This is a genomic window from Desulfobotulus sapovorans DSM 2055 (genome assembly GCF_059569355.1).
The window spans coordinates 1-461,373 of the sequence record NZ_JCANVJ010000001.1 but is presented as its reverse complement, the minus strand read 5'-3'; the positions used below and the strand labels follow the sequence as shown (position 1 = coordinate 461,373).

The 461,373-nt window shown below is 54.7% G+C and carries 365 protein-coding genes, 8 tRNA genes, 1 other RNA gene and 1 pseudogene (1 of these 375 only partly in view); 166 read left to right on the top strand and 209 right to left on the bottom strand.

Annotated features, from left to right (window positions below):
- The 5 genes from uvrC to BR04_RS01855 all read right to left on the bottom strand — a co-directional run.
- Positions 1 to 154, bottom strand: partial view of an excinuclease ABC subunit UvrC gene (uvrC, locus tag BR04_RS01875; RefSeq protein ID WP_496354280.1) — the 5' end (the start) only. The gene continues 1,751 nt to the left of window position 1, outside the view; 154 of the gene's 1,905 nt are visible here — the first part of the coding sequence; it begins with the start codon at positions 152 to 154; its stop codon lies off the left edge, out of view.
- Positions 155 to 502: 348 nt separating this feature from the next.
- Complete coding sequence (uvrB, locus tag BR04_RS01870) at positions 503 to 2,653, bottom strand: excinuclease ABC subunit UvrB (RefSeq protein WP_496354279.1); 2,151 nt, start codon at positions 2,651 to 2,653, stop codon at positions 503 to 505.
- Entirely contained in the window at positions 2,650 to 4,065 is a 1,416-nt protein-coding gene (gene cysS, locus BR04_RS01865) for a cysteine--tRNA ligase (RefSeq protein ID WP_496354278.1), read from the bottom strand. Before cysS ends, uvrB begins: the two co-directional genes overlap by 4 nt.
- A gap of 90 nt (positions 4,066 to 4,155) precedes the next feature.
- Positions 4,156 to 4,677: a 2-C-methyl-D-erythritol 2,4-cyclodiphosphate synthase gene (gene ispF / locus BR04_RS01860; protein WP_496354277.1), complete on the bottom strand. Its 522-nt coding sequence runs from the start codon at positions 4,675 to 4,677 to the stop codon at positions 4,156 to 4,158.
- Between the two features lie 196 nt (positions 4,678 to 4,873).
- Positions 4,874 to 5,158: a hypothetical protein gene (locus BR04_RS01855; RefSeq protein WP_496354276.1), complete on the bottom strand. Its 285-nt coding sequence runs from the start codon at positions 5,156 to 5,158 to the stop codon at positions 4,874 to 4,876.
- A 493-nt stretch (positions 5,159 to 5,651) separates the two neighbouring features.
- On the opposite strand from BR04_RS01855, the gene BR04_RS01850 reads away from it, so the two are divergent.
- From BR04_RS01850 to BR04_RS01835, 4 genes are all read left to right on the top strand, one after another.
- Complete coding sequence (locus BR04_RS01850; RefSeq protein WP_496354275.1) at positions 5,652 to 6,329, top strand: response regulator; 678 nt, start codon at positions 5,652 to 5,654, stop codon at positions 6,327 to 6,329.
- Positions 6,330 to 6,578: 249 nt separating this feature from the next.
- Positions 6,579 to 8,276 carry an IPT/TIG domain-containing protein gene (locus BR04_RS01845; RefSeq protein ID WP_496354274.1) on the top strand — a complete coding sequence of 566 codons (1,698 nt, stop codon included), beginning with the start codon at positions 6,579 to 6,581 and terminating at the stop codon, positions 8,274 to 8,276.
- 27 nt (positions 8,277 to 8,303) lie between these two features.
- The gene (locus tag BR04_RS01840) at positions 8,304 to 10,451 is read left to right on the top strand and encodes a PTS sugar transporter subunit IIC/EAL domain-containing protein (RefSeq protein ID WP_496354273.1); all 2,148 of its coding nucleotides are present in this window, start codon (positions 8,304 to 8,306) and stop codon (positions 10,449 to 10,451) included.
- A gap of 382 nt (positions 10,452 to 10,833) precedes the next feature.
- On the top strand, positions 10,834 to 11,487 hold the full coding sequence (locus BR04_RS01835; protein ID WP_496354272.1) for a DUF4230 domain-containing protein: 654 nt from the start codon (positions 10,834 to 10,836) through the stop codon (positions 11,485 to 11,487).
- Between the two features lie 87 nt (positions 11,488 to 11,574).
- Here BR04_RS01835 and BR04_RS01830 read toward each other — a convergent pair whose 3' ends face one another.
- The 5 genes from BR04_RS01830 to BR04_RS01810 all read right to left on the bottom strand — a co-directional run bounded on the left by BR04_RS01830 (position 11,575) and on the right by BR04_RS01810 (position 17,506).
- Positions 11,575 to 12,783 carry an EAL and HDOD domain-containing protein gene (locus BR04_RS01830; protein ID WP_496354271.1) on the bottom strand — a complete coding sequence of 403 codons (1,209 nt, stop codon included), beginning with the start codon at positions 12,781 to 12,783 and terminating at the stop codon, positions 11,575 to 11,577.
- A 231-nt stretch (positions 12,784 to 13,014) separates the two neighbouring features.
- Complete coding sequence (locus BR04_RS01825; protein WP_496354270.1) at positions 13,015 to 14,022, bottom strand: methyltransferase; 1,008 nt, start codon at positions 14,020 to 14,022, stop codon at positions 13,015 to 13,017.
- A gap of 48 nt (positions 14,023 to 14,070) precedes the next feature.
- Positions 14,071 to 15,540, bottom strand: a complete 1,470-nt coding sequence (locus BR04_RS01820) for a protein adenylyltransferase SelO (protein ID WP_496354269.1) — start codon at positions 15,538 to 15,540, stop codon at positions 14,071 to 14,073.
- A 42-nt stretch (positions 15,541 to 15,582) separates the two neighbouring features.
- Positions 15,583 to 16,554 carry an NAD(P)H-dependent flavin oxidoreductase gene (locus tag BR04_RS01815; RefSeq protein ID WP_496354268.1) on the bottom strand — a complete coding sequence of 324 codons (972 nt, stop codon included), beginning with the start codon at positions 16,552 to 16,554 and terminating at the stop codon, positions 15,583 to 15,585.
- A gap of 67 nt (positions 16,555 to 16,621) precedes the next feature.
- On the bottom strand, positions 16,622 to 17,506 hold the full coding sequence (locus tag BR04_RS01810; RefSeq protein WP_496354267.1) for a LysR family transcriptional regulator ArgP: 885 nt from the start codon (positions 17,504 to 17,506) through the stop codon (positions 16,622 to 16,624).
- 218 nt (positions 17,507 to 17,724) lie between these two features.
- On the opposite strand from BR04_RS01810, the gene BR04_RS01805 reads away from it, so the two are divergent.
- Complete coding sequence (locus tag BR04_RS01805) at positions 17,725 to 18,342, top strand: LysE/ArgO family amino acid transporter (protein WP_496354266.1); 618 nt, start codon at positions 17,725 to 17,727, stop codon at positions 18,340 to 18,342.
- Positions 18,343 to 18,574: 232 nt separating this feature from the next.
- Here the strand turns inward: BR04_RS01805 and BR04_RS01800 are convergent, their stop codons facing one another.
- Positions 18,575 to 20,116, bottom strand: coding sequence for an SDR family oxidoreductase (locus BR04_RS01800; protein WP_496354265.1), 1,542 nt, complete (start codon positions 20,114 to 20,116; stop codon positions 18,575 to 18,577).
- Positions 20,117 to 20,563: 447 nt separating this feature from the next.
- Here BR04_RS01800 and BR04_RS01795 point away from each other — a divergent pair, with 447 nt between their 5' ends.
- The 26 genes from BR04_RS01795 to BR04_RS01670 all read left to right on the top strand — a co-directional run bounded on the left by BR04_RS01795 (position 20,564) and on the right by BR04_RS01670 (position 54,895).
- Positions 20,564 to 21,547 carry a cyclic nucleotide-binding domain-containing protein gene (locus BR04_RS01795; protein WP_496354264.1) on the top strand — a complete coding sequence of 328 codons (984 nt, stop codon included), beginning with the start codon at positions 20,564 to 20,566 and terminating at the stop codon, positions 21,545 to 21,547.
- 300 nt (positions 21,548 to 21,847) lie between these two features.
- A tRNA-Asn gene (locus BR04_RS01790) sits at positions 21,848 to 21,923 on the top strand.
- Between the two features lie 242 nt (positions 21,924 to 22,165).
- Positions 22,166 to 23,449, top strand: coding sequence for a peptide MFS transporter (locus BR04_RS01785; protein ID WP_496354263.1), 1,284 nt, complete (start codon positions 22,166 to 22,168; stop codon positions 23,447 to 23,449).
- A gap of 124 nt (positions 23,450 to 23,573) precedes the next feature.
- Positions 23,574 to 24,968, top strand: a complete 1,395-nt coding sequence (locus BR04_RS01780) for an alpha/beta hydrolase (protein ID WP_496354262.1) — start codon at positions 23,574 to 23,576, stop codon at positions 24,966 to 24,968.
- A gap of 155 nt (positions 24,969 to 25,123) precedes the next feature.
- Complete coding sequence (locus BR04_RS01775; RefSeq protein ID WP_496354261.1) at positions 25,124 to 26,410, top strand: C45 family autoproteolytic acyltransferase/hydrolase; 1,287 nt, start codon at positions 25,124 to 25,126, stop codon at positions 26,408 to 26,410.
- Between the two features lie 132 nt (positions 26,411 to 26,542).
- Positions 26,543 to 27,763, top strand: coding sequence for an aromatic amino acid transport family protein (locus BR04_RS01770; RefSeq protein WP_496354260.1), 1,221 nt, complete (start codon positions 26,543 to 26,545; stop codon positions 27,761 to 27,763).
- Between the two features lie 12 nt (positions 27,764 to 27,775).
- The gene (locus tag BR04_RS01765; RefSeq protein WP_496354259.1) at positions 27,776 to 28,099 is read left to right on the top strand and encodes a transposase; all 324 of its coding nucleotides are present in this window, start codon (positions 27,776 to 27,778) and stop codon (positions 28,097 to 28,099) included.
- A gap of 47 nt (positions 28,100 to 28,146) precedes the next feature.
- A complete protein-coding gene (locus tag BR04_RS01760) occupies positions 28,147 to 29,364 on the top strand; it encodes a hypothetical protein (RefSeq protein WP_496354258.1) in 1,218 nt (405 codons plus the stop codon).
- Positions 29,365 to 29,707: 343 nt separating this feature from the next.
- Complete coding sequence (locus tag BR04_RS01755; RefSeq protein ID WP_496354257.1) at positions 29,708 to 30,922, top strand: L-serine ammonia-lyase; 1,215 nt, start codon at positions 29,708 to 29,710, stop codon at positions 30,920 to 30,922.
- Positions 30,923 to 31,071: 149 nt separating this feature from the next.
- On the top strand, positions 31,072 to 32,250 hold the full coding sequence (locus BR04_RS01750) for an SPM autocatalytic domain-containing protein (RefSeq protein WP_496354256.1): 1,179 nt from the start codon (positions 31,072 to 31,074) through the stop codon (positions 32,248 to 32,250).
- Between the two features lie 54 nt (positions 32,251 to 32,304).
- Positions 32,305 to 33,915 (top strand): type VI secretion system protein TssA, encoded by a 1,611-nt coding sequence (gene tssA, locus BR04_RS01745; RefSeq protein WP_496354255.1) that lies wholly within the window; start codon positions 32,305 to 32,307, stop codon positions 33,913 to 33,915.
- Between the two features lie 339 nt (positions 33,916 to 34,254).
- Positions 34,255 to 34,740, top strand: a complete 486-nt coding sequence (tssB, locus tag BR04_RS01740; protein ID WP_496354254.1) for a type VI secretion system contractile sheath small subunit — start codon at positions 34,255 to 34,257, stop codon at positions 34,738 to 34,740.
- A gap of 12 nt (positions 34,741 to 34,752) precedes the next feature.
- A complete protein-coding gene (gene tssC, locus BR04_RS01735; protein WP_496354253.1) occupies positions 34,753 to 36,234 on the top strand; it encodes a type VI secretion system contractile sheath large subunit in 1,482 nt (493 codons plus the stop codon).
- 33 nt (positions 36,235 to 36,267) lie between these two features.
- Positions 36,268 to 36,747 (top strand): Hcp family type VI secretion system effector, encoded by a 480-nt coding sequence (locus BR04_RS01730; RefSeq protein WP_496354252.1) that lies wholly within the window; start codon positions 36,268 to 36,270, stop codon positions 36,745 to 36,747.
- Between the two features lie 251 nt (positions 36,748 to 36,998).
- A complete protein-coding gene (locus BR04_RS01725) occupies positions 36,999 to 37,937 on the top strand; it encodes a hypothetical protein (protein WP_496354251.1) in 939 nt (312 codons plus the stop codon).
- 297 nt (positions 37,938 to 38,234) lie between these two features.
- Complete coding sequence (gene tssE, locus BR04_RS01720) at positions 38,235 to 38,651, top strand: type VI secretion system baseplate subunit TssE (protein WP_496354250.1); 417 nt, start codon at positions 38,235 to 38,237, stop codon at positions 38,649 to 38,651.
- A gap of 3 nt (positions 38,652 to 38,654) precedes the next feature.
- Positions 38,655 to 40,385, top strand: a complete 1,731-nt coding sequence (gene tssF / locus BR04_RS01715) for a type VI secretion system baseplate subunit TssF (RefSeq protein WP_496354249.1) — start codon at positions 38,655 to 38,657, stop codon at positions 40,383 to 40,385.
- On the top strand, positions 40,349 to 41,458 hold the full coding sequence (gene tssG / locus BR04_RS01710; protein WP_496354248.1) for a type VI secretion system baseplate subunit TssG: 1,110 nt from the start codon (positions 40,349 to 40,351) through the stop codon (positions 41,456 to 41,458). Before tssF ends, tssG begins: the two co-directional genes overlap by 37 nt.
- Positions 41,455 to 44,094, top strand: a complete 2,640-nt coding sequence (tssH, locus tag BR04_RS01705) for a type VI secretion system ATPase TssH (RefSeq protein WP_496354247.1) — start codon at positions 41,455 to 41,457, stop codon at positions 44,092 to 44,094. Before tssG ends, tssH begins: the two co-directional genes overlap by 4 nt.
- A gap of 20 nt (positions 44,095 to 44,114) precedes the next feature.
- On the top strand, positions 44,115 to 44,891 hold the full coding sequence (locus tag BR04_RS01700) for a hypothetical protein (protein WP_496354246.1): 777 nt from the start codon (positions 44,115 to 44,117) through the stop codon (positions 44,889 to 44,891).
- Positions 44,892 to 45,268: 377 nt separating this feature from the next.
- The gene (locus tag BR04_RS01695) at positions 45,269 to 45,913 is read left to right on the top strand and encodes a type VI secretion lipoprotein TssJ (RefSeq protein ID WP_496354245.1); all 645 of its coding nucleotides are present in this window, start codon (positions 45,269 to 45,271) and stop codon (positions 45,911 to 45,913) included.
- Entirely contained in the window at positions 45,910 to 47,322 is a 1,413-nt protein-coding gene (tssK, locus tag BR04_RS01690; protein ID WP_496354244.1) for a type VI secretion system baseplate subunit TssK, read from the top strand. The genes BR04_RS01695 and tssK overlap by 4 nt, the downstream gene beginning before the upstream one ends.
- A gap of 2 nt (positions 47,323 to 47,324) precedes the next feature.
- Positions 47,325 to 48,044 carry a DotU family type IV/VI secretion system protein gene (locus tag BR04_RS01685; protein WP_496354243.1) on the top strand — a complete coding sequence of 240 codons (720 nt, stop codon included), beginning with the start codon at positions 47,325 to 47,327 and terminating at the stop codon, positions 48,042 to 48,044.
- 21 nt (positions 48,045 to 48,065) lie between these two features.
- On the top strand, positions 48,066 to 51,572 hold the full coding sequence (locus BR04_RS01680; protein ID WP_496354242.1) for a type VI secretion protein IcmF/TssM N-terminal domain-containing protein: 3,507 nt from the start codon (positions 48,066 to 48,068) through the stop codon (positions 51,570 to 51,572).
- Positions 51,569 to 52,294, top strand: a complete 726-nt coding sequence (locus BR04_RS01675) for an AMIN domain-containing protein (protein ID WP_496354241.1) — start codon at positions 51,569 to 51,571, stop codon at positions 52,292 to 52,294. Before BR04_RS01680 ends, BR04_RS01675 begins: the two co-directional genes overlap by 4 nt.
- A gap of 18 nt (positions 52,295 to 52,312) precedes the next feature.
- Complete coding sequence (locus BR04_RS01670; RefSeq protein ID WP_496354240.1) at positions 52,313 to 54,895, top strand: type VI secretion system Vgr family protein; 2,583 nt, start codon at positions 52,313 to 52,315, stop codon at positions 54,893 to 54,895.
- Positions 54,896 to 55,315: 420 nt separating this feature from the next.
- Here BR04_RS01670 and BR04_RS01665 read toward each other — a convergent pair whose 3' ends face one another.
- The 10 genes from BR04_RS01665 to htpX form a co-directional block, all read right to left on the bottom strand.
- On the bottom strand, positions 55,316 to 56,167 hold the full coding sequence (locus tag BR04_RS01665; RefSeq protein WP_496354239.1) for a GNAT family N-acetyltransferase: 852 nt from the start codon (positions 56,165 to 56,167) through the stop codon (positions 55,316 to 55,318).
- Between the two features lie 104 nt (positions 56,168 to 56,271).
- The gene (locus tag BR04_RS01660; protein ID WP_496354238.1) at positions 56,272 to 56,889 is read right to left on the bottom strand and encodes a hypothetical protein; all 618 of its coding nucleotides are present in this window, start codon (positions 56,887 to 56,889) and stop codon (positions 56,272 to 56,274) included.
- Positions 56,890 to 56,948: 59 nt separating this feature from the next.
- Complete coding sequence (locus BR04_RS01655) at positions 56,949 to 57,761, bottom strand: hypothetical protein (RefSeq protein ID WP_496354237.1); 813 nt, start codon at positions 57,759 to 57,761, stop codon at positions 56,949 to 56,951.
- 763 nt (positions 57,762 to 58,524) lie between these two features.
- The gene (gene mobA / locus BR04_RS01650; RefSeq protein ID WP_496354236.1) at positions 58,525 to 59,142 is read right to left on the bottom strand and encodes a molybdenum cofactor guanylyltransferase; all 618 of its coding nucleotides are present in this window, start codon (positions 59,140 to 59,142) and stop codon (positions 58,525 to 58,527) included.
- Positions 59,143 to 59,155: 13 nt separating this feature from the next.
- Positions 59,156 to 60,802: an FmdE family protein gene (locus BR04_RS01645; RefSeq protein WP_496354235.1), complete on the bottom strand. Its 1,647-nt coding sequence runs from the start codon at positions 60,800 to 60,802 to the stop codon at positions 59,156 to 59,158.
- Between the two features lie 2 nt (positions 60,803 to 60,804).
- The gene (locus BR04_RS01640) at positions 60,805 to 63,186 is read right to left on the bottom strand and encodes a molybdopterin-containing oxidoreductase family protein (RefSeq protein ID WP_496354234.1); all 2,382 of its coding nucleotides are present in this window, start codon (positions 63,184 to 63,186) and stop codon (positions 60,805 to 60,807) included.
- A gap of 69 nt (positions 63,187 to 63,255) precedes the next feature.
- The gene (locus tag BR04_RS01635; protein WP_496354233.1) at positions 63,256 to 64,170 is read right to left on the bottom strand and encodes an alpha/beta hydrolase family protein; all 915 of its coding nucleotides are present in this window, start codon (positions 64,168 to 64,170) and stop codon (positions 63,256 to 63,258) included.
- Between the two features lie 249 nt (positions 64,171 to 64,419).
- Positions 64,420 to 64,584 carry a hypothetical protein gene (locus tag BR04_RS01630; RefSeq protein ID WP_496354232.1) on the bottom strand — a complete coding sequence of 55 codons (165 nt, stop codon included), beginning with the start codon at positions 64,582 to 64,584 and terminating at the stop codon, positions 64,420 to 64,422.
- Positions 64,577 to 65,704, bottom strand: coding sequence for an AAA family ATPase (locus tag BR04_RS01625; RefSeq protein ID WP_496354231.1), 1,128 nt, complete (start codon positions 65,702 to 65,704; stop codon positions 64,577 to 64,579). The genes BR04_RS01630 and BR04_RS01625 overlap by 8 nt, the downstream gene beginning before the upstream one ends.
- A gap of 379 nt (positions 65,705 to 66,083) precedes the next feature.
- Positions 66,084 to 66,944: a zinc metalloprotease HtpX gene (htpX, locus tag BR04_RS01620; RefSeq protein WP_496354230.1), complete on the bottom strand. Its 861-nt coding sequence runs from the start codon at positions 66,942 to 66,944 to the stop codon at positions 66,084 to 66,086.
- A 339-nt stretch (positions 66,945 to 67,283) separates the two neighbouring features.
- Here htpX and BR04_RS01615 point away from each other — a divergent pair, with 339 nt between their 5' ends.
- Complete coding sequence (locus BR04_RS01615; protein ID WP_496354229.1) at positions 67,284 to 68,249, top strand: class I SAM-dependent methyltransferase; 966 nt, start codon at positions 67,284 to 67,286, stop codon at positions 68,247 to 68,249.
- A gap of 51 nt (positions 68,250 to 68,300) precedes the next feature.
- Here BR04_RS01615 and gspE read toward each other — a convergent pair whose 3' ends face one another.
- The 11 genes from gspE to gspG all read right to left on the bottom strand — a co-directional run bounded on the left by gspE (position 68,301) and on the right by gspG (position 78,992).
- On the bottom strand, positions 68,301 to 69,971 hold the full coding sequence (gspE, locus tag BR04_RS01610; RefSeq protein ID WP_496354228.1) for a type II secretion system ATPase GspE: 1,671 nt from the start codon (positions 69,969 to 69,971) through the stop codon (positions 68,301 to 68,303).
- A complete protein-coding gene (gspD, locus tag BR04_RS01605) occupies positions 69,964 to 71,973 on the bottom strand; it encodes a type II secretion system secretin GspD (RefSeq protein WP_496354227.1) in 2,010 nt (669 codons plus the stop codon). The genes gspE and gspD overlap by 8 nt, the downstream gene beginning before the upstream one ends.
- A 35-nt stretch (positions 71,974 to 72,008) precedes the next feature.
- On the bottom strand, positions 72,009 to 72,881 hold the full coding sequence (gspC, locus tag BR04_RS01600; RefSeq protein ID WP_496354226.1) for a type II secretion system protein GspC: 873 nt from the start codon (positions 72,879 to 72,881) through the stop codon (positions 72,009 to 72,011).
- A 6-nt stretch (positions 72,882 to 72,887) separates the two neighbouring features.
- A complete protein-coding gene (gene gspN / locus BR04_RS01595; protein WP_496354445.1) occupies positions 72,888 to 73,754 on the bottom strand; it encodes a type II secretion system protein GspN in 867 nt (288 codons plus the stop codon).
- Positions 73,755 to 73,782: 28 nt separating this feature from the next.
- Positions 73,783 to 74,316, bottom strand: a complete 534-nt coding sequence (locus tag BR04_RS01590; RefSeq protein ID WP_496354225.1) for a type II secretion system protein M — start codon at positions 74,314 to 74,316, stop codon at positions 73,783 to 73,785.
- A gap of 6 nt (positions 74,317 to 74,322) precedes the next feature.
- Positions 74,323 to 75,738, bottom strand: coding sequence for a PilN domain-containing protein (locus tag BR04_RS01585; protein WP_496354224.1), 1,416 nt, complete (start codon positions 75,736 to 75,738; stop codon positions 74,323 to 74,325).
- A gap of 196 nt (positions 75,739 to 75,934) precedes the next feature.
- A complete protein-coding gene (locus BR04_RS01580; protein ID WP_496354223.1) occupies positions 75,935 to 76,984 on the bottom strand; it encodes a type II secretion system minor pseudopilin in 1,050 nt (349 codons plus the stop codon).
- Positions 76,984 to 77,691 carry a type II secretion system protein GspJ gene (locus BR04_RS01575; protein WP_496354222.1) on the bottom strand — a complete coding sequence of 236 codons (708 nt, stop codon included), beginning with the start codon at positions 77,689 to 77,691 and terminating at the stop codon, positions 76,984 to 76,986. Before BR04_RS01575 ends, BR04_RS01580 begins: the two co-directional genes overlap by 1 nt.
- A complete protein-coding gene (locus tag BR04_RS01570) occupies positions 77,688 to 78,077 on the bottom strand; it encodes a type IV pilus modification PilV family protein (protein ID WP_496354221.1) in 390 nt (129 codons plus the stop codon). The genes BR04_RS01575 and BR04_RS01570 overlap by 4 nt, the downstream gene beginning before the upstream one ends.
- Entirely contained in the window at positions 78,067 to 78,561 is a 495-nt protein-coding gene (locus BR04_RS01565) for a prepilin-type N-terminal cleavage/methylation domain-containing protein (protein WP_496354220.1), read from the bottom strand. The genes BR04_RS01570 and BR04_RS01565 overlap by 11 nt, the downstream gene beginning before the upstream one ends.
- A complete protein-coding gene (gspG, locus tag BR04_RS01560) occupies positions 78,558 to 78,992 on the bottom strand; it encodes a type II secretion system major pseudopilin GspG (RefSeq protein WP_496354219.1) in 435 nt (144 codons plus the stop codon). The genes BR04_RS01565 and gspG overlap by 4 nt, the downstream gene beginning before the upstream one ends.
- 253 nt (positions 78,993 to 79,245) lie before the next feature.
- Between gspG and ndk the strand changes: the two genes are divergently transcribed.
- Positions 79,246 to 79,659, top strand: coding sequence for a nucleoside-diphosphate kinase (gene ndk, locus BR04_RS01555; RefSeq protein WP_496354218.1), 414 nt, complete (start codon positions 79,246 to 79,248; stop codon positions 79,657 to 79,659).
- A 2-nt stretch (positions 79,660 to 79,661) separates the two neighbouring features.
- Positions 79,662 to 80,438 (top strand): RNA methyltransferase, encoded by a 777-nt coding sequence (locus BR04_RS01550; RefSeq protein ID WP_496354217.1) that lies wholly within the window; start codon positions 79,662 to 79,664, stop codon positions 80,436 to 80,438.
- On the opposite strand, the gene BR04_RS01545 is transcribed toward BR04_RS01550, so the two are convergent.
- The 3 genes from BR04_RS01545 to dctP are packed head-to-tail and all read right to left on the bottom strand — an operon-like array spanning position 80,387 to position 84,529.
- Positions 80,387 to 80,662, bottom strand: coding sequence for a hypothetical protein (locus tag BR04_RS01545; RefSeq protein ID WP_496354216.1), 276 nt, complete (start codon positions 80,660 to 80,662; stop codon positions 80,387 to 80,389). The genes BR04_RS01550 and BR04_RS01545 overlap by 52 nt on opposite strands.
- Before the next feature lie 55 nt (positions 80,663 to 80,717).
- Complete coding sequence (locus BR04_RS01540) at positions 80,718 to 83,444, bottom strand: ATP-binding protein (RefSeq protein ID WP_496354215.1); 2,727 nt, start codon at positions 83,442 to 83,444, stop codon at positions 80,718 to 80,720.
- Positions 83,445 to 83,500: 56 nt separating this feature from the next.
- Complete coding sequence (gene dctP / locus BR04_RS01535) at positions 83,501 to 84,529, bottom strand: TRAP transporter substrate-binding protein DctP (protein ID WP_496354214.1); 1,029 nt, start codon at positions 84,527 to 84,529, stop codon at positions 83,501 to 83,503.
- Positions 84,530 to 84,755: 226 nt separating this feature from the next.
- Here dctP and BR04_RS01530 point away from each other — a divergent pair, with 226 nt between their 5' ends.
- The 11 genes from BR04_RS01530 to BR04_RS01480 all read left to right on the top strand — a co-directional run bounded on the left by BR04_RS01530 (position 84,756) and on the right by BR04_RS01480 (position 96,888).
- On the top strand, positions 84,756 to 85,667 hold the full coding sequence (locus BR04_RS01530; RefSeq protein WP_496354213.1) for an AAA family ATPase: 912 nt from the start codon (positions 84,756 to 84,758) through the stop codon (positions 85,665 to 85,667).
- The gene (locus tag BR04_RS01525; protein WP_496354212.1) at positions 85,664 to 86,623 is read left to right on the top strand and encodes a DUF58 domain-containing protein; all 960 of its coding nucleotides are present in this window, start codon (positions 85,664 to 85,666) and stop codon (positions 86,621 to 86,623) included. The genes BR04_RS01530 and BR04_RS01525 overlap by 4 nt, the downstream gene beginning before the upstream one ends.
- On the top strand, positions 86,604 to 88,604 hold the full coding sequence (locus BR04_RS01520; RefSeq protein WP_496354211.1) for a transglutaminase TgpA family protein: 2,001 nt from the start codon (positions 86,604 to 86,606) through the stop codon (positions 88,602 to 88,604). Before BR04_RS01525 ends, BR04_RS01520 begins: the two co-directional genes overlap by 20 nt.
- Before the next feature lie 304 nt (positions 88,605 to 88,908).
- Positions 88,909 to 89,736: a Fe-S cluster assembly protein NifU gene (gene nifU / locus BR04_RS01515; protein ID WP_496354210.1), complete on the top strand. Its 828-nt coding sequence runs from the start codon at positions 88,909 to 88,911 to the stop codon at positions 89,734 to 89,736.
- 2 nt (positions 89,737 to 89,738) lie between these two features.
- Positions 89,739 to 90,902 (top strand): cysteine desulfurase NifS, encoded by a 1,164-nt coding sequence (gene nifS, locus BR04_RS01510; RefSeq protein ID WP_496354209.1) that lies wholly within the window; start codon positions 89,739 to 89,741, stop codon positions 90,900 to 90,902.
- Positions 90,903 to 91,246: 344 nt separating this feature from the next.
- Entirely contained in the window at positions 91,247 to 92,287 is a 1,041-nt protein-coding gene (locus BR04_RS01505) for a 3-oxoacyl-ACP synthase III (protein ID WP_496354208.1), read from the top strand.
- Positions 92,288 to 92,297: 10 nt separating this feature from the next.
- Positions 92,298 to 93,197 (top strand): alpha/beta fold hydrolase, encoded by a 900-nt coding sequence (locus BR04_RS01500; RefSeq protein ID WP_496354207.1) that lies wholly within the window; start codon positions 92,298 to 92,300, stop codon positions 93,195 to 93,197.
- 11 nt (positions 93,198 to 93,208) lie between these two features.
- Positions 93,209 to 93,892 (top strand): hypothetical protein, encoded by a 684-nt coding sequence (locus BR04_RS01495; RefSeq protein ID WP_496354206.1) that lies wholly within the window; start codon positions 93,209 to 93,211, stop codon positions 93,890 to 93,892.
- Between the two features lie 37 nt (positions 93,893 to 93,929).
- On the top strand, positions 93,930 to 95,579 hold the full coding sequence (locus BR04_RS01490) for a fatty acid CoA ligase family protein (RefSeq protein ID WP_496354205.1): 1,650 nt from the start codon (positions 93,930 to 93,932) through the stop codon (positions 95,577 to 95,579).
- Positions 95,576 to 96,562 carry an NAD-dependent epimerase/dehydratase family protein gene (locus BR04_RS01485; protein WP_496354204.1) on the top strand — a complete coding sequence of 329 codons (987 nt, stop codon included), beginning with the start codon at positions 95,576 to 95,578 and terminating at the stop codon, positions 96,560 to 96,562. The genes BR04_RS01490 and BR04_RS01485 overlap by 4 nt, the downstream gene beginning before the upstream one ends.
- A 35-nt stretch (positions 96,563 to 96,597) precedes the next feature.
- Positions 96,598 to 96,888: a c-type cytochrome gene (locus BR04_RS01480; RefSeq protein ID WP_496354203.1), complete on the top strand. Its 291-nt coding sequence runs from the start codon at positions 96,598 to 96,600 to the stop codon at positions 96,886 to 96,888.
- 14 nt (positions 96,889 to 96,902) lie between these two features.
- On the opposite strand, the gene folK is transcribed toward BR04_RS01480, so the two are convergent.
- The 21 genes from folK to purM all read right to left on the bottom strand — a co-directional run bounded on the left by folK (position 96,903) and on the right by purM (position 119,026).
- Positions 96,903 to 97,412, bottom strand: coding sequence for a 2-amino-4-hydroxy-6-hydroxymethyldihydropteridine diphosphokinase (gene folK, locus BR04_RS01475; RefSeq protein WP_496354202.1), 510 nt, complete (start codon positions 97,410 to 97,412; stop codon positions 96,903 to 96,905).
- Complete coding sequence (locus BR04_RS01470) at positions 97,409 to 97,846, bottom strand: hypothetical protein (protein ID WP_496354201.1); 438 nt, start codon at positions 97,844 to 97,846, stop codon at positions 97,409 to 97,411. The genes folK and BR04_RS01470 overlap by 4 nt, the downstream gene beginning before the upstream one ends.
- Before the next feature lie 35 nt (positions 97,847 to 97,881).
- Positions 97,882 to 99,135, bottom strand: a complete 1,254-nt coding sequence (locus BR04_RS01465) for an L-lactate MFS transporter (protein ID WP_496354200.1) — start codon at positions 99,133 to 99,135, stop codon at positions 97,882 to 97,884.
- An 89-nt stretch (positions 99,136 to 99,224) separates the two neighbouring features.
- The gene (argH, locus tag BR04_RS01460) at positions 99,225 to 100,598 is read right to left on the bottom strand and encodes an argininosuccinate lyase (RefSeq protein ID WP_496354199.1); all 1,374 of its coding nucleotides are present in this window, start codon (positions 100,596 to 100,598) and stop codon (positions 99,225 to 99,227) included.
- Positions 100,599 to 100,708: 110 nt separating this feature from the next.
- A complete protein-coding gene (locus BR04_RS01455; protein ID WP_496354198.1) occupies positions 100,709 to 101,908 on the bottom strand; it encodes an argininosuccinate synthase in 1,200 nt (399 codons plus the stop codon).
- 172 nt (positions 101,909 to 102,080) lie between these two features.
- Positions 102,081 to 103,010 (bottom strand): ornithine carbamoyltransferase, encoded by a 930-nt coding sequence (argF, locus tag BR04_RS01450; protein ID WP_496354197.1) that lies wholly within the window; start codon positions 103,008 to 103,010, stop codon positions 102,081 to 102,083.
- A 31-nt stretch (positions 103,011 to 103,041) separates the two neighbouring features.
- On the bottom strand, positions 103,042 to 104,232 hold the full coding sequence (locus BR04_RS01445; protein ID WP_496354196.1) for an acetylornithine transaminase: 1,191 nt from the start codon (positions 104,230 to 104,232) through the stop codon (positions 103,042 to 103,044).
- A complete protein-coding gene (gene argB / locus BR04_RS01440; protein WP_496354195.1) occupies positions 104,229 to 105,107 on the bottom strand; it encodes an acetylglutamate kinase in 879 nt (292 codons plus the stop codon). The genes BR04_RS01445 and argB overlap by 4 nt, the downstream gene beginning before the upstream one ends.
- Before the next feature lie 42 nt (positions 105,108 to 105,149).
- Positions 105,150 to 107,156: an acyltransferase family protein gene (locus BR04_RS01435; RefSeq protein ID WP_496354194.1), complete on the bottom strand. Its 2,007-nt coding sequence runs from the start codon at positions 107,154 to 107,156 to the stop codon at positions 105,150 to 105,152.
- 108 nt (positions 107,157 to 107,264) lie between these two features.
- Positions 107,265 to 108,659 (bottom strand): ATP-dependent protease ATPase subunit HslU, encoded by a 1,395-nt coding sequence (hslU, locus tag BR04_RS01430; RefSeq protein WP_496354193.1) that lies wholly within the window; start codon positions 108,657 to 108,659, stop codon positions 107,265 to 107,267.
- Positions 108,656 to 109,195, bottom strand: a complete 540-nt coding sequence (hslV, locus tag BR04_RS01425; RefSeq protein WP_496354192.1) for an ATP-dependent protease subunit HslV — start codon at positions 109,193 to 109,195, stop codon at positions 108,656 to 108,658. The genes hslU and hslV overlap by 4 nt, the downstream gene beginning before the upstream one ends.
- 2 nt (positions 109,196 to 109,197) lie before the next feature.
- Positions 109,198 to 110,133: a tyrosine recombinase gene (locus tag BR04_RS01420; protein ID WP_496354191.1), complete on the bottom strand. Its 936-nt coding sequence runs from the start codon at positions 110,131 to 110,133 to the stop codon at positions 109,198 to 109,200.
- Positions 110,134 to 110,135: 2 nt separating this feature from the next.
- Entirely contained in the window at positions 110,136 to 110,738 is a 603-nt protein-coding gene (locus BR04_RS01415; RefSeq protein ID WP_496354190.1) for a 5' nucleotidase, NT5C type, read from the bottom strand.
- 251 nt (positions 110,739 to 110,989) lie between these two features.
- Positions 110,990 to 112,048, bottom strand: a complete 1,059-nt coding sequence (corA, locus tag BR04_RS01410) for a magnesium/cobalt transporter CorA (RefSeq protein WP_496354189.1) — start codon at positions 112,046 to 112,048, stop codon at positions 110,990 to 110,992.
- 228 nt (positions 112,049 to 112,276) lie between these two features.
- Entirely contained in the window at positions 112,277 to 113,152 is an 876-nt protein-coding gene (locus BR04_RS01405; protein WP_496354188.1) for a DMT family transporter, read from the bottom strand.
- A 119-nt stretch (positions 113,153 to 113,271) separates the two neighbouring features.
- A complete protein-coding gene (locus BR04_RS01400; RefSeq protein WP_496354187.1) occupies positions 113,272 to 113,631 on the bottom strand; it encodes a DsrE family protein in 360 nt (119 codons plus the stop codon).
- Between the two features lie 59 nt (positions 113,632 to 113,690).
- Complete coding sequence (locus BR04_RS01395) at positions 113,691 to 114,422, bottom strand: uracil-DNA glycosylase (protein ID WP_496354186.1); 732 nt, start codon at positions 114,420 to 114,422, stop codon at positions 113,691 to 113,693.
- The gene (coaBC, locus tag BR04_RS01390; protein ID WP_496354185.1) at positions 114,419 to 115,627 is read right to left on the bottom strand and encodes a bifunctional phosphopantothenoylcysteine decarboxylase/phosphopantothenate--cysteine ligase CoaBC; all 1,209 of its coding nucleotides are present in this window, start codon (positions 115,625 to 115,627) and stop codon (positions 114,419 to 114,421) included. The genes BR04_RS01395 and coaBC overlap by 4 nt, the downstream gene beginning before the upstream one ends.
- Before the next feature lie 114 nt (positions 115,628 to 115,741).
- Positions 115,742 to 116,671 (bottom strand): 1-acylglycerol-3-phosphate O-acyltransferase, YihG family, encoded by a 930-nt coding sequence (gene yihG, locus BR04_RS01385; protein ID WP_496354184.1) that lies wholly within the window; start codon positions 116,669 to 116,671, stop codon positions 115,742 to 115,744.
- 193 nt (positions 116,672 to 116,864) lie between these two features.
- Complete coding sequence (gene tsaD, locus BR04_RS01380; RefSeq protein WP_496354183.1) at positions 116,865 to 117,887, bottom strand: tRNA (adenosine(37)-N6)-threonylcarbamoyltransferase complex transferase subunit TsaD; 1,023 nt, start codon at positions 117,885 to 117,887, stop codon at positions 116,865 to 116,867.
- Positions 117,888 to 117,979: 92 nt separating this feature from the next.
- A complete protein-coding gene (gene purM / locus BR04_RS01375; RefSeq protein WP_496354182.1) occupies positions 117,980 to 119,026 on the bottom strand; it encodes a phosphoribosylformylglycinamidine cyclo-ligase in 1,047 nt (348 codons plus the stop codon).
- Between the two features lie 245 nt (positions 119,027 to 119,271).
- Between purM and BR04_RS01370 the strand changes: the two genes are divergently transcribed.
- The 4 genes from BR04_RS01370 (at position 119,272) to BR04_RS01355 (ending at position 121,731) form a co-directional block, all read left to right on the top strand.
- Positions 119,272 to 120,600, top strand: coding sequence for a homoserine dehydrogenase (locus BR04_RS01370; protein ID WP_496354181.1), 1,329 nt, complete (start codon positions 119,272 to 119,274; stop codon positions 120,598 to 120,600).
- Between the two features lie 50 nt (positions 120,601 to 120,650).
- Entirely contained in the window at positions 120,651 to 121,259 is a 609-nt protein-coding gene (thrH, locus tag BR04_RS01365; protein WP_496354180.1) for a bifunctional phosphoserine phosphatase/homoserine phosphotransferase ThrH, read from the top strand.
- A 13-nt stretch (positions 121,260 to 121,272) separates the two neighbouring features.
- Positions 121,273 to 121,587, top strand: a complete 315-nt coding sequence (locus BR04_RS01360; RefSeq protein WP_496354179.1) for a DUF167 domain-containing protein — start codon at positions 121,273 to 121,275, stop codon at positions 121,585 to 121,587.
- A 67-nt stretch (positions 121,588 to 121,654) separates the two neighbouring features.
- Positions 121,655 to 121,731, top strand: a tRNA-Met gene (locus BR04_RS01355).
- Between the two features lie 113 nt (positions 121,732 to 121,844).
- Here the strand turns inward: BR04_RS01355 and BR04_RS01350 are convergent.
- The 4 genes from BR04_RS01350 to BR04_RS01335 all read right to left on the bottom strand — a co-directional run bounded on the left by BR04_RS01350 (position 121,845) and on the right by BR04_RS01335 (position 126,060).
- Positions 121,845 to 122,612: a M48 family metallopeptidase gene (locus tag BR04_RS01350; RefSeq protein WP_496354178.1), complete on the bottom strand. Its 768-nt coding sequence runs from the start codon at positions 122,610 to 122,612 to the stop codon at positions 121,845 to 121,847.
- Between the two features lie 70 nt (positions 122,613 to 122,682).
- Positions 122,683 to 123,183 carry a PaaI family thioesterase gene (locus BR04_RS01345; protein ID WP_496354177.1) on the bottom strand — a complete coding sequence of 167 codons (501 nt, stop codon included), beginning with the start codon at positions 123,181 to 123,183 and terminating at the stop codon, positions 122,683 to 122,685.
- A complete protein-coding gene (locus BR04_RS01340; protein ID WP_496354176.1) occupies positions 123,180 to 125,426 on the bottom strand; it encodes a molybdopterin-dependent oxidoreductase in 2,247 nt (748 codons plus the stop codon). Before BR04_RS01340 ends, BR04_RS01345 begins: the two co-directional genes overlap by 4 nt.
- Positions 125,404 to 126,060, bottom strand: a complete 657-nt coding sequence (locus BR04_RS01335) for a TetR/AcrR family transcriptional regulator (protein WP_496354175.1) — start codon at positions 126,058 to 126,060, stop codon at positions 125,404 to 125,406. The genes BR04_RS01340 and BR04_RS01335 overlap by 23 nt, the downstream gene beginning before the upstream one ends.
- 253 nt (positions 126,061 to 126,313) lie before the next feature.
- Here BR04_RS01335 and BR04_RS01330 point away from each other — a divergent pair, with 253 nt between their 5' ends.
- Complete coding sequence (locus BR04_RS01330) at positions 126,314 to 127,966, top strand: PfaD family polyunsaturated fatty acid/polyketide biosynthesis protein (RefSeq protein ID WP_496354174.1); 1,653 nt, start codon at positions 126,314 to 126,316, stop codon at positions 127,964 to 127,966.
- Positions 127,967 to 128,014: 48 nt separating this feature from the next.
- Complete coding sequence (locus tag BR04_RS01325) at positions 128,015 to 134,722, top strand: SDR family oxidoreductase (RefSeq protein WP_496354173.1); 6,708 nt, start codon at positions 128,015 to 128,017, stop codon at positions 134,720 to 134,722.
- 80 nt (positions 134,723 to 134,802) lie between these two features.
- On the opposite strand, the gene BR04_RS01320 is transcribed toward BR04_RS01325, so the two are convergent.
- From BR04_RS01320 to BR04_RS01310, 3 genes and pseudogenes are all read right to left on the bottom strand, one after another.
- Positions 134,803 to 135,201: a DUF2914 domain-containing protein gene (locus tag BR04_RS01320; protein ID WP_496354172.1), complete on the bottom strand. Its 399-nt coding sequence runs from the start codon at positions 135,199 to 135,201 to the stop codon at positions 134,803 to 134,805.
- Between the two features lie 65 nt (positions 135,202 to 135,266).
- A complete protein-coding gene (locus BR04_RS01315; protein WP_496354171.1) occupies positions 135,267 to 135,725 on the bottom strand; it encodes a GNAT family N-acetyltransferase in 459 nt (152 codons plus the stop codon).
- A gap of 113 nt (positions 135,726 to 135,838) precedes the next feature.
- A pseudogene (locus BR04_RS01310) lies at positions 135,839 to 136,516 on the bottom strand (PhzF family phenazine biosynthesis protein); the annotation flags it as partial.
- 63 nt (positions 136,517 to 136,579) lie between these two features.
- Between BR04_RS01310 and BR04_RS01305 the strand changes: the two are divergent.
- Complete coding sequence (locus tag BR04_RS01305; RefSeq protein ID WP_496354170.1) at positions 136,580 to 137,230, top strand: IS607 family transposase; 651 nt, start codon at positions 136,580 to 136,582, stop codon at positions 137,228 to 137,230.
- Between the two features lie 3 nt (positions 137,231 to 137,233).
- Positions 137,234 to 138,355 carry an RNA-guided endonuclease InsQ/TnpB family protein gene (locus tag BR04_RS01300; RefSeq protein ID WP_496354169.1) on the top strand — a complete coding sequence of 374 codons (1,122 nt, stop codon included), beginning with the start codon at positions 137,234 to 137,236 and terminating at the stop codon, positions 138,353 to 138,355.
- Here the strand turns inward: BR04_RS01300 and BR04_RS01295 are convergent.
- The 12 genes from BR04_RS01295 to mfd form a co-directional block, all read right to left on the bottom strand.
- A complete protein-coding gene (locus BR04_RS01295; protein WP_496354168.1) occupies positions 138,303 to 138,698 on the bottom strand; it encodes a PhzF family phenazine biosynthesis protein in 396 nt (131 codons plus the stop codon). The two genes, BR04_RS01300 and BR04_RS01295, sit on opposite strands and share 53 nt — an antisense overlap.
- A 57-nt stretch (positions 138,699 to 138,755) precedes the next feature.
- Complete coding sequence (gene ligA, locus BR04_RS01290; RefSeq protein WP_496354167.1) at positions 138,756 to 140,774, bottom strand: NAD-dependent DNA ligase LigA; 2,019 nt, start codon at positions 140,772 to 140,774, stop codon at positions 138,756 to 138,758.
- Between the two features lie 41 nt (positions 140,775 to 140,815).
- A complete protein-coding gene (locus BR04_RS01285) occupies positions 140,816 to 141,076 on the bottom strand; it encodes a hypothetical protein (RefSeq protein WP_496354166.1) in 261 nt (86 codons plus the stop codon).
- Between the two features lie 204 nt (positions 141,077 to 141,280).
- A complete protein-coding gene (gene glyS / locus BR04_RS01280; RefSeq protein ID WP_496354165.1) occupies positions 141,281 to 143,356 on the bottom strand; it encodes a glycine--tRNA ligase subunit beta in 2,076 nt (691 codons plus the stop codon).
- Between the two features lie 40 nt (positions 143,357 to 143,396).
- Positions 143,397 to 144,266, bottom strand: coding sequence for a glycine--tRNA ligase subunit alpha (gene glyQ / locus BR04_RS01275; protein ID WP_320353970.1), 870 nt, complete (start codon positions 144,264 to 144,266; stop codon positions 143,397 to 143,399).
- Between the two features lie 52 nt (positions 144,267 to 144,318).
- A complete protein-coding gene (locus tag BR04_RS01270) occupies positions 144,319 to 145,365 on the bottom strand; it encodes a GHMP family kinase ATP-binding protein (protein WP_496354164.1) in 1,047 nt (348 codons plus the stop codon).
- A 116-nt stretch (positions 145,366 to 145,481) separates the two neighbouring features.
- Positions 145,482 to 146,297, bottom strand: coding sequence for a DNA repair protein RecO (gene recO, locus BR04_RS01265; protein ID WP_496354163.1), 816 nt, complete (start codon positions 146,295 to 146,297; stop codon positions 145,482 to 145,484).
- A gap of 19 nt (positions 146,298 to 146,316) precedes the next feature.
- Positions 146,317 to 147,669 (bottom strand): magnesium transporter, encoded by a 1,353-nt coding sequence (mgtE, locus tag BR04_RS01260; RefSeq protein ID WP_496354162.1) that lies wholly within the window; start codon positions 147,667 to 147,669, stop codon positions 146,317 to 146,319.
- A 168-nt stretch (positions 147,670 to 147,837) separates the two neighbouring features.
- Complete coding sequence (locus BR04_RS01255; RefSeq protein ID WP_496354161.1) at positions 147,838 to 148,530, bottom strand: RodZ domain-containing protein; 693 nt, start codon at positions 148,528 to 148,530, stop codon at positions 147,838 to 147,840.
- A gap of 56 nt (positions 148,531 to 148,586) precedes the next feature.
- Positions 148,587 to 149,549 carry a peptidylprolyl isomerase gene (locus tag BR04_RS01250; protein WP_496354160.1) on the bottom strand — a complete coding sequence of 321 codons (963 nt, stop codon included), beginning with the start codon at positions 149,547 to 149,549 and terminating at the stop codon, positions 148,587 to 148,589.
- A 1-nt stretch (position 149,550) separates the two neighbouring features.
- A complete protein-coding gene (locus tag BR04_RS01245; RefSeq protein WP_496354159.1) occupies positions 149,551 to 150,348 on the bottom strand; it encodes a SurA N-terminal domain-containing protein in 798 nt (265 codons plus the stop codon).
- Positions 150,349 to 150,409: 61 nt separating this feature from the next.
- Positions 150,410 to 153,907, bottom strand: coding sequence for a transcription-repair coupling factor (gene mfd, locus BR04_RS01240; RefSeq protein ID WP_496354158.1), 3,498 nt, complete (start codon positions 153,905 to 153,907; stop codon positions 150,410 to 150,412).
- A gap of 31 nt (positions 153,908 to 153,938) precedes the next feature.
- On the opposite strand from mfd, the gene BR04_RS01235 reads away from it, so the two are divergent.
- From BR04_RS01235 to BR04_RS01220, 4 genes are all read left to right on the top strand, one after another.
- Positions 153,939 to 154,014: transfer RNA gene (locus tag BR04_RS01235), tRNA-Thr, on the top strand.
- Between the two features lie 307 nt (positions 154,015 to 154,321).
- Positions 154,322 to 154,642 (top strand): hypothetical protein, encoded by a 321-nt coding sequence (locus BR04_RS01230; RefSeq protein WP_496354157.1) that lies wholly within the window; start codon positions 154,322 to 154,324, stop codon positions 154,640 to 154,642.
- A gap of 54 nt (positions 154,643 to 154,696) precedes the next feature.
- Positions 154,697 to 154,984, top strand: coding sequence for an integration host factor subunit alpha (locus BR04_RS01225; protein WP_496354156.1), 288 nt, complete (start codon positions 154,697 to 154,699; stop codon positions 154,982 to 154,984).
- A gap of 129 nt (positions 154,985 to 155,113) precedes the next feature.
- On the top strand, positions 155,114 to 156,664 hold the full coding sequence (locus BR04_RS01220) for a glycosyltransferase family 39 protein (RefSeq protein WP_496354155.1): 1,551 nt from the start codon (positions 155,114 to 155,116) through the stop codon (positions 156,662 to 156,664).
- Between the two features lie 15 nt (positions 156,665 to 156,679).
- Here BR04_RS01220 and BR04_RS01215 read toward each other — a convergent pair whose 3' ends face one another.
- The 4 genes from BR04_RS01215 to BR04_RS01200 all read right to left on the bottom strand — a co-directional run bounded on the left by BR04_RS01215 (position 156,680) and on the right by BR04_RS01200 (position 161,727).
- Positions 156,680 to 158,830, bottom strand: a complete 2,151-nt coding sequence (locus BR04_RS01215) for a PAS domain-containing sensor histidine kinase (protein WP_496354154.1) — start codon at positions 158,828 to 158,830, stop codon at positions 156,680 to 156,682.
- Between the two features lie 3 nt (positions 158,831 to 158,833).
- Positions 158,834 to 159,571: a dolichyl-phosphate beta-glucosyltransferase gene (locus tag BR04_RS01210; RefSeq protein ID WP_496354153.1), complete on the bottom strand. Its 738-nt coding sequence runs from the start codon at positions 159,569 to 159,571 to the stop codon at positions 158,834 to 158,836.
- Positions 159,572 to 159,595: 24 nt separating this feature from the next.
- Entirely contained in the window at positions 159,596 to 160,150 is a 555-nt protein-coding gene (locus tag BR04_RS01205) for a phosphoribosyltransferase (protein ID WP_496354152.1), read from the bottom strand.
- 272 nt (positions 160,151 to 160,422) lie between these two features.
- Positions 160,423 to 161,727 carry an NCS2 family permease gene (locus BR04_RS01200; protein WP_496354151.1) on the bottom strand — a complete coding sequence of 435 codons (1,305 nt, stop codon included), beginning with the start codon at positions 161,725 to 161,727 and terminating at the stop codon, positions 160,423 to 160,425.
- 372 nt (positions 161,728 to 162,099) lie between these two features.
- Here BR04_RS01200 and BR04_RS01195 point away from each other — a divergent pair, with 372 nt between their 5' ends.
- Positions 162,100 to 164,634 carry a mechanosensitive ion channel domain-containing protein gene (locus BR04_RS01195; protein WP_496354150.1) on the top strand — a complete coding sequence of 845 codons (2,535 nt, stop codon included), beginning with the start codon at positions 162,100 to 162,102 and terminating at the stop codon, positions 164,632 to 164,634.
- Positions 164,635 to 164,781: 147 nt separating this feature from the next.
- Here the strand turns inward: BR04_RS01195 and BR04_RS01190 are convergent, their stop codons facing one another.
- The 6 genes from BR04_RS01190 to panB form a co-directional block, all read right to left on the bottom strand.
- Entirely contained in the window at positions 164,782 to 168,006 is a 3,225-nt protein-coding gene (locus BR04_RS01190; protein ID WP_496354149.1) for an efflux RND transporter permease subunit, read from the bottom strand.
- Positions 168,003 to 169,133 carry an efflux RND transporter periplasmic adaptor subunit gene (locus tag BR04_RS01185; RefSeq protein ID WP_496354148.1) on the bottom strand — a complete coding sequence of 377 codons (1,131 nt, stop codon included), beginning with the start codon at positions 169,131 to 169,133 and terminating at the stop codon, positions 168,003 to 168,005. The genes BR04_RS01190 and BR04_RS01185 overlap by 4 nt, the downstream gene beginning before the upstream one ends.
- Before the next feature lie 33 nt (positions 169,134 to 169,166).
- A complete protein-coding gene (locus tag BR04_RS01180; RefSeq protein ID WP_496354147.1) occupies positions 169,167 to 170,525 on the bottom strand; it encodes a TolC family protein in 1,359 nt (452 codons plus the stop codon).
- 153 nt (positions 170,526 to 170,678) lie between these two features.
- On the bottom strand, positions 170,679 to 172,103 hold the full coding sequence (locus BR04_RS01175) for a radical SAM protein (RefSeq protein WP_496354146.1): 1,425 nt from the start codon (positions 172,101 to 172,103) through the stop codon (positions 170,679 to 170,681).
- A gap of 307 nt (positions 172,104 to 172,410) precedes the next feature.
- Positions 172,411 to 172,665 carry a DUF5320 domain-containing protein gene (locus tag BR04_RS01170; protein WP_496354145.1) on the bottom strand — a complete coding sequence of 85 codons (255 nt, stop codon included), beginning with the start codon at positions 172,663 to 172,665 and terminating at the stop codon, positions 172,411 to 172,413.
- Positions 172,666 to 172,992: 327 nt separating this feature from the next.
- Positions 172,993 to 173,778, bottom strand: a complete 786-nt coding sequence (panB, locus tag BR04_RS01165) for a 3-methyl-2-oxobutanoate hydroxymethyltransferase (protein ID WP_496354144.1) — start codon at positions 173,776 to 173,778, stop codon at positions 172,993 to 172,995.
- Between the two features lie 233 nt (positions 173,779 to 174,011).
- On the opposite strand from panB, the gene hisS reads away from it, so the two are divergent.
- From hisS to BR04_RS01145, 4 genes are all read left to right on the top strand, one after another.
- Positions 174,012 to 175,280: a histidine--tRNA ligase gene (hisS, locus tag BR04_RS01160; RefSeq protein WP_496354143.1), complete on the top strand. Its 1,269-nt coding sequence runs from the start codon at positions 174,012 to 174,014 to the stop codon at positions 175,278 to 175,280.
- Between the two features lie 85 nt (positions 175,281 to 175,365).
- Positions 175,366 to 177,150, top strand: coding sequence for an aspartate--tRNA ligase (gene aspS, locus BR04_RS01155; protein ID WP_496354444.1), 1,785 nt, complete (start codon positions 175,366 to 175,368; stop codon positions 177,148 to 177,150).
- Between the two features lie 24 nt (positions 177,151 to 177,174).
- Complete coding sequence (locus BR04_RS01150; RefSeq protein ID WP_496354142.1) at positions 177,175 to 177,849, top strand: CBS and ACT domain-containing protein; 675 nt, start codon at positions 177,175 to 177,177, stop codon at positions 177,847 to 177,849.
- Positions 177,850 to 178,044: 195 nt separating this feature from the next.
- A complete protein-coding gene (locus tag BR04_RS01145) occupies positions 178,045 to 179,013 on the top strand; it encodes a calcium/sodium antiporter (protein ID WP_496354141.1) in 969 nt (322 codons plus the stop codon).
- A gap of 79 nt (positions 179,014 to 179,092) precedes the next feature.
- Here BR04_RS01145 and BR04_RS01140 read toward each other — a convergent pair whose 3' ends face one another.
- Entirely contained in the window at positions 179,093 to 179,554 is a 462-nt protein-coding gene (locus BR04_RS01140) for a pyridoxamine 5'-phosphate oxidase family protein (protein WP_496354140.1), read from the bottom strand.
- Positions 179,555 to 179,805: 251 nt separating this feature from the next.
- Between BR04_RS01140 and BR04_RS01135 the strand changes: the two genes are divergently transcribed.
- Positions 179,806 to 180,477 carry a methyltransferase gene (locus BR04_RS01135; RefSeq protein ID WP_496354139.1) on the top strand — a complete coding sequence of 224 codons (672 nt, stop codon included), beginning with the start codon at positions 179,806 to 179,808 and terminating at the stop codon, positions 180,475 to 180,477.
- Here BR04_RS01135 and BR04_RS01130 read toward each other — a convergent pair.
- The 16 genes from BR04_RS01130 to trhA all read right to left on the bottom strand — a co-directional run bounded on the left by BR04_RS01130 (position 180,443) and on the right by trhA (position 198,975).
- Positions 180,443 to 180,817, bottom strand: coding sequence for a lipoyl protein ligase domain-containing protein (locus BR04_RS01130; RefSeq protein ID WP_496354138.1), 375 nt, complete (start codon positions 180,815 to 180,817; stop codon positions 180,443 to 180,445). The genes BR04_RS01135 and BR04_RS01130 overlap by 35 nt on opposite strands.
- A gap of 128 nt (positions 180,818 to 180,945) precedes the next feature.
- Positions 180,946 to 181,305 (bottom strand): hypothetical protein, encoded by a 360-nt coding sequence (locus tag BR04_RS01125; RefSeq protein WP_496354137.1) that lies wholly within the window; start codon positions 181,303 to 181,305, stop codon positions 180,946 to 180,948.
- A gap of 128 nt (positions 181,306 to 181,433) precedes the next feature.
- The gene (gene lnt / locus BR04_RS01120; protein WP_496354136.1) at positions 181,434 to 183,065 is read right to left on the bottom strand and encodes an apolipoprotein N-acyltransferase; all 1,632 of its coding nucleotides are present in this window, start codon (positions 183,063 to 183,065) and stop codon (positions 181,434 to 181,436) included.
- Positions 183,066 to 183,344: 279 nt separating this feature from the next.
- Positions 183,345 to 183,905 (bottom strand): Lcl C-terminal domain-containing protein, encoded by a 561-nt coding sequence (locus BR04_RS01115; RefSeq protein ID WP_496354135.1) that lies wholly within the window; start codon positions 183,903 to 183,905, stop codon positions 183,345 to 183,347.
- Entirely contained in the window at positions 183,883 to 184,245 is a 363-nt protein-coding gene (locus BR04_RS01110) for a lipoyl protein ligase domain-containing protein (protein WP_496354134.1), read from the bottom strand. The genes BR04_RS01115 and BR04_RS01110 overlap by 23 nt, the downstream gene beginning before the upstream one ends.
- A 24-nt stretch (positions 184,246 to 184,269) precedes the next feature.
- Positions 184,270 to 185,715 carry a hypothetical protein gene (locus tag BR04_RS01105; RefSeq protein WP_496354133.1) on the bottom strand — a complete coding sequence of 482 codons (1,446 nt, stop codon included), beginning with the start codon at positions 185,713 to 185,715 and terminating at the stop codon, positions 184,270 to 184,272.
- On the bottom strand, positions 185,708 to 187,012 hold the full coding sequence (locus BR04_RS01100) for a ParA family protein (protein ID WP_496354132.1): 1,305 nt from the start codon (positions 187,010 to 187,012) through the stop codon (positions 185,708 to 185,710). The genes BR04_RS01105 and BR04_RS01100 overlap by 8 nt, the downstream gene beginning before the upstream one ends.
- Positions 187,009 to 187,434 carry a hypothetical protein gene (locus tag BR04_RS01095; protein ID WP_496354131.1) on the bottom strand — a complete coding sequence of 142 codons (426 nt, stop codon included), beginning with the start codon at positions 187,432 to 187,434 and terminating at the stop codon, positions 187,009 to 187,011. The genes BR04_RS01100 and BR04_RS01095 overlap by 4 nt, the downstream gene beginning before the upstream one ends.
- Positions 187,431 to 188,120, bottom strand: a complete 690-nt coding sequence (gene lipB / locus BR04_RS01090; RefSeq protein ID WP_496354130.1) for a lipoyl(octanoyl) transferase LipB — start codon at positions 188,118 to 188,120, stop codon at positions 187,431 to 187,433. The genes BR04_RS01095 and lipB overlap by 4 nt, the downstream gene beginning before the upstream one ends.
- 1 nt (position 188,121) lies before the next feature.
- Complete coding sequence (gcvPB, locus tag BR04_RS01085) at positions 188,122 to 189,585, bottom strand: aminomethyl-transferring glycine dehydrogenase subunit GcvPB (RefSeq protein ID WP_496354129.1); 1,464 nt, start codon at positions 189,583 to 189,585, stop codon at positions 188,122 to 188,124.
- A complete protein-coding gene (gene gcvPA / locus BR04_RS01080; protein ID WP_496354128.1) occupies positions 189,582 to 190,937 on the bottom strand; it encodes an aminomethyl-transferring glycine dehydrogenase subunit GcvPA in 1,356 nt (451 codons plus the stop codon). Before gcvPA ends, gcvPB begins: the two co-directional genes overlap by 4 nt.
- Positions 190,938 to 190,942: 5 nt before the next feature.
- Positions 190,943 to 191,344, bottom strand: a complete 402-nt coding sequence (gene gcvH, locus BR04_RS01075) for a glycine cleavage system protein GcvH (protein WP_496354127.1) — start codon at positions 191,342 to 191,344, stop codon at positions 190,943 to 190,945.
- 128 nt (positions 191,345 to 191,472) lie between these two features.
- Complete coding sequence (locus BR04_RS01070; protein WP_496354126.1) at positions 191,473 to 193,188, bottom strand: AAA family ATPase; 1,716 nt, start codon at positions 193,186 to 193,188, stop codon at positions 191,473 to 191,475.
- A 557-nt stretch (positions 193,189 to 193,745) separates the two neighbouring features.
- A complete protein-coding gene (locus BR04_RS01065; protein ID WP_496354125.1) occupies positions 193,746 to 196,664 on the bottom strand; it encodes a caspase family protein in 2,919 nt (972 codons plus the stop codon).
- Between the two features lie 123 nt (positions 196,665 to 196,787).
- On the bottom strand, positions 196,788 to 198,068 hold the full coding sequence (locus BR04_RS01060) for an aminomethyl transferase family protein (RefSeq protein ID WP_496354124.1): 1,281 nt from the start codon (positions 198,066 to 198,068) through the stop codon (positions 196,788 to 196,790).
- 256 nt (positions 198,069 to 198,324) lie between these two features.
- On the bottom strand, positions 198,325 to 198,975 hold the full coding sequence (gene trhA / locus BR04_RS01055; protein WP_496354123.1) for a PAQR family membrane homeostasis protein TrhA: 651 nt from the start codon (positions 198,973 to 198,975) through the stop codon (positions 198,325 to 198,327).
- Between the two features lie 236 nt (positions 198,976 to 199,211).
- Between trhA and BR04_RS01050 the strand changes: the two genes are divergently transcribed.
- The 6 genes from BR04_RS01050 (at position 199,212) to BR04_RS01025 (ending at position 204,032) form a co-directional block, all read left to right on the top strand.
- Positions 199,212 to 199,856, top strand: coding sequence for a Crp/Fnr family transcriptional regulator (locus BR04_RS01050; RefSeq protein WP_496354122.1), 645 nt, complete (start codon positions 199,212 to 199,214; stop codon positions 199,854 to 199,856).
- A 36-nt stretch (positions 199,857 to 199,892) separates the two neighbouring features.
- The gene (locus BR04_RS01045) at positions 199,893 to 200,972 is read left to right on the top strand and encodes a type IV pilus twitching motility protein PilT (RefSeq protein WP_496354121.1); all 1,080 of its coding nucleotides are present in this window, start codon (positions 199,893 to 199,895) and stop codon (positions 200,970 to 200,972) included.
- Positions 200,959 to 202,017, top strand: coding sequence for a type IV pilus twitching motility protein PilT (locus BR04_RS01040; protein ID WP_496354120.1), 1,059 nt, complete (start codon positions 200,959 to 200,961; stop codon positions 202,015 to 202,017). The genes BR04_RS01045 and BR04_RS01040 overlap by 14 nt, the downstream gene beginning before the upstream one ends.
- Before the next feature lie 303 nt (positions 202,018 to 202,320).
- Complete coding sequence (locus BR04_RS01035) at positions 202,321 to 202,761, top strand: flavodoxin (RefSeq protein WP_496354119.1); 441 nt, start codon at positions 202,321 to 202,323, stop codon at positions 202,759 to 202,761.
- A gap of 87 nt (positions 202,762 to 202,848) precedes the next feature.
- A complete protein-coding gene (locus BR04_RS01030) occupies positions 202,849 to 203,250 on the top strand; it encodes a hypothetical protein (RefSeq protein WP_496354118.1) in 402 nt (133 codons plus the stop codon).
- 275 nt (positions 203,251 to 203,525) lie between these two features.
- The gene (locus BR04_RS01025; RefSeq protein WP_496354117.1) at positions 203,526 to 204,032 is read left to right on the top strand and encodes a hypothetical protein; all 507 of its coding nucleotides are present in this window, start codon (positions 203,526 to 203,528) and stop codon (positions 204,030 to 204,032) included.
- Between the two features lie 542 nt (positions 204,033 to 204,574).
- On the opposite strand, the gene BR04_RS01020 is transcribed toward BR04_RS01025, so the two are convergent.
- The gene (locus BR04_RS01020) at positions 204,575 to 204,736 is read right to left on the bottom strand and encodes a hypothetical protein (protein WP_496354116.1); all 162 of its coding nucleotides are present in this window, start codon (positions 204,734 to 204,736) and stop codon (positions 204,575 to 204,577) included.
- 337 nt (positions 204,737 to 205,073) lie between these two features.
- On the opposite strand from BR04_RS01020, the gene BR04_RS01015 reads away from it, so the two are divergent.
- From BR04_RS01015 to BR04_RS01000, 4 genes are all read left to right on the top strand, one after another.
- Positions 205,074 to 206,210, top strand: coding sequence for a glycoside hydrolase family 3 protein (locus tag BR04_RS01015; RefSeq protein ID WP_496354115.1), 1,137 nt, complete (start codon positions 205,074 to 205,076; stop codon positions 206,208 to 206,210).
- 83 nt (positions 206,211 to 206,293) lie between these two features.
- The gene (locus BR04_RS01010) at positions 206,294 to 207,115 is read left to right on the top strand and encodes an EFR1 family ferrodoxin (RefSeq protein WP_496354114.1); all 822 of its coding nucleotides are present in this window, start codon (positions 206,294 to 206,296) and stop codon (positions 207,113 to 207,115) included.
- 80 nt (positions 207,116 to 207,195) lie between these two features.
- Positions 207,196 to 208,146: a YbgA family protein gene (locus BR04_RS01005; RefSeq protein WP_496354113.1), complete on the top strand. Its 951-nt coding sequence runs from the start codon at positions 207,196 to 207,198 to the stop codon at positions 208,144 to 208,146.
- Between the two features lie 51 nt (positions 208,147 to 208,197).
- Positions 208,198 to 209,100 (top strand): TIGR01777 family oxidoreductase, encoded by a 903-nt coding sequence (locus BR04_RS01000; RefSeq protein ID WP_496354112.1) that lies wholly within the window; start codon positions 208,198 to 208,200, stop codon positions 209,098 to 209,100.
- 345 nt (positions 209,101 to 209,445) lie between these two features.
- Here the strand turns inward: BR04_RS01000 and BR04_RS00995 are convergent, their stop codons facing one another.
- A complete protein-coding gene (locus tag BR04_RS00995; RefSeq protein WP_496354111.1) occupies positions 209,446 to 210,750 on the bottom strand; it encodes a CBS domain-containing protein in 1,305 nt (434 codons plus the stop codon).
- Positions 210,751 to 210,762: 12 nt separating this feature from the next.
- Entirely contained in the window at positions 210,763 to 211,593 is an 831-nt protein-coding gene (locus tag BR04_RS00990) for a hypothetical protein (protein ID WP_496354110.1), read from the bottom strand.
- A 357-nt stretch (positions 211,594 to 211,950) separates the two neighbouring features.
- Between BR04_RS00990 and BR04_RS00985 the strand changes: the two genes are divergently transcribed.
- Together BR04_RS00985 and dtd are read left to right on the top strand one after the other, a co-directional pair.
- Positions 211,951 to 212,427: a hypothetical protein gene (locus BR04_RS00985; protein WP_496354109.1), complete on the top strand. Its 477-nt coding sequence runs from the start codon at positions 211,951 to 211,953 to the stop codon at positions 212,425 to 212,427.
- A gap of 73 nt (positions 212,428 to 212,500) precedes the next feature.
- A complete protein-coding gene (gene dtd, locus BR04_RS00980) occupies positions 212,501 to 212,953 on the top strand; it encodes a D-aminoacyl-tRNA deacylase (protein ID WP_496354108.1) in 453 nt (150 codons plus the stop codon).
- A 43-nt stretch (positions 212,954 to 212,996) separates the two neighbouring features.
- Here dtd and BR04_RS00975 read toward each other — a convergent pair whose 3' ends face one another.
- Positions 212,997 to 214,871 carry a peptidase U32 family protein gene (locus BR04_RS00975; protein WP_496354107.1) on the bottom strand — a complete coding sequence of 625 codons (1,875 nt, stop codon included), beginning with the start codon at positions 214,869 to 214,871 and terminating at the stop codon, positions 212,997 to 212,999.
- A gap of 234 nt (positions 214,872 to 215,105) precedes the next feature.
- On the opposite strand from BR04_RS00975, the gene BR04_RS00970 reads away from it, so the two are divergent.
- Together BR04_RS00970 and glpK are read left to right on the top strand one after the other, a co-directional pair.
- A tRNA-Arg gene (locus BR04_RS00970) sits at positions 215,106 to 215,181 on the top strand.
- A 114-nt stretch (positions 215,182 to 215,295) separates the two neighbouring features.
- Positions 215,296 to 216,807 carry a glycerol kinase GlpK gene (glpK, locus tag BR04_RS00965; protein ID WP_496354106.1) on the top strand — a complete coding sequence of 504 codons (1,512 nt, stop codon included), beginning with the start codon at positions 215,296 to 215,298 and terminating at the stop codon, positions 216,805 to 216,807.
- Between the two features lie 47 nt (positions 216,808 to 216,854).
- Here the strand turns inward: glpK and BR04_RS00960 are convergent.
- The 3 genes from BR04_RS00960 to BR04_RS00950 form a co-directional block, all read right to left on the bottom strand.
- A tRNA-Gly gene (locus tag BR04_RS00960) sits at positions 216,855 to 216,929 on the bottom strand.
- A 31-nt stretch (positions 216,930 to 216,960) separates the two neighbouring features.
- Positions 216,961 to 217,035: transfer RNA gene (locus BR04_RS00955), tRNA-Gly, on the bottom strand.
- A 44-nt stretch (positions 217,036 to 217,079) separates the two neighbouring features.
- Positions 217,080 to 217,156, bottom strand: a tRNA-Arg gene (locus BR04_RS00950).
- A gap of 358 nt (positions 217,157 to 217,514) precedes the next feature.
- Between BR04_RS00950 and BR04_RS00945 the strand changes: the two genes are divergently transcribed.
- The 17 genes from BR04_RS00945 (at position 217,515) to BR04_RS00865 (ending at position 242,419) form a co-directional block, all read left to right on the top strand.
- Entirely contained in the window at positions 217,515 to 218,453 is a 939-nt protein-coding gene (locus BR04_RS00945; RefSeq protein WP_496354105.1) for a sigma-70 family RNA polymerase sigma factor, read from the top strand.
- A gap of 130 nt (positions 218,454 to 218,583) precedes the next feature.
- Positions 218,584 to 220,596, top strand: coding sequence for a tetratricopeptide repeat protein (locus BR04_RS00940; protein WP_496354104.1), 2,013 nt, complete (start codon positions 218,584 to 218,586; stop codon positions 220,594 to 220,596).
- Positions 220,596 to 221,327, top strand: a complete 732-nt coding sequence (locus BR04_RS00935) for a LolA-like protein (protein WP_496354103.1) — start codon at positions 220,596 to 220,598, stop codon at positions 221,325 to 221,327. Before BR04_RS00940 ends, BR04_RS00935 begins: the two co-directional genes overlap by 1 nt.
- Positions 221,328 to 221,545: 218 nt before the next feature.
- On the top strand, positions 221,546 to 222,376 hold the full coding sequence (locus BR04_RS00930) for a P-loop NTPase (protein WP_496354102.1): 831 nt from the start codon (positions 221,546 to 221,548) through the stop codon (positions 222,374 to 222,376).
- Between the two features lie 92 nt (positions 222,377 to 222,468).
- Positions 222,469 to 223,572, top strand: a complete 1,104-nt coding sequence (locus BR04_RS00925) for a deoxyguanosinetriphosphate triphosphohydrolase family protein (RefSeq protein WP_496354101.1) — start codon at positions 222,469 to 222,471, stop codon at positions 223,570 to 223,572.
- 11 nt (positions 223,573 to 223,583) lie between these two features.
- Positions 223,584 to 223,889, top strand: a complete 306-nt coding sequence (locus tag BR04_RS00920) for a transcriptional regulator (protein ID WP_496354100.1) — start codon at positions 223,584 to 223,586, stop codon at positions 223,887 to 223,889.
- 176 nt (positions 223,890 to 224,065) lie between these two features.
- On the top strand, positions 224,066 to 226,207 hold the full coding sequence (locus BR04_RS00915; protein WP_496354099.1) for a hypothetical protein: 2,142 nt from the start codon (positions 224,066 to 224,068) through the stop codon (positions 226,205 to 226,207).
- Between the two features lie 74 nt (positions 226,208 to 226,281).
- Positions 226,282 to 227,073 carry a substrate-binding periplasmic protein gene (locus BR04_RS00910; RefSeq protein WP_496354098.1) on the top strand — a complete coding sequence of 264 codons (792 nt, stop codon included), beginning with the start codon at positions 226,282 to 226,284 and terminating at the stop codon, positions 227,071 to 227,073.
- Positions 227,070 to 229,076 (top strand): ATP-binding protein, encoded by a 2,007-nt coding sequence (locus BR04_RS00905; RefSeq protein WP_496354097.1) that lies wholly within the window; start codon positions 227,070 to 227,072, stop codon positions 229,074 to 229,076. Before BR04_RS00910 ends, BR04_RS00905 begins: the two co-directional genes overlap by 4 nt.
- A complete protein-coding gene (locus tag BR04_RS00900; RefSeq protein ID WP_496354096.1) occupies positions 229,073 to 229,828 on the top strand; it encodes an IclR family transcriptional regulator in 756 nt (251 codons plus the stop codon). Before BR04_RS00905 ends, BR04_RS00900 begins: the two co-directional genes overlap by 4 nt.
- A 174-nt stretch (positions 229,829 to 230,002) precedes the next feature.
- A complete protein-coding gene (parE, locus tag BR04_RS00895) occupies positions 230,003 to 231,943 on the top strand; it encodes a DNA topoisomerase IV subunit B (RefSeq protein ID WP_496354095.1) in 1,941 nt (646 codons plus the stop codon).
- Positions 231,940 to 234,240, top strand: a complete 2,301-nt coding sequence (gene parC, locus BR04_RS00890; protein ID WP_496354094.1) for a DNA topoisomerase IV subunit A — start codon at positions 231,940 to 231,942, stop codon at positions 234,238 to 234,240. The genes parE and parC overlap by 4 nt, the downstream gene beginning before the upstream one ends.
- Positions 234,241 to 234,351: 111 nt before the next feature.
- Positions 234,352 to 236,562 (top strand): DUF4388 domain-containing protein, encoded by a 2,211-nt coding sequence (locus tag BR04_RS00885; RefSeq protein ID WP_496354093.1) that lies wholly within the window; start codon positions 234,352 to 234,354, stop codon positions 236,560 to 236,562.
- 152 nt (positions 236,563 to 236,714) lie between these two features.
- Positions 236,715 to 238,721 carry a DNA translocase FtsK gene (locus tag BR04_RS00880; protein WP_496354092.1) on the top strand — a complete coding sequence of 669 codons (2,007 nt, stop codon included), beginning with the start codon at positions 236,715 to 236,717 and terminating at the stop codon, positions 238,719 to 238,721.
- Positions 238,722 to 238,739: 18 nt separating this feature from the next.
- Complete coding sequence (locus tag BR04_RS00875) at positions 238,740 to 239,735, top strand: Smr/MutS family protein (RefSeq protein ID WP_496354091.1); 996 nt, start codon at positions 238,740 to 238,742, stop codon at positions 239,733 to 239,735.
- A 116-nt stretch (positions 239,736 to 239,851) separates the two neighbouring features.
- Positions 239,852 to 240,469: a tyrosine-type recombinase/integrase gene (locus BR04_RS00870; RefSeq protein ID WP_496354090.1), complete on the top strand. Its 618-nt coding sequence runs from the start codon at positions 239,852 to 239,854 to the stop codon at positions 240,467 to 240,469.
- A 309-nt stretch (positions 240,470 to 240,778) separates the two neighbouring features.
- On the top strand, positions 240,779 to 242,419 hold the full coding sequence (locus BR04_RS00865; RefSeq protein ID WP_496354089.1) for an SGNH/GDSL hydrolase family protein: 1,641 nt from the start codon (positions 240,779 to 240,781) through the stop codon (positions 242,417 to 242,419).
- 258 nt (positions 242,420 to 242,677) lie between these two features.
- Here the strand turns inward: BR04_RS00865 and BR04_RS00860 are convergent.
- The 3 genes from BR04_RS00860 to BR04_RS00850 form a co-directional block, all read right to left on the bottom strand.
- Positions 242,678 to 242,752, bottom strand: a tRNA-Gly gene (locus BR04_RS00860).
- A gap of 72 nt (positions 242,753 to 242,824) precedes the next feature.
- A complete protein-coding gene (locus BR04_RS00855) occupies positions 242,825 to 243,031 on the bottom strand; it encodes an FmdB family zinc ribbon protein (RefSeq protein WP_496354088.1) in 207 nt (68 codons plus the stop codon).
- Positions 243,032 to 243,085: 54 nt separating this feature from the next.
- Positions 243,086 to 243,718, bottom strand: a complete 633-nt coding sequence (locus BR04_RS00850; protein WP_496354087.1) for a CDP-alcohol phosphatidyltransferase family protein — start codon at positions 243,716 to 243,718, stop codon at positions 243,086 to 243,088.
- 515 nt (positions 243,719 to 244,233) lie between these two features.
- Here BR04_RS00850 and BR04_RS00845 point away from each other — a divergent pair.
- The 10 genes from BR04_RS00845 to BR04_RS00800 all read left to right on the top strand — a co-directional run bounded on the left by BR04_RS00845 (position 244,234) and on the right by BR04_RS00800 (position 252,249).
- The gene (locus tag BR04_RS00845) at positions 244,234 to 244,710 is read left to right on the top strand and encodes a chemotaxis protein CheW (protein ID WP_496354086.1); all 477 of its coding nucleotides are present in this window, start codon (positions 244,234 to 244,236) and stop codon (positions 244,708 to 244,710) included.
- A gap of 71 nt (positions 244,711 to 244,781) precedes the next feature.
- Positions 244,782 to 245,771 (top strand): DUF2804 domain-containing protein, encoded by a 990-nt coding sequence (locus BR04_RS00840; protein WP_496354085.1) that lies wholly within the window; start codon positions 244,782 to 244,784, stop codon positions 245,769 to 245,771.
- A 138-nt stretch (positions 245,772 to 245,909) separates the two neighbouring features.
- Positions 245,910 to 246,341 (top strand): 30S ribosomal protein S6, encoded by a 432-nt coding sequence (rpsF, locus tag BR04_RS00835; protein ID WP_496354084.1) that lies wholly within the window; start codon positions 245,910 to 245,912, stop codon positions 246,339 to 246,341.
- A 6-nt stretch (positions 246,342 to 246,347) separates the two neighbouring features.
- On the top strand, positions 246,348 to 246,614 hold the full coding sequence (gene rpsR / locus BR04_RS00830) for a 30S ribosomal protein S18 (protein ID WP_496354083.1): 267 nt from the start codon (positions 246,348 to 246,350) through the stop codon (positions 246,612 to 246,614).
- A gap of 24 nt (positions 246,615 to 246,638) precedes the next feature.
- Entirely contained in the window at positions 246,639 to 247,595 is a 957-nt protein-coding gene (locus tag BR04_RS00825) for a DUF2232 domain-containing protein (protein ID WP_496354082.1), read from the top strand.
- Positions 247,596 to 247,632: 37 nt separating this feature from the next.
- Entirely contained in the window at positions 247,633 to 248,079 is a 447-nt protein-coding gene (gene rplI, locus BR04_RS00820) for a 50S ribosomal protein L9 (protein WP_496354443.1), read from the top strand.
- 92 nt (positions 248,080 to 248,171) lie between these two features.
- On the top strand, positions 248,172 to 249,542 hold the full coding sequence (dnaB, locus tag BR04_RS00815; protein ID WP_496354081.1) for a replicative DNA helicase: 1,371 nt from the start codon (positions 248,172 to 248,174) through the stop codon (positions 249,540 to 249,542).
- An 18-nt stretch (positions 249,543 to 249,560) separates the two neighbouring features.
- Positions 249,561 to 251,237 carry a GTPase HflX gene (gene hflX / locus BR04_RS00810; RefSeq protein ID WP_496354080.1) on the top strand — a complete coding sequence of 559 codons (1,677 nt, stop codon included), beginning with the start codon at positions 249,561 to 249,563 and terminating at the stop codon, positions 251,235 to 251,237.
- A gap of 35 nt (positions 251,238 to 251,272) precedes the next feature.
- The gene (locus BR04_RS00805) at positions 251,273 to 252,052 is read left to right on the top strand and encodes an inositol monophosphatase family protein (RefSeq protein ID WP_496354079.1); all 780 of its coding nucleotides are present in this window, start codon (positions 251,273 to 251,275) and stop codon (positions 252,050 to 252,052) included.
- A complete protein-coding gene (locus BR04_RS00800) occupies positions 252,049 to 252,249 on the top strand; it encodes a hypothetical protein (protein ID WP_496354078.1) in 201 nt (66 codons plus the stop codon). The genes BR04_RS00805 and BR04_RS00800 overlap by 4 nt, the downstream gene beginning before the upstream one ends.
- An 81-nt stretch (positions 252,250 to 252,330) precedes the next feature.
- On the opposite strand, the gene BR04_RS00795 is transcribed toward BR04_RS00800, so the two are convergent.
- Together BR04_RS00795 and BR04_RS00790 are read right to left on the bottom strand one after the other, a co-directional pair.
- On the bottom strand, positions 252,331 to 252,729 hold the full coding sequence (locus tag BR04_RS00795) for a nuclear transport factor 2-like protein (protein WP_496354077.1): 399 nt from the start codon (positions 252,727 to 252,729) through the stop codon (positions 252,331 to 252,333).
- A gap of 26 nt (positions 252,730 to 252,755) precedes the next feature.
- Entirely contained in the window at positions 252,756 to 254,231 is a 1,476-nt protein-coding gene (locus BR04_RS00790) for a methyl-accepting chemotaxis protein (protein WP_496354076.1), read from the bottom strand.
- A gap of 402 nt (positions 254,232 to 254,633) precedes the next feature.
- Here BR04_RS00790 and BR04_RS00785 point away from each other — a divergent pair, with 402 nt between their 5' ends.
- The 6 genes from BR04_RS00785 (at position 254,634) to BR04_RS00760 (ending at position 261,697) form a co-directional block, all read left to right on the top strand.
- Entirely contained in the window at positions 254,634 to 256,223 is a 1,590-nt protein-coding gene (locus BR04_RS00785) for a PilZ domain-containing protein (protein WP_496354075.1), read from the top strand.
- Positions 256,224 to 256,381: 158 nt separating this feature from the next.
- Positions 256,382 to 257,806 (top strand): PP2C family protein-serine/threonine phosphatase, encoded by a 1,425-nt coding sequence (locus tag BR04_RS00780; protein ID WP_496354074.1) that lies wholly within the window; start codon positions 256,382 to 256,384, stop codon positions 257,804 to 257,806.
- 33 nt (positions 257,807 to 257,839) lie between these two features.
- Positions 257,840 to 258,388: an ATP-binding protein gene (locus tag BR04_RS00775; RefSeq protein WP_496354073.1), complete on the top strand. Its 549-nt coding sequence runs from the start codon at positions 257,840 to 257,842 to the stop codon at positions 258,386 to 258,388.
- A 48-nt stretch (positions 258,389 to 258,436) separates the two neighbouring features.
- Positions 258,437 to 258,784, top strand: coding sequence for an STAS domain-containing protein (locus BR04_RS00770; RefSeq protein WP_496354072.1), 348 nt, complete (start codon positions 258,437 to 258,439; stop codon positions 258,782 to 258,784).
- Between the two features lie 9 nt (positions 258,785 to 258,793).
- Positions 258,794 to 261,364, top strand: coding sequence for a hybrid sensor histidine kinase/response regulator (locus BR04_RS00765; protein ID WP_496354071.1), 2,571 nt, complete (start codon positions 258,794 to 258,796; stop codon positions 261,362 to 261,364).
- 78 nt (positions 261,365 to 261,442) lie between these two features.
- On the top strand, positions 261,443 to 261,697 hold the full coding sequence (locus tag BR04_RS00760) for a hypothetical protein (protein WP_496354070.1): 255 nt from the start codon (positions 261,443 to 261,445) through the stop codon (positions 261,695 to 261,697).
- A 385-nt stretch (positions 261,698 to 262,082) separates the two neighbouring features.
- Here BR04_RS00760 and BR04_RS00755 read toward each other — a convergent pair whose 3' ends face one another.
- Positions 262,083 to 265,574 carry a DUF748 domain-containing protein gene (locus tag BR04_RS00755; RefSeq protein WP_496354069.1) on the bottom strand — a complete coding sequence of 1,164 codons (3,492 nt, stop codon included), beginning with the start codon at positions 265,572 to 265,574 and terminating at the stop codon, positions 262,083 to 262,085.
- Between the two features lie 886 nt (positions 265,575 to 266,460).
- Between BR04_RS00755 and BR04_RS00750 the strand changes: the two genes are divergently transcribed.
- Together BR04_RS00750 and BR04_RS00745 are read left to right on the top strand one after the other, a co-directional pair.
- A complete protein-coding gene (locus tag BR04_RS00750) occupies positions 266,461 to 267,084 on the top strand; it encodes a hypothetical protein (RefSeq protein WP_496354068.1) in 624 nt (207 codons plus the stop codon).
- Positions 267,085 to 267,248: 164 nt separating this feature from the next.
- Complete coding sequence (locus BR04_RS00745; protein WP_144685304.1) at positions 267,249 to 267,452, top strand: cold-shock protein; 204 nt, start codon at positions 267,249 to 267,251, stop codon at positions 267,450 to 267,452.
- A gap of 261 nt (positions 267,453 to 267,713) precedes the next feature.
- On the opposite strand, the gene pyrG is transcribed toward BR04_RS00745, so the two are convergent.
- The 3 genes from pyrG to eno form a co-directional block, all read right to left on the bottom strand.
- Positions 267,714 to 269,360, bottom strand: coding sequence for a CTP synthase (pyrG, locus tag BR04_RS00740; protein ID WP_496354067.1), 1,647 nt, complete (start codon positions 269,358 to 269,360; stop codon positions 267,714 to 267,716).
- A gap of 55 nt (positions 269,361 to 269,415) precedes the next feature.
- Complete coding sequence (locus BR04_RS00735; protein ID WP_496354066.1) at positions 269,416 to 270,246, bottom strand: hypothetical protein; 831 nt, start codon at positions 270,244 to 270,246, stop codon at positions 269,416 to 269,418.
- Positions 270,247 to 270,435: 189 nt separating this feature from the next.
- Positions 270,436 to 271,713, bottom strand: a complete 1,278-nt coding sequence (gene eno, locus BR04_RS00730) for a phosphopyruvate hydratase (protein WP_496354065.1) — start codon at positions 271,711 to 271,713, stop codon at positions 270,436 to 270,438.
- A gap of 235 nt (positions 271,714 to 271,948) precedes the next feature.
- Between eno and BR04_RS00725 the strand changes: the two genes are divergently transcribed.
- Positions 271,949 to 272,356 (top strand): hypothetical protein, encoded by a 408-nt coding sequence (locus tag BR04_RS00725; RefSeq protein WP_496354064.1) that lies wholly within the window; start codon positions 271,949 to 271,951, stop codon positions 272,354 to 272,356.
- 27 nt (positions 272,357 to 272,383) lie between these two features.
- Here BR04_RS00725 and pyk read toward each other — a convergent pair whose 3' ends face one another.
- The 7 genes from pyk to BR04_RS00690 form a co-directional block, all read right to left on the bottom strand.
- Complete coding sequence (pyk, locus tag BR04_RS00720) at positions 272,384 to 273,781, bottom strand: pyruvate kinase (protein WP_496354063.1); 1,398 nt, start codon at positions 273,779 to 273,781, stop codon at positions 272,384 to 272,386.
- Between the two features lie 84 nt (positions 273,782 to 273,865).
- Positions 273,866 to 275,269, bottom strand: coding sequence for a DNA polymerase III subunit delta (holA, locus tag BR04_RS00715; RefSeq protein WP_496354062.1), 1,404 nt, complete (start codon positions 275,267 to 275,269; stop codon positions 273,866 to 273,868).
- An 89-nt stretch (positions 275,270 to 275,358) separates the two neighbouring features.
- On the bottom strand, positions 275,359 to 275,850 hold the full coding sequence (gene lspA / locus BR04_RS00710; RefSeq protein ID WP_496354061.1) for a signal peptidase II: 492 nt from the start codon (positions 275,848 to 275,850) through the stop codon (positions 275,359 to 275,361).
- Between the two features lie 125 nt (positions 275,851 to 275,975).
- Positions 275,976 to 278,756 (bottom strand): isoleucine--tRNA ligase, encoded by a 2,781-nt coding sequence (gene ileS, locus BR04_RS00705; RefSeq protein ID WP_496354060.1) that lies wholly within the window; start codon positions 278,754 to 278,756, stop codon positions 275,976 to 275,978.
- A 92-nt stretch (positions 278,757 to 278,848) separates the two neighbouring features.
- Entirely contained in the window at positions 278,849 to 279,526 is a 678-nt protein-coding gene (rsmG, locus tag BR04_RS00700) for a 16S rRNA (guanine(527)-N(7))-methyltransferase RsmG (RefSeq protein WP_496354059.1), read from the bottom strand.
- Between the two features lie 20 nt (positions 279,527 to 279,546).
- Entirely contained in the window at positions 279,547 to 279,873 is a 327-nt protein-coding gene (locus BR04_RS00695; protein ID WP_496354058.1) for an AzlD domain-containing protein, read from the bottom strand.
- Positions 279,870 to 280,580, bottom strand: a complete 711-nt coding sequence (locus tag BR04_RS00690) for an AzlC family ABC transporter permease (RefSeq protein ID WP_496354057.1) — start codon at positions 280,578 to 280,580, stop codon at positions 279,870 to 279,872. Before BR04_RS00690 ends, BR04_RS00695 begins: the two co-directional genes overlap by 4 nt.
- A gap of 493 nt (positions 280,581 to 281,073) precedes the next feature.
- On the opposite strand from BR04_RS00690, the gene fusA reads away from it, so the two are divergent.
- Entirely contained in the window at positions 281,074 to 283,167 is a 2,094-nt protein-coding gene (fusA, locus tag BR04_RS00685; RefSeq protein WP_496354056.1) for an elongation factor G, read from the top strand.
- A 94-nt stretch (positions 283,168 to 283,261) separates the two neighbouring features.
- Here fusA and BR04_RS00680 read toward each other — a convergent pair whose 3' ends face one another.
- Complete coding sequence (locus BR04_RS00680; RefSeq protein ID WP_496354055.1) at positions 283,262 to 284,962, bottom strand: TIGR03545 family protein; 1,701 nt, start codon at positions 284,960 to 284,962, stop codon at positions 283,262 to 283,264.
- A 14-nt stretch (positions 284,963 to 284,976) separates the two neighbouring features.
- Positions 284,977 to 285,480 carry a TIGR03546 family protein gene (locus tag BR04_RS00675; protein WP_496354054.1) on the bottom strand — a complete coding sequence of 168 codons (504 nt, stop codon included), beginning with the start codon at positions 285,478 to 285,480 and terminating at the stop codon, positions 284,977 to 284,979.
- A 364-nt stretch (positions 285,481 to 285,844) separates the two neighbouring features.
- Here BR04_RS00675 and BR04_RS00670 point away from each other — a divergent pair, with 364 nt between their 5' ends.
- Entirely contained in the window at positions 285,845 to 286,681 is an 837-nt protein-coding gene (locus tag BR04_RS00670; RefSeq protein WP_496354053.1) for a choline utilization transcriptional activator, read from the top strand.
- A gap of 218 nt (positions 286,682 to 286,899) precedes the next feature.
- On the opposite strand, the gene BR04_RS00665 is transcribed toward BR04_RS00670, so the two are convergent.
- Together BR04_RS00665 and upp are read right to left on the bottom strand one after the other, a co-directional pair.
- Positions 286,900 to 288,144, bottom strand: a complete 1,245-nt coding sequence (locus tag BR04_RS00665; RefSeq protein WP_496354052.1) for a uracil-xanthine permease family protein — start codon at positions 288,142 to 288,144, stop codon at positions 286,900 to 286,902.
- 18 nt (positions 288,145 to 288,162) lie between these two features.
- A complete protein-coding gene (gene upp, locus BR04_RS00660; protein WP_496354051.1) occupies positions 288,163 to 288,789 on the bottom strand; it encodes a uracil phosphoribosyltransferase in 627 nt (208 codons plus the stop codon).
- Positions 288,790 to 289,026: 237 nt separating this feature from the next.
- Between upp and priA the strand changes: the two genes are divergently transcribed.
- Together priA and BR04_RS00650 are read left to right on the top strand one after the other, a co-directional pair.
- Positions 289,027 to 291,423, top strand: a complete 2,397-nt coding sequence (gene priA / locus BR04_RS00655; RefSeq protein WP_496354050.1) for a replication restart helicase PriA — start codon at positions 289,027 to 289,029, stop codon at positions 291,421 to 291,423.
- A gap of 59 nt (positions 291,424 to 291,482) precedes the next feature.
- Complete coding sequence (locus BR04_RS00650; protein WP_496354049.1) at positions 291,483 to 292,565, top strand: trypsin-like peptidase domain-containing protein; 1,083 nt, start codon at positions 291,483 to 291,485, stop codon at positions 292,563 to 292,565.
- Between the two features lie 112 nt (positions 292,566 to 292,677).
- Here the strand turns inward: BR04_RS00650 and BR04_RS00645 are convergent, their stop codons facing one another.
- The 8 genes from BR04_RS00645 to BR04_RS00610 form a co-directional block, all read right to left on the bottom strand.
- The gene (locus BR04_RS00645) at positions 292,678 to 292,974 is read right to left on the bottom strand and encodes a putative quinol monooxygenase (RefSeq protein WP_496354048.1); all 297 of its coding nucleotides are present in this window, start codon (positions 292,972 to 292,974) and stop codon (positions 292,678 to 292,680) included.
- Between the two features lie 91 nt (positions 292,975 to 293,065).
- Complete coding sequence (locus BR04_RS00640) at positions 293,066 to 293,827, bottom strand: SDR family oxidoreductase (RefSeq protein WP_496354047.1); 762 nt, start codon at positions 293,825 to 293,827, stop codon at positions 293,066 to 293,068.
- The gene (locus tag BR04_RS00635) at positions 293,824 to 294,021 is read right to left on the bottom strand and encodes a hypothetical protein (protein ID WP_496354046.1); all 198 of its coding nucleotides are present in this window, start codon (positions 294,019 to 294,021) and stop codon (positions 293,824 to 293,826) included. The genes BR04_RS00640 and BR04_RS00635 overlap by 4 nt, the downstream gene beginning before the upstream one ends.
- A gap of 85 nt (positions 294,022 to 294,106) precedes the next feature.
- Positions 294,107 to 295,573 (bottom strand): 4-hydroxyphenylacetate 3-hydroxylase family protein, encoded by a 1,467-nt coding sequence (locus tag BR04_RS00630; RefSeq protein ID WP_496354045.1) that lies wholly within the window; start codon positions 295,571 to 295,573, stop codon positions 294,107 to 294,109.
- A gap of 249 nt (positions 295,574 to 295,822) precedes the next feature.
- Entirely contained in the window at positions 295,823 to 296,704 is an 882-nt protein-coding gene (locus BR04_RS00625; protein WP_496354044.1) for a flagellar basal body-associated FliL family protein, read from the bottom strand.
- Between the two features lie 148 nt (positions 296,705 to 296,852).
- Positions 296,853 to 297,209 (bottom strand): hypothetical protein, encoded by a 357-nt coding sequence (locus tag BR04_RS00620; protein WP_496354043.1) that lies wholly within the window; start codon positions 297,207 to 297,209, stop codon positions 296,853 to 296,855.
- Between the two features lie 695 nt (positions 297,210 to 297,904).
- Complete coding sequence (locus BR04_RS00615; RefSeq protein ID WP_496354042.1) at positions 297,905 to 298,093, bottom strand: hypothetical protein; 189 nt, start codon at positions 298,091 to 298,093, stop codon at positions 297,905 to 297,907.
- 102 nt (positions 298,094 to 298,195) lie between these two features.
- A complete protein-coding gene (locus BR04_RS00610) occupies positions 298,196 to 298,825 on the bottom strand; it encodes an RluA family pseudouridine synthase (protein WP_496354041.1) in 630 nt (209 codons plus the stop codon).
- 113 nt (positions 298,826 to 298,938) lie between these two features.
- Here BR04_RS00610 and BR04_RS00605 point away from each other — a divergent pair, with 113 nt between their 5' ends.
- The 6 genes from BR04_RS00605 to BR04_RS00580 all read left to right on the top strand — a co-directional run bounded on the left by BR04_RS00605 (position 298,939) and on the right by BR04_RS00580 (position 304,690).
- Positions 298,939 to 299,571, top strand: coding sequence for a TetR/AcrR family transcriptional regulator (locus tag BR04_RS00605; protein WP_496354040.1), 633 nt, complete (start codon positions 298,939 to 298,941; stop codon positions 299,569 to 299,571).
- A complete protein-coding gene (locus BR04_RS00600) occupies positions 299,568 to 300,428 on the top strand; it encodes a hypothetical protein (protein WP_496354039.1) in 861 nt (286 codons plus the stop codon). Before BR04_RS00605 ends, BR04_RS00600 begins: the two co-directional genes overlap by 4 nt.
- Positions 300,429 to 300,615: 187 nt before the next feature.
- Entirely contained in the window at positions 300,616 to 301,209 is a 594-nt protein-coding gene (locus BR04_RS00595; RefSeq protein ID WP_496354038.1) for a TetR/AcrR family transcriptional regulator, read from the top strand.
- Between the two features lie 78 nt (positions 301,210 to 301,287).
- Entirely contained in the window at positions 301,288 to 301,809 is a 522-nt protein-coding gene (locus tag BR04_RS00590; RefSeq protein WP_496354037.1) for a hypothetical protein, read from the top strand.
- A 48-nt stretch (positions 301,810 to 301,857) separates the two neighbouring features.
- Complete coding sequence (locus BR04_RS00585; protein ID WP_496354036.1) at positions 301,858 to 303,039, top strand: iron-containing alcohol dehydrogenase; 1,182 nt, start codon at positions 301,858 to 301,860, stop codon at positions 303,037 to 303,039.
- Between the two features lie 61 nt (positions 303,040 to 303,100).
- Complete coding sequence (locus BR04_RS00580; protein WP_496354035.1) at positions 303,101 to 304,690, top strand: aldehyde dehydrogenase family protein; 1,590 nt, start codon at positions 303,101 to 303,103, stop codon at positions 304,688 to 304,690.
- A gap of 138 nt (positions 304,691 to 304,828) precedes the next feature.
- Here BR04_RS00580 and ptsP read toward each other — a convergent pair whose 3' ends face one another.
- Entirely contained in the window at positions 304,829 to 307,102 is a 2,274-nt protein-coding gene (gene ptsP, locus BR04_RS00575; RefSeq protein WP_496354034.1) for a phosphoenolpyruvate--protein phosphotransferase, read from the bottom strand.
- A 167-nt stretch (positions 307,103 to 307,269) separates the two neighbouring features.
- Here ptsP and BR04_RS00570 point away from each other — a divergent pair, with 167 nt between their 5' ends.
- From BR04_RS00570 to BR04_RS00550, 5 genes are all read left to right on the top strand, one after another.
- Positions 307,270 to 309,879 carry a FapA family protein gene (locus BR04_RS00570; protein WP_496354033.1) on the top strand — a complete coding sequence of 870 codons (2,610 nt, stop codon included), beginning with the start codon at positions 307,270 to 307,272 and terminating at the stop codon, positions 309,877 to 309,879.
- Between the two features lie 239 nt (positions 309,880 to 310,118).
- On the top strand, positions 310,119 to 310,880 hold the full coding sequence (locus tag BR04_RS00565) for a metal-dependent transcriptional regulator (RefSeq protein WP_496354032.1): 762 nt from the start codon (positions 310,119 to 310,121) through the stop codon (positions 310,878 to 310,880).
- Between the two features lie 160 nt (positions 310,881 to 311,040).
- On the top strand, positions 311,041 to 311,520 hold the full coding sequence (locus BR04_RS00560) for a type II secretion system protein GspG (protein WP_496354031.1): 480 nt from the start codon (positions 311,041 to 311,043) through the stop codon (positions 311,518 to 311,520).
- 214 nt (positions 311,521 to 311,734) lie between these two features.
- On the top strand, positions 311,735 to 313,027 hold the full coding sequence (locus BR04_RS00555) for a DUF2325 domain-containing protein (protein ID WP_496354030.1): 1,293 nt from the start codon (positions 311,735 to 311,737) through the stop codon (positions 313,025 to 313,027).
- A 97-nt stretch (positions 313,028 to 313,124) separates the two neighbouring features.
- The gene (locus tag BR04_RS00550; RefSeq protein WP_496354029.1) at positions 313,125 to 314,180 is read left to right on the top strand and encodes a sensor domain-containing diguanylate cyclase; all 1,056 of its coding nucleotides are present in this window, start codon (positions 313,125 to 313,127) and stop codon (positions 314,178 to 314,180) included.
- Between the two features lie 46 nt (positions 314,181 to 314,226).
- On the opposite strand, the gene ffs is transcribed toward BR04_RS00550, so the two are convergent.
- An RNA gene (gene ffs, locus BR04_RS00545) (signal recognition particle sRNA small type) lies at positions 314,227 to 314,325 on the bottom strand.
- Positions 314,326 to 314,487: 162 nt separating this feature from the next.
- On the opposite strand from ffs, the gene tilS reads away from it, so the two are divergent.
- The 4 genes from tilS to BR04_RS00525 all read left to right on the top strand — a co-directional run bounded on the left by tilS (position 314,488) and on the right by BR04_RS00525 (position 319,948).
- Positions 314,488 to 315,933, top strand: coding sequence for a tRNA lysidine(34) synthetase TilS (tilS, locus tag BR04_RS00540; protein ID WP_496354028.1), 1,446 nt, complete (start codon positions 314,488 to 314,490; stop codon positions 315,931 to 315,933).
- A gap of 231 nt (positions 315,934 to 316,164) precedes the next feature.
- On the top strand, positions 316,165 to 318,138 hold the full coding sequence (ftsH, locus tag BR04_RS00535) for an ATP-dependent zinc metalloprotease FtsH (protein WP_496354027.1): 1,974 nt from the start codon (positions 316,165 to 316,167) through the stop codon (positions 318,136 to 318,138).
- Positions 318,139 to 318,168: 30 nt separating this feature from the next.
- The gene (gene folP / locus BR04_RS00530) at positions 318,169 to 319,059 is read left to right on the top strand and encodes a dihydropteroate synthase (RefSeq protein ID WP_496354026.1); all 891 of its coding nucleotides are present in this window, start codon (positions 318,169 to 318,171) and stop codon (positions 319,057 to 319,059) included.
- Between the two features lie 103 nt (positions 319,060 to 319,162).
- Positions 319,163 to 319,948, top strand: coding sequence for a type III pantothenate kinase (locus BR04_RS00525; RefSeq protein ID WP_496354025.1), 786 nt, complete (start codon positions 319,163 to 319,165; stop codon positions 319,946 to 319,948).
- Between the two features lie 231 nt (positions 319,949 to 320,179).
- On the opposite strand, the gene BR04_RS00520 is transcribed toward BR04_RS00525, so the two are convergent.
- The 4 genes from BR04_RS00520 to BR04_RS00505 all read right to left on the bottom strand — a co-directional run bounded on the left by BR04_RS00520 (position 320,180) and on the right by BR04_RS00505 (position 323,535).
- Positions 320,180 to 320,596, bottom strand: coding sequence for a hypothetical protein (locus BR04_RS00520; protein WP_496354024.1), 417 nt, complete (start codon positions 320,594 to 320,596; stop codon positions 320,180 to 320,182).
- Between the two features lie 281 nt (positions 320,597 to 320,877).
- A complete protein-coding gene (locus BR04_RS00515) occupies positions 320,878 to 322,056 on the bottom strand; it encodes a type IV pilus twitching motility protein PilT (protein WP_496354023.1) in 1,179 nt (392 codons plus the stop codon).
- Positions 322,057 to 322,101: 45 nt separating this feature from the next.
- On the bottom strand, positions 322,102 to 323,184 hold the full coding sequence (locus BR04_RS00510) for a type IV pilus twitching motility protein PilT (protein ID WP_496354022.1): 1,083 nt from the start codon (positions 323,182 to 323,184) through the stop codon (positions 322,102 to 322,104).
- Positions 323,185 to 323,232: 48 nt separating this feature from the next.
- A complete protein-coding gene (locus BR04_RS00505; protein WP_496354021.1) occupies positions 323,233 to 323,535 on the bottom strand; it encodes a YggT family protein in 303 nt (100 codons plus the stop codon).
- A gap of 364 nt (positions 323,536 to 323,899) precedes the next feature.
- On the opposite strand from BR04_RS00505, the gene proC reads away from it, so the two are divergent.
- The 8 genes from proC (at position 323,900) to BR04_RS00465 (ending at position 336,249) form a co-directional block, all read left to right on the top strand.
- Positions 323,900 to 324,769 (top strand): pyrroline-5-carboxylate reductase, encoded by an 870-nt coding sequence (proC, locus tag BR04_RS00500; protein WP_496354020.1) that lies wholly within the window; start codon positions 323,900 to 323,902, stop codon positions 324,767 to 324,769.
- 146 nt (positions 324,770 to 324,915) lie between these two features.
- Positions 324,916 to 325,623: a cytochrome c biogenesis CcdA family protein gene (locus BR04_RS00495; protein WP_496354019.1), complete on the top strand. Its 708-nt coding sequence runs from the start codon at positions 324,916 to 324,918 to the stop codon at positions 325,621 to 325,623.
- 155 nt (positions 325,624 to 325,778) lie between these two features.
- Positions 325,779 to 326,198 (top strand): thioredoxin family protein, encoded by a 420-nt coding sequence (locus tag BR04_RS00490; protein ID WP_496354018.1) that lies wholly within the window; start codon positions 325,779 to 325,781, stop codon positions 326,196 to 326,198.
- Positions 326,195 to 326,818, top strand: coding sequence for an NUDIX hydrolase (locus BR04_RS00485; RefSeq protein WP_496354017.1), 624 nt, complete (start codon positions 326,195 to 326,197; stop codon positions 326,816 to 326,818). Before BR04_RS00490 ends, BR04_RS00485 begins: the two co-directional genes overlap by 4 nt.
- Positions 326,819 to 327,294: 476 nt before the next feature.
- On the top strand, positions 327,295 to 329,388 hold the full coding sequence (locus BR04_RS00480; RefSeq protein WP_496354016.1) for a ribonucleoside triphosphate reductase: 2,094 nt from the start codon (positions 327,295 to 327,297) through the stop codon (positions 329,386 to 329,388).
- 228 nt (positions 329,389 to 329,616) lie between these two features.
- Positions 329,617 to 331,149: a surface lipoprotein assembly modifier gene (locus BR04_RS00475; protein WP_496354015.1), complete on the top strand. Its 1,533-nt coding sequence runs from the start codon at positions 329,617 to 329,619 to the stop codon at positions 331,147 to 331,149.
- 37 nt (positions 331,150 to 331,186) lie between these two features.
- Positions 331,187 to 334,207: a FecR family protein gene (locus BR04_RS00470; RefSeq protein WP_496354014.1), complete on the top strand. Its 3,021-nt coding sequence runs from the start codon at positions 331,187 to 331,189 to the stop codon at positions 334,205 to 334,207.
- Positions 334,204 to 336,249 carry a CHASE2 domain-containing protein gene (locus tag BR04_RS00465; protein ID WP_496354013.1) on the top strand — a complete coding sequence of 682 codons (2,046 nt, stop codon included), beginning with the start codon at positions 334,204 to 334,206 and terminating at the stop codon, positions 336,247 to 336,249. Before BR04_RS00470 ends, BR04_RS00465 begins: the two co-directional genes overlap by 4 nt.
- Positions 336,250 to 336,269: 20 nt before the next feature.
- Here BR04_RS00465 and BR04_RS00460 read toward each other — a convergent pair whose 3' ends face one another.
- Complete coding sequence (locus tag BR04_RS00460) at positions 336,270 to 337,691, bottom strand: NYN domain-containing protein (protein WP_496354012.1); 1,422 nt, start codon at positions 337,689 to 337,691, stop codon at positions 336,270 to 336,272.
- 507 nt (positions 337,692 to 338,198) lie between these two features.
- Between BR04_RS00460 and BR04_RS00455 the strand changes: the two genes are divergently transcribed.
- The 8 genes from BR04_RS00455 to BR04_RS00420 all read left to right on the top strand — a co-directional run bounded on the left by BR04_RS00455 (position 338,199) and on the right by BR04_RS00420 (position 347,815).
- Positions 338,199 to 338,990: a metal ABC transporter ATP-binding protein gene (locus BR04_RS00455; RefSeq protein ID WP_496354011.1), complete on the top strand. Its 792-nt coding sequence runs from the start codon at positions 338,199 to 338,201 to the stop codon at positions 338,988 to 338,990.
- Entirely contained in the window at positions 338,962 to 339,837 is an 876-nt protein-coding gene (locus tag BR04_RS00450) for a metal ABC transporter permease (protein WP_496354010.1), read from the top strand. The genes BR04_RS00455 and BR04_RS00450 overlap by 29 nt, the downstream gene beginning before the upstream one ends.
- A gap of 142 nt (positions 339,838 to 339,979) precedes the next feature.
- Positions 339,980 to 341,899 (top strand): biosynthetic arginine decarboxylase, encoded by a 1,920-nt coding sequence (gene speA / locus BR04_RS00445; RefSeq protein ID WP_496354009.1) that lies wholly within the window; start codon positions 339,980 to 339,982, stop codon positions 341,897 to 341,899.
- Positions 341,900 to 341,963: 64 nt separating this feature from the next.
- Positions 341,964 to 343,142: a saccharopine dehydrogenase family protein gene (locus tag BR04_RS00440; protein ID WP_496354008.1), complete on the top strand. Its 1,179-nt coding sequence runs from the start codon at positions 341,964 to 341,966 to the stop codon at positions 343,140 to 343,142.
- Positions 343,142 to 344,311 carry a carboxynorspermidine decarboxylase gene (nspC, locus tag BR04_RS00435; RefSeq protein ID WP_496354007.1) on the top strand — a complete coding sequence of 390 codons (1,170 nt, stop codon included), beginning with the start codon at positions 343,142 to 343,144 and terminating at the stop codon, positions 344,309 to 344,311. The genes BR04_RS00440 and nspC overlap by 1 nt, the downstream gene beginning before the upstream one ends.
- Before the next feature lie 79 nt (positions 344,312 to 344,390).
- Positions 344,391 to 345,269 (top strand): agmatinase, encoded by an 879-nt coding sequence (speB, locus tag BR04_RS00430; RefSeq protein ID WP_496354006.1) that lies wholly within the window; start codon positions 344,391 to 344,393, stop codon positions 345,267 to 345,269.
- A gap of 861 nt (positions 345,270 to 346,130) precedes the next feature.
- A complete protein-coding gene (locus tag BR04_RS00425) occupies positions 346,131 to 347,150 on the top strand; it encodes a 3-oxoacyl-ACP synthase III family protein (RefSeq protein WP_496354005.1) in 1,020 nt (339 codons plus the stop codon).
- Positions 347,151 to 347,293: 143 nt separating this feature from the next.
- Positions 347,294 to 347,815: a hypothetical protein gene (locus tag BR04_RS00420; protein WP_496354004.1), complete on the top strand. Its 522-nt coding sequence runs from the start codon at positions 347,294 to 347,296 to the stop codon at positions 347,813 to 347,815.
- 11 nt (positions 347,816 to 347,826) lie between these two features.
- Here the strand turns inward: BR04_RS00420 and BR04_RS00415 are convergent, their stop codons facing one another.
- The 11 genes from BR04_RS00415 to BR04_RS00365 all read right to left on the bottom strand — a co-directional run bounded on the left by BR04_RS00415 (position 347,827) and on the right by BR04_RS00365 (position 357,914).
- Positions 347,827 to 348,375 (bottom strand): thermonuclease family protein, encoded by a 549-nt coding sequence (locus BR04_RS00415; RefSeq protein ID WP_496354003.1) that lies wholly within the window; start codon positions 348,373 to 348,375, stop codon positions 347,827 to 347,829.
- A gap of 153 nt (positions 348,376 to 348,528) precedes the next feature.
- Positions 348,529 to 348,999 carry a PilZ domain-containing protein gene (locus tag BR04_RS00410; RefSeq protein WP_496354002.1) on the bottom strand — a complete coding sequence of 157 codons (471 nt, stop codon included), beginning with the start codon at positions 348,997 to 348,999 and terminating at the stop codon, positions 348,529 to 348,531.
- A 22-nt stretch (positions 349,000 to 349,021) separates the two neighbouring features.
- Positions 349,022 to 351,394 (bottom strand): GspE/PulE family protein, encoded by a 2,373-nt coding sequence (locus BR04_RS00405; RefSeq protein WP_496354001.1) that lies wholly within the window; start codon positions 351,392 to 351,394, stop codon positions 349,022 to 349,024.
- A 56-nt stretch (positions 351,395 to 351,450) separates the two neighbouring features.
- Entirely contained in the window at positions 351,451 to 351,825 is a 375-nt protein-coding gene (locus BR04_RS00400) for a hypothetical protein (protein WP_496354000.1), read from the bottom strand.
- Positions 351,826 to 351,950: 125 nt separating this feature from the next.
- Positions 351,951 to 353,003 carry a DUF4388 domain-containing protein gene (locus tag BR04_RS00395; protein WP_496354442.1) on the bottom strand — a complete coding sequence of 351 codons (1,053 nt, stop codon included), beginning with the start codon at positions 353,001 to 353,003 and terminating at the stop codon, positions 351,951 to 351,953.
- Between the two features lie 209 nt (positions 353,004 to 353,212).
- Complete coding sequence (locus tag BR04_RS00390; RefSeq protein WP_496353999.1) at positions 353,213 to 353,674, bottom strand: hypothetical protein; 462 nt, start codon at positions 353,672 to 353,674, stop codon at positions 353,213 to 353,215.
- A gap of 666 nt (positions 353,675 to 354,340) precedes the next feature.
- Positions 354,341 to 355,522 (bottom strand): HAMP domain-containing protein, encoded by a 1,182-nt coding sequence (locus BR04_RS00385; RefSeq protein ID WP_496353998.1) that lies wholly within the window; start codon positions 355,520 to 355,522, stop codon positions 354,341 to 354,343.
- A gap of 15 nt (positions 355,523 to 355,537) precedes the next feature.
- Complete coding sequence (locus BR04_RS00380; RefSeq protein WP_496353997.1) at positions 355,538 to 356,074, bottom strand: DUF8082 domain-containing protein; 537 nt, start codon at positions 356,072 to 356,074, stop codon at positions 355,538 to 355,540.
- Positions 356,075 to 356,244: 170 nt separating this feature from the next.
- Positions 356,245 to 356,571, bottom strand: coding sequence for a hypothetical protein (locus tag BR04_RS00375; protein WP_496353996.1), 327 nt, complete (start codon positions 356,569 to 356,571; stop codon positions 356,245 to 356,247).
- Between the two features lie 314 nt (positions 356,572 to 356,885).
- Positions 356,886 to 357,500 carry a GTP-binding protein gene (locus tag BR04_RS00370; protein ID WP_496353995.1) on the bottom strand — a complete coding sequence of 205 codons (615 nt, stop codon included), beginning with the start codon at positions 357,498 to 357,500 and terminating at the stop codon, positions 356,886 to 356,888.
- 18 nt (positions 357,501 to 357,518) lie between these two features.
- Positions 357,519 to 357,914 carry a roadblock/LC7 domain-containing protein gene (locus tag BR04_RS00365; protein WP_496353994.1) on the bottom strand — a complete coding sequence of 132 codons (396 nt, stop codon included), beginning with the start codon at positions 357,912 to 357,914 and terminating at the stop codon, positions 357,519 to 357,521.
- Between the two features lie 347 nt (positions 357,915 to 358,261).
- Between BR04_RS00365 and BR04_RS00360 the strand changes: the two genes are divergently transcribed.
- Positions 358,262 to 359,470 (top strand): ABC transporter substrate-binding protein, encoded by a 1,209-nt coding sequence (locus BR04_RS00360; RefSeq protein ID WP_496353993.1) that lies wholly within the window; start codon positions 358,262 to 358,264, stop codon positions 359,468 to 359,470.
- A gap of 194 nt (positions 359,471 to 359,664) precedes the next feature.
- On the opposite strand, the gene BR04_RS00355 is transcribed toward BR04_RS00360, so the two are convergent.
- The 10 genes from BR04_RS00355 to BR04_RS00310 form a co-directional block, all read right to left on the bottom strand.
- On the bottom strand, positions 359,665 to 361,719 hold the full coding sequence (locus BR04_RS00355; RefSeq protein ID WP_496353992.1) for an SUMF1/EgtB/PvdO family nonheme iron enzyme: 2,055 nt from the start codon (positions 361,717 to 361,719) through the stop codon (positions 359,665 to 359,667).
- Positions 361,720 to 361,840: 121 nt separating this feature from the next.
- The gene (locus tag BR04_RS00350) at positions 361,841 to 362,974 is read right to left on the bottom strand and encodes a hypothetical protein (RefSeq protein ID WP_496353991.1); all 1,134 of its coding nucleotides are present in this window, start codon (positions 362,972 to 362,974) and stop codon (positions 361,841 to 361,843) included.
- Positions 362,975 to 363,128: 154 nt separating this feature from the next.
- Entirely contained in the window at positions 363,129 to 364,436 is a 1,308-nt protein-coding gene (locus BR04_RS00345; RefSeq protein WP_496353990.1) for a hypothetical protein, read from the bottom strand.
- Positions 364,437 to 364,502: 66 nt separating this feature from the next.
- Positions 364,503 to 364,925: a hypothetical protein gene (locus BR04_RS00340; RefSeq protein ID WP_496353989.1), complete on the bottom strand. Its 423-nt coding sequence runs from the start codon at positions 364,923 to 364,925 to the stop codon at positions 364,503 to 364,505.
- A gap of 335 nt (positions 364,926 to 365,260) precedes the next feature.
- Entirely contained in the window at positions 365,261 to 366,145 is an 885-nt protein-coding gene (locus BR04_RS00335; RefSeq protein WP_496353988.1) for a phosphoribosylaminoimidazolesuccinocarboxamide synthase, read from the bottom strand.
- A gap of 49 nt (positions 366,146 to 366,194) precedes the next feature.
- Complete coding sequence (locus BR04_RS00330) at positions 366,195 to 366,701, bottom strand: metallophosphoesterase family protein (RefSeq protein ID WP_496353987.1); 507 nt, start codon at positions 366,699 to 366,701, stop codon at positions 366,195 to 366,197.
- Positions 366,702 to 366,709: 8 nt separating this feature from the next.
- Positions 366,710 to 367,075 (bottom strand): PilZ domain-containing protein, encoded by a 366-nt coding sequence (locus BR04_RS00325; protein WP_496353986.1) that lies wholly within the window; start codon positions 367,073 to 367,075, stop codon positions 366,710 to 366,712.
- Positions 367,065 to 368,216, bottom strand: a complete 1,152-nt coding sequence (locus BR04_RS00320; RefSeq protein ID WP_496353985.1) for a DUF4388 domain-containing protein — start codon at positions 368,214 to 368,216, stop codon at positions 367,065 to 367,067. The genes BR04_RS00325 and BR04_RS00320 overlap by 11 nt, the downstream gene beginning before the upstream one ends.
- A 14-nt stretch (positions 368,217 to 368,230) precedes the next feature.
- Complete coding sequence (locus BR04_RS00315) at positions 368,231 to 368,848, bottom strand: GTP-binding protein (protein WP_496353984.1); 618 nt, start codon at positions 368,846 to 368,848, stop codon at positions 368,231 to 368,233.
- 102 nt (positions 368,849 to 368,950) lie between these two features.
- Positions 368,951 to 369,811 (bottom strand): tetratricopeptide repeat protein, encoded by an 861-nt coding sequence (locus tag BR04_RS00310; RefSeq protein WP_496353983.1) that lies wholly within the window; start codon positions 369,809 to 369,811, stop codon positions 368,951 to 368,953.
- Positions 369,812 to 370,136: 325 nt separating this feature from the next.
- On the opposite strand from BR04_RS00310, the gene BR04_RS00305 reads away from it, so the two are divergent.
- From BR04_RS00305 to BR04_RS00295, 3 genes are all read left to right on the top strand, one after another.
- Positions 370,137 to 371,462 (top strand): FAD-dependent oxidoreductase, encoded by a 1,326-nt coding sequence (locus BR04_RS00305; RefSeq protein WP_496353982.1) that lies wholly within the window; start codon positions 370,137 to 370,139, stop codon positions 371,460 to 371,462.
- Between the two features lie 91 nt (positions 371,463 to 371,553).
- Positions 371,554 to 371,994 (top strand): acyl-CoA thioesterase, encoded by a 441-nt coding sequence (locus BR04_RS00300; protein WP_496353981.1) that lies wholly within the window; start codon positions 371,554 to 371,556, stop codon positions 371,992 to 371,994.
- 120 nt (positions 371,995 to 372,114) lie between these two features.
- A complete protein-coding gene (locus BR04_RS00295) occupies positions 372,115 to 373,653 on the top strand; it encodes a sigma-54-dependent Fis family transcriptional regulator (protein ID WP_496353980.1) in 1,539 nt (512 codons plus the stop codon).
- 79 nt (positions 373,654 to 373,732) lie between these two features.
- Here BR04_RS00295 and BR04_RS00290 read toward each other — a convergent pair whose 3' ends face one another.
- The 5 genes from BR04_RS00290 to BR04_RS00270 all read right to left on the bottom strand — a co-directional run bounded on the left by BR04_RS00290 (position 373,733) and on the right by BR04_RS00270 (position 380,371).
- Positions 373,733 to 374,098: a YceK/YidQ family lipoprotein gene (locus tag BR04_RS00290; RefSeq protein WP_496353979.1), complete on the bottom strand. Its 366-nt coding sequence runs from the start codon at positions 374,096 to 374,098 to the stop codon at positions 373,733 to 373,735.
- 54 nt (positions 374,099 to 374,152) lie between these two features.
- The gene (locus BR04_RS00285; protein ID WP_496353978.1) at positions 374,153 to 374,845 is read right to left on the bottom strand and encodes a queuosine precursor transporter; all 693 of its coding nucleotides are present in this window, start codon (positions 374,843 to 374,845) and stop codon (positions 374,153 to 374,155) included.
- Positions 374,846 to 374,921: 76 nt separating this feature from the next.
- Positions 374,922 to 377,147 (bottom strand): alpha/beta fold hydrolase, encoded by a 2,226-nt coding sequence (locus tag BR04_RS00280; protein WP_496353977.1) that lies wholly within the window; start codon positions 377,145 to 377,147, stop codon positions 374,922 to 374,924.
- A gap of 36 nt (positions 377,148 to 377,183) precedes the next feature.
- A complete protein-coding gene (locus tag BR04_RS00275; protein ID WP_496353976.1) occupies positions 377,184 to 378,095 on the bottom strand; it encodes an SDR family oxidoreductase in 912 nt (303 codons plus the stop codon).
- A gap of 80 nt (positions 378,096 to 378,175) precedes the next feature.
- A complete protein-coding gene (locus BR04_RS00270; RefSeq protein ID WP_496353975.1) occupies positions 378,176 to 380,371 on the bottom strand; it encodes a diguanylate cyclase in 2,196 nt (731 codons plus the stop codon).
- 195 nt (positions 380,372 to 380,566) lie between these two features.
- Here BR04_RS00270 and BR04_RS00265 point away from each other — a divergent pair, with 195 nt between their 5' ends.
- The gene (locus BR04_RS00265) at positions 380,567 to 382,564 is read left to right on the top strand and encodes a class I adenylate cyclase domain-containing protein (RefSeq protein ID WP_496353974.1); all 1,998 of its coding nucleotides are present in this window, start codon (positions 380,567 to 380,569) and stop codon (positions 382,562 to 382,564) included.
- Between the two features lie 94 nt (positions 382,565 to 382,658).
- Here the strand turns inward: BR04_RS00265 and BR04_RS00260 are convergent, their stop codons facing one another.
- From BR04_RS00260 to ilvD, 7 genes are all read right to left on the bottom strand, one after another.
- Complete coding sequence (locus BR04_RS00260; protein WP_496353973.1) at positions 382,659 to 383,546, bottom strand: DMT family transporter; 888 nt, start codon at positions 383,544 to 383,546, stop codon at positions 382,659 to 382,661.
- Positions 383,547 to 383,655: 109 nt separating this feature from the next.
- Entirely contained in the window at positions 383,656 to 385,197 is a 1,542-nt protein-coding gene (locus BR04_RS00255) for a 2-isopropylmalate synthase (RefSeq protein ID WP_496353972.1), read from the bottom strand.
- 225 nt (positions 385,198 to 385,422) lie between these two features.
- Positions 385,423 to 387,156: a citramalate synthase gene (cimA, locus tag BR04_RS00250; protein ID WP_496353971.1), complete on the bottom strand. Its 1,734-nt coding sequence runs from the start codon at positions 387,154 to 387,156 to the stop codon at positions 385,423 to 385,425.
- 83 nt (positions 387,157 to 387,239) lie between these two features.
- On the bottom strand, positions 387,240 to 387,572 hold the full coding sequence (locus tag BR04_RS00245) for a CGGC domain-containing protein (RefSeq protein ID WP_496353970.1): 333 nt from the start codon (positions 387,570 to 387,572) through the stop codon (positions 387,240 to 387,242).
- Positions 387,573 to 387,694: 122 nt separating this feature from the next.
- Complete coding sequence (ilvN, locus tag BR04_RS00240; RefSeq protein WP_496353969.1) at positions 387,695 to 388,183, bottom strand: acetolactate synthase small subunit; 489 nt, start codon at positions 388,181 to 388,183, stop codon at positions 387,695 to 387,697.
- A gap of 14 nt (positions 388,184 to 388,197) precedes the next feature.
- Entirely contained in the window at positions 388,198 to 389,892 is a 1,695-nt protein-coding gene (gene ilvB / locus BR04_RS00235; RefSeq protein WP_496353968.1) for a biosynthetic-type acetolactate synthase large subunit, read from the bottom strand.
- Positions 389,893 to 390,027: 135 nt separating this feature from the next.
- Entirely contained in the window at positions 390,028 to 391,698 is a 1,671-nt protein-coding gene (gene ilvD / locus BR04_RS00230) for a dihydroxy-acid dehydratase (RefSeq protein WP_496353967.1), read from the bottom strand.
- 422 nt (positions 391,699 to 392,120) lie between these two features.
- Between ilvD and BR04_RS00225 the strand changes: the two genes are divergently transcribed.
- Positions 392,121 to 393,524 carry an amidophosphoribosyltransferase gene (locus BR04_RS00225; protein ID WP_496353966.1) on the top strand — a complete coding sequence of 468 codons (1,404 nt, stop codon included), beginning with the start codon at positions 392,121 to 392,123 and terminating at the stop codon, positions 393,522 to 393,524.
- 156 nt (positions 393,525 to 393,680) lie between these two features.
- On the opposite strand, the gene yidD is transcribed toward BR04_RS00225, so the two are convergent.
- The 24 genes from yidD to rlmD form a co-directional block, all read right to left on the bottom strand.
- A complete protein-coding gene (gene yidD, locus BR04_RS00220; RefSeq protein ID WP_496353965.1) occupies positions 393,681 to 394,025 on the bottom strand; it encodes a membrane protein insertion efficiency factor YidD in 345 nt (114 codons plus the stop codon).
- Positions 394,026 to 394,045: 20 nt separating this feature from the next.
- Complete coding sequence (locus tag BR04_RS00215) at positions 394,046 to 396,829, bottom strand: Hsp70 family protein (protein WP_496353964.1); 2,784 nt, start codon at positions 396,827 to 396,829, stop codon at positions 394,046 to 394,048.
- A 41-nt stretch (positions 396,830 to 396,870) separates the two neighbouring features.
- Complete coding sequence (locus BR04_RS00210; protein WP_496353963.1) at positions 396,871 to 398,640, bottom strand: Hsp70 family protein; 1,770 nt, start codon at positions 398,638 to 398,640, stop codon at positions 396,871 to 396,873.
- 36 nt (positions 398,641 to 398,676) lie between these two features.
- Positions 398,677 to 400,152: a UDP-N-acetylmuramate:L-alanyl-gamma-D-glutamyl-meso-diaminopimelate ligase gene (gene mpl / locus BR04_RS00205; RefSeq protein WP_496353962.1), complete on the bottom strand. Its 1,476-nt coding sequence runs from the start codon at positions 400,150 to 400,152 to the stop codon at positions 398,677 to 398,679.
- 201 nt (positions 400,153 to 400,353) lie between these two features.
- A complete protein-coding gene (gene hemL, locus BR04_RS00200) occupies positions 400,354 to 401,640 on the bottom strand; it encodes a glutamate-1-semialdehyde 2,1-aminomutase (RefSeq protein WP_496353961.1) in 1,287 nt (428 codons plus the stop codon).
- A gap of 179 nt (positions 401,641 to 401,819) precedes the next feature.
- Entirely contained in the window at positions 401,820 to 402,698 is an 879-nt protein-coding gene (locus tag BR04_RS00195) for a radical SAM/SPASM domain-containing protein (RefSeq protein WP_496353960.1), read from the bottom strand.
- Between the two features lie 449 nt (positions 402,699 to 403,147).
- Positions 403,148 to 404,893 (bottom strand): hybrid sensor histidine kinase/response regulator, encoded by a 1,746-nt coding sequence (locus BR04_RS00190; RefSeq protein WP_496353959.1) that lies wholly within the window; start codon positions 404,891 to 404,893, stop codon positions 403,148 to 403,150.
- Between the two features lie 14 nt (positions 404,894 to 404,907).
- Positions 404,908 to 408,015, bottom strand: a complete 3,108-nt coding sequence (locus BR04_RS00185) for a chemotaxis protein CheB (RefSeq protein ID WP_496353958.1) — start codon at positions 408,013 to 408,015, stop codon at positions 404,908 to 404,910.
- 76 nt (positions 408,016 to 408,091) lie between these two features.
- Positions 408,092 to 409,861, bottom strand: a complete 1,770-nt coding sequence (locus BR04_RS00180) for an AAA family ATPase (RefSeq protein ID WP_496353957.1) — start codon at positions 409,859 to 409,861, stop codon at positions 408,092 to 408,094.
- Between the two features lie 60 nt (positions 409,862 to 409,921).
- The gene (locus tag BR04_RS00175) at positions 409,922 to 411,010 is read right to left on the bottom strand and encodes an HD-GYP domain-containing protein (RefSeq protein WP_496353956.1); all 1,089 of its coding nucleotides are present in this window, start codon (positions 411,008 to 411,010) and stop codon (positions 409,922 to 409,924) included.
- Between the two features lie 4 nt (positions 411,011 to 411,014).
- Positions 411,015 to 415,919 (bottom strand): PAS domain S-box protein, encoded by a 4,905-nt coding sequence (locus tag BR04_RS00170; RefSeq protein WP_496353955.1) that lies wholly within the window; start codon positions 415,917 to 415,919, stop codon positions 411,015 to 411,017.
- Positions 415,920 to 415,925: 6 nt separating this feature from the next.
- Positions 415,926 to 417,695, bottom strand: a complete 1,770-nt coding sequence (locus BR04_RS00165) for an AAA family ATPase (protein ID WP_496353954.1) — start codon at positions 417,693 to 417,695, stop codon at positions 415,926 to 415,928.
- Between the two features lie 57 nt (positions 417,696 to 417,752).
- The gene (locus BR04_RS00160) at positions 417,753 to 421,460 is read right to left on the bottom strand and encodes a response regulator (protein WP_496353953.1); all 3,708 of its coding nucleotides are present in this window, start codon (positions 421,458 to 421,460) and stop codon (positions 417,753 to 417,755) included.
- 123 nt (positions 421,461 to 421,583) lie between these two features.
- Positions 421,584 to 422,636, bottom strand: a complete 1,053-nt coding sequence (locus BR04_RS00155) for an HD domain-containing phosphohydrolase (protein WP_496353952.1) — start codon at positions 422,634 to 422,636, stop codon at positions 421,584 to 421,586.
- Positions 422,637 to 422,648: 12 nt separating this feature from the next.
- Entirely contained in the window at positions 422,649 to 425,219 is a 2,571-nt protein-coding gene (locus BR04_RS00150) for a hybrid sensor histidine kinase/response regulator (RefSeq protein ID WP_496353951.1), read from the bottom strand.
- Complete coding sequence (locus BR04_RS00145; RefSeq protein WP_496353950.1) at positions 425,216 to 428,167, bottom strand: chemotaxis protein CheB; 2,952 nt, start codon at positions 428,165 to 428,167, stop codon at positions 425,216 to 425,218. Before BR04_RS00145 ends, BR04_RS00150 begins: the two co-directional genes overlap by 4 nt.
- Positions 428,168 to 428,341: 174 nt before the next feature.
- Positions 428,342 to 430,579, bottom strand: a complete 2,238-nt coding sequence (locus BR04_RS00140; protein WP_496353949.1) for a response regulator — start codon at positions 430,577 to 430,579, stop codon at positions 428,342 to 428,344.
- Entirely contained in the window at positions 430,576 to 431,064 is a 489-nt protein-coding gene (locus BR04_RS00135) for a hypothetical protein (RefSeq protein ID WP_496353948.1), read from the bottom strand. Before BR04_RS00135 ends, BR04_RS00140 begins: the two co-directional genes overlap by 4 nt.
- On the bottom strand, positions 431,061 to 432,194 hold the full coding sequence (locus tag BR04_RS00130; RefSeq protein WP_496353947.1) for a sensor histidine kinase: 1,134 nt from the start codon (positions 432,192 to 432,194) through the stop codon (positions 431,061 to 431,063). The genes BR04_RS00135 and BR04_RS00130 overlap by 4 nt, the downstream gene beginning before the upstream one ends.
- Positions 432,178 to 432,849 (bottom strand): cobalamin B12-binding domain-containing protein, encoded by a 672-nt coding sequence (locus tag BR04_RS00125; RefSeq protein ID WP_496353946.1) that lies wholly within the window; start codon positions 432,847 to 432,849, stop codon positions 432,178 to 432,180. Before BR04_RS00125 ends, BR04_RS00130 begins: the two co-directional genes overlap by 17 nt.
- On the bottom strand, positions 432,846 to 436,241 hold the full coding sequence (locus BR04_RS00120; RefSeq protein WP_496353945.1) for a PAS domain S-box protein: 3,396 nt from the start codon (positions 436,239 to 436,241) through the stop codon (positions 432,846 to 432,848). The genes BR04_RS00125 and BR04_RS00120 overlap by 4 nt, the downstream gene beginning before the upstream one ends.
- On the bottom strand, positions 436,238 to 438,949 hold the full coding sequence (locus BR04_RS00115) for an ABC transporter substrate binding protein (protein WP_496353944.1): 2,712 nt from the start codon (positions 438,947 to 438,949) through the stop codon (positions 436,238 to 436,240). Before BR04_RS00115 ends, BR04_RS00120 begins: the two co-directional genes overlap by 4 nt.
- A 405-nt stretch (positions 438,950 to 439,354) precedes the next feature.
- Positions 439,355 to 439,945, bottom strand: a complete 591-nt coding sequence (locus BR04_RS00110; protein ID WP_496353943.1) for a 1-acyl-sn-glycerol-3-phosphate acyltransferase — start codon at positions 439,943 to 439,945, stop codon at positions 439,355 to 439,357.
- Positions 439,946 to 439,953: 8 nt separating this feature from the next.
- Complete coding sequence (gene rlmD / locus BR04_RS00105; protein WP_496353942.1) at positions 439,954 to 441,393, bottom strand: 23S rRNA (uracil(1939)-C(5))-methyltransferase RlmD; 1,440 nt, start codon at positions 441,391 to 441,393, stop codon at positions 439,954 to 439,956.
- A 112-nt stretch (positions 441,394 to 441,505) separates the two neighbouring features.
- Between rlmD and BR04_RS00100 the strand changes: the two genes are divergently transcribed.
- The 4 genes from BR04_RS00100 (at position 441,506) to BR04_RS00085 (ending at position 445,936) form a co-directional block, all read left to right on the top strand.
- Positions 441,506 to 442,288, top strand: a complete 783-nt coding sequence (locus tag BR04_RS00100; protein WP_496353941.1) for an alpha/beta hydrolase — start codon at positions 441,506 to 441,508, stop codon at positions 442,286 to 442,288.
- Between the two features lie 37 nt (positions 442,289 to 442,325).
- Positions 442,326 to 443,312 carry a class II fructose-bisphosphatase gene (gene glpX, locus BR04_RS00095; RefSeq protein WP_496353940.1) on the top strand — a complete coding sequence of 329 codons (987 nt, stop codon included), beginning with the start codon at positions 442,326 to 442,328 and terminating at the stop codon, positions 443,310 to 443,312.
- Between the two features lie 67 nt (positions 443,313 to 443,379).
- A complete protein-coding gene (locus tag BR04_RS00090; RefSeq protein ID WP_496353939.1) occupies positions 443,380 to 444,084 on the top strand; it encodes a Fic family protein in 705 nt (234 codons plus the stop codon).
- A gap of 364 nt (positions 444,085 to 444,448) precedes the next feature.
- The gene (locus BR04_RS00085) at positions 444,449 to 445,936 is read left to right on the top strand and encodes a leucyl aminopeptidase (protein WP_496353938.1); all 1,488 of its coding nucleotides are present in this window, start codon (positions 444,449 to 444,451) and stop codon (positions 445,934 to 445,936) included.
- Between the two features lie 86 nt (positions 445,937 to 446,022).
- Here the strand turns inward: BR04_RS00085 and BR04_RS00080 are convergent, their stop codons facing one another.
- The gene (locus tag BR04_RS00080) at positions 446,023 to 446,796 is read right to left on the bottom strand and encodes an MBL fold metallo-hydrolase (RefSeq protein ID WP_496353937.1); all 774 of its coding nucleotides are present in this window, start codon (positions 446,794 to 446,796) and stop codon (positions 446,023 to 446,025) included.
- Between the two features lie 506 nt (positions 446,797 to 447,302).
- On the opposite strand from BR04_RS00080, the gene BR04_RS00075 reads away from it, so the two are divergent.
- Positions 447,303 to 448,682 carry an OmpP1/FadL family transporter gene (locus BR04_RS00075; protein WP_496353936.1) on the top strand — a complete coding sequence of 460 codons (1,380 nt, stop codon included), beginning with the start codon at positions 447,303 to 447,305 and terminating at the stop codon, positions 448,680 to 448,682.
- 95 nt (positions 448,683 to 448,777) lie between these two features.
- Here the strand turns inward: BR04_RS00075 and BR04_RS00070 are convergent, their stop codons facing one another.
- Both BR04_RS00070 and BR04_RS00065 read right to left on the bottom strand, forming a co-directional pair.
- Positions 448,778 to 449,407: a hypothetical protein gene (locus BR04_RS00070; RefSeq protein ID WP_496353935.1), complete on the bottom strand. Its 630-nt coding sequence runs from the start codon at positions 449,405 to 449,407 to the stop codon at positions 448,778 to 448,780.
- A 48-nt stretch (positions 449,408 to 449,455) separates the two neighbouring features.
- On the bottom strand, positions 449,456 to 450,529 hold the full coding sequence (locus BR04_RS00065) for an AI-2E family transporter (RefSeq protein ID WP_496353934.1): 1,074 nt from the start codon (positions 450,527 to 450,529) through the stop codon (positions 449,456 to 449,458).
- 377 nt (positions 450,530 to 450,906) lie between these two features.
- On the opposite strand from BR04_RS00065, the gene BR04_RS00060 reads away from it, so the two are divergent.
- The 5 genes from BR04_RS00060 (at position 450,907) to BR04_RS00040 (ending at position 456,816) form a co-directional block, all read left to right on the top strand.
- Entirely contained in the window at positions 450,907 to 452,133 is a 1,227-nt protein-coding gene (locus BR04_RS00060; protein WP_496353933.1) for a quaternary amine ABC transporter ATP-binding protein, read from the top strand.
- The gene (locus tag BR04_RS00055; RefSeq protein WP_496353932.1) at positions 452,126 to 452,953 is read left to right on the top strand and encodes an ABC transporter permease; all 828 of its coding nucleotides are present in this window, start codon (positions 452,126 to 452,128) and stop codon (positions 452,951 to 452,953) included. The genes BR04_RS00060 and BR04_RS00055 overlap by 8 nt, the downstream gene beginning before the upstream one ends.
- A gap of 24 nt (positions 452,954 to 452,977) precedes the next feature.
- On the top strand, positions 452,978 to 453,835 hold the full coding sequence (locus tag BR04_RS00050; protein ID WP_496353931.1) for a glycine betaine ABC transporter substrate-binding protein: 858 nt from the start codon (positions 452,978 to 452,980) through the stop codon (positions 453,833 to 453,835).
- A gap of 187 nt (positions 453,836 to 454,022) precedes the next feature.
- Complete coding sequence (locus BR04_RS00045) at positions 454,023 to 454,823, top strand: undecaprenyl-diphosphate phosphatase (RefSeq protein WP_496353930.1); 801 nt, start codon at positions 454,023 to 454,025, stop codon at positions 454,821 to 454,823.
- 268 nt (positions 454,824 to 455,091) lie between these two features.
- Positions 455,092 to 456,816, top strand: coding sequence for a methyl-accepting chemotaxis protein (locus BR04_RS00040; protein WP_496353929.1), 1,725 nt, complete (start codon positions 455,092 to 455,094; stop codon positions 456,814 to 456,816).
- Here the strand turns inward: BR04_RS00040 and BR04_RS00035 are convergent.
- A complete protein-coding gene (locus BR04_RS00035) occupies positions 456,803 to 457,915 on the bottom strand; it encodes a tRNA nucleotidyltransferase/poly(A) polymerase-related protein (protein WP_496353928.1) in 1,113 nt (370 codons plus the stop codon). The two genes, BR04_RS00040 and BR04_RS00035, sit on opposite strands and share 14 nt — an antisense overlap.
- A gap of 33 nt (positions 457,916 to 457,948) precedes the next feature.
- Between BR04_RS00035 and cysK the strand changes: the two genes are divergently transcribed.
- Positions 457,949 to 458,881 (top strand): cysteine synthase A, encoded by a 933-nt coding sequence (cysK, locus tag BR04_RS00030; protein ID WP_496353927.1) that lies wholly within the window; start codon positions 457,949 to 457,951, stop codon positions 458,879 to 458,881.
- Between the two features lie 121 nt (positions 458,882 to 459,002).
- Here cysK and cas2 read toward each other — a convergent pair whose 3' ends face one another.
- From cas2 to BR04_RS00010, 4 genes are all read right to left on the bottom strand, one after another.
- A complete protein-coding gene (gene cas2, locus BR04_RS00025) occupies positions 459,003 to 459,281 on the bottom strand; it encodes a CRISPR-associated endonuclease Cas2 (protein ID WP_496353926.1) in 279 nt (92 codons plus the stop codon).
- Between the two features lie 2 nt (positions 459,282 to 459,283).
- Complete coding sequence (locus tag BR04_RS00020) at positions 459,284 to 459,577, bottom strand: hypothetical protein (protein WP_496353925.1); 294 nt, start codon at positions 459,575 to 459,577, stop codon at positions 459,284 to 459,286.
- A gap of 3 nt (positions 459,578 to 459,580) precedes the next feature.
- A complete protein-coding gene (cas1, locus tag BR04_RS00015; protein WP_496353924.1) occupies positions 459,581 to 460,303 on the bottom strand; it encodes a CRISPR-associated endonuclease Cas1 in 723 nt (240 codons plus the stop codon).
- A gap of 403 nt (positions 460,304 to 460,706) precedes the next feature.
- A complete protein-coding gene (locus tag BR04_RS00010) occupies positions 460,707 to 461,147 on the bottom strand; it encodes a hypothetical protein (protein WP_496353923.1) in 441 nt (146 codons plus the stop codon).
- 46 nt (positions 461,148 to 461,193) lie between these two features.
- Between BR04_RS00010 and BR04_RS00005 the strand changes: the two genes are divergently transcribed.
- Positions 461,194 to 461,319, top strand: a complete 126-nt coding sequence (locus BR04_RS00005) for a hypothetical protein (RefSeq protein ID WP_496353922.1) — start codon at positions 461,194 to 461,196, stop codon at positions 461,317 to 461,319.
- Positions 461,320 to 461,373 lie beyond the last annotated feature (54 nt).

Below are 461,373 nucleotides of genomic sequence, written 5' to 3'. Positions count from 1 at the left end.
TGGCCTTGCCCACATACAGGATGCGGCCTTCGCTGTCCTTCATCAGGTAGACACCCGGGCCTGTGGCCACCTGGGCAAGCTTCTCCCGGATGAGGGGAGGCGGCTCCGGGGGTTCGCAACCCCCTTCTTCATGGTGGTGGGACGCTTCTTCCATGCTCACAGCTCCCGCATGTCCACGGATCTTCATGTTTTCAGTCTTTATCGAACGGGCATTTGCACTTCAGGGTGCCCAGGGCATCTGTGAGTGACATTGCAATCGTTTCGGATCAGAGCTTTGACGGCCTGTGCGAAAAGAAACGGCAACTGTCCGAAGTCGGCACAAAGGCAGCGTTCGTGAAACTGCCATGGCAATCCCACGGCCCGAGCTGCCTGTGCCGACAAGTTTTGCCGCTTCCGCACAGGCCAAGAAGCTCCCGAATAAGATTGCGTCACGAACCCATGCCCTGTGTACCGGAGTGCCCGTAAAACAGCAGACAGGCAGTTTCTGATCTTCCCGTTCTGTTCACAGATCCTGAATGCCCCGAAGCTCCCGGATTCTGTCCCGGAGCCTCGCCGCACGCTCAAAGGCCAGTTCTTCCGCAGCCGCCAGCATCTCCGCCTCCAGGCCCGCGATAATGGCGGCAAGATCCCCCCCTTTTTTATCCGTACCAAAAGCAGGGGCCTTTTCCGCCACCTGATCCAGAACCGGGGCTTGTGCATCCGCAACACCAAAGATCATCAGGGAGCCGATGGCCTTGGAGATGGTTTCCGGCGTGATGCCGTGAGTTTCGTTAAAGGCCAGCTGGATGTTGCGTCGGCGATCCGTTTCTTCGAGGCACTGGGCCATGGAGGGCGTGATGCGGTCCGCATACATGATGACCCTGCCCATGGCGTTGCGGGCCGCACGGCCGCAGGTCTGGATGAGGGAACGGGCCGAACGCAGAAAGCCTTCCTTGTCCGCGTCCAGTATGGCCACAAGGGCCACCTCGGGAATGTCCAGTCCCTCCCGCAGAAGGTTGATGCCCACCAGCACGTCAAAACGGTCCATACGCAGATCCTGAATGATCTCAATGCGCTCCAGGGTGGAGATGTCCGAATGCAGGTAACGCACCCGGATACCGAGGCCCGTGTAGTATTCCGTCAGGTCTTCGGCCATGCGCTTGGTCAGGGTGGTCACCAGCACCTTGAAACCCCGGCCAAGGCAGTCCCGGATGGCATCATAGAGGTCGTCCACCTGATGCTCCGCCCCACGGATCTCAATCAGAGGATCCACAAGCCCCGTGGGCCTTACAATCTGCTCCACCACCCGGCCTTCGGCCTTTTCCATCTCATAGTTTGCCGGAGTGGCGGACACGTAAATCACCTGACGCGCCTTTTTCTCGAATTCCGGAAACTTCAGAGGCCGGTTGTCCAGGGCCGAAGGCAGGCGGAAACCGAAATTCACCAGGGTCTCCTTGCGGGAGCGGTCTCCCTTGTACATGCCGCCCACCTGGGGCACGGCGATGTGGGATTCATCAAAAACCACAAGGAGATCCTCGGGAAAGTAATCAAAGAGGGTGGGCGGCGGCTCGCCTGCATTGCGGCCCGTAAGATGACGGGAATAGTTCTCGATGCCGGTGCAGTAGCCGATCTCCCGGAGCATTTCCAGATCATAGCGGGTGCGCTCTTCAATGCGCTGGGCCTCCACCAGCCTGTTTTCCTCGCGCAGAAAAGCGATGCGCTCCTTCAGCTCCGCTTCAATGGCGCTGATGGCCCGCTTGCGGGTGGTCTTTTCCGTCACATAATGGCTGCCGGGAAAGATGGCGGTTTTCCGCATCTTCCGCAGCACCTCCCCACGCAGGGGATCCACTTCGGAAAGGGCCTCAATCTCATCCCCGAAAAACTCCACCCGAACGGCCTGATTCTCCTCATAGGCCGGGAAAATCTCCACCCTGTCGCCCCGGACGCGGAAGGTACCCCTGTGGAAATCCAGATCACTGCGGGTATATTGCATGGCCGTGAGATCCCGGAGCAGCTTGTCCCGGCTCAGCTCCTGCCCCACGGCCAGCTCCACCCGAAGGGCCAGATAATCCTCCGGAGCCCCCAGACCATAGATACAGGAAACACTGGCCACCACAATCACATCCTTACGGGTGAGCACGGAGCGGGTGGCGGAATGGCGCATCTTGTCGATCATCTCATTGATGGCCGAGTCCTTGGCAATGTAGGTGTCGCTGGAGGGGATGTAGGCTTCGGGCTGGTAGTAGTCGTAGTAGCTGACAAAGTATTCCACGGCGTTGTGGGGAAAGAGCAGCTTGAACTCATTGAAAAGCTGGGCGGCCAGGGTCTTGTTGGGCGCAATGACCAGAGTGGGCCGCCCAATTCTTGCTATGACATGGGCCATGGTGAAGGTTTTCCCAGAACCCGTGACACCGAGCAGCACCTGGTGGGCCGCGTTGGCCTTCAGCCCCTCCGTCAGCGCCTCGATGGCTCCGGGCTGGTCGCCTTTGGGCTCAAAGGCCGAAACAATGTGGAATGCCCCATCTTCCACCGGAGATGCTGGATCTGATGCAGGCTCTGCGGCCACGTTTTCTTCCATGGGAAGGGAGGCCGGGAGGAGGGAGGTTCCGGAAGCTTTTTTTCTGACGGGCGCTGCCCCCCCCTTCTCCTTTGTCCCCTTTTTTTCCCTTTTCATTCCATCCGCCACAGGGTGCCTTCGGGCTTGTCTTCCAGCACCACGCCCATGGCGGCAAGGTGCTGACGGATTTCATCGGCCCGCTTGAAATTCTTATCTTTCCGGGCCTGGGTGCGTTCTTCCACCAGAGCGTCAATGGCGCTGGCATCCAGCCCTGAGGCGGAAAGCCCTTTTTCCTTTTTGGCGGCAAAATAGGCCGCAGGCGTGTCATGGCAGAGTCCCAGAATCCCTGTGATGGCTTTGAGATCTCCCGCCAGCAGAACCGCTTCCTCCCGGCCCTGGGCTTCCCCTCCATCCAGGTGACGGTTGGCCGTTCGGATGGCCTCAAACACAAGGCCAAGGGCCTTGGCGGTATTGAAATCATCGTCCATGGCCTCAAGAAATCCCTGCCAGAGACTGCCCCGCCTCTCACCAGGGGCAAGCCCCGCCTCCTCCAGCCTCAGGAAAAGCCCGTACATCTTGTCGAGATTCTGAGCCGCCTCGTTCAGGTACTGATCCGTGAAATCAATGGGGCTGCGGTAGTGGCTGGAAAGCAGGAACAGACGGATGGCCTCCGCATGCCAGGTTTCCAGCACGTCGCGCACCCGCAGGAAATTGCCGAGAGACTTGGACATCTTTTCCTGATTGATGTTCACAAAACCGTTGTGCACCCAGTAACGGGCAAAGGGCTGGCCCGTGGCCGCCTCGCTCTGGGCAATCTCGTTTTCATGGTGGGGAAAGATGAGATCCTTGCCGCCGCCGTGGATGTCGAAGGTGGCTCCCAGCAGCACGCAGCTCATGGCCGTGCACTCGATGTGCCAGCCCGGACGGCCCGGCCCCCAGGGACTTTCCCAGGAAGGTTCGCCGGGCTTGGCCGCCTTCCACAGGGCAAAATCATGGGGGTTTTTCTTGCGCTCATCCACCGCGATCCGGGCACCCGCCTCCATGTCCTCAAGTTTTCTTCCGGAAAGCTTGCCGTAGCCTTCAAAGGTTTCCACGGCAAAATACACATCCCCATCCACGGGATAGGCGTGCCCCTTCTCAATGAGGCGGTTCACCACATCAATGATGTCGCCGATGTGGGCCGTGGCCCTGGGCTCCATGTCGGGCCGGAGCACAAACAGCCTGTCCATGTCCTCGTGAAAGGCCCGGATGAAGGTCTCGGACACCGTTACGGAATCCGATCCCGTTTCATTGGCCTTCTGGATGATCTTGTCATCCACGTCCGTAAAATTCCGGACATAGGTCACCTCCTGACCCATGGCCCGGAAATAGCGCACCAGAACATCAAAAAAAACCACGGACCGGGCATGGCCGATGTGGCTGTAGTCATACACCGTGGGGCCGCAGACATAGAGACGCACCTTTCCCGTCTCCAGGGGGTCAAACACTTCCTTCTCGCGGCTCAGGGTATTGTATATGCGTAAGCTCATAAAAAAATCTTTCTCCGGCGGATTTGCATGAAATTCAAAATGATGATGACACAAAGGGCTGAGGATGCCTTTGTGGGAATGGCATTATAATCATTTGACCCCGCCTTGCAAACCTTCCTTTGTCCCTTCCTTCCAGATCAGGGCGATGGCGCTTGCGGAAATCCCTTCTTTTCGTCCCACGGCATCCAGTCCCTCGGTGGTGGTGGCCTTGATGTTCACCCGATCCGGATCCAGGCCGAGGCTTGCGGCGATCTTGGCTTCCATGGCCTTTCTGTGGGGGCTCATTTTCGGGGCCTGGGCAAAAATGGTGGCGTCGATGTTCACCACAACAAAACCCTTCTCCCGCAGGCGCAGGCCCACCTCCCGGAGCAGACTGAGGCTGCATGCACCGGCAAAGGCAGGATCCGTATCGGGAAAATGCAGGCCGATATCTCCGAGGCCCGCAGCACCCAGAAGGGCGTCGCAGATAGCGTGGGTCAGAACATCGGCGTCAGAATGGCCAAGGAGGCCCAGAGGATGATCCAGGGTCAGGCCGCCGATGACAAGGGGGCGTCCGGGTACCAGGCGATGGGTATCGCTGCCCATTCCCGTACGCAAGTCCAGAGGATGCATGATCGTCTCCATGGGTTGGTAAGATAAAGCCTTCCTGTCACGAAAGATGCTTATATCCTTACTCCATGGGAGCGTAAAGGCGTAAAACTGAAAAGACTAGAAGAAAGATCAGGTAGAAATTAAGGATCGGGCTGAAACGAGGACCGGCTTAAGTGAAAAGCGAACAGTATCCGGGAAGTTCAAAAAAACGAGGTGATCAGTGTACGGTGTGGGTTTCAATCTGCATGGAAAATTCATGCTGCAAAAGAATCATAAGAAGATCAAGGGAAATGGCATCCATGATTTCAGCATGCCAGCCCATACGGCTTAAGGCCGCATTGATACCCGCCAGCGTAAAGGCTCCGCCATCCCGAACCAGTCCATACACATCCTTCACCAGACGGTGTACATCCCCTGGCTCAAGACCCTGCCCCAAGAGGCGTATGAAAAGTGTCGCGCAAATATCGGCAGAATTGGCAACTACGGAAGAAATGCTGGGCATAGGCGGCCTCCTTTCAAAAAAAATCCCTGTCTGAACACCATATTTCCATTTTCCCTGCTTCACCAGAAGGGGCTTCTGGCAAACCTGTTTTTCAGAGAGAATGAAACGCTGTTCCCGTAAAAAAACATATTCCGAAAACTGTTTTCCATATTTCAGAAGAACGCCAATATGTCCATAGGGAAAAACATTTATTTTCCCGGGAAGTCCTCCCGGTTTTGCACAAAAAACCGGGACATAGGAGAGCCTCCCATGGACGGCAATCCCTGCTGTCCCGGTCATGGGAGGGCACACCAAAGCAGAAAAAGAAAAATTATTCAATAATAAAGATTGAAAAGACGGTCAGTTGTGCTACACCACAAAAAATAATGGTTCATGACAAGCACCTTACCGGTTTCCTGAATCCCTGTTGCTCTCCTGTGCTTTGCCGGCGTTTCTGCGTATGTGATAATAACAGGGGAATGGGCGTGGAATCCGCAACCCGACGGGAGGCCCCTTGAAAGAGCAGATCCGCATCCTCATCATTGACGATCATCCCCTTTTCCGGGAAGGACTGAAGTCCATCATTGAACGGGAAAAACGCTTCCAGCTTGTGGGGGAAGCCGGTACGGGCCGGGAAGGCATCCGCATGGCCCATGATCTCAAACCGGATCTGGCCATTGTGGACATCTCCCTGCCCGACATCAACGGTATTCAGATTACCCGTGAACTCACCGCAGCCTCCCTCCCCCTTCGTATCCTCATTGTCTCCATGCATGCCAAAATCGACTACATCGCCGAAGCCTTCCAGGCGGGTGCCATCGGCTACATTGCCAAGGATTCGGCCTCGGATCGCCTGCTTCAGGGCATTGAAACCGCCATGCGGGGAGATTACTACCTGGACAGCGCCATTTCCCATCAGGTGGTGGAAAAACTCATGCAGTTTCCCGTGAAGGAAGCCAAGATCGCCGACACGGAATACGGATCCCTCACCCCCAGGGAGCAGGAAATCATGCGGCTTCTTGCCGAAGGACATGCCGCCAAAGACATTGCCGACCGTCTGTACATCAGTCCCAAGACCGTGGAAAATCACAGGGCCAACATCATGAAAAAACTCAACGTCCACTCCACCATGGAGCTGGTGCGCTATGCGGCACGGCTGGGGCTCATTGATGTGGATCTGTGGAAAGAATGAGACCCCTCAGCCCCCCGTACCTGTTCTGCCCCTTCTCTGCCCCGCCCCCCCTGCCCTCCTGTACCCAATCTCCTTACGGATTCCCACGTATCCAGTGTGGGAACACATGCTGAAACACTGTGGAAATCTGTAAAAACATTCTCCGTCATTGACAAAAAAATCTGCATATCCTTTTATTGTGATGATCCGGAAAAAAAATATGAAAATCTGAAGGCTTACCGAAAACAAACCCTGACGATGGAGGTTTACATGAAGGATTCCCGCATAAACCCAAAACACCGTTCAGCCCTCTCCGGTTTATTTCCCGCCCACTTTCTCCAGATGAAACTGAAATTTTCCGCAGTACACCTCACCATGATCCTGCTCCTGTGCCTCGCCGTCATAAACGCTTGCAGCTCGGAGCCGTCGGAGGATTCCACCATTTATATCGGGCCATCCGCCGATGGCAAGGCCGTCACCCTGATGAAATCTATGTTCCCCCATGTAATTGCCACGGAAAAGAACACTCCGTCCAATCCCGCCGCCCCCCTTCTGGTCTCATCCAGAGACATGGAAGAACCCCATATCCAGCGGGCATTGCAACAGGCCTATGAAGCCGGTCACCCCGTCAGCGTAACCGATGCGACCCGTACGGATGGGAAACGACTGGCACAAATACTGGGTATCCGAAACGGCCATGGATTTGAAATGCCGGATGATACCACCACCGTTCCTTTACTGGGATTCCAAAAAATCCGTGACGGACAGCGAACCCAGTACCACTGCCATGTGATGTACCCATCAATTCCCATGAATACGCCGCTGCAAAACGAAACCTTTTCAGCCAAAGAACCCCTTTCGGACTGGCTGAGAAAAATTCATACCCGCAGTGCCGATTCTCTCCGTGAGGAGGAAAAAGTCCGCCGATCCGCACTGTCGCAGGAGGCTTCCCTGGCGGACATGGCCAGTGCAACGGTCTTTAACAGCATTGTCCACTATGACAATTCCGACAGCGCCATCAGCTGGACAAATTTTCACTGGTCCCTCCGATCCTTTGACCAGAAAAAAGATTACTATCTGGTCAGCCAGGAGCTGCAATACTATTTAGGGAGTGGGGATCTTCCTTCCGGCTACCATTATACGGACTGGACCAACCTGGTGTATACTACCCCTCGCAATGTGAGCAACTTCGACTTTCTTTCCGTTTATCAACCAAGCCCCCAGTCCAGCGAGTCCGTCACCACCTACACCACCAGCACCAGCACCACCGTGGGCGGCACCGTCGGCATGGACGCCACCAACGGCCCAAACGCATCCCTCTCCACCTCCTACACCGTAGGCCATTCCAAATCTGTGACCGTCCCCTCCACCTTCATCACGTTTACGGCAATTCCCGGTGCAGCCGCTTTTGAATGGAAATATAAACTCAGTGACAATAAAACCTTTAAATATGGAAATGCTACCTACATCGTTGACAATGCCTGGATCTGGATTGTGGATTTTGATTATTATACGTCCTATCCTGGCGCTCCCCGAACTACCAATCCAAATCCGGTAGAACAGCTTGCCTACGGCTTCGCTTTGAAGATGGATACCATTAGGTCCAAGCACCATACCGAACGGATGCACGCATATCCCTGGCAGGATGTAGGTGTGGAAGGATCATCATATTATCTGCTGCCCCAGCCCTTTGACAGTTATACCCTTGAAGACCCGACGGTAACGGGTATTTCCCCTGCAACGGTCTCCGCCGGACAATCCTTTACCATCACGGGCACCCACCTGTACCCCGGACTGATATCGGGGGTGCTCATCGGCGGCACCCCTTTGTCTGCGGATAATTACACCACGGTTTCCAGCACCAGCATTGAGGTAATCGCCCCCCGCCAAAGCGGTACAGATCAGCCTGTGGTGGTCAAAACCGAAAAGGGAATGTCCAATTCGGATGTCACTCTGACAATCCAGTAACGGAAGAGAACAGGAAGAAAGGTCTGGATGGAAAAGCAAGGCACAGGGGAAAAATTACGGCGGAAGCTCATCGGCTTCACGGAAAAAACCGGTGAGATGCCATTCTTCATCGCTGTCCAGCGCAGTCTGGCCCTCACCCTGCCGCTGATCATGGTGGGGGCGCTGGCACTCATGGCGCGGGATTTTCCCCTGCCGCAGTACCAGCAGTGGATGCGTGCGGTCTGCGGCCCAGCGGGATGCGGCCTGCTTGACCGCTTCATCGACGGATCTTTCGGAGTTGCCGCACTGGCGGTGCTGTGCGCCTATGCGGGTGTGATGACAGGCCTGCACAACCAGCGTCATCCCGGACATTCCCTGAGCCCGGTCATGACCCTTGTCGTGGTGCTCTCATGTCACGCTGTGCTGACGGGAAATGAAACCGCCCTTCTGTCACTGGATCGGGGGCTTTTTCTCTCTCTGATCATCGCGGCGGCGGCAACCCGTCTTTACCTCTTCCTTGCGCTGCGCAGGAGCCTGCGCCTGCCGCTCACGGCGGTGGGGGGCGACCATGTCATCGGCGATGTGCTCGTCTTCATGCCCGCAGGCATCCTGACCCTGCTCACCTTTGGCCTGATCCGCCTGCTGCTTCCTCCGGATACAGCACTGATTTTTCAGGATCTGGTGGCCGGAGCCCTCACCAGGCCCGGTTATGACTACGGGCTGGGAATGGCGCTCCTGTATTCGGCCCTGTGCCAGATTTTCTGGTTTCTGGGCATCCACGGCCCCAACCTGCTCTTTCCCATCGAAGCGTCCTGGCTGCTGCCTGCCAGCGTGGCCAATACCGTCGCCAGCACCCTGGACGCTCCTGCCCTCCATATCTTCACCAAACCCTTTTTCGACGCCTTCACCCGCATGGGCGGATCCGGCAGCACCCTCTGTCTTGTGTTCGCCGTCTTCCTCGCCAGCAGCAACAAAAGCGACCGGAAACTCTGCGCCTTTGCCCTCTTTCCCGCCCTCTGCAACGTAAATGAGCCTCTCCTCTTCGGCCTTCCCCTCGTCTTCAATCCTGTCTACATGATTCCCTTTCTGCTCACCCCGGTCATGCAGACCCTCTCCGCATGGGCCGCGACCACCCTTGACCTTGTGCCGCACACCCTTGCCGGAATGAGCTGGACCACTCCTGTTTTTGTAAGTGGTATTACAGCTACAGGCTCCATCAAGGGAGCCCTCCTCCAGGCGGTGAATCTGGCCCTGGGGGTCGCCCTGTACCTGCCCTTTGTCCGGCTCTCCTGCCTTGTCCGGGAACGCCAGGCGCAACGGCTGCTACAGGGTCTCATGCACAGCCTCACCAGCCCGCTCCCCACATCCCATGGGCACAGGTGCCTGGATCGTCCTGGCGGGGAAGGCCGGCTTGCGAAAATGCTGGCCCACGACCTCGAGCAGGCGCTGGAGGAAAATACCCAGCTCTTTCTGGAATACCAGCCCCAGATGGACGCCGTCCGAAACCATGTCCATGGTGTTGAAGCCCTGCTGCGCTGGCGTCACCCCATCCACGGAATGATTCCGCCCCCGCTCACCGTCGCCCTCGCCGAGGACATCGGATGCGATGACAGGCTCACCTCCTTTGTCCTTGAGGAAGCCTGCGCCCAGCGCGCCGCATGGACAGGACAGGTTCCGGAGAACCTCCTCCTCTCGGTGAATGTCTCACCGCAGCAGCTCGCCTGTCCGCATCTGCCCCATAATCTCAGCCGTGTTCTGGATCAGACCGGCCTTTCCCCCCACCTGCTGGAACTGGAAATCACCGAATCCTCCGTGCTGGAGCTGAATGCCCCTACCGTCTCCGCCCTCCTTAAACTGCGTCAGATCGGCACACGCGTGGCCATTGATGACTTCGGCATGGGCCATACTTCCCTGCGCTATCTTCAGGAACTGCAGATCCACACCATCAAAATAGACCGCTCCCTCACCCTGAAATCCCAGGGAAGCGTCAACAGTGAAATCATCCGCAGCATGATGGGACTGGGAGAAAACCTTCATATCCTCACAGTGGTCGAGGGCGTGGAGGAACCGGAACAGCTGGCCCATTTTCTGGAACTGGGATGCCGTATCTTCCAGGGGTATCTGTTCAGCCGTCCCCTTTCCGGAGAAGCCTGCCTGCATTTCATCCGGAAGCACTATGCCGACAGAGCGCAATGATGGTCAGGCAGGAAAAGGGGACGACAGAACGGCTTAACAGGCGGGAAATCTGTTGCATACCCGCAGGGGAACAGAGCGGCGGAGCCAAAAAGATCCTCGGAATTTCCTTAAAAAACCTCTTTACACGAACCTTCCATCCTTACAAAAAGGGTCTGACCCCTTTTATTTTTTATATTGACACCTGCCTTAAATAGTGACACAGTCCAAACCTTTCGATACCAAGGATACTGAAGGCAGCTCAGACAATGGCGAGCCACCGCCCCGCATTGAAAACGTTTTGGTGTGGATGTCTGGTGTTGACTCACGGACATCCACGGGATCGATACAGCCTCTGTCCTGAAAAGGATTGCCAGATTTTAAAATCACTTAAAAGGGTAAATAAATGAACAAATTATTAAGTAAAATTATCATTCTTGTTGTACTTATATGTATTGGTCTGGTTGTTGTAAATAAATTTGATTTTTTTAATTTTGGCAGTATATTCAGCTTTTTTGAGAATAAAACAGAAATTGAGCATGGCCCAATTATCTTAGAAGCAATAAAAAAATCAGCAAAATTAGAAACCATTAACATGGTCTTACGAACGGACACCCGCGTACGGAAGCTGGATGGTTTATGCGACGAACAGGTGCAATATCTTGGAATCGCAACAGTGTCAGCTGGCATTGATCTCGATTTAATTAAAGACACAGACATTTCAGTTGAGGTTGACGAAAAAACTAAAACACCTCTTGTGAAAATAGCCTTGCCTCCAGCACAGATTCTTCACGCTGAGTTAGACATCCCTAACGGACAAGTCATTAAACACAGGGTTTTAGCGTTTCCATTTCTTTGTCGTTACGGTACCCAAATGGATCAGGCGATTCGAGAGGCCCAGGCCCAGGCGAAGTCATATGCAAAAAATACAGCACAAGTTCAGGGCATCATACAGCTGGCACAAGAGCATGCCCAAGAAGTGTTAAAAAGTTTATTGAAACCGCTTAACTATACAAATGTAGAGATAAGTTTTGGTGCCTACACGCCCGTTGTTTATTGATTTTTCTGATTATCACCCTTCTTCAGCTATCGTTCCCACGCTCCAGCGTGGGAACGATAGCTGAAGAAGGGTGATAATCAGATATTTTTAAGCTGCCAGATTCCTGCTCCACTCACAGGCTTCCAGATAAAGTCCCGGAATAATGGTTTCCGGAAGCTTTATGGCGGCAAGGGCCTTGGGAACCTGATCCCATTGACCCTTCTCATAGGCCTCGGCCAGACTGAGAAAGGGATAAAGGGGGCCGGACTTTTCCAGAAGGGCCTTTTCAATATCTTTTGAAAGGGAGATCTGACCAAGGATTTTTTCCATGGATTCATCAAGAAGGGCATCAAGCAGGGAAAACATGCCAAGGGTGAAAAGCTGGCTGGAAAGTCCGGGGGTTTCCGTTGCCGCTCCCATGCGCTCACAGAACCTTCCCCTGATGCAGGAGGCCTTCATCAGGGCCTCGGGCTTGTTGCTGCATATTTTAGTCATGGTAAGAATGGCGATGAAACGGCGGATTTCATCGGTTCCCAGCATCATCAGGGCATCGCGGATGGATGTTATTTCCCTTATGCGCTTAAAAAAGGCAGAGTTGATATAGCGTAAAAGGTCATAGGCAATGCCCACATCCCTGTGGATCAGGGCTTCAATGCGGTCAAAATTCATATCCGGCATGGCACTTTCCGCAGTGATCTGAAGGAGGTTGAGGTGTTGCCCCTGAATCTGACGGCCCCGGATGATTTCCGGTTTGCTGAAAAAATACCCCTGAAAAAGGGTAAATCCCATGGAGACCGCCATGTCAAACTGTTCATGGGTTTCCACCTTCTCCGCAAGGAAAACCGGTTTGACCTTTGTTTCTATTGCCATGCTTTCTTTAATTTTTGTAGGGGGTGTATTCTGAAAATTAATTTTGATGATGCGGGCAATTTCAGTCAGCTCTTTCCATTCCGGTGTATAGACAAAATGATCCAGAGCCAGCACATAGCCCTTGGCCGCTATTTCCCTGCATGCCTGAATGACTTCCGGCGTAGGTCTTACGGTTTCTACAATTTCCACCACAGTAACCTTTGGGGGCAGCATCAGGGGGACTCTTTCCAGTAGCAGATTTTCCGTGAAATTGATAAAGGCCCATTTGCCTTCGGTCAGGGTCTGCATGCCGATATCCATGAAGCTGTTGGCAATGAGCTGGTAGGAAGCCTGATCCCCGTCCATTTCGGGCATGGCATTGTTCATGCCGTTGCGGAAAAGCAGCTCAAAGGCCACAATCTGTTTTTGGGAATTGAATATGGGTTGTCTTGCAATAAAGGTTTCCATGGCTGCCTCGTCATAAAAGGGATCTTTTGTCCCGCTGTCTGAAAAAAAACTAAAAATCGGATATGGCTTCTGGCTGTAATCCCTAACCGCAGATATCATGCATTGTTGTCATATACCAGTTTGGGCATATAGCAGTATGGGTTCTTTTTGTCATCCTTAAAGCCTGCACCATGGGCCGGACAACCTGACCAGCAAGTTGTGGCTGCGTCAGGGGAATAATCCGATCTGCTTTTACTCTTTTACCCCCATGAGAATTCCCGATTCTGTGGGGCCTCTATAGGCCAGCCGACGGATCTCAGAAGCTCCTGCTTTTTCCAGCATTTTCCGGATTTCAGGCTCGGAATAGGATTGTCCGCCATCCGTTGCCACCAGCATATTGATACTGAAAAGAGCTGCAAAAAGCGGAGCCGTGCGCAGATCTTCAAGGATAAAATCATGGATGAAAATGCGGCCTCCGGGTTTTAAGGCTGCCATGGCCTTTACAACAAGCCTCTGGGCATCCTCGGGATTCTCCCCATGGAGAATGTGGGAAATCCATACGGCATCAAAGGCTCCCGGTTCCACCACACTGTCCGTATGGAAATTAAAATCCGTAAAGGCCATGCGCCCTTCAAGGCCATAGCGGGCAATGATTTTTTCCGCAAAGGGTCTTGTGGTGGGCAGATCATAGACATCTGCCGTAAGGTCTTTGTTTTCCATACAAAAATGGATGGCAAAAGTTCCCGGCCCTCCGCCAAAATCCAGAAGACGGCGGCATCCGGAAAGATCAAGGGCCTTTGCAACACCCGGTGCGGTGGCGGAAGCGCTGTTGAACATCCCCATGAGAAAACTTTCCCGCTCCGCTTCTTCCGTGACACCGTCAAGGCTGCTGTCAACGGGTTTTCCCGAAAGAACCGCCTCGGACATACGGTTCCAGGAATCCATAAGATAGTGATGGTGCAGAATCATGTAGCCCACATAGGCGGGGGCATCCTTCACCAGAAAAGCCTCCGCAGCCGGGGTGTTGGCATACAAAGTTTCCTTTTTTTCGAGAAGGCCCATGGCAGAAAGGGCATCCAGCAGGGCCACCACTCCCCTGAGATCCCCCTTCATGGCATGGCAGAGGTCTCTGGCACTTGCAGGGCCTCTGGACAGGAGGGTAAAAATTTCCAGCTTCACCCCCGTATGCAGGGTGCAGACCTGCCAGTAGGAGCCCGAAAGGCGCAGAAGACTGCCGGGATTCCAGGAAGATTCCGTCATGATGTTTTCCCTTTCTCCATTATTAAAAAAATTGCGGGAGGCCTTGCCTCAGGTTCCGCAAAAAGTCCGATGCACAAGCTCATGGGGCTGCGGTGAGTCAGCATACTTTTCAAAACCCGGCTGAAGGTCAAAGGGCCGGGACAGCACGGAGAGCAGCGTTTCAAAGGGCTGGAAGTCCCCCCTGTCCTCTGCGGCCCGGATAACTTCCTCCACCCTGTGGTTGCGGGGGATGAAGAGAGGATTCACCTTCCGCATGGCTGCGGCACGCTCAAGGCCATCGCCACCTTCGGCATCCAGCCGGTGCAGCCAGCCCCCAAGCCATGGGCCACAGGCCTCAGGCTCCCTGAAAAGGGCCGTGAACCCGGATACCCTTGCAGGGTCTTCTGCAATATCGCAGAGATTGCGAAAACTTAAGGTGAAATCGGCGCCCTGGGTATACATCAGCTTAAATAACGACTGGATGTGCTTTTCATCCCCTCCCCTTACCGTAAAAAACCCGAGTTTTTGCCTCATACCGGAAAGCCAGTGCCGCTGGAAGGCATCGGGAAAGGCCCAGAGAACGGCATTGGCCTGATCCACTTCTTCGTTAGAAAAAAGGGGCTGAAGACTTTCTGCAAAACGCAGCAGATTCCAGTGGGCCATCTGCGGCTGCTGTGCATAGGCGTATCGTCCTGCCTGATCAATGGCACTGAAAACCTTCATGGGATCATAGGCATCCATGAAGGCGCAGGGGCCAAAATCAATGGTTTCTCCGGAAAGGGCGCAGTTGTCCGTGTTCATCACCCCGTGGATGAACCCCACCTGCATCCATGCCGCCACAAGGCTGGCCTGCCGCTCCATCACAGCCCGCAGCAGACCGACAGGCCCTTCCTTTTCCATCGTCATCTCCGGAAAATTGCGGTTCATTGTATACTCCGCCAGAATCCGAAGGGCTTTGTGATCCTGTTTTGCCGCAAAAAATTCAAAGGTTCCCACACGGATATGGCTCAACGCCACACGGGTCAGCACAGCACCGGGAAATCTTTTTTCCCGAAACACCTCTTCTCCGGTCAGTACCACAGCCAGAGACCGGGTGGCAGGAATGCCTAAGGCCTGCATGGCTTCCCCAAGAATATACTCCCGCAGCACAGGTCCCAGAGCGGCCCTGCCATCTCCATTGCGTGAAAAGGGGGTTGGGCCGGAACCCTTCAGCTGTATATCCCGGCGCACCCCGCCTCTGTCCACAATCTCCCCCAGCAGAATGGCCCGGCCATCCCCAAGCTGAGGCACAAAATGACCGAACTGGTGGCCTGCATAGGCCATGGCCAGAGGCCTGGCACCTTCAGGTACCCGGTTGCCTGAAAGAATCTCTTCCCAGACGTCAGGAGGAAACATCTCCCAGCGCAGCCCCAGATTCTCCAGAAGCTCCCGGTTTATTTTCACAAGCAGAGGCTTTTTCACCGGCACCGGATGCTGGAAACCATAAAAACGGGAAGGCAGACGGGCATAGCTGTTGTCAAAGGGAATGGCTGAATCCATGGGAAAGCTCCTGAGCCTCTGTAAGCCCGTTAAACTGCAATTTCAGGAAAGAAAGGAGGCAAGGCGTTCTCTGATGATCCTTTCAGCATCTTCCACAATGCGACGGATCAGTTCCTCCACAGAAGGCACATCGCGGATCAGCCCCGCCACAGGGCTTGCACCCCAGACACCGCCGTTGACATCCCCGTCCTTCAGGGCCTGTTCTCCCCTTTTTCCCGCAACAAGGGGGGCCAGCTCCTCTATGGTTGCCCCGCCCCGCTTTTCCAGCGCCACAATCTCATCGGCGAGGGTGTTTTTATAAATCCTTGCCGTATTGTGCAGGGTTCTGAAGATCAGTGCGGTCTGCCGTTCATCGGCATCCACAAGGGCCTGTTTGATGTTGGCGTGCACAGGTGCTTCCCTGGTTGCCACAAAGCGGGTGCCCATATTGATCCCGTCCGCCCCCAGTGCCAGTGCTGCCGCCAGTCCCCGGCCATCGGCAAATCCGCCGGAGGCAAGGATGGGAATATCAAGGCTGTCTGCGGCCAGAGGCAGGAGGATCAGGCCCGGAATATCGTCTTCTCCGGGATGGCCTGCGCACTCAAACCCATCCACGCTGACAATATCACAGCCCATTTTCTGCGCCTTCAGGGCATGGCGTACAGAAGTGCATTTATGAATCACCGTGATTCCGGCCTCTTTAAAGAGAGGCAGAAACTCCTCCGGGCTTCTGCCTGCGGTTTCCACAATTTTTACCCCCTTTTCCACAATCATGCGGGCATACGCCATATAGGGTACGGGCTTGAGGGTGGGCAGAAGGGTGAGATTCACGCCAAAAGGCTGATCCGTAAGGGAAAAAAGCCTGTCAATCTCATGGCCAAGGGCCTCAGGCTCGGGAGAAATCAGGGCCGTAAGGATACCGAGACCTCCAGCATTGGATACCGCCGCTGCAAGGTCTGCCGTTCCCACCCACTGCATACCGCCCTGCACAATGGGATGGCGGATACCCAGTTTTTCCGTAATCCGTGTTTTCATCGTTCTTCTCCGCGAAAAGGTTCAGGATTCAGCCGCCCCCCCCTGAGGGGTACGGCAGCAACATGGCTCAGAAAAGCCTTTTTCCGGCTTCACGCACCAGCACATCCGTAAAGTCCCTCAACAGAGAGGAACCGATATCCCAGCAGTGCCAGAACAGGGGAACATCCATGGGCATATCCGCTACCAGTTCCACCAGAGAACCGGAGGTGAGAAAGCTGCGGCTCTGGAGGTCCGGCACCATGCCGCAGCCCAGCCCGAGAAGGATAAAGTTCAGAAAGCTTGTGGCAGAAGGAATATAGTGCACAGGGGGATGAACACAAGAACCCCTTACCTGATTAAAAAAACGATCCTGCAACCGGTCTTTCCGGTTAAAAACCAGCACCGGTGCTTCAAGATCCCGCAAATCTTCCAGCCCCGACGGCAGCCAGCGGGCCATGTAGGCCGGTGAGGCCAGCATCCGGTAGCGCATACTGCCAAGGGGATAGATGCGGCATCCCTGAACGGCCCTGTCCCTGCTTGTAATGCATCCCATGACCTCCCCGTCCTGAAGCAGACGATGGGTCACATCCTGATCATCCGTCCTGAGATCCAGCAGGATATTGCGGGAAAGCAGAAATTCCTGCACCGCCTCAGGAAACCATGTGACAAGGCTGTCGGCATTCAGCCCCACCTTCAGGCTGCGGTAAGCCCCCGGCCCTTCAGGCAGCAGAGCATCTTCCAGATCTGCCTCCAGAGAGGCCACCTGCCGGTAATGTTTCAGAAGCCGTACCCCCGGCTCCGTTGCCCGGGGCGGACTGCTCCGTACCAGCAGCACCTGCCCCGTCTGACTTTCAAGCAATTTAATCCGCTGGGACACCGCAGACTGGGTGATGTGCAGCGCCTGTGCCGCCCGTTCAAACCCGCCCTCTTCCACCACGGATGCCAGTGCTTCCAGCAGTTTATAATCCAGCATATCCGGCAGCCCCCTCTCTCTTCCACCACCCTCTTCCAGCCCTCTCAAACCCCATTCATAATACATTTTTATGGATCATCAGAATAATGAATTTTCCTTTTAATGCCTCTGAAGCTAAAGGCTGAAGAAAAAAGGCCGCCGCAGCCCGGTACCCTTACAAACACCCGCCCGGCCGGGCAGACACGGTGCAGAAAAAGAAAACCTGAAAGGAAAAAACCATGCTGGCATCTGCTTTTTACGGATTTTCCGTATGTCTTGGACTGATCGTTGCCATTGGTGCCCAGAACGCCTTTGTGCTGAGCAATGGCATCAGAAACAACCGCCCCCTTCTCATTGCCCTGATCTGCATTCTCTGCGACAGCCTGCTCATCGGCATCGGTGTCGCGGGACTGGGAAGTCTCCTTGTCTCCAGACCGGACTTTGTCCGTTGGGCCACATGGGGCGGGGCTGTTTTTCTCATGGTCTACGGCTTCCGGGCCTTCTGCGCCTCCATCAAAGGCGGGGCTGGGCTGGAAACCCCATACAACGGAAACCTTACGGCCTCTTCACTTATTCTCGCCACCCTTGGCGTCACCCTCCTCAATCCCCATACCTACCTGGATACCATTGTGCTGATGGGCGGGCTTTCCGCTCCCTACATGGGAACAGAAAGGCTGGGATTCTGGCTGGGTGCGGTAACAGCCTCCACGGTCTGGTTCATTACCCTGACCCTTGGAGCCCGCAGGCTGGCTCCTTTTTTCAAAAAAGCCGCCGCATGGCGCATACTGGATGCGGGGGTATGTGTCATCATGTGGGGCATTGCTGCCGCTCTGGTGCAGCAGGCCCGGGCCCTCTGAAAAAAACGGACTCCCTCCCTGCCACACAGCCCCTGACAATACCTGCGGAAACTGCTGGAAGGTCAGGGAGACAGGCTTTCCTGTACTGTTTAAAAAAACTGAATCCCCGATACCTTTAAAAGAACAGAAACCTCAAAATCTCTGTTCCTTCCCCCGGTTCCGTATTCCAGCATTTCCTCTCTCCGACGCCGGCATTCTGAAAACCGGAAAACGCCACACAACAGCACGGCTGTCACTCCTCCAGAGCGCACACCTGCTCTTTCCAATCATAGGAAAAGGCCTGAACACTGCCTGCGGGTTGTCCGGAAGCTTCCGCTATGCGTCCCAGCATCCCTTTGAAAATCAGATGATGGAAAGGCAGCAGGGTATACCAGTACGCAATGCCCAGCAACCCTTTGGGCAGAAAGCGGGACATCTGCTGCAATTCACAATGGCCATCCCCCAGATCCTTCATGCGGAATTCCAGCAGGGCTTCGCCGGGAAGACGCATCTCCGCCAGAAGCAGCAGCCGTTCACAGGGTTTCACATCCAGCACCCGCCAGAAATCTAAGGCATCCCCCACCAGAAGCTCCTCGGGATGTCTGCGCCCCCGTCGCAGGCCCACGCCCCCTGTGATCTGATCCCAGCGTCCCCGGATGCGCCAGAGCAGATCCCCGTAATACCAGCCATTTTTACCGCCGATGGACGCCACCTTCTGCCAGATGTTTTCTGGATTTCCCCGGATTTTCACCTTGTAGCAGCAGTCCAGAATGGTGCCGCCGCTGTAGGAGGGATCCGTACACTGCACCCATTCCGGCGGAAGGAGCTTTCCCGCATCGGACCAGCGGGTTTCCACCTCTTCCTGGGCCACCTTGCGGATGGCCTCGCGGATGGCTTCCCTGCAGGAGAGAAGCTTCTGGGGAATCAGCCCGGCAATGCGCATATCCCCGCAGACCACCGGATTTCGAAGACCCTCCGCAAGGGGCTTGGCAATCCCTGCGGGAAGGGGACAGACCAGATACACCCAGAAGGCTGAAAGCCCCGGCGTCTGAAAAGGCACCGGGATAATCAGCCGTTTTTTCAATCCGGCCTCTTCCGCATAGAGCTGCATCAGATTCTGATAGCTCAGAATGTCCGGGCCGCCGATGTCAAAGGTCTCTCCGGCCATGTCCGGATGCACCATGGCCCCCACGAGATACTCCAGGGTATTGCGGATGCCGATGGGCTGGCAGGAGGTTCGTATCCACCTTGGGGTCAGCATAAAAGGCAGACGGTCCACCAGATAGCGCAGGATTTCAAAGGAGGCACTGCCCGAACCCAGCACCATGGCCGCCCGGAGAACGGTGACCGGCGTTTTCCCGGAAGCCAGTATCCTTGCAACGGCATGTCGGCTTTTCAGGTGGGAGCTGAGATGGGGATCTTTTTCATCCCCAAGGCCACTCAAATAGACGATCCGTTCCAGACCGGCTTTTTCCGCAGCCTGCACCATGTTCTTTGCCGTTTTTTCTTCCCTTGCCGCAAAACCGCCCCCATCGCCCTCCATGGAATGCACCAGATACCAGGCACCGCCACAGCCTTCGGCAGCCTTTTCCAGAGCGGGGCCATCCATGAGGTCACAGGCCAAAAGCTCCACATTGGGGTGCCTGCTCCAGGGCCGTGCATGCATTTTTCTCAAAGACCGGGAAAGGGCCCGGACTTTAAATCCTCTGGACAGCAGAAGGGGAACGAGCCGCCCCCCGATGTACCCTGTCGCCCCCGTAACCAGCAGGGGTTTTTCCGGAATTTCAAAATCCATGGTTCCTCCTTTCATGAACAGCATCCCTGACAGGACATCCCTTCAAAAGAGGGGATATCAGAATATCTTCCAGCCCGGAGTTCAACAGTGAACAACCTGATGGTTACCCGACGCAGCCTTGCAGTCCCAGGTTTTGCCCTTGATTCCATGCCATTTCCCTGGGACAGGAAAACAGGTGTAAGATCTACCTTTACAGCATTGGGCCGCGCATTACCACACTGGCTGAAGCAAGGCGGGAGTCAGATTTTTTGAAAACCTCCTTATTTTTAAGGTCAGGCCTTTTCTGTCCGGGCCGATGAGAAGAACAGCACAATGAAAGCGGGCTCTTTTCATAACAAATATTTTATGCTTTAAAGTGGGAATCTTCTTCCGCAGCCAGAGGCGGATCGTCCCCAGCAACCAATCCTGTGCGCCGTTCTTCTCCTTCCCCTTTCAAGGATTAAACGCATGAAAGAAAGCCTGAAAACAAAAGAGGATCATGTCAGGGCACTGCTTGCCGCCGGACGGACAGAAGATGCCATGAACCTTCTCTTCACTCTGGTGAAAGCCTGTGCCGCAGCCCGCAAATTTGACCATGCGGAGAGACTGCATCAGCAGATGATGGAGGTGGACGCCATGGCCATCCACCTCGTTATCGCGGCTGCCGAAATCATCGAAGAAGAAAAAAACAAGGCCATTGACAGTTACCATCTGGATCGGTGGAAAAACTGGTATACCCGGTTAAGCCAGGAAGAACGAAGTGCTTTCTTTTTTGCCACCCAGCCCTTCACCTTTTCTCCCGGCAATGTGCTGTTTCAGAAAGGAAGGGAAAACAATACCCTGTTTTTTATTGATCAGGGTGCCCTGAATCTGATTTCCACATCCGATACCGGTCAGGACGTTGTGCTGCGCCGCATCGGGCCGGGGAACCTTGCAGGGGAAGAGAGCTTCTATAAAAGCAGCGTCTGCACCACCTCCCTTGTAGCCCTGATGGCAGGCGAAGGCCGAAAACTGACACGGGAAGCCCTGCTGCCGCTGAATGAGACGCTGCCGGGACTGGAACCCAAACTCCGGGACTTCTGCATGTCCGGCCAGTCGGAAAGCGAAGTGCTGCGGGCAAAGGGCATCAACCGAAGAAGTCATAAACGCATCCCCGTTCAGGGAGCGATTGTGTTTCAGGTGCTTTCGGGAGAAAGCACGAACACGGCCAGGGGGCGTATGGCAGACATTTCCGCAGGGGGACTCTCGTTTTATGTCAAAACTGCCAATGGCAAGGGTATCCGTCAGCTTCTGGGCCGTCAGCTGGGAATGAAATTTCTGCTGCCCAATGTCACCAATCCCCATCCCATGGTCTGCAAAGGCCTTGTCACCGGTGTGCTCTGCCACATGGACAATGAATATTCCGTGCATGTGAAGTTTGATAAGATTCTGGATCCCAGAAATTTTACCTGATTCACATAAAGACGCCCAGCGCTTCAGCACCATCCTTCTCATGTTCCAGCGCGGGAACGATGGATTTCATGCTGTAAAGGTAAATTTTACGCCTGCTCTCACACCTCAGGGAAAATTCATGGAGGCAGACAAATACCTGAGACGGCATGGCTGAGTCAGGGTAGCAATCAAAATAAAAAATCCGTACTTCTTTAAAAACAACACCTTAAAAAAAAAGTTTCGGGTCATATTTTTTTTCATTGACAGTTAAAGGCCTAGCCCGTATAAGTTGCCTCGTTCTGCTGCGAAGCGGAACGTTGCTCCCCAGTAGCTCAGTCGGCAGAGCAAGTGGCTGTTAACCACTGGGTCCGCGGTTCAAATCCGTGCTGGGGAGCCAAACAGTATATCCCTGCACACTACGGTGTGCAGTTGGTTTTTATAACGCCCCCTGCCGTAACCCGGCAGGGGGTTTTGCTTTTCTATTCCACCATCCCCCTATCTGTTCTCCAGTCTGCGCCTTCTTTCCTCCCCCCAAAAAAAACTTGCCACGAATAATAAAATCTGCCTATTTTCACATTCATCATGTCCATATTCAAAGATACAGATCGTTTTCCTTATCCCCAACAAAGGAGACCGGCCATGCCCCCCTCCCAAACCACCCTCTGGGGTCACCCCAAGGGACTCTACATCCTTTTTTTTACTGAAATGTGGGAACGCTTTTCGTATTATGGCATGCGAACCCTCCTGGTCTATTACATGATCAAACACCTTATGTTCACCCATGGTCATGCCTCCCAGGTTTACGGGCTTTACACGGGCCTCGTCTATCTCACCCCTGTTTTCGGTGGCATGCTGGCGGACAGGGTGCTGGGCCAGCGCAAAACCGTCATCATCGGCGGTGTGCTGATGGCCATCGGCCACCTCATCATGGCCCACGACGCCCTCTTCTACCCTGCCCTGGCCCTGCTGATTCTGGGGAACGGAGCCTTTAAACCCAATATTTCCACCCAGGTGGGGCACCTCTATCCTCCGGGGGATCCCCGCCGGGACCGGGCTTTCAGTATCTTTTATGTGGGGATCAACCTCGGTGCCTTCATGGCGCCCCTGGTCTGCGGTACCCTGGGAGAGCTGTACGGCTGGCACTACGGCTTCGGTGCGGCGGGCGTCGGTATGGTCATCGGTCTGGTAATCTATATCCGGGGACAACGCTGGCTGGCTCCGGACAGCATCCGGCAGGAAACAACAGATGGAACGGCAGCACTTCCCCTGGAATCCAGTGACAATGACAAAAGTCGCCTGATCGGACTTGGGGCCATCTGTCTTGTGGTGATTCTCTTCTGGGCCGCCTTTGAACAGCAGGGCAACACCATCGCCCTCTGGGTGGATGAAGACACGGATCGCCACCTTTTCGGATGGGAAATTCCCGCGACATGGTTCCAGTCCATGAACCCTTTTTTCATTTTCATGTTCACCCCCCTCATCACAAGCTTCTGGGCCTGGCAGTCCCGCAATGGGAAAGAACCCTCCTCTCCTGCCAAAATGACCATTGGCTGCTTTCTTCTGGCCCTTTCCTTTCTTCTCCTTGTCTATCCTGCCGGGCACTATGACACCGATGGCGTCCGGGTCAGCATGCTCTGGCTTCTGGGCTTTAACGCCGTCCTCACCCTGGCCGAACTCTACCTTTCCCCCGTAGGTCTCTCCCTTGTCACCAAGCTTGCGCCCCTGCGCATGGTGTCCATGCTCATGGGTGTCTGGTTCCTTGCCCAGTTTGTGGGCAATTACATGGCAGGCTATCTCGGGCATTTCTGGGATATCTGCTCCCGGCAGTCTTTTTTTCTCCTGGTCGCCGCCGCAGCTGGCCTTGCGGGCTGTATCCTTCTTCTTCTCCTGAAACGCCTGAAGCGGGTCATGGATCACTCCTGACATGAAAAATCCCCATTTTCCCCAACACCCCGGCATTCCATGGCATAAAACCTGCTTTGGTACTTTCTGCAAAGCGCGGCTCGAAATCTGCCGCACCTTTTTCCCTCAGACAAAGGAGACAAAAATGCAAAACAGACCCTTATTTTTCCCATCTTACCTGGCAGGCATGTTCCTCCTGCTTCTGTCAGGAACCCTTCTCATGGGCTGTAACAGCAGTACGCCAGCCTCACTGCCCATCAAAGATGTTGAGGTTAAGCCTTACGAAGAGGCTTCGTTCACGGATAGCGACACGTTCAAGACAGAGATTGACACTGCCATGCGAACGGCCCTGGCCCATGAGAACACCCTGAGCACGGCACTTGGCGGTTACGGAACCATAGAGGACATGCCAACTAAAATGGTGGAAGATGCCAACAATCTTGGCACCCCCATCAATATTCTGGATCTCTTCTCAAAAATTTATGAAGCCTTTGCCTGGAAATATAAATATGGATGGAGTGCTTCCAAGGTAACTTACACCTGGAAAGCGGATGGTCGCATGGAAAGTGGTCTTCTTGTGGAGCCCACGGCTGTTTTCCATAGTAAATATCCCATGCTGGTCTTTCTGCATCCGACCCAGACCTTAAGAAAATATTCACCTTCAAAAAACAACAACAGTGATGACCAGCTTACCACCCAGCTTGCCAAATTTGCCATGGCACCCCTCGGGTATATTGTGGTGGCGCCGGATTACCCCGGCCTCGGTGATAATACGGATACCCATCCCTACTGTCTCACCACTCTGGCCAATTCCGCCATTGGCATGATTCGCGCGGTGAGCACCCTGAAAACCCGCTGGGATGGCCGTATCTTTATTATGGGCTATTCCGAGGGGGGCTATGCCACCCTGGTCACGGCAAAGGAAATTGAAACCAAACACCCGGATCTGAACCTTGTGGCAGCAGCGGCCCTGGACGGCCCCCACTCCCTTTCCGATACCATGCATGACCTGATGCTGGATGCCGGTGCGGATTATGCCACCCCCTATTTCCTTCCCTATGTGGTGGCAGGTTATGGCAAGGCCTATCCCAATGTACCGGAACTGCAATTTGAAAATGCCATTGCAGAAGACGTAAGAACCCTGCTGCTGAAGATGATGGACGGAGAATCCACCGGCGGTGAGATCAGCGACATCATGAAGCGGGTTGATCCGTATACGGGGCCTTCAAGTGTGCTGACCCAGGGAACCCTCATGGCCCTGCGCAACCAGGAAAGTGAGGTCAGCAAAAAATTCAAGGAAAACGACGCCTATGCAGGATGGACACCCTCTGCCCATCTGCTTTTAAGCCACAACGTCTATGATGATTCCGTACCCGTGGGGAACACGCAGAACGCGGTCAAGGCCTGGAATGGCCTCACCAACGTTAAGGCCGACTATTTCCTGGATTATGTACCCAAGCTGGGAACAGTTCATGCGGGCGCCCTCCCCTTCGCCTACCTGCGCGGCCTCGCCTGGATCAATGAGCAGGCGGGGAAATAAAAGAACTGTCAGGTGATCATGCAAGGGCCTTCAGCAAGTCATGGTCACCTGACATTCTTCAGAGACGTCCCGATCTGTGCCCTCTGATCTCTGTAAAAAACATCCGGGAAGAGAAACAAAGAATCTTTTCAGAATTTCAAAAGAAGGCTGATCCAATGAAAATATTCAGAATACTGACAGCATTGTTCTCCCTGGCCGGACTTTTGGCATGTGGAGGGAGTATCGACAGCCCCTCCTGTGTCAGCATCACGCCGGACAAGGGATTCTTCCAGGTCAGAATAAACTATCCGGAAGGAGACCGCTATGCTGTCGGGAAAGAATACGGTCTGGAAGTACTGGCTGCGGTTCCCGATTATGAAAAGCTGACGGACAGCTACCTCATGGAATTGCTGGAAGCTGCCACGTCACTGAACCATCTGAAAATTCCTGGGACGGAAGGAGTTCTTACCCTGGAAATCATGATCGGACGGGCTCTGGAAATCAAAAAACAGATCGACCCCCTCTACCTCCAGGAACTGGACGGATTCGCATCCACCTTAAGCGGTGGCTCCCAGGATATGCTGGGAGACGGGAAGCTCTCCAGAAACGAGTATCTGATTCTCAATCTGGTTCCGGACATCGCCACCTCCACAGCCTGTTCGACACTGGCTGTATATGGAGATCGATCCGCTACCGGTAAAACCATTGTTGGCAGAATCACGGACTGGTTCCCTGGAACGGAAGGACAATTCGGCGCACTGAATGCATTCGTTCACGCCAGCACCGGGTCAAAACAGGTTGTGTCCTTCGGATGGCTTGGCGTACTTGGCAATCTGGTTGCCATCAACGACAGCGGCGTCTTTATTGCAAATCTTTACAGCCCCGTAGGGGAGCCCTATTCAGCCGTTGACCGACGTTCCATTCTGCTGGACATCCGGAAAGCAATGGAAACCAGCGCGACCCTTGAAGAGGTGGCAGCGTACCTGAAAGATCCATCGAAACGCTATGGGTACAACAACAACATGTTTCTCGCTAATGCAAACACTTCAAAGGTACTGGAGAACAACTTCAGCAGAAACAGGGAACTCAGAAGTTCTGACAGTACGCTCAACCCCGGTATCAGCTGGGGATTCACTGATTCAGTGGCCAGTGTCAATTCCTTTCTGCTGTCAGGCAATGATGACAATCACACCCAGGTTCCGGTCAATACCGAACGCTGGGCCAATTACAAAAGGATGCTTGCCGCCCAGGGAACACCGGTTGATTTCAATGCCATGAAAACCATCATCTCCTATCATAAACCCGATGCTGGCGGTACGGATGCGGGAGATATTTATGGAAACACATCTGTTCAGGCCATTGTTTATTCCTTTGAAGACAAGCATCTGGAGTTCTGGGCGCATCCCCACACCGGAACCTTTACGGAACATCCGCAGCTCGTCACGGTGAAAATGCCATTCTGACAGCCATACCGGAATATTTGCAAAACACCCGCAGCCCAGCACTGAGCTCACACCATTTAAAAAAAGGTACTTTCTCAGGCTTTCCGCCCTTCCCTTAAAGATCGGAACCCTCCACCCCAGAAGAGGCCCTCCATGGACAACAACACGCAAAAAACCAGTCTTGTAACCGCAACGGCCCTGATCACCGGCAACCTTGTGGGCGCTGGCATTCTGGGTCTGCCCATCAACACCGGCCTTGCCGGTCTCGGCCCCTCCATGCTGGCCATCCTCGCAGGGGCAGGGCTCATGTACCTCAGCGCCAGCATCCTTGGGGATGAGGCAGCCCGAAACCGGAGTGAAACCTTTGACTATCCGTCCATGTACGAGGCCCTGCTGGGAAAAACCGGCAAATGGGTCGCCATGGCTGCCAACCTCCTCATTCTCTATGGCCTGCTCACCGCCTATTTCACAGGAGGTGCCAAGATCCTTGCAAGCCTCTTTGGCATGGAATCCCACCTTTTTCTCGTCATGCTGCTCTTTTCCCTGCCCCTCATTGCCCTCACCTCCATCAATCTCAGCTTTCTCGCCCGGCTCAACACCCTTTTCATTGCCGTTCTTGCCCTGCTTTTTGCCGCCCTCCTGGCCCTGGGAGCCGGGCATGTACGGGTGGAAAACATGGCCTACATGGACTGGAGCTACCTGCCTGCCACCCTGCCCATCATCATCACGGCCTTTCATTTCCACAACATCATTCCCACCATCAGCACCAGCCTTGCCTGGGATCGAACCCAATACCGCAAAGCTGTTTTATGGGGCATGGCTCTCGCCTTTGCCATGAACGGTCTCTGGATTCTCGTGGGCATCGGCGTCATCCCCCTCACAGGCGAAAACAGCCTCCTTGCCGCCTGGGAAACCAACATGCCCGCCACCGTTCCCATGGCCTTTCACCTACAGAGCCAGACCTTCACCCTCTGCGCCCTGGCCTTTGCCCTGGTGGCCATTTCCACCTCCTTTCTCGCCAACGGGCTGGGACTTCAGAACTTCATCCGGGATCTTCTCACCAACACCTTTCACATCGAAAGCCGGGGCCTTGTTCTGGCCCTCACCTTTCTGCCCCCTTTGGCCATCGCCCTTGTCTATCCGGACATTTTCCTGAAAGCCCTGGATCTTGTGGGCGGGGTGGGCATCGTGATCCTCTTTGGTCTGCTTCCCCTGCTCATCGCCCTCAGAGATCCCAGCCGGAGCCGGCTTGTCCGGGGAATCTGTATCCTTGCCTTTTCCTTTGCCCTTGCCATCCTGGCCATGGAAATCCTCCAAGAAGCCGGGCTGCTGCAATTAAGGCCCTGGGTGGAATACCACAAGATTGATTTCTAAGGAGAAACGGCCATGCAATCCCTCAAAGAGCTTTACCGCTACGGCATGGGGCCTTCCAGCAGCCACACCATGGGCCCCCGCAGGGCTTTTCTCTGTGGCAAGGACAAGCAATCCGGCATGGACTTTGACCACCGACGGGGCTGGATTGCAGAGCGTATCATGGAGCTTTCGGCCATCTTTTCCATTGATGTGGCGGCCTATGCGGTCATGAGCAACCACTACCACATCGTGCTGCGTGTGGATGAGGATCATGCCCTTTCCTGGTCGGATCGTGAAGTTTTCACCCGCTGGACACAGCTTTTCAAGGGGCCGGATATAGCTGAAATAAGATGGTAACCAGTAAAGTTAATATATTTAACTTAACAACAGGATGGTAGAAAAAAATGCTACGCAAACTTCCCAATATTATACTGTTTCTCTTTATTATGCTGCTTCTCTTTGTGAGCTGTTCCAGTGAAGAATCGTCTGTAGATCCCTATGGATCCAATGATGATATCTTTATCAAATTCCCTCTTCCAGAGCCGGCGCCGGGTGATAAACCTCTTTTGGCCAGTGAACTGGACAATCCCAGATGGGAAGACAAGGCGTATTTTGAAGCATGTACTGCCCATGTAGGTTTTGCGGTGGGCATAGTTTCACCATCAACAAACCATGAAGATGATACTGGTTACAGAGTGTTTGTTATTACCTCTTTGAATAATTTCCAAAGGTGGCACATTGTTGGAAAGTCGGATACGACGTACCACTTTTGGATGTCTGCCTATGATATGGGTTACACTGATTTTTGCCAAACTCTGAAAGTTCAATCGTACCTTACTGAATGGTTTACGGGGCATGCCCCGGTGGTCTATATCGGGACGGAAGTGAGAAAATGTGCGGGTTCGTGCAACCTGTCTCAAGTATTTGCATACAAAGAAGTATTTGACATGGAGGTTGGAAAGAGTGAAGTGGTCAAAGTGCTCCAAGTGAAAGCGGAAGAAACCGCTTATGTGTGGTATGAAGTGCATAACGCACACCCGACAATGCCAGCAAGGATCTCGCTTCGGGGTGTTCCTTTTGAGACTAAAACCGGATATAAGGCTCCCACATACGATTTGGCTCCGGGTGAGACGAAAACCTTCAAAGGAAAAAAGAGTGGTTACCTGAACTCGACCAATCCAATCAGTGATGGCGCCATCGTGCCATTTTCCATTGAAGCGCTGAGTGACATATGGACTGTTAATGGTAATAAATCGACTATAGCCTACTCTGGCCAAAAAGACGGTTTGGACTGCTGGAAAGGCGAACTCGTGTTTGACCTTAGGGAAAAACACCCCGAGGAATTGGTGAAGCTGAGCTTAGTGCAGGGTCCTGTGGCCTTCGGTAGCACCTGGCTCTTGCAAAACGTCAGGCCCCCCTACCTGACAAGTGATTCCTGGGCGGTGCCGCCCTTTGTGACTGAAAGATTTGTGGAAACAAAAAAACGAAACTGGGGAATGAATAACCTGACTGGCCGCATGGTGTTTGCCTGGCCCTGCATGATGTGCTCGGTCGAGTTTCGAATGAAAGAAGACCGGATTTATGCTTACCCTGACTTTAGTGCCTGCGACGGTTGCATGTGAAATATAGATACGGCACAGATGGTGCTCACGAATTTCTCCCATGTACCAGTCAGCATGCCCGGTCTTCGAACACACCTTCAACGCAAAAATATGGTCAAGGGTAAAATTACCCTTCTCAACGGCATCTATCTTGACACTTATCGCTTCCGCACAGGGCAAGAAGCTCCCGAATAAGATTGTGTCACGAACAAATGGTCCGATTGCCTATGCACCTGATTAAAGGCATTTGATTTAACGAAGAAAAATTATGCTGAACAGCAACCCACGCCGTGTTACGGCGTTTTGTCATAAAGTAACTTTTGAAGTTACTCAGAAGTTACTTGATTTCTAAGGAAAAATGGCCATGCAATCCCTCAAAGAGCTTTACCGCTACGGCATGGGGCCTTCCAGCAGCCACACCATGGGCCCCCGCAGGGCCGCAGAAATCTTCCGCAAAAACCATCCTGAAGCTCAGACTTTTCGGGTGCACCTTTACGGCAGCCTCAGCCTCACGGGCAAAGGGCACCTGACAGACAGAGCCATCGAAGACGGGCTTGCCCCCCTGCCCTGCACCCTCATCTGGCATCCCGAAGCCCTGGATTTCCACCCCAACGGCATGGTTTTTGAAGCCCTGGATAGCGAAGACCAGGTTCTGGGACAGTGGCGGGTTTTCAGCATCGGCGGTGGGGAACTTCGGGAAGAAGGTGCCAGCAAACCGGAAAGCCCCAACCTCTATCCCTATGACAGCATGGAAGAAATGGTAAGGCTTTCCGAGGAAAACGGACATTCTCTCTGGGAGCTTGTGGAAAGATGCGAGGGAAAGGAGATCTGGGATCATCTGGAATTCATCTGGGAAAAGATGCAGGAAGCCATCCTCACGGGACTTGCCGCAGAGGGTGTCCTGCCCGGAGGGCTGGAACTCTGCCGCAAGGCGGCCACAAGCCTTGACCGGGCAAAGCGTCTTCCTCTCCATGAAAACCGCACAGCCCTGATGGCCGCATACAGTCTTGCGGTTTCAGAAACCAACGCCTCTGGCGGTTTTGTGGTCACGGCCCCTACCTGCGGTTCCTGCGGGGTTTTGCCGGGCGTGCTTTTCTATCTCTACGGCAGGGGAGGCCATACCCCGAAAGACATGCTGAGGGCTTTGGCCACGGCAGGTCTTGTGGGCAGCCTTGTGAAAAGGAAGGCCTCCATTTCCGGAGCAGAGGTGGGATGTCAGGGGGAAGTGGGGGTTGCCTCCGCCATGGCCGCTGCGGCGGCCGCCCAGCTTCTCGGGGGCCTGCCCCGCCATGTGGAATACGCCGCGGAGATGGGGCTTGAACACCATCTGGGCCTGACCTGCGATCCTGTGGGGGGGCTTGTGCAGATCCCCTGCATTGAGCGCAATGTTTTTGGTGCCATCCGGGCCCTGGCCTGCGCCGAATATGCCCTTCTCTTTTCCGGTAGCCACCATGTCACCCTGGATCAGGTGGTGGAGGTTATGAAGGAAACGGGGCATGACATGCAGGCCCTTTACCGGGAAACCTCTCTGGGGGGACTTGCCAGAATATATCGCTCCATCCCGACAAATCCCAAATAATAACAAAACAATAAGGATATAGCCCCTTCCATACAAAGGTGTCTGACCCCTTTTTTATGCTTTAGTATTTTTTAAATATGCCGATTTATAAACTTATCTGAATCGCTGATCTGTTTTCACAGCCTGACTTTCAAGAGGGGGGTAAGTTTATGAAAATTCTATCATCCGACGTTTATTTAACATCGCGTTCCACCTATTCCCATACGAAGGACGAAACACTATATGCCCTTGATGAAAAAGGTCAGGTGGCGCATAAAACCCGGAATAAAACCCAGATAGAGCGCGAGACAAGCTCCACTGCCCGTTTTAAAACCCAGGGGGATTATACGGTTGATATCCAGCATACGCCTCTCTCCCGGGAAAATGTCGGGAACACCACTTCCACTGAGCGGGGTGGGGACTTTGATGATGACCTTGAAAAAAATCTTTATCTGGCCTCTGTTTTTGAATGGGCTGCCAATACCATTGACGAGGTCGTGGCCAATTTCGAAGCCCGGAAAAAGGAACAGGCTCCAAACCCGGAAATTATGGCTGCCCCGTCAACGGATGCTTCTAAAATACACAGTTCATCCCAAAATGAGAATATTTCATCCACAGATTTAAAGCTTACAATTTATAAGGAAGTCGCCGCAGGCTACCGTCTTCAGGCCAAGGCTCTGAGACCGGCATCCATGAATGCCTCTGATGACCGCATCAGGTATACGAAAAGCCATGAAAAAGAAACCACCCTGGTTCAGGCCGGTGGTGTGGTACATACGATTGACGGCCGCAAACTGGATTTTTCGCTGACTGTGGGCATGCACCGGGAGAACAGGGAAACAAAAACCGAAGCCTATCGTCTGGTGGATCCCCTGGTCATTAATTTCTCAGGTACATCAGCCCAACTGGAGGATGAAAAAATCGGGTTTGATCTGGACGGAGATGGTGAGCCTGACCAGGTGTCCCGTCTCGGTCAGGGCAGTGGTTTTCTTGCCCTGGATCTGAATCAGGACGGGGAGGTAAACAGCGGCAGGGAACTTTTCGGCCCTTCAACAGGAGATGGATTTCAGGAACTTTCCTTCTATGACAGGGACAAGAACGGATGGATAGATGAAAACGATGACATCTATGATGAACTGATGGTCTGGATTCAGAACGATTCTGAAAAGGGACTTTTGAAAAAACTCTCTGAAACCGGAATCGGTGCCATTCATCTGGGCGCTGTGAATTCGGAATTTCTGCTTGAAAATTCTCATCACGGAGCCGCAGGAAAAGTGGTTTCCACGGGTGTGGCCCTGACCGAAGCCGGGGAGGTGAAAACCATTCAGCAGGTGGATCTTATAGTCTGAAAAAAAAGGTACCCCCTTTTCGGGCATCGCACACTGAAAACAAGGAAAAAGCCCATGGAACTTTCCGCACTGGGTCGTACCCCCATCCCCGGCCCTTCTCCGGCAGGAACGGATGTGCGGTATGAGGCCAGCTACATGGCCCTCATCGAAGAAATTGAAAAACTGTCTTCCGTTACCCAGGCCTCTGAAGTGAGCTGGAAAAAGGTCTGTGAACTGGGAACAGGCATTCTGGAAAACCAGTCCAAGGACATGGTGGCCGCAGCCTACACGGCTGTGGCCCTGATGCAGACCCTTGATCTGGAAGGACTTTCCATCGGGCTGGGCCTTCTCTCGGATCTTCTGGAAACCTTCTGGGAGACGGGCTTTCCGCCCAAAAAACGGATGCGGGGCCGGATCAATGCCCTTTCGTGGTGGCAGGAGAAAACCCTTGCCTGGCTGAAGACCTGTCAGCCAGCCCCCCTGGAAGTCTTGCAGCATCAGAACCTTCTGGATCAGGCCAGAAAACTGGACCAGCTCTTTGGAGAAAAACTGCCGGATCTGCCTGCCATGCGGGAGATGCTCCAGCGTCTTGCCTCCCTCCCCGTGCAGGTTCCCCCCAAAGAACCCGCCCCTTCCGAGACGCTACCCGTTCCCGCCTCCCCTGAGACAGCGGTTCTGCCCCTGGAGTCCCCTCCTGCCCAGCCGTCTGAAACCGGAACATCGTCTCCGGCCCCGAAAAAGCCCTCCCCTCCCCTGGCGGGCGCAGTCTCTCCGGAAAGCGCCCCTGCCAAATCCGAAGCAGCTCCGGAAGATCTTCAGGCCAGCCGCAGGGCTTTGATGGAAGCGGCCCTCACCTTTGCCTCCTTTGCCCGCAGGGAAAACCCCGAAGATCCATGGGCTTTCAAAGCCACCCGCATGGCCGCATGGCTGAGGGTGCAATCCCCGCCCCCCTCGGAAAACGGGGAAACCGCCATCCCCGAACCGGAAACTGTTATTAAAACCGCTCTCCAGACCCTTCTTAAGGATGGTCACTACAGGGAGGTGGTGAAGCGGGCGGAGGACTATGTCACAGCCGCTATCTTCTGGCTCGATCTGCAACGCCTCTGCGCCCAGGGTCTGGAAGGTCTTGGAGAAAGCGGGAAAGCGGCACTGAAGGTGCTGCAAGGAGAACTTTTACTTCTGCTCCAGCGCTTGCCCGGCCTGGAACAGCTCTCCTTTGCAGGAGGCCTTCCCTTTGCCGATGGGGAAACACGGGACTGGATTGCTACCCTTCAGGCAGCCCCCGCTTCCGGAGCGGAAACGGAAGATCCTCTGCAAACTGTGCTGGAAGAAGCCCGCTCCGCCCATGCGAAAAAGGAGGAAGCTCGTGCCCTGAATCTCCTGGATACGGCCATGGGGCAGACGGCAAAGGCTTCGGATCGGATACGGCTGCGTCTGGCGCAGGTGGAGCTGCTCTGCCGGTCCGCCCGCTTTGCCCATGCCGCAGTTCTGGCCGAAAATCTTCTTTCCGAAAGTGAGGCCCTTTCTCTGGAATCCTGGGATCCCATTCTCGCAGAACGGCTTCTTGCAGGCTGCCATCAGGCCTTTACAGGGCTGGGAGACGAGGCAGGCCTCAACAGGGCAAAGGCCCTTGCCGCCCGTATCTGCCGCCTGAGACCCGCCGCCGCCCTGAATCTTGGCCTCTGACCCTCCTGAAACACCGGGTGCCCACATTCCTGCCAACTTTTTTTGCACTGCCCCCTGACGTGGGCAGCCGACAGCGAGGAAAGCCCTTTCTTTTATCCCAACAAGGCTCCGCTGATCTCCATTCAGACCATGGCATACAAGATGCTAATAAAATCTTTGAGATAAAATACTGTCACCAGAAAGCAGACAGACCTTAAAAACAGAAGAACCAGCCCCCCAGCCCCTTAAAAATTCCATTGATCTTTTTTTTGAGACCCCCTAATCTTGCTGCATTGCAGCCTGAAAAGCATCCATCGCAGTTTCCACAACCGATCCCATACCATGCAAGGAGGTATTCCCATGCCACAGGAAGGATCCATTGCCCCCAAAGAACGGGTGAACATTGTTTACCGACCCGCCACAGGTGATGCCCAGGAAGAGGTGGAACTTCCCCTCAAACTTCTCGTTCTCGGAGATTTCACACGGAAAACCGACGACCGTATGGTGGAAGACCGGGATCCCGTATCCGTGGACAAGGACAACTTCAATGACGTCCTCAAGGCCCAGGGACTGGAACTGACCCTGAATGTTCCGGATAAAATTTCCGGTACGGAAGATGCCCAGCTTGCCCTGAACCTCCAGTTCAACAGCATGAAAGACTTTGAACCGGATGCCCTTGTCCGGAAAATCCCGGAACTGGCAAAGCTCATGGAACTGCGCGAAGCCCTGAAAGCCCTGAAAGGGCCTCTGGCCAATGTGCCGGACTTCCGCAAAAAAGTGCAGGAACTGGTCAAGGACGAAGGTGCGCGCGAAAGACTGCTCAAAGAGCTGGGCATAGAAGGCTAGGGAGGAAAAAAGATGACGGAAGAACAGGTTCAGGGCCAGGAATCCCAGACGGATCAGGCAGCAGGTGAGGGAACGCTTCTCGATGAGATCATCGCGGCTTCAAAAATCCACCCCAGCAGCGAAGGCTACTCCCTCACCCGCGCCGGTCTCCAGGCCTTTCTGAAAGAGATGGTGGAAAACAAAAGCGAAGCCAAGGTCTCCGGAGCCCTTGTGGATGACATGATCGCGGCCATTGATGAAAAGCTTTCCGCACAGGTCAATGCCGTCATGCATCATGCGGAATTCCAGCAGCTGGAATCCGCATGGCGATCCATGAAATTTCTCGTGGACAGAACGGATTTCCGCCAGAACATCAAGGTGGAATTCATCAATGTCTCCAAGGAGGATCTGCTTTCAGACTTTGAAGACGCACCGGAAGTGGTGAAATCCGGACTGTACAAACAGGTCTATACGGCAGAATACGGGCAGTTCGGCGGCAAGCCCATCGGTGCCATGGTTTCCAACTATGATTTTGGCCCAGGCCCCCAGGATATCCAGCTCCTCCAGTATGTATCCTCCGTATCGGCCATGGCCCATGCCCCCTTTATCGCAGCGGCGGACAAGTCCTTCTTTGGCGTTGATTCCTGGGAAGCCCTTCCCAACCTCAAGGATCTGCATGCCATCTTTGAAATGCCCCAGTACACCAAATGGCGCTCCTTCCGGGAGTCGGAAGATGCCCGCTACGTGGGGCTGACCCTGCCCCGTTTTCTGCTGAGGCTGCCCTATTCACCCTCGACCATACCCGCCAAAACTTTCACTTTCACGGAAGAGGCCCAGGAAAACGAAGACTTCTGCTGGGGCAACACGGCCTTTGCCTTTGCCTCCCGCTTGACGGACAGCTTTGCCAAATACCGCTGGTGCGCCAACATCATCGGCCCCCAGGGCGGGGGCGAGGTGGACAATCTTCCCCTCTACCAGTTCCAGGCCATGGGCCAGACCCAGAGCAAAATCCCCACCCAGGTGCTGATTTCCGAACGCCGGGAGTATGAGCTGGCCGAAGAAGGCTTCATGGCCCTCACCATGCGCAAGGGCTCGGACAATGCGGCCTTTTTCTCGGCCAACTCCGCCCAGAAATCCAAGGTTTTCCCGGATACACCCGAAGGAAAAGCAGCGGAACTCAACTTCAGGCTCTCCACCCAGATGCCCTATATGATGATCATGAACCGGCTGGCCCACTACATCAAGGTGATCCAGAGGGAGAACATCGGTACCTGGAAAGAGCGCCAGGATCTCGATCGGGAACTGAACAAATGGATCGGTCAGTATGTGACGGAAATGGACAATCCCGATCCCATCACCCGCAGCAAGCGGCCCCTGCGTGCCGCACAGATTGAGGTCAACGATGTTCCCGGAGATCCCGGCTGGTATTCCGTCAGTCTCAAGGCAAGGCCCCACTTCAAGTACATGGGAGCCAGCTTCACCCTCTCCCTTGTCGGTAAACTGGATAAAGAATAATTTCCCCACCATCCCCAAAAAGGAGGACGACCCATGGCTTTGACTGCTTACATGGCCGTAAACGGAAAATCTCAGGGTGACATCAAAGGCGACTGTGCCCAGAGCGGTGACAAGAAAGAAAAGATTCTGGTGTACAATTCCGACCATACCGTGGAAATTCCGAGAGACACCCATACCGGTCTGCCCACAGGCCAGCGCATCCACAATCCTTTTACCATCACCAAGCACAAGGATCAGGCGTCCCCCAAGCTCTTCAAGGCCTGCTGCACGGGTGAGGGCTGTACGGTCACCATCGATTACTACAGAATCAAACCGGACGGTGTGGAAGAAAAATATTATACCATCAAAATGGAGGATGCCATCATTGTCTCCATGCGGGAATACACGCCCATGACCTTCCTGCCGGACAACAGACCCTACCACGACATGGAAGACGTCTCCATGACCTATTCCAAAATCACCTGGACCTATAACGACGGCAATATCGAGTATACGGACGACTGGAAAAAATAAGCACTGACACCCACAAAAGGCGCAGGGCCATAACTGTATCTGCGCCTTTACTTCTTCCCCCAAGCATACCAGGCATAGTGATCATTTAAAGCATAAACACCTGATACCATATTACATACTAAAAAGTTCATTTCCCACTCGACGTAGATAAAAAGGCTTGATTGTTGTGGTCAGACAGTAAAGAGTGAATGCTTTGTCGAGTGCGTTTCGGTCTTATTAGTAAGTCATGTAGAAATTACACAAGGAGGTTCATGATGCGTTTCGACAGGTTAAATTCTTTTCTGATTGCAGCACTTTTTATTTCTCTATCAACGCCAGTCATTATGGTTTTTGCCAGTGAGAACGTCAGCATTGTAGGCCATCAGTACACACCCTATCAGAATCAGGATCAGTCAGGTTTTCAAAATGAGTTGGTCAAAAAGGCCTTTAATGCCGTTGGCATAACTGCCGACATAAATATCACACCTCCTTTCAGGACAATCAAAGATTTTTATGACTGCAAATATGCAGTTTGTGCTGATGGTGAAACTCTTGAAGATGAAACAAAAAACAGAGAGCTAGATGTGAGAAAACATGTCTACTGGAATGTACCTATCGGCCTTATGTATTATAAACCCAATTTAACCGCATCAGAAATCAAAGCGCTGGAATCGGTCACCGATTTTTCACAAATCAATCCTGGTTATTCCATATTAAGTTACGGGGGATATGATCCATATAGTCCAAAAGGGTTCAGAGGAAAAGTGGATTCCAAATCACACTCTCCCGAGCAGACTCTGATGATGATAAGAGGTGACAGATATAAACTGGGATTCGAGGTTCTGGGTGTCACACCCCATTATGTCATCAACAGTGACAATCCGAATGATCTAAAAAACTGGGGATTTGTGAATGTGTGGGTTTTTGTACCTCAATATATGGCTTTTAAAGGAAAAGACCCAACGGGCGGTCACTATGAAAAAAAATTTCTTGAAGGCCTTAAAATAATAAAAAAAAATGGAACATATCTGGATATATACGAAAGGCTTTACGGGAAAAACAATATTCCAAGATCCGCCATTGATGACCCCAATGAAGAGATAACAAAGGAAGATAGAAACAGACTTGTGGATGATGCCAAATTTGATATGCAAAAATTTCTCAGACAAAAAAGAGACACTACAGGATCTATTGTGGAGTTTATCGATTAATTAAATATCTGATTACTCGTCTGATTCAAACCGTGCAGCCCCAAGTCTTGCCCTTGATTCTATGCAATTCCCCTGAAAGACGAGAACTCATGAAAAAGATTTACCGTTACAGCAACGTCCCCAGTGTTCCCCACCCCAGCATGGGAATGCATCCAAAGACGCTCCAGCGTCTTCAGCCCATGGAAGGCTGTCATCGCCTGGCGTCCAGACACCGGTACGGCATTCCCAGGCTGGAACACGGGAACGATAGCTGAGATAAGATGGTAATCAGCATCAATTTAACAAAGAGCGAAAACCATGCGGGAAAAACGGCTTCTCGAAAGGCTGCGGGCCATGGAGCAGAACCCGGACTGGCGCGGTGAATCCGATCCCGGCCAGGCCGTTGCCTCCGTCCTGGATCATCTGGGAAAAATCCTCAACACCCGTCAGGGCAGTGCGCCCATATCTCCGGATCTGGGAATGCCGGACTTTACCAGTCTTTCGGGTCTGATGGGAGAAAAGGCCCTGCCCCAGATGGAGGCCGTCCTTACCCAGGTGATTCATCGTTATGAACCCCGACTTGTGGATGTGCACGCCCATTTTGACCCCAGGCCGGATCGTCCCTTTCTCATCGCCTTCAAACTGGTGGCCAGGGTGCGGGTGGAAAACCTTGAAATGCCTGTGGTGTTTGAAACCGTACTCAATCCCGATGGCCGGATTACCGTGCTGGAGTAAGCTGTGATCAAAAAATACTACGAAAGAGAACTGGCAAAGCTGCGGGATCTGGGGGCGGAATTTTCCAAAATGCATCCTTCTCTCGCCTCCATGCTTTCCGGCCCATCCGGAGACCCCGATGTGGAACGTCTTCTGGAAGGCAGCGCCTTTCTTTCGGGCATGATCCATGAAAAGCTGGACGATGATTTTCCGGAAATTGTCCATGGTCTTATCCAGCTCATCTTTCCCCACTATCTGAGACCCCTTCCGGCAACCACCCTGATCCGCTTCACGCCCAAACGCAGCCTCATGGAAAGCCTTGCCATTCCCAAGGGAACGGCCATTGAGGCCATTGAATCCGAAGGCACCCGCTGTATCTTTACCACGGCCTGTGCGGTACAGCTTCTGCCCCTTACCCTCACCGCAGTAAGTTTCAAGGCCGGAGGCGACGGTCTGGGCCTTCTGCGCATGGACTTCCAGCTTTCGGGCATGGATCTTTCCGCCTTCAGGGAAAAAAGTCTCCGTTTTCACCTTGCAGGGGTTTATACCGAGGCTTCCCGCCGGAACTGGCTTTTTTTCACCCGGCTGCGGCAGGTTCGCGTGGTCTCCCAGGACGGAGAAATCCTTGATCTGGGCAGAAAGGCCGTTCACCCCGCAGGATTCAGGGCGGATGAGGCCCTCATTCCCTTTCCCGACCGTTCCTTTCCCGGATACCGCATTCTTCAGGAATACTTCATCCTGCCGGAAAAATTTCTCTTCTTTGATGTCACCGGGCTGGATCAGTGGAAAAACCGGGGCAAGGGGACACGTTTCTCCCTTGTGTTTGACTTTTCCGGCCTGCCCCAGGAACTGCCGCCCATGCGGATCGAACACTTCCAGCTTTTTGTCAGCCCGGCCCTGAATCTCTTTCCCCACCGGGCCGACCCCATTCTGCTGGATCACAAAAAAAACGAATACCCCATCCGGCCGGAAGGAAGAGATCCCAAACACTACCAGATTTACAGTGTGGACCGGGTGACGGGCTTTGTGCAGGGAACCGTTCAGGAACGCAGATATCTTCCCTTTGAGCTTTTCAATCCCCAGGTGGAATCCACACCCGTCTATGCTGTCCATCACCGTCCCTCCCCCCTGGACGGCAGGGCGGAAATGCACCTTTCCGTGGCCTATCCCGGTGCACAGCATCCCCCCGTTCTGGAAACCCTCTCCCTTGATATTCTCTGCACCAATGCCACCCTGCCCGAGACCCTGCATACGGGGGATGTCTGTGTCGCCACGGAATCTTCACCGGAGCTTGCGGAATTCACAAACATCCGGCCCCCCACCGCAGCCGTCCAGCCACCCCTTGGAAAAAATCTTTTATGGCGGCTGCTTTCCCATCTTTTTTTAAACTATCTTTCCATCGCCACGGCGGAAAACCTGCGCTCTGTACTCAAGCTCTATATTTTCACGGAAACCCGGGACAGGGCGGCTGTGCTGGCCAATACCCAGCGCATCGAAGCCATCAGAGAGCTTGATGTCCGGCCCGCAGACCGTTTTGTGGACGGACGCCTCCTCCGGGGACAGGAAATTCTCATCCGGGTGGACGCCCAGGCCTTTACCGGAGAAGGAGACATGTATCTCTTCGGTTCCGTTCTGGATGTCTTTCTGGGCAATTATGCGGCCATCAATGCCTACACCCGGCTCACCCTGGAAGACACCCTGAAAAAGGAGCACTTCACATGGCCCATCCGTCTGGGCGACCGGATACTCCTGTAACAGAAAGTCTCAGTCTCCGGAGATCCCCCAAAAAACATTCCGTGCTGGAAAGCCTGCTGGAAAACCCCAAAGGCTTTTCCTTTTCCCAGGCCCTGCGTCTTCTGGCCCGGGCCCATGGGCCGGAAGGCCCGGAAAATCTTAAACGTTTTCTGAAGGATCAGATCCGTATCCGGCCCTATCTTTCCTTAGGGTTTCCACCGACGGATCTCACGTCCATCGAAACACTCCCCGCAGAAGAAGGCCGGGAAGAGGAGGCTGCCCGTTTCCGCATGACTGCCACCTTTCTCGGACTGTACGGCCCCTCCTCTCCCCTTCCCACCTTTTATACGGAAGAGCTGCTGGAGGAACAGAATGAGGATAAAAGCGTCAGCCGGGATTTTCTGGACATTCTCAATCAGGGCTTTTTTGTCCTCTTTGCCCTGGCGGACACCCAGTACAGCCTCATCCGCAGGATCTGTGAAGAGACCAGCGAAGATCTCATGCAGCGGCTCTACAGCCTTGTGGGTATGGGCCACCCGGAAATGCGGGAAAAGCCTTTCCACAATCCCGGCAGCCTGCTGCGGGTGATGGGGCTTCTTACCCAGTTTCCCCGTTCCGCCGCAGGCCTGCGCGGACTTCTGGCCGACCGCATGGGCGTCCCCGTGACCATCCGCTCCTGTGAGCCGCGCATGGCGACCTTCCCCGAAGACCAGCGGGCCTGCCTCGGTATCCGGGCCAGCCATCTTGGGGAAGACTGCCGGATCGGCTCTGTGGTGGAAGATGCCATGGGCAAAATCGCCGTTGAGGCCGGTCCCATGGATGCGGACACCTATGCCCGCTTTCTTCCGGGAGAAAGGGAGCACCATGAACTTTTCACCCTTGTCCGCTTTTACTGCACCCAGCCCCTGGAGTGTGATCTGGAATTTCTCCTGAAGCCTGAAACCCTGCACTGCGGCATTCTGGGCCAGCCCCTGGGATGCCGTCTGGGCTGCGATTTCTGGCTGGCGCCACAGCCCGGCCTTCCCGTCCGGGCAAAATTCTCCGATTCCCATGCTTTCCGGAAAACCCCCTCACAAAGGAGTACTGGCCCATGATCGGTGTCGACATGAAAGCGCTGCTGGAAAAGTGCAATACCCACTGCACCCAGGCCCTGCACAGTGCCGCAGGACTCACGGTGAACCGCAGCCATTACGAAGTGACGGTGGAACATTTTTTCCTCGCCTGTCTGGACGATCCCCGTGCGGATCTTTCCCTGGCCCTCACCCGTTCCGGCCTCAATCCCGCCGACCTGAAAACAGCCCTTAACCGGGTTCTGGAAGATTTCCGGGCAGGCAATGCCGCAAGACCGGTCTTTTCCCCTCCGCTCATGGAACTGCTGGAGGTGGCCTGGCTGGTGGCCTCCGTGGATCTGGGGCTTTCCCGCATCCGGTCGGGTGCGGTGCTGCTGGCCTTTCTGCGGAAAACCGCCCTCTACGCCCAGGGCGGATACGGGGATCTCCTCCGCCAGATCAACCGGGAAGACCTGCAGAAAAACTTCCGGGAGCTGGTTCGTGTATCCTCGGAAAGCACGGATACCGAAGAAAGCGGAGGCAAAACCCAACACCAGGAAGCCGGGGAAGGCCGTTCCGGCGAAAGCTTTACGGCAAAATTCTGTGAGGATTTCACGGCCAAGGCAAAGACGGGAAAAATCGACGCCGTTTTCGGAAGGGATGGGGAAATCCGGGAAATCGTGGACATTCTGGCCCGCCGTCGCAAAAACAATCCCATTCTGGTCGGGGAACCCGGCGTGGGCAAGACGGCGGTCATCGAAGGCCTCGCCCTGCGCATCGTGGAAGGGGATGTCCCCGAAGTGCTGGCCGGGGTCACCCTCCTGGGTCTCGACATGGGGCTGCTTGAAGCCGGGGCGGGCATGAAGGGAGAGTTCGAACGCAGGCTCAAGGGGGTTCTCGACGAGATCAAGGCCAGCGAAAAGCCCATCGTTCTTTTCATTGACGAAGCCCACATGCTGGTGGGCGCGGGCGGTCAGGCGGGCGGATCCGACGCCGCCAACCTCCTCAAGCCCGCACTGGCCAGAGGGGAAATCCGCACCTGTGCGGCCACCACCTTCAAGGAGTACAAGAAATACTTTGAAAAGGACCCCGCGCTGGCCCGCCGTTTCCAGCCCATCACCCTGAAGGAACCCGATCCCGCCACAGCCGCCCTCATTCTCCGGGGCATCCGGGACAGCTATGAGAAAGCCCATGGCGTCCTCATCCGGGATGAGGCCATTGAGGCCGCAGCCACTCTCTCCCACCGCTACGTCAGCGGCCGCTTTCTTCCGGACAAGGCCATCGACCTCATGGATACGGCCTGCGCCAGGGTGAAGATCAGCCAGAGCGCCAAACCCGGCGCGCTGGAAGACAGAGAAAGAAAAATCCAGGCCCTGCTCCGGGAAAAAAAGGCGCTGGAGCGCGACCGGGAAAACGGCGTTGCCGTGGATGAGGATCGCCTGCTGGATCTTGAAGAAAAAAAACGTTCTCTGGAAGCCGAGGCGAAAGATCTCCATGCACAATGGGAAAGGGAAAAGGAGGCGGTGCAGGCCCTCCTTGCCGCAAGGCACGCCCTTCAGGCAGCCCTCGCCGAAAAGAAGGAAGAAGAGGCGCTGAATGCCCTGCGTGAGGACGTACATGCCGCGGACGCCGCCCTTGCGGAAGTCCGTCAGGAAGAGGAGCTGGTGGCCGTGGAGGTGACGCCGGATCTGGTGGCCAGGGTGGTGAGCGACTGGACAGGCATTCCCGCAGGCAAGATGGCCAGGGAACAGGCCCTTGTGGCTGCGGAGCTGGAAGAGCGTCTGGCCCGGCGCATACGGGGGCAGGATGCGGCCCTCAGGGTCATCGCCGAAGGGATACAGGCCTCCCGCGCCGGACTGCGCTCTCCGGAACAGCCCGGAGGGGTTTTCCTGCTGGTGGGGCCTTCGGGCGTGGGCAAGACGGAAACGGGGCTGACCCTTGCGGACATCCTCTTTGGAGACGAACGCAGTGCGGTGACCATCAACATGAGTGAGTTTCAGGAAAAGCACACCGTTTCCCGGCTCATCGGCTCCCCTCCGGGCTATGTGGGCTACGGCGAGGGCGGCATGCTCACCGAGGCGGTAAGGCGCAAACCCTATTCCGTGGTGCTGCTGGACGAGGTGGAAAAGGCCCACCCCGATGTGCTGAACCTCTTCTATCAGGTCTTTGACAAGGGCCTGCTCACGGACGGGGAAGGCAAGGAGATTTCCTTCAAGAACACCCTGATTCTCCTGACCTCCAACCTGGCCTCGGACGTGATTCAGGAAATGACGGCGGACGGGGCGGATCTGGACGCAGACACCCTCCTTGCCGCCATCCGGCCCATGCTTTCCGAATATTTCAAGCCCGCCCTCCTTGCCCGCATGGCCGTTGTGCCCTACCGCAGCCTTTCCGGAAACGCCCTTTCCGCCATTGTCCGGCTCAAGCTCGACATTCTGGCCCGCAGACTCATGGAAAACAACAGGATGGCGCTGTCCTTTTCCGACAAGGTGACAGAACAGATTGCGGCCCGCTGCACGGAAGTGGAAACCGGAGCGCGGAATATCGACTACATCCTCTCCGCAAGCATTCTGCCCCGCATGTCACGGGAAATCCTTTCCCGCATGTCCGGATCGGCCATGCCTTCGGCCCTGCATCTCGATGTGGCGGAAGACGGCACCTTTTCCATGGAATTCACCTGAACGCAGAAGGAGACCCGTGCGTGAAAAAGAAGGTATGGATCACCATTCTTGAAAAAAACGAAACCCTCGGAAAGGACATTTTTCAGGAGCTGAGCCGCTATGGCCTTCAGCCTGCGGGACATTTCCGGGAAGACGATCCTTCGGGGCTGGCCTGGGCGGCCCTGCTCCCGGAACTCACCCGGGAAGACTGCGCCGCCTGGATCCTTGCGGGCGAGGCCCGGCATTTTGAAGACCCCGCTTTAAGGCGGGAGCTTTCCCTCCTCGCCCTCTGCGCCCAGGACGCCCACGGCCACGGCTTTCCCATCCTCCTTTTTCCCTCAGGAGGCCGTCTGACGGGAACAGGGCTGAGCACCCCGCTCTCCGGTGCGGAAATCCTCACAGGCGGTCTGGGGGCAAAGACCCTGGCCCGGGCCAATGCAAAACGCATCCACCCGGAGCCGGAGTATCGCCTGCGGCCCCATCCCCTGCCCGGCCTTGGGCTCTGGTTTGAGCTGGGCCCCGGAAAAGATCCCTGGGAAGGGGCCTTTTTCGGATGCGCAGGCAGCGATGGCCCAGCACCGGATGCCCATGGCACAGGTGTGGCCGGTACCCTTCCCCGCACAGCCATCCTGCACCACCCCGTACAGGGCATGACCCTGACCCTGGGAGAACGGGAATTTACGGCCTGGGGTGTCCACAATCCCCTGTCACCAGCGGAATCCTACTATGTCCGGGTAAGCGGTTCTCCGGATGCCCTTGTTTTCGGTCCCTTTCCGGAAGAGGATACGGCGGAAGTGTTGACCCTCTCACTGGTTTAGGGCATTTTGTGAAGCTGATTACTATCTTTCTTCAGCTATCGTTCCCATGCTCCAGCGTGGGAACGCCATACCGGGCGCTCCTGCGCCCAGAGCCAGAATCCTCGGGAATTCATTTTCCAGGAAATGGATATTGATGAAGCGCAGGGACGATCCAGACCAAAACATGGAGTGTATCCGGTTCCTGGACTTCCTACAGGCTTTGGGGCATGACAGTGTTCCGGGATTCAAGACGCTGGAGCGTCTTAAGATGCATCCCCACGCTGGAGCGTGGGAACGATGAGTTCAGTGCTGCATGGGCAAAATCTGCGACTGCATGGCTGAGTCAGGGTGGTAATCAGATTTTGTGAAGCTGACGTCCATTTCCCGAGAGGTTTTCTATGTTTTTCTGGCCCAGCCCGTACAGGCAGGTACATACGATCCTCGAAAAATTTTCCGGATATTCTGTTTCCGGAAAGTTCTGCCTGGCTGCCCTTGTGCTGATTTTTCTTGCCTCCTGCCAGCAGGCGACCCAGCCCAAACCCTGGGAAAGCCCCCAGAATGCCCCCAGTCCGGAGGCGGTTCACTGGAACTATATGCCAAAGGGTCTTGCCCTCAACATCGAAGCCTTAAGTTTTCTTAATTATTCGGAAGGTTTTGCCTACAACCTCATGCTCTGTACCTACCAGCTTTCCGCACCCGCAGCTTTTCAGGAACTCGCGGCCACACCCGGCGGCATTCACAAGCTGCTCCAGTGTGAACGCTTTGACCCTGCGGTGGTGCAGGTGGAACGCCACTTCATCCAGCCCGGAGAGAAACGCACCCTGCTTCTGGACAGAGCCGAAGGGGCCCGCCATGTGGGGCTGGTGGCAGGCTACAACCAGCCGGAACCCGGTCTTGTCACCCGGCTCTACACCTTTCCCCTGACCAGCCACCGCAGGCACGGATGGTGGCCCTGGTCTTCCAGGGTCTACAATCCGGGGACACTGTCCCTGGATCTTCTGCTGGATGACCGTTCCCTCCAGCTGATGGGAGTTGAAAAATGAGTGAAGGGCCCATTTACTGGCATCAGGGGCTTTTCCTCCAGCCCCAGCATTTCCAGATCCTCCAGACCCAGATGGAGGGTCAGCTTTCTCCCCTGCTGCCCCGTCTGGCCCCCTTTTTCTGGGGGCTGGTTTCCGGGGGGCTGAATCCCGCATCCCTGGCCGCAGGCCGTCTTGAAATCAGCGAACTTTCCCTGCTCTTTCCCGGCAGCTCCCAGATCCTCACCGTTCCCGGCAATGCCGTATGCGCTGGCAGGTCAGTGAATGCCGCTTCCATCCCCGCAGGGGGAAGCCTCCGGGTTTTTGCCGGAGTCCGGGTGCTGAGACCCGAGGAAGCCAACGTCACCGTGGTGCCGCACAAGGCGGACATGGGATCTGTCCCCACCCGCCTTGTCACCTCCTCTGTCCCTGACAGGGTTGCCGATATGTACGCAGGCGGGCCTGTGGCCGAAGTACAGCGCCTGACCCATGTCCTGCACTTTGTTTTTGAGGATGAGCTGGATCAGGTGGGGATGATGGAACAGCTTCCCCTGGCCCGTCTTTTACGTCAGGAAGATCGCATTGTCCTGGATACGGAGTTTACCCCCCCCTGCCTGAGCCTCTGCGCCTCTCCCCTGCTTTCCCGCATTTTTAAGGAAATCCGGGACTGGGTGCTGGGCAAGGCCCGCCAGCTTGAGGGCTACAGAAACCTGTCCCTGGGTACCGTGGAATCCTCGGAAGTCACCTTCATGCTCATGGCCCTGCGTACCCTCTCCCGCTTCACCATCCGGATGGATCACATGGGAAGCGCCCCTTTCCTTTCTCCCTGGAATGCCTATGGCCTTCTGGCGGAACTGGCTGCGGAGCTCTCGGTTTTTTCCCTCCATACCATCCTGCCCGGAGAACACTCTGAAGACGACAGGACTGAAGGGGAAAGGGGGCTTGCGCCCTACAGCCATGACAATCCGGGCCCCTGTTTTCTGGCGATCCGGGAGATTCTTCTCAAACTGCTGGACGGCATTTCCGCAGGCCCCCGCTTTGTCACAAACTTTGATCTTCAGGCAGACTACAGAACAGCCCGGATTCCCCGGCAGATTCTCGATGAAACCCAGTCTTCGGGCAGCGAATACTGGATGGTGCTGCACTCCGGAACCCTTCAGGCAGAAGCGCTTGCGCTTTCTGCCTCCCGGATGCTGAAGCTTGCCGCCACAGAACGCATGGAGTCCCTTCTGGTACGCGCCCTGCCGGGTCTGGCCCTCAGCCTGTCCAAGAGTCCGCCTCCGGGAATGCCGAGACGTCAGGGTGCCGTGTATTTCCGTATCCACAGGGAAGGAACCCTCTGGCCGGATGTGGAAAAAAGCGGCAGCCTCTCCCTGCACTGGCCTGAAGCGCCGGAGGATCTCGACGCCCAGCTTGCCGTACTGATGAGGTAGCCATGACACTGACCGACGCATTCACCCCGCCCATGGCCTTTGCTGCCCTTCTCGCCTCTCCCCAGACGCCGGAAAGCCTGCCCTTTGCCACAGCCAGGGCGGACATGGAAAAGCTGCTGGATCAGGCCATGACAAAGGCGCTGAAGAAGAATCCGGATCAGGCGGTTCAGGCCCTTTTTGCCGTATGTGCCTTTGCCGATGAAAGCATTCTGACCTCCTCCTGGCCCGGAAGACGGGAATGGATGGGCCGGAAACTTCAGCAGCAGCATTTTGATACGGGCAATGGGGGGGAGGAATTTTATACCCGTCTCGAAACCCTTCTGACGGAAGAGGGGGCCGATACGGAAGAAGGAGGCCTTCCCGGAGGCCCACAGCATGGCGAACAGAAACGGGATGTTCTGGAAGTCTATCTTGCCTGTCTGCATCTGGGCTTCCGGGGCTGCTGCCATGATCTGGCGGGAAAGGCCCGGATTGAGAGCCTGATCCGTACCCTTACGGAAAAGGTTTACGGTACGGATCCGGAGGCGGGAAAAAAGGCCTTCTCCGGTCTCTACGATCCTTCCTGTTTCCCCCCCCGGCCTTCCCGATCCGGAAACGCCATCCGTATGGCCTTTCTGTTCGGAGCACCGGCCCTGCTCACGGCAGCCCTGCTCACGGCCTTCGGCTCCCTGCTTTCCGCCTTTGTCGGCAACTGGCTTCAGGCACTTTCGTCAACCCTCTGAGGTGTCACCGGGATTCATGCCATGACCCGAATCTTCATTACGGCCCTGAAAATTCTTCTCTTTCTGCTCCTTTTTCTCGCCCTTGCCGCCGGACTCTGGCTGCTGGCGGGACACATGGGCTGGCCCCGCTGGACAGTGGCCCTGGCACTGGCTGCGGTACTGTCCCTCGTGTTTTTTATCCTCTTTCTGCGGCGGTACTACTACCGCAGACGGGAAGCCCGCTTCATCCGCAGGGTGGTGGATCAGGACAACGAGGCCATCCGCATGGCGCCTGCGGAAGAGCAGAGAAACCTCACCGCCCTTCAGGAACGCTGGGCCGCCGCCGTGGCCACCCTGCGACAGTCGAGACTGCGGCACAGGGGTGATCCCCTTTACACCCTGCCCTGGTTCATGGTCTTTGGAGAAAGCGGTTCCGGAAAATCAACCGCCATTGCCCACGCACGGGTACACAGCATCCTCACGGATGTCGGCCCCACTCCGGGCATGGCCAGCACCCGCAACTGTGACTGGTGGTTTTTCCAGAACGCCGTGGTGCTGGATACGGCGGGCCGCTACGCCATTCCCGCAGATGACAAAGACAGAAAGGAGTGGGAAACCTTCCTCGGGCTTCTGGGCCGGTACCGGCGCAAGGAACCTCTGAACGGTCTCATCCTCACCCTGCCCGCAGACAGGCTGCTTTCCGGGGATACGGACAGTCTCACGGCCTATGGACGTTCCGTCCGTATGCGCATGGATCAGCTCATGCGGGTACTGGGGGCGAAATTTCCCGTGTACATCCTCATCACCAAGCTGGATCAGGTGCTGGGCATGGACACATTTGCACAGTGGCTGCCGGAAGCCCTCAGAAATCAGGCCATGGGCCAGCTCAATCCGGAAGCAACCCGTGATCCGGAAGCTTTCCTCGAAGAGGCGATGGCCCGGCTGGGCGAAAAGCTGAAGGCCCTGCGCCTGCACCTGCCCACAGATATCGGTATTGCTGGCGGTTCGGCCTTTGTCTTTCCCGATGAATTCAAAGCCCTCGGCCCTGCCATAAAAGCCTTCAGCGAAGCGGCCTTCCAGAAAAATCCCTATCAGGAAACCCCCTTTCTCAGGGGTCTGTTCCTTTCCAGTGCCAGACAGTCCGGCCTGGCCCGTTCCAGAATTTTCAACACGATGGAAAGCATGAAGGGGCAGAGCTGGGCCTTGCCCGAAACCGCAAAGGGAATTTTTCTCCACGATTTCTTTGAGGCCATTCTGCCCAGGGATCGCAGCGGCTTTCTTCCCCTGGCCGAATATCTTTCCTGGCAGAAGGCCACCACCCACCTGGCCCTGGCGGCCTGGCTGCTCCTCCTACTGACGGTCACGGGCCTTGCCAGCCTCTCCTACCGCCATATCCGTCAGGCCATGGCCCCCGTACACGCCGCCTTTGAACAAAAACCGGCACTGGGAAAAGAGCTGGCCCAGGACATGCTCACTCTGGGGCTGTTACAGGACAGAATTGCCGAAATGGAAACCCGGCTGCACCACCCTGTCCTGTCGTATCTGGGATTTCCCCAGGGACAGCAGGCCCTGGAAGGACTCAAGCAGCAGTACACCATCTGGTTCCGGGATTTCATCCTGACCCCGACAAGCATACGGATACAGGAAAAATTCGCCTCCCTGAAAGGAGAAGAACAGGACAAAGCCATCAATCCCTATCTGGAACATCTTGTCTGGCGCGTCACCCTCCTCCATGAGAGGGAAAAGGAGATACCGCCAGACCCTTCAGTGCCTGACGGGGAAGATCCCATCCGGATTCTGGCCCTGGCCTTTGATGGAAAAATGCCAGAAACAGCCGCTTTTTTCCCCGATATGTACCGCGCCTATGTGGCCTGGGAGGACAGCCCGGATCTGATCCGGAATGAGCGCAGCGCCTTGCAGGTGCAGGCCCGTGAATTTCTTGACATCCGGGGCCGGAATCTGCACTGGCTGGCCGCCTGGGCCCATACCCGGCCTGGCGTCTCCGCCGTGACACTGGAAGATTTCTGGATCGGGCCGGGCCGGGTGAAGCAGGCCGTTCCGGTTTCCGCTGCCTTCACCGAAAAAGGACAGAAGGAAATCCGGGAGCTTCTCCGTAAAATTGCCCTCATTGCCCCGGATGAGAAGGATTTTGAGCAGCGCAGCGTCCTGTTCTGGAACTGGTATGCACGGGAACTCCATGTACAGTGGTCTGATTTCGCAAGACATTTTGACCTTGGCACAGCCAAGTTCCTCACCCGCAACGACTGGCTCAATGCAGAAGCCGCCATGGCCACCCTGGACAATCCCTATTTCCGGCTCATTGAGCGCATGAACCTGGAATTCAGCGCTGTCCGCACCCTCCTTTCCGGAGAAGAAGAGACCCGGCTGGCAGGGGAACTGACCGACATGATGAAGGCCTACCGGGCCAGACAGGAGCAGGCCAGCCTGGGCGAAAAAATTGCCCTCAGGCTCCAGACCCTGGAGGCCCAGGCCAGCCGGATGCAGCAGGCCATGGCTGTGGAGGCGTTTTCCCTCTACATGCAGCAGATGGGCACCTTCATCACGGATACGGCCAGTATGGATGCGGCCTTCCGTTTCGCTTCCCGGCATTACGGCCACACCGGTCAGAACACGGAGACCTCTCCCCTGGAACAGGCCCTGGCGTCTCTTCAGAAAATACGCAACCACCTGACCCCAGGAACACTTCGGGACAGCCTGCTCTGGGATCTCATGGAAGGGCCTCTGCTGTTTATGGTGAGGCTGAATACCCAGGAAAGTGCCTGCGCCCTCAACAGTCTCTGGCAGTCCGCCGTGGTGGCGGAAACCCGGTACACCCCCCAGCGGGAACTCTGGCAGGCCCTTTTTGGAGAAAAAGGTACCGTGCAGAACTTTCTGGAAGAAGCCGCCAGACCCTTTTTGCAACGGGATGGGGAGGGATGGGGCGCAGGCTCCTGGCTCCATGTTCCCTTTCCCTTCCATCCGGAGTTTCTCCACTTTCTGGATCAGGGAGCCATCAGACGTCAGCAGCTTCAGCCCCAGTACACCGTTTCCATTGCCACCCTGCCCACCCGTGTGAACAAAGGTGCCCGGACGGAACCCTATCAGACCCGGCTTACCCTGCAATGCGCCGAAGGCGCACAAAGCCTCAACAACTTCAATTTCCCGGAATCCATGGATTTCAACTGGAAACCGGATACCTGTGAAGACGTGACCTTAAGCATCTTTTTCAGAGAAACGACCCTCACCCACACCTGGAAAGGCCCCTGGGGATTCCGGGATTTTCTCCGGGATTTCCGCTCCGGAACCCGAACCTATGCCCCTGCGGATTTTCCCGGCCAAAGCGCCCTGCTGAAGGATCTGGGCATTCAGTCCGTACAGGTCCGCTATACCCTCCAGAATGCCGCCCCCCTCATCCTTCTGGAAGACTATCCTCCCCTGAAAATCCCGGATCAGGCCGCCCAATGCTGGGCAGGTCTGGGTTCCCCAAGCCTGCGGTATGAGACCCCGGAGAATCCGGCCTCTTCCGGTTCGAATGGAGGGCAGCCATGACCCCCCTGACCTCTCCGAAAACCCTCTGGTACATGGTGACAGTCTTTTTTGCTGCGGCCCTCACCCTTTTTTTCCTTACCGCAGGTCAGGATCTGCCCCTTCTGCCCCAGGCCCTGAAACAGATGTCGGCCCAGAAATGGACGGGGGATATCCGGGAGACCCTCCACCACACGGAAACCCTCCTGATTCAGGAAGAAAAGACCATCCGCTACCGCATTGCAGAAAATCTGGAAAAGGCCGGGGAAAATCTGGCCGATCCCGACCCAGCCCCTGCCCCTGCCCCTGCCCCACCCGTAAAACAGCCGACCGTATCCAGAAAAAAAATCCCCCTTCTCCCGGATCATGGCGGGGTTTCCACACTTCTCCGCCATGAGTTCCGCAGGGATGCGACGGGGCTGCATCTCCTGTTCACCGCAGACCAGCCCTTTCCGGCACCAGGGATTTTTTTCATGGAAAATCCGGCCCGATGGGTGCTGGATCTTCCGGGAAACTGGCGCAGTGAAACCCTTCTCAGCACAGGGCTGGAAGATCCGGATATCCAGCGGATGGTGCTGGGAATCCATGAAAACTTCCTGCGTATTGTCCTGCATCTGCGAACCGAAACCCAGTCCCTGCCGAAAAAGGAACCCCGGATTCTCCTGAGCGAAAGACGCATGGAACTTGTTGTGGAAGATCCGGCCGTTTCTTCCGGTTCTGTCCCTTCCACTCCGGAAGCCCCTTAAAAACGGGAAGGAACCCCTATGCCGACACTGAAAGAAAATGCCTTTTCCTTTGAAAGCCGGGCCTTGCCCGCAGACACCTTCACGGTGGTGCATTTTTCCGGCGAGGAAGGGCTGTCCACACTGTACTGTTTTGACATTCTCCTGATTTCCGAAAAAAAGGATGTGGATCTCACGGCAGTTCTGCAAAACCCCGCCACCTTCACCATCAAGGGCCTTTTTTCCCAGGGCCCGGATCTGCCCTTTCACGGGATTCTCGCTTCCTTTGAACAATTACACGAGGCAGGCCCCCATGTTTTCTACAGGGCGGAGCTGAGGCCGAGGCTCTGGTGGCTGACCCTCACCCGGCACAACCAGGTGTTTCTCAACAAAAAACCCGAAGAGTTTCTTTCAACGGTGCTTCAGGACGGCGGTCTTTCTCCAGGGCTGGATTTTTCCTTTCTCCTCAAAGAAAAAAGCCAGCCCCTTGCCTGCCTCTGTCAGTATGGGGAATCCCACTTCACCTTTGTGTCCAGATGGCTGGAACGGGAAGGCGCCTATTACTGGTTTGAACAGGGAAAAGAAGGGGAAAAAATGCTGGCCTCGGACACCCGCATCGCCCACACCCCCCTTGAAGGACACGAGACCTTTGCCTATTCCCCGCCCTCCGGCCTCGACGGAACGGAAGCCGGGAAGGTCATCAAGCGTTTTTCCTTAAAGCAGAGCCCCCTGCCCGCCTCTCTCCTCATGAAGGACTACAACGACATGAAACCGAGCCTCGATCTCCGTGTGGAAACAGCGGTGCGGGAAGGCGGACGGGGCAGAATCTATCTCTACGGAGAGAATTTTCAGGAAAGAAGCGAGGGCGAACGTCTGGCCCGCATACGGGCCGAGGAATACCGCTGCCGGGAAAAAATCTTCCATGGTCTTTCCGCCATTCCCGCCCTCAGGCCGGGGTATCTCTTCACCCTGGAGCGCCACTACCACCCGGACTTCAACCAGCCCTACCTCACCACCACCGTGCGCCACGAGGGCAGTCAGGAACGCTACCTCATCAGCGGCCTCGGCATACAGGGGATTGAGGGACGGGACGAACTCTTCTACCGCAACACCTTCACCTGCATTCCCGCCACCACCCAGTTCCGGCCGGAACGTGTCACCCCCAGACCCCGGATCACGGGCAGCCTTTCCGCCAGAATCGACGCCGCAGGCTCCGGAACCTACGCGGAACTGGATGCCCATGGCCGCTACAAGGTCATTCTGCCCTTTGACCTTTCCGGCCGCAAAGGGGGCAAGGCCTCAGCCTGGGTGCGCATGATGCAGCCCTATGCCGGAGAAGGCATGGGCTTTCACGCCCCCCTGCACAAGGGGACGGAGGTGCTGCTTTCCTTCCTTGAGGGCGATCCGGACCGGCCCGTGATCTCCGGTGCCATCCCCAACGCCGAAACCCCCAGCCCCGTGAAGGACAGCAACCAGACCCAGGTTCGTCTGGTATCCGGCAGCGGCAACGTCATGCACATGGAAGATCAGGCGGGAAAACAGCGGATTCTCATGCACTCCCCTGCGGCCAATTCCTTTATCCGCATCGGTGCTCCCAATGATCCGCCGACTGATCCACCCGACCCACCAGATCCGCCAGATCCGCCTGATCCGCCTGATCCACCTGATCCACCAGATCCACCTGATCCACCTGATCCACCTGATCCACCTGATCCACCTGATCCACCTGATCCGCCAGATCCACCAGATCCACCAGATCCGCCTGATCCACCAGATCCGCCAGATCCGCCTGATCCGCCAGATCCGCCTGATCCACCTGATCCGCCTGATCCGCCTGATCCGCCTGATCCACCTGATCCACCTGATCCGCCTGATCCACCTGATCCACCAGAACCGCCTGATCCGCCTGATCCACCTGATCCACCTGATCCACCTGATCCGCCTGATCCGCCAGAACCGGAATCCTCAGGCGATGAAAACGATGAACACTTTTTCAGCGATGAAGGCATCCGTCTCTTCTCCCTCGGCCCCTTTGAACTTCGGGGAAGCGCGTGGAACAAACTCGTTCTTGGCGAAAGTGGGGATGGCGTTCTGGGGGCATCCATAGGCTTCAATGTAGGGGTGAAGACAGAGCTGATGCTGGGCGGTGTCGGCGGTTACGCCCCGCTGCACTGGACACTAAAGGGAAGTGAGGAACGGGTACTGACAAATGAACTGAAGGTTCTCGCAGCCAAACAGGCCGCCATCGGCACCTACAATGTGGTCGAGGGAGAGAAAGGAAAGGTGACGGCAACGCTGAACGAGGTCACAGGAGAAATGGCCCAGGCTGTGGCCAGCCATCAGACCGTGAAGGCGGCGGTGACCACGGCCATCGGTGAAGAAACCAAGGCCATAGGGGATCGCATTGATGCCGTGGCCGAGCAAACCCAGGCCCTGGGCACCTGTGTGAAGGCCATCGGTACCCAGCTGCACGCCGCAGGATCCAAACTGGAAAGCGCGGGATCTTCCATCCAGAATGCGGGCACCAGTGTACACAATGCCGGAACCCGCATCCAGAGCGCGGGTTCCCATTTAAAAAATGCGGCCGTCATCATTGATGATGCGGCGATCATTATGCAAAACTGAAAGGGATGCCCCTCCATCTTTCTTCAGCTATCGTTCCCATGCTCCAGCGTGGGAACGCCATACCGGGCGCTCCTGCGCCCAAGGCCAGTATCCTCGGGAATTCCTTTTCAGGGAAATGGGTACCGACGAAGCGTCGGGACAATCCAGACCCAAACATGGGGAGTTTCCGGTTTCTGGACTTCCTACAGGCTTTGGGGGCATGACAGTGTTCCGGGATTCAAGACGCTGGAGGGTGGGAACGATGAGTTTAGTGCTGCATGGGCAAAATCTGCGACTGCATGGCTGAGTCAGGGTGGTAATCAGATAATAAAAACCCTCTCAGGTTTTGGGGTGTGCCGTTACGGGCTGGTTCAACATGGGATGAGATCGTGGTTCGTTCCTCACACGATCTATCCTTATTTGTCAGCCTCCATTCATCGGTCATCCTATTTCAAAAGATGTTACTCCAAAAATACGATTAACCGACATATCAGGAAGTTCCCCTGTGTACATTCTGGCGGTTGCAAACGACACTTTCATGTTATAGCGCTCAGCCAATGCTACGGCCGACTGATTCACCTCTGGTACATCGAGGAAAACCGTTTCCGCAGATTTCACTTTGGATTTTATGGCAAGAAAAAGGGATTCGGCTAATTCCGGGGTGTCCGCAAATAGAGGACCGATTTTGTACCCGATGCGACATGCCCGGATGGTGCCATAACCTGAAAGTTTTCCATTGCGCATGATTCCCAGAGAATAACCGTCAGGTTGATTGATCCAGGAATTAATAAAGCGAGATCGGTTTTCAGGAAAAAGGGATTGATCATATGAAACAATGGTTTCAAAAGGCAATCTGGAAAGCTCTATGATTTCTGAGTCGGAGGGGAAAGAGCTAACGAACTTTCCTTCGTAGCGGATGTTACGATAGGCCGGTTTAAAGCCGGATTTTTTATAGTTTTCTTGCTGCGCAACGACACCGTCAAGACCAATGTTCCGACCTTCAAGATATTGAAGAGCGGCGTTCCAGATCTGAATTCCATATCCTTTGCCACGATGTTCTGATTTAACAATGTAAAATCCCAGAAAGCCAAAGGAATCACCATATTTGATCGCAGAAACTGTGGCAATGGGTTCATCGCCAATCAGACCGATGAAAAAACCGTTCGGATCTGCTGTGAAATAGCATTCGGCATCATAGAAGCCCGGGTTCCATCCCTCTTTTGCTGCCCACTCAATGGCAATGTCCACTTCTTTTTGGCTCATTGTTCTGATGATGTAGTTATGGTTTTGCATTGTAACTTCCTGAAAATGAATCTCTGTTTAGAGGCTAACGCCCGCAATAAACGGCGCGAGGAACGAGCGTCCGGCGACCGTAGGGAGCGAATTTAATTGCTTGGTTATGCATTCTGATTTTCTATCCAGACACAGAAATCGGTGATCTCTTTCAGGTCAGGAAATTCACCGTCTTTTGGTCCCCACCATCCCAAGGAGTCCCGATAGAGATAGTAAATATATTTATGGTACTTGTCGTAGAACTGAGTGAGGCTGAGCTTAGATGATCTTTCATAGGCGACATGCCCACAGACCTTGTTCCGGTATTCTCGAAAGTCCTTTGCAAACTCCTCAGGCACCTTTACATCATAAAAACCTATGTCGTTTACCCAGTCAGGCGCGCGGCCATCTTTAATGGCATCACGATATTGGTCCATCACACGCTGCGCGTGATGCATTATGTAACTGTCAATTATAAGGGTTCGTTCCTCACCTCTCTTGTTCGTTATCTTCGTGTTGCCGGAATCACGAGCATTACACCCCAAAACAAACTCGTACAGGTGATGCACGAAGCTTGAATACGCATTATAGGCTCGATAAGAAACCTCTCGGGTACGCCCTTTCATAATCATGATGGTGGCGTAATGTGTGAACCGCTGAAACTCGTCATGACACCTGAACATTTCATGAGTCAAAGCAGTGCAGTGATCGGAATCGACAACGCCGCCTACCTCAAACTTCATGACTACTCCTTGATGCATAACGCTGAAATCAGGGGCGCGGCTTTTTGCGTCCCCTGCATTTATTTGTTAAAAAACCCCATAATTGTTGCAAAAATTCCAGTAATAGTTGCTATTACAGTAAGTAGCGTCCAAAGCCAGTGTTTGGTAGCAACCTCAATTAATATTGCAGGATGCACTCCATTGATTTCCCACCATGTAGCTTTTGTCTTAAGCGAGCCATCAATGGTACGCTCCAATATATTGGACAAGATGTCGGCTTTTCTAAGTGTTGACTGGTGCAATTTAACAAATTCTTTATTATTAAATGCTTCAGCTTCTTCAGCACCAGTCAAAGCATCTCTTGTTGTCATTTTATTTAATTCAACTAAATTATGTAGACGGCCATTTGGCTTATGGCCAATATACCCAACACCATATATTGCAATTATAGCCCTCGCTAAATCAAATTTTCGTGTGTCATCAATAACGAAGGGAGTTCCACCAAGGACACTATATCGGTGCTCTATAGCTTGAAAACCGTAATTAATATCGCGCATATTCCAATGGATGAAATTATAACCATGTCTTGATTTAATGAAATCGAAATATTCATCCAACATCTGCTTCTCAAATTCATCATAGCGACCATCAATTTCATCTACAGTCGCTCCTTGTTGTTCTGCACACTTACTAATGGAAAAAGAAGAAGTTTGTCCAGTTGAATAATTTCTTATAGCAATTGAAGTAACACGTGGGGTATGTCCATCTTTAATGTCATAAAAAGATTCGCAGGAATAATGAATGACAAGAGCGCTATCACATTTCTTTTCTATATCTTCAATTTGTTTTAACGCTGCTTTTCTGCGTTTCAGTTTTTGTAATTCTTTGCCCATCTATACCCCATGTTTATAGAATGTTTTTTAACGCCGGAATAACCAGCACAAAAAGCCGACCACACCGGTTGAAATTATTAAAATTTTTATTAAACGACAGACTCAATAAAAAAGAAAACAGTGTACGGCTTTTTGGGTCTGAGTTTATGAACTTGTTGGTTTGGAATAACTTTAAAGCTGAATTTTATGGCAATGTTCAAATTGCTTTATCATTAAAATAGTTCTGTTTTTATTCACTTTAAATTTTCGTTACTACGACGTTAAAACCGAAACCATGGAACCTGTTTATTTTTCTGTTAAAATGAATAACCCTTTTTAAGAGATTGCTCAAAGTAAAAAAACAGGGGTTATTAAAATTACCCTTAAAACGAGATCCTGAATTTTTATTTCAGTTTATGAAATGAGAAATTCCGGAAAGAACAAAATGTCGGTGGACTCAAAAACCAACAGTTCAATAAATGGAAATTTTTCCATGTTATCCGTCCCTATATCTGGAAAATTTTCCGTTTATTCTCATATTCAGGGGCAAAACATGGAAAATCCTGTTCAGCCCTTGTCCGTTTATCCCAAAAAACCTGACTTTCCATGTATTCCGCTATCCAGCCCCAAAACATGGAAAAAAGGTCGGAATACCCTCCCCATCACTCTTATGCTGCAAGTTTTCAGGGGCGGATTTTCTTTCCCCATCCCACCTCTCTTCAGCCCTGAAACGATGTTTTTCCCTTATCCTGCCTCTCTTCCCATGGCAAGATTTTATTTCCGATCACCGCATTTTCCCACAAGAAACGCCCCCTCCCGCCTGCTTCGCATCCTCAGGAGAGTTGATGTTGATAAATGATTTCAGACCTTCATCCGCTGCCCTCAGCAGCATTTCCGGAACAAGGCCCTTCTGCTCCCCTGTAAAAATCCACTGCACCTTGCTTTTACCTTCAAGGATGTGGCTTTCAAGGACAGGAAGGCCGTCCCTGTGGTAGGCGGCGCACAGGGGTTCCAGATGGGTATTTCCATGGCAGGGAAAAAGGGCTAGGAGGGGAGGATGCATGTGGGAAAGCACAAGGCGGATCAGCTCCGGCCGTATGAAGGGCATGTCGCAGGCCACCACAAAAACGGTATCCGTTTTCGCATGAAAAAGGCCTGCATGAATGCCCGTGGCGGCTCCGGGAAAGGGAAGGACATCCTGTACCACGGGAAAACCAAACTCCCCATAGAGGCCGGTTTCCCGGCTCACGATGAGGAGTTTTTCGCCAAAAACCTCTGTCATGGGTCTGAGCACGGCATCCATGAGGCGGCCCTCTCCAAAGGGTACCAGGGCCTTGTTCCGCCCTCCGTAGCGGGTGCTGCGCCCGCCTGCAAGGATAACGCCCGTGCAGTCGTTTCTCATGGTTTTTTACCGGTCATGGATTTCCCTTAAATTTCCTGCGTCCGGCATCGAGAAAACCGCCTTCCCCGAGGCTTGCCATGTCGGCCCGCGTGATGGGAAGATCGGCAAGGAGCCAGGGCAGAAGAAAGTCCATGGCTGTAGGTGCAGAATACAAAGCCCCCGCGGGAACCCCAAGGATGCGGGTGGAGGCAATGCGTCCGGTGAGGGTCATGGCTCCGGGAAGCACAGGCGCCCCATAGACCTCATCCACAAGGCCCGCCTCCTGAAGGGCCTTTCGGGTCACGTCATCGGGATCCACGGAAAGGCCTCCGGTCACCACCAGCACCTCAGCCCCTCCCGCCACCATCTCCGAAGCGGCTTTTGCGATCTTTTTCGCATCGTCCGGGCATATCCGGCTTTCCGTGACTTTAAGATCATACTCCGCCGCAAGACCTTCCAGAATGGGCAGGAACCCGTCCCTGACCCGGCCTTCAAACACCTCCGTTCCCGTCACAAGAACTCCCAGCCGTGAAAAAACATAGGGAGCAAGGGAAAACAGCGGGCCTTCGGCCAAAACCTCCATGGCCCTGTCAAAGGCCCTTTTTTCAAGGAAAAGGGGGATGGCCCGTGTGCCGCCCAGCACCATGCCAGAGCTTACGGGACTGTAATTCCTGCGGGTGGCGCACATCACCCCCTCACAGCGGTTGAAGCGGAGGAGGCGTTCCCGGTTCACACGGAAAATCCCCCCCTGCTTTGCCGTGAAATCAATCTTTCCTTCTCTCGGAAAGGGAAGGTAGCCGATGCCGGAGCCTGCCATTTTTTCCGCAAAGGCAAGGGCTGCCTCGTTTTCATGGAGAAGGGCCTCGCCTCTGTTCTCAGGCCCCTTCCCTTCTCCCCCGTTCTCTTCAATCCCGATTTCTTCCACCCCGATCTCTTCTACATAGACCCTTTCCCGGCCCATGGATTTTAAGAGCAGGATATCCGCATCCCCAAGACTCTGGCCCTTCACAATGGCCGCCCCCTTGGAAATGCCCGGCTCAATGCGGGTCATGTCGTGCAGGGCTTTCCGTCCCCCGGCCTCTTCCACGGGAAGAACCTGCATTCCGGAACGCTCCTCCCGCAAAGGAGAAAACGCCACCCTGCCCATGCAGGCCTCACAAGCCCCCGGCTCCGATCCCCTGAAACTTTCGCCACAGTCCGGGCAGGTGAAAATCCGGCCTTTTTTGGGAAAGCGCTTCCGGTCCACAACAATCCGCTCCACCTTGTACAGCCCGAAACCCGCTTCGATGATTTCACTGAAAAGCCGTTTTTTATCCTGCTCCTTTTTGGGCTTCAGCTTCATGGCCCAGACATGGACTTCCGGCCACTTTTTAAGACGCTCCGGATCCAGAGCCACCCGCACCCCCTGCCCCGTGTGCTTGTCATAGAGGAGAATGGCAAAACGGCCCGTATCCTCAATGCGCAGCCAGCCGTTTCCGATGGTGCAGGGGGTAAGCACCTGAATGGCATCGGGCAGACAGGCCCTGGTTTCTGCAATGGCATCGTACAGCCCCCCTTCGGGAAGGCTCTGAAAGGCCAGCTCCACCATGAAACCGCCACAGACCATGCCCGGAGCCAGATGACCGTGAAAGGCCCTGACTTTTTCAAGATAAGCGTCAACGGATACTCCCCGGATCTCCATGGTCACAGCCCCTTCCCTTCCCCACAGACCTCAAGCCTGCACGGTACAAAACGGTGAAGGGGCGTTCCGATGGGATCCCGGTGGGTGTGCAGCGTAAGATCGTTCACATTAAAGCCCCATTTCACCCCGTTATAGATAAGACCAAAACCATGGGGAATCAGCACCATGCCCGGCCGCACGTCCTCTTTCACCTCCAGCTCGCCAACGGCACTGCCCCCTTCCGTGACCACGCGGACGGTATCTTTGTCCTGAAGCCCCAGTTTTGCGGCCTCTTCGGGATGCACGGCGATGGTGCAGCCCCGCTTTCCCTGAATCCATTCCGGGTTACGCATCTGGGTGTTCATGTTGGTGGAGCGGTGCCGTCCGGCATTGAGAACCAGCGGAAAATCCTCCGGCAGGGTCAGGGCCTTTATTTCTTCTTCTGCATTCAGGCTTGCCGCCTTTTCCGCCAGCTCCCCAATGAAGAGATCAATTTTTCCGGAAGGGGTTTTGACTTCTTTCAGATTGTTTTCCGTATCCACCTTCCCGACCCAGAGTCCCTGGGGATGATCCAGCAGGGCCTGAAAGATCCGGTCGCCCATGTCAAAGCCCGTTTCAAATCCGGCGCGGGCCGCATTTTTTCTGAAAGACTTCGGGGCCGTCATCATCATGCCCCAGAGGGCCGCAAGGGCCGCACTGTCCCAGGCCCTGCCCAGGGTTTTTCCCAGAATGAAGAGCATTTTGGAAAGGTGCTCCGGATGGTCTGCAATCCAGCCCATGAGTTCCGCGCCAAAGGTCATGCGGTCTTTGGATGCGGCTTCCATCACCTTTTCCGGAATTTCCGGGATCAGGCCCAGCCTGTCCGCAAGCAGGGTGAAAATCTGCGAGGCTTCAAGGCTTTCCCCATGGGGGGTCACAAGGGGCCTTCGCAGCTGGAAATACACTTCCGGATAGGTCCACGGGAAGAAAGTTCCGTCATAAGCTTCATAGAAACTGCGACAGGGCAGCACATAGTGGGCCAGACGGGCGGTTTCGCTCATGACCATGTCACAGACCACGAGAAGATCGAGGCTGGAGAAGGCCTTTTCCAGAGCCTTGGTATCCGGCCAGGAACGCAGAGGATTGCAGGTGCTCACGATGATGGAGCGGATGCGGTCTTTGTGATCGGTGAGGATTTCTTCGGACAGGATGCTACAGGGAAAAGACCCGGCTGCGGCAGGAGGCATTCCGGTCACGGCGGATTTCCAGACCTTTTCACTGCGCTCATCCGCATGAAAGCCTAAGGGCATGACCATACCGGGGATGATGTTGCCGCCCCTTTGTCCGAAAATACCGCAGACAGCGCCCAGCACATTGAGGAGATAGGAGTTGAGGGTACTGTGCCTGCCCATGTAGATGCCAAGATCCGGATGAAAGCCCCAGCGGCGGGTGGCCATGAGGCGGCAGAGTTCATGAACGGTTTCATAGACAAGACCGCAGACTTCAAGGGCGGCCCTGCTGTCAAAATTTTCAAACCAGGGGCGGATACGCTCCCAGCCCTCGCAATGGGCTTCGAGGTATTCTCTTTTCTCCCAGCCTTCCTGCACCAGAATGGCGATCATGGCCTTGATGAGGAGGGCATCCGTTCCGGGCCGGAGGGCAAGGTGGATATCCGCAATTTCAGCGGTTTCGCTTTTTCTGGGATCGACTGCCACGAGAAGGCGCTGGGGATCTTTGCTGATTTCCTTCAGCACCTTAGGGGTCTTGGGCATCTGATGGCTCTGCATCCCGTTCCAGCCCCAGGCCACCAGCATCTCGGTTTCATGCTCATCCGGGCCGGTGAGGATATACTGTTTCCCGAACATGCGGCCCTGCACCCACCAGGTTCCGCTGAACTCCTGACCTGCGGAAGTGTAGAGGTTCTGGGAACCGAAGGCCCGCATGAGGCTTACCCCAAACCCCGCTTCCATGTGTCCCCCCTGGGCGGAAGCTCCCAGATAGGCAAAGGAGCGGGGGCCGTGGGCAGCAAGGCCGGTTTTCAGTTTTTCCGCAATTTCCTCCATGGCCTGATCCCAGGAAATGGGGACAAAGGCATCGCCCACCCGTTTCAGGGGATGGGTGAGACGATCCGCAGGATACTGATGATAGAGCACATTCAGCCCCTTGCGACAGGCATAGCCTTCGCTTCTGGGGTTGTCCTTATCCGGCCTTACTTTCACCATACGGCCTTCTTCCACCAGAATTTCCAGCCCGCAGTTCTGGGCGCAGAGCACGCATCCCGTCTTATGCCAGTCTCCCATGAAAATCCCCTTCCATTTGTTGTCCGTCACTCCCCGCAAGGCCCCCACTGAGGGTCTCCCTGCCGGATTGCCCTGTTTGTGGCTGCCCCACGATCCTCCCTGCACCGCCTTTTTGAGCGTTTCCATACGCCTGCATGGGAAGGGGTGCCAGTGCCTGTTCAGAAATCAAAAAAATCCCGCTGACCTCTTCCCGGATCAAAAAGACGGCTTTTCCGTCACCCCGGAAAAACCGGCCCGGTATGCCTCTTCCATCAGCCATGCAAGCATCTTCTCCCACAGGGGCTGGGCCTGAGACCGAAAATACCCCATATGGCCGATGGGGCCAAACCCTTCCTGCTCAGGATCCAGATCCACCCTTGTAACGGATGCACTGCCATATCCCGCAATAAACGCATCTCTCGAAGGCGGCAAGGCCCAGAGATCATCCAATGCGCATCCCGCAGCAATGGGCATACGCACTTCCCCACAAAGAGATTTCATGTGGGGCATGTCCGGGTCATCAAAAAAATAGTGGGGAAAACGGCACCAGTACCGCCACTGCTGATACACCCCACGGGGAAGATCTTCCCCCATCCCCACCAGAGATCCGGGACAGTAGCCCTTCCACCGGGTTAAAATGGGCAATACGAGGTTCCACAGCAGACGGACGCGCAGACTTTCCAGGGGCGGCATCCAGCCGTGCCATCCCGCACCTGCGGCAAGGGTGTAGCAGGCCGTCACCTTCCGGTGGTTGGGAAGAAGGCCCAGGGCATGACCGCCAAAGGAATGCCCCACGAAAAAAAGCGGAAGCCCTTCGCTGGCCATGGCATCCACGCCACTGGCCAGATCCCGACATGCCCAGTCCAGAAAACTGGCCTCAAATCCCTTCAGGGTTGCGGGTTTTGATTTGCCGATTCCCCGGTAGTCCAGAGTGAGGGTGGTCAGGCCCTGACCGCTGGCATAGTCCGCAAAACGCCGGTAAAACGCCTGGGGAACGCCTGGGGCACCTGCCACCACAAGATGCCCCCGTACCGGGCCCCTTGCATGAAAGCGCGTGGCCCCGATGGGGTAAGCATCGGCGGTAGTGAGGGTGAGGGGTTCCACATTTTCTGCAATACGGCCTGGGTTCATGGCGGCTCCCTTGGCGGATGTGGGGGGGGATGAAAGAATTTTATTATGTATACAAAATAATGACCCAAACTATTCCGCACACGTACTAATGTCAAGAAAAAATCCTTTCCGTGTATAAAAGTCCCCCCTGGTAGCTGTCAGTAACCCTTCACCCGATGGGGGATGAGAGGGTCGATTCCGAACAGTGTGAAAAAACACTGGTTCAGCAGGAGCTTGTTTCTGAACCCATGTTTATTCTACCCTTCTGATTTACGCTTCCCCATTTTCCCTCCCGGCCAGAGCTTCCAGTTGTGTAAGCCAGCCATTGAACAGCGGGCAGGCGGAACGCATCCCCGGTATACCGATGGCTTCGGCGACGAAGCGCTGTTCCGTTGGCCCCTCCACGAGCACCACCACCTCGGCAAAGCTAACCATGGGCTGTACCTCCCTGAATCACGTTTTTTGTCCAGAGCTGCCCTACGGAATAGTCCTCCAGCCACTCCCTAAAGTCATCATATTCCAGCCGCTCAAAGGTGGATTGCCCATGTTTGCGGTTCACAACAACAATATCCTCAATGGCAAACTGATCCAGAAGAAGGGGGGACTGGGTGGCCACAAGAATCTGGGTGCGTCCTGCGGCATCCAGAATCAGTTCCCCAAGGATGCGTATGGCTTCGGGATGCAGGCCCAGTTCCGGCTCATCAATCACAATAATGGAGGGCGGGTCGGGTTGCAGAAGGGCTACAGCAAGGCAGATAAAACGGATGGAGCCATCGGAGAGGTGATAGGGCTGCATGGGAAAATCAGAGCCCTTCTGCTGCCAGCTCAGTTTTACCTTTTCCGCTTCTCCGTAGCGAAGTACATCCAGACGGAAATCATCAAAAAAAGGAATAACCTGCCGGATGGCGCTGACAATCTCCCCGTAACAGGAGGCCCTCTCATTTTTCAGTCGCAGCAGAAAAGGGGCAATGTTGCCGCCATGGCTTCTCAAAACTTCATTGTCTTCAACAATTTCCGAGCGGCGCATGGGGGCTAAAGCACTGGTATCGTGGAAATGGTACACCATCCAGCGGGCAATGGATGCATAGACATAATAACCCACTCCGTTCTTTTTCCCACTAGATGATCTTTCAACACGTTCATCAAAAAGGCGGCTTTCCAGTGAGGGGCTGCCATAGGAGCGCCAGTCCGTTGTTACATATTTTTTTTCTTCGCTGACAAGAAAGGTCTCATCCACCGTTGGGGTCAGTTCAAAACGATAAAAATTGGAGCCTTCGGCATAGATACTTGAAGAATCGAATTCAAAATGCATCCTGATCGAAGGTGTCTCTTTGGGGCCGTTGTGCAGGAAATTGTCCGCACCGCCATTTTCCAGAATAAACTTCTGGAAATTCTTCCGGGTCATCACCATGAGCATACGGAAAACCTGAACAAAGTTGCTTTTACCGGCACCGTTGGCACCAATAAAGACATTGAGATTTCTGAGTTCCAAGGCCTCCAGATTCCGGATGGATTTAAAACCGCTGATATGGATTGTTCTGAGAGTTCTTTTCACACCATTCCCTCCACATCCCACATATATTTCATAAATTCATCCTTAATGCTGACAGGGATCTCCCTGCGCCAGTCCCCTTTTTTTGTTTCTGTACTCAGGAACTCTTAGCCTATCCCCCTGCCCCTGACAAGATTCAAGGGAAAAGACCGTCACGGGAAAAACCGCACGAAAAAAGGCCTGCCATAACAGCAGACCTTTTCCTTCCCGTTTTCAGTGCGTCACCGGTGAGAGGCCGCTGTCATACAGGGAAACAGCGGTAATGTCATCATGGGTTTTAAAGCGGGGATGAGATCAATCTATGAAACCTTACCCCTGCACACCGGAAAGCCTGAGTCCGGAACCTGAATCCGGAAAAAACCTGGGACGGATTCTTATCCTGTCAGGCCATGTCCCTTGCCATGGCACTGAGCCTCCGGATCCGTTCTTCCATGGGCGGATGGGTGGAAAAAAGCTGGGCCATGGAAGCCCCGGAAAGAGGATTCACGATAAACATATGGGCCGTTGCCGGTCTCGCTTCCGCTTCTTCCATGGGGACACGCAGACTGCCCTGCTGGAGCTTGTTCAGGGCATTGGCCAGAGCCATGGGATTGCCGCAGAGACTTGCGCCCATGGCATCGGCCATGTATTCCCTGGATCGGGATACGGCCATCTGGATGAGGCTTGCCGCCACGGGGGCAAAAAAAGCGATGATCAGGCCCCCCACCATGCTGCCGCCACCCTCTTCCTCATCGCTGCTGCGGCCCATGCCCAGAAGAGCGCCCCACTGGAGCATACTGGCAATCATGCCAATGGCTCCTGCGATGGTGGCGGCAACGGTGCCGATAAGGGTGTCCCGGTTGGCCACATGGGCCAGCTCATGGGCCATGACCCCTTCCATCTCTTCCCTGGAAAGCAGGGAAAGAATGCCCTGAGTGGCTGCCACGGCGGCGTTTTCCGGGTTTCTGCCCGTGGCAAAGGCATTGGGACTGTCCGAAGGAATGATATACACCCTGGGCATGGGAAGCCCGCCCCGCTGGGCCAGTTTTTCCACCATCCGGTAGAGGGAGTGATCCGGCCCCACCTCCTGGGCATTGTACATGCGCAGGACAATTTTATCCGAGTTCCAGTAGGCAAAAAAATTCATGCCTCCTGCAATGAGAAAGGCGATCATGGCACCGGAACTGCCTCCCAATGCACTGCCCATCCCCACAAAAATCAGGGTCAGGGTGGTCAGCAGTATGCCGGTTTTCAAGCTGTTCATGGAAATCCTCCATCCTGTTGTTTCGGGTTGGTAAAAACATCATTTTTTGAAAGGCCCTCGCATTTATGCTGCAAAACACGTAGGCTGGCGCTTCGGACAGAGAGAGAATCCTGCCCTTTCTGAAAACGGGTCTCCTTCATCAGGAGTCTCTCTGGTTCTGGAGTGCATATGCCGGAATATACTTAAAAAGTCCGGCATACCTCCAAAAAAACAAATTTTATGGAGAAAATAAGGGATTTTCAGATCCCGTCAAGGTCGAAGGAGCATTCAGCCCCCTGATTCTGTCCCCTTCCACATCTTTCCTTCATACCTCTTCACCCAGAAACTCCGGAGCTGTTCATGCACAATTCGGTATCAGACCCCAAAATCCAGGCCCAGGCCACCATGCTGGCCAATCGGGTACAAAAGCGTTTCCGCCATCTCCACAAGCGTTTTTCCCGTCAGGGAATTGAGATCTTCAGACTCTATGACTGGGATATCCCCGAAATCCGGGCCGTTGTGGACTGGTATGCAGGGCATCTTGTCATTGGCGAATACATGCGGGAACAGTCCCTGCCCTCCTGGCTGCCCGCCATGGCCGAGGCTGTGGCAGCCCTGCTGGATGTTCCCCCGGAAAGGGTGCATCTCAAAAAAAGACAGGCCGGACTTCGGGATGGCAAGCGTTATGGTCGCCTGGATCACAGCCATGAAAAAATCATTATGGGAGAAAGGGATCTGAAATTCTGGATCAATCCCAGAGATTTTGTGGATACGGGGCTCTTTTCCGACCACAGAAACACCCGGCTCATGGTGCGGGATCTGGCTTTAGGGAAGGATTTTCTCAACCTCTACTGTTACACGGCAAGCTTCACCTGCTATGCCGCCGCAGGGGGGGCCAAAGCCAGCATCTCCGTAGACCGTTCCCAGGGCAACCTGGACTGGGCCAGGGAAAATTTCAGGCTCAACGGACTGAACGAAAAAGACCATGCCCTGGTGCAGGCCGATGTGCCCGAATACCTGGATCGCCTGAAACGGGAAGGCCGCCGTTTTGACCTTGCCGTACTGGATCCCCCCTCCTATTCCTCCATACGGGAAACCCCGCACACCTTTGACATCAACACGGAACATCCCGCCCTGCTCCACAGGGTCTGTGATGTCATGAAAAAAGGCGGGGTTCTCTTTTTCTCCACCAACCATCAGGGCTTTGAACCCCTGCTGGACAGCCTGAGGGTAGAGACCATTGAAGAAATCACTTCCCGCACCCTCCCCGAAGATTACCAGAGCAAACGAAAAAGGATACACCGCTGCTGGCGTATCCTCATCTGATCACTGCGCAGCCTTCTGGCTGCCCTGTTTTCTGAAGCAGGCAAAAAAGGCTCAGGTGACCCGAAGCACCTCGGCGATGGTGGTCAGTCCCTCACGGATTTTCCGGATGCCGTCCTTGCGCAGGGTTACCATGCCGGCTCGCACTGCGGCATTCTGGATGGGGTTGGAATCTGAAGTCTTGAGTACCAGCTTTTTGAGACCGCTGTCCATTTCCATGATTTCATAAATGCTCATGCGGCCCCTGTACCCCGTCTGAAGGCAGGCGGTACAGCCCTTGGGCTGAAAAATCTCCCGGCCCCTGAGGCATTCCCCGTCAGGCCCCAGGGTGTCAATTTCCTCGGGCAGGGGCTGATAGGGAATCTTGCATTCCGGACAGAGAGTCCGCACAAGGCGCTGGGCCATGACGGCCTTGACCGCTGAAGCAATGAGGAAGGGTTCGATGCCGATATCCACAAGCCGGGTAATGGCACTGGCTGAATCGTTGGTATGCAGGGTCGAAAAAACAAGGTGGCCCGTAAGGGCCGACTGGACGGCAATCTCTGCGGTTTCCTGATCCCGGATCTCACCGATGAGAATGACGTCCGGATCCTGACGCACGATGGAGCGCAGTCCCTTGGCAAAGGTGAGGCCGATCTTGGGATTCACCTGGATCTGGCCGATGCCGGGGATGCGGTATTCCACGGGATCTTCAATGGTGACGATATTGATGTCTTCCCGGTTGATTTCCGCCAGGGCCGCGTACAGGGTGGTGGTTTTCCCGCTGCCCGTGGGGCCGGTGACAAGAATAATGCCATTGGGAAGACGGATCAGGCGGTTCAGGGTGGCATAGGTATCCCCGGACATGCCAAAGTCCGACAGTCCCAAAAGGGTATTGGCCTTGTTGAGAAGGCGCAGCACCACCCTTTCCCCAAAGGCTGTGGGCACGGTGGAGATACGCACATCCACGGACTGTCCCCCGATTTTCACCTCCAGACGTCCATCCTGGGGCAGACGCTTTTCCGCAATGTTGAGCTTGGCCATGATCTTGATACGGGAAACCAGGGGAGCCTGCATCCATTTGGCGGGCCGCATCAGCTCGTAAAGCATCCCGTCCATACGGTAACGGATGACAAAACGATCCTGATAAGGCTCGATGTGGATATCCGAAGCATTGGCTTTCACGGCCTGGGCAATGATGTGATTGACCAGCTTGATGATAGGGGCGTCATTGCTGTCATCCAGAAGATCGGCGGCCTCTTCGATTTCACTTAAGATGGACTCTCCGGATTCCTCCTCCAGATTCTGGGCAAATTCCTCCACAGACGTACGGGCTTCATCATAGGCATGGTTGATGGCCGAAAGGATGCGCGCCCTGGTACCCAGTACGGGAGAAAGGGGAGGAATACCGAGAAGGGCAGAAAGATCGCCTGCCGCCTCCAGACCCGAAGGATCGTTCAGGGCCACCCTGCCCTCATGCAGCATGGGAAGAAGAAGATGACGTTTTAAAAACTGTATGGGCAGCCTGCGGGCAAAATCCATATCCTTGCCGTCCAGCTCCAGAGCAGGCAGAAAGGGAATCCCCAGCGTCCGGGAAAGGGCGAGAAGGATGCTTTCCTCATCCGCGACCTTCCGCTTCAGAAGCCCGTCCACAAGCCCCTCATCCCCTTCGGCAAGCACTTCCGCCAGCACAGACGCCCCGCAGCCCAGGGAAAGGGCCAGCTTTTCCAGAAACGCCTCACGCATCGGGACTTCCTTCCGTGGGGGTAAGGGGCATGGCCGGTGGAAGGGCCTGCTGTTCTCTTTCCGGAGCATACATGGGAATCAGTTTTGGGGTGAGTTCTCCGAGATTTTCAATACGGTCTCCGGTCACCCGCTTCACATCTTCCACCGTACGGATGATGTGGGGGGTGATGAACACGAAAAGATTGGTTTTCTCACTGGATCGGCCCACACTGCGGAACAGATAGCGCAGCAGGGGAATATCTCCAAGGCAGGGTACCTTGTACTCGGATTCCGAAAACTTGTCGTCAATGAGACCGCCAATGACAACGGTACTGCGATCCCGCACCAGCACCGTGGTGTCAATCTTGCGTTTCAGGGTGGTGGGCAGTTCGTTGAGATTCCCGGCTGTGGAATCCAGTTTGGTCACTTCCTGAAAAATATTGAGGCGTATCAGACCTTCCTTGCTGATCTGGGGGGTGATTTTCAACTGAATCCCCACATCCTTGTATTCATAATTGCTGTAGGCATTGTCCCCTGAGGTGGATTTGATGAGGTAGGGAATGTTCCGGCCCACGGTAATGCTGGCTTCCCGGTTGTCCAGGGTGGTGATCTGGGGCGTGGACAGAATGTGGACACTCTTATCCGACTGAAAGGCCTGAATCAGAGAGCTGAGGTTGGGAAACACCAGTTCCTGTCCGCCGGATTTCAGTACCAGAGGAGCCGCAGCCACACCGATGGAAAAACCGGCCGGCAGAACACCTTTGCTGGCCAGTCCCACGGAATTGGACCAGGCGGAAGTTCCTCCGGTTCCGGAAAAGCCCCCACCAACGGCGGCATCCGCTCCATTTGTGGAGAACTTGTCCCCCACCGCCCATTCCGTCCCCAGACCAAAGCTGTTATCCAGATTGACTTCCGCAATGAGGCATTCAATGAGCACCATGGCCCGTGGAATATCCAGTTTCTGAATCACATCGGCCAGCACCACATGGTCACCCTGGTTGGCCATGATGACAAGACTGTTGGTGGCCTGATCCGGGGTAACACTCACATCCGCCGATACAATGGCTTCTCCCTTGGCCCCGCCGGATGCTCCGCCGGATGCGGCGGCTGTGTTCCCCTTGCCCACAATGGATTGCAGCACCTTGGCAAGGTCATCAGCCACGGCATTTTCCAGATAATAAACATGCACCCGTCCCCTGCCCTTGGGCAGGGCACTGTCCAGCTGGTGAACAAGGGGGGTCACCCTGTCCAGATCTGCCTTACTGGCCAGAATGATCAGGGTATTGGTTCTGGAATCCGCCACAAATTTCACGGGATCTTCCGTAACGCTTTTCCCCTCTTCCCGCCGGGTCTGGCGGAATACGGACTCCAGGGTTTTCACCAGATCCTGGGCATCCCCGTGGGCCAGGGGGATGATGCTGATCTCCCGGCCCATATCCCGGACATCGAGATAACGGACAATTTCCAGAAGACGGCGGATATTGGATTCCACATCCGTGATGATGAGCATCTTGCTGGAGGCATAGGAAAGCAGCACGCTGGTTTTGGAAACCAGGGGTGCAAAAAGACGCCTCAGCTCTTCGGGATCGGCATATTGCAGGGGAATTAGCTGGGTAATCATACGATCCGTGGCATCCGGAGGAATATCGCCGACGCCCGTGTGCATGGCCTTGGTCCGGGCATCGGGCTGGGTAACAACTTTGTACACCTCCCCTGAAAGCACGGCGGCAAAACCGTGAACCTCCAGCACAGACTCAAACACATCCCAGGCCTCTTCCACCGTTACGGCTCCGGGAGAAACGATGGTGATCTTGCCCCGTACCCGGTTGTCGATCACAAAATTTCTGCCCGTGACCTCACTGATGTATTTGATGAAAACCGTTATCTCCACATCATTGAAATCAATATTCACCTGTCTTTCCTCTGCACCCGCAGGCGGAGAAAGCAGCAGGAAAAAGAGAAGAAAAAAAAGGATCAAAAAATGACTTCGGGTCTTGGAAAAATGTCTTCGGGTCAGCATCATCCGCTTGGGTTCTCCATGCGCGGTTCGGGCCGCTTTCAGTTTCTGATGGTATAGGAAAGGGTCTGGGGTGCACCGCTGCGTTCCACCTGAAGGGAAACGGAATTGGCACTTTTCAGCTGGTCATAAAAGGTCAGGGCATCGTCCACGGACTGAATCTGCTTTCCGTTGACCCCTTTGATAATATCGCCGTTTTCAAGGCCAAGCTGCCGGAAAATGGAGTCCGACCGCAGACGATCCACCCTCAGCCCCGCAGGCTTGCCATCTTCAAAATTGGGCCGGATACGGATCTGGCGCATCAGCTCATTGATGTCCTGCAAAGAGCTTTCAATCGTCTGGCGGGATACCTCCTGCATGGTGACAGATCCGGATCCGCCAGATGAAGCTGCTGCCAGGGGAGCCAGAGATTTCTGCCCTTCTTCCGCATCCATCTCCAGAATTTCGTCCTGTCCCCTCCGGGTGAGCACCACTTTCTGGCGAAGGATCATGCGCACCATGGCATCCTGAATCTTATCCCCCACACGGTACAATTCCTGACTCTTCTTTGTGGTGTCTTCAATAACGGCAAAGGCTTCCCGTGCATTTTGGGACGCCACGGTACCCAGAAGCTTCAGCCTCAGGCTGGTACGTTGCAGATTGTCCAGATTGATGGCGGGTTTTTCCTCAACCGCTTTTTCCGGGGTACGGGTTCCGAAAAGATTGCGTTCGTAAATCACCGCATACGCCGCCGGATCCCGCTGCAATCTGCCCCGATCCGCAGTTTTACCTGCTGCGGACTCCACAGGTATAAAAATGCCTGAATCCGCAGGTGTCAGGCGTTCGGACAGAAGGCCGTATCCCAGGGACACCAGGGCATAGGCGCCCAGAGGAATCATCAACAGGTTCCAGAAAAGAAAAACATAGCGGATCATAACGCCTCACAGCCGTATACCCGCAAGGCTCACCTGCGGATTGTCAAGGGTTCCCGCCACGCGCACCGGAATTTCCCGTTGTCCCACAAAACGGCCAATGACAGGGCCAATGCCCCCCATGCGGGTCAGTTGCTGTAAAAAGGCGGCATCCGGACGGATACCGCCGGAAAAATCCAGAAGAGGGCTTCTTCCCATGGGGTCACTGATGCTGCCCCGAAGGGTCAGGGTACCGAAATTACCGGACAGCGCAATGTTGTCTATGTCCAGTTTCCGGGCATCCATACGGCCTTCAAGTTGCAGGGCCACAAGACGAAGACTCAGGGAGGCCAGCATGGGTTCGTTCAGGACAATATCCGCACCCTCCATGTCCAGGGCACCTGAAATTTCCAGCTTCCCCTCTGCGGGCAAAGCCAGAAAACGGCCCGAAAGCCGTCCCTTCACCCCAAAGGGCAGTGGCCTCGGAGAAAGATCCGCCACAGCCGTCATATCCAGATTTTTCAGGTGAAGGCTGCCTTCGCTTTCAAAGGGATGGGAAGGACTGATACGGAACGCTGCCGCAAGGGAGCCTCCCAGTCCATCAACAGCAAGGTCTCCCCCCGGTGTCCCCTTCATGAAAGCGAAAAGGGAGGGGGTAATCCGCACCTTCTCAAGAACAATCCGAAGATCCTTTTCCAGACTACAGTCCCGCAGGTGAAGGCTGGCGGGAAAATGCAGGGAAAGCTCTTTCATTTCAAGCCGGACACCCGTTTTCTCCAAAACGGTGGATTCGGTAAAGCGACGAAGGGATTCTGCGGGAAAAAGCAGGTACATGAATAAAAGCACCATGCCAACAGCATAAAAAAACCAAGCGCCTGCCCTGATCCACGATCCCATCTTCATTGATCCCATGGTCACCCTTACCTCATCCCGCCACGGTCTGCGCATTGAGAACAACGGAAAGGGTTGCAGGTTCCCTTCCCGCCTTCCGGGTAATGGACAGACTGCGAATCTGAATATTTTCCGGTGCATTTTCCAGATGAAACAACAGACGGGTGAGATCCATCATGCTCACATCCTCAAGACGCATCTCCACAAGGGAGAAACGCACTCCCGTGTTTCTATCCTCCGCATTTCCGGGTTTCATGGAAGCGATATTGCGTTTCAGGCCCGTTTCACCGGCCACACGTTCCAGAAAAGCAAAAAGGGTAAACCCTTCCCTGCGAACGGCAAGGGCGGTAGCGGCCCCTTCATTGCTGCTGCGCAGCTCTCGGTAACGGGCAGCAAGGGCCTGCATCTCCCCCAGGTTTTCCGTCTTAACGGCAATGCTGCGATCCAGACGGTTTCTCCAGTCCCGGAGGGGAGAAATCAGAAGCTGATCCAGCAGAAGAGCAAACAGCACAAGACCCGCAATGAGGATAATTTTCTTTTCCCGTCTGGAAAGTACCAAGGAAACCATGATGTCCTATCTCAGATCCGCGCGGAGGTTGAAGCGTACCCGGCCTTCTTCCTGATCCGCAGTGGCCTGGGTAATGGTCACAGAAGAGAAAAAGGGCTGGGCAGCCAGTCGGTTTTTCAAAGCATCCACATTGTTATACGCCCCCGTCTCTCCGGAAAGGGTCAGCTGATCCCCCGTAAGGGCAAGGCGGGTAAAGGTCATGGATACCCCTTCCGGAGCCGACTGAGCCAGTCCCCGGAGAAGATCCGTCATGGAATGGGCCGCAGCGCCACTGGCGGCAAAGGCCGAAGCCTGTTCCATTTCCCTGAGATGTACCCGCATCTGATGCAAAGGATCCACGATACGGGTGACATTGGGCAGGGTTGCGGTGAAGAGACTGCGGATTTCATGATCCAGCATACGATCCCTTGCCCGGAGGCGCTGCATATCGAAAATGAGATGGGTACCGAACAGAAAAAGAACGATGAGACCCAAAAAAGCGGATCCCACCAGGGCCTTGCCATGGCTTGCCCAGAAATGTTCAAAACGCCATCCCCTCTCCCCGAATTTCGGTTCCGCCTTCCCCTGAAGGGCGGCCCAGCCCGACAAAACCGCACAGGCCCCCTCCATATCCGCATCCAGCCGGTGATCCGGATCCAGTCCGGCCAGGGCGTCCCCTCCGAGGACACGAATGGGAAAATCCAGCTTTTCCTGCAAAGGGTTCTGCAAGACAGCGGAACCGGATCCCATGACATACAGCCCTTTCAGATCCAGAGCCGGATACCGCAGGGTACAGAGTTCCCCCAGAAGGGCAAACACCGCCTGTACAAAGGAGGTTTCTCCCTGCTCCGCAGGAGCAAGGACACGGAGAGCCAGAGGGGTTTTACCCCGCATCAGAACAAGACTGCCCCGTGTATCCAGCAGTCCCCACCCCTCCTGTATCTTTTCCATGGAGGCCAGGGAGATGGCTGCGCCAACCTGGGAAACGGTCACGGCTTCCACAAAATACCCCGCATTGCCGAGATGGCCCACCAGCCTCTCCATGCGGGACTTTTCCAGAGCCAGAGCCAGAACCTTTGTGCCGGATGCCCCTTTTTCAGTTTCACCCGTTTCAATAAAGGCCATCTCACAGGCATCCGCAGCAAGCCCCAGCCCGGACGCCATTTCAAGGGGAAGAACCTGGGAAATTTTCCCGGCGCCCCTGAAGGGCAGGGTCATGTTGCGCACCATGAAATCCCATGCCGGAAGACAAAGATACACAGCCGCATTTTCCGCGCCCAGGGATTCCAGGAGGGTCAGCGCCACCTCTTCCAGGCCATGTTCCGGATCAGGGCGATGCAGAAGCATTTCCTGAAGAAGGATACGTCCACCCCTTTCACGGGAAAAACGACAGCCCCGGACAGCTTCCCGGGAAATTTCAAGGGCAAGAAAAGCCTGGGACATGAAAGAGACAAACCCTTCTTTGATGATCAGCGTTTATCATGGCATGGGCCTGCCACCATGGAGAAGTTTCAAGGAAAAGTTCCAGCAATCACACAGAGCGGTCAGAAAACAGCTCTGGATCTGAATTCCCTGCCCCGGGCAGACATTCATCAAAAAAACGGCTGAGACAAGCCGCCTGAGGAAAAAAAGGTATAGGCTATTCTTCCCGCCAGCGCAAGATCCGGCAGAAAAAACGTCCCGTATCCCCTTGTTTTTCCCGCCGTACAATGGCGGTGATCTCCGCCTGTGCACCATTTTTCTCTGCCCTGGATACAATGCGAAAAATATCGCTGCGCTGTGTGATCAGATCCGTGGCAAGGGGCGTCTCCTCACAGCCCGCACAACGGCGGTACCATTCCCCCTCAAGCGCATTGACATAGATTCCTTCACTTTTCTCATCACGGAAAGCCTGAATTTCTTCAGCCATATGCATGCTGGATGTTTCCGTGATCAGGGTGGCAATCACCTCCACCGGAGCCGTATTGATATTGATACGGCCATCCACATGGACATTGCGTCCGGAACGGCTTTCTTCTCCCCAGACCGTCATGAAACGGCCCAGCCCTTCAACCCCGCCTACCCGCGCCCACAGGGCCGGAGTGATGCCCCTCACCCTTTCCAGCTCGGAAAGATCCGTAAAAGGCCCGTTTCTGGGGGCATAGGGAGGATCCAGGGACGCATAATAATCCCCTTCCGCGCCATCCATTCCTGTGATGCTGTCATCCTCACCGGAGTCCAGCCAGTCGATGAGGGGGTTGATAATGGCACTGGGACGGGTTCCGATGAGGCTTTCATCGTGGAGAATAAGGGCGGAGAGAAAACGATCCCAGAGTTTCGCCTGCTCGGCATTGACCTCATTGGGCCGTTTGACCAGGGCATTGACCTGAATCTTACCCAGTTCATCTTCAATCCGCACCTGGGGCATGGGGGAAATGCCGGAAGCGGCAAGGGCTGTCTGCAAGATTTCAGGATCATTCCAGGTATCCTGAAGACTGTCCTTTTCCGTCAGTTCCCGATCCCTTGCAAGGAGGGCCATGGCGGACTGGGTACCGGCAAGGGCGGCATGACGGGCCTCTTCCACATCCCAGTTTTTTCTGACGGAAACAAGGGTATCCCGCATCTGACGGTGCAGGGTTGTGGCCAGCGCCACCAGAACCAGCATCATGGCAAGAACGGCCACCAGCACCATACCGGAAGATCTGTGCATCACACCTCTCCCTGGGAATTCCGCCGGACGGGAATCAGAATTTCCGTTTCCATGCGCCGGGCATCCGGCCCCTTGCCCACTTCCAGACGGATACGCACCGCCCTGGGGGTGGCCCAGCCATACCGTTCTTCCTCGGACTGCCATTCGCGCTGCCATTCTCCCCTGTCATCCAGAAATTCCAGGGTAAAGGCCTGCAAATGGGAACAGACAAGAAAACGGCGCACCGTATCCTTTTCAGGATCCGGATAGGGATGGAGGTCATCGCTGCGATACAAAGCCCATGTACCTTCCGCAGCTTCCTCAATGGTGTAGCCGATACGGGCCACGCCCCGCAGGGAAGATCCGTAAAGGGGCAGATGGGCATCGGCTGCAAAACGCAGCCCGGACATTCTTTTGTCCCCCACCAGGGTCTCCCAGGCTTCAAAATAAAAAGGATCCTTTTCATCCTCAAAGGCTTCCGGCCTGCGATAGGCCGGAGGCAGGGAAACCACGGTGGCGGTGAGATCCCGTGTGAGCCAGGTCATGGCCCGCCTCGCTTCCTTCAGGTTGCGCAGCATGGGGCCCATGGTCTGTTCCGATCCCACCATGGCAGAAAAAGCAGCATAGGCCGATCCCATGATAATGGACAGAATCACCAGGGAGACAAGAATCTCCATGAGGGTGAACCCCGCCTCCCGTCCCCTGTTCTTCACCATGGTGAGGTTCATGGCAGGACTCCATGGATGGTCTCCCGGATCAAAAAGACCGTTCCCCGCCTCAAAAGACGCACATGCACCCGGAAAAGCCGGGAATTTTCTTCGCCAAGTTCCATATCTTCAAGGGGGCTGACCTTCGCCTCCCAGGTGAATTCCGGAAAATGTTCAAAGTCTCCTCTTAAAACACCGGGATCGGGAAGTTCACGGATCATCCGGCTCATGATCTCAGAAGCCAGGTAAGGCGCCTGCACTTCCGCACTGGCACGATCCAGAAGCCCGATGCTCTGCCCGTGAAGCCTGAGTACGGAGGTGAGCACAAGCCCCAGAATACTGAGGGCAATCATCACTTCAATCAGGGTGAACCCCTTTGCCGTCCTGAGGGACTCCTCACACACCATGATCCCATCCCTCGGGATGCACAAACCCCTGTACCAGTTCCACCCGCGCCTGCAGGGGATGGAGGATCAGGGTTTTCCGTCCCAGACGGCTTTCCAGCCAGAAAAAAACAGGATCCGCATAGCCCTGGGGATAAAAGACAATTTCCCGGGTTTCGGGAAAATCCCTGCCCGCACGGCGCAGGGAATGGACGGAAAGACTGGCCGGAAAAACCCATTCCCTCTCCCCTTCCCCTGAAATCCTGAGGCTTTTATAATCCGGGGCCAGTTCCAGCATTCTTTCTTCTTTTTTTTCCAGGGCTTCCTCCCCCAGCGTTTCCAGCAGGGCCGCAAACTGATCCAGTGCCCTGCGTTCCTGATCCGCATCCAGGGCCAGACGGATTCTGGGAAAACTTAAGCCCAGAATCACGGTAATCAGGGCCAGCACCACCACAAGCTCCATGAGGGTGAACCCCGAAAAATCCCCCCTGCATCCCCCCCTTTTCATTTCTTTTCCCAGGAGGTGATGTCCGCATTGGCCCCATCGCCACCTGCCACTCCGTCTGCCCCATAGGAAAGAATATCGTATTCCTCATGGATGCCGGGAGAAAGGTAGATATAGGCATTGCCCCATGGATCCTGGGGAACCTTGCGGCTTTCAAGATAGCCGCCCTCCCGCCAGCGTTCTCCGGCACTGTCCGGTTTGCGTACCAGGGCCTCCAGTCCGTCCTCTGTACCGGGATAGCGTCCCACATCAAGGCGGTAAAGCTTCAGGGCGGTTTCAAAGGAGGTGATATCCATTTCCGCTTTGGTGCGTCTGGCGTCATCGGTGCGGCCCAGAAGCTTGGGGGCAATCCATCCCGCAAGAATCCCCAGAATGACAATCACCACCATAATTTCAATCAGGGTAAAGCCCTGATTTCCCAGTCTGCGCTTCATACAACCTCCACAAAAGGGTTCTTTAGTGTTTTACGCCCCATGTGTACGTAAAAAGAAAACAAAAGGCAACGCCACCTTGACCCCCATCCTGTCCTTCTGCTAAAGAGCCAGACCTGAAAGGTGCCTTTTTTACACATTTTTTTCCTGAAGGCGTCCCCGTATTTTTTTGTACTGTCTCCTCAGACAGCCCCCCTGATCCTGCTCCCTTCCGCGCTGCGGCAGGGAAACTTTAAAAAACAAAATAAGGTGACTCATGGAACAGACCCTTGCCCTTATCAAACCCGATGCCGTAGAACAGGCCTGCATGGGGATTATCCTGGAACGTATGGAAAAGGAAGGTTTCAGAATCCGCGCCATGAAAATGCTGCGGCTTTCTCCGGAAGAGGCCAGAGCCTTCTATAAGGTGCATGAGGGCAAGGCCTTCTTCAGAGAGCTGGTGGATTTTATGGTTTCCGGCCCCCTGGTCGCCCTCATTCTGGAAAGGGAAAACGCCATTGCCCACTGGCGCAGCATCATGGGCGCAACAGACTACAGAAAGGCCGCCGAAGGCACCCTGCGCAGCCAGCTGGCCACAGCCCTGGAGCGCAATGTGGTGCACGGCTCCGATGCCGAAGAAACGGCAAAGGAAGAAATCGCCTTTTTCTTCAGCACACGGGAGCGTATCTGAATATGGAAGCCCTTGCAGCAAAGACCATCAGCTTTGTGCTTTGCCGTCCCAAATTCCCGGAAAATATCGGATCTGCGGCCAGGGCCATGAAAAACATGGGGTTTTCCCGCCTTGTGGTGGTGTCGGAAGAGCCATTTGATATGGAAAGGGTATACCGCATGGCCACCCATGCAGCACGGGATGTGGTGGATGCCATCGTCTGGCATGAAAACCTGGCCCAGGCTGTGGCGGATAAAAGCTATGTGGTCGGTACAACGGCCCGGCTGGGCCGCAACCGCAAACGCAGCCTGCTCACCCCCCCGCAGCTGGCAGAGCAGATTCACCGTCTCTCCACTGAAAATGAGGCGGCCATTTTATTCGGTTCGGAAGACAGGGGCCTTGAGAATGAGGATCTGCGCCTCTGCCACGCCTTTGTCTGCATTCCCACCGCAGATTTTTCTTCCCTGAATCTGGCTCAGGCCGTTATGGTGATTGCCCACACCCTCTTTTCCCATGCGATGCCGCCCAGCCTGGAACCCCTGCCCAAACTGGCCACCCGTCAGGAACTGGACGCCCTCTACGCCCATATGCAGGAAACCCTGATCCGCATCGACTTCATGCGGCCGGACAACCCCGATTACTGGCTGGACAACTTCCGCCATCTGCTTTCCCGCATCCCCCTCAAGGCCAGGGAGGTACGCATGCTGCGAGGTATCTGCCGTCAGGTACAGTGGTACGGGGAACATTGCTACGAAGAAGGACGGAAAGGATCTTCCCCCTCCTCCCCCACCGGGGAATAGGATTTCTGCCCTTTTTCAGGACGGCATGTCCGCAGATAACGGAGCCGTCCTTCCCGAATCCGAACCGCAGACCAGCCCGAAAGACTTTCTTCAAGCCATAGGACAAGCCGTTTTACGGTCTCGTCCTCTTCCAGGGACAGGGACGGCAGCCCCTGCTTCCGCCTCAGAGCGTCCAGAGGGGACAACAGGGCCTGCGTTTCCTCGGCAGGGGGGGATAAGGTCATGACGGTTCTCCTGTTTTCGGCTGTACCGCTTTTTTGCAAAAAAAGACTTCTTTCCTCAGGAGTCCCCCTTTCCCGGAAGCCAGGCTGCCAGGGTTTCGGCCAGATCCTGACCGGAAAGGGGTTTGGCAAGGTAGGCGTTCATCCCCGCACGAAAGCAGAGCTTTTCGTCATCCCGCATGGCATTGGCCGTCATGGCAATGATGGGAATCCCGCCATGCCGCTCTCCGGCCTCTCCTTTCCGGATACGACGGCTGGCTTCCAGACCGTCCATCCGGGGCATCTGCACATCCATGAGGATGAGATCATAATTTTTTTCCCCCAGCAGGGCCAGAGCGTCTTCCCCGTTTTCCGCCACATCCGCCCCAAGCCCCAGCTTTCCCAGAAATCCCAGTGCCACATGCTGGTTGGTGAGGTTGTCTTCCACCACAAGGACACGGGCTTCTTTCTGCGCAGCTGTCAAGAGGGATGCAGGGGAAAGGCTGGGTCTCTCCGGGGGCTTTTCATCCCCTTTTTCACGGGAGCTTTCCGAAAGCTTCATGCGCACCGTAAACCAGAAGGTACTGCCCTGATGCTCCTGACTTTCCACGCCCATTTTCCCGCCCATTTTTTCGGCAAGCTCCCTGGAGATGGCCAGACCCAGTCCTGTGCCCCCATGGGTGCGGGAAATGGAGGCGTCTGCCTGGGAAAAGGGCTGGAACAAAAGCGGAATTTTCTCCTTTGAAATCCCCATCCCCGTATCTTTCACAGAAAAATACAGCAGCACGCCCTCTTCATCCTGCACCAATAAGGAAACATCCAGACGGATTTCCCCCTTCCGGGTAAACTTCAGGGCATTGCCCACAAGATTGGTCAGGATACGGCGCAGCTTGTCCGAATCTCCGCAGAGACTGTCCGGAACCCTGGCGTCGACATGCGAGACAAGGCGGATCCCCTTTTCCCGGGCCAAAATCCCCATCGGTTCAGAAAAGGTCTCCAGAAAATCCCTGAGCGTGAAAGGAATGGACTCCAGACAAAGCTGCCCTGCCTCAATCTTGGCAAGATCCAGAAGACTGTTCAGCATACCGATAAAGGAGCGGCAACTCTCCTCCACAATGCGGACATAATTGTGCTGCTCGGCATCCAGGGAGGTTTGCAAGAGCAGTTCCGCCATCCCCTGGATACCATTCATGGGCGTTCGAAGCTCATGGCTCATATGGGTAAGAAAAGCACTTTTGGCTTCTGTAGCCGCTTCAGCATCTTCCCGGGCTTTGGCCAGCACCTTCTCCATCTTCTGGTGTGCTTCCAGAGAAGCTGCAAGCCCTCTTTCCGTCGCCCTGCGTTCAATGACCCGTCCCATGAACGCCGCAGCCTGCACCATGATATCCAGCATCTGGGCGTCCTTTTCCGCCTCCCTTCCGGAAAGAAAGAGGGCCACGGCCGCCGTGTGCCCTGTCCGGGATACGGGCAGCATACAGGCGCTTGCTACAGGAGATCCCTTTTCCCGGAAAAGAACCATGCCGGGAACCCTTTCCTGTGTCCCGGAATTGAGAAAAAGGGCGTGCTCAAAGTAAAAACAGTCCTCGGGCCGGATTTCCTGCAAGAGGGTTTCCACAAAATCCGACCAGACCTTTTCCCAGGATCTGGAGTACGCAGAAAAAACGGCATGGCCCTCCGCATCCAGTTCTTTCACCCAGAAGAGACCTGCCTGCCAGTCTCCGTAGGCACATATTTTTTCAAGAAAAACATGCACAGCCCCTTCCAGGGTTTCGGCATCCTGGGTCAGGACGGCAATCTCCCGCATCACTTGTGTAATTTCAGATCTGGCCTTGAATTGCAGGGCTGATGCTTCGGCTCTGCGCCGCTTTTCCGCCTGCCTTTGCAGGGCCATGGCCAGAAAAAGAAGGGAAAAAAGACTCAGACCAAAGACAATCCCCACCGTCCACAGTTCCCGTCGCCACCGCGTCAACAGCATCCCTTTATCCATTTCAACGGCAAGGTAAAAGGGAAAGTCGGGAAGTTGACAGGTAACGATGAGGGTGTCGGCATTCCCAAGAATCCGGATACCGCCCTCCGTAAGCGTCTTCAGATCAAAGGCCTTAAAAGCGGTATAGCCGGAAAGGAGGGGAGAGGGGGACTTCAGATGAATGTCTGACCAGCCTGAAAGAATTTCCCCTTCCACATTGTATAAAAAAATAGACCGAATTCCCTCCGCAGCAAATTCCCGGTAATTTTCCCGGAAATGGGCAAAATCCACAATTGCGGTGAGCACACCGGCAAACGTACCATCGGGCCTTTCCATCCTGCGGCTGAACCGGAGGCTGCGGCTTTCCTCCCCGCTGTTCTGCCCTGTGTGGATATGAAAATCCATCATGGCGTCCCTGTGAACGGCCACCAGAAAATCCCTTTCCGCAGCCGAAAGGGGGGACAGCTCCTGATGGGTGTAGATCAGATGCCCCTCCGCACCCAGAATCTGAATATCCTTCAGCTGATGCAGAAAAAGCACCCGCTGCTGTATCCGCCTGCGAAAATCCCTCTCCCTGAGATCCCCCTCTCCCTCCAGGGACGAAAGGATGGAAATGAGGGTGATGTCTATGGCACGGAAAAGACCGGAACCGTGTTCCGCCAGTACGCGGGCCTGGGTCTGCCCCCGGATGGCAGCGTTTTCGAGAAGAATCTCCCGGTCTTTCAGTTTGGTGAACACCACAAAGCCCAGAAAAACCCAGATAAGGATAAAAAGGGGGAGGATGAAAACGGTGGCAGGACTGAATAAAAAACGTTGAAATCTTGAAGTGTTCTGGTGCATCCTCTCTCTCTTCCTGTCAGGCAGATCCTGTACAGCATCTCACTGACCCGTGCTCTTCACTGTTCCCCGAAAATCTCCAGAGTCCTGTGGTACAGACCCGTATCCACTCCCAGAGATTCCGCCATGGCGACCTCTTTTTCCCGCAAAAAGGCCCGGTAGTTTCTCAAAAGCTCTTCAGGAGGCCTGTAGATTTTCATGCCTGCGGCCAGCAGGATAGCACGGGCTTCCTCCTGGGCCTGTACAGCTTCCTCACGGGCCCTGTCCACATGGGCTTCCCAGGTCTTCACCAGAAGCTCCTGAAGATCCGGAGAAAGACGCCGCCAGAAATTCTTCCGGACAAGGGGAATGTACTGGGGAAAGTACTGCCTGTCCTCGAAAATATAGTGCAGCCCGGACTCCCAAAGCCTTGCACTGCGGATGCTTTCGTGGGTGGTGAGGATCCCGTCAATGCCCCCCTCCCGCAGCCTTGCGGGCAAATCCGGCCAGGCAATGGCCAGGGCTGTCCCCCCAAGGGCCTCGATGCGCAGGGCATTGCCCCGTCCACCGGCAACCCGGATTTTCATGCCTGCCATCTCCTCACGGGCATGGATGGGCCGGTGACTGTAGACATGGGCATGTCCCAGATCCAGCCAACGGCCTGGGACGGAAACGGGCAGCAGCTCTTCAATGCGCTCCACCACCTCCCTTCCCACCGGCCCGTCGGACACGGCATGGATCTCCGCCCTGCGCCTTCCATAAAAAGCGGGCAGCAGAAACAGCCCGACATCCGGAACATAGCGGTCAAAATGCCAGATTCCGGGAACGGCCATTTCCACCCTGTCTCCGGCAAGGGCACTGAGCACCTTGGCATCCCTGTACAGCCGGGCACTGTCGTAAAACTCCACCCGGAGGCGTCCCCGGGTCTGTGCCGCAAAATCATCGGCAAAACGTTTCACGGCTCGGGAATGCACATGGCTTGCCGCATTTTCAACGGATATCCGCATGAGGGGAAGATGCCCGTCCGCTCCTGCTTCCAGAGCACCAAGGCACATCAGAAAACAGGCTAAAGGATATGCACAACTCCTGAAAATCCTCCTTTTTCGCATCTGTGCCTCCTTCTCTTCTGTCCATTGTCAATTTCAACATCTGCCCCCTCTGCATCCCCCGTGCAGCCCGGGGACTTCTCCCGGATTCTGCGCCATTTCCCTGAAATGAATGCGAAGATGGGCTTCTCCTGTTTTTGACAAAAGAATGCGGTCTGCCTACTATGCAAAACGGAGTTCATCTGAATTCCTGCATCTTTTCACTTTCTGACCGTGAGGAAAAATCGCCATGCATCCGGAGATTATGCCCGCCTTTAACCAAATCCGCAATGCCGTTCTGGGAAAGGATGCGGCCATCCGACGCTGTCTCACCTGCCTTCTCGCAGGCGGGCATCTTCTCATCGAAGACCTTCCCGGCATTGGTAAAACCACCCTGGCCAAAGCCACGGCAAAAACCCTGGGCCTGACCTTCCGGAGAATCCAGTGTACCAGCGACATGCTGCCCGGCGACATTCTCGGAGTATCCATCTTTGAACCCACAGAACGGGCCTTCCACTTCCACCCCGGCCCCATTTTTACCCAGATTCTCCTTGCCGATGAGATCAACCGGGCCGGCCCTAAAACCCAGAGCGCCCTTCTGGAAGCCATGGAGGAAAATCAGGTCAGTGTGGAAGGCGAAACCCGGCCCCTGACCGCACCTTTTTTTGTCATGGCCACCCAGAATCCCAGAGAACAGGCCGGTGCCTATCCCCTGCCCGAATCCCAGCTCGACCGTTTTCTCATGCGTATTTCCATGGGATACCCGGATCGGGATGCGGAAAGACGTATTCTGCTGGGCGAGGCCAGACTGGCCCTGCCCGGTCTCACGCCCCTTCTTTCCGCAGAAAGAATCCTCCAGTTCCGAAAAGAGGTGGAAGGCGTCCTCATTTCCGATGCCCTGCTCGGCTATGTGCAGGACATTCTGCACCACACCCGCAGCCAGCGTCTTTTCCATGTGGGCCTTTCCCCAAGGGCGGGCATGGCCCTCATTCAGGCAGCCCGGGCCTGGGCCTTTCTCCACCAGAGAGCGTTCTGCCTGCCCGAGGACGTACAGGCCGTCTTTCCCTGGGTAAGCAGCCACAGACTTCAGAAAGCAAGGGATCTTTCCGGTTTCACCCCCGAAGAGATGGCGGAGATCCTCAGGGAGATTCCCATCCCATGAAACACCGCCTGCCGCTCACCCCCAAAACCCGGCAGATCTATATCCTGCCCACCCGTGCAGGCCTTTTCATGGCAGGTATCCTCCTTGTGTCCCTGCTTGCCTCCCTCAATGACACCAACAATCTCGGACTGCTGCTCACCTTTTTCCTTTTCAGCATGGCCCTCATTTCCATTGTGCTCACCCAGAAAAACCTCAAGGGCCTGCATCTCAAAGCCCTGTCCTGCCCGCCGGTTTTTGCCGGAGAAGCCGTGGCAGTCCATCTGGAGCTGATCAGTCCGGATCGGGAAAGGGCAGGGCTTATGCTGGTCTCAGGCTCTCTGCATTCTCCCATGCAGGAAATGGAGAAGGATGCAAGCCAGACCCTCACGCTTTTCCTTCCCGCCAGAAAGAGGGGGCTGTTCTCCCTGCCAAAGCTGGCCCTGGAAAGCCATGCCCCCCTGGGTCTCTTTTTCGCCTGGGTCCCCCTGGCGCCTCCTGATACCATTCCGGTCTATCCAGCCCCCATATCAGGCCCCCTGCCCCGGAGCCAGGGACAGGGAACGGAGGATGACAGCCTGGAAGAAGGCCAGGACAAGGGCGGCAGTGAGGATTTCACAGGGCACAAGCCCTATCAGCCCGGCGACCCCCTATCCCGCATCAATTGGAAAATCCTCTCCAGAAACCGGGGCATGCACATCAAAACCTTTGCCGCTCCGGCCCATACCCCCATGCTGGATTTCAACGATTTTTCCGGCATGGATACGGAAGAACGCCTGTCACGACTCTGCCATGGTGTACTTCTGGCGGCTTCCCGGGGGATGGCCTTTGGGCTGCGTCTTCCGGGAAAGGAACTTTCTGCGGCAAACTCCCTGGCCCACAGGGATCGCTGCCTTTTGATGCTTGCTGCCCACACCCCGGGAGATACCCTGGAAAAAAAAGCGCCGGAGGAAACCGACCATGTCCCTGTCCTCCAATGAGCAGAAAACACTGCTGCCACCGCTCTTTGCCGCCCTTCTTTTCGCCGCAGGCCCCCAGTTTCTGCACCAGCCCTTCTGGCTTTCCGCCCTGGTACTTGCCGCATGGACAGCCCGTCTGTTCATGGCCTTCAAAAACCGGCCTCTGCCCGGAAAGAAAACGCGGATTTTTTTCACCTGGCTGGGCTTTTTCATCATCCTTGCGGGCAGCAGCGGCAGCTTCGCCCAGGATGCGGGCTCCCGGCTGCTCCTCATGATGGCGGCCCTGAAACCCTTTGAGATGCAGACAAGACGGGATGCCGTGGCCCTGGTTTTCATCGCCCATCTGCTTTTGCTCTCAAGCCTGCTCTTTTCCGAATCCCTGGCCATGGCCCTCTATATGATGCTGGCCCTTATCCTCAACCACGGGACTCTTGCCCTTGTCCACAATCCCGGCGCCGACCTTCAGCGCCATCTCCTGAAAGCCACACGGCTCTTTGTGCTCGCAGCCCCCCTGGCCCTTGTTCTTTTTCTGGTTTTCCCAAGACTTTCAAGCCCGCTCTGGGGGCTTCAGAGGGCGGCTCCCAAGGGGACTTCGGGGATTTCCGACCGTCTCCAGCCGGGCAGCATGGCAGCCCTTGCCACAGACCCTGCCCCCGCCTTCCGGGTTCACTTTGAAGGTTCCATTCCACCAGCGGAAAAACGTTATTTCCGGGGTCTTGTCTTCAACAGGGCCACACCCGGCGTCTGGCTTCCGGATACGGACTCTTCCCCCCTGGCTCTTCCGGAAAATCCCCTTCCTGAATTTTCCCGCTATACCCTCATTCTGGAACCTCACCAACAGCACTGGGCCTTTGCCCTGGACTGGCCCACGGGCAGTGCCCAGGATTTTTTTCTGACACAGGAGGGACTTCTCCGCAGCAGGGAAAAGGTGAAACGCCGTGTGGCCTATACCCTGAACGCTTCGGAAAACAGCCTGCACCTTGATCCCGGAACAGAACGGGATCTTTCCCTGCCTCCGGATGAAAACCCCAGAGCTCTGGCCCTGGGGCGGCGCATCCGCGACAGGCATGCCGATCCAAAGGCCAGGATTGACGCCATCCAAAACTGGTTTTTATCCCAGCCCTTCCGCTACACCCTGAACCCCGGACGGCTTCCGAAAAAAAATGCCATGGATGCCTTTCTCTTTGACATCCGGAAAGGCTACTGTGAGCATTTTGCTTTAAGTTTTGCCCTTCTTGCACGGGCTGCCGGGATAAAAAGCCGGGTCATTGGCGGGTATCTTGGCGGAGAAATCAATCCCCTGGGAGACTACCTCGTGGTGCGTCAGTCCGATGCCCACGCCTGGACAGAAGTCTTTCTGCCGGATACGGGCTGGCAGCGTGTGGATGCAACCGCCTGGATCGCTCCGGATCGTCTGGCAGAGGGGGGCGCGAGCGCAGCCCTTCCCGAGGAAGAGCGCCTGATTCTGGAAAGGGGCCGCGGTGACACCTGGATGGGAAGGGCCGCCAAACCCCTCTTTCAGCTCTGGGACAGTGCCACCGACCTCTGGCACCGTCAGGTGCTGGGCTATACCCATACCCGTCAGCAGGAAATCCTGAAACATGCGGCAAGCTGGCTGAAAAGCATCCGCCCCCTCCTCGTTCTGGGAAGTGCGGCCGCCCTGGTCTTCCTTTTCCTTTTCTTAAAAAAATATCTTCCGCCTTTACCAGCCAGAAAACGCAAAGAAGATGCCCTTTTTCGTGCATGGATGCTTTTGGGAAAAAAAATGGAAAAGGCGGGGCTGGCACGCCTGCCCCACGAGGGTCCGCTGGATTACCAGCAAAGGCTTGTTCTGGAAAGACCGGATCTTAAAGAAAAACTTGAACCTCTCTTTGCCGGGTATATACGGCTGCGTTATGCCACCTTGCAGACAGAGACCATGGAACTCCAGGCCTTTCTCCGCGCCGTACGAAAACTGAAAATTTCCGGGAAAATACCGGAAAAGAGCCCTCAAAAATCCTGATGACCAGCTTACTTCCGCCATCGTTCCAGTGCTTCAGCGTGGGAACGATGGCGACAATGGGGACACAGGCCTGTAACAGCCCTGCCCCCCCATCTCCGATGACGGGCTGGATCTTTCCCCTTCCTCCATGCAAAAGATTCCGGGATATACCCCACAACCCCCTCCCCCCTTTGACAAAATTCCCCTTTTTTCCATCCTCAGCCTGTCATTTTTCTATTCCGTACTTATAGTCCCATGGGTTATAAGAAGTCCGGACTGCAAACCTGCCCGTAAAAGGGCGGACAACCATAGGAGAGCATTGCGCATGTGGGATTACACGGACAAGGTTCGGGAGCACTTTCTGAACCCAAGGAATGTTGGCGAAGTAACAAATCCGGACGGTATTGGCGAGGTAGGCTCCATTGCCTGCGGCGATGCCCTGAAACTGACCTTCCGTCTGGGAGAAGATAAAAAAATTGCGGAGGCGAAATTTAAGACCTTTGGCTGTGCCAGCGCCATTGCCTCTTCCTCGGCCCTGACGGAAATGATCATCGGCAAAACCCTTGAGGAAGCCGAAAAGATCAGCAACGAAGACATCGCCCTCTTCCTCGGCGGGCTTCCCAAGGAAAAAATCCACTGCTCCGTCATGGGACAGGAAGCCCTGGAAAAGGCCATTGCCCATTACAGGGGAGAGCCTGAAAAAATTCTCGAAGGGGAGATTGTCTGCCACTGCTTCAACGTGACGGATGTGGATATCACACGGGCTGTGCAGGAGAAGGGGCTGCGTACCCTTGAAGAGGTCACGGGCTACCTGAAGGCAGGAGGGGGCTGCGGTCACTGCCATGAGGAAATTCTGAACATCATTCAAAAAAGCCAGGGGCTGACCATCCTGCAACCGGTAAAACCGGCCTCAGGACTCACCAACCTCCAGAAGATCCGCAAAATCGAGGAGACCCTGGAAAGCGAAATCAAACCCGCCCTGATCCGGGACGGAGGCAATATCGAGCTTGTGGATGTGGACGGCAACCGGGTTCTGGTACGCCTCCAGGGGGCCTGTGCCACCTGCTCCAGAAGCCGTATCACCCTGAAAGACCATGTGGAAGCCAGACTGCGCACCCTGGTCGCCCATGACCTTGTGGTGGAGGAGGCCTGACCATGACACCCATTTATCTGGACAACAACGCCACCACCAAAGTGGCTCCGGAAGTCATGGAAGCCATGCTCCCCTTTTTCACGGAGCTGTATGGCAACCCCTCTTCCATGCACACCTTCGGCGGCCAGGTGGCCCAGAAAATCAAAAAAGCCCGGGAGCAGGTGGCTGCCATCCTCGGAGCGGCAGAGAGCGATGAGATTCTTTTCACCAGCTGCGGCACGGAATCCGATGCGACCGCCATCCATGCGGCCCTGAAGGCCTTTCCCGAAAGAAAACACCTCATCACCTCCACGGTGGAGCATCCGGCCATCAAAACCCTCTTTGAACGGCTGGGCAAAGAGGGCTTTCGCATCACCACCATCCCCGTGGACAGCCGGGGACGGCTCAATATGGAGCTTTTCGAAAAAAGTCTTGATGAGGATACGGCCATTGTCAGCATGATGTGGGCCAACAACGAGACCGGCACCCTTTTTCCCGTGGAAGCCATTGGCCGCCTCTGCCGGGAAAGGGGCGTCCTTTTTCATACGGATGCCGTACAGGCCGTGGGGAAGATTGCCATGGATCTCAAAACCATGCCCATCGACCTCCTTTCCCTTTCCGGCCACAAGCTCCATGCGCCCAAAGGTGTCGGTGCCCTGTATATCAAAAAAGGCAGCCCCTTCACCCCCTACCTTGTGGGGGGCCATCAGGAACATGGCCGCAGGGCAGGCACGGAAAACGTGGCCTCCATCATCGGTCTCGGGCGGGCCTGCGAGCTGGCCCAGGCCAAAATGGAAGAAGAAAACACCAGGGTGAAAGCGCTCCGGGATCGGCTGGAAAAAGAACTGCTCCTGCGCATCCCCAAATGCTTTGTCAACGGGGATCTGGAAAACCGCCTGCCCAACACCTGCTCCATCAGCTTTGAATACATCGAAGGGGAAGCTATCCTGCTCATGATGAACCAGCATGGTATCTGTGCCTCTTCCGGTTCCGCCTGCACCTCAGGTTCCCTGGAACCCTCCCACGTCCTCCGGGCCATGGGCGTTCCCCACACCGCAGCTCACGGAACCATCCGCTTCAGCTTAAGTATCTACAACACCGATGCGGAAATTGACGCTGTCATTGCCCTGCTGCCGCCCATCGTGGCGAGACTCCGGGAAATGTCTCCCTTCTGGGCCGCGAACTGATTCCGCAAGCCCCAAAAATATGAAACAGGCTGCACAGGAGGGGGTGGAAACGGTTCCACCCCCTCCCCTCATATCATAGGGGCGCGGTTTCCTGGCGCCTGAATCATGACTCCTGGTATGCATCTCCCCTCCCCCCCAAGGGCGGCCCTTCCCACATCCGTCTTCCTCTGCCGTTTTCATCTGTCTTGCCAAAAAATCCCACACAGGGTATACACTCCCTTATTCAAAGTCCCGGTTCCAAAACAAGGTTCCCAGGGTCTGGCCCGAAAAAAGCAAGGCGATCCGGCCCGCACTCCCCAAAACCCCCTGTCCCCGGCTTCACGCCAGGCATCTGCGAGGTTCATTTGCACTACACCCGCGTTGATATCAAGGCCATCGGCTATGAACTTCCCCCCCATGTGCTGACCTCAGAAGACATCGAAGCCCGGCTCGCCCCCCTGTACCAGAAACTCCGGCTCCGTCCGGGACAGCTGGAAGCCCTTACGGGAGTGAAGGAACGCAGGCAGTGGACGCCGGGAATGCCCCTTTCCCAGGGAGCCATCCTTGCCGGCCAGACAGCCCTGGATCAGGCGGGCATGACGGCAAAAGACATGGACATGCTCATTTACGGTGCCGTTTGCCGGGAAAATCTGGAACCTGCCACCGCCTGCGCCGTAGCCCATGGTCTGGGGCTGCCCGACCATGCCCAGATCTTCGACCTTTCCAATGCCTGCCTCGGAATGCTGAACGGTATCCTCCTTGTGGCCGATGCCATTGAAGCGGGCCGCATCCGGTACGGCATGGTGGTGGGCTGTGAATCCTCACGGCAGATCATGGATCTCACCATGGACACCATGCTGGCCCAGCCCACCATGGACGTTTTTACCAGGGGCCTTGCCACCCTCACGGGGGGATCCGGTGCTGCGGCGATTGTTCTCGGAAAAAAGGAGGAGAAAAAAACCGGTCCTTCCCTTGTCGGAGCCGTTGTGCGCAACAGGGTGGCCTGCCACGATCTCTGCATCTGGGGCCCGGATACGGGTATCCCCGCATCAGCTCCCATGCGTATGCGCACCGATGCCGCCGCCGTACTCCGCGAAGGTGTGGCCCTTGGGGTGGCAACCTTCCGCGATTTTCTCAGCACCTTCTCCATGCAGAAGGAAGATCTTGACCGCATCATCTGTCACCAGGTTGGTGCCCCCCACCGCCAGACCGTACTCGCAGCCATCGGCATTCCCATGGAAAAGGATTATGCCACCTTTCCCTTTCTCGGCAACATGGGCACGGTTTCCCTGCCCATCACCGCAGCTGTGGCTGCGGAACAGGGCTTTCTCCAGCCCGGCCACAGGGTGGGCTTTTTCGGTATCGGCTCCGGACTGAACTGCCTTTTAATGGCCCTTGACTGGTAAGGAGTTTCCCATGAAACAGCTTCCTCTGGCCCTTCAGGCCCTGTATCCCTTTGCATCACATTTTACGGATATCCACGGCTTTCCCATGCACTACCTTGATGAGGGACAAGGCTCCCCGGTGCTCTGCCTCCACGGCAACCCCACATGGAGCTTCTACTTCAGGAATGTGGTCAAGGCCCTGCGCCCGACACACCGGGTGCTGGTTCCGGATCATATCGGCATGGGGCTTTCGGCCAAACCCCATCCCGGATGCCATCCCCACACCCTCATGCAGCGGGTAGAGGACATGGAAGCCTTTCTCGATGCCCTGATCCCGGATCAGCCCTTTCACCTCATTGTCCATGACTGGGGTGGCATGATCGGCACCCTCATTGCCCTGAGACAGCCGGATCGCATCGCAAGCTTCACCATCACCAACACGGCGGGTTTTCTCAAGCCCGCACACAAAAGCCTGCCCCTGGGCATCCGTCTGGGCCGGGATTTTCTGCCCATCGCCGCACCGGCTATTTTAGGGATGAACCTCTTTTCCAGATTCGCCCTTGCCCTGTGTTCCAAAAAAGGACTGTCTCCGGCCATTCGTCAGGGCTATCTTTTTCCCTACGACTGCCCTGCCCACAGACGGGCCCAGCTGGCCTTTGTGCGGGATATCCCCCTGAGTCCCCAGGATGCAAGTTATGCGGCTGTGGCCTGGGCAGAAAAAAATCTCGCCCGCCTTGCTCCCATCCCCAAATGCATTCTCTGGGGAGAGAAGGACTTTGTCTTTGACACCACATACCGGGATCTCTGGAAACACCATTTTCCGGACGCTTCCTGTCACAGCTTTCCCGAAGCAGGCCATTACCTGTTTGAGGATGAAGGGGAAGCCTGCCTGACCCTCCTGAAGGCCTTTCTCACAGAAAACGGCTCCTGAAAGGTTTTTCCGTGCAGAAAACAGATCCGAAAACCGGCGATAAAAAACCCGGCGCCCCAAAAAAAAGAAAGGGAGGCAAAGACGAAGCGGAATCCCTTCCCCCGCCCCCGCCACCACCGAAACGCTCCAGAAAAAAACGGATTCTTGCCGCTTTCGTCCTGCTTGCCCTCGCCGTGGCCGGAGCCTTCGCCATCTTGCATTTTCTTCCGAAACCGGAAGAAAAGCCTGCTGTCTACCCTGCTGAAATATTTGAGCATCTTTCCATGAAGGATGCCCTCCTCGCCTTCACCTGGCAGTATCTTCCGGAAAGCTACGGGGCCTTGCGGGGACTGAATGCGGAACTCCGGCTCATCAAGGAGGAAATCCTGCGCATTGAGGCCATCGCGGCACAGTTTCCCGACCAGAAACGTATTCCCCAGACGGAAATCCGGGAATGGGAAAGTCTCAAACGGGAAATGGAAACCACCCTTTCCAGAATTCAGAACGCCCTTCAGGCCCTCTATGTCACCCACCTGGTCAATGCGGAAAAAGGAGAAGAGGCCATCCGCCAGGAAGCCCCCGGCATCACCTCGGATCTGAAAAATCTCCATACCCTCTCACGGGAAAAAACCCTGCGTCTCAGCGAAGACCCTCTCCAGGTGCCTCCCTCCGGCCTGGACAAGATACTTCAATGGCTGCCCTGGAAACGTTCCTGAAAGGGCTTCAACCTTAATTTTGTTCCAGAGGTTTTACATGGAAAACGCCAACATTGCCCTCATGCTCACAGAAAACGCCCTCCGCACCCCTTATAAAAGGGCCCTTGTGATCCCTGCGGGAAAGGATGGTCGCGGATATCTGCGCAGCACCCAGCTCACCTTTTCCCAGCTGGACAGCCTCAGCACCAGGGCTGCGGCAGGCCTTCAGGCCATGGGCATTCTTCCTGGAACCCGCACCGTACTCATGGTGCCACCGGGACGGGATTTTTTCATCCTCACCTTTGCCCTGTTCAAGGCAGGTGCCATACCCGTTGTGGTCGATCCCGGCATGGGCCTCCGGCGTATGGCCGACTGTCTCGCCTCCACACGGGCCACGGCCCTGGTGGGCATCCCCAAAGCCCACCTCTTCCGCCTGCTTTTTCCAAAGGCCTTTTCCCATGTACGTCATGCCGTGAGCACCCGAAGCCTTTCCCTGCCTGGCATCAAAACCCTGGACAGGCTCCTTTCCAGTGAAATAACGGGGTTTGAAACCGCTCCCTGCGAACCGGAAACCCTGGCCGCCATCCTCTTCACCACAGGCAGTACAGGCCCTGCCAAGGGCGTCTGCTACACCCATGCCAACTTCCGTGCCCAGATCGAAACCATACGCCAGCAGTTTGACATCACGGAGGATGACCGGGATCTGCCCACCTTTCCCCTCTTTGCCCTCTTTGACCCCGCCCTCGGCATGACGGCCTTTGTACCGGAAATGAATCCCACGAAACCGGGAAAAACAGATCCCAGACCTCTTCTGGAGGCCATCCGGCATCATGGCATCACCACCATGTTCTGTTCTCCCGCCCTTCTGGATCGTCTGGGCCGTTATGGCAGCCGGGAAAGCATACGCCTTCCCAGCCTGAAACGGGTGGTCTGTGCAGGCGCCCCCGTCCGTTCGGACATTCTTCAGTCCTTTGTGCCCGTTATCGGCACCCCTGCCCTTCTCCACACCCCCTATGGGGCCACGGAAGCCGTTCCCCTCATGGGCATCACCGCAGGCGAAATCCTTTCGGAAACCCGCTCCTTCACGGATCAGGGCATGGGAATCTGTGTGGGAAGACCCTTCAAAGGGGTGGACATCCGCATCATCGCCATCACGGAGGAGGCCATTGCCACCCTCACGGACGCCAGGGAACTCCCTGAAGGCGAAATTGGCGAAATCATCGCCCAGGGCCCCATGGTCACTTCCGCCTATTTTGAAAACAAGGAGGCGGATCGCCTCTCCAAAATCGCCGATTCAAAAGGTTTCTGGCATCGCATGGGAGATCTGGCCTGGAAGGACAATTCCGGAAGATTCTGGTTCTGTGGCCGTAAATCCCACAGGGTCTGCACCCTTCAGGGCGAACTCTATACCCTGCCCTGCGAAGCCATTTTCAACACCCACAAAAAAGTGAAACGCAGCGCCCTCGTGGGGATTGGCCCGAAAGGCAATCAGACCCCTGTCATTGTCATTGAAACCTGGAACAGAAAACTTTCCCGTAAAAAACGGGCCGAACTTCGCGGCGAACTGCTGCAACTTGCGGGAGCCTTTGACCATACTTCCGGAATCCGCCATCTTTTTTTCCATCCGGACTTTCCCGTGGATATCCGTCACAATGCCAAAATCCACCGGGAAAACCTGACTGTCTGGGTAAAAAGGAGGATGAAATGAAACAGGCCCTGGTAACGGGTGGCAACGGCTTTCTCGGTTCGGCGATTACAACAATGCTGCTGGAAGCCGGATGGAAAGTCCGTATCCTGGCACGGGGAAAAACGGGAATTCCTGAAAAAAAAGAACATTGTGTCTGGACAGAGGCGGACATCCGGGACAGGGACAGGGTCATGCAGGCCGCAGAGGGGGTGGATACGGTTTTTCACACCGCAGCCCTTGCCGGGGTCTGGGGCCCGGAAGAAAACTACCGCAGCATCAATGTGGATGGAACGGACAATGTCATTGAAGCCTGCCGGGCCGCAGGCTGCCGCCTCATCCACACCAGTTCCCCTTCGGTAATCTTTGACGGCACCGATCTGGAAGGCGTGGACGCCTCCCATCCCTATCCGGAACACTACAGTGCCGCCTATCCGAAAACCAAGGCAGAGGCAGAAAAAAAAGTCCGGCAGGCAGCAGCCGAAGGACTCTCCTGCATGATCTTACGCCCCCACCTCATCTGGGGGCCCGGAGATAACCATCTTGTCCCGCGTATTCTTGCCAGGGCCAGACGGCTGGCCCGCATCGGCCCGAAGAACCCCCTCATTGACACGGTGTACATCGATAATGCGGCCTGGGCCCATCTTCTTGCGGATCAGGCCCTTGCCAGAAGGCCGGAACTTTCCGGGCGCACCTATTTTGTATCGGACAACAGCCCCATCCCCCTCTGGGACATGGTGAATGCCATTCTGCATACTGGCGGCAAACCCGCCGTGTCCCGGAAAATTCCCCTGGCCCTGGCCATGGGCCTGGCACAGCTCATGGAAAAGAGTTATGCTTTTTTTCGTCTTCCAGGAGAGCCTCTGCTCACACGCTTCACGGTGAAGGAGCTGAGTACGGCGCACTGGTTTGACATTCAGGATCTCTGCCGGGACACAGGGTATGTCCCCCTGGTATCGAGAGAAGAGGGACTCCTGCGTCTGGGCAGGTACCTCAGCAACTCCTGAAAACGTCCTCCCATCATCCACCAAGGAGTTTTGTCATGACACCACCCCGCTTCTCCAGATGTCTTTTCACTGCTTCCCTGGGCCTTGCCCTCTGCACCGCTCCCTTCGCCCTGTCTTTCGCTGGGGCGGAAACGGCACAGGAAGGCTCAGCTCTCATTGAGACCCGCTGTGCTTCCTGCCATGGAGCCGCCAAAGTCACCCAAACCCGAAAAGACAAAAGACAATGGGAAAAAACCGTGAACCGCATGGTCGGTAAGGGCGCCCAACTGACGGATACGGAAAAAGCCCTTCTGATCGCATACCTTGCCGAACACCATGGTAAATGAGTCCGGAAGGGGCTTTACACCCGCTCTCGGGTAAAAAGCTGCCTTTCCACCCATTGACCATCTTCCGGAAGTCTTGCCAGAAGATCCGCCATGGTTTCATGCAGCAGGGGATGCCGCATTCCGGGATCCATATCGCAGAGGGGAACAAGGACAAAACGGCGCAGGTGCATTCTGGGATGGGGCAGAATCAGATGGGAAGAGGTACTGACCGTATTTTCATATAAAAGAAGATCCAGATCCAAAAGGCGCGGGCCGAACCGGCAGGCCTTCGGCCCCTGCCCCGCCTCCCTCTGAAGCCGCAGCAGATGACCAAAGAAAATTTCAGGGTCATGGGAAGTGAGAATCCGGGCTGCGGCGTTCACAAAATCCGGCTGATCCGTATAATCCGTGGGGGCGGTTCTGTAAAAAAAAGAAACCGCATCCACAAGCACCCCCGGACAGCGGGAAAGACCGTCAAGCGCCCGGTTCAGACTGGCTTCGGGGTCTCCGAGATTGGCTCCAAGGGAAATCCAGGCCCGGTTCACAACCCTTTTCCTTCAGCGGGGGCTGTGCTGACACGGGCTCCCGGCCCTTCCGCACCGCCCGCAAGAAACCCCCGCACCTCATAGAGAAAGCCCCGGTCCGGGTCGGCCCTGTCCTCAAAGCTTCTCGCCTCAGGCCCCAGCACCGCACGCAGAACATAGGCAGGGGGGCACTGGTCACAGTCCGCATCTGAAAGGGGCGCACGAAATACCCGGAAGCCTGCGGGAGCCTCCCCCTGGATTTCCCATGAAAGAAGAAAGCCTGAAGCCGTTGGCCGGGCAAGAAGGGCCTCAGGAGTGGCGGGAAGGCTTTTTCCCGGAGGAAGGGGAGGTGCCTTGAGACCACAGGCCACCGCAAAAAGGACACAGACAAGAAGGGTGAAGCGCCCCCCTTTTTTGCCCAATGGCCCCAGTGCATTCTTTGCTTTCTGAATCATGATCTCCCCCTGTATCCCCCTCCTGTCCGCTCCCATCACAGCGCTCGCCTTTTGTGCATCGGAATCCCCGCATTGTCTCCGGGTGCTCTGGCAAAAACCGCCACCAGCACTCCTGCCACACAGGCCGTCCCCGCCACCAGCAGGGCTTTTTCAAAACCAATGGCAATGGCAAGCCGTGGTGCTGTCAGGGCGGCAAGGCCGTAAAAGATAAAAATGGCCCCGTAATTGTTGCCCACATGCACAAGCCCGAACCATTCCGCCGTCAGGGTCGGCAGCATGGCGGCAAGACCTCCGAAGCTGAAGCCCACGGCGCAGGTGGCCACAAGAAAGCCCGCATAGCCCATGGGGATGAGGGCCATGTAGAACATGGCGAGACTGAGCAGGACAAAAATGCCCAGCATGGCAACCTTCCTGCCAAAGTGATCAGAAATCCATCCCCATCCCAGACGGCCAAAGGCGTTGAAAAGCGATATCGTGACCACGGCGTTGCCCGCAGCCCCAAGACTCAGCCCCACCAGGGTCGTCCCGATATTGGCCGCCACACTGATGATCATGAGCCCTGCGGAAACCCCGAAAAACATCCAGATCACCAGCATGTAAAACTGTGGGGTACGCATGGCTTCGAGGGGCGTAAAATCCTTTGAGGAAAGAGAAATTCCACCGCCATGGGAGGCGGGGGAAGGACACCAGCCTGCGGGCCTGTATCCCGGCGGCGGCACCACCAGAGCCATGGCTCCCGTCACAAGCAGCACACCATAGATGAGACCAAGATAGAGAAAAGAACGGGAGACCCCGAATTCCCCAATGAAAAAAAGAATCACGGGTTTGAACAGCATCCCGCCGAGACCGAGGGCCGCAAGAATCAGCCCTGTGATCAGCCCCCTTTTTTCCGGAAACCATTTGGAGCAGGTGGCCAGGGGCGTGACATAGGCCGCACCGATGCCAAGACCCGCAATCACGCCATAACTGGCATAAAGAAAATAGATATGGGTGGCAAAACTGGCGAGACTCACCCCCAGTCCCGTAAGCAGGCCACCGGCAATGGCCACCTTGCGGGGCCCCACCCTGTCCTGCACCCTGCCCGCCACAATCACGGCCAGGGAAAAAAAAGCCAGGGTAAGGGAAAAGGTGAACACCGTGTCACCGGGTGTCCACCCAAAAGCCTCCACCAGAGGCTGGTTAAAAAGGCTCCAGGTATAAATGGCTCCCAGACTGAGCTGCATGAGCAGGGATCCTGCCACCACCCGCCAGCGGTTGGGAAGTTCTGCGTCTTCAGGTGATACGGCCACAATGCCCCCTTTGCCTATAGTTTTCCCCTTCAGGCGGAATCCCCCCGGCTCCTGAAGGGAAAAAGCTTCTTACAGGCAATAAAACGGTTCTATAAAACTGTCCGTGCGCTGCGGATAGCCGCCTTCACGTTCTCCGTGGCCGTGCCTCCCGCCGAACGCCTGCGGTTGATCATGCTTTCCACGGAAAGGGCCTGAAAAATGTCCTCTTCCACCAGCCCGGAAAACTCCTTCAGGTCTTTGAGGGAAAGATCCTGAAGCTCCTTGCCCCAGGAAAGGGCATAGGCCACGGCCTTTCCCACCACGCTGTGGGCCTTGCGGAAGGGAAGTCCCCTTTCCACGAGATAGTCGGCCATGTCCGTTGCGTTGAGAAAGCCCGTTTCGCAGGCCTTTTTCAGACGTTCTTCCTGCACCTTCATGGTGGGCAGCATGCGGATATAAATGTCCAGCACGTCCTTTAAGGTATCCACGCCGTCAAAGAGCGGGAACTTGTCTTCCTGCATGTCCCGGTTGTAGGTCATGGGCAGGGATTTCATGAGGGTGAGGATGTTCACGAGATGGCCCAGCACCCGGCCCGTCTTGCCCCGAACCAGCTCAGGAATGTCCGGGTTTTTCTTCTGGGGCATGATGGAGGAACCCGTGGTGAAGGCGTCGGAAAGCTGGATAAAGGCAAACTCCGAGGTGGACCAGAGAATCAGCTCTTCGGAAATCCGGGAAAAATGCACCATGCAGATGGAGGCTGCGGAAAGAAATTCCGCGATGAAATCCCGGTCCGCCACCGCATCCATGCTGTTCGCCGCCATTTCCGGAAAATCGAGAAGCCTGCGGACAAGCTCCCGGTCGATGGGGTGGGGGGTTCCCGCCAGGGCCGCAGCCCCGAGGGGCATGACATTGATGCGCGTCAGGGCATCCTCGAAACGTCTGGCATCCCGGGTGAACATCTCGTAATAGGCCATCATGTGATGGGAAAAGAGCACGGGCTGGGCGCGCTGGGTATGGGTATAACCGGGCATGGGCACATGGAGGTGGGCCTCGGCCAGATCCACAAGAACGCTGCGCAGACGGCGCAGGCCATCAAGAATCTCCTGAGTTTCCCGCCGCAGCCAGAGACGGATGTCCAGGGCCACCTGATCGTTGCGGCTGCGGGCTGTGTGCAGCTTTCTCGCCGCGTCCCCGATCTTTTCCGTGAGGGCGGTCTCGATGTGCATGTGGATATCTTCGAGGCTGTCGTCATAGGCAAAACGGCCAGCCTCAATCTCTTTTTCAATCTCCCTCAGGCCCTTTTCAATGGCGTCCGCCTCCGCATCGGTGAGAATGCCCACAGAGGCCAGCATGCGGGAATGGGCAATGGAGCCCTGAATGTCCTCCCGGAACATGCGGGAGTCGATGGCGATGGAGGAGGTGAAGCGCTCCACACTTTTGTCTGTGGGAATGGCGAAACGTCCGTCCCAGGGTTTTTCGGCCATGATTCTTTCCTCTTATCTTTTTCCTCTTATGACGGTAAAGGCGGCCTGAATCAGACCGCCCTTCGGATAAAAATTCTTTAAAAAAGAAGACTTATGAAAAACAACAGAGGTCAGGACTTCATCAGTCTCTGGATGCGGAGCCGCAGGGCGTTAAGCCGGATGAAGCCTTCGGCGTCCCGCTGGCGGTACACCTTGTCATCCTCAAAGGTGGCAAAGGCTTCAGAGTAGATGGAGTTATCGGACTTTCTGCCCAGCACATAGCACTGGCCCTTGTAGAGCTTCAGCCGCACCACGCCGTTCACCATGGTCTGGGTTTCATCGATCATGTGCTGGAGAAGCCGCATTTCAGGCGAGAACCAGAAACCGTTGTACACCAGTTCCGCGTATTTGGGGATGAGGCTGTCCCGCAGGTGGGCCACTTCCCGGTCGAGCGTGATGGACTCCATGGCCATGTGGGCCTGACGCAGCACCGTGCCGCCGGGGGTCTCGTAGACGCCTCTGGACTTCATGCCCACAAAGCGGTTTTCCACAAGATCGATGCGGCCGATGCCGTTGCGTCCGCCCAGGGTGTTCAGGGTCTTCAGCATCAGGGCCGGGCTCATCTCCTCCCCGTTCACGGCCACCGGGTTTCCGGCGCGGAAGGTGATTTCAACGATCTCCGGAACGTCCGGAGCCTTTTCCGGAGCGATGCTCATGGTGTACATGTCATCCGTGGCCGCCGCCCAGGGATCTTCCAGCACCCCGCCCTCGTAGCTGATGTGCAGGAGGTTGCGGTCCGTGCTGTAGGGCTTTTTGGGGGAGGTGGGCACCTCGATGCCGTGCTTTTCCGCAAAGGCCATGAGGGCTGTGCGGGAGGTAAGATCCCATTCCCGCCAGGGAGCAATGATGCGGATGTGGGGATCAATGGAAAAATAGCTCAGTTCAAAGCGCACCTGATCGTTGCCCTTGCCCGTGGCGCCGTGGCTGACGGCGTCCGCACCCTCGATCTTGGCAATCTCCATCTGACGCTTGGCGATGAGGGGCCGGGCGAGGGAGGTACCCAGAAGGTACTGGCCCTCGTAAATGGCGTTGGCCCGGAAGGCGGGGAAAACATAGTCCCGGACAAACTCTTCCCGGAGATCGTCGATATACACCTTGGAAGCCCCGGTTTTCAGGGCCTTGGGCCGGATGAAGTCCAGCTCTTCCTCCTGACCGATATCCGCGGAGAAACTGATGACCTCACAGCCATAGACTTCAATGAGCCATTTCAGGATCACGGATGTATCCAGCCCGCCGGAATAGGCAAGCACCACTTTTTTCACATCACTCATGTAAGGTTTTCTCCCCCCATCACAGGAATAAGGTTCCGGAATGCGGATTCCGGAATCATGCAGATCATACAATCAATAAAAACGGAGCATGAAATCTTTTTACAGCTGCATCCGCTGGTTTTTCAATCCAAAAAAGGCTTCACACACGGTAGCTCTGCGTGAAGCCCCTTTTTCAGGACGTTTTTCTGTTCACAAGACAGTCGAGAAGGGCGGCATGCATGTGCATCTTGTTTTCCGCCTGATCCCAGAGCTCGGGGTGGGATTCCATGATCCCGTCGGTGATCTCTTCTCCCCTGTGGGCGGGCAGGCAGTGCAGCACCAGGGCATCCTTTGCGGCAAGGCCCATGCGTTTTTCATCCACACAGAAACCCGCGAAATCCTTTTCCCGCTTTTTCTGCTCTTCTTCCTGGCCCATGCTGGCCCAGACATCCGTATAGACCACATCGGCCTTTTCCATGGCTTCTTCCGGACTGCGCACCACCGTCACCCTGCCCGGAGACCGGGATTCCGCAAGGGCCAGGATATCCGCATCCGGATCATAGCCTTCGGGGCAGGCCAGCACCAGGGGAAAACCGAGAACGCCTGCGGCGTTGATCCAGGAGTGGGCCACGTTGTTGCCATCCCCCACCCAGGCGAACTTCAGGCTGGGAAGATTGTCAAAGCCGCCCCGCATCTCCACCACGGTGAGCAGGTCGCTTAAAATCTGGCAGGGGTGGAAGCGGTCGCTCAGGGCGTTGATCACGGGAATGGAAGACCATGCGGCAAATTCCTCGATGAGCTCCTGGGCAAAGGTGCGGATGACCAGCACGTCGATGTAGCGGGAAAGCACCCGCGCCGTATCCCGCACCGGTTCGGAACGGCTCATCTGGGTGGCGCCGGTGGACAGGAACATGGGGTGCCCGCCCAGACGCGCCCAGGCCGACTCAAAGGACACACGGGTGCGGGTGGAGGCCTTGTCAAACACCATGCCCATGACCTTGCCCGCAAAGGGCCGGTCCACAATGCCCTGACGCCGTCTGGCCTTCATCTCCACGGCCCGGTCCATCAGCAGACGAAAATCCTCCCGGCTCAGTTCTCCGAGATGCAGCAGATCCTTTTTCACCAGCTCTCTTCCTCCCTTCAAAAAAATGCGGCTAAATATGAATTTCCGAAAGAAGCCCGTCCAGGGCCGCAATCATGGCGTCGATATCCTCTTTTTCAATGGTGAAGGGCGGGACAAAGCGCAGGGTATTGCCCTGCACGCAGTTGATGATAAAGCCCTTTTCCATCATGGCCTTTACCAGGGGCACGCCGTCGCAGGCAAGCTCGATGCCGATGAGAAGCCCCAGTCCCCGCACTTCCTTTGCCACCGGATGGCAGAGAAGCCCGTCCAGTTTTTCTTTAAAATACTGGCCCATCGCGGCACAGCGTTCCACCAGCCCTTCCTTTTCCAGGATCTCCATCACGGCAAGGGCCCCTGCGGTCACCAGAGGCGTGCCACCGAAGGTGCTGGCGTGGGAGCCGGGGGTAAAACTCGCCATCACCGCATCCTTTGCCAGCATGGCACCGATGGGAAGCCCGTTGCCCAGAGCCTTGGCCAGGGTCATGATGTCCGGAGCCACACCGGAGTGCTCATAGGCGAAAAGTTTTCCCGTGCGTCCGATACCCGTCTGGATCTCATCAAAGATCAGGAGAATGCCCCTTTCGTCACAAAGACGGCGCACCCCTTCCAGATACCCCGCTTCCGGCACCCGGATACCGCCTTCACCCTGAACCGGCTCCAGCATCACCGCACAGGTGTTCTCCGTCACGGCCTGCTCCAGGGCGGCAAGGTCGCCGTAGGGCACATGGGAAAAGCCTTCAAGCACGGGCGAGAAGCCTTCCCGGATCTTTTCCTGACCCGTGGCCGTAAGGGTGGCCATGGTGCGGCCATGGAAGGATTTTTCCATGGCGACGATGTGATGACAGTCCGGCCCCTTATGCCCATGCCCGTATTTCCGGGCCAGCTTGATGGCCGCCTCATTGGCTTCCGCGCCGGAATTGCAGAAAAAGACCTTGTCCGCAAAGCTTTTTCTCACCAGCCATTCGGCAAGCTTCACCTGGGGTTCGGTGTAAAAAAGGTTGGAGACATGCACCAAAAGGGCCGCCTGACGGCTGAGGGCCTCGGTCAGGGCCGGATGGCTGTGGCCCAGACTGCACACGGCAATGCCGCTGACAAAATCCGTATATTCCCGGCCCTCTTCGTCCCAGAGCCGGACGCCTTCCCCCTTCACAAGGGTTAAGGGGTAGCGTGCATAGGTGTGGGCCATCACCGCGTCGGCCCGTGTCTGCAGATTCTCGCTCATAAAAGGACTTCCGTTCCGATTCCCTGATCCGTGAAAAGTTCCAGCAGCAGCGAATGCCGCCGCGTCCCATTGATGATATGGCATTTGCCCACACCGCCGGACAGGGCGGAAAGGGCGTATTCCAGTTTGGGGATCATACCGCCCACAATGCTTTCATCGCCGATCATGCGGCGGACAGTCTCCGCGTCGATGGAGTGGATCAGCTTTTTATCCCGATCCAGCACACCGTCCACATCCGTCAGCAGGATGAGGCGGAAGGCATTGAGGGCTGCGGCAATGCGGCAGGCCACCACATCGGCGTTGATGTTGTAGGTCTCCCCGTTTTCGCCCACACCCACGGGAGCCACCACGGGAATAAAACCCTTGTCCGTGAGGGTGCGGAGAATCTCGGGGTTCACGCGGGTGACCTCGCCCACAAGGCCGGGATCAATGATTTCAGGGGGGGCGTCTCCCACCCCTTCCTTCACGATGGTCATCTTCCGGGCCTGTACCAGCCCCGCGTCCTTGCCCGTGATGCCCACGGCCCTGCCGCCCGCCTGGGCAATCTGGGCCACAATGGACTTATTGACCTTGCCGCCCAGCACCATTTCCACCACGTCCATGGTTTCGGCGTCCGTAAGACGCATCCCGCGCACGAACTGGGGCTTGATGCCCATGCGGTCCATGACCTCGTTGATCTGGGGGCCGCCGCCATGCACCACCACAGGATGGATGCCGATGTATTTCAACAGGGTGATGTCCCTTGCAAAATCCATCTTGAGCTGCTCATCCACCATGGCGTGACCGCCGTATTTCACCACAATGGTGCTGCCCGCAAACTGCCGGATATAGGGCAGGGCTTCAATGAGAATGTCTGCTACGTTCTGTGATGGCATGGTGTTTTTTCCACGGATAATATCAAATTATTATTTTTTCAGTTAAAGGGAATGAAACCCTTTCGCTGATGCCCTGAAAACTTCTTCAAACATAGGAATCAAATATGTATTTCCATATTCACTCAAATGATCATCATCAAAATAGAGTGGTCTTCCATCTCTTGAACCATAACATTTCAGTTCATCACAAAGCCAAGGCAAGGGGTTTAAAATTTTAACTCCGCACTTTTGTGCAGCCTCATCCTGTGCCTCCCACACCAAAGTATTGCGTTCGTAGTAAACTTCAATCGGTATGGTAAAATCACCATTGTCTCTACCTAAAAGAATATTTCTACTTAAAGTTTTTGGAACATCCAAAGCCATTTCCGGCACTGGTCTCATCATATAAACGGGCCGTTTTTCCGCCAATTTACAGGCTGTTTGCACAAGAACATCCTTGAACTCTTTCTGAAATGACGGATCATTACGATACAGGTACTCCTGGCTGAAATATACAGATGTGAACTTTGCTTCTTCTTTTCTATCAGGTTCATTGGCACCCATAACATAGGTGGATGTTCTGCTTACCAGAATTAAGGGAATATCTTCAGAATAATTCTCCAACTCCTTAAACGCCCATAAATTAAAGTTATTACACCTTAAAGGATTTGAAGATCGTCTACTTCGGCTTGTAGATTTGATAGATGCCATTGTAGGGCAGCTATCCATCCCCCAAAACACCACCCCATTCCCATATTTTTCAGCAGCCTTACCTGCGGCAGAAATTACACTTGCAGCATGAGAATCTCCCATCAGAATTGCCTTAATCTTATTGTCATTACCAAAAACACACCCTGGAGAACCATGCTCTGTTGCAACATCAAAGCACTCTGGCCTACGAGTGTTTTTATTAGTTGCTTCTTTTGCTGCAATTTCAACCAATTCCGGAAGTCTTCCTTCAAATTCGATCAGTCTCACTGCAACAGAGGCTCCGCCTAAGAATCCAAGAACTATAACGAAAACAAAAACTTCTTGTATAATACCTTTTTTCGGTAAAAAAATTCTCGCAGGTTTTTCTACGAAAAAATATGAAAAATGACCTAAAATAAAACTAATCAAAATACCCATAAAAATAAAATATTTATTTCCATGGTATCCCAAATAATAAAGAGTTACTACAAGGGGCCAATGCCAAAGATAGATAGAGTAAGAACGTGTCCCAATCCATTGAACAAGACGGCTTGAGCTGATCCAACTTTTCTGATTATTAGCCAACATCACCAAAACTGTTCCTGCCACTGGAATCAAGGCCCAGCCTCCGGGCCATAGAAAATCTGAAGAAAATAAAAAAAATGAGATAGCGATCAGCAACCACCCCAATCCTTCCAATATTTTTTGAAAAAAAACAGAAAAATACAAACCTCGCCCTGCAAAAAAAACGAGGCCACCGGCGGCCATCTCCCATGCTCTTGTTGGCAAAAGATAAAAAGCGGGTGTAGGTTTCCATGGCGTTGCTATACAGCTTAAAACAAACGACGACACAAAAAGGAGTATAAGCCCCCCCCCAAAACACCACATCTTGATTCCCGGCCTAATCTTCCAAAGGATTACAAGAAAAAGAGGAAAAAGAAGGTAGAATTGCCATTCCACGGAAAGTGACCAGGTATGTAAAAGTAATTTTTCATGCGCTGCTGCATCAAAATACCCGGCAGATCTCCAAAAATATATATTAGATAAAAAAAGGAGAGAATAAGCTGATTGAGAACCCAGAGTCTTATAATCTGGTGTAGGTAGCCAAAACCAGCCAACAATGAGCAGCACAGTTACAAGAGCAGCAAGAGCCGGAATAATCCTCCTGGCTCTTGCCATGTAAAAACGCCAGAAGGAAAAATTCTTATTCTCAAGCCCCCCAGCTATAATTGCTGTCATTAAAAAACCAGATATCACAAAAAAAACATCTACTCCGGCAAATCCACCGCTAAAACCTGGGATTTTAAAATGAAACATCAAAACAGCAATCACAGCCCAGGCTCTTAAGCCTTGAATGTCTTTTCGAAAAACATTATTCATAATTAAAACGAATCCTTTTATTGACTTACCCGAATGATAATCAGATTCAAGGCCTGAAAAAAATCAAACGCAAGCCCCTCCCTTACGTAACTAAAGGAACAGAAACGCTCAGAGAATGAAACGGCTCAGATCCTCGTCCGCCTTAATGTCAGACAATTTTTCCCGTACATAGGCCGCATCCACACAAAGGCTTTTTTCCGTCACATCCGGCCCGTCAAATAAGGGATCTTCCAGAAGCTTTTCCATCAGGGTGTGCAGCCTGCGCGCGCCGATGTTTTCCGTACGGCGGTTCACCTCTTCGGCAATGGCCGCGATCTCTTCAATGGCATCTTCGGTAAAACGGACAGAAAGGCCTTCGGTTTCCAGAAGGGCCGCATATTGCAGGGGAAGGCGGTTCTGGGGCTCGGTGAGGATACGGATAAAATCGGCCTTTTCAAGGCTGTCCAGGGTGACACGGATGGGAAAACGGCCCTGAAGCTCCGGAATGAGATCCGAGGGCCGGCAGATATGAAAGGCTCCTGCGGCGATAAAAAGGATATGATCCGTTTTCACCGGCCCGTATTTCGTGTTCACCGTGCTGCCTTCCACAATGGGAAGAAGATCCCGCTGTACCCCTTCCCTGGACACATCCGGCCCCTTGCCACCGCTGCGGGCCGCCACCTTGTCGATCTCATCGAGAAAGACAATGCCGGAATTTTCCACCAGGGCCACGGCTTCCCGGCCCACCTTCTCCATGTCCACCAGGCGCTGGCCTTCTTCCGTGGCCATGGTTTCCAGGGCTTCCTTGACCGTCATCTTTCTGCGGCGGGTCTGTCTGGGAATGAAGGCGGCCATCATTTCCTTGAAATTGTTGCCCACCTCTTCCATGCCCGTGCCGGAGAACATGTCCATGACCATACCCTTGGGCTTTTCCGTGGTTTCAATTTCAATCTCCCGGCCATCGAGTTTGCCCTTGCGCAGAAGACTGCGCAGCTTTTCCCGGGTGCTGCCCGCATCCCCGGCACCCACCAGATCAATGCTCCCGTCCAGTACAGGGCTTGAGCTGCGGCCCGGAGGCAGCAAAGCATCCAGAATTTTTTCCTCGGCAAGGTTCAGGGCCTTTTCCGCCACGGCGGCCTGCTCCTTTTCCTTCACCATGGCCACACCGATTTCCGTGAGATCCCGGATCATGGATTCCACGTCCCGGCCCACATAGCCCACTTCCGTGAACTTCGAGGCCTCCACCTTGATGAAAGGGGCATCCGCCAGCTTGGCGAGACGTCTTGAAATTTCCGTCTTGCCCACGCCGGTCGGGCCGATGAGGATGATGTTCTTGGGCGCGATCTCGTCCCGGAGATGCTCCGGCACCTGCTGCCGCCGCCAGCGGTTGCGCATGGCAATGGCCACGGAACGCTTGGCCGCACGCTGACCGATGATATAGGCATCCAGGGCTTCCACAATGCGGGCGGGGGTCAGGTGGTCACCGCCTGGGCTTTTTTCCTCAATCCGGGCAATCTCGTTCATCCGGAAATCTCCTCTATGGTGAACCGGGCATTGGTATAAACGCAAAGCCCTGCGGCAATTTCCATGGCATTTTCGGCAATCTCCCTCGCCGTCTTTTCCGTGTGGCGGAAAAGCGCCTCCGCTGCGGCCTGGGCGGCCACGGAACCGGAACCGATGGCGATAACCCCGCTGTCCGGCTCAATGATGTCTCCTGTGCCGGAAAGAAGATAGATGCTCTCCGAAGAGGCGGCGATCATCATGGCTTCCAGGCGACGGAGCATACGATCCGTGCGCCAGTCCCGGGCCAGCTCCACAGCCGCCCGGGTGAGGTTGCCGCCAAAGGCCTCCAGTTTGGCCTCAAGCTTTTCAGAAAGGGTCAGGGCATCCGCCGTGGCGCCGGCAAAGCCCACCACAATACGATCTTTATAAATACGCCGCACCTTGCGCGCCCCGTGCTTGACCACCGCGCTGCCCAGGGTGACCTGTCCGTCCCCCGCCACAACGGTCTGCCCGTTTCTGCGAACCGCCACAATGGTGGTGCCGTGAAAGTTTTCCATTCTTATTCCTCTGTCTTGCTTCGGGGATGGGCCTTGTCATACACGGCCATCATCCTGTCCAGGGTCATGTGGGTGTACCGCTGGGTGGTGGAAAGGCTCTCATGACCCAAAAGCTCCTGCACAGACCGCAGATCCGCGCCCCCGTCCAGAAGGTGGGTGGCAAAACTGTGGCGCAGGTCGTGGGGCGATACCCGCATAGGAAGGCCCGCCCTCCTGGCCTCAGTATCAAGAATCGTCCGGATGCTGCGCACCCCGAGCCTTGCCATGCGCGTGTTCCGGAAAAGGGCATGCCCCCCCCTTCCCTCCGGAAGACGAAAGGCCGCAAGGCCGGAAAGGGCTTCCCGGTAAGCGGCAATGGCCCTTAAGGCCGGAAGCCCGATGGGAACCAGCCTGTCCTTTTCCCCCTTGCCCGCCCGCACCCGCACCAGCTCCCGCTCCGCGTCAATATCCTGCACATCCAGACCCGCCAGCTCCGATACCCGAAGCCCCGTGCTGTACAGGGTTTCAAAAAGTGCCCGGTTGCGCAGATCCTGCCAGTCCGAGGCGGGCATACCGTCGAGAAGACGGAAAGCCTCATCCACGGTGAGCCACCGGGGCAGATGTTTTTCCCTTTTGGGGGTGCGCACCCCCAGGGTGGGATCCGTGTCCTTGAGATCCTGACGCATCAGCCAGGTACAAAAACTGCGCAGGGCCGAAAGCTTTCTGCCGATGGTGCTCCTGGCCATCTTCCTGCGGAAAAGATCCGCCAGCCAGAGGCGTACCATGTCCCCGTCGGTTTCCGCAATGCGGATAGGTGTCTTCCTTTTTTTTTCCGTTACATCCAGAAAATCGCTGATGTCCTTTTCGTAGGCGATCACCGTATGACCGCTGGCATTGCGCTCCGCTCCAAGACTTTCCAAAAAGAGGGGCAGCATCTCCCGTAAGAATTTTTCTTCCATGGTCAGATCCCGAAAAACCCGGCAATGTCCGCCCAGGAGCGCACCTCATGGAAGGGATGGGGCCTGCGGTTCCAGGGTTGGGTGAAGAGCAGAGGCTCAATCCCCGCATCCTTCAGATAGAAGCAGGTTTCCAGACGGTCTTCCACAAAAAGGGTCTTGCCCCGACTTTCCAGCACCTCAGCCTTGTTGTCGAAACTGCCCGTAGCCACCACCTCAAAACACTTTCTGCCAAGGCCAAGACGCCTTTCCAGCCAGTCCTGTACCGGAGCCGCATCCGGTCTTGCGGTCACAAAAAGAAGGGAACCTGCGGTATCCAGAAGCCTTGGCAGCACGCTATCCGCACCGGGAAGGGGTTCCAGACGGTGGTTGTAGTCCGGCCCCACCACCTTGGCAATGATCTGGATCAGGGTATCGAGATCCACATCCAGGCAGCGGGAAAAATCATAGTCCGTGATCTTTTCCGGATACAGGTCGTGAAGACCGAACTCCTCCCTGCCGATGGCTGAAAAAAGGCTCATGGTGTCCGCCACCACACCGTCAAAATCAAAGGCAAAGGCCCCGTTTTCCAGAAAAATTTTCCCTGCTTCCGCACCCTGTTCCGTCATCTCCACCCTCTTTTTTCCTGTCAGAAAAAATCAAGCCGTCAATCTAGCCCAGAGGAAGAAAGACTGTCAACAAAGAGGACGCAAATACACCATTTATACCTGGAGATCTGGCCCATATCCGAAAAAATGAACTTCCATATACCTGACGGGGATCTCACGCAGAAATGCTCCGCCTCATTGTCCGATCCCCGCTTCCAGCCAGATCCCCCACCCCTTGGGCTGTCCCCGGAAAGGTGAAGGCCCTGCCTGCGCTACAGCCATTTCTTTTTTCTGAAAAAACCATAAAGCCCCAGCCCGACCACCAGCATCAGCAGAAGTGATGCATAATATCCCCAGTGCCATGAAAGTTCGGGCATATTCTGAAAATTCATTCCATAAACACCGGCAATGAAGGTCAGGGGCATGAAAATCGTTGCAAAAAGAGTGAGCACCTTCATGATTTCATTCATGCGGTTACTGGTGCTGGAAAGGTAAAGATCCAGCATACCGGTAAGAAGATCCCTCAGTGTTTCCACCGTATCCAGCACGTAAACCGCGTGATCATGAACATCCCGTAAAAAAATCCGGGTATCCTGTGAAATCAGAGGGCTCTCGTCCCGGGTCAGACCACTCAGAAGCTCCCGCAAAGGCCAGACCGATTTACGCAGAAGCAGAATTTCCCGCCTGAAATGATGAATCTTTGCCAGCGTATCGGGCGTGGGCGATGCAATCAGTTCCTCCTCCAGGTCTTCCACCGCATCGCCAAGGCTTTCCAGAAGGATAAAATAATGATCCACCACAGCATCCATCAAGGCATAGGCCAGATAATCGGCTCCCATAAAACGAATACGCCGGTTCGTTGCAAGACGCTTTCGCACCTCTCCGAAAACGTCTTTTTTCCCCTCCTGGAGGGAAACCACAAAATCAGAACCCAGGATAAGACTCAGCTGTCTGCTTTCCACCTGAAAACTGTCCGGACTGTAGTCCAGCATGCGGACAACAATATAGAGATACCCGCCATAGTCTTCCAGCTTGGGCCGTTGCCGGGTATTCAGGATATCTTCCATGACCAGAGGATGCAGTGCAAAAACTTTGCCGAGACTCTCCACCACAGCCACATCATGCACCCCTTCAACACAGACCCAGGCTACGGAAGAAGCCTCCCTGCCACCGGTCAATGCCCCAAGGGATTCTTCCCGGATCTGCTCTTTATTGTAGATCGTGACACGGGCCTGCACCTTTTCGCCTGGGGAGGCATCCCCTTCATAAAAAAGTGTTCCCGGTGCAGCACCTGCCTTTTTTTTCTTTTTTTTGATAATACGCTGGCCCATGGACTTTTCTCCTGAGGTTCAGAGGGGAAAAAGCTGTCCGCATCCAGGATGCAGACACTACAGGATAAAAAAACACTCTGCCTGTTTTCAGCGACAGCTTATCTGCACTTTGTCCAGTTCAGACACGTTCATTTCCCCCGTCATCAGCCTCAGACCACCACCCGGAAAGAGTCCCTGCAATCTCTTCCCTCTCCATCCCATCAACAGGCCTCAACGCTTCCGTCTGAATCAACTCTTCTGCAAAAAAAACGTACAGAGGGTGGCCACCACCACACCGGGCAGGACAGTCCAGGCAATATCCTGTCCCAGGATAAGGCCAATGAGCAGGGTAAAAACCGGGGTGAGGTAGACATAGCCCATGACCTTGCCCACGTCCATACGCAGACTGGCATACTGCACAATAAAAAATGTCAGCATGGTGGTACAGAGCACGATGTAGAACAGACCCCAGATGAGGGGAGCTGGCCAGTGGGTAAAATCCGTATCCCCCAACTCCCTGAAGGACAACAGAAAAAGCAGAAAAGATCCGGCCACAAGGGTACGAAAGGTCATCACAGCCGTAGGCTCTCCCCGGCTGAATTTTTTGGAAAGGGGAGAAAACAGCCCCATGGAGGCACAGCCCGCCATGAAAACCAGATCCCAGGGATTCAGGGCAAAGGCAAAAAATTTTTCGGGAGAACCCCCCACAATCACCCAGAGCGCTCCTGCCATGGCAAAAAGCAGCCAGCCCATACGTGCGGCAGAGGGGCTTTCTCCCAGAAAAAGCCTGCCGAAAAGGGTGCTGTACAGGGGCACCAGGGTATAAATGATGGCCGTATTCAGGGCCGGGATATGGCGCAGCGAGGCAAAAAGCGCCCAGAAATATCCCACAAGGCAGGCACTGATGAGAAGATAGCGGAGCATGTCCCGGAAAGAAGGCATCCGCAGACCATGGCGCAGCCCCACATAAAAACCAAAAAAAAGGGCTGCCAGGGTAAAACGTACAAAGGTCAGGACAAGGGGCGGCATATACACCGTAATGCGGTGGCCCACATGAAACGAGCCTGCAACCAGCAGGGCATAAAGGGCCATGAGCAGGTGGGGCAGCAATTCATTTTTATTCATTATTTGCAATCAGAAAGGCGTTTGATCCCCTCAGAATGACCGTGAAAGACAGCCTTTCCACAGTCACCCGGAGGATCAGAAAACCCGAAAAAAATGTCCGGGGAATCTGTGGCAGGTTTTTAAAGACTGATCACAGCACTTTCACAGGAAAGGGCGATCAGCTCCACGGCAGTGGCGTAACGGGCGCCTTCGATGAGTTCGTCCTCTCCAATACGGCGGGCCTTGGCGCAGGGCGTGCAGACGAGGATGGGTACCTCAAAGGCCTGAAGATGGGCAATGAGATCTGCGGCAATGTCACCTGTGGCGGCACGGAGATTGTCCGCAAGTCCTTCCTTTGCGATAAAGGCGGCATCGTCCAGCAGAAAGACCTTCACGTCCTTGCCCTCCCTCTGGGCCACGGTGGCCAGATGCAACCCCCTTGTGGCCCGGTTGGGATTGTCAAGACCGCAGGAAATCACAATCAATACCTTCTGCACCATAAAGCACCTCCTTTTTTCTTGAAAAAACGTAGACTTTCGGCTTCCCGGAACGGCCCTGTTCAGGTCAGTCCCAGAAGCCCCATGATCTTGCGTACATCCTCCCAGGTATCCCGTTTCAGGCCAGGGTTTACCAGCATCTCCGCCGGATGGTGGGTCACCATGAGGGGCAGGGAGGCAAAGGTAAAAAACCGTCCCCGCAGCTCCGCCATTCCAGTCGGCTCCCCGGAAAGGAGCTGCCCGGCCTTTTCTCCCAAAGCACAGATCACCTCCGGCTTCAGAAGACGGATACTGTCCTCAAGAAAAGACCGGCAGGGAAGGGCGGCAAAGGGCAGCGCTCCCTGACCCGGAAAGGGACGGCACATCCGCGTATGGGTCACATACACGGCATCGGGACTGAGCTTCATGGCTCCCGCAATCTTCCAGAGCAGGGCTCCCGCCTCACCGCCCAGAGCACTGCCCTCGCGCAGGGAAACCCTGTCCGGCATCTCATCCACAAACATCAGCCTCACCTTTCCCGGCGGGGGATGCAGGAGCCTGCCATGCACGGAAGACGGCAGTCCGCAATGGGTGCAGGCTTCCACCTTCCGGACAAGATCACTGAAACGGGAGGGGCGGCCTCCCCTGCCCCAGCGGGAAAGAATTTCCAGGGTTTCCGGAGAGGCCCCTACGCCATCCAGCCCCAGGGTTTTCAGATCCTCAAGGCAGGTGCGGACAGTGTCGAGACCTGCGGCCATGAGAATCTGTAAGGCTCTTCGCCTCTCGGATTCCGGGGAAGACTCGTTTACCATCATGCCCCCTCCGGACACCTGCGCCGACAGATGGCATCCAGCAGACGGTCAGCCACCTTCTCCTTGGGCAGGGCTTCCAGGGCCTCTTCGCTGCCGTCGGGATAAAAGAAGGTCACGGTATTCCTGTCCGAGCCAAAGGCCGAATCCGGGCCGGACACAAGGTTGCCCACGATCATATCCAGGTTCTTCCGGGCGATCTTGTCCTTCGCATAGGTGGCCAGATCCCGGGTTTCGGCGGCAAAGCCCACCAGAAACTGACGGTTTTTCCGCTGGCCCAGGGTGGCGAGGATGTCGGGATTTTTTTCAAGCTCAATGACCGGTGTGCCTTCGGTTTTCTTGATCTTGTGATCTGCCGCATTTTTTACACAGAAATCCGCCACAGCCGCCACCTTGATGATGATATCTGCGGACTCCATGCGGCTTTCCATGACCAGAAGCATTTCCCTTGCGGATTTCACGGCAAGCCTTTCCACTCCCACGGGAAAGGGCAGGCTCACGGGGCCTGTCACCAGGGTCACCTCCGCCCCCCGGTATTCCGCCGCCCTGGCAATGGCATAGCCCATCTTGCCCGAGGAATGGTTGGAAATGTAGCGCACAGGGTCAATGGCCTCCTGGGTGGGACCTGCGGTCATGAGGATGTGCAGCCCCTTGAGATCCTTAGGCGAAAGGAGTTTTTCCATGCGATCCACGATAAACGCCGGATCCGGAAGCCGGCCGGGGCCGGTGACACCGCAGGCGAGATCCCCGCTGTCCGGCTCCAGCACCGTCATGCCGTACCCTTCCAGAAGATCGAGGTTGCGCTGCACGGGCCGGGATTCATACATATGGCTGTTCATGGCGGGGCAGAGCAGAACCGGAGCCCGCACGGCCAGCATGAGGGTGGAAAGGGCATCATCGGCAAAACCATGGGCCAGCTTGGCCACACAATTGGCCGTTGCCGGTGCAATGACCACGGCATCGGCCCAGTCCGCCCAGGCGATGTGGCGGATACCACCTTCAGGCCCTTCTTCCAGGACATCAAGATAAACAGAATGACCGGATATGGCCCGGAAGGTCAGAGGCCCCACAAAGGCGGTGGCGTTCCGGGTCATCACCACCCGCACCGAAGCCCCGGCCTTCTGCAGAAGCCGCAGCAGCTCCACGGATTTGTAAGCGGCGATCCCCCCGGTCACACCCAGCAGAATCTTTTTATTTTCAAGCATCCCCATAACCCCTCCATGCCTAACGATGCGTAAGGATTCAGCGCATCTTCAATGCCATGACCTGAAAATCCGGACGGTGCATACCGCAAGCGAATGCCGTCCCTCTTACACCGCTCTTTCTTACGCCGCCCTTTTTTCTTCTTCGGAAACGTCCCGCCAGACCCTTTCTGACATGATTTCAAGACGCTCCGCCTTCTCCGCCCAGAGTCCGTTGAGCTGCTCCTGGAAAGACTCCCTGAAATCCCTGTCGTTGAAATAATCTCCCCGCAGCCCTTCATGGATGGGCAGGGTTCGGATATGCATACGGACAAGGGGAACCTGACCGCAGAGGAAATGCCAGAAGGTGGGGGTACCTTGGGGATAGGCCAGGGTCACATCCACAATTCTGTCCATTTCCTGCCCCATGGCGGAAAGCACAAAGGCCGTTCCCGCTGCCTTGGGCCGCAAAAGTCCCCTGAAGGGACTGTTCTGCCGTTTGTGTTTGGCCGCCGTAAAGCGGGTGCCTTCCACAAAATTCATGACGGAAACCGGGGTTGTGCGGAATTTTTCACAGGCTTTCCGGGTCGCTTCCAGATCCTTCCCCTTCTTGTGGGGATGTTTCAGGATATATTCCCTGGTATAGCGCTTCATGAAAGGATAATCCTGGGCCCACCAGACCATGCCCATGACCGGCACCCAGATCAGTTCCTGTTTCAGGAAAAATTTCAGAAACGGAATCCTGCCGCCAAGATTCCTCTGGAGGGCAAAGATATCCACCCAGCTCTGATGGTTGCACAGTACCAGATACCAGCCTTCCGGAGAAAGATCCTCCCCTCCGCGGATTTCCCAGCGGGTTTTGTGAAAAAGGGAAAAGATACCGTTATTCACATGAATCCATGAGCTGCTGATGCCAATAATGATACGGGTACAGAGAAGACGGCTGATCTTCAGGGGAATCATCACCTTGACCAGGGTAACAAGAATCAGGGGAATAAAATGAATGAGGGTGGAGACGACAATGATACTGATCACAGCCAACCCCCTGATATGGGCAAAGAGAGGAACGCGCATGGCCTGTCCTTCATATGAGAGATGAAAAGTCTCGCGGCACACCCAGACCCCGCTGAAAGATCCCATGAACCGCTTCCTATGGAAAAGCTTCATATAACAGTCTGTTTTAAAAGATTCAACAGGCCGGACTGTCTGAAACCCTGATGATGGAGGAAACGTCAGTATCTGAGCTCAGGCCTTTTTCCTTCCTGCTTCAGGAAAGTGCTGCCAGAGTCCTGGGACAGGTGGCCCTGGAAAAAACATCATCCCGGAAAGACAGCTCTCTTCCCGCCCTGAGATAATGATAGCCCGCAGCAGCAATCATGGCGGCATTGTCGCCGCAAAGGGAAGGAGGGGGAACATGCAGGCGCACCCCCTGCCGCAGGGCCTCCTCCCCTGCCTTCTGTTTCAGGCCCTGGTTCGCCGCCACCCCGCCCACAAGGATGAGATCCCGACATCCCGTCCTTTGTACGGCCAGAAAGGCCTTGGTGACCAGTACCTCCACCACAGCCTCCTGAAAAGCGGCGGCAACATCGGCCTTTGGTGTCTTCCCCCCATCTTCTGAAAGATAGCGGGCCACGGCAGACTTGAGGCCGCTGAAACTGAAGTCCAGCCCGTCCTTATGGAGAAAGGCCCGGGGAAAGGCCATCCCCCGGCCATCCCCCTCCATGGCCATGCGATCCATGAGGGCACCACCGGGATACCCCAGGCCCATCAGCTTGGCCACCTTGTCATAGGCCTCGCCTGCGGCATCATCCCGTGTCTGCCCCAGAAGCAGCAGGGTCAGGGGATCGGGCACATGGTAAAGGGCCGTATGACCTCCGGATACCACCAGGGCCACAAAGGGATACGCAGGGGGCTTTCTGTCCGGCTCCAGAAACACGGAATGCACATGGCCCAGAAGATGGTTGACCCCCACGCAGGGAAGCCCCGCTCCAAAGGCAAAAGCCCTGCCAAATCCAAAGCCCACCAGAAGGGCGCCCACAAGACCCGGCCCCTGGGTGACGGCCACGGCATCCAGCTCCCCGATTTCCATGCCGCAGCCGGACAGAGCCGCCTCCACCACAGGGCAGATGGCCTCCAGATGATGGCGGGAAGCCAGCTCCGGTACAACACCTCCGTAACGGTGATGCACCGCCACCTGGGAGGCCACCTCTGAGCTCAGCACCCGAACCCCGTCCTCCACAACTGCGGCTGCGGTTTCATCACAGGAGGATTCTATTCCAAGAATACGCATACAGGCTCTCCAGATAAGACGCGCCCAATAAAAAAGACCGGTAATCCCGCAAAGGGCGGATTCCGGTCATGGTTTTCTTCATGCCCAAAAACTTAATCGATCCAGACCACCTGAGGTTCATCCCCCTGACGCTGCACCACGTCTCCGATGACAAAGGCCTTTTCTCCGAGAATACGCAGACGATCCATCACATCCGCTGTGGCGTTTTCCGGCACCACGGCAATCATACCGATCCCCATATTAAAGGTACGGTGCATTTCATGGGTCTCCACGTTACCCGCCTGCTGGAGGAAGGTGAACACGGACGGCACCTCCCAGCTTCCTTTGCGGATACGCACCTTGCAGGCACTGGGCAGCACCCGTACGATATTTTCCGTAATGCCGCCTCCTGTGATATGGGCCAGACCGTGAACGGGCTGATCCTTGATCAGGGAAAGCACCGTATCCACATAGATCCGGGTCGGCGTAAGCAGTACCTCTCCCAGAGAAGCCCCAAGGCTTTCCACGGGGCTTGCCACCGTAAGGCCCAACGTATCAAAACAGATTTTGCGCACCAGCGAAAAACCATTGGAGTGCACACCACTGGAGGCAATGCCCACCAGCTGATGCCCGCCACGGATGAAGGAGCCGTCAATGATCTTTTCATTGTCCACAAGCCCCACGGCAAAACCGGCCAGATCATACTCGCCATCACTGTAAAGACCCGGCATTTCCGCCGTTTCTCCGCCGATGAGGGCGCACTGGGCCTGACGGCAGCCCTCGGCCACCCCCTGAATCACGGCTGCGGCCACGGTGTTCTCAAGCTTACCGATGGAAAAATAATCGAGAAAAAACAAGGGTTTTGCCCCTTGAACCAGAATATCATTCACGCACATGGCCACAAGATCAATGCCGATGGTGTCATGGCGGTTCATCATAAAGGCAATTTTCAGCTTGGTGCCCACGCCGTCCGTGGAGCTGACCAGAACAGGGCGTTTGATATCCCCAAGATTCAGGGAAAAAAGACCGCCAAATCCACCAATCTCTCCCATAACACCAGACCGTGGAGTATTGTTGGCAAGCTTTTTAATGGTTTGAACCAGAGTGTTGGCCTTATCAATATCGACACCGGCATCCGCATAGGTCAGAGATTTGCTCATTGGGGTCCTCTTGCAGGTTGATCCATAAGAAAGCATAAAAAAATAAAAACCCAAAAAAATTACCCCTTGAACCGTGGAAAGTCAAAACAATTTTTGACATTTACGCTGAAGCTATTGTAGGAAAGCCTGGTGTTCTCCTGATTTTTTCTTCAGACGGACACGAATTCCATTCCCGATTTTCTGCCCGCACAGAACCATGGAAATCCCTGTCTGTCCCGGCGTCACCCCTCACCCCTGGAGTTTTGATGAAAAGGATGCAGATCGGCCTGATCGGATGCGGCACCGTAGGCGAAGGTGTTGCCCGCATCCTGCTCGGCCAGCAGGAACTTCTCAGAGACCGCCTCGGCATGGAACTTTTTCTGAAAAAAGTGGCGGATACGGATACCCAAAGAAAACGTTCTGTCACCTTTGCCGAAGGGGTTTTCACCACGGACGCCTCCGAAATTCTTTCTGATCCCGACATTGATGTGGTGGTGGAAATGGTGGGCGGCACCGGCTTTGCCAGGGATGTTATCCAGAAAGCCATACAGGCAGGCAAACATGTGGTCACGGCCAATAAAAAACTCCTTGCCCTGGAAGGCAACACCCTCTTTGCCGAGGCTGAGGCAAAGGGGGTCACCATCGCCTATGAAGCCAGTGTGGGCGGCTGCATGCCCATCATCAAAACCTTGAGGGAAAACCTTGTGGCCAACCGCATCAGCGCCATGACGGGCATCCTCAACGGTACCTGCAACTATATCCTTTCCGAGATCACCCGCCTTGGGATTTCCTTTGAGGAAGCCCTGGGCCAGGCCCAGGCCAAAGGCTTTGCCGAAGCCGATCCCACCCTCGACATCGAAGGCTTTGACGCAGCCCACAAGCTCGCCATCCTCTCGGCCATCGCCTTTGGCATGGAAATCGACTTTGAGGGCGTCTACGTGGAGGGGATCTCCCGGATTGAGGCCATGGACATTCTCTATGCAGATCAGTTCGGCTACCGCATCAAGCTTCTTGCCATTGCCAAAAACCATGGTGACCGCGTGGAAGCCCGCATCCACCCGGCCATGATTCCGACCGACTGCCTCCTCTCCCAGGTCAACGGTTCCCTGAATGCGGTCAGCGTTTTTGGCGATGCTGTGGAAGAAATGATGCTCTACGGTCACGGAGCAGGCATGATGCCCACGGCCAGTGCCGTGGTGGCGGATCTGGCGGATATCGCCCGGGACATGAAAAGGGGCGACGGCTGCCGGATTCCGGGCCTCGGTCATCTCCTGCCCAGTATCCGGAAAATCCCCGTCATGCCCATCTCTGAAATCAGAACCCACTACTACTTCCGCGTGGCCGCTGCGGATCGTCCCGGTGTGCTTTCAAAGGTATCCGGCATTCTCGGCCAGCACAACATCAGCATCATGAGCGTCCATCAGAAAGAACGCCACGCTTCCGACGCCGTGCCTCTGGTCTTCATGACCCACAGGGCAAAGGAAGCCGATATCCGCAAGGCCCTTGAGGAAATCAGCGCCCTGCCCGAGGTCTGCCGGGATCCCGTGCTCATCCGCATTGAAGACCCCGGTGCCAACGGCAACGACAGGTCATGAATCCCATGTGAAAAAACGACCGTCCCCCTACCCCCCAGGAGAAAACTGTCATGCATATCATCTGTTCGGATCTTGAAGGTGTTTTTATTCCGGAAATCTGGATCAACGTGGCCGAACGCACGGGCATTGAGGAACTGCGGCTCACCACAAGAGACATTTCCGACTATGACCAGCTCATGACCCACCGACTCAGGGTACTGGATGCCCATGGCCTGAAACTTCAGGACATTCAGGCCGTCATCGCCACCATGGAGCCTCTTCCCGGTGCTGCGGATTTTGTCGGCTGGCTGCGGGAAAAAAGCCAGCTCATCGTGGTATCCGACACCTTTTTGCAGTTCGCAGCCCCCCTCATGGCCAAACTGAACCAGCCCACCCTCTTCTGTCATGAGCTGGACGTAGCCGCCGATGGCCAGATCACAAACTACAGGCTTCGCCAGAAGGATGCCAAGCGCAAAACCGTACATGCCCTGAAAAGCCTCGACTATACGGTGCTGGCCTTCGGGGATTCTTACAATGACGTGGGCATGCTGGAAGCCGCAGACTTCGGCTTCTTTTTCCAGCCTCCGGACAATGTGGTGGCGGATTATCCCCAGTTTCCCGTGACACGGGACTATGAAGCCTTAAAAAACCACATCCGCACCGCCCTCGGAGTGGCATAGGATGCAGGAAGCCATGGCGGATTTTCTTTCCCCCTGCAAGGAAGGCGTTCGGATCGCCCTTTTTGTACAGCCCAAGGCTTCGAAAAACGAAATTCAGGGGCTGCATGGCAATGCGCTTAAAATCCGTATCAAGGCCCCACCCGTGGATGGGGCCGCCAATGAGGCCTGTATCCAGTTCATTGCCAAAAAAATCAAACGCCCGCCCTCAAGCCTGAGGCTGGTTTCCGGTCACAGTTCCCGGCAGAAGCAGATTTTAGTTCCCCTGACCGAAGGAGAATCTCCAGAATCTCTCTGCATGAACATCCTGGAATGCCTGGGAAAAATATAAACTTTAAAAGATTTATTAAAAAAGAATTGACTTTGAAGGGCGCTATAGGTATTCTGTCTTTCGTTGCTGCGGGGTGGAGCAGTCTGGTAGCTCGTCGGGCTCATAACCCGAAGGTCGTTGGTTCGAATCCAGCCCCCGCTACCAAAAAAAGAGCAGGCCTGGGGTGAAAACCCCGGGCTTTTTTTGTTTCTTCTCTCCTTCACCCCATGGGCTCCCATTCCGATCCGATAAAATCGGGGTCAGACTTCCCTGAAATATCAAGGGATAAAAAGGAAAAAATCCTCTTTTACCCCAGGGTTGCCCTCCTCAGGAGAGTCCTTTTCCTCCCGTACCCGCAGTGGCTGGTTCAACAGGGCTTTACGGGATGGCCACAGGGGCAGAAACCGATCCATCAGGGCCTTGAAGCGGGCATTGTGGGAAGGCTCCAGCAGGTGAACCAGTTCATGCACAATCACATATTCAAGGCATGAAAGGGGTCTTCTCGCAAGATCCGTATTCAGGCGTATGCTGCCTGCCCTGAAATTGCAGCTTCCCCAACGGCTTTTCATGCTGCGGACAAAAAGCCTTTCCACCCTTACCCCCATCTTCTCCTCCCACTTCCCGATAAGGGGAAGGCTTGCCTCCCGAAGCTGACGACGGTACCAGCTCTGGAGCAAAGCCTTGCGCCCCTCTGCATCCGTTCCGGGCCGCACAGAAAGACAAATCTCCCGGCCCTGAAGGGTCACAGAGGGCTTTTCCGGAATCTCACAGAGCTTCAGGTGATGGGGAATCCCCCACAGAAAATGCAGCTCCCCATCCGTATACCGCCAGGCGGCCTCCACAGGCCGGGCACATATTTTTTCCCGGTTCTTCCGAATCCAGTCCAGCCGGGAAAGGGCAAAACTGCGGATATCTCCAACGGCCATGCCCAGAGGGACAGAGAGACTGACCCGGCCTTCAGGCGCATGGACTTTCAGATGAATGTTTTTAATCTTCTTGAAGGTGATCTCCACAGGGAAACCTTCTATATGGAGCCAGTTTGACATCAATGCCTCCTCAGGGTGAAAAAAAGCATCCTTTATCGCCGCATGGGGAGGCCATCCGGAAAGCCTCTTCCTACCCCAGCCAGTCCGCCATCTCGGAGAGCTGCGCCCTTTCCATGAGATCAAGATCGCCAAACTGTTCCGGCGTGAACAGCACAAAAGCCCCCGTTGACGTGGCGCAGATGTCGCCGTCTCCATCCAGGATATCGGCCTGCATGGTCACCTGACGCTCACTGCGCCGCTCCAGCACCTGGCTGTACACCGTAAGCTCCGTTTCAATGCGCACCGGCTTTCGGAAGCGCACTTCCATGGATTTCGTCAGAATGAAACGTCTGTGCAGATGAATGGCGGCCCAGGACATGGCCTCGTCCAGAATGGTGGCCAGCACGCCGCCGTGGACAAGGCTGTCCCAGCCCCGCAGGTGCCGGGGCACGGTGAGACGGGAACGGAAGCGTTCTCCGTCGGTTTCAAAGGTCATGCGAAGGCCGTGGGGATTCTCCTGCCCGCAGGCAAAACAGTGGGGATCCACACCCGCAACGGGCTTCCATACCCCGGTGGGGGGATTGGGGGTCATGCGTGTTCTCCTTTTTTGTCAGATACCGGCTGAATGGAAACGGGGATGCCGTTCAGTACGGCATTGCCCGAAACCGGATCCATGGCACGGGGAGTAAGGCGGTTTGTGTTCACGCCGGGATGGGTCTGGGCCACCGAAAGTCTTGCGCCGGGATCGTGGTGTCCCCAGCCGTGGGGCAGACTCACAAGGCCCGGCAGAATACGTTCCGACAGGGTGACGGGCACTTCGAGACTTCCCGCGTCGGAAGTCACCCTGACCCTCCCGCCTTCCTTCAGATTCAAATTCCTGGCATCCTCGGGATGCAGCATGAGGGTGCAGCGGCTTCCCTTCAGAAGCGATGGGAGATTGTGCATCCAGGAGTTGTTGGTGCGGAGCTGACGCCGCCCGATGAGGAGAAAGGGCCGGTCCGCACGGTGCTTCCTCTCTTCTGCCCTGTCCAGACGGCGGATGTCTTCCGCCAGAATCTCCGGCAGAAGATCCATGCACCCGTCCGGTGTGGCCAGCACATCTTTGAGCCGGGACTTCAGAGGCCCAAGATCCAGCCCGTGGGGAAGTGCCGCCAGCTTTTCAAAGGAAAGTCCCTGGGGCTTCATGCCAAAGGCATCCCCATAGGGGCCGATTTTTAAAAGAAAATCCAGAATCCGCTCCGGCCCCGGCGGCGGGGTAAGGCCCTGAATCAGCATCCCGGCCGTCACGCCGGACTTTTCTCCCAGAGCGGCCACCACCTTATCCGCAAGCCCCTCCAGAATTCTTCCTTCCACAAGCTCCGGCACCGCATCTGCCCCCTTTCCTTCCGCAAGAAGGGCGAGCCGGGCCAGAATCTCCCACTTGGTTTTCTCCCCTTCCGGCACGGGAAAGACCGGAGCACTGTACACCGCCGTGTTCCGCACGGAAAAGCCATGAAAGACAAAATCATAGTGGCCCTGGGAAAGGGGGGAGGTGGGCGGCAGAATCACGTCCGCATGGCGGCTTGTGTCGTTGATGTAATAGTCCACCGCCACATGGAAATCGAGTTCGGATATGGCCGCATCCAGCCGCTCACTTTCCGGCAGTGCGATGACGGGATTGCCCGCCACCGTGATGAGCATGCGAATCTGCCCTTCTCCCGGAGTCTCCATTTCCTCGGCAAGAAGGGATGCTGGCAGCTCCCCCATGACCTCCGGCGCTCCGGAAACCCGTGAGTGCCAGCGTCCCGTGACAAAGCCCTTTCTGGACGCGGCTTTCGCCTGCATATGGGCGGCCAGGGGAAAGCCCGTGCCTCCGGGAGTATCGAGGTTGCCGGTGAGAAGGTTCAGCACCTCAATGGCCCAGGAGGCCAGGGTGCCATGGGCTGTCACGGATGTGCCCATGCGGCCATAGAGGGCAGAGGGGCTTGTGAAGGCAATGCGGTCTGCCAGATCCTGAACCGCTTCCGGCTTCATCGCGCAGACCCTTGCGGCCCGCTCCAGGGTAAAGGGGCAAACCGCTTTTTGCAGCGCCTCCAGATTCCGGAGTCTCTCGCCAAAGGCTTCCGTGCGGATCGCCTTTTTTTCAAAAAGATGCCGGATCAGACCCAGAAGAAGATAGACATCCGTTCCCGGCAGAATGGGCAGGTGGATGTCCGCGACTTCCGCCGTACGGGTGCGCATGGGGTCGATCACAATGCAGGTTCCCCCCCGCTCCTGAAGTTCCCGGATGCGGCGACGCATGTCCGGAGCCGTCATGAGGCTGCCGCCCGACACCAGGGGATTACCGCCGAAAACCACAAAAAGCCTTGTCCGGTCAATGTCCGGAACAGGAATGGCGGCAGGGCTTCCATAAAGAAAACCGCAGGCCGTCTGTTTGGGAATCTGATCCACACTGCTGGCTGTATAGATGTTCCGGGTTTTCAAAGCCCGGATCAGGGGTGCCATGAAAAGCGCCCCCGCCATGGTGTGGGTATTGGGGTTGCCAAGATAAAGGGCCACGCTGTTTTTGCCATGGGCGGCCCGCACCCGCTCCAGGCCCTCCGCCACCTTCCGGAAAGCCGTGTCCCAGTCCACGGTCCGGAACCCCTCTTTGTCCCGGATCACCGGCATTCTGAGACGATCCGGATCTTCGTGAAATTCCTTTAAGGCGATGCCCTTGGGACAACAGAAGCCCCGGCTCAGCACATGGGCCTTATCGCCGCGCACCTGCACCACCTTCTCACCCGAAAGGGTCAGCTCCAGGCCGCATCCCGCCTCACAAAAGGGACAGACCTTATAATGTATCCGGGTTTCCATTGCTTTTTCTCCTCAGGGGTAAAAGGACGCTGGCCGGGGCCGGAGGACAGAGCGCCGCCTTCAGGCCCTGCACGGAGGTTTCCAGGATGATGATGTCCCGCTTCAGCCGGGCCAGCAGTATGGCACCCTCAAGGCTGGTGAGGATGCGAAAGGCCAGGGTGCGGGAAGCCTCCACCGGTGCAAGAGACCCGTCTTCCATGGCCCTTTCGATCCAGAGATCCAGGCCACGAAGGCTTTCATCCAGCACACGGGATACGGCCTCTGCAACGCGGGGCACGGTATCCGCCGTTTCCATGGCAAGGTTTCCGAAGAGGCAGCCCCCCGCAAGCCCGTTTTCCCTGTGAAAATGCAGCACTCCGTCCAGAAGACGATGCAGCCGCTGGCCATACGGCCCCTTTCCCGCCCGCTTCATGAGATAACTGCGGTATTCCCGCCAGGCCCAGTCCACCAGAGCCACCACCAGGGCTTCCTTTCCCGGATAGTGGAAATAGAGGTTTCCCTTCTGCACCCCTGTGGCTTCCATGATGTCCCGGAGGGTGGTGGCATGGTAGCCCCGTGTGTTGATCAGCTTGAGAGTGGTGGCAAGGATGTGGCGGCGGGTGGTTTCTCCCTTGGTGATGGCGTCTTTTTTCATGAAGATGCCATAACAGGAATGTACCGTTCGGTCTATTCTTTTTTTTCCCATGCCCCATATCGGTAAATTTCGGGGAACCATGCGTCAAAATCCGTTAACGCTATAAACACTGTTCCGACATTGTCATTCGCCCTTCTTGACACCTGCCCCGCCTTTCGGTACATCCTGTAAGACTTACTTCCCGATCTTTCCGACCCAGCTTTTCTGAAACCCATCAGCCAGGCCCGCGTTCCCGGCCTTTTACTGGATACCCATGATGACCCCTTTCCCATCCCGGCCCCTTGGCCTCTGGCGACCCGGTACCCCGGACGCGTCACAGCCCCCTGACATGAAAAGTGCCCTTTTTGCCCTCAACCAGCCCTTTTATCTGATAGAAAGCCCGTCCGGCCCCGAAGCCCGTACTTCGGGCACGGCACTTGTGGGGCAGACGCAGTCCAGCCCCGGTGACCGGCCCCTTCTGGCCCTGGCGCCTCCCCTTCCTCCGGAAAACCTCGGCAACCCGGAATTCCTCGCCCGCCATGGCTTAAAATATCCCTACATCGCAGGGGCCATGGCCAATGGCATCACCTCGGAAGCCATGGTCATGGAAGCAGGACGGGCTGGGGGAATGGGCTTTTTTGGCGCAGGCGGCTGCACCCTGAAACGCATTGAAGAAGCCATCCTCTTTCTGAAAAAAAAGGCTCTGGAAAAACCCTTTCCCTTTGGCTTTAATTTTCTGCACCAGCCCGGCTCCCCCGAAGGGGAGATGGTTCTTGCGGAGCTGTACCTCAGCCACGGCATCTCTTCTGTCTGTGCCGCAGCCTTCATGCGCATGACCCCTGCCCTTGTCTGGTACAGGGTAAAGGGCGTTCACAGGGATGAAAAGGGGGAGATCTGCCCCCGGAACCGCATTATCGCCAAGGTGTCCAGAGTGGAGATCGCGGAGAAATTCCTTCAGCCTGCTCCGGAAAAAATTCTGCGTCAGCTTGTGACCGAAGGCAGACTCAGCGAAGAGGAAGCCCTTCTCGGTGCAAGCCTTCCCATGGCAGACGATATTACAGCAGAAGCCGATTCCGGCGGACACACGGACAACCGCCCGGCCCTGGCCCTGTTGCCCGCCATTCAGGCCCTGCGGGATCGCATGGTGCAGAAGGGTCCCTTTCCCCACAGACCCTGCGTGGGACTTGGGGGCGGCATTGCCACACCGGCTTCCACGGCGGCGGCCTTTGCCCTTGGCGCGGACTACGTGCTGGTGGGTTCCGTGCATCAGGCCTGCGTGGAATCCGGCACCTCGGATGTGGTGCGGGACATGCTGGCCCGCTGCGAACAGGCGGATGTCACCATGACGGCAGCGGCGGACATGTTCGAGATGGGCGGCAGGGTACAGGTTCTGAAACGCGAAACCATGTTCGCCCTGCGTGCCCAGAAGCTCTACAGCCTTTACCGGGAATATCCGTCCATCGAGGCCCTGCCTCCGGATGCCATCGAATTCCTTGAAAGCAAAATCTTCAAAAAAAGCCTGGCTGCGGAATGGGCCTCCACCCAGACTTTTTTCCAGGAGCGCGACCCCTCCCAGCTTACCCGGGCCCAGGCCGATCCCCGTCACCGCATGGCCCTTCTGTTCCGCTCCTATCTGGGTCAGGCCTCCCTCTGGGCCATTCAGGGACTCAGTGACCGCAAGGTGGATTACCAGATCTGGTGCGGCCCTGCCATGGGCGCCTTCAACGCCTGGACCCAGGGGAGCTTTCTGGCCCGGCCCGAAGAACGGCGCATCCGAACCGTGGCCTTCAACCTCCTCGCCGGAGCCGCCATTCGCACCCGTTTTTTCATGCTGAAAACCCAGTATCCGGCCCTTCCCTCCCATCTGGCCGAAATTCCGCCCATGCCCCTTGAAGCCCTCGAACCCATGATGACCTTTTCACCATGACCCCTTCACCCGGAATTTTTTACCAGGAACTTTTTACCAGGAATTCCCATGAGCGCTTCCCCTACACAAAAGCCCTGTGATCTCGCCGTCGTCGGCATGGCCTGTCTTTTTCCCGCATCTCCGGACAAGGAGGCTTTTTTCCGGCTTCTTTTCCGCAATCTCGACACCATCACCGAAGTACCCCCCAGCCACTGGCCCAGGGAGGCCTATTTCGCGCCCTCCCCCGGCACGCCGGACATGACCTACTGCACCCGCGGGGGCTACCTTGCACCCTATCCCTTTGATCCTGCGGCCTTCGGCATTCCGCCGAACCTCCTTGAAGTGACGGACACCTCCCAGCTTCTCGGTCTCGTCACGGCCCGCTGTGCCTTAGACGATGCGGGCTACCCCCAGAGCCGGGAATTCGACCGCTCCCGGGTCAGCGTGCTTCTCGGCGCAACGGGCACCCAGGAGCTGGTGGTGCCGCTGGCCTCCCGCCTCAGCCACCCCATCTGGAAGGAAGCCCTGGAAGGGGAAGGGCTGACGGAAGCACAGAAGACCGCCATTCTGGAACGCATGGCCGAAGGCCATACGGCCTGGCAGGAAAACGCCTTTCCGGGACTGCTCGGCAACGTCATTGCAGGCCGCATCGCCAACCGCCTGGATCTCGGGGGCAGCAACTGCGTGGTGGATGCCGCCTGCGGCAGCTCCCTTGCCGCCGTGTACATGGCCGCAATGGAACTTCAGACCGGCAAAGCGGATATGGTCATCACCGGCGGTGTGGACACCCTGAACGACATCTTCATGCACATGTGCTTTGCCCAGACCGGGGTGCTCTCCCATTCCGGGGACGCCAGACCCTTTTCCGAAAAGGCCGACGGCACCGTTCTCGGTGAAGGGGTGGGCATGGTGGTGCTGAAACGCCTTCAGGATGCAAAAAGGGATGAGGATCGCATCTATGCCGTCATCAAGGGCATGGGAACGGCCAGCGACGGTAAAAGCCAGAGCATTTACGCACCAGGTGCAGAAGGGCAGATCCGCGCCCTGAAAAAAGCCTGCTCAGAAGCAGGCTTTGCCCCCCAGAGCGTGGATCTCGTGGAAGCCCACGGTACCGGAACCCGTGTGGGCGATGCCGTGGAATTCAAAGCCCTGCAAACGGTCTACGGTACGGACAGGGGAAGCCATCCCTGCATCCTTTCCTCCGTTAAGGCCAATATCGGTCATGCCAAAGCCGCTGCGGGTATGGCGGGATTCATCAAGATCGTGCTCTGCCTTTACCATAAAATTCTGCCCCCGGCCCTGAAGCATCTGCCGCCGGATCCGGATCTTAAAATGGAAAACTCGGGATTCCGGATGCTGGAAGCCCCCATCCCCTGGATCACAGAACCGGACCGGCCACGGCGTGCGGCGGTCAGCGCCTTTGGTTTCGGAGGGGCGGACTACCATGCCGTGCTGGAGGAATACGTAAAAGAACGCAGGGAAAGGGCCTGGGATTTTCATCACGAGGTGTTCTCCGCTTCCGGCCCGGACAGGACAAGCCTCCTTTCCAGACTTTCCGACCTGGAAAGCCTGGATCCCAGGGAACCCCGCCAGCTTCAGGAAATCTGTGCCCTGTCGAGAAAAAACTTTTCCCCGGCACACCCCCTGCGGCTTCTTCTCCTTCTGGAGCCGGATACGGACATCAGGACGCTTCTTTCCCAGGCCAGAACCTTCCTTGAAGAGGAAAGGGAGGGAGTTCACGGCAATCTCTTTCTCGGTAAAGGGGAAAAACCGGGCAAACTCGCCTTTCTCTTTCCCGGACAGGGCAGCCAGTATCCGGGAATGGGACGTTCCCTGGCCTGTATTTTTCCTGAAATGCTGGAAAGTCTCCAGATGGCCGATGTGGCCCTGCGGGAACAGGGTGCTGAGCACAGAAAGGAGCATCTCCTTTCCCGTTCCATCTATCCCCTGGAAGGAGATGCCAGAACCCAGGAAGAAGCCCTGCGCAGCACGGATCTTGCCCAGCCCGCCATTGGCTGCGTCAGTCTCGGCATGGCAAAAGTCCTCAAACGTTTTGGCATAGATCCGGACGCAGTCTGCGGTCACAGTTACGGTGAACTTCCCGCCCTGGCCCTCGCAGGTGTCTTTTCCGAAGCAGAATGCATGCAGCTTTCCGTACTCCGGGGCCGCTACATGGCGGGCGATCCCGATGACCCCCGTGACCGGGGAAGCATGATGGCTGTGAAAGGCGATGTGGAAAGCCTTCGCAGTCTCATTGAAAAGGAAAACCTGGATGTGGTGCTGGCCAATGAAAACAGCCCTTCCCAGTGTGTGCTTTCCGGCGGAAGCGCTGCCCTGGATCATGCGGCCAAGGCGCTGAAAACCCATAAGATCCGGGGCATCCGCCTTCCCGTTGCCGCAGCCTTTCACAGCCCTCTGGTGGAAGATGCGGCCAGACCCTTTGAAGCAGCCCTGGAAGCCCTCAAGCCCCAAAGCCCCGTCCTTCCCGTCATGGCCAATGCCACGGGAAAGGCCTATCCCCAAGAAACGGGAGCCATACGAAAAACCCTGGCCTCCCAGCTCCTTTCTCCCGTGCGTTTCATTCAAAATGTACGGGATCTTTTTGGGATGGGTGTCCGCACCTTTGTGGAGGTCGGCCCCAAAAACGTGCTCACCGGCCTTGCCTCCGCCATTCTGGAATCCGAAACCGTTCATGGTTTCGCCATGGATGCCTCTTCCGGTAAAAATGCAGGAGACCGGGATCTTCTCGTCCTTCTCTGTCATCTTGCCGCCTTAGGCTATGGGGTGAACTGGGCAGGTCTGCCCGATCCCCCCCCCAACCCCAGACGCAAAATGACGGTCTGGCTTTCCGGTGCCAACCTCAAGCCCAAAGGCAAAAACGGCAAGGCCATGGAAAAGGCCACGCCCCCCGTACCCACAGGTTCTGTGGGAAAAAGCCACCCTGAAGACCGGACAGAAGAGCCACCTTCCGCTTCCAGCCTCACAAAAGGACTTCAGGAAAAATCCCGGAAAGAGCCCCCGGAAGCAAGAAGTGAAGGCCTCCAGCCTTCCGCACCTTCCCAGGATGCCCCTGTCAGGGTTCACACCGAGCCGTCCCGTCCCCCATCCCCCTCATCCAAAGGAGTTCCCATGGACAAAACGGTGCTGATGGAGGGTCTGCACACCCTGCGCAGTCTTCAGGAACAGACCACCCGCGCCCATGAACAGTTTCTGTCCCTGCAATCCGAAGCAGGCCGCACTCTGGAACGGCTGCTGACCACCATGGGGAACACAGCCTTTTCTGTCCATACACCTGCGGAAACCAGAATGCCCGGTGCCCCTCCGATCCCGACGGAAGCCACCCCGGCCTTCCATCGGCCCCCCCCACCTGAAAACGTCCCCCCCCCCTATCCGACAGAGCTGGCTTCCCCCGTCAGCGCCTCAGAATCCAGGGCCTTTCTGCAACACAGTCCGCCGGCACCAGTCCCTGTTCCGCCCCCCTCGGTACCCCTGGGCCACCACAGCCCGGAACCGAAAAACACCATCCTTTCCCTTCTCATTGCCACGGTTTCCCGACAAACGGGTTACCCCGAAGAAATGATCCAGCAGGACATGGATCTGGAAGCCGATCTCGGCATTGATTCCATCAAACGGGTGGAAATTCTGTCGGAACTGGAAGGGCATTTTCCCAAACTGTCCTCCCTGGCACCGGAGATTCTTGCCGAAGCCCGCACCCTCGGGGCCTTTGTTGCCCTCCTCTCCCAACCCGAGGGAACCAGCTCTTCACCCGCATCCCAGGCCCCTTCCCAGGATCTTTCCACTCTCATCACCCCCGCCTCAGCCATCGTTGCCATTACGGGCGTGGTTTCCCGTCAGACCGGCTATCCTGAAGAAATGATCCAGCAGGACATGGATCTGGAAGCCGATCTCGGCATTGATTCCATCAAACGGGTGGAAATTCTGTCGGAACTGGAAGGACTGTATCCTTGCCTGGCCAGCCTGCCCCAGGAAACTCTGGTCACAGCCCGCACCATCGCGGCCATTGCCCGCCTTGTGACTCCGACACCAGCGACACTCCCGGAAAACCCCATCCGGAATCCGGAAGCCTCTCGCCCGGACAGCTCCCCTTCCGGCATCCTCCCCATGGACAGGGTACGGGCCGTCATTGCCGCTCAGACCGGCTATCCCGAAGACATGATTCAGGAGGATATGGATCTCGAAAGCGATCTCGGGATTGACTCCATCAAGCGGGTGGAAATTCTATCGGAACTGGAAGGCCATTATCCGGTTCTGGGAACCCTGCCCCAGGAAACCCTTCAGGAATGCCGCAGTGTACGCCGCATTGCCGCCCTGCTGGAAGGGCCTCCCGCACCGGAAGTCCATATGCCGGAAAAAACGGCCTTCCCCCTCCCCCAGCAGGCTCCGGAGTCCCCTTCTCAGGAAAAAACTCCTGAGTCCTCTCCCCCTGTTATCCTCCGCAACCAGATGCTCTGGGAAGAGAGCCTGCCTGGAAACCCCCTTCAGCCTGCCTCCCCTGCCATTCTGGAAGACTTCGGGGATGAGAACACACTTGCCCTTTTCAAAGGAATTTTTTCCGGAAAGGAAGCCCTTTTCTTTTCTTCCGGAAATCAGGCTGAAACCTTCCACGAAAATCTCATCATCCCCTGGGATCGCAACCATACCGAAAAAGCCCTGAGAGATCTTTTCTGCTTTCTCGGCACCTGGGGTAAAAAGGCCCTTTTATCTGAAAGCCCCTGCTCCCTCTGCCTCTTTACCCGTAGCGACGGACATCTGGGCCAGAAAAATCCCTTCAGCGCCTCCCCGGAAACCCAGAGTCTTGCCGGACTCATGCGAACCCTGGAAAAGGAATGGCCCCGGATTTCCCTCCGTCTTGCGGATCTGGCCCTGGACGCCAGACACCCCGAGTCCCTGCTGGCCCCCCTTCTCTTTGGCAAAGGCCCCCTCATCCTTGGATGCGGATCCAGGGGCAAAATCCGAACCCCCCGTCTCAAGGCCCTTCCCCTCCGCGATAAAAATCCCGATTTCCTGCCCCCTCAGCCGGAGGATCTCATGCTGGTCACGGGAGGGGCCTACGGTGTCACCGCAGCCTGTGTCGAAGCCCTGGTTCGCAGCTACCCCTGCCGCCTGCTCTTTACGGGCAGATCCCCGGAGCCTAAGCCCGAACCGCTCTGGCTTTCTGGTATCCGCACCGAAGAGGAAATACGCAAGGCCCTGCTCCGCCATCATTTTAACGGTAAAATCCCCACGCCCAGAGAACTGGACACCGCCTTCCGCGCCCTCCAGAGCAGCCGCGCCATCCGGGAAACCCTGCAAAAACTGAAGACCATGGGATGCGAGGCCCGGTATCTTTCCCTGGATCTGGAAGATCCCGAAGCACCCGCCACCCTCATGGCAATGCTTGAAAAGGAGGGATCTGCCCCCAGTTACTGGGTACACGGCGCCGGTGTGCTGGCGGACAGGGCCATGGTGGACAAACGGGAAGAAGACTTTGACAAGGTCTTTGGTGTGAAGGCCCTTTCCGCAAAACGCATGGCCGCAGCCCTGGAAAAAAAGCCTCTGAAGGGAATGATCTTCTTTTCTTCCGTAGCCAGCCTGGAAGGCAATCCCGGACAGGCGGACTATGCCCTGGCCAACGGCTTTCTCAATGCCCTGGCCCGCAGGGAGGAGGTGAGACGGGAAAACTGCCGCAGCCTTTCCATCTGCTGGGGGCCCTGGGAGGGGGGGATGGTGACCCCTGCCCTGGCCCGGCATTTCCAGCGTCAGGGCATTTCCCTCCTTCCCCTGGACAAAGGGAGCGAAGCCTTTTGTGACGAACTGATCTCCGGAAAACTTCCGGAAATTCTCATCGCAGCAGGTCATCTTTCCCCCAAAAATCCCGATGACCTCCCCGGTGAAGATGGGGAAGGGGAAAAACATACCAGGACTTCCGGAAAACATCCGGCAAAGACAAAGGGGAAAAAATCCCCCCGGATTTTTTCCCTTCAGACCCATCCTGAATTCAGGGATCACAGGCTTGGAGAAAAGGCGGTGGTGCCCTTTGCTTCCCTTGCCTGTGAAATGCTGCGCCAGGAACCCCTTACGGAAGAAAAAAACCATCCGTCCTTCCGGGTACTGGAGGATCTGCGCCTTTTAAAGGGCTGCGTGCTGGAAGAAGGCGATACCCTTCCCCTGGATCTGAAAAAAAAAGACGACCTTCTCACCCTGGTTTCCCTGGAAAAAAGTCCGCCTGTACCCAGAATGCAGGCCCGCGCACGGTGGGATGCCGCATCCCCCTCCCCGCCCCCAGCCCTTTCCCATCCCCGCCCCTACCCCAGAAACAGGGAAACCGTTTACCGGGAAATTCTCTTTCACGGCCAGGGGTATCAGGTGCTTCAGACCATCGTCTCCATGGGAAAGGACGGCATGAAGGCAGAACTCCTGCCGGAAACCCTTCAGGCCCACCCGGATCCCCTTTCTCTGGTACTGGACAGCGCCATGCAACTGGCCTGCCTCTTTGGCTTTGAAAGTACGGGCAGGCTGTATCTCCCAACGGGGGTAAAAGTCCTGCGCCTTCCCGCTTCCTTTGTAAACATGAAAACAGCGCCTCCGGTCAGCATCCTCAGCTATGCGCTGGAAAACTGTGACAGCCACACCCTTTTCGGTAACATCCATTTTCTTGACCCTGAAAATCATCCCTGCATGGAAATCCTTGGCCTCACCATGACCGCCACAGAAAACATGCCCCAAAAATTCAAGCCCGGCGGCGTGATCCTGGCCCCCTGTGCCCTGATGGCCTGAGCTTTTTCAAAGACAACAGGGAAACCTTAAGGTTTCCCTGTTGTCTTCCCTTCCATCGCTTTTCTCAGCCAGAAACCAGCTTATTCCACCCTGAAGGCGACGGTGTCCATCACATTGCCCGCAGCATCACGGATTTCAACCCGCCATTGACCCGTGAGACCGTAAAGACTCTTTTCCGCCCGTGTTCTCCAGCGTGACCCCGCCGAAAGGGGTAAATCAATCCGATGAATTTCCTCCCCCTCATAAATCCAGGCAAAGGTCACAAAGGTATCCTGAAGGATGTTTTCTGCCTCAAGAAAACAGAAAATTCTTTCCGTATCCCCGGAAAAAACCGTGGCCTCTCCCACAGGTTCCCGATCCTGGATTTCTGTGGCCATGACCAGACGGCCAATGCGAAATTCCGGCTCCCCGTTCTGGGCAGAAACGACAACAGCCAGTGCCAACAACACCAACACCGTCAGAAAAATCCGCTTTTTCATAGCCTGTCCTCTCTATGGTTGTTCCGGCATCCTGGAAGAGGGTTCAACAGCCCCTCACTTCCGCCCTACAGCCTCTTTTCCATAATCACCACCACCCTGCCCGAAAGGGTATCAACGCGCAGACGCTGCCAGCCCAGAACGGTATAGAAGTCCTCCCTGTCTTCGGTAAAAAGATAGAGCACTGGAATGCCAAGACTCCGGGCCTCTTCTTCAGCCCGAAGAACCAGCTTTCTGCCAATTCCCCTTTTTCGTGCCGTTTCCGTGACATAAAGGTTCCCCAGCCAGGGAGAAAGGGGAGCAAATTCCCGGGCATCTTCCTGAAGAAGACTCACAGATCCAAGGCATCTCCCGTTTTCAAGAACCAGCAGGGTGGTGGGAAGAGCACAGCCCATCCTGTGGGTACGCAGCTCCGCAGCCGCCTCTTCCTCGCACCATCCCGGATACAGGGGCTGCCAGGCCGCCACATGCCAGCGGGCAAGAAATGGCACCCAGTCCATGTAATCCGCCAGATACACGATCTTCATGATGAACCTCCGGGAGATTCCGGATCACCGCCTGCTGTCATCGGGAATTCCTGTTCCGGACTGGCAGAGGATAAAAAGACCGATAAGAAAGACTCTGCCCTGACCTTGCAGACTCAGCACCGGATTCTTTCTGTTTCGGCCCATAGTTTACCGGAATCCATGTCCAGAACTCCGTGACTGACGGGCCAGACTTCCCCGCTGACCCGCAAAGTCCCTTCCGGATCCTGAACCACCGTAAGCTGACTGGGCCGTCCCGCAAACCGGCCCTGGGCCAGAATCACAGTCTGCTCCGGAGAAAGGCGTCCGTGATGCACAAGATAAGCACCAGCAGGGCCTGCGGCACTTCCCGTGGCACTATCCTCCATCTGTCCCAGGTTATCCCAGGTTCTGATTTCCAGACCCTCGATATCAAAAAGCAGAATAAATTTTGCCCCAAAGGCTTCCAGGACAGACTCAAGATCCTTTCCCCGGATGGCAGCTCTGGCAAGGGCTTCCGGCCTTACGGGGAGGATCAGATAGGGAAGCCCCGTTGAAATCACCCGGGCGTCAAGATCCCTGACCCCGTCGTTTTCCCCAAGCCCCAGCCGTGCCAGAACAGGGCTTACGTCCGTCCAGGAAAGCGCTGGCCCGAAAACCGCTTTCCCCTGATTCATTTCACAGAGATAATGCTCCTCCACCCGGAGGCTTGTTATCACGGATTTCCCATGGGGCATTGCCAGTACCCATTCAGCCCTCTTTTTCCCTGCCGCCTGCATACGATGCAGTACCGCCGCTGCCCCCAGAGCCGGATGTCCGGCAAAGGGCTATTAACTGCCCACTTGACATCTAATTAAATATTATCTATTCTTATCATCATGAATAGACTTGTCCCCATCGGCAAAGCCGCAGAAGTTTTAGGTGTATCCATCCCCACCCTGAGAAGGTGGGAAGCTGAAGGCCGCATATCGCCGGAGAGAACCAGTTCGGGGCATCGGCGCTATGATCTTGCGGCCCTGAAACCTGAGCTTTTTCATGCCCCGTCGGACACCCGCCGCACCCTGGCCTATGCCCGTGTGTCCAGCCATGACCAGAAGGAGGATCTTGAAAGGCAGAAGCAGGTTCTTGAAATGTACTGCGCCCGGCAGGGCTGGACTTTCGAGATTCTCTCCGACCTTGGCTCCGGCATGAACTATCAGAAAAAGGGCCTGAAAAAGCTCATCGAGACCATCCTTGAAGGCAGCATTGGCCGCCTTGTTCTCACCCACAAAGACCGCCTGCTCCGTTTTGGCGCGGAACTGATTTTTGCCATCTGCGAAGCCAAAGAGGTGGAGGTGGTCATTCTTAATCAGGGTTCGCGGAGCGATGCCAGCCCTGCGCAGCAGGGTGAAGATGCGGATACAGGCTTTGAAGAAGATCTTGCCAGGGATGTTCTGGAAATCATCACCGTTTTTTCCGCAAGGCTCTATGGCAGCAGATCCCGGAAGAACAAAAAGCTTCTCGAAAACCTGAAAAAGGCTGTGGAGTAAGCCATGCTCATTGCCCATAAGATTGCCCTTGATCCAAATAACGTCCAGGAAAACTACTTTGCCCGTGCTGCGGGCACGGCCCGTTTTGCCTACAACTGGGCTTTGGATCAGTGGAGCAAACAGTATGCGGCATGGAAAGAAGACCCAGGCCTTCCAAAACCTTCCCAGATGTCCCTGCGCCGGGACTTGAACGCCATCAAGCATACGGATTTCCCATGGATGAAGGAAGTCACCAAATGCGCTCCGCAGATGGCCATTATCCAGCTTGGCGAAGCGTTTAAAAACTTCTTTGCGGGTCGTGCCAAGTATCCGACCTTCCGCAAAAAGGGCGTGAACGACCGCTTCAGCATCACCAACGATCAGTTCACCGTTAAAGGGAAAAAGATCCGCATTCCGGTTCTTGGCTGGGTGAGAATGCGGGAAGAGCTTCGTTTTACAGGAAAGATCCTGTCTGCCACCGTCTCCCGTGTGGCGGACAGATGGTTTGTCAGTATCGCCGTGGATATCTCTAAACCCGATCACCTTCCCGTCGCCGAAAACCAAGGCGCTGTGGGTGTTGATCTTGGCGTATCCACACTGGCAAGCCTTTCCACGGGAGAAAAGATTGAAGGCCCCAAGGCTCACACCGCCCTTCTGAAACGCCTGCAACGCCTTTCAAAGTCCTTGAGCAAAAAAGAAAAAGGCTCTGCAAACCGCAACAAGGCCAGAAGAAAGCTTAGCCGTATTCATGCCAGAATCCGCAATATCCGCAACGATTCCCTGCACAAACTCACATCTTCCCTCACCCGCAGGTTCGATACCCTTGTGGTGGAAGATCTGAACGTGAAGGGCATGATGAAAAACAACAAGCTGGCCCGTTCCATCAGCGACATGAGTTTTTTCGAGTTCCGCCGCCAGATCACCTACAAGGCGGAAATGCGTGGCGGCCTTGTGAAGTTTGCGGATCGCTGGTTTGCCAGCAGCAAAACCTGTTCCGGCTGCGGTCACAGGCTTGAAACGCTGTCCCTTTCAGCCCGGTCATGGATCTGTCCGGAATGTGGGATGTCCCATGACCGGGATGTCAATGCGGCTATCAATCTGAAAAACCTTGCAGTTCACAGTACGGCGAGTTCCGCCGGATCTTGAAGCCTGTGGAGAGGAAGGCTCTGGCTCTCGCCGCAAGGCAGGGGTGAAACCAGCCTCGGGGAAGCAGGAAGTCAGCGCCAAAGCTACCTATGGGTAGATTTGGGTAGGTCTGGCAGAACGGCAGCTCCTCCTCAACGGTGAAGATCCGGGCTCTGGCCCCTGAAGCCGAAACCTCAGAAAGAAAGATGGATTCAAACTGGCGCATTTCCTGCGCAAGCCGCTGCATGAAGGATGAAGACCAGCCATCCGCCCCTAAAAAAACGGCAAGTCCGTTGCCCGTTAATGGCCCGCAGGAAAATACATCCACGTGAAAAAAAATAGGATTTGCTGTACCTGTCTTCATAGAAGTCTTCATTTCACAAGGGGAAGAACACTTTAAAGAGGCTCAAAAGAATGCGGTTTATTCTCTATTCCCAAGCATCGCCAGCAGGCCCGCCTCATCCAGAACGGGAATCCCCAGGGCGAGGGCCTTTTCCTGTTTGCTCCCCGCCTTGTCTCCAGCCACCACAAAATGGGTTTTTGCGCTTACGCTTCCCGTCACCCTGCCGCCTGCGGCCTCGATACGCTCCTGGGCTTCCTTGCGGGAAAGACTGGGAAGAGTGCCGGTAAGGACAAAAATTTTTCCCTGAAGACCGCCCTTTTCCACATCAGAAATTTTTTCCGGGGTGACACAGAGACCCTGGCCAAAAAGTCCTTCCAGGGCCTCGCGGTTTTCCGGCCTCGAGAAATGATGCTGAAGGGATGCGGCCACCACAGGGCCAATGCCCTCAATGGCAGAAAGCTCCCTTTCCTCCGCAGCCATCAGCGCTGAAAAATCTTCAAAATTTCTGCTGAGGAGTCTGGCCGTGTGCGCCCCCACATGGCGGATGCCCAAGGCATATAAAAGGCGGGAAAAGGGCAGAACCTTTTTTTCCTCAATGGCTTTCACAAGATTTTTTGCGGATTTTTCGCCCATGCGCTCCATGGCGGACAACGCTGCCACATCAAGACGGAAAAGATCCGCATACCCCGTCACAAGCCCCCGGTCCACCAGCTGGTTCACCAGTTTTTCGCCAAGGCCTTCAATGTCGAGAGCCGCCTTGGAGGCAAAATGACGGATGCGTTCTTTAAGCTGGGCAGGACAGGTCGCGGACACACAGCGCAGGGCCACCTCCCCTTCCTCCTGCAAGACCCTGCTCTGGCACACAGGACAGGTCTCCGGCATTAAAAAAGGTTTTTCCGATCCGTCCCGCAGATGAAAAAGAACCTTCACCACCTTGGGGATCACGTCTCCGGCCCGCTGGACAAAGACCTGATCGCCGATGCGGATGTCCTTTCTTGTGATCTCATCCATGTTGTGCAGGGTGGCCCGGCTTACGGTGACCCCGCCCACCTCCACAGGAGTGAGGATGGCCACGGGGGTGAGCACCCCCGTCCGGCCCACCTGCACCTCTATGGTCTCAAGGCGGGTGCGGGCCTCCATGGCGGGAAACTTCCAGGCCAGGGCCCAGCGGGGTGTCCGGGAGGTCATACCCAGAGCGTCCTGCATGACAAAGGCTTCCACCTTGATGACCACCCCGTCCACCTCATAGGGAAGATCCTCCCTCCCGCTGAGCATGGCGGCGTAGAGTTCCGGCACCTCTCCGGCCGGAACAGCGCTTCTCACAAGATCGCTCACGGCAAAGCCCGCATGACGCAAAAAGGTGAAGAGTTCTTCCATGGAAGAAAGGGAAAGGCCCCGCACCTCCCCCAGGCCATGGGCAAAAAAACGCAGGGGCCGGGAAGCGGTAACGCGGGAATCCAGCTGACGCAAAGAGCCTGCGGCCGCATTCCTCGGATTGGCAAAGGCACTTTCAGAAGCTTCTTCCCGCTTCCGGTTCAGGCGGAGAAAACCTTCGCGATCCATGACCACCTCCCCCCGGACTTCCAGCACTTCCGGAAGCCCTTCCCCCTGAAGCCGCAGAGGGAGGTTGGCGATGGTGCGCACATTCTCCGTAATGCCCTCGCCCACCATACCGTCTCCCCGTGTGGCTGCCTGCACGAGAATGCCCTTTTCATAGCGCAGGGAAACGGCAATGCCGTCCATCTTGGGTTCCACGGAAAAAAGGGGAGAGACAATCCCGGCTTTCAGGATCCGCTGGACAAAGGCGAAAAACTCCGGCGCGTCAAAGGCGTTGTCCAGACTGAGCATGGGCCTTGCATGGGCAATCTGGGGAAAGGCGGAAAGGGGAGCCGCCCCCACCCTCAGACTCGGGGAATCCGGAGTCTGCAAGTCCGGGAAAGAAGCTTCCAGTTCCTGAAGCTCCCGGAAGAGACCATCATACTCCGCATCGGAAATTTCCGGGTCATCCAGCACATAATACCGGTGGCTGTGATACTGAAGCCTTTCCCGCAACCAGACCGCCCGTGCTGCCGCCACTTCCATGCCCCCCTTTTCCATAAAACTTTCCAGCCCTCCCCGTTGTCCTGCATGGATGGATCTTACCCCATGGGGTTGTTGAACTCTTCGAGACCATCTTTAATTTCATCAATGATATCATAGAGAAACTGCACATCTTCTGTGGTAAGACGACCGGCCTTGACCGGCGCACGATCCGAACCGTCCTTTTTCTTCAGCATTCTGGGCCCGATCTGAAGCTTGGCCTCCCCCCCGGCATAGCTGTGGATGGCCACCACCAGCCCCGTTTCCTCGGAGTGCCAGGATTTCAGTACCTTGTCCTTTTCCGGATCAAAACCTGCCATTGCATCCTCCTTCTCTCTTTTCCACAATGTTCCCTGCACCCGTTGCGAAGGGAATTTCTTAAAAATCAATTTGATTACCACCCTGTCCTGCCATGTGTCGCAGATTTTACCCCTGTAGCTGACGCAGAATGGTACTCCGTAAAATCAAAAATCACTTCCGGGAACCCGGCCCCATACCAGATTCCCGGAAAAAAAGTATCCCTTTCAGCCCATGCGGGAAAAATCGGCGATCCGGCCAAAAAGAGCCGCAATGGTGGCAAGAAGCCCCAGGCGGTTGGCCCTTAAGGCCTCATCCTCGGCCATGACCATCACCCCGTCAAAGAAGGCATCCACCGGAGTCCGCAGAGTGGCGATGGTGGCGAGGGCTGCATCCAGATCCCCTGCGGCCATCTGCTCTTCCACGGTCTTGGTACAGCGCATCAGGGCTTCATGAAGATTTTTCTCGGAAACTTCCGCAAGAAGGGCAGGACTCACTTCGGGCCTCACCTCCCCTGCTTTTTTCAGGAGATTGGCCGCACGTTTGAAAGCCCCTGCCAGGGCCATGAAATCCGCATGGTGTTTCATGCGGTCGAGGGCTTCGGCCCGTCTGCGGATTTCAGGGACGCGATCCCCCTCCACAGCCAGAACAGCGGCAAGGCTTTCCCTGGAAAGTCCCTGCTCCGCAAGCAGGTTGGAAAGGCGGGTTCGTATGAACTCCAGAACCGCACGGCGGGTCTCTTCCGTATCCTCGGTCTTCTTATCCCCGAGAATTTCAAGACCAAAGCCCACAAGATCCCCAAGGGAAAGGGAAAGATCCCGCTCAAGCAGCATCTGAAGGATGCCTAGGGTGGCCCGGCGCAGGGCAAAGGGATCCGCCGCACCCGTGGGCCTCAGCCCCACGGCAAAACAGCCGCAGAGGGTATCGAGCTTGTCCGCCATGGCCAGCACCACCCCACAGAGATCTCTGGGCAGAGAACCACCGCTGCCAAGGGGTTTGTAGTGATCTTCCATGGCAAAGGCCACCCGCTCACTTTCCCCCCAGAGCAGGGCATAGGCCCGGCCCATCACGCCCTGCACCTCCGGAAACTCATAGACCATCTGGGAGGCGAGGTCGGCCTTGCAGAGGCCTGCCGCACGGTCAATGTCCGCCACAAGCGCCGCATCCAGCTCCAGCGCCCCGGCAATACGCGCAGCGAGCGCCCGGATTCTTGCCACCTTTTCGGCAATGGTGCCGAGCTTTGCCTGGAACAGAACCTGCTCCAGCTTCCCGTTCCACTGCTCAAAGCTGGCCTTTCTGTCCGTATCCCAGAAGAAGCGGGCATCGGAAAGCCTGGCCCGCAGCACCCGCTGGTGCCCCTCCTTCACAAGGTTCATGTCTTTGGGGCGGGTGTTGTTCACGGCGATGAAGTTGGGAAGCAGCCTCCCCTCCGTATCCTCCACGGCAAAATATTTCTGATGCTCCCGCATGGAGGTGATGAGCACCTCCCTCGGCACCTCAAGGAAGGCGGCATCAAAACTTCCCATCACAGGACAGGCCGCCTCCACAAGGTGGGTGTTGATGTCAAGGAGCCTGTCATCGGGGATCACCCTTGCACCTGCTGCGGCGGCCACGGCCTCCACGCTTGCGGCCACGGCAGCCTTACGCTCCGCCACATTCACGATGATGCCGCCCTTTTTAAGGATGCCCTCGTAGTTTTCGGGAAGATCGATGGTCAGGGGGGCCGTATGGTGAAAACGGTGTCCTGTGGTGCTGCGACCCGAAGAGATGCCCTCCAGCTCAAAGGGAATCAGCTCTTCGCCGAAAAGGGCCACAAAACCCACAATGGGCCGGGCAAAGGCCAGATCCGTATGGGCCCAGCGCATGGCCTTGGGAAAGGGAAGAGCCCGTACGGCTGCGGGCAGAAGTTCTGTAAGAAGCTCTGCCACAGGTCTTACCTTTTCCTCCACACGGGCAAAAAGGTAGCGGCCTTTGGGGGTGTCCCGGATTTCAATCTTTTCCAGGGGAATCCCCGCCTTTTCCGCAAACTTCACCGCAGGCACACCGGGGTTTCCGTCCGGCCCGAAGGCGGCCTTTTCCGGAGGCCCCATCATTTCCGTGGTTTCCGGACGCTGCATCAGGGCCACATTCCCAATGCGCACCGCAAGGCGACGGGGGGTGGCAAAGGTCTCCACAGGGCCAAAGGCCACACGGGCGGCCGTCAGCTCCTTTTCCAGAAAGGCGGCCAGGGCCGCCACCGCAGGATCCAGATAGCCTGCGGGAATCTCTTCGGTTCCGATTTCAAAAAGCAGGGTTTTCATCATTCTCTGTCCTTCATGGATGCAGGCTTTTCCTGGAAAAGGGTTATTTTTTGAGGAGGGGAAAGCCCATGGCCTCCCGCTGGGCCAGATAGGCCTCGGAACAGGCCCGTGCGATGTTCCGGATGCGGGCGATGTAGCCCGTGCGCTCCGTCACGCTGATGGCCCCCCGTGCGTCCAGGAGATTGAAGGTGTGGGAACATTTCAGGCCGAACTCATAGGCGGGCAACACCAGGTTCTTTTCAATGAGCCGTTTGGCCTCAGACTCGAATTTTGCAAACAGATCAAAGAGAAGGGGCACATTGGCCTCCTCGAAATTGTAACGGCTCTGCTCCACCTCCTGCTGGTGGAAAATGTCCCCATAGGTCACGGTGTCGTTCCACATGAGATCATAAACGCTGTTAACCCCCTGAAGATACATGGCAATGCGCTCCAGCCCATAGGTCAGCTCCACGCTCACGGGCTTCACCTCAATGGAGCCTGTCATCTGAAAGTAGGTGAACTGGGTGATCTCCATGCCATCGAGCCAGACTTCCCAGCCCAGCCCCGAAGCGCCCAGGGTGGGGGATTCCCAGTCGTCCTCCACAAAACGGATATCGTGGGCCAGAGGATCCACACCAATGGCCTTCAGACTGTCGAGGTACATCTCCTGCACGTTGGGAGGTGAGGGCTTGATGATGACCTGAAACTGGTAGTAGTGCTGCATCCGGTTGGGGTTTTCCCCGTAACGGCCGTCCGTGGGCCTGCGGCAGGGCTGGGCATAGGCCACGCTCCAGGGCTCCGGGCCCAGGGCTTTCAGGAGGGTTGTGGGATGGAAGGTGCCTGCCCCCACCTCCAGATCATAGGGCTGGGCCTGCACGCATCCCCTGTCCGCCCAGAATTTCTGCAGGGTGAAAATGATATCCTGAAACCGCATATCCATTGTCCTCAAGCTTTAAAGGTTAAAAATCCAGACCGCACCCCGAACATCACAGAAACTCAAAAAGGATGCCATCCTTCTCCGGTGCGGCATCCAGCAGCATGGCGCCGGGTATGCCGGATGCCACTGCCTCCCACTTCCTGCGCAGGCTGGCAATCCTGTCCGGCTCCCCCAGTGCCCAGAGGCAGCCACCGCCTCCGGCACCACAGAAACGGACACCGCAGTCCAGCTTTTCCGCCTCAGCCGCAAAGCGCTGTCCGGCACTGTCCAGCACCTCCGGCGTCAGGGCCAGGCGGATTTTCAGCTCCTCTTTCATGAGCAGAACCGCATCCGGGAAGTGAAGTCTGGACACAGCCTCTCCGAAATGCCGGGTCAGAACCCCGATGTCCTCCCATTCCTTCCGGGTTCGGCCCTCACGGAAGCCCTGCACCCAGCGGCCATTGATGGCAAGGGAATCATGGGGCTCTCCGCAGTATACCAGCAGCATGGAGTCCCGCAGCCTGTCATAGGATACCGGTTCCACAAGGCTGGTCTGTTCCCAGGGATAAGCCCCTCCAGCCCCGTTCCAGAACCAGAGATGCACACCACCAAAGGCCGCAGCCAGCTGATCCTGCAAACCACAGGGCACACCGGCAACGGCGGACTCCAGATCCCGGGCACAAAGAGCGATATCCGCAGCCTTAAGACCCTGCTTTTCAGAACTCTGAATCCGCATCAGAAGGGCCGTCAGCACCACAGCCACCACGGAAGATCCCCCAAGGGCGCTGCGGGGGGGGGAATCGGACACGATTTCCACACAGAGATCCCCTGCCCCGAAGGCATCGAGAATCGCAAAAACCAATCCCAGCGGATGGCTGTAGGGTGCCTTGCCACTGGCAAATTCCGCAGGCGCAAACCCACGGGAAAGCACCTTCACCCGACCCTTTTTAAAGGGCGTCAGCGTCACGCGGGTACGCAGATTCAAAGCCATGTTGAAGGTGCAGGCAAGATCCGGCCCAAGGGTATGATAAAAAAGGGGCAGATCCAGGGTTCCTCCAAGATCCACGCGGCAGGGAGCTGACGCGGTATAGGCTTCTTCCGGCATTGTTTTTTTCATCGACCCACCTTTTTACGGGTTTCAGGATACAGAAGATCGGTTGCATACCGCAGGGTGCCTGCATAACAACCGGAGTTTTCCGGAAAATCAGGGGGACGGCATTCCGGCTCTGAACCTCATGCCCCCACAGCTGCAAGCGGTTTTGTATGAAAAGTGGCTTCCATGCCCGGATCCTTGCGGATACTCTTCAGGTATCTCAGGGATCGGAAATCCCGTCCCAGATGAAAGGAAACAAAGGCTTCCAGAAAAGCAAGACCTTCCCGCGCCGCTTCCCTGGAAAAAAAGACCCGGGCTCCGCCCTTTTCATGGCTCTTCTGAAGCCAGCAGAGGGTTTTTACGGTTCCGGGTGCCAGGGGGTGTACCCTGGAGATGGGTGCACAGCCTCCACAAAGAACACGGCTGCGTCCAAAATCGAAACAAACACGACCTGACCGGACATTCTCCAGGCTCAGGCCACACCCGCCGCAGGTATCCAGCCCCGGTGACAGCCCCGCCAGGGTGAGAAAACGAAGCTGATAGAGAAGGCTCAAAATCTCAGGAGGCTGGTCTCCAAGGTGCAGAGCCTGCAACATCTCCTGAAACAGGCCATAGAGCCTGGGCTGAGGTGCCCCTTCCTCCAGCCAGAGACAGAGAATCTCCGACCAGTAGGCCGCATAGCCCATACGGATAAAATCGGTACGCAGATTTTCAAAGGGATCCAGCAGGCGTACTTCCTGCAACACGGGCAGAGCCCCGGATTTCGGACGACTCAGATCCGGAACAAGCCTTGAAAACAACTCCAGCTTCCCGGAAAACCGTTTTCTGCTTTTCCGGGCATTTTTGGCAATGACACTGATCCGGCCCCGTGACCGGGAAAAAAGGGTCAGGATCAGATCATAATCACCATATTCCACACGACGCATCACAATGGCAGAATCATCGTCCATGTTCATGGGGTTCTTCCTCAGTGTTTCACATCCCCAGAAGCCTGGTGGCAATGGTAAAATACAGATAGGCCGTAATAACGTCCGTGCTGGTGGTGACAAAAGGCCCTGTGGCCACGGCGGGATCGATTTTCAGTCTGGCCAGGGTCAGGGGCACGAGAGATCCCATGAAAGCGGCAATGGTCATGGAACATACCATGGCAAGCGATACCGCTACGGTCAGCATGAAAATACTGTACTGCAATTCCGCCACAAGACCGATGAGGGTACCATAGACCCCCCCCAGCACCAGCCCCACAAGAAGTTCCTTGCCGATAACCCGCCAGAAATCTCCCATGGAAAGCCTGCCTGTGGCAAGACCACGCACCACAATGGTGGAGGACTGGGTACCCACGTTCCCGCCCATACCGGCAATCACCGGCATAAAAGCCGCCAGATAGGCGTACTGAATCAGAATTTCCTCAAATCCTGAAATGACATAAAATGCCAGAATCCCCCCCAGGCAGGAAGCAAAAAGCCAGGGAAGGCGGATACGGATTCCCCCTAAAATGGTCTGGGTTTCCACGAACATATCGCCCACACCGGCCATTTTGAGGATATCTTCGGTGGCCTCCATGCGGAAGATGTCAATAACGTCATCCACGGTGACAATCCCCACCAAAACCCCCGTCTCATCCACAACAGGAACCGCCAGAATGTCATAGCGGGCCACAATCTTGGCCACCTCCTCCTGATCCATGGAGGTCTGTACGGAAACAAGATCGGGATTCATAATCTGCTTCAGCCGGGTATCGGGCTTCACCACCACCAGCTGACGCAGGGAAATCACCCCCACAAGACGCTTCAGATCATCCACCACATACAGGTAAAAGGGCATTTCAACATCCCGGTGTTCATTTTGCAGGGATTCGATGGCCTCCTTTGCCGTGGCATCCTGGGACAGAGCCACAAAGTCCGGCGTCATGATACCGCCAGCCGTGTCATCACTGTAGCGGAGCAGGCCTTCCACCTCTTCGGAGCCTTCCCTTTCCATCTTTTCAAGAACAGCAGCAGCTGTTTCCGGTGGCATGAGTCCGATGAGGTCTGCCACGTCATCGTTGGGCATTTCATCCAGGATACGAACGATGTCGTCCACGGGCATTTCCCGTATGAATTCAAGAAACACCGTCTGTTCCAGCTCGGAGAGCAGGAGCCCCTGCTGCTCCACATCCGTCATCATGGAAAAAAGACGTTTCTGATCCGCAAGACTGACATACCGGAACGCATAGGCCAGATCCGCCGCATGGGTTTTACGGACTATCTTTTTCAGGTGCGGAACCGCATTGCGCCGCAGAAGACGTTTGATGCTTTCCACAAGAATACTGTGCCGGTCGTTGAACATGAATCCCCCACTTCCCAGGCCATAGCCAGAACGCAAAAAAACCCGTTCGATGCCGCAACTGCCCCTGGGGTGGGATGCAGATGGATATCGGCGGGTTGGAAAATAAGAACAGGCAAGGGCATCCCCTTGTGACAGAAACGAATCCGTCAGGTTCGCTCCGTCAGCACTTTAGGGAAGATGCAAGGTCACCGCCTGCCCACTCGCGCCGGAGAGGGGAACAACTTTTCCATTCAGGCGCAGACGCACCCCCGTAGCGCTTCCAATCAAAAGATTATACGTTTTTTCCGCATCAAATTCAAGAATATCCCCCGGATTCATGGAAAAAGAACGGGCCTGCTCCTCATCCCGTATCATCTTGATCCAGGTGGACTCCGTTGCACGGATTTCCAGATGCTGGACGCTATGAGCCGTCTTCTGGGGAAGGGGTGCATCGGGAAGAGATTCCGGAACGGGAAGGGAAGCCTCCGTCACCCGTTCTCCATGGAAAAAAAAATTCACCAGAAACAAGCCCACAAAGCTGACAAAAAAAATCAGAAAAAGCATCAGCAGGCCCACCCGAAGCCCCTGGATCATACGCTTTTTGCGCAAACGTTTTTTCTGGGCTTCCTCCCGGGCCGTATCCCAGCTTCTGCGGGCTTCCCTGTACAGAAGAAGGGCATGATCCGGATCCAGCCCCACCTCCAGGGCGTAATGCCGGATAAATCCCCGAACAAAAACCGGTTCAGGAAGACGGGCATGGTCTTCCTCTTCCAGCCATTTCAGGGTTTCTTTTCCCGTGCAGAGCCTTTTTGCCAGATCCGCCGTTAAAAGGCCCGCCATCAGGCGACCATTCTGGAGATAGGTACCAAAACTTTCTTCCATTTTTCTGATCCTTCCCCTCGCTCAACCACTCCGGAACCAAGCACTTCAAAACGATCCTACTCCACCATGCGCACATGGGCTTTTTCACGAAGACCCCGAATCCACTCCTGAAATCTCTGGTTTACCTCCTGCTCGTAAAGCAAATCGGCAATTTCATCGCTGACCTCTTCCAGGGGTTTTGCCGCCTGCACATCCACTTCCAGCACCTGAAAAATCTGAAAACCCTGGGGCGTTTGCAGCAGACCGGAAACCCCTCCCTCCGGAAGATCGGAAACCGCCTCACGGATCACAGGCGACAGGGCTTCCGCATCAAACCAGCCCAGATCCCCTCCCGGCCCGGCTATCCGGGAAACACTTTCCCGACCTGCCAGCTCCGCAAAAGGGGTTCCTTCATCCAGGGAACGGAGAAGGGCTGCACCCTTTGCTGCACTGTCCCCATCAGCGGAGGCTTCCGCAGGGAGCAGAATATGGGCCAGACGGTAGCGCTTTCCGCCTCCGAAACGCTGGGGATTCTGCTGGTAAAAAGCGGCAATGTCCTCTCGGGTCACCACAATTCTGGAGCGTACCTTGTAATTCACCAGACGGGATCGCAGCATCTGATCCCGTGTCTGCCTGCGGTAAAGCTCTGGGGTCAGGCCTTCGGCCATCAGGGCTTTTTCAAAAGCTTCGGGAGAAAGATTATTCGCCAGACGAAACTGTTCCACAGCCTGCTCCACTTCCTGGTCTGAAATCTCAATCCCCGATTCTTCCACGGCCATATCCGTTATGGTCTGGTCAATCATCTGGCTGAGCATTTCAGAACGGTAGCGTTTCAGAAGGGACTGGGTCTCCACAGCCCCATATCCGGCAGCCTCAATACGCTCCTTTATCGGCGCAAAAGCCTCTTCAAGGGCCACCTGGGTGATGATTCTGTCATCCACAAGAACCAGAATACGATCCACAAGGGTCTGGGCCGATACCCCAGAAAAAAAAGCCGAAAACATCAACAGCAGAATGCCGGATCCCATACGTTTTATCATTTTATGAACCTGCTTTTCCTTGCATATCCTCGCCAGGGGCGGGTTCAGGGGGTATGATCTCCCCACCGCCTTCTTCATACGGATCGGCCTCCAGGGGCCGGGTTTCCGGAAAAACCTCATGCAAAAGCGCATAGTTGATCCGGAGAGGTACACGTTCCCGCATACCCTGAAGCCATCTTGCATACATTTCTGCGGATTCCTGACGCCGCAGACGGACAACCAGTTCCTCCGCAAGGGCTTCCGTCAGGAGAACCTCCTCCGGCTTTTTCCCCAGCTCCTGACAGTATTCCATAAAACAGGCCCGCAGGGCTTCGGGACGAATCTCCACTTCCTGCTCCAGAATCTTTTCCGCGATCTTCTCCATCAGAATTCTGCGCCGCAGGCCTGCTTTCCAGGCCCTTTCAGACAGGGCGTTTTCCGAAAGCATCCGACTGAAAACCTCCTTCGGATACGAATCCCGAACCTCAGCAATCCCCTGCGCGATCTCCTCCTCAGAAATCCCTAAGGTGTTCTGACTGGCCGCAAGCTCCAGAAAAAGGTGCTCACTGAGATCATGAAGCACCCGCTGGTGCAAGCCCCGGCGTATACCGCTGTCCTGCAACAGGTTATGGCTGTAAGCCGTTGTCGCCATATCGTAGGCATCCCGGTACTCCTTGAGGCTGACCCCCAGGGTTTCGGTGCGCAGTACCCAGTCCGCATCCGGCCTGTCCCATGGCCGACAGGCGGGAATCAGAAAGATACACAGAAAACAGAGAATGCCGGGATAAAAAAAGGAAAGCGCTGCGGAAAAGGGCTTCATCATCCTCCGGGATGGACATCGGGCGCAGGAAAACATCTTGGGTGCAATCCCCTTCAAGCCCTCAGGCGTTAACACGGGCCACTATTTCTTTCAAGATGTTTCTGGCCTGCACCATGGGCGGCTGTTTTCTGTCCTTGATCAGATCCACTTTAAGGCTGCCATCGGAAAGAAAGGTCATGGCCTGGGGGAAAAGGGTCACCACCTCCCCCAGAGCCAGGGGGCGTTTCTGATGGATTTCCGAAAAAGCCAGCACCAGATGACGCTCCGTGAGATCCAGCCTCCGGACACCGGCCTTCACACACAGTACCTTCAGCATGATCTTAAGAAGAATATTGGCCGCCTCGGAAGGAAGTGCCCCATAGCGATCCGCAAGCTCTTCCCGGAAAACCTTGATCTCCCCCAAAGAAAGCATACGGGAAAGTTTGCGGTAAATGGCAATGCGCTGCTCAATGTCCGGAACATAGGACTCCGGAATATAGGCATTCATGGACAGGGTAATCTCCGGCTCCAGGGGATCCAGCACCGGTTCTCCCTTCAACTCGGAAACGGCATTTTCCATGAGCTGGAGAAACATGTCATAGCCCACGGCGGCGATATGCCCGGACTGACTGGCCCCCAGAGCCGCACCGCCTCCCCGGATCTGAAGATCGCTCATGGCAATCTGGAATCCGGAGCCAAGATCCGAGTGTTCCATCAGCACCTTCAGCCTGCGGATGGCATCCCGTGAAAGCTGGCTTTCCTCCGGCACAAAAAGGTAGGCATAGGCCTGGGCATCCCCCCTGCCAATGCGACCTCTCAACTGATACAGCTGGGAAAGTCCGAAAAGATCCGCCCGGTTGACAATCATGGTATTGGCAGAGGGAATATCAAGACCGGACTCAATGATGGTGGTACAGATCAGAAGATCCGTTTCCCTGCGGATAAAGGCCAGCATCTGATTTTCAAGCTCATCCTCCTTCATCCGGCCATGGGCCACCCCGATCCGCACCTCCGGAAGCAGCTCCCTCAGGCGGGCTGCCTGGGATTCGATGGAATGAATATGATTGTGTACAAAAAAGACCTGCCCCTGCCTTTCCATCTCCCGTGTCACGGCCTCCCGGATCACACTCTCGTCATAGGCCGATACATAGGATAAGATGGCCTGACGTTCCTCCGGCGGGGTCGCAATGACACTGATATCCCGCATTCCCATAAGGGACATGTGCAGGGTTCTCGGAATGGGGGTAGCCGTAAGTGCCAGAACATCCACGGTTTCCCGCATTTTCTTGAGAATTTCCTTATGCCGGACACCGAAACGCTGCTCCTCATCAATGATGACCAGCCCCAGGTTTTTAAAGTGCACATCCTTTTGCAGCAGCCTGTGGGTGCCGATCACAATATCCAGGGTACCGTCAGCCATCTCCCCGATAATTTTCCGCTGCTCCCCGGCACTGCGAAAACGATCCAGAGCGGCAAGCCGAACGGGATAACGGTCGAAACGCTGACTGAAGGTACGGTAATGCTGTTCCGCCAGCACGGTGGTGGGCACCAGTACGGCCACCTGACGGCCATCCATCACAGCACGGAAAGCGGCACGCAGGGCCACCTCGGTCTTGCCGTACCCCACATCGCCGCACACCAGACGATCCATGGGGGAGGCACTGCCCATATCCGTCAGCACTTCCCCGATAACCTTCAGCTGATCCGGGGTCTCCTCATAGGGAAAGGCGGCTTCAAAATCCTGAAAATGATGGTCCACGGGACTGAAAGCCTCGCGCACATGCACCTTGCGGGCGGCATAGAGACTGAGAAGTTCTCCGGCCATTTTTTCCACGGCGGCCCTGGCCTTCTCCCGGGCCTTGTCCCAGCCCTTGCCTCCCATCTTGTCCAGCACAGGCTCCAGACCATCCACGCCCACATATTTGTGGAGAATCCCCATACGGTCCACGGGCAGATAAAGCCGGTCCCCGTCCCTGTAGGTAAGGAGAATGAAATCACTGAGAACCCCGTTCATGCGGAGCTTTTCCAACCCTTCAAAACGCCCCAGACCATGATCCGTATGCACCACAACATCACCTTCCCGCAGTTCCCCCAGGTTGAGAAAGCGTTCCTTTGCCGTGGTTTTCGGGGCTTTCCTGCGGCGCTTCTTGGCACCGAAAATCTCCTCCTCACTGATGAGGGCAAGACCTTCCTCCGGCCAGACAAAACCGGAACGCAGACGGCCTTCACAGATAAACATTCCAGGCCGGATTGCCCGCCTCACCGCAGCGACATCCTCGGCCATCTTCAGGGAAAGTCCGTAGGCCATCAGCAGCTCCCCCACCCTATGCACCTGGGAAGCGGTGGCACAGACAAGGGCGACCCTCAACCCTTCCCGTACCCTGGTCTGCAGCCAGTTCACCAGAGGCAGAAGAGGTTGAAGCCCGCCCTGGCGGCCCGCCAGCTCACCGCAGATCTGCACATTGTCTCCCACATCAAAGTGCAGCACCCGCCCCGGCACATCCAGAGAAGCCAGTTCCCGAAAAACAAGGGATCGGCCCTGGGTCATGCGCTGCATCAAGAGCTCCCATGAAACGTAAAGATCCGTCTCCGCCACGGCAGGCCGCTCCGCAGCCAGGGCTTCACGCCGTGCAAGATGCACCCGTTCCGCCTGACGCGCCACCTGTACAGCGGCCTTTGCAGGATCTTCCACCACCACAAGGCTGTCTACATACAGATAGTCCAGCAAGAGATCGGATTCGGGATAGAGCAGGGAAAGCTGGCCCTCAATGGCCGGATGGATACCCGACTCCCGTACCCTTTCCACCATCTCCCGAACCTTGCTCACCCTCAGCCCCGCTTCGGCGGCCACCTGACGCACCCTGCCGAGGAGGGCCTCCACAGAAGCAGGTTCCAGTACCATCTCCTTTGCAGGCAGAATCAGGGCCGTTTCCGTATCTCTGGCCTTGCGCTGGGTGACGGCGGAAAAAAAGCGGATGGATTCCACCTGATCCCCATAGAATTCAATGCGCACAGGATCCGTATGGGCCGGAGAATAAAGATCCAGAATACCGCCCCTCAGGGCAAAATCCCCGAATTCCTCCACCAGGGTGCTGCGCTGATACCCGCAGGCCAGAAGACGGGAAACCAGCGCCTCCCGGTTCACCTCTTCTCCCACCACAAGGGGGAGAGAAAAGGCATCCAGAACGGCCATGGGCATGATCCGCTGCACCAGGGTTTCCGCAGAAACAATGAGCACCTGCGGCGGCTGCCCGGAAAGACAGGCATGGAGCAGACGTATCCTGCGGGCCACGGTTTCCGTGTGGCAGGCCATGGACTGGAAGGGCAGAACATGGTAGGCGGGGAAAATTTCCGCAGAGAGTTCCCCTCCCCCCCAAAAAAAGCGCAGTTTTTCCAACGCCTCTTCCGCTTCCTTCTGTCCCGGAACCACGAGAAGCATGCCCTTTTTTTCCCTGGCAGCCAGACTGGAAACCACAAAGGAACGTGCCGCATCGGGAAGTCCGGTACAATTTACGGCCTCCTTTCCCGCAGCCAGAAGATCCGACAAGTAAGACAGTATTTTTTTTTCTTGATTTTGCATCATGGTCACTGTATGAATTTGCTCGTTTGTTGCCGGCGTAACTCAGTTGGTAGAGTAGCTGATTCGTAATCAGCAAGTCAGCAGTTCGACTCTGCTCGTCGGCTCCATCTGAATACCAGGGGATTTTTCGCTTGTCGAAAAATCCCTTCTTTTATGGAATTCCACGTCTCCATCCCTGTCCGGGACAAGGCGGGCACATCATAAACGAATCCCGCCAGAGGACAAGCCCAAAAAATACCCCGGAAAAACAGGGGCTCTGCCGTATTGCCACGGGAAAGAGATTGGCACCTTCTCCTGTACGGGATCGTTCCTTGACTTGAACCGGAACGCCGTATATGTATTTTTCTTTCTGTGACCTGTACACAGACGCCACTGTCAACCGGTTCAAATGAACCGCCATGGATGGAAGCCGCTATGAAATGCATTGATGGCGTTGAGGGTGTGGCAAAAAGAATCATTGATATCCTCTACAAAACCTCGCGGGATCAGGGCTGCGATGATACGGAGTGTATCCGTTGCCTGAAGGCCGCCATAGAAGGGGCGGGCGGTTTTGTGGCGGAAAACCGGGAAATTGTCAATGAACCCAGCCTGCTGACCCGAGAACTCTACACCTATGCCAAAAACCTCTGGCTTGCGGGTCGAAGGGAAAAGGCGGAATCTGAACCGGCACCCGACGAAGAATATTACGGGTATTATTTTGACCGTATCTATCACCAGCAGCATTACCCCCTTTGAATCCTCCCCTCTGATGGCACGGGAAAAAACGTAAAAAAGATATCAGGAGCAGGAATGGCACTGACCAAAAACGACATTGTGGAAAGAGTAACGGATATCGGCTTTAACAAAAAAAAAGCCATTGACATCATTGAAATTCTTCTGAAGATCATGAAAGATGAACTTGCCGAAGGAGAGGATGTCCTTGTTTCCGGATTTGGAAAATTCTGCGTCAAGGATAAAAACTCCAGGCGTGGCAGAAACCCTGCAACGGGGGATGATCTGATCCTCCGGCCCCGCAGGGTGGTTACCTTCAAATGTTCCGGAAAACTCCGGGACGCCATCAACGGGCCGGAAGCCTGATCCCATAAGCCTCACGGCCGGAGAGTTCACCTGGAGAGGGCGGACTCTCCGGCCTTGTTCCTACCCCCGGTTCCCAGACACTGGCCCGCTTCCCCTGATCCCGCATCCTTTTACGATGGAAACCCAGCCATGTTCCTGAAATCCACCAAGCCTTTCGCCCTGGCCCTTTGGATCCTTGCCCTTTTCACCCTCATGCGTTTTTTCCATGCAGGGGCCTTTCTGCTGGTTCCCGATGAAACCAACTACTGGCAGTGGGGCCGCTATCTGGACTGGGGCTATCATGATCAGGCTCCCATGATCGGCTGGCTGATCCGCTTTTTCTGTGAACTCATGGGCCACACGGAACAGGCCGTACGCATGCCCTCCATTCTGGGGATGGGAATCGCGGCCCTCTACATGGTGCTCACGGCCCGCCGCTGGTTCGGGGATCAGGTGGCCCTGGGGACGGCCCTTCTCACCCAGTCCGTGCTGATTTTTCAGGTGGGCGGTATTCTGGCCACAGCCGACGGCATCCAGGCAGCGGCCTGGGCCGGAGCCACCTACCATGTGGCCCGGGCCTATGAGGAAAACACCTGGAAACACTGGCTTCTCGGAGGTTTCTTCTTTGGCTTCGGCCTGCTCTCCAAATTCACCATGGTGCTCTTCGGTATCTTTGCCCTGGGCTATGGCCTTTTTTCCAGGGAACACCGCTCCCGTCTCGCAGGCGTCCGGCCCTGGCTGGCCGTCCTCTTCGGCAGCCTGCTTTTTACACCCGTCATTGCCTGGAACGCTTCCCACAACTGGAACTCCCTGCGCCATGTGGCCCATCTCGGTGGGGCAGACAGTGCCCCTGCCTTTACCCTCAAATACTTTTTTGAATATCTGGGCTCGGAAATGGGGCTGCTGACCCCCCTCATCTTCGTTCTCGTGGTCTTTGCATGGATTGCCGCCCTGCGCCGGGATGCACCGGGAAAACGCTGGATCCGCCATTATCTTGTGGCAACCTCCCTGCCCATGGTGCTCTTTTTCGGACTTCTCAGCCTGCACACCCGTATCTACGGAAACTGGCCAGCAGCGGGCTACCTCGGGGCTGCGGTACTCGCCGCCGCCTTTTTCGGGCCGGGAAGTCCTGACCAGGAGGCCCCCCTCTACAAAAAAGGCCGCAGACTCTGGCCCTGGGCCATCGGATCCGGACTTTTTCTCACCGGCCTGCTGCTTGTGCATGTGCTGGTTCCCTTTCTGCCCATCCCGGCGCCCAAAGATCGCAGCGCCTATGAAAGCCTGGGCTGGGATCTTCTCGGTCAGCGCGTGGAAGCCATTGCACAGGAGATGCCCGGTGCAGAGGGACTCTTTTTCTTTGGCATACGCTACCAGATTGCCAGTGAACTGGCCTTTTACATCCCCGGCCAGCCGCCTACCGTTTCCATCAACCGCTGGGCAAGACCCAATGTCTATGACTACTGGTGGGAGGATGCGGATCTGCTGGGAAAAAACGGGATCGGTGTCATGCGTACACCGGAGTACAGGGAAAGACTGCTGGAGGTCTTTGAACGGGTATCGGAACCGGAGGTCTTTACGGTAATGCGGAAGGGAGAAAAGGTACGGAATCTGTTCATCTACCGTGGCTACGGTTTCAAGGGAGGACTGAAATGGCGGCCTTCCAGAGCCGATGACATCCGGGCCATTCAGACTCCCGGATAAAATACTTTACTGCACTCAGGGTACGATCTGCCTCGAAGCCGTCCAGAAATCCGGATCTTCCGCCGGAATCAGGCTTTCCCCCATGGGAATCCATACGGCAATACGGCACCCCTCCCCCGGATTGGAACGAATCTCAAAACGTCCCCCCAGAAGGGCCACCCTTTCGGCCATGCCCTTCAGGCCCATCCCCCTTTCCGAAGAAGCAGGGCCATCCCAGCTTTCCGCATCAAAGCCAATGCCATTATCGGAAATCCGGACAATAATGTCCGGATGGGAAGCAATGAGCCGTACATCCACCTGGGTGGCCCCCGAATGCTTCCGGATATTGCTCAGTGCTTCCTGCACCAGTCTGTAGATATTGATTTCCCTGTCCGCATCCCTCACCACCGTGTCCATGCCTCCTGAAACAAAATGCACAGGAATTCCGGAATACTCTGAAAATTCATGGCAGTAGCGGTACAGGGTGTGGGCAAGCCCCAGATTGTCCAGATCCGGTGGCCGAAGATCATAGGCAATTTCCCTGAGATCCTTGATGGTCTCCTGAAGACGTCTGGAAATGAGGCTGGCCCGATGCCGCATATCCGGCTGGTTTTCCAGTGCCAGAGCCAGATCCTCAAAGGAAATCCTCAAAGAGGACAGATCCTGGGCCACATGGTCATGGAGATCCCTTGCAATGCGGTGCCTCTCCTTTTCCAGGGCGCGAAGCAGTTCATGGGTGAGATGGGCAATGCGGCGCTCGGCACTTTTCAGATCCGTAACATCCCGGGAATAAAGGGCCACAGCCGTGACCCTGCTGTCTTCACCCATAATGGGATAAACATGATGGACAAAGGTTCTGGTCTCAAACATCTCTTCAAAGCTCAGCCCCTTTCCCCCTTCAAAAACAAGGCGTATCATGGGGATACGCCGGGCAGACACCTGGGGAAGCCAGAAATTTTCCACGGTCTCCCCCCGAAGATCCGCCACCTCCTCCCCCAGCTCCCTGGCGGCACTGGCATTGCTGTCGAGAATTCTGCCCTCCGAATCCAGCAGAATCACGGCATCAATGGTGGCATCCAGTATCCCCCGGAGGCGTTTGGACGTGGCCAGCAGAGCTTCCTCCATCTTTTTCTGGTGAGAAATATCCGTAATCACGGCAAAACTTCCCAGAAAACTGCCTTTTTCATCCAAAAGAGCTTCCGATGAGACAATCACGGGGATACGCTTGCCGGAATGGTGCAGGAGTCTTGTCTCATAGGCGCTGCGTATGCCCCGTTTCCGTTTTTCAAACTCCAGGGCCACAGTGTCCCGGATCTCCTCTTCCACAAGCTCCAGAAAACTGTAGCCCAGCAAATCTTCCCTGTCACATCCTACCAGTTCACAAAAACGGTCATTCACATACACGATTTCTCCGCCTGGACCGGAAACCCCCAGACAGTCGTTCATGCGCTCCACCAGGTGACGGTAACGGCTGCGGGATTCACTGACCCGTGCGGCCAGCTCCCTGGCCTGACGTTTCAACCTCTCTTTCGCCTCTTCCAGGGCCAGACGGGAAAGATAATCCCGCACCCGCAGGCGATGGCTGGCCTCCGTCACGACAAGACAGATACCAATGCCTGTCAGCATAAGAAGATGGCTCACCAAGAACAGGGATACCTTTTCCGGGGCATGCTGCACCAAGAGCAGAAACACATACAAAAAATACATCGCCACAATATGGGGAGCAATGATCCGCGCAGGCAGAGCCATCAGGGAGGAAAAGGCCACCACCACCATGAGAAAACCGGCATAGTAGGAGGTTCGGTAGCCATCGGTGATCAAAATGATGGCAATCATCCCCAGGGCACAGGCATAAAAGCCCAGAAGCCCCAGCCAGAAACTGCGCCTCCCCAGATCCAGTTTTCGGTTCAACCAGAATAAAACCAGACAAACCAGGCCCGTACTCACACGAACAAAAAATAAAATCTCTTTTTTTTCAGGATAATAGGCCAGATCCGACACAAAAAAAAAGGGAAAGAAAACACAGCCAAGAAAGAGGATAATCCCCGTACGCTCCCGGATCAGAGCCTGCTGATCCTGCCAGAAGCCTTCATGTTTTTCTGGGGAAAGCCGTACCGGACTCCCGAAAAACAATCCTTTAATCACCGCTCCGCTCTTTCCCGCCATATTCAGGAAACCGCCTGACATGACTTAAAATTTCCCTATGCGTATGGACACCCTGTGCAGTCTCCGGATCCGGAAAAGTTCCCGGAAAACGCTAAGGCTTTTGGCAAAAGTGTCATACTGGATACGGGAATCCTCCTGATGGGTCCAGGTAACGGGAAACTGCGCCACCCTGTACCCCAGACGACGGGCCAGATACAGAATCTCAGGATCAAAGATCACACTGCGCAGCTTCTGCCTCGAAAAAAGATCCTGACAGGCTTTTCTGCTGAACATCTTGAAACCGCACTGGGTATCCGGATAATCCAGCCCGAGATAAAAATTCTGCACCAGGGTATAGAGCTTACCGGAAAGCTCCCGCAAAGGCTGCTGATGTCTTGTGATGGAGGCCCCGGGAAGGGCCCTCGAAGCCATGGCAATATCGCTTCCTGCATCCATCAGGTGCATCGCCGTATGGATAAAATCCGCAGGAACAGAATAGTCCGCATCCATAAAAAGAATACGATCCCCGCTGGCACGCAGCATCCCGTAACGCACGGCATGGCCCTTACCCCGGTTGGGAAAATATTCAAGGCAGCGCAGACGCAGTCCTTCCGGGACAAAAAAATTCTCCACCACAGAGCGGGTACCGTCCCGGCTGCCGTCACTCACCACCAGCACTTCCGCTTCCATTCCCTGCCGGGTAAGCCAGCCGAGGGTCTCCCTTAAGGTATGCGGTATGCGATCTTCCTCGTTGTAGGCAGGAATCACCACGGATAGCTTCATGTTCTCCCCTTCAGAAAATCCGGTTCAGGGCCAGACAAAACCCTTTCTGGCCATTTCATCTGCATTCAGGCCATCCAGTTCATGGGGAAGGACAATCCAGTCCTTTGCCCCGAAAATACGGTAAAAGTAATCGGGCTTCATGGAGACAAGACTGTTTTCCGGTTTATAGTACAGCGTCGCCATGGAGAGATGGACATCCGGATAGGGCAGCTTTGCCAGGATGGCATCCCGCACGGCCTCAAAGGTTTTACCCCGATCAAAAATATCATCCACAACAAGAACCCGTATACCGGGTTTTATATGGCGGATAACGGCATCCACGTTGTCCACCATGATCTCGTTCCGGGCATCAAAAATCCCCGTATAGGAACGGGCCTGTATGGTGGCATAGTCCTTACCTTTTCCCGTAAGAACCATGAAAACCTCCTGCATATAGATGGATACCTGGGCCCCCCCCCGGGTCACGCCCACAAAGAGATCAAAATCCAGCCCCTTGCGAAACAGATCCTTGGCAAAGGCCCAGCAGTCCTGCTCCATCTGCCCTGCGGATATATAGTGCTTCTCATGATCAGCTTCCATCTTCCCCCTTATTCATCTTAGCGTGCATCTCCGGCATCCCCCGAAAATCAGAGGGAAGACTAAAGATCCGTACCTGTCATTTCTTGCGGCGATATCGTATTGAAACACCGTGCATCACACAACCGTACAGGCATGACGACATGGGACAAAAGGGCTTCCGGCCCCCCCCCAAACAACACGCGAAACGGTTGCAACAGCACAAAAAAACGGCTCCCCGGACAACAATCCTTGAATCCCCTCATAGTTAAGGATACGGGAGCCGTTTTTCTTTTTTACATGGCTTTCAGGAGAAGCTCAAGCAGGGAAAAGAAACCGATCCCCCACATCACGGGATGAACGGAACGGATCTTTCCGGAAAAGGAGGAAACCAGAATGAAGGAAAGAAATCCCACGCAAAGCCCCATACTGATGCTGTAGGTCAGGGGCATGAGAATAATGGTGAGAAAGGCGGGAAGAGCCGTTTCAAAATTCTGGAAATCGATCTTCTGGACATTCCGGAACATGAAAACCCCCACCACAATCAGAGCCGGAGCCGTTGCAAAGGCAGGCACCACGGCAATGAAAGGTGTTACCAGCAGGGCCGCCAGAAAAAGCAGGCCCGTGGTGATGGCGGTAAGACCCGTACGTCCACCCTGAGCAATACCGGAACCGGATTCAATATACGTGGTGGTGGTACTGGTTCCCAGCAGGGCACCGGCCACCGTGGCTACGGCATCCGCCTCCAGCACCCGGTCAATGGAACGGATATTGCCATCCGTATCCACCATATCCGCCTCGTAGGAGCAGGCCACGACGGTACCGATGGAATCAAAAAGATCCACGAACATAAAAGAGAAAATCGCACCAAAAAGCCCCCATTTCAGGGCGGAAAGAATATCCAGTTCCAGAAAAAGAGGGGCCAGGGAAGGTGGCATGGAAATTATGCTGGAAGGGATGCTGACCTGCCCGAAGAGCATCCCCAGAATGGTGGTGACCAGAATCCCCACCAGAATGGCTCCGCGAATGGCCATCACTTCCAGAATGGCAATGAGGGCCAGCCCCGCAAGCCCCAGCACCACAGGTGGGTTCAGCTTGCCAAGCCCCACGAGGGTGGCGTGATGATCCACAATCAGGCCCAGGTTCTGAAAACCGATAAAGGTAATGAAAAGCCCGATCCCCGCAGCCGTCCCCAGGCGAAGCTGTACGGGAATGGCGGCAATCACCCATTTCCGGATCCCCAGAAGGGTCAAGATCAGGAAAACCACACCGGAAATAAAAACAACCCCCAGAGCGGTCTGCCAGGCCATCCCCTGTCCCAGTACCAGGGTATAGGCGAAAAAGGCATTCAGTCCCATTCCCGGAGCCATGGCAAAGGGCACATTGGCCCAGACCCCTACAAGGATGGTGGCCAGGGCGGAAGCCAGAATGGTGGCTGTAATCAACGCCCCCTTGTCCATCCCGGCATCCCCGAGGATGTTTGGGTTTACAAAAATAATGTAAGCCATGGTCAAAAAGGTGGTAAGCCCCGCCATAAGCTCCTGACGCAGGGAAGTCTTATTTTCCCCAAGTTTAAAAAAAGCATTGAGTTGTGCAATCATGATCCTGGTCTCACTGTAAAAACGTATACATTCTGACTGAACGAAACCCATTTTTTCAGTATTCTGCTCATAGAGGGTATCTTTTTCAGAGCACAAGGCCTACCAAACCCCATTTCTGAAATGGCATGACACCGATACCCTGAACCCGCATGAAGAAAAAAAACAGATTCCGTTCGCCCCCCATCCGGCGACATGCGACACTCTGAAGCGGTACGCATGAAAACCTTTTTATTACTCCAGACATGGGATGCCACACAAGAAATTTAGCGTTTACAGAAAAATAAAAACAATCTTAAAATCCTGTTTTCCCTGTACGGGCTGGGCCTTGACCCTCCCGGCCCCTGCATCTTTCTTTTTTCCGTGAGGCTCTCCATGCGATTTCGTTTTCTTCTGATCCTTCTTTTTCTGACGGGGATGACCTCCCTGAGTCATGGAACAGTGGACGCACGGCTTGACAACCTGCACCTGTCCATAACGGCATCCACAGAAGATGAAGCAACATCCATAGCCGCCCTTTCTTCTGAAGCAGAACAGGAAAAACAAAGAGATATCGCCATCCAGTCCGAAGGACGGGCCTACCGCATCCTTGCCGCCTCCCAGCGCAACCTCCTCCTCTCTCCCCAGACCAGCATTGCGGAACTTGAAAAAGCACAGGTCGATCAGCAGACCTCGCTGCATGGGCTGGAAAACCAGCTGCAACGTATCGACCGTCAGTGGGAACGTCTGGAAAGTCTTCGCCTACAGACCGACAACCGCAAACGTATCACCGAAGAACAGCTTTCTTCCATTCTTGCAGAAGAGTCAGACAATCCGGAAGCCACCCGTGTCCATGGGGCGATGGAAACCCTGCTGCAAAAGCTTCTGGAAAAAACCAGGCTTCTGGAAACCATGCAGACCACCCTGGAAAAACGGCGTCAGGAATTTCTGGAAATCCGTCAGGATATGGAAGCCCTTTCCCTGGATTTTCAGCAAAAACTGAAGGAACGTAAAACCATGGAGCTTTTTCAAAAAAATCAGGGACTCAAAGCCTTCATGGATCGGGACACCCCCATTGCCATCTTCAACCATATCCGGAGCAGTGCCCTTCGGATTCTGAGTCCTGATTTCTGGGAGGCGGAAATCCGTCCCCTTTTTCAACTGCCCCCCCCGACCCTGATCCGTATCCTGATTCTGGGTCTTTTTTTATTGCCCCTTACCCTCAGAATCCGCTTTTTCCTCAAAAAAATGGAAAGCCTTCATCCCGAGGGCTGGCTGGGAATCCTGCTGGAAATCAGCCGTAAAAGCCTCGTCTTCATGGTACTGGCCCTGTTCACCGAAAGTGTGGTTCGGTCCCAGGCCGGTCTTTCCGCCACAGGGCTGTTCAAGATGGTGACAAGCCTCACCTGGTTTGTCACCCTGTACCGGCTTCTCATCGCCTTTCCCGCTGCCTGCAAACGGGATAATCGTCCCCGGATCTCCGAAGCCCATCTTTCCTTCCTCCAGAGGCTCACTGGGGGCTACCTTGTTTTTGTCCCTCTCTTCATCTGCTCCGCATGGATCTTTCCACCGGACAGTCCCCTCTTCCTCATGGAACGGGTCTGCATGGAAGCCTTTGTCCTTCTTCTTGTCTTCCGTTTCTGGAAACACAAAACGTCCAGCGCCGGAGATCTCCCCCTCGTCCGCATGGTTCTGGAATTCAGCGGGAAAGGCATCGCCCTGGGCGCTCCCGTACTGGAATTTCTCGGCTATGGTTCCCTGGCCCTTTTCTGGTACTGGGCCTGGGGAATCACCCTGATCTGCGGGGGACTCTACCTGCTGTTCTTCACTGCCATGCGGGAGTGGGCGCAAAAAATCGCCGTTCTGTCCAGCCAGACACCTGAAGAAGAAACAGGCCAGTCTGCCGCCCTGATGCGTCTCGGGCTTAAAATGCTGCCCATTGTCCTGCTTCCCCTGCCCATCTTTGTCATTGCCAGAGCCTGGGGACTTCAGGAAGCTCTTTTTCCCGGCTTCATGCAGGTACTGCGCTATCCCCTTACCTTCGGCGGTATGGAACTGAGTCTTCTCCGTTTTTTTCAGGCGCTCTGCGTGCTGCTCATCACCCTGGCTGCCACCCGTTTCTTCAGAGCCTTCATTGAAAAACGCATCCTCATGGAAAGTGGCGTGGAGCAGGGACTCCGGGCCTCCATCCTCACCCTCGTGGGCTACATCCTCTGGGGTATCGGCATCCTCTCGGCCCTGCATGTCTTCGGGCTGAACACCACCTCCCTCACGGTGGCCTTCGGCGCCCTGGGTGTGGGACTGGGCTTCGGACTTCAGGCCATCTTCAACAACTTTGTCAGTGGCATCATCCTGCTTTTTGAAAGACCCATACAGGTGGGAGATGTCATTGAAATCGACGGTATCTGGGGCACGGTCACCCGCATCAATGTCCGCTCCACCGTGGTGCAGACCTATGACAATGCCTCCCTCATCATTCCCAATGCAGATTTCATCAGCAACCGCCTGACCAACTGGAGTTTCAAGGATCAGCGTTTAAGAAAAAACGTGGATGTGGGTGTGGGGTACAGCTCCGATGTCAAACATGTGGAAAAAATCCTTATGGAAATCGCCTGCAACACCCGAGGTGTTCTGATTTATCCCCCCCCGGATGTACATTTCATGGATTTCGGAGACTCCGCCCTCATCTTCCGGCTGCGCTTCTGGAGCACACTGCCCGAATTCCGTATCGTCGAAACCCAGATCCGCTTTGCCATCACCCATGAATTCCGCAAGGCAGGCATTGAAATTCCCTTTCCCCAGCGAGACCTTCACCTGCGTTCCGGCTTTCCGGTGAAGGAGGAAGAAACGGTCTTTCAGGAGTCCCAAAAGACGGAATCCCCTGAAGCCTCTGCCAGAAAGGGGGAAGCCCCTCCGCACATGGCTCCCTGATAACACCTCCATGATCCATGGCCTCTTTTCTTTCAAAAAAGCCCCATGTCCATATAAAAGCCGGATATCTGCGGGCAGGCCCAGGGCCTGCCCATCCATAATGAAGGAGAACACTCCGCATGACGGAAAATAGGTACCCTGCCCCCCTCAGGCCTCCCTGTCCCTGAAAAGCGCGTAATAGGTCACGGGCACCACAACGAGGGTAAAGAGGGTGGAAGCCAGAAGGCCAAAGATCAGTGCCCAGGCCAGACCGGAAAACACCGGATCAAAGGTGATGGGAGCCGCACCGATGGCGGTGGTGAGGGCGGTGAGCACAATGGGCCTCAGACGGATGGCGCCGCTCTGGAGAATGGCCTCGGAAAGGGCCATCCCCCTGCCCACAGCCTCCTGGATGAACTCCACCAGCACAAGGGAATTGCGGATCACGATGCCGCCCAGAGCGATCATGCCGATCATGGAGGTGGCGGTGAAAAAAACGGGATTGGCATAAGGCCCGATGGCAGGAGCGCCCATGAGGTTCAGAAGCCAGAAGCCCGGCAGAATCCCCAGAAGGGTCAGGGGAATGGCCATCATGATGAGAAGGGGCAGGCCAAAACTGCCCGACTGGATCACAAGCAGAAGATAGATGCCGAGCAGGGCTCCGGCAAAGGCAAGGCCCATGTCCCGGAACACATCAAGGGTGATCTTCCACTCCCCTTCCCCGGCCCACTCAACACGGATCCCCTCAGCCGGAGGCCGGGCCTTCAGGCTTGCCATCCCATCCAGTACCCCTTCCGCAGGAGACTTACCCGCCATGTCGCCCGTCACAAAAACCACCCTCGCCAGATTCTTGTGGTAGATGGGGGTGTCCTCCTGTTCCTGCACCACGGTCACCAGCTCTGCCAGAGGCAGGGTGTCCCCCGTAGCGGTTTTCAGGGGAAGACTGCCCAGACCGGCTTCGGAGCTGCGGACTTCCCTCGGAAGCACCACCCGGATAGGCAGGGGGGAACGCTCTCCCTCCTGATGCAGGGTGGCGGCCACCTTTCCGCCCACGGCGGTCTCAAGGCTCCGGAGAAGGGTCTCCACGGAAATGCCGTGCAGGGCCGCCTTTTCCCGATCCACCACAAAGGAGAGACGGGCCCCCCCTTCCTTGGGCATGATGTCGAGATCCGTGACAAAGGGTTCGCTGGCCATCACACTCCGCACATGGGCCGCCCCGGAAAGCAGCGCTTCGTAGGGCATGTCTTCCCTGCCATAGATTTCCGCCACCAGGGTGGAAAGCACAGGCGGGCCGGGCGGCACTTCAACGAGTTGCAGACTCACCCCCCGTCTCTGGGCCAGGGCCTCCAGCTCCGGCCGCAGACGCAGCACCAGTCCGTGGCTCTGGAGGTCCCTTTTTTCCTTGTCCACGAGATTCACCCGGATATCGGCAAGGTGGGATCCCTCCCGCAGGTAGTAATGCCGTACCATGCCGTTGAAATCCATGGGGGAGGCCACACCTGTGAAGCTGATCACCTCCCTCACCTCCGGCACGGAACGCAGATAGTACTCAAACTCCCGCACCACCGCATCCGTGGCTTCCAGCGGTGTGCCTGCGGGCATTTCCAGCATGACCTGAAATTCTGATTTGTTGTCAAAGGGCAGAAGCTTCAGGGGCACCTGCCGCAGAACCACAAGGGAAATGCAGCCTGCAAACAGAAGAAGAATCCCGCAGAGCAGGGCAAAACGGTTTCTGCCGGAAGCAAGAAAAGGCAGCATCAGTCTGCGATAAAAGCCCTGAATCCCCGGATGTACGCCGGAACCTTCCTCCTCAGAAGAAGGGGGAAGGCTCTTTCCGGAAAAACGGTTTTTCAGGAGAAGCCAGGACAGCCAGGGCACGATGGTCAGGGCCCAGAGGGTAGAGAAGGTCACGGTCAGGGGAACGTTCACCGCCATGGGCGCCATGTAAGGCCCCATCATGCCTGTGATGAAAAAAAGAGGCACAAAGCAGAGGATGATGGCCACCGTGGACATGAGTACAGGAGACAGCACCTCCTTCACGCCGATAAGGGTGGCATCCTCAGGAGGCAGTTCTCTTTTTCTGAGGTTGCGCTGGATATTGTCCACATTGGTGATGGGATCATCCACCACAAGGCCCAGAGAAAGGATGAGGGCGAAAAGGGTCACCCGGTTGATGGTGTAACCTGCGACGAGATTCACAAAAAGGGCCAGGGAAAAACTTAAGGGAACGGCGACGGCCACCACAAGGGCTTCCCGCCAGCCCAGGGTGAAGGCCAGGAGCAGCACCACGGAAATCACGGCAAACGCTAAAGAAAGGAGGAGGCCGGATACCTTCTCGCTGGCCGTTTCCCCGTAATTGCGGGTCACGGAAACGGAGACATTCCGGGGCAGGATCTCCCTTTTCAGGCTTTCCATTTTCTCCACCACCTCATCGGCAACGGTCACGGCATTGGTACCCCGCTTCTTTGCCACAGCCAGGGTGACGGCAGCCCTCGCTTCCATCCCCTCTCCCCCATGGCCCATGCCCAGACTGAAACGGGAATGGGAAAGGGCCTCTTCCGGGCCGCTGATGATCTCCGCCACATCCTTAAGATAGACGGGCCTGCCTCCGTGCACCCCCACCACGAGGGAAGACACATCTCCCGCATCCTTTAAAAAGGCATTGGAAGCCACCATGAAACTGCGGTTGGCCTGACTGATCCGGCCCGCGTTCACGGACACATCGGAGGTGGCAAGGGCCCGCAGCACCGCATCCACATCCACCCCGAAACCCGCCATGCGATCCGGGGCCAGGGCAACCCGCACCTCCTGCCTTCTGCCGCCCACCATTTCCGTGCGGGAGACATTCTTCACCTCGGAAAGCCTTGCCAGCATCTCCGCCCCCATGCGGTGCAGGGCGTGGTCATCATGGGCCTCCGAATGCAGGGTGAAGGTCACAATGGGCACATCATCAATTTCAACGGGCTTGATGAGCCAGCCCCGCACGATGGCCGGGGCCAGATCCCGGTTCATCATGATCCGGTTGTGAAGACGCACCAGGGCCGCCTCCCGGTCTTCCCCCACAAAAAACCGCACCGTCACCACGGCATGATCCTGATGGGACATGGAATAAACGTACTCCACCCCGTCAATCTGCCAGAGCAGGCGCTCCAGAGGGGTTGCCACCAGCTGCTCCACCTCCTTTGCTGAAGCACCGGGGGCATTCACAAAAATATCCGCAAGGGGCACCACAATCTGGGGTTCTTCCTCCTTGGGCGTAAGCAGAACGGAAAAAAATCCCAGAATCAGGGCGGCGGCCACCACAATGGGAGAAAGCCTTGAGGAAAGGAACTGACGGACAAGGCCCATCACCACCCCTGTGGGCGGGCCGGAAAGGGCAGGCTGCATGTTCATGAGTCCTTCCTCCCTCGGGAAAGGGCCACCTGTTCGCCGCCTTCAAGGCCGGAGAGAATTTCGATCATGCCCTCCCCCATTTTTTCGCCCGTGGTGACAAAGCGCCGTTCCCAGCGATCCTCCACCTGCACCTCCACCAACGTAAGCTGGCCCACCTTCCGGATGGCCGCCTCTTCAATCCAGACCGCAGGACGGCTTCCCACAGGAATGCGCAGGGTGCCGAACATGCCCGGATACAGGCCTTCCTTCACGGGCAGGGCCACCTTCACAAGAAAGGTGCGGCTTTTGGGATCCGCATAGGGAACCACTTCCTCCACCCCGGCGGGAAACTCCGCATTCAGGGTGTTGATGCGCACCCAAAGCTTTTCTCCGGGTTTTACCTTTGAAAAAAGGCCTTCCCGCACATAGGCTTCAAGCCTCAGAAAACCGCTGGTCTGAAGGAGCAGCAGGGGTTTTCCCGGAACCGCCGTATCCCCCGGCTCCACCAGCCGTTTCAAAACCTCGCCGGATTCCGGTGCTGTGATGCGGGTGTAGTCATGGGCGATTTCCGCTTCCTTCAAAAACTCTCTGGCCTGGCGGATGGAAGCCTCCGATGCCAGAAGCCCTTCCCTGGCACGGGCCGCATGGGCCTCGGCCTGACGGAAGGCGGAAGTGGCCTGCTCCACCTGACGCTGGGTGGCGGCTCCCTGGGCAAAAAAGCCCTGAACCCGCCCATGATCCGCCCGTGCCGCATCCAGGGCCGCATCCGCTGCGGCAATGGCCTGTCTCATCTGCTGACGTCCGGATTCTGCGGCACTGAGGGCTTCCCTGGCCTGTTCCATGCGGGCCCGCACCTGACGGTCATCCAGCAGAATCAGGGTATCCCCCTTTTCCACACGGCTGCCCGACCGCACCGCCACCTCCCGCACCTGACCCGCAATCTGGGCCTCAATGCTGGATTCCGTGCGAGGCCGGACGGTTCCCACGGCCTCCTGCCATTCCTCCCGCTCTCCGGAAATGGCCAGCACCGTGGCTTCCGGTTCCGGAAGGGATTCCGAAACCTTGCGGGGGGGAGAGGACGTCTCCCCGCAGGCTCCCAAAAGCAGCACACAAACCAGAACCGTTCCCAAAAACCGGATCTTTCCCAAAGACCGAATCCTTCCCTGCCAGACCCTCATAGCTCACACCTCCCCGGAAAGCCGTCCCAGAGCCCTGGCAAGATCCGCCCTGGCCCTTTCCCTGTCGTAAAAAGCCGCCGTTTTCCGCACCCTGGCCCGGTTGTAATCCAGCTCTGCCTGAAGATAGCGGGTAACGGTAGCCGCTCCTCCTTCATACTGCCTGCGCACCAGATCCAGAGATTCCGCCGCCAGATCCACGGCCTTTTCCGCCACCTGATACCGGGCGGAGGCTTCGGCCACAGCAGAAAGGCTTTCCTCCACATCCAGACGCACCTCAAGGAGAAGCCCCCGGACGCGGGCACGCAGACCCGCCTCTCTGGCAAGGGCCGCATCCTTTCCCGCCCTTCTTGAAAAACCGTCAAAGATCTCCCAGTCCGCCTGCACCGAGACCTCCCAGTTTTCCCGGTTCCGGTCAAAGGCCCCGTCCTGGTCATCGTGCCAGTACCGACCCTGAAGGTTCAGCTCCGGCAGAAGCCTTCTTTCTTCGGCCATAACGGCCTTTGCCGCCCGGTTCACGGAAAGCCCCATGGTTTTAAGATCCGCCCTGTGCTCAAGGGCCATAACCATGGCGGCCTCTCCTTCGGAAGGAAGTTCCGGCAGCACCAGATCCGCCTCTCCGGGGAGAAGCCCCGTACCGGGGCAGAATCCCAGAAGCCCCGCCAGGGCAGAAGCTGCAAGGCGCACACGGTTTTCGCTGCGCACCCTTTCCTCCTTCACTTCCGCAAGGCGGACTTCAAGGGAGAGAAGGTCAGACTTCAGCACCCCGCCGCCCGCATACTGCACCTCCATCACCTCCAGCTGACGGGACACGGTGGCAAGGGATTCCTCACTGATGGCAAAAAAATCCCCTGCCGCCTTCACCTGATAAAAGGCCTGCACCACCGCAGCGGCCAGACGGTTTGTATGCGCCTCAAGGCCAGAAGCCGCTTCTTTCCTCCCGAGATCCGCCATGTCCTTCATGAGAGCCGTACGGCCCCCGTCAAAAACCCGCATCCGTCCCCAGAGGGCGGCTTCCGTATTGCGGAAGGAACCGGGATCGTTGAAATCCAGATTTTGGGGAAGCTCCCGCTGGTCGATGGTTTTAAAAAGATAGGAGCTTGGCGCATCCCCCGTACTCCAGGCCAGAGACAGCCCGAAACGGGGCCAGAGACCGGAACCCGCCTCCCGGAACAGGGCATCCGCCTCCAGAATTTTCGCCCTGGCCTCCTCCATACCGGGATTGCGCTTCCGGGAAAGATCCAGCATTTCCGTAAGGGAAAGGGCGCGCTCCGGCGCAGGTTCCGGGGATGTTTCCGGACAGAAAAGGACTTCTGTCTCCGCAGCCCGGACAGACGCCCCGGCAAACAGAAGGAAACACAGCAAAACAGCCCACCTTTTCATTGAAACACCTCCTTTGGGATAAAAAAAACATGCACATGGCGAAAACAAAGAATCCGCAAGCCCCAAAAAAGTTACACCGGAAAGCAGCTTCCTCAAAACAGATCCGAGGGAATGGGGGGAAAGATTGTTAGGGCACTATCCACAGGCATCCCTTTTCTCCCCGGAAACCATGCCATAGGCCTGAAGTCCCGGTGGAATGCATTCAAACAAAAGGGCCTCCTGGGGCAGCCGTCCGCAATCCGGATTCTGAAACCAGGCCAGACAGGCATGCAGTTCCTCAGTGTCCATGAAAATGGGGGCCGCTGCCGGTCTGCGGATCAAGGCAAGGGAGCACTCCGGGCCCAGGGCGATTTTTTTCGCACCCAGAGGGGCCTCTTCCGGATTGAGAAGCCGGACACCGGAATACAGGAGCTTTCCCGTACAGCCCCCAGGCCGGACATGGCCTGCCAGGGACGCATTCATGCGCAGCCCATCCTTCATGGCCGTAAGACGAAAAAGACCGGGATCCCAGCCCGAAGCGGCAAGCCGTGCCGCTTCCTCTTCCAGACAGCTCGCCGGCCCTTCCAGGACAAGCTGACGCAGATACCCGTTTTCCGTCAAGCCTTCATCGGAAAAGGCGGCAAGGGGAGACGTCTTCATGCGCAGGGCCGCCTGCTGGAAACGGTGCTTATAGGCAAAACTGCAATAGTTCACTCCCAGGGGCAGATCCATATCCCGGGATAGACGTAAAAGACGCAAGGCCGTGATCTCGGACTCCATCACGGTCAGATGGGCATCCCGGATGTAGGTGTAGTTTTTTTCCTGAAGGCGGGGCAGGTTGTGGGAAGTGAGGCGAAGCTGATGCAGATTGAGATGGCGGATACCGGCCTTGGCCATCTCCGGCATCTTCAGCATGAGCAGGGCTTCTTCTTCGGGAACGGCGGGGATTTCAATGGTGACGGTGGGAATGTGATCCACAGCCATGACCGCCTTTTCCAGACTGTAGGCCATCGCTCCAATATCAAAACGGATTTCGTCCAGCCCTGCTGCCGCAAGTGCCCTGAGCTTTGCCGCATCCGCAAGGATACCGTTGGTGTACATCCAGATATGCACCTTCTTTCCCAGACGTTCCCGCACGGCCTTCAGATAGGAAAGGGTACGATCCAGCGTCAGAAGAGGCTCACCGCCGGAAAAACTCACCCCCCGGAAACCTAAGGCCGCCACATAATCCGCATAGGCCTCGGGCGTCGCAAAGGTCAGCCCCTGGGATACGGGAAGCCCCAGCTCCTTCTGGGGGGCCGGACAGTAAAAACAGGAGGCATTGCAGCAGCCATTGATAAAGAGACAGGACCACTGTCCTGCGGCACAGAGGGCACAGCCCGGAGACAGGCGGGACATGTCCGGCTTGGTTCCCTTGCATCCCGGACTCACCCTGTCCGCCACAGCCGCAAACAGTGTCCGCCGCTCTTCCATAGCCGCCAGCGCCCTTTCCCCTCCTGCAAAGGAAAGCCGCCCCACCGTTTCCCCGTACTCCCTGAAATTCTCCTCTTCAAAACACGGCTGTTCCTGTACAAAAGCCATAACCCACCTCACGGACTCAAAAAACGGGGAACCCCCTGGCCTTCCCCTTGAAAAAAAGCGCACCTTTCCCCTTTTCGCCTCTCCCGGTGAGGGCCACTGCACAGATCATGGGAAAAACCCAACAGCAAGTTTCCACACCGGCCTCCTGGCTCTCACGGTTCGTCTTCAGCTTATGTATCCGGGGAAAATCGTGCATACTTACAGCGGAACTCCCTCTTTCTGCAATAAAAAAGGAGGATACCTGCCATGGCACCCCCCCTTTTCTCCGGCAGGATCTCCCACCGGACTGTTCCGCTACGCTTCAGACTCAGGATTCATCTGTCCGAACGAGATCTGAAGACCCTCTGGTCTCAGAAAGATCCACCTGCCCGGCACGGGTTCTCCGACCGAGACCCGCACCACAGCGGCCTCCGCCGCCCATCCCCCTGCCCCGGCCTCTGCCACAGCGCTCCTGCCCCGCAGGCGGGCTGGCTTCCGGGGTCTTTGCCCCGCCGCAGGTTCCAAGTCCAAAACCCGTTCCCGGCCCCTTTCCCAGGGGTCCCTGTCCGTTCATACCTGGCATATCTGCCTCCTTCTGGTCTGGAGGGTTTCACTTCCCGTCTGTCATGAAATACAGGAGAGGCTTCCAGACGCATTATGAACATATGCCCATAACCATGCCAAAGCAAGGGCGGTCTCCAAAAAAATCCCATATTTCCAAAAAGAATACAGAAGCCCGCAAGTCCAGAGGCCCCGCACAAACAAAAAACCTTTCCCGCCCATGGACAGAGAAAGGTCTTTCTGAAAAATCAAAAAAGCGGATGCCACCTTAAAAATTTTCTTTATCGCTCCCAGGCTCCAGCGCGGGAACCACCGGCCCAGAGCTGAGTCAGGGCCGGACTCAAAACAATCAGTAACTGTGCTCTGTTCCCGGAAACTCTCCGGAACGCACCGCATCCCCATAAGCCTTGAAGCCCCTGAGGGTTTCTCCCTTCAGATCCGCAAACATCTTCGTGAATTTGGGCATGTAGCCAAGATTCAGTCCCAGAAGATCATGCATCACCAGAATCTGACCGTCACAGTGCACACCCGCGCCAATACCGATGGTGGGAATGGCAAGCTCCCTGGTGATCCGCTCGGCAATGGCAGCGGGAATGCCTTCCAGTACCACGGAAAAGGCTCCGGCATCCGCCACCTGATGGGCATCGGCCACCAGCCTCTCCTCATCCCGCTGCACCCGGTACCCGCCCATGGCATGGACACTCTGGGGGGTAAGACCGATATGGGCCTGAACAGGAATTCCCGCATCCACCATGGCACGGATGGTTTCCGTTACCGTGGCTCCGCCTTCCAGCTTCACCGCAGCAGCTCCGGCTTCCTTCAGAAAAAGTCCGGCATTGCGTACCGCCTCCCGGACATCGGCCTGATAGGAAAGGAAGGGCAGATCCCCCACCACAAGGGCCCGCTCCGCAGCACGGCTCACCATGCGGGTATGATAAAGCATTTCCTCCATGGTAACGGGCAGGGTGGTTTTCTGCCCCTGCACCACCATGCCGAGGGAATCTCCCACGAGAATCAGATCCGCGCCAGCTTCATCGGCCAGACGGGCAAAGGGAAAATCATAGGCCGTAACTGCAACGATCTTTTCACCCGCCGCCTTCATTTTTATCAGATGCTTTGTATTCACAGATGTCATACCTGTCTCCATGTTCCGGGTTTCAATGTCAATTTCAGGGAACTGTTTCCAGTGCCTATCCCCGCAATCCTCCCCTGTCAAGCCTTGGGAAGACATTTGGAGGAAAGCCCTTTGTCTTCACGGAATCCGGTTGACGCTTGCAAGACCCTGCGATAAGAGAACAGGGTTATGGTGTTTATCATAAAGCGTATGCTCAGATCGGGCATACGGATTTTTTCAGGACGGAAATTACGATGATTCAACTGATCCGAGGTTTTAAAGACATTCTGCAACCCGAAGCCAGCTTGTGGCAGCACATTGAAAAGGAAGCCCGAAAGCTCTTCGAAATCCATGGGTACCGGGAAGTCCGCCTGCCCATTCTGGAAAAGACGGAACTTTTTGCCCGCAGCATCGGCGAAACCACGGATATTGTGGAAAAGGAGATGTACACCTTTACGGATCGGGGCGGCGACACCCTCACCCTCCGGCCTGAAGCCACAGCCTCCGTAGTGCGTTCCTATATCCAGCACAAGCTCTCCGGAACGGAACCGGTGCGAAAGCTCTACACCATCGGCCCCATGTTCCGCAGGGAGAGACCCCAGAAGGGCCGTTACCGCCAGTTCTATCAGATTGATGTGGAAGCCTTCGGCATCGCCTCACCTTATATAGATGCCCAGATGATCCTGATGCTGGCCACCCTCATGGAACGCCTCGGGGTCACGGGCATCTCCGCCCACATCAACTCCCTCGGCTGTCCGGACTGCCGTCCCCGCTACCGGGAAACCCTCACCGCCTTCATCGAAGCCCGCAAGGATCAGCTCTGCGAGGACTGCCTGCGCCGGAAAGACAAAAACCCCCTGCGGGTGCTGGACTGCAAAAGCGAATCCTGCCAAAAAGCCATGACGGAGGCACCGGAGCTTCTCGATGAACTCTGCGGCCCCTGCGCCGAACACTTCAGCGTCGTGCGGCGGGAGCTGGATCGCCGATCCCTTGCCTACAAGGTGAACAAGCGCCTGGTGCGGGGTCTTGATTACTACACCCGCACGGCCTTTGAACTCCAGACCGACATGCTGGGTGCCCAGAGTTCCGTAGCCGGTGGTGGCCGTTATGATGGCCTGGTAAAAACCCTGGGAGGCCCGGATATTCCGGCCATCGGCTTTGCCATCGGCTTTGACCGGCTGGTGGAAGTCATCACCCAGACCCGGCCTCCGGAAGAAGCAAAACCTGAGGTCTTTTTCATCCCTCTGGGGGAAAAGGCCATGGAAAAAGCCTTTGATCTCTGCATGCAACTTGCCGAGAAGGGAATTGCCGCAGAAACGGACTACTCGGGCCGCAGCCTGAAAGCCCTCATGAAACGGGCCGACCGTCTGGCCGCACCGAGGGTCGTACTGCTGGGAGACAGCGAACTGGAAACGGGGCTGGTTCCCGTAAAAACCATGGCCACGGGAGAACAGGAAGAGATTCCCCTGAACGCCCTTGTGGACGTTCTTGTGAACAGATTTTCCGCAGACAGAAAGGCCTGAAGCAAAAAAAGGCCTGAACCCCGAAAAAGATGTCACGACATCCAAACTCTTACGCTTAGAATCAAGGAGATTTTCCGTGCCGGATATGCTTGGTGATATGAAAAGAACCCACCATCTGGCCGCTCTGGGCAGCCCGGAGGTGGGCGCGTCCGTGGTGCTCATGGGATGGGTACAGCGCAGAAGGGATCATGGCGGTGTAATTTTTGTGGATCTGCGGGACAGGGAAGGCATCACCCAGGTGGTCTTCAACCCGGAACGCAACCCGGAAGTTCATGCCAAAGCCCACGGTATCCGCAGTGAATTTGTCCTTGCCGTACGTGGTACCGTGGTGGCCCGGCCCGAAGGCATGCAGAATCCCGGCCTGAAAACCGGAGCCATTGAGGTCATGGCCGATGAACTGCGCATCCTCAATACGGCAGCCACACCGCCCTTTCTCATCGAAGAAAATGTGGAGGTCTCCGAGACCATCCGGCTCCAGCACAGGCATCTGGATCTGCGCAGACCCCACCTTCAGAAGAATCTCATCACCCGCCACAAAACCGGTCAGGCCATCCGGAGCTTTCTCAACGCACAGGGCTTTCTGGACATTGAAACCCCCTTTCTCACCCGCAGCACGCCCGAAGGCGCCAGGGACTATCTCGTACCCAGCCGGGTGAACGCAGGCCAGTTCTTCGCCCTGCCCCAGAGTCCCCAGCTTTTCAAACAGCTGCTCATGATCGCGGGCTTTGACCGCTATTACCAGATTGTCAAATGCTTCCGGGATGAGGATCTGCGGGCTGACCGTCAGCCCGAATTCACCCAGATCGATCTTGAAATGAGCTTTGTCACAGAAAATGATGTCATGGACATCGGAGAAGGCCTTGTCTCCGCCGTGTTCAGGGAAGTTCTGGGGATGGAACTGACCACCCCCTTTGAACGCATGGACTACGAAACCGCCATGGATCGCTACGGTCTGGACAAACCCGACCTGCGTTTTGGTCTGGAGCTTGTGGATCTTACGGACAGAATGAAAACCGTGGGCTTCAAGGTTTTTGCCGATGTGGCCAAAAAAGGCGGGATGATCAAGGCCATCAACGCCAAGGGCTGTGCCGAATTCAGCCGCAAGGAAATTGATGATTTTACCGCCTTTGTCGCCATCTACCGGGCCAAGGGACTGGCCTGGATCAAGGTAAAGGAAGGCGGTGAATGGCAGTCTCCCATCGCCAAGTTCTTCAGTGAGGAAGAAAAGGCCGGTATCGTCCAGGCTCTCGACATGGAAGTCGGGGACATCGTCTTCTTTGTGGCAGACACCCCCACCGTCGTCAACGAAGCCCTCGGCAACCTGCGCAATCACCTGGCCCGAAAACTCGGCCTTGTGGATGACTCCGTTTTCCGCTTTGTCTGGGTGACCCGTTTCCCCATGTTCGAGTATGATGAAACGGAAAAACGTCTGGTGGCCCTGCACCATCCCTTTACCGCACCCGAGGAGGCGGACTACGCCAAGCTGGACTCGGCTCCCCTCACAGCCAAATCCAGAGCCTATGACCTCGTTCTCAACGGCACGGAAGTCGGTGGTGGTTCCATCCGCATCCACCAGCCGGAAATGCAGCAGAAAATTTTCGACGTTCTGGGCCTTTCCCGCGAAGATTACGAAGACAAATTCGGTTTCCTGGTGGATGCCTTAAGCTCTGGTGCGCCCCCCCACGGCGGCATGGCCTTTGGGTTTGACCGGCTGGTGATGCTGCTCACCCGCCAGTCTTCCATCCGGGATGTGATCGCCTTCCCCAAAACCCAGAAGGCCGCCTGTCTGCTCACCGGAGCACCCAGCAAAGCCGCGCCCGCCCAATTGCAGGAACTGGGAGTTCAGGTCGTCACCGATATACAGGGATAAAAAACCAAGCCCAAGGAGGACTGCATGTACATAGGCCGCATCATGCGCACGGATCTTGTCACCGTACCCCCGGAAATGCCCCTGGCCGAGGCCCGGGAACTCATTGACCAGAAGGGTATTGAACATCTGCTTGTAGTGAGCAAAGAAGGCAAGCTTATGGGCGTGGTCTCGGATCGGGATATCCGTCAGAACTGGGCCTCTTCCGCCACCACCCTTTCCAGCCATGAGCTGAACTATCTGCTCAGCAAGGTGACCATGGCCATGATCATGCGCAAGAAGATCGTGACCATCACGCCGGACACCACCATTGAGCGGGCAGCCCTCATTATTCAGGAAAAACGCATCGGCTCTCTGCCTGTCATGGAAAACGACCGCCTTGTGGGCATCATCACCCGTACCGATGTGCTCAAGGTGCTGCTGGATGCCATCGGCATCGCCGAAGGCTCGGTGCGCTTCCAGGTGCTGATCCGGGATCGCCTCGGTGCCCTGGCGGAAATTGCCAGGATTCTTTCCACAGAAGGCATCAATATCCAGAGCCTCATCTCCTGGCCCATTGATGAGCATCCCGGTGTTTTTCAGCTCGTCATGCGGGTGGCGGCCAGAGATCTGGATCCTGCCGTGAAAAGTCTTGAAGCCGGAGGCTTTGCGGTTCTCACCCGTCATGTCAAAGACCTGACCCCCTATCTTCCCAAAAGCTGATCCTTAAAGATCAAAGCCTGGGGGTCTTGTTCTGGAAGACCTGATTCTGAGCGTTTCCTGCTGCGGCCCAGAGCTGCGGCAGGAAACACACTTTTTCCGGTCTCCCCGTTTTTCTGCCTGAACGCTCCTGTACCCTGCAAGGATATGCGGCTCTCTTTCCTTGCCTGCCTTTTGTCCTTCTCCAAAGGTTTTCTCATGGCATACCTGCAACTGGTTATCGGGCTGGCCCTGCTCATCAAAGGTGCGAACTTCCTTGTCAACGGAGCCGTCAGTATTGCCCATCGTTTTCAGGTTCCCAATATTGTCATCGGACTGACAATCGTAGCTCTGGGAACTTCCCTCCCGGAACTGTTTGTCAATATTTACGCCAGTCTCACGGGCAATGTCGGCATTGCTGTCGGCAATGTACTGGGCAGCAACATCGCCAATACCTTTCTTGTGCTTGGCCTTGCGGCAGCCATCTCCAGACTGAAGGTACAGAGGGGAACGGTCTGGGCAGAAATTCCCTTAAGCCTGCTGGGCAGCATTATGCTGGCCGTTGCCGTTAACGACATCTTCTTTGACAACGCCGACATCAACCAGCTCACCCGGACTGACGGCCTGGCCTTCCTGGGCTTTTTTCTGATTTTCTCCTACTACTCCTTTTCCCTTTCCCAGTCCAAGGGCAACGAGCGCCTTGACCCTCCCAGCGAAGCCCGGTATACGGCCCTCCGATCCTGGCTCTATGTCATCCTCGGCATGATCGGCCTGGCCCTTGGCGGGGACTGGATCGTGGATGCCGCCGTCAGCATTGCCAGGGACTTCCGGATTTCAGAAGATGTCATTGGCCTTACCATCGTGGCCATCGGAACCTCCCTTCCGGAACTGGTCACATCCGCTGTCGCTGCCTTACGGGGCAATGCCGCCATCGCTGTGGGCAATGTGGTGGGATCCAATATTTTCAACATCTTTTTTGTTCTGGGGATCAGCGCCACCATCAAGGCCCTCCCCTTTTCCATGGCCAACAATGTGGACATTGGGGTTGTGATTCTTTCCAATCTGCTTCTTTTTGCCTTTATGTTTATTGGAAAACGCCGATCCATCCATCGCTGGGAAGGGTTTCTGATGCTGTTTCTGTATGGCATTTACATCGTCAGCCTTTTCATGCGTACCGAAAATATATAATCAGCACAGAAGCCCAGCCCTCTCCCTCAGACTGTCCCCCCTGCCGTATGACGGCGGCGGGGGGGGAGGGGTTTTCCGCTCACATGCGGGCCTTCCCCGTGACAGCATCCATGGAAATTCTGAATACCCGGGTTTTACCATGGCTGGCTGTGATATATTTCAGACCGTCTTCAAAATGATCTGCGGCATATTTACGCACAAGGCCTTCAAGGGCCTGCCGTTTCTCCCCGTCAAAAACCTCCATGATCCCCCCGGATACAATGACGCTCTCATACCGTGTACTGAATTTCTGTGGCAGCACTTCCGTACGTCCCACCACGCAAAAGGACACTTTGGGAACCGGGGTAAAATTATCAATTTTATGCCCTTCCGAAGCACAGTGAAAATAGATTCCATTCCCGATAACACAGAAATTCAGGGGAACCCCATAGGGCTGCCCGTCCGATCCGACGGTGGACAAAACCCCGTATTCCGCCGTATTCAAAAGACAAAGGGCATCTGCCTCCTGCATCTGCCTGTCCGATCTTCGTATTTTACGCATAGTCCCCCCTTTTTCTCCTTATTTCCCCACGGCTTCCACGCAGGACATGTTGTAGTTTTCGTTCCTTGTTCCCATTCCGAAGCTGAATGCAGTATTTTTCCCCCTATCCTCTTCATAGCCGGTCAACGCCGCCACATTGCCGAGGCTGCGCGGGGATCCGGGGGGGGAAACTACGCAAGGACAGCAGATAACGGCCTCCCAAAAACCAGCATTGCGGGCCGGATAAAAACCATTTTACCGGAAGATCATACATGAAACTTTCCAGCAAAAACCGTCTCATGCCCATGCATCAGGATCGGTTCCCCGAAGACACCCTTTTTTGCCGCATTGCCCGGACCGTCTGCCGGGCTGGCGTCCTGCCCAGAAAAGAACTCTACGAGGCCTGGGAAATGGCCAGAAGGGTACGACGGCGGTTCCGGGGGGGAAGGGTGGTGGATCTGGCCTGCGGTCACGGCCTTCTGGCCCAGATCCTGCTGATTCTGGATCAGACATCCCTGTCAGGTCTGGCTGTGGATACCCGGATACCCCAAAGCGCCGAAGCGCTGTTTGCCGCCATGGCCGAAACCTGGCCCTTTCTCAAAAACCGGATCTGCTTTGAAGCCCGTGACATGGGAGAAATTACGCTTTTACCCGAAGATCTTGTGGTCTCCGCCCATGCCTGCGGCGGCCTGACGGACCTCGTTCTGGAGAGAGCCGTGGCAGCACGAACCCGAGTGGCCGTGTTGCCCTGCTGCCACGATCTTGAGACCTGTGATACGGGCGGCCTTACACCCTGGATGCCGCCGGATCTGGCCGTGGATGCGGTCAGGGCGCTGAAGCTCCGGGCGGCCGGATATGAGATTTATACCGCGGCCATCCCCTCGGCCATTACCCCCAAAAACCGGCTGCTCATGGGAGAACCGCTGTCGTCAGACCGCCCTTAACCCTCGCCGGGGTCTGCTGTAAATCGCCTTTTTTGTGACAGGGACAGAGTGCCAAAAAACTCTCCACCAGCCCCTTCTTCACCTCCGCCATGGACGGGGCTGTCCCCAGCTCCCTTTCACCGCTGGTCATGGCGATGTCCATGCTGCAGGGGCAAATCCAGAAAAAGGGCGTCAGATCGGGAGACAGGTTGAGGGCCAGACCATGAAAACTCAGCCCGTGACGCAGGCGGATACCGATGCTGGCAAGCTTGCGGCCTTCCACCCAGAGACCGGGAGTCCAGGGGAATACAGCCTTGACGAACTTTACGGAATCCGCTGGAGAGGGTTGACGGAGACACATCCACCTCCTTGGATACAGCTCCGGCAAACCCTTTTGTCTTTGAACATTTGGAGTACGGCATGTCAGTCTTCAGGCCACCAGGTTAAATCCTGGTGGCTGCGCTGAGGTGCTAACAACCCTTTTTTACACTATTTCCCAACGGCTTCCACGCAAGAGGTTCTGTACGTCTCTGTCTTTGATCCCATCATCATATTAAACGTGGTGCGGTACCCTATGATGGACTCCGGCACCCCGAATGTCCGAGCACAGGCATTCTTCGCATCAGCTTCCACCACACAGAATTTTTTACCCTGAGCCTCTTCATAACCTGTCAGAACCGCCACATTGCCGAGGTAGCGCTGGGATCCGGGGGTGCAGTCATAACACTTGACCACCGCAGAACCAACAGCCTTGCAACTTGACTCGTTGACCGTCAGACCAGTAGCCAGAGCGAACGGAACAAAGATCAGGGGCAGGACGCAGATGAGCAGAATCTCTTTACGAAACATTTTCTTTCTCCTTTTTGAAAAGTGAATGCGGCTTGTGTTTGAATCTAAAGCAAAAAAAATGCCATTCATCAAAAAACAGCTGTAAGAAGATGGGTATTGGCCGTTTCCGAAAAAAGAGAGAAAAATATTCAGTCTTCCCTGTTTCGTCTCAGGGCCGCCCGCATAGGCCAGAAAACGACGAGAACCGCCCCCCACAGCCAGGTGTTTCCCCAGCGCCGAAAGACCGTCGAAACCTCAGGGCAGAAAAGTGCTGCCCGAGTGACCCGCGCCCTGCCATGGGGGGTCAGGGTGCCCGCCACAATCTCCCCTGTGGCCCGGATATGGGCGCCGCCGCCGGAATTGCTGCTTCGAACGAGGGGCCGACGAAATTCCACAGCCCGGAAAACCGCCATGCCCAGATGCTTCATTTCCGCCCTGGAGCTGAAAAACCAGCCATCATTGGAAAGCTCCACCAGAAGATCGGCCCCCAGATCCACGCCTTCCCGGACAAGCGCTGGAAAGCCGCTTTCAAAGCAGATCAGGGGCTGAACCGAAAAAGTTCCCACACGCACAAGGCCGGGATCGTCGCCTCTGGACAGCCAGAGCTTCCGGGCCGGTTTCCCTTCTTTTTCCGGAAAAAAATGAGCGTACAGGCTCGTTTCCGAAAAAGGAACCGGAATCCTTTTTCTATAGACCCGCGTGCATTCTTTCCCAGAAGACATGACAAAAACAGCACTGTACCGGGCTTTTATTTTTTCTTCCACAATGCTGCGATCATGGGCATCCACCCTGTGGATCACGGGAGCATCAGGTGCCGGGATCTCCTCTCTCCCATGCAGCAGAACCGGTACCCGAAGGCGCTTTAATTCGGCCCTGAGTCCGCTCTCTTCAAATTCTTCCGAATGGCAGTCCAGGCCCGGAAGCTCGGGGAAAAGAAGAAGATCCGCATTCCGGACAAGATCCATGTTCCGGGTCAGGGCCTCAAGGCAAAGGGCCTCATCGGTTCTGAAATTCTCAATATTTTTACGGTTCCAGCGGACGGGCACATCAGGCTGTACCGAGGCCACACGGAGGCTCCGTCCCACGGTTTCCCGCGCGTCTCCCTTCAGCAAGGCAATGCGCCAGGCCCCGTACCCGAGAACCGAAACCATGAGGATAGAAAAGGAAAGGAGATGCACAGCAAAGACCCTGGCCTCACCTCTCCTGATCCCGGAAAACGCCTCTGCAACCAGACCATTGGCCCAGATCAGACAGAAGCAGACCAGAAGCTCTCCGCCAAGATCGGCAATCTGGATGAATTCCGGCCAGAAGGCGGCTGTCACCGCCCAGGACACCGGAAAAAGAACCGGGCGCAGATAAATCAAAAGGGTCAGAAGACTGGCGCAGAACAGGGGGCCTGCCGGAACCCCCTTCCGGTTCATCCAGCCGCAGACCGCCCCGAACAGGGCAAAGGGGCTCCCCTGATACAGCCAGATCCCCGCCAGAAAAAGCCAGGACTGCCAGAGAGCGAGATCCACCATATTTTTAATGGCATGCAGCAGCCATAAGGTTCCGGAAGCCCAGCTCAGGGTACCAAAGATCCAGCCCGCCATCAGCCCCTTGAGGATTCCCGTTTTCCCGCCATGGTTCAGCATATGGATAAGGGGCACAAGCAGAACACAGGCCAGCCAGGGAGTTTTTTCCAGTGGGGAGAAAAGACCAAGCACCAGGGCGGCTGTCAGAAGAAATCCCCAGGAAGACAAGGTCTTCCGGCATTCCACAGGCAAATAACGCTGCCCCATCCCAACCGCCTTCCTGTATGTCCCATGGTCGTGTTTATTTTTATTACACATCGCATCGTCTGTATGCGCAGGTGCTGCACCCCTGCCATCTGTTGCCTATGGATGCCGGAAATCAGAAAAAAAGCCAACTTTATGGACAGGATCGCCCATAAAGCTGGCAGGCCTTTCAGCAGATAAGGGTCTCAGGACGGCATGGATACAAGCCCCGGCCCGTACGGTGCTCATGGCACCTGGGCATCCGGACCGCCTTCTGGGCGAGAAGGCGGCTTCAGCCCTCCGCTACATCGGATCACGAACGAACCAGGCAAAATAAAGGAAGGGACAGTAGGAAGCAGCCGCAGTTCCATCGTAGGAACTTACGTCCCAGTATTTGAGCGGAGGAGCAGGAGTGGACGACCAGTAGGGGCCACCCACAACGTTGATGAAGCCGCTTTTGTCGCGCATTCTGGCGATTAATTCTTCTTTGGTGGGCAAGCGCCACTGGCCGGCGGTGGAGTTATCCGTGAGGCCGCACATGCCGGAGCGAAGACTGGCGGCAGCATCCCGCGCTTCGAGGCAGGTCATCGCCTTGCCAAAGCAGTTGGCGTTTTTCAGCCAGACCACCGGCTGCTTTTGAAAAAAAAAGAACGGGACGTACGAGATCGTACCGTCTCCATTATCATTCCCCGCCGACACGCTCCCTGCCCCGACCGCCAGGGGGAGAATCGATGTCAGAAGGATCATGAGGAGCCGTTTCTTCAGATGGGTTGCCATGGTTTTGTATCCTTTCATGGATGGAAAAGGATTTGCCTGCTTATCGGCATCAGCACAAAGCAAGTTACATGCCAGAAAAATACCCACTGTTTTCCTCCTCCAGGATCCTCTTCTCCAAAGGGCAGAGTACCACAAAACTCTCCACCAGCACCCCCTTCACCGCCTCCATGGACGGGGCTGTCCCCAGCTCCCTTTCAAGGCTGGTCATGACGATGTCCATGCCGCAGGGGGCAATCCAGGAAAAGGGGGTCAGATCCAAAGAGACATTGAGGGCCAGACCATGAAGACTCACCCCGTGGCGCAGACTGATGCCGATGCTGGCAAGCTTGCGGCATTCCACCCAGAGACCGGGGGCCTCTTCCCTGCCCCAGGCTTCAAGCCCATCCTTTAATACGCATGATAGTTTGGGCCCCTGACAGAAAAACAACAAAGTACCGGACACAAATGCGGTTTAACCTGAGATGCGGCCCATGGGCTTCACCCCTCCCCTTCGCCCCAGGCCGAACCCCACACGGTAAAGATCCGGCATATTGATACGTCCGTCCTTCATCTTTTCAAAAATACCCAGACGCACAAGGTCTTCCATGATTCCCGGCCATCCCCGCTCCATATGCTGAGGAGGAAGCCTTGTTTGCATGAGCATGGAGTAATCCCCGGTAAAAAACTGAGCCCAGCGTTCTTCGATCACAGAAAATTCGCATGGCACCGTAAGGCCTGCCAAAGGCTCAAGCAGGATTTTCACCCAGGGGTATTCTTCCCCTATCTCCCCGATCCGGATTTCCGAGGCCTTCTGCACACCCCGTTTGATACTTTCATAGTGAAGCGCATGGGGATGACCCGGATATTTTTCCAGAGAATCTTCTGCGGCAGCCCGGATGGCCGCCAGAAAGGATCGGGGAGAGGTCTGCCCCCTGCCATCGGCCAGATGGCTGACCGACCAGACATAGGGGACACCACGCCGTCTGTCCTTTCCCATCCAGGCACCCGCCAGGGCCTCAAACAGACGGCGCTGCTTCTGGCCATCCTGCTTTGCTTCATCTTCAAGGAACCACAACCCATCCTGCTGCCGGGCCTGTCTGCCCATAATCCCGTCATACACCCTGCGCAGCACCTCGCCATCTTCCCCGGAGGCATTGCACAGCAACTGCCAGAGCAGACCATGGAGGTCATGGGGCTGCCATGTAAGCTCTGATTTTGTGGCCAGCAGCTTTGCGGCATCGGGAAAATCCGTTACCGTACGCCCGAACTGATCTTCACGGAGAAACACCTTGGCATGGATGGCCTGAAAAGGCTTCAGCCACAAAACGATCCGCAGCAGGTCTCTGACAATATCATCCATGATCTGCCAGTCATTGCTGGTACGATCAAGGGCATCGAACACAAGAAATCCCTTAAGCCCTCTTTCCTGGAGCGTCCCATTCAGTTTTTCCACGCATTTCGCCAGCGCTTCCGGATTTAACCGAACCCAGTTCACCGTACCGGACCAATCCTTAACAGGAATATCTTCTCCGGTGATTTCCGCCGCCCAGCGCAAAACGACAGCCTGCCAGATCCTGTAGGGGGGATGATTTTGTCTTAAAAGATCCGCAAAAACATCCATATTGGGATAATGGGCAATGTTTTCATGGGTGGCAAACCCTGTCCTGACCAGGGCATGGAAAAGCTCCCGCACCGAAGTCCCCAGCACAGCACGCAGATTCGGTGCATTGAGGGCCGCCGCCCAGAAGGTCTTTCCCACCCCCCTTGACCCAACCACCAGGTTCGACTCAGGCCTCAGGGCTTTGACATGGGCGCGGGGCATGTATAGCTGACCCGGATCAGGCGACTGACCGTAACTGGATGTTTCATAGGGAAGGGCGACAATGAGGGCCTCCCGGATCCTTGCAGCATCATTCATGGGATTCTCCGTCAAATCCGGCAATTGCATCTATCCCCCGGAGCAGAGGCCCAAAAACAGCCTTCACTTCATCTTCGCCCATACCCTGAAAACGGGAATGGATGGATTGCAGTGCTGCAAACCCCCTGTTCCAGCGGATGGGCCAGGGAAAATGGGGAGCGGTCTCGTCGGCCTGATCGAAACTGAAATATGCATCCGCAGGTTCCCCCGCAGGAATCTCGTCATAAAGCTCTTCGGCAAAGGTTGTCCAGGAACGCTCACGCAGGCCGTCAACATATTCCTTTGCGTTCACTTCCGGAATCATGGCTCCCACCATCTGAAGGCGCTCACGGATCTCACGCACAACACCTGTCCGCCGCCAATGTTGAAACAAAATCCTGTAACCGGACCAGGCCTGCTCCCCGTCAATGGAGAACAGCAGAATTCCCTTTGCCCCCAGATCCGTTATACAGGCGGAGGCCACTTCGTCGATGCCAGCACGGGCATCCATCAGAATAACATCGGGTTGCCAGCGATTTTCCAGCGCCGTCAGAAGACGGCCCAGACGGCCAGCCCAGGGCTCCCGCAAACCATCCCCATCCATCCCAGGCATCCAGACCCTTCCGAGTTTGGCCACATACTCTCCCGGATTCCGTCCATGGGCAGGAACGACATAAATGTCTCCGTCATGGGAAAGATCACTCCTCGTCACCATGTCTTCGAAAACGGCGGCACCGTTTCCCACCAGATCCTCCACAAGCCAGTCCGTGATACCATAGGCAGGCCGTCTTTCATCGGGCAGCAGGGAGGTGGAAATGCCGGGCGATTCCAGATCCAGATCCAGAACCATGACACGTTTTCCGGATTGGGCCAGCGACCACGCAGCCACAGCCGATGCCGTAGAACGCCCCACACCACCTTTAATGGAAAAAAACACAATACGCGGCGCACCGGAAGAAACCGGCTCAATCCTTGCCCAATCGGTTTCCGTTGCCAGACGATCCACAACGGTGACGGCATCGAACCCCTGAAGAGGAAAATGCAGGGCTCCCTGTTTCACCATCTCCAGCGAAGACTCAAAAAGCACCATGCGTTCCGCAGGAAAGGTGTGTGGCCCAAGGCATTTTTCCAGCACGTGCACGATGGTTTCCACCGCGCCTCGGGTTTCAGGCTGATCCTGTAATTTCTCATCAAGAATCAGACGGATACGACCATTCAGATCCCGGTTAAGGATCACAGGTTCCAGTTTTTTCAACGCTTCTGTCAGGGTACCCAGCACTTCACGGATGACAGGCAGCATCTCATCGAAAGTCGTCATGAAATCAGCCCCTCCCAAATCGCCTTTTTCACCAGATTGTAAACCTTTCCGGCCCCATCCCGGTGAGATGCGGCAATCTCCTGTGTGAAATCTCCCTGCGGTGCATACCGCTGGGCAATATTCCAGTCAGAGAAGGGTTCCAGTGACGATAACGGATAGCTCACCCCATCGTGACGTCCTGAACGGTAGGCTTCGTAACGCTTCCAGATACAATCCGCATGAACCCGATCCTTTTTACGAGCGGGGCTTCCGCTTGCAGAATCAATTTCCATGCCGAATGCGCACATCAGCCGCTTCAAACCGCATTCTGCTGCCAGACCATAGAGGTGATCGGCATTGGCCCAGCGGGCCGCAGTGAAAAGCAGCTCCGCATCTTCCCAGTGGCGTTTATGCGCATCTAAAAAATCAGTGCTCATCTTCATGAAGAACCTCTTATCCCATCAGACAATCCATGGCAAGCCAACCCCATCTCTCCCCTCAAAGGACAGAGTGCCATAAAACTCTCCACCAGCGCCCCCTTCACCGCCGCCATGGACGGGGCTGTCCCCAGCTCCCTTTCAAGGCTGGTCATGGCGATGTCCATGCCGCAGGGGGCAATCCAGGAAAAGGGCGTCAGATCGGGAGACACGTTAAGGGCCAGACCATGAAGGCTCACCCCGTGGCGCAGACTGATGCCGATGCTGGCAAGCTTGCGGCCTTCCACCCAGAGACCGGGGGCCTCTTCCCTGCCTCCGGCTTCAAGCCCGAAAGCCTTCGCGCAGCGCTCCATGATCCTTTCAAGAAGCCGCACCCAGTCCCGCACCCCAAGACCCCGCCTCACGATGCTGAAAACGGGATAGGCCACCAGCTGACCCGGCCCGTGGAAGGTCACAAGCCCCCCCCTTCCCGTTTCCAGAATCCCCACCCCACGGGCCAGCATCTCTTCCTCGGAAAGCCTGAAAAACCCCCGGCCTCCCCGTTTTCCCAAAGTAAAAACCGGCGGATGCTCCACAAGAAAGAGCACATCCCGCCGGTTTTCATTGTTTTCCTTTTCCGCCAGTACCTGAAGCTGACGGGCATACGCCGCTTCCCAGGACAAAAGCCCCAGATCCACGACGTCGAAGTCCATGCTACATGCCCCCGCAGAGGCAGGGCGTTCTGGCGGCGGCCGTCTCATCCAGACGACGGACGCGGGTGCGCTGGGGAGCCTCATGGAGAAGATCGGGGCTTTCCTCCGCTTCTCTGCGGATGCGCTTCATGGCTTCGATGAAGCGGTCCAGCTCCTCCACGCTTTCCGTTTCCGTAGGCTCCACCATCATGGCGCCAGCCACCACCAGGGGGAAATAGACGGTGGGCGGATGAAAACCCAGGTCTATGAGGCGTTTGGCCACATCCAGGGTGCTGACGCCAAAGCTTTTCAGATTTTTATCCGAAAACACGCACTCGTGCATGCACACCCGATCCTGGGCGATGTCGTAGAACTCCTTGAGACTGGCCCGGATGTAGTTGGCGTTCAGCACGGCCATCTCACTCACCCGTTTCAGCTCCGGCCCGAGGCTCCGGATATAGGCCCAGGCCTTGAGCAGCACCCCGAAGTTCCCGTAAAAGGCATGGAGACGGCCGATGGACTGGGGTGCCTCCGTTTCCAGGGCATAGCCCCCTTCCCTTTTCACCACACGGGGAACGGGGAGAAAGGGCGCGAGTTTTTCCACCACACAGACAGGCCCGGCTCCCGGCCCGCCTCCGCCGTGGGGGGTGGAAAAGGTTTTGTGCAGGTTAAAATGCATCACATCCACACCCATGAGCTTCATGTCCACATAGCCCATGACCGCGTTCATGTTGGCCCCGTCGCAGTACACAAGGCCGCCTTTGGCATGGACGATGGCTGCGATTTCGGCAAAATGGCTTTCAAAAAGCCCCAGGGTGTTGGGATTGGTGATCATGATGCCAGCGGTGCGCTCATCCATGAGGGCGGCCACGGCTTCCGGATGAAGAATGCCGTCTTCCCCGGACGCAAGGGCCACGGGCTTCATGCCGCAGAGGGCGGCGGAAGCGGGGTTGGTGCCGTGGGCCGTGTCCGGAATCAGAATCCTGTCCCGCTTTTCTCCCTGAGACCGGAACCAGGCGTCAAAGAGCATCATGCCGCAAAGCTCCCCGTGGGCTCCGGCTGCGGGCTGAAGGCTCGCCGCATCCAGACCGGTTACGGCCTTCAGCATCTCCTGAAGCTCAAACATCAGCTCAAGCGCACCCTGGCTGAGGCTTTCCGGCAAAAGGGGATGGGCTGAAGCAAACCCCGGCAGGGCCGCAAGCTTTTCATGGATCTTGGGATTGTACTTCATGGTGCAGGAACCCAAGGGATACATGCCCGAATCCACGCCATAGTTCCACTGGGAAAGGCGGGTATAGTGGCGCACCACCTCCAGCTCCGAAAGATCCGGAAAATCCGGGCCTTCGCCCTGAAGGGCTTCGGGAAGCTCTTCCGCAGGAGGTACGTCGGCTGCGGGCATGGAAAAGGCGGTGCGGCCCTTTTTCCCCTTTTCCCAGAGAAGGGCTTCTTTGAAGATCAGCCCCGTTGTCGCAAAATCACCGTTCATAAAAGCTCCCCTCTGATGGCTTCCGCCAGTGCGTCCATATCTTCCCTTGAGGCGGTTTCCGTGGCGCAGAAAAGAAAGGCCTCCTTCATCCCCGGCATTTCCGGATACAGGCCTTCAAGGCCAAGACCCGCAACCATGCCCTTTTCCATGAGTCTTTCCCGGATGCGGCCAAAGCCCTGGGGCGCTTTCAGGGTGAATTCATTGAAAACAGGACTTGTGAAAAGGGAAGTGAACCCCAGCCCTTCCAGGGCTTTTTTCAGATAGGCCGCCTTGTCGCGGTTCAGAGCGGCAAGCTTGCGGATACCCGTACCGCCGAGGGTGGCCATGTACATGGCAGATGCCGTGGCGCAGAGGCCCTGATTGGAACAGATGTTGGAGGTGGCCTTTTCCCTGCGGATGTGCTGCTCCCGCGTGGAAAGGGTGAGGACAAAGCCCCGCTCGCCGTTCATGTCTTTTGTCTGTCCCACCACCCGGCCCGGCATGTTCCGCACATGGGCCATGCGGCAGGCGAACATGCCAAGCCCCGGCCCGCCGAAGCTCTGGGGAATGCCGAGACTCTGGCCCTCGCCGCAGACGATGTCCGCCCCCTGACTTCCCGGACTGGGGAGGAGGCCAAAGGCGAGGGGTTCCGTGAAGGCGGCCACCAGCAGGGCCTTTGCCCCGTGGCTGAGGCTGGCGGCGCTTTGCAGATCTTCAATGCAGCCGAAAAAGTTGGGGCTCTGCACGGCAAGGGCCGCCAGATCGTCCATGCCTTCAAGGCCGGAAAAATCCGTCCGGCCCGTGGCGGGGTTCACGGGAAGGGTCACTACCTCAAATTCCGTAGGCGCGAAATAGGTCTGCACCACCTCCCGGTAATGGGGATGGATGGCCTGGGACAGAGCCACCTTCTTTTTCCCCTTTCCGAGGCGGATGGCCATGAGCAGGCCCTCGGCCAGGGCGGAAGCCCCGTCATACATGGAGGCATTGGCCACCTCCATGCCTAAAAGCCTTGCCGTGAGGGTCTGGTATTCAAAAATGGCCTGCAGGGTACCCTGGCTCACCTCCGGCTGATAGGGCGTGTAGGCCGTGGTGAATTCCGAACGCCCCAGAAGCTGGGGAATCAGGGCCGGGATGTAGTGGGAATAACTGCCCGCTCCCATGAAAACCCTGTTGCCGGAACCCGCGGCCATGGAAGCGGCAAGGCTTTCCATGCGGGTGATGAGATCCCATTCCGTGAGGGGAGCGGGAAGATCCAGGGGAGTTTCCCGGCGGCAGGCGTCGGGAAGGGCCTCAAACAGAGCCTCCACCGAAGGCAGCCCCGCCCGTTCCAGCATGGCGGACACATCCTCCGGCGTATGGGGAAGATAGCGCATGGTCTTTAAAGTCCCTTCAGCATTTCGCGGTAGGCCGGGCTGTCCATGAGATCGGTCAGGCTGGCGGGGTCGTCCGGCGTGATTTCAAGAATCCAGCCCTCCCCATAGGGAGAGCGGTTCACCAGCTCAGGGGTATCCTCAAGGCTGCGGTTCACCTCGGAGACCGTTCCGGAAACGGGCATGTACACCTCGCTCACCGCCTTCACGGACTCCACCGTGGCGCAGACAGCCCCTTTTTCCAGATGGCTTCCCGGCTCGGGAAGCTCCACGAAAACCACATCCCCCAGCTGATCCTGGGCGTAATCCGTAATGCCCATGCGGGAAGGGCTTGCCTCCGCCGCCAGCCATTCGTGGGCGTCGGTGTAGTGCAGATTGTCCGGGGTCTGAATGTCCTGAATATCCTTCATGGTGCCAAGCTCCTTTATGGTTTTGGGAATTTCATAAAAGGGAAGCCCCTTTTATGGGGTGAATTTGTTTTATTTCCATGGATTCAGAAGTCTTACTCCGCTCTCTTCCATATCCCTGGTGTTTTGGGTTACAGACTGAAAAACCGGAACCCCGCCCCTGCCACCGTATACACCACATGGGAGCATACCGTGAGTTCCGGCCACTGGGCTTTGAGATCACGGGCATAGCGGCCCACCTGCTCCACGTCCTCTGGCCTTGGGCCTTCCCTCTTTTCAAAATCCATCTCCGCTGCTTTCTGACGGGAAAAGTGCTTGAATTCCAGCACATGGGCTTTTCCCTCAAAGCGGCTTCCGGGCCTTGCGATGGCCTCAAAATCGCTGCGCCCTGAAGGCCGATTGACTTCAATGGCGATAAAAAAATGGCGGGCCAGAAAACGGGCGCACAGCTCAAAAAAAGTGGTGCGGAAAAAGTTCTCATTGGCCTTGTCGAAAGCCTGGGCCGGGATCTGGCCCACATAGGTTTTCCAGTATCCGGCAAAGAGTTCGGCCATGTCGTCCTTTTCGAGAAAGGCCTCGAAAATTTCGGCGTATCCGCTGGAAACATCAATTCTTTCAAGCTCGTTGAAGTATTCCGCAAATATCCGCTTGGTGCTCAGGTTGGGAAATCCCACCCGGAACTCCCCTTTAAAGGTCACCATACCGAGATAATAAAGGCTGATGGGCAGAAATTCCGGAGAAAAGAAGCGGTTCATGCTGAACCGGCTCCTCAGCAGGGTAAGGTCTGCCCTCAGAGTACCTTCCAGCATGAGGTGCTCCAGAAGTTCCCGTGCCGGATGATCGCCCCCTGCCAGCCGCCGCAGCCAGTCCACACTGACCCGCAGGTTGTCGTCCATGGTTTCGGAAGGGATCTCACCATTATTAATGAGCAGCCTGCTCAGATAAAAATTGCAGATGGTGGAATTGTAAAGGGGATTTCCGGCATCGGGCAGAAGACGGTAGCCGTTGTAGTGGATTTTCAGATCTTCCAGCACACGGGCCTTAAGACTCTGGGGCCATGAATGTTCTGAAAAAATGGCATCCACATAGGCTTCCACCTCAGCCTGGGTAAAGCCCAGCATCTCCAGAACATGCTTTTCCAGAGTAATAACCTGCCCGATATTAAAGCCGCTGGTGAGATCATCCATGGTTACGGGCAGAACGCCGGTGATAAAAACCCGCGCCACAGAGCCTTCCCCCACACCGGCCTTGATGACCTTATAAAAAGAACGCAGGAAGGAATCCCCAGTGGTCAGGGCATTGTACAGCCTGTCCTGACGGGTGGTGAGGAGCTGGTTGGTGAAGTTGTCGTATTCATCAATGATAATGTGAACCGGCGGGGCATGGCCCATGCGGACGGTTTGCAGAATCCGGGCCAGCATGGTGCTGGCATCACGGCTTTCCGGCTGGATGAAATCCGGTAAAAAAACTCTGTATTTATTTAAAAAAAGCCCGAAACTGTTCAGGCACTCTTCCTTAAAGGAAATTTCGATTTCCTCCAGGCTGTCACTGGCCCTGACCTTGGAAAAATCAAAACGCAGCACCAGGTGGCTGTTCTTCAGGGGAGAAGGAGTACGGCCAATATCCGTATGCCCGAACAGGGTGGCAAACTGCTCTTTCGCATGGATATCGTAATAACATTCCAGAATGGAGCACCAGAGGCTTTTCCCGAAACGCCGGGGCCTGAGAAAAACCGGAACCTTGTACCTTTCCAGCTCATGGATAAAGCGGGTCTTGTCCACAAAATGGTAGTTTTCATGAACGATTTCCTCATAGCTTGCCACGGCATAGGGAATTTTTCGGGTCATTCTCCACTCCATTCTCTCAAAAAAAGCCAGACACCTTTTCCTTGGCACTGCACAGGGACGGGCAGTGCACGGGGACCTGCCCCTACACCATCCCTTTTCCCTCATTCCCGGCCACAGCCCAGAAGGAAAAGGGAAAAACATGCCCTCACCCCCGGCCCCTCTCCCAGAGGGAGAGGAGAGAAAAACAAGGGCAAAACAAAAGCTTATTTGATTACCACCTTACCTCAGCCATGCAATCGCAGATTTTGCCCATGCAGCATTGAACCCATCGTTCCCACGCTCCAGCGTGGGAATGCATCTTGAGACGCTCCAGCGTCTTGAATACCGGAACACTGTCATGCTCCAAACGCTTGTATGGCATTCAGAAACTGGATGCGTTCCATGTTTGGGTCTGGATCATCCCGGTGCTTTGTCAATACCCAGTTCCCAGAGAAGGAATTCCCGAGGATACTGGCCTTGGGCGCAGGAGCGCCCGGTAGTGCGTTCCCACGCTGGAGCATGGGAACGATAGCTGAAAAACAAAGGCAAAACAAAAGCTTATGCTTTTTAACACAAACTCATCGGGTCTGCACCACACCCAGAGGGAAATCCTGACCATAACCAAAGCCCATGGGGTATTGGGGGCTGCCCCGGTGTTCTCTGGTGAGTTCTGGAACAAGGTTTTCCACACAACTTTTCATGTGATTTACGGTAACAGTTTTATCCATGGGCTTGCAGGCACCGCGGATGGTTTGGAGCATGGAATAGGTGAAAATTCCGTGACCTAAGGCACTCACTTCTGTTGCATCCTGTTCCGGGTTGCTGGCTGCAATTACATAGGTTCCTGTACTGCGGGCAAGCTGGGCAATGGCTTTTTCTTCGGCAGCACCCCGCATGGCAAGGAAGGTGTCAACGGCACCTCCGCTGTTGCAGGAATCCAGGAGCATAAGCTGTTTTCTTGAATCAATGTTTTTCAAAAGCTCCACCATTTCAAAGGCGGAAATTCCTTTTTCCTTAAGCATGTCATCGGCATGATACATACGGGTAACATCGTGCAGCACCATGTAGTAATCCGGCCTTTGCCCTCCCATACCCTCGCTCATCACCCCATGGCCTGCATAGTAAAAGACAAAAACATCCTCAGGTCTTGCCTTTTTGCGGATGCTTTCGATGGCCTTTAAAAGTCCCTCCCTTGTGGCATCGCTGTTTTTTAAGGAAAGCACTTCCACCCTCTCAAAAATAGGGCCTGCGGATTTTCTCAGCACCTCCGCAAAGGTCTCGGCATCCTTTGCGGCATAGCCAAGGTTATAGCGGGGGTTTTTGTAGGCATCAATGCCCACGGAAAGGAGATACATGCGGGGTTTTACGGTTTTGGGGGCCTGATAGTGCAAAAGAATTTCATGGGGCTGGGATTCCGTGCGCTGGGTATTGTAGGCCGTGGCCCTGAAGCGGTTTTCCCCATCCAGAAGGCTTAGGGTAAAGCTGCGGGTTTCTTTGCCTTTGGCAGCGGCAAGGCGTTTAAAGCCCCGACCCGTACCTTCCACGAGCTTGTCGTTGTGGTAAAGCCGTATTTCATCAATGCCGCCGCCCTGATCCTGCACCTCTATATTCAGGGTCACTTCCGCCTTTGCCATGGGAGCCCTGTCTTTCGGGGAAAGAATGCGGACAAGGGGGGTGGGCTGCAGGTTTGCCATGAGCTTTTTATCCTGCTCCTCCCGGAAATTTTCTCCGGAAAGCACCTTCATGCCAAGGCCGGGCTGGTAAAAGCGGTCGTAAAAACGGCTTAAGGGATAAAAGAGAGCTTCTTTGTCTAAACCCTGATTGAGGTGCCAGCCCACAAGGCTTTCCGCATCCGGGCCGGAGCTGTCAAAATACCCGTCCGGCGTCCAGAGTATCCAGCGCTTTCTGTCCGGATGCACAAAAAGACTCATGAGAAGAGTACCCTCTTTGGTATCGTACCAGCGTAAGCTGCCGTCTCCCATGGCGGCAATGAGGGTCTGGCTCTTTTCTGCGATGGCAAGGGAAAAGACGTGTTCCTGGGTGGGGGTTTTCCAGAGGGTGTGGCCTTCAGCATTCAGGCCGTAAAGGGTCCACGATGCCCCAAAGACAAGGCCTGTTCCGTCGGGACGGATGTCCATACTATGGCTTCGTTCATGGGTTTGTAGAAAATCCAGCGTCTTTCCATTGAGAAGGGGAGCATAGCTTAGATACCAGTCTTTTACCTCAAGGCTTTTATTCTTGTCCGTAAAATGGCGCTGCCTCCCTTCAAAGCCCCCTTCCTGTAGGCTTCGATCCGGCAGGAGAAAGGAAAAGGGCTGTTCATACTGAGGCTTCACGGTGATGCGGCTGCCATCCGCACTGATTTTAAGGTGGCTCTTATCCCTTGCGGCATAATCAAATGTTTCTGCCCGTTTATAAAAAAGAATTTCCCCCTCTTTCTGGATGCGGCCCATGTCCGGATACGCGCCTGCAAAGGCAATACCGCCTTCACCCATGGGAAGAATGTCCATGATGGTTTGAGCCGCAAGGGGAAAGTCCCGGTAAGTGCCCCTTCCGGCCTGCTCCCAGCGGCGGAGGACACATTGCCAGCGGCCTTCATGCGAAACAGCATAACCCCCCCCGGCAAAGAGAAAGGCCCCGTCCGAAGAAAAGGCTACCTTATTCAGTCTTTCATTCCTGCTGTCCGCACCCGTAATGTCCGGCCTGTAGAGAAGGGTCAGGGTATGGGCGTCCAGCACCTCAAGGTCAGGGCTGTCTTGATAACCTACAGCAAGGCGGGTAGCGTCCGGAGAAAAGGCAAGGTGACGGGGCCTCTCCCCGCCTTCGGTTTTTCTTTTCAGAATCTCCTTAAAATCCGCATCATAGAGACGGACATGGCCATCATAACTCACAGTGGCGAGACGCCCCCTGGAATCAAAGGCAAGCTTTGGGGTACGATCCCCGTACTCTCTGTGGGTGCTGTGCAGGGAAAAGTTTTTCTGAACTGAAAAAATCCGTACTCCGTTTGAGCCGCCAAGGCCTGCGGCAAGGAAGCTTCCGTTTGGGGAAAAGGCAAGGTCTTGAATCACATTGTCCATGCCGGTGATGCGGTGCAGAAGCTGACCGGAAGAGGTGTCAAAGACATAGATGCTGATTTTTTTGTCCCAGGCATACCCCGTCCATCCCCCCACAGCCGCAAATTTCCCGTCAGGCGAAAGGGCGCCCGCATAGAGCATCCCTTCATTCCCCTCCCCAATGGGGGGCCGGAAGGTACGGATGAGCTTGCCCGTGGAAGCCTCCCAGAGTTTGGCACTTTTGTCATCAGATGCAGTGAGGAGATAGCGGCCCTCCCTGTCCCGGCTGATGCGGCGTATTGTTGCCGTGTGCATGTCCGTGTTCAGTTTGAGGTAGGGGGTGAGGGCCTGGGAGGGGCTGTTTTTGGGGGAAGCAGGGGCTTCTTCCTGGAAGAACACGAGGAAGCCAATGAGAAGCCCGCATAACAAGAGAATTTTTTTCATGTTTTTTCCTTTAAACGCACTGGTTCCCCCCTGGCCCGGACATGGCTTTCCATGAGGGCAGCTTCCGTGAACATCGGCCTCCTGTCTCCCCGCAGGATTTCCTCTTTTGGGAAAAAAGGACCTTTATCCCAGCATCTCCGCCATGGCCTTTCTTGCCGTGCGAGCGGGTCTTAAATCCCGGATGAGGGTGACGGGGATCTTCCGTTTGCCGTCGTTCAGCACAAGGGAGGTTCCCGGAAGAAGGGGACGATCCACCCGCAGAAAACCGCAGGCAAGCCCCTTGACCGCAAGATCCGGAGGCAGATCCGGGCTGGCCACGGAATAGAGTGTTCCGTTTTTTGCGGCCATGCCCATGTCCGTGACACAGGTCAGCACATGACCGATCTTCTCTTCTCCCAGAAAAACAAAAGTTTCCGGCCCGGCCCCCACCTTGCGCAGATCGCTTCCCACAAAGGCATACGTGTGGGGAGCACCTTCAAGGGCCGCCATCAGGGCCGCATCCCCCAGAAACCCCTTGGTGAAACCTTTCTGATCCTCCGTAAAGGGAAGGGCAAAGGGCCAGGGATGGTTCACAAAGGGCCAGTCTCCGATGTCCTGATGGGAAAGGGGCAGCAGCGCGCCCGCCCGCAGGGAGTCCCTGGCCGCGAGGCCGCAGGGGATGAGGCCAAAGGGCCTTCCCGCCTCTTCAAGGAGATCCCAGATGCCTGTCACCGCATCCATTTCGGAAAAAATCTCAAAGCCGAATTCTCCTGTGTATCCCGTGCGGGAAAGGAGGATGGGGGTTCCGTTTTTCAGCACACAGGGCAGGGACGGGGCCTCTCCCGTCCAGTCTCCCTTAAAGGAGAAGTAGGGCATGGCGGCAAAGAGGGCTTCGGCATCCTTCAGCACGGAAAAAAGAATCTTTCCCGCAAGGGGGCCCTGCACATCCACCTTGCCCACCTGATCCGTCAGATCCTCAACGCGGATGCCTCCCCCTTCGCTCTTCTCCCGGATGTGACGGCTCAGGGGACCGCCCATGCCCGCGTTCACCACGATGAGGTAGTGTTCCTGCTCCAGCATATAGACCAGGGCATCATCCAGCACATGGCCCCGGATGTCGCAGAAAACGCCATACGCGCAGCGGCCCGGAGACAGAGGCAGGCCTTTAGGCCCGATGCAGCGGTCGAGATCCTTGGAAAAAAGCCCCTGAAGAAGCCTCCGGCTTCCCTCCCCCCGCACGCGGATCAGCGCCATGTGGCTGGTATCGAACATGCCCGCACGCTGCAATACGCTCAGGTGCTCGGCCCTGGCTCCCGCAGGATACCAGAGGGGCATTTCATAGCCTCCGAAGTCCGCCATGTTGGCCCCGAGGGCCAGGTGTCTTGCGTGGAGGGCCGTTTTTTTACTTTCAGGATGCCTGTTCATGCTGCCCCTTTCCTTCTTCTGATTCCCGATTCCCGGAGTTCCGATGGTATGCAGATCCTGCCCCTTAAGCACAGGGATAGTGGTAAAAAACGGAAAATGGTGCAAAGCCCCTTTCTGGCGGAACCCTGCACCCTCTTTTCACTTCAGCCTTACGCTATTTTCAGGGCAAATAAAAGCCGGAAAGCTTTCCCCATGAAGGATAGTTTCCGGCCCGAATCCGTCTGCACTGCGATGTAAGCGTCCCCATGCCTCCGTATCAGGAAAGCGTGGTGGCATACATATGGTACATCATGGCGTAATGCAGTCCCCCGCCTAAAAGCACCATCACATGAAAAAGCTCATGGAAGCTGAACACTCCCGGCACCATGCGGGGTCTTTTGATGGCATAGATCACGCCGCCGAGGGTAAAGGCAAGACCGCCCGCAAAGAGCAGGACAATCTGGACAGAACTCATATTCCCCAGCACCTGCCCCATGGGAAAGACCGCCGTCCAGCCCATGGCAAGATAGATGCCTGCATAGAAAGCCCTGGGCGCACGGGGAAAGAAAACCTGGGTGATGAACCCAAAGCCCACAAAGCCCCATTGCAGGGCAATCATGCCCCAGCGCCAGTTTCCTTCCAGACAGAAATAGGAAATGGGAGTATAGGTTCCGGCGATCATGAAAAAAATGGCCATGCGATCCATTTTTCTCCAGAAGGAAACCTCATTTTCCTCCTTCTTAAAGGCATGGTAGAGGGCACTGGCAAAGAAAAGAAAGGTAACGGAAAGCCCATAGATCAGGGCCGTTGTCATTCCGGCTCTGGAAGAAGCCGCCACGGGCATGAGGTAAATCGTTCCGGCAAGGGCGGCAACGCCCCCCGCCAGATGGGAATAACAGTTAAATGATTCCTGCGCTTTGCTGACCATACATCCTCCTTAAATACCCGATATCTTCAGATCCTTGCAGAACACGATTTCCCGAATATGACATGCAGGGATCATAGCCGCTCAAAGAAGGAAAAAAATAAAAAAAAACTTTCATGATAAATGTTTTACAAAAGCCTGAGGAAACCCCACTTTCTCCTTGACCCTGATCCCGAAAGCCCTGTAATTTTCCCCATATTGCAAAAAAACGCACTCCCAAACGGACAGGGAGAAATGGCATGATCAAAACCAAACTGATTGAAGTGCTGACGGGGCTGGATGTCCTGAAAAACTTCACGGCAGGACAGATCAACGATCATTTTTTCAAAAAAGGCCATGCCCGGATTGTTGAGTATGAAAAGGGAGAGCGGATTCTTTGTGAGGGAGAATATGACAACTGGGTTTACTGGCTCATTGAGGGGAAGGTGGGCGTCATTAAAAACGGGGTCATGGTGGCCTCCTTCCAGCGTATCGGGGACATGTTCGGGGAAATGAGTCTGCTGGATGGCGATGCCCGATCCGCCTGTGTGGATGCCCTTACCCCTACCGTCTGCTTTGCGCTGGATATGTCCGTACTGGATCATCCCGTCTTCAAAGATAAAATCAGCCGGGAATCCTTCTGCCGCAACCTGGCCCAGCTCACCAGTGAAAGACTGGCAAAAACAACCACCAGACTTTCCGGAGCGGAGCAGGAACTGGTGGAGCTGAGAAAACTGCTGCATCAGAAAGACCGTGAACTGGAAGAAGCCACTGCCACGATCCGGCAACTGACGTCCATCAATGGCAAACTCAGCCGGCGTATCACAGAGCTGACGGAAAAATATGAATGGATTTCAAAACTTATTCCTGCCCATCTTGTCCCCCCATCGGAAAAACAAAAATAAGCACAGCCACCCCATCCCATCAGGAGAGAAAAGCATATGGCCACCCTGCACAAGGTTTTCAAGGCCGCCGTTGATCACAAGGCCTCGGATATCCATGTTGCCCCCGGAGAACCCTTTATTCTCCGCCGTCTGGGGCGACTCCAGAAACTCAAATCCGCATCCCTCACCCCGGAGCAGAGCCGACACCTTATCTTTGAGGTGCTGACCGAAGCCCAGCGCCAGCAGCTGGAAAAAGACCAGCAGATCGATTTTGCCCTGGAAGTCCCCGATCTTGGCCGGTTCCGGGGAAGCGCCATGTTCCACAACAATGGGCTTTCCGCAGCCTTCCGGGTCATCCCCCCGGCCATTCCCAGCCTGGAATCCTTAGGGATGCCCGAGACGGTGAGAAAGGTGCTGGACAACCATCAGGGGCTGATTCTGGTTACAGGTGCCACGGGTCATGGCAAGACCACCACCCTGGCCGCCATGATCGACTACATCAACACCACCCGTGCCCACCATGTCCTCACCGTGGAAGACCCCATCGAGTTTGTGCATCCCCTTAAAAAATGCGCCATCAACCAGCGGGAACTGAGCCGCAGCACCCGCTCCTACGCCAATGCCCTCAAGGGTGCCCTGAGACAGGATCCGGATGTCATCGTCATTGGCGAACTCAGGGATCTGGAAACCATCTCCCTTGCCATATCCGCATCGGAAACAGGGCATCTGGTCATCGGCACCCTTTCCACCTCCAGTGCCGCCAAAACCATAGACCGCATCATTGATTCCTACCCCTCCAGGGAACAGGCCCAGATCCGGGCCATGCTCAGCGAATCCCTCAAGGCAGTGATCACCCAGAGGCTGATACCGGGAAAGGACGAAAAATCCATGGTCATGGCCCTGGAAATCCTCATCGGCACCCTGCCCCTCACCAACCTCATCAAGGATGCCAAAACCTTCCAGATTCCTTCCCTCATGCAGACGGGAAAATCCGTGGGCATGCTCATCATGGATGATGCCATCATGGCCCTGCTGAAAGAGGAAAAAATCAGCGCAGCCGAGGCCTTTGCCAATGCCTCCAACCCCGAACGTTTCAGACCCCTGCTGGAAAAGGAAAACGCCCATGGCAAAGATTGATGCCTACTTCAAAGAGATGAAGGCACGGGGTGCCAGTGACCTGCACATGGTTGTGGGTTTTCCGCCCCTGATTCGCCACCGCGGGGAGCTGGTGCCCCTGGATGCCCCGGTTCTGACGGCGGAATCCAACCGCAGCCTCCTCATGGAAATCATGCCTCCGGAAAAACGTGCTTATCTGGATGAAAACCTCGACTGCGACATGGCCTACGCCCTGGAAGGTGTGGGCCGTTTCCGCTGCAATTTTCTCTTTCAGAACCGGGGAATCGGTGCTGTTTTCCGCATCATTCCCACGGAAATCATGACCCTGGAACAGCTCAGCCTGCCTCCTGTCATGAAAAAGATCGCTGAACTCCGCAAAGGCCTCGTGCTGGTCACAGGCCCCACAGGCAGCGGTAAATCCACCACCCTGGCCGCCATCATCGACTACATCAACAGCAGCCGGGATGCCCACATCATCACCATCGAGGATCCCCTGGAGTTTGTTCATCCCAACAAACGCTGCCTCTTCACCCAGCGTGAAATCGGCACCCATGCCAAAAGCTTTGCCGATGCCCTGAGGGTCGCCAGCCGGGAAAATCCGGACATCATCCTTGTGGGAGAAATGCGGGATCTCGAAACCATCTCCCTGGCTCTGACCTGTGTGGAACTGGGAATTCTCGTTTTCGGAACCCTGCATACCAACAGTGCGGCCAAAACCATAGACCGCATCATCAACGCCTTCCCCTCGGATCAGCAGGCCCAGACCCGCACCATGCTGTCCGATGCCCTCAGTGCCGTGGTGGCCCAGCAGCTGCTGAAAACCAGAGATGGCAAAGGTCGCTGTGCCGCCAACGAAATTCTCTTAGGCTCTCCCGCCCTGGCCAGCATTATCCGGGATGGCAAGATCTCCCAGATCAGCTCCATTATCCAGACCGGCAGCACCCGGGGGATGCAGACCATGGATCAGCACCTGATGCAGCTCATCCGGGAAGAACGCATCACCCGCGAAGCCGCCTACGAAAAAGCCATCGATAAAAAACTGTTTGCCACAGAACCGGAAGAATAAAAACCGGAAGACCCAAAAGGGAGGATGCGCTTTTTCTGGTATCCTTCCCTTCCTTTTTCCCCTGCCTCTTTTGCCCGAAAAAAACCTGAAAACCATCCCCCGGCCTGCTGCCATCTGAGCCGAAGCTTCTCCCATTCAGAAAAAGTGCATGAAAACGAGGGCAGGATCTGAAGCGTCATGGCTGCATCCGGGTCATCACCCGCCTTATTTTTTGTCTTGCCTAAAAAAATAGTTGACAGCAAAATCACCCTTCTGTATTTTTGGCCAGACTAAAATATTAACAACAAAAAAGGAAATTTTACAATGTCTACTTTGATCGTTTATGGCTCCACCACCGGGAATACGGAAACCGTCGCCTCCATGCTGGAAAAACATTTTAACGCCAAAGGGCTGAAGACCCTGTGCAAAAATGTGACAGACACCGACATTGAAGAATTAAAGAATCAGGATCTCATCCTGCTGGGCTGCTCCACCTGGGGAGAAGAAGAAATCGAACTTCAGGATGATTTTATTCCCTTTTATGAGTCCCTGGATAAAGCCCCCATCAAGGGAAAACGTATTGCGGTTTTCGGGTGTGGAGACAGCTCCTACACCCATTTTTGTGGTGCTGTGGATGCCATAGAGGAAAAGGTCAGAGAAAATTCAGGAAAACTGCTCATTGACGGGCTGAAAATTGATGGGGATCCGGGGGATGCACGGGCGGAAATCATCGACTGGGCCGATGACCTGATCAAGGCCCTGTAAGTCTCACACTTTACGGATATTTCCGTATTCAGTCCACAGGGCCATCTGCCATGGCCCGTATCCAGCCCAGAAACAGGAGGGAGTACCATGACCAAAAAACAGTCCAAAGTAATGCGAACCTTCCAGATCCGGATGATTACCCAGCTGGCACAGGGAACCTTTTCTTCCATTGATCTGAAAAACGAGATCTTTGTCAAATGGATGGTAGGCTACATGGCCGAAAACCGGATTCCCTTCCAGCTCATTCCCCTGGGGGCAGGCGTTACCCGGATTGTCATGGCAGGTGCTCTCTGTCCCCACTGCCAGGGAAAGGGATTTTTCCCCGGTGAACATCCGATGGAACAACGCCTGGAACTCCTGGCAGATCTTCAGGAGGATGATGAAGCCCCCCATAGCGCAGGTGAACCTTCCTGCGGTGGCAACTGCTCCTGTGAACAGGGCTGCGCCAGCGGCGGCATCTGCTGCCAGGCAAGGCAAAAAGCTGCATAAAGGCCGCATGGGAAGAGTTCTTCTGTCCCAGGGCAAGGGGCTCCCCGCAAGCCCCTTGGCCCCACCCCCGCCCCATGTGCCCGGATACCCTCCACACCGGCCCTGGGGCGACGCTCCCCTCCTGAAACCCGGAAGCCCCTCATGCTTCCGGGTTTCCTCTTCTCCCCTTCCCGGTACCCCACACCTTGACAAGCACCGGAACCTCCTGAATACTCCTGCGCGTTTGCCAGCATGCTGTTTGCGGTATGCCGCTTTTCCCCTATTCCGGAGACGCCATGAACACCAGCCCCGAAACCTGTGTGCAGCGCTATCTTGAAATCGAAACACTGCTCCACCATTTTTATACCTATTTTGATTACTGCGCCGCCGTCTGCATCCCAAACCTCCTCGCCCTTTCCGGCGGTATGCCCGTAGCCGCCTGCTGCAAGGATCGCTATTATCAGGTCTACGATCTGGAACACCCCGCCTTTGACCTTCTCCGCAGCCAGAGAGAACAGCTTTACGGCAGCCCCGAAACCCAGCGGGAAAGCTCTGCCATCAGCCCCTGTGAATACCATGGTGCACAGGGCTGCCGTCTGAAAAGTCACAAAAGTCCGGTCTGCCTCAGCTTCATGTGCCGTCCGGCCATTGAAACCCTGAGGGAAAAACACGGCATCTTCACCTATGATTACCTGGGCTTCAACTATGCCCTGGAATGGATTCTCACAGGGGATATGGGAGCAAAGGAATGGGAATCCTTCAGGGAGAGTATTTTGGAAATGATCCGGAAAGTATCCCGATAAAACAGCTTACGGGTTCATCCGGAACAGGGGCTTCCTCCTTTTCCAGGCACGGGGAGATCTCCGCATCCAGAGAGCCCGGGGGGCGGTTTCCCAAAGAGTCCTGCACCTCGGCCCGGAGGGTATAAGGCCCCTTGAATCCGCTGCCAGATCCCAGCGCACAGAAACCGGTTCTGCTTCCGCATCCGAGGCATAATCCACCTCAAAACAGGACATTCCCATATCTGATTACCATCTTTCTTCAGCTATCGTTCCCATGCTCCAGCGTGGGAACGCACTACCGGGCGCTCCTGCGCCCAAAGCCAGTATCCTCGGGAATTCCTTCTCTGGGAACTGGGTATTGACAAAGCACCGGGATGATCCAGACCAAAAGATGGAGCGCATCCAGTTTCTGAATGCCATACAAGCGTTTGGGGCATGACAGTGTTCCGGTATTCAAGACGCTGGAGCGTCTCAAGATGCATTCCCACGCTGGAGCGTGGGAACGATGGGTTCAATGCTGCATGGGCAAAATCTGCGATTGCATGGCTGAGGTAAGGTGGTAATCAAATTCCCATATGATTGGGCGTCTCCCCGGAGACATTCCGGATGGCCACACGGGGACTGTCCCAGGCCCAGTCCAGAAGGATCTTCATCAGCTCTTCCCTGCGAACCGTCCCCCTGTCATTGTTGATGCCCTCAAGACCAAAGCCTGCAAGCACAAACATGCCGGGACTGATCCGTCCCGGCGTTTCCAGGCTCGGCTGGCCTTTTTCGAAAGGATCATGCTCCGAAAAACATGGCGATTCTTCGACATATTGCACTGGGGCTGATCAAGAACGAAAAGACTGTAAAAAGACGTCTTAAGGTACGCCGAATGAAAACAGCATGGGGCAATGCCTATCTGCTGAAGGTTCTGCTCAGATAATTTTTACATGCGCCCACCCTGACTCCCGGATCCTTTTCATTTGACATCCCCGTCGGGATACCCCTAAAAAAAGACATCCTGCATGTCTTTTCCGTCTCCTTTTCCCCATTTTCCGGGCGTTCCAAGAAAGAGGCTCCATGAAACCCAGATCCCTGCTTCCCCTTTTTCTGCTTTTCATCCTTTTTTTCCTTGTCTCTGCCTGTTCCAGCTCCACGGGAGATCCTGCCGGGGAGGTTTCTCTGGAAGAACAGATGGGGCAGATGCTCATCATCGGTTTCCGGGGGACGGAAATCACGCAGGAGGATACCCTCTACCAGGATATCCGGGATCGCCACATCGGCGGGGTGGTGCTCTATGAGTACGATGCCCCCTCCAAAACAAGGCCCAGAAACATTGTCTCACCGGAGCAGGTGAAAGCTCTGGTGTCCACCCTCCAGTCCGCCTCTCCCAAACCCCTTTTCATTGCCATCGATCAGGAAGGGGGCTTTGTGAACCGCCTCAAGGAACGCTACGGATTTCCGGCCACCGTCTCCGCCCAGTACCTTGGCGATCTCAATGATGAGACCGAAACCCGCAAACAGGCCGGACAAACGGCGGAGACCCTCGGGAATCTGGGCATCAACGTGAATTTTGCCCCTGTGGTGGATGTGAACGTGAACCCGGACTGCCCTGTAATCGGCAGAATAAAGCGCAGTTTTTCGGCCAGTCCGGAGCTTGTGTTCAGGCATTCATCCATCTTTGTGGAAGAGCAGGCAAAAAAGGGCGTCCTTTCCGCTCTCAAACACTTTCCCGGACACGGAAGCTCCAAAGAAGACTCCCACAACGGCTTCACGGATACCTCGGATACCTGGCAGACCCTGGAGCTCTACCCCTATCTCCTCCACTTCATGAATGATTTTAAAGGTATGGTCATGACAGCCCATACCTTCAACCGCCATCTGGATCCCAATGATCCCGCAACCCTCTCCCACAGCACCCTCACGGGCATTTTACGCAAACGCCTGGGCTGGGACGGGGTCATTGTGTCCGATGACATGCAGATGGGCGCCATCACGGAGCATTACGGCATGGAAACGGCCATTGAAAAGGCCATTCTCGCAGGCGTGGACATGCTGATCTTTTCCAATAATTCCCCGGCACCCTACAACGGAAACATTGCCCGGGAAGCCCTGGACATCCTCCGGAAACTGGTGGCGGAAAAACGCATTTCCAGGGAAAGGATCGCCCTTTCCTATGAACGAATCCAGGCTCTGAAGGAGACGCTTCCCAGATAAAGACCCTGCCCGTCCTGCAACCCGGACAGGCTTTTTCATGACACAAGGCCCTTTCACACATTCCAGACAGGGAGGTTTGTACGATGCCTGAAAGCATCAAGACGCTGTATTTCAGCCCGACGGGTACAACCGAAAAAATCGTCAGCGGCATTGCCCAAAAAATGGCGGTGCACTCCGGAAAAGATCTTGCGGTCTGCCCCTTTGACATCACGCTTCCGGAAGCACGCAAAACCCCCCTTTCCTTTGACAGAAAGGATCTCGTTGTCATGGGAGTGCCGGTCTACGCCGGTCGCGTGCCCAATCTGCTGCTGAAATTTCTCGACACCCTTGCCGGCAACGGGGCACAGGCCGTTGCCATTGTCCTTTACGGTAACCGCCACTATGATGACGCCCTCATCGAATTCCGGGACATCCTCACCTCAAAGGGCTTCCAGGTCATCGCTGCCGGTGCCTTCATCGGCGAACATTCCTTTTCAACGACTCTGGGGGCAGGAAGGCCCGACCCGGAAGATATGGCCGTGGCCGCAGATTTCGCTGCCAGAATCTCCCAAAAAATAGACTCTGCTGAAGAGAGCCATCCTGTCTCCGTCAAAGGGAACAGACCCTACAGGGCCTATTACCGCCCCAAAGATCAGAAAGGAGAGTTTGCAAACATCCTCAAGGTGGTTCCCAGAACCAGCGAGGCCTGCACGGACTGCAAGCTCTGTGTCTCGGTCTGTCCCATGGGATCCATCGACGGGGAAGATGTGTCAAAGATCACGGGGGTCTGCATCAAGTGCTGCGCCTGTATCAAGAAATGTCCTGTAGAAGCCAAGTATTTTGATGACGAAAAATACCTCTGGCACAAGCATGAGCTGGAAAGGGATTTCACCCATATACGGCGGGAACCGGAATGTTTTGTCTGAAGCCCTTCTGATCCCGCATCACAAGGGAGGAAGCAAGAAATCCCCTTCTCCCGGTTCCGGAATCCAAAAAAGGAGACCCCATGACCCGACCCATCATCCTTGGCGTCAGTTCCTGTCTTCTGGGAAATCTCGTCCGCTACGACGGCGGACATCAGCGGGATCCCTACATCCTCCACACCCTGGGGCAGTACGTACGCTACCTTCCCGTATGCCCGGAAGTCGAATGCGGCATGCCCGTCCCCAGAGAATCCCTGCGTCTTGTGGGAACTCCCGAAAACCCACGCCTGCTCACCCGAAAAAGTGGTGAAGACCATACAGACACCATGGAGACCTGGGCTGCCGGACGTCTGGATGCCCTGGAAAAGGAAGATCTCTGCGGTTTCATCTTCAAAGGAGGTTCCCCAAGCTCCGGCATGGAGCGGGTCAAGGTGTACAACGAAAAAGGCCACATGATCAGCAAGACCGGCGTGGGAATTTTCGCAAAAGCCTTCATGCAGCGCTTTCCCCTCACTCCTGTGGAGGAAGACGGCAGACTCCATGATCCTGTGCTGCGGGAAAACTTCATCATCCGGATTTTCGCCCTCACCCGCTGGCGGGAGGCCAGAAAAAACATGAGGCTTGGGGATCTTGTGGCCTTTCACACGGACAACAAACTGCTCCTTCTGGGACACAGCACGGAACATTACCGGGAAATGGGACGTCTTGTGGCCAGGGGGAAGGAGATGGAGGCAGATCTTCTTTTCAAGGAATACGAAACGCTCCTGCTCCAGGCCTTAAGCCGCAAAGGCACCCGCAAAAAAAACACCAATGTACTTCAGCACATGCTCGGGTATTTCAAGCACATTCTGCCCGATACCGAACGCCAGGAGCTGCTCGATCTCATCACCCGCTACCATGAGGGGCAGCTGCCCCTCATTGTCCCCATCACCCTGATCGGACACCATGTCCGTAAATATGATGTGGGCTACCTTGCACGTCAGACTTACCTCAATCCCCATCCTGCGGAACTGGCTCTGCGCAACCATGTCTGAAAGCCGGGGAATCCCCCGTCGCTTTCTGAATCCTGAAAACAAGGAGATCGTATGCGTACATTCATCACCGGGGGGGCCGGCTTTGTGGGCACCCGTATCCTTTCTTTCCTCCTCGATAAAGGATTTACGGTTGCAGCAGCGGATCTGGCTCCGAACCACCCTTGCCTTTCCCATGGCAATTTCACCTATATGCAAGCAGATACCACCCAGCCCGGTTCCTGGCAGGAGGTGGCAGGTGAAGCCGACCTTGTCATCAATCTGGCCGGACGCAGCATTTTTCACTACTGGACGCCCTCTTCCATGGAGGTGATGCGTGCCTCCCGCATCCTCACCACAAAAAATCTGGTTTCCGCCCTGTCCGGAAAAAAACATCAGACCCTGCTCTCCACCTCCGCCATCGGCTACTACGGCTCCTGCGGGGATGAAGAACTGAAAGAAAACCATGAACCTGGCAGCGATTTTCTCGCAAAACTCTGTGTGGAATGGGAAGATGCCGCTCTGGCTGCGGAAAAAAAGGGCGCCCGGGTGATCTGTATGCGCTTTGGCATTGTGCTGGGAGACAGGGGAGGCGCCCTTTCCAAGATGGTTCCCGCCTACCGCATGGGGGTGGGGGGGCCTCTGGGATCCGGCGAACAATGGATGCCCTGGGTGCATGTGGAGGATATTGTCAATGCGGTGGATTTTTTCATCCGCCATCGGGAAACGGCAGGCGCCTATAATCTTGTGGCACCGGAAAATGTCACCAACAAGACCTTTTCCCGTACTCTGGCAAGGCTTCTCCACAGGCCGGACTTTTTCAGGGTACCCGCCTTTGCCCTGCGCCTTCTCCTCGGGGACTTCGGGGAAATTCTTCTGGCCAGTCAACGGGGGATTCCGGAAAAACTGGAAGCCGAAGGATTTCGCTTTTCCTTTTCCAGTCTGGAAGCCGCACTGAAATCTGCCCTTGAATCCTGAACGTCTCCCCCTTTTTTGCCCTTTTTTTCCATACCTGCTCGTTTTAAAACAGGAAAGGCCGGACATCTTGCCCGGCCTTTCCTGCTTAACGGATTTCAATCAAGGAGCTTTTTTATGGAATACATGGCATTGTGGTCGGATCGCAGGTGCCCTTTGTCACCCCCCAATGGTTTATTTAAGGGCAGACCATCATGCGACCCCACCATACTCAGAACAAATCACCAATTCAAGTGAATAATCCTTCTTGATTCAATAAATTTTATTTTTCAATCTCTCTGAATAGCCCCATCATCCACGGATGCCTGCCCACCAAAAATTCAGCATCCCTACCGGCTCAGACCGGAATCAGTCCGGCAGCAGGTCATAAAAATACCGCATGGCATCGGATCTGGAAACAATACCGATAATCCGGCCATCTTTCACCACAGGCAGACGGCCGATGTCATGCTTTACCATAATTTTTGCAGCCTCCATGGGACTTTTACCCGGATCAATGGTGACGACATTCCGGCTCATGAAGGCCCGTACAGGGGCTTTTTTCTGGGACTCTTTGCGTATTTTCCGGAAATCCCGCCGTGAAATCACCCCTGACAGCACCCCATCCTCCATGACAGGCAAACCGGTACAGCCCTTTTCCACAAGCACTTCCCAGACCACATCCATGGGTGTATCACCATCCACCGTTTTCACAGGATAGCTCATAATATCAATGAGCTGCACAGAACTCTGCTGATTCCCCTCCAGCAAAGTAAGGATCTGCTCCACAATCACATCCGTATTGACCCGATCCAGCATGGCCGAACCCGCAGCCGGATGGCCTCCGCCCCCCAGACTGCGCATGATGGAACCCACATTGAGGTCTTCGGTTTTGCTGCGGCCAATCACAAAGGTACGCTGGCGTTCCGGATCTGTGAAAATGCCAAAGGCCGCATCCACGTTCATGATTTCCCGGTACATATTGATGACAACGGAAAGATTGCCCACATGCCCCTCAATCAGCATATGGCTGATGGCAATACGGTGTCCCTTCACATCCATCTTGGCCGATTCTCCGGCCTGGATCATCTCAAAAAGAATTTCCTTCTGCCGCTCGCCATAGACCGGTCTTAAAAAAGTGGACAAGACGTTGAGATCCGCCCGGTTTTCCAGAAGATAGGCCGCAGCCAGAGCATCTTCAGCCTTGGTGGAGCTGAAACTGAGATTGCCCGTATCCTCATACAACCCCAGCAGGAACAGGGTGGCCTGCATGGGAGTAAGCCGCTGCCCCTTTTCCCGCAGAGTCCGCACCAGAAGGGTCACCGTGGCTCCCATGGCTTCCCGGCAGATCCATCCGGCCTCAATATCCCCTTCCGGATGATGATCCCAGAGAATCAGTTCCAGATCCTTCTGCTCTTTCAGTTTCCGCAGATGCCCATCCAGGCGGGCCCAGGAACCGGTATCCACCACCACCATGCGCTGCACCTTCTTCAGATCTGTTTCCTTGGGCAGATAGGTGTCAAAGATATCTTTATGAATGGAAAGAAAGGCCTTCACATTGGGATTCAGATCGTTGGGACGCACGGGAATTGCGCCGGGATACAGAAGGGTTGCCGCAACCATGGAGGCCACGGCATCAAAATCCGCATTTTTATGTGTGGTGATAATGTCCATGGATCTCACATCCTAAGGTTCGTTCATGGGGGATGGCCGGGCGGGTACAGGCCCCTCCGCTTCCCCTTCCTTTTCTTGTGCTGTCTTTTTGTTCCCTTCCCCTTTCAGGGGGGCAGGCAAAAGGGGGGATGCATCCGGAAGAAACTCCCTTTTTTCCATCTCCAGAGTCAGACGCAGACGCTCCATTTCCAGCCTGGCATCCATGGCCTTACCAGCCAGACGATACCGCAGATACAAAAACCAGAAACAGAGGCTTAAAACCCCCAGAAAAAGAACGGCAAAAATCCATTTGAACCGCAGCACCAGCTCCAGTGCCGAAAGGGCGGCCCGTGAAAGCAGTACAGGCAGCACCCAGAGCCCCAGGACGGAGACAAAAACCAGGCCCCCAACGGTGAAAACCCCAGGCCTGTCCATACGGGACAGAACCTGTTCCAACCCCTTTTCCTTTTCCCGGACAGTCCCGGCGGGATCCGTCTCCCTCAGAAAAAGGGCGCTCCATACCTTTACCAGAAAAGCAAAAAAAAGCACCAGACCAACGGGAACGCCGATGGCCGTAAAGAGCCAGGCCGTAAGGGGAAAGGGAATGTCCCGGGTGATCAGCCGGGTATGGTAGGATTCCAGGGGGCCAAAATTCTGCTCAAAATAGTAGCGGTCAAAACGGGTCAGCGTGTCTCCACGGGTTTCATAGATCACCCCCCCATCCTGATTCTGTACCTGAAGCCAGGACTTTGTCCCTGAAATATTCCAGGCAACGGCAAAGGCAATGATTTCTCCTGCAACAAGGAGAACCAGAAGAAAAAGAATAAGCCTGCGGGACAATCCGGACGCTGGTATGGCCTGCACCATAGACTCCTTCCCCGGGGGGTTCCCCCTGTCGAATGGATACAAAAAAGGCAGCAGCTTCCCAGGGAAACCACTCCCCCTTCTCCTTAACACAGCCCCGTCATGGGAACAACATCCCAGGGACATTCACGATCCCAGGGGAAAAAAGCCCTTTTTTCCCGAACAGAGAGTCCTTTCTTCCCCAGACGGGTCTGTGCTATGTTCCCCTACCAATCTTCCGGGCTCTCTGGCCGACGCGGATGCCTCAAAGCCCCTCCTTTTTTATCCGGACTGCAATCAATGAGAAATTTCATCTTCCTGGATACTGTCTTTCACGGAATTCTGATAGGCCTCCTGTCTGTCTGCACAGGATGCGCCATGCAGGCCGGACAGACGGGAGTCCCCCCCTTCTGCATTGCCCTGGAACAGGAGATCCACAACGGCGTCCTCGCGGAAAGCCGCCTGATCATGGTACCTGCTCCCGGGGAATACAGAATGGAAGACTGGGAAATCCGGCGGGTCTCCGTCACCCTTCCCGCAAGCCCCGGAGTTGATGGACGCCAGCAGGCCTTGCGGGCTGCCTGGGAAAACCTGCTGCTTCAGCAGGGCACCCGACGTATTGCAGGACACAACCAGATGGTACAGCAGCACCTGCAAACCCGAAGCACCCTCCGCTATGAGGGGCTCGTGCAGGAACCCATGCGCATTGTTTCCTTTCTGCGGGGAGAAGAAGAGCTTATGCTGACCCTTGAAGTCTATTTCGCTCCCATGGCCTTTCCCGACCACTGGGAAAGACTTCGGAAGCAACGGTACAGGAAGGAAAACCTGAAGGAGATTCTCTCTGTTTTTCACTGACAGCGTTTCGCCGCATCCAGGCCACACGGCCTGCGGCACCTTTATCCCCACCCTGCCAGACATGAGGTAAACCATGATTGCCGTTGTACAGCGCGTCTCACGGGCAGACGTTCAGGTAGAAAATCAGCTGACGGGCCGTATTGATGCGGGTCTGCTTGTCCTTCTTGGAGTTTCCAGAGAGGATACTGCGGAAGACAGTGCCTTTCTTGCGGAAAAAATCCTGCATTTAAGAATTTTTGAGGACGGACTGGGAAAGATGAATCTTTCTGTTCTGGATACGGGAGGACAGATCCTTGTCGTTTCCCAGTTCACCCTTCTGGGGGACTGCCGGAAGGGACGCCGTCCGTCCTTCACAGAAGCCGCCGCTCCGGAGCTGGCCATCCCCCTTTACGAACATTTTATCCAGTGCTGCCGGAAAGCAGGAACCGGGGTGCAGACCGGAAAATTTCAGGCTGCCATGGCCGTATCCCTGACCAATGACGGTCCCGTCACCCTGGTGCTGGACAGCCGTATGCGGAAAAAATGATCTTCCCATCGGGCATCTCGGCAGTCCGCTGGATCGTTCTCCCTCACAAGGGCTTCTCTTCCAGAAAAACATGCATCCTGCATGCCGCGCAGTCAAAAACCAGCGAAAAAACGGCTCCCTTACCCTCAAGCCGCCAGTTCCGGAGGCTTCCTGCACCCTGGCCTGTCCCCTGATGACGGGGGCAGGCTCCAAGGGAATAGCGCAGACAATGGTGGGTGGTCATAACCCGGTCTCCGGGCTGCACCCCTTCCTTTTCATAAGCCATGGACAGCACCCGGCAGCCGTGCTTTTCATAAAAGGCCCTTGCCATGGCATTGAGTACATTGAAGGAAGAATCCAGGGCCTCTACGGGATAGGGCATCGCATGAAAATCTTCCGAGGCCGCCTGACGCAAAGGTCTGGAATGGGAAGCCAGCCGCAGCTCCCAGAGTGCGGATGCCGCATCACGGCGCAGGCCATTGAGATCGGAGGCCCGCAAAAACCAGGTTCCCGTGTCTACCCGTATTTCCACAGCCTCAAAGGCCGTATCTCCAAGCTTTCCAAGCTGCTGAGCCGCACGGGTTTTTGCCGTTTCCGGATTATCGGCCGGAATTCTTTCCAGATCCGCACACACCCGTACGGCAAGTCCTGTCGTCATATCTGTCATTTCAAGGCAGAAATCTTCTTTCCCTTCTTTCATAAAAAGGGCTGTGGCAAGCTTTCGCACTCCGCTTTTTTCCGAATCCAGCAGCTTGCGGAAGCGCAGATCCTGGTTCCGGTACAAAAGACTGTCCGCCACATCCTCCTGCTTCAGTCCTGACAGGGCACCGGGGGCAGGCCAGATTTTTTTCCCCTCACAGCGGTTCACGGAAAGCCCCCGCATCTGCCCCTTCTGATCCAGAAAACAAAGCCCGTCTCCAGCGGCAAGATCCGCCTCCCGCTTCAGAACCAGGGTTCCCCCGTCCAGCCTGTGGATACGTCCCATCCCCTCTCCCATGGCCTTGGGCGTGTCCATGTGGCCGATATCCTCCCTTTTTCCCGAAAGGAAATACTCCGTTGCTCCCCTGTGGAAGGTTTTTTTCGGATCGGGGGTAAAGGAATAAGAACATCTGCCATGGGAAAGGGGACTGCCCTTGCCCCAGCTTTCGAGGGCGGCATCCAGGGCTTTACGGTAAAAAGCCGTTACATTTTTTACATAAGCCACATCCTTCAGCCTTCCCTCAATTTTAAAGGAGGTGACCCCGGCCCCAAGAAGCGGCAGAAGTCCTGCGGAACGATCCATGTCTTTTAAGGAAAGCAGATGTTTTTCCCGAACCCGCAGCTCCCCCCTTTCATCCACAAGATTCCAGGGGAGGCGGCAGGGCTGACCACAAACACCCCGGTTGGCACTTCTTCCACCCAGGGCAAGGCTCATCCAGCAGCGGCCCGAATGGCTGACGCAGAGTGCTCCATGGACAAAGGCCTCCAGAGCGACACCGGTTTTCTCCCGGATGCGGGCGATGGCGGCCAGATCCAGCTCCCTGGCCAGTACCACGCGGGATACCCCTGCGGCTTCGAGAAAGGCGATGTGATCCGTGTCCATGTTGTGCATCTGGGTACTGGCGTGCAGGGCGATGGGGGGAAGATTCATTTCCAGGAGGGCTGCATCCTGAAAAATCAGGGCATCCACCCCCGCATTCCACGCTTCCCGCACAAGGGTGGCTGCAGCCTCCAGCTCATGATCGTACAGGAGGGTATTGAGAGTAAGATAGACCCGGGCATGAAAACCATGGGCAAAGGTACAGAGGGTCTCTATGTCCGTAAGGGTGTTCCCCGCTGCGGCCCTGGCACCAAAACGTTCGGCTCCGATATAAACGGCATCCGCACCGTGCTGTATGGCAGCCCGCCCCGTTGCCAGATCCTTTGCCGGTGCCAGAAGTTCTATGACTGTCTTTTCCATTTGCTGTGCTTTCCAAAAGAGTTTTACAACCGTGTTCACCTTGCAGAAAATCCATATCTCTTTCTTCTTTCTCACATAAAGACCTAAAAAAACATGGCTGTCACATCTTTTTTCCCTTTCCACGCCCTGCCCCTCTCCACAGAAAAAGCGGAGGTGGCAAGGCCGTCTCCTTCCAGAATACGGATATAAAATTTCTTGACAGCAAAGGGGCTTTCCTCTAATTAGTCTTCTGTTGCGCCCGTGGCCCAGTGGATAAGGCGTCGGCCTCCGGAGCCGAAGATCGCACGTTCGAGTCGTGCCGGGCGCGCCACAATTCAAGGATAAAAAGCTCCGGAAAATTTTCCGGAGCTTTTTTTATGGTTCACCCCTGCCGGAACCCCTTCTCCGTATTCTGTCATCGAAACCTCACTGCCGTGGAGCGCCCATGTCCTCCAGACCCCACATCCTTGCCATCGACCAGGGTACGACCAGTTCCCGCGCCCTTTTGTTCAACAAGGACAACGAAATCCTCCACACTACCCAGAAAGAGTTTACCCAGCACTTTCCAAAGCCCGGATGGGTGGAGCAGGATGCCATGGAAATCTGGTCTTCCATACAGGCCGTTGTGGCGGAAATACTGGGAAAACCAGGTGTCAGTGGAGAAAATATTGCGGGTATCGGTCTTGCCAACCAGAGGGAAACGACGGTGGTCTGGGATCGGACAACGGGAAGACCCATCCACAGGGCCATTGTCTGGCAGTCCCGCCAGAGTGCGGAGATCTGTGAAAAACTGAAAAAAGCAGGCCACGAAGCCCTTTTCAGGCAACGGACAGGACTTCTTCTGGATCCCTATTTTTCAGGCAGCAAAATCCGCTGGATTCTTGACCATGTTCCAGGTGCCCAGGCCAGGGCGGAAAAGGGAGAGCTGCTCTTTGGCACCATCGACACCTGGATCACATGGAAACTGACAGGTGGCAACAGTCATGTGACCGACCTTTCCAACGCTTCCCGCACCCTTCTTTGCAATATCCACACCAAAAACTGGGACACCCGGCTCCTCGATATTCTGAACATCCCCCAGGCCATGCTGCCCCGCATCGTACCTTCTTCCGGTATCTGCGGTCATACCCTTCCGGAAACCTTTTTCGGTCATGTCCTTCCCATCGCGGGCATGGCAGGAGACCAGCAGGCCGCCCTCTTCGGCCAGGGCTGTCACACACCGGGGATGACAAAAAACACCTATGGAACGGGCTGCTTCATGCTGATGAACACGGGAGAAAAAGCCGTGGAAAGCACAAGCGGCCTGCTTACCACCATCGCCTGGGAGGTAGCGGGCAAGGTGCAGTATGCCCTGGAAGGCTCCGTCTTTGTGGGAGGCTCCGCCATTCAGTGGCTGCGTGACGGCATGCGCATGTTCCGGGAATCCTCGGAATCCGAGACCTATGCCCGACGCGTTGCCGATACCGCCGGCGTCTATGTGGTACCCGCCTTTGTGGGGCTTGGAACCCCGCACTGGGATCCGGATGCCAGAGGAGCCGTCTTCGGGCTGACCCGGGGAAGCGGCAAGGAACACTTCATCCGTGCCACTCTGGAGTCCATTGCCTACCAGAGCCGGGATGTGCTGCTGGCCATGGAAAAAGATGCCGCCATCACCATCCCCAGACTCCGGGTAGACGGCGGGGCCGTGGAAAACAATTTTCTCATGCAGTTTCAAAGTGATATTCTACGAATCCCCGTGGGCAGACCCGCATGCCCGGAAACAACGGCCATGGGTGCCGCCCATCTGGCAGGGCTTGCCCTTGGATTCTGGAAGAACCAGGAAGATATTCAGAAAAGGGGAAAAATCCGGACTTTTCTACCGGAAATGCCGGAACAAGAAGCACAGAAACGCTGCATCGGATGGCAGAAGGCCGTAGAAGCAGCCAGGGGATTCCGGTACGAGGAAAGCGAAAGCTGAAAAACAAAAAGACCTCCTGAAAACACAGAAGGTCTTTTATTTTTTTATGGAGCGGGAAACGGGATTTGAACCCGCGACTTCAACCTTGGCAAGGTTGCACTCTACCACTGAGTTATTCCCGCATCGGGACGGATGGTATGAAAAGAAGAACTGTGGAGCGGGAAACGGGATTTGAACCCGCGACTTCAACCTTGGCAAGGTTGCACTCTACCACTGAGTTATTCCCGCCCATCTGTATTATAAGGTTCGAAAACCCTAGTTTTTAAGGCGCATGGCGCGCCAGGGAAGATTCGAACTCCCGGCCTACGGATTAGAAGTCCGTTGCTCTATCCAGCTGAGCTACTGGCGCATAACGAAAACGCTATCTAGCAGAGGGGCCTTTCCTTGTCCAGAAAAAAAATACTTCTGACAGATATTTTTTCCGTAATACTCCCCTGTCCAAAAAGAAGCCGGGGGTCAGAAAGCAGACATCCCCCAGAGAGTACAGGATGAAAAGGCAGCAAACAAACAAAAGATCAATAATTATTACAAGAATATAAATAAAATACTCCCCAAAAAAATATCGTCCGCCATCCGCTGCATGGTTTACATCCACATGCAGGCATGGGATGATACCCCCCTTGGCAAGCGGATGGCTCCCCATAGTGGATGTCAAAATCTCCGATATGCCTTTATCATAAGGTCAACCGTCACCTGGAAGTGCAGCCATGACAGATAAAACGACAAGCAGAAAAACACCCGCCCATAAAAATCTTCCGGCTCCCAGACAGGAGTCCAGCAAGGCCCTTGCCAAACTGGATCCCCTGCAAAGCTACCTGTCTGAAATCAGCCGGTACAAACTGCTGACCCGTGAAGAAGAAATTGAACTCGGCAGACGGGTGCAGGAAGACAACGACCCCGAAGCCGCCTATGCGCTCACAACCGCGAATCTCCGTCTTGTGGTAAAAATCGCCATGGAATTCCAGCGGGTCTGGATGCAGAACCTTCTTGACCTCATTCAGGAGGGCAACATCGGACTCATGCAGGCCGTTCGCAAGTTTGATCCGTATAAGGGCGTCAAATTTTCGTATTACGCTTCCTTCTGGATCAAAGCCTATATTCTCAAGTTCATCATGGACAACTGGCGGCTTGTGAAAATCGGCACCACCCAGGGCCAGCGCAAGCTTTTTTTTAAACTGAAAAAAGAAAAACAGAACCTCATTGATCAGGGCTTTGATCCCAAGCCCAAACTTCTGGCGGAACGCCTGGGGGTTTCCCAGAAGGAAGTCATTGACATGGATCAGCGCCTTGATGCCTGGGATCTTTCCCTGGATGCACCGGTTCGGGAAGATTCGGAAACAGACCGCATGTCTTTTCTGGGATCTGAAAGCAGCTCGGCAGAAGATGAGGTCGCCCGTAAACAGATCACAAACATGCTCCACGATAAAATTACGGGATTCACCTCCCAGCTGAACGAGCGTGAGCTTGAAATTTTTGAAAAGCGCATCTTTTCAGATGAACCCGTAACCCTTCAGGAAATCGGTGAAACCTATGGAATTTCCAGGGAACGGGTGCGCCAGATTGAAGCGGGCATTGTCAAAAAAATGCAGACTTTTTTTCAAAAAGAACTTCCGGATTTTGACATCTATACTTCAGATGTCTTCTGATTCCCCGTCAGAGAAAAAGAGCACACACGAAAACCACAAGCACCCAAAAAACATTTCCGTTCATACCTGACGTCCTTAATTTATGAACCACCCGTCAGAAGACCCGAAGCCATGAAAGCAGATCCTCCATATGCGCTCTCAACAACACCCTAGTGGCCATGGACACCCACCGCAGCGGAATGGAAAAATCCTCTTCTTTCTTCTCCTGCTGTTTTTTCCCTTCTTCCTTCCGGCCTGTAGCCAGAAAACCCTCCAGCCCCCGGTTCCGGATACGGAGACCCTGCTTCCATCGGAAAAAGAAGAAACCGGAAAAGAGGTCTTTACCGTACCCGTCAACCGGACGACGGCTTCAGAATCTTCCTACTATTACTATACAGAAGCCCAGATCCGGCTCAACCGGAACCGCCCGCTGGAAGCCATCGGTTTTCTCCGGCAGGCAGCGGCCCTGGATTCCCAGTCCGCCTACCTGCAACGGGAGCTGGCTGCCCTCCTCATACGGGCCAACCAGCCCAAAGCCGCCCTCCAGGCCATTGAACGGGCACGGGATCTGAATCCGGAAGATCCGGATACCCTCATCGTCCTTGCGGGCATCCGGCAGATGCTGGCTCAGGATATCGAGGAACTGATCCCCCTCTATGAAGAAGTACTGCGTCTCGATCCCCACAGGGAAAAAGTCTATCTCATTCTGGGCAACCTCTATCTCTCCCAGAAAGAAGCTCTGAAAGCCGAAAACATTTACAGAAAATTCATTGAGCTGCGTCCGGAAAACTACGCGGGATATTACTATCTGGGCCAGCTTCTCAGTATTCTTGAAAGAGAGGAGGAAGCCCTCCAGAACTTTGACCGGGTCATCGAAATGGTACCCCAGCTCCTTGAACCTTACCTTGAACGGATCAAAATTTTATCACGACAGCTGACACGCGACCTTTCCGTGGAAATCCGTCCAGGAGACACTCTGGATGCCCTCCTGGCCCGTCATTCCGGCCCCCCCTCTGCCAGGCTCCGCAGACAGGTTCTGGCCTTAAATCCCCTGATTACGGAAGTGGATCACCTGGAAAAGGGCAAAAAACTCCTTATGCCCCCCAAAAAAAATCATCCCCTGGTACAGAGTATCCGAAAAGCCTATGAGGATATTCTGAATCTGGAATCTTCATCCATTGAAATTATTATGGATTTCTCCATATTTCTCTGGCAGACAGGAAATGAGAAGGAAGCCATGGATCACATGGCGCAGCTGGCTGCCGAAGAAAGTCTCCGTGAGACTGCGGTCAAAAGAATTTTTTCCACCCTGATGGAAAACAAACGCTACAGAGATGCCATTTTCCTGCTGGAAACCCTCCTTTCCGGTGACCCGGAAAACGGTGAAATCCACTATGCCCTGGGGCTTGCCCACCAGGAAGCCGGAATGAAAGATGCGGCCCGGACACATTACATGGCCATTTCCCCGGCAGATCCGGCATATCGCAAGGCTGTGGTGCATCTCGCTTACATGGATCAGCAGGAAAATGCCATTGAACGGGGTATTGCCACACTGGAGGCAGCGGCCACCGCCAATCCCGAAGATGCCACCCTGCGTTTTTATCTGGGGGCCTTCTACGAAGAGGCCGGACATCTGGAAGCCGCTGCGGAGATCTTCAGCAACAGCCTTACGCGAGATGAAAAAGATCAGCAGATCCGCTACAGACTGGGGGTGGTGCTGGATAAAATGGGCCAGAAGGAAAAAGCCATCGCAGAGATGGAAACCCTCATTCAGCAGAATCCGGATCACGCCAATGCCCTGAACTATCTGGGCTATACCCTCACAGAAATGGAAATCCGCCTGGATGAGGCGGAAAGCTTTATCCGCAGAGCCATGGATCTGAAACCCCAGGATGGATACATCACAGACAGCATGGGATGGGTGTATTTCAAACAGGGAAAACCAGAAAAAGCCCTGCTCTACCTGGAAAAAGCCGCAGCACTTCTTCCGGAAGATCCTGCCGTTCTGGAGCATCTCGGAGATGTGTATGCCTTTCTGGGAAGGGTGGAGGCTGCGCAGGAAGCCTACAAAAAATCGCTTCTCTTTGAAAAGAAACCGCTGGTACTGCAAAAACTGGAAGCCCTGAAACAGGGGATCCCTTCTGAGCACAAAGAGACACCATAATGAAGATAATCTTTTATTTTCGAGATATTAAAGGAGTCGTTTTAGTTTCAGCCCTTCTTTTCCTGCTGCTGACGGGAACCGGATGCAGCATCCACAGCCCCCGCCCCATGGAAGCCAGCGAGCTGCCCCCTTTTTTTACGACACAAATGGCCTTGCCCGATCATTTCACGGGCCGGGCCGTACTGACCCTTCCGGATTCCATACCGCCGGGAGGCAGCCTGCAACTGGTCTGCGCCGTATCTCGGAATCAGGGACTACGCCTTGTCGCCCTCTCCCCCATGGGCAGCCCCCTTTTTGAAATGGCCGCAACCCCTCAGTCTGCTGAAATCCGCGAGACCGAAACCGGCAGCCTCACCAGACTGCGTTCCCTGGAAAGCCTCACCCAGAAAGCCCTTGGAATCCCCCTTGATATGGAAGAAATTGCCCATCTCCTTGCGGGAAAAATTCCCCTGCCCCGGTGGACAGCGGTTATTCAGGAAACACCGGGAGTTTTTCTGCTCAAGGAAGGGTGGCATGTACGCGCCCGCATCCTGCTGGGGCAGGACGGCACTTTCCTGCGTCTGGAGCGTCTCCACAGGAACAGGCTTGTCTATTCCCTCACCCCCCTCACTGACAACCCGAGAACCTGGGCCATTGAAAACAAAGACCATCTCCTGAAAATGCGTATCCGCAGCATCACCCCCGTCCCTGAACTGCCCCCGGCCTCCTTTCGTCTGCATGAAGCCGGGTAAGGAGAGGCAGGGACAGGATTTATGAGCCATATCCCAAAACAATTCTATTGACGCTTCCCCGCAGAGGCAATAAAACCCTAACCGTCTGCCTTGCGGCATTTCTCCGGAACAGGGGACGGAGAATCCTGATGCCGGTACGTTGAAATCGGTTTTTTTCAGAAGTGCAAGATCCCTGATTACTGCCTGTGTGCATGCGTCAAGACTGTGGGAGAAAAAACATGATTCATGAAAAAATGCCTGAACAGAAAAAAAAGAAAAGCGCCAATGATGAAAAAGAAGCCATGATGAGGGAATCTTTGGGAAAAATTCGCCATAAGCTTCTGGTAATGAGTGGTAAGGGCGGCGTTGGCAAAAGTTCTGTGGCCACCAACCTTGCCGTATCTCTTGCGGAAAAAGGGTTCAAGGTCGGTCTCATGGATGTGGATCTCCATGGCCCCAGTATTGCCCATATGATGGGGCTTTCCGGCCTCCTCGATGTCTCTGAGGCCAAACGGCTCATCCCCGCCAACGGGGGAAAAAACCTCGGTGTCATTTCCATGCAGTCCCTCATGCAGGATAAAGACCAGGCCGTTATCTGGCGTGGACCTGCAAAATCCGGCATGATTCAGCAATTCATCACCTCCGTGGAATGGGGAACCCTTGATTTTCTCATCATCGATGCGCCTCCGGGTACGGGTGACGAACCCCTTACCGTGGTGCAGAGTGTCCCCGAAGCAAAAGCCCTTGTGGTGACCACTCCCCAGGAAGTGGCCCTTGCCGATGTGCGCAAATCCATCAATTTCTGCAAAACCGTCAATCTCGAAATTGCGGGTCTTGTGGAAAACATGGGCCCCTTTGACTGCCCCCACTGTGGCAAGCGCATCGCCCTCTTCAAAACCGGCGGTGGAGAAACGACAGCCAAGGCCACGGGAATTCCCTTCCTCGGCACCCTGCCCTATGATGCGCTCGTGGTGGACGCCTGCGATGCAGGAGAACCCATTGCCCGCAAAGAAAGTGGATTTACCAGGGATCTGGATCAGGTCATCAAGAACCTCATGGCACAGCTCTGATTGCATGCGGGCCGCGATTTTCTGCTGCGGCCCGCTCCCCTTACCCCATGGACAGCCTCCCCATGCCCCATGACCCCAAAACACAAGGATCCATGCGGTTTTATGCAACGATGGATACCGAAGTCCGGCGCCGTTTTTACGAAGAGAGACTGGATACGGACTATCGGCCCCCCTTCAGTGTGGATGCAGACCGCATCCTGCATTCCCTGGCCTATACCCGCTACATTGATAAAACCCAGGTTTTCAGTCTCATCCGGAATGACCACCTCACCCACAGGGTTCTCCATGTACAGCTGGTTTCCAAAATTGGTCGTACCATCGGCCGGTTTCTGGGACTCAACGAAGATCTCATAGAGGCAATTGCCCTGGGCCACGACATCGGCCATCCTCCCTTCGGTCATGATGGGGAACGATTCTTATCGGAAATCTGCCTTGCCTGCGGCATTGGCTCCTTTCAGCACAATGCCCAGAGTGTGCAGTTCCTTGATCGGGTGGAACGCAAGGGCAGGGGCTGGAACTTAAGTCTTCAGACCCTGGACGGAATTCTCTGCCACGATGGTGAAATCCATAACACGGCCCTTTATCCCATAAAAAACAAGGATTTCAGCGATCATGAAAGGGAACTCCAGACCCTGATCCAGAATCCTGAAGTCCCCCTCACCCCCATGACCGCAGAGGGCTGTGTCATGCGCATGGCAGACACCATCGGCTACATCGGAAGAGATATTGAAGATGCCATCCGTATCGGTATCCTCGCACGGGAAGCCCTTCCACCGGAAGCCGTCAGGATTCTGGGAAACACCAACGGCACCATGGTCTACCGCCTGGTGACGGACATCCTCCAGAACAGTGGGACAAAGGGAGAAATCCGCTTCAGCCCGGAGGTTTCTCAGGCCCTTTCTACCCTGAAGCAGTTCAGTCTGGAACACATTTACCACAATCCTGCCATCAAACATCATCTGCAGGGTATCCGGGATCTTTTCCATCTCCTCTTCGATCGCTTCATGAAAGATCTGAGCTGCTGCCATGAGCACAGTCCCATTTTCACACATTTTCTGGCCCTCATGGATGACACCTACATCCAGAACCAGAACCATGCCGAAATTGTAAGGGACTTTATCTCAGGTATGACAGACCGCTATTTCCTGGAACAGTGCCCAGAAGACAAAAGGCCTGTCCCCATTTACATGGGATGAAAAAACTCCGCATGGAAATCCAGACACCCCGCCAGAAAATCCGGGAACTTCTTCAGGAGGCCCCCCATTCCCTGAGGGAAATATCCCAGACCCTGCACCTTTCCGAAAAACAGATACTGGCAGCTCTTCCCCATGTGGAAAAAAGCCTTCCCCCCTTAGGCCTCCGTATGGGCCGGGTTCCTGCCGTATGCAGACGCTGTGACCATATTTTCAAAGATCGCAGCCGCTTTGCCAAACCTGGAAAATGCCCGATCTGCAAAGGCAGCACCATTGCTTCCCCTTCTTTTTTCATTGCCGCCCTTGAGGAGATGGGATAAAGCTGGGGCCTGACAAGCTGAATCCTGTGTGGGAAAAACCATCCGGCTGCCGCCCTAATGATCGGCGGAACGATTTGGGAACGTTTTAAAAATCCCCTTCAAGAAAGCGTATGGTCATTCGTTTTTTTTATCTGACATATCTCTGTATCTTCCTGTTGACAGCCTGTTGTCATGGCGTGCAAAACACCGGGAAAGGACATCTGGATCAATCGATCCTGGCGCTGGATCACCCTCTGTCTACGGACAGCCCCCTCACTTCCGAAGATCTTCCCGGGAATGATGGAAAAGCCCGGTCTGCGCTTTTTCACCGCTCCGACGCCTCCCCCGCCATACTCGCATGGCGCCTTGTCACGGCCCTGCCAGGCCATGAACAGCACCCCAAATACGGAGAAATCCTTACCCAGATTCTGCTCTGCCAGGAAAATCTGGAAGCCGCCCTCTTTGCGGCCAATACCCGTATCCAGGATACAGCCTCGCGGTTTCGCGCCTATTGGCTGATCTACCAGCATCTGAAACGTATCGGGAAGGAAGAAAAAGCAGAAGAGATCCTGAAAAACCTTCATGAAAGTTTTTCCAAAAAGGAACAGAACAGTACCGAGGTTCAGATACAGTGGCTGAGCTTCCATCACCTGGAAAACAACTATCCTTCTGCCATCGCTTACTTTTATACCCTTGAAAAACAGGCCCGTCTCCAGATACCGGACACCATGCGGGATCCAGCTTTTTTTCATAAGCTCAGATCCCTGTGCCGCATGGCCTTTTCCCATAAGGATGCTAAAGGGGCTGAGGCCATTGCCCGTTTTCTGGAAAAACTGGCCGATACCATGCCCGAATCCCCCGATTCTCCTGAAGAAGCCCCCGGCAATACTCTGGAACACACCTATTCCATGGGCAAAGAAGGGAAAATACAGCCCGGAACATCCCAGAATATTGCCCGGATACAGGTAACCCGGATATATGCGGATATCGGGGACAAAAAAAGCGTATGGAGACTTTATCAGCAAATCATGGAGGCCTGGGATCTGGCCCTCGGGGGAACCCTTTCCGGTAAAAGTTTTGAAGTCTGGCTGCCCTCCGTGGCGGAATCCCTCTACATCGCAGGTTTTAAAACAGAAGCCCTTGCCCTCCGGAAGCAGATTCCTCCCACCTTTCCCTTCACCATCCATCCGGAACCGGATATGCCTGAATCCACCCTTGCCCTGTTGCGCTCCCAGCAGCGTCGCTACAATATCCGCCGACCTCCCTTTATTCAGAGAAACCTGTCCAGCCGGCTCCTGGCCCTCATGGCCACAAACGAAACCGAAGAAGAACTCCTGGCTTTCATTCAGGGGTGTCCGGATCAGAAATACCAGAAATCCCTTCTGACGCAGGCCATCCGGGTACGCCTGGAAGCAGACCGCCCCCTAAATCTTCTGCGCCAAAAGCTTGGTTCCATGGAGATTGGCCGCGGAGAAAAAAAAAACAGGCATCGTATCACCATGCTGCTGCAAACGGGCAATACGACAGAAGCCCTTGCGCTGATGCAAAAAGAACGCCTTAAATGGCTCCAGCCCCCCTGGACAACAGAACATGCAAAGCGCCTCGGAGATCTGGCCCTGCTTTTCCACGACTCATGTCCCTCCATCGCCGAAGAACTCATGGGGGAAGCGCTGGATCTCTTTGAAAAGGCCGAAAAAACCACGGAAGAGGCTGCCAGTGGCATCCAGCACCTGGCCCTTCTTTGCAGAAAACTCAAAAAACCGGAACTGCAGCACCGCGTTCTCCCCCTGCACGAAAAAATCCACCGTCTCCTTGCCACTGAAAGAACCAGCCTTCTGCCTTCGGATTCCCAGCGTGAAGAAGTACTGACACTTCTCAAAGAAATCATCCGCTTACGCCTGGCCTTCTCCTTACGGGATCCGCATACCCGGAAACTGATGCAGGAATATGACACTGTCTCCGACACCATCATGAATCCCAAATTCCGGCAGTACCAAAATCTTCTCCTCATGGATCTTTACATTCAGGCAGGGTGGTTCCAAAAAGCCTGCCGGCATGTGGATAAACTCCACATCGATAGCGATATGGCGCAGGAACTTTTCCAGCGTATTCGCCAGGACATCCTGCCCTACACGGCCTTTCCAGAGCATCCTGCCGCCCGTTTTGATACGGACGGCGACGGAAATCCGGATTTTTTTTCGCCCCTGGCTTCTCCTGAGATCGTTGAAGAAAGCCCTCTTACCATGGATTCCGACAGTGATGGCGATGGCATTCCCGATATCCGGGACAGACGCCCATGGTTTCCGGACAGCCCCGATGGGCCTGTCCAAAATCCTTGAAAACAAGGAATACAGCACGGTCTGCAATGACATGACCCCTTCCCGAAAGGGAACTGGACAGAACTTCTGCCATAATGACAGCACAACGCCTTCGTAAATGGATGAACGGCTTTCTTGTGTTCCTTGCGCTCTCGGCAGGAACAACGGGACAGGTGCGCGGAGAGATTCCCTTTCTTCTGGGCAGTGATCCCCTCCCCCCCTGGGTGGAAGGTACATACGGCCCCACAGACCAGGGGCCTGGTATCCGGATGGTATCGGATATCTTCTCCCGTACAGGGAATTCCATCCAGGTTGTCGTACACCCCTGGCTGCGGATTCTCCGGATGCTTGAATTCGGCCGGCTTGACGGCATACTGCTCGTCCAGAAACAGGAGAGGCTCAAGCCCTGGCTGCTCTACTCCGACCCTCTGTTCACAAGCCGCACCGTGATCTGTTACAACACCCGAAAACACAAAAATTTTTCCTTCCAGGCCCTGACAGATCTGGCTCCCTACACCCTGGGCGTGGTGGCGGGACAGGTTCCCCTTCTGGAACAGGCGGCCTCTTCCCTGGGACTGCGCCTGGAAATCCTTCCCACAACGGAAGCCGGTCTGGTCACCCTCAGTACCGGACGCATGGATCTCTTTATCGGCACGGAAAACAGCATACGCTCCCGGATGGAAACCCTTCCCAACCTTCTTTTTCTCGAAATTCATCCCACAGCATTGATATCCCAGGAACTCCATATCGGAATCGCCAAGGACAGCCCGGCAGCCGAACTGCTGCCCGCCATCAATGAAAGCATCGCCACCATGAAGGCTGAAGGAAGCTTACTGCGCTATCTCAAAGACTTACCGGATCAATCCGCACCAAAGGGAGAGCCATGAAAGGGCCTTTTACAAAAATACACAGCAGCCTTGCCCTGCGTCAGACCCTCTGGGTGCTGCTCTTCACCATGTTCATGGGAATGGGGACAAGCTGTATCCGGGGATTTTTTGATTACAGGAATGAAAGAAAATCCATTGAAAAACAAATTGGCCAGCTTCTGGCCATCAGCGAAGCCTCTGCTGCCCAGGCCCTGTATTATCAGGATATTTTTCTGGCAAATCGCACGGCCCAGGGACTTTTCAATCTGCCGCTCATTGGTTCTGTCCGGCTGGTGGATGACTTTGGGATGGTTCTGGTCGAAAAAAAAAGAGCCGGGCACGAGGATCTTTTCTCCCTCATTCTTCCCCTTCTCCCCCAACCGTCCGGTTTTCGACATCCCCTGGTATTCACATCGGGCAACACCGCTGTGGGCTATATCGAAATTGAAATTGATCCCCATCCCCTGTTCCGGGATCTCTTTCAGCGTTACGGCATCAATCTGCTCATGGAGCTGATCCAGTATCTGGTCATGGCCATGCTTCTTGCCTATCTCTTTTACCGCAACCTAACCCGCCCCCTGCTTCGCATGACACGGGATATCGCCGCCATCCATCCTGCCAGGCCCGAAAACCAGCGTATCTCTATACCGAAAAACCATGAGAACAATGAACTGGGCCACCTTGCCCTGACCATCAATGAAATCCTGAACGGTCTCCAGACCCTCAATCAGGAACTGGAAAAAAGGGTGGAAGAACGCACCGCTGCCCTGAATGCGGAGCGGGAACAGCTGCTCTCCATTTTTGACAGCATTCAGGAAGCCATCTACGTAACTGACCCCGCAAACCACACGATCCTCTTTGTCAATCAGGCCTTTAAAAAACTCTGGGGAGACGCCACAGGCCAGATCTGCCACAGTGTCATCCACGGGACAGAATCCCCCTGCTCCTGTTGCAGGGGAAACGAACATGGCCAGACAGAACACAAAGGCCCCCTGCATCAGGAATTTCTGAACAAAACCACCCAGAACTGGTTCCGCTGCTTCAGCCGTAACATCCGCTGGCCCGATGGTCGCCTTGTCCGCTATGAAATGGCCTTTGACATCACTGCCCAGAAAAAAGCAGAAACGGTTTTAAAAGAACGCAGCATGGAACTGGAACGGATCAACCAGGAACTTCAGAACTCCATCGAAGCCCTGCAAAGCACCAGGGAACAACTGGTACAATCGGAAAAACTGGCCTCCCTCGGCTCCCTGGTGGCTGGAATTTCCCACGAAATCAATACCCCCGTAGGCAACAGCGTTACGGCAGCCTCCTTTCTTGCGGAAAGAACCCTTCACCTGCGGGAGCTTTTTACCCAGGGACAACTCCGCCAGTCGGACTTCACCGCCTACCTCGAAACTGCGAAGGAAGCCACGGACATCCTCGATACCAATCTTACACGGGCAGCAGACCTGATTTCGAGCTTCAAAAAAGTAGCCGTGGATCAGACCCGCAACCAGCCGCGTTATTTTCTCCTGAAGGAACATCTGGAAGATACCTTGCTCAGTCTGCGTCCCCGCCTTCGGCATACGGCTCACAGCATCCAGATCCGGTGCGACAGTACCCTGGAAATTTTTCAGGATCCGGGAGCCATTTCCCAGATTGTCACCAATCTTGTTCTCAACTCCCTTTCCCATGCCTTTAATGACGAGGAAGCCGGAGAAATGCATTTTGACATCCGGCACACCGATGGTATGGTATCCTTTTTATATGAGGACAATGGTCGGGGGGTAAGCTCCCAAACCCTCAGGCAGATTTTTGATCCCTTTTACACAACTTCCCGTGGAAACGGGGGAACAGGCCTTGGCATGAACATTGTGTACAATCTCGTCACCCAGACCCTCCAGGGTTCCATTTCCTGTGAAAGTCCGGAGAATGGGGGAATCCGCTTCATCATCCGTTTTCCCGCTTTCCTTGACATGCCTCCTGCCACGGCAATTGCCCCCGCCCTGCATTCCGACACCCCTGAGATGAGTCTTTCATGAGCATACAATCCGTACAACGCGCCCTCCGCATCCTTTCTTTCTTTTCCAGTAAAAACCCGAGGCTTGGCATCACGGAAATCAGCAGACTCCTCAATCTGCCCAAACCCACGGTGCATGGCCTCATGCAGACCCTGCATGAAGAAGGGTTTCTCCAGCAGGATCCGGAAACCCGGAAATATGCCCTGGGCCTGAAAATTTATGAACTCGGAACCTATCTTTCCGCCACCTTGAAAATCAATCAGGTGGGCCTGAACCCTGCCCGCAGACTGGCGGAAAATACCCACCGCATGGTGAGGCTTGCCATCTGGGATCGCAATGCCGCCCTTGTAACCCTCAATCTCTTCCCCAATTTTCACGCAGGATTTCAGCATCATCTGGGACCGAGGCTGCCTGCCTACTGCACCGCCCTGGGCAAGGTTATGCTGGCCTTTCTGCCCGAAGAACTCTGCATCGAATTTATTCAGTCGACAGACTTCATCCCCTGCGCCACCCATACCCGAACGGACAAGGGACTCTTCAGGGAAGAAATCCGGCAGGTCTATTTCACGGGCTTTGCCACGGAATCCGAAGAGTACATGAACGGTATGAGCTGCATCGCCGCCCCCATCCGCAGCAACAACGGGGAATGCGCAGGGGGAATCAGTATTTCAGACAGCCCCAGCCTCCTTTCCGGCCCGGATCGGGAAAAACACACACGACAACTTCTGAGCACCGCCATGGAAATTTCCAGATCCATGGGATACCTGCCTTAAAAAATTCGCCCTTCAGCCCTTTCTCCCTCAGGCCTTTTGGAGTATATGCTGGCAGGCGTCTTCTGATATTTACCGAAGATTCCGGATAAATAAGAAAAAACATACCGTGCAACAGAACGGAAAACGACAGGCTGTTTTTCCGTTTCACCATGACATTATCGCATCGGAAACCCCATGTTTGACAGATCCGCCCCTGCTGATACATCCTATACCGCAGAATCCATCGAGGTACTCAAGGGCCTGGATCCCGTTCGTCAGCGACCGGGCATGTACACGGACACCCAGCGGCCCAACCATCTGGCTCAGGAAGTCATCGACAACGCCGTGGACGAGGCCATTGCCGGTTTTGCAAAAAAAATCACCGTTATCCTGCACAAGGATCAGTCCCTTTCCGTGGAAGACGATGGCCGGGGCATGCCCGTGGACATCCATCCTGAAGAGGGACTTACCGGCGTGGAACTCATCCTCACAAAGCTCCATGCAGGAGCCAAGTTTTCCAGTAAGACCTACCGCTTTTCAGGAGGACTGCACGGGGTTGGCGTTTCCGTGGTCAATGCCCTCTCGCGCCGTCTGGAAGTGGACATCCGCAGAAACGGTCAGCGTTATGCCATCGCCTTTGAACAGGGCTTCAAAGTATCCGACCTTGAGGTGCTGGATACGGTCAGCCGCCGCAACACCGGAACAAGGGTCCGTTTCTGGCCGGAACCCAAATACTTCGATTTTCCAGATTTTTCCGCATCCAAACTCCGCCATATTCTCCGGGCCAAGGCCGTTCTCTGCCCCGGACTTTCCGTCACCTTCTCCAATGAGATCACGGGAGAAAAGGAGCACTGGCAGTATCAGGACGGCCTTACCGACTATCTCGACACCACGCTCGGCATGGAGGAAAGGGTACCCGAGGTTCCCTTTACCGGTAAGGGCGAATCCGCCAGCGAGCATGTGGAATGGGCTGTCACCTGGATGGCCGAAGGTTCCGGTCTTGTGGGAGAAAGTTATGTCAACCTCATCCCGACCCCCCAGGGCGGCACCCATGTGAACGGTTTCCGTTCCGGACTGCTCATTGCCCTGAAGGAGTTCTGCGAATTCAGAAACCTCCTGCCAAGGGGCGTGAAACTGGCACCGGAAGATGTCTGGGACTCCTGCTCCTTTGTTCTTTCCCTTAAAATGGCCGAAGCCCAGTTCTCAGGCCAGACCAAAGAACGGCTTTCCTCCCGGGAGGCGGCAGGCTTTGTCTCCGCAGCGGTGAAGGATGCCTTCAGTCTCTGGCTGAACCGCCATCCTGAAGTGGGGGAAGCCGTTGCCGCCCTTGCCATACAGGCCGCCCAGAAACGTCTTAAAGCCTCCAAAATCGTTTCCCGCAAAAAAATCACCTCTGGCCCGGCCCTGCCGGGAAAACTTGCGGACTGCATTTCCCAGGAGTGCAGCCAGACGGAACTTTTTCTTGTGGAAGGGGATTCCGCAGGCGGGTCGGCCAAGCAGGCCCGTGACCGACAGATCCAGGCCATCCTGCCGCTTCGGGGCAAAATCCTCAATACCTGGGAAGTGGACTCAGAACAGATTCTGGGATCACGGGAAATCCACGATATCTCCGTTGCCATCGGTGTGGATCCCGGATCCGAGGATCTTTCCGGACTGCGCTATGGCAAGATCTGTATTCTGGCGGATGCGGACTCCGACGGGCTGCACATTGCCACCCTGCTCTGTGCCCTTTTCATGCGCCATTTCAGACCCCTCGTGGAAAAGGGCCATGTTCATGTGGCCATGCCTCCCCTTTTCCGCATTGATGCGGGCAAAGAAATTCACTACGCCCTGGATGACGCCGAAAAGAAAGCCATTCTGAACCGTCTGGCAGCCCGAAAAGGAAAAAAAGGCCCGGTGAATGTGGTGCGCTTCAAGGGGCTGGGAGAAATGAACCCCCTCCAGCTCCGGGAGACCACCATGGCACAGGACACCCGACGGCTTGTCCGCCTCACCCTGGACGATACCTCCCGCACCCTGGACATCATGGACATGCTCCTTGCCAAAAAACGTTCTCAGGACAGACGGGTCTGGCTGGAAGCCCACGGGAATGAAACCCTTTCGGAAATCCCCGGTCAAGAGGAGGTGCTGCCATGAACCAGGAAACGGATCATCCTGAAACGGCCAGTCCGGATATAACGGGCAGTGATGAGGCCTTAAAACTTCACGTTTTCACGGAAAACGCCTATCTCGAATACGCCATGTACGTGATTCTGGATCGGGCCTTACCCCACATCGGAGACGGTCTCAAACCCGTACAGCGCCGCATCGTGTACGCCATGAGCGAACTGGGACTCAAGGCGGCAGCCAAGCACAAAAAATCGGCCCGCACCGTGGGGGATGTTCTCGGCAAATACCACCCCCACGGAGATGCCTCCTGCTATGAGGCCATGGTGCATCTGGCCCAGCCTTTCACCACCCGTTACCCCCTGGTGGATGGTCAGGGCAACTGGGGGGCTCAGGACGATCCGAAAAGTTTTGCCGCCATGCGTTATACCGAGGCCAAACTGACGCCCTATGCCGACGTGCTGCTTGCGGAGCTGGATCAGGGGACAACGGAATGGATTCCCAACTTCGACGGCACCCTCACCGAACCCAGGGTTCTGCCCGCAAGGCTTCCCAATGTGCTCATCAACGGCGCTTCGGGCATCGCCGTGGGCATGGCCACGGACATCCCGCCCCACAATCTCAGAGAGGTGGCCGAGGCCTGTGTCCATCTGCTGGAACACCCCGAAGCCGATACCCAGACCCTCTGCAACTTCATCCAGGGTCCGGATTTTCCCACAGGAGCGGAAATCATCACTCCGAAGGAGGAGATCCTTGCCCTCTATGCATCGGGCACAGGTTCCGTCAGAATGCGCGCCGTTTTCACGGTGGAAAACGAAGAAATCATCATCACAGCCCTCCCTCACCAGACCTCAGGGGCCAAAATTTTAGAGCAGATCGCAGCCCAGATGCAGGCCAAAAAGCTGCCCATGGTGGTGGATCTCCGGGATGAAGCCGACCACGAGGATCCCGTGCGCATTGTGGTGGTAATGAAAAATGCCAGGGTGGATGCCCAGGCCCTCATGGCCCACCTCTTTGCCAGCACGGATCTTGAAAAAAACTGCCGGGTCAATCTCAACCTCATTGGTCTCGACCGCAAACCCGGCGTCCTTAACCTGAAAACCCTGCTTTCCCAGTGGCTGGTCTTCCGCACCGAAACCGTACGCAGCCGCCTCCGGCACCGTCTGGAAAAACTTAAAGACCGGCTGCATCTGCTGGAAGGCTTTCTGCTGGCCTGCCTCAATATCGATGCGGTCATCGCCATCATCCGGAACGAAGAAAAACCGAAACCCCTTCTCATGGAACGCTTCGGTTTAACGGAAATCCAGACAGATTACATTCTGGACACCCGGCTGCGTCAGCTGGCAAGGCTTGAAGAAATCCGCCTGAAAGCCGAACAGGATACCTGTCAGGCCGAAGCCAGCCGACTGGAAGAACTTCTCAGTTCTGAAAAAAAACTGAAAAACCTTCTGAAAAAAGAAATGCTTCAGGACGCCAAAAATTTCGGGGATGCACGCAGATCCCAGGTCATTTTGCGGGAAGAAGCAAGGATACTGCGTCATGAGGAAATTCTGCCGACAGAAGCTGTCACCATCATTCTTTCAGAAAAAGGATGGATACGGGCCGCCAAGGGCCATGAGGTGGAAGGAGAAAGCCTTTCCTACAAATCCGGAGACAGCTTTCTCACCGCTGTCCGGGGCCGTAGTGACCAGCAGGCCGTTTTTATCGATTCCGAAGGCCGTTCCTACTCCCTTCCCGCCCACGGCCTGCCCTCGGCCAGGGGATACGGAGAACCCTTGAGCGGCCGTCTCAGCTTTCCCGCGGATGCCGTTCCCCTCCACCTTCTGATCGGAGATCCGGAAAACCGCTATCTTGTGGCCAGTGATGCAGGCTACGGCTTCATCGCCCGGCTTGGAGACATGATGGCCAAAAACCGTGCAGGAAAAAGTTTTCTGACCCTGACCCGTGGGGCCAGTCCTCTGAAACCCATCCCCCTCTCCGGGGAAGGAGAACTCCTCCTTGCGGCCCTCACCAACGAAGGCCGTATGCTGATTTTTCCCGTAAAGGATCTTCCCGAACTGCCCAGGGGCAAGGGCAACAAGATCATCCATATCCTTGCGGCCCGTGCCGCAAGCGGAGAAGAGAAGCTGCACCACCTTCTCGTCTTTCCGGAAAATGCCACCCTGGTCATCCAGGCAGGAAAACGAAGCCTCTCCCTCAAACCCAGTCACCTGGATCCCTTCAAGGGCATCCGGGGGCGCAGGGGACAACTGCTGCCCAGGGGGTTCCGAAATGTACAGAGCCTTGAGTCCGTTCTCTCAGAACGTATGGAAGAAAAAGCCCTTTAAAAAAAACCCCTTGTCATTTCATGGAATGACACGATATTTTTTAAGGATCATAACTTTATCTCTGCACAGCAGGATCCTTCCGGCCTGTAACTGTGCATCCAGGGGAATTCCATGGCCTTAGCTCCAGGCGGTAAAATTCAGGGGATCAGCCTTCCTGCCTTTCTCCAGATGATACAGATGGAAAAAAGTACCTGTACCCTCACGGTACAGGGAAAAAAAAATACCGGAACCCTTTACATTCTGGATGGAGAAGTCATCAATGCCGAGTATGGGGATTTTGAGCCTCTGGAAGCCGCCTATGAGGTGATCTGCCTTCCGGATCCCGTGATCCTGATGCAGAAAGAATGTATCCGCAAAGAAAGACATATCCGCGTCCCCATGATGCATCTTCTCATGGAAGGTACAAGACGCTTTGATGAACGCGGTGCGAACATTCAGAAAAACGAAAAGGACTCCTCCCCCGTACCCGCGTCACCTCTCCCGACCACGAAAATGCCTTCCGGGAATGCCAGTTCCGAAAAAAAAGTACCGGCATCTGAGGATAACGGCACTACGGACATTTTCATGGAAACGGAAGATCCCGATCTTGCAGGACTGGCCGCCTATGAATTTTCGGAAGAGGAGGTCATACAGGCCACACAGACGGATTTTACGCAAGCAGCGGCTCCTGCGGATACCTATGGCCTCTTTATTCCGCCTTCCAAGACCACAGAAAAACCTGTAGCCGACCCTCAGAAAGAAGAAAAAAAACTTCCACCCCCTCCAAAATTTTCATTCACCCGCAAACAGATCCTTGCTTTCTGCCTCGGCCTTCTGGTTTTGCTCTCCCTTGCAGGCGGCGGGGCCTTTCTGGGATACAAGGCCTATCAGCATGAAAGCGCCCATACCCGTCTTCAGGAAGCCCTCCTGCGCCTGGAACATCCGGAACAGCGGGAGGCGGTCATCAGCCGCTTTCTCGAAGCCTTTCCCGAAAGCCGTCATGCATCTGAACTGGGCCATATCCGGGATCAGCTTCGGAATCTCATTCTGGAGCGGGATTATAAAGAACTCCTCCAGGAGGAGACACTTCTTTCCAAAACACCGGAAAACCTTGAAAAAGCCCTTCGCCTGTATGAACGCTTTCTGGTACGTCACCCCAAAGGAAAGGAAGCGGAAACCATCGCCCGACTGATGCAGGAACGGGTCACCCTTCAGACAGCCTATATGGTATCAGCGGAAAGGGACTACCTTCCTGAAGAACCATGGCTGGAGGAAATCCGGCAGTTCATGGAGCGTTTTCCCGAAAATCCGGAAATGGACAAACTCCGGGCAGCCATCCTCATACGGGGAGACGCAGCCCTGCTCACCCTCCTCAGCTCCCCGGATAAAACGCCTGAGACCCGCAGCCTTGCCATTCAGTCCGCCCGCAACTTCATCCGGAATTTTCCGGAACATCCGGGACAGGAAAAAGCAAGGGCCCATCTGGAGACTCTGCTCCGGGAAGACCGTAAGGATCTCCTTGTTACCACGGCCCAGAGATTGAATACGCCTGCGGAACAGATTCTCTTTTATGAGAGGGCCAGAAGGGAAGAAAAGGATGGGGCTGTCCAGCAGTTCCTGCAACAGATCCTCCAGAATCTCCGCCAGAAAATGAATGAAGACCGGGTATGGGAGCAGGTACAAGCAGATCTGAAACGCCCTGCCCTCAACGATACGGGCCGCATTTCCATTCTGGATCGCTACCTCCTGGAATACCCTCCGGAACGTCATCGTGTGGAAGCAGAAAAAAAACGTCTGGAAATCGCCCAGCGTATGGAAAACCAGACACGGCAGGCAAGGGAGGAAAGGGAGCGTCAGACGGCCCTTCTTCTGCAGCGTCAGCAGGAAGAAGAGCGTATCCGCATCCAGCAGGCCCTGGCCCGTCTGGAAAATACCCGAAACGACATGCTCCGCAGACTCCCTCTGGCCCAGGGGCGTTTTCAGTCTCTGGGTAACGACACCGTCCAGGATATGCGCACAGGAAAAATCTGGACACTGATGGATTCCGATGCCTACACAGGGAAATGCCTCACCCATGAAGAAGCCAGAAATTTCGTGCACCAGCTGTCCCTCGGCGGACACAGGGACTGGCGTCTTCCCTCGGAAAATGAAATGGCCGTACTCTTTAAAAACCCGCCCGCTTATCCCCTGCCCCATCCGGAACGCTGGTACTGGAGCAGCGATATTTTCAGCCGAGGATACCAAAACGAAGTACGGGTGGTCACGGCCAGAGCAGAAACCGTTCTGCAAAGGCAGCAGGTCTCTCCGGAAGGCTGTGGGTATACCCTTGCCATCCGCCCCTGAGACCTGCCTTGCCCCTGTCCCATGAAGATGCTAAAAGGCCTGTCGTAAGGATCTGTATCTTGATACGCTTCTGACAAAGGGCCCTCTGCTGCGTCCTTACCTCATGACAAGCTGTCCCCTTGCCCAGAACCGCAAACGACACCGGGGTTTCCATGTCCTGTAACAAGCAGAAAATGCTGACCATAGATCTTTTTGGCGTACCCCACAGAATCATGGCTTCCCCCACGGTTCCGGATCCGGAATCCGTACTGGCCATCCTGGAAGAAGAGCTGCAAAAAATTCAGCATGATACCCCTGCCTTTCCCAGAACCGTAGGCAACGAAAGACTGCTCCTGACCGCAGCCCTCAACCTCTCCAGAAAACTTCTGGAACTGCGGCAGGAAGAAGCCTCGCTGGGCGAAACAGTACGCAGCCGCTTTGACGAGATGCTGCACCTTCTCAATGCCGCCCTCGGCAAGAAAGCACCTGAAATTGCCGTCTTCCATCCAGAAACGACACCCGATCCGGAAGACAAGCCCCAGGATGCTCCCCTTTCCCCTGAAAACCGGGTTTCCCCTCTCCCTGCCCCCCTTCCCGTCACCGAAAAAGGGACTCATGAAACCCTGAATGCACAGAAAAAACCGGTAATTGCCCCCCCATCTTCTCCACAGCCCTCTCCTTCCGGTAAGAATTCCGGAATTTCCTGCCAGCCGGAAACTTCCTGTGCGACGGATGCAGCGGAAAAAAAAACAGCCCCTTCCAGAAATCCGGACTCCTGGATCATGCCGTCCTTTGATTTTCTCACGGCAAAGGATCCCTCCCCCCGAAATCAGGATGAGGGGATGCTGCGCCTGAAGGCTGAAATACTGGAAAACAAGCTGGGGGATTTCGGCATACGGGGAGAAGTGGTGCGCATTGTCCCCGGCCCCGTGATCACCACCTTTGAATACAGACCGGCTCCCGGTATTAAAATCAGTAAAATTGTCAACCTTTCCGATGATCTGGCCCTGGCCCTCTCCGCCCTGAGCATCCGTATTGTGGCTCCCATTCCGGGGAAGGACGTCATTGGTATTGAAATCCCCAACCAGGATCGGGAAATGGTACGTCTGCGGGAAGTCATTGAGTCCCCCGCCTTTTGCAGCAACCCGTCACGACTCACCCTCTGCCTGGGAAAAGATATTGAAGGCCGTCCCGTTGTCGCTCCCATGGATCACATGCCCCACCTTCTCATCGCCGGTGCCACGGGGACGGGAAAAAGTGTCGGGCTGAACAGCATGATCACCAGCCTCCTTTACAAGGCCAGTCCCGATGAGGTGAAGCTGCTCATGATTGATCCCAAACGCATTGAACTTTCCTTCTACAATGATATTCCTCACCTCATTTCCCCTGTTGTGACGGATATGAAACTCGCCACCAATGCCCTTTTCTGGGCTGTACGGGAAATGGAACGGCGTTATGAACTGCTGGCGGAACACAAAACCCGCAACATCACAGGCTTCAATGAAAAAATGAAGGAAACCGGCCTGGAGGCCCCTCTGCCCTTCATCGTCATCATCATTGATGAACTGGCCGACCTCATGATGGTGGCTTCCCGGGATGTGGAAGTCGCCCTGGCAAGACTGGCCCAGATGGCAAGGGCTGCGGGCATCCATCTGATCCTTGCCACCCAGCGGCCTTCTGTGGACGTGCTCACCGGCGTCATCAAGGCAAACTTTCCCACCCGTATTTCCTTTCAGGTATCTTCCAAGATCGATTCCCGTACCATCATCGACAGCATGGGGGCCGAAAGCCTTCTTGGAAACGGGGATATGCTTTTTGTTCCTCCCGGTACCTCCCGCATTCAGCGTATTCACGGTGCCTTTGTTTCTGAAACGGAACTTTCCCGTATCACGGGTTTCCTTAAATCCCAGGGAGAACCGGATTATCTGCCCGATATCACCATCGCCGAAGACCGGGAAAACCCGGAAAATGGAGAAACGGAATATGACGAACGCTATGATGAGGCCCTGGATCTGGTTCTGAAAACGCGGCAGGCCTCCATTTCATCGGTACAGCGCCACCTCCGTATCGGATACAACCGTGCTGCCCGCATCATTGAAACCATGGAAAGGGAAGGCATTGTCGGCCCTGCGGACGGTGCACGTCCCAGAGAAATTCTCCTTCCCTCCCCCGAAGAATAGAGATGGATCTTTTGCCCCATGAACCTGATGGAAGAACTGCAAAAATTTTTAAAGGGTAAAAACCGAAAAAACAATCCCCCCCCCCAGCTAGCGCCGGTTGAGGAAGTGCGCACACCGGATAGCCTCCCCTTACCGGAGAGCCCCCCCCCCTCCCCGGAAAAAAAAATACGCCAAAAAACCAAAAAAAACCGACATGGTATCCCCCTGCTTATGGATGCTGCGGAAACCTTTTTCAGCGATGAAAAAGAAGACTTTTCCCCGTTGTCTGTGCAGGAAAAAAGCCCCTGTCCCCCAAGCCTCCCTGTTCAGAACCCGGCAGCCCCCAAAAGAAAAAAACAGCATTCCCCCATAGCCCAAAAGATTCCCCGCCTCTCCGAAAAAATGGATCTCTTCCATGAAATGACGGCTCCACGGGCGCAGGTACAATCTTCCAGAAAAAAACTTGCCTCCCACACCATGAAAAAAAAACCGGCGCTGCCCCACCAGCCCCGTCCCCTTCTGAAAGATAAAAACGGTATTCCCATCCTCAGGGATCAAACCGATTTTACCCGGGTTTTCCATGCCGCGGAAAACCTGTCCGCTTCCCCGAATCAGGATACAGGCAATCTGAAATTTCCTGTTCTTCTGGGAAGCACCCTTGCTGAAAAAGGCCAGGATCGTCTCTTAAAGGAAAAAAAAGCAGGGATGGAAGCTTCCTGCGGTATAAGCCTTGCCGAACGTATCCGCCGGTATCCCGAACCCCAGAAAGTCCTGGATCTGCATGGTTTTTCAGGCATCCAGGCCCGTTTGAAGACGGAATTTTTCATTGAGAAGGCCTTGCAGGACGGACTCTTCACCATACGGATCATAACAGGAAGAGGTCTCCATTCCGAAGGCCCCGCCGTACTCCCGGACATTGTGGATCAGAAAATCCGGGAAATGGAAGAAATGGGAACCGTGCTCTTCTGGAAATGGGAAAATGAACGGAAAGAACCCGAAGGCAGTGTCCGGGTCTATCTGAAACACTTTCAATAAATTTCCGCCCTGTGAAAAACGCTCTGTTTTGGGTTCTTATCAAAAAAACACTTGAAAACTTGTAATGTTTTGGTCATTATCCAATAAAACATAACCACTTTTCAAGGAGGTTCCCCATGCAAAGCCAGGATCTCAGTGATATCGAAATTTCCGATAACCTGCAGGAGCCGGATGCCGCACAACAGGCACGGGTAGAACCCATACGGCGCCTCAGGGACATCAAGGCCATCAAGGTTCTGATCAAAGACAACCCCAGAAATGCAGCCCTCTTTACCTTAGGAATCAATACCCCCCTCATGCCCAACGAACTGCTGCATCTTAAGGTGCAGCAGGTCAGAAACCTCAGCCCCGGAGAACGGGTGACCGTTGCAGATGAAAAAAGTGACAAAATCAAAACCATTCCCATTAACCGGATTTCCGTTCTTGCCATACAGGCCCTCCTTGAAACAGACACCTATGAAGACGAGGACTTCCTCTTCAAATCCCAAAGGGGCAACCTTGTGGTGCCCTCCCTGCACAGGCTTGTGACCAAATGGTGCAAAACCATCAATCTGCCGGGGAACTTCGGCTCCCATACCCTTCGCAAAACCTGGGGTTTTCACCAGAATCACAGTTTTGGCGTGGAAATTTCGCGTCTTACCAAAATTTTCAACCATAGCAGTCAGAAACAGACCCGTGAATATCTCGGTATCGAGGAACCGGAAGAAACAGATATTTTCCTCCATGAACTGTAATCCCAAAATCTCCGCCATACAGAGCTTCCCCTTCTTTCTGCACATGGGGGGATGACCCTCTCCCCTCTCCCCCTCCAAACACAATATCAGGAGCCTTTTTCCCCCAAGGCTCCTGACGTTTTTCACAGCTTCCCAGCCCGTCAGACAGATTTATAAAACAGCTTTTTCCTGCCACAAAAAACTACCATTCCCTTGTGAAAAGGGCTTGCCCTGCCGTACGCCTGCATGTATAGTGATTCGCAACCTGAACAGCATTTCATAAAATCAGAGACGTACACAACAGGAAAGCATCGACCAAAGGAGGAAACCGTGTTGAAATTTTCCAGAAAGACCTGCCTCATCCTCGGCCTTGTGGCCCTCTTCTTCTGCACCATGGCATCGGGTGCCTGGGCGAAGACCTACTCAGAAGTCCTTATTTTCGGAGACAGCTTATCGGATAAGGGCAATATGAAAAAAGAAATGGACAGCTTGGTCACCCAATATGCTGCCAATCCTCTTCTTCAATCTACATTCGAAAAACTGGAATGGAATAAGATACCTGAATCTTGGACAGATACCAATCCCGGAAGCGTTTGGCTATATTCATTTAGTGGTAAGCTGGGAATAGCGGACGAATTTGTAAGCAACAAAGCCTTTGGCGGTGCCATGTCTTCTGGCCACCTGTACACACGTTTTGCCCAAGGCGCACCCTTTACTATTGCAAAAGGGATAGCTGATGGAGCCATAGCCATCGGCTCTGGATATAAAAATCATCCTCTAATTCCTGTTCAAGCTGTTAAAGATGCTGCAGCAGCCCTTGAACTTTCGGGACAAACCCTTCTTCAGTCTGTTGGTAAGCAAGAAATTACAATAGACTCAAGCGATGTTGAAAATAAAGCAACAGCATTAGCTACAGAACTAAATAAGATTGGCCAGCAATCCAATGATCTTAATAATCTTATCGGTTCAGCAAAACTCTTCCCTTCGGCAAAAAATGACCTTTGGGGTTCAATTTCTCAAACCCTCACACAGTTTGGTCTTAAAGAACAAGTTCAGAAATATATTGATTCTCTCGGAACTAAAGAAATTTCATCTGACACCTTGGTTGCTCTCTGGATCGGTGGCAATGATGTAATGGCACGTCTTTCCGATATCAGCGCAAAAAAAGAAGGGGAATGGAAAGATGCAGGGGTACAGAAAGCCATCGCCGCAGGCCTTGCCCCTGGAACAGACGCCTTCACCCAAAAAGTAACCTATGAAGTAACGGAAAGTATTAAAAAATATCTCAAAGACAATATCATCTCCAACATCACCGGCAGCATTGAGAAACTCATCTCCAAAGGGGCCAAAAACTTCCTCCTGCTCAACCTCCCGAACCTCGGTGCCACACCCCAGATCGTGAAAACCGGTGAGCTTGCTGCACTTCAGGCCAAAAGTGCGGGAAAAACCGACGCAGAACAAGAAGCTGCAAAAAAGGCTGTCATTGATGGTGCAAGTCAGATCACGGCTCTTTTCAACGATCTCTATCTGGTTGAAGCGCACAAACTCTTTGGAAATTGTGAAAATCAGGCGGAGTTTGTCTTTTACAACACCTTTGGCTATCTTGATAAAATGATTAAGGCTAAAACTTTCCCCCAGAATTCTCCGGAAAGTTATTATGTTCTTCAGTATGATGAAGCTTCCAAACTCTTTAATCGGACAACAAAGACAAACGAACCCGTGGGGGACTACCTTTTCTGGGACGCCATCCATCCCACCTCCAAAGCCCATGAGCTGCTGGCCGCGGATGTGAAGCGTTTCATGGCGGAAGGCAACCCCGCAACCCCCAAAAAAGTGGACAGCGAAATTGCAGGCGGTCCTTGCTTCATTGATACGGCAGCTTCCCAGGAGCTTCCTTACCCCACCTTCCTGATCCTTCTGGCAGGACTGGGGAGTCTGATGTTCCTGACCCGCATCACCCGCCGGAACTGATCCTCAACAGCTCCCTTCTCATAAACAAAGAATCCGTCGGTATTCCCGGCGGATTCTTTGTTTTTACACACATCCCTATAAAACAGGGGCACCTTTCTATTTGCGCCTATTTGTTGCTTAAAACAAACTGATTACCATCTTGCTTCAGCTATGGTTCCCATGCCCCAGCGTGGAAAGGCAGGGCATGGCTGAGTCAGGGTGGTAATCAGAAAAACAAAAGGTCACACCCTGATTGCAGGATGTGACCTTTTCTTCTTTTGGAGCGGGAAACGGGACTTGAACCCGCGACCTTCAGCTTGGGAAGCTGACACTCTACCACTGAGTTATTCCCGCATAAACAGGGATGCTTTACTGTATTTTACCCATCACGTCAACTTAAAATTCCTTAAAGATACGGAAAGCAGATCATTTTTTACACCCTCCACCGCAGGAGGGCCCGGTAAATCCCCCAGTCCCCCTGGCAATACCCTCGGGCCGGATAGCGCTACAGGAAATAAGCTTCTGTGTTTTTTCCGAACCACAGGAAGGACAAAGGGGGTTTGGTTCCCTGAGACGCATCAGGAGTTCAAAAACATGATGGCATTGAAGACACCGGAACTCGTAAATGGGCATGGACTCCTCCATATCGACACAACCATAAAAAATTACGCATACAGCAAATTACGATCAGGGACTTTTGGGGTTCACATCAGACTCACCCTCCTGGCTGCCGATACGAAAAAGCATCAGACTTTCCAGGATACGCTGACCGGATGTAATGACAACCGCCAGAACGAATAGAAGGGTAAGAAAAATACCGGCATTGGGAAACAAAATAATGAGAGTAAAAAAAAGAAAACTCTCGCTACGTTCAGCAAAACCCGGCTGATGCCGGAATGCCTTTCGGGTATCACCGGGTACCAGTGCCCCATGGAGCAAAAGGACGGTTACGGAAATCAGCAGAGCGGAAAGAAGGAAAATCAAAACCAGACGAAGTTCTGGCCGCACAAGGGCAAGAACAAGAATCACCGCCACCTCGACACAGCGATCTCCCAATACATCCAGAAAAGCCCCTGTGGCGGAACAGCTTCCCCGCCTCCGGGCAAGGGTACCATCCAGCACATCAAAAAGCCCGGAAAGCCACAAAAAAAACACAGCCCAGAGTGGTGGATACTCCTGCCAGAGAAAAAAAGCAGCCGTCAGTCCCAAAAGCAGGGCAAGCAAGGTCAGGTGCATTGCCGTCATACCACAGGCCGCAAAGGGCCGTACCATCATATTAAAAAGGGGTTGAATCAAGGGTCTTAAGCGACTGTCAAGCATCCTGGAAAATCCTCTTATGACGGCCCTCCCCAGGGGAAAGCCCGTTTTTCATATCTTCCTGCCTTCTAACGGAAGGTCTGCCCTTACCGGAAAAAAGACTAAGGACTTCAGCCTTTTCACACCCTACCCTTTTCACGCAGGAACGTCAAAAAAAAGCCCGTAGCATCCAAATTTTTCCCGTTTTTTTATTAAACCTTTTATGCTAATGTATTCCATTCTGTAAAGTTTCCTGCTCACTCTCTGTTTTTTGGCCTGTTTTTCCGGACACAAAAAAACAGCTTTTCTTTTTATGGAAATTATAGGTTCAATGCCTGTGAAGGCAAGTCTTGCGCCTGTTCTCACCTCTCAGGAAAATGGCATAAACTCAAAGACAAGGGCTGGAAGGGCTAATTCAGAGTCCGTAATCAGATTCTTCTTTTCCTGTATCAAATACGAAATAACATACCCGTAAAAAAAACGGAAAAGAATGCATCCCCAAAGACGTCATACGCATCCCCATGAAAGGAGAATCCATCATGAGTGAAACCGCAAATGCCGGAAAATACCTGACCTTTTCGCTGGGAGCAGAAGAATACGGAATCGGCATTCTTAAGGTGAAGGAAATCATCGGTATGATGCCCATCACTTCCGTTCCTCAGACACCTGCCTTTGTCAAGGGCGTTATCAATCTCAGAGGAAAGGTGATTCCTGTTGTGGATCTGAGACTCAAATTTTCCATGCCACCCGTAGACTATAGCGAACGCACCTGCATCATCGTTGTGGAAATCAGGGGAAACAGCACTTCCCTTCTCATGGGGTGTGTGGTGGACTCCGTATCCGAAGTCATCAATATCCGGGTTGAGGAGATTGAAGCGCCTCCCAGTTTCGGCACCCGGGTGCATACGGAATACATCCTGGGCATGGCCAAAATGGAAGGACGGGTCAAGATCCTACTCGACATCGACCGTGTCCTCAGTTCCGAAGAAATGGATGCCATTACCTCAGCAGCCTGAAATTCCCAAACCCAAAAAAACACAACCACCTTCTTAACGGGTTGTACAGTCTAAAAGACACAGGAGACCCCATGTCATGCTCTCTGGTCTGTCCTGTCACCGGCAGGATTCACCCTGGCCGGTATACAGAGCCCGTCACCATCAATCTTGAAAATTTTATTCTAAAATCTGCCATGGGCAGAGGTTTACCCAGAGGACTTGTCCCCCTGAAATACCGCCAATTTGTCTTTATCGGTGTTTCAGACAGAGATTTTTCGGCGGGCGTGGCCTTGGCAGGCCTTCCCTTTGCCCAACAGGCCTTTTTCTACGCAAGACCAGCATCAGGGCCACCCTGGGTACAGACCTTTGCCCTCCGAGTCCTCCCCCCAAATCCCATGGACTGCCGGGCGGAATTTCCCAATCTTCAGTTCCAGGGTTCCGGACTCCGTATCCATCTGGAAAAGGGACACCTTGAGGTTTCCCATAAAGACAGCATCCTTGTCCTCAAGTTCGGAGAAGAACCCTCTCCCCTGCGCCTCTGTACCCGCACAGGCCGGGCAGGCTGGACTTTCACCCGCAAGGCGGCCCCCATACCCGCCTCGGGATATTTCCGAACAAAAAACTTCCAAAGAGAGCTTCTGCCGTCCTCCTGCCGGGTTCTCACGGATCGCACCTGCGGTCTTCTGAGGAGGGAAACTTTCTGGAACTGGGCCGCTGCGGCTACGGTACTCCCCGATGGCCGGAACTTTGGCATGAATCTCGCCTGGGGTGTCAATGAAACGGGCTTTACGGAAAACCGGATATGGCTGGACGGAAACCCAACAGATCTTGGCCCTGTCATATTTGATATTCCGGAAAAACCCAGTCGTCAGGATTGGCGGGTCTACACGGAAGACCACAGCCTGGATCTCACCTTCCATCCTGCGGGCAACATTGCCCAACGTTTCAATGCAGGCCTCATTGCCACAAACTTTCTTCAGAACACAGGCACCTTTACGGGCCGTATCCACCTTCCCACCTTCCCAGCCCTGGATCTTTCCGCCATACCCGGATGGACAGAAGATCATTATGTCCGCTGGTAATTCCAAGAGCAGAGCCTTGACAAGAAGGTAAGGCAATAGTATTCAATCTTGATTTTTTACGCCTGTCCCGCCAAGGGATGGAGCTTCCTTGCCCATGCATGAAAAATGGCCTGGGCTTTAAACCCGAAAGGATTGTTTATGAGAAGATATGAAACCATCTTCATCCTGGATCCGGATCTTCCCGAAGAAGTAAGGACCCAGATTCTTGAGCGCAGCACCGCCCTTATCGAATCCACTGGTGGTCAGATTGCCAAAATTGACGAGTGGGGCAACCGTAAACTGGCTTATCCCATTGCAAAAAAAGTTCGTGGTCACTATATCCGCCTCGACTATCTCTGCCAGGGAGACTTGATTTTTGAGCTGGAACGCAGCTTCCGCCTTGACGATCGGGTTATCAAATACATCACCGTACTGCTCGACAAATACAGCAGCCTTGAAAAAATCGAGGCTGAAGCGATTGCTGCCGAAAAGGCCGCAGCCGAAGCCGCAGCAGCCCTTGAAAACCGCCGGGATAACGATGATGACGATGACGACGATGATGATGATGACGATTTCGACAAGGAGGACTAATCTGCCATGGTGAATCCCAGAACTGCCAAAGTATCCAGAAAGAAAAAAAGACGTGTTTATCACCGCAGAAAAGTATGCCGTTTCTGTGCAGATGCCAAGCTGCCCATTGACTACAAGGACTTCAAAGGACTGAAGTATTTTGTTACGGAACGCGGCAAGATCATCCCCAGACGGATCACCGGAACCTGTTCCAAGCATCAGCGCCTCCTGACCACAGCCATCAAACGTTCCCGCAATATTGCACTGATGCCCTTTGTCGGTAATATTGAATAAGGAATCACAGGGAAAGGTATAACCATGGACGGGGGAGAAAACGCAGGGCTGAAAAGTTTTGCCAGTTTATTGATGCTGGCCGGACTGCTTGCGGTTTCTGGGGTAATGCTGCCCTTTATCGGCATTTTCCCAGCCCTTTTTCTCCCTCTTCCCATGCTGCTTCTCCGGCTTGAAAATGAAACCGTCATCCCCGCATGCCTCCTTGCAGGCATGGTACTGACCCTGCCGCCCATACTGTTGGGCCGGATGACACCGGATATGTTTTTCTATGGCGGCATGCTGCTTTATGGATTTATGATGGGAGAAGGATGGAGACGGGGAAAAAGCAAGGAAATCTTTGTCACCCAGGGTATCCTCACTGTTTTGCTTGCCGGTATTCTGGGCGTCCTCATCCTCTCTCTGAACAGCGGAAAGAGTCCCTTCGCCTTGATCAGTACCCATATTGCTGCCAATCTCAACCTTACCCTTGAGATCTATCGGCAAATGGAAATGCCCGAGGAAACCCTGGCTCTTTTCGAAGCCTCTTTACCACGGCTGGAATATGCCCTGACACGGCTTTTACCTGCTATTATGGCTACCCTGCTGATTCTTGCTGCCTGGCTCAACCTGCTGGCAGCCAGATCCATTGTCCGCCATCGGAAAACAGCTATACCAGATCTGGGGTTTTTCATGAACTGGGGGGTACCCCCCTTTTTTATCTGGGGGTTTATCGTAACGGGACTGATTCTGCTCCTGCCCGTTCCCCCAATCCGTATCCTGGGACTTTCCTGTCTGCTTCTGCTTCTGCCCCTTTATTTTCTACAGGGCATGGCCATTACAGCTTTCTGGTTTCAGCACCGCAGGGTACCCCCCCTTATCCGGTATACGCTTTATGCCCTGATGCTGATCCAACAGATTCTTATTCTGTTAATTCTGCTGATAGGCATCTTTGATACTTGGCTCAATTTTCGTAAACGTATTCAGACAACGCCAACACCCTGACGTCGTCCTCACAGACATCCGGAGGTTTATAATTATGATGAAAGTTATCCTCAAAGAAACCATTGAATCCCTCGGCATTATCGGTTCCGAGGTCAGCGTGGCGGACGGGTATGCACGCAACTACCTGCTGCCCCAAAACAAGGCCATCCCCGCCACTGCCCAGAACCGTAAAGTCATGGAACAGAACAAGGCCCGCGTTCAGGCCCAGATTGCCAAGGAACGTGCCAGTGCAGAAGAGCTGGCGGCTCGTCTTGCCGAAATTTCCATCACCATCTCCGCCAAGGTTGCAGACGAAGGCAAGCTCTACGGCTCCGTTTCCGTTCAGGATATCATCCGTGCTCTTCAGGAGCAGAACGTGGAAGTGGAAAGACGCCAGCTTCTTCTTGCCGAACCCATCAAGGCCCTTGGAATCTACAAGGTACCGGTTCGGGTTTACAAGGGTGTCAAGCCTGAAATCACTGTGGAAGTGGTACCTGCAGCCTGATCTTCAGGCTGGAATTTTCTGGTTTTTCTTTATCCAAAAAAATCAGGCGGAAAGTTTTACGGAACTTTCCGCCTGACCTGTCTGAGGCCTCCATGTCTGAACATCCCTCCAGTGACAAAGATCCCCTTTTTTCCCGGACACCGCCCCACAGCCCTGAGGCGGAAACATCCCTCTTAAGCGCCATTCTCATCCACAATGATGTGCTCATGGATATTGTGGATATTCTGGATCCCGAACATTTTTACCGTGCCGCCCACCAGAAAATCTATGGTGCGGCACGCACCCTTTTTGCAAAGGGCCAGCCCGCAGACCTTGTCACTGTGGCAAATTTTCTTCAGGATTCCGGGCATCTGGAAAGTATTGGTGGCGCAGCATCCCTGGCCCGCATTGTGGATACCATTCCCATTGCCCCCAATGCTGTAGAATACGCAAAAATCATCAAGAACAAGGCCTCCCTGCGCAGACTCATTGAACGGGCCACCCAGATTGTGGGCAAATGCTTTTCCGATGCCGGCGATGTGGACAGCGTTATCGACTTCGCGCAGAGTGTCATTTTTGAGATTGCTGAAAATAAAACCCGCAAGGCCTTTTCTCCCTTAAACCAGCTCATTGACATCAATATTGACACCATAGAGCAACAACAGGGGAGCCAGAAAGACATCACAGGCATCGCCACCGGCTACCGTCGCATTGACCAGCTCACCTCCGGTTTGCAAAACTCAGACCTCCTTATCCTTGCTGCAAGACCTGCCATGGGTAAAACTTCCTTTGTACTGAACCTTGCCCGAAATGCGGCTGTGGAATCCGGAGTTCCTGTGGCCATCTTCTCCCTGGAAATGAGCAAAGAACAGCTCTCCATGCGGCTCCTTACGGCGGAAGCCCGGGTGGAATCCGGCAAGGTTCGGGGAGGCTCCCTCTCTCCGGAGGAATGGAACCGCATCAATACAGCGGCCTCCATTCTCTACGAAGCTCCCATCTACATCGACGATTCTCCAGATGTATCCCCCATGGATATCCGCGCCAAAGCCAGACGTCTCAAACTGGAAAAGGGTCTGGGACTGCTCATCATCGACTATCTCCAGCTCATGCGGGGTTCTTCCCATTCGGATCGCAGGGATCTGGAAATTGCTGAAATTTCAAGATCCCTCAAGGGACTGGCCAAGGAACTCCAGATTCCCGTTATCGCCCTCTCCCAGCTCAACCGTATGCTGGAACAACGTGCCGATAAACGCCCCATGCTGTCGGATCTCAGAGAATCCGGCTCCCTGGAACAGGATGCGGATATTGTCATGTTCATCTACAGGGATGAGGTCTATAATAAGGACGAAAACAACCCCAACAGGGGAAAGGCAGAGGTCATCATTGCCAAACACAGAAATGGTGCCGTAGGAACGGCCCACATGGCCTTCCTCGGATCCTATACCCGCTTTGAAGATCTCGCCTCAGGCGAATACCCCCACTGATATTCCGGAAGGTGACCCATGGCCGAAGTATACGGTACAACAGACGGGCTGAAAGCCCGACAGATCAAGGCCCTTGAAAGCCTTTACAGTCAGCGGATTCCCCAGGATTGTATCCTCCCTGAATCCCTCGCCCAGGAACTCTGCGCCCTCTCCCGGGAGATGCATCGCCAGATCGGCCTTGCCATCGACAGAGGCGGAAAGGTGGTACGGGTCATTGCCGGGGATGCCAAGGAAATTCTGATCCCCGATCTTTCAGATTTCAGAACAGCCCCAGGACGTCTGCGGGGCATCCGCATCGTGCATACCCACCTCAACGGAGAAGAACTCAGCCAGGATGACCTCACAGACCTTGCCCTTCTGCGCCTTGACCTCATCTGTGCCCTCTGTCTGACGCCGAAGGGAACCCTTTCTGAGGTGCATGTGGCCCATGTACTTCCCGGCGGCGGGAGTAACAATCCCTGCCATGTGCTTCCCCCCGGTGATGCCGGGCTCCTTGAGAACGACTGCCTCCACTTCATTCTGGAACTTGAAGATGAACTCAGCCGCTCCGGTTCCCTCAAGGATGCTCCTGCGGGTGTGGAACGGGCCATTCTCGTAGGGGTTTCCGGTCTGAGCCGGACAGAAGCCGAAGCCCACATGGCAGAACTGCGCGAACTGGCGGAGTCCTGCAGTGTACATGTGATCTGCACCCTGATGCAAACCCGACAGAAACCCGACCCCAAAACCCTCATGGGCCAGGGTAAGCTGAAGGATCTCTACCTTATGGCCCTTCAGGATGCAGCCACCCTCATCATCTTTGACCAGGAGCTTTCTCCTGCCCAGGTACGCAATGTCAGTGACCGCATGGAATTGAAGGTTATTGACCGTACCCAGCTCATTTTAGATATCTTTGCCCGCAGGGCCCAGAGCCGGGAAGGAAAACTACAGGTGGAACTGGCCCAGCTCAAATACCTCCAGCCCCGGCTCACGGAAAAAAATACGGCCATGAGCCGTCTGACGGGTGGTATCGGCGGCAGAGGCCCCGGTGAAACCAAACTGGAAATCAACCGCAGACGGGTAAGGGAACAGATCCTCCGTCTGGAAAAGGCCGTAGGAGATGTCCAGCGCCACAGACAGCAGCAGAAGGCCCGACGAAACCGCCAGGGCCTGCCGGTTTTCTCCATTGTGGGCTATACCAATGCCGGAAAATCCACCCTGCTCAATACCCTGACCCAGAGTGCCGTCCAGGCCAAGGATCAGATGTTCGCCACCCTCGATCCCACCTCCAGACGCCTGCGCTTCCCTCAGGATGTGGAAGTGATTATTACCGATACCGTAGGTTTTATCCGCAACCTGCCCAAAGAGCTGATGGCAGCCTTCCGCGCCACCCTGGAAGAGCTGGAAAATGCCGACATTCTGCTGCATGTGGTGGATATCTCCAACCCTGCATGGGAAAAACAGATGGCCAGCGTGGAAAAGGTGCTTGAAGATCTTTCCCTTACGGATATTCCCCAGATCCGGGTTTTCAACAAAATGGACGCTGCCGATCCCAAAGAACTGGAAAGGGCACTCCGTGGTGGTCAGGGGATTGCCGTCTCGGCTCTGTCGCGCCCCACGCTGCGCCCACTTCTGGAACGTATGGAAGAAAACCTTTACCGCCAGACTGGCTCCCGTCCTTTTGCCGATGCAGCCCCCACAGGAGAAGAGTCCAATTGACTTCTTACGGTAAAATTCCTATATCAGGGTCGATGATGAGCGAAGCGCTGTTGCATACCGCCGTTGAGGCGGCCCGGGTCGGGGGAGAGGTTCTCATGGCCCATTTCGGAAAGCTTCAGCACATCCAGAAAAAAGGCCGTACAGACCTTGTCACCGAGGCCGATACGGCTACAGAAAGGGCTGTGCTTTCTCTCATTGAAAGCCGGTACCCGGAACACGGTATTCTTGCCGAAGAATCCGGAAGTCACAGGGCAGAAGCTCCTTTCCAATGGATTCTCGACCCCCTGGACGGCACCACCAATTTTGCCCACAGCCTTCCCTTTTTTGCCGTTTCCCTTGCCGTATCCTTTAGAGGGCGCCTGCTGGCAGGCTGCGTGTACAATCCCCTGCTGGGGGAATGCTTCACAGCCATGGCGGCAAAAGGAGCTTTTAAAAACGAATCCCCCATCCATGTATCCACCACAGACACCCTGGAAGACAGCCTGCTGGCAACGGGTTTTCCCTACTCCGTCCGTGAGAATCTCTCCGCCATTACCACCCGCTTTCGCCGCTGTCTCCATGCCGCACGGGGAATCCGTCGCCTGGGAGCGGCTTCCCTGGATCTCTGCTATCTGGCCAGCGGCTCCTTTGATGCCTTCTGGGAGGAAAGCCTGAAACCCTGGGATACCGCCGCAGGCAGCCTCATTGCAGAGGAAGCCGGGGCCTGCCTTACGGATTTCGAAGGCCAGCCCTACCATATCCACGCGTCAAGTCTTCTGGCCACCAATGGCCGGATTCATGAACCCCTGTGCCGTCTTTTGGAGTCCACCCCATGAAACACCCCCGGTATATCCTTGCCCGTCACGAAGATACCCTTGAATGTTTTACCCATTTCCGCATGAGCAACCGAATTTGCAGAAAATACTGTGCGGTACGCCTGCGCTGCCTCATTGAGCGGGATCAGCGGATTCTTCCGGAATTTTTTGATGATGACCCCCCCATTTTCGATGAACCCGCCCTGCCCATGCAATAAAAAAGGGCCTTGCGGCCCTTTGCTCTCCCCCCATATTGTTCAGGGTTCCAGTTCTTAAAAAAAACTGGAACCTTTTTTCAATCAAATATATCCCTTTTCCTTCAGGCGTTCCCCCATCATCTGGGCCAGGGTCATCAGGCCCGTCAAAGGACGGATAAAGACCTCAAAACGCTGAATTTTCCCTTCCTCATTGAATTCAATGAGATCCATACCCTTCACGGACTTATCTCCCACATCCGCACTGAACTCCAAAGCCCAGTTCTGCCCCTGTATCAGTTCCCGGTGGTAGGTAAAATTCTGAAACACCTCAATCACCGTACTGAGAAGAACCACGGCTTCCATACGGGTATTTTTGGGTTTCCAGAGGGCTGGAGAATAAAACTGCACATCTTCTGCCAGCATGGACTCAAGGGCCTCCATGTTACGATTAAAGACCACATCATGCCATTGGGCCAGTTTTTCACGTTTCATCTCATCCACGCAATCCACTCCTGAATTTTTTCGGTTTACTCTTTCAGAACACAGACATCGTTCAGGTCTTTTGCCAGTTTTTCAAGGAAAGTCGCAGACCCGGCCATTTCCGTAATATCCTGACGGATGCCCTCCACAGCCCGGTTCAGAGCCAGCATATTCTCAGCTACCGCATCGCTCCTACTGGCAGATTCTCCGATACGGGCGGCAATATCCTCAATCACCACACTCTGTTCCTCCACAGCGGCAGCAATGGAATCCTCCCCTTCCCGCATCACGGCAATGGTTTGTCCGATGGCCCGGTTACTCTGCACCACCTTTTCCACCGTATGTTCATTTTCCACAATATGATTGCGGATTTCTTCCGTTGCTTCCCGTGTTTTACGGGAAAGCTCCTTGATTTCACCGGCCACAACGGCAAACCCCTTTCCCGATTCTCCGGCCCTGGCCGCCTCAATGGTGGCATTCAAAGCCAGAAGATTGGTCTGTTCGGATATTTCCTGGATCACCGCCGTCACATTACCGATCCGACGTGTACTTTCCGAAAGTTTTTCAATCATGGCATTGGCCGCTTCAGCTTCCTTGACCGCTGTCCGGGCCACACCGGCCCCCTCATTGACACGATCCCGGACTTCCCGGATGGAAACCGCCGTCTCTTCCACAGAAGAAGCCATCACATGGAGAATTTCCTGAATCTCCTGAGTCAGATCCCGAACCTCTCCCGAAACGCCAGCCGTCCTGCTGGCTTCATCTCCCATGCGGATACTGGCAGAAGCCAGAGCTTGGGAAGCCTCAAGAAGGTCACAGGCATTTTTCGTGGTGCGGTCAAAGACCTGCTGCAAGCCCTCCATGTTCCGGGCGAGTTCTGCTGCGGATCTGGCCTGAGCCTCCATGGCCTGCTGCTGTCTGCCATCCGCCTCCTTCTGGGCTGCCATAGCCTTCAGGCGCATGCGTTCTATTACAAACATGCAGACAGCTATACTGATAAGCTGCCGGATGACATCCCCAAAACGAAGCTCCGCCCGCTGAAGCGCACTCACCTCCAGTACAGGAAAGACAATCCCAAGACCTGGAGCGTAATTGAAAAAAATAATGGCTAAACCCATGACAAGAGACCAGCCAACACAGGCCCATAATCCCTGAAAAACGGCGGTAATCACCGGAAACACAAAAAGCCAGCTCAAAGCGCTGGAATCCATGCCCCCTGTACGCCAGATATAAAAGAAAAAATACCAGGCCAGAAGCGCCATGATAAAGGTCGCAACAATCCTTGAGGATTTTGTCAGACGAAGAAGGAAGGGGGCAAACACAATCCCCAGCATGACCACAACAATATTGGTGGCCAGAACGCTTTCTCCCATGCGAAACCAGCGCAACGTGGTCAGAAGAAAAAGAACCGAGGCTACCATGCTAAAAAGAACAATAAAAACCGCCACCCGCTTCTTTTCCGGATGCGAGTCAAAATCTGCGGGTATAAAAAATTCCCAAAAAGCCTCCTTGAATCCCCCCATTTTCCCCCCGTATCTTCCATGTCCCATCATGCGGATATATCAAACCACCCAATGCCTCTTCAGAAGGATGAATCTATGCCTTTATTCTTGCCAGGGTAATGATAGTTTCAAATAGCAATTTTTTTCCGAGAGAACAAGGTTTGCATGACAGAAGTTTTCGATACCTTCTCCATCCCTTCTTTTTAAAATTCGACAGATTCCATGACTGTCAAAACACTGAACAGGGGTTCGAATAAAAATACGGTTGAATATTCACGGGTCTGCCTGTATGTTTAAGCACATCCCTGATTCTCTAAAAATCAGAAATATCTGACAAAAATGATGTGCATGTTTTGATCCACGAAACCAGAATCTGAAACCACCACTTTTAGGATCAACAACCACTTTCCGGAATAGGCCTGCATGTATCATATTTTTAAATCTGAAAAGGAAAATTGCCTGCTTCTGCGTATGCGCGGCCTTGTACTGGAAGAAGAGGGCGTCAGAATCATCCAAGATCTGACAAGCCAGATCCGCAGTATGCGCAAAGGATTTTCCCTTGCTCTGGACTTGAGAGCCTACAGCCCCAAACCCGGAGACAATGCGGAATTCATGGTGAGAAATGCCCTCAGGGTACTGGCTATCAAAAAACCTGCCATCATCATCCGAATTGCCCTGGAACCTGTTCTGAAACGCATCGACCGCATCTACGGAGAAATGGGACTCCCTTTTTCCTTCAAGGTAAAGAATGGTGCCAGCCTCAGGGAACTCATCTCCCTTCTCTCCACCCATGACCTTCCTGCCTACCAGCGTATGGCCCTGTGGCTTGCCAGCCTCCCCGAAGACATTGAGGCCCCTCTCACGGAAATGCTTCGGGATCTTGAAAAAAAAATGGCTTCCCGCAAGCCGGAAGCACTCCCCACACCGCCCTTTATCCGTGGCTTTTCCATCACGGGCAATCCGGTACGCCAGGAAAAAATCCGCATTCAGGTGGAAACGGATCAGGAACAAGCGGAGGAACCCTATCTTTTCCATTTCTCATACCGCTATCTCAGCAGCTTGGAAAACCTGGACGATCCCTGGCGGGTACTGCCTGAAACCGATGAAGGCAGCAATTGCAGAACATGGAGGTTTGAGCAGACGGGAAAACATGAAATCCGCATCCGGGTCTTAAAGACATCTGTAAGGGAAGGCAGCGCCCTCAGCAACGAAATCCGGATTCCCCTTTTTATCGTTCCGCAGGGAGAAACTAACAGTTCCCATGCGGCAAATGACTTTTCATTTTCCAAAGGGGCTTCCTGTTTTCTCCTGCAGGATCGGGAAAGACTCCAGCCCACTTTTCTGGAAACCCGGATTCTGGAGATCAATCTCTCCGCACAGTCCCTGGTGGTCTCCACACCCAAAACACCTCTGCGCAGCCTGACCTCCCTTGACACCCTGGATCTTGTGGCAACGGAATATGCCCATCCGGAAAAAGGCCGTCCCGGTCTGCACATCATCGCCGTGGAATCCATTCCCCACTATTTTCATGAAGACGGGCACTCCGAATCCGCCCTGCTGCTGCGCTTCACCCTGCCCCTCCGTCACATCGGTCTGCGCGGTGAACGCCAAGCCTTTCGATGCGCCTGCCAGCCTTACGCCCATCACATGGCGGGTAAAATTCTGTCCGGTCATACCCTGCTCACATCCAAGCACCACTTTGTCTTTCAGGATATCTCCATTCTGGGAATCGGCCTGCTTTTCTCCCCCGAACACGCAGCCCTCCTCCCGGAAAAAGGCGCTTACTGCACACTGGAACTTTTTTTTGAAGCCATAGAAGGTACGCTTGCAGATATTCATATCAGCGCAAAAATCCAGATGGTGCGGAAAGAACAGGATACAAAAACTCAAATGTTTGTTGCCGGATTTTCTTTTGTGGAAATGGATGCAAGGGAAGAAACCCTGCTGGCACGACATATCAACTCCCTGCAACTCCTTGAGCGGCAACGGCTTCTCAACGAAAAAAAACACTGAACGCTATTTTATACCCAGCATGACCATTTTTAAGATACGGATCTGCCTTGAAATACTACAAGAAAACTGTTGGTCAAACCGTGTCAAATTTTCACCTGGCTTAGTGCCGACCGTTTGGTGTATAAAAAAGCATCCGCACCCCCCTAAGGCCTGCTCCCATGAAGTCTTCCCTTTCCTTTCGTATTCTTTTTGCCTTTCTTGCCCTGACCCTTGTTCTTACAGTGCTGTCCACCCTGGTTCTTATTTTCAGGGAACACCAACGGGAAATGCTGCGTATGGAAAACCGGCTGGAACAGATCGGTGCCACCTATACCGATGCCTTGTCCGCCGTGGTCTGGAACATGGGAGATACGGAAACCCGGCTGCTCCTCGAAGGTATTCACAACATTCAGGATGTGGTGCATCTGGCCGTTTACGATGAAAAACACCGCCTTCTGGCTGAAAAAGGGACAGCCATAAGTACGGGACTGCAACGGACGTTTCCCCTGTATCAACCCGAAGTCCTTGCACCCAGCACCATTGGCAGCCTCTTGGTCACCATGAACATGGATGCCGCCAAGAGCAGAATCCGGGAAAGTGCGCTGCAAATTTTTACCATGCGAACCCTGGATCTTGGCATCATCAGTCTTTTTTTTCTGTGGATTATCCGCAATCTTGTCACCCGCCATCTGGAAGCCATGGCCAGCTATACACGGCAGATGAACCTGGATCGACTGGAAATGCCCCTGCGCCTTCCAGGAAAAAAACGCAGCGGCCGAAAAGATGAACTGGACATTGTTGTCGATGCCATCAATACCATGCGTCTTTCCATCTTGCAGGGCCTGGACGAAAAGGCAAAAAAAGCCAGAATGGAAGGAGAACTTCAGGCTGCTGCCTCCATACAGCAGGCGCTGATTCCTGATCATCCCCCCGTCATGGCGGGTCTGGATACGGCCTTTTTCTTCGATCCTGCCCTGGAAGTCAGCGGAGACTATTTTGACTTTTTTCCGCTGAGCACTTCCCGCATAGGGCTTGTGGTGGCGGATGCCTCAGGCAAGGGAATGCCCGCAGCCCTCATCGCCCACGCTGCACGCATCCTCCTCCACTCCTGTCCTGAGCTTCTGGATCAACCGGAAGCCCTGCTCAGCCGCCTGAACCGTACCCTGCCGGAAGCCATGGGACAGGGACATTTTCTGACCCTCAACTACCTCCTTTTAGATACAGAGACGCGTTGCCTGACCCTGGTTTCAGCAGGGCATGATCCCGTGCTTCTGCGAAGGCATTCCGGTGACATTATTCGAATCAAGCCCGAAGGATACCCCTTTTGCCGTCTGCATCAAAAAGCATTTGACATACGCCTGAAAAACCTTACGCTATCCCTTGAATCAGGAGACTGCCTTCTTCTCTACACCGATGGTCTCAGTGAATGTCTTTCTCCCGACAACGAACGCTTTGGAGAAGAACGCATCCATGCCATCCTGGCATCTCCCCACAAAACGGCAAAGGATCTTATCCTGCACCTGCTCACAGAAATCCGGACTTTCCGTGGTCATGCCCGAGTTCATGATGACATGACCCTTGTGGCGCTCCGTTTTGTGCCCTAAACAGCCTGTTCTCCCCTGCACAGGAGTCTTTCCATGAATGCTTCCTCCTTTTTTCCGGATGAGACCCAGTCCTTTCTGAAACACCAGGGGCTTGCACTGGGCATTCCGGAAGGAGACCTCACCGCCATCCAGATGAAAAAAGAATGTCGTCTTACCCTTGTTTTTCCCGCAGAAACCCGCCAGGTGGAACTGATCCGAAGGCTTGCCCGGAAAACAGCCTCTGAAATCCCCACTGTGGATACAGATACCGCCAACGATATCGCCCTTGCACTGGATGAGGCATGCAACAATGTGGTACGCCACGCCTATGGGTCACAGGAAAAAGTGGGACAAATCGAAGCCGAAATCCGCTTTTCTTCCCGGGATATCACCATTATCCTGAAAGATGAGGGGGAAGGAGGCCGTCTGTTTAACCCGGATCCCTTCAAGCCCCTGGATATCCAGGCCCTGCGACAGCACCCGAAAGCCGGAGGTCTGGGACTTCACCTGATCCGCAAAATCATGGACGAAGTGCATTACGAAAGGAAAGAGGGAAAACAGAACCAGCTCACCATGAAACGCTACCTTGCCCCAAGGCAATAGGCTTTTTCCCCCGTACATACCCATTTTTCATATCCGATGAGGTTCAGCATGCTCACAATCCGGAAACACACCGTAAACCATGTTGAAGTCCTTCACCTCGAAGGCGTTCTCAACGCAGATACCAGTTCTGATCTGGATCAGCTTCTCCAGAAAATGGCCGGATCCTCTCTCCCCCTCATCCTGCTCTGTGTGGAAAAACTGGAGTACATCAGCAGCGCGGGTATGGGCTGTTTTATCGGTACCATTGCGGCCATCCGTCAGAAAGGTGGCGACCTGCGCTTCTGCGGTATGCTCCCTCAGGTACGCCGTATTTTCACCCTGCTGGACATGGATGACTTTTTCTGCCATTTCGATTCCATGGAAAAAGGCCTGGCAAGCTTTGTATCCATCCCATAAGGATTCTCCATGAACCCTCCCAGCGTGAACCAGCCTCCTTCCTCCAATCCATCCAATGATGCCCTGTTTCTTTTTTTCAACCGCCTGGGAGAAAGCACCAGCCCTGAAAATTTTCAGCTTTTATTTCAAATTTTTTTCCGGGAGACAACGGGGATGGAGAACTGGCTCGGACTCCCCGCAGAAAATCAGGGAACACATTTTTGTTTTTACGAAAACACTCCAAAGGGAAAAAAATCTCTTTTCCCTGAGTTTGAGGCCAGCACAGCATTTCTGAAAAATCTTGCTCCCAGAAAAATCCTCCCTGCGCCAAAAAGTCTCTCGCCTGCCACCAGATTGCTTCCCGTATACAGCCGGGAAACGCTGCTGGCAATTCTCATCTGGGTGGAACCTGCAACAGCAGCCAGCAGTGAACACCATGACTGTACCCTGAAACTTGCGGCCATAGCCGGTATGGCCCTCAGGCAGTTCCACACCCAGCAGGATCTGAAAAACCATAAAGAAGAGCTTGAACGGCGAGTTTTTGAGCTGGCGCTTCTGGAAGAAACCACTGCAACTTTCATCACAGATCTGGATACCCTTTCCATCAGCAAAAAGCTGCTTCTTTCCATCATGGGCTATCTGACCTGCACCCATGGAGCCATTTACCTCCGTTCAGGAGAGGAGAGAGAACAGTTTACCCTTGTGGTCGAAACTACACATCCTGAAAAAAAATGTGCCCCCTGCCTGTATATTCCGGATCCTTTTTTCCTGAATGGCTCTCCTTTTCATATCCGGCTGGAAGACCCCCTTCCTGCCTCCCTTACCCCCCTCCGGGAAATGGGCATGGATCTTTTTTTTCCCATGGTAACGGGTGGAAGTTTCATCATGGGTTTTGTTGTTGTCGGATCACGGATTCAGGGAGACTGCCCGCGAAAAAAGGAACTGATGCTGGCAGAAACCATCATCCGGCAGGCCCTTGCCCCCCTGCGCAATGCCTCCCTGTATGCGGATCTCAAAGCCAACAATGAAGCGCTGGGACACTCCCTTGATCTGCTGAAGAAGGAAATCACAGAACGAGAAAAGACCGAGGAACGGCTTCTGGAGTATCAGGGCGTTGTTGCCGCCTCCCAGGATCCCGTTGCCCTCATTGACGAAGATTTTCGGATTGTACTGGTCAACCGGGCCTGTGCCGAGGCCTTTGGAACCGTTCCTGAAAAACTTCAAAACAAAAACATCAGCCGGGTCACAGAATCTACCCTTTTCACCCGCAAGTTCCAAGACCCGCTGCAACGCTGCCTGGATGGAGAAACGGTACGTTTCCGCTTCTCCTGGAATTTTCCCAGATGGGGACTCCGCCACATTGACGTGGCAGGCTACCCCTATCAGGGACTCCATCTGGGAAAAAGAGCCGCCATCGTCATACTGCGTGACATTACCCAGATGCAGGAAATGGAAAACCGCCTTCTTCAATCCCAGAAGATGGAAGCCATTGGTACCCTTGCCGGTGGCATCGCCCATGATTTCAACAATATTCTTTCCGCCATTCTGGGCTATACGGAACTGGCACTCACCCGCCTGGAAGAGGGCCATCGTGCAAAACCTTTAATGGAAAATGCCATCACGGCCTGTGCACGGGCAGCGGATCTGGTACGCCAGATCCTTTCCTTCTCCCGGAGCGAAACCCATATCCCGGAAATGCAGTCCCTCTGTCTGATCACGACCACCCAGGAAGCCCTTACCTTCCTGAGAGCCAGCCTGCCCTCCACCCTGGAAATCCTTTTTACCCACGACCCCTCCCCCCTGGATGTGGGAGGAAATCCCACACAGATTCATCAGGTTATCACAAACCTATGCACCAATGCCGCCTACGCCATGGGCAATGTGGGAACTCTGCGCATTGATCTCAGGAAGCGGGAAATCGATCTTGCCATGAATGCCGCAGATCCTGAACTGAAACCAGGAAGCTATGCGGTGCTCATGGTAAAGGATACAGGGACGGGAATGTCCGAAGCCTGCATCCGGCGTATCTTTGAACCCTTTTTCACCACAAAGCCCCAGGGAAAAGGAACGGGGATGGGACTTTCCATCAGCCATGGGATTGTCGTACAGCACGGTGGCACCATACGGGTACAAAGCAGGGAGGGAGAAGGAAGCACTTTCACCGTTTATTTACCCCTTATCCTGAAAAACCAGAACCCCAAAAATATTCCTTACAATCCGGAAAGGCTCCATGGTACAGAACGTATTCTTTTTGTGGATGATGAGCCGGATATCCTGCGTCTTGCAGAAGCCACGCTCTCCGATCTCGGCTATGTGCTGACATGCCTATCACGGCCCGAAGAAGCCCTCCGGATTTTTCGGGAAGATCCCAAGGCCTTTGACCTTGTAATCCTGGATCAGGTCATGCCCCGCATGACAGGAAGTCTCCTTGCACGCCATCTGCTGAAAACGCGTCCGGATCTGCCCATCCTGCTCTGTTCAGGATTTTCGGAGGCCATCTCCCCTGACATGGTACAAGACATGGGGATCCAGCACTACCTTATGAAACCCTTTTCCCAGCATCATCTGGCCCGTACCGTACGCAGAATGCTTGATGGTTGAAAATCAAACCAGAATTTTCTAAAAGGCTTCCAGCAAGGCGGTTTTTGTTCAACCATGACATCAGGAACAGGAGAGAACATGTTTTACGATTCCCTAAACGACCTGCTTGAAACCCGTTTCGGTCAGAAAGCTCCCGAAGATCCCGTTGTTTTTATTCATGATGAAGACCTGTCCCGGATTGAGGAGCTGCTTACGCCCGGCCCCGACGGAGAACCGGTGTTCAATCCCCCCCTTGTATTCCAGAAAGCGGCAGAGCTGGGGTACTGGTGTGAAGCCGACTGGGATGAAAAGGGCGGTGGCTTTGTGTTCGCACCGGAAACAAGAAAACGGTAAAATAAAAAGAGAAAACCCCGGATTCCCTATGGAAATCCGGGGTTTTCTGATGTGAGTTCCTTAGAAGAATCACAAAGATGGGGAACGGAAACGGCCACCCACAGGCAGGATTCTCAATGAAGAAGCCCTTCTATCGAGGGCGGTGGGTTCTTAATCATAAGGCAGGTGCGGCGTCTTCGCCGCCAATCGCTGAAAGCGTATCAGACGGTACCCTTCCCGTTCCCTGATTGTCAAAGAAACACAAACCCGCGTATTATCGCTGCTTCTTTGGTTCGTTTTCTTTATATGGCGTATTATGTGCATCCCTGCCGGCCTTGTCAAGTTGAGAAGGTCAATTTTACGAAGATCTGCTTCAAAGAAAAAGGCATCTGCTTTCTTTTCTGTCTTATTTTACCGTAAGGGAAAATTTTACGGCAGGCGGCCCATCAACTCGCCCCTCATGCCGAAAAAGCCTTGAAACTTCAATATTTTCTTCTTCGACAAGCACCCGGCGCACCGACAGTATCCGCTCACGTTCCAATCCCAGCCACAATCCTTCATCCACCGGCTCCAGACGAAGAAGGGTTTCCAGAGCCCTTTCAAGGGACTCTGGCTCTCCGCCCGTTTTTTCCATATGAAGGGAGACAAGGGCCGCTTCCCTGTCCATGCCCTTTGCCATTTTTCCGGCAATTTCAGCCTCCACCCGCACAGCGGCCAGTGCCTGCCTGTCCGCGTCTCCTGTCACAGGCATCATTTCAAGCTGCAAGAGAGGCCTCTCCCTCAAACTTCTCCCAAGAATTCTAAGCTTTTCAATATGTTGAGGCTCTAAAACACTGCTACCCGGTAAAAAGAGCACCTCCGGACTATTTTCTTCTCCCCCAAGATGTAAAAGGGCCGTAAAGGGAGATGTGGCCATGCGCATTATCAAACCCGTAAAAGCCCGCCAGAGGGTAGGTCCAATGCGGAACTGCGGATCCGTCACATCACCGGTAACGGGAAGATCAATCTGTATCACACCATGACGATCCTCCAGCAAAGCCTGGGCCAGCCCCAACGGTATATTAGGCGCATCAGAATCTGGTATCCTCGTCCCCAGACGCAGGCCTTTCAGGTGCAGATGATTGCGTGTATCCAGATAATTTTCCCGTACACGCCAGTCAAGATCAACCCGCATCTTGCCCCGCTCCAGCGGGTATCCCGCATACGTTCTTGCATAGGAAGAAAGACCTGCCATTTCAACATCCTCTATACGAAAATCCAGAGTGGTCTCGTCTAAAAAATCCGGCATCCGTCCCTTGAGACTCAAAAAAACGGGGCTCTGACCATCCTTGAGCGCTGTCATTTCCAGGCCGAATTTTTTTTGTGCATCCCCGGTATCCACATCCTGAAACACCCCGGAAACAGCACTGATTTCCGTATGGAAAAGAGGATTTACAGAGCGATCATAAAAACTGAAACGATTATTTTCCATACGAAAAGTATCCATGCGGAAACGGAAAGTCTCCCCCGCATCTTCCGGTTCTTTCTCCTCTTCTCCTCCCCCAGTGTCCTCAGAATCTCCGGATGGTGAAAGCGTTACAAAGGGTCGGATACCTTCGGGGTCATAATCCAGCAAAAATTTTGCTTCCCGTAAAAACCCCTCTTTCATCGCAATAACGGGAGGATTTTCCCGCATCTCAATTCCATGGATATCCAAAACTCCCATCTGCAAAAAAGCATCCCGTTCATCGGAGCGCCGCAGGCTAAGATCCGAAACCCCCATATCCGCTTGTATCCGAAGCCCCTCGGAAGTATCCCATCCCAGCCCTCCTACCAAACGGAATTCCCCCTTGGGAAGCACAAGTCCGGCATATTTTTTCAAATAGGGAGAAGCTGCTTTCAATGCAATTTTTTCGAGGGCAAAGTCTGCCAAAATGGAAATAGGTTCCTGAAGACAGGTTCCCTCAGACCGAATCTCCCCTTCCCCGTCCAGGCGTGCAGAAAAACGCCACGGGAAGGGAATTTTTCCCGGTAAGACCAGATCGTTTATATCCAGGTATAGGGCATCAAGGCGCAGTCGGGCTTCTTCTTCAAGAAGAGAATCCCGGTAACGAACCTTGCCATCGGAAAGGGAAAAATGCCCAAGCGAAAAAGACAGATCCGATATCTTTTCTCCCTTTGCTTCCGAATCTGAGGGAAGACCGGAATCAGGCTCCGCCTTTCCATCCTGTATCGTCATGGCAAAGGGAAGGCGTATACCCTCAGCCGTACGTTCCGCATAAAATTCCGGTTGCAGCAGCTGCACCTTTTTCACATGCCAGGTATTCTTCAACGGTTCGAGGGGACCAGCAACAACAGCCAGTTTTTCCATCTTGAAAAAAGGCTCCCCTCCGGTAAACCGCACTTCCAGGGCAGAAAGTTCACCCTCAAGCTGGGGGATGGAGAAGTCCTTCCCATCCAAAAGAAAATCCCCCGACAGGGTAAAAGCTCCCGAAGTCAACTTTCCGTCAAACTGCTCCGGAAAATACGGAGCAAATACGGGAAGCTGCAAACGATCAAGACGGATATGGCCTTTCGCAGAAAGAGGCGTCAGTCCAAGATCCATATGCCATATCAGACGTCCGCCACTTTCCAGGTTCAAGCCACCACGCAAACGCCCCCTGTGTCCTTCCCCGGAAGCAAAGGAGTAGCCCTCAAGATGAACCCCCTGCACCTTCCCCCTGAACCCTCCATCCCCCATACCGGCTATCAGGGGATCATGCCAAAAAATTTCTCCTTCTTCGAGCAGGAGATGGTCCAAATTCCAGGAAAGAAGGGACAAGGCTTCCCCTTCGCGGGCCGCTTCCATGGCTACAGATGCTACCTCCGTTTCTTCTTTCCCCTTAACATCCTGCGTACCGGCCTCATAGGCTTCAAGAAAGGGCAAACGAATACCGGTTTCTGTCCTTTCCACATGGAATTTGGGCTTCTCAAAAAGGATCGTTTCCATTCTGTAGTCCTGGGCAAGCGGACGCAGAGGCCCCCCCGAAAAGCGCAACGTTTCCATACTGAAAAAAGGAGTATGGTCTCCATGCAGGATATTCAGATCCGAAAGATGACCTTTCAGGTGAGGAACAGAAAAATCACCGTCCGCAAAAAGCAGATCCGCCCCCATGGAAAACAATCCTGAGGCCAGATACCCATCGAAAATACCGGGAAAATAGGGCTCGAAAAGAGGTAAGGGAATCCCCCCAGCCCCCACATGACCTTTCACAAAAAAAGGATTCAGCCCAAGACTGAGATCAAGGGAACAGGTACCGCCCTTCTCCAGACGCCATCCCCCCCAGAAACGGCCCTTTCTGTCGGGTGCTGTTCCCAGCAGCAAAGCCCGCAGCCGCATATCGGTAAGACTTTCCGAAAAATCACGTCCTGCATCCTGAAAATGGACATTCCCCCCACGGAGATCCATCTTCTGAATCAAAAAGGGAAAAGGCTTGCCCGACGTCTCCTCCCCTTTTTTCTCCACCTCCCCATCCGATTGCCCTTGCTCTTCCGGAAAAGGGATACCACCAAAATTCAAACGGCCGTCCGCCTCCAAACGGATATGGAAGGCAGGATTTTCAACATCAAGACTGCTGATCACAAGCTGTCTTGAAAAAAGACTCCGAACCACCCCGATATCCAGCCCCACCCGTCCCATACGTATACCGGGATCTTCGGGTTGTCCCAAAACAAAATCCTGGATCTCAAGGGAAAAACGAAGGGGAGAAAATCGAATCTTGCCAACGGAAATCTGCTGTCCCAGATGCTCCGGAAGCTTTCCCTCCAGTATGTAACGCACCGCCCATGGGACTCCGAGGCTCAACCCCACCCAGAGCAGAACCAGACTGCCCACCAACCAGAAGCCCCTTCGCATTTCAGGGGAAATTACCCTTTTCATAAACACTCCTCATAAACAAAAAAATTACCTTGCTCCCCTCTGAACGGACAGAATCCACCTTATATACCGAATTCTGGGTATCGTATCAAAAAAATCATACATTTTTCGCTTTTTCTGTTGCCCTCATGATCCTTTCAGGATATATGCCATTCGTTACTTTGTACAAGCAGGGTTCCTGAAGAAGGGTTTCTCCAAAAAGAATCAATCACTTAATTACAGATTAGTTTTCCCTGCACAATCCCAAAGCAAAATGGGTATTTGCATCTCAGGAGAATCGTCCAGTAAACTTCTCTCCCGGGATTGATGCACTACCCGTGTGGGTTGTTCATGGAATAATTTTTTTGATTCGAATTGTTTACCATCCCCCTTCCTTGCAACATGACGCCGGATTCCCCTCTCCGGCATCCCGTACCGGAACACAAAACTTCCAGTTATTTTACCTCAAACGGATACGAACATCACATTATGGACAAAGCAAAAAAAGCACGCATTGAAGCACAATTGGCAAAAATGATAAAAGAAAACAAAGCCTTAAACGCTCAAACCCCTGCCACCCGTACCGTTATGGAAGCACGGCCTACATCCGGAACAGCCCATGTTATCCGAAGACGGAAAGGAAATCCGGAAGAACGGATCTCCATTATCTGTGCTCCCTGAAAGACCTCACGGACAAGCATATTGCCCGCAGCAGGAAGTTAAAAATCTGGAGCAGGTTCTTCCTGCTTGCAGCCTTCTTCTCCTTCTGTAAGAATACCCGCGTCTGACCCCATCCGTTTTTTACACATTGCCGCAGAATCCCTCTTTGTTCTGTCCGTAAAAAAACAGGAAGGCAGATGGATTCCCGCAACGGCAAAATCCATGGTATTCCAGGGTACGAGGAAATCCAATGATTCCAAGTATTGGTATGACACGCATTCCCCTTACCGCGCGCTTTGGCGAACTGCTCATTGAAAAGGGTCTCGCAACACCCGAACAGGTAAGCCAGGCTCTTTCCAGGCAGCGGTTCCTGCGGATGCAGAATCAGCATATCCGTATTGGTGATCTCCTTCAGAAAGAATGCGATATTGATCGCCGGACAATGGAAGATATTTTTATCAAAGAACTCTTTCATCAGGTACTTCTACGTCTGAAAATCTTACTGGCCGAAGATCCGGATCTGCCCTCCAATCTCGAATGCGTCCTCATCACAATACGGATTCTTCAGGAAGAACCGAATATCCTTCTGGGAGAAGCTGACATGCAGGTCAGCCTGCCGGACAGACCGGAAAACATTCTGATGATCTGTATTCCCTTCGACTTTCGTTTTTCGGATTATTCCACCATTATTGATTTACCCGACACCATTGACCAGATTAAAAATGGTCTGAACGAAACTCTGGCAATTTCCCCATCGGAACAGCGCAGCATGGGGATTGCCATTCAGAGCATGAACTGCATATTCCCCCTTGCGGGTGGGGATTCGCTGACAAAAGAATCAGATTTTTTTGAGGATAAAAAAAATAATGATTGACAACCCCCCCCCGATTCTTTAGTATCCGAACATTCAGCAGGTGCAATGCTGTTGGCGGAAAATAAAAATGGACGATACATTACCCCTTTGGGTTTTTGTACAACTCCACAAACTGCCAATTCTGAGCACCACATTAGATACACACAGACGTTAAGGAGAAGAAATTGGCAGAAGGCACTGTAAAATGGTTCAATGAGACAAAAGGTTTTGGTTTTATCGCTACGGATTCCGGCCAGGATGTGTTTGTACACTTCTCTGCGATCCAGACCAGCGGGTTCAAAACCCTTCAGGAAGGTCAGCGGGTTCAGTTTGATATTGTTAACGGCCAGAAGGGTCCGGCCGCTGACAAGGTAGTTCCCCTGGGCTAATTTAAAAATTTAAAAAATTCTGGCGATCGTCCCGAGTGTTACATGCGGGACGATCGCTTTTTTTGTTTTTTCTGACAGGTACTTTGACGCATCATCATTTGAGCAGGCATGGGAATGGCTGAGTCAGGGGAGTACTCAAAATAAAAAATTTCAGGCCGGAACACTGGGTTCCGACCTGAAAAATATCTCCTGCAAGCATCCCGCAGATGCATTTCCACCAACCAGATCCTATCCTCTTGTCGATACAAAACGACCCGGCATTCAGACAGAACGCTTATTGGCAAGCGAGGCTGCAATAAAATCCCGAAACAACGGGTGGGCTGCCATGGGTCTCGACTTGAATTCCGGATGAAACTGGCATCCCACAAACCAGGGGTGCTTGTCCACTTCCACCATTTCCACCAGCCCGCCATCGGGGGACATACCGGAAAAAATCAGCCCCGCAGCTTCCAGTACTTCCCGATAGGCATTGTTAAATTCAAAACGATGGCGGTGCCTTTCAGAAATTTCAGCCTCACCATAAGCCCGGAAGGCCATGGTCGTTTCCTTCAAGTTACAGGGGTAAGCTCCCAGCCGCATGGTGCCTCCCTTTTCCGATGTCACATCCCGATATTCCATCTCTCCGGTTCGGGGATTCAGCCACTCCTTGATAAGATGGATCACCGGATCCGGCGTATTGGGAACAAACTCCGTACTGTGCGCCTTCTCCACACCTGCCACATTCCGGGCATATTCAATAACAGCCACCTGCATCCCCAAACAGATACCAAAATAGGGAATTTTCTGCTCCCGTGCATACCGGGCGGCGAGAATTTTCCCCTCAACCCCGCGCTTCCCAAAACCACCGGGAACCAGAATACCATCCCCGTCAGCCAAGCGCTCTGCAACGTTTTCCGGGGTCAATTCTTCTGAATCCACAAAATCAAAGATTACCCTGGCACTGTTGGCAATACCGGCATGGGAAAGGGATTCATTCAGACTTTTATAAGAATCCGCAAGGTTAACATATTTTCCCACAATCTTGATACGAACATCACTCTCCGGATGACGGAAACCCCTTACAATGCGCTCCCAGACTTCCAGTCTTGGTGCCCTGGCCCAGATCCCCAGCAGGTCACATATCTTGTCATCCAGACGCTGCTGATGGTAAACAATGGGCACCTCATAGATGCAGTCCACGTCCTTGGCCGTAATGACACAATCCCCACCCACATTGCAATAAAGGCCGATCTTACGCTTCAATTCCTCACTGAGAAGCCGGTCCGTCCGGCACAGAAGAATATCCGGCTGGATACCGATGGCCCGGAGATCCTTGACACTGTGCTGGGTAGGCTTGGTTTTCAACTCCCCCGCCGTGGCAATGTAAGGCACCAGGGTCAGATGGATATAAAGCACATTGTTTTTACCCTCATCGGCCCGCATCTGGCGAATGGCTTCGAGAAAGGGAAGACTTTCAATATCCCCGATGGTACCGCCAATCTCAATGATGGCCACATCCACATCCCGGCCAATACGGCGGATGCTTTCCTTGATCTCATCGGTGATATGGGGAATAACCTGCACCGTCCCGCCCAGATACTCTCCCCGTCTTTCCTTCTGGATCACCGCATTGTAAATCTTACCTGTGGTAAAGTTGTTAAACCGCCCCATGCGGACGGAAATAAAACGTTCATAATGCCCAAGATCCAGATCCGTCTCCGCACCGTCATCGGTAACAAATACCTCTCCGTGCTGAAAGGGACTCATGGTGCCGGGATCCACATTGATATAGGGATCCAGCTTCTGTATGGTGACACGCAGCCCCCGGCTCTCCAGGAGAGCTCCGATGGAAGCCGATGCCAGCCCCTTGCCCAGGGAAGAAACGACACCGCCGGTTACGAAAATATATTTTGTGGTATTGTTGCCCATAATATTCCCAGCTTGAAAGAAGTCTAAAAAAGGCCGCAACAGTTCTGACCATGGCCTAGTGATAGCGCTTGCGCAAACGATCCAACCCCTCCTCCACTTCCCGGAGGGACTCCATCTCCCGGGTTTCCGGCAAGGATTCCCGATGAGAAACAGGATACTGCATCCGCATATTTTCCAGAGAAAAAAGTGCGTCGGAAAAGGTCTCTGGCGTTACCGTCTGCACATCCATGGTCTGCAACAGCAAACGTTCCTCTCCGAAAACATCCATCCGCATGGGCCATGCAGCTCCGGAGAATACACGCCAGTCCCGATAATGAAAAACGATTTCCCTCAGAAGGCGCCCGTCTTCCTGTCGCAGCAAAACCATGGCAAGGGGGTAAAGGGTCTCCTTATCGATCAGAAGATGCGATCCTTCCATTGCCCCCAATCGATAGCAGATACGTCCTCCGTAACGCATCAGACCCGTTTTTCTCAGATCCATGCCCTGTTTTTCCAGAAGCGAAATCAGGGCATGCCTGTCACGCACCAGCAGGGGCAGGTAAAAAAGGTCCTCCAGACCAGGGGGGTGTCCCGCATTTTTTCCATTCAGTATCAGAAGAAAATCTCCTGAGACCGTTCCCAGGCGTAGACGTCTGCCATCCTGGGTTTCACTCCGGAATGCCCCGGGAAGTTTAAAAAATAAAGTTTCCGCCACCCGAGACGGTTTTTCTCCAAAATCCTCCCCTGGGATTTCCACAAGTACTTCCATACGCACGCCCTCAGACCAGCCCATGGCACGCACCATCAGATCCAGAAGGTGGGGGCCTTCAGGAACAAAGGCCTGAACAGAAAAGGGCTGCAACAAACACAACAGCCAGAATCCCGCAAGCTTGCGCATCCTCCCCATGGAAACCTCCCTTTCCTGCCAGCTTAAAAGCATATCTGATCCGCACTCTGATTCAGCCTTTGTTTTCCGCCTCTGGCCTTGCCCCGGATTCTGCGCCTCTCCCTCCTGGGGCCTGAAGGCAGGCACAAACAAAACCTGCCCCCGACCTACGGCCTGCCTGTTTGATCCAGGCAATCCTATACTGACCTTCTATTTTAACGGAAAGACATTTCCGGCATATACGGCAGCTTCACCCAGCTCTTCCTCAATACGGATCAGCTGGTTGTATTTGGCCACACGGTCACTGCGGGAAAGGGAGCCGGTCTTGATCTGACCTGCGTTCAGTCCTACAGCCAGATCCGCAATAAAAGTATCCTCCGTCTCTCCGGAGCGGTGGGAAATGACCGTAGCGTACCCTGCTTTTTTGGCCATGGCAATGGCTTCCAGGGTTTCCGTCACCGTACCGATCTGATTGAGCTTGATGAGGATGGCATTGGCAATGCCGTCTTCGATACCTTTTTTGAGGATGGCGGGATTGGTCACAAACACATCATCCCCCACAAGCTGTACCCTCTTACCGAGACGCCTGGTCATGAGGGCCCAGTTTTCCCAGTCCCCTTCGGCAAGGCCGTCTTCGATGGAAACGATGGGATAGCGATCCAGAAGCCCTTCATAATAGTCAATCATTTCTGCTGCGGTCAGGACACGGCCCTCCCCTTCCAGATGGTAGGCACCATCCTTATAGAATTCACTGGCCGCCACATCCAGAGCCAGGGCGATGTCTTTACCTGCTGTGTAGCCTGCTGCGGCAATGGCTTCCATGATGAGACCGATGGCTTCCTCGTTGGTGGACAGATCCGGAGCAAATCCCCCCTCATCGCCCACGGCCGTGTTCAGCCCGCGCTTTTTGAGAAGAGTTTTCAGATGGTGAAAAACTTCCGCTCCCATCCGCACCGCATCGGCCACGGAAGACGCCCCGACCGGAATCACCATGAATTCCTGGATATCCAGACTGTTGGTGGCATGGGCGCCTCCGTTGATGATGTTCATCATAGGCGTAGGCAGGGTCGTGGCCGCAATACCGCCCAGATAGCGGAAAAGGGAAAGACCATAGGCATCGGCTCCCGCACGGGCGGCAGCCATGGAAAGGGCCAGAATGGCGTTGGCTCCCATGCGGGACTTGTTTTCCGTGCCATCACACTCCAGCATGGCCCGATCCAGTCCCACCTGATCGGTCACATCATAGCCCAGAATCTCCGGAGCCAGCAGTTCCATCGCATGGTTGACGGCAGTCCGCACTCCTTTGCCAAGGTAACGGCCTTCCTCTCCGTCCCGCAGTTCCAGGGCCTCACGCACCCCTGTGGAAGCTCCGGAAGGTACGGCAGCCCGACCTGCCGCACCGCTGGCCAGCATGATATCCACTTCAACGGTGGGGTTTCCACGGGAATCCAGGATTTCCCTGGCCCGGACATCGACGATTTCCGTCATGGGTTCATCTCCTTAGGTGGTGGTCGTTTTATCAAAAAAATACAACAGCATCTAAAATGATCACGTCAAAAATAAAAGGCGCAAGCTATTGAATTCATTAGAATTCATAAAAGCATCCACGCCCATGCACATTGACAAATTCCCCTGAACTGATACCCTTCATCGGGTTTTGTGTCAAGGCGGGTCTTGCCAAAACCCCCCCTCTCTTTCCCCTGATTCCATGGAGAAGAACGCCATGCATGAAAAAAGCCCCCATGAAACCGCCCATCTTCTGGCTGCCGCCATCCGCATTGCCGCCCATCAAAAAAAAGGAAATCCTCCGGATACCACCGAGGTCTGTGCCCTCCTCCGCATCTCCACGGAAGAAGGCCTTTTTTTTGTACGCAAGCTGGAAAAGGCAGGCATTGTGGAAAGGGTGGAACAGGCTGGCTCCGAAAGGCTCTTCATCCGGGACATGCAGGCCATCGAAGCTTTGCCAAAAAAAGTTGAAGGCCCTGAAATGACAGCTGAAATAGAGGCTTTCCAATCCAGACGCCAGAGCCGGAACTCAGAAATTGAAAGCTTCCAGAAAAAACAGAAGGAAAAGCAAAAGGCCCTTTTTGCCGAGCTGAACCGCAAACTCGGCAAGGGAGAGCAAACTTAAAAGCCCCGCTTCTCCCAGAGAGGCTTCCTACAGAATCCGAACCTTCACCATATTGGTGGTACCCCGCTGCCAGATGGGATGGCCTGCGGTCAGCACCACCCGGCTGCCTTCTCTGGCAAGCCCTGCCTCCAGAGCCGCATTCCCCGCCTTCTCAATCATGGTATCCGTATCCTTCTCCTCAGAAAAAAGCCTTGGTATACACCCCCAGTACAGGCAAAGCCTTCGTACCATCTTCTCATCCGGGCTTAAGGCCAGAATGGGACAACGGGGCCGGAAGCGGGCAATCTGGGCTGCGGTGAATCCGCTGCGGGTCGGAGCCACAAGGGCTGCGGCATCCAGTTCGTCGGCAAGGACAGCGGATGCCCTGGCCACGGACTCGGGCACACCGCAGCTTTCGGGCTTTGCCCGGTAACGCTCATGGGGAAAACGGGTTTCCGCACGGCTGGCGATCTTTGCCATGTACTGCACCGCTTCTACGGGATAAGCCCCCATGGCCGTCTCTTCGGAAAGCATGATGGCATCCGCCCCGTCCAGAACCGCATTGGCAACGTCATTGGCTTCCGCCCGTGTGGGGCGTGGACTCTCCACCATGGATTTCAACATCTGGGTGGCAATAATGACGGGTTTACCCGCCCCATTGGCCATGCGCACCAGATCTTTCTGGATATCGGGCACATTCTCCAGGGGAATTTCCACCCCCAGATCCCCCCTCGCCACCATGAGACCATCGGCCTCGGCAAGAATCTCCGGCATATTGTCCAGGGCCTCATGCTTTTCAATCTTGGCGATCACCGGCGTATCCTGACCATGGGCCGCCACAATACGCTTGACCTCCCGGATATCCTCTCCGCTGCGGACAAAGGACAGGGCCACAAAATCCACACCGCACTCCAGACCAAAAAGAAGATCCTCCTTGTCCTTTTCCGTCAGGGCAGGGATGCTGAGGCTGGCGGACGGCAGGTTGATGCCCTTTCCCGAGGTCAGAATCCCTCCCGTCACCACGCGGCAGACAATGTCCGTTTCTCCCTTCTGCAGCACAAAAAGCTCCATCATGCCATCGGCAAGCAGGAGGGCATCGCCCACGGACACATCCCTTGCCAGCCCCGCATAGGTCACGGGAATACCGGCACCGCCCGAGGATTCCGCAGAAAGGACAATCTCCTCTCCAGGAGTCAGGCGTACGCCAGTTTCAGGCAGTTTTCCCACCCGGATCTTGGGCCCGCAGAGATCCTGAAGAATGGCCACAGGAATTTCCAGTTTTTCAGACACTTTCCGGATGCGGGCCACCATGGCCCCATGCTCCCTGTGGAGGCCATGGGAAAAATTCAGACGGGCCACACGCATCCCGGCAAGAATCATCTTCTCCAGCACAGCAATATCGGCACAGGCAGGGCCTATGGTACAGACTATCTTGGTTTTCGGCATGATCACTCCATGGAAAAGACTTCGGTATCGGGGTTGAAATCTGAACTGTATGAAAAAAAAGGGAGGCAATGCTTGGCGGAAGCCTCAGGCGGCCTTTTCCTCCGGCCCGAGGATGATACGAATCACGGTGGATTCCAGTACCCGCACAGGATCCAGACCGGACTTGATACGAAAATCCGCCTCCGCAAGCAGTCCCATGGCAAAGATCAGGGCAGGGAGTCCGAAGCGTTCCGCCCGCAGGAGGGTCTGGTAAACGGGGTAAGGACTTTTCCCGTTGCCCGCCACAAGAAGATCCGTTGCCTTCATTTTTTTGGCATCCTCGGGCTGCCAGCTTTCCCGCAAAGAAGAAAGAGCTTCCTCATGGGCCAGCAGCTGAGGCAGTACGCGGCCTGTGAAGGCATCGTAGGCCATGCGCTGTGTCCAGGCACTGCCCCCGGGAGAAAGAAGAAAATCCATGGACATCATCAGTTTTCTGCACTGGTTGATCAGGGCGGAAAGAAGCTGTAGGGGATGCATCCCTTCTTCCAGAAGGGCCTTCAGAGACGAAAGGGCTTCCGGCGCGTTGCGGTCGGCCACAGCACCGGTGAACACAAAGATGGGATCCTGACGGGTACGTTTCAGCAGACCTTCCACATCCTTTAAGGTAATGCCCTTGCGCTCGCCTGCAAAATCCACAAGCTTTTCAAGGTTTGCGGACAAGATGCGCAGATCAAAACCCGTCATCTCCAGAAGACGGCTTGCGGCCCTGGGATCAATGGTTTTCCCGGCCTTTCCCAGTACCCCCACCACACAGGCCCGCATCATCTCTTCCCGGGCCTCACGATCCTGACGGCGGTTACCCGAAGGTACGCTGCAATCCACCACACAGGCAGCTGCGGCAAGTTTTTTATACAGCACCCGACGTCGATCCACCTGATCCACGGTGATAAGAAGATGGTGCCCCCTGGGAAATCCCTTTTCCATGGACTGAAGCAGAAGTTCCCCCTCATCCATGGAAGAAGGCACCTTCATCCCCTTTTGCAGACAGGCCTCGGCCAGGGTCTGCATCCAGGGTTCCTCGCCTTCGGTCTTTTTCTTCTTCCGGCCTCCGGGAACAAGGGACTCAAGGCTTATCCCCTTGATGGCAAGATAACGCACAAAGGGTGCCAGAGCCTGGGCTGTTTTGCCCTTTTCAAGGGCCTTCTTCGCCTTTTCTGCCAGGGCCTGGGCCTCCGTATCCGTATCAAAGAGGCGGGCTCCCAGAAGGGCCACAATCTTACCCGTACTTAAAAGGGAAAAGGTATTGGTTTCTTCCAGAGCATCCCGCAGCCGTACCTGGGCACCGTCGAGGCTTTCCAGGGCATCACTGGATCCCAGAGTCTCCACAAGGCGATGCAGGGCTGCATCACAGAGAAAGGACTCCCCATGCACCAGGTAAACGGGAAAAAATCCGTCCTTCTGCTGGTGCTGCAAGAGGGAAGGAAGCTCCGTATAACGAATTTCCACCATGGGAAAAAACCTCGGTAAAGGGAGAAGCACAAGCCTTCAAAAAACGCCCCTAAAAGAAAAACTGAAAAAACCGGAAGACAGGACAGGCACTAAAAGCCTTTGGGAAGCTTTTTAAAAAGCACATGAAAAACAAAAATCGCCATGCCGATACAAATGGCAGAATCCGCCACATTAAAGGCCGGCCAGTGCCATCCCTTCCAGTACACATCAAAAAAATCAACGACATAGCCAAAACGAATGCGATCCACCATGTTCCCCACGGCTCCGCCAAAAATCAGAGCCAGCCCCGTGCGTAAACATAAAAAGGCCTGGGGCGTCCTGTGATAAAAAAACAGGATCATCAGGGTGGCAAGACCGGAAACAAAAAGAAATACCAGCTTACGAACCCAGACTCCCTGCCCTGCAAGAAAGCCAAAGGCTCCACCGGGATTGTGCACATGGGTCAGGTCAAAAAAACCGGGAAGGATGGGAATGGCGCTGCCATAGGCCATGCCCGTATGCACAAGGTGCTTGGTCACCTGATCGAGAATCAGCACAGCGCTTGTGATCCAGAGGAGAAAAAGAAGTCTTTGGCGGATCATGACTTTCCTGGGGTTCAGGGTTTCAGAGAAAGACAAAGAAGCCGGGCAAACCCGGCTCCCTTTTTACCATCATAAAGGCCAGGGAAGCATCCTGCCGTCCTCCCTGGTCTGCATCCCCAAAGCCCCTACCCGAGGTTCATGGCTTCCAGGGCCTTTTTGCAACGGGAACAGATTTCCGGATGATGGGCAAAGCTTCCCACACTTTCATCCCGCACCCAGCAACGCACGCATTTTTCACCCGAAGCCCGTCCTACACCCACAAAAAGATCTTCCATTTCCGTGGCACTCAGCCCTTGGCCCCCCTCCCTGAGGGTGACGGCACTGACGATGAAGACATTCTGCAAAATTTCCGCATCAAAGCTTGCAAGCAGGGCCGCTGCTTCACCTGTTGCTGCAAGAAACACCTCCGCATCCAGGGGATGGCCGATGGTCTTTTCCCTGCGGGCCGCCTCCAGCACTTTCAGCACTTCGGAACGGATGCGGGAAAGCCCGTCCCAGCGGGCAACCAGACTTGCATCGGAAAGTCCCAGGGGCCTGGGCATGAGGGCAAGGTGGACGCTTTCCTCCTTGTCCTGCCACAGGGGCATGTGGGTCCAGACCTCTTCCGCCGTAAAGGGCAGGATGGGAGCCATCATGCGCACCAGAGCATCCACAATGCGGAACATGGCCGTCTGGGCACTGCGGCGTAAAGCACCGGAAGCGGCTTCCGTGTAGAGACGGTCTTTCAGGATATCAAGGTAGAAGGCCGAGAGATCCAGGGTACAGAAGTTGTGCAGACCATGGTAGATGGTGTGAAAGGCATAGGTTTCATAGGCCTTTTCCACCCGCTCCACAAGATTATCCAGACGGTGAAGGGCATAGCGATCCAGCTCCGTGAGGGCGATATCCGCCACAGCGTCTTTGACGGGATCAAAATCATAGAGATTGCTGATGAGAAAACGGCAGGTATTGCGGATACGGCGATAGGCTTCGGAAAGCTGTTTCAGAATATTGTCTGAAATGCGCACATCATCCTTATAATCCGAGGCCGCCACCCAAAGCCTCAAGATCTCCGCCCCATGCTGCTGGATGACCTTATCCGGCGCAATGACGTTGCCGACAGACTTGGACATTTTGCGGCCTTCACCGTCCACCACAAAGCCATGGGTCAGAACGGACTTGTAGGGCGCTTTGCCTTTAAGTCCCACGGAAGTGAGAAGCGAGCTGTGGAACCACCCCCTGTGCTGATCGCTGCCCTCCAGATAGAGATCCGCAGGCCAAGAAAGCACCTCCTTTCTTTCCTCCAGAACGGCCATGTGGCTGACACCGGAGTCAAACCACACATCGAGGATATCGCTTTCCTTCACAAAACGGGTGGCCCCGCAGTCCGCGCACTTTGCATCCCCTGCCAGAAAATGGCTGGCCTCCTGCTCAAACCAGACATCGGCCCCCTTCTCCAGGAAGGTCTCGTACACCCGGTCCACGGTTTCCCGGTTCATGAACAGGCTGCCGCAGTCCGCACAGTAGAACATGGGAATGGGAACGCCCCAGGAACGCTGACGGGAAACACACCAGTCCGGACGGTTGGCGATCATGCCGAAAATCCGCTCCCGGCCCCACTTGGGAATCCACTGCACCCGGTCGATCTCTTCCAGGGCGTTTTTCCTCAGATCGTTATTTTCCATGGAAATGAACCACTGAGGCGTTGCCCGGAAGATCACAGGCTTCTTGCAGCGCCAGCAGTGGGGGTAGCTGTGACTCATGTCCATGCGATGGACAAGACACCCTGCGGCCTCAAGCTTTTCCATGACCTTCTCATTGGCTTTGAACACAAAAAGACCGGCCAGCTCCTCCCCCACCTCTGCGGTATAGCAGCCGTTATCCTCCACGGGCGAATAGGGCTCAAGGCCGTAGCGGCCCCCCACGATGTAGTCGTCCGCCCCATGGCCGGGAGCTGTGTGTACGCAGCCCGTTCCCGCATCCAGGGTCACATGCCCGCCCATGATGATGGGAGAAGGCCGGTCATAAAAGGGATGCTGGCAGACAAGATTCTCAAGTTCGCTTCCCGTCCATTCTCCGACAAGCGCAAAATCTTCCTGACCAAGGGTCTTCATGAGGTCAGAAACCAGCTCTTTGGCCACAATGCGGATACGGCTGCCCATATCCACAGCCGCATAGGTGAACTCCGGATGCAGGCAGATGCCGAGGTTGGCGGGAATCGTCCAGGGGGTTGTGGTCCAGATGAGAACATCCACAGGCTTTTCAAGGCCAAGATCCGCCTTCAGGGGAAAGGCCACAAAAATGGAGGGGGAGCGCTCATCCTTGTGCTCGATTTCCGCTTCCGCCAGAGCCGTCTGGCAGCTGCAGCACCAGTGGATGGGTTTTTTGCCCCGGTACAGGCCGCCGTTCAAGGCAAAAAGACCGCAGGCCTTTGCAATGGCCGCCTCATAGGCAAAGGCCATGGTCTGATAGGGATTGTCCCACTCACCCATGCCGCCCAGCCGTTTAAATTCTTCCCGCTGCACATCGATAAATCCCCTGGCGTAGTCCCGGCACTCCTTCCGGATTTCCACGGTGCTGAGGCTTTCCTTTTTCTTGCCGAGCTTTTTATCCACATTGTGCTCAATGGGAAGACCATGGCAGTCCCAACCCGGTACATAGGGGGCATCAAAACCCGCCATCTGCCGGGAACGCACAATGATGTCCTTTAAAATCTTATTTAAAGCCGTACCGATATGAATATTGCCGTTGGCATAGGGAGGACCGTCATGCAGGATGAACTTGGGCCGTCCGGCACTGGCGGAGCGGATTTTGGCATAAAGGTTCCGGCTTTCCCAGTCCGCCAGCTGCACAGGTTCACGCTGTGTCAGACCTGCTTTCATGGGAAAATCCGTTACCGGAAGGTTCAGGGTTTTTTTATACTCCATCGGGAAAATCCTCCAGTATGCTGCCGTGTTGATAATAAAAGCTGGTTATCTAAGGTGTTTTCTTCCGGCATGTCAAGGAAAGGCTCAAAAAATCATTGTCTTGTTTCCGGCCCCGAACGGGTGATCTCCACAATCCGCCGCCCTCCCCCGCCAAAGGGCAGGGCATAGCCATGCTCCTTGATATCAAGATCTGAAAAGAGATCAAGGGTAAGCTCCGTCTCCCCGCTCCCTTCCGGGCCTTTCATGGCAAGGAGGATTCCCGATGGAGCCAGCAGGGGAAGGCTTAAACTTACAAAACGATCCAGCGCGGTAAAAGCCCTGGAGACAATGCAGGAAAACCCCTTGCCAGCGATGTCGCTGCCGACAAGGGTCTCTACGCGCAGGTGGAGGGCCTGGGCGTTTTTCAAACCAAGGGTTCGGATCACATCCCGGACAAAGACCATCTTCTTTTCCACACTGTCCACCATGAAAACCTCCAGATCCGGACGCATCACGGCAATGACCATACCGGGAAAACCGCCTCCGGATCCCATGTCCAGAACAGAACCGGAAGCGGGCAGATGGGGCAGGATGGCAAGGGAATCCAGCACATGCTTTTCCGCAACCTCCATGGGATCGGTGATGGCCGTAAGGTTGACCTTCTGGTTCCAGCGCAAAAGGCTTGTGGCATGAAGGGCCAGGGCGGAAAGGGGTTTTTCCTTCAGGTCGAAACCCAGAAGCAAAGCCCCTTCGGCCACTTTTTCGCACCAGGCCCTGTCTCCTGTCTGCATGACATATCTCCTTTTGAATATCAAAACCAGCCTGTCTTTCCCAGAAACCAGAACACCCCCATGCCCGCCACAAGGGTAATCCCCAGAGAGCGGGTCCAGAGGGCCACCATGAGGGTGGGGAAAGCCGCAAAAAGCTCCGGTCTCGTGAGATCCAGAATCCGTGGCGTACCGGAAGTGATGAGATAGGGGACAAGAAGAGCGGAAAGGATGGCCACGGGAATCAGCTCCAGCCATTCTTCCAGAAGACCGGGCAGTTTTCTGCGGCTCAGAAAAAAAAGGGGAATCCAGCGGGGCAGAAAACTGACAAGCCCCATGCCCAGCACCAGCATCATATAGTCCGAACTCATGATCCCCTCACCTTCCTGCCCGAGGCCAGGGCCAGTCGTTTCAGTAAAAGCCCCACAGTAGCTCCCACAACAGCGCCCACCACAATAAAGGCATTGCCCGGAATGAAAAGAGCGGCCAGAGTTCCCGCAAGGGCAGCCGCAAGACCCGTGAGCACATGGAGAAGACCGTTCAACTGAAACACCAGAAGACAAATAAACATGGCAATGAGGGCATAGTCGATGCCAAAGGCCGAAGGGGCAATGAACCGTCCGAAAAGCCCGCCCAGCACGGTGCTGCCCACCCAGGCGGCATAAGCCAGAAAACTTGCGGAAATGGCCGACCCCAGAGGCCAGGAACCGGATCGGAGGCGGCTCGTATTCACGGCAAAGGTTTCATCCACAATAAAACAGGCCAGAAGACTCAGGCCACTGCGGGGAGCCCCCCTGTACCACACGGCAAGGGAAGAGGACATGAGCAGATGCCGAAGGTTCACCATGAAGGTGGTCAGAACCACGGCAATCCCCGAAGCCCCCGCATCCAGCATGGACACAGCGATGAACTGCCCGGATCCGGCAAAGACCAGGGCCGACATGAAAAAAATATGCAGGCCAGAAAGCCCCGCCTTTTCCGCCAGAACCCCAAAGGCAAGCCCAAGGGGGACATAGCCCACACAGATGGGCCAGATGGCTTTCATCCCCTGCCACAGCCCATCCAATCTCTCCGCCATACACATACCTGAGCCATCTCCTGCTGAATTTTGAAGATACGGAGTTCCACACCGGCATTTTCCGCATTGCCCCGAAACAGCGAGGACACCGGAAAAAATTGTGAAGTTTAGAAAAAAGCGAAACACAAGTCAAACACCAGATCCATGCGCCAGGGATACGTTTATAAAAAAATGTTTGACACTTCAGTGCATTGCCATTAGAATACGCTGATTTTGTTTTATGGTCATCTTTTTCCTTATAGTAATTTTAAGGAAGAAAGATGATTTTTTTATGGTTTCGAACCCCCCCCGCAACACCGACACCCAGAAAGTCCGGTGCGGGCGGTTCCTGTCACCGCCGTACCTCTAAAAGGTTTTTTGTTTTATTCCTGTTCATCTTTATGGAATCCAAACAAAACGGCTGTACTCTGCACGCAACCACCGGCCACGATGCCCCTCTGTGGGACATCCGTCGGTCACGCAACCCTTTTTTGTTTCTCAAGGATTCGGGAAAATGAAATACGACATCCAGAAAGTCCGGAACATCGGCATCAGCGCCCACATCGACTCCGGCAAAACGACCCTCTCCGAACGCATTCTCTTCTTCACCAAAAGAATCCATGCCATCCATGACGTCAAGGGCAAAGACGGCGTGGGTGCCACCATGGACTCCATGGAACTGGAGCGGGAACGCGGTATCACCATTGCCTCCGCAGCTACCTTCTGCGAGTGGAAGGGTCATGACATCAACCTCATCGACACGCCGGGACATGTGGATTTCACCATTGAGGTGGAACGTTCCCTCCGGGTTCTGGATGGCGCGATCCTTGTCCTCTGCTCCGTCGGCGGGGTACAGTCCCAGTCCATCACCGTAGATCAGCAGATGAAACGTTACAACGTACCCTGCATCGCCTTTGTCAACAAGTGTGACCGTACCGGCGCCAGTCCGGATCGGGTGATCTCCCAGCTTCGGGAAAAACTCGGGCACAATGCCTGGGCCATGCAGATTCCCATCGGCCTTGAAAACGATCACGAAGGTGTTGTGGATCTGATCGCCATGAAAGCCTTCTACTTTGACGGGCCCAACGGTGAGGATATCCGGGAAGAAGAGATCCCCGCAAAGCTTGTGGATCTGGCAAAAAAGAAACGGGAAGAACTGATTGACGCGGCCTCTCTTTTTTCCGACGAGCTGACCGAAGCCATCCTGGAAGAAACCGAAATCACCAACACCATGCTGGTGAATGCCATCCGCACCGGCGCCCTTCTGCGTCAGATGACCCCGGTTTTCGTGGGTTCTGCCTATAAAAACAAGGGTGTACAGCTTCTTCTGGATGCCGTGACCACCTACCTGCCCGCGCCTCCGGATGTCCGCAACGAAGCTCTGGATCTCGACAATGCGGAAGCCCCCATTGTTCTTGAATCCGATATCCAGAAGCCTACCGTGGCCCTCGCCTTCAAACTGGAAGACGGCGCCTACGGCCAGCTTACCTATATCCGTGTCTACCAGGGGATGCTTGAAAAAGGCTCCACCGTGATCAATATCCGTACGGGTAAAAAGATCAAGATCGGCCGCCTTGTGCGCATGCACGCCGACCAGATGGAAGAAATCGACAAGGTACCGGCAGGCATGATCGGTGCCATTTTCGGCGTAGACTGCGCCTCAGGGGATACTTTTGCAGATCCCTCCACAAATGTATCCATGACCTCCATGTTCGTGCCCAAGCCTGTTATCTCCCTGTCCATCATTCCCAAAGATAACAAGGCCCAGATCAACATGTCCAAGGCCCTGAACCGTTTCACCAAGGAAGACCCCACCTTCAACACCTTTGTGGATGAGGAAACCGGTGAAACCATCATTGAGGGTATGGGCGAGCTCCATCTTGAAGTGTATGTGGAACGCATGAAGCGGGAATACAAGGCGGAAGTGGAAACGGGCAAACCCCGGGTGGCTTACCGTGAAACCATTCTCCAGCATGCCGAATTCAACTACACCCACAGAAAACAGACCGGTGGTTCCGGTCAGTATGGTCGTGTGGCCGGCTACATGGAACCCCTGGAAGAGGGTGAATTTGAATTTGTCAACAATGTCACCGGCGGTGCCATCCCCACCAACTTCATTCCCGCCTGTGAGAAGGGCTTCAGAGCCTGCATGGTGAAGGGGCCCTCCCTGGAGTTCCCCATTACCGGCGTGCGGGTTGTCATCAACGATGGTGCCTCCCATGCGGTGGACTCTTCGGAAATGGCCTTCCAGGCTGCGGCCCGTGGCGCCTTCCTCGAAGGATACGCCAAGGCCAAGCCCACAGTTCTGGAACCCATCATGAAAGTGGTGGTGGAAACCCCCAGCGAATTCCAGGGCAGCGTCATGGGTACCATCAACCAGCGCAGGGGCATGATCGTGGGCTCCTCCGATGAAGGTCCCATGTCCATCATTGAAGCCCAGGTACCGCTTGCGGAAATGTTCGGTTATTCCACGATACTGCGCTCCGGCACCCAGGGCAAGGCCCAGTTCACCATGGAATTTGCCGTTTACCGTCAGGTTCCCATGTCCGTCATGGAAGACATCCGCAAGGAAGTGGAAGAGATCAAAAAGAAAAAGGCCAAGAAATAACAAAACCGCTCCCGGTTTTCCGGGAGCGGATCTTTTTCCAAAAAGCCCGGGAATTTTCCCGGGCTTTTTTTCTTTCCGGTACACAGCAAACGGATCAGAAGGACAGACGGCTTGCCCCGGCAAGATGCTCTTCCAGTATGCCCTTCAGATCCCCAAGGGAAGTCATCCGGGCTTCCAGTTCCTGAATGCCTCCTTCCGTACGCCCCTGCACCTCCTGGCGCAAACGCTTCTGAAAAGCTTCACCAGCATCCCGTGCCGCACGGGAAACAGCCTTTTTCACAACGCCTTCCAGACTGGACACAAACTGCAGTTCCGGTCTGTCCAGCGTCCCTCCAAGCCCCACCTTTACCGAAAGGGTCTTCATATCCTTCAGGGCTGATGTTACAGCAACCCGGAGCGGATCTTTTCCCTCAGGCAAGCCAAAACGTACCCCTGTCAAATCCAGAACGCCTTCCCCCTGAAGCCGATCCCCCCGTATGGCTGCATCCAGATGCACCGTACCCCTTTCCGGTATCAGGGAAAAATCCGCCGTACCCATGGCTCCGGGCTGCCATCCTCCCACCTGAATCCTGAAACGGTCTTCCGGAGCTTCCGGGTTCAGACGGTTGAAAACCGTTTCCAGCGTCAGACGCTCCATACCAGAAAGCCCCTCTCCTGCCAGATCCAGTTCCAAAGGATGCCCCAGAAGGTGCTGCTGCCGGGTTACATTCCGGAGACTGCCCTTCAGATCTCCCACAGGGCTATGAAGGGAAAGGGTGGCCTTGCGGATCAGAAAATCCGGCCTTGCCGGAAATTCTGCAAAAATTCTGTCCCGTCCCTCTCCACGCAGCCGCTGCTCCGGTTCAGGAGCTGTTGCACCAGACGCCTCCCCCTTCACCAGCCAGGGCTGGACTTTCCGGTACAGCCAAAGCCCTTTACGCACCCGGACTTCCCACTCCGGCCCGAGAAGCAGGCCGGTAATATTCCCCATACCCGCATCGGAAATGCCATATTTTGCCACCAGACGGTTGATATCTTCCGCAGCCAGACTTTTCAGGGAGCGGATTCTCTGACGGAATTCCGCAATCCTGCCTTCCAGATCGTCCCTGGTATCACGCAGGTTCCGGATATCCCTGTCCACTTCAGCCTTAATCTCCCGCAGTTCCCTGGCTCCCTTGAAAAGGCTCTCAAGTCCCCCCTTCTTCAGTTTCTCAATACGGGCTCTGTAAGCATCCAGCTTCCCGGCATCGGGAAGAGCCTGGAGCCTGGCCTCAAAGGCAACCCGCTCTGCCCTCAGCTCGGCGTCCAGAGTCTTTACCTCTTCAAGGGCAGCAAGGGACTCCCGTGAAAGGACGGTTTCCACGTCCGGAATCTGCAAGACAGGCATGGGAATCTGTACTTTACGGGAGGATTCCGTTTCTTCAGCCTCGTTGCCCCTTTTCTCCTTCCCCGGCAAAGCTCCGGAAAATTTCCTCGGTGTTCCCAGACGGATGCCTTCCACAGCCATTTCCGTAACATCCAGTCTGCGGAGCAGCAGAACTTCCGCATTCAGGCGCATACGGATACGCTCAATCTCAACGGCATTGGTCATGGGAGCATCCGGATCCGTCACCTGCAAACCTGAAAGTTCAAGGCCGGGTGGAAAAAAATGCGGCTGCACATTCCCCACATCCACCCTGGCTCCCACAGCCTGACTGCCTGCGGTCTCAAGGCCCTTTGCAATCAAGGGGCCGGAAAACAGCCATATTCCGCCCGCAAGAAGCCCGGAAAAAACCAAAAAAAACAGCAGTCCCCACCACCGGATCCATTTTTTCATTTTCAGTTCTCCTCTCAGACAAGCGCCCTGTAGGCAGCATAGATTTTTGTTCCCTTAATCATCTGGGAAATACGGGTTTTCTGGATCCACACCATAAAGCGGCTCCGGTATTTGCGGATCAGCAGCACCTGCATCACAAAAAGGGGAACAAAAAGAAAGAGGGAAACCACAAGGCTGCCCATTACAATGCTATTATAAAAGCGGGTTACCCGTACGAGGGGCAGATTGTAGAGGGCCGTCCAGAAATTCTCCAGATCCGGAAGAGTGAGCACAAACCACCCCAGGTGGTGAAACCATGGATCAAGAAAAAATGCCAGCATGGCAAATCCCCCCCAGCCCAGCATGAAGGCGGAAAGATTCACCCGCAGCCCCAGGGTCAGCAACAGCATCAGCAGGGTCGGCAGGCTGAAAAAAGGGGCAAACCCCGCCACCATGGAAAAACACAGAGCCAGACTGATCTGGCCGGGTTCGGCTTCGGAATGGAGAACTTTCAAAAGACTTGCAATGGCTTGTATCACGATTTTCTCCTCCTTTACTGTTACGCTGTCGCGAATCCACTTTCCTGTTGTGTCCAAAGTATGTCCGAATGGTCGTCAGGCACGCTGTTCCATCTGATCCGGAAAAGGGGGGAAGCTTCTTCTCAGGGAAACGCCATTCCCACCTTGTTTCAGCCATGTAATCGCTGTTTTACCCATGCAGCATTGAACCCATCGTTCCCACGCTCCAGCGTGGGAACGACAGCTGAAGCAAAATGGTAATCAGAAAAAACATTAAATACTTGATACTTCAGCTGAATATCTTATAATTAACACCCGAAAAAACGCCCTGTCCGGCCCCGTCTGCCCGCCTCTTCCTTCCACCACAAGCTGAAAGAACCCGAGAATGAAATATAAAAGCAGATATTCCATTGGAGAGGTCAGCAGAATCTGCAATGTATCCAAAAAAACACTGCGCTACTATGACAAGATTGGGCTGATCTGCTCAGAAAGAGACGACAGCAACAACTACCGCTACTATTCCAAGGAATCCCTTCTCGCCGTTCCTGTCATCAAATATTACAAACAGATGGGGTTCAAGCTCGATGAAATGGGGGCTTTTATTGAAGGCAATATTGAAAATGTCTACAGGATCATCCAGAAATCCTTCCGAGCCAAAATCCGGGAACTGAAACAGGCACAGGAAGAAATCCGCAGAAAATATGCCTCCGTCAAAGACTGGTATGATCTCATCATCGAGGCCGAAATGGTGATTGACAACCGCATCCATGAGGTGTCCGTCAAATATGTTGAGCCTTCCGAATATCTCTATCAGAAACAGGTCTTCAGCAATGACATTGAGGCCTCCATCATCAATATTGAATTCACAAATTATGTGGAAAAGCTGAACAATGAAATCACAGGCCCCGTTATTCTGAATTTTTCTTCCTTTCAGGATCGGATGCAGGAAAAAAATCAGAAAATACGTATTCTGCAGAAGGCACTGATGCCATGCGGGGAAACGGAAAAAATGATCTTTGGTGGCCAGATGATGATTACCTGCTATCACATCGGTTCCCATGAAACCATCCAGGCCACCTATGAAAAAATATGTACCTGGGCACGCAAGCATGGCTATGTGCTTGCTGAAGAATCCTTCGAAAGATATGTCACAGACTACTGGACAACCCGGAACAGTGCACAGTTTGTGACAGAGGTCATGCTCAAGGCTTCACGACTGTAAAATCCCAGACCTTGCAGCAAGACCCCTGTCCGTATTCAGGGCCTGTGACTATCTCCCATCTCACAATCCGCCGGGAATCATCTGGCTCGCAGTGAAAAACAGCCCCAGACAAAAGCGGCTGCCCTGCTGAGAAACAGAAGACTGCCAACCATCCACTTCAGCAGCGTTCTTTCATCATCGGCAGAAACAGAGCGATGCACAGAAAAACAAAGGTACATTCAGGCTTTTCTGCCCCCTCCCGGCAAAACCAGGTTCAGGAAAACGCCCAGAATAGCGGCAAGACCAATTCCCTGAAGGGAAAACTGCCCTGCGGAAAAACTCATGCCCCCAATGCCAAAAACAAGAATCAGGGCCACAATGGTGAGGTTCCGGTTCTGCATGAGATCCGCACCGGATCGTACCAGGGTATTCAGCCCCACCACCATGATCGCTCCGAAAAGCAACAGCAGAATCCCCCCCATCACCACAGCCGGTATGGTGGCCAGCAGTGCTCCCAGCTTCCCGACAAAGGCCAGGGCAATGGCCACAAGGGCCGCCCAGGTCATGACTCCCGCATTGCGGACACCGGTCAGGGCCACGGCACCCGTAACTTCCGAATAGGTCGTATTGGGAGGCCCCCCCAGAAAGGAGGCAAAACTAGTGGCCAGCCCATCCCCCAGCAGGGTGTTTTCAATACCGGGATCTTCCAGATAATCCTTGCCCGTGATGGCGCCTATGGCCAGAATATCTCCAAAATGCTCAATGGCCGGTGCAATGGCCACAGGAAGAATAAACAGAACTGCGGGGAGATGCCACTCCGGAAAAGTAAAGGATGGCATGGCGAACCAGGAGGCTTTCAGTACCGGGGTGAAATCCACAAGACCATAAAAAAGGGCTGTAAGATAGCCCGCAACAATACCACAGAGGATGGGAATCAGGCGAAAAAACCCCCGTCCCAGGAGGGAAAGCAGCACCGTCACCACCAGAGCCGTCATGGAAACCGTCAGGGCCGTCCCCCTGGGAACAATGGCTGCGGGATTGACCACGCCTGTGGCCATCTGAACGGCAACGGGGGCAAGGATCAGACCGATCACCATAATGACAGGCCCGGTAACCACAGGCGGCAGGATCCGTGTGATAATTTCCACACCCTGCCAGCGGATGAGAAGGCTTAACAGAATATACACCCCGCCTGCGGCCACAAGGCCTCCCATGGTGGCCGCAATCCCCCACTGGGCCACACCGATGGAAATGGGCGCAATAAAGGCAAAGGAAGAGGCCAGAAAAACAGGAACCTTGCCTTTGGTTACAAACTGAAAGATAAGGGTTCCCACACCTGCCGTAAACAGCGCCACATTGGGATCCAGACCCGTCAGCAGCGGTACCAGAACCAGAGCACCAAAGGCCACAAAAAGCATCTGCCCGCCAACAAGGGCATCCTTCGCCCGAAAACGGTAGGCAAGGGGATCAAGATTGTCCTGCATGGTACGGTTCTCCTCCGCTTATTTCGTTCCGAAAATTTTATCCCCCGCGTCACCAAGACCGGGAAGAATATAGCCCTTGTCATTGAGACATTCATCCACGGAAGCCACATAGATATCCACATCCGGATGGGCCGCTTCCAGACGTTTCAGTCCTTCGGGAGCGGCCACCAGAAAAATACCCCGGATCTGGGTACACCCGGCCTCCTTGAGAAGATCGATGGTGGCGATAAGGGTTCCCCCCGTGGCCAGCATGGGATCCAGAATCAGGGCCATACGCTTGTCCATATCAGATGCCAGCTTGACATAGTACCGCACAGGATTCAGGGTTTCCTCATCCCGGTAAAGTCCCACCACACTGACTTTGGCGGAAGGAATCATGTCCAGCACCCCGTCCATCATGCCAAGCCCTGCCCGCAGAATGGGGACAACAGTCACCTTTTTCCCCTTGATCTGCTCCACGGATACGGGCCCGGCCCACCCCTCTATCGTGATGCTTTCCGTTTCAAAATCCTTGGTGGCCTCATAGGTAAGCAAACGGGCCACCTCATTGGCAACAGCCCGAAAATTTTTAGTGGCAAGATCCGTTTGCCGTAACAGTCCCAGCTTATGGCGGATCAGGGGGTGATCCGCAACATAGACAGCCATGAAATCCTCCTTCAGATCAATACGGTGAAAAATCCTAAACAAAACCAACGCGGGCCAAGGACGCAGAACTTCCTCAAAATAACAGGATTTATTGCCTTTTCAAGCATTGAATCCGCAACACATTAGAGGAAGCATGGCCGTCGGTCAAGCCCAAAGCCCCTCTGATGGAAGGCCTTGCCCGACCCGGCCTGAGGTGCTACAAGCGGATTTTTAACCCCAGACGGACAGGTCTTCCCCATGACACCCCCCAACACCATGATCCTCGTAGCCCTGGATGCTCCCCTTTTTCCGTCCTACACCTATGGTGTACCGGAAAGTCTGCAGGCCCGGATCACACCGGGCATACGGGTGCTGGTTCCCTTGGGCCCGCGCCGGATCACAGGCTATGTTCTCGGTTTTACGGAAAGCCCTCCCTCCCATGTCAGGGTGCTGGATATCCTGGACGTTCTGGATGAAGCGCCCCTCTTTCCTGCGGAGCACCTGCCCTTTTATCAGCGTATGGCCGCCTATTACCATCATCCCCTTGGAGAAACCCTTGCCACGGCCCTGCCTTCGGGTCTGAACCTTTCGGACCGGAGGATGTACGCTCTCACGGAAAACGGAAAAAAAAAACTGGAGGATCACCCCAAAAGGGATCTTCTCCACGCCCTGACCCAAGGCCCCCTGCCCCTCGCCCGTATCCAGACCGGGACAGGAAGCGCCAGTCAGAGACAGATGGATCTTCTCTGTGAAGAAGGGCTTGTAACCGTGGAACGGGTTTTCCGTCAGAAGGAAACCAAGGCCAAAACGCGCAGGATCTATGCCATCCGGGAACAGGCCCAGCCCCCCCTCCCCCTCACCCCCAAGCGCCTTGCCCTCTGGGAGTGGCTGAAGGAAAAGGGGCCTGCGGATACAAAACGCATCGAGAAGGATATTCCCCATGCCAGTGCCAGCCTCCGCTGGTTTCTGGAAAAGGGCCTTGTCATCGAAAAGGAGCAGCGCATTTTCCGGGATCCCCTGGGAGATCCGGTGGATGAGGACAGCCCGCCGGATCTCAGTCCTGAACAGGCCGCCGTTCTGGATACGCTGCTGGCCCATATGTCAGAAGGCTTTCACCGTTTTCTTCTGCACGGGGTAACCGGTTCCGGAAAAACCGAAGTCTACCTGCGGCTTGTGGAAAATTCTCTTGAGAGAAAAAAACCCGCCATTGTTCTGGTACCGGAAATTGCCCTCATCTCCCAGATTGCAGGCCGCTTCCGTGCCCGTTTCGGAGAAAGGGTGGCCGTTCTGCACAGCGGCCTTTCCAAGGGAGAGAGACTGGATCAGTGGGAAAGAATCCTGGCAGGTGAACTGCCCGTGGTGATTGGGGCACGCTCCGCCGTTTTCGCCCCTGTCATCAAACCGGGTATCCTCATTGTGGATGAGGAGCACGACACCTCCTACAAACAGGATACGGGGCTGCGGTACAATGGCCGGGACATGGCCATCCTGCGTGCCCAGCTTGAAGACTGTCCCGTTGTCCTCGGTTCCGCCACCCCATCGGTACAGAGTCTTGAAAATACCAGAAACGGACGTTTCACCCTGCTCCGGCTTACCCAGAGAATCAACCAGCGCCCCCTTCCCAGGGTGGAGCTTGTGGATCTCAAAGAAATGAAAACGGCCTCCGGCATCGACCGCTATATCTCACGCCCCCTCTATGGCGCCATGAAAAATGCCCTGGAAAAGGGAGAGCAGGTGCTGCTGTTTCTCAACCGCAGGGGATATGCAGGCTTTCCCGTGTGTGGCGCATGTGGCGAAATTGTAAAATGCAGACACTGCGATATTTCCCTCACCCTGCACCGCAGGGCCAATGCCTTTCTCTGCCATTTCTGCGGATTTTCCACAGCCTCCACCCCCCTCTGCCCCGCCTGCCATGCCCCGGAAGTACGGGTTCTGGGCATGGGAACGGAAAAGGTGGAAAGTGCTGCCCGCTACCTCTTTCCCGAGGCCCGTATCCTGCGTATGGATCAGGATACCACGGGAAAAAAGGGCAGCCTCATCCGTATGCTGCGCCAGATCCGCAACCGGGAAGTGGATATTCTGGTGGGAACCCAGATGGTGGCCAAGGGTCACGATTTTCCCGGTATCACCGTTGTGGGAATTTTAAATGCGGACTTAGGCTTAAGCTTTCCGGATTTCCGGGCCGGTGAACGCAATTTCCAGACCCTGGCCCAGGTTGCCGGCCGGGCTGGACGGGCATCCCTTTCCGGTCGGGTCATTCTGCAAACCTACAACCCCGACCACTACAGCATAAAAAGTGCCTGTTCCCAGGACAGCAACGCCTTTTTTGCCGAAGAAATCGCCACACGGCGCATCCTGGGATACCCTCCTTTTTCACGTATGATACAGATCCGCATTTCCGGGGAAGACGAAGCCAGGGTACAGGAAGCTGCCCGTCTCAGCGCAGAAAAGGCCAAAGCCGCCTCCCAGGGAAGGGTGCGTATCCTGGGTCCCGTCGAAGCCCCCATCAGCCGTATGGCAGGTCAGTTCCGCCATCAGGTTCTGCTCATGGGCACAGATATCCCAAGGCTGAACGAAAGTGCCGAAGCTGCGGTAACCCCCAGGATAAACGGTGTGAAAATTCTCATGGACGTAGACCCCTATGCCATGCTCTAATCGGAAAAATATCCGGTAAACGCCCTAAAAAAACTTCATACCCCCATTAGGAAAAGCCCATGAAACGCAGACTCCTGCCTTTTCTTTTCTCGTTCATTTTATTTCCGTTGCTCCATACTGAAATCCAGGCTTCTGAAATCTATCAGTATACGGATGAAAAGGGGGTGATGCATTTTACGGACAATCCCCTGAAAGTTCCCAAAACAGGATACAAAGAAATTGCCACCCAGGGTACAGCCCATCCCAGAGGAGCCAATCTTCTGAAAACCCTGGAAGAAAAACTGAAACCCGGAACCGATGTGGAACGGGCCGTCATGGCCACGGTGAGGGTGGAATCTCCCATGGGAATCGGTACGGGCTTTTTTGTCAGCGACAGGGGACATATTTTAACCAACCGCCACGTTCTTCAGGGCAACAGGGAAGATACGGAAACACAGCGGCAGCGTTACAGAGAGGTGGAACATCGGCTCAAGCGCTACGAAGGCGAAATCCGTCAGGAGGAAAACCGTCTTGCCAGGGCTTATCAGCAGATCCGGGACTATGAGGCCCGGATTTCACGGATGCCTGCGGATCAACGGGAAAGAGCCAGGGAGAACCTTAAAGATGAAAAGCAGAATATCGAGGAATGGGAACGCTATCTGAAAGAGAAGCGACAGGAATACCGGCAGGTGAAGGAGGAAGTGGATCAGCACCGCAGGGATTTTGAATGGCAGAACGACATCTCCCTTGTACAGAAACAGGTAAAAATCGGTCTTGCTGACGGCTCCTTTCTCCAGGCCGCCATACTCCGGGTCAGCCAGCAGCACGATCTGGCCCTTCTTCATCTGGAAGGCTATGCCAAAACCCCAAAATTGGAGACCGCAAGTCCGAAACATCTGCCCAGAGGAACCCCCCTTTATGCCATCGGCAACCCGGCAGGACTCCGTCACTCCGTGGTGAATGGTATTCTTTCCGGTATGGAAGGAACCTGGGTCAAAACCAATGCCAAAATCTATCCCGGCAACTCCGGGGGCCCGCTCATCACCAAAACCGGTGCCGTTGTAGGCGTCAATACCTTCAAACAGCTCACCCACAAATTCGAGGGACTGGGCTTTGCCCTGGACATTGATGTGGCCATGGCGGATTTTTCTGATGCCCTCTGATCTTTTCCGGATAAAAAGCCTGTAAGCCTCAATCCATTTCAGGAGGATATGTTCAAAACAGACAGGGGAGATTTACAGGATCTGAACACCTGAAATCCCCCCTCTCCTTTTTTCAGGCCTGAAAAGCGGCGACTTCCTCATACATGGACAACTCCGGGCCTTCTGCAAGGTTGGGCGTCAGCCATTTAAAGAGATCCTGCACATGGGGCGTACTGCTGTGACGCTGAAAAGCCACCTTGTCTGCATACTTTTCATACACAAAAAAAAGCCCCGGAGTTTTCATGTCCTTATGCAGGACATAGCTCAAAGTGCCCTCTTCCGTTTTGGCCATTTCCACAAGATGCATCAGTCTGGCCTCGGCCTCTTTCGCAGCTTCCGGCCTGACCCTGATCTTCGCCGTGACAATCATGCCGACTTCCTTTCCATAGGGTGTCCGGATGCCCTGTAGAGATCACAGGGATCAAACCCGCCACATCACTCAAACAGGTATCCGGGAAGGTTCAGGCCAGCATCCCGCCATCACAGACAAGACAGGTGCCTGTTGTATAGGAAGACGCATCGGAAACCAGATACAGGGCAGCTCCTGCCATTTCCGAAGGTGCGGCAATGCGCTTTAAGGGAATCATGGAGATCACGGCCTTGCTGATGTGCTCATTCTCCGTGATGGCACTGGAAAACTTGGTTTCCGTCATACCGGGTAAAAGAGCATTCACACGGATATTGAAGGGAGCCAGCTCCTTGGCAAAGGCCAGCGTCATGGAAATCAGCGCCGCCTTGGTCACAGAATAGATTCCCTGCATCTGAGCCGGACGGACACCATTCACCGAAGACACATTCACAATGGCTCCGCCCTGCCCCTTGTCCTTCATCAGTTTAGCGGCCCGCTGGGTCATGAAAAAGGGCCCTTTAAGGTTCACATCATGGGTTTTCTCCCAGGCCCAGGGTTCCGCATGGAGCATTTCACCAAAATACGGATTGGCCGCCGCGTTGTTCACCAGAATATCCAGCCTGCCATGCTTTTTCTCCACAGCATCCATGAGACTCTGAATCTGCTCAATCTCCCCCATGTTGCAGGTCATGGCTTCGGCACTGCCACCCTTGGCACGGATTTTTTCCACCACAGCCTCCAGCCCGTCCAGTTTGCGACTCACCAGAATGCAGTGGGCACCATATGCCGCAAAGGTAAGGGCCATACTCTCCCCGATTCCCCGGCTGGCTCCGGTGATCAGGGCAATCTTGTTTTCAAGAGAAAAAAGGTTCATGTTTTGTCCCCTTCCGTGGTCTCTGTTACGGTTTTGTCCGCATCCATCCCCGCATTCACCTCATGGATGACATGGCTCTGATTTTCAACAAAAACCCGGGCCATGGCGTCCATATTCGCAGGCATTGCCTTCTGTTTTTTCCCGTTCACGCCCTCAGCAGCGGGCGATGTCGTCATCGTTTTCTTACTGTCCATCCCGGTTTCCTTCTTCTTCAGGCAGATGGGATGCCGCACCCGCATGCAAAGGGCACAGGGATGCGGCACAGGCTGTAAACAGGGCTCAGGCCTTGGACATCCCGGCAAGCCGTCTCACCACGTCTTTTCTCTCCTTCAGGTTGTACTGGGTAGTAATGGCGATCTGCTCCATAATGGGAGAGCCCCCACCATGGACACTGGCGTAGTTCATGCAGCCCGCCATGGAGGATACGGTCATGTCGCTGAAGTACAGCCAGAAACGGATCTGGTCATCCACAGGAATTTTTGCGTTGCGTTTCAGGTATTTTTCCAGATAAGGCTTCAGCTCCTCATTCACGAGATCCTGCTCATAGGGGAAGGTGGCCGGCACCCCGCCTGCGATGTCGCAGAGCATTTCCTGCTCATGGAAGACCGCCTCTCCGGTGAGACACCGCCCCACGTTGCAGTAGATGGAATTGGGTACATAGGCACCGGGACCAAAGGGAACGGGGCCGAAACCGGGAATGTTCACCTCAGGCTTGGCCAGGGCGGATGCGGTATAGCCTGCGGCATAACCCAGTTCCGCAATCTGGATGATGCTGGCCAGCTTTTCCTTCACATGGGGCGTTTTTTCAATGCCATTCACCTCCGCAGCCAGGGCGGCAAGTCCCATGGTGATGTCGCCGATGGCGGGCTTGCACCCGGAATAGCTGTGCCGGTGGAAAAGGGCAAACAGGAGGGCGCAGAGTCCGCCATGCTGATGCTCACCGCAGAGGAAGACCCGATCCCAGGGAACAAACACCTTGTCAAAGATCACATAAGAGTCCGCAGCGCCAAAATCAAAACCCCGTTTGAAATGGGTTCGGCTGCGCATGTTGTGGGGATGAATCACCTGGGTGATGCCGTCCGCATCCGAGGGGATGGCGAAAGCCACGGCATAATCCTTTTCCTCCTCGGTAAGGGCACGGGTGGGCACCACCATGATCTCATCGGCAACGGAAGCCTGGGTGATGTGTACCTTGCATCCTGTAACCACGATCCCTTCACTGTTTCTTTCCACCACATGGAGGTACTGATCCGGATCCGGCTGCTGGGAGGGCCGCAGCAGACGCTCCCCCTTCACGTCCGTCTGGGCGCAGGCCACCACAAGGTCTTTTTTCTGGAAATTATCCAGCCATTTCAGAAAATTTTCGTGATACCGGGTCTTGCCCCCATTGGCCTTGTCCGCCTCATAGGAGATGATGTTCACCGCATTGCTGGCATCCGCCCCCATGCAGCGACCGATGCAGTAGCCCACTTCCCGGCAGAGCATACGGGTCATGTCCTGCTTTTTATGCAGATCCTGAGGACTCTGGTGGATATGACAGAAGCGGTTGATGGTTTCTCCGCTTAAGTGGGAAACGGCGGTGCAGAGATGGGCTTTTTCAGGATCGCGGGCGGCTTCAAAGGTGTGGCCGAGAACCCCCAGGGTCATTTCCAGATCCTTATGATCCCGGCTGATCCGTTCACCCTTGTAAAAGATATTTTTTTTGAGCTTCATCAGATCACTGATGTACTGTTCCTTGGTTCTCATGGCAGACTCCTTTATTGAAAGGGGGGTAGTAAAGGCCCTTACCCGGAAGGGGGAAAGGATGCGCTTGCTTTGTTCCCCTACATTGCGAGGAGTATGCCAAACCGACATAGAACCACAACCTATTGATATAAAAAACAAAACACAATCCATTGGAATTCTAGGGGTCATATTCAGAAAAAAAAAGGTCGAAATAAAGACCTTGTGAGTCTATATTTCGACCTCTGTTTCTCCCAACACCCTCCCAGCTCCCTACCCGGCCTTCGCTTCCGCCTCCGCCTCAGGTGGTGAGGGAGGGGCCTTCTCGGGTGGAGTCAGGCCAAATTCATGCCGAAGCTCCGGATATTGCAAAATAAATTCCTCGAAGCTCTCTTTGCTGGAAGCCACAATAATATTGCGGACTTCAATTTCATGAAGACGATTTTCAAAATAGGGATTCAGCATCTGTCGCAAATGCAGACGCTGGGCCTTGACCTTGTCAAAGGAATTGATGTCCTTGTACTCCAGGCTGGAAAGATAGAAGAGAAGAATCTCCCGGACTTCGGGATGCAGGGGGGGCGGCGGCGGAATCTCTTCCGGAATCTGCACGGGTGTTTCAAGGGAGAGCACAAATTCCATCTCCATACACAAAAAACGCTGACGCTCAAGGAGACGGGAACGGGCCACATTCACAAGCAGGGGGGGCATGTTTACCACCTGATGCAGCAGAACTTCCCCCTCTTCAGGCCTCTCGGCTCTGATTTTTCTCCACTCCAAAGTACGACCGCCCTCTCGCTTAAAAACCATCAGACCCGCATCTTTACTGGTAATATCAAAGGACTGCATGGAACCCGCAGGCCACATCGCAGCCTCCTCAGCAGTCTCCACTGAAAAAACAATGCGGTCCTTGGACTCCAGATTCCAGCGTCCCGTACTTTTACCTCTTTTTTCAACGATCCGGGTATGTCTGCCTTCAACACGATCCTCGGCCTGCCAGCTCCCATTGTTCCTCAGGGTTAAAACGGTATGAACATTCATATGGGAAGCCCGCCAGTTCCCCAGGAGCATCAGCCTGTCGTCATCCTTCTGTTTTTCTGCACAAGCTGACAGTGCAAGGCAAAAGGCCAGTATCAGGATTCCTGAAAAAATTCTCATCGTTTTTCCTCCTCTCCAGGAGTACAGGTGCAGTCCCTTTCATCGTAAAGGGTACAGATATAGACATCCTTCCTGCGCTTTGCACGCCTCAGGACATACAGCCCCAAAAAAACCAAAAGCACCGGAATAAAAAATAAAAACCATCCCCTCACAATCCACCTCCAGAAAAACCGGGTTTCATTCCCTTGCCCGGAAAGACCAGTACTTGGGCAGATCGGGGCTTTTCTCCCTTTTTCACGGCAATCTTGATGCCAAAACAGTTGCAGGACAGCCAGTTTTTCCGGCAGCGGGGGCAGATTTCCAGGATACAGCCCACATGGTGAAAGCCTCCGGGCAACACACCACAGGATGGGCAGCGCCGGGGCAGTCCATCCTGTTCAAAAACCGTCTTTTTCCCGGGTTGCCAGGGCAGAGGACGGTAAAACGTCCCCTCGATACGAATACGGGTTTCAAGGCATGTTGATGCGGCCTTGCATCTGCCGCACATGCTGCACACTTCCACCATTTCCCTCCCCTGTCCGCAAAAATCCAATTGCCCCGGATGGCTTCACAGATGGAAAAAAGTTTATAACAGGAAAAAAAGAAAGACAAGACAGGCCGTCAGAGGACAGGCGGAGGGGAGAAGGAGAAATTCACAGGAAAACAAAAAAGGCACCCGCAAAGGTGCCCCTGAATCAGCAAGTATACCGGTCTGTTTACGGAAAAACCACTCTGAATCAGTGACCGGTACTGCATGAACCACTACAGGAACCGCATCCGCTGCCCCCAAAATCCATGCTGGAATCAATCTTGAATCCCATGGATGTGAAATCAATTTTAACAGGAGCAGCCTGCTTGATAAACTCAGCTTCTGCTACAAAGGTATGTCCACCAATGGTGAAAACCTCATCCTTGCTGTTTGGCTCATCCAGAGCCAATGCCAGAGATGGACCCGCTCAGCCACCGGAATGCACAAACAACCGCAAGGGCATCACGGTGCGTCCTTCAAAATAGGCGTTGATCTGCTCAAGAGCCGCAGGACTGACTTCGATCATGGAACCTCCTTAACAACCGTTTTAACGGCAAACCTTCAGGATAATAAGGAATTTCGAGCAACCAAACAAAATGGCCCATAGAAAATAGGCCTGCCCATTGATCTTGTCAATACAATTGGCAGAGAGAATAGAAAAAAGATATGATTCCTGCCCGCCTATCTTCCCATCATCCCTCGCTGCGGGCACTCCTTTCCGCCAGCAAGGTGTCACAGATTTCCTTTTTCACAAAATAACGTCCGAGTACCAGGGCAAGCTCCTCCTGGCTGGGGGGCGTACCGGAAAGGGCTTCCACAAAGGAAGCCACACCATCAAGGGCCTTTTTCAATTCCGGATGGAGGCTGGAAAAATCCGTCACGGCATTTTCCTCTCATTGCAGGTTACGGTTTCTGGCGGGTAAAACTGAAAAAAACAGACCCGCTTTATGGAAGGCGTATTTGAAACATTCTCGGTACGCCCATCATCGTAAAAGCGTCTCAAAAACAGCGGGCATGGAAGAAACAACATGCAGCATCTCTCCGGAGGGCAGACAGCACTCCAGCTGATGGGCATGGAGCATGAGCCTTGGCCATTCCTGCTGCATGGCCTTCTCTCCATAGCGTCGATCCCCCACAATGGGATGGCCCATATGGTAGAGATGCACCCGGATCTGATGCCGGCGTCCCGTTACGGGAAAAACAGCTAGCCGGGTCATACCGTTTCCCCCGGCCTCCCGCTTCCAGTGGGTCAGGCTTTTTTTGCCGGACAGTGCATCCACCCCCATACGGCCCGAACCAAAAATACGGATGGGGGCATCCACCGTCCCCTCTTCCCGGGTAAGCTGACCATGCACCAGAGCCAGATAGCTCTTCCGGACACGGCGCTGTTCAAATGCAAGACTCAGATGACGGTGCATATGCGCATTTCTGGCAAAAAGGAGAACCCCGCTGACTTCCTTATCCAGACGATGCACCACATACAACCGCTCATCCCGCATTGTTTCCAGAAGATGCAACAAACAGGGCGCCGTATCCCGGCGTTCGGGAATCACGGCAATGCCAACGGCCTTTTCAACCACAAGAAGATCTTCGTTTTCAAACAGAATATGCATGGGTTCCGACTGTTTTTTCAGGTGTCACAGGCTCAGGGCAGAGGTCAAAATCCTTGACTTTCAGTGCGCATCTTTTTATTTATAACAAACATTCGAAATAAAAAGGTGGCCCCATGCCCAAAATTGTCGATCACAAAGAATACCGCAAAGAACTTCTGGATCAGTGCTTTCAGCTTTTCGGAAAAAAAGGCTACGCCAACCTTTCCATGCGGGAAATTGCAAAATCCCTGGGCGTTTCCACAGGAACCCTTTATCACTACTTTCCCACCAAGGAAAGTATCCTCGAAATGCTCTTCCAGCGTATTATGGAAACCAATGTGGCCGAATATCTGGAAGATCTTTCAACGCTGGAATCCAAGGAAAAACGGCTGGATCGTTTTGGAGAAATTCTGGGCCGCTATGGTGAGCACTACCGGAATATCCTCCTTCTGGTTCTGGATTATCTGAGAACCCCAGCCGGTAAAAATGCCGGAACAGCCTTCCATGAAGCAACGGATTACGCCCTGAAAGCTATGGGAGAACATCTTGGATTCTCACCGGATCTCAGCCGTACCTTTTTCATCCACATGGTGGGGGTGGTGTTCTGCTCCCATGCCATGCCCGGATTCATGCGCTATGACGATGAAATTCCCGTAATCCGCAGAACACTTTCCGCCATACGGGAATTGCCCTCACCATCCCTGAACCAGCTTATCAGCCTGCTGGAAAGCGTCTCGTCAGAAAAAAACGGGGAGGTTCCATCATGATGCTTACAGGATGGGATATGGGACATGCCACCATCAAAGTTGTCCTCATGGAAGATGGTGTCTGCCTTGCCGCAGCATCACGCCCCCATTCCGGCAATCCGGGCAGAATCGCAGAATGGCTCTGGAAACACCTGACGGAATGCACGGGACTCTTCCCTTCGGATATGGACTGGTGCGCCGCAACGGGCTGTTTTGTTCACCACACCCCACGGCTGGATGGCGTCTTTCCCATGGCTGCTGCCCTGGCCAGGGGAGCCTCATGGCTCTGCCCCGATGTCCATCGCGTGGTGGATCTGGGAGAAGAAACCGCCCTGTGTGTGGACTTTGAAAAGGGAGGACGTACGCTTCACAGTATTGCCCCCCTGCTGGCCGTGACCGGGGTGGGAAAAATCCTTGGCATGATGCCGGATGACAAAAAACAGGCTTCCCCGCCTGGCAATACCGCCCCAAAAAACCTGCCCCATCCGGCCATTCTCCGGCATCCCTATGCTGTCATGGAAACAGGAGAGGAGCAGGCATCCCCTGAAAAGTCCCCCGTCCTTCTGCATGCCCGCGCCATCGAACTCTGGCTGCGCAGTCTTGCCGGAGAAAACTGCACCACAGAACTGATCCGAGAACTGGGAGAAAGCCTGTACAGAAGCCTGCCTTCTCCCGCACACAAAAAATTCCTTCTTTCCGGAAGTCTCGCCCTTTCCCCCCCTGTGCGGGATCTTTTGACGACATGCCTTCCCTGCCTCCTGATCCCCGAGGCCCCGTTTACGGGAGCCCTTGGTGCTGCACTGCTTGCCCATGAAAATGCAGGACAGGGTCTTTACGGCCCCCTGCCCCCCGCCATGCTGGCCCAGGCTGCCCTTTAGCCTCCGCAGTACGGCTCTTCCCGACACAGCGGACAGACCGGGACAACTCGTCCCACTCCCCCAAAAAAACAGTGTTCGCCTGCCGCACATCTTTTTTCTTCTGTTGACAAGACCCTTTTTTTTCCTGTAAAGAACGGAATCATTATTCGGTCGGCTGGCCGAACGAAACAGCATTCACGGAGAGGACATGACCACATCGGAAAGACCCAAAGGTCTGGCACGAGAAGGTATTCTGGAGGCGGCGACCCGCCTCTTCCTGGAGAAAGGCATTGATAAGGCCTCTCTCGCGGATATTGCCGCCGAAGCCGGAGTCAGCAAAGGAACCCTGCACTACCACTTTGCCTCCAAAAATGACCTGATCTTCACCATCACAGAATCCCACATGAACACCATCACCGAGGAGTTGCTGGGTTTTCTGGAACGTATGCGACAAAACCCGGAACGTCTGTTCACACTGCTCATGGCTTCTCTTCTGGAGGCCAGAGACAGGGGACGCCTCCATCTTCACCTTGTCCGGGAGGCTGTTGCGGGAAACCCCGGATTGCGGGAAAAAATTTCCGCCAACTACAGCCAGTGGGAGTCCATGCTGGAAGAAGCCCTCTGCCTGCTCTTTCCCCTGCACAAAAATCCCGGGTTCATCGCCCGCCTCATCATCGCCATCATTGACGGCTGCATCATTCAGGATCTGATCCGTGAGGAAAAGGTGGAACTCGGTGCCCTCATTGCTTCCCTCATGGCCGCCAACCGGATGTTTACGGAGGATGCTCCGGTTCACCGATAAAAGCAGAACAAAGCGGCAAAACACCGTCAGGCAATGTCACCATAAATCGAAAAACAACTGTCAGCGTGGGAGGAAAGTATGAAAAAAAAATACGCACCCATTTCTCCGGGCCGAAAATGGTTCAAGGAACTGGTGGCCCAGGTGGTCTTTTTTGTGCTGGGCAGGGCCTTTCAGTCCGCAGCCAGGCTGGATGCGGGCATCCGCAAAGAGGTGGCTGAATGGGAGGAGGGCTTTACCCTTGCCATGTGTATCCTGCCCAAAGGGCCTTCCATGGCCATAAAAAAAGAAAGCGGACGCATCCGGTATATCGGCAAAGCACCAGAGAACGCGGATCTGGTCATCCGCTTCAAACACATTGAAAGTGCCTTTCTGGTTCTCACACCGCAGATGGGATCTGCACGGGCCTTTGTGGAAAACCGTCTCAGTCTCGTAGGCGATGTGGCCCGCTCCATGTCCTTTGTCCGCTGCCTTGACCGCCTGCTGACCTATCTCTATCCGGCCATCATCTGTAGGCCCCTTGTCAAACGCATGCCTTCCGTGGCCCACCCCATCCTGGGCCGCCTGTATCTCTACACCCTGGGCATCCCCTTCGGCCTGTAGGATGCCCCCCTGACCCTTATCTTCCAAACCCTTTGAGGAGTTGCCGTCATGCTGCCTTCCTACTTTGAATTTCATAATCCCGTCAAAATCGTTTCCGGCCACAAAGCCCTGGACAATCTTCCCTATGAACTTGGCCAGATGGGGGTTACCCGTCCTCTCATTGTCACCGATAAAGGGGTGGTGGCCGCAGGCCTCATTCAGATCGTGCAGGAAGCCTTTGGAAGCTCCGGCATGACCATCGGTGCCATTTATGATGATGTGCCTCCGGATTCCTCCGTGGATGTGGTCAACGCCATTGCCGAAGTCTATCGAACCAACGGATGCGATGGCCTTGTGGCCGTGGGCGGAGGCTCCCCCATTGACACGGCCAAGGGGGTCAATATTGTCGTCTCCCACGACAAGGGAGAGCTGAAGGACTATATGGGTGCAGACCGCCTCACCGGGCCGCTGAAGCCCCTTGTGGTGGTACCCACCACGGCAGGCACAGGCTCAGAAGTGACCCTTGTGGCGGTGATTGCGGATACCCGCAGAAATGTGAAGATGGCTTTCGTCTCCCGCCACCTTCTGCCCAATCTTGCCCTCATTGACCCCCGCATGACCCTCACCATGCCGGCAAAAATCACGGCAGCCACGGGCATGGATGCCTTGAGCCACGCCATGGAGGCTTACACCTGTCTGCAGAAAAACCCTTTAAGTGACGCCCATGCCACGGCGGCCATCTCCCTCATCAGCCGCTATCTGCCCGTTGCCGTGGAAAACGGAGAGGATGCCACCGCAAGGCTGGCCCTTGCCAATGCCTCCTGTATGGCGGGAGCTGCTTTTTCCAATTCCATGGTGGGCATGGTGCATGCCCTCGGCCATGCGGCAGGGGCGGTCAGCCACATTCCCCATGGGGTGGCCATGGGGATTTTCCTGCCCCACGGACTGACCTATAATCTTCCCGAAAGGGCAAAATACATCGGTGAGCTGCTCCTGCCCTTTGCAGGTGCCGATATCTATGCGGCGACCCCGGCAAAAAACAGGCCGGAGCGGCTGCTGGAATCCCTCCATACCCTCCAGAAGGCTCTGGAGAAAAAATGCGGACTCCCCATGCGGCTTAAGGATGCGGGGGCACGTGAGGAACATCTGGAGGACATCGCCCTCAAGGCCATCAATGATGGTGCCCTGATGATGAATCCCAAAGAAATGGGCATTGAAGATGCCAGAGCCGTTCTGAAAAAAGCCTTCTGAAACCCGAAGGTCTCCCATCCCGCCACCCCGCAGGCAAGGACGCATAAACAAGGAGTTTTGCATGTATCAGACAGAGGCTTTTCAGGAGATGGAACAGACAAAATGTGAGAATCCCGGAACAGGGGAAATCCTCGGCTATTCTCCCATGCACACCGCAGATGAGGTCAGGCAGTTCTTCATGAAAGCGCGGGGCGCCCAGCCCGAATGGGCCGCCCTTCCCATGAAAGAAAAAATTGCCAAAATCAAAAAAATCCGCACCTATATGGTGGATCATGTGGACAGCCTCGCCGAGACCATCGCGCGGGACAACGGTAAAACCCGGACGGACGCCCTCGCGGCGGAAGTTCTTCCCGCCATTGCGGCCCTCACCTATTACTGCAAAAAGGCGAAAAGTTTTCTGAAAGACCACCGCATCCTGCCGTCCTCCCTCCTTTTCATGAACAAGATCAGCAAGATCACCCGGGTACCCTACGGTGTGGTGGGTGTGATTTCCCCCTGGAACTACCCCTTTGCCATTCCCTTTTCCGAAGTGATCATGGCCCTGCTTGCGGGAAACTGTGTGGTACTCAAGGCGGCGACGGAAACCCAGATGGCCGGACTGGCCCTGAAACAGTGCATGGAGGCAGCGGATCTGCCGGAGGGTGTTTTTTCCTATGTGAACATGAGGGGCTCCGAGTCTTCGGCAGCCTTTCTCGCCAACGGGGTGGACAAGCTCTTTTTTACAGGCTCCGTTCCCGTGGGCAAACAGATCTCTGAACTTGCGGCCAAAACCCTCACCCCCGTATGTCTGGAGCTGGGCGGCAACGATGCCATGCTGGTCTGTGAAGATGCGGATCTGCACCGGGCGGCAGCCGGAGCCGTATGGGCCGGATTTCAGAACGCGGGCCAGTCCTGTGGCGGGGTGGAGAGGGTCTATGTCCATGAAGCCGTGTACGATGATTTCCTTGAGATTCTGAAGGAAAAAACCGAGGCCCTGCGGGTGGGCTACGACAGGGATCATGAGGTGGATATCGGCTGCATCACCACCCTGCGTCAGGTGGAAACCGTGAAACGCCATGTGGAAGAGGCCCTGGCCCGTGGTGCAAAAATTCATGCCCAGGCAAAACCGCCCATGCAGCCGGGGCATCCCTACCTTGTCTCCCCCATGGTACTGACCCATGTGGATCATTCCATGCTGGTGATGCGGGAAGAAACCTTCGGCCCCGTCATCGGCGTCATGGCGGTGAAAAGCATGGAGGAGGCCCTTCTTCTGGCAAACGATTCAGATCTCGGGCTTACCTGTTCCGTATGGTCAAAGGACAGCAAAAAGGCCGAAGCTCTGGCAAGAAAGATTCAGGTGGGGGTGGCGACCATCAACGATCATCTGATGAGCCACGGGCTGGCGGAAACGCCCTGGGGAGGCCCCAAGGAAACAGGGGGCGGTCGTACCCACGGTCAGCTCGGTTTTGACGAAATGACCTATCCCAAGGTGGTGGTGCATGACCTCTACGCCCCCTTTGCAAAGAAAAATCTCTGGTGGCATCCCTTTGGCGCTACCGTTTACCAGGGTATCCGGGGAGCCTGTTACACCTTCTATGGAAATGGCATCTTACAGCGTCTTGGGGGCGTTTTCAGTCTTCTGAGAATTTTTCCGAGGATGTTTAAATCTTGATTTTTATCTTTTTCACCCATGCCAGGCAGGGGCAGGCTCCGTGCCTGTCCCCCTTCTGCCTGACCGCCTGTTCCGGGCTTTCACGTTCAGTCTGTCTGCTCCCCGGCTGGGACGGCCCGCCGTCCCAGCTCTTTTATATCATCCTTTAAGCCCAAGGACTGACGAGACCTCCCGGATCGATGCCAGGGCAAGAAGCCGTTCAGCATGTTCCTCCGCTTCCTTCATCTTCAACGTCAGAATCTGCTGCTGCACAGCGGGCATGAACTGGGCATCAAGACTCAGGGTACGTATGCCGATTCCCAGCAGAAAGGGAATAAAAGCCGCATCGTGGCCCATTTCCCCACAAACGGACACGTCGATTCCCGCAGCCTTTCCAGCCCTCGCCACACGGGTCAGGGCACGCAGCACAGCAGGATGCTGGGGCTGATAATAATGGGCCACCTGCGCATTGCTGCGATCCACGGCCAGCATATACTGCACAAGATCATTGGTTCCGATGGAAAAAAAATCCGCTTCCTTTGCAAACTCCTCGATGATTTCCACCGCTGCGGGCAGCTCCACCATCATACCGATCTGGGGCGATACATGGCAGGCAAGCCCTTCTTTTTGAAGCGCCGCCATACAGGAAAGTACAATGGCCTTTGCCTCCCGAAACTCATCCAGGCTGGATATCATGGGAAACATGATCCTCGGACTTGCAGCACCCGATGCCGCACGCAGAATGGCCCGGATCTGGGCCTCAAACACATCCCTGTACAAAAGGGAAAAACGGATGGAGCGCAGCCCCAGTTCAGGGTTCACCTCTTCCTCCCCGTTGACATGGGCCAGCACCTTTTCGCCCCCCACGTCCAGGGTACGGATGGTCACGACCCTGTCCGGCATCTCCTCAAACAGCTTTCTGTAAATGGCAACCTGTTCCGTTTCCGAAGGAAAGGCTGGACGGATCAGAAAGGGAAATTCGCTGCGGTACAGACCGATTCCCTCCGCCTTCATGACCTTGGCAAGGCGCATCTCGGAAAGCAGGTTGATGTTGGCAAGAAGCCTCACCCCTACCCCATCCCCTGTGCAGGTTGTTTCCGCCATATTTTCGACAACGGACTCCGTATTCCGTCGGGCCTCTTCACTCCTGGCAAAGGTTTCCCTTACCTCCGCCTCCGGATTCACATAGAGATTCCCCGTAATGGCATCCATGAGAAGGGGCGTTCCTTCGGGAAGCTGCAAAAGCGTCCTTTCCTCGACAAAAAGCAGGGGAATATGGAGGGATCGGCACAAAATGGAGACATGGGAGGTAAGGCCTCCGGAAACCAGAACGATTCCCGCCACATTTTCACTGACAAGCTTCAGAATATCCGAAGGAAAAAGCTCTGCCGCAATCACAATGCTGCCTTCAGGCCTGAAAATGGAGGCCTCATCCTGGCAGGGTTTCATGTTTTCAAGAAGCCTGCAGGAAACGTCTTCCATATCCGCCGCCTTCTCCCGGATATAAGCCTGGGGAGAGGCGTCAAAAAGAGCGATATAATACCGGGCCACGGTACGCACCGCCGCCATGGCAGAAAGCCCCTGCCCCATTTTTTCCTCAATACGCCTGCGAAAAGAAGGATCCTTCAGCATCATGAAATGGGCTGTAAAAATCAGGGAAGCACTTTCCGGAAGCCTTTCCGTAAAACGCTCCTGAAGTGCCCCAAGATCTGCAAGGGTCTTTTCCATCGCCTGGGAAAAGGGAATGGGTTCACAGCTACACCCTGCTTCCGGATCTTCGAGAAGAAGGGACCGGCGTTTCACACCGAAAATGAGAGAAGACCCTGTAGCATACCCGGGAGACGCCACTTTGGCCCGAATCAGGGACGGTATGGGTGGAGAGAGGGGGGCTGTCTTCAGAAAATCTTCTCCGGAAAGGGAAAGCAGCAGACGGGCGTTTTCCAGAACACTGGCCAGCTGCGATGCCGTTGCCCGCAGTGCCCGTACATCCATCTCCCCGAAATGATCTGCCTCCATATGCTGCACCACCAGTACACCAATACAAAGACTGCCCCGGTGTATGGGAACAGCGAGAAAAGAGAGAAAGCGCTCTTCCCCGGTCTGGGCAAAATAGCGAAAATCCGGATGCTTCTGCCCGTTTCCGATGCACAAAGGTGCAAGGCTGGAAAAGACCCGTCCCACAAGGCCCTCTTCAGGAAAAAGAGACACAGATCCCACGGATTCCGGGTACAGTCCAAGGGTCGCCCGCAGGAACAGACGGTTTAAAACCTCATCGTAGAGGTAGATGGAACAGACCTCTGCTTTCAAATGTCTTGCCACCAGGGCCACAGTCCGGTTAAGAAAAGTCTGAATATCATGGGAATCCATCAGGGCGGATGTCAGCTCCCCCATATCGCACAAGAGATTCAGGTGTTCAAGATACCCCCGGGTCATGATTTCTTTCCTTTCTGGTAAAAGAGAGCAGGCTTTGACAGCGGGCATCCCCCGCCGACAGGGATTCAAAACAAGCTCAGACATCTCCCTGCTTTTTACATCCGCTAAAATATGCTTATATCCACCAGACGTCCAGACCTTCTCCTTCTTTCCTCTCAGGAGGCCATATGATGCCGCAGCCCCCCCCTTCATCCGCCACCGCATCTCCTCCGGCAGGAATGTCCGCCCAGGATCTGAAAAGGGACATGGCCTATCCCATTCTGGGAAGGATTGCCATTAAAAATGGCCTGCTTACACGGGATCAGCTTCGTCAGGCCATATCGGAAATGTACAGAAGCAAAGCCTCTGGAACGCCACAGACTCTGGAGGAAGTCCTTCTTTCCGGAGGCTATATCCAGGCGGCATCCATGGAAAAACTCCTGGCCAGCACCCTGCGTTCTCTGGATCGGCAATTCTGTTCCACGGCGCTGGAAATGAAACTTCTTGATTCTGAAAGCTGTGAAACGGCCTTACAGGAACAGGCCCAGGCCTACCGGGAAGGTCGGCTGCTGGCCGTCGGGGATATCCTGATACAAAAGGAAAAACTCAGCCCGGAAAAAAGAGACCTCATTTTAATGCGGATGCGGGAAAATAAAACGGATCCCCATCCTCCGGCGTCCCCTTCCCTTCTGGAAAAATTACAGGAGGAAGAAAGAAGAAGACAGATTACGGGGAGTTCCCGGAAAATCCCCGCAGAAGAAATGGCCATCGCCCGTATGGCTCTCCAGTATCATTTCATCACAACAGAGCAGCTGCAAAACGCCATTCTGTACTGGAACCAGCAACAAAAAAACGAAAAGCCCCCCAGTCTCAGTGTGGTGCTTGAAACCCTGGGCTTTGTAGGCCGCAAGGAAATCAGCCTGCTCCATGCCACCCGTCTTTTCTACGAAACCCGACAGATGGATCAGCTTTTTGGCCGTCTCTGTGTGATCCATCAGTACTGCACCCAGGAAGATATTCTGAGAGCTTTGGAAACCCAGCTGGCCAAATTCAAGCGCAACAAAACCATCAAGCTTCTCGGTAACATCCTTGTGGAAGCCGGAGTCCTGAGCCACAAACAGATGATCTCCGTACTGCGTGAGCAAAAACGTATCCCTTCTGCCCCGACACCCTCCCAGGCTCCCCCAAGCACACCACAACAGACATCTTCACAGGAAAACCCGGCTCTGCCTGTCCCCGCTGATGCCGGGGTGCTGGTGGAAATAGACATGGAGGGTATGACAGCACAGCTCATCCCGGCTCCTGAACTTTCAAGGGACATGGACATTGCAGGACTCAAACAACTCATCAAAGATGCCGGGGTACTCTTCGGAGGGGTATCGGATAAAACCCTCCAGGCTTATCTGGACAACACTCAGGCCCACAAGGAAGCCTTTCCGGTAGCCAGAGGCATTGCCCCCACCGAACCCGTGGATGGGTATATCCGCTATGGTTTTGACCCTGACCATCTGAAGGCGGGAAAAATCGATGCAGACGGGAAAATTGATTATTTCGACAGAGGAGAAACCCCCTTCACAAAAGCCCACAGTCTTCTTGCGGAACGTATCCCCCCTCAAAAGGGGAAGCCCGGCATGAAGGTGACAGGCGAAGCCTCCCAGCCCCGAGAACCAAAAGATGTGGAACTGAGGGCGGGTTCCGGAGCCGAACTTTCCCTGGATGGCCAGATGATTTATGCCCTGATTGATGGTCAGCCCCAGGCAACCCTGGGAGGAAAAATTTCCGTATTCCCAGAAATGGGCATAGAGGGCAACGTGGATCCCAAAACCGGTCATGTCCTTTTCCATGGGGCCATCCGTATCAGGGGCAGTGTACAACCCGGATTCTGTGTGAAAGCCGCTTCTGCAACAGCCATAACAGCAACAAAAGCAGATATTGAAGTCAGCGGAGATCTGGTGATTCAAGACGGCATCATCGGCTCAAAAGTCCGGGCAGGGGGTACGGTGCAGGCAAAATTTATTATTGACTCTGAAATTTTTGCCTTCGGTAACATCCTTGTTGAAAAAGAAATCATCAACTCTGTTATCCGCACCAGCGGTGCCCTCATCCTGCCCAGAGGCAAGCTCATCGCCAGTGAGGCCGCCGCCAGAGGGGGGATGGAAATCTACGAGGTCGGAACAGAAGCTTCCTCTTCCTGTACCCTTTTTATTGGAATAGATTTTCGTGTCCAGAATGAAACCCTGCGCCTCAATGAAGAAAAAGAGACTCTGAAACAGGAAATGGAACAGATACAAAAAAACATCACAAAGGAGGAAGGCCGACAGGTCGATTTGCACCGGGAAATAGCAGAAAAAGCCCAGCTCCAGGATGAAACCCACAAAATCATTGCAAAGCTGTACCAGGAAATAAAACAGGACACGCCAAAAACCGAGGCCCTTGTCCAGCAGATCAAAAACCTGGAGGCCATTATCCTTTCCGCAGAAAAAACCGTTGAAGCCCTTTTTACTGAGCAGGACAGCATCCTCGATACCATTCTCGAGAATCAGGAAAAAATGGAAAAACTCAGCAAAAAAATTGAGGAAAACAGCTGGGAATACCGATCACTTCAGGACTGGAACAAGAGCAATCCGCCAAGTCCGGTTCTGAAACTGAAAGGCCCCATGATGCCGGGCACACGGATTACCGGCCCCAAATCCCAGATGACGGTCAATGAAAGGGTGAGAAATGTCATTTTTAATGAAATCCAGGTGAGCAGTTATAATGGAGAACCCAGCTGGATGATCCGTATGCAGAATAAATAAAATCCATCTCCCCGCAGTTTTCAGGGCAGATACTTACCCAAAAAAGAAATCTTTTCTCAGGAACAGATTTTTCAGAAACCCGATACGGTTTTATGGCTTGACAAAAAAGCCAAAGAAAACGATGGTATTTACAATAAGCAAAGATTCTCCGAAGAAAGAATCTTTTCCTTTCTTTACACCTGCATCGCCTACAGACAACAGGGCAAAAGGCCCATGAATCCCAATCCCAGGAAGAGACCATGTCCGAATCCGAAAATGAAAAACTAAGTGCAAGTCTTGAGGACTACCTGGAAACCATTTTTCACGTTGTTGCCGAAAAACAGGCCGCACGGGCCAAAGACATTGCCAAACGCCTCAATGTGAACAACTCCTCTGTGACCGGTGCCCTCAGATCCTTGTCTGAAAAGGGCTATATCAATTACGCTCCCTATGATCTTATCACCCTTACGGCCAAAGGTACGGAGCTGGCACGGGATGTGGTGCGCCGCCACGAAGCCCTCAAGGATTTTTTCACAAAAATTCTTCAAATTCCCGAAAATGAGGCCGAAGATGCGGCCTGTAAAATGGAACATGCCATATCTCCCACCATTTTGGATCGTCTCATCCAGTTTGTGGAATTTGTGGATATCTGTCCCAGAGGTGGCGCGGAATGGCTCAAAGGGTTTTCCCGGCACTGCGAGCGTGCAAAAGCTGGCGGATGTGAATCCTGCCTTTCCAATTGCGTCAACGAAATCCGTGAAAAAAAAGATATGGTTCAGGATACCCCCAGGAGCCTGCTCCCCCTTTCCCGCATGAAGGCGGGTGAAAAAGGTGTGCTTTCCTCTCTGGAAGGCAGGGCTTCCGCCCTCAGACACCTCAATGACATTGAAGCCGGCCCGGGAAATGTCGTGGAAATCGAAGAAATTGATCTGGAAAATGATACCATCGGTATCAAGGTAAAGGGCTATCATCTCACCCTCAGGCTTGAGGATGCCGAAAAAATCGCTGTTCTTCCCTACTGATGCCCCAAATCTTCCTGATGCAAATCTGACTGCGCTCCCTGAAGGGAGCGTTTTTTGTTGGGACTCCTTGTGGAGACGGAATTTTTTTCTGGCCGAGGTCATGAGGTGCTGCTATATCTCCTGAATGAAAAAAATCTTCCCCTTTCCATACCGTTTCTGGATGCGCTTCCCCCTGTATGCTCTGGGGATCACCCTGATTTTCTTCCTGCACCGGGATGAAATTGACCAGATGCTGAGCATCAGCATCGCGCACCTTCTGGAAAACTCGGTTCGTCAGGAAATGCAGGAAACGGCCCTGCTTCTTGAGGCCCACTACCAGAAAAACGGTTCTTACCCTGCCGAAAATGCTCTCGACACCTTTCTGGCAGAACACTTTCCCGACAATCTAAGGCGAAAAACCCCCATTGATGCATGGGGCAACCCCCTGATCTACAGACTGGGAAAAGACGGATCAGGCTTTGAACTCAAAAGCCCCGGAAAAGATGGCATACCCGATACCCGTGATGACCTGGGTATGCAAATCCACTACCTGAAGCCGCGCCCTGAAAACCTGCCAGAAAACCTCCCCGAGGCCCATGAAGAACCCGTAAGGGGCGGCAGCCCGGAACCGGCCCCTTCCGCCCCCCTGAATCCCCAGTAAGTCTGCTCCGGAATCAACAGCCTTTCCCTCTCCCTTCTGACTCAAAAAATCCCCAAAAAATTATTTTTTATTTTTAATTTTTTAGTTGACACTAAAACATTTAAAAAATAAAAACATAGTGTCCGGATAAAATACAGCTCTCGTGAAGGGACTGTTTTTTGACCTCCACAGCACTGTGAAAGCACAAAACACCCATCAAATTCAAGGAATCCCCATGACCTCCATGCCTCCCCTGAGCATTGCCTCCGCCACTCTCAAACTTCCCATTGAAACCTGGATCCCCCCGGACATCCGCTTCCTGTCCATATGGGAAATCCCGCAAATGATGAAATGCCCCCTTGTGGGTACCTGTCTTTCCATTGAAGAGCACCAGCGTCTTCTGAAAAAAGCAGGAATCTGCGTGCGCCGCATGTCCGGCCCTGCCCTTCATGAAACGGTGATGCGCAGCATTGATGAACCTTCCAGAGCCGCCCGGAGAATTGATACCTTCTTCCGGAAACACCTTGAACCCCAGGCTCAGGCCTGGCTGCATGCGCCGGAATCCGATATCCGGACTCTCTGGGAAAAAGGAGTTCTGGATGGTGACATTGACGTTCCGCTCTACATCATCGCCTGCCGCTCCAACATCTCTTCCTCCCTGCAATTCCAGGTTTTCGGCGAGTTGCACATGCTGGGACATACGGCCAAGCGGGATCTCCTGGAAAGCCGCAGAACCATAGCCAGGCTGGAAAAAATTCTGGCTCTGGAAAAGGATACTTTCCGCAGACTCCAAAGGGAGTATCAGGAGGACATCACCAGGATGCAGGGAGAACTAAGTAAAATTCAGTCCCCCCTCCCCAGACAGGACAGGGATGAGCATACCGGAATCCGGGAGGAATCCCGGGAAAATATGGAGCTTCTCCGGGAAAGGCTCCAGCGTATGCAGGAAAAAAATCAGGCGCTCACGGAACGGGTACGAAAACTGGAACAGGAAAGAGAAACGCTCCGTCGCTGTCCGGAATCCAGAGAGCAAGCAGCCCTCCCAACCTGCAAAAAGGAAAAAGAGCGGATTCCCGATTTTCCCTGTGCCTGTCCGGATCCTGGACACTGCCACAGTCTGGCTCAACGCCGCATTCTTGTGGTGGGGGGACGGCCCTGTATGCAAACGCTCTACCGGCACGCCGTGGAATCCGCAGGCGGGTGTTTTGAATACCATGACGGCTGCATCCATGGTGGAAAACAAAGCCTGGAAGCCCGTGTGCGCCGTTCAGATCTTGTCCTCTGCCCCGTTAACTGCAACAGCCATGGTGCCTGCGGAATGGTCAAAGACATCTGCCGCAAACATGGCAAATGTCTGCGGATGCTGGATTCTTCCAGCCGCTCCGCCATTGCTGCCGCTCTGAATACGGCCATCTTGTCCTCAACGGCGCCCCCCACTCTGAACACACCCCTCATCGCAGGAAAACACCTTCCTGCCATCTCCGGGCAGGAAAACAGGCAAAACGGATCCAGAATGGATCTGAATTAAAAGTGAACCGGATTAAAAATGAACTTTGACTTCTAAGGCCCTTCTTTCCTATACTCCTGCGATTTTACACGAACCCCCTGTACACAGGAGCAGGACAATGGGCTTTATGGCAGATGATACTCCCGGCAAACTCGAATCCAAAGCCCTTCTGGCTTGTCTTGAAGTCGGAAAACGCCTCACTTCCAGCCTGAATCTGAACGAAATTCTTCAGCTTATCATGGAAAAGGTCAGTGCCCTGGTTGCGGCAGAACACTGGTCCCTTCTCCTGAGGGACGAAGACACAGGCTCCTTGAGCTTCAAAATTGTAGTGGGTGTGGAAAAGGAAAAACTCTCCCATATCCGTATAGACCGGGGAATGGGTATTGCCGGATATGTGGCGGAAAACCAGGAAGCGGTTTTTGTTGCCAATGTACGGGAAGATCCCCGTTTTTTTCCTGAGGTGGATGAAATCACAGGTTTTGAGACCCGCTCCATCTTCTGTTTTCCCCTCTGTATCCACGGCAAAGCGCTGGGAGTCATCGAAATTCTCAATCTGAGAGACGTGCAGGCCTTTGAGACCCACCATCTTCCCATCCTCACCCTGCTTGCCGACTATGCTGCCATTGCCATCCGCAATGCCCAGTTCCTGGAACATATCCGACATCTCAGCATCACCGATGAATATACCGGCCTTTACAACGCAAGATACATGCACGAAATCCTGGAAAAAATGATTCAGCATGCGGCTCAAAAGGGAGAAAAACTGGCAGTGGCTTTCATGGACATGGATCACTTCAAGGGGGTGGTGGACACCTACGGTCATCTCATGGGATCCCGCGTACTCCGGGAAGTCGGCCAGACCCTCAGGGAAGTTCTGAATCCAACGGATCTTCCCGCAAAATACGGCGGGGATGAATACATCCTCATCATGCCGGGATGCGACAGGAAAACAGCTGAAATCAAACTGAACAGGGTGCTTGAGGCCATCCGAAACACCCCCTATCTTCAGCCCGAAGCTTCTCCTCCCCTGCGGGTGAGTGCCAGCATCGGCTTTGCCATTTATCCCGATGATGCCAGCAGCAAAAAGGATCTTCTGCTCATGGCGGATCAGGCCATGTACCGGGTCAAAAAGCATTATAAAAATGCGGTGAATTCCTGGGCGGAAAGGATCTGATGCGAAACAGCAGGGGGAAGGAAAAAGAACAAGCCCCCAGAGGCATCCTGGCCGGGATCGATCCACGACACACACCACCTCGCTTATCGCTGCTTCCTTCCGGATCTGACGAGGTTCACGTGGGTATGTTACGCAGCGGCCGACCAGGATGCCCCTGGAGGCTCATTCAACGGAATCCTTATACAGAGCATGGGACTTCTTGACAAGGTATTCTTCATTCAGACCCTAAAAAAGCACGCCACAGGCCCTTATGCCCCCGCTTTCTCCATTTTTGAAAACCGTTCTCTCTACCCTGAAACGCTACAACATGTGGGAGCCCGGACACCAGATTCTCGTTGCCGTCTCCGGTGGAGCGGATTCCATGGCCCTTCTCCATGCTCTGGTGGATTTACAACCCTGGCATGGCGGGATTCTGGGGATTGCCCACCTGAATCACGGACTCCGGGAAGAAGCGGACACGGAAGCCGCCTTTGTGGTAAAACAGGCCAGCCTGCTGGGACTTTCCTGTCATGTACAAAAAGTTTCCCTGGCCAAGGATTTTCCCGGGTACGGTATGGAAGAAGCAGGCCGTATGGCCCGGTATGCCTTTTTCAACGCCCTCCGAAAGGCCCATGGCTATACCCATATCACCACAGCCCACCACGCGGACGACAGGATCGAACAGATCCTCATGAATCTCATCCGGGGATGCGGCCCCGATGGGCTGAAGGGCATCCCCGCCTTAAGAGCGGACAGGGTGGTACGGCCCCTTCTGGACGTCCACCGAAGGGAAATTCTCACCTATCTTCAGGAAAAAAACCTCCCCTGGAAGGAAGATCCCTCCAACCGGGATACCCGTTTTCTGCGCAACCGCATCCGCCACACCCTGCTTCCCCTCCTGGAAAAAAACTTTAATCCCGGCATCCGCAAAGCCCTTCTGAGGACAGGATGCATTGCCGAAGCAGAAAATGAGTGGATCGATACCCTGGTGCAGCACCACTGGAAAGCCCTTCTTCTGGAAGAAAGCCCAGGCCTCTCCCTTCGGTTGAATGCAGAAGGACTTGCCACCCTTAGCCCCGGACTTCAGGCCCGCATCCTTCGCCATGGTGTCACACAGCTCAAAGGAGACGCCCTGGCACTCTCATGGGATCAGCTGCGCTCCCTGCAAGGCAGGCTTTCCCAAAAAGAATCCTGGGAGTATCACCTCTCAGACCGTATCCTCGTACGCAGTTCCTCAGGCATTTTTGAAATGCGCCGCATGTCCAGAAATCTTCGCCAAGGCACTCCCCCATCCCCTTCTTTCAGCCAGACCCTTTACCTGCCTCAGATTTTTCCCGCACGGGTTCTGCTGCCCGAAGGTATGGGACAGCTTCTGATGCGAATCACCCCTCCACCTCCCGATGCTCCCGGTATTCATCAGGCCTTCCCAGCTGAAATCTTCCCCCTGATGCTCCGCTCCCTGCACCCCGGAGATCGTATGCACCCCCAGGGCAGGAACGGATCCCGAAAGGTCTCACGCCTCCTCTCAGAGGCAAAAATCCCCCTGCACCTCCGATCGGCAAGGCCCCTTGTTCTGAAAGATCAGCACATTCTCTGGGTACCGGAACTGCCTCCGGCAAACCGGCTCTTTCAGAAAATCCAAGAAAAAACACCCATCTGGTTCTCCTGGATTCATAAAAATCTTCCCCAGGAAGATCAAGAGCCTTCACCCCATTCCGAAAATATGCTATGCGTTAAACGTTTTCGTAAGGAAACATCCTTTCCGGATTCCTGAAAAAAAACATGCCATCCGGATCACACGGATGTTTTTCAAAAAATATTGGTATTTCTGTTCACACATGTTCCATATGCATTCACGTCCATAAAACACCCGTTCTCCATGGTTTCAAAAAAAATCTTTTTCTTGCCTACCGTACGATAATGTTTACTATGGGCAGGATGTTTTACCGCAGTGATCTTTATTCGGACAATTTACGGACACATTTTTACGCTCCAGGAGGGCGCATTGAATCCATTCTATAAAAATATCTCTCTGTGGCTGGTCATTCTGCTCATGTTCATCATGCTGTACAACATCTTCAACCAGCCCCAGTATGCCGAAGAAAGCATCGGCTATTCGGACTTTCTCAGCATGGTGGACAGGGAGCAGATTGCCAGTGTTACACTTCAGGGAAGGGATCTTACCGTTGTTACCCACACCAACCAGAAATTCAACGTCTTTTCCCCGGAAGATCCGGATCTGATCCCCACGCTCCGCACCAAGGGCGTTGCCATCAAGGCCAAACCCCCGGCGGAAGCCCCCTGGTTTGTCTCCGTACTTGTTTCATGGCTGCCCATGCTGCTTCTCATCGGTGTCTGGATTTTTTTCATGCGCCAGATGCAGGGAGGGGGAGGAAAAGCCATGAGTTTCGGCAAGAGCCGGGCTCGCCTCATGGATGAAAATACCACCCGTGTTACCTTCACCGACGTGGCAGGGGTAGAGGAGGCCAAGGAAGAACTCCAGGAAATCGTTGATTTTCTCAAAGACCCGAAAAAATTTACACGTCTGGGAGGCCGTATTCCCAAAGGCGTTCTCCTCACCGGCTCTCCCGGTACGGGAAAAACCCTTCTGGCCCGCGCTGTTGCCGGGGAAGCAGGAGTTCCCTTTTTCAGTATCTCCGGTTCGGACTTTGTGGAAATGTTTGTGGGTGTAGGAGCTTCCCGCGTCCGGGATCTCTTCAACCAGGGCAAAAAAAATGCCCCCTGTATCATCTTCATTGATGAAATCGACGCTGTGGGCCGCCAGCGTGGTGCCGGTCTTGGGGGAGGCCATGACGAACGGGAACAGACCCTGAACCAGATGCTTGTGGAAATGGACGGTTTTGAATCCAATGAGGGGGTCATCCTCATTGCCGCCACCAACCGCCCCGATGTCCTGGATCCCGCCCTGCTGCGACCCGGTCGTTTTGACCGTCAGGTGGTGGTTCCCCTTCCGGACATTGCTGGCAGAGAAGCCATCCTGCGGGTTCACATGAAGCGTTCCCCCATCGCAAAGGATGTCAATGTCAAAGTCATGGCCAAGGGTACGCCTGGATTTTCCGGTGCGGATCTTGAAAACATGGTCAACGAAGCCGCCCTTATCGCCGCAAAACGCAACAAGGACTTCCTTGACATGAAGGATTTTGAAGATGCAAAGGACAAGGTCTATATGGGCCTTGAACGCAAATCCAGTGTCATGAGCGAGGAAGAAAAACGGGTGACCGCCTACCATGAGGCGGGTCACGCCCTGGTGGCAAGACTGCTTCCCTTCACGGATCCCGTCAACAAGATCACCATCATCCCGAGGGGTCGGGCTGCGGGTGTCACCTGGTTCCTGCCCGATGAAAGCCCCTTCCGCTATAAAGACCAGCTCATCAGCGGCCTTTCCGTGGCCTTTGGCGGCAGAGTCGCCGAAGAAATCATCTTTAACCGTATCAGCACAGGAGCCGCCAATGACATCAAACAGGCTACGGATGTGGCCCAGCGTATGGTGCGTTCCTGGGGGATGAGCGAAGAACTGGGACCCATCTCCTATGCCAAGGGAGATGAACAGATTTTTCTTGGCAGGGAAATCGGCCAGAGTCGGGACTACTCCGACGACACCGCCAAAAAAATCGACCAGGAAATTACGGGACTGATTCATGGTGCCTACCAGAGCGCCCGGGAAGTCCTTACGGAAAACCTGGAACTGCTGCATAAACTTTCCGAGCTGCTTCTCGAAAAGGAAACGGTTCAGGGCAAGGAGCTGGATGAGCTGATTCTCTCCTTACGCCCGGAGATTGTCTTCCCTTCCCAGCTGCCCGAAATGGACGAGGATGACAACCTTTATGATCCACCCCAGAAACAAAATGCCGAAGCAGCCGGAGATACGGAAGAGTACGGAGAAACGGACAAAGACTCCCATTCCGAGGAAGTTTCCGAACAGGAAACCCTGAGAAAACCCGAAGACCCGAAACCCTGAACAGGCCCCTTGAAGATGACGGGATTGCTGATGCAAACGGCCCCAATCCATGAATGGATCCAGGGCCGTCCTGCCCTCATGGGCATCCTCAACTGTACGCCGGATTCCTTTTCCGATGGTGGTCGCTTCCTGGATCTGGAAAAAGCTTTGAACCATGCACGCCGTCTTATCCGTGAAGGTGCTGACATTCTGGATATTGGCGGCGAATCCACCCGTCCCTTTTCCCTCCCCGTTTCCGCAGAAGAAGAATGTCGCAGGGTACTCCCCCTGATCCGGGCACTGCGGGAGGAAAGCAGCATTCCCATCTCCATCGACACGCACAAGGCCCAGGTTGCAAGGGCGGCCATTGAGGCCGGAGCCAGTCTGGTTAATGACATTTCTGCCCTGCAAGACCCGGATATGCTCCCCCTCTGTGCCGATACGGGGGTAGGGGTGGTACTCATGCACATGAAGGGCACTCCCCAGACCATGCAGCAGAACCCATCCTATCGGAATGTGGTTCAGGAAGTTTTTTCCTTCCTTCAGAACCGGACAGAAAAAGCCCTCAAAGGAGGAATCGCAACAGACCGCATTCTCGTGGATCCGGGAATCGGTTTCGGAAAAAGCCTGGAGGACAATCTGAAACTTCTGGCAGCTCTGGAAGATTTCAGGGCCCTGGGTTTCCCTCTGCTCCTGGGCACGTCCCGTAAACGTTTTCTCCGTATGCTCACCACACACCAGGATGAAGAACCGGATGTGCTTTCAGAAGAAGTCCGGGCGGCTACCCTGGCGACTTCTGTTCTGGCGGCAGAAGCGGGGGTTGCCGTACTCCGCGTCCATGATGTCGCCGTTACCCGCGCAGCTCTGGATGTCACCCGAGCTATTTTACAATATAAAAAAAACCTGTGCATCCCCGGTCATCCGGATCCCGGCAGCCCCTAAAAAACATCTTCCCGTTCCTCGTCAAATCCTGCTTGACAAAATTTCTGCTTTGCAGGATGGTTGCATCCGTTTTTTCCCCAATAAAACATCATGAGGAGGCTCCATGCTGCTGGTGATCGATGTCGGGAACACCAACACCGTGATTGGTATTTTTGAAAAAGAAAAACTCCGAAAGGATTGGCGTGTCCCCTCCAGACGGGATACCACGGCGGACGAATTTTATGTGCTGATCAAAAATCTTTTTCAGGATGCGGGTATTCCCCTGACGGCGGTTGAGCAAACTCTCATTTCCTGCGTTGTTCCCCCTATGGTACCTGTTCTGGATGCCTTCTGCCGCCGCCATATCGGAGGTCTTCCGCCCCACTGGGTCAGTGCGGCCTCCGTTCAGGGCTGGATGCCCATTCTCTATACCAATCCGGCGGAAGTCGGAGCAGATCGTATCGTCAACGCCGTGGCCGCCTACCACCGGTACCCCCAGGCCCTTGTGGTCATTGATTTTGGAACCGCCACCACCTTTGATGTCATTTCAAACCAGGGCGCATACCTGGGAGGTGCCATCTCTCCCGGTATTGCCATTGCCGCAGACGCCCTCTTTCAGCGGGCTTCCAAGCTGCCCAGGGTTGCCCTTTTCAACCCTCCTCCCCAGGTTATTGGCAGGGATACGGAGAGCAGTCTGAAATCGGGTATCCTGCATGGCTATGCCGCTCTGGTGGACGGCATGGTGGACAACATCCGCAAAGAAATGGGAGAACCCCTCAAAATCATCGCAACGGGTGGTCTGGCACCCCTGATGCAGGAAGTATCCCGCACCATAGAAATTGTGGACAGTACCCTCACCCTTGAAGGACTACGGCTCTTAAGCGCGCACATCCCCAGAACACAGGCATAAAAAAACGGCTCCTCAGTCCCATGCCTGTCAGATGCTCTGCCCCTGCGCACAAAGAAAGGGGCTTTTTTATCTGATGACTCCCCTGGCTCAGCCATGCCGTCTCAGGTGCTGCCTCTACTTCCATACATTTTTCATAAGAGTGATGGCTTTGGGCGCAGAAACACCAAGTACGGCGCTCCCACGCTGACGCATGGGAGCGCTCGCTGAAAAAAAAGGGAAAAATCAGATTTTTTAATACCGCCCTTCCTCCCGCATGGCTTCCTGAAAGGCTTCATAGAAATGTCTGTGATCGGAAATCCCCTGCCGGAGAAGACGCTCCAGATCGGGAAGATGCCGGTAATTCACCACAAGATTGATACTGCGTACAAAGGCCACCAGAGAATCCAGGGTGCTGTGCCTTTTAGACAGCATCGCAACAAACATCTCCCGCCGTACCTGCATGGGCAGCCGCTCCAGATAAAGCAGCACAGGGTTACGATCCGCATCCGCCCCTCCAAAGCCCTCATCCGCCACCACAAGCTTGCAGGCATGCATACGCAGGGTTTTCAGGGCCTCATGGGGAGCCGTTACTTCCAGCACCTGATACTCCATCATTTCAAGGGTTTTATGGATTTCAGCAGCAACACCTGCATCTTCCATACAAATCATGGCAAGATCCCCCTCCTCCTCAGCAAAAACCAGGGAGGACACAGGAGAAGCCGATGCTGGAGACTCTGAAAATCCAGCCTTTGCCAGGTTAGAAAGTTCTTCCCTGTTTTTCCCTGTGGCATCACGGGTATGACATTCATCGGGAGCCGTAAAAGAAAAGGGTCTGCGGCACTTGGGACAATTCAATATTACGGTTTTCCCCGGTGGAATCTTACCTGCAGGGATACGGAAAGAAGCCTGACAACCTTCACATACCTGGGGGCTACCTGCTTCCGGATCCATCAGAACCCCTCCCGTTGCCGACCATAGTTCCGGTCAATTTCAAGGTTATCAATATCCGTTGTGGTTTCTCCCCTGGCCGCCTTTATCTGATCCAGTCCCCTCCCCACGGCTTCCCGTCTGGAAGCATAACTGAGGGCTGTGGATTCGGTAATCAGTCCCTTCTCGTAAAGCTGGATAATGGAATCATCAAAGGTGCACATCCCCCTGTGACGGCCCGTCTGAATCATCTCATAAAAGGTTTTTCCATCAGACTCTCCGTTCATGATAATTTCCTTGACCCGGAGGCTGGTACCCAGAATTTCAAAGGCTGGAACCCTCCCTCCCCCAATCCTGGGCAAAAGACGCTGGCAGACAATCCATTTCACGGAATCTGCAAGGCGGATACGCATCTGTTTTTCTTCTTCATTCTCAAACATACCGATAATACGGTTAATGGTTTTACCCGCATCCACGGTATGCAGGGTGGTAAGCACCAGATGCCCCGTCTCCGCAGCCCGTATACCGATTTCAACGGAATCCCGATCCCGCATTTCGCCCACAAGAATCACCTTCGGTGCCTGACGCAGGGCGGCGCGCAGACCCGTGCCGTAATCAGGAAAATCCACCCCCATTTCCCTCTGGTTAAAGGTGGATTTTTTCTGGGGGTGCTGATATTCCACAGGATCTTCCAGGGTAACCACATGCACCTGCTGGGTATTGTTGATGGCATCCAGCATGGCTGCAAGGCTTGTGGACTTCCCCGAACCCGTGGCCCCTGTGACGAAAATCAGGCCATTTTTTTCTGCTGCAATTTTGTGAAAGACTTCCGGCAGCCCCAGCATGTCAATACTGGGAATGCGGGCTTCAAGCTTTCTTAAGACTGTGGAATAGTTTCCCCCGGACTGGGAGAAAATATTGACACGAAACCTGGCTTTTCCCGGAAGACTGTAGGAAAGGTCACAGGAGCCATCCCTTGCCAGCTGTCTGGCAATACGCCGGTTCCGTCCCATAAGGGTCAGGGCCAGGATTTCCGTCTGATACGGTGTGAGGGCCGTCAGGGGGGGATCCATGGGAACGCCCATCAGCTTGCCGTCACTTTCCACCTGGGGCGGACGTCCTGCCGTAAAATTCAGGTCGGATACATTCTGCCTGAAATCCAGCATCTGGGTAAGAATATGATCAATCTCCTGTTTTTTCATGCTTTTTTCTCCTGATCCTCACATATCTGAAACGCCGGCGTGTCATCACACCTCCGTAAAATCCAGGGGCGGATTTTTCAGGAAATTCACAAAACGGGATTTTTCATTGGACTTGGAATACGCATCATCTGCGCTGATCACCCCCCTGGTATAAAGTGTCATGATGGCATCATCGAGAAGCTGCATGCCATACTTTTTACCGGTCTGGATCATGGAAGCTATCTGAAAGGTTTTGCCTTCCCGAATCAGGTTACGGACAGCAGGGTTGGCAATGAGGATTTCCATGGCCGCCACCCGGCCCTTCTGATCAATACGCTTGAAGAGGGTCTGGGAAATCACCGCCCGGATGCTGTCCGCCAGGGTAGAACGCACCTGGGACTGCTGGTTGGCGGGAAAGACCTCAATGATGCGATCTATGGTTTTGGCGGCACTGTTGGTATGCAGGGTGGCCAGTACCAGATGTCCGGTACTGGCCGCTTCAATGGCAAGGGAAATGGTCTCAAGATCCCGCATCTCCCCCACAAGAATGATATCGGGATCCTCACGCAAAGCTCCCCTCAGGGCCGCAGAAAAACTCCGGGTATGATTCCCCACTTCCCTGTGATTCACCAGGGCACTCTGACTCCTGTGCACAAATTCGATGGGGTCTTCCACGGTGATGATATGATCCTTTCTGTGCCGGTTGGCCACATCCAGAATGGCAGCCAGGGTGGTGGATTTACCCGAACCCGTAGGCCCTGTCACAAGTACCAGGCCTCTCGGCAGAAAGGCCAGCTTGGAAAGCACAGGGGGAAGCCCCAGCTGTTCCGCCGTCAGAATCGTGGTGGGAATCTCACGAAAAACGGCGGCAACACCATTGCGCTGAAGAAAATAATTGGATCGGTACCGGGCCAGCCCCTGGATTTCATACCCGAAGTCAATATCCCCGGTTTCCTCAAAGAGCTTGATTTTATCCTCAGGACAAATTTCATAGAGCATGGAACGGAGCTCATCATTATCGAGAACCTTATATTTAACCCTCTCCATTTCACCATTGATACGCAGGGCAGGGGGCTGACCCGCAACAAGATGAAGATCCGAAGCTCCCTGATCGTGCATCAGCTTAAAAAAAGCGTCTATTCTCGCCATCGAAACCTCCTGAAAGTCTTTTCTACCCTGAAAGCCCGGATCCTTTAATCAGCGTCCCATCATCACACCCATATTGTACAGGGTGCCTACCAGAAACTCCTTCAAAAAAATAATAGCCAGAATGATCAGCATGGGGGAAAAATCAATCCCCCCGAACTGTATGGGCAGTATCCTGCGCACCCTGTTCATCAGCGGATCTGTCACCTGACCCAGAAAACGGACAATGGGATTGTAAGGATCCGGATTGACCCAGGATAAAAGGGCCCTTGCGATGAGCACCCACATGTAAAGGGTCAATACAATTTCCGTGATTTTGGCCAGGGCTACAAAAAAATTTCCAAAAACAAACATGGGAAAACCTCATTTTGAATATTGCATGAAAAAAACTCCCGACAAGCAGGAAAAACACCAATTGCCTTTTTTCAGATTTTCTGAAAAGACATCCCAAAAAAAGAGGAAGACTGACCGCTTGATGGTGCAGCATACGGCATGATCCCTGAATCCGTCAAGAAGACGGATGGCACAGGGGCACGCATCCTGAGATGTCAGGAGAAAAACCAGGATCTTCCTGCTGAAAAATGAAAAAGCATGGTCTCAAACCTTGTATCCTGAACCAAGTTCGGGCATATCCTTCCGTCAGAAGGCATCCGGCTGTGGCCTTTTCAAAGGAGACACCACCCCAGGGTTCAACCACACATTTCACCAAGGAGTCCCCATGTCCTCTCCCCTTGCTTCCAAAACCATTGGATTTATCGGTGCAGGCAATATGGCCGAGGCCATGATCCTGGCTCTCCGCCATGGCCTGGGTCTTGCCCCCGAAAAAATCCTTGCAGCCGATCCCAACCCTGTCCGCAGAGAATATCTGACTGCAAAATGCGGTATCAGAACCACAGCAGACAATATGGCCGTGTTCATGGCAGCCGACATGGTGGTACTGGCCGTTAAACCCCAGCAGATACCCAACCTGCTCAAAGAACTGACCGAAAACCCCCAGTACGGAGATATTTCCAAAAGAAAACAGATTCTTTCCATAGCAGCTGGCATCCCCCTGGCCTTTCTGGAAGAACAGCTTACGGCTCCTCTGACTGTAGAAAAAAAGGAACTGCTTGTCGTCATGCGGGTGATGCCCAATACCCCCGCGCTTATCGGATGTGGCATGTCCGGCATCAGCCGGTCGTCAGGAGCCAGGGACGAAGACATGCACCTCACTCTGACTCTGGTAGCCGCCATGGGTAAAACCTGCATCCTGCCCGAATCCCTCATGGACGCCCTCACCGCTCTGTCCGGATCCGGCCCTGCCTACCTCTTTCTCCTGGCAGAATCCATGATCCGGGCAGGGGAAGCTCTGGGCCTTTCCGCTGAAGATGCCTTGACCCTCACGCTACAGACCCTGAAGGGAGCCGTCGCCCTCCTGGAAAAGGGAGAGACGGATGCCGCAACCCTCAGACAACGGGTCACCTCCCCCGGTGGTACCACAGCCGCTGCCATTCGTGTGTTTCAGGAAGGGGGCTTTGAGGATCTGGTACTGAAGGCCATTATGGCGGCACGGGATCGTTCGCGGGAACTTTCCCGGAGTCTGGTGTAACCTGAAACACCCAAAAGGGCTCTCTTAAAATGTCTGCTATCCGGATTTCAGGAAAACACGACCCCTCTGTGTGTTCTGAAATCCGGTTTTTTGAGCCAGCCTTTCCAAACAAAATCTTTCCTACCCGCCCTTTTTCTGGAGTCATCATGTTTCCTGTGGAACCCGTGTCCATCTTTGCAGCCTTCAGTGCCGGAATCCTGTCCTTCCTGTCGCCCTGTATTCTGCCCCTGATTCCTGCCTATTTCAGTTTTATCTCAGGGGTCTCCATGGAAGAACTCTCCGAAGGCCCATCCCCCGAAGCACGGCGCCGGATTCAGCTGACAACCCTTGGGTTCGTGTCAGGTTTTTCTCTGGTTTTCATCGCTCTGGGGGCCTCGGCCAGCCTGATCGGTCAGCTCTTTTCCGGAACCGGAATCTGGCTGCGTCTTGGGGGAGGTGCCCTGGTGCTTGTTTTTGGCCTGCACCTCATGGGAATCCTCCGTATCCCCCTCCTTCAGAAAGAAAAACGTATTCATCTGAAATCACGACCTGTAACCGCCCTTGCCTCCCTTTTCATCGGCATGGCCTTTGCCGCAGGCTGGAGTCCCTGCATCGGTCCGCTTCTGGGAACCATCCTGATGATGGCGGGAACCCAGGAAAACATGGTACAGGGGACAGGACTTCTTGCTGTCTATGCCCTGGGACTGGCTCTTCCCTTCGGGCTTCTGGCCTTTACCGCAGCCCGGATCATGCATCTTCTGGGCAGGATCAAACCCTTTATGCGGGTGGCCAATGTACTGGCCGGGATACTGCTTGTGACCACAGGCATTCTGCTCATGACCAATCAAATGGGAAGGCTTGTTCTGATTCCGTGACCCTGCTGCTGAAACTCCTTATGCCGCCTGCCGCAAAGCAGGTTTCCATAAAAAACGCCAGCCTGCTTACGTGAAAACAGCGTGCACATTTTTTTATATCCCATAAAGATACGGGACGGTATCGCGACCCGCAACCTTCTGAAGGAGACATCCACATGCCCATCATCCGCCTTCTGTTCCTGTCGGTTTTTTTCTCCCTGGCTGCAACAGTCCCTCCGGGTGCCGAAACCTTAGTCTGGACACCCCACGCCAAGGTCATGGAAAAAGCCGCAGAGGCTGAAAGAAAAGTATATCTTTATTTTCAGAGCAGCCAGTGCTCCTGGTGCCGTACCATGGAAGAAAAAACCCTGGCCCATCCTGACGTTGCCCACTACCTGAACACCCACTTCATCAGCAGCCGTATCGATATTGACAGGGAAAGCGCCCTTGCCAGGAAATTCCGGGTCAACGGAGTTCCCGCCCATATCTTTCTCTCCCCCGAAGGTCAGGGGCTGTTCAGCAGACCCGGATATGTACCCCCGGAAACCTTTCTGCGTATCCTCAAAATTCTCAACACTGGAAATCATCAGCAATGACAAAATTTTCTGATATTTATAGAAATATTATCCTGGAACACCCCCATCCCGTACCGCCTCGCAGAAGCATACGTCCTGCTGCGGTATCCTTTCTTCTGCAAAAGGGAACCCACCCCAGACTGCTGGCCATCGAAAAAGCCGCCCATCCCCACTACACCTGGGCCGGTCAGGTTGCCCTGCCCGGTGGTCATGTGGATCCTGAAGATCCGGACAGTACCCACACAGCACTGCGGGAGCTTGAGGAAGAACTTCATATTCCTGCGGATCAGGTGGATATCATCGGCTCCATGGGCCACTTCATGACCCTGAACAATGTCTGCATTGAAGTCATCGCCGGATGGTGGAACGGTCTCGGCCCTCTGCGCCATGATCCTTCAGAAATTGCCAGGGTTCTGGACATCCCCCTGGAAAGCCTGATGGAAACCCATCAGCGTCAGGGATTTCAGGGACGGGAACCGGACTGGACAGAACTGCGCTATCCTGTAGGAGATACCGAAATCTGGGGTGCTACGGCCCGTATTATTCACCACTTCATGGAATGCCTCCTGTCTCCGGATTCCCTGAATCCAGCTGACGCCGTTTCACTCGAAAACGGATCCGTACCATCAGCCAGAAACTGACAAGGCAAAGAACCAGAGGAACCCAGATGTTGTGCAGCCAGGGTTCCGTATCCAGAGCCACAAGAATACCCGCAAGCCCGAAAATCAAAACAAGCGCCAGAAACCAAAAAGACGCCCTGCAGGCAATATCCGTATCATACCAGGGCGTCCTGTGCTGCCGGTGCACCGGTTTTTTTCTCACTGTATTCCCCTCCCTCATCCTGGGTATCCCCTTTCAGACTCCCTGAAAAAAATAAAAGCATATCCAGGGATACCCCAGATTTTTTTCCCAAAAAAACCAAACACATCCCACATAAAACACAATATATAGATACAAATACCCAAAACAAACCCAATATACAGACTTGACTTCCCCTCAAAGCTCCCCTATCTTTGGGACGAAAAAATGAAAAACGCCCCTTGAAACCGGGACTTTTTCCGTATCCCTCCAGACCTCTTCCCGTCCCGGATCAACCCTAAAAAAACCGAGAGATCCCATGCTTGAAAGTATCAAAAAACGCAACGGTCGTATTGTCGAATTCGATTCCTCCAAAATCACAGCCGCCATCACCAAGGCAGGCAAGGCTACGGGGGAATTTGGCGAAAGGGAAGCCCGCAAGCTCACCCTGCGGGTTCTGACCCTCATTAAAGACATGCGCCTTGGCCCCTCTCCGGATGTGGAAGCCATTCAGGATATCGTGGAACGCACCCTCCTGGACTCCCCCTATCTCCAGACCGCCAAGGCCTATATCATCTATCGGGAACAACGCAAGCAGCTCCGGAACATTGTCAGCCGGGTCAATGGAGACCTGGTCGATAACTATCTCCGTCAGATGGACTGGAAAATTAAAGAAAACAGCAACATGAGCTATTCGCTCCAGGGGCTGAACAACTACATCTCCTCGGACATCACGGCGGAATACTGGCTGAACCGCATCTATCCCCCGGAAGTGCGCCGCGCCCACAAGGAAGGCGAGATGCACATCCACGATTTAAGCCTGCTTTCCGTCTACTGCGTGGGCTGGGATCTTCAGGATCTGCTGCGCCAGGGCTTCAAGGGCGTTTCCGGCAAAGTGGAAAGCGCTCCCCCCCGTCACTTCCGTTCGGCTCTGGGACAGCTCGTCAATTTTTTCTACACCCTTCAGGGGGAAGCCGCAGGTGCCCAGGCCGTATCCAATTTCGACACCCTTCTGGCCCCCTTCATCCGCTACGATCAGCTCGACTATGTGGAAATCAAACAGGCCCTCCAGGAATTTGTCTTCAACATCAACATCCCTACCCGGGTCGGCTTCCAGACGCCCTTCACCAACATCACCATGGATCTCAACGTTCCCGGTATTCTCAAGGACGTTCCCGTGGTGCTCGGTGGCCTGGACATGGATGTCACCTACGGGGATTTCCAGGCCGAGATGGATCTTCTGAATCAGGCCTTTGCGGAAGTGATGATGGAAGGCGACGCCCGGGGCCGGGTGTTCACCTTCCCCATCCCCACCTACAATATCACCAAGGATTTTGACTGGGACAACCCCCGCATGACGGCCATCTGGAAAATGACGGGTAAATACGGCATCCCCTATTTTTCCAACTTTGTGAACTCTGACATGGATCCCGACGATGCCCGCTCCATGTGCTGCCGTCTGCGCCTCGACAACCGGGAACTGCGCAAACGGGGCGGCGGCCTTTTTGGAGCCAACCCCCTCACCGGCTCCATCGGGGTGGTCACCATCAACCTTCCCCGCATCGGCTACCTTGCGGATACGGAGGAGGAATTCAAAACCCTTCTTGACAATGTCATAGAGCTGGCCAAGGAATCGCTACAGATCAAACGCAAGGTACTGGAACGCTTCACTGACGGCTGCCTCTATCCCTACTCCAAGTTCTATCTGCGGCACATCAAGGAGCGCACGGGAGTCTATTGGAAAAACCATTTTTCCACCATCGGCATCAACGGTATGAACGAGGCCTGCATCAACTTTCTGGGGGAGGACATTGCCTCAGAAGCAGGGCACAATTTTGCCCTTTCCGTCATGGATCATATCCGGAAGCGCCTCGAAGAAATCCAGAACGAGACCGGGGATATCTTCAACCTGGAAGCCACCCCTGCGGAAGGCACGTCCTACTCTCTCGCCCTGAAAGACAAAACAATGTATCCGGATATTCTCTGTGCCAACGAGGAGGATTTCAAAAACGGAGGCGATCCCTTCTACACCAACTCCACCCATCTTCCGGTGAACTACTCCGATGATCTCTTCACCGTTCTCGATCATCAGGATGATCTTCAGGCCAAATACACGGGCGGCACCGTACTGCATACCTTCCTTGGAGAAGAAATCCGGGATCCGGCTATCACCCGCAATCTGGTACGCAAAATAACAGACAACTACAAACTGCCCTATTTCACCCTGACCCCCACCTTCAGCGTCTGCCCCCTCCACGGGTACATGCGGGGAGAAAAAACAGCCTGCTCCACCTGTCAAGGCCCTACGGAGGTTTACTCCCGGGTAGTGGGCTATCTTCGCCCCGTCAACCAGTGGAACAACGGCAAACAGACGGAGTTCCGGATGCGCAAGACCTTTAAGGAAGCCCTGTAGCCCCTCCTCTCCCCTCCCTGGAAACTTTCCTGCTCTGGGAAAGATCCAGGGAAACCCGCCTTTTTTCAAAAAAGATACGCTTTCAGTTTCACCCGGGTTTCGGATATGGTATAAAAAACAGCGTATTTGGCTTCAAAAAATACGACCATACAGGTCACAAGGCTTCCCCTTCTGTTTTACCATCCATGAAGAGCGTGCTCAGGTTCTTCCCAAAAAGGGACTCCAGCCATGAAAAAAAAATCCTTTCCCCAACCCCGCTGTCTCTTGTTTTTCTGTCTGATGCTCTGCACATATCTCCCCTTCCCCAGCTTTCAGCCCAAAGCCTGGGGACTGGAGTCCTCTCTCCTGGAAAAGGCCATCTCCGAGTACCAGCAGGAACGCTTTGAGGAAGCCCTGGAGCTGCTCACCGATATCCGCCGTCAGGATCCGTCCTCCTCCACAGCCGCTTTTTATCTCGGACTCACCTACAAACAGACCGGAAACTATGGGGAAGCCGCCCGGAATTACCTGGATGCCCTGGAACTCAGCCCCAGAATCAACAATGCCTACCCCGAACTGATCGAAGTTCTGATCCGCATGGAAAGGTTTTCCGAAGCCGAGTCCCATCTCCTCGAAGCTGAGAATACCGCCATTCTTCCTGATCAGATCGCTTTTCTCAAAGGGATTCTCCTCTCCCGTACGGGAAAAAACGACGAAGCCATCCAGGCTTTTAAAACCGCCCTGCAACTGAACCCGGATCTAAGCTATTCCGCAGAACTCCAGATTGCCCTGCTCCATGCGCAGGAAGGCAGAATCCGTCAGGCAAAAAACAGCCTGGAAGCACTTTCCACCATGGCTCCCGATTCGGATCATACAAATTTTGCCAAGGAATACGGTGACTCCCTGACCCGTATTATGAAACAGCATAAAAACTGGAATTTTACCGTGGGGGCCGAAGTCCGGTATGACGACAACGTAACCGCCACCCCCTCCAGCAGCATTACCGGACTGGATATCACCCATGAAAAAGATACGGCTGTCCTGAACTCCCTTCAGATCGGCTTCAACCCGCTGATGGATCGCCCCTGGTCGCTGAACGCCCAGCTGACTCTGAATACCAATACCTACAAGGAAACCTCCAGTCACAACCTCATCCTTCCTTTCCTTTCACTCACCCCCGCCTATCATTTCCGGAAAGGGAATGTTTCCTTCCCCCTCCTCTGGAACCGGAGCTGGCTGCATGGTCATGAATACACGGAAAACACGGGGGTTAATCCCACCCTTTTTCTGGAGCTGTATCCCGGTCATATGGCGCGTTTTTCAGCAGGGTATACACGAAGAGAGATGCTTCAGAACTCCCGGTTTACGGATGAAGACAGGGACAGCGACCTCTACAGTGCTGCTGTCGCCTATTTTTACACCTTTGCAAAAGCGCGGGGGCTTTTCCACCTGCGTTACGAACATCTTCAGGATAAGGCCCAGGGGGCCAACTGGCAGAACCAGGGACACCGATACGGTACAGGTGTCCTTTTCCCTGTTCATCCTGCCTTACGATTCTCCCTTTCCATGGAACACTTTACCCAGGATTACGACAAGGTGCATTCCGTCTTTGGTCTGAAACGAACCAACCGCAACACCTCCTGGACGGCCATGATGCTCTGGGAAGTTGCCCCCTCCATTCTCTTGACGCTTCACTATACGGGCAACGAGGAGGATTCCAACATTCCCATCTATGCCTACCGCCGCAATCTCTACGGGATCGGTATGGAATACCGCTTTTAAGCTCTGTTCCGGCGGCTTTCCGTCAAAGGAGGTTTTCATGATACGCACATCCCTCTTTCTTCTGCTCTCCATCCTCTGCATGGCCCTCTTCTCCGGAAGTCTGTACGCCAGCAGCAACCAGGAACCCATCGGACATTTTACAATACTCTCCGGTACCGTGGATATTCTCAGGGCAGGCTCCCTGCCCGCCCTTGCGGCAGCCCCACAGATGCCCCTCTATGTTCAGGATGTTGTCCGAACCCGCAGCAAAAGCCAGGCCAGCATCACCTTCGTCGACGGCAACCGTCTGGATGTGGCGGAACGCAGCCGGATCGACATACGGGAGTATCTCACCCGTGAAGGGCATACCCGCAGCATCCTTGATCTGCCTCGTGGAAAGGCCCGCGCCATTGTCACACCGGAAACCACGGATCGTATCCGCCTTCCTGAATCCGGAAACCGCTTTGAAATCCACACGCCCAATGCCGTTGCCGGCGTCCGGGGTACGGATTACATTGTACTGCACCAGGGTGCCTTCACAACGGTTCTGGTCAACAAAGGGACGGTGCATGTCCATAACCCCGCCATGCCCGATATCCATGTGACCCTCCTGTCCGGACAGCTGACCTCCGTAGCCGCAAGACGCGCTCCCCTGCCCCCCCGCTCCGCAGGTTCTGAAATTCTGCAACAGCATCAGAAAGATACCTCTCCGGAACATGGAAAAAAGGGAGATAAAGAAAAGTCACCCCTCCCCTCTTCCGGAGAAAAAGCCCTGCCTCCTGCCTCAGATACGAAAGGAAGCTTACAGACCGCTCTCCAGGAACTCCAGGAGCCGCCTTCTGCGATCCGCCCCCCACAGGATATGGCAGCCTCCATCCCCCAGCTTCCCCCAGGCCTTTCCACGGACAGTGACATACGGACATCCCTCACCCCCCCTCCCCCCATTACAGAAACGCAAACCACCCTCCTTACCCAACTCAAAACCACACCGGAACCGGAAGTGCCATCGGAACGGCCACCGGAAATACCTGCGGAATCCATCCCTCTTCTTGTCCGCCAGACAAACTTCTTTACCGATACCGGTATCCAGCCCTCCTGGACGGTAGAAACGGATAAAAACGTCTATTTTGACTATCGTCTGAACACCCTTGACAACTGGGTTCCCATCAATACCACAGCCAGCAGCACAGAAAATTTTACGGTTCAGGAGATGGAAGAAGGCCTGAATATCCTCCATATTCGTGCGAGAAATGAGAAGGGTGAACTCCTTGCAACAGGTTCAGAATCCTTCTTCTACGGCAAAGAAACGCATACGCTCAAAGGAAAAATCCATGCGGGAGAGACATCCCCAGCCCTGGAAAACGAAGCCTTTCCCGGCTGGATGTCCTTACACACCCTTCGGAAAGAAGGGATTCTCCATATTCCCGTCAAACTCTCCACTGTTCCTGCCCTTCCCGAACAGCTCTACGCAGGAGGCAGGGCCATCATGCAGAACGGAAGCCAGGATTTTCTCATGCCCGGATTCTGGCTTGTCCAGACCCGGCTTTCCCCGACACAAACAAGCGGTCAGCTCCAGGGAGAAGGACAGTTCTCCTACATGGACGGTCTGTATCTCGGTAATGCCAGGCCCCACATGAGCGCCCTCCACAGCGCCCCGAATCTTGATGGCATTATCTCAAGCCCCCTGATTTCCTACGATACCCATAAAGTGACCATGCAGCCCCTGGCGTTTGTCAGCCCCTTAAGTATGCCCAAAGCCTTCCGGGGAAGTCTGATACCAGAGGATGGCATCCACATGGATGGATTCTGGGGAGGTGGCTATTCTCCCGAAGGAAACAATCTGCTCTGGTATCCGCCCACCGATCCACCCCACCAGCCTGTGACCCTCATGGGCCGTTATGACGGTGCGGAAAATCTTGCTCCACGCATTTTTACGGCAGCACTTTACAGTCAGAATTACCGGGATGGTTCGATCACAAGTTATGACGGCGGAACCTTTGCGGGCTTTATCGCAGGTCGTCAGACTGCCGACAACATGGAAACCCGCGTTCTCAGCCTGTACAAAGATCCGACTGGCAGGACAGGAATCTTCCAGGGTGTCATGGGAGCAGCCGGAGAAAAAAACCTGTATCCTGAAATCGGTATGATGCAGGTACAAGGAGGCATCCATGCCGCTACGGCTCTTGGCCAATGGGAAACCACAGGCCCCAATCCTGAAACACAGACAGCAAAACTCTATGGCGGATATGGTTCCTTTAAAGATGGCGGCGGACTGAACATCAGCCCGGACATGCATCATGAGCTGACGTTCCAGCACTTTCCTGAAACCCCATGGGGTATTGGCAGAATACAAATGGGTGGGCTTTATGAAGATCCTTCCAGCCCGCAATGGTATTTATCCCTCCATACAGAGGACAAAGAGGAACTCCATCTTGTTGCCCATACCGCAGGCAATACCTGGGAAGACAGCAGAATTTCTGGAAAAACAATGGGGTACTATACCCGCAGAGAAGGCACAGACAACAAAACCGGTATCTATGTTGCAGAAACCCTTGGCACCTTTGAGGCTGCAAGCTGGCAGGCCTTTTCCCTGGGCGTATGGATGGACACCTGTACCCTCCTTTCCATGACCGACAAAGGAAGCAGACCGGATACGGAGGCCCTGCGCCAGCTTCACATCCCGGCCTTTGAGGTGGGAAGGGCCACCGTGCAGGGCGGTGTAAACACGGCGGACAGCTCCATGCAGGTAGAGATGAAAGATATGATCTTTCTTGCACCCTCCACGGGCGAAAAACCCCTTATCTGGGCCACCAGCACTGTACAGGGAAGCTATGACGGTAACAGTTCCTACCAGAACCTCAGCATCCCCCTGTCGGGAGATGGTCTTAACCTTGATTTCACCCTGAAAACCTTTGATACGACCACAGGTCTCTGGAAGGCCCAGATCAACTATGGCAGGGGAAATCTCAGTGGCGGAAGTTATAACGGGGATCTGTCTTTTGAGGGGATGGCCGCTGGCACTACGGACACGACAAACCGTACTTTTTCCGGAACCGGCGCTGGCCTTGTCTCCCCATGAATTCTTCTACCGGACAGGCGGGGAAACATTCCGGAGCCTTCCCCGCTTCCTTCTCAGCATGGTTTTCAAAAAATCCGGAAAAAAAAACACAGCTTCTTTCCTTCATCACAGGGCTGGCAATCACCCTTTTCTCTGCCGGTCTGTTATGGATAAGGCCGCCCTTTTTCGAGCATGTGGAAAAAAACCTTCTGGATTATCGTTTCAAAATACGGGGAACGCTGCCCGCTCCTGAACATATCCTGATTGCCGCCATTGATGAAAAAAGTCTGGCACGGCTTGGCAGGTGGCCCTGGAACCGGGACACCATGGCCCTTCTTGTGGACAAGCTTTCCAAAGCAGGGGCCAGGGTCATTGTATGGGACGTGTTCTTCAGTGAAGCGGAAAAAAATGATGCGCTTCTGGCCGAATCCATTTACGAGGCTGGCAATGTCCTGCTTCCCATGCTCATGGACTTTGAACACGATGCCCTCCCAAGCCAGAATCCCATCCTGCCCTTTTCCGCCATACGATCCATAGAAAACCCCGAAGCCTTTACCCTTTATCCTCCCATAGAAGGAAACCAGGTCATCCTGCCCGTGGATATCCTCAATGAAGACGCCAAGGGGCTGGGCCATATCAACATGTTCCCGGACAAAGACGGCTCCCTGCGCTGGGAAGCCCTGATCATCGCCCATGACGGTTATCTTTACCCTGCCCTCAGCCTCAGGGCTGCTGCGGAATTCCTCCGTGTTTCCCCTGAAGAAATCACGGTGGAGGCTACCCGGGCGATCCGTTTCCCCGACCGGCAAATCCCCACGGATTTCTGGGGCCGTACCCTGATCCACTATTACGGCCCCGGCCGTACCTTTCCCCATGTTTCCATCAGTGACATCCTGGAAAGCGGCATTCCAGCAGAACAGATCAAGGGAAAAGTTGTCCTGATCGGAGCAACGGCTGCGGGAATCTATGATCTGCGGGTGACCCCCTACAGCGCCGCCATGCCCGGAGTGGAAAAGCATGCCTCCGTCATTGCTTCCATTCTGGAAGGTCGTTTTCTGAAAGCCGCTTCCCGTCCCCTTGACATGGGAATTCTCCTGATTTCCGGCATCCTGCTTTCCCTGTCCCTCACCCGATTCAAGGCCATCCGAACCTCTTCCCTCATTGCTCTGACAAGTTTTCTTGCCATCGCAGGAGCAGGACATCTGAGCTTTGTGCATCAGGGACTCTGGCTGACCCTCACCTACCCTTTCTTCAATATCATTGTGATCTACACGGTGAGCACGGCCCTGCATTACGGGCTTGAAGAAAAACACGCCCGCCGTATCCGGGCCATGTTCTCCTCCTATGTCACCGAACGTGTGGTCAAAGAGCTGATTCTCCATCCGGAAATGGCAAAACTGGGGGGAATCCGGCGGGAAGTCACGGTACTTTTTTCCGATGTCCGGGGGTTCACCACCTTCTCGGAAAAACATTCTCCCGAAGAGGTGGTGTCTATCCTCAACGAATATTTAGGAGAAATGACCCGCGCCGTTTTCAATTGGGAGGGTACCCTCGACAAATTCATCGGGGATGCCGTGATGGTTTTCTGGAATGCCCCCATGCCCCAGCCGAATCATGCGGGGCTGGGGGTGCACTGTGCCCTGGACATGATCCAGCGTCTTGAGGTCTTGCAGGAAAAATGGCGGCGTGAGGGCAAACCTGTGCTGGATTGCGGCATCGGACTCAATACGGGGGAAGTTCTGGTGGGAAACATCGGGGCTGAAGGCCAGAAAATGGACTACACCATCATCGGAGATCAGGTAAACCTTGGAGCCCGCCTGGAATCCCTCACCAAAAAATACAAGGCCCATATCCTCATCAGCGATACCACCCTGGAAAAAATCCGACCCTTGATCGACAGGGGGGACTTTCCCGGTCTCCTTGCTCTGGGCCGGGAAAGGGTCATCGTGAAAGGAAAGGAAGATCCGGTCACCCTCTATGAGCTGATCCAGAAAAACAACGGTCTTCCGGCAACCATTGTTCCCTGTGCCAGTCAAGAGGTGATCCGGATGACAGAAAAATAAGACAGGCTTCCACTATTTTTTCAGGCCGTATCCTTGTCCAGCCCGGACACAAACCAGCGTCGCAGAGAGTCCATCTCCCCTTCACTCAGGGAAAGCTGGGCATTTTCACACAGGTTCAGGGTATTGGCCAGGAGCCGGTCTGCCAGCACCCGTGCCGATTCCCGGCGTTCTCCGAAGCGATGTCCCGTAAAGGCAATCCCCCTCAATACAAAATTCACATGCTGCCGTGCCACAGGTACATCCTTTGACTTACAGCGATCCCGAACCGCCTTGGAGACCGTGGTCATGTTGTAGCCGGACTGGTTGATTTCCTGGGCAATGGCAGAAAAAAGCAGACCGTAATGATCCGGGGAGAGATAGGGAGTATCCGTTAAATCGTGTACCTTGCGGGCCAGGATTGCCAGATCAGGTTCCCGATTTTCAAAAGCTTCATCCCGTATGCCCGTATCCCCTGCCGGAACGGTATGGCGGCCAGGATCATAGACATAGCCTGGTATGACAGGGGATGTGGCCAGATGTCCCAGATCCAGCTCCGACAGAAACAGTTTAAAGCTGCCTCTGCCCAGCCAGTCCATGCCCACATCGGGAAAGGCCTGACGGATACGGTAGGCCAGCTGGGCCATGGTCACCGCTTCGGGTGAGGATCGCACAAAGGTCTGCACCAGACGGGAACACCGATCCTTCTGGGAACCGATGCCATTTCCTGCATGAGCCCCGTTCTGAGGAGGAGTCAGGGCCGTCTGGATCAAAGCCGGTGAGGGAGAGGAAGGTGAGGTCTCGGAAACCGCAGCCCCTCCTGCTGCGCTCAGAATACCGGAAGTGATCGGAGATATGGATGCACTGCCTCCAGCATCGGGTCTGCGGATAATCCGGGCAGGTTCCGAATAGCCCAGCCCTCCTCCCAGTGCTTCCTCAATAAAGGCATCCTGATCAATGACAAGGTCGCTGGCAGCCCGATAGGCAGGTGATGTGGAACCTACGGCCAGCACCGCCGTTCTTCTGTCCCATTTGCGCAATTTTAAAAGAACAGGCGTAAAGTCTGCATCCGCACTCATGATGATAAATTCATCATAATTGACCTTGTGATCGAGAAGATCGAGAAGATCCACCACCATATGCACATCTGCACTGGTTTTCCCCTGGGTGGTCAGGCTGGGGCAATCCACGGTTTCAAAGGCACCCCGGATAAAATAGGGCCTGAAATTCCCGAAACTTTTCGGGTTCAGGTAACAGCGCCGCACCAGGATATTGCGCTTGGCTCCGGCATCAATTCCCGCATAGGGCGGCAGGGAATTTTCAAGCCAGGAAATCCAGTCCAGGGGCCGGGTGGCAAAGGTTCGTGCAATATTGACATCCAGCTCCGAAAGCCGGATGAAAATATTATCAAAATCCACAAAGACCGCACTTCGCATGGGCCTTGTGTTACACTCCAGAAACTGCATATTCTTCCTCCTTTCCCGCAAAAACTGTGGGAAAATCTGCTGTTAGATCCTTGCCGTCTACGGAAAGGATCGACGGATCCTTAAAAAACTCCACATGTGCTTCGGACTCTTACGGGTCTGCACGGATATATGCTCCATGCACAAGCCGATCTTCCTGGCAGAAAGATGGTTTTATCAAAGGCTGTCGGCCGTTTATCGGACATTCAGAAGCATAACGATAAACAACAGCGTTCCTCAGCCCCAGAACACTGGCAAGAATACCATCTGTCAAAAAAAAAACCTACGCATTAAATACACAAAGCCATACACACCCTGAAAAGCATTGCAAACGCTCTCTTCCCCGGACTTTTTCTCCATCCTTAAAAGACAGCACAGGAAAACTATTGAAAATCAGACCGCAATATGTCACATGCAGGGAAAATGCCGACGCGGCGGCAGCCCTCCTGAAAACCCGCCATGCCCCGACTTTGCTCCCAGGGCAAAACCCCCAAACCATACCGAGGCTCCATGGACGAAGCCGTTGTACGCTTTCAGCAGGTGACCTTTGCCTATGAAAATAGCGTTCCCGTACTGGAAAATGTCAGCTTTGCCATCTGGCCCAGGGAGCTTGTGGCCATGGTGGGACCCAACGGAGGCGGCAAGACCACCCTGCTCAAACTCATGACCGGCATGCTCCCCCCCTCTTCCGGTACCGTCACGCTTTTTGGCAAAAACCCCACGTCCGCAAGATCCAGGATCGGCTACATGCCCCAGTACCTGCATTTTGACCCCGATTTTCCCGTTACCGTGAAGGAAGTGGTTCTCATGGGGCGTCTTGGGCACAGGGGGGTAAGAGGCTTTTTCGGATGGCCGGATAAAAAAGATCGCATGCGGGCCATGGACTGTCTTGCCCATGTGGAAATGGAAAAGCTGGCCAACCGCCCCTTTTCCGATCTTTCCGGCGGCCAGCGCCAGCGGGTGATGATCGCAAGAGCCCTTGCCTGCGATCCGGAGCTGCTTCTGCTGGACGAACCCACGGCCAATGTGGATTCCCAGACCGAAAGCAGGTTCATGGCCCTGCTTCAGGAGCTTTCCAGGGAAATCACCGTACTCATGGTGTCCCATGACATGGGTTTTGTCAGTGCCATTGTCAGGAGTGTTCTCTGCGTCAACCGCAAGGTGGTGGTGCATCCCACAACGGAACTGACGGGTACCGCCATCCAGGACATCTACAACTGCAGCATGCAGATGGTACGCCACGACCACCGCTGCACGGAAAAGGGGCATACCCATGTCATCCCTGATCACGATTCTCCTTGACCCGGATATTGTCTTTCTGCGCTATGCGCTGGCCGCAGGTCTTCTTTCCAGCATCAGCTTCGGGGTTGTCGGTGCCTACGTGGTGGCTCGCCGGATCAGCACCATTGCCGGTGCCATCGCTCACTGTGTACTCGGAGGGATTGGCTTTTCCCTTTTCATGCAGGAAAGGAGTACCTCCCTATTCTGGGATCCTGTGGTCGGTGCCCTCGGATCTGCTGTTCTGGCTGCCCTGATTATCGGTATTGTCAACATCAAAGCCAAACAAAGAGAAGATATGGTCATCAATGCCCTCTGGGCCGTCGGCATGGCAATCGGGCTTCTTTTTATGGCAAAAACAGCCGCTTACATTGATCCCATGAGCTTTCTTTTTGGCAATATTCTCATGATCGGGCCAGGAGATCTCAAGCTCATGGCCATATTGGCCGCTTTCATTGTGCTTTTGGCCATCCTTTTTTACAACAAACTTGTAGCCCTGTGCTTTGATGAAGAATTTCTCTCTCTGCGCGGTGTGCCTGCCCATTTTTATTATTTTCTTCTCCTGATGCTGACAGCCCTGAGCATTGTGCTCCTGATCCGGGTAGTGGGCATTGTTCTCGTTATTGCCATGCTGACCCTGCCTGCGGCCATGGCCGGACAGGTTTCCCGCAGTCTTGCAGGCATGATGGGACTTGCCGTACTTTTTTCCATGGGATTTACCACGGGTGGCATTGGCTTAAGCTTTGAGATGGATCTGCCTGCAGGCCCCACCATTGTGGTACTGGCCGCCATCAGTTATCTCTGCCTGCTGCTCTCTGGGCAGGTACGGGGGTACTGGAAAAGAAAACCGGAAAAACCAGAAGCACTCTGAAAACCCTTGTCAAAGGGCGAGCCGCACCTGCCGCAATAAGAAACCCTGGCCCCTATCTGCGGTTTTTTATTCTGATATCCTGGGGTCTTATTCAAAAAAGACACCCACAACAGAACCCTTAAAGCATAAAAAGGATCTGGAATTGCTCGAAAAACATTCTCTTGACCGTTGGACCCTTGAAAACGCCCTGGATCTCTACGGCGTCCGGAACTGGGGAGCCGGTTATTTCGACATTTCCCAGGCTGGGGAAGTCATCATCACCCCCATCCCTGACCGCAAGGATCTTTGCATCAGCATCCCGGAACTCATCGCAGGCATCCGGGCAAGGGGCAAGGAGATGCCCGTTCTGCTGCGCATTGAAAATATCCTCGACTCCCAGATTTCCCACCTGCACTCGGCCTTTGCCGGAGCCATCAAAAATGCGGGCTACAAGGGCAGCTTCAGGGGCGTTTATCCCATCAAGGTCAACCAGCAGAAACAGGTGGTGGAAGAAGTAGCCAGCTTCGGCTCCCGCTACCACCACGGGCTTGAGGCTGGCTCCAAGGCCGAACTCATCGCAGCCCTCTCTTTTCTGAAGGATCCCGAAGCCTGCATCATCTGCAATGGCTACAAGGATGAGGAGTTCGTGGATCTCGCCCTCTGGACCTGCAAGATGGGCTTTCCCTGCTTTCTCGTAGTGGAAATGCCCGGAGAGCTGGAGCTGATTCTCAAACGGGCCGCCATCATTGATGTACGACCCCGCATCGGCATCCGCATCAAGCTGGCCTCCAAGGCCGGAGGCCACTGGACGGATTCCGGCGGAGACCGCAGCATCTTCGGCCTTGACACCACCCAGGTGGTGAGCCTCGTGGACCGGCTCCGGGATGTGGACATGCTCGACTGCCTCCAGCTGCTGCATTATCACCTGGGTTCCCAGATTCCCAACATCCGGGATATCCGTAATGCCGTACTGGAAGCCTGCCGTATTTACGCCGGGCTTATCGGTGAAGGGGCGTCCATGGGCTATCTGGATCTCGGTGGGGGGCTGGCCGTGGACTACGACGGCTCCCACACCAACTTCGCCAGTTCCAGAAACTACAGCATTGACGAATACTGTGCCGACATCGTGGAAACGGTCATGGGGGTGATGGACGAAGAAGAGCTGTCCCATCCCATCATCGTCACGGAATCAGGCCGGGCCACGGTGGCCTATTACTCTGTACTGCTCTTCAATATTCTGGACGTGAGCCGCCTGGAACCCCAGCCCTTTCTGAGTGACATCCCCGAAGACGCTCCGGACATCATCGCAAACCTTGTGGACGTGCTGCACTCCTTAAGCCTGCGCAACCTTCAGGAGTGCTTCAACGACGCCATCTACTACAGGGACGAACTGCGCCAGCGCTTTCAGCATGGTGCGGTCTCCTTGAGGGAACGCTCTCTGGGAGAAACCATCTTCTGGCACATCATCCACAGCATCGCCTCGGATGTGAAAAAGCTTCCCCGTATTCCACCGGAACTCAGCGAGCTGGACGACGCCCTGGCGGACATCTATTACGGTAACCTTTCCGTTTTCCAGAGCCTTCCCGACGCCTGGGCCATTGACCATCTTTTTCCCATCATGCCCGTGCACAGGCTTCTTGAAAAACCCACCCGGAAGGCCGTGATCGCGGACATCACCTGTGACTGCGACGGCAAACTCGACAGCTTCATTGATATCCACGGGGTAAGAAAATCCCTGCCTCTCCATGAACTGAAGCCAGACGAGGAATACTACCTCGGTGCCTTCCTTGTGGGCGCATACCAGGAGACCCTCGGGGATCTGCACAACCTCTTTGGCGACACCAATGTGGTCAGTGTACGCATCCGGGAAGACGGCACTCTGGATTATGTCAAGGAAATGGAAGGGGATTCCGTGGCCGACGTCTTGAGCTATGTGGAGTACAGCCCGAAAAATATGGCCGAACGTTTCCGTCATACGGCAGAGGCGGCCATCAAGGCAGGCTTCATCAGTGTGGAAGACCGGTACAAGGTCATGCAGGCCTATGAAACGGGGCTGCGGGGCTACACCTACTACGAACGCTGAGACATGCTGGAAACCGGAAGGAAAAAACCCCAGGGTTTTCAGCAAGACACAAAGGAGACAAAACATGTCCAAGGTTCTCATCATTGGAGCTGGCGGTGTCGGTCAGGTGGTGGCCCACAAGTGTGCCCAGCTGCCCGAAGTCTTTTCCGAAATCATGCTGGCAAGCCGCACAAAAGAAAAGTGTGACCGCATTGCAGCCCAGCTTCCCCGGCCCATCCGCACGGCAGGGCTGGATGCCGACCATGTGGCCCAGACCGTGGCCCTCATCCGGGAGTTTCAGCCGGAAATGGTCATCAACGTGGCCCTGCCCTACCAGGATCTCGCCATCATGGATGCCTGCCTGGAAACGGGCGTGCACTATCTCGACACCGCCAACTACGAGCCCCCGGATCTGGCCAAGTTCGAATACAAGTGGCAGTGGGCCTATCAGGACAGCTTTCAGGAAAAGGGTCTCATGGCCCTCCTCGGCAGCGGCTTTGACCCCGGCGTCACCAATGTGTTCTGCGCCTACGCCCAGAAACACCATTTTGACGAAATCCATGTGCTGGACATCATCGACTGCAACGCAGGGGACCACGGCCAGCCCTTTGCCACCAACTTCAATCCGGAAATCAATATCCGGGAAATCACCCAGAGGGGCCGATACTGGGAAAGGGGCGAATGGGTGGAAACCGATCCCCTCTCCTGGTCCATGACCTATGATTTCCCCGAAGGCATCGGCCCCAAAAAATGTTTTCTCCTCTACCACGAGGAGCTGGAATCCCTGGTGCAGAACCTCAAAGGCCTGAAGCGCGCCCGCTTCTGGATGACCTTTTCCGATGCCTACCTCACCCACCTGAAAGTGCTGGAGAATGTGGGCATGACCCGCATTGATCCCGTGGACGTGAAGGGTCAGAAGATCGCGCCCATCGAATTCCTGAAGGCCGTTCTCCCCGATCCCGGCAGCCTCGGGCCCCTCACCAAGGGCCGTACCTGTATCGGCTGCCTCATGAAGGGGGTGAAGGACGGAAAGGAAAAAACCGTCTACATCTACAATATATGCAGCCACGAAGAGGCCTATGCGGAAGTGGGCTCCCAGGCCATCTCCTACACCACGGGCGTACCGGCCATGATCGGCGCCAAAATGATGCTCACGGGCAAATGGACGGGCAAGGGAGTCTTCAACATGGAAGAGCTGGATCCCGACCCCTTCATGGAAGCCCTGAACCAGCACGGACTGCCCTGGAAGGAAGTAATTCTCTGATGCCAACGGACAGTCTCGGGGAAGCCTTGGGTTTTGCCCCCCACGCCATCGCCACGCCCGCCTTTGTGGTGGATGAAAGGCGCATTGAAAAAAACCTTGCCCGCCTGCGGGAGGTGAAGGCCCGTACGGGATGCCACATCCTTCTGGCCTTAAAGGGTTTTTCCATGTTCTCCACCTTTCCTCTCATCCGGAAAAGCCTTGACGGCACCTGCGCCAGCTCCGTGCACGAGGCCATGCTTGGAAAGGAAAGCTTTGGCGGCGAGGTGCACGCCTTTGCCGCCGCCTTCAGCAAAGAGGACATGGACAGCTTTCTTGCCCTCACCGATCATCTGGTCTTCAACTCCTTTTCCCTGTGGGAGCGTTTCCGGCCCATGGTGGCGGCTTGCCCCAGGAAAGTGAGCTGCGGCATCCGGGTGAATCCCGAACGCTCCGTGGGCCGGGTGGCCATCTACGACCCCTGCGCACCGGGCTCCCGCCTGGGAGTGAGGCCAAAGGACTTCCGGCCCGATCTTCTCAAAGGCATCGAAGGACTGCATTTCCACGCCCTCTGTGAGCAGAACAGCCATGAACTGGAAATCGTGCTGGAAGGTTTTGTCCAGCACTTCGGGGAATTCATCCCCTCCATGAAATGGGTGAACTTCGGCGGCGGCCATCATATTTCACGGCAGGACTATGACCTCGAAAAACTCTGCCGCCTGATCACGGATTTCAGAAAACGCTTCAACAACATCCCCGTGTACCTGGAACCGGGTGAAGCCATTGCCCTGGATACGGGCTTTCTGGTGGCCGAGGTGCTGGACATCGCGGGCTCCGGCCCGGATACCCACGCCATTCTCGACACCTCCGCCACCTGCCACATGCCCGATGTGCTGGAAATGCCCTACAGGCCGCAGATCATCGGAGCCGGGGAAGAGGGGGAAAAGGCCCACACCTACCAGCTGGGAGGCCTCTCCTGCCTTGCCGGGGACAATATCGGCCGCTACAGCTTTGACACTCCCCTTACCGTGGGCGACCGGCTGGTCTTCACGGACATGGCCCACTACTCCATGGTGAAAACCAACACCTTCAACGGCATCCGCCTGCCCTCCATCTACCGCCTGGACATGGACGGCAGGCTGCATCTGGAACGGGAATTCGGCTACGGGGATTTCAAGACCCGGCTGGGCTGAATGACAAAAAAACAAGATTGAAACCTCAAGATGGCAGGCTCCGGCCTGCCATTTTCATCCCGGATAAGGAAAGTCTTTCATGGAAATCCCCAGCGCCTACCCCTTTTTTCTTGCCTCGGAAAACCCCGGAAACGCCCCGGAAAACTGCCTCTTCCACGTCATTCCCGTGCCCTGGGAAGCTTCCGTCTCCTATGGCGGAGGTACGGCAAAGGGGCCTTCGGCCATTTTAAAGGCTTCGGAACAGCTGGAGCGCTTTGACGGCGTGGATGAACCCGCAAGGCTCGGTATCTGGACCCACCCGCCCGTGGCCTGCGAATCCGGCCCGGCCAAGGTACTCTCCCGCATCGCTTCCGCCTGTCAGGGGGTTTTGGCCCGATACCACATCCCTGTCCTTCTGGGAGGGGAGCACACGGTGACTCTTGGCGGCCTCATGGCCGCAAAGGAGCGTTTCGGAGAAATTGGTGTGGTGCAGATCGACGCCCATGCCGATCTCAGGGACAGCTACGAGGGCAATCCCTACAGCCACGCCTGCGTCATGCGCCGGGCTCTGGACATGGGGCATCAGGTCTTTCAGGTGGGCATCCGTGCCCTCTCCTCAGAAGAGGCGGACTTCCGGGAGGCATTTCCCGTAAGACACCTCGATGCTGCCGCCCTGGCCCTGTCCGGAATTCCGGACAGGCTCCTGCCCGAAGATTTTCCCGAACGCATCTGGCTCACCATTGATGTGGACGGCCTGGATCCCGCCATCATGCCCGCCACAGGCACCCCTGTACCCGGCGGACTTTCCTGGTACCAGACCCTGGATATCATCGCAAAGGCCGTGAGCAGCCGGAAGATCGCAGGCTTTGACCTTGTGGAGCTTGCCCCCATCGAAGGCCTGCACCATGCGGACTTTCTGACCGCCCACCTTGCCTATCAGACCATGGGCCTCATTGGCCGCCTTTCCCGGCTTTCCTGAAAACCAATCCCTGCCCCTCTAACAAGTGCAGAGTTTTTTTCTAAACGGGCAGGGATTTTTCCCCAGCAAAGGATCAGCTGACTGGATCTTCCGGGGGATTGTAATCTTTCATTTTTGCCATCTATAGAGAGTCCATCAGGGGATCGCTGCTGAATGATTATCCAAGTCCCCGGATCAGGTTTGACAATATCGAAAGGCGCATCTTTTATATCCGGCCTCTAACCGGGTGTGTTTTTTTTATCCAGATCTTTTTTTGTTTTCCGAAAAAAAATGCCCAAATCGGGAAAGCTTTTTTATATCCGATGACAAAAAAATAGCATTACATAAATTATGTATTTTAAATTCAAATATATAAAAAATCAGAAACAAATCCATCAAAATATTTCAGTGTCTGGCATAAACCATGCATTAAGATTTAAAAGAATTCGTTACAGGATTCTCACTCCTACCCCGGTCGGGTTTTTGTCACACAAAAACCAGTCCCCTCTCAAAAGAAACCGGATATGATCCGGTTCCTCATCCTGATCCCACCCGAAGCCCCGCCATGCCGGATGCCCCTTCGACCAGGGCGTCCGGCGGTAATCCTCTCCCCCAAAATCCCTTTCGTCCGTATAGATCCCTTTTCAAATCAAACAAGCCCCCGAATAAAAATACATCCCGATATTTTGAACAAGTCTTTTTTCAAGCTTTTTCTTCTCATTTGAAAAGGCTTTTGTTATCTTCCCAGTGCAGCCGAAACGGTATGCAGATCCAGGGGAATGCCAGGGAAACAGCACTCAAAATTCATCAGGCCTTCTGTTCTTTCGCCTTCCAATCTGTTCCCGGAAGATTCCCCCCAACCAGAACCCAAGAGGAGTTCCCATGAAGCGTAGCCTCATACGCAGCACCGGTCGCTATGTCCCCCCCCGCCTTGTCACCAATGAAGACCTGACCCATCGCATGGATACCACAGATGAATGGATCCAACAGCGCACAGGCATTGAACAACGTTACTGGATTCCCGAAGAAGGCGGAGTCGGTGCTTCAGACCTTGGCCTTGAGGCTTCCCGTATTGCCCTCAGCCGTGCAGGATGGCAGGCCACAGATCTGGATCTCATCATTTTTGCCACCTTAAGTCCGGACATCTTTTTTCCCGGATCAGGCTGCCTTCTGCAGGACAAGCTGGGCCTGGATACCACTCCTGCCCTGGATATCCGCCAGCAATGCACTGGATTTCTCTATGGTCTGGCCACGGCCGATGCCTACATCAAGGCCGGTATGGCCAACCGTGTTCTTGTTGTGGGGGCAGAGGTTCACAGCTCCGGCCTGGATATCACGACAAGGGGAAGGGATGTTGCTGTGCTCTTTGGTGATGGAGCAGGCGCAGCCTGTGTGGAAGGCGTGGATACGGATAAAGACATCGGCATACTGGCAACGGTGCTCCATGCCCAGGGACGTCATGCCCAGAGCCTCATGCTGGAAGTTCCTGCATCCCGCTACACCGAACGCATTACCGTTGAAATGCTGGAGCAGGGTCGGCACTATCCTGTCATGGATGGAAAAACCGTATTCAAACATGCCGTACGACGCCTTCCTGAGGTAACCTATGAGGTTCTCGAAAAAGCCGGACTCGCTTTGGAAGATATTGATCTGATCATTCCCCATCAGGCCAATCTGCGCATCAACCAGTTTTACCAGAAATCCCTTGGGGTAGCCGAAGACAAAGTCTTCCACAACATCATGCGTTATGGCAACACCACGGCAGGAAGCATACCCATCGCCCTGGATGAGGCCATCGAAACCGGACGTGTCAAGACGGAAAAGGCCACCATACTGCTCAGTGCTCTGGGAGCAGGACTGACATGGGCCGGACTGATCTATCGCTTTGGCTCGGAAAACTGATCCGACCGTCCAGTTTCGTACCCCTCCATTCATTTCCAAAAGAAATTTGTATCCCTCGCAGCGTTCTCAGGATAACCGCATCCTGGGAACGCACCCCCCCTGATCTGCAACCATCAAGACCTCATGGGAGAATTGTCCGCACCATGGAAGACCCGCAAACCATCGCCACCCTTTCCGAAGCCCTGGTCAGTTATGCCACTCACAGTACGGACATTCTTCCCCTTGTAGAAGGACTTCCCGATATCAGCCGCATCCAAAAACCCACCATGGAGTATGAGCTGCGTCTGCTGAAAATTTTATCCGTGGGATGGGGCCTCGCCTTTCTCTTATCGGATCATCCCGCAAAAACGTCCCTCAGCGAAGAATTCTGGCAACGTATCGCCCTACTTTCAAAAGAAATCGATACTCTGTGCAGGGAATCCGGTACAGATATCGATTATTTTGCCACCCTGCGCCATCGTCTGGATCTGTATGTCTCAGCACTTTCCAAAGCCAAACAGCAGGAAGATCCGGGATCGGAAGTGGGCCTCTGCTATGCGGAACTCTGCGGGGATGTGAACGACAGCTATGCCTTTGTCGTAGGAAAGCGTATTTTTACGGGTGTACTTTCCAGCCTGCACCAATACCTGGGACAGTATGTCAAGCTTTCTTCCCCGGAATCCTGACAAAGACATCTTCAGTGGCAGACAGGATCAGGGAGACACTCCCGTGCAGGAGCATAGCCTGCCAGAAATGCCTGGTGAGGGGATGAAAAATAAATACGGTTCCGGGTACGGATCTTATGTGCATAATGGCAGTCTACACGATGAAAACGGTACGACCGTCGGTTGCCCACAACAGCAAAGACTTGTTGTGAAACCTGGGGCCATATCCCCCGTCTTCCCGCAATGGCCCCTTTCTGTAAGTCCATCCAGGCAGATATCCAGGGGTCGGGCTTCCCATGAATCAAAACCCAGGCCATCCCCCTGCGCAGCATTTCCTCATTCACAAGCAGACCATTTTCAAGATACACCCTGGCCAGAACACGCCCATAACGGTCTTTTCCATGACTGTGGATGCGTACATATTTTTTCCCGACCAGATCCAGAAGTGCCCTGCGTGAAAGGTCTCCTGCACAACTCCCCTTCTTGTCCTTTTGACGTACTTCCGGTGCATCAATACCAATAAGCCGTACCCAGGAACCATCTTCAAGACGCAGGGTATCGCCATCAGGGACAAAGACCACACGAGTCCTCTCCATGGCCTGGACTGAAAAGAAGAAAAATGTGATGCACAAACACAAAAAAAAGGCAGGAAACCAAAGTTTCCAGCCCTTCCTGATGGCAACCATAAAAAACCCTTTCCCCTTCCTCGAAACGTCTTCTACCCCCTCCACAGTCTACAAAAACGCAAGATAAGGCCCAAGGGGATCCGTATGTTCTTTAGATAAAAATTCCAGCCCGACAAACCTGTCATGGATCGTTCGCACAATGGCTTCCCGATGGATCAGGGGGCAGCCTCCCCTATCCAGACGAAATTCAAGGCCTAGAATATCTCCCTGAAAAAGAGGCTGATATACGGGAATCTGTACCTTCAGCCCGGTACGTGAGATATCCACTACCGTCATGGCACCCTGAATCTGAGATTTTGGCAGCACACTGTATAAGCCCTTAAAAAATGTGGATTTTCGTACAAAACGTCTTCTTTCCAAAAGGACAGCATAGGTATGGCGGCACTGTTTACAGGTACATCGCATCCGGGTGGATGTTTTAATCTCTAAAAATCGACTGACATCCTGAATTGCGGAAAAACCACAGGAAGGACATACAAATGTAGCCTTGCCATCCCTTGCAAAAATTTTCTCATCCATGGAAAACCTCCCTTGGGCTGGGTCAACTTGCACAGACACGTCTTATCTCTGCGATATCCGTCAAGCCCATAAACACCTTGGCGATACCATCCTGCATCAGAGTTGTCATCCCATCGGCGGCGCCCTGGGTAAAAATTTCTTCCGTAGGTGCCGCACGCTTGATCAGCAACTTAACCTTAGGCGTACCTAAAAGCAGTTCATGAATACCCAAACGTCCTCTGTATCCCGTATTGCTACAATCCGTACATCCACTGGCCCGATACAATTCCAGCTTCCTGTCATAAACAAGCCCCGCCTTTTCCATTCCATCCCCATAGTACATACGCAACTCATCATACATCTCAGGTGTTGGATGGTAGGCTTCTTTACAGTTGGGGCAAAGACGACGCACCAGACGCTGGGCCATGACACCTAAAAAGGCATCGGAAAAATTCAGGGGATTCAACCCCATATCGAGAAGGCGGGTGACGGTTTCAGGTGCGCTGTTGGTATGCAGAGTCGAAAAAACAAGATGCCCTGTGAGGGAGGCCTCAATGCCGATGGAGGCCGTTTCATGATCCCGCATCTCACCGATCATGATCACATCGGGATCGGCACGAAGAAAGGCCCGCATCACCCTGGCAAAATCAAGACCAATCTTAGCCTGACATTCCACCTGCCGTAAACCTTCCTGGGAAATTTCCACAGGATCTTCGGCCGTCCAGATCTTGATGCCCGGCTTGTTGATTTCTCCCAGAGCCGCATGAAGTGTTGTGGTTTTACCACTTCCCGTCGGGCCCACCACAAGAACCAGCCCATAGGGCTGCCGGATGATCTGCTGAAGATTGCTGAGATTACGATCGCTCATCCCCATCTTGGTGAGAGGCATGGCACCGGACTCGGCAAGAATGCGCAGAACCGCATCCTCAAACCCGCCAGCTGTCGGCAGGGTGGCAACACGCAGCTCAAAGGGTTTGACCCCTTTACGCAAAAACTTGATTTTCCCGTCCTGGGGCATGCGACGTTCCGCAATATCCAGTTTTGCCATAACCTTGAGCCTGGAAATCAGAGGTTTGGCAGCCTGATTGGGCAGGGCCAAAACTTCCTGACAGACACCATCAATGCGGTAGCGGATACGGGTTTTCTTGCTGATGGGTGACGGCTCAATGTGGATATCCGAAGCACCTTTCCGATAGGCATTGATGAGAATCTGATCCACCATGCGCACAGTCTGGCTGGAATTTTCATTGGCCATATCCAAAAGAGGCATTTCGTGATCCTCTTCCACTTCTTCAAAGGAAACGTCAGGAAGCATGTCAAGGCTGTCCACCTCCATTCCTCCGGTTTCCACAACCTCATCCGCATCCCCAGCCTTATAGAAAAGGTGAATATAAGCCTCTATATCCTCCCGAAATCCAACAAAAAGTTTCAGATTTCTCGCTTTCAGAAGGGTCTGAGCCTGATCCGTTTTAATGATATTCCGAGGATCATCTATAAGAATATCCACAACCCCCATATCCCAGGAAAGGGGAACCCACTTGTTTTCCAAAAGGAAAGTTTTTTTCAGTTTCTGTATCAGTTCATAGGGAACGGCAGCTTTAGAATCAAATTCTCTGAAAGGAACATCATAAAAAAGGTGAAGGGATTCTCCTACTTTAACCTTTGGGATCCGGAATTCCTCCGTCAGGACAAACTCCACACTCTTATTGTTTTTCTTGGCCATGGCCAGGGCCTGCTGCAGGTGTTCTGTCTTGACCAGATTTTTTTCCAGCAAAAACGCATAGCGGGAATCATACTTCTGGGAAGTCCCAAAACGTGACAGCTCAAGGGTAAGACCAGGATATTTTGGATTTTTTTCCTTTATAAAAAGAAAAAAGCTCTCCGCAAACTCCATCATTTCCCGTTTTAAAAATTCTCTTCCACAGGCAAAAATAAGATCCAACCCTAATTTTTCCGTAATTTCTGCCCCGGAAAGCAGGGTTTTTAAAAACTCCAGCAAGCCTCCACCCGGATGGGCTGCATGCAGACTTTCCACAATGCAGCCTGCCGTTTCTTCCAGAGGAAAGTCCTTCGTCAGAAGTTTTAAAAACTCCCCCAGAGCTTCTTTGTGAAGCCCCAGCTCTGCAAAGGCCCGACCACTCTGAAGGATATCCGAAGCTTTTTCCTGGCTTCCCCAGGTACTGCGAATGCAGTCCAGATCTTTAGTGGACAGTACCTGGCGATCAATAGATTCCAGTTCCTGAATTCTTCTGTCGATTTCCCGTATTCTTTCGACAAGGCTCTCCGCACTGGCAGCATCCAAGGCAGGATCCGCAAGGAGACGGTCATAAAGATCCTTTGCCTCAGCATACAGCCCGTGTCGATAATATTCCTCGGCTTCCCGAATCCGAATCTGGGTATTGACCTCGACATTCATAACCGGGTTCCTTTTTCATGATGATTGTACAGCATGACTAAACAGAAAGACCGTTCCTAAAAACGGAAAAAACTGGCAAACCGCTTTGTTTTTCCCGCTTTTCGAAGACCCGGCATAAAGGCATCGGACACAAGACGTACCATATCCGTGGAGGCTTCACTCCCCATAACAACCAGGAGATAGTTCTCGCCCGCCCTGCGCAGAAGAATTTTCCTATGTTCAAAAAAAAATTCCACTTCCTGCATCCCTTCAAAACTTTGAATCATCCGTACGATTTCATCGGGATGCCGAAAAAAAGTCTGCCATTTTCCCGTTTCCATTCTCTCTTCAAGGACAGGAGAAAATTTCCAACCGAGCAGATCTCCCTTGGAAGAAAAAACAAGCGCCCCCTCGACATCAGAAATGGCAAGAATTTCTGCAAAAAATTTCATAACACGCTCACATCTGGATTACAGAAACGAAAAAATGCATGGTTCAGCACATCCCCATGCGCAGACGCAGACCCATCCATGGGGAACCTTGACGAAATGGGAAAATCGTATCACTGTTTTAGAGCTTAGAATACGGGAGGTGTGCGGCTTACAACACCAACAATCTGTTCACGTTTACATCCGGAAGAAACAGCAAGAACCGTATCCTGACCATCTGGAAGTATGATGGATTCCGATCCATCCCCTACGTTGAGATAACAGGCGACAAGCTTTCCAGACTCAAATATGGATCCAATCACATCCGCATGGCTGAGGAGATCCCGCCACGAGGCATCCTGATATACACTCTCAATTCCCAAAGATTCAGAGCCTATGGATTTCAGCCATCGGTGAACAGGATCAGGGGTCTCTTCTGACGATGAAGGCATTGGCAAAACAGGATTGTCCGTCTGCTTTTCAACCGTCTCAGAAGCAGGGGAGAGGGGTTCATTCTCCAGACGCTCATCTTTAAGACGCATGGCCTCCATAAGCAATGCCTGCAAATCTGCATGGATTTTCTGAACCTGAACCTTACACCGATTCTCTATCATCAAAGAAACAGGCTGCCAGGCAAGAATTTCATACGCAGCTTCTACGCCCTCCGGCCCTCCCGGAATACGTGCCTGTACAATTTCTCCACTTCTAAAAAAAAGAAGACCAAACCCCTGGCTGGGTGGATGGGTCACACGTAGGGTACAGGTTTTTTGTTCCATCTCGATCATCTGGGCAAAGGTATCCAGGGAAGTACCATTAAGAGCCCCCCCATCCCGAATACAACTCAGTGCTTTCTCAAAGGCAGCAAGAAATATTTTCGTATCCAGGGGTTTTTCAAGGAAAATACTGGCCCCTTTTCGCATTAAAATTTCACGTGTCTTGGGTCTCCCATGGGAAGAGACCACGACAACGGGTATCTCGGGGCAATAGGTATTAATATGATCCAGAAGACCAAAACCATCAAGATCAGGCAGCTGCAACTCTGTCACAAGAAGGGCAATATTCTGGGTTCGCAGATAATCGGCAGCTCCCAGACCACTGTCGACAATCCTGCATTTGAACTGACTCCCATAACCTTCTATCCACCCGGCCATCCGCCGTGCGGATTCTGTGTTCGGATCTGCAATCAGAATATTGAGATGCATCAAGTCCCGTCTCCCAAAACATTTGATAAACCCGGAAGCTGCCAGATACATTTTTGACATATACAAAAGAACGATCTGTTTTCCATAGATCTTTTCATTCTGCCTGCAGCCTTGCCCAAAAAACGTCTCGTTTCGACTTCAATAAAACAGTCTGGATTCCATTCCATCGCAGTCCTTCATAAAAATATCCATTCAGAATCAGGATATACCTATGAAAAGCGAACACTTAATACTGAAAAGTACCCCTGATGCCGTTCTTTCCATTCCTGAAACAATGGCGCAAAAGCGTCCATAAAACCTTCCTCTTCCGCCAGAACCATCAGAACACGGCAGACACCTTCAATAAGTTCCGCATCACCTGCACGTCCCTCAAAGGTCAGCGTCCCCTCACGATATTCAAGTTCTCCGGCAAAGGGATCCAGAAAATCGTAGATATCCGCCCAAGCAACACAACATTTTCTGAACAGAATTGAAAAAGGCGTTTTCTGATTACGAACCTGAGCCACCAAATTTTCAGAAATTTTCATGATATCCTGGAGCCTCTCCAGGGTCTCTTTTGTTGCGGGGAGTACACCGCCACCATCTTTTTGAGGAAGTGCCCAGATCTCAAGACGAATATCCCCCGCATTTCGAAAGCGCTCAATAAAATCGGGGAGTTCTTCCGGTTCCATCCAAAGTGCCCGTTCCCCCGGCAGACGGAATCCATACACCCTCTTTTCCCTGAAAAGAACCCAGCCCAGTTGTCTTCTCTTTTCTCCCTGTATCCGAAAATATCCCATCTGAGGACGCCCCTCATGCTGCTTTTCAAGACGGGCCAGAAGTTCATCAAGCGAAAGGGTAATGGGCATCCCCAAGGGCTGGACATGGATCAAAGATCCCCAATAAACAAGAGCATCTGAACGTACCGCATAAACGGAAACCTTAAAATGACGAGTCACCATTTCACGGTTCAGAATCTCCATTGCCGCAGCACCCGTGGATTTACCGTTCTGATCCAGAAAAATAGCACTCTGCAGACGTTCTTTATTAAAAAAAAGCAGGGCTTCTGCCATGTCATCACGAAAATAAATACAGCCGCAACCCACATCTCCGCGGTAGTAATCCAGCATACGTTTCAAAGAAAGGTAACAGCTGTTCATACCGGTGACCATAGGAGCATCATTGGGGAAGAGAATTTCGGCCATAGCATCAAACTCCAAATCATCCTGATATTTCAAAAAAACATGCAGGAGTGGTACCCCGTTTTTCCAGGGGATTCAGCTTTGAGGGGCTACGCTCAGTGTCAGCACTGTAGACCTTCCTGCACAACACAGAACAAACACTCCAGAATTTCTTCTCTACCGCCGTCGCCGTAAACGCTCTATGGAGAGTTTCAGGCTGTCCTGCATGCGTGAAATCGCATCTGCAAGATTCCCGATCTCATCTTTAGATTTGATAATAATTTCCGTCTCAAGTTCTCCGACACTGATTCGATCTGCAGCATGGGTAAGATATTTGATATTGCGGGTGATGCGGTATCCATAGATGGAAATGGACAAGCCAATGACTACCAGAGAAAAAAGAAGAATCCCAAGGTTGATATTTCTGGTCTCTAACACCATTAAAAATGCTTCAGACTCAAGATTTCTTACAGGAACGGTAAAATCATCAATATAAGCCGTACTCATGATCAGATATCGTGTTCCTTCCACGGCACTGATAACCATAAATTTCTGACGAAGCTGACCGTCACGTTCCAGCCACGTATAGTATCCTCTGGCCTCTCTGCCCAAGCGGGCCTCATCAAAAATTTTCCTGAATTCCAGAAAATACTGAGGGCCCAGGGCTGCCTGAATACTGTCCAAAACAGGAACTCCGACAAGCCTCGCATCGGGATGTGCCCATACACGGAAAGCCTGATCCCCTTCATCGGAAGCAGGCCGTTCAAACAAAACCGTATAACCTGAATCTGCAACACGCTGCACCGCAATTCGGCTGAATTCAGGATCATAGTTAAAATCCATTTTACCCAGCTCAGGATGACTCCTGAGATATATTTTGGTCTGTAAAGCAACGGAACGTGCTTTTTCCGCAATTATTTCCTCAGCCATGGTCTGAACAACCCGTGTACTCTCACCAATAATACGTTTACTCAGTTCATTCAACTGGTTCTGGGAGTACAGCCCTGATGTGGTCATCAGGAGAAGGGGAACGAGAAGAAAGAGAAAAAACATCTTGGAACGAAGCCCCATACCACGACGCTGAAAAGAAACTTCTTTAACAGTACTTCTCTTTTCTGACCCAGATCGTGCAGGAGGCGGAACCACTTTCGGCTCTTCCACAGAAGGCTGCGGTAGTTTCACTTCAGGGGCAAGCTCTGCATGTTCAGGAGTGCTCTCCAGCTGCTCCTTGGAAATCCGGATAACATGACCGCACTCCCTGCACCGTGTCTTGGCTTCATCCCCGGAAAGTCTGCCCTTGAGTTTTTCGGGATCCAGATGATAAATTTTACCACATTCTTCACAAATCAGGGTTGTCATGATATCTCCTCAGCCTTAGCGTGCCGTATCCTTAAGAAACTGAATCATTACCTGCTGAAACGCAAAGCGTTTTTCTTCTCTTGGAATTTGTCGTGCCAGCAAGTTTACCAGCTCTGGTGCCCGTCCCATTGGAAAGGCCTTCCAAGACTCCTTCATTGCTTCAACTTCATCTTCAAGCACAAGAGATGCGATAGGACCTATGGCAAGGGCCAGATGTTTCTCGAGGAAATTGAGAAATACCGATCCGGAATTTTTTTCAAATTCCTCAACAATTTCAACGACACCCGCTTCAAGAAGACGTCTCACAACCTCAACCGTCAATTGTGTGGACAGACCCGCCATCAGGGAAAGATCCGCAAGACTTCGTTTTCCGTCAATGCCCGCAAAAATCCTGAGCATATCCCTGTCCATGGAAAACTCCCGACCATTGTCATAATCACTCTGGCGAAGAATAATTTTTGACAGATCTTCTGTTGTTACACTTGTCAGATCTGAAAGATTCCCCTTGGGAATAAAAAGATTGTCTGAAATGTCATCGGAAAAAAATGCCATACCTGCCCCTTACTGCAAAAGGTTTCTGAATTTTCAATCCCCAAAGGGCCAGATGAATCAGATCCCACTCTCTGTCCTGGCATTCAGCCCCTATCCCGTCTGTATCCTGAGAATCTGCCCCTTTTCAAAATCGGGCAACCAGGGGCTGGTTTTATTCCAGGCCATCTGTTTCAACGCAGATCATCCAGAAGGCGCTTCCGGAAAATTTCCAGTTCTGCACGCACAATTTTTTGTATCTGAGTCTCCAGATTTCCAGAAGCCACCATCTTGACATCAGATTTTTTCCCCGTAATCTGCTCACGGAAAGATTGAAAACGGGCATAGTTTTCCTGAAGACTTATTTTCTTTTCTTTTTCAGAAAGGCTATCCCCCATATCCATCAGCATTCCGAGGCTCGCCTGGGTTTCTTGAAGAATTCGCAGGCTGTCCTGATGTGCATGTACTTTTTTCTGTTTAAGATAGGATCCTACAGACTCCAGCATTCTAAAAAGATTCATAAAAATCTTATCATTTTCCATTTTTTTCTGTAAACGCCGCACTTCTGAAAGATACTGATCCATTACGCTGTCACTGATCTCCCACTCCATCGAGAGCAAGAGCGCGTTCAGACCGTGCAAAAATTCCCCCCCAGGCCGATCACTGTCCGCAGAACGCATATCCGTATTCTTTTTTACGGACTCTCTACCCTTTGTCCTGGATTTTGATTTGGATACAGGGGGAGCGGGATCCTCAGATTCCATCAGAGTATCTTCATCAAAAAGATCGTCAAGACGCTTATCCAACGCTGCTGCGAGGCTGTCTGTCGTATCCGTCACTTATTTTCCTCCAGCTTTTTTTTAAGAGATCCAATGGTGATGGAAATAATCTTTTTCATGGTCAAAGCTACATTCTCTCCCGTAATAGCACTGGCTTCAATATAGGGAGCATTGATTTTTGCATTAAGATCCTGCTGCATGGTTTCAAGGGGCAAAAGCGCAATGTTATGGGCGGAAAGATCTCTTTTATTGTACTGAAAAACCAAGGGAATCCTGGCAAGATCCTTGTTAAAAGAGCGCAGATTCTCTTCCAGATTCTGCAAAGAACGGATATTCATCTCTCGCCTCAAGGCCATTGAATCCGCGACAAAAACAATACCATCAACACCTCTTAAGACAAGCTTTCGGGTGGCATTGTATTTTACCTGCCCTGGTACGGTATAAAACTGTATCTTGATGTTGTAATCGTTGATGGTTCCAATATCCAGGGGAAGAAAATCAAAAAACAGTGTCCGGTCACCATAGGTTTTGACCGTGACCATTTCTGACTTGATGCGGCTTTTGAATTTTTGATTGATATATTCAAGATTGGTTGTCTTGCCGCCTCGCCCAGGGCCATAATATACAATTTTAACCTGGACTTCTTTTTTTTTAGGATTGATCAGCGCCAAGGTAAACCTCCGTTTTTTTTATCCAAAGAGGGATTCAATTTTCCTTACGGCTTCATTGACTTTCAAACGGAGAAAACCAAGGGACACTTCTTTTCCGAAGATTGAAAGCAAAAGCAAATCATCGGTAACCTTGCTGAAATGGATACTATCCGTCTCACCCTTATGAAAAAGCAATGAAAATTCCTGCTCCCCAATCAGGTTGGCCATGGCACTCACAGCACCAAAATTTCCCGCCGCCAGTGCTGCCAGAGAATAGATATCATGCTGGTTACTGCCATTATCGAGATTGACAATGACATTCCCTGCAAGATCCAGCAAAATGACATTGCTCACCCCAAGATTAATCAGCTCTTCCTCAAGAATGTTTTCAATCTTATCAATCTGACGCCTGTCCAAATCAAGGGTAAACTCCATAGTCCCTTCCTCGAATGCTTCTTTAGGTCATGAGTGCCAATGTCCGGCCTTTAATTATAAATAAAAACAAGACATTGAAGTCCATCCAAAGCCCTCTTTGCCCGCTTCCGGTGCAAAATCTGCCTGTCACATAATTTTTAAATCCATGAAACTTTGAATCTGGTATATAACCTAGTTTAGCAAAGGAAGCAAACCTTAAGTTTTTATAAGTTTCTAAAGATCTTGGGGCAGAACACACTGCAAATCCATACATCAAAATTCCGCTTCCTTGACAAAAGACAGCTCCTGATCGTATGTATGCATATTATTATAAAGTTACTCTGAAAAACAAGAGAAATGGTGATGCCATGCTATCCAGAACAAATTCAAGGTATTCAGGTTTTACCCTTGTATTCTGTACACTTCTTCTTTGCTGTCTTTTCCATCCTCTGGCCTGGGGAGAAAACGCTTCCGCCCCTCTCCTCAAACTTGGCATGAGCCTTCCCCTCACGGGAAAAAATGCGATCCATGCCCGCAAGTGGCTTCAGGGGATGGAAACCGCCATTGCAGAGATCAACCGCAAAGGTGGTCTTCATAAAAAACAGCTGAAGCTACTGGCCCTGGATGATGCGGGATCCCCTGAAAAGTGCAGAGAGAACCTGAAAAAACTGACCGGGGAAGAAAAGATTTTTGCCCTTATCGGAGGCTTTGGATCCCATGGTACGCGGGACGCGATTCTCCACGCGGAAAATACATCCACCCTTTTTTTCGGCAGCAGCACAGGGCTGCGTTCTTCCATCATCTCTGCCAAATCCCATACATTTTCCCTCAGACCTGATATTTTCACGGAAGTGCAGAAACTTGTTTACAAATTTATTGATGAAACGGGTAAAAACAGGGTTTCCATCTTTCATGGTACCCAGGAATACGGAAGTGAATATCTTTCTGCTCTGCGCGGTGCCTTGGAAAAAAAAGAACTCCATATCCACAGTTCAGCCGCAGTAAATGCAGAAACCAGCCCTGCTGACGCTGCTGAAAGCCTGCTCTTCTCAAGGCCGGATATGATTCTGATCACTGCGGATCCGGAAGAGACCGCCAGTTTCATACGGCATATCAGAAATACAAATGGAGAGATTGTTCTGCTGGTTCTTTCCCACACCGATCCCATATCCCTGGCCGATATCCTCATGAACCGTGGCGTTGGTGTGGTTCTCAGCGAAGCCGTTCCCTTCCCCTATTATCGCAGAATCCCCGCTGTCAATGCCTATGCGGCTGCTGTCGAGGCCTTTAGATCTGAAAATCCTGCCATTGCCATTGAAACGGATTTTCCCGGCTTTGAAGCCTACCTCAATGTCCGTGCCTTTGCCCATATTCTACAGCAGGCAAAGTCTCTGGAACCAGAGGCCTTTGTCCAAAGTGCCCACAAACAGTTCGATGTGGATCTTGGTGGATTCCGCTTTACCTTTTCAGAAGATAACCACACAGGTTCAGATCAGATCTATCTCATCCAGATTGCTCCTGGGGGATTTGTGGCTCCCATACGTTCCTTCTCAGAAATCTATGCCTTTCATCCCTAAGCAAAAACGGCAGACCAGTACCAAGACTCCGCCCCCCCGGACTGGCCTGGCTGATGAAAGCCTGCCTTATGGGACTGGCGTATTGCGTTCTTGATCTTTTTTCAGAAATTTCAAACGACCCAATCTGACCACAGTCGTTAATGTGCCAAGCCAGCACAGTCACACACTAAAAAACCGTCAGCAATTATTGCCGTTCATTGTACTTCAGGACGAATGACCAAGCGAAAGCCCACATGACCATAGGCAGATGCCGGATCAAGGCTGTGGCGCTTGGCGACACGGCTTGCATCCAGATCCGAGTCCCATCCGCCACCCCGGACAATCCGCTTCTGTCCGAAATCAGGCCCGGATGGATCCCGAAATGCACCCTCTCCTTCCGGATAGTTTCCATACCAGTCCCGACACCACTCCCACATATTCCCATGCATATCCCATAAACCCCAACGATTGGGGAGGAGTGATCCCGCACGCAGAACCTCTTTTCTGTAATTTCCAGCCTCACAACCAGGCCGAAAGGAATTGGCCGCAAAATTGGCCTGAGTGTCCAGCAAACAGTCCCCGTAGGCATAGGTTGTACCTGTACCAGCCCTTGCCGCATATTCCCATTCCGCTTCCGTCGGCAGATCGTAAAAAACGCCTTCCTTCTGCCGCAGCCATTGGATAAAGGCCTGCACATCGTTGTAGGAGACCGCACTGACGGGCAATCTGTCCTTCAAAGGGTACCCCGGGTTCCGCCAGGTATAGGCAGGATCCTGAACCCATCGAAATCCACCTTCCAGACCATAAGCACCTCTGCCGACTTCCGCTTCGCTTTTGTACCCCGTAGCATCAACAAAAGCCTGCCAATGCTCAGCAAGTACTTCATGGGTCTGCATGAAAAAGGGTTTTGAAATAAAAACCCTATGCTGGGTTTCATCGCTGGCTCTGCGGACTTCATTGTCCGGACTCCCCATGAGGAACTCACCGGTATTCATTCTGGCAAATCCCATATTCAGGGTATTTTTATAACTGGGCAAAAGGGAAAGCACAGCTTCAAGCTCCGTCTTTTTCCCTGCCTCCACACGGAATTCAATACGCTGATCCACATGAAAGGGTGCCGTCAAAAGCAAGATATAGTCTCCAGGAGCAAGGTACATCCCCGGTACATAGATCCTGTCCCTGCCCTCCAGAACCATTCTGGCCTTTTCTGGAACAACATGAACAAAAAGCTGGCCTTCCCGTGGTTTTTCGGGAACAGGATTCAGACTGATCTGCCGCTCCTCACCCGGACTCAACCGAATCTCTTCCCGGAGATCATCATAACCAGGCGCACTGATATCAAGACGATATATCCCCGCTTCCAGGGCCGCAATCCGGAGAGGCAACAGACCATGATCCTGGCCGTTGATGCGAAGTCTGGCTCCCTCCGCACGGGATCGGATTTCCAGGCTGGCACGGAGAATTTCCTGAGGCGGGGCTGCAGCAGCAGGAGGAGCTACCGTCACCATGGGAGGTGCTATCGGTTTTTTCCATTCAAAAACAAGATCACCACCATTTTTTTTCCCCGTACGCAGCACTCTGTACTGAATTTTTCCACCAGCTGCCCTGACCAGAGGAGCCAGACCTTCAAAAAGCTTCTGGCCCTCAACCCCACCTTCCAGTTCGGGGAGAAGACCCAAAAGGCCACTGACCAACAGACCATTTTCAGAACCTTCCGGATCTTTTCCCCCCTCTTTCACCAAAAGGGTATGGGCATAGCCTTCTTTTCCACCTGGAAAAACCCTGCCCCCCACCTCAGCAACAACGGGGCCAAGGGCGTTGTCAGGAAAGGGGGCATCGGAAATCAGGAGCACCCGTCTGGATTCCGTATTGCGAAGAATCTGCTGTATGGCGTTTACCTCAATATAACTCTGGGTATCTCCGCGCCTGGCGTCCGCTCCCAGCCACCAGCCATAGCCATAAAGCGTTTCCACCTCTGCCGCACCGGAAAAATAAATGACAAGGCCATCATCGGGTCTTGCGGATCTCGCGAGAGTCTCAAGACTTCTGATAACAGCTGCCTTGCTTGCAGATCCTCCTAAAAGACGCGTCACCCTGAAATCCAGATGCTTTTCGAGATAATCCCCTAAAGATGCGGCATCTTTGGAAGATCGCGCCGGAAATTTGATTTCCTTATCCTGATACCCATCTATCCCAATAACAAGGGCCCGATTTTCTCCTGCAAAAACAGTGGCACCCCACATCATGGGCAGCAGCAGGAAAATAAACAAGACTCCCGGACGTAAAAAAAATTTTCCCCTATGTGCATGGACTATGAAATTCATGGATTTTCACACCTCTGCCGGTATTATCAGCCTGATAGGAATGCCCCCGAAAAAGGACAGATCCGGACTACTCACCGGTAAAATGGGGATTGCTTTTCAGCACAGCCCTGTTTTCTCCACCTGAAATAATGGAACGCTCCCCTTCAGCCTTGTTGTGGCGCCCGGCAACCGTGGCCGAAAAATTACCTCCCACCTGATTGCCCTCTCCTCCCATGGCAAAGGAACCCTTCCCAGTAACACTGTTCCCACTGCCTGCAAGAGCAGCGCCGTAAGCACCTTCAACCCTGTGCCCACTGCCTGAAAGAATGCTTCCGTAGGTGGTACACTGATGGCCTTCACCGATAATCAGGTTATGGGAACCCGTAATTTTTTCAGGGCTGTTGTAGCCAATAATCAGATTGCCACTGCCATTGGCGCTGGCGGTTTTTCCCTCCCCATTGAGAAGAACCAGATTCATCCCCTGAAACTGCAAATCCTGCCCTGTCCGCTGAATGCCATCAAGAAGCCTGGTGAGACGGGCCACCTGGGCCTCAAGCTGAACAATTCTCTGCTGTAGCTGCTCATTATCCGGGCCTGTTACAGCCGCCGTGCTTACGGCCACGGCTCCCAGAAGAAGGGGCTGCACCAGATTGATATCCGCCTTGGCCTCCAGTGCAGCCTTCAGCTCAGATCTGCGTACAAGGGAAGGATCAAGGCGCTCTGCTGGAAGTACACCTGTCAGGGTGCTCAGATCATGGCTGTGTTTTTTATCCGCTTTTTCCGAAAGCATCTGCTTCCATTTTCTCTGGGTAAAAACAGGAACACAGTCCGCAACACCCATTTCCCTGAAATAGCCACAGATTCCTGCATCATCAATGCGCTCGTACGTCGCAATATCCGTAGCCCCCACAAAAAGAAGATAGGGGAAATTACGGGGGATGAGGAGACTTGTGGCACCACGTTCAAAAAGCACCATGGCAACGGCTGGAGTATCCGGCTGAATGGTGGCTGCGTAGGCAACAGCCGTATATTTGTCACTTAAATCAAAAAAATCCCGGATACCTTCCATACGGATACTGCGGTTCCGTTTGGCCTGACGCTGCACCACCTGAGACTGGGCCTGATTCAAAGCCTCCACCACCCCCGGGCCATCCTCCAGCTCCAGAAGAAGGGCCACGTCCTTTTCCGTATGCACAGCCGTGGCTCCCGCCTGCAAAACCATCCATATCCAGCAACAACACGCCGCGCATATTCCCTTGAGCAAGACCCTGACTGTCATGGCTTCCCCCCCCTTGATGCAATGGCAGCACCCCATCCTCTCCGGGACTGAGGTGCTGCCAGGTTTCATCGGATGACACAGTCTTTCAGATAAAACATCAGAAACTTACAGTCATTTTACCTGCAACGAGGAACCAGTTTTCTGAAGTGTTGACCTTCCCGTCCGTATCAGAGTTGGTATCCTTCATAAGAATGGCGGCACCATTCATGGCATGGCCCTCCAGCTTGAAGACCCAGTTCTCCGTGACATCAAAACGGAAGGTGAGGGCCGTATCCTTCAGCCAGGCGTCATGCTCACGGTACCCGGCCGCGTATCTGGGATTAACCTGGACATTATTACTATAGACGGGAAGATTGTTCTTTCCGTCTTTATCATCCTTGTCCGCATAATATTCGGAATAGGACAAACCCACTTCCAGCCAGTCCGTAAAACGGTAGGCCAGGGCCGCATAGTATCCTTCCGTATCCAGATCGACCTTTTTCTGGGAATTGATAATGTTCACAAAAACAGCATCCCCAGATTTTCCAAGGGTATTGAACTCATAGCTGGCCGCCATGTATTCGGTCACAAAGGTGAAAGGGCCACGGATATACTCAAGTGAGGCGGTATTTACTTTGGAATTGGTCGTGGTTCTTACCTTTGCGTTCCACTTCTGATCCATCTGGTAAAAGCCCCCATCCGTATCAAATTCCACAACCCAGGCTGTGGTACTGAGACGAAGTCCGTTCAGGGGAGTATTCCATACAAGTCCGCCAGTATAGGCATACTTGGTATGGGTGGATTCCGGTGTGGCAAGAATTCTTTTCAAAAGCGACTGATCCTTGGTGCTGGTCACAACACCACCATCCACGGGAAAGTCCGTCTCTCCCCCCTGAAACTGGTAGGCAAGGGAACCGGCCCTGCCCATATAGATATCCCCATACACTTCCGCACCGCTGATGGCGGCAACGGTGTCCCTCCATGCTTCATTATAGACGCTCTGGGGCAGGAAGATGCTGTTCCGGAGCATGTCAATATCGCGGGTGGTGTTGTACAGACCATGGATCAGTTTCATTTTACCAAAACGGATCCCCGCCCAGTCCTTCCAGCGGTAATCGGCAAAGCCCCAGTCAATTTCAGGATCTCCGCTGCCGAATTCCCCCAGGTTACGGGCAAAAATCTGAATCCCCACACGAAGTTTATCACTTACCTGGCTGCTCACGTTGATACCAAACTCATTGAAGCGGGTACTGCCGTCGGATGTTCTTGCAAAAAAGTTGTTGTTGTCACTTTTCAGATAGCCCTGGGAAATAAAACCATGCAGGGTGACACCACCATAAAAATCATCCCCAAACTCGACAGCCATTGCCGGAACGGCCATACAGACCAAACACAGGCCCGCCAGAAATCCTTTTAATTTTTTCATCGGTCTACTCCTCCCCATATGTAATCCGTGAGATATTTTTAAACATAAAGCCCATCACCTTCTTTCTTAAGGATTCACACCCAATACCTTCACCTCATCTGTGCGTGTTTCCTCAGGTACAAAGCCAATCGCCCCCGGTGTATTGGCCACAAATTTCACCACATCACTGGATTTATCGTACATGGGAGGCATCTGTCCCTTCCCCGTAAAAACCTGTCTTTTCCAGTGCTGTGCAAACTGGGAAGAAGAGGTGCCCACATAGGCCGACAGAAAAGCATCCATGGTATCATCCTTCAAAACCACAAAATTGACCCGGCTTCCATCCTCCCACCGGCTCATGCTTCCCAGATAGATACGTTTCACATCATCTTTGGAAAGGCTTGCTGCGGGAACACTGCGATTGGCAATCACAAGGATATCTGCAATGGCACTCCCTACAAAACATGCCAGAAGCAACAGCACCCAGCCCCCCATTTTCAAAAATTTCATCATCCGGCCTCCTGCTTCTTGAATAATTATGAAAATAAAAACCCTGACTCCCGCCCAGAACCTTTCACCCGGAGACCCTTTTCATGGACAAAATTCTCCATAACTTGCCGGGGAACATTTTACATGCTTCGGGCGTACAAAAGCGGCACTGCTGTGAACGATGTTTGTCCTTATAAATAAAAAAACATCATTTTGTCAAATCTTCCATGCAGCCCCAACCTTCCGTTACGAAGGATCCCGAATTTTTCCACCAGAAGAAACCTGCGGGATGAACTCCGGAAAACGTTTACTTCTTAACGCCATTATGAATAAAACAAACCCGGCATCCCCTGTTTTCAGGCCCTTCCACTCAAAAGCACAAGGGCTTCCTCATATTTTTCAGCTGTCTTACGGATCACCTCCTCCGGAAGAGCCGGACCCGGGCTTTCCTTATTCCAGTCCAGAGTTTCCAGGTAATCCCGCACAAACTGCTTGTCAAAGCTCTGCTGTCCGCCTCCGGGAACATACCCCGCAACCGGCCAGAAACGGGAAGAATCCGGCGTCAGGACTTCATCTATCAGAATCAGTCTGTCATCCACAAAACCAAATTCAAATTTGGTGTCCGCAATGATAATCCCCTTTTCAAGGGCATAGGCCGCAGCTTTGCTGTAAATGGCAAGACTTAAATCCCGCACCTGCTCTGCCGTCTCTCTGCCCACACGATCCACAGCTTCCTTAAAGGAGATGTTGATATCATGATCCCCCACATCTGCCTTGGTGGATGGGGTGAAAATAGGCTCAGGCAGACGGTCAGACTCCTGAAGACCGGGGGGCAGGCCAATCCCGCAGACCGTGTGGTCTTTCTTGTAAGACTTCCATCCGGAACCGGAAAGATAGCCCCGTACCACACATTCTATGGAAAGGGGCTGGGCCTTTTTCACCCACATGGTCCGATCCCGCAGATACGCCGCATGGGACTGGCAGACTTCCGGGAAATCCTCCACATTTCCACTGATCAGGTGGTTATCCACAAGGGATTTCATTTGCTCAAACCAGAAAAGGGAGAGCTGGGTCAAAACCCGTCCCTTCCCAGGAATCCCATCGGGTAAAACCACATCAAAGGCAGATATCCGATCCGAGGTCACCATAAGATAACTGTCCCCCAGATCATAGATATCTCGAACCTTTCCACTTCTCAGGGGAGTCAGACCGCTGAGAGGGATTTGGGAAGAAGTGCTCATCCGAAATACTCCTTTCATCAAAAATTTGAGTTGTATTCCTGCCAGAAATCTAGCGGTGCACAGGAAAAATGTCCCCGCTGATAACGCCATCGGGAGAGATTGTCAATATACCGACACTTCCTGACCATGGCCCCTTCCGATTGTCCGAAAAACTGCCCGGATTGAACATCAGCACTCCCTCTGAAAGGGTGCATTCCGGAACATGGGTATGTCCGAAGACAACGGCATTCACATTGTCAAAAGACTCCCTGGCCCTCAGGAGAACACCGCTGCGTTCTCCCCAGCCATGAATCAGACCAATATGTACCGGGCCAATGGCAATCGTACGGGATATGGGATGGCAGGCCCGGATTTCCGGGCCGTCACAATTTCCCGCCACAGCCAGAACTTCCACATCGTCAAAAACATCAAGCACGGCAGGGCCAATCACGTCCCCTGCATGGAGGATCAGGGAAACATCGGCAAAAAGCCCCGCTCTCAGGGAAAGCAGGGCTGCATCCGGGACTTTCATATGGGTATCAGACAATACCCCTATACGGACAGAACCAGGCTTCATGGTCAGATCTACTCCCTTTCCGCCTCAAACCGCTCGATAAAAAGGGAAAGCAGCCTTGCCTGAGGGCCTGTCATGGGCAAAAAGGCCATACCCACATGCAGTACCTGGGTATCCTTTTTTTGTATGTGGGCGGCAAATGCCTCAAGCTCCAGAATATCATCCCCAATACCTATGGAAAGCTGCATACGGCAATCCTGGGGAATGGGGGCATGAATTTCCAGAAGAACCCCTCCCCTGCTGATATTCAGGGTTTTTCCCATACCCTGAACGGTAATTCTGCCATTTTCTCCAAAAATACAGAAATAGACAAGGTTCCTGGTTTCGGGCCGGAAAGGGAACCTCCTTTTTTCAGACAGATTCTGACTATGCACCATGAGATCTTCCTTTATCTTCTATGGCATCGCTAATAAGTTCCAGCGTCGTCTGTACCGCACTCACAGAAAAACCCAGCATCTTACGGAATGTGGGAGAAAGCCTGTCCCAGATCATGGCCGCTTCACTGCTTCCAAAGGGGAGAATCCGGGCTTTGCCATCTCCGAAAAAGGCAAGTCCATCCCGGCAGACATGGGTTGCAGGCATGGGATCTGCAAAAACGGATCCTTCAGAAAAGGTCATCAGCTCAGAAAAGCCATCCCCATATTTATACCCCAGGGCTGCCCGACCGCCTTCCACACGAAAAAAGGAAGTTGCGGAAATCCCCTCTGAGCGTCGCAGAATCTGCCAGGACGGGGATAGGGAAGGCGGCATTTCCGCCGTTACCCGCAAACGGGCCAGGGTATCTCCCAGAAGGTTCATCTGCCGATCCACCCCTAAAATCACATCCCTTACAACAGGCCCCAGGGTGGTAAACTCCCGGGCCAGCCTCTGGGAATCCAGCACCCCGAGCAGCACCTCTCCCACCACATGGATGGTGGCACTGCGTGGCCGGTTCATAAGGGCAAAACTCGCTGCACTGCCGATAAAAGCCCCCTTGCCAAGGCAGAAAAGGGGAACACTGCGTCCCCCCATCTCTTTGTAGAGCTGCACCCTGCCTTCAAGAATCACCCAGATCCAGGATCCAAATCGCCCCTGCCGTACCACAACCGCGCCTTCATTATGAAATTCCTCATCCACCACATCGCTGTATTCTATGGTAGGCCCCTTCAGGCAAACATCCTTTGCAGGCACTTTGTCAGAAGGCATGTTCAGGGTATGCAGTTCATCCATCTGCCGCAGGGCATCCAGAAGCAGCCCCGTCAAATTGCGGTGGATTTTTCGGGGAGTATGGATCTCTCCGGGCACAAACAAAAAACGGCCCTCATGCCAGGTGAAAAGGGTATGAAAGGCTTTTTCCCCTTCCGTGATCCCGACTCTGGCATCAAAAACCTCACCATTTTTCATAAAAATGATGCCATCCGCACCATTTTCCGCAAAAATACGCAGCTCTCCCCCCGTAGCAGCAGATCCGAGAAACTGCAGAAGATCCGCCAGACCCACAAAGGACAGTCTTCCGGAAAGTACATCCGCACTTTGCATGCCCACTCCCTATCCTATTTTCCGGCCCAGTCCAGTTCTTTCTGAAGATGGCGCAGAGTTGCTTCAATACAGGCTTTCAGGGTTTTGCCCACCCCGGTTCCCGTTACCGCACTGGCGGGAAAAGAGGGTACCTTCAACTGACGGTTCAAGTCCTTTTCCATCTGCTCCATGGACATAATGGGCAGGCCCGCATCGGCAAGATCCCTTTTATTGTACTGTAAAATCAGAGGCACCTTGGTAATGCTGAGGCCATAGGACTTGAGATTTTCATGCAGATCCTTGAGGGACAGCATGTTCTTTTCCCTGCGTACGGCCAGGGAGTCTGCAACAAAAACAAGACCATCGGCGCCTTTCAGTACCAGCTTCCTTGTGGAAGCATACTGGGGCTGACCGGGTACCGTAAAAAGCTGCACCTTCACATCACAGCCATGAATCTTTCCAAGTCCCATGGGAAGAAAATCAAAGAAGAGTGTTCTGTCCCCTTCCGTATCAATGGAGACCAGATCCCCTTCCATCTGCTGACGGAAAAGCTTGTGAATGGTTTCGAGATTGGTGGTTTTACCACATCTTCCAGGGCCATAGTAGACAATCTTGCACTCAATGACCCGCTTCTGCATATTAAAAACGGCCATGAAGCCCCTCCAGTGTCATTTTTTTTCCTTTTCCCAGAAAGCCTTTAAGGATCGGCGCTGTGAACAGATCAGGTCTTGGTTTCAGTCCGGTCTTGGTTTCAATCAGGTCTTGATTTCAATATTGAGGCACCAGTCCCCTTTTTTAGGCCCGGAATCAATCTGGTGCTTGGATGCCACAATTCCCGACCCCCTGAAAACAGCCACGGGAGAGTAGCACCGCATGTCATTCAGCCTCAGGCCTACCTGCAGATCCTCAATCAGTTTCCGATCCTTGCTGGAAATAATGAGACTGACGAGGTTACCGGACTGAAAACTCACATCCAGCTCCACCTGCTCTCCAGGATTTTCAGGTACATTTTCCAGACGGATTCCCACGGAACTGACGGGAAGCAGCTCCATTTCCTCATCATCAAAAGCCTCCACACCGGAAGCCATGGCAGGGACAAGACTGCGGCACCGGGCCAGACTTTTTTCCTCTAACAGTCCCTGCTGCTCCCACTTGCGCAGCAGATCCGCCGCCTCTTTTTCCCGCTCGTCTTTGACCATTGCCGTAATCAGGCCGATGGCGGCTTCGTCCCGCACCTCCTTTTTCTTCAGCAGTACGGAAAAAAGAGTGATGGCAGCCGTATAGGAACCGTAACGGGCAAGAAGTCTTGCCTTGTCCAGACGCATTTCCGGAGGCGTCTCCTCCGTATCCGGAAGCAGGGTATTGACCAGCTCCGACTCCCTGGTCGTAAAGGTACGCTTTTCATTTTTTTCGGAAGTTGCAGCAATTTTTTCATCCAGCTCAGCCAGTTTTTCCTGGATATCGGCAAGAATGGCTTCCCGATTCCGCAGTACCTCAAGGGTCTGCACAAGTCTCGCCAGTTCTTCCAGACAGGAACGGGCCTCATCGAAAAGCCCCTGGGAACTGTATAGACGTGCTTCCTTGACAAGCGCCTGAAATTTTTCTTTCACCTGCATGAATCCCCCGCCACAGTTCTTGGTGTTGGGTTTTGCATCAAAGCCTGCAACCTAGCAGAAGCCGCAGGGGAGTACAATCCTTTCTGGCCGCCCCTCCTGCCACAGCTCCGTAAAAAACCCTGAAGACACAGCACAGACCGGCAATTCCGCCTGAAATCTCCATGAAAGTGCTAAAAGATGTATCCTCAGGTTGTTCCCGGGAAAAATCCGGTATAAAAGGGGCCTGATGGGGCAGCCCTGCGGTAAGGGCAGACATGCCCGCTCTTCCAGGCCCAGTCAGCCGGTCTTTTTCAAAAAAAACATTCATATAAAAGGGTAAGCACACATGACAACATCCCCCTATGATGTCCTGATTGTCGGAGGTGGCATTTCAGGAACTTCACTTCTGTATACCCTGGCAAGGTATACGGATCTGAAAAATATAGCCCTCCTTGAAAAGTATGAAGACCTCTCCCTGGTCAATTCTGCGGCGACCAACAACTCCCAGACCCTGCACTGCGGAGACATTGAAACCAATTACTCCCTTGAAAAGGCCCTGCGGGTGAACAAGGGAGCCCAGATGCTGATCCATTATGCAAAGGCCCAGAAAAATACCGATGGGCTGATGAGAAAATATTCCAAAATGGTTCTCGGTGTCGGGCCTGAAGAATGCGCCCTCTTAAGAAAAAGATTTGCTCTTTTCAGCCCCCACTTTCCCACTATGTGCCTCTGGGAAAAAAATGACATCGCCCGCATTGAGCCTGCTGTGGTCAAAGACAGAACAGAAGAGATTGTGGCCCTTGGCGTGGAAAACGACTATACGGCTGTGGACTATTATGCCCTGGCCCACTCCTTTGTCCGGAATGCCAAGAAAGAAACCGGAAAAAATATTGACCTGCGTCTTGGAGAAACGGTGCTCTCCATCACCGAAACGCAAGGGGGCTATCGTGTCACAACCCAGAAGGAAACCCTCCACACCAGATTTGTTGTGGTTTCTGCGGGTGGGCATTCCCTTCTCTTTGCCCAGCGCATGGGATACGGTCATGAGTTCAGCTGTCTGCCCGTGGGAGGTTCTTATTATTTCACGCCCCAGTACCTGAACGGCAAAGTTTACACCGTCCAGAACGATAAACTCCCCTTTGCCGCCATCCACGGAGACCCCGACGTCACCGTACCCGGTCTCACACGTATCGGGCCCACCGCCCTGCTGCTTCCCATGCTGGAACGCTACAACATCCGAACCGTTGCAGACTTTTTCCGGGTTCTGAAACTGGACAGGGGAGTGCTCAAGGTGCTCTTCAGTCTCTATGGCGTGAGCGATATCCGCAATTACATTCTCAAAAACTTTCTCTTTGAAATCCCCTATATCAACAAGCGTCTTTTCCTGAAGGATGTCAGAAAAATCATTCCTTCCGCAAAACTTAAAGATCTCACCTTTGCCAAAGGTTTCGGAGGATTAAGACCTCAGCTTATTGACAAAAAAAAGGGAGAGCTTCTTCTCGGGGAAGCCAAAATTGATACGGGCAAGGGGATTACCTTCAACATGACGCCTTCCCCCGGCGGTACGGTCTGCCTTGAAAATGCCTACAAGGATCTCAGGATTGTGGTCGATTACCTGGGATGCAGTTTTGATGCCGACCGGTTTGACAAGGAACTGCTCCAGACCCCCTGAAATACAGCACCTTCCCTGTACCCTTCCCCTGTCCGCTGCTGCACCGTGCAGGGGAAGGACTCATGGAAACCGCTGGACAGAAAGAAAAATCATGCTGGAATTTGAACCTGTTTTTCCCCACGAAACCCGGATGCGCATTCCCATGGCCATGGTCGATCCGGGGAACGTGGTCTACCACAGCCGTTACCTGGATCTTTACCATGACGCCCGGGATCAATATATGGAAGCTGCGGGATATGATTACCGGACAATCATGGACAAGGGAATGCACCTTGCCGTGGTGGATGCCCATCTGCTCTACAAAAGACCCGTCAGATACCTTGATACCATTTCCGTCAAAACCCGTGTCGCCTGGATGCGAAGCCGCAGTCTCGGGGTGGTGCAGGAAATCTGGAAAAAAGACAATGAAAAGGCTTTTCTCTGCAACAGTGCCACCATCAGTCTCACCTGCATCGGCCCGGACTTTACCGCCACCCACATTCCCCAGGAACTGGCGGATACCCTGACGCGCTTTCAGGGAGGCCCCTTCTGAAGGAAGACACGGATCTGGAGAAGCCAGAAATCCTGCCTCTCCCGGCAGCAGGCTTCTCTACAGATGCAGCACGCGGCTGGGATTTCCCCAAAAGTTTCACAACCAGAAAATGAGACGCCCATGATGGCCTTTGAACGCCTCCTTTTTGAAATCTCATCCAAATTTGTCAATATTCCCGCTTCCGAGGTGGATCAGGAGATCAACGATGCCATCCGTAAAATTGTAGAATTCCTTGGCATCGACCAGAGTGTTTTCGGAGAATTCAAAAACGACAGTCAGGAGCTGCACATCAGCCACGGGTATACGGCCCATATCTGGCCGGAAAATCCGGGACTTCTCCTGAACGCCCTTGCGCCCAACATCACCCTGCGCCTGAAACGGGGAGAGGTGGTCAATCTCTCCCGCCTTCCCGAAGATCTGCCGGAAAACTGGCTGGAAGAAAGGCAATATGCTGAAAGGGTGGGACTGAAATCCTGCGTGGGGGTGAGTCTTAAAATCGGTGGTTCGGTTCTGGGAGTCATCATATTTGAGTCCTACCGCAGATATCAGAACTGGACCGAGGCCTCCATCCAGCACATGCGCCTTCTCGCCCAGATCTTTGCCGGCGCTCTGGAGAGAAAACAGACCGATCTCAAACTCAAAAAAGCCTTTGAAAAAATCCAGGAACTTTCCGAAAGGCTTAAGGCGGAAAACAGTTATCTGAAAGAAACCATCAGCAGCGAAAACCGTTACAGCCATATCATCGGTCAGAGCAGGGCCATGGCCGAGGTTCTCGCCCGGATTGAGCAGGTGGCCACAACCGAAGCCTCCGTACTGCTCATGGGAGAAACGGGAACGGGAAAGACCCTGCTGGCCCAGCTGGTACACAGCTTAAGCCGCCGCAGCAAAAAAACCATGATCAAGGTCAACTGCGCGGCCCTGCCCGCCAATCTTCTGGAAAGTGAATTCTTCGGCCATGAAAAGGGCGCCTTTACCGGAGCTGTGGCCAAAAAACTCGGAAGATTTGAACTGGCCCACGGCTCCACCCTTTTTCTCGATGAAATCGGAGAACTGCCCCTGGATCTTCAGGCCAAGTTTCTGCGGGTTCTGGATGACGGTGAATTTGAACCCCTGGGCAGCAGCCGTTCCGTCCGTGTGGATGTGCGCATTGTGGCGGCCACCAACCGGGATCTTGGCCGTATGGTGCAGGAAGGCGGCTTTCGTTCCGACCTTTACTATCGCCTCAATGTCTATCCCGTTCTGGTGCCGCCCTTACGGGAAAGAAAGGCCGATATTCCGGAAATGGTCTGGGCCTTTGTCCGTCAGCTTTCCAAAAGCATGGGCCGGGATATCCGCCGCATCCCGGAAAGGGACATGGAAGCCATGGCAGGCTATCCCTGGCCGGGCAATATCCGGGAACTGAAAAACGTGGTGGAAAATGCCATGATCTCCAACCGGGAGGACTGTCTTCGCCTGAAACCTCCGGAACCGCCTCCTGCCTCCATGGCAGAAGATCTCAGTCACGAAGAGGCACAGCGCCAGCACATTCTTACCACTCTCCAGAAAACCGGAGGCCGCATCAAAGGGCCGGGAGGAGCTGCCGAAATCCTCATGCTCAATCCCTCCACCCTGTACTCTAAAATGAAAAAACTGGACATTCCCCTTCCAGGGAAATCCTAAAAAATAAGAAAAAGATCACATGCGGACAGGATGCAGCATCCCCATGGTACCTTTCCGTTTCAGCTTCTTATGAAATCCATCAACCGCTGGTGGCTTCTGGGTCAGACACCGGCTCCGTTTGCTTTTTTACATCCTGACAAACCTCCTGATTGTACCAGCTTCCATATCTGAACTGCCTGTAAGCCGTATATGGAACCATCAAGGTATCCATGGCAAAACTTAAGGGCAGATCCACCAGACAAAAAAATCCGGCATTCTCTGCGGGTAAACACTGAAAATCAAAAACTGTACCACTGTAAACATTCGGGATTGTTGCCCTATGAGAACAGTCTGTCATCGCAGCTTCGTAAGCGCTATGCGTCTGCGTATAAATGCTCGCACACCCGCTTATAAACAACAAAAACAGCCCCGAAACGATCCGGTTAAAAAAAACGCTGAACGGCATAGTTTCCTGCCTCCTCTTCCTGGAACCTGATCTCCGGCACCGCACAGAAAAACATCAGAACTCCCGCACCTGCCCTTTCTTCTGCATGTGCCTCGCAAGATACAGAAAAGGCGTGTCCATGGCGGCGACCAGCCACTTCAGAACATAGGTGGTCAGAAAAATTTCCAAAAGTACCTTCTCTGGAAAAACGCCCCAGAACGCCACCAGGGTAAAGATCACCGTATCCAGAAACTGGGAAACCATGGTGGAGGCATTGTTGCGCAGCCAGATCCAGCGGAAGGCGGGAAAACGTCTGCGCCAGAAGTCATAGGCCCAGACATCATGGGTCTGGGAAACAAGATAGGCCAGAAGACTGGCTCCGGCGACACGGGGCATAATGCCAAAAATGGTTTCCAGGGCCGTCTGGGAAAAATCCGAGGCATGGGGGGTAAAAAGGACGGCAAGCTGCATGAGGACTGTCATGGCAATCAGGCTGAAGAAACCGATCCAGACCCCCGTTCCCGCCGCCTTTTTCCCATAATTTTCACTCAGGATATCGGTCACAAGAAAACTTCCTGCGTACAGGATGTTTCCCAGGGTACAGACCAGACCAAAAAGCTCCACGGTTTTTAGCACCTGCACATTGGCCAGGATCACAGAAAGGGGAATCCAGGCATAAAGTCCCACACGGCCAAAAAAACGGTAGGCCAGGGCGATGCAGCCGAAATTGACAAAAAGCATGACTACCCACAGAAAAGAATTATCCATCCAGTTTTATCCTTTCAATCCCATCCAGCAGAACTATCCCCCATATCCTCTCAGCCGCTCCCCTCACCCTCAGTTCTTACCGGGCCAGGGGAAACGCTCCCGGCCCCACGGGCAGCGCCGCTTCGGCCATACGCTCCGGCCCCTTCTCCCAGAAACACAAAAAGTCCTTCATCAGGGTCTGTACCCGTTCTGCCATGACACCGGAAAACAGACTGTGGGTAGTGCCATCCATCAGATGCATTTCTTTGTGGGCCGTTTTCAGACGTGCAAAAATTTCCAGAGCCGCTTCCGGGGACACCAGAGGGTCTTCCCGGTTCTGCACGACCATACAGGGCGTCCGGATCAGGCCAAACTGAACCCGCACCTTTTCCGCCACCTCGGCCATTTCACGGAAAGCATTTTCCGGATGTTCTCCATAGCCCGTCTCCTCAGCATCCCGGCCGCAGGGCAGGCGCATTTTTTCCTTTCTTCCAACCCGGATCCGGGAAAGGATACGATCCCACAGGGCACTTCCCGGTTCATCACAAAGTCTGTATTCCTGAATCCTGGAGGGTGTTCCCAGAAGACAGAGGGCCGCAAGATTGGGGATTCGTACGGCCAGCATGGCCGCAAGAAGTCCGCCCAGGGAAATTCCCACCACAGCCACATGCCCACACAGGACGTGGAGCAGGGCATAGCCTTCCAGCACCGCATCCTCCCACTGTCCCATTTTTGTTTTTGCAAGCTCTTCCGGAGAGGTTCCATGACCGGGAAGACGCATCCCATAGACCCAGAAGCCTTCCCTGCAAAGGGATTCCCCGAAGAGTCGCATCTGTCCGGGGAATCCCAGATAGCCATGGATCAGCAGAATCCCCATCTTCCCTTCTCCGCCTTCGAGCAGAAAAGGACGTCCCGCCTCCCTGTCCATGAGAAAAGCATCGGAACCATAGCGGCTGCGGGCCTCATCAAAGGATCGGGCTCCCCTTTCCAGAAGATGGGCCACAAGCCTTCTCCGGATATGAAAATCCGTCTCCCTGGCAAGGCGGAAAAGATGGGGCCGCAGGAGGGTCAGGGGTTCAATTTCATTGGCCATCACAGCAATGGGATTGCTGACCCGGATATCATGGAAATCATAATCCGCTTTGAGTTTTGCACTGTTACGAAGAAGCTTTCCTTCTTCTGTCAGGCTGAGTGCTCCCGTATCCTGGGCATAACGGAGAAAATCCGCACACCGGCCAAAGCGGTCATCCGTAATGAGATGCACCTGACTCTGGGCCAGACTCTTGTGCAGATAGAGGCGCTGGGCATCCAGCCTCAGGGTGGCGGCAAGATAGACCCTGCGCCTGAGATCCTCCACATCGATGAGATCCCGGGGCATTTCCCGGAGTATGGTGGCAAAAAGATGGTCGGGGTTGACCGTGGTCATGGCGTAAATGGCGGCCATGTAGTCCTGCATGAGATCCAGGGCGGCCCGCCTCAGGGTGCTGAGGGAAGCAATGGGGTCATCCGGCCCGAAGGCATCCTTACGCTCAATATCCGCAGCAATGGACGGATCTCCCAGATAAGTTCCCGCTTCCAGGGGCCGACCGAAACGGATATCCACATCCACTCCGTCCAGCAGCATACTGCCTTCGGTCATCAACTCTTCACTGACCCGCTGGGGGAGGGCATCCACGAGAAAGGCAGCCAGGCGGTTGAGGGCATTTTCCCGGGCCCGCAGGGGATAATAGGTAATGTTCACCGGTACGATACGCACAGGTTTTTCCGTCACCATTTCCGGATTTTCCAGATCAAAGAGACGGCAGACTTCCAGGGCGGCCTCCCGTCCCTCTTCCGCCATCCGGTGCCGGATTCGTTGACGGTAGAATTCCGTACGCAGCGCCAGATTGGCAGCCCCCGTCCGTGGACGGCTCCTGCCTTCCCCGCTGTCCACAAGAAAGGTATTTTCTTCCACCACCTTCTTGCTTTTCACCATGCTGCCTTCGGGAAAAATCACCCAATGGGCCTGAGAGGTCAGAAGGCTTTTAAGAATCAGGCTGTCCCGATCCGGTGCTGCGGTGGAAACGGCCCCGGCTTTTTCCAGAAAACCGCCTAAGGCTCCTGTGAAAAGGGCATGGTGAGCCAGAGACCAGATGGGACGCCCCGTAATTTCTTCCAGATGATAGGGAAGAAAAAGGGTTTCAATGCGGGTAAAATGGTTCACCGTGAAAATTACCGGGCCATCGGGAATATTTTCCTCTCCGCTGATGGATGTCCTGGCATTGGAAAACCGGTAAAGACGTTTTAATGCAAAGGTTGTGGAAAGAAAGGCAAAACGATTCATATTTCCCTTGAAAAAACGACCAGAATAAAAAAAAGATCAGGAAAAAAGCCCCAGAATAAAGGCATTCATATCCGAATAGGCCTGCGCCCCCTCCATGGACAGCACCTCAGGCCACATGCCCGCAAGGGCTTCCGGCGCAAGGGGGATTTTGGGATCAAAACGGACTCCCCTCCCCGTGACCACCTGCACCCGGTTCAGACACCCCAGGCCCATGTTAAAAACACTGCCGCTTTCGACGCATTCTCTGGAGGCAAGCCAGAGCACCAGAGGCGCCACCGTATCCGGATTCATGTTTTCGAGAACCTCGGGTGGCAGCAGGTCTTCCGTCATACGGGACGCGGCAAGCGGTGCAATGGCATTGGCCTGCACCCCGTTTTTCCTTCCTTCAATGCAGACGGTCTGCATCAGCCCCACAAGGCCCATCTTGGCGGCGGCATAGTGGGTCTGCCCGAAGTTGCCATACAGTCCGGCGGCGGAGGTGGTGAAGAGAATGCGGCCATACCCCTGGTTCTTCATCACCCGGAAGGCCGGAGCCGTCACACAGAACGCACCCTTCAGATGCACATCGAGAATGGCGTTCCAGTCCTCGGGCTTCATTCTGGCAAGGCTGGTATCCCTCAAAATCCCCGCATTGTTGACCAGAACATCCAGCCTTCCGAAAGCATCCGTGGCAGCCTTCACCATGGCTTCCCCTCCGTCGGGATCGGCAACGGAATCCGTGTTGGCAATGGCCTCAGCCCCCAGAGCGCGGATTTCCGCCACAACGGTCTCTGCCGGTCCCTGGGAGTTCCCGGCACCGTCACGGGCAGCACCGATGTCATTGACCACCACCTTCGCTCCCCTTCGGGCAAAAGCCAGGGCGTAGGCGCGGCCAAGGCCGCCGCCTGCACCGGTGATGAGAACCACCTGATCGTCAAAACGGATGGGGCGCTGTGTGTCATGCTGCATACATCACTCTCCTTAATGGGCGATGGGGTTAAAGAATTTGGGGACAAAACTTTAAGAACGGGAGAAATATCCGGAAGGCGTCATGCCGTTTCCACGGTACCCGCATAAAAGGAAACCGTATCCCTGCCCTTTTCCTTGGAATGGTACATGGCCCTGTCCGCGTGGGCGGTGAGGGTGATGAGATCCTTCCCATGTACAGGATACAGAGCAATGCCGATACTGGCTGATATCTGAAGGGTATGGTTTTCAATACAGAGCGACTCTCTCAGGGCCAGACGGATTTTCTCCGCCACCCTTCCCGCGTCCTTGGATCCGTGAACGGCATGGAGCAGCACCACAAACTCATCCCCACCGATGCGGGCTGCGGTATCCGAGACACGGATGGTGGCCCGGATACGCGCCGCGACCTCCTTCAGCACCAGATCCCCGATCCCGTGGCCCAGAGTGTCATTGATGGGCTTAAAATAATCGAGATCAATAAACACAAGGGCAAAGGAGACCCGCTCCCTTTCCCCTGCGGTGATCAACTGCCTTGCCCTGTCTTCAAAAAGGGTCCGATTGGGCAACTCCGTAAGGGGATCGTGCAGGGCCATGTGGGTCATGCGTTCCTGGGCATCCTTCCAGTCCTGAATATCCACAAGGTAGCCATACCAGACCGTGCGGCCATCCCCTTCCTTCTCCGGCGAAGCCTGACCTTCACACCAGCGGTATCCCCCGGTACGGTAGCGTAACCGGAACTGACAGCGCCAGGGGTCAAGGCGTACGGCAGAAACCCGCATACTGCGGTAAACCGGCCGCATGTCCTCAGGGTGCACACAGCCCATAAGGGAGGCCGCGTCCCGGGTCAGTTCTTCCGGCGTGACGGGAAGTATCTCGCTGACCCGCCTGCTGATATAGGGAAAACAGGAGCTGCCATCACTGTTCAGGCAGAACTGGTAAATCACACCGGGAATGTTGGCGGACACCTTGTGCAGCAGGGCAAGCGCTTCTTCCCGGATATGTTCAATTTCCTTGCGCTCCGTGATGTCAAAAAAGGTGCCGATGGCCGCATTCCGGCCTTCATGGAACAGAGATACGGCACTGATCTCCACCCAGCGGGTCTGTCCCTCCCGGGTAACGACCTTCATCTCATACCGGGAAGGGACCCTGCTCCCCTCCTGTCTGGCCTTTGCCCGCTCCAGAACCATTTCCCGGTGATCCGGATGGACAAAGTGGGCCAGATCCATAGAGAGAAGCTCCTCTTCACTGTACCCCAGAATCCGGGACATGGCCGGATTCACCGTGATGAAACGTCTGCCCAGTAAAATATAGATCCCCGCAAAGGTATTGTCCGAAAGTCCCCGGAAACGGGCCTCACTCTCCCTGAGGGCCGCATTTTTACGCTCCGCGTCCGCAAGAAGCCAGCACCGCTGCCGCCTCAGGGCCAGACTGTAGGCCGCAAGCCCCAGAGAAACCAGGAGAAAAAAGCCCCCCCCCAGTACAGGCCAGAGCCAGAAGGGCAGCACCTCCACCTTCTCACTGCGCGTCCATCGCTGGCTCAGACGACGGACTTCCTCTTCGCCCAGGGTCGCAAGACTGATGTCAATGGCTTCCTGCAAGGCCTCATTCCCCCGTGGAAATCCGGCACTGAGATGGCGGGAATAGAGCATTTTCAAGGGATGAAAGGCTCCGGGTGGAGCATATCGGTCCAGAAGGTACAGCCCTACGGGATAATCTGCCACAAAGGCGGTAAGCCTGCCCGACACAGCCGCCTGGATCATCTGATCGTTGCTGGCAAAGGAAACCAGAGGCGTTTCCGGATGCTGATGCTGCATGAATTCCATCTCATAGCTTCCCGCAATCACCCCCACGCCACGGCCATGGATCTCTGAAAGCGTCAGGGGCATATTGGCTGAAGCCACAAAAAGAAATGCCTGCACAGGAAGGATTTCTGCAGAAAAATCAAAAAATTCAGACCGCTCCGGTGAGGCAATCAGGCCTCCGTGGACATGGGCACGCCCCTCCCGCACAGCCCGGATGCTGTCCTCCCAGTCCGTAAGATAAAAGCGAACCTCCCGGCCCATCTGCTTCCCCAGAACCTGCCACAGCTCCACCAGCAAGCCCTGGGGCTCTCCCTGCTCATTCAGAAAGGCAAAGGGAGGCCAGGCATGATCCTGGGCAATGATGAGGACTTCCTCTCCATTCCCAGAAACCTCTGCAGACTGTCCCATAACGGAAACCAGACAGAACAGTGTCAGCAGGGCTGCAATTTTCCGAACCTGGAAGATACCGGGCATACACTTTCCGTAGTATGTAAAGCGGAGAATGAAAAACAGATATGCACAGACAGATTTTGTGTATAAAATCTTAAAAACAAGCCGAAATCCTGTCAACAGGTTTCAAGGATACGCTGATGGCCTGTGCCATGTAAAGGAGTTTGCAGTGCAGCTTCCCTGGAAAATACGGAAGCGGATAAGGGGAAGGAAAAGGGCATGAAAACCATAGCGGCTCTGATCGAACAGAATAAAAAGAATTTTATTTTTTATAACATCACGCGCCTGCGGGAGATGCTCCGTTACATGGCCCCGCAGAAACTCATCCTTTTCAAAGAAATTCCCTTTCTCATCCATATCAATGACCCCGGTTTTCCCGGATACATCCCAACCCTGCACCAGCATCCCGGTCTCTGGCATTTTGAAACATCGGGGCTGGCCCGGGATCTCTGTGACAGCAATATCCGCATCAAAAAACTGCTGGCAAGCCCCCATCCGGCCCCTGCTGTGGAAGGCCTTTACCATATCGGCAGCCTGGGAACCTTCACCCAGTCGGAAAAATCAGATTTCGATTTCTGGGTACTCATTGATCCCACAAGACTTCAGGGAGATCAGATAAAAGCCTTCCGGGAAAAACTGCATCAGATCAGCCTGTATGCCAGAAACAATTTTTCCCAGGAAGTCACCTTCTTTGTACACAGTGCCGCACGGCTTCAGAACAACCTGATCGACGAAACCAATCATCCTGGCGAAAATGTTCCGGCCCTCCTCCTGAAGGAGGAATTCTACCGTACCTTTCTCATGATTGCCGGTAAAATTCCCCTCTGGGCCATAGAAGACAGCTCCCTGAATCCGGATCAGAAAACCGCTCTGGCCCAGCAGGCCCTGGCCCAGGAAGGGTTCGTCGATCTCGGCTCCCTGGAAACCCTCCCCCAGGAAGAAATTCAGCGGGGTCTGCTCTGGCAGATCTGCAAGAGTCCTGAAGATCCGGTCAAGGCCCTGATCAAGGCCAGTATCACCGCAAGCTACCTCGAAAAAGGACTTCCGGGGAAGAACCCCCTCCCCCTGTGCAACCAGCTCAGGGAAAATTTCAAATCCTCCCGCATTGATGACTATGGAACCGATCCCTATGTACTTGCCTTTGAAAGGGCCCTTGATTTCCATGCCCGCAGATCCGATTCCCTGGGCCTTGCGGAAATCAAATCTGCCATTTTTTTCAGGCTCTGCGGCTTTCCCCAGGTCAGCCTTCCGGAAACCGGCTCCCCCAAACGAACCCTCCTCAATCATTATGTGAGAAAATGGCGTCTGGATACAACGCAGCTTCACAAACTCATCGCCTATCCCCAATGGAGCGAAAATGAAAAAAGGCTCTTTGATCAGGCCCTGCTGAAAAGGCTGGGGATTCTCTATCAGGGCCTCTTAGGAAGGACATGCCAGGGTCAAAAAAATTTTCCTGAGGATGAAACGGAAGAATGGGGAAACCGCATCCTGAAAAACAAAGCCAGAAGCATTCTTCTGGCGGGGAGCGAAGGCCGTATTCCGCCTTCTTCCCTTTTTCTCCGCCGTCGTCCCCACGCGCATCTGATGCTGGCGTACAAGGCAGGAAATACCCCTCCTCAGGACAGCGGCAAATGGTTTCTTTTCTCCGGAGGAGATGGACAAAAAAACCTGCTCTTTTCAAGTCCCCATGTACTACAGGTTCTGGGCTGGTGCATGGCCAACGCCATCTACACCCCCCGCAGCAGCCAGATGAGCCTTCATGCGGATACCCGTCTGTTCGACGCCCTGGGCAACAGGGCTTCCTTTGAAACCCTCTACCTTGCCCTGCAAGCCTGGATGCCCCTTTCGGATGAGGTCTTCATTTCAGCTCCTTCATGGGAAAGAATTCTGGTACTGCTTTCCACGGATCCCACAGATACAGAAAAAACATCCCTGCTGTCCGCCCAGTTTCTGGCCAGAAACTCCTGGGGAGAAATTTTTTTTGAAAACCTGTCCCTCTCCCACCTGCCGACACTTCAGAATCAATGCTGCCATATCGCCGAAAAAATCCGCTCTTTTCACGATGAGCCTCCCGTTTACACCCTTTTTCAGATGGCCCGAACCCCCATTCCCCTGCTGATACAAAACATTAAAACCCTGGTTGAGGATGCCCGTTTTCTGAAAGAAGGCATGCGGGAACCCGAACTCCGGAAAAAAATCCGCATCGATCTCTTGTGATTGCAGCATGCTCTGCCGGATCGGACGCTACCCGGCCTGCCCGGACAGTCCTGCCATTCTTCATCCACGGATGGGGAAAAGACTCAGTGCAGCATCAGCCCCTGCTCCTGCCCGCAACAACCCCGCCCGTAACGATAAGCACCCCGCCAAGAAGGGTCATGGGATGCAGCACCTCCCCCCACAAAACCGTTCCCAGAATGCTGGCAAAGAACACCGTGGTGTAGGTAAATGGCCCGATACGGGCTGAAGGGGCCATTCCATACCCATAGGTCAGACAGATCTGGGCCAGAACCCCGACCCCCCCCAGCCCCAGAAAAAGAACAGCCTGTGCCAGAGAAGGGGTCTGCCATGCAACAACGGCTCCGGGAGCGGAAAAAAGGGCCGCGAGGATGGAAAACCAGGCCACCACCCGGAAGGGCGGTTCCGTCGCTCCCATTTTTCTCACCGTAGCCATGGCGATGGCCGCAAACCCTGCGGACACAAGGGCGATCAGTGCCGCAGGATGGATTTCATGGAAACCGGGCCTCAGAATCAGAAGGATACCGAAAAATCCCAGAATCCCACCCGCCACATGCAGCCCGCCCAAAGGCTCCTTCAGCCAGATCCGGGCCACAACGGGGGTTAAAAGGGGGCTGGTGTAAGAAAGAAGTACCGCCTCCCCAAGGGGAAGCACCCGCAGGGCAAAAAAATAGGCATACATGGCGGAAAGACCGCTGGCACAACGCAGAAAATGCAGAAAAAAATGTCTGCTCTTCAGTCCCCTTCGCACACCGGATCCCCAGAACAGCTGGGGAAAAACAAAAAAACAGGCGGCAAAATTCCGCAGAAACACCACCATGGCGTTGGGCAGTTCCGCAGACGCGGCCTTGACCATGGCACCCATCACAGCAAGAAAAAATCCCGCAAGGGTCAGGAAAAGGGCACCGGCCACCACCGTCCCCGCAGGAGAACGAAAAAAAGCCCGAATCTCGTCTGTCTTCATCTGTATCCCGCCCAAACCTGAAAGCCGAGATCCCCAAGAGGGATCATCGGCTTTTCATGGCATCCTTACATCAGGGGCATCCGCCCCCTGTTTCCTGACCAAAACGACATCAGATGGTTTCGGTTCTGCGCTCCGGAGTCTGCTGCATGGGAACAAGACGGTTCAGACCATTGATGAAGGCTCTCGCACTGGCCGTCACAATATCCAGATCCGCCCCCCTTCCCAAAGCCACGGCTTCGCCGTCCTTAATGCGTACCGTTACCTCACCCTGGGCATCCGTGCCGCCGGTAATGGCGGAAACGGTAAAGCGCAGAAGTTCAGGGCACATGCCCGTCAGCTGCATGATGGCGTTGAACACCGCATCAATGGGGCCGTTGCCGCTGGTGAAGATGGGGCCGATCAGCTCCCCGTGTCTGCGGATGGTCACTCCGGCCATGGGATGGAAGGTGTTGCCGCAGGAAATCTGGATATCTCCGATCTCAAAGACATCATTGGCCCGCAGCACCCTTTCCGTAACCAGGGCTTCCAGATCCTCGTCCTGAATGTTCTTTTTCTTGTCCGCCAGCTCCTTGAACTGGGTAAAGATCACGTTGATCTCATCGGGCTCCAGACTGTAGCCCATGGCTTCCAGGCGGGCGCGGATGGCGGCCCTTCCCGAGTGCTTGCCGAGAACCAGGTTGTTCTTGGAAAGGCCAACGGTTTCAGGCTGCATGATCTCATAGGTCATGGGGTTTTTCAGAACCCCGTCCTGGTGAATACCGGACTCGTGGGCAAAGGCATTGGCCCCCACAATGGCCTTGTTGGGCTGAACAATCATGCCCGTGATCTCCCGCACCGTGCGGCTGACGGGGTAGATCTTGGTGGTGTCAATGCCCGTTTCCAGATCAAAGACATTCTTTCGGGTATTGAGGGCCATAACCACTTCTTCAAGGGCCGTGTTGCCCGCCCGCTCTCCGATGCCATTGATGGTCACCTCCGCCTGACGGGCTCCCGCCATGAGGGCGGCCAGGGTGTTGGCCGTGGCAAGGCCGAGATCGTTGTGGCAGTGTACGGACAGCACCACATTTTCAATGCCCGGCGTGTTGGCCAGCACATAGCGGATCAGGGCCGCGTATTCCTCGGGCACCGCATAGCCCACCGTGTCCGGCAGGTTCAGGGTGGTGGCTCCGGCCTCAATCACGGCGGCAAAAACCCGGCAGAGAAAATCCTTATCCGACCGGGAGCCGTCTTCTGCGGAAAACTCCACATTGTCCGTAAAGCTCTTGGCATAGCGCACCGCTTCGGCGGCCTTGGCCACCACGGTATCCGGATCCATCTGAAGCTTGTACTTCATGTGCAGGTCGGAGGTGGCGAGAAAGGTGTGGATACGGGGGTGTTTCGCCTCTTTGATGGCATTCCAGGCCCTGTCAATATCTCCCTTGGAGGCCCGGCACAGGGCCGCCACCTGCACCCGCTCCACGGAAGCGGCAATACGGCGCACGGCATCAAAATCGCCCTCACTGGCTGCGGGGAAGCCCGCCTCAATCACATCCACGCCCAGCTCTTCCAGACGCTTGGCAATGCGGATTTTTTCCTGGGTATTCATACTGGCTCCGGGTGACTGCTCCCCATCGCGCAGGGTGGTATCAAAAATGATGACACGCTTGTTCATCGGAATATCCTTTCCAGACCGATCCGTTTCAGACCGTGACAAGAGACCTTCAAATAAAATCCTCAAATTTCAGAATCCGCAGGGGGAAATTTCCCGATCCGGCAAGCATGGGCCGCAGGACAAGGAAGGGCTGCTGTCCTGCGGCGTGTACGCTCCATGGGTTCAAGGTTCGCTATCCTTTCAAAAAAAATTTTTGAAACTGCGACAGGCTCCGTCGGCAGGGCCTTACTCCGCAGAACCCAGCTTGCAGTGAAAACTGTCCGCCAGAGCCTGCCAGCTGGCTTCGATGATGTCTTCGGAAACGCCGATGGTGCTCCAGATGGTGGCAGGATCCCTCGATTCAATGAGAACCCGTACCTTGGAGGCCGTGCCCCCTTCCCCGTCCAGCACCCGGACCTTGTAATCCACCAGCTGCATATGGGCCATATCCCTCGGGTAGAAGCATTCCAGGGCCTTGCGCAGGGCATTGTCCAGGGCGGACACCGGGCCGTCTCCGGAAGCCGCGCTCATCTCCTCCCCATAGGGCGTGTCGATGTGCACCAGGGCATGGGAACGGCAGGGCCGGTCCTTGTCCTTTTCCACGGTGACCCGGAAATTTTTCAGCTGGAAACGGGGCTTGAAACGTCCGGCCATGCGCTCCACCAGAAGCCGGAAGGAACCTTCCGCAGCCTCGAACTGGTACCCCTCCTGCTCCAGACGCTTGATCTCGGAAACCACTTCCTTTGAGTCCACACCCCCCATGTCAATGCCCATTTCCTGGGCCTTGTAGGTGACATTGCTCTTGCCGGAGTAATCGCTCATGATGACCCGACGTTCGTTCCCCACCAGCTCGGGCAGCATGTGTTCATAGCCTCTCGGCTCCTTGAGCACGGCGGACACATGGGCCCCGCCCTTGTGGGCAAAGGCGCTTTTTCCCACAAAGGGGCGGCTGTTCAGGGGCGGCACATTGGCCGTCTCACTGACAAAGCGGGAAAGGCTTTTGAGCTGGGCCATGCGCTCCGCTGTGAGGCAGGGAAGGTTCATCTTGAACTGAAGAACGGGCATGATGGAGGTCATGTCCGCGTTGCCGCAGCGCTCGCCATACCCGTTGATGGTTCCCTGCACCATGACCGCACCACAGCGCACCGCTGTGATGGAATTGGCCACCGCCATACCGGCATCGTTGTGGGCATGGATACCGAGACGCAGCGGACGGGATTCTTCCGGAAAACGCTCCTTCAGCCAGGCCTGCATATCCTTGAAAATCGCCTCGATTTCATGGGGCAGGGTGCCGCCGTTGGTATCACAGGGCACCAGCACCGACGCCCCTCCTTCCCAGGCCGCCGCCAGGGTTTTCAGGGCGTAGTCCCGGTTGTCCTTGTAGCCGTCAAAGAAATGCTCGGCATCATAGATCACTTCTTTTCCCAGGGAGACAAACCAGGCCACGGATTCCCGGATCATGCGCAGGTTTTCCTCCAGGGTGTTCTGCATGATGCGGATCACATGGAGATCCCAGGTTTTTCCGAAAAGGGTGATGACCGGCGCCCCGCTTTCCGCCAGGGCCTGAAGGATGGGGTCGTCTTCGGGCTTCAGCCCCGGTTTGCAGGTGGAGCCGAAGGCGGCAAGCTTGGCGTTTTTGAAGCTTACGGATCGGGCCGCCTCGAAAAAGGCCGTATCCTTGGGATTGGCTCCGGGCCAGCCCCCCTCAATATAATGAAAGCCCATCTCATCCAGTCGCCGGGCGATCTTCATTTTATCGTCAGCGGAAAAATTGATGTGCTCACCCTGGGCACCATCACGCAGGGTGGTATCGTACAAGAGCATGGATGTCATGGAAAACCGCCTTTTATCGTCAAAGCCCCCGGTAAAGAATCTGGGGGAAAAATAGTCTTTCCATGGGAAAACTTCCACGGGAAGTTTTTCCCTGCCGCCTGAAAAAAACGGTATCCCTCTGTGACTCCGGACACCTGGATTTTCCATGGAAAACTCCACGGAAAATCCGGGAATCTGGAAAAAATAGAGAGACGAAAAAAACAGCCTGGATACAGAAAAAACGTTCCTGCTCAGTGGGAATAGTCCAGAATCTCTATATCCGGGCCAAGCTTCTCTCTGACAGCCGCTTTCATGGTTTCAAAATGGGGACAGGGAAAGGCGATGGGATTCCCCTTTGAAATACAGGAAGCAAATACGATCACTTCCGCCCCCCTGTCCACCATGACTTTGGCCCGGCTGACAGCCCGTTTACCCGGACAGCCACCGCAGGTGACGAAACCGATCAGATCCACAGGCCCCGTTGCTTCAAACCCCAGCTTTCCTTCCCTGGCCACCTTAAAGTCCGTTGTACCGGGACAGATATCTTCCGTCTGCTGACAACGGATAATCCCCGCTTTTTTCATAATCTGCCTCCTGCATCAAAAAAACCGACCTTTTTTTGGGGGGCAGGGATGCAGGGCACCCGTTTCCGGCGCCCTGCATCAAGATGTCCCTGCCTGTCAATCCACATCAGGAGAATGCCAGTTTAATGCAGCTCCCTCAACAGAGCGATGCTTCCCGTGCGGGCAATTTCCTTGATCCCCATGGGTTCAAGCAGATTCAGAAGGGCCGTGAGCTTGTCCTCATCCGCAGCCACTTCCAGGGTATAATGTTCCGGCCCGGAATCCACAATCTTGCAGCGGAAAATATCCACAATGCGCAGAATTTCCGCCCGGCTTTCCGCCTTGGCCGTGACCTTGATCAGGGCCAGCTCCCGCAATACGTGGCGCTGATCCGTAAAATCCAGCACCTTGATCACATTGATGAGCTTGTTAAGCTGCTTTTTGATCTGCTCCACAATGGGCTTGTCTCCCCGCGTGATCATGGTGATGCGGGAAATGGCCGGATCCATGGTTTCCGCCACGGAAAGGGATTCGATATTATAGCCCCTGCCGGAAAACAGGCCCGTAATGCGGGAGAGCACACCGGGTTCGTTGTCCACCAGAATGGAAAGAATGCTTTTGTCTCCGTTCATTTCGCTCCTCCGTATCAGACCAGCAGCATGTTGGTGATGGGCGCGCCCGCAGGCACCATGGGATACACGCATTCCTCCCGGCAGACCACAAACTCCATAATGACCGGGCCCGGGGTTTCAATGCCCTTTTTCAGCACAGCCTCCACCTCTTCGGGTTTTGCGGTTCTGAAACCCTTCGCTCCATAGGCTTCGGCCAGCTTCACAAAATCCGGCGCATGGGTCATGTCCGTCTGGGAGTAATTTTTCTTGTAGAAAAGCTCCTGCCACTGACGCACCATACCGAGATACTGGTTGTTCAGGATCACGATCTTCACGGGAAGTCCGTTCTGGACTGCGGTTGCCATTTCCTGGATGTTCATCTGGATGGAACCGTCGCCGGCCACATCCACCACAAGCTTGTCCGGAAAAGCCATCTGTGCACCAATCGCCGCAGGAAAACCGTAGCCCATGGTGCCAAGGCCACCTGAGGTCAGCCACTGGTTGGGCTTGTCAAAGGGATAATACTGGGCCGCCCACATCTGATTCTGGCCCACCTCCGTGCTGATGATGGCATCTCCTTTGGTCAGTTCAAAGAGCTTTTCCACCACATACTGGGGTTTGATGGTATCGCATCCTTCCTGATTGTAACGCAGGGGATTGTTATCCTTCCACTTCTGAATCTGCCCCAGCCATTCGGAGCGTTCCGGCCCGACCTGTGCAGGATCCTCGGCGTCCAGAAGCTCATTCAGGGCTTCCAGAGTCAGACGGCAGTCGCCCACAACGGGCACGTCAACGGTCACGTTCTTGTGGATGGACGTGGGGTCGATGTCCACATGGACAATGGTGGCCTTGGTGGCAAACTCGTCGGTCTTGCCTGTGACGCGGTCGTCAAAACGCACCCCGATGGCCAGCATCAGGTCACAGTTGGAAATGGCCATGTTGGCCCGGTAGGTGCCGTGCATGCCCAGCATACCCAGCCAGAGTTTCTCGTCCGTTCCGGGATAGCTGCCAAGGCCCATGAGGGAACCTGTCACCGGAATATTGGTACGTTTGGCAAGACGGGTCAGGGCATCGGAACCTTTGGAAAGCACGACGCCACCGCCAGTGAAGATAATGGGCCGTTTGGCTTCCTTAATGAGACTCACCACCTTGCTCAACTGCTTGTTGTTGGGCTGGTAGGTGGGATTGTAGGACTCCATCTGGATATCCTTGATGGCCTTGTACGCCGTACGGCTGTTGGTCACGTCCTTGGGGATGTCGATGAGAACGGGACCGGGACGGCCGGAACGGGCAATGTAAAAGGCTTCCTTGATGATGCGTTCCAGCTTGGTGATGTCCTTCACCAGGTAGTTATGCTTGGTGCAGGGCCTTGTGATGCCCACAATGTCCACTTCCTGGAAGGCGTCGTTCCCGATGAGTTTGGTGGGCACCTGGCCCGTGATCACCACCATGGGGATGGAATCCATATACGCTGTGGCAATGCCCGTTACCGTGTTGGTGGCACCGGGACCGGAGGTCACCACACAAACCCCCACCTTGCCCGAAGCCCGTGCATACCCATCTGCGGCATGTACCGCACCCTGTTCATGACGAACGAGGATATGCCGGATATCGTACTGTACCAGTGCATCATAAAAATCGATGACAGCGCCGCCAGGATAGCCGAAAACCGTATCCACGCCCTCGTCCTTGAGCGACTGCCAGAGAATCTGTGCGCCTGTCAATTCCATGGAATCTTCCTTGTTTTGTGGGTCAAAAAGCCTTTTCATGAATTCTTGGGATAACCAACCATCCTCCCGGTTTCCTTCTGCAAAATAAGGAGGATGGGTCTGTCCAGAACACACCTTCACGCGGAGCTGCCGTCATCAGCCTTCCAGCACAGCCCCCCGGCTGGCAGAAGTGACCCGCTGGCTGTAGCGGGCCATGTAGCCCTTCGTGATCTTGGGTGCAGGTGGCGTCCAGAGGGTTTTACGCTTTTCCAGAACCGCCGCATCCACCTTGAGGGTAATGCTTTTTTCAGGAATGTTGATGGCAATGAGATCCCCCTCTTCCACAAAGGCGATGGGCCCGCCGCTGCTGGCCTCGGGCGATACATGACCGATGGCAGCCCCGCGTGTCCCGCCGGAAAAACGGCCATCTGTAATCAGGGCCACGTCCGCATCCAGCCCCATGCCTGCAATGGTGGACGTGGGGGTCAGCATCTCCCGCATCCCCGGCCCGCCCTTGGGTCCCTCATAGCGAATGACCACCACATCCCCTTTGCGGATCTCCCCGGCCATGATGGCAGCGGAGGCCGTTTCCTCGGAATTGAAAACCCGCGCCGGGCCTTCATGCACCATCATTTCTTCTCTCACGGCAGACTGTTTCACCACACAGCCTTCCGGAGCGAGGTTGCCGAAGAGAACCGCAAGACCACCCTGGACATGATAGGGCCGGTCCAGAGGCCGGATGACCTCCGCATCCCGCACACGGGCCTGGGCAATGTTTTCAGCAACGGTTTTTCCCGTCACCGTCATGCAGTCTCCATGGATGCGGCCTGCGTCCAGAAGCACCTTCATCACCGCAGAGATCCCGCCTGCCCGGTCCAGATCCTCAATGTGATCCTTGCCACCGGGGCTTAAAGAACAGAGGTGGGGGGTTTTGGCACTCACCTCGTTGATGGTGTTGAGATCCATGGTCACACCGGCCTCACCCGCAATGGCGGGAAGATGCAGCACGGTGTTGGTGGAACATCCCAGGGCCATATCCACGGCCAGGGCATTCTCAAAGGCCTTGGCCGTCATGATGCTCCGGGGCGTGATGCCCGCTTCGAGAAGGGCCATCACCTTCATGCCCGCATATTTGGCCATGCGCTGACGTTCCGCCATGACAGCAGGCACCGTCCCGTTACCGGGAAGTCCCATGCCGATAACCTCCGTGAGGCAGTTCATGGAGTTGGCCGTGAACATGCCGGAACAGGAACCGCAGGTGGGGCAGGCCGCATCCTCGATCAGCCCCAGCTCCCGTTCATCCATGATCCCTCGTTTCACCGCACCCACCGCCTCGAACACGGAGATGAGATCCACCTTCTGGCCCGGCTTTTCCGGGTGTTTGCCCGCCAGCATGGGCCCACCGCTGATGAAGACCGTGGGAATGTCCAGCCGGGCTGCGGCCATGAGCATACCGGGGACAATCTTGTCACAGTTGGGCACCATGACGATACCGTCAAAGGCATGGGCCGTGGCCATGACCTCAATGGTGTCCGCGATCAGCTCCCGGCTGCCCAGGGAGTAGTGCATACCCGTATGGTTCATGGCAATACCGTCACATACACCGATAACCCCGAAGGTTACGGGAAGACCACCCGCCATGTAGATTCCGGCCTTTACCGCCTCAACGATTTTGTCCAGATGGACGTGCCCCGGAATGATGTCATTGGCGGCATTGGCAATCCCAATGATGGGCCGCCGGATTTCCTCATCCGTATAGCCCATGGCCTTGAAAAGGGATCTGTGGGGGGCTCTTTCGATACCTTCTTTCACCTGACGGCTGCGCATACTCACTCCTTTTGTGCATGCAAAAAAACAAAAAAACCGTTACCAGCTCCAAGGCTGATAACGGTTCTGCTTCTTCCGCTTGGCATCTATACTGCCATTACCAACCCTGGCTCTCACGCGGTGGCGCCACCACCACGAGAACAATAAGCACAAGAATAAGGTTGATAAGTACAAAACTATGCATTGGGTAAAGTTCCTTAGCTCTGTTTTTACCCAAACCCTTTAACAGCGCAGCCCCCTTCCTGTCAACACCCTTTTTCATGGAAAATCCGGGGGCTTCATGCTTTTTTCCTGTACTTGTGGCCCAAGGAATTCTATAACGCCCCCGTTTGCACCCAAATCAGCGCAGAAAAAAGCCGTTTCGGTCAGAGGCATGGTTTTTTCTTTATCTTCAGTTCATAAACAGTAAGGAAGGGAGCATCATGGGAGGTGTGTTCGGCGTAGCACGGAAAACGGATTGTGTGGGAGATCTTTTCTACGGTACAGATTACCTCTCTCACCTCGGTACCCGGCGGGGCGGCATGGCGGTGGCGGGACCTTCGGGATTTACCCGCAAAATCCACAACCTGGAATCCAGCTATTTCCGCACCCTGTTTGAGCCGGATCTGGGACTCTTTTCCGGCAACCTGGGAATCGGTGTCATCAGTGACACGGACGCCCAGCCCATGATCTTTTCCTCCCATCTCGGTCGTTTTGCCCTGGTGACGGTGGGCAAACTTGCCAACATCGAAGCCCTCACCCAAACCGCCCACCAGAGCCGCTACGCCTTCAGTGAATCCTCAGCGGGCAAAGTCAACCCCACGGAAGTGGTGGCCATGCTCATCAACAGCGAGGATTCCTTTGAAGCAGGTATCCGGGCCGCCCAGGAAAAAATCAAAGGTTCCTGCACCTTTATCCTGCTGACTGAAAAAGGACTTTACGGCTGCCGGGATCGTTTGGGCCGGACTCCCCTCATTCTGGGCAAAAAGGACGGGGGATTTGTCCTGTCCTCCGAATCCAGCGCATTTATCAACCTCGGCTATGAAACCGTAAAAGATCTCGGCCCCGGAGAAACGGTCTTTGTCACCCCCTCAGGCTGGGAAACCCGCATCGCCCCCAGGGAAGCCATGCAGATCTGTTCCTTCCTCTGGGTCTATTACGGCTATCCCTCTTCCAGCTATGAGGGCATCAATGTGGAGACCTGCCGTTACAACTGCGGTGCGGCCATGGCCGCCAGGGATACCGTGGAAGCAGATTTTGCCGCAGGGATTCCGGATTCGGGTATCGGTCATGCCGTGGGCTACGCCAATGCCAGACCCATTCCCTACCAGCGCCCCATTGTGAAGTACACTCCCACCTGGCCCAGAAGTTTCATGCCCCAGAATCAGAAAACACGGGATCTTGTGGCCCGCATGAAACTGATTCCCAACCGCAGCCTCATTGAAGGAAAAGCCATGGTGCTGCTGGACGATTCCATTGTCCGGGGTACCCAGCTTTCAGACAACACCCGTATCCTTTACACCTATGGTGCCAGGGCCGTGCATATGCGGGTGGCCTGCCCTGCCTTGATCTATCCCTGTGAATTTTTAAATTTTTCCACATCCCGTTCCTCTCTGGAACTCATTGGACGCAAGGCCATTCTGGCTCTGGAAGGGGATGAGGCCCTGCACCTTGACCGCTATGCCGATGCCAGTGATCCGAAAAATGCCGCCATGGTGGCCTGGATTCAGGAAAAGCTCAATCTCTCCTCCCTGAAATTTCAGACCCTGGAGGATCTTGTCGCCGCCATCGGGCTGCCCAAGGAAAAGCTCTGCACCCACTGCTGGGACGGGAGCAGCAGATTTTAATTTCCAGACAGAGCCTGTCCGGAAACACTTTCAGGACAGGCTCCGGATGACCAGACGGTACCGCTTTGAGACCTGCTCCCGTTACAGGTGCGACGGTTTTTTCATTAAAATTTCTTAGATCTGCCCCCCCCCGCAAAGCGGAGAAAAAAGGGCTTTTCAGTCTCTGGAAACAGGATCCCAGACTTTGGGACCTTCGGGTGTAGCGATCCAGCGGATATTGGGATGCTCGAGATCCCGGCCACAGCGCATCAGGCGGTCGAAAACGGAAAACCAGGCCTCGAAAAAAGGCTGACGTTCCATGGCCTGAGCCGCATAGCCGGAGCAGGAAGGATACATGCCACAAACGCCACTGCGTACGGCATGAAGGTGATCCAGAGGCCCCTGATAAAGAGCCAGAAGGGGATTGGGGCTTGAAACGGGATGGGGATCCTCCGGTCTGGAAAGGGCGCAGCCCGTCAGAAAAAGAAGACAGACAAGCCCCAGGCTCCCCGCTCCTGCCATGCCCCCCCTTCCTTGAAGTTTCACAGGCTTTCTCCCGGCTCCCGGCCTTCGGGATGAAGCCTTAGGCCCGGTGGCAGGGATTCTCCGAACATCTCCCTTTCCTCCTGTCTTTCCATGGCAAGAACCGCCTCCAGACAGGCAAGGGTTTCCCGTTTTTCAGCATCCAGAAGGGGATCGAGCGCCTCCCGGATTTTTCTGCGCAGATCTGCGGACAGATCCCGTACCCGGTCTCCGGTCATGCGGGCCATGGGCAGCAGCAGGGCTGCCTCGGCCTCGGGGTCAGTCCAGTCCATGGCAAGGAGGTTTTCCACCCAGGGACTGACCACATCGGGCGGAATCACCCGATCCGCAGGCCCGTACAGAAGGGAACGGCTGCAAAATCTGGAAAAGGCCCAGAACAGCCGCTCCGGACTTTTGCGCGGATGCAGGAGGGGAAGAAGGGCTTTGGCGCAACGGACTTTATCCTGGGTGCTCAGGTGCTCCATATTGGCAAGGGCCGCCCAGATTTCCAGCATCTCCTGGGAAACACCCGTCTTTTTTTCCCTGCCTTTGGGAAAAAGAAGGGTGGAGAGATCCTGAAGGATCTGACGCTGCCGTCCCGGCCCGAGACCTGCGGCCACCCTGCGCCAGAGAACCCACCATTCATTGCGGCTCTGGGCCTTGTTGGCGAAAACCGGGCCTTCCTTGTAGATGCGCCAGAGTTTGCGGATACGCTCCTCGTCAAAGGCATCCCCCGTTCCGGGCCTCAGGCAGAATCCCAAAAGGTTCAGCCACCGGGCCTCGTGTGCAGGAGAAATCCGTCGCAGATCCGGCTCCGAAAGGAGGCCATCGGAAATTTTCCGCAGAAGATCCAGGGGCCACTGGTTTTTGGACAGAAGCACAATGGCGGAAATCTCCCGCACGGGGTTGTCCACCCCGCCTGTATCCTCAAAGGCCATCAGGGAAGCACACACCGCCGCATCCACCCGATCCGCATCCACAATGTCCGCATTCTCCGGCACAAGGGCCAGGGCCTGCTGACGGAGCTGAAAGGAAAGCTCCCAGCGGTGATCCGAAATCTCCGAACGGCACCAGAGGGCCAAAGTGCCCATTTCCGTATAGGAGGCGGCCATATGCACGGGAATGCTGCGGGCCTCCTCCTTTTTGCCGAAACGGATCAGGGTTTTTAAGGGCGGCAAAGGCGCAAGGCTGTCATCCAGAGTCACCAGATCCCCGGCCCGGTCCCCGGAGCGAAAACTTGAGGCATAGACATCAAACTGCACGGGCTGGTTGGCCTGCACCTCAAAACGGCTCTGGGGAAGTTCAATGCTGCTCCCTTCATCCAGACCGCGTTCCACAAGGCACAGGGCCTTTTTCCGCTCGCCCACGGCCACACCGATGTAGTAACTTCTCGGGCTGCCGCTGCCCACCTTCACACCCATGCCCGCCTTCACCAGACCGTAATAGGCGGCCCCTAAGGACACGGCAAGATCGGGATGGGGATTGTCAAGCTCCTTTGGCAGAGCCTCTTCGGCAAGGGAGAAAAGACCTGCCACAGCCTCCCGGATACGGTTCCGGATCACCAGAGGCTTCAAGGCTCCGCCGTTAAAAAGGATATGATCGGGCCGCACGGCCCGGCCCATCCTGCGCTCCACCTCCGGGCCATGACCATGGAGAAAGCCCGCCATATGACGGGTAAGGGCCGGATCCGAAGCATAGGGCAGACCAAATTCCGTAACCCCGCCCAGCACCGGAGGCTCCCGCCGGAAATCCTCCGGAGAAAGGCCGGGAAAGAAACCTTCCAGCACCACCCTTTCCACTTCCTCCCTTTCAAGGAAGGCGGAAACCGTGTCACCGATGAGCTTTCTTCCCTCTCCCACCAGGGTGATGCGCTCCCTTTCCCGTTCTCCGTCAAGAAGCCTCTCCTTGGCCCCCCGACAGAGATGGCAGAGAATCTTCCAGCGATCCCCGGAAAGGGAGATGTCCTTTTTGCCAAGCTTCATTTCCACAAGCCGGGCCAGGGCCAGATCCACATTGTCGCCACCAAGGATGAGGTGCTCACCCACGGCAAGGCGTTCAAAGCGGGGACTGCCGCCGTCCTCGCTTTCCTTCAGGGAGATGAGGGTAAAGTCCGTTGTTCCCCCGCCCATGTCGCAGACCAGCACCAGCTCACCGGGACGGATCACCTCCATCCAGTTTTTTTCGTGGCGCAGAAGCCAGGAATAAAAGGCGGCCAGAGGTTCCTCCAGCAGCGTCACCCTGGGAAGCCCTGCCTCACGGGCCGCTTCCAGGGTCATTTCCCTGGCCACCTCGTCAAAGGAGGCGGGGACGGTGATGGTGATCTTCTGATGTTCGAGGTGCAGATCCCCGTCGCTGGCATAATGGGCGTTCCAGGCGCTGCGGATGTGGCCCAGATAAAGGGCCGTGGCCCGGATGGGAGAAATCTTCGGGATTTCCGCAGGTGCTCCCCAGGGCAGGATGGGAGCCCGCCTGTCCACCTGATCGTGGCAGAGCCAGCTTTTGGCCGAAGCCACCAGCCTTGAGGGTACCTTGCCCCCGTATTCCCTCGCAAAAACGCCTGCGAACATGTCCGTGGATTTGGGCCAGGGGTGGCGGATGGCTTCCAGATCCATTTCATGGGCACCGGGAATGTAGAGAAAGGAAGGCAGCACGGCATTTCTCGCAAAAACACCGGAACCCGTGAGCTGGGGAAGGGGAAAACTGCGGATATCCCGTGAAGGGCTTCTCAGATCCACATAGGAGACAGCGGAATTGGTGGTGCCAAGGTCAATACCCACCACAAAGGCGGACGGACTGGTCTGCATCGGAAAATCCCCATGGTTGCGGCGTTGGACAGGATCCGGCTTCAGGCGGTTTTGGCTTCCCGCACCTGAAAGGCCAGATCCCAGGTTTTTTCATCTTTGGTGGAAACACAGAAAAATTCCAGGGTACCCACCTCCGTGGCCCTTACGGCCAGGGTCACGGGAATCCGGCTCTCCCCTTCGGCCTCCAGACGGGTCTCGATGCGGGCGACGGGCTGAATCTCCCCCTGCCAGTCCTCCACCATCTGCCCAAGGCCATCCTCCCTGCGGGTGGAGGAGGCCAAAAGTTCAAAGGAGACGGGAAGCCCCACACTGAGCATATAGGTTTTTTCCTTCAGGCTGGCCTCTGTCCCTTCCTCCATGCCGAAGGGTGCGATGCACAGGGCTTTTTTCGGCATGGGAATGCCGGGAACCGCAGGCATGGAAGCGGCAACACCAATGTAGTAGCTCCGGTTGAGTCCGCTCCGGATACGGATGCCCTGCCCTTTGCGGGCCCAGCCGTAGTAAGCGGCCCCTAAGGCCACGGCCTGGTCTCCGGCCTCGTTCACCAGCTCCCGAACCGCCTCTCCGCCCTGCCAGGAAGCCATGATGTCCCGCACCCGGCTTCGCAGCATGGAAGGCTTCATGGCACCGCCGTTAAAAAGTACGGCCGTGGGTCTGGCATGGGTCTGGGCAAGAAAGGCGGCAAGATGGCGGGTGATGGCAGGGTCCGCCTCGTAACCCAGGCCAAATTCACTGAGGCCCGAACCCGAAGGCTGCATGGGGCTTGAATCCCCGCCGCATTCCGGAAAAAAGCCTCCCATGAGCAGGTTCCGGATCTCCTCGTAGCGCACGTCCACCTTGATGCTGCCGCCGATGAGACCGCTGCCCCGTCCGGCAATGACCACACTGACGCTTTCCCTTTCCGGATGGGCCAGAAGGTTTTCCTTCACCTGACGGCAGCGCTGGATCAGGCCCCGCATCTGCCAGGAATCGAGAGCCCGGTTTTTTGCGGCAAGGCCTGCGGCCACATGGTAGGCCAGGGCCAGATCCATGTTGTCTCCGCCCACAAGCAGATGCCTGCCCACGGCAATGCGCTCCAGTTCCATGTTGCCGTCCCTGTCCTGCACCCGGATGAGGGAGAAATCGCTGGTGCCGCCGCCCACGTCACAGACCAGAAGGCTGTCTCCGGGCTTCACCTCTTCCCGCCAGGCCTCTTTCCGGGAGGCAATCCAGGCATAGAAGGCAGCCTGGGGTTCTTCCAGCAGCACAAGACGGGGAAGCCCCGCCTCACGGGCGGCCCGCACGGTAAGCTCCCGGGCCACGGCATCAAAGGAGGCGGGCACGGTGAGAAAGATTTCCTGATCCTCCAGAAGAGTCTCCCCGCCGAAATGGTGGTTCCAGGCAGAACGCACATGGCGGAGGATGGCCGCCGAAGCCGCAAGGGGAGACAAACGCTGCTCCGGGGCCACATCCTGGGATTCCCAGGGCAGCACCGGCCCTTCCCTGTCCACCAGATCCGTGCACAGCCAGGACTTGCTGCTGGCGATCTGCCTGCCGGGTACCTCAGCGCCTCTGTCCCTTGCGTACATCCCCACCACAGGCCCCTTGTCCTCCCAGGGAAGACGCATTTCCGAAGCCTCGCTGGCCTCGGGCAGATAGAGAAAGGAGGGCAGCACCCCTGAAGCTTCCACCACGCCAAGGCCGCTCACCTGGGGAATGTCAAAGATACGAAAATCCGGGGCTTCGTCCCGGTTTTCCCCAAGGGCCGCATAGGCCACCACGGTATTGGAGGTTCCAAGGTCGATACCCACGACATAGGAAGGGCTTGTCACAGAAAAACTCCTTTATGGATATGGAAGGGATTCCCCTCAGGCATTGGAAATACCGCTCAGGGCCTGCCCCCTGGATTCAAAGGCTTCCAGCAGACGGGTGTGGATGTTCTCAAAACCGCCGTTGGACATGACAAGGACGAGATCGCCGGGAAGGGCCGTTTCCGAAAGAAAGGCCACAATGGCCCCCGCATCGTCAAAAACCCGGGCCGCACATCCCCGGCGCAACAGATCCTGCCCCAGTTCTTCGGAGGAAAAACGCTCCCCCTCCGCCACCTTTTCCGGATGGGGGATTTTCCGCACGCAGATGAGATCCGCCCCGTCAAAGCTTTCGGCATAGGCCTTCTGAAACACCCGGCGCATGCTGGTGTTGGTTCTCGGTTCAAAGACGGCGATGAGTCGGCCTCCGGCATGGGGCCGCAGGGCCTTCAGGGTTTCCTTCACCGCCGTGGGATGGTGGGCGAAATCATCCATCACCCCAATCCCGCCTGCCTCCCCCACCCGCTCCTGCCTGCGCTTCACCCCGCTGAAACCCGCCACCGCTTCGGCGATTTTTTCAGGTGAAATCCCCAGACTGTGGGCCACGGCGCATACAGAAAGGATGTTCATGCGGTTGTGTTCACCGGGAATGCGGGTTTCCATGCGGAGAAAAAAGGCCCCGTCACGGAAAACGGAAAAGCGCTCCACAGGACTTTCAATGGAGACCTCCCCCACAGACCAGCCCTGCATCCCCCCTTCCCGGCCAAATCGCTGCACCTTTTTTTCATCCAGCCCCGCTTCCTTGAGGATTTTTTCCGCAGAAGGCGAATCCGCGCAGGAAACCAGAAGTCCGTCTTCGGGCAGGCGGCGGAGAAAGCCCTCAAAGGCCCTTTCCACAGCCCCAAGGTCGGCAAAGATATCCGCATGGTCAAACTCCACACCCGTGAGAATGGCCCGGAAGGGAGAAAAATGCAGGAACTTGGAGCCTTTGTCAAAAAAAGCCGTGTCGTACTCGTCCCCTTCCAGCACCACGTAAGGCCCCTCACCGATGCGGCAGTTGGCGTCAAAATCCTTTACAATGCCGCCGATCATGAAACCCGGAGACAGCCCCGCCTTTTCCAGCACCCAGGCCATAAGGCTGCTGGTGGTGGTCTTGCCGTGGGTGCCTGCAATGACGATGGCCCGTCTCTTTCCGACAAGAAAATGGTTCAGGGCCTGGGGCAGGGAGCAAAAGGCAATTCCGCTTTCGGCCAGGGCCTGGGCTTCCGGATTGTCCCGGCGCACGGCATTGCCCACCACCACAAGATCCGGCCTGTCCTCAAGAATGCGCTCCGGACGGAAACCCGACGCCACGCCAATGCCCTTCCGGGCCAGAAAGGTGCTCATGGGCGGATAGACATTCTGATCCGAGCCCGTTACCCGAAAACCCATTTCCTGAAGCAGGGCCGCCAGAGCCCCCATGGCCGTGCCACAGATGGCGATGAGGTGGATATGGCGGATTCCCTCAGGAATCCGGTTGTTTTTTACGTCCAGCATCAGCAAGGCTGCCTCCGGAAAATCGTTTATACTCCGCACGGTTATTTTTGTGACAACCTGGTGGACATCGTGGTTGTTTATTCCTTTCTGCCCTCACCCCCGGCCCCTCTCCCAAAGGGAGAGGGGAGAAAGACTTCCACAAGGCTCCCTCTCCCTCTGGGAGAGGGTTGGGGTGAGGGTTCCGTGATCCCGGAAACCGTCTCAGCGAAGGGTTTTCATCACCGTCCGGGCCGCCTGAATGGTGACCTCGATTTCATCCTCGCCATGGGCACGGGAGACAAAGCCCGCCTCAAACTGGGAAGGGGCAAGGTAGATGCACTTTTCCCGCATCCCCGCATAGTAGGCGTTGAAACGCTTCAGATCCGAGGTCTTGGCTTCGGCGAAATTCCGCACAGGGCCTTCGGTGAAAAAGAGGCCGAACATGGAGCCGATAAAGTCGCAGCACACGGGAATATGGGCATCTCCTGCCGCAGCCGCAAGGCCTTCCACAAGTTTTGCAGTTTTCGCCTCAAGGCTTTCATAGAAGCCCGGCTTGCAGACTTCCTCCAGGGTGGCAAGGCCTGCGGCCATGGCCAGGGGATTGCCCGAAAGGGTGCCCGCCTGATACACGGGCCCGCTGGGTGCCACATGGGCCATGATGTCCCGGCGGCCACCATAGGCCCCCACGGGAAGACCGCCTCCAATAATTTTTCCGAAGGTGGAGAGGTCGGGCCGGATGCCGAACAGCTCCTGAGAACCACCCAGAGCCACACGGAACCCCGTCATAACCTCATCAAAGATGAGAAGGGCACCATGTTTGAGAGTTTCTTCCCGGAGTGCCGCAAGAAAGCCTTCGGCAGGCCGCACAAAGCCCATGTTGCCCGCCACAGGCTCCACGATCACGGCGGCCACCTGCCCTCCCCTTTCCGCCATAAGCCTGCGGAAACCTTCCGTATCGTTATAGGGAAGGGAGAGGGTATGGCGGGTGACATCCTCGGGAACACCGGGACTGCCGGGAATGTTCAGGGTGGCGACACCGGAGCCCGCATCCACGAGAAAGCTGTCCCCATGACCGTGGTAGCAGCCGTCAAACTTGATGAGAAGATCCCTGCCCGTGAACCCCCTGGCAAGGCGCAGGGCGCTCATGGTGGCTTCGGTTCCGGAGTTCACCATGCGGATCATCTCCACGGAAGGCACAAGGGAGATCACCTTTTCCGCCAAAGCCACTTCCAGATCCACAGGCGCGCCAAAGCTCACCCCCCGCTCCATGACCTTCCTCAGGGCCTCTTCCACCGCAGGATGGCGGTGACCGAGAATCATGGGCCCCCAGGAACCCACATAATCAATAAGGGCATTTCCGTCCGCATCATAAAGCCAGGCCCCCTGTGCCCGTTCAATGAAAAGGGGATCTGCCCCCACGGAGCGGCAGGCCCGGACCGGGCTGTTCACCCCGCCGGGAATCAGGGTTGCGGCACGTCTGAAAAGTTCCTGGGAGCGTTCCATGCGCATGGTTTCTTCCTTTCACCGGCCCATTCAGGCCAAAAACAGGTAGGGGAATGCCACTGAAGGGCATGAGATTTTAAAACGGCTGTTTTTTAACCACAAAACTCCACAGAAAGGCAATGTTTTCCTGTGGAGATCTGTCCTTCACCTCTCCTGTCCAGTCCTGTCGCAATCCTATGGTAATCCTATCGTTTCTTCACGGATTTCAGGGTTTTCGGAGAAAATCTCCTGATATAGGCACAGCGCTGGCAGAGGGCTTCGGACAGACGGTATGCTTCAAAATTCCTTCTGATTTCAAGGGCTCTCGGACTGTCAAGGATATGGGCAAGGGGGGTATGAAAGACATTGCCGAGGCAGATCTCCCCTTCCGCATCCAGACAGCAGGGGGTCACAGCGCCGTTGGACAGAATGGCGATCTGATCTTTCAGTCCATAGCAGAAACCCGCGCTACCGATAACATGATCCCGCATGGAAGGCCATTGAAACTCCGTATCAAAATGGAGATAGGTTCTGCCGGAAAGCCGGAAACTCTTTTTCCGCTTCACGTTCACATCGGGCAGATGGAAACCGTAGATCCTTTCCAGGGCCTCCAGGACAGGGTTCTGCGGGGTGCCCACGGTTTGGGCCATATCCCAGAAACGGAAATTGATATAAAGATCCGGCCTTTCCCCTTCCGCCCTCCGGGCAAAGTCCCATATTTTCTGAAGAATCCGGGGCTGGTTCTCAAGGCTGTTGGCCAGAAGGCTGTGCAGGGACACATTCACCTGCACAAGGGAGGGCAGGAGCAGCACATCCTCCAGGCCTTCCAGCAGCACACCGTTGGTGGTGATTTCAAAGGAAACCCCCAGAGCCTCGCCCATGCGGATAAACTCTGAAAACTCCGGGTGCAGCAGGGGTTCCCCCCGGACATGGAGCAGCATCCTTTCCGTCAGCCCTGCGGCCTCCCGCAATACCTTCTCAAAATCGGTTCCCGTGATGAAGCGGGATTCCCGCTTCAGGGGCGGACAGAAGGGGCAGGAAAGGTTGCAGGCACTGGTGATTTCAAAAAAAATCTTTTTAAACATGGCGATGCACCCGGATAATGGTAGTTGCCTTCTATGATTTCCTCATAATTGGACTCGGCATAGGGAATTTTTCGGGTCGTTCTTTTTGGGCACATAGACAGCTCCTGAATATCTGACGACAAAAAAAGTTCCTGCACGGCTTAGGGCCAGTTCCGGGATTGAATGTACCCTAAAACAGCCCCCACCCAGAGGGAAAGCTTGTCATAACACATTTCTATTTCAGGCAATTTTCTACGTACAAGGCAGCGGATCACGGCATATTTTCCGCCATTCATTCTGAAGTTGCACCCGTACCAGAACTGAAGGCAATGCAGGTCTCATCTGGCATCACTTCCGCAGGATCCCCCTCACCATATTGCCCACTTTTCCGTTCCGGAAACAGGCGGGGATAATCAGGCTTCTGCCTAGAAGAATCTCCCTGGCTTCAAAAACAGGGCACTGAAAAGGGGTCAGCCTGCCAGGACTTCACGCAGTTTCACCCCCAGATCCTTCAACGAGAACGGTTTCTGGATGAAATGCTGACTTTCTTCAAGTATCCCGTGACGTGCGATAATATTGGCCGTGTAGCCAGACATGAACAGGCATTTGATGCCCGGAGAAACAGATAAAAGCTGTTTGGCCAGATCGCAGCCATTCATATCGGGCATGATTACATCGGTCAAGAGCAGGTCAATCCGCTTGCAGTACTCCCTGGCCATACAAATAGCATCATTTGCGGAAATCGCCGCCAGTACGGTATATCCCTGATTTTCGAGAATCATTGTGGTCATTTTCAACAGTGCCGGTTCATCTTCCACAAGCAATATGGTTTCATGGCCGTACGCTATGGCCTCAGCCGGGATCTTTTCCTGCGGAAGTTCCGGCTCAGCCCCATACCGGGGCAGGTAGACACTGAAGGTTGTTCCCTGGCCCGAATGGCTGCAGACACTTATGAAACCACGGTTCTGCCTGACAATACCATGCACAGTTGCCAGCCCCAGCCCGGTTCCCTTGTCCATTTCCTTGGTCGTGAAAAAAGGCTCAAAAATGAGCAGGAGCGTCTGTGCATCCATGCCACAGCCGTCGTCACCCACGGTCAGTTTCACGTAGTCACCCGGTATGAAACCCGCCTGCTGGCCACAACTTTTCTCATCATTCAAAACCACATTATGCGTCTCTAAGGTAATCTTCCCTCCCCCTGCTATGGCATCCCGTGCGTTAACACAAAGGTTTGCCAGTATCTGATCGATCTGGCTAGGATCCATTTTTATCGACCAGAGATCCTGACCGGGTTTCCAGGACAGAAAGATATCTTCACCGACAAGCCGCCGAAGCATTTTCAGCATACCTTCCACATTGGTATTGAGATCGAGCACTTTGGGAGTCACGGTCTGTTTGCGGGCAAAAGCCAGCAGCTGGCGGGTAAGATCGGCGGAACGCTGGGCAGCCTTCCTGATTTCCTCCAGATTGGCATGCAGGGGATCGTTGGGTACAACCCGTCCCAGAGCCAGTTCTGTGTGCCCCAAAATGATACCCAGCATGTTGTTGAAGTCATGGGCCACCCCGCCGGCAAGTCTCCCCACCGCCTCCATCTTCTGAACCTGGCTCAACTGAGCCTGGAGCTTCTCATTTGTTTCTTCGGCCTGTTTTTGTGCGGTGATGTCCGTCAGAACGAGACGGCAGAGGGGTCTGCCGTCTTCCGCTTGAGCGGCAGTCCCCGTCAAATGTGCCCAGATAAAGGCACCATCCGGCTTGACCAGCCGCAAGTCACATTCCTGAAATTCTCCCGTCTCAAAAATCCGTTTCCGGTGCAGGTAATAGATGTCCTGATCTTCTTTAACGATAAACCCTGAGACGGGCTGTGTCACCAGCACGCTGCGGGGCACACCCAGCAGGGTGGCCATAGTGAGGTTGGCCTCCAGAATAAATCCCTTTTCACTGACGGTGCAGTAGCTCACCGGGGCCAGGTCATAGAGGTCAAAATAGCGCGCCCGTCCGGCATCGATCTGGGCCTGAGCCGTACGCAGTTCCTCGTTCTGCATCTCCAGCTCAATCTGGTGTACCTGGAGTTCGTGAAACACCCGCTGGATTTCTTCAGGTGCATAAGCGGACAAGGTGGTCGGCTCCATGTTCCGGACTTGCTCCTCGGCGCTTTTACGGAGCGCCGCAGTGCTGATGTGGGGTTGCCCAGAACTTTTCTGCTGCTTGTCGCTCATGGCTTTTTCTCCTCTCAATTGCTTTTTTCAGGTTGCCCTCTGGATGGTAGCCTGCGAACCAGTCCGCTCAGATCCCGCCAGACGGAATGCAGAAAAATTTTCCCCTGTTCCTGGTAAACGGTCATCGTGATCTCGACCGGAAAGGGCGTGCCATCCGGCCGACAATACAACCAGTCGAACCGAAGGCTCCCTTTGGACAGGCAACGGGTGATCATCTCCCCGGCTTTTTCCCGTGAAAGACGACCGTCCGGCTGCTGTTCCGGAGACAGGCTGAAGGTGCTGGCAGCCAGCAGCTGCTCCCGGGACATCCCCAGCAGATCCAACGCCGCCTGGTTACAATCGACAAAGCCCAGGTCACGACCCTCTTTCGTGACTTCACCAATACAGTGGGCATCCGGCGACAGTGCATGCAGCATTCGATATTTCCGCTCAATTTCCCACAGCCCCTCCCGCAGTCTTCGCGCCTCGGTAATATCCACAAAGGTAAGTACCGCACCCTCAATGACGTTATCCAGGGTGCGGTAAGGCAGAATGCGCATGGTGTACCAGCGGCCCTCAGAACTCTGTACGTCAAGCTCCTTAGGGATCAGGGTATCAAGCACCGCCTGAATATCCGCTATCAGGTTTTCGTAACCGGGCAGATTGGAGACAATGTGGCTTACGGGTCGGCCCATATCGCTCTGGATCAGGTTGATGATTCGGGTGGCGGTGGGCGTAAAACGGAGAATGCGCAGCTGGTGATCCACAAAGACAGTGGCGATACCCGTTCCGGCAAGCAGGTTGTTCATATCGTTGTTGGCCCGCGAAAGGTCAGCCACCTTGGCCTGCAGCTCGGCGTTGACCGTGGACAGCTCCTCGTTGACCGATTGCAGCTCCTCCTTGGAAGTTTCCAGCTCCTCATTGGTGGATTGCAGTTCCTCATTCACCGACTGCATCTCCTCGTTGGACGACTTGAGCTCTTCGTTGGAGGTCTCCAGTTCTTCGTTGGCAGCCTGAAGATATTCCTCCTTGACCCGCAGCTCCTGCTTCAACGCCGTGATGCAGGAATCGGTGTCCTCACTGGCCGATTTTTCCGGTGACGGTTCAGCGGCCAGCGCATGCATCACAGGCTTCTCTACCTGCTCCAGAATCACAAGATACAGCGGCGGCCCGGAAGATCCCGACAGAGCAGCGGTCACCGGCCGGACAATCAGATTGACAGTGGTGAAGTCACCATTGGTTTTCACCCGCAAGCCCGGACACAGCACGGTTTCCCTGCTTTGCACGACTTTATACAGCGTCATGGTCAGGTCACGCCGCAGTCCTTCCCGTGCCATTTTCAGGATATTGCTGGATCCGCTCTCTCCGGGGGCGGGTTCCAGGTACATGCCGGTCCGGCCGTGGAGATAAAGGATATCGCCCTGACCGTTGACCAGAGCCCCGGCCTGAACAAGCTGTTGCAGCAGGGCCTGTTCGGTCAGCTCACGCAGCGGCAATTTCCGGGGACAGACCGTCTTTTCAGCAACATGCAGATGCCCTGTATCGGTTCCCATCATGAGCGGCAGGAACCGCGTCAGGCCAGCACGCTGAACGCCCATGAGGTCTTCCTTGCGTTGATAGATCTTCTGCTTGCGATCCAGGGTGGCAAAGAGATTGCCAAATTCGCCCACACTTTCGGAGGTTCCCAGAAAGAGAATCCCTCCCGGTTTCAGCGCATAGTGAAACAGCGGGATGAGCTTTTTCTGCAAATCACCATCCAGATAGATCAGCAGGTTGCGGCAACTGATCATATCCAGCTTGGAAAAGGGAGGATCTTTGATTACATTCTGCTCCGAAAAGACCAGCATGTCACGGATGTTTTTATGGACACGGTAAGCATTATCACCCGGTTCGGGCGAAAAAAACCGAGCCAGCCGCTCCGGCGTGAGGTCGGCAGCGATGGAAGCCGGATAGATGCCGACGCGAGCCGCAGCAATGGCACGGCTGTCAATGTCGGTGGCAAAAACCTGAATCTTGAAGCCCTTTTTCAATGCCTCCTGGCGCTCGGCCAGCAGCATGGCAAGGGAATACGCCTCCTCACCAGTGGAACAGCCCGGCACCCAGACCCGGATTGCGGCAGCATCGGACTTATTGGCAAAGAGTCTGGGGATAACCTGCTCTTCGATAACGCTGAAGGCTTCCGTATCCCGGAAAAAACTGGTGACCCCGATCAGCATGTCGCGAAACAGGGCCCCCACCTCCTCGGGTGTCTGCTGGATAAACCTGGCGTAAGCGTCCATGCTTTCAATCTGATGAACGGCCATACGCCGTTCAATGCGTCGCTGGATGGTAGAGGGCTTGTACTGGGAAAAATCGTGGCCGGTCTGAACGCGCAGCAGGACGAAAATCTTCTTGATCGCACTCTCGGTTTTTGGGGCCGGAATGGGAGGTCGGGATGGCCTGCTGAAGGCGTGGGTGATATAGGCAATGAGCCGGGCCACCATCTCGGCCGGCGGCAGCTCATAGTCCACAAGGCCCGTGGCAATGGCACTGCGCGGCATTCCGTCGTATTCGGTGGAGAGGAGGTTCTGCGCCATGACCATCCCCCCCTCGCCCTTGATGGCCCGTATGCCCAGGGTACCATCGCTGCCAGTACCCGAGAGAACCACGCCGATAGCCCGCTCGCGCTGATCCTGTGCCAGCGACCGGAAAAAAAAATCGATGGGCATACGCTGGCCACGCGGGGATGCAGGCTCAAGGAGGTGCAGCGTACCATTCAGAAAAGCCATGTCACGATTGGGTGGGATAATGTAGGCGCAGTTGACCTGAACCCTCATTCCGTCTTCGACCTCAAAAACCGGCATACGCGTGTAGCGCCCGATCAGGCCGGTCAGGATGCTTTTATGATCCGGAGCAAGGTGCTGCACCAGGATGAAGGCCATTCCCGGTTCGGTATCCGCTGGCATGCCGGAAAAAAAGGCCTCGAAAGCTGCCAGCCCTCCTGCCGAAGCCCCGATGCCCACGACGGGAAAAGCCCCCGCAGTCTGCTCCGTTTTTAAGTGCGCGGCCGCCGTGTTTTCGGGACATTCCGTCGGGATACCGGTTTTCGTTTTTACGGGATATGATCCGACCGGTTTGACCCGGTTTTTCTTTCTTTTTCTCATGTCAATATGCCCCCATGCGCTCAGCGCTCACAAGCAATGCGATGCGTATATCTCCCCACCCCTGTATAAAAGTATCTCAAAAAGAATCGCGAGGAGTCTCTTCCCCATGGGATCCGGGCCTTCCATCCATCTCAAGGGAAAAAAAGCGAAACCCCGCCCCGGCCACCGTATAGACCACATGGGAGAAAACCGTCAGCTCCGGCCACTGGCTCTTCAGATCTTTTGCATAGCGGCCCACCTGCTCCAGCTCCTCGGGCCGGGGATGGGGCCGCTCCATGATATCCAGTTCAGCGGCTTTTTTACGGCTGAAATGCTTGAACTCCAGCACATAGGCCCTGCCCTCAAAGGGGGAGCCCGTGCGGCCAATGGCCTCAAAATCGCTTCTGCCCGAAGGCCGGTTCACCTCGATGGCAAAGGAGAGGACAAAGGAAAGGTGACGGGCGCAAAGCTCAAAAAAGGTGGTGCGGAAAAAATTCTCATTGGCCTTGTCAAAGGCCTGGGCCGGAATCTGGGCCACATAGACCTCCCAGTACCCCTGAAAAAGACCGGCAAGATCGCCATCCTTCAGGAAGGCTCTGAAGAAGCTTTCATAGCCCCCTGACACATCAATTTTTTCAAGCTCGTTGAAATACTCCGTAAAGAGTCTCCGGGTGCTGAGATTGGGAAAGCCCACCTGAAAATGATCCTGAAAAGTCACCATACCAAGATAATAGAGGCTGATGGGCAGGAACTCATGGGAAAAAAAGCGGTGCATGTTGAATTTGCTGCGCAGCATGGTGAGATCTGCCGCGATGGAGCCTTCGAGGATGAGCCTTTCCAGAAGCTCCCTTGCCTCTTTTTCTCCCCCGGCCAGCCGCCTCAGCCAGTCCACACTGACCCGCAGGTTGTCGTCCATGGTTTCCTCGGGGATGCGGCCATCACTGATAACAAGGTCATTCAGGTAAAAATTGCAGATGGTGGAATTGTAAAGGGGTTCCGATATACCGGGAAGCAGGCGGTAGCCATCGTAATAATTTTTCAGATCTTCCATGACCCTGGCTTTCAGAGAAGAGGGCCAGGTGTGTTCGCTGAAAATCCCGTCCACATAGGTTTTCACCTCAGCCTGGGTAAACTTTTTGTTTTTCAGGGTATGTTCCTTCAGGGTAATGATCTGCCCGATATTGAATCCGCTTGTAAGATCATCCATGGTCACAGGCAGGACTCCGGTGATAAAAACCCGGGCCACGGAGCCCTCCCCCACCCCGGCCTTGATCACCTTGTAAAAGGAGCGGAGAAAGGAATCTCCCGTGGTGAGGTCATGGTAGAGCCTGTCCTGACGGCCTGTAAGGAGCTGGTTGGTGAAATTGTCGTACTCATCAATGAGGATATGCACCTTGGGTGCCCTGTTGATGATCAGCGTCTGAAGTATCCGTGAAAGCATGGAAGCAGCATTGTTTGAAGCCGGGAGTTCAAAACCCGTAAGAAAGGACTGGTAGCGGGTAAGAAACAAGCGGAAGCTGTTCTGGCACTCGTCCATAAATGCGGCTTCAATTTCAGAAATACTGCTGCCCACGGAAATTTTTGAAAAATCGAACTTCAGAATCAGCATGCTGCTGCGAAGGCCGGAAGGATTGCGGCCAATGTCCGTATGACCAAAAAGAAGATCAAAACGGTCTTTGCGGTTGATGTCGTAGTAACACTCCAGAAGGGAACACCAGAGACTTTTCCCGAAACGCCTCGGCCTTAAAAAAACAGGAATCTTATAAAGTTCCAGCTCATGAATGAAACGGGTCTTGTCCACAAAATGGTAGTTGCCCTCTATGATTTCCTCATAATTGGACACGGCATAGGGAATTTTTCGGGTCATCTCCGTCACTCCATCATTTTCAAGGTGAACAACCCTTCCTTGGAAAACAGAAAACAGCACTCAGTCATCCCAGCGGATACGGATTTCCTGCACTTCCTGATCCGCCCCGAGAAAAACGTCCACAAGCTTTGGATCAAAATGGCTCCCCCTGCCTTCCTGCAAAATCCCGAAGGCTTTTTCATGATCCATGGGCTTCTTGTAGGGCCGTACACTTCGAAGGGCATCATAGACATCGGCAATGGCCATCATCCGGGCCGCAAGGGGAATGGCTTCTCCGGAAAGGCCGTCGGGATAACCTGAACCATCCCATTTTTCATGGTGGGAACGGGCGATCTGCCGGGCAATCTCCAGAAAACCGCCGGTACTTCCCAGATTCCGTATGGCCTGGATCAGCATATGATCCCCATGCACCGTATGCTGTTTCATGATTTCAAATTCTTCCGGGCTAAGCCGTCCCGGCTTGAGAAGGATATGATCCGGTATGGCCACCTTGCCGATATCGTGGAGAGGGGCGGAACTCACAATCTGCAACACACGTTCCGGGCTGAGTTCTGCCTGATATTCAGAAAAAAAACGAATCTTCTCCGCAATGAGTCCCATATATTCCTGGGTGCGGCGGATGTGGTTGCCCGTTTCCTCATCCCGGAACTCCGCCACGGTGGTAATCACATGGATGGTGGCCTCCTGCATCCGGCCCACTTCCGCAACACGGCGGGCCACCTCCTCTTCCAGCCACTGGTTCCGGCTTTGCAGCATCTCGTTGTACTGCCGGATCTGGAGGTGGTGGCGCACCCTGGCCAGCAGAATGGGCGGACTGATGGGTTTGGGAATATAGTCCGAAGCCCCAAGCTCCAGCCCCAGCGCCTCATCTTCCACCTGGGTCTTGGCGGTGAGAAACAGGATGGGGATATGTTTAAACGCGGCATCGGTCTTGAGCCGTCTGCATACCTCAAGGCCGTCCATATCAGGCATCATGACATCGAGAAGGATGAGATCCGGCGGACTCTGGGCAACAAGCTTCAGAGCCTGTGCACCGCTCAGAGTGGTTTTCACCCGGTAGCTGTCCTTCAGGAGTTCCGTCAGCAGCATCAGATTGGCAGGCGTATCATCCACACAAAGCAGGGTGGCTTTTTTTTCCGGTATGACCATAGGTTCAGGCTCCTTTTAGGGAAAGCAGCAGATGAAGGGCCTTTTCAAACTGAAAAAGAAAAATGGCCTGCCCCACCAGACGGCCCGTGTCCGGGCCAAGGCTTGCCAGCAGGGGCTTTTCATGGCTTTTCCAGTAATCCAGGACAGCACTGTCCGATTCTTCCAGCAGCATTTTCAAGGTCGTCAGCAACACGGAGGATGCTTCCGGTTCAGACAGATCCGAAGCCCTGTCTCCGGCATCAGGCCGGTCTTCCGCATCGGAAAACTCTGAAGGCGGGATTTCAGCCGGTATTTTTTGATCCCTTTCCTCCCCGTAATACCGGGCCAGGGTCTGGAGCAGCACCTTGGGATCAAAGGGTTTGGACACATGGCCATTCATCCCCATGTCCAGACAGCGCTGCCGTTCCTGTACAAGGGCGTGGGCGCTCATGGCAATGATGGGAAGATCCTGATGGCAAACCTGACTGCGGATCAGGCGGGTGGCCTCATAGCCGTCCATGACCGGCATCTGGATATCCATAAGAACCGCATGAAAGGCCTCCTCAGCCGCAAGGGAAAGCCTGTCAAGGGCCTCCTGACCATTGTGGGCCACCTCCACGACGATACCGCTTTTGTTCAGAATACCCGTGGCCACCATCTGATTGACGGCGTTGTCTTCCACAAGGAGTACCCGCATCCCCCGAAGACCGGGGTAATCCATGGCATCAAGGCCATCCCGGCCTCCCTCTTTTTCCGGAAAAACCGCCTTGCCTTCACAGCGCTCAAGATCCAGTTCCAGGATGAAACGGCTGCCCTGACCGGGCTGACTGGAAACCCTGATTTCTCCTCCCATCAGATGGAGCAGCCGTTTGACGATACTGAGTCCCAGGCCCGTCCCCCCGTATTTTCGGGTGATGGTACTGTCAACCTGGGAAAATTCCTGAAAAAGGCCTCTGATCTGCTCTTCTGTCATGCCGATGCCCGTATCCTCCACCTGAATACGGAGGCTGGAGTTTCCCTTGTCCCTGCCCACTTCCTCCACGGCAAAACGGACAGAACCTTTTTCCGTAAATTTGATGGCATTGCTGAGGAGATTGACAAAAATCTGCTCAAGGCGCAGGGGATCCCCCAGAAAAGCGCCCCCTTCTCCTTCCGTGCAGACATTTTTCAGATCCAGAACCAGGGCAAGTCCCTTTTTTTCCGCCCTGTGCCGGACAAGGCCCAAGGATTTTTTCATCACATCTTCCAGACGGAAGGGGAGGTGTTCCAGCTCCAGTTTTCCGGCCTCGATTTTGGAAAAATCCAGAATATCGTTGATGATGCCCAGAAGGGATTCGGCTGCGGACTGCACCTGGGAAATATAATGACGCTGACGCGCATCCAGATCCGTTCCAAGGGCCAGATAGCTCATCCCGATGATGGCATTCATGGGGGTGCGGATTTCGTGGCTCATGTTGGCCAGAAACAGTCCCTTGGCGCGGTTGGCCGCATCCGCCCTCCGGGCAAGCTCCAGGGACTCTGCCCTGGCCTCTTCCAGTTTGCGGTTGGAGTCCTTCAGGGCCGCTTCGGAGCGGTGCCGCATGATGCCCGTCCCCAGGGAGGTGGCAAGGGAGGTCAGAATGGCCTCTTCTTCCGCCCCCCAGTGGTGATGCCGGGTACAGCTTTCAAAACCGATCACCCCCCAGAACCGGCCATCCACGTTCACGGGCACCACCATGATGGAAAGGATATGACGTTTTTCCAGAAAAAAGCGCTCCTCCGGCGGGAAGTCCTGAACCGAACCCGCCACCGTCTCCCCCCGCATCAGAAGCTTCACCCAGGGAAGGATGGCCTCCGAAACGGGCTGACAGGTATGCCGCTCCCGATCCGGCCGCACGGGGCTGTTCTCCCGGATCCACTCATAACGCAGACAGATCTGTCCTTCTCCCCTTTCCGTTCCAGGCTGGTATTCAAAGAGATAGGCATGATCCTGCTCCGTGGCCCGGCCCACAATTTCGAGAGCCTGTTCCACAGCCCGGTCGATCTCTTCGGAAAGAAGGAGGTGAATGGCCCTGGAAGCCGCATACAGAAGAGCCTCCTGCCGCTGCAATATGGCTTCCGTACGCTTGCGTACCGTAATATCCTCCTTTACCGCAAGATAATGGGTAATCTCTCCGGATCTGTTGCGGATGGGAGAAATCACCGCATATTCCCAGTACAGCTCCCCGTTTTTCTTTTTATTCTGAAGCTCCCCCTTCCATTCCCGGCCTGAACGGATGGCTTCCCAGAGGCTCCGGTACACCTCTGTATCAAAATGATCGGTTTTCAGAATCCTCGGGTTCTGCCCCTTCGCTTCTTCCAGGGAATAGCCCGTGATAGCGGAAAATTTCGGATTCACGTACTCAATGCAGCCCTCAAGATCCGTCACCACCACACTGACGGGGCTTTGTTCCACGGCCTGAAAGAGCTTTCTCAGCTCGTCTTCACTGCGCTTACGTTCCGTGATGTCAATTGTTGTGGCCAGAATACGCTCTGCCCCTCCCATGTGGATGGGACTCAGGTGCACCTGCTCCCAGAAAAATTCTCCCGTGGCCTTCCGGTTCAGCCACTCAAACTGCTGAACCCCTTCTCTCGCGGCCTTATGAATCCAGGCCAGGGCATCGTTAAAGGAATAGGGCGGATCCAGCCAGAAATCATTGGCTTTGAGGGATTCGAGAGAAGAAAATCCATAAAAGGTACAGGCCGCAGGGTTGGCATCCAGAATTTCCCCGCTTTCCCGGTCATGAACCAGAATGGATACGGGAGAATCCATGAAAAGGGCTCTGAACTGGGCCTCGCTGGCCCGTATCTCCTCCTCCTGTTTCCGGATCAGGGCAAACTGGGCCTGAATATCCCCATCGGTACGGCGCAGTGTCACCAGCACAAGCCCCCCCAGACCTGCCAGCAGGAGACCGCAGAGTCCTGCTCCCAGATACAGTTTCTGCTGAAAGGCCGCCTCCGGAAGGGTGATGTCCGTCAGCACGATAAGGCCACCAATCTCCCTGTCCCCTGCATCCAGAAGGGAAATCTCAGAGACTTTCCAGATTTTACCCCCAAAGGAGACGGATTTTCCCTGATCCGCCCCCCCGCCATAGGGCTTCGTTCCAGGATCCGAAAAGGGCAAAAGGGTGTCGGGCAGGTCTTTTCCCAGGGTGGTATACACCAGCACACTGTGGGCCATCCTGTCCCAGTCCGGAGTCCGGCCCATCAGAACCATCCCCTCTTCCCAGGCCTCCCGCCTGAGCAGCCCCTTTCTCAAAAGAGCGGCGAGATGGCTGCGGGACTGGGTGTGCAGGGTGTCCAGAATATCCTCAATCTCCTTTCCCAGCTCCAGATAGCCCAGCAGTTTTTCCTTTTCAAAAACGGGCATCACCACCCGCAAGGTAAGGGTTCCGCTGGAACCCAGCTCCAGCCCCCAGGCAGGTCGGCCCGTCCTTTCGGCCTTGAGCATGGTGAAACGCTCATTTCGCCCCCCCGTTCTGGCAGGATTGTACACCCGCAGCAGATAGTCCCGCTCCGGGGTATAAAAATAGAAATGGGTCAGCCCCTGCTCCCGGCGCATGGCCTGAAAAAAGGGCCGCCAGTCCTCAAGCAGCTTTTCCGCATCCCCCCCGCCAAGGCCTTTCTGCGTCCGGGAATCCAGGGCAAGGGAAAGGGCAAGGGCTGTCAGGCCTGAGGCCTGAGACTTGAGGGCAGCCTGAAAATCCGCTGCAATTTCCGCATGAACAGCCCGGCCCATCTCCCCCATCCAGCTCCGGTGCTGCCACCACAGAAGAAAGCCCGCTCCTGAAACAAGAACCGTGACAAAAACAATCATGGGCAGCAGAAGACGGCGCATCACCGGTCTGGGAGCCCCATCGGCTTTTCTTTCCGGAATCATCTTCAGGGTCAGGCCCAAAAGCATCAGCCATACAAAGGTCACGGGCAGAACAGAGCGGGAAGCCAGCTCCCACTTCCAGAAACGGGCATCCACATCCATGCCCAGAACCGCCACCAGCTCTTCCGACCCCCTGTAGGCTCCGGCACAGACGATGAGATCTCCCGCCCTTTCCGCGTAGGTGGTCTTCTCCATTACGGCCCCGTTCACGGGATTTTCATACTGATAGTCCACCCATCCCGATCCCTGGGCCAGGGTGACATCCCGGATTTCCCGGCGGAAAAGGGTACCTCCCGGCCTGTCCCTTTCATCCAGGAGAGTTCTGCCGATCAGCTCAGGTTTTACGGGATGGGCCAGCATGGTCATGTCCGGATCGTAGGCAAAGACGTAGAGGCTGTCCCGATGAAAAAGCCCGTGGGGGGTATTCAGGGTTTCCAGAAACAAGGCCCGTCCATGCTGATGGTAGTAGGCCAGGGCCTGACGCACCATGTCACGGGCATCTTCTCTTGTGACATCTCCGGTCAGGGCTGAAGGCGTATCCCGGATGGGAACAAGGGCCGAAACCCAGGTGCCCCATCGGTCGGTAAGCGGGCCTTCCACAATGGCTTTTTCATCCGTGAACACCTGATACCGTTCAGGACTGACCTCCTCCACCCTGGTTCCGGGAAGCAGGCCGTCTCCGCCGCTGTCGGCTTCAGCTTCCACAAAAAAGAAAATCTCCCCATCCGGGTTCCTGCCCAGAAGATAGACAGACCGGTAAAGGGAATGGAAGGCACAAAGGGCGGCAAGCTGATCCTTAAGCTGACGGTAGGCCAGCAGCTCCAGATCCTTTTCCGTACCCGAAAGGCTTCTCAGCCGTTCCAGCTGGATCGTCTGAGCCACAAGGCGGGCCTGCTGCTCCAGCTCCCCGCGCATCCGGGTATCGGTGTGCTGCACCAGCCAGAACGTAAAAAGCAGCCCGGAAACCACAGAGAGCATCAGAATCAGGCTGCGGTAGGGAGCCATGCGCCGACCGAAAGACCAGGAATTGTCCATACTGCCTCATTTCCGATCCAGAGCATCCGCCTTTTCAGGGAGGCTTCCGTCTGGCTCCTCAAGGGAAAAAAAACGAAACCCCGCCCCGGCCACCGTATAGACCACATGGGAACAGACGGTCAGCTCCGGCCACTGGGTCTTCAGATCCCTGGCATAGCGGCCCACCTGCTCCAGCTCCTCGGGCCGGGGATGGGGCCGCTCCATGATATCCAGTTCAGCGGCTTTTTTACGGCTGAAATGCTTGAACTCCAGCACATAGGCCCTGCCCTCAAAGGGGGAGCCCGTGCGGCCAATGGCCTCAAAATCGCTTCTGCCCGAAGGCCGGTTCACCTCGATGGCAAAGGAAAGGACAAAGGAAAGATGGCGGGCACAGAGTTCAAAAAAGGTGGTGCGGAAAAAATTCTCATTGGCCTTGTCAAAGGCCTGGGCCGGAATCTGGGCCACATAGACCTCCCAGTACCCCTGAAAAAGACCGGCAAGATCGCCATCCTTCAGGAAGGCTCTGAAGAAGCTTTCATAGCCCCCTGACACATCAATTCTTTCAAGCTCGTTGAAATACTCCGTAAAAATTCTCCGGGTACTGAGATTGGGAAAGCCCACCTGAAAATGATCCTGAAAGGTCACCATACCAAGATAATAGAGGCTGATGGGCAGGAACTCATGGGAAAAAAAGCGGTGCATGTTGAATTTGCTGCGCAGCATGGTGAGATCTGCCGCGATGGAGCCTTCAAGGATAAGGCTTTCCAGAAGCGTCCTTGCCTCTTTTTCTCCCCCGGCCAACCGCCTCAGCCAGTCCACACTGACCCGCAGGTTGTCGTCCATGGTTTCCTCGGGGATGCGGCCTTTATTGATAACAAGGTCATTCAGGTAAAAATTGCAGATGGTGGAATTGTAAAGGGGTTCCGATATGCCGGGAAGCAGGCGGTAGCCGTTATAATAGTTTTTCAGATCTTCCATAACCCTGTCCTTCAGGGAGGGAGGCCAGGAATGTTCGCTGAAAATCCCGTCCACATAGGTCTCCACATCGGTCTGGGTAAAGCCCAGCATGTTCAGGGTATGTTCCTTCAGGGTAATGATCTGCCCGATATTGAATCCGCTTGTAAGATCATCCATGGTCACAGGCAGGACTCCGGTGATAAAAACCCGGGCCACGGAACCCTCCCCCACCCCGGCCTTGATTACCTTGTAAAAGGAGCGGAGAAAGGAATCTCCCGTGGTGAGGTCATGGTAGAGTCTGTCCTGACGGCCTGTAAGGAGCTGGTTGGTGAAATTGTCGTACTCATCAATGATGATGTGAAGCGGTGGCGTCCCCTCGGTCTGTACCATGGAAAGGATGGCATCAAGAAGGGCTGTTGCACCGCTGTTTCTGTCCATGCCCGCCAGAAAATCCGCAATGTTGCCATATCTTGCCCCAAAAACCCTCATGGCGTTCCAGCACACCGCATTGAAGGAGCTTTCAATGGAGGCCATATCCGGCTTCATGGCAATTTTTGAAAAATCAAAGCGCAGCACAAGGAGACTGTTGTGCAGGGGGGAAGGATTCCGGCCAATGTCCGTATGGCCAAAAAAAAGATCGAAGCGGTCTTTGCGGTTGATGTCGTAGTAGCACTCCAGAAGGGAACACCACAGGCTTTTCCCGAAACGCCTGGGCCTTAAAAAAACAGGAACTTTATAGAGTTCCAGCTCATGGATGAAACGGGTCTTGTCCACAAAATGGTAGTTGCCCTCTATGATTTCCTCATAATTGGACACGGCATAGGGAATTTTTCGGGTCATCTCCGTCACTCCACAAAAAAGGTCTGCTTCCTGTGCGCCTGCGCTGATCCCATCAGATCATACCCCTGAGGATTCAGCCACCGCCTTTTTGAGGTTCCCATGGGCTTCCCCAAGGGCGGCCATCCTCTCTTCAATGGCTGCCAGATCTCCGGCTTCGGCACTTTTCTCCATTTCTGCGGCAAGCTTACAGAGGACTTCGGCGCTGATGTTGGCCGCCTTGCCCTTAATGGTATGAACCTGGAGGTGAACCTCTGGAAGATCCCGGTCTTCCAGGGCGGTTTTCAGGGCTTCGATACGCTGGGGAAGGGTTGCCATGCAGATCTCTACAACTTTCTGAACGATACGCTCATCCCCCATGAGCCGGTTCAGAAGGACACTGCGGTTCCATACAGCCGGAAGACAGGCTTCAGGGGTCTCCCCCTCTGCGGCTTCGCATTCTGGCCCGCAAACGGCCTCACACGACCCGCCGGGCAGCCATGCCTGAAGTGCCCTTGCAATCTCCCCCGGCTCCACGGGCTTTGCGATGTAATCGTCCATCCCTGCGGCCAGACAGCGCTCCCTGTCCCTCTGCATGGCCCCGGCGGTCATGGCGATAATGGGGATCCTCGTTTTTGCCGTTCCGGGGCCTGCCTCCCCATAAAGCCCTTCCCCTTCGGTCTCCATGCTCCGGATGCGGCGCGTGGCTTCAAGGCCGTCCATTTCCGGCATCATCACATCCATGAAGACCAGATCATAGGGCAGGGTTTTCAGGGCATGGAGAACCTCCAGCCCATTGGCCGCCGTATCCGCACGCAGGCCGAATTTCTGGAGAATGCCCAGGGCCACGGCCTGATTGGTGATATTGTCTTCGGCAACGAGGATACGGCCTGAAAAACGGGGAAGAGAAGCGGAACGCTCCCTGTTTTCCCGTGCCACATGGCGGGTGATAATGGGCCCGGAAGAAAGTCCCTGACGGGCCTCGGCCATCACCAGGGCCAGGGTGTCGAAAAGGGCGGAGCCATGCAGGGGCTTGTTCAGGTAGGCGGCAAAGCCCAGCTTTTCACAGAGAGCCGCATCACCGGGCCGGTCAAGGGAGGTGAAAAGAATCAGGGGAAGATTCCGGAAACGGGCATCCGCCTTGATCCGCCTGCAAAGCTCAATGCCGTCCATACCCGGCATCTGCATATCGAGAAGGGCAAGGTCAAAAGCCTCTCCCCTTTCATGGGAAGCCGCCAGCATGTGCAGGGCTTCGTTCCCCCCTTCCGCCATTTCAGACCGCATGGCCCAGTTGCCAAACTGGACGGCAAGGATCTCCCGGTTGGTGGCATTGTCGTCCACCACCAGCACATGGAGGTTCGCAAGACTTGCCACGGGCTTCGGCCTTTTCCCCCCTCCCGTCTCCTGAAGGCCGAAACGGGCCGTGAACCAGAAGGTGGAACCGCTGCCTTCACGGCTTTCCACGCCCATCTCCCCGTCCATCATTCCGGCAAGCTGGCGGGAAATGGCAAGGCCCAGCCCCGTACCGCCGAACCTGCGGGTAATGGAGGCATCCGCCTGACTGAATTTGTCAAAAATAAGAAGAACCTTGTCTCCGGCAATGCCAATCCCCGTATCCTGAACCCGAAAACGGAGCCATACCCCGTCCCCTTCCCTTTTTTCGAGACTCACCCGGATGACCACCTCTCCCTTTTCCGTGAACTTCACCGCATTGCCCGCAAGGTTGGTCAGAATCTGGCGCAGTCGTCCCGGATCGCCCTTCAGCAGAAAGGGAACATCCGGGGCGATGCCATAGATCAGTTCAAGCCCCTTTTCCTGGGCCCGCAGGGCCATGGCATCGCTGAAATCCTTCATCAGGCTTTCCAGATCAAAATCGAGGATCTCCAGAGTAAGCTTTCCCGCCTCGATTTTGGAAAAATCCAGAATATCGTTGAGGATGCCCAGAAGGGCTCTGGCACTGGACTGTATGGTCCGGGCATGGCGGCGCTGGCTGTCATCCAGCTCCGTATCGAGAAGAAGCCCCGTCATGCCGAGAACCCCGTTCATGGGCGTGCGGATCTCATGGCTCATGTTGGCGAGAAACTCGCCCTTGGCATGGGCTGCGGCCTCCGCCTTTTCCGCAAGCTCGTTTGCACGGGCAGTACTCTCCTGAAGCTCCAGATTGGACTGGAGCAGGGCCTCTTCCGAGCGTTTGGCGGCAATGACCTCCCAGACCACATCCGCAAGCCAGCTCAAGGCATGGAGGTCTGCATCGGTATAGTCCTGGGCCTTGTTGCCCACCCCCATGATGGCCACAATCCTGCCCTTTCTAATCACGGGAACCACCATCTCCCGGATCACCTGCGCATGGCCTTCCGGAAGTCCCTTTTTGTGAGACAGGGCGGCATAATCGTTGTGGATGATACCCCGGCCCTCCCGGACACAGTCCACCCAGACCCCGGCCTCTTCAATGCTGTAATGCAGATCATGGCCGGGAGCCTTGCAGAAACGGTCACGGGTGGCCGTTGACCACTGCTGGAGAGAAAGGGTCTTCTGATCCGGATGGACAAAATGCCAGAAGCTGATGCGGCTTTCCAGCAAATGTTCCACCTCGTCCAGGGCCTGGGTCATCAGCTCCATGAGGGCATGATCACTGGCAAAGGAGATCAGCCGGAGCCGGATCTCCTTTTGCTGTTCCATCCGTCTGCGGGCCGTAACATCCTCTGCCATGCCCCAGTAGCCCGTATGGTTTCCCCCGTCGTCGTAAAGGGGAATCCCCGATATCCGGAACCAGACCACACCGCCATCCTTTGCCAGTACAGGGATGTCAAAATCATGGAAGACCCGTTCACGGGTCATGGTTTTTAAACCGAAAAGCTTAAACCGCTCCCGTTCTGCCTCAGGATACATATCGTAAAAGGTTCTCTTTCCCACAATCTCACCGGGACTGTAGCCCAGCAGCGCTTCCACATTGGGGCTCAAAGCGGTATAGACCCAGTCCGTATTCATCTCCCAGACAAAGGAACGGGTATATTCCACCAGTTTGCTGAAACGTTTTTCCTCTTGCTTCAGCCTCAGCTCCGTCCTGCGCATCCGTTTCTGGGCCAGCCTTAAACCGATAATACCGAAAATGGCGATCAGCCCATGCCCCCCCAGCATCCAGCCCTTCTGTCGGGTGGCCACCTTCAGATAGGCGGCCATGGGGACGGCAATGCTGATGCCCCCATGGTGCTCCCCGACTTCATACCCCTGATGTCCGTGGCATGTGAGACAGCTTTCCTGGGTGAAAAGGGGCTGCATAAAACGAAACCAGAGCTCGCCCTCCAGATTTTCAAAGCCTGAGGCATGGGCAGCGCCCTGTTCAAAGGTCTGGAGGGCCTGAATTTCCCAGGCATCGGGAGCGTTTTCCGGACGTATGGGCTTTAAGCTTGTGATATGGCCCCTCAGCCCATAGGCTTCCCTGCCCAGTTCATGCACCTGACGGGTCATGTAGGCCGGGTTGATGAGGGTCAGGGCCTTGCCCCCCGTGGTCAGCACATCCCGATCCGGTATATGGGCAAGGTAGGGGTTGGGCGGCGTGGTTTCCGTAGGGGGTACATAGACCCCGCCGTGCAGGGCCGCCCAGTGGCGGAAAACCAGATCCTTTTTAAAGGCGGCCCTGGCCTCGTTCTCAACCAGAATTTCCATGGAGTGGTCAACCTGCCACCAGTTCCAGGCACAGGAAAAAAGGATAAACAGCATCCAGATCCCCCCAAGGGCGACCATCAGGCGGTTTGCTGCCAGAGAAAAAAATGCGTTCCGTGTTTTCAAAAGGTTTCCCCTTATCCCGTATTCCCTCTGCCCAGGGCAGGGGGAAGCCAGAAATGCACATCAAAAAAAACCACCCCATCCGCCTGTCCTGCCTGGATTTTCCTGCCGCAGAGCGAAGCTCTTTCACTGAAAAAAGGCTTTTATTTCAAGAATTTTATCCAGATTTTCCATAAAAACATCCCATATCTCCGGATCAAAATGGCTGCCCCTTCCTTCGGCCATGATGGCAAGGGACTTTTCTACGGAAAACGCCTCTTTGTACGGCCTTTTACTTGTAAGGGCATCGAACACATCGGCAATGGCGCATATTCTTCCGGGAAGGGGAATCCTCTCCCCTGAAAGCCCTCCGGGATAACCGCTCCCATCCCATTTTTCATGGTGGGACAACGCAATGACAGCCCCCATCTTCATGTATGGTGAGCTGCCCTTGGTGAGAATTTCAGCACCAATCACCGTATGGGTTTTCATGATACGCCATTCTTCAGGCGTGAGCCTGCCGGGTTTCAGAAGAACCCTGTCCGGAATACCGATCTTGCCGATATCGTGCATGGGGGTACAGATACGTATCCGCTCCACCTCTGCCGCATCCAGCCCCAGACACCGGGCAATCAGGGCACTGTAGGCCGACATTCTCTGAATATGCTCCCCTGTTTCATCATCCTTGTATTCCGCAGCAGCGGCAAGGTGATGGATGGTATCCACATGGGCCTTGTCCAGATCCTCCAGGGCGGCCTGAAGCTCCAGCGTCCGGGCTTCCACCATGTTCTCAAGACCGGACTGATACATTCTCAGCTCATCCTGCTGGGCCTTCTGCCGGAGCAGGGAGTTTGTACGAACCTGAAGTTCCAGTTTATCCACAGGCTTGGTGATAAAATCATTGGCTCCTGCGGCAACGGCCTGAAGCCGGAAGGCCTTTTCAGACAAGGCTGTCACCATGATAACAGGAAGATGGCCCGTGTCCGGCCTGGACCGGATGGCCTGAACCAGTTCAAAACCGTCCATGTCCGGCATCATGACATCACAGAGAACAAGATCAAAGGACGCATCCAGAAGAGCCATGGCCTGGCTGCCACTCTCCGCCTCAAAAGGCTCATGACCGAATGTCAGCAGCATGGCTTTCAGCAGTAAAAGATTTTGGGGCTCATCATCCACCAGGAGAATTTTTGCATTTTTCATGGATTCCATCCTTCAGGTTCCGGGGTCACCGGCATCCACATCCCTGTAAAGATCTGCAACCTCCTTCAGCCTTTCCACCGCTTCCCGCAGGGCAGGCAGGCCCCTGCGGACAGCCTCAAAATCTCCCGAGGCTGCGGCGGCCTCCAGCTCTGTCGCAAGCGTCCGCAGGGCTTCGGCGCTGATATTGGCTGCCATTCCCTTGATGGTATGCACATGCCTGTAACTGGTTTCATGGTCTCCTGCTTCCAGAGAGATCTCCAGGGCTTCCAGACGTCCGGGGAAGGCTTCAAGGGACAGGTTCAGAATCTTGTTGAAGATATCCCTGTCCTGCATCAGCCTCTTCATCAGGGCCTTATTGTCAAAAACAAGAGGACTGCTGTCCGGAAAAGAGGAAGGCCCGGTCTCCCTGAAGGAGTCTCCGGATCGGAGTTCAGGGGCCTCTTTTTTTTCAGGGGGCAGCCATTTTGACAGTACCCGCACCAGAGACTCGGGCTCCAGGGGCTTGGACAGAAAATCATCCATACCCGCCTCAAAACAGCGTTTCCTGTCCTCGTCCATCACCCCTGCGGTCATGGCAATAACAGGGATGCCATGACCGGGAACGGCATCCCCTCCGGCTCCCCCCTCCGCCTCCCGTTTCCGGATCTGCCTTGTGGCTTCCAGACCATCCATCTCCGGCATCATCACATCCATGAGCACAAGATCATAGGGCAGGATGGCCAGAGCCTGAAGGGCTTCCCTCCCATTGGCTGTGGTGTCGGCACGCAGGCCGAATTTTTTCAGCATCCCTGCAACCACCTGCTGGTTTGCGATATTGTCTTCTGCGATGAGAATACGGCCGGAAAAACGGCCCGGAGGACTCTCTGTCCCTGAAGCTGCGGGCACTCCCGCATCCCCGTCCCTCTGTCCCCCATTTTCCTGTCGATGAAAGAGGGCTGTAAACCAGAAGGTCGATCCCCGCCCTTCCACGCTCTCCACGCCCACCTTCCCGCCCATCAGGGTGACAAGCTGACGGCAGATGGCAAGGCCAAGGCCGGTTCCGCCAAATTTGCGGGTAATGGAAGCATCCACCTGGGTGAACTGCTGGAAAAGTGCCTCCACCTTATCCGCCGGAATACCGATGCCCGTATCCCGGATCCTGAAACGGAGCCGCACGGTTTCTGGTTCCAGAGCCTCCAGGTCAATGTGGAGGGCAATTTCCCCCTTTTCGGTGAACTTGATGGCATTTCCCACAAGATTCATCAGAATCTGACGAAGCCGTCCCGGATCACCGGAGAAAAAACGGGGAACATCAGGATCCATGGTGGCCGTCAGCAGCAGTCCCTTTTTACGGGCCATGGTTTCCATGCTGTCGAGAAAAGCCGCCATGAATTTTTTAAGATCAAAATCAAGGATTTCAAGCTCCAGCTTACCGGCCTCTATTTTTGAAAAATCAAGAATATCATTGATGATTCCCAAAAGGGTTCTGCCGCTGGCCTGAATGGTTTTCGCATACCCCCGCTGAACGGAAGCAAGATCCGTATCCAGAAGCAGACCTGTCATGCCGATCACGGCATTCATGGGCGTGCGGATCTCATGACTCATGTTGGCAAGGAATTCGCTTTTTGCCCGTGATGCGGCCTCGGCCTGCTCCTTTGCCAGCAGCAGTTCCGCTTCTGCCCGTTTTCTGTCACGGATATCCCTGCAAAAACAGATCAGCCTGCCGCCACAGGCCTCCATATGGGAGACGGAAACCTCCACATCAAAAAAACTGCCATCCTTTCGCCTGTGCCGGGTCTCAAAGCTTTCAAAGCCCCTTTCAACAATCCTCCGGATACGCGCAAGGGTGTCTTCGGCTTTTTCCAGGACATTGAGATCCCGGATGTGCATCCTCTGAAGTTCCTCCCGGGTATACCCTGACATGCGGCAATAGGCCGCGTTGACATCCCTTATGCGTCCCTGGGTATCCAGAGCCCAGAAACCGTCCCGGGTGGTTTCAAGGATGGCGTTCAGATACTGCTCCCGCTCCTTCAGTTTTTTTTCCGCACGGATCTTTTCCGTGACATCCGTGACCACAAGAAAAATCTGCCGCAAAGACTCTTCCCGGACAGGCAGATCCTCGGCCAGTCTGCCCACACAGCGTACCTCCAGCAGCCCCTCTTTTCCCTGAAGCCGGAAATGAAGCTCCTTTGCTTCCGGATTGTTGAAAAAGGCCCGGAAACGTCCGTAGAAAGCACTGCGATCTTCGGGAACAATAAAATCTGCAAGGCTCACTCCGGCAAGACGCCATACATCCTGTCCGACCATGGCTGCAAAGGACTCGTTTCCCTGAAGAATCACCCCATGGAGGGTAAGCACCACATAGCCTACGGGGGCTGCATTGAAAAGCCTTGCGAAACGCTGGTTGGCCAGCTCCAGAGCTTTCTGCGCCTTGCGCAGCTCATCGTTTTGCATTTCAAGTTCAATCTGATGAACCTGCCAGTCATGAAAAAGGGCCCTGATTTCGTCCGGCCCAAGATCTTCCGGAGATCTGCCCCCCCTTTTCAACCGGGCCTCGGCCTGCTCCCGCAGAAGCTTTTTCCTCGTTTCAGAATCATCCGTCATTGTCCTTTTCCTCCTGAACAAATGGCGTCCCCGGCTGCTTTTTCTTCTGTAATATCAAACACCATCCCCACAGACCGGAGGATACGGCCCTCGCTGTCACGCTCGTGCACACAGCGTTCCTGCACATACCGGATCTCCCCCGTATCCTTTTTGAAAATCCGGTGCTCCATCTGATAGCCGCTTCTCTCTTCCCTTAAGGAAGCCGTATAGGCCCCATCCACCGCAGCCCTGTCCTCCGGATGCACAAGATCCAGAAACGCCTTGTAGGTAGCGGTAAAATCCCGGGGAACAAGCCCGAAAATGCGGTAGGTCTCATCGGACCAGGTCAGCCGTCCTGTATTCAGATCCAGAACCCAGCTTCCGATCCGGGCAAGCTCCTGGGTACGCTTCAGAAGATCCACGGTTTCACGCAGTTCCTTTTCCGCATCCATGATCCTTGAGATATCCACAAAGGAAATCAGCATTCCGGAAAAAACCTCCGGCCCCACAAGATAGGGAACCACCCGCATGAGAAACCATCTGCCCGAGCGTGTTTTCACTTCAAGCTCACGCATGAGCCCGCTTTTCTGAACTTCGCCAATCTCTCCGATGGGATCCACACCTTCCAGATGATGGGCGATATGGCTTAAGGGACGCCCCAGATCCGTATTGAGAATGGAAAAAATTTCTGTCACCTTTTCCGAAAAACGGCGGATTTCAAGATTCTCATCTAAAAGAAGCTGGCCGATCTGGCTGGCGCTCAGAAGGTTGTCCACATCATTGTGCAGCTCACTCAGCTCCATGATCTTGGACTGGTACTCAGAATTCACGGAGTAGAGTTCCTCGTTGGTGGACTGGAGTTCCTCGTTGGTGGACTGCAATTCCTCATTGCTGGCCAGAAGCTCCTCGTTGGTGGCCTGAAGCTCCTCGTTTGAGGTTTCAAGCTCCTCCACCGTGGCCTGAAGATTTTCCCTCGAAAACTGAAGCTCCTGCTCCAGATCGCTGATCCGCTGCTCCGCCTCACGGGAAAGATCATAGGTCTGAAGGGCCGGTGCCGAGGCTTCCGCTTCCACGGGCCTCGCTTCCTCCAGCATCACCAGCACCAGGGATTCCTGCCCCTTCTTCATGGGAAGGGGCCTGATGCGCAGGTTCAGGGTGCGGCAGCTTTCTCCCCGCCACATGCGGATATTGGAGAAACGCAAAGGCTCTCCTGTGCGGAAAACCTTCTGGATTCCCGTGGAAAGGGGAATGGCCAGCTCCTTTACCGCCATTTTCGTAATGTCCGTGGTCAGCCTGCCCGAAGGCAGCCTGAAAAAGCCCTCGGTCTCACCGATCACATGCAGCACTTCCAGGCTCTCATTGACCACAATGGACAGGGGAATCTCCTCCTGAAGCCCCTCCAGAAGCCGGTCCAGAATGCGCTCATCATTGTTCTGAAAGGTTTTCCGGCCCATGCGCCTGCCATTTTCAAGCTGGCGGATATCCGTCTCCAGAAGCATGTCCCCCACAAGGCCCTTGCTGCGGCCCACACTCCGGAAAAGCTTGTTCTTCAGATCCAGGGTCTCGAAATAAGGCCCCATATCGCCGGTGCTTTCACTGGTTCCCAGAAGCAGAATGCCGGAAGGACTTAAGGAAAAATTGAAAAACTCCAGAACCTTGCGCTGTAAAACCGGTTGCAGGTAAATCAGAAGATTGCGGCAGGACACAAGATCAATCCGGGTGAAGGGCGGATCCTTGATGAGGTTATGCTGGGCAAAAACCACCATCTCCCGGATGCTCCTTGTAATCTGGAAGCTGTCCTTCTGCCTGAAAAAATACTTGGCCAGAAGCTCAGGCGGCACATCTGCGGCAATGCTCTCGGGATAGATCCCGTTGGCCGCAAACTGTATGGCTTCCCGGTCGATGTCCGTGGCAAAAATCTTCACATCCCTTGAGATATTGGCCCGCTGCATGGCTTCCTTTGCCAGAATGGCCAGGGTATAGGCCTCCTCTCCCGTGGAACAGCCCGCAACCCAGAAACGGGTCTCACGGCTGTCCTTTCTTCCGAGAATCTCATGCATCCACTTGCCGTACAGGGCCTCAAAAACCTCCCTGTCCCGGAAAAACCGGGTCACACCGATGAGCAGCTCCCGGAACAGGATGGCCGCTTCTCCGGGATAGTTCTGCATATAATTGAGATACTCCCGCATCCCCTCCACCCGGTTGATGGAAAGACGGCGCTCTATCCGCCGGAGTACGGTACTGGGCTTGTAGTGGGTAAAATCCACCTTGAACCTGTCCCGCAGGATGGCAAAAATACGCGGCAGGGCATCCGCGTCATTGATATCCCCTTCCATACGCTCGGCCTTGGACACATAGGGATGCTTGACATAGGCCAGAAGACGCTCGGGCATTTCATCGGGAGGCAGAATGAAATCCGCAAGCCCTGTGGAAAGGGCCGCACGGGGCATACTGTCGAAACGGGCCGTATCCTCCTTCTGCACCATGACCATGCCGCCATATTCCTTGATGGTGCGTACTCCGCGCATTCCGTCACTGCCCGACCCGGAAAGAATCACGGCCACAGCCTTTTCTCCCTGATCCTCGGCCAGAGAATGCAGAAACACATCAATGGGCAGATTGATCATCCCCTTGACATGGGCCTGGTCATTGAGAAAAAGCCTGCCATGGAAAATGGTCAGATTCTTCTTTGGAGGAATGAGATAGACAGCATTCGCTTCCACCCACATGCCATCTTCCGCCCGCAGCACATGCATGGCCGTTTTTTTGGAAAGAATTTCCACCATCAGACTTTTATAATCCGGAGAAAGATGCTGAATCACGATAAAGGCCAGCCCGCTGTCCGGAACCATGCCGGAAAAAAAGGATTCGATGGCCTCAAGTCCCCCTGCGGATGCGCCAATGGCCACATACATGGCAGGAAGGAAAGGGGGAGAAGAAGATGCTTCCGGATGGGGTCGCTCCGACATGGAAAACCTCCTTGGTTTCAGACCCGCCTTCCATGGCAGGGGGGCACATTATTCCAGGCGGCTGGAAGCCGCAATCTACCGATCCTGAATCAGAAATGGGTTTTCTGTAGGGGCCTCCCCCCGTGGTTGCCCAAAACCAGGGCAGGCACTTTGTAAGGAAAAGTCCCCATGTCCTTATGCCAGCAGCTCCCGGAGGCTTTCAAACCCTGCCCTCAGATCCGCCATTTTTAAGGCGACTGCCTCCAGATCACCGTCCCTTGCGGCTTTTTCCATTTCCGTCGCCAGACTGTAAAGGGCTTCGGCACTGATATTGGCAGCCATTCCCTTCAGGGTATGGACATGCAGATGCACGGCAGAGGCATCGGCTGCATCCAGACTGGCCTGAAGCGCCTCCATTCTCTGGGGAAAGCTTTCCAGAAAAAGCCCTGTGAGAACCTTAAAAATCACTTCATCCCCCAAAAGCCGTTTGAGAAAGGCATTGCGGTCAAAAAGAAGAGACTCTTCCTTTTTTTCCTTCAGAACCAAAACTTCCGACGAGGGATCTGTAGCGAAAAGGCCTTCTCCGCACAGAGAAAAAGAGCCCTTTCCATCCTTCGGAGAAAGCCATTTTTCCAGTACCCGCAGCAGCTCTTCCGGCTCCACGGGCTTTGGGATATAGCCATCCATGCCCACCCCTAAACAGCGTTCCCTGTCCCTGCTCATGGCTCCTGCGGTCATGGCTATGATGGGAATTCTTTGTTTCCGGACTCCGGGCAAAAGATCTGTCCCCTCCCCAGCCCATCCGGATTCCTCTGCCCGAATCCGCCTTGTGGCTTCAAGGCCGTCCATCTCCGGCATCATCACATCCATAAACACAAGGTCATAGGGCTGCCCTTGCAGGGCCTGATGTTTCAAAGCCCGAAGGGCCTCCTTGCCATTGAGAACCGTATCCGCATACAGCCCGAATTTACCGAGAATGCCTAAGGCCACCTGCTGGTTGGTGAGATTGTCTTCGGCAAGGAGAATGCGGCCTGAAAACTGCGGCAGCTCTCCCCGCCCGCAGGTGTTCCCGTTCAGGGTGCGCAGCCCCTCCCCTTCTTTTTCCTTGTCCCTGAGACAGAGGGAAAAAGAGGCCGTAAACCAGAAGGTGGATCCCCTGCCCTCCGCACTTTCCACCCCCACATCGCCCCCCATAAGGGTCGCCATCTGACGGCAGATGGCAAGACCCAGACCCGTGCCACCAAACCTGCGGGTGATGGAGGCATCCACCTGGGTAAAGGGACTGAAGAGCAGGAATTTTTTGTCTTCAGGAATGCCGATTCCCGTATCCTTAACGGAAAAGCGGAGCCGGACGGTGCGCTCCTCATTCTTTGTCTCATCCTGCACCCCATCCTGCGCTTCATCATGGCCCTGCCCATGCTCCAGCCCGACATGAATTCCAAGTTCCCCCGCATCGGTAAATTTCAGGGCATTGCTGGTCAGGTTGGTGAGACTCTGCCGGAGCCGTCCGGGATCACCGGAAAGATAGCGGGGAACATCCGCTGCCTTAGAAAGGGTAAAGACAAGTCCCTTTTCCCTGGCCCGCAGGGCCGTCATCATGCCGATATCCTCCAGAAGGGCATCAAGGTCAAAGTCAAGAATCTCCAGCTCCAGCCTTCCGGCCTCACTCTTTGAAAAATCCAGAACATCATTAAGAAGACCCAGAAGAGACCTTCCGCTGGACTGTATGGTTTCGACATAACGCCGCTGCTCCTCGGAAAGGGCCGTATCCAGCAGCAGATGGCTCATCCCCATGACCCCGTTCATGGGTGTCCGGATCTCATGGCTCATGTTGGCCAGAAATTCCCCCTTGGCTTTTGCGGCCGCCTGGGCCTGAAGGGCCATCTCATTGGCACGGGTGATGGCCGCCTCCAGCTGCCGGTTGCTTTCCAAAATGGTCTCTTCGGCCCGCTTGCGCTCTTCGATCTCCTGCCACAACTGTTGGTTCGCAGCCTTCATCTGATCCCGCGCCATCTCCAGTTCCTTAACCCTGGACTGCAAGGTGCGGCTCAGGGATAAAATACGGACATGGGCCTGCATGCGGGCCAGCAGTTCGCGGTTTTCGATGGGCCGGGCAATGTAGTCATCAACACCGAACTCAAGACCTTCCGACTTATGGCTGCTGTCAATATAGTGACCGGACACCATGATAACGGCTATACCCGCAAAGGCAGGGGACTGCCTGATCCGGCGGCAGACCTCCAGCCCATCCATCCCTGGCATATCGCGGTCCAGCAGGATCAAATCCGGACAGCGTTGCCGGATCGCCTGGAGTGCAGCCCCGCCGTCCGCCGCCTGATCCACGGCATAACCCGCCTTTTCCAGCAGTCGGGCAGTGCCAATCCGCAGGTCGGCATCGTCATCCACGATCAGGATTCTCACAGGGTCGTTCATGGCTGTCCCTCCGGGTCATGACGCGGAACCGGCGACAGAGGCTCCGCAAGCTGCTCATCGCTGATCTTCACAAAGAGTGGAATATTGACAATGAGCCAGTGGAAGAAGGGACAGGTCTCCGTAAAGACGGACGGAGCAAGCCTTTCACGGGCAATCTCGACGAAGGTATCCAGATTCGCAGCCCAGTAGGTCGTCTGAAACCCGTGCGAACGGTAGGCCCGGAAGACCCAGAGTACCGTCTGCACAAGCACCTCCGGCTCATAGACCAGAAACATCGAGCCCATAAACCGGCAGAAATTGCGGCTGTTATCCTCCATCATGGCCCGGTTTCCGGGGCCGATCAGTTTCTCCAGATCGGGCCGGGCCACCATGCGGCGGTTGAGGGCCTCGGCGAGACCATCGCGTGCGGCCTCAAATCCGGCGGCAGCTTCGGCGGACGGCTGACGGAGTTTTCTGGCAGTTTCGATCAGACGTATCAGGTTCATGCGTATTCCCCCTCTTTCGTTGGCAGACTGAAAACAAACCTGGCACCGTGGCCGGAACCGTTCTCGATCCAGATACGCCCGCCATGGGCCTCGATGACGAGCCTCGCAATAGCAAGACCAAGTCCCGTGCTGCGTTCACCGGCGGTCTTACGCAGGCCCGTCCGCCCGAAGGCTGTGAACAGTCGCGGCTGATCCGCAGGCGGGATGCCGGGGCCTTCATCGCATACGGCAAAGATCAGATCCTGACCTTCCCAGCGGGATGAAAGCCAGACGCGCTGGCCGGAGACGGAGTGCTCCACCGCATTCCCCACAAGATTCAGGAGAACCTGCTGGAGCTTGGACATGTCCACATGGATACAACGCAGGTCATCCGTCGGCTCCACCAGGAGAACGATCCCTTTCTTCTCCGCCATCAGCCGCGCCATCGGTTCGGCTCCCGTGACGATCTCCCGCACAGTGGCCGGGGCCAGATTCAGCCGCAGCTGACCCGACTCGATCACGGCCAGGTCAAGGAACCCGTCAATGAGCTGCTTCATGTCCGTGGCAGCCTTCAGGCAGATGCCCAGAAAGCCCCGGTGCTCTTCGGAAAGCCCGGCCTCGTCCAGCACGAATCCGCCATAGGTCATGATCACTCCGATGGGCTTGCGCAGGTCGTGCGCCGCCATCCCAAGAAACTGATTTTTAAGCTGATTCAGATCACGCAGTTCCGCGTTGCTCTGATGGAGCTGCCGGGTCAGATTGTTCAGCTCCCGATTCAGAGCCAGCACCTGATCGCGAAGTTCCACCTGTTCCTGAAAATCGAGACTGGCGAGGGCCAAGGTGCCGCTGGCAAGGGAGAAAAACCGGAAACAGAAGGTTTCGGGCCGGCCCGATGCGGTGCTCAGCGTGAGCCGATGCACCGTATCCCCCTGACGTATGAGCGCCGACACATCAAGGGTGTGCCTGAAGTCCATGATCTGTTCCGCCAGCGGGCGGCCCACGGCCCCGGTGCCCAGCACCCGGAGGGCCTGATCGTTAGCGCCCACCACCCGGTTCTGAGCGTCAAGTTGCAGCATCATAAGCGATGCCGTTTCCAGCACATACCTTTGCAGGGCCACAGCAATATCCGGACAGTCACCCATGGTTGTCATGCTCCCTGATCCAGGTTTCAAGCTCAGCCAGGGAGAGCAGACAGCGTACACCGGGCAGACGTTCAACCCCTTCCCGTCCGCCCCAGCGGAAAGCCTGCCCGCCGACAAGAATCTCCAGGTCGGGGAAGGCCGCACGAATTGCGGACGCGGCACGGATGACCTCCGCCAGGCCAAACGAGGTGGCCACGGAAAGCGCTGCCACATCCGGCCGCTTTTCACGGATGAGGGTGATCGTTTCGCCCACGGGCGTGTTGGCACCAAGGAAATAGCCACGCCATCCATTTAACTCAAACACATCGGCCACCATTTTACCGCCGATCTGGTGATACTCGTTGGGCACGCAGGTAATCACTGCGGACTTGCCGTTACGCGGCTGGGCAAAGAGCCGGGGGTAGGTCAGGTTCAACAGGCCCTCGCTGATGGCCGTAATCAGATGCTCCGAGGCCACCGAAATCCGGCCCCGCTCCCAAAGATCCCCCACTTCGTAGAGTGAACGCCGCACCAGATCCTCATAGGTCGAGCGCAGCCCGGCATCGGCATCCAGCCATTGCTGAAAACTCGCCCTGCACTGTAGGCGGTCATGTGCCAACAGGGCGCAGAGATAGGCGCGATAGACCTCCTCGGGGACGAACCCCGGCTTGACAGGTTCGCTCATTCCTCTTCCTCCGAAAGGGTTTCTGACACTTGCGGATTCTTTAAAACCCCCTCCAGCACCCTGCGGAGCCTGTCATAGGCCCCGTCAAGGACTTCCATGTTTTCCGCCACAGCGGACAGGTCTTCCGAAGCTGCGGCAGCTTCCATTTCCCCTGCCAGCTCACTGAAGGCCAGGGCACTGATATTCGCAGTCATGCCTTTCAGGGTATGGATCTCCCTGAATACGGCCTTGCTGTCAGAGCGGTCTAAACCAGCCCGCAGGGCCTCCATGCGCTGGGGAATAGCCTCAAGGGAAAGTGTCAGCACATTCCGGAACAGCTCTTCATCGTTCATGAGGCGTCTCTGGACAGCGTCAGGATCAAAAACCACAGGCGTCTCCGACACGGTAGCCGGGGGAAGGATGTCCGCCTGCCCGTCCTGTACGGTTCCCTCTGCGGAAAAAGGGGCAGAGGAGGGAGTATTTTTCCTGAAAAACAGCCATTTTCCCAGCACCTCCGCCAGAGCCTCCGGCTCCACCGGTTTTGAAATGAAATCATCCATCCCGGCGTTGAGGCAGCGATCCCTGTCCCTCTGCATGGCCCCTGCGGTCATGGCGATAATGGGAATTCCGGCTCTTTTGATTCCGGCAGTCCCATCATCATGCCCCCCTTCTTCAGCCTCCCTCTTCCGGATACGGCGTGTGGCTTCCAGGCCATCCATCTCCGGCATCATCACATCCATGAGGATGAGGTCATAGGGAAGACGCTTTACAGCCTCCAGAGCTTCCAGGCCATTGGCCACCGTATCCGTGTGCAGCCCGAATTTTGCAAGAATCCCCTGGGCCACTTCCTGGTTGGTGCTGTTGTCCTCCACAAGAAGAATACGGCCGGAAAACTGCGGCAGGGATGCCATGCGATGCCTGTTGTCAGGAATGATGGCCCCGGTTCCGCCCCCCTGACCGAAACGGGCCGTGAACCAGAAGGTGGATCCCTTCCCCGCAAGACTTTCCACGCCGACCTCCCCGCCCATGAGTCCGGCCAGCTGACGGCTGATGGCAAGGCCAAGCCCTGTCCCCCCAAACCTGCGGGTGATGGAGGCATCCACCTGACTGAACTTGTCAAAAAGCAGGGACATTTTATCCTCAGGAATGCCAATGCCCGTATCCTGCACACAAAACCGCAGCCATGTCCCTTCCTTCTCCATTTTTTCGAGACTCACCTCCACCGAAACCTGGCCCTTTTCCGTAAACTTCAGGGCATTGCCCGCAAGGTTGGTCAGAATCTGCCGCAAACGGCCAGGATCGCCACAAAGAAAACGGGGCACATCCGGTTCAATGCAAGAACGCCAGCCCAGCCCCTTTTCCTGGGCCTTCAGCGCCATGGCATCGCTGAAATCCGCCATGAAATTCTTCAGATCGAAATCCAGAATTTCCAGATCCAGCTTTCCGGCTTCAATTTTGGAAAAATCAAGGATGTCGTTGATGATTCCGAGAAGGGATCGGGCACTTGAATAGATGGTTTCCGCAAAACGCCGCTGCCTTTCATCCAGCGTCGTCTCCAGCAGCAGGCTGGTCATGCCCATGACCCCGTTCATGGGTGTCCGGATCTCATGGCTCATGTTGGCCAGAAATTCCCCCTTGGCATGGGCTGCGGCCTGGGCCTGAAGGGTCATCTCATTGGCGTGGGTGATGGCCGCCTCCAGCTGGCGGTTGCTTTCCAGAAGGGCCTCTTCGGCCCATTTGCGTTCCGTGATGTCTTCTTTGACCGCCAGATAATGGGTGGCCTCCCCCTTGTCATTGAAAATCGGGGTGATGGAGGCGGCCTCCCAGAACACCTCCCCGTTTTTCCGGATGTTTTTGAACTCTCCCCGCCATTCCCTTCCGGACGTGAGGATCTCCCACATCTCTCTGTAGGCTTCGGAGGGTTTATCCGGTGACTTCAGAACTCTGGGGTTCTGGCCCTTTGCCTCCTCAAAGCTGTAGCCCGTTACCCGGGTGAAGGCCGGGTTGACATACTCGATGGTGCCTTCAAGATCCGTAATCACGATGCTGGCAGGACTCTGCTCCACGGCTCTGGACAGCCTGCGAAGCTGATCCTCCGCTTTCTTGCGGGGAGTGATGTCACGAAAACACCAGACCCTTCCAATCACCTGACGCCCCTGCCACTGGGGCTGGCAGTACCGCTCAAAAACCCGGCCATCACGAAAAAGAATTTCATCAAAGCTGCTCGCTTCAGGCCTTTCGTACAGGTGCTGCACCTTGGCATAAAAGGCTTCAGGATCTGAAAGCTGGGAAACAACATAGTCGAGAAGGGTCTGATCATCCGTTGCGGACAGCTGGGGGGGAATACGCCAGAGATCGCAAAAGGCCCGGTTGCGCCTGCTCACCCTGCCGTGACGGTCAATGACAAGAATCCCCTCTTCCAGGGAATCCAGGATACTGTCCAGCAAAGAGACCATCCTGCGGCCTTCTTCTTCGGCCTGCCTGCGCTCTGTGATGTCCACGGCCACTTCCATGCGCACCATGCGGCCTTCTGTCCAGGGAATGGCCTGATCCCGGCAGTCATACCACCTGCCATTGGCAGAATTCAGAAATTCCCAGTGATGGATGCCCGAAGCACTGCCATCAGGCTTGAGAAGCCTTGAGTTGGTGCAGAAGGTGCAGGGGCCGCCCTGTCCGGACTGAAGCACCTCCCAGCATTTTCTGCCCACACCGTCCCCGAAGGCCCTTCGGCCAAAGGCATTGAGAAAAAGAAGCTCATGGTTTTCCATGTCCGCAATGTAGATGAGGGCATCCATGGCATCCATTACCGTGAGCAGACGCTCATGGAATTCTTCCCTGTGCTGTTCCGTAAGTCTCCTGGCCGTGACATCCGTGGCAATGCCCGCATGGTGCAGCAGGCTGCCGTCCTCGCCGCGCACGGGAAAAGCCCGTGCATGAACCCAGCGCAGGCCGCCATCGGGCCTCAGAATGCGGTATTCCATGTCAAAGAAACCTGAAGAGGTATAGGCTTCAAATGCAGCAGAAACCCCTTCTGTATCCAGAGGATGCACAGTCTCCATGAAACTTTGGGGATTTTCATACAGGCTCTGGCAGCTCCGGCCCCAGAGGGTTTCGTAGGCGGGGCTGACATAAAGCATGGCACTGTTGTCACGGGAACGCAGCCAGACCACATCCCCGATGCTTTCGGTAATGTGGCGGAACCTTTCTTCGCTTTGCAGCAGCTCTGCCTGCTGAGAACAGATAATTCTCTCCGCCCGGCACAGCATGAGGAATACAAAGCCCAGAAGAACCCCAAGAAGAAAGACCGTCAGTATGGCGCCCTGCTGCCAGAGCAGCCAGGCTCCACTGAGCACAAGCAACAAAAGCAGAAAAAAAATTAGCGGAAGCAGACGATGCAGCAGCGTTTTTTTCATGTCAGTACCTCCCTGACCTTCTCCATCAGTTCCTTCAGCAGCCAGGGTTTTCCGATAAAGCCCATGGCTCCTGAGGCCAGGGCTTCCATGGCCTGACCATTGGCGGAATAGCCGCTGGAAATCAGCACCCGCGCATGGGGATTTTTTTTCAGAAGTTCCCGCAGACACCGGTGCCCGCCCATACCCGGCATGTTCAGATCCAGAAGAATCAGGTCGATGCGCTGCACCTCCTCCCCGTAGATCGTCAGGGCTTCTTCTCCGCTGCCTGCACAGAGCACGGTATAGCCTGCATTCTCAAGGGCTTCCCTGCCCATTTCCCGGATATGGGCCTCATCATCCACCAGAAGAAGGGTTTCACTGCCCGTTCCCGGAAGAGAGGGTTCCGGCAGGGTCTTCAGCTCCGTTCCCCCCTCATCCACCACAGGGAAGTACACGTTAAAGACCGTGCCATGGCCGGGTTCGCTGTAACACTGAAGATATCCCCCGTGGGCCTTGACAATACCATACACCGAAGCCAGCCCCAGGCCGGAACCCTTGCCCACTTCCTTGGTGGTGAAAAAGGGATCAAAGGCATGGCTGAGGGTTTCGGCATCCATGCCACAGCCCGTATCCGAAACGGAAATCAGAACATGGGGCCCCCTGCACGCGCCTTCATGGGTTTTCACAAAGCTGTCATCCAGATCCACATTCTTTGTTTCAAAAATCAGCCTGCCCCCCTCCGGCATGGCATCCGCCGCATTGTTGGCCAGATTAAGGAGAGCCTGCTCCATCTGAACAGGATCTGCACAGACCGGGCTTATGCCAGAACAAAGATGCAGTTCCATGGAAATCATTCTGGGAATAATCCGTTCCAGGAGGTGGCTCAGCATCCTGATTTCATCATTGATATCCATACGAACCCGGCTGGATTCCGCCTTGCGGCTGAAAAACAGAAGCTGCTGCACAAGCTTTGCCGCCCTGTCCATGGCCCCTGCCACCACATCCAGGCGCTGCATGCTCCGGGTATCCAGAGTGGCTCCCATGGCCAGAAGCTCCAGATTGCCCCGCATCACCTGAATCAGGTTGTTGAAATCATGGGCCACGCCACCGGCCAGAATACCGACGGACTCCATCTTCTGGGCCTGAAGCAGCTGGGCCTGCAACTTTTCCCGCCGGGCTTCGGCATCCCGGATGTCGGAAATATTGATATGGGTTCCCAAAGTCAGGGGGGTAAGGGAGCCATCCGGCCTGCAAAGGGTTTTCCCACGGGACCAGATCCAGACCCAGTGTCCCTCTTTGTGGCGCATCCTGAAATGCTGTTCATACAGCCCTTCTGATCCCCGGTTCAGGTAATCCCTGAAAAAGGCAAGGGCGGGCTCCCGGTCTTCCGGATGCAGAAAATCCGTCCATACCTGTCTGAGGTTGTCCCCTCCGTTCATGGTAAACTCTGCGGCATCATGGCCGATCATGGAAAAATACTCAGGACTGCACCACTGGTGGTTGGTCTCCCGGTTGAACTCCCAGGCCCCCGTATTGGAAACGACAATGATGGATCGGTAGCGATCCTGGCTTTCCCTGAGATGCTGCTCGGCATTTCTGCGATGACGCCTTTCCCGCCGGTTTTTCAGGGTAAGAACGATGAGCAGACACAAAAGCAGCAACAACGCAGCACCTGCGATATAAAAGGCTGTTCTGTGTTCATGGTAGAGGGGAAAAGGGCGGTTGATGAGGATACTGCCTGCGGGCAGGATCTCCGGGGGTATCTTAAAATCCCGGAGTTTGGGGTAGTCAAAAAGATACACCTGGGGGGTATGATAAATCACGGGAATCCCCTGGGGCGGAAGACCTTTAAGAATCTGAAGAACCATCCCTGCGGCGATTTCGGCCATGCGTTCTTCACTGATTACAGCTCCGCCCACAGCCCCTTCACCGATATCAATCTTCTTGAAGGTATAAAAGGGCAGTCCGGATCGGGAAGCCAGAAGCCTGAGATTTTTCAGGTTACTGGCATAGGTTTTTCCTGAGGCATCCCGCAGAAAGGCATGAAAAACCACAGGCGTCCCCCTGGGCAGGGCCTGCAACTCGGCCAGCAGGGCTTCAAGGCTGGCATCGGTAAGAAGGGAAAACAGACCGGGCTGCCCCAGCTCCCCTGCAATCTTCTTTAACCCTTCAATCACCCGCAGACTGGCAGGATTGCGATCCGAAACCACGGCAATGGAAGACGCTTTGGGATGAAGGCGCCGGATGAGACCGATGGTGCCCCGCATGTCCGGGTTTTCCGCAATACCGGTGATCCGCTCCTGAAACTCCAGACGTTCCGGGGTAAAATCATTGGGGCCGCAGAAAACCAGAGGCAGACCGGGAAAGATTTCGTCCCTGTACAGCAAAAGAAAATCCAGAGCCACATCGTCCGTTGCCAGAACCCCCTGCAGGGGTACCCTGGCATATTTTTGGCTCAGATAGTCCTTCATCACCGGAAAATTCTCTTCCTGGCGGTGACGGATACCGTCCATATACTCCACATGCATCACCAGAGGCAGGCCGGAATCCTGAAAACCCCTTTCCAGCCCCTGCATCAGTCCCCTGGACCAGGGCAGCTCGCCATGATAGGAATGCAGCACCAGAACATGGCTTTTCTCCCTGCCCGAATCACTCCGGGCCACCGCCAGCAGGATAAGGGAAATCAGAAAAAAAATCCCACAGGACAGAACAAAACGTGCTTTTGTCATCGCCATTCCTTTTTCAGTTCCCGGGTTTCCTGCAAGGGGTTGTCAAGCTTCAGTGCCGTTCCGTCGTTTCCTGAAATATTTCAAGTCCTCTCCCAGATGCCTCATCTTTCCAAACAATATCCAAATCCCCGGGCACAAAGACTTTTCCCTTCCATGGACAGCAGGCCAGAATTCAGGAACCGGAAATTTCTACTCTGAACGTGCAATGATGTCGGCAGTCAGGCTGAGTTGTATCAGGGTGCAGAGGGTGCATCTCGGATGGGTGATATCGTTTTTACAGAATAGGCAATTTTTCAGATACTGAAAAGTCCGCTTTGCCCCCATCGGCAAAAAGATAAAAAGGCGGCTTCCCTGTTCAGACGGGAAGGACGCCTTCTTTGAAGAAAAAATGCCTGAAATGAAACTTCAGGGCCTCGGGCTGGTCTGCCCATCGTCCTTTAAAAGGGCCGCCATATCCAGGGGAAAGGTGTAACCGGCATCGGCATAGATCTGGCGGATACGGAGAATATCCGCCACCTTGTCCTCTCCCGGAACAAGCTCTCCCAGCCAGCGCGTAGTCTTGTGATCATTGTCCAGATACCAGCAGAGAATGGACACATTGGCCGCCTTGGCAATGTGCCAGAAGCCGGTTTTGATGGTGGGGACATCCTTTCGTGTCCCTTCGGGAACAATGGCAAGCAGAAAATGCGCCCTCTCTCTGAAAACCTGAACCATCTGCTCCACAACACCATTGGCCGACTTCCTGTCCACGGGAATACCGCCGAGGGTCTTCAGAAAAAGGGAAAGGGGCCAGCGGAACCATTCCTTCTTGATCATGATATGCCCCGTTCTCCTTACAATCTTAAACCCCATGAAAGCCCGGATCGTATCCATGTTGCTGGTGTGGGGAAAACCGATAATCACATGCTTTTCCGAAAAATAGGACGGAAGGGGTTCAAAACGCCATCCCATGAGCTTGTAAAAGAACCTGCCGAGAAGACTCAAAAAAAGTTTCATGTCTGCTTTCACTCCCTGGTCTCTGAAGGGGTTTCAGAAAAAAGACCTGATCCGGCATTTTTCCGCCGCAATCTGGCTACGGCCTCAATATGAAAGGTATGGGGGAACATGTCCACGGGCTGCACCTCCAGCACCTCATAGGCATCCTTCATCATGGCAAGGTCTCTGGCCATGGTGGCGGGATTGCAGGACACATAGACCATGCGCTCCGGGGCAAGGGCCAGAATCCGGGCCACCACATCCGGGTGCATCCCCGCCCTCGGCGGATCAATGATGATGACGTCAGGCTTCACATCCAGCCCCGGCAGCACATCCTTCATGTCACCCAGAAGAAAACGGCAGTTTTCCACCCCGTTTTCAAGGCAGTTCCTGCGGGCATCCGCCACCGCACTTTCCACAATCTCGATACCGGTGATCTCAGAGGCCTTTTCGGAAAGGTAGATGGGAATGGTGCCCGTTCCGGAATAGAGATCCAGCACCCTCTCCCCTCCGGTCAGAGCCGCATATTCCGCGGTTTTGGCGTACAGCCCTTCCGCCGCACGGGTGTTGGTCTGAAAAAAGGAATTGGCGGAAATCTTGAACCGGAAAGGCCCGATGGCATCATAAATGGCCGCCTCTCCGGAAAGCAGGATCTCCTCTTCTCCGATGGCAACCCCTGCCTTGCGGCGGGTCACGTTGTTCACCACCGAGGTCACGGAAGGAAAGGCCTCCCGGAGGCGTTCCGCAAGGGGCTTCAAAAGGGCTTCATCCGGTTCCTTTGTAACGAGATTCACCATGAAAACATCATCGGCCACACTGTGACGGAGGGTGACAAAACGCCAGAAGCCCTCATGGCTTCTCAGCCCGTACATGGGCCGCCCCGAAGCAAGGATCTCTTTTCGGATAAAGGCCAGAATCCCGTTGGCCATTTCCGGCTGAATATGGCAGCGCTCAATGTCCAGTACCCGGTCGAAGGCGCCGGGGACATGGAGACCAATGGCGCTGTCCTTTTTGATGTCCGGATTCTGAAGCTCTTCCGGCAGAAGCCAGCGGCTGTCCGTACAGGTGAATTCCATCTTGTTTCTGTAATGAAAAATCTCAGGAGAAGGCAGGGCCGGATGAATCACCACATCCCGGATGCCCGCCAGATGTTCCAGGGCTTCGCCCACCTGACGGGTCTTGTATTCCAGCTGTTTTTCATAGGAAAGGTACTGCCACTTGCAGCCCCCGCACCAGGATGCATAGGCGCAGGGAGGCGTCACCCGATCCGGAGACGGGGACAATACCTCAAGGGCCTTTGCCTCGGCATGGCGTTTTTTCTTCTTGAAAATCCGCGCCCGTACCCGGTCTCCGGCCACGGCCTCATCCACAAAGACCGCCATGCCCTCCACTTTGGCCAGTCCCCGGCCTCCAAAGGCCATGTCCGTGACATCCAGCTCCAGTTCCTGCTTTTTTCTGACACTGCACATAGGGAATCCACTCTGCTTAAGGTTCTTGGAAGTGACAAAACAAAAAGTTTTTTATATAGTCCTTTGTTTTATGGAAAAGCAAGACTACAAGAATGATACCAATGAGGAAACCATGCAAGAACAGTCTGAAAACAAAGAACATACGCTCGAACGTACGGAAGCCCTGCGCTTTGATTCCAGGGGATTTTCCCTTTCCGGTATTCTCCATATGCCTGAAGCCAAAAACCCGCCGCTGGTCATCGGCTCCCACGGTCTTTTAAGTGATGCCCATTCCGCAAAACAGGTGGATCTGGCCAGAAGCCTTGCCGCTTCCGGAGTCGCCTATTTCCGTTTCCATCACCGGGGTTCCGGAGACTCCGAAGGAAAGCTTTCCGAAACCAGCCTTGATACCCGGGTGGAAGACCTTGTGGCCGCCTGGGAGATGCTTTCCGCAAGAAAGGATCTGGGCCGCCCCTTCGGGCTTTTCGGCAGCAGCATGGGAGCGGCCACCTGCATTGCCGCCTGGTCCGTCATCCGGCCTGCGGCCACCTTCCTTGTGGCCCCCCTGATCAAAGGCCGGGTACTCCTGCAACAACCCCCCGAAGACATCCAGACCATTTTAGAAGAAACCGGCCTGCCCGAATCCTTTTTCAGGGAAAACCTGAACTTTGACCTCACCGAACGCATCCCCGCCATGCGCAACGTCTTTGTGGTGCATGGCACCGATGACAGGGTGGTGCCCGTGGACGAAGGCCACAGGGTCTATGAGCTGGCTGCGGAACCCAAACGCTTCATCGCCTTTGAAGGGGGCGATCACCGGGTCAGCCATCCGGGCCACCAGAAAATCCTTTTCAAACGTGCCTTTGAATTCTTTGAGGAAAAACTGACCCTGAAGGCCAAAACCTGCGGTCTTTAAAAAAAGTTTCATGCATCCCGCAACGAAAGGAAATCCCGTGGAAATTCCCCAACGCAATCTGGCCATGGATCTTGTGCGCGTCACCGAATCCGCAGCCCTGGCTTCGGCCCGCTGGCTGGGCAGGGGTGACAAAAAAGCCGGAGACGGGGCCGCCGTAGATGCCATGCGCCTCTCCTTTGCCGCCGTTCCCGTGGAAGGCCGCATTGTGATCGGAGAGGGCGAAAAGGACGAAGCCCCCATGCTCTACAACGGGGAGACCGTGGGCAACGGCAAAGGCCCCATGGTGGACGTGGCCGTTGATCCCGTGGAAGGCACAAGCCTTCTGGCCTTTGGCAGACCCAATGCCATCTCCGTGGTGGGCCTTGCCCCCTATGATGCCATGTTCAACCCCGGCCCCAGTTTTTACATGCAGAAACTCGTGGTTCCCGAGGCGGCAAAGGACGTGGCGGATCTCGATGCCCCTGTTCCCGAAAACCTTGCAAAAATTGCAAAAGCCCTGGGCAAGCGTGTGGACGACCTTGTGGTCTTTGTTCTGGACAAACCCCGGCACAAACCCCTCATTGAGGCCATCCGCAAGGCCGGGGCCCGCATCCAGCTCCACACGGACGGGGATGTGGCCGGAGCCCTCATGGCCATTGATCCGGACTGCGAGGTGGATCTCATGATGGGGACAGGGGGCACACCGGAAGGGGTGCTGGCGGCCTGTGCCATCCGGGGCCTGAACGGTGAGATGCTCACCCGGCTTGATCCCCAGAGCAGCGAGGAAAGGGAATCCCTCTTTGCCGCAGGCATTGACATGAACAAAATCCGCTCCGTGAAGGATCTGGTGAAAAGCGAAGATGTGTTTTTTGCCGCCACGGGCATTTCCGGCGGCACCTTTCTTCCCGGCGTGCGCTACACCGGCACAGGGGCCATCACCGAATCCCTGGTCATCCGGGGCCGGACCGGCACCATGCGCTATGTGCGCTCCATCCACAACTTAAAAAAACTTCAGCAGTTCAGCGCCATCCAGTACGGAGGCTGAAGCCCCCAAAGGGGCAGCTTCCTTTCCGGGAGGCTGCCTCCTTCATCCCCCTTCATTCGAGGGTCATATGCAGAATCTTGTGCAGGATCTTTTCTGGAACATGCCCCCAAACCGGGCAAAAGCCCTCATGCTGGCCCGCAGACAGCTTGCGGAACTGGTCTGGGATGCGGTGAATCTGGAGGGAATTGCCTTTACCCTGCCGGAAATCCAGACCCTGCTCGATGGTATCACCGTAGGAGGCCACAGAATCTCGGATCAGCAGGTAGCCCTCAACCAGGCGGAAACCTGGCGCACCCTCTTCCGTCTGGTTGATCAGAACCGCTTTGAGATCACAAGGGAGCTGGTCTTGAGTCTCCACGCCATTGCGGGAAAGGAAGAGGCCATGGAATGGGGATGTTTGCGCTCTGGAGGTGTGACCATTTCCGGTACGGACTACATGCCGCCGGAAGCCGCCCTTCTTCCCCGGCTTTTTGAAACCATGCTCCTTGATGCCAAAAGGCTTTCCGATGTGTACGATCAGGCCATCCATTATTTTCTGACCATGGCAAGAAACCAGTTTTTTTACGATGTCAACAAGCGTATGGGCCGCTTTGTCATGAACGGCTTTCTGCTGCACCATGGGTTTCCCATCATCAATCTGCCCGCAAAACGGCAGCTTGAATTCAACACCCTCATGCTGCGTTTCTATGATTCAGGGGATCAGACGGAAATGAATGCCTTTCTGCGATCCTGCCTGGATCCCCGCATTGTTGCTATTTTTAAAGCCTCTTAAACGGTTTCCGGGCCTGAATTGCTCCCTCACCCCGACCGTTCACCCTGAGCCTGTCGAAGGGTGAGCCAAAAAAAGACAAAGGTCATCCCTTTTGCTTTTTCGTCACGGTTCGACAAGCTCACCGTGAACGGTGTGAGGGAGACAAACGGTTCGACAAGCTCACCGTGAACGGTGTGAGGGAGACAAAGGGCGAATCCATCCCTTAGGGAGATGAAAATTGCCAATATACCTCATTGAAATCTGATTCTTCATTTCAGACGAGAGCCGTGAACTTCACGGACGGCATATCCTTATTTTTCAATTTCATAAAAAACAGCAAAACCTCCGCCATCCGCATATTCCCAAAATTTAAGGAAAAAAAAACATGCTCTCTGTACAAAAAGCCCCTGCGATTTCCGAAGGCCCGGCCACCCGTGTCCTTTTTGTCTGTGAAGACGGCCCCCTCTATACCGAGAAGAACAAGGCAACGCTCTGTGAAAGAATCCGCAGCCTCCCGGAATTCGGGGGCAAGGCGGAAAAAAGCTATCCCCTTGCAGCACCAGCAGAGCTGCCCCTTTCCCGCATCCTCATGGTGGGTCTTGGCAAAAAAGAAGAGCTGGACAGCGAAACCCTGAGAAAGGCCGCAGCCCTGGCCGTTCAGGCCGCCATGCAGGCAAAGGAAACCCGGCTCGGCCTCCATCTTCCGGATCTTCTGCCCGAAACCCAAAGAGAAAACTTCATTACCGCCATCCTGGAAGGCCTGGTGCTGGCCAACTACCGCTTTGACCTTTACAAAAAGGAAGCGGAGCTGAAAGCCCTTGAAAGCCTCCTCCTGCTAACGGAAGAAGAACCCGAAGCCGGACTTTCTGCCCTGGCTTCCCGCATTGAGGCCGTCTGCACCGCCACCCATCAGGCCCGATCCTGGGTGTCCATGCCCTCCAACGACAAACGGCCCCAGGCCTTTGCCGACATGCTTGCGGACGCTGCGGAAAAAGAAGGCCTCAGGGTGGAGCGTCTCGGAAAAAAAGAGATGGAGGCCTTAGGTTTTGGCTGCCTTCTCGCCGTTGCCCAGGGCAGTGACGCGGAACCCGCCCTCGTGGTTCTGCGCTACACACCGGAAAAACCCGCCTCCCGAACCGTGGCCCTTGTGGGCAAAGGAGTCACCTTTGATGCCGGTGGCCTGGATCTGAAGCCGCCTGCCGGTATGGAAGGCATGAAAATGGATATGGCAGGTGCGGCGGCAGTGGCGGCAACGGCCATGGCCATGGCCCGCACCCGGCCTTCCTTCAACCTTGTGGTTGCCATTCCCATTGTGGAGAACATGCCTTCTGGAACGGCCTGTCGGCCCGGCGATGTTTTTATGAGCTATGCGGGTAAAAGTGTGGAAGTGATGAACACGGATGCGGAAGGCCGCCTCATTCTGGCCGATACCCTGGCCTGGATTGCGGAAAAGGAAAAGCCTGATCTCATGGTGGATGTGGCCACCCTCACGGGAGCCTGCATGGTGGCCTTAGGCGATAACATTGCGGGCATTTTTTCCGAAGACATGGGACTTTCCCATGCCCTGGCCGCCGCAGGCGATGTCACCTTTGAGCGCTGCTGGCCCATGCCTCTTCCGAACGACTACAAAAAACTTCTGAAAAGTGAGCTTGCGGATCTGCGGAACGTGTCCACCTCCAAAAACGGCGGTGCCATCACAGCGGCCCTCTTTTTAAAGGAATTTGTGGGAGAAACCCGCTGGGTTCATCTCGATATCGCAGGCCCCGCCTACCTTTCCAAAGCTTCGGCCTACTGTCCTGCGGGCGGCAGCGGTTTCGGGGTCAGGCTTCTGCACCGGTTCCTCAGCGATCTTGAAGCTTCCGGAAAAATCTAATCAGCATCAGAAAAAAAGATCTGAAACAAAAAAGGGACACAGGGCAGCAGAGATGCCGCCTGTGTCCCCTGGATTTTACGAAGGCTTTACAAAAGGTGGGTTCGCAGCTCCGGAGAAAAACGGGTCAAAGGACGCAGGCGGCGCAGCATGGGATTCAGGCCCACGCCGCTGAGTCTTTTCAGAAGTCCGTCCACAATGTCTGCCATGCCGTCCACCTGTAGCATCCCGCCATGGGCGAGGATCAGGGTGTTCACATCCAGATTGCGGATACGCAAAAGACTTTCCGCCATTTCATCGGGCATGGACACGGGAAAGGGAAGCTGAAAGCGCCGGTTCACGTATAAAATCACATCCGCCGCATACAGGGTTTTCGTCTCCTGATGGTAAAAAACCATGTCGTGGTTGGTGTGCCCCGGTGTGCTGAGGGCCTGCCAGTCCGGAAATCCGGGCAGAAAGTCCCCGTCCTTCAGGGCATAGTCCATGGCGACCCTTCTCCTGTAAAAAATATTCCTCCAGGGTTTTCCCATCACATAAACCACAAAGTACCCAAGGGAGATATCAATTTTGTGCTGCAAAAAGCCCCCGATACCCGCATACCAGCGGTTGATGCCTTCGGGGGCGGCAAGGGGCAGACCGTAGCGTCGGCTTAAAAGGGGAGCCGCCCCCGCATGATCCGGATGAATATGGGAAACCACCTGAAGCCTGACATCCGACCAGCTCTTTTTCAGCCCTTCCTCCAGAAAGGCCGTCATGGCTGCAATATCACAACGGCATCCACCATCCATGGCCAGAACCCTGCCATCCTCATAAACGGCGAAGAGAAGCGCCTGAATATACCCTTCCGCAATACAGATCTGCATATTCATTCCCCCTGAAACAATAAAGAAAAAGAGGCCTTTTTTCCTGTAGCTGAAAACGGGCAGCCCTGAGAACGGGCAGCCCATTGATCCGGTAAAAAAACAGGTCGCCTGCCCCCTTTTACGCGCAGCAGCCCCAAAAAACAGAATTCAAGCACCCGCAAGACAGTGTCTATTGTCTATCACGCCATATCCCAAAGCGAAATACAAAAGAGGCCCTGCCATTTCACTTGACAGCCCTAAAAATATCGGTTACCAAAGTGAACATCGTTATTCATAAATGAACATTCATATAATAAGCTTTGTCCCGACATTTTTTTTCTGATTACCCCCTGACTCAGCCAGGCAGCATTGTATCCATCGTTCCCACGCTGGAGCATGGGAACGGTAGCTGAGGTAGTAAGCTTTGCCCCGACAATTTTTTTGCAGATGTTCACAGAAAACAGTGTTCAGACCCAACAGTGTCGTTCATGCTCCCGTTTACCCATCCCTATTTTCCAAGGAGGTTCATGGTGACTCAAAGACTTTTTGCACTCACAGCAACCCTTATCCTTGCCGCTTCCGCAGCCTATGCGGGGTGTGTGGATACTTTCGGTATCGGCTCAAGGGCAACCTCCATGGGCGGTGCATTCTCCGCCTATGCCGATGATCCCTTTGCCGCCTATTACAACCCGGCAGGCCTGACCCAGATTCAAAGCCCCACCTTTGCCATGGGGGTGCATGTCATTGATCCGGATCTCGAGGTGAAGGGAATCCGTGTTGAGAATACCAACGACCCAAGATTCAAGGGAAAATCCTTTGATGTGCAGGATGATTTTCCCATTCTTGCCGCACCCCACCTGGGGTTTGCCATGCCCCTCAGCGACAGGATCAGCCTGGGACTTGCCGCCTACGCGCCCTGGGGGCTTGAAGTGGAGTGGCCTAAAAATCCGGCAAGCAACCCTGCGGTACACGACTCCTATCATTCGTATTATAAGCGCGTTGCCCTGACACCGACCATCGCCTACAGGGTCACGGATCGGCTTTCCCTGGGATTTGGGGTATCCATCGGCAAATCCGAGGCGGGTGGAGAAAAAATTGCATATTATTTTCAGGATGATACGGAAAAAGCAACTGCAACGGCCATGCTGAGCAGTCCGAACGTGGATGCTGCAACCAAAAAGAAGCTTCAGTCTGCCCTGATGATGGACGGCAAGCATGTGGAACTTGAAGTGGAGGATGACCTCAACTATTCCTTCAACCTCGGTATCCTGTACAAACCCGTTGAAACCATTGCCCTGGGACTGACCTACCGCAGCGAAACAGAAGCCGAATTTGAGGGCGATCTCAAGCTTGGAGGGACTAAAATTGCCAAGGCAACGATGGATTACAACCATCCCCAGCAGGTACAGGCCGGTATCCGCTATGCACCACACTCCCGCTTTTCCATGGAATTTGACCTGGTCTGGACAGAATGGGGCATCAACAAACGCCAGGTGGAAGACTTCTTTTTGAGTGCAGGCGGAACGAGCCAGAGCGCCTATGAACGAAACTGGAACAATACGCGCCAGATCCGCTTTGGTGCGGAATACCTCATGAATGACATCATCGCCCTGCGCTGCGGCTACTTCTATGATCCCAGCCCCATTCCCGATGACAGCCTGGATCTCATGTGGCCCGACGGGGATAAAAAAACCTACGCCATGGGCGCAGGGTTTACCTTCGGCAGCTTCACCCTGGACACCGTGTTGCAGTATACCGTGGTGGAGCAGGATCGTATCGTAGGGGGAGAATCCTCAAATCTGAACAAAAGTTTCAGCACAGCCCTCTATAACCGCGAAGCCCGTGTCCACGCCAAGGCGGGCGGTCATCTCCTCGGAGCCGGTATGACCCTCACCTATCACTTCTGATCCGATACAGAGCATCAGCCTTTCATCATGGCAGGGACGGGTTCTCCCGCCCTGCTTCACCGCTTCTCTCCCCAGAAAAGAATCCGTCCCCGGCTTCAGGCCCCCTTCATCCCAGCCCTCACATGCGTCACAAAAGAGGCAAATTCAAACAGATAGGCCTTCTTTTTTTCTTCAATGGCATCGTGGTAACGGTTGAAGGTGGGCAGGGCCCGGGCATAACTTTTCAGAACATCCCTCAGGGACGTGCCATCGGAAAGAACGGTGTCATCCTCAGCCCCCGGAGAAAACCCATATTTCAGGATCTCTTCCCTGTAGCGTTCCACAAGGGCGAGGTGATCCACATCCCTGGGATTGACGGCCTGAAAAGAGGCCAGGTGTTTGAGACCGTTTTCAATGGCGGAAAGCAGCTCCTCCTGACCGGAAACCACACAGCGCAGCGCCTGTACCTTGAAAGCAAGGCGTATCCAGGGTTCCGGATAGGGCAGAGCACTCCTGTCCGCCACATAGCTTTCTTTTTCTTCCAGCACTTCGAAAAAACGCTGCTGTAATTTCATACCCCAGGAAACCAGCCCCGGCCCCGCATCCCGCATACCCAGAAAGAGCTGTACCCCTTCCTCCTCCTGCAGGGCCACAAGGGCCTCGATACTCCCGTTATCCAGAGTCACATTCCCAGACGCCTGCCCCGCAGCATTCCCGGCAAACAGATTTTTGATCCAGTTCAGCATGACATCCCCTCCTTCACAGACAAGCCTGACAGAGCAGGCGGGTGAGCATCAGACGCATTCTTCATCCGTATGCAGTTTGGGCCAGGCATTGAAAATGGCTTTCAGCAGGGTGGCCAGGGGAATGGCAAAAAAAACACCCCAGAATCCCCAGATCCCCCCAAAAAACAGCACAGCCAGAATAATGGCAACGGGATGCAGGTTCACGGCTTCTGAAAACAGAAGGGGAACCAGCACATTGCCATCCAGGGCCTGGATAATCCCATAAACCACCATCACCCACACAAAATCAGGGCCGGTTCCAAACTGAAACAGGGCAATGAGGGCCACAGGAATGGTGACCACCGCAGCCCCGATATAGGGCACCACAACGGAAAACCCCACCATCAGGGCAAGAAGCTCCGCATACCCCAGCCCCAGCCAGGCAAAGGCCGCCCAGGTGGCAATGGCGACAATGAGAATTTCAATGAATTTTCCCCGGATATAGTTGGTGATCTGCTCATCCATTTCGTGCCAGACCCGGCTGATGAGCACCCTTTTTTCCGGCATGAGGGAGGAAACGTAGGCAACCAGTTTTTCCTGATCCTTCAGCATGAAAAAAACAAGAATCGGTACAAGAATCAGATAAATCAGCCAGGCCACCAGATTGGGAATGCTGGACAGGGAAAGGCTCACCAGCCACTGGCCAAGCTTCCGCAATTCTCCGCTGGCCTCCGTAAAAATCTGGACAAGATGCTGCTGGGAAAGAAACTGGGGATAGGCTTCCTGCATTCCCACAAACCAGACCTGGGCCGCCCGGGCCATGCCGGGAAGCTCCCGTGTCAGGCTGAGGAGCTGCTGCCAGGTCAGGGGAAGAAGCCAGAGAATCGCTGCCACAAGGCAGCCCATGAAAAAGCTGAAAGCCAGAATCACCGCCACAATGCGGGGAAGATGAAGGCGATGCAGCCCGTTCACCATCCCCTGAAGCAGAAAGACAATGACAAGGGAAAAAAGAAAAGGAGCCAGCATGCGGCTGAAAAAAATAATGGTCAGAAAAGAGGCCGCAAGCAACAGGGTGAAGATGATGGCTTCCTCATCGGAAAAATACCGGCGCATCCATTTAACGAGCACAGCTTTGAAAAGCATAGACCTCCGCCAGAGCTTCCTGAAAGATTTTAGGGTTCCTGTCCAGAATGGCAAAGCGATCCGACCCCGTCAGCTGTGCGTTGTACCAGATCTGAGGGCTGAGGGGCAAGCACCGTGGGGCAGTCCTTCCGGATACAGCGGGTCTGCCTCGCACAGAATGGCGGGGCTTCCGCCCTCATACGCATAGCAGACAATGCTAAAACAGAGAAATTTTTTACCGGTTTTTCCGATAAATACAGTGTCTATAGATGAATATCCGTCAATAGTTTGACACAACTATAATAGTACGCTATAAATCTAAATGCTCAGAATGGATGCACAGCTCGAAAAACCCGAAGCTTCCGAAGCACTTTCCTTTTCACGAAAACAGGATTTTTATGCTGAACTCTGAAAAAAACACCAAAATACGGATCGAAGGACTTACCAAAATCTTTGGCCCGAAAAACCAGATCCCAGAAGCACAAAAGCTCCTGGAGCAGGGCAGAACCAAGGGAGACATCCTCAAAAAAACCGGTTGCGGTGTCGGGGTCTCCAAAGTGGACTTCACCGTTTCTGAAGGAGAAATCCTTGTGATCATGGGGCTTTCCGGGAGTGGAAAATCCACCCTGGTACGCTGCATCAACCGCCTGATCCAGCCCACATCCGGTAAAATCTTCATTGATGATGAAGACATCACCGCCCTTTCACCGGAAAAACTCCGTCAGATACGCCTCAGCAAACTGGGGATGGTTTTCCAGAATTTTGCCCTTTTCCCCCACCGCAGCGTCTGCCAGAACGCCGAATATGGTCTGGAGATTCAGGGCATGGCTGCCGCCGAAAGACGGGAAAAGGCCATGACCGCCCTGGAACAGGTGGGGCTGAAGGGCTGGGAAGACCAGTACCCCCACAACCTTTCCGGCGGTATGCAGCAGCGGGTGGGGCTTGCCCGCGCCCTGGCACTGGATCCCGACATCCTCCTCATGGATGAGGCCTTCAGTGCCCTTGACCCCCTCATCCGTTCCGATATGCAGGATGAACTGATCCACCTTCAACAGAAACTGCAAAAGACCATTGTCTTCATCAGCCACGATCTGGATGAGGCCCTGAAAATCGGAGACCGGATCGTTCTCATGAAGGACGGCGAAGTGGTGCAGATCGGTACGGCCGAGGAAATCCTCACCAATCCGGCCACAGCCTATGTGGAGCGGTTTGTGGAAAATATCGATATCACGCGGGTTCTCACCGCAGAATCCGTCATGATCCGCCCCAAGGCCATGGTCTCCCCGGAGGTTCACGGCCCGAAAAGTGCCCTGCGTTTCATGCAGAAAGAAGGCTTTTCCCAGATATTTGTCCACGACAAACGCCACCGGGTTATCGGCATCCTTTCCGCAGAAGCGGCATCCGAGGCTACGGCCAGGGGGGAACGGGATCTCACGCGCATCATGGAGAAGGACTTCCTCCATGTCAGCCCGGATACCCCGGCTGCGGATCTTATCCCCATCCTGGCGGGCATTCCCCATCCCCTTCCCGTTCTGGACAGCGAAGGCCACATGCTGGGTATTATTATCCGGGGTTCCCTTCTGGCAGCCCTGGCCGAAAAAGGAAGGAGCAGCGACCATGCCTAGAATTCCCCTCGGTGACCTCATCGAGACCCTCATCCAGTTCCTTGTCACCACCTTTTCCTTTCTCACCATCGCCTTTACCAACGTGATGGAGGGAATCATTTCCTTCATGGAAAAGGGGCTGCTCCTGCTGCCGCCCTGGCTGTTCATCCTCCTTGCAGCGGCCCTTGTCTTCTGGCTGACCCGTAAAAGAGGACTGGCCCTCTTTACCCTGGCAGGACTCCTCCTCATCTGGAATATGGAACTGTGGAGCGCCACCATCAGCACCATCACCCTGGTGCTCATCGCCACCCTTACCTCCCTTTGCATCGGCATTCCCATCGGTATCGTGGCGGCCTTAAGCCCCCGCATCAACCGCGTGGTGCAGCCCGTGCTGGACGTGATGCAGACCATGCCCGCCTTTGTCTATCTCATTCCTGCCATTCCCTTTTTCGGTCTTGGCAAGGTGGCCGCCATCTTCGCCACCCTGATTTTTTCCATGCCCCCTGCCATACGGCTCACCTGCCTGGGAATCCAGCAGGTTCCCAAAGATCTTGTGGAATGCGCCGATGCCTTCGGCTCCAGCAGATGGCAGAAACTCTTCAAGCTTCAGCTCCCCATGGCCACGCCCACCATCATGGCCGGGGTCAACCAGACCGTCATGCTGGCCCTCTCCATGGTGGTCATCGCCGCCATGATCGGAGCCAGGGGACTTGGCGGTGAAGTCTGGCGGGCCATCCAGAGGCTTCAGATGGGCAGCGGCTTTGAAGCGGGGATTGCCATTGTAATTGTCGCCATTGTTCTGGATCGTGTACTCCAGCACCTTGGCACCCAGAAACCATAAGTTGACAGAAGGAGAAATACGACCATGAGACACACAAAGAAGCTCGCCATACTGGCAGCCCTGATCAGCCTCCTTTTCCTGGGAAGCAGTCCGGCTCTCGCCCAGAAAAAACTGCGCCTTGCCTATGTGGAATGGGACTGCGCCGCAGCCAGTACCCATCTCGTGCAGGCCGTACTTCAGGAAAAACTGGGCTATGAGGTGGAAATTCTCCCCGTGGCGGCAGCGGCCATGTGGCAGGCCATCGGCACGGGCAATGTGGACGCCATGGTTACCGCCTGGCTTCCCGTGACCCATGCGGACTACTATGCCAGGGTGAAAAACCGGGTAGAGGATCTCGGCCCCATTGTGGGAGGTGCCAAACTGGGCTGGGCCGTTCCCGCCTATGTCACCATTGACTCCATTGGAGAGCTCAATGCCCATGCAGGCAGGTTTAAAAACAAAATTATCGGCATTGATCCGGGAGCCGGTCTGATGCGCCTTTCCGAACAGGCCATGAAGGACTACGGGCTGAACAAACTGGAACTTATGGAAGGCAGCGGTGCCACCATGACCGCAGCCCTGGATACGGCCATCCGCCGCAAGGAATGGGTGGTGGTGACGGCCTGGTCTCCCCACTGGATGTTCGGTAAATGGAATCTCAAATATCTGAAAGATCCCAAAGGGGTTCTCGGTGAGGAGGAACAGATCCATACCATCGTCCGCAAAGGCCTGAAACAGGACAACCCCGATGCGTACAAAGTGCTGAAAAACTTTGCATGGAAAGATCCGGGCCAGCTTCAGATGGTCATGGCCTGGGATCAGGAACCCAAAGCAGACCGGTATGAAAACGCGAAACGCTTTATCCGGGAAAATGAGGCCCAGGTGAAAAGCTGGCTGCCCTGAGCTGAAAAAAGCCCCTGAACCTGAAAGGGGAGCCATCCCCCAGCAGAATCCGGGTCTCCGGAAAATATCAGAGGCCGTTCTCCGTAACGGCCTTTGATATTGACAAACTGCCCATAAAAAGCTTTTTTATCAGCCTTGTCCGCTTTCCTGCCCCCCCCACATCAACAGGATGAAAGGCTTTTTCCCCATGGGACTGTTTGAAATCACCCTCCTTGCACTGATTCAGGGGGTTACGGAGTTTCTCCCCATTTCCTCCTCCGCCCACCTCATTTTGCCCTCCGCCCTGCTGCACTGGGAAGATCAGGGGATGGCCTTTGACATTGCCGTACACGGGGGCACCCTGCTGGCCGTGATGCTCTATTTCAGGCAAGATATCCGCCATCTCATCACAGGATGGTTCAGCTCCCTTGGCGGAAACCAGACCCCCCATGGCAGAATGGCCTGGTTTCTCATCCTGGCCACCTTTCCCACGGCCCTTGCCGGTCTTCTGGCGGCGGACTTTATTGAGATGCATCTGCGCTCCCCCTGGGTGCTCGCCACAACGACCCTGATTTTCGGGGGCCTGCTCTGGTTTGCCGACGCCCGGGCAAAACAGCAGCTTGTCATGGAAAAAATGACCCTCCGTCAGGCACTGGTCATCGGCCTGATGCAGGCCCTGTCCCTGATTCCGGGCACATCGCGCTCCGGTATCACCATCACGGCAGGTCTCATGCTGGGCTTTGACCGGCAGAGTTCCGCCCGCTTTTCCTTTCTGCTTTCCATTCCCATCATCCTGCTCATCACCGTATACCAGGGCTACAAACTGATACGCCATCCCGAAATCTTTGATCTTTTCGCCCTTTTTACGGGGATGGGACTTTCCTTTGTCAGTGCCCTTCTCTGCATCCACTTCTTTTTGAAGATTATTGCCAGAATGGGACTGTTCCCCTTTGTCGTCTACCGTCTGATCCTGGGAACCGGTCTTTTCATCTTTCTTTTCTTCTTCTGATTCCAGGGAATCCCCTGCCCCGGACAAAATGGATTTCCGCCTGGCATCGGCCATCGAGCCGGGTGGCAATCCGTAAAAAAATCCGCCCCCCTCCCTCCGCGAACATTGTTTCACACAGCGTTTTGTGTTAGCACTCAGACAGAAGAAACACCTTCGTCCAGCGATGGCGGGTTTTTCTCCTGCCCGGATTCAGGACGCCCTGTGCTGCCCCTAAGAGCTTCCACACCATCCAGTCCCCCGTTTCAACCCTCTGAAAAAAGGATTCCCCATGCTGAATACCTTCACCATCCGCCAGCGCATGACCGCCGTCCTCATCCTTGTGGGGCTCATCCTCATCACCATGTTCTGGGCCACCTTCCGGGCAGCCCACACCGCACGGGACATCGGCATCCATGAAACAGGCCTTGTCATGCAGGAAGACCAGAGGGCCAAAATCCAGGTGGCCACCCACGCCCTGGCCCTGGCGATGGGCAAGGTGGCACTGGAAATCAAGGCACCGGAGGAACGCATCCGTATTTTCCGCGAGATGCTCCAGGACGTCCGCTTTGAAAAGGACAGCTCCGGATACTTTTTTCTCTACAGGGACACCACCAACATGGCCCTGCCCACCCGTCCCGATCTGGTGGGAAAGGATCTGAAAAACACGAAAGATGCCAATGGCGTTTATTTTGTTCAGGCCTTACGGGATGCAGCCCGAAAGGGCGGCGGTTTTGTGGAATACATCTTTGACAAACCGGGCCATGGCAACCAGCCCAAGCTTTCCTACGCAGAACCCGTACCCGGTACGGACATGTGGCTGGGTACCGGCATCTATATCGACAATATCGCAAGGGAACAGGCCCGCATTGAAACAGCAATCAACGGGAAGGTACAGAGCTGTCTCTTCTGGCTTGCGCTTATCATGGGAATCTTCATTCTCATTTTCTTCTGTGTGGCCATCCTCACCACAAGGGAGGTGGTGCTCTCCCTCAAACGTACGGCAAAGCTGCTGGAGCATCTGGCCTCAGGCACAGGGGATCTCACCCGGCGTATGCCCGAAGATAAAAAAGACGAAACCGGAGAAATGGCCAGATGGATCAACCGCTTCATCGGGCAGATTCATGACATGGTCTCCCGCATCCGCGAAAATGCCAACAGCCTGCACAGCGCCTCAGGCTCCCTGCGTCAGGAATCCGCATCCCTGGCCGGAGGCGTCCGGACCGCCGCCCAGGGTACCAAAGCTGTCCGGGATGCGGCCTCCACCATGAAGGACAACATGGGCAGCATTGCTTCGGCCATGGAAGAAACCGCCACCAATACCTCCATGGTTGCCGCAGCCACCGAAGAAATGAGCAGCACCATCGATGAAATCGCCAAAAATGCGGAAGAAGCCCGGCGCACCACAGGCACTGCCGTACAAAGGGCTTCGGAAACATCCCTGAAAACAACGGAACTGGGGAACATCGCCATGCAGGTGGGAAAGGTGACGGAAACCATTTCGGAGATTTCCGCCCAGACCAACCTCCTGGCCCTGAACGCCACCATCGAGGCCGCCCGTGCCGGGGAAGCGGGCAAGGGATTTGCCGTGGTCGCAGGAGAAATCAAGGCCCTTGCAGAACAGACCGCCAAAGCCACGGAAGACATCCGGCGCATCATCACCCTGGCCCAGACCCTTTCCCTGGAAGTCGGGGAAGATGTGGGGCAGGTCACGGTGGCCATTGCCGCCATGGACGATATTGTCAACGCCATTGCCACTGCCGTGGAAGAGCAGTCCGCAGCCACACGGGAAATCTCCGGCAATGTGCTTCAGGCTTCGCGGGGGATTCAGGAAGTCACTGAAAACATGACGTCCCTCCATCGCCTGGTGGGAGAAATCTATACGGATATTGATGCCGTGAGCGGTGCGACATCAAAAATCACCGGAACAGGAGATACGGTCAACGCCCGTGCGGAAGATGTGGCCACCATGGCGGGCAGCCTCGAAACCCTCGTCAAACGTTTCAGGCTGGACTGACACTCCGGGTTTTCAGGGCCTGACAGCGCAGATCCCGAAGGCGCTGTCCTGCCCGGATTCCGGAAAGCCCATGGTTCTCAGGAAGATGGACGGCAAGCAGGGTATGCAGATCCCCGGCTGCCATGTCAAAAAAATCTTCCCCATGATCCGCCCGTACCAGAGCAAACAGATCCTCCAGAAGATTTTCCCGGTGCAGGGCAAGCAGAAGATCCACACGGGTGCCGGGCCGGAGACTGTCATAACGACCTGCCACCATATGGTACTTTGCCGCCAGCCCCCCTGCTTCCACAAAACGCCCGGGAAGACGCAGCCTTTCTCCAAATTCCCGCGCCATGGCAATGCCCGCCACATCGTGTCCATGGTGACTGGGCCATTTCTCCCGGGCCGTGCCAAGTTTGCCCAGATCATGGCACAGCCCCATCCAGGCCCGGAAGGGCTGTCCGCGAAGCCCCTCCACCACCTCCAGAAGATGTTCAAAAAGCGACCCCCTGTGATAGGGTACCGGCCCGGCCGGAACGCTCAGGCTACTTTTCATCTCCCTGAACCAGGGATCAAGACAGTCCGCATCTGCAAGAACCGTAAAAAAACGGGAGGGGGCTTCCCCCCCAAGGGCCATGCACAGCTCCCTGCCCACCCGCTCCGGAGCCGGTTTTTCCAACAGAGGGGCGATCTGCTTCATGGCGGGCAGCAGCTCCGGTGCAGGCGAAAACTCCGGAAGAACCGCCAGAAAACGGGCCGCACGGAAAACCCTCAGGGGATCGTCCCGAAAACTCTGCGGGCCTGCGGGACGCAGCACCCTGTTCCTGAGGTCGTCCAGGGCCAGAGGATGGGCATACAGCTGCCCCTCTGCATCTTCGGCCAGGGCATTGATGGTAAAATCCCTTGCCAAAAGGTCATTTTCAATGTTGTCTGCCTGTGACAGAATGTATTCATCATGACCGACCCGATAGACGGGAACGCCCTTCCCCTGCTTCCGGGCACGGGGAAAGGCCTGGAAAAAGGAGGCTTCCCCTGCTCCGATCACCACAAAATCCCTGTCCTTCACAGGCCGTCCGAGCAAACGGTCCCGGATGCTGCCCCCCACACTATAAATTTTCATATCCGTCCATTCCCAACCCCCAAGGAGATATCCATGGCCCTCTTCCCCCATATCCCGGCAACCATCGGCAGCACCCCCCTGCTGGACATCAGTACCCCCGTGATGAAAGACCGCGGGACAAGGCTTCTCGCCAAGCTCGAGTTTTTCAATCCTCTGGGAAGTGTGAAAGACCGCATTGCAGAAGGCATACTTTCCGAAGCCGCACGCCTGGGACACATCGGCCCGGGATCGGCCATCATCGAACCCACCAGCGGCAATACGGGCATTGCCCTTGCCGCCATCTGCGCCGCACGGAACTACCGCCTGACCCTCACCATGCCCGAAAGCATGAGTCTTGAACGTAAAAAACTGCTGCGTTTTCTGGGTGCCGAACTCATCCTTACACCGGCAGCAGAAGGTATGCAGGGTGCCATTGCCCGGTCAAGGGAAATTCTTTCCCGGAATCCGGAAATGTTCATGCCCGATCAGTTCGCCAACCCGGCCAACCCCGCCACCCATGAAAGGACAACGGCGCCGGAGATGGATGCGGAAACAAAAGGAGAAGCCCATGCCCTGGTGGTGGGGGTGGGGACGGGGGGTACCCTCACCGGCATCGGACGGTATTTTAAAAACCGCTATCCGGAATTCCGGGTCATTGCCGTTGAACCTGCGGAATCTCCCGTGCTTTCCGGGGGCAAAGCGGGCCCGCACCTGATTCAGGGCATCGGGGCAGGCTTTGTCCCTGCCAATCTGGACACCGCCCTCATTGACGAGATTGTGGCCGTAAAAAGCGAAGACGCCCTGAAAACGGCGGCAATGCTGGCCCGTTCCGCAGGGATTCTCTGTGGCATTTCATCGGGCGCTGCGGTCTTCGCCGCCCACAGTCTGGCCCTCAGACCGGACTTTGCCGGAAAAACCCTGCTGACCCTGCTCCCCAGCACAGGCGAGCGTTACCTCAGCACAGCCCTTTTTGAACACTGCTCCTGATGCCGCCCCGGCTTCAGCCACCTTTTTTCAGCGTTCCCTGGTTCCGGCCCGGGAACGCTCCGTTCAGGAAAAGCCAGTCCTTACACCTCAAGAAAGCCTCCCCCCCATCCTGCATTTTGGCCTACACCGCCCCGAAGATCTCCATATCCGGCATCAGCCCCAGGCCGTCACAGCGGATTTCCCGGATGCAGGGCCTGCACAGGGCGTAATACCGCACGGAATCCGTATGCATGTGGATCTCCCTTTCGATGCGGGCCCGCATCTTCCGAAAAGCCGCTTCCGTGAGCAGCGGACACTCATACACGGATTTCTGCACCCGCAGGCCATAGCCCTGAAGCACCCGGTTGACCCGGTAGCGCACCCGGTTATCCGATATGTCAAAACAGACCAGCACGAACATGGCTACACCTTCCACAGAAAGGGTGTATAGGGCCTGTTTTCCACAAGCCAGCCCCCAAAGGCCCGCACCTGATGGCGGATCACATCCCGGATGGATTTGGGGCTTTCATCGGGCGGCCAGGCGATGCGGCTTTCCAGAAGCCTTTCCCAGGCCGCAATGACCCTGTGCCGGGCCTTGGGCATCATGCGAACGGATGTCCCTTCCTCCTCTTCCCCGTCCTTTTCCGTCACAAAATCCCCGGGCTGCACCCCGTTGCAGTTGATGAGGGTCAAGACCAGCCTGTCCACGGCAAACACCCGCTACTCTTCCATGAGATCACAGGCCAGGGCCGGTCTGCCCGGAGCCAGCTCATGCAAAGAGCCTAGCCAGGGATCCAGCCCTTCTGTGAGGATGGCAGACAGCACTTCGGCAAAGAGCACCGTATAAAGATAGGACAGCATGGCATTCACGGGATCTTTGGGCGGTCTGCGGTTCCGGCCCTGAAACCGGAAGGCGGGGTTCTGGATCAGCCCGGAAAAGGCCTGAAAATACATGCGGGATGCGGCCCCCTCCAGACCCCGCAGACGGGCGGGATCCCGGTCTTCCTCAAGAGGAGAGCAGGCTTCAATGCGCAGGACGGATTGCAGAAGATCCCGGTTTCCCAGGGTTTTTCCCCTGTGTTTCAGGTAGAGGCTGAAGGTTGCCACCTTGCCCGCCACCAGAATGGCACTCATCTCCAGACTGGAGTTTTCACAGGAAAGCTTCCGGTACTGGGCCATGCGCCGCTCCACATGGCTGCCGGGATCGCCCAGGATGACTGCCCGGAACCTGCCGTCCGGTGTGGCAAACACCGTATCAATGCCCCGTTTCACGAGAAAATCCAGAAGCCCGGAAGACAGGGAGGAACGCCCCAGCAGCACAAGCCGCTTCAGCCCGCCGAGGGGAATCCTGTCCTGAACGCGGCCCTCCCGCATCACAAGAAGGGCCTCCCCCTCCCGCTTCAGCCAGGAACCTGACGACAGAACGTAAAGCACTTCTTTCATGGCAGCACCTCCCCGCAATGGTGGTGGGATGGCATTTCAAGGCCTTTACGGAAAAGAACACGGCACCGGAAGGGATTTTTTCAGGAAAAAAGGAAGGGGATAGCGGAGGTGTATGGGGGGGGCAGTCTCAATCCCCTCTAATCGGGGCCTGATCGTGAAGAGCTGCCGGAATATCGCATATGCTTTTCTGATTGCTACCCCGACTCAGCCATGCCGTCTGAGGTGTTGTCTCTGCCTCCATACATTTTCCCTGAGATGTGAGAACAGACGCAAAATTTACTTTTGCAGCATAAAATCCATCGTTCCCACGCTCCAGCGCCTTGAACCCGCAGAAGCTGTCATGGCCCCAAAAAACGGGGGTGAGTGACACTGAAAAAGATAACTTCCTTAGCCCTTGCCCGCTTCATCCCCTCTTCCAACAGCCAGCGCCTTCTCCGTGGATACGATAAAAAAGCCCGTAGTTCCTGTTTACCGGTAAGCCTGTCCTGCCACATCCGGACAAAGGCATCGGGCCTTCCTTGAAAACGCTCCATGAAATGGCGGATACGCATTCCGTCCACCTGCCTTTTTCTGGCCTGCCCAGGGCCTGGTGCAGCTCCGGGCTTCGCAAAAGACGGCGGGTTTCCGCATCGGCCCCCTCCTCCAGAAACCTTGCTTCCAGGCGCTGAAGAAGAAGGTCGGAAAAACCGGGACGTGCCTCCGGGGAAGAATCACAGGTGGGGCCACAAAGGGAAGCAGGGATGCCGTCATGAAAGACTCCTTTCTTTTTTTGAAGACCACAAAGCCTTAAGAAGAAAGGATCGGAACTGGGGAGGGGGTTTTCATGAAAAAACCATAATTCCATGGAAATCCATTCTCAGATACCCGCTTTTTCTGCTAAGGTATTTTCCATGAAACCAGAACACCATCCCCACGATACGGGATACAAGCTCTTTTTTTCTCATCCGGAAATGGTTCGGGATCTTCTCTCTGGCCGTAACTACTCCAAAAGTCCGGGCATGGGTAAAAAAAGCTAAACATTCTCAGCCTGATCTGATAAAGCAAGAAGCATGTTAACACACGACGCCATA

What these genes read in the sequence shown, in the direction of transcription:
- fusA (WP_496354056.1), top strand. Translation starts at nt 281,074, where the DNA reads ATGAAATACGACATCCAGAAAGTCCGGAACATCGGCATCAGCGCCCAC.
- BR04_RS00775 (WP_496354073.1), top strand. Translation starts at nt 257,840, where the DNA reads ATGAATGCTTCCTCCTTTTTTCCGGATGAGACCCAGTCCTTTCTGAAA.
- BR04_RS00045 (WP_496353930.1), top strand. Translation starts at nt 454,023, where the DNA reads ATGGGACTGTTTGAAATCACCCTCCTTGCACTGATTCAGGGGGTTACG.
- tssH (WP_496354247.1), top strand. Translation starts at nt 41,455, where the DNA reads ATGATCGGTGTCGACATGAAAGCGCTGCTGGAAAAGTGCAATACCCAC.
- BR04_RS00320 (WP_496353985.1), bottom strand. Translation starts at nt 368,216, where the DNA reads ATGCAAAGTGCGGATGTACTTTCCGGAAGACTGTCCTTTGTGGGTCTG.
- BR04_RS01785 (WP_496354263.1), top strand. Translation starts at nt 22,166, where the DNA reads ATGCCCCCCTCCCAAACCACCCTCTGGGGTCACCCCAAGGGACTCTAC.
- BR04_RS01050 (WP_496354122.1), top strand. Translation starts at nt 199,212, where the DNA reads ATGATCAAAACCAAACTGATTGAAGTGCTGACGGGGCTGGATGTCCTG.
- gspN (WP_496354445.1), bottom strand. Translation starts at nt 73,754, where the DNA reads ATGGGATCGTGGATCAGGGCAGGCGCTTGGTTTTTTTATGCTGTTGGC.
- cimA (WP_496353971.1), bottom strand. Translation starts at nt 387,156, where the DNA reads ATGGAAAATCCAGGTGTCCGGAGTCACAGAGGGATACCGTTTTTTTCA.
- BR04_RS01750 (WP_496354256.1), top strand. Translation starts at nt 31,072, where the DNA reads ATGAAAATTCTATCATCCGACGTTTATTTAACATCGCGTTCCACCTAT.
- BR04_RS01335 (WP_496354175.1), bottom strand. Translation starts at nt 126,060, where the DNA reads ATGAAAAAAGACGCCATCACCAAGGGAGAAACCACCCGCCGCCACATC.
- BR04_RS01635 (WP_496354233.1), bottom strand. Translation starts at nt 64,170, where the DNA reads ATGAACCCAGGCCGTATTGCAGAAAATGTGGAACCCCTCACCCTCACT.
- BR04_RS00270 (WP_496353975.1), bottom strand. Translation starts at nt 380,371, where the DNA reads ATGCCCGGTATCTTCCAGGTTCGGAAAATTGCAGCCCTGCTGACACTG.
- BR04_RS00135 (WP_496353948.1), bottom strand. Translation starts at nt 431,064, where the DNA reads ATGAACCTGATACGTCTGATCGAAACTGCCAGAAAACTCCGTCAGCCG.
- BR04_RS00690 (WP_496354057.1), bottom strand. Translation starts at nt 280,580, where the DNA reads ATGGCGGAGAGATTGGATGGGCTGTGGCAGGGGATGAAAGCCATCTGG.
- BR04_RS00975 (WP_496354107.1), bottom strand. Translation starts at nt 214,871, where the DNA reads ATGGAAAAGACAGTCATAGAACTTCTGGCACCGGCAAAGGATCTGGCA.
- BR04_RS00425 (WP_496354005.1), top strand. Translation starts at nt 346,131, where the DNA reads ATGAAGCGTAGCCTCATACGCAGCACCGGTCGCTATGTCCCCCCCCGC.
- BR04_RS01200 (WP_496354151.1), bottom strand. Translation starts at nt 161,727, where the DNA reads ATGATTGCACAACTCAATGCTTTTTTTAAACTTGGGGAAAATAAGACT.
- BR04_RS01565 (WP_496354220.1), bottom strand. Translation starts at nt 78,561, where the DNA reads ATGAAAAGGGGGGGATGCAGGGGGGATTTTTCGGGGTTCACCCTCATG.
- BR04_RS01835 (WP_496354272.1), top strand. Translation starts at nt 10,834, where the DNA reads ATGAACAAATTATTAAGTAAAATTATCATTCTTGTTGTACTTATATGT.
- BR04_RS00480 (WP_496354016.1), top strand. Translation starts at nt 327,295, where the DNA reads ATGCTTGAAAGTATCAAAAAACGCAACGGTCGTATTGTCGAATTCGAT.
- hslV (WP_496354192.1), bottom strand. Translation starts at nt 109,195, where the DNA reads ATGGAAAACTTTCACGGCACCACCATTGTGGCGGTTCGCAGAAACGGG.
- BR04_RS00485 (WP_496354017.1), top strand. Translation starts at nt 326,195, where the DNA reads ATGACAAAATTTTCTGATATTTATAGAAATATTATCCTGGAACACCCC.
- BR04_RS00790 (WP_496354076.1), bottom strand. Translation starts at nt 254,231, where the DNA reads ATGGGGGGATTCAAGGAGGCTTTTTGGGAATTTTTTATACCCGCAGAT.
- BR04_RS00755 (WP_496354069.1), bottom strand. Translation starts at nt 265,574, where the DNA reads ATGAAAAGGGTAATTTCCCCTGAAATGCGAAGGGGCTTCTGGTTGGTG.
- BR04_RS01250 (WP_496354160.1), bottom strand. Translation starts at nt 149,549, where the DNA reads ATGATAAAACGTATGGGATCCGGCATTCTGCTGTTGATGTTTTCGGCT.
- nifS (WP_496354209.1), top strand. Translation starts at nt 89,739, where the DNA reads ATGACACCCATTTATCTGGACAACAACGCCACCACCAAAGTGGCTCCG.
- BR04_RS01775 (WP_496354261.1), top strand. Translation starts at nt 25,124, where the DNA reads ATGAAAATATTCAGAATACTGACAGCATTGTTCTCCCTGGCCGGACTT.
- BR04_RS01330 (WP_496354174.1), top strand. Translation starts at nt 126,314, where the DNA reads ATGATGACCCCTTTCCCATCCCGGCCCCTTGGCCTCTGGCGACCCGGT.
- lnt (WP_496354136.1), bottom strand. Translation starts at nt 183,065, where the DNA reads ATGGGGCAGCGTTATTTGCCTGTGGAATGCCGGAAGACCTTGTCTTCC.
- BR04_RS01520 (WP_496354211.1), top strand. Translation starts at nt 86,604, where the DNA reads ATGTCCCTGTCCTCCAATGAGCAGAAAACACTGCTGCCACCGCTCTTT.
- mfd (WP_496354158.1), bottom strand. Translation starts at nt 153,907, where the DNA reads ATGCAAAATCAAGAAAAAAAAATACTGTCTTACTTGTCGGATCTTCTG.
- BR04_RS01780 (WP_496354262.1), top strand. Translation starts at nt 23,574, where the DNA reads ATGCAAAACAGACCCTTATTTTTCCCATCTTACCTGGCAGGCATGTTC.
- tssG (WP_496354248.1), top strand. Translation starts at nt 40,349, where the DNA reads ATGGCCCATCCGTCTGGGCGACCGGATACTCCTGTAACAGAAAGTCTC.
- gcvPA (WP_496354128.1), bottom strand. Translation starts at nt 190,937, where the DNA reads ATGCGCTATCTTCCCCATACGCCGGAGGATGTGTCCGCCATGCTGGAA.
- coaBC (WP_496354185.1), bottom strand. Translation starts at nt 115,627, where the DNA reads ATGGGGATGCTTGAAAATAAAAAGATTCTGCTGGGTGTGACCGGGGGG.
- BR04_RS01015 (WP_496354115.1), top strand. Translation starts at nt 205,074, where the DNA reads ATGAAACCCAGATCCCTGCTTCCCCTTTTTCTGCTTTTCATCCTTTTT.
- BR04_RS01470 (WP_496354201.1), bottom strand. Translation starts at nt 97,846, where the DNA reads ATGATTCAGAAAGCAAAGAATGCACTGGGGCCATTGGGCAAAAAAGGG.
- BR04_RS01035 (WP_496354119.1), top strand. Translation starts at nt 202,321, where the DNA reads ATGTCTACTTTGATCGTTTATGGCTCCACCACCGGGAATACGGAAACC.
- BR04_RS01655 (WP_496354237.1), bottom strand. Translation starts at nt 57,761, where the DNA reads ATGGGCAAAGAATTACAAAAACTGAAACGCAGAAAAGCAGCGTTAAAA.
- BR04_RS01820 (WP_496354269.1), bottom strand. Translation starts at nt 15,540, where the DNA reads ATGGATTCAGCCATTCCCTTTGACAACAGCTATGCCCGTCTGCCTTCC.
- BR04_RS00940 (WP_496354104.1), top strand. Translation starts at nt 218,584, where the DNA reads ATGCGCTCTCAACAACACCCTAGTGGCCATGGACACCCACCGCAGCGG.
- BR04_RS00130 (WP_496353947.1), bottom strand. Translation starts at nt 432,194, where the DNA reads ATGACAACCATGGGTGACTGTCCGGATATTGCTGTGGCCCTGCAAAGG.
- BR04_RS01105 (WP_496354133.1), bottom strand. Translation starts at nt 185,715, where the DNA reads ATGAATGATGCTGCAAGGATCCGGGAGGCCCTCATTGTCGCCCTTCCC.
- BR04_RS01000 (WP_496354112.1), top strand. Translation starts at nt 208,198, where the DNA reads ATGCGTACATTCATCACCGGGGGGGCCGGCTTTGTGGGCACCCGTATC.
- cysS (WP_496354278.1), bottom strand. Translation starts at nt 4,065, where the DNA reads ATGAGCTTACGCATATACAATACCCTGAGCCGCGAGAAGGAAGTGTTT.
- BR04_RS01550 (WP_496354217.1), top strand. Translation starts at nt 79,662, where the DNA reads ATGGAAGCCCTTGCAGCAAAGACCATCAGCTTTGTGCTTTGCCGTCCC.
- dctP (WP_496354214.1), bottom strand. Translation starts at nt 84,529, where the DNA reads ATGCGAAAAAGGAGGATTTTCAGGAGTTGTGCATATCCTTTAGCCTGT.
- ilvN (WP_496353969.1), bottom strand. Translation starts at nt 388,183, where the DNA reads ATGAACGGAGACAAAAGCATTCTTTCCATTCTGGTGGACAACGAACCC.
- BR04_RS01615 (WP_496354229.1), top strand. Translation starts at nt 67,284, where the DNA reads ATGCACAATTCGGTATCAGACCCCAAAATCCAGGCCCAGGCCACCATG.
- BR04_RS01540 (WP_496354215.1), bottom strand. Translation starts at nt 83,444, where the DNA reads ATGCACCAGAACACTTCAAGATTTCAACGTTTTTTATTCAGTCCTGCC.
- BR04_RS00340 (WP_496353989.1), bottom strand. Translation starts at nt 364,925, where the DNA reads ATGAAATTTTTGAAAATGGGGGGCTGGGTGCTGTTGCTTCTGGCATGT.
- nspC (WP_496354007.1), top strand. Translation starts at nt 343,142, where the DNA reads ATGCCAACGGACAGTCTCGGGGAAGCCTTGGGTTTTGCCCCCCACGCC.
- BR04_RS00345 (WP_496353990.1), bottom strand. Translation starts at nt 364,436, where the DNA reads ATGAAAAAATTAAAAGGATTTCTGGCGGGCCTGTGTTTGGTCTGTATG.
- BR04_RS00255 (WP_496353972.1), bottom strand. Translation starts at nt 385,197, where the DNA reads ATGAACAAGCGTGTCATCATTTTTGATACCACCCTGCGCGATGGGGAG.
- tssE (WP_496354250.1), top strand. Translation starts at nt 38,235, where the DNA reads ATGCGGGAAAAACGGCTTCTCGAAAGGCTGCGGGCCATGGAGCAGAAC.
- BR04_RS00770 (WP_496354072.1), top strand. Translation starts at nt 258,437, where the DNA reads ATGCTCACAATCCGGAAACACACCGTAAACCATGTTGAAGTCCTTCAC.
- BR04_RS00805 (WP_496354079.1), top strand. Translation starts at nt 251,273, where the DNA reads ATGAGCGAAGCGCTGTTGCATACCGCCGTTGAGGCGGCCCGGGTCGGG.
- BR04_RS00565 (WP_496354032.1), top strand. Translation starts at nt 310,119, where the DNA reads ATGTCCGAATCCGAAAATGAAAAACTAAGTGCAAGTCTTGAGGACTAC.
- BR04_RS01350 (WP_496354178.1), bottom strand. Translation starts at nt 122,612, where the DNA reads ATGTCAAACTGGCTCCATATAGAAGGTTTCCCTGTGGAGATCACCTTC.
- BR04_RS00225 (WP_496353966.1), top strand. Translation starts at nt 392,121, where the DNA reads ATGGGAGGTGTGTTCGGCGTAGCACGGAAAACGGATTGTGTGGGAGAT.
- BR04_RS00085 (WP_496353938.1), top strand. Translation starts at nt 444,449, where the DNA reads ATGCTCTCTGTACAAAAAGCCCCTGCGATTTCCGAAGGCCCGGCCACC.
- BR04_RS00265 (WP_496353974.1), top strand. Translation starts at nt 380,567, where the DNA reads ATGAAAACCATAGCGGCTCTGATCGAACAGAATAAAAAGAATTTTATT.
- holA (WP_496354062.1), bottom strand. Translation starts at nt 275,269, where the DNA reads ATGGTGGAAATTCGTTATACGGAGCTTCCTTCCCTCTTGCAGCACCAG.
- BR04_RS01640 (WP_496354234.1), bottom strand. Translation starts at nt 63,186, where the DNA reads ATGGAAACGCTCAAAAAGGCGGTGCAGGGAGGATCGTGGGGCAGCCAC.
- BR04_RS00310 (WP_496353983.1), bottom strand. Translation starts at nt 369,811, where the DNA reads ATGCAGGTGAAAGAAAAATTTCAGGCGCTTGTCAAGGAAGCACGTCTA.
- BR04_RS01435 (WP_496354194.1), bottom strand. Translation starts at nt 107,156, where the DNA reads ATGAATAATGTTTTTCGAAAAGACATTCAAGGCTTAAGAGCCTGGGCT.
- BR04_RS01480 (WP_496354203.1), top strand. Translation starts at nt 96,598, where the DNA reads ATGACACCACCCCGCTTCTCCAGATGTCTTTTCACTGCTTCCCTGGGC.
- BR04_RS01725 (WP_496354251.1), top strand. Translation starts at nt 36,999, where the DNA reads ATGATGCGTTTCGACAGGTTAAATTCTTTTCTGATTGCAGCACTTTTT.
- BR04_RS00400 (WP_496354000.1), bottom strand. Translation starts at nt 351,825, where the DNA reads ATGAAATTTTTTGCAGAAATTCTTGCCATTTCTGATGTCGAGGGGGCG.
- BR04_RS00465 (WP_496354013.1), top strand. Translation starts at nt 334,204, where the DNA reads ATGAATTCTTCTACCGGACAGGCGGGGAAACATTCCGGAGCCTTCCCC.
- BR04_RS01755 (WP_496354257.1), top strand. Translation starts at nt 29,708, where the DNA reads ATGCAATCCCTCAAAGAGCTTTACCGCTACGGCATGGGGCCTTCCAGC.
- argH (WP_496354199.1), bottom strand. Translation starts at nt 100,598, where the DNA reads ATGGCCGAAAAACCCTGGGACGGACGTTTCGCCATTCCCACAGACAAA.
- BR04_RS01095 (WP_496354131.1), bottom strand. Translation starts at nt 187,434, where the DNA reads ATGAAGATGAGCACTGATTTTTTAGATGCGCATAAACGCCACTGGGAA.
- BR04_RS00335 (WP_496353988.1), bottom strand. Translation starts at nt 366,145, where the DNA reads ATGAGCACTTCTTCCCAAATCCCTCTCAGCGGTCTGACTCCCCTGAGA.
- nifU (WP_496354210.1), top strand. Translation starts at nt 88,909, where the DNA reads ATGTGGGATTACACGGACAAGGTTCGGGAGCACTTTCTGAACCCAAGG.
- BR04_RS00330 (WP_496353987.1), bottom strand. Translation starts at nt 366,701, where the DNA reads ATGAAGCCTGGTTCTGTCCGTATAGGGGTATTGTCTGATACCCATATG.
- BR04_RS00100 (WP_496353941.1), top strand. Translation starts at nt 441,506, where the DNA reads ATGCAAGAACAGTCTGAAAACAAAGAACATACGCTCGAACGTACGGAA.
- BR04_RS01825 (WP_496354270.1), bottom strand. Translation starts at nt 14,022, where the DNA reads ATGACGGAATCTTCCTGGAATCCCGGCAGTCTTCTGCGCCTTTCGGGC.
- BR04_RS00180 (WP_496353957.1), bottom strand. Translation starts at nt 409,861, where the DNA reads ATGACCCGAAAAATTCCCTATGCCGTGTCCAATTATGAGGAAATCATA.
- BR04_RS00080 (WP_496353937.1), bottom strand. Translation starts at nt 446,796, where the DNA reads ATGCAGATCTGTATTGCGGAAGGGTATATTCAGGCGCTTCTCTTCGCC.
- BR04_RS00855 (WP_496354088.1), bottom strand. Translation starts at nt 243,031, where the DNA reads ATGCCCATTTACGAGTTCCGGTGTCTTCAATGCCATCATGTTTTTGAA.
- BR04_RS00920 (WP_496354100.1), top strand. Translation starts at nt 223,584, where the DNA reads ATGGAAATCCAGACACCCCGCCAGAAAATCCGGGAACTTCTTCAGGAG.
- BR04_RS01630 (WP_496354232.1), bottom strand. Translation starts at nt 64,584, where the DNA reads ATGGTTAGCTTTGCCGAGGTGGTGGTGCTCGTGGAGGGGCCAACGGAA.
- BR04_RS00595 (WP_496354038.1), top strand. Translation starts at nt 300,616, where the DNA reads ATGACCACATCGGAAAGACCCAAAGGTCTGGCACGAGAAGGTATTCTG.
- BR04_RS00010 (WP_496353923.1), bottom strand. Translation starts at nt 461,147, where the DNA reads ATGGAATTATGGTTTTTTCATGAAAACCCCCTCCCCAGTTCCGATCCT.
- BR04_RS00935 (WP_496354103.1), top strand. Translation starts at nt 220,596, where the DNA reads ATGAAGATAATCTTTTATTTTCGAGATATTAAAGGAGTCGTTTTAGTT.
- BR04_RS01660 (WP_496354238.1), bottom strand. Translation starts at nt 56,889, where the DNA reads ATGAAGTTTGAGGTAGGCGGCGTTGTCGATTCCGATCACTGCACTGCT.
- BR04_RS01545 (WP_496354216.1), bottom strand. Translation starts at nt 80,662, where the DNA reads ATGACCTTATCCCCCCCTGCCGAGGAAACGCAGGCCCTGTTGTCCCCT.
- BR04_RS01485 (WP_496354204.1), top strand. Translation starts at nt 95,576, where the DNA reads ATGAAACAGGCCCTGGTAACGGGTGGCAACGGCTTTCTCGGTTCGGCG.
- BR04_RS01025 (WP_496354117.1), top strand. Translation starts at nt 203,526, where the DNA reads ATGAACACCAGCCCCGAAACCTGTGTGCAGCGCTATCTTGAAATCGAA.
- BR04_RS01010 (WP_496354114.1), top strand. Translation starts at nt 206,294, where the DNA reads ATGCCTGAAAGCATCAAGACGCTGTATTTCAGCCCGACGGGTACAACC.
- tssK (WP_496354244.1), top strand. Translation starts at nt 45,910, where the DNA reads ATGAGTGAAGGGCCCATTTACTGGCATCAGGGGCTTTTCCTCCAGCCC.
- BR04_RS01805 (WP_496354266.1), top strand. Translation starts at nt 17,725, where the DNA reads ATGCTGGCATCTGCTTTTTACGGATTTTCCGTATGTCTTGGACTGATC.
- BR04_RS00550 (WP_496354029.1), top strand. Translation starts at nt 313,125, where the DNA reads ATGGGCTTTATGGCAGATGATACTCCCGGCAAACTCGAATCCAAAGCC.
- BR04_RS00995 (WP_496354111.1), bottom strand. Translation starts at nt 210,750, where the DNA reads ATGGACATTATCACCACACATAAAAATGCGGATTTTGATGCCGTGGCC.
- BR04_RS01500 (WP_496354207.1), top strand. Translation starts at nt 92,298, where the DNA reads ATGAAACAGCTTCCTCTGGCCCTTCAGGCCCTGTATCCCTTTGCATCA.
- BR04_RS00175 (WP_496353956.1), bottom strand. Translation starts at nt 411,010, where the DNA reads ATGGTCATACCGGAAAAAAAAGCCACCCTGCTTTGTGTGGATGATACG.
- BR04_RS01145 (WP_496354141.1), top strand. Translation starts at nt 178,045, where the DNA reads ATGGCATACCTGCAACTGGTTATCGGGCTGGCCCTGCTCATCAAAGGT.
- BR04_RS01315 (WP_496354171.1), bottom strand. Translation starts at nt 135,725, where the DNA reads ATGAAGATCGTGTATCTGGCGGATTACATGGACTGGGTGCCATTTCTT.
- ispF (WP_496354277.1), bottom strand. Translation starts at nt 4,677, where the DNA reads ATGCATCCTCTGGACTTGCGTACGGGAATGGGCAGCGATACCCATCGC.
- BR04_RS00780 (WP_496354074.1), top strand. Translation starts at nt 256,382, where the DNA reads ATGAAGTCTTCCCTTTCCTTTCGTATTCTTTTTGCCTTTCTTGCCCTG.
- cas1 (WP_496353924.1), bottom strand. Translation starts at nt 460,303, where the DNA reads ATGAAAGAAGTGCTTTACGTTCTGTCGTCAGGTTCCTGGCTGAAGCGG.
- gspG (WP_496354219.1), bottom strand. Translation starts at nt 78,992, where the DNA reads ATGAAGCGCAGACTGGGAAATCAGGGCTTTACCCTGATTGAAATTATG.
- ptsP (WP_496354034.1), bottom strand. Translation starts at nt 307,102, where the DNA reads ATGACCCGGGGGTATCTTGAACACCTGAATCTCTTGTGCGATATGGGG.
- BR04_RS01765 (WP_496354259.1), top strand. Translation starts at nt 27,776, where the DNA reads ATGCAATCCCTCAAAGAGCTTTACCGCTACGGCATGGGGCCTTCCAGC.
- BR04_RS00985 (WP_496354109.1), top strand. Translation starts at nt 211,951, where the DNA reads ATGCAGGCCGGACAGACGGGAGTCCCCCCCTTCTGCATTGCCCTGGAA.
- BR04_RS01340 (WP_496354176.1), bottom strand. Translation starts at nt 125,426, where the DNA reads ATGGAAACCCGGATACATTATAAGGTCTGTCCCTTTTGTGAGGCGGGA.
- BR04_RS00845 (WP_496354086.1), top strand. Translation starts at nt 244,234, where the DNA reads ATGAGTGAAACCGCAAATGCCGGAAAATACCTGACCTTTTCGCTGGGA.
- tssB (WP_496354254.1), top strand. Translation starts at nt 34,255, where the DNA reads ATGCCACAGGAAGGATCCATTGCCCCCAAAGAACGGGTGAACATTGTT.
- BR04_RS01150 (WP_496354142.1), top strand. Translation starts at nt 177,175, where the DNA reads ATGTACATAGGCCGCATCATGCGCACGGATCTTGTCACCGTACCCCCG.
- aspS (WP_496354444.1), top strand. Translation starts at nt 175,366, where the DNA reads ATGCTTGGTGATATGAAAAGAACCCACCATCTGGCCGCTCTGGGCAGC.
- hflX (WP_496354080.1), top strand. Translation starts at nt 249,561, where the DNA reads ATGGCCGAAGTATACGGTACAACAGACGGGCTGAAAGCCCGACAGATC.
- BR04_RS00280 (WP_496353977.1), bottom strand. Translation starts at nt 377,147, where the DNA reads ATGAATCGTTTTGCCTTTCTTTCCACAACCTTTGCATTAAAACGTCTT.
- BR04_RS01230 (WP_496354157.1), top strand. Translation starts at nt 154,322, where the DNA reads ATGAAATGCATTGATGGCGTTGAGGGTGTGGCAAAAAGAATCATTGAT.
- dnaB (WP_496354081.1), top strand. Translation starts at nt 248,172, where the DNA reads ATGTCTGAACATCCCTCCAGTGACAAAGATCCCCTTTTTTCCCGGACA.
- BR04_RS01575 (WP_496354222.1), bottom strand. Translation starts at nt 77,691, where the DNA reads ATGAACCTCACCATGGTGAAGAACAGGGGACGGGAGGCGGGGTTCACC.
- BR04_RS00625 (WP_496354044.1), bottom strand. Translation starts at nt 296,704, where the DNA reads ATGAGAATTTTTTCAGGAATCCTGATACTGGCCTTTTGCCTTGCACTG.
- BR04_RS01100 (WP_496354132.1), bottom strand. Translation starts at nt 187,012, where the DNA reads ATGACGACTTTCGATGAGATGCTGCCTGTCATCCGTGAAGTGCTGGGT.
- BR04_RS00165 (WP_496353954.1), bottom strand. Translation starts at nt 417,695, where the DNA reads ATGACCCGAAAAATTCCCTATGCCGTGTCCAATTATGAGGAAATCATA.
- BR04_RS01220 (WP_496354155.1), top strand. Translation starts at nt 155,114, where the DNA reads ATGTTCCTGAAATCCACCAAGCCTTTCGCCCTGGCCCTTTGGATCCTT.
- BR04_RS01730 (WP_496354252.1), top strand. Translation starts at nt 36,268, where the DNA reads ATGGCTTTGACTGCTTACATGGCCGTAAACGGAAAATCTCAGGGTGAC.
- BR04_RS01130 (WP_496354138.1), bottom strand. Translation starts at nt 180,817, where the DNA reads ATGTGTCTCCGTCAACCCTCTCCAGCGGATTCCGTAAAGTTCGTCAAG.
- BR04_RS00630 (WP_496354045.1), bottom strand. Translation starts at nt 295,573, where the DNA reads ATGAGAACCAAGGAACAGTACATCAGTGATCTGATGAAGCTCAAAAAA.
- parC (WP_496354094.1), top strand. Translation starts at nt 231,940, where the DNA reads ATGAACCAGGAAACGGATCATCCTGAAACGGCCAGTCCGGATATAACG.
- BR04_RS00800 (WP_496354078.1), top strand. Translation starts at nt 252,049, where the DNA reads ATGAAACACCCCCGGTATATCCTTGCCCGTCACGAAGATACCCTTGAA.
- BR04_RS01245 (WP_496354159.1), bottom strand. Translation starts at nt 150,348, where the DNA reads ATGAAGCCCTTTTCCGCAGCGCTTTCCTTTTTTTATCCCGGCATTCTC.
- BR04_RS01125 (WP_496354137.1), bottom strand. Translation starts at nt 181,305, where the DNA reads ATGTTTCGTAAAGAGATTCTGCTCATCTGCGTCCTGCCCCTGATCTTT.
- BR04_RS01525 (WP_496354212.1), top strand. Translation starts at nt 85,664, where the DNA reads ATGAAACACCGCCTGCCGCTCACCCCCAAAACCCGGCAGATCTATATC.
- BR04_RS00380 (WP_496353997.1), bottom strand. Translation starts at nt 356,074, where the DNA reads ATGGCATTTTTTTCCGATGACATTTCAGACAATCTTTTTATTCCCAAG.
- ndk (WP_496354218.1), top strand. Translation starts at nt 79,246, where the DNA reads ATGGAACAGACCCTTGCCCTTATCAAACCCGATGCCGTAGAACAGGCC.
- rsmG (WP_496354059.1), bottom strand. Translation starts at nt 279,526, where the DNA reads ATGCAGACAGGAGACAGGGCCTGGTGCGAAAAAGTGGCCGAAGGGGCT.
- BR04_RS00420 (WP_496354004.1), top strand. Translation starts at nt 347,294, where the DNA reads ATGGAAGACCCGCAAACCATCGCCACCCTTTCCGAAGCCCTGGTCAGT.
- BR04_RS00600 (WP_496354039.1), top strand. Translation starts at nt 299,568, where the DNA reads ATGATGCTTACAGGATGGGATATGGGACATGCCACCATCAAAGTTGTC.
- BR04_RS00090 (WP_496353939.1), top strand. Translation starts at nt 443,380, where the DNA reads ATGCAGAATCTTGTGCAGGATCTTTTCTGGAACATGCCCCCAAACCGG.
- BR04_RS00490 (WP_496354018.1), top strand. Translation starts at nt 325,779, where the DNA reads ATGCCCATCATCCGCCTTCTGTTCCTGTCGGTTTTTTTCTCCCTGGCT.
- BR04_RS01675 (WP_496354241.1), top strand. Translation starts at nt 51,569, where the DNA reads ATGACCCCCCTGACCTCTCCGAAAACCCTCTGGTACATGGTGACAGTC.
- BR04_RS01065 (WP_496354125.1), bottom strand. Translation starts at nt 196,664, where the DNA reads ATGAAAAAAATTCTCTTGTTATGCGGGCTTCTCATTGGCTTCCTCGTG.
- BR04_RS01135 (WP_496354139.1), top strand. Translation starts at nt 179,806, where the DNA reads ATGAAACTTTCCAGCAAAAACCGTCTCATGCCCATGCATCAGGATCGG.
- BR04_RS00930 (WP_496354102.1), top strand. Translation starts at nt 221,546, where the DNA reads ATGATTCATGAAAAAATGCCTGAACAGAAAAAAAAGAAAAGCGCCAAT.
- BR04_RS00395 (WP_496354442.1), bottom strand. Translation starts at nt 353,003, where the DNA reads ATGCATCTCAATATTCTGATTGCAGATCCGAACACAGAATCCGCACGG.
- BR04_RS01845 (WP_496354274.1), top strand. Translation starts at nt 6,579, where the DNA reads ATGAAGGATTCCCGCATAAACCCAAAACACCGTTCAGCCCTCTCCGGT.
- hemL (WP_496353961.1), bottom strand. Translation starts at nt 401,640, where the DNA reads ATGCGCATGGAACGCTCCCAGGAACTTTTCAGACGTGCCGCAACCCTG.
- rpsF (WP_496354084.1), top strand. Translation starts at nt 245,910, where the DNA reads ATGAGAAGATATGAAACCATCTTCATCCTGGATCCGGATCTTCCCGAA.
- BR04_RS00070 (WP_496353935.1), bottom strand. Translation starts at nt 449,407, where the DNA reads ATGCTGAACTGGATCAAAAATCTGTTTGCCGGGAATGCTGCGGGGCAG.
- BR04_RS01570 (WP_496354221.1), bottom strand. Translation starts at nt 78,077, where the DNA reads ATGGTGTGTGAGGAGTCCCTCAGGACGGCAAAGGGGTTCACCCTGATT.
- parE (WP_496354095.1), top strand. Translation starts at nt 230,003, where the DNA reads ATGTTTGACAGATCCGCCCCTGCTGATACATCCTATACCGCAGAATCC.
- BR04_RS00680 (WP_496354055.1), bottom strand. Translation starts at nt 284,962, where the DNA reads ATGAAAAAATGGATCCGGTGGTGGGGACTGCTGTTTTTTTTGGTTTTT.
- BR04_RS00060 (WP_496353933.1), top strand. Translation starts at nt 450,907, where the DNA reads ATGCTGAACTCTGAAAAAAACACCAAAATACGGATCGAAGGACTTACC.
- BR04_RS01030 (WP_496354118.1), top strand. Translation starts at nt 202,849, where the DNA reads ATGACCAAAAAACAGTCCAAAGTAATGCGAACCTTCCAGATCCGGATG.
- BR04_RS00760 (WP_496354070.1), top strand. Translation starts at nt 261,443, where the DNA reads ATGTTTTACGATTCCCTAAACGACCTGCTTGAAACCCGTTTCGGTCAG.
- speB (WP_496354006.1), top strand. Translation starts at nt 344,391, where the DNA reads ATGGAAATCCCCAGCGCCTACCCCTTTTTTCTTGCCTCGGAAAACCCC.
- BR04_RS01645 (WP_496354235.1), bottom strand. Translation starts at nt 60,802, where the DNA reads ATGGAGATCCGGGGAGTATCCGTTGACGCTTATCTTGAAAAAGTCAGG.
- BR04_RS01190 (WP_496354149.1), bottom strand. Translation starts at nt 168,006, where the DNA reads ATGAACATGCAGCCTGCCCTTTCCGGCCCGCCCACAGGGGTGGTGATG.
- BR04_RS01325 (WP_496354173.1), top strand. Translation starts at nt 128,015, where the DNA reads ATGAGCGCTTCCCCTACACAAAAGCCCTGTGATCTCGCCGTCGTCGGC.
- BR04_RS00410 (WP_496354002.1), bottom strand. Translation starts at nt 348,999, where the DNA reads ATGGATGAGAAAATTTTTGCAAGGGATGGCAAGGCTACATTTGTATGT.
- ilvB (WP_496353968.1), bottom strand. Translation starts at nt 389,892, where the DNA reads ATGGAATTGACAGGCGCACAGATTCTCTGGCAGTCGCTCAAGGACGAG.
- BR04_RS01225 (WP_496354156.1), top strand. Translation starts at nt 154,697, where the DNA reads ATGGCACTGACCAAAAACGACATTGTGGAAAGAGTAACGGATATCGGC.
- BR04_RS00440 (WP_496354008.1), top strand. Translation starts at nt 341,964, where the DNA reads ATGTCCAAGGTTCTCATCATTGGAGCTGGCGGTGTCGGTCAGGTGGTG.
- ilvD (WP_496353967.1), bottom strand. Translation starts at nt 391,698, where the DNA reads ATGCGCAGCCGTCAGGTGAAAGAAGGTATCGAAAGAGCCCCCCACAGA.
- BR04_RS00190 (WP_496353959.1), bottom strand. Translation starts at nt 404,893, where the DNA reads ATGAGCGACAAGCAGCAGAAAAGTTCTGGGCAACCCCACATCAGCACT.
- upp (WP_496354051.1), bottom strand. Translation starts at nt 288,789, where the DNA reads ATGGCTGTCTATGTTGCGGATCACCCCCTGATCCGCCATAAGCTGGGA.
- BR04_RS00035 (WP_496353928.1), bottom strand. Translation starts at nt 457,915, where the DNA reads ATGAAAATTTATAGTGTGGGGGGCAGCATCCGGGACCGTTTGCTCGGA.
- BR04_RS00635 (WP_496354046.1), bottom strand. Translation starts at nt 294,021, where the DNA reads ATGGACAGTAAGAAAACGATGACGACATCGCCCGCTGCTGAGGGCGTG.
- eno (WP_496354065.1), bottom strand. Translation starts at nt 271,713, where the DNA reads ATGACGGAAATCGTCGATGTCCGGGCCAGGGAAATCCTGGATTCCCGT.
- BR04_RS01665 (WP_496354239.1), bottom strand. Translation starts at nt 56,167, where the DNA reads ATGCAAAACCATAACTACATCATCAGAACAATGAGCCAAAAAGAAGTG.
- BR04_RS01670 (WP_496354240.1), top strand. Translation starts at nt 52,313, where the DNA reads ATGCCGACACTGAAAGAAAATGCCTTTTCCTTTGAAAGCCGGGCCTTG.
- BR04_RS00645 (WP_496354048.1), bottom strand. Translation starts at nt 292,974, where the DNA reads ATGATTGTCACGGCGAAGATCAGGGTCAGGCCGGAAGCTGCGAAAGAG.
- BR04_RS00885 (WP_496354093.1), top strand. Translation starts at nt 234,352, where the DNA reads ATGGCCTTAGCTCCAGGCGGTAAAATTCAGGGGATCAGCCTTCCTGCC.
- BR04_RS01360 (WP_496354179.1), top strand. Translation starts at nt 121,273, where the DNA reads ATGGCGGATTTTCTTTCCCCCTGCAAGGAAGGCGTTCGGATCGCCCTT.
- tssA (WP_496354255.1), top strand. Translation starts at nt 32,305, where the DNA reads ATGGAACTTTCCGCACTGGGTCGTACCCCCATCCCCGGCCCTTCTCCG.
- hisS (WP_496354143.1), top strand. Translation starts at nt 174,012, where the DNA reads ATGATTCAACTGATCCGAGGTTTTAAAGACATTCTGCAACCCGAAGCC.
- BR04_RS00295 (WP_496353980.1), top strand. Translation starts at nt 372,115, where the DNA reads ATGATGGCCTTTGAACGCCTCCTTTTTGAAATCTCATCCAAATTTGTC.
- rplI (WP_496354443.1), top strand. Translation starts at nt 247,633, where the DNA reads ATGAAAGTTATCCTCAAAGAAACCATTGAATCCCTCGGCATTATCGGT.
- BR04_RS00185 (WP_496353958.1), bottom strand. Translation starts at nt 408,015, where the DNA reads ATGAGAAAAAGAAAGAAAAACCGGGTCAAACCGGTCGGATCATATCCC.
- mgtE (WP_496354162.1), bottom strand. Translation starts at nt 147,669, where the DNA reads ATGTTCAACGACCGGCACAGTATTCTTGTGGAAAGCATCAAACGTCTT.
- BR04_RS01255 (WP_496354161.1), bottom strand. Translation starts at nt 148,530, where the DNA reads ATGGAAGAAAGTTTTGGTACCTATCTCCAGAATGGTCGCCTGATGGCG.
- BR04_RS00650 (WP_496354049.1), top strand. Translation starts at nt 291,483, where the DNA reads ATGAAACGCAGACTCCTGCCTTTTCTTTTCTCGTTCATTTTATTTCCG.
- BR04_RS00640 (WP_496354047.1), bottom strand. Translation starts at nt 293,827, where the DNA reads ATGAACCTTTTTTCTCTTGAAAACAAGATTGCCCTGATCACCGGAGCC.
- BR04_RS01795 (WP_496354264.1), top strand. Translation starts at nt 20,564, where the DNA reads ATGAAAGAAAGCCTGAAAACAAAAGAGGATCATGTCAGGGCACTGCTT.
- BR04_RS00215 (WP_496353964.1), bottom strand. Translation starts at nt 396,829, where the DNA reads ATGCAGACCAGTCCGTCCGCCTTTGTGGTGGGTATTGACCTTGGCACC.
- BR04_RS00610 (WP_496354041.1), bottom strand. Translation starts at nt 298,825, where the DNA reads ATGCATATTCTGTTTGAAAACGAAGATCTTCTTGTGGTTGAAAAGGCC.
- BR04_RS00665 (WP_496354052.1), bottom strand. Translation starts at nt 288,144, where the DNA reads ATGCAGGACAATCTTGATCCCCTTGCCTACCGTTTTCGGGCGAAGGAT.
- hslU (WP_496354193.1), bottom strand. Translation starts at nt 108,659, where the DNA reads ATGAACGAGATTGCCCGGATTGAGGAAAAAAGCCCAGGCGGTGACCAC.
- BR04_RS00875 (WP_496354091.1), top strand. Translation starts at nt 238,740, where the DNA reads ATGAACCTGATGGAAGAACTGCAAAAATTTTTAAAGGGTAAAAACCGA.
- BR04_RS00585 (WP_496354036.1), top strand. Translation starts at nt 301,858, where the DNA reads ATGCTGCCTTCCTACTTTGAATTTCATAATCCCGTCAAAATCGTTTCC.
- BR04_RS00115 (WP_496353944.1), bottom strand. Translation starts at nt 438,949, where the DNA reads ATGACAAAAGCACGTTTTGTTCTGTCCTGTGGGATTTTTTTTCTGATT.
- BR04_RS00900 (WP_496354096.1), top strand. Translation starts at nt 229,073, where the DNA reads ATGAGCATACAATCCGTACAACGCGCCCTCCGCATCCTTTCTTTCTTT.
- BR04_RS00560 (WP_496354031.1), top strand. Translation starts at nt 311,041, where the DNA reads ATGCGCTTCCCCCTGTATGCTCTGGGGATCACCCTGATTTTCTTCCTG.
- BR04_RS00040 (WP_496353929.1), top strand. Translation starts at nt 455,092, where the DNA reads ATGCTGAATACCTTCACCATCCGCCAGCGCATGACCGCCGTCCTCATC.
- BR04_RS01530 (WP_496354213.1), top strand. Translation starts at nt 84,756, where the DNA reads ATGCATCCGGAGATTATGCCCGCCTTTAACCAAATCCGCAATGCCGTT.
- BR04_RS00315 (WP_496353984.1), bottom strand. Translation starts at nt 368,848, where the DNA reads ATGGCCGTTTTTAATATGCAGAAGCGGGTCATTGAGTGCAAGATTGTC.
- BR04_RS00580 (WP_496354035.1), top strand. Translation starts at nt 303,101, where the DNA reads ATGTATCAGACAGAGGCTTTTCAGGAGATGGAACAGACAAAATGTGAG.
- BR04_RS00925 (WP_496354101.1), top strand. Translation starts at nt 222,469, where the DNA reads ATGCGGTTTTATGCAACGATGGATACCGAAGTCCGGCGCCGTTTTTAC.
- BR04_RS01005 (WP_496354113.1), top strand. Translation starts at nt 207,196, where the DNA reads ATGACCCGACCCATCATCCTTGGCGTCAGTTCCTGTCTTCTGGGAAAT.
- mpl (WP_496353962.1), bottom strand. Translation starts at nt 400,152, where the DNA reads ATGCTGGACGTAAAAAACAACCGGATTCCTGAGGGAATCCGCCATATC.
- pyk (WP_496354063.1), bottom strand. Translation starts at nt 273,781, where the DNA reads ATGCCGAAAACCAAGATAGTCTGTACCATAGGCCCTGCCTGTGCCGAT.
- BR04_RS01855 (WP_496354276.1), bottom strand. Translation starts at nt 5,158, where the DNA reads ATGCCCAGCATTTCTTCCGTAGTTGCCAATTCTGCCGATATTTGCGCG.
- htpX (WP_496354230.1), bottom strand. Translation starts at nt 66,944, where the DNA reads ATGAACAGCTTGAAAACCGGCATACTGCTGACCACCCTGACCCTGATT.
- BR04_RS00005 (WP_496353922.1), top strand. Translation starts at nt 461,194, where the DNA reads ATGAAACCAGAACACCATCCCCACGATACGGGATACAAGCTCTTTTTT.
- BR04_RS01215 (WP_496354154.1), bottom strand. Translation starts at nt 158,830, where the DNA reads ATGTCAGGCGGTTTCCTGAATATGGCGGGAAAGAGCGGAGCGGTGATT.
- trhA (WP_496354123.1), bottom strand. Translation starts at nt 198,975, where the DNA reads ATGGTCAGCAAAGCGCAGGAATCATTTAACTGTTATTCCCATCTGGCG.
- BR04_RS00725 (WP_496354064.1), top strand. Translation starts at nt 271,949, where the DNA reads ATGCATGAAAAAAGCCCCCATGAAACCGCCCATCTTCTGGCTGCCGCC.
- BR04_RS00290 (WP_496353979.1), bottom strand. Translation starts at nt 374,098, where the DNA reads ATGCCGTTCAGCGTTTTTTTTAACCGGATCGTTTCGGGGCTGTTTTTG.
- glyS (WP_496354165.1), bottom strand. Translation starts at nt 143,356, where the DNA reads ATGATGAAAACCCTGCTTTTTGAAATCGGAACCGAAGAGATTCCCGCA.
- BR04_RS00785 (WP_496354075.1), top strand. Translation starts at nt 254,634, where the DNA reads ATGTATCATATTTTTAAATCTGAAAAGGAAAATTGCCTGCTTCTGCGT.
- gcvH (WP_496354127.1), bottom strand. Translation starts at nt 191,344, where the DNA reads ATGAAGGATATTCAGGACATTCAGACCCCGGACAATCTGCACTACACC.
- BR04_RS01415 (WP_496354190.1), bottom strand. Translation starts at nt 110,738, where the DNA reads ATGACGGAACAGGGTGCGGAAGCAGGGAAAATTTTTCTGGAAAACGGG.
- BR04_RS00695 (WP_496354058.1), bottom strand. Translation starts at nt 279,873, where the DNA reads ATGAGTTCGGACTATATGATGCTGGTGCTGGGCATGGGGCTTGTCAGT.
- tssC (WP_496354253.1), top strand. Translation starts at nt 34,753, where the DNA reads ATGACGGAAGAACAGGTTCAGGGCCAGGAATCCCAGACGGATCAGGCA.
- BR04_RS00945 (WP_496354105.1), top strand. Translation starts at nt 217,515, where the DNA reads ATGACAGATAAAACGACAAGCAGAAAAACACCCGCCCATAAAAATCTT.
- BR04_RS01815 (WP_496354268.1), bottom strand. Translation starts at nt 16,554, where the DNA reads ATGAAAACACGGATTACGGAAAAACTGGGTATCCGCCATCCCATTGTG.
- BR04_RS00390 (WP_496353999.1), bottom strand. Translation starts at nt 353,674, where the DNA reads ATGGAACCGGAAGAACTCCCCGATTTTATTGAGCGCTTTCGAAATGCG.
- folP (WP_496354026.1), top strand. Translation starts at nt 318,169, where the DNA reads ATGCAAACGGCCCCAATCCATGAATGGATCCAGGGCCGTCCTGCCCTC.
- BR04_RS01395 (WP_496354186.1), bottom strand. Translation starts at nt 114,422, where the DNA reads ATGATGGTAAACGAGTCTTCCCCGGAATCCGAGAGGCGAAGAGCCTTA.
- BR04_RS00590 (WP_496354037.1), top strand. Translation starts at nt 301,288, where the DNA reads ATGAAAAAAAAATACGCACCCATTTCTCCGGGCCGAAAATGGTTCAAG.
- BR04_RS00055 (WP_496353932.1), top strand. Translation starts at nt 452,126, where the DNA reads ATGCCTAGAATTCCCCTCGGTGACCTCATCGAGACCCTCATCCAGTTC.
- BR04_RS01140 (WP_496354140.1), bottom strand. Translation starts at nt 179,554, where the DNA reads ATGCGTAAAATACGAAGATCGGACAGGCAGATGCAGGAGGCAGATGCC.
- proC (WP_496354020.1), top strand. Translation starts at nt 323,900, where the DNA reads ATGTCCTCTCCCCTTGCTTCCAAAACCATTGGATTTATCGGTGCAGGC.
- cas2 (WP_496353926.1), bottom strand. Translation starts at nt 459,281, where the DNA reads ATGTTCGTGCTGGTCTGTTTTGACATATCGGATAACCGGGTGCGCTAC.
- BR04_RS00570 (WP_496354033.1), top strand. Translation starts at nt 307,270, where the DNA reads ATGATGCCGCAGCCCCCCCCTTCATCCGCCACCGCATCTCCTCCGGCA.
- BR04_RS01285 (WP_496354166.1), bottom strand. Translation starts at nt 141,076, where the DNA reads ATGGCAGGTTTTGATCCGGAAAAGGACAAGGTACTGAAATCCTGGCAC.
- BR04_RS00125 (WP_496353946.1), bottom strand. Translation starts at nt 432,849, where the DNA reads ATGAGCGAACCTGTCAAGCCGGGGTTCGTCCCCGAGGAGGTCTATCGC.
- BR04_RS00170 (WP_496353955.1), bottom strand. Translation starts at nt 415,919, where the DNA reads ATGGACAATTCCTGGTCTTTCGGTCGGCGCATGGCTCCCTACCGCAGC.
- purM (WP_496354182.1), bottom strand. Translation starts at nt 119,026, where the DNA reads ATGAGCAAATCTCTGACCTATGCGGATGCCGGTGTCGATATTGATAAG.
- BR04_RS01020 (WP_496354116.1), bottom strand. Translation starts at nt 204,736, where the DNA reads ATGTTTGTGCTTGCAGGCTTTGGTCTTGAGGGCATCAACAATGACAGG.
- panB (WP_496354144.1), bottom strand. Translation starts at nt 173,778, where the DNA reads ATGACATCTGTGAATACAAAGCATCTGATAAAAATGAAGGCGGCGGGT.
- BR04_RS00850 (WP_496354087.1), bottom strand. Translation starts at nt 243,718, where the DNA reads ATGCTTGACAGTCGCTTAAGACCCTTGATTCAACCCCTTTTTAATATG.
- BR04_RS00905 (WP_496354097.1), top strand. Translation starts at nt 227,070, where the DNA reads ATGAAAGGGCCTTTTACAAAAATACACAGCAGCCTTGCCCTGCGTCAG.
- BR04_RS01070 (WP_496354126.1), bottom strand. Translation starts at nt 193,188, where the DNA reads ATGACCCGAAAAATTCCCTATGCCGTGGCAAGCTATGAGGAAATCGTT.
- BR04_RS01300 (WP_496354169.1), top strand. Translation starts at nt 137,234, where the DNA reads ATGCTCATTGCCCATAAGATTGCCCTTGATCCAAATAACGTCCAGGAA.
- BR04_RS01830 (WP_496354271.1), bottom strand. Translation starts at nt 12,783, where the DNA reads ATGGAAACCTTTATTGCAAGACAACCCATATTCAATTCCCAAAAACAG.
- BR04_RS00620 (WP_496354043.1), bottom strand. Translation starts at nt 297,209, where the DNA reads ATGGTGGAAGTGTGCAGCATGTGCGGCAGATGCAAGGCCGCATCAACA.
- BR04_RS00275 (WP_496353976.1), bottom strand. Translation starts at nt 378,095, where the DNA reads ATGCAGCATGACACACAGCGCCCCATCCGTTTTGACGATCAGGTGGTT.
- BR04_RS00505 (WP_496354021.1), bottom strand. Translation starts at nt 323,535, where the DNA reads ATGTTTGTTTTTGGAAATTTTTTTGTAGCCCTGGCCAAAATCACGGAA.
- gcvPB (WP_496354129.1), bottom strand. Translation starts at nt 189,585, where the DNA reads ATGAACGGTGATTTTGCGACAACGGGGCTGATCTTCAAAGAAGCCCTT.
- BR04_RS01680 (WP_496354242.1), top strand. Translation starts at nt 48,066, where the DNA reads ATGACCCGAATCTTCATTACGGCCCTGAAAATTCTTCTCTTTCTGCTC.
- priA (WP_496354050.1), top strand. Translation starts at nt 289,027, where the DNA reads ATGACACCCCCCAACACCATGATCCTCGTAGCCCTGGATGCTCCCCTT.
- BR04_RS01270 (WP_496354164.1), bottom strand. Translation starts at nt 145,365, where the DNA reads ATGAAAAAAACAATGCCGGAAGAAGCCTATACCGCGTCAGCTCCCTGC.
- BR04_RS00065 (WP_496353934.1), bottom strand. Translation starts at nt 450,529, where the DNA reads ATGCTTTTCAAAGCTGTGCTCGTTAAATGGATGCGCCGGTATTTTTCC.
- BR04_RS00495 (WP_496354019.1), top strand. Translation starts at nt 324,916, where the DNA reads ATGTTTCCTGTGGAACCCGTGTCCATCTTTGCAGCCTTCAGTGCCGGA.
- uvrB (WP_496354279.1), bottom strand. Translation starts at nt 2,653, where the DNA reads ATGAAAAGGGAAAAAAAGGGGACAAAGGAGAAGGGGGGGGCAGCGCCC.
- BR04_RS00110 (WP_496353943.1), bottom strand. Translation starts at nt 439,945, where the DNA reads ATGAAACTTTTTTTGAGTCTTCTCGGCAGGTTCTTTTACAAGCTCATG.
- BR04_RS01205 (WP_496354152.1), bottom strand. Translation starts at nt 160,150, where the DNA reads ATGGAAGCTGATCATGAGAAGCACTATATATCCGCAGGGCAGATGGAG.
- BR04_RS00670 (WP_496354053.1), top strand. Translation starts at nt 285,845, where the DNA reads ATGAAATATAAAAGCAGATATTCCATTGGAGAGGTCAGCAGAATCTGC.
- BR04_RS00385 (WP_496353998.1), bottom strand. Translation starts at nt 355,522, where the DNA reads ATGACAACCCTGATTTGTGAAGAATGTGGTAAAATTTATCATCTGGAT.
- BR04_RS00520 (WP_496354024.1), bottom strand. Translation starts at nt 320,596, where the DNA reads ATGATTTGTATGGAAGATGCAGGTGTTGCTGCTGAAATCCATAAAACC.
- BR04_RS01455 (WP_496354198.1), bottom strand. Translation starts at nt 101,908, where the DNA reads ATGAGTGATGTGAAAAAAGTGGTGCTTGCCTATTCCGGCGGGCTGGAT.
- BR04_RS00470 (WP_496354014.1), top strand. Translation starts at nt 331,187, where the DNA reads ATGATACGCACATCCCTCTTTCTTCTGCTCTCCATCCTCTGCATGGCC.
- glpK (WP_496354106.1), top strand. Translation starts at nt 215,296, where the DNA reads ATGTCCTCCAGACCCCACATCCTTGCCATCGACCAGGGTACGACCAGT.
- pyrG (WP_496354067.1), bottom strand. Translation starts at nt 269,360, where the DNA reads ATGGGCAACAATACCACAAAATATATTTTCGTAACCGGCGGTGTCGTT.
- yidD (WP_496353965.1), bottom strand. Translation starts at nt 394,025, where the DNA reads ATGGCAGGAGCGGGGAGCCTGGGGCTTGTCTGTCTTCTTTTTCTGACG.
- BR04_RS00150 (WP_496353951.1), bottom strand. Translation starts at nt 425,219, where the DNA reads ATGACGGATGATTCTGAAACGAGGAAAAAGCTTCTGCGGGAGCAGGCC.
- tsaD (WP_496354183.1), bottom strand. Translation starts at nt 117,887, where the DNA reads ATGCGTATTCTTGGAATAGAATCCTCCTGTGATGAAACCGCAGCCGCA.
- BR04_RS00350 (WP_496353991.1), bottom strand. Translation starts at nt 362,974, where the DNA reads ATGGTTTTGCAGGCGGGAGCCACGGCTGTGCATACGGAAAAGGACGTG.
- BR04_RS01800 (WP_496354265.1), bottom strand. Translation starts at nt 20,116, where the DNA reads ATGGATTTTGAAATTCCGGAAAAACCCCTGCTGGTTACGGGGGCGACA.
- BR04_RS01770 (WP_496354260.1), top strand. Translation starts at nt 26,543, where the DNA reads ATGGACAACAACACGCAAAAAACCAGTCTTGTAACCGCAACGGCCCTG.
- BR04_RS01345 (WP_496354177.1), bottom strand. Translation starts at nt 123,183, where the DNA reads ATGACCCCCAATCCCCCCACCGGGGTATGGAAGCCCGTTGCGGGTGTG.
- BR04_RS00510 (WP_496354022.1), bottom strand. Translation starts at nt 323,184, where the DNA reads ATGGCGAGAATAGACGCTTTTTTTAAGCTGATGCACGATCAGGGAGCT.
- BR04_RS01295 (WP_496354168.1), bottom strand. Translation starts at nt 138,698, where the DNA reads ATGAAGACAGGTACAGCAAATCCTATTTTTTTTCACGTGGATGTATTT.
- BR04_RS00245 (WP_496353970.1), bottom strand. Translation starts at nt 387,572, where the DNA reads ATGAAAAAAGCGGGGATTATCCGTTGTCAGCAGACGGAAGATATCTGT.
- BR04_RS01040 (WP_496354120.1), top strand. Translation starts at nt 200,959, where the DNA reads ATGGCAAAGATTGATGCCTACTTCAAAGAGATGAAGGCACGGGGTGCC.
- BR04_RS01580 (WP_496354223.1), bottom strand. Translation starts at nt 76,984, where the DNA reads ATGCACAGATCTTCCGGTATGGTGCTGGTGGCCGTTCTTGCCATGATG.
- yihG (WP_496354184.1), bottom strand. Translation starts at nt 116,671, where the DNA reads ATGCGCGTTCCTCTCTTTGCCCATATCAGGGGGTTGGCTGTGATCAGT.
- rlmD (WP_496353942.1), bottom strand. Translation starts at nt 441,393, where the DNA reads ATGTGCAGTGTCAGAAAAAAGCAGGAACTGGAGCTGGATGTCACGGAC.
- BR04_RS00605 (WP_496354040.1), top strand. Translation starts at nt 298,939, where the DNA reads ATGCCCAAAATTGTCGATCACAAAGAATACCGCAAAGAACTTCTGGAT.
- BR04_RS01060 (WP_496354124.1), bottom strand. Translation starts at nt 198,068, where the DNA reads ATGAACAGGCATCCTGAAAGTAAAAAAACGGCCCTCCACGCAAGACAC.
- BR04_RS00765 (WP_496354071.1), top strand. Translation starts at nt 258,794, where the DNA reads ATGAACCCTCCCAGCGTGAACCAGCCTCCTTCCTCCAATCCATCCAAT.
- BR04_RS00405 (WP_496354001.1), bottom strand. Translation starts at nt 351,394, where the DNA reads ATGAATGTCGAGGTCAATACCCAGATTCGGATTCGGGAAGCCGAGGAA.
- BR04_RS01175 (WP_496354146.1), bottom strand. Translation starts at nt 172,103, where the DNA reads ATGGCTTTTGTACAGGAACAGCCGTGTTTTGAAGAGGAGAATTTCAGG.
- BR04_RS00450 (WP_496354010.1), top strand. Translation starts at nt 338,962, where the DNA reads ATGTCATCCCTGATCACGATTCTCCTTGACCCGGATATTGTCTTTCTG.
- gspC (WP_496354226.1), bottom strand. Translation starts at nt 72,881, where the DNA reads ATGATCCGCTATGTTTTTCTTTTCTGGAACCTGTTGATGATTCCTCTG.
- BR04_RS00360 (WP_496353993.1), top strand. Translation starts at nt 358,262, where the DNA reads ATGCTATCCAGAACAAATTCAAGGTATTCAGGTTTTACCCTTGTATTC.
- BR04_RS01840 (WP_496354273.1), top strand. Translation starts at nt 8,304, where the DNA reads ATGGAAAAGCAAGGCACAGGGGAAAAATTACGGCGGAAGCTCATCGGC.
- BR04_RS00455 (WP_496354011.1), top strand. Translation starts at nt 338,199, where the DNA reads ATGGACGAAGCCGTTGTACGCTTTCAGCAGGTGACCTTTGCCTATGAA.
- lipB (WP_496354130.1), bottom strand. Translation starts at nt 188,120, where the DNA reads ATGGACTTCGACGTCGTGGATCTGGGGCTTTTGTCCTGGGAAGCGGCG.
- BR04_RS00735 (WP_496354066.1), bottom strand. Translation starts at nt 270,246, where the DNA reads ATGGGGAGGATGCGCAAGCTTGCGGGATTCTGGCTGTTGTGTTTGTTG.
- BR04_RS01685 (WP_496354243.1), top strand. Translation starts at nt 47,325, where the DNA reads ATGACACTGACCGACGCATTCACCCCGCCCATGGCCTTTGCTGCCCTT.
- tilS (WP_496354028.1), top strand. Translation starts at nt 314,488, where the DNA reads ATGTGGGAGCCCGGACACCAGATTCTCGTTGCCGTCTCCGGTGGAGCG.
- BR04_RS00145 (WP_496353950.1), bottom strand. Translation starts at nt 428,167, where the DNA reads ATGTCGGAGCGACCCCATCCGGAAGCATCTTCTTCTCCCCCTTTCCTT.
- BR04_RS00075 (WP_496353936.1), top strand. Translation starts at nt 447,303, where the DNA reads ATGGTGACTCAAAGACTTTTTGCACTCACAGCAACCCTTATCCTTGCC.
- BR04_RS01305 (WP_496354170.1), top strand. Translation starts at nt 136,580, where the DNA reads ATGAATAGACTTGTCCCCATCGGCAAAGCCGCAGAAGTTTTAGGTGTA.
- BR04_RS01490 (WP_496354205.1), top strand. Translation starts at nt 93,930, where the DNA reads ATGGAAAACGCCAACATTGCCCTCATGCTCACAGAAAACGCCCTCCGC.
- BR04_RS00325 (WP_496353986.1), bottom strand. Translation starts at nt 367,075, where the DNA reads ATGGTGCATAGTCAGAATCTGTCTGAAAAAAGGAGGTTCCCTTTCCGG.
- BR04_RS00525 (WP_496354025.1), top strand. Translation starts at nt 319,163, where the DNA reads ATGCTGCTGGTGATCGATGTCGGGAACACCAACACCGTGATTGGTATT.
- gspD (WP_496354227.1), bottom strand. Translation starts at nt 71,973, where the DNA reads ATGATGCTGACCCGAAGACATTTTTCCAAGACCCGAAGTCATTTTTTG.
- BR04_RS00140 (WP_496353949.1), bottom strand. Translation starts at nt 430,579, where the DNA reads ATGAACGACCCTGTGAGAATCCTGATCGTGGATGACGATGCCGACCTG.
- BR04_RS00195 (WP_496353960.1), bottom strand. Translation starts at nt 402,698, where the DNA reads ATGTTTAAAAAGATTTTTTTTGAAATCACCAGTGCCTGCAACCTTTCC.
- BR04_RS00910 (WP_496354098.1), top strand. Translation starts at nt 226,282, where the DNA reads ATGACAGCACAACGCCTTCGTAAATGGATGAACGGCTTTCTTGTGTTC.
- BR04_RS00870 (WP_496354090.1), top strand. Translation starts at nt 239,852, where the DNA reads ATGCAAAGCCAGGATCTCAGTGATATCGAAATTTCCGATAACCTGCAG.
- BR04_RS01420 (WP_496354191.1), bottom strand. Translation starts at nt 110,133, where the DNA reads ATGGAAGAAAAATTCTTACGGGAGATGCTGCCCCTCTTTTTGGAAAGT.
- ileS (WP_496354060.1), bottom strand. Translation starts at nt 278,756, where the DNA reads ATGGAGTATAAAAAAACCCTGAACCTTCCGGTAACGGATTTTCCCATG.
- BR04_RS01195 (WP_496354150.1), top strand. Translation starts at nt 162,100, where the DNA reads ATGCGATTTCGTTTTCTTCTGATCCTTCTTTTTCTGACGGGGATGACC.
- ligA (WP_496354167.1), bottom strand. Translation starts at nt 140,774, where the DNA reads ATGGAAAAGGGGGGCATGGAAGTGGCGGCAGCACGGGCGGTCTGGTTG.
- BR04_RS00555 (WP_496354030.1), top strand. Translation starts at nt 311,735, where the DNA reads ATGACCTCCATGCCTCCCCTGAGCATTGCCTCCGCCACTCTCAAACTT.
- BR04_RS00365 (WP_496353994.1), bottom strand. Translation starts at nt 357,914, where the DNA reads ATGGAGTTTACCCTTGATTTGGACAGGCGTCAGATTGATAAGATTGAA.
- BR04_RS01210 (WP_496354153.1), bottom strand. Translation starts at nt 159,571, where the DNA reads ATGAAGCTATCCGTGGTGATTCCTGCCTACAACGAGGAAGATCGCATA.
- BR04_RS00300 (WP_496353981.1), top strand. Translation starts at nt 371,554, where the DNA reads ATGCTGGAATTTGAACCTGTTTTTCCCCACGAAACCCGGATGCGCATT.
- recO (WP_496354163.1), bottom strand. Translation starts at nt 146,297, where the DNA reads ATGAACATGGACGATGATTCTGCCATTGTGATGCGTCGTGTGGAATAT.
- gspE (WP_496354228.1), bottom strand. Translation starts at nt 69,971, where the DNA reads ATGCGTGAGGCGTTTCTGGAAAAGCTGGCCCTTTCCCTGGGCTGCGGG.
- rpsR (WP_496354083.1), top strand. Translation starts at nt 246,348, where the DNA reads ATGGTGAATCCCAGAACTGCCAAAGTATCCAGAAAGAAAAAAAGACGT.
- glyQ (WP_320353970.1), bottom strand. Translation starts at nt 144,266, where the DNA reads ATGCGGTTTCAGGATATCATTTTCACCCTGCAGAAATTCTGGGCGGAC.
- BR04_RS01695 (WP_496354245.1), top strand. Translation starts at nt 45,269, where the DNA reads ATGTTTTTCTGGCCCAGCCCGTACAGGCAGGTACATACGATCCTCGAA.
- BR04_RS01370 (WP_496354181.1), top strand. Translation starts at nt 119,272, where the DNA reads ATGAAAAGGATGCAGATCGGCCTGATCGGATGCGGCACCGTAGGCGAA.
- BR04_RS00285 (WP_496353978.1), bottom strand. Translation starts at nt 374,845, where the DNA reads ATGGATAATTCTTTTCTGTGGGTAGTCATGCTTTTTGTCAATTTCGGC.
- thrH (WP_496354180.1), top strand. Translation starts at nt 120,651, where the DNA reads ATGCATATCATCTGTTCGGATCTTGAAGGTGTTTTTATTCCGGAAATC.
- mobA (WP_496354236.1), bottom strand. Translation starts at nt 59,142, where the DNA reads ATGAGAAACGACTGCACGGGCGTTATCCTTGCAGGCGGGCGCAGCACC.
- BR04_RS00120 (WP_496353945.1), bottom strand. Translation starts at nt 436,241, where the DNA reads ATGAAAAAAACGCTGCTGCATCGTCTGCTTCCGCTAATTTTTTTTCTG.
- cysK (WP_496353927.1), top strand. Translation starts at nt 457,949, where the DNA reads ATGGCCCTCTTCCCCCATATCCCGGCAACCATCGGCAGCACCCCCCTG.
- BR04_RS01400 (WP_496354187.1), bottom strand. Translation starts at nt 113,631, where the DNA reads ATGGTGCAGAAGGTATTGATTGTGATTTCCTGCGGTCTTGACAATCCC.
- BR04_RS00840 (WP_496354085.1), top strand. Translation starts at nt 244,782, where the DNA reads ATGTCATGCTCTCTGGTCTGTCCTGTCACCGGCAGGATTCACCCTGGC.
- BR04_RS00460 (WP_496354012.1), bottom strand. Translation starts at nt 337,691, where the DNA reads ATGCAGTTTCTGGAGTGTAACACAAGGCCCATGCGAAGTGCGGTCTTT.
- BR04_RS01760 (WP_496354258.1), top strand. Translation starts at nt 28,147, where the DNA reads ATGCTACGCAAACTTCCCAATATTATACTGTTTCTCTTTATTATGCTG.
- BR04_RS01590 (WP_496354225.1), bottom strand. Translation starts at nt 74,316, where the DNA reads ATGGTTTCCTTGGTACTTTCCAGACGGGAAAAGAAAATTATCCTCATT.
- BR04_RS00880 (WP_496354092.1), top strand. Translation starts at nt 236,715, where the DNA reads ATGTCCTGTAACAAGCAGAAAATGCTGACCATAGATCTTTTTGGCGTA.
- BR04_RS00750 (WP_496354068.1), top strand. Translation starts at nt 266,461, where the DNA reads ATGATTCCAAGTATTGGTATGACACGCATTCCCCTTACCGCGCGCTTT.
- BR04_RS01585 (WP_496354224.1), bottom strand. Translation starts at nt 75,738, where the DNA reads ATGTCCCAGGCTTTTCTTGCCCTTGAAATTTCCCGGGAAGCTGTCCGG.
- BR04_RS00155 (WP_496353952.1), bottom strand. Translation starts at nt 422,636, where the DNA reads ATGAAAAATGCAAAAATTCTCCTGGTGGATGATGAGCCCCAAAATCTT.
- BR04_RS00825 (WP_496354082.1), top strand. Translation starts at nt 246,639, where the DNA reads ATGGACGGGGGAGAAAACGCAGGGCTGAAAAGTTTTGCCAGTTTATTG.
- dtd (WP_496354108.1), top strand. Translation starts at nt 212,501, where the DNA reads ATGATTGCCGTTGTACAGCGCGTCTCACGGGCAGACGTTCAGGTAGAA.
- lspA (WP_496354061.1), bottom strand. Translation starts at nt 275,850, where the DNA reads ATGATCCGCCAAAGACTTCTTTTTCTCCTCTGGATCACAAGCGCTGTG.
- BR04_RS00305 (WP_496353982.1), top strand. Translation starts at nt 370,137, where the DNA reads ATGACAACATCCCCCTATGATGTCCTGATTGTCGGAGGTGGCATTTCA.
- BR04_RS01445 (WP_496354196.1), bottom strand. Translation starts at nt 104,232, where the DNA reads ATGAGCGAGAATCTGCAGACACGGGCCGACGCGGTGATGGCCCACACC.
- BR04_RS00475 (WP_496354015.1), top strand. Translation starts at nt 329,617, where the DNA reads ATGAAAAAAAAATCCTTTCCCCAACCCCGCTGTCTCTTGTTTTTCTGT.
- BR04_RS00515 (WP_496354023.1), bottom strand. Translation starts at nt 322,056, where the DNA reads ATGAAAAAACAGGAGATTGATCATATTCTTACCCAGATGCTGGATTTC.
- BR04_RS01810 (WP_496354267.1), bottom strand. Translation starts at nt 17,506, where the DNA reads ATGCTGGATTATAAACTGCTGGAAGCACTGGCATCCGTGGTGGAAGAG.
- BR04_RS00050 (WP_496353931.1), top strand. Translation starts at nt 452,978, where the DNA reads ATGAGACACACAAAGAAGCTCGCCATACTGGCAGCCCTGATCAGCCTC.
- BR04_RS00260 (WP_496353973.1), bottom strand. Translation starts at nt 383,546, where the DNA reads ATGAAGACAGACGAGATTCGGGCTTTTTTTCGTTCTCCTGCGGGGACG.
- BR04_RS01045 (WP_496354121.1), top strand. Translation starts at nt 199,893, where the DNA reads ATGGCCACCCTGCACAAGGTTTTCAAGGCCGCCGTTGATCACAAGGCC.
- BR04_RS01170 (WP_496354145.1), bottom strand. Translation starts at nt 172,665, where the DNA reads ATGCCAGGTATGAACGGACAGGGACCCCTGGGAAAGGGGCCGGGAACG.
- BR04_RS00375 (WP_496353996.1), bottom strand. Translation starts at nt 356,571, where the DNA reads ATGAATCTTTTTAGAATGCTGGAGTCTGTAGGATCCTATCTTAAACAG.
- argB (WP_496354195.1), bottom strand. Translation starts at nt 105,107, where the DNA reads ATGCCATCACAGAACGTAGCAGACATTCTCATTGAAGCCCTGCCCTAT.
- BR04_RS01320 (WP_496354172.1), bottom strand. Translation starts at nt 135,201, where the DNA reads ATGAAAAAGCGGATTTTTCTGACGGTGTTGGTGTTGTTGGCACTGGCT.
- BR04_RS01405 (WP_496354188.1), bottom strand. Translation starts at nt 113,152, where the DNA reads ATGAATAAAAATGAATTGCTGCCCCACCTGCTCATGGCCCTTTATGCC.
- corA (WP_496354189.1), bottom strand. Translation starts at nt 112,048, where the DNA reads ATGGGCCAGCGTATTATCAAAAAAAAGAAAAAAAAGGCAGGTGCTGCA.